At 63.3% G+C, this 457,773-nt stretch carries 421 protein-coding genes, 11 tRNA genes, 1 other RNA gene, 13 pseudogenes and 1 riboswitch (2 of these 447 only partly in view); of the genes and pseudogenes, 173 read left to right on the top strand and 273 right to left on the bottom strand.

From position 1 onward, the window contains the following. From ACKFR8_RS11520 to ACKFR8_RS11505, 4 genes are all read right to left on the bottom strand, one after another. On the bottom strand, positions 1–10 hold the 5' portion of the coding sequence (locus tag ACKFR8_RS11520) for a type III restriction-modification system endonuclease (RefSeq protein ID WP_408930139.1). 3,068 nt of this gene lie to the left of the window's left edge; only the first 10 of its 3,078 coding nucleotides appear in the window; the start codon lies at positions 8–10; the stop codon falls past the left edge of the window. A gap of 1 nt (position 11) precedes the next feature. Beyond that, a complete protein-coding gene (locus tag ACKFR8_RS11515) occupies positions 12–1,880 on the bottom strand; it encodes a site-specific DNA-methyltransferase (RefSeq protein WP_408931016.1) in 1,869 nt (622 codons plus the stop codon). A 78-nt stretch (positions 1,881–1,958) separates the two neighbouring features. Then, positions 1,959–2,633 (bottom strand): DUF4391 domain-containing protein, encoded by a 675-nt coding sequence (locus ACKFR8_RS11510; protein WP_408930138.1) that lies wholly within the window; start codon positions 2,631–2,633, stop codon positions 1,959–1,961. A 2-nt stretch (positions 2,634–2,635) separates the two neighbouring features. Next, positions 2,636–5,911 carry an SNF2-related protein gene (locus tag ACKFR8_RS11505; protein WP_408930137.1) on the bottom strand — a complete coding sequence of 1,092 codons (3,276 nt, stop codon included), beginning with the start codon at positions 5,909–5,911 and terminating at the stop codon, positions 2,636–2,638. Between the two features lie 639 nt (positions 5,912–6,550). Here ACKFR8_RS11505 and ACKFR8_RS11500 point away from each other — a divergent pair. From ACKFR8_RS11500 to ACKFR8_RS11490, 3 genes are all read left to right on the top strand, one after another. Continuing rightward, entirely contained in the window at positions 6,551–7,909 is a 1,359-nt protein-coding gene (locus tag ACKFR8_RS11500; protein WP_408930136.1) for a PepSY-associated TM helix domain-containing protein, read from the top strand. Positions 7,910–7,938: 29 nt separating this feature from the next. Further along, positions 7,939–9,972, top strand: coding sequence for a M3 family metallopeptidase (locus tag ACKFR8_RS11495; protein WP_408930135.1), 2,034 nt, complete (start codon positions 7,939–7,941; stop codon positions 9,970–9,972). A gap of 83 nt (positions 9,973–10,055) precedes the next feature. Further along, the gene (locus ACKFR8_RS11490; RefSeq protein ID WP_408930134.1) at positions 10,056–11,084 is read left to right on the top strand and encodes an HNH endonuclease signature motif containing protein; all 1,029 of its coding nucleotides are present in this window, start codon (positions 10,056–10,058) and stop codon (positions 11,082–11,084) included. 59 nt (positions 11,085–11,143) lie between these two features. Here the strand turns inward: ACKFR8_RS11490 and ppc are convergent. From ppc to pdxS, 3 genes and pseudogenes are all read right to left on the bottom strand, one after another. Beyond that, a pseudogene (gene ppc, locus ACKFR8_RS11485) lies at positions 11,144–13,808 on the bottom strand (phosphoenolpyruvate carboxylase). Positions 13,809–13,841: 33 nt separating this feature from the next. Beyond that, positions 13,842–14,459: a pyridoxal 5'-phosphate synthase glutaminase subunit PdxT gene (pdxT, locus tag ACKFR8_RS11480; protein WP_408930133.1), complete on the bottom strand. Its 618-nt coding sequence runs from the start codon at positions 14,457–14,459 to the stop codon at positions 13,842–13,844. Continuing rightward, positions 14,453–15,355: a pyridoxal 5'-phosphate synthase lyase subunit PdxS gene (gene pdxS, locus ACKFR8_RS11475; protein WP_408930132.1), complete on the bottom strand. Its 903-nt coding sequence runs from the start codon at positions 15,353–15,355 to the stop codon at positions 14,453–14,455. Before pdxS ends, pdxT begins: the two co-directional genes overlap by 7 nt. A gap of 81 nt (positions 15,356–15,436) precedes the next feature. Between pdxS and ACKFR8_RS11470 the strand changes: the two genes are divergently transcribed. Then, on the top strand, positions 15,437–16,744 hold the full coding sequence (locus ACKFR8_RS11470) for a MocR-like pyridoxine biosynthesis transcription factor PdxR (protein WP_408930131.1): 1,308 nt from the start codon (positions 15,437–15,439) through the stop codon (positions 16,742–16,744). Continuing rightward, positions 16,741–17,337, top strand: coding sequence for an MBL fold metallo-hydrolase (locus ACKFR8_RS11465; protein ID WP_408930130.1), 597 nt, complete (start codon positions 16,741–16,743; stop codon positions 17,335–17,337). Before ACKFR8_RS11470 ends, ACKFR8_RS11465 begins: the two co-directional genes overlap by 4 nt. Here ACKFR8_RS11465 and ACKFR8_RS11460 read toward each other — a convergent pair. The 4 genes from ACKFR8_RS11460 to ACKFR8_RS11445 all read right to left on the bottom strand — a co-directional run bounded on the left by ACKFR8_RS11460 (position 17,298) and on the right by ACKFR8_RS11445 (position 21,944). Then, on the bottom strand, positions 17,298–17,744 hold the full coding sequence (locus ACKFR8_RS11460; protein ID WP_408930129.1) for a hypothetical protein: 447 nt from the start codon (positions 17,742–17,744) through the stop codon (positions 17,298–17,300). The genes ACKFR8_RS11465 and ACKFR8_RS11460 overlap by 40 nt on opposite strands. A 103-nt stretch (positions 17,745–17,847) precedes the next feature. After that, the gene (locus ACKFR8_RS11455; RefSeq protein WP_408930128.1) at positions 17,848–18,687 is read right to left on the bottom strand and encodes an SPFH domain-containing protein; all 840 of its coding nucleotides are present in this window, start codon (positions 18,685–18,687) and stop codon (positions 17,848–17,850) included. 14 nt (positions 18,688–18,701) lie between these two features. Further along, the gene (locus ACKFR8_RS11450) at positions 18,702–19,355 is read right to left on the bottom strand and encodes a hypothetical protein (protein WP_296131628.1); all 654 of its coding nucleotides are present in this window, start codon (positions 19,353–19,355) and stop codon (positions 18,702–18,704) included. A gap of 3 nt (positions 19,356–19,358) precedes the next feature. After that, positions 19,359–21,944 (bottom strand): nitric-oxide reductase large subunit, encoded by a 2,586-nt coding sequence (locus ACKFR8_RS11445; RefSeq protein ID WP_408930127.1) that lies wholly within the window; start codon positions 21,942–21,944, stop codon positions 19,359–19,361. A gap of 226 nt (positions 21,945–22,170) precedes the next feature. On the opposite strand from ACKFR8_RS11445, the gene ACKFR8_RS11440 reads away from it, so the two are divergent. From ACKFR8_RS11440 to ACKFR8_RS11430, 3 genes are all read left to right on the top strand, one after another. Beyond that, a complete protein-coding gene (locus tag ACKFR8_RS11440; RefSeq protein ID WP_408930126.1) occupies positions 22,171–22,380 on the top strand; it encodes a hypothetical protein in 210 nt (69 codons plus the stop codon). A 94-nt stretch (positions 22,381–22,474) separates the two neighbouring features. Next, positions 22,475–23,794, top strand: coding sequence for an O-acetylhomoserine/O-acetylserine sulfhydrylase (locus ACKFR8_RS11435; RefSeq protein ID WP_408930125.1), 1,320 nt, complete (start codon positions 22,475–22,477; stop codon positions 23,792–23,794). Then, the gene (locus ACKFR8_RS11430) at positions 23,742–24,941 is read left to right on the top strand and encodes a homoserine O-acetyltransferase MetX (RefSeq protein ID WP_408930124.1); all 1,200 of its coding nucleotides are present in this window, start codon (positions 23,742–23,744) and stop codon (positions 24,939–24,941) included. Before ACKFR8_RS11435 ends, ACKFR8_RS11430 begins: the two co-directional genes overlap by 53 nt. Here ACKFR8_RS11430 and ACKFR8_RS11425 read toward each other — a convergent pair. Together ACKFR8_RS11425 and ACKFR8_RS11420 are read right to left on the bottom strand one after the other, a co-directional pair. Further along, positions 24,938–25,252 carry a DUF3017 domain-containing protein gene (locus ACKFR8_RS11425; protein WP_296131654.1) on the bottom strand — a complete coding sequence of 105 codons (315 nt, stop codon included), beginning with the start codon at positions 25,250–25,252 and terminating at the stop codon, positions 24,938–24,940. The genes ACKFR8_RS11430 and ACKFR8_RS11425 overlap by 4 nt on opposite strands. A gap of 68 nt (positions 25,253–25,320) precedes the next feature. Beyond that, positions 25,321–26,175, bottom strand: a complete 855-nt coding sequence (locus tag ACKFR8_RS11420; protein ID WP_408930123.1) for a bifunctional methylenetetrahydrofolate dehydrogenase/methenyltetrahydrofolate cyclohydrolase — start codon at positions 26,173–26,175, stop codon at positions 25,321–25,323. A 24-nt stretch (positions 26,176–26,199) separates the two neighbouring features. Between ACKFR8_RS11420 and ACKFR8_RS11415 the strand changes: the two genes are divergently transcribed. The 6 genes from ACKFR8_RS11415 (at position 26,200) to ACKFR8_RS11390 (ending at position 32,225) form a co-directional block, all read left to right on the top strand. Next, the gene (locus tag ACKFR8_RS11415) at positions 26,200–26,670 is read left to right on the top strand and encodes a tRNA (cytidine(34)-2'-O)-methyltransferase (protein ID WP_296131612.1); all 471 of its coding nucleotides are present in this window, start codon (positions 26,200–26,202) and stop codon (positions 26,668–26,670) included. Positions 26,671–26,766: 96 nt separating this feature from the next. After that, positions 26,767–27,729, top strand: a complete 963-nt coding sequence (locus ACKFR8_RS11410) for a trypsin-like serine protease (protein ID WP_408930122.1) — start codon at positions 26,767–26,769, stop codon at positions 27,727–27,729. Between the two features lie 84 nt (positions 27,730–27,813). Beyond that, positions 27,814–29,676, top strand: coding sequence for a pyruvate kinase (locus ACKFR8_RS11405; RefSeq protein WP_408930121.1), 1,863 nt, complete (start codon positions 27,814–27,816; stop codon positions 29,674–29,676). Between the two features lie 142 nt (positions 29,677–29,818). Beyond that, positions 29,819–30,022: a FeoA family protein gene (locus ACKFR8_RS11400; protein WP_306507053.1), complete on the top strand. Its 204-nt coding sequence runs from the start codon at positions 29,819–29,821 to the stop codon at positions 30,020–30,022. Positions 30,023–30,024: 2 nt separating this feature from the next. Beyond that, the gene (locus ACKFR8_RS11395) at positions 30,025–31,956 is read left to right on the top strand and encodes a ferrous iron transporter B (RefSeq protein WP_408930120.1); all 1,932 of its coding nucleotides are present in this window, start codon (positions 30,025–30,027) and stop codon (positions 31,954–31,956) included. After that, the gene (locus ACKFR8_RS11390) at positions 31,956–32,225 is read left to right on the top strand and encodes a hypothetical protein (protein WP_408930119.1); all 270 of its coding nucleotides are present in this window, start codon (positions 31,956–31,958) and stop codon (positions 32,223–32,225) included. The genes ACKFR8_RS11395 and ACKFR8_RS11390 overlap by 1 nt, the downstream gene beginning before the upstream one ends. Here the strand turns inward: ACKFR8_RS11390 and ACKFR8_RS11385 are convergent. Together ACKFR8_RS11385 and ACKFR8_RS11380 are read right to left on the bottom strand one after the other, a co-directional pair. Next, positions 32,197–33,618: a PH domain-containing protein gene (locus ACKFR8_RS11385; RefSeq protein WP_408930118.1), complete on the bottom strand. Its 1,422-nt coding sequence runs from the start codon at positions 33,616–33,618 to the stop codon at positions 32,197–32,199. The genes ACKFR8_RS11390 and ACKFR8_RS11385 overlap by 29 nt on opposite strands. Then, positions 33,615–34,064: a PH domain-containing protein gene (locus tag ACKFR8_RS11380; protein WP_408930117.1), complete on the bottom strand. Its 450-nt coding sequence runs from the start codon at positions 34,062–34,064 to the stop codon at positions 33,615–33,617. The genes ACKFR8_RS11385 and ACKFR8_RS11380 overlap by 4 nt, the downstream gene beginning before the upstream one ends. Before the next feature lie 58 nt (positions 34,065–34,122). On the opposite strand from ACKFR8_RS11380, the gene ACKFR8_RS11375 reads away from it, so the two are divergent. Both ACKFR8_RS11375 and ACKFR8_RS11370 read left to right on the top strand, forming a co-directional pair. Beyond that, positions 34,123–34,383, top strand: coding sequence for a helix-turn-helix transcriptional regulator (locus ACKFR8_RS11375; RefSeq protein ID WP_070708296.1), 261 nt, complete (start codon positions 34,123–34,125; stop codon positions 34,381–34,383). A 7-nt stretch (positions 34,384–34,390) separates the two neighbouring features. Beyond that, entirely contained in the window at positions 34,391–34,861 is a 471-nt protein-coding gene (locus ACKFR8_RS11370; protein ID WP_408930116.1) for a hypothetical protein, read from the top strand. A gap of 6 nt (positions 34,862–34,867) precedes the next feature. On the opposite strand, the gene ACKFR8_RS11365 is transcribed toward ACKFR8_RS11370, so the two are convergent. After that, positions 34,868–38,005: an error-prone DNA polymerase gene (locus ACKFR8_RS11365; protein ID WP_408930115.1), complete on the bottom strand. Its 3,138-nt coding sequence runs from the start codon at positions 38,003–38,005 to the stop codon at positions 34,868–34,870. A 166-nt stretch (positions 38,006–38,171) separates the two neighbouring features. Here ACKFR8_RS11365 and ACKFR8_RS11360 point away from each other — a divergent pair, with 166 nt between their 5' ends. The 3 genes from ACKFR8_RS11360 (at position 38,172) to ACKFR8_RS11350 (ending at position 40,877) form a co-directional block, all read left to right on the top strand. Then, on the top strand, positions 38,172–39,062 hold the full coding sequence (locus ACKFR8_RS11360) for a MetQ/NlpA family ABC transporter substrate-binding protein (protein ID WP_296131584.1): 891 nt from the start codon (positions 38,172–38,174) through the stop codon (positions 39,060–39,062). 94 nt (positions 39,063–39,156) lie between these two features. Beyond that, the gene (locus tag ACKFR8_RS11355; protein ID WP_408930114.1) at positions 39,157–40,200 is read left to right on the top strand and encodes a methionine ABC transporter ATP-binding protein; all 1,044 of its coding nucleotides are present in this window, start codon (positions 39,157–39,159) and stop codon (positions 40,198–40,200) included. Continuing rightward, positions 40,197–40,877, top strand: coding sequence for a methionine ABC transporter permease (locus ACKFR8_RS11350; protein ID WP_408930113.1), 681 nt, complete (start codon positions 40,197–40,199; stop codon positions 40,875–40,877). The genes ACKFR8_RS11355 and ACKFR8_RS11350 overlap by 4 nt, the downstream gene beginning before the upstream one ends. On the opposite strand, the gene ACKFR8_RS11345 is transcribed toward ACKFR8_RS11350, so the two are convergent. Continuing rightward, a complete protein-coding gene (locus ACKFR8_RS11345) occupies positions 40,874–41,743 on the bottom strand; it encodes a sucrase ferredoxin (protein ID WP_408930112.1) in 870 nt (289 codons plus the stop codon). The two genes, ACKFR8_RS11350 and ACKFR8_RS11345, sit on opposite strands and share 4 nt — an antisense overlap. A gap of 89 nt (positions 41,744–41,832) precedes the next feature. On the opposite strand from ACKFR8_RS11345, the gene ACKFR8_RS11340 reads away from it, so the two are divergent. Further along, the gene (locus ACKFR8_RS11340) at positions 41,833–42,477 is read left to right on the top strand and encodes an AMIN-like domain-containing (lipo)protein (protein ID WP_408930111.1); all 645 of its coding nucleotides are present in this window, start codon (positions 41,833–41,835) and stop codon (positions 42,475–42,477) included. Between the two features lie 9 nt (positions 42,478–42,486). On the opposite strand, the gene ACKFR8_RS11335 is transcribed toward ACKFR8_RS11340, so the two are convergent. After that, entirely contained in the window at positions 42,487–44,019 is a 1,533-nt protein-coding gene (locus ACKFR8_RS11335) for a DNA polymerase Y family protein (protein ID WP_408930110.1), read from the bottom strand. Continuing rightward, on the bottom strand, positions 44,016–44,708 hold the full coding sequence (locus tag ACKFR8_RS11330) for a hypothetical protein (protein ID WP_408930109.1): 693 nt from the start codon (positions 44,706–44,708) through the stop codon (positions 44,016–44,018). Before ACKFR8_RS11330 ends, ACKFR8_RS11335 begins: the two co-directional genes overlap by 4 nt. Before the next feature lie 59 nt (positions 44,709–44,767). Here ACKFR8_RS11330 and ACKFR8_RS11325 point away from each other — a divergent pair, with 59 nt between their 5' ends. Next, on the top strand, positions 44,768–45,169 hold the full coding sequence (locus ACKFR8_RS11325; RefSeq protein WP_408930108.1) for a hypothetical protein: 402 nt from the start codon (positions 44,768–44,770) through the stop codon (positions 45,167–45,169). 6 nt (positions 45,170–45,175) lie between these two features. Here ACKFR8_RS11325 and ACKFR8_RS11320 read toward each other — a convergent pair whose 3' ends face one another. Both ACKFR8_RS11320 and ACKFR8_RS11315 read right to left on the bottom strand, forming a co-directional pair. Then, positions 45,176–45,829, bottom strand: coding sequence for a response regulator (locus ACKFR8_RS11320; protein WP_408930107.1), 654 nt, complete (start codon positions 45,827–45,829; stop codon positions 45,176–45,178). 2 nt (positions 45,830–45,831) lie between these two features. Beyond that, the gene (locus ACKFR8_RS11315; protein ID WP_408930106.1) at positions 45,832–46,980 is read right to left on the bottom strand and encodes an ATP-binding protein; all 1,149 of its coding nucleotides are present in this window, start codon (positions 46,978–46,980) and stop codon (positions 45,832–45,834) included. Positions 46,981–47,094: 114 nt separating this feature from the next. On the opposite strand from ACKFR8_RS11315, the gene ACKFR8_RS11310 reads away from it, so the two are divergent. Both ACKFR8_RS11310 and ACKFR8_RS11305 read left to right on the top strand, forming a co-directional pair. Further along, positions 47,095–48,147 carry a PspC domain-containing protein gene (locus tag ACKFR8_RS11310; protein ID WP_408930105.1) on the top strand — a complete coding sequence of 351 codons (1,053 nt, stop codon included), beginning with the start codon at positions 47,095–47,097 and terminating at the stop codon, positions 48,145–48,147. Positions 48,148–48,205: 58 nt separating this feature from the next. Continuing rightward, positions 48,206–49,276: an HNH endonuclease signature motif containing protein gene (locus ACKFR8_RS11305; RefSeq protein ID WP_408930104.1), complete on the top strand. Its 1,071-nt coding sequence runs from the start codon at positions 48,206–48,208 to the stop codon at positions 49,274–49,276. Between the two features lie 201 nt (positions 49,277–49,477). Here ACKFR8_RS11305 and guaA read toward each other — a convergent pair whose 3' ends face one another. From guaA to guaB, 3 genes are all read right to left on the bottom strand, one after another. Then, complete coding sequence (gene guaA, locus ACKFR8_RS11300; RefSeq protein WP_296131543.1) at positions 49,478–51,040, bottom strand: glutamine-hydrolyzing GMP synthase; 1,563 nt, start codon at positions 51,038–51,040, stop codon at positions 49,478–49,480. A 137-nt stretch (positions 51,041–51,177) separates the two neighbouring features. Continuing rightward, positions 51,178–52,314 carry a GuaB3 family IMP dehydrogenase-related protein gene (locus tag ACKFR8_RS11295; protein ID WP_408930103.1) on the bottom strand — a complete coding sequence of 379 codons (1,137 nt, stop codon included), beginning with the start codon at positions 52,312–52,314 and terminating at the stop codon, positions 51,178–51,180. 12 nt (positions 52,315–52,326) lie between these two features. Beyond that, a complete protein-coding gene (guaB, locus tag ACKFR8_RS11290; protein WP_296131538.1) occupies positions 52,327–53,841 on the bottom strand; it encodes an IMP dehydrogenase in 1,515 nt (504 codons plus the stop codon). Positions 53,842–53,990: 149 nt separating this feature from the next. Between guaB and ACKFR8_RS11285 the strand changes: the two genes are divergently transcribed. Beyond that, the gene (locus ACKFR8_RS11285) at positions 53,991–54,365 is read left to right on the top strand and encodes a DUF5319 domain-containing protein (RefSeq protein WP_296131536.1); all 375 of its coding nucleotides are present in this window, start codon (positions 53,991–53,993) and stop codon (positions 54,363–54,365) included. 67 nt (positions 54,366–54,432) lie between these two features. Here ACKFR8_RS11285 and ACKFR8_RS11280 read toward each other — a convergent pair whose 3' ends face one another. Both ACKFR8_RS11280 and ACKFR8_RS11275 read right to left on the bottom strand, forming a co-directional pair. After that, positions 54,433–55,290 carry a hypothetical protein gene (locus ACKFR8_RS11280; RefSeq protein WP_408930102.1) on the bottom strand — a complete coding sequence of 286 codons (858 nt, stop codon included), beginning with the start codon at positions 55,288–55,290 and terminating at the stop codon, positions 54,433–54,435. 78 nt (positions 55,291–55,368) lie between these two features. Further along, the gene (locus ACKFR8_RS11275) at positions 55,369–55,944 is read right to left on the bottom strand and encodes a sigma-70 family RNA polymerase sigma factor (protein ID WP_408930101.1); all 576 of its coding nucleotides are present in this window, start codon (positions 55,942–55,944) and stop codon (positions 55,369–55,371) included. 327 nt (positions 55,945–56,271) lie between these two features. Between ACKFR8_RS11275 and ACKFR8_RS11270 the strand changes: the two genes are divergently transcribed. After that, positions 56,272–56,571, top strand: coding sequence for a WhiB family transcriptional regulator (locus tag ACKFR8_RS11270; RefSeq protein WP_408930100.1), 300 nt, complete (start codon positions 56,272–56,274; stop codon positions 56,569–56,571). Positions 56,572–56,711: 140 nt separating this feature from the next. On the opposite strand, the gene ACKFR8_RS11265 is transcribed toward ACKFR8_RS11270, so the two are convergent. The 16 genes and pseudogenes from ACKFR8_RS11265 to glmS all read right to left on the bottom strand — a co-directional run bounded on the left by ACKFR8_RS11265 (position 56,712) and on the right by glmS (position 69,273). After that, positions 56,712–56,873 carry a hypothetical protein gene (locus ACKFR8_RS11265; protein WP_408930099.1) on the bottom strand — a complete coding sequence of 54 codons (162 nt, stop codon included), beginning with the start codon at positions 56,871–56,873 and terminating at the stop codon, positions 56,712–56,714. A gap of 158 nt (positions 56,874–57,031) precedes the next feature. Beyond that, positions 57,032–57,169, bottom strand: a complete 138-nt coding sequence (locus tag ACKFR8_RS11260; protein ID WP_408930098.1) for a hypothetical protein — start codon at positions 57,167–57,169, stop codon at positions 57,032–57,034. A gap of 126 nt (positions 57,170–57,295) precedes the next feature. After that, positions 57,296–57,724 carry a hypothetical protein gene (locus tag ACKFR8_RS11255; protein WP_408930097.1) on the bottom strand — a complete coding sequence of 143 codons (429 nt, stop codon included), beginning with the start codon at positions 57,722–57,724 and terminating at the stop codon, positions 57,296–57,298. A 16-nt stretch (positions 57,725–57,740) separates the two neighbouring features. Next, positions 57,741–58,172 (bottom strand): hypothetical protein, encoded by a 432-nt coding sequence (locus tag ACKFR8_RS11250; protein WP_408931023.1) that lies wholly within the window; start codon positions 58,170–58,172, stop codon positions 57,741–57,743. A 35-nt stretch (positions 58,173–58,207) separates the two neighbouring features. After that, positions 58,208–58,475: pseudogene (locus ACKFR8_RS11245) on the bottom strand (excinuclease ABC subunit UvrA); the annotation flags it as partial. Positions 58,476–58,608: 133 nt separating this feature from the next. Continuing rightward, entirely contained in the window at positions 58,609–60,225 is a 1,617-nt protein-coding gene (gene groL, locus ACKFR8_RS11240; protein ID WP_408930096.1) for a chaperonin GroEL, read from the bottom strand. 12 nt (positions 60,226–60,237) lie between these two features. Then, positions 60,238–60,537: a co-chaperone GroES gene (gene groES / locus ACKFR8_RS11235; protein WP_296131649.1), complete on the bottom strand. Its 300-nt coding sequence runs from the start codon at positions 60,535–60,537 to the stop codon at positions 60,238–60,240. Positions 60,538–60,847: 310 nt separating this feature from the next. Continuing rightward, positions 60,848–61,276, bottom strand: a complete 429-nt coding sequence (locus ACKFR8_RS11230; protein ID WP_296131526.1) for a hypothetical protein — start codon at positions 61,274–61,276, stop codon at positions 60,848–60,850. Between the two features lie 75 nt (positions 61,277–61,351). Further along, the gene (gene tsaD, locus ACKFR8_RS11225) at positions 61,352–62,404 is read right to left on the bottom strand and encodes a tRNA (adenosine(37)-N6)-threonylcarbamoyltransferase complex transferase subunit TsaD (protein WP_296131524.1); all 1,053 of its coding nucleotides are present in this window, start codon (positions 62,402–62,404) and stop codon (positions 61,352–61,354) included. Continuing rightward, positions 62,398–62,877: a ribosomal protein S18-alanine N-acetyltransferase gene (gene rimI / locus ACKFR8_RS11220; RefSeq protein WP_408930095.1), complete on the bottom strand. Its 480-nt coding sequence runs from the start codon at positions 62,875–62,877 to the stop codon at positions 62,398–62,400. Before rimI ends, tsaD begins: the two co-directional genes overlap by 7 nt. Continuing rightward, positions 62,874–63,540: pseudogene (tsaB, locus tag ACKFR8_RS11215) on the bottom strand (tRNA (adenosine(37)-N6)-threonylcarbamoyltransferase complex dimerization subunit type 1 TsaB). The gene rimI and the pseudogene tsaB overlap by 4 nt, the downstream one beginning before the upstream one ends. Beyond that, positions 63,540–64,109, bottom strand: a complete 570-nt coding sequence (locus tag ACKFR8_RS11210; RefSeq protein ID WP_296131516.1) for a hypothetical protein — start codon at positions 64,107–64,109, stop codon at positions 63,540–63,542. Before ACKFR8_RS11210 ends, tsaB begins: the two are co-directional and overlap by 1 nt. A 70-nt stretch (positions 64,110–64,179) precedes the next feature. Next, entirely contained in the window at positions 64,180–65,772 is a 1,593-nt protein-coding gene (locus tag ACKFR8_RS11205; protein WP_408930094.1) for an aspartate:alanine exchanger family transporter, read from the bottom strand. A gap of 1 nt (position 65,773) precedes the next feature. Then, positions 65,774–66,238 (bottom strand): tRNA (adenosine(37)-N6)-threonylcarbamoyltransferase complex ATPase subunit type 1 TsaE, encoded by a 465-nt coding sequence (tsaE, locus tag ACKFR8_RS11200; protein WP_296131510.1) that lies wholly within the window; start codon positions 66,236–66,238, stop codon positions 65,774–65,776. Beyond that, entirely contained in the window at positions 66,228–67,334 is a 1,107-nt protein-coding gene (alr, locus tag ACKFR8_RS11195) for an alanine racemase (protein WP_408930093.1), read from the bottom strand. The genes tsaE and alr overlap by 11 nt, the downstream gene beginning before the upstream one ends. 67 nt (positions 67,335–67,401) lie before the next feature. After that, positions 67,402–69,273, bottom strand: coding sequence for a glutamine--fructose-6-phosphate transaminase (isomerizing) (glmS, locus tag ACKFR8_RS11190; protein ID WP_408930092.1), 1,872 nt, complete (start codon positions 69,271–69,273; stop codon positions 67,402–67,404). Between the two features lie 120 nt (positions 69,274–69,393). Here glmS and ACKFR8_RS11185 point away from each other — a divergent pair, with 120 nt between their 5' ends. Then, positions 69,394–70,227, top strand: coding sequence for a dienelactone hydrolase family protein (locus ACKFR8_RS11185; RefSeq protein ID WP_408930091.1), 834 nt, complete (start codon positions 69,394–69,396; stop codon positions 70,225–70,227). Between the two features lie 70 nt (positions 70,228–70,297). Here the strand turns inward: ACKFR8_RS11185 and ACKFR8_RS11180 are convergent. The 10 genes and pseudogenes from ACKFR8_RS11180 to eccCa all read right to left on the bottom strand — a co-directional run. Then, positions 70,298–70,405: pseudogene (locus tag ACKFR8_RS11180) on the bottom strand (PLDc N-terminal domain-containing protein); the annotation flags it as partial. A 451-nt stretch (positions 70,406–70,856) separates the two neighbouring features. Beyond that, complete coding sequence (locus tag ACKFR8_RS11175; RefSeq protein WP_408930090.1) at positions 70,857–72,575, bottom strand: zinc metalloprotease; 1,719 nt, start codon at positions 72,573–72,575, stop codon at positions 70,857–70,859. Then, positions 72,575–72,790, bottom strand: coding sequence for a hypothetical protein (locus ACKFR8_RS11170; protein WP_408930089.1), 216 nt, complete (start codon positions 72,788–72,790; stop codon positions 72,575–72,577). Before ACKFR8_RS11170 ends, ACKFR8_RS11175 begins: the two co-directional genes overlap by 1 nt. A 219-nt stretch (positions 72,791–73,009) precedes the next feature. Next, positions 73,010–74,353, bottom strand: coding sequence for a phosphoglucosamine mutase (gene glmM, locus ACKFR8_RS11165; protein ID WP_408930088.1), 1,344 nt, complete (start codon positions 74,351–74,353; stop codon positions 73,010–73,012). Between the two features lie 146 nt (positions 74,354–74,499). Next, positions 74,500–75,036, bottom strand: a complete 537-nt coding sequence (rpsI, locus tag ACKFR8_RS11160; RefSeq protein WP_408930087.1) for a 30S ribosomal protein S9 — start codon at positions 75,034–75,036, stop codon at positions 74,500–74,502. Beyond that, complete coding sequence (gene rplM, locus ACKFR8_RS11155; RefSeq protein WP_408930086.1) at positions 75,036–75,479, bottom strand: 50S ribosomal protein L13; 444 nt, start codon at positions 75,477–75,479, stop codon at positions 75,036–75,038. Before rplM ends, rpsI begins: the two co-directional genes overlap by 1 nt. A gap of 425 nt (positions 75,480–75,904) precedes the next feature. Then, a complete protein-coding gene (locus tag ACKFR8_RS11150; RefSeq protein ID WP_296134475.1) occupies positions 75,905–76,192 on the bottom strand; it encodes a WXG100 family type VII secretion target in 288 nt (95 codons plus the stop codon). 73 nt (positions 76,193–76,265) lie between these two features. Continuing rightward, complete coding sequence (locus ACKFR8_RS11145) at positions 76,266–76,583, bottom strand: WXG100 family type VII secretion target (RefSeq protein WP_296134474.1); 318 nt, start codon at positions 76,581–76,583, stop codon at positions 76,266–76,268. A gap of 170 nt (positions 76,584–76,753) precedes the next feature. After that, positions 76,754–77,833, bottom strand: coding sequence for a type VII secretion-associated protein (locus ACKFR8_RS11140; protein WP_408930085.1), 1,080 nt, complete (start codon positions 77,831–77,833; stop codon positions 76,754–76,756). After that, positions 77,830–81,562: pseudogene (gene eccCa, locus ACKFR8_RS11135) on the bottom strand (type VII secretion protein EccCa). Before eccCa ends, ACKFR8_RS11140 begins: the two are co-directional and overlap by 4 nt. 130 nt (positions 81,563–81,692) lie before the next feature. Between eccCa and eccD the strand changes: the two are divergent. Together eccD and ACKFR8_RS11125 are read left to right on the top strand one after the other, a co-directional pair. Continuing rightward, entirely contained in the window at positions 81,693–83,015 is a 1,323-nt protein-coding gene (gene eccD / locus ACKFR8_RS11130; RefSeq protein ID WP_408930084.1) for a type VII secretion integral membrane protein EccD, read from the top strand. Next, on the top strand, positions 83,015–84,196 hold the full coding sequence (locus ACKFR8_RS11125; protein ID WP_408930083.1) for a S8 family serine peptidase: 1,182 nt from the start codon (positions 83,015–83,017) through the stop codon (positions 84,194–84,196). The genes eccD and ACKFR8_RS11125 overlap by 1 nt, the downstream gene beginning before the upstream one ends. Here the strand turns inward: ACKFR8_RS11125 and eccB are convergent. The 12 genes from eccB to secY form a co-directional block, all read right to left on the bottom strand. Then, on the bottom strand, positions 84,162–85,421 hold the full coding sequence (gene eccB / locus ACKFR8_RS11120) for a type VII secretion protein EccB (protein ID WP_408930082.1): 1,260 nt from the start codon (positions 85,419–85,421) through the stop codon (positions 84,162–84,164). The two genes, ACKFR8_RS11125 and eccB, sit on opposite strands and share 35 nt — an antisense overlap. A gap of 55 nt (positions 85,422–85,476) precedes the next feature. Next, on the bottom strand, positions 85,477–86,337 hold the full coding sequence (truA, locus tag ACKFR8_RS11115; protein ID WP_408930081.1) for a tRNA pseudouridine(38-40) synthase TruA: 861 nt from the start codon (positions 86,335–86,337) through the stop codon (positions 85,477–85,479). 225 nt (positions 86,338–86,562) lie between these two features. Further along, positions 86,563–87,051, bottom strand: a complete 489-nt coding sequence (gene rplQ, locus ACKFR8_RS11110) for a 50S ribosomal protein L17 (protein ID WP_408930080.1) — start codon at positions 87,049–87,051, stop codon at positions 86,563–86,565. 74 nt (positions 87,052–87,125) lie between these two features. After that, a complete protein-coding gene (locus ACKFR8_RS11105) occupies positions 87,126–88,136 on the bottom strand; it encodes a DNA-directed RNA polymerase subunit alpha (protein WP_408930079.1) in 1,011 nt (336 codons plus the stop codon). Positions 88,137–88,205: 69 nt separating this feature from the next. Further along, positions 88,206–88,811 carry a 30S ribosomal protein S4 gene (gene rpsD, locus ACKFR8_RS11100; protein WP_408930078.1) on the bottom strand — a complete coding sequence of 202 codons (606 nt, stop codon included), beginning with the start codon at positions 88,809–88,811 and terminating at the stop codon, positions 88,206–88,208. A 21-nt stretch (positions 88,812–88,832) separates the two neighbouring features. Beyond that, entirely contained in the window at positions 88,833–89,237 is a 405-nt protein-coding gene (rpsK, locus tag ACKFR8_RS11095; protein WP_039673766.1) for a 30S ribosomal protein S11, read from the bottom strand. A 3-nt stretch (positions 89,238–89,240) separates the two neighbouring features. Next, on the bottom strand, positions 89,241–89,609 hold the full coding sequence (gene rpsM / locus ACKFR8_RS11090; protein WP_010189542.1) for a 30S ribosomal protein S13: 369 nt from the start codon (positions 89,607–89,609) through the stop codon (positions 89,241–89,243). A 182-nt stretch (positions 89,610–89,791) separates the two neighbouring features. Continuing rightward, the gene (gene infA / locus ACKFR8_RS11085; protein WP_003854422.1) at positions 89,792–90,010 is read right to left on the bottom strand and encodes a translation initiation factor IF-1; all 219 of its coding nucleotides are present in this window, start codon (positions 90,008–90,010) and stop codon (positions 89,792–89,794) included. A gap of 283 nt (positions 90,011–90,293) precedes the next feature. Beyond that, positions 90,294–91,085 (bottom strand): L,D-transpeptidase family protein, encoded by a 792-nt coding sequence (locus tag ACKFR8_RS11080; protein ID WP_408930077.1) that lies wholly within the window; start codon positions 91,083–91,085, stop codon positions 90,294–90,296. Positions 91,086–91,126: 41 nt separating this feature from the next. Further along, positions 91,127–91,921, bottom strand: a complete 795-nt coding sequence (map, locus tag ACKFR8_RS11075; RefSeq protein WP_408930076.1) for a type I methionyl aminopeptidase — start codon at positions 91,919–91,921, stop codon at positions 91,127–91,129. Between the two features lie 8 nt (positions 91,922–91,929). After that, entirely contained in the window at positions 91,930–92,475 is a 546-nt protein-coding gene (locus ACKFR8_RS11070; protein WP_306508336.1) for an adenylate kinase, read from the bottom strand. Continuing rightward, positions 92,475–93,800, bottom strand: coding sequence for a preprotein translocase subunit SecY (gene secY, locus ACKFR8_RS11065; RefSeq protein WP_408930075.1), 1,326 nt, complete (start codon positions 93,798–93,800; stop codon positions 92,475–92,477). Before secY ends, ACKFR8_RS11070 begins: the two co-directional genes overlap by 1 nt. Positions 93,801–94,209: 409 nt before the next feature. Here secY and ACKFR8_RS11060 point away from each other — a divergent pair, with 409 nt between their 5' ends. Together ACKFR8_RS11060 and ACKFR8_RS11055 are read left to right on the top strand one after the other, a co-directional pair. Beyond that, the gene (locus tag ACKFR8_RS11060; protein WP_296134994.1) at positions 94,210–95,517 is read left to right on the top strand and encodes a class I SAM-dependent methyltransferase; all 1,308 of its coding nucleotides are present in this window, start codon (positions 94,210–94,212) and stop codon (positions 95,515–95,517) included. A 10-nt stretch (positions 95,518–95,527) separates the two neighbouring features. Then, positions 95,528–97,018: an FAD-binding oxidoreductase gene (locus ACKFR8_RS11055; RefSeq protein WP_408930074.1), complete on the top strand. Its 1,491-nt coding sequence runs from the start codon at positions 95,528–95,530 to the stop codon at positions 97,016–97,018. 94 nt (positions 97,019–97,112) lie between these two features. Here ACKFR8_RS11055 and ACKFR8_RS11050 read toward each other — a convergent pair whose 3' ends face one another. The 7 genes from ACKFR8_RS11050 to rpsH form a co-directional block, all read right to left on the bottom strand. Further along, complete coding sequence (locus ACKFR8_RS11050; RefSeq protein WP_306508339.1) at positions 97,113–97,493, bottom strand: hypothetical protein; 381 nt, start codon at positions 97,491–97,493, stop codon at positions 97,113–97,115. A 423-nt stretch (positions 97,494–97,916) separates the two neighbouring features. Then, positions 97,917–98,363: a 50S ribosomal protein L15 gene (gene rplO, locus ACKFR8_RS11045; RefSeq protein ID WP_408930073.1), complete on the bottom strand. Its 447-nt coding sequence runs from the start codon at positions 98,361–98,363 to the stop codon at positions 97,917–97,919. Between the two features lie 3 nt (positions 98,364–98,366). Next, the gene (gene rpmD / locus ACKFR8_RS11040; protein WP_408930072.1) at positions 98,367–98,552 is read right to left on the bottom strand and encodes a 50S ribosomal protein L30; all 186 of its coding nucleotides are present in this window, start codon (positions 98,550–98,552) and stop codon (positions 98,367–98,369) included. A gap of 3 nt (positions 98,553–98,555) precedes the next feature. Then, entirely contained in the window at positions 98,556–99,185 is a 630-nt protein-coding gene (gene rpsE, locus ACKFR8_RS11035) for a 30S ribosomal protein S5 (RefSeq protein WP_408930071.1), read from the bottom strand. A gap of 40 nt (positions 99,186–99,225) precedes the next feature. Further along, positions 99,226–99,627, bottom strand: coding sequence for a 50S ribosomal protein L18 (gene rplR / locus ACKFR8_RS11030; RefSeq protein WP_408930070.1), 402 nt, complete (start codon positions 99,625–99,627; stop codon positions 99,226–99,228). Between the two features lie 3 nt (positions 99,628–99,630). Next, positions 99,631–100,167, bottom strand: coding sequence for a 50S ribosomal protein L6 (rplF, locus tag ACKFR8_RS11025; protein ID WP_408930069.1), 537 nt, complete (start codon positions 100,165–100,167; stop codon positions 99,631–99,633). A 14-nt stretch (positions 100,168–100,181) separates the two neighbouring features. Beyond that, on the bottom strand, positions 100,182–100,565 hold the full coding sequence (gene rpsH / locus ACKFR8_RS11020; RefSeq protein WP_408930068.1) for a 30S ribosomal protein S8: 384 nt from the start codon (positions 100,563–100,565) through the stop codon (positions 100,182–100,184). Positions 100,566–100,875: 310 nt separating this feature from the next. On the opposite strand from rpsH, the gene ACKFR8_RS11015 reads away from it, so the two are divergent. Both ACKFR8_RS11015 and fdhD read left to right on the top strand, forming a co-directional pair. Continuing rightward, a complete protein-coding gene (locus ACKFR8_RS11015) occupies positions 100,876–101,124 on the top strand; it encodes a DUF6457 domain-containing protein (RefSeq protein WP_296135224.1) in 249 nt (82 codons plus the stop codon). Further along, positions 101,121–101,972, top strand: coding sequence for a formate dehydrogenase accessory sulfurtransferase FdhD (fdhD, locus tag ACKFR8_RS11010; RefSeq protein WP_408930067.1), 852 nt, complete (start codon positions 101,121–101,123; stop codon positions 101,970–101,972). Before ACKFR8_RS11015 ends, fdhD begins: the two co-directional genes overlap by 4 nt. On the opposite strand, the gene ACKFR8_RS11005 is transcribed toward fdhD, so the two are convergent. The 6 genes from ACKFR8_RS11005 to ACKFR8_RS10980 all read right to left on the bottom strand — a co-directional run bounded on the left by ACKFR8_RS11005 (position 101,941) and on the right by ACKFR8_RS10980 (position 108,023). Beyond that, positions 101,941–102,726 (bottom strand): formate/nitrite transporter family protein, encoded by a 786-nt coding sequence (locus tag ACKFR8_RS11005; protein WP_408930066.1) that lies wholly within the window; start codon positions 102,724–102,726, stop codon positions 101,941–101,943. The two genes, fdhD and ACKFR8_RS11005, sit on opposite strands and share 32 nt — an antisense overlap. 154 nt (positions 102,727–102,880) lie before the next feature. Next, entirely contained in the window at positions 102,881–103,432 is a 552-nt protein-coding gene (rplE, locus tag ACKFR8_RS11000; RefSeq protein ID WP_408930065.1) for a 50S ribosomal protein L5, read from the bottom strand. A gap of 1 nt (position 103,433) precedes the next feature. Then, positions 103,434–103,748 carry a 50S ribosomal protein L24 gene (rplX, locus tag ACKFR8_RS10995; protein WP_005527724.1) on the bottom strand — a complete coding sequence of 105 codons (315 nt, stop codon included), beginning with the start codon at positions 103,746–103,748 and terminating at the stop codon, positions 103,434–103,436. Between the two features lie 4 nt (positions 103,749–103,752). Then, positions 103,753–104,121 (bottom strand): 50S ribosomal protein L14, encoded by a 369-nt coding sequence (rplN, locus tag ACKFR8_RS10990; RefSeq protein ID WP_296134921.1) that lies wholly within the window; start codon positions 104,119–104,121, stop codon positions 103,753–103,755. Between the two features lie 435 nt (positions 104,122–104,556). Beyond that, entirely contained in the window at positions 104,557–106,587 is a 2,031-nt protein-coding gene (locus tag ACKFR8_RS10985; RefSeq protein ID WP_408930064.1) for a sucrose-specific PTS transporter subunit IIBC, read from the bottom strand. Between the two features lie 110 nt (positions 106,588–106,697). Next, the gene (locus ACKFR8_RS10980; RefSeq protein WP_306508363.1) at positions 106,698–108,023 is read right to left on the bottom strand and encodes a glycoside hydrolase family 32 protein; all 1,326 of its coding nucleotides are present in this window, start codon (positions 108,021–108,023) and stop codon (positions 106,698–106,700) included. Between the two features lie 21 nt (positions 108,024–108,044). Between ACKFR8_RS10980 and ACKFR8_RS10975 the strand changes: the two genes are divergently transcribed. Both ACKFR8_RS10975 and ACKFR8_RS10970 read left to right on the top strand, forming a co-directional pair. Beyond that, positions 108,045–108,914: a carbohydrate kinase family protein gene (locus ACKFR8_RS10975; RefSeq protein ID WP_306508364.1), complete on the top strand. Its 870-nt coding sequence runs from the start codon at positions 108,045–108,047 to the stop codon at positions 108,912–108,914. Beyond that, a complete protein-coding gene (locus ACKFR8_RS10970; RefSeq protein ID WP_306508365.1) occupies positions 108,911–109,303 on the top strand; it encodes a hypothetical protein in 393 nt (130 codons plus the stop codon). Before ACKFR8_RS10975 ends, ACKFR8_RS10970 begins: the two co-directional genes overlap by 4 nt. Here ACKFR8_RS10970 and ACKFR8_RS10965 read toward each other — a convergent pair. The 12 genes from ACKFR8_RS10965 to rpsJ form a co-directional block, all read right to left on the bottom strand. After that, positions 109,300–110,505, bottom strand: a complete 1,206-nt coding sequence (locus ACKFR8_RS10965; protein ID WP_306508366.1) for a hypothetical protein — start codon at positions 110,503–110,505, stop codon at positions 109,300–109,302. The genes ACKFR8_RS10970 and ACKFR8_RS10965 overlap by 4 nt on opposite strands. Positions 110,506–110,654: 149 nt before the next feature. Then, complete coding sequence (gene rpsQ, locus ACKFR8_RS10960; RefSeq protein WP_296134905.1) at positions 110,655–110,936, bottom strand: 30S ribosomal protein S17; 282 nt, start codon at positions 110,934–110,936, stop codon at positions 110,655–110,657. Positions 110,937–110,938: 2 nt separating this feature from the next. Further along, positions 110,939–111,169: a 50S ribosomal protein L29 gene (rpmC, locus tag ACKFR8_RS10955; protein ID WP_005276944.1), complete on the bottom strand. Its 231-nt coding sequence runs from the start codon at positions 111,167–111,169 to the stop codon at positions 110,939–110,941. Beyond that, complete coding sequence (gene rplP, locus ACKFR8_RS10950) at positions 111,169–111,585, bottom strand: 50S ribosomal protein L16 (protein ID WP_408930063.1); 417 nt, start codon at positions 111,583–111,585, stop codon at positions 111,169–111,171. Before rplP ends, rpmC begins: the two co-directional genes overlap by 1 nt. A 3-nt stretch (positions 111,586–111,588) precedes the next feature. Then, positions 111,589–112,335 carry a 30S ribosomal protein S3 gene (gene rpsC, locus ACKFR8_RS10945; RefSeq protein ID WP_408930062.1) on the bottom strand — a complete coding sequence of 249 codons (747 nt, stop codon included), beginning with the start codon at positions 112,333–112,335 and terminating at the stop codon, positions 111,589–111,591. Further along, on the bottom strand, positions 112,335–112,697 hold the full coding sequence (rplV, locus tag ACKFR8_RS10940; protein WP_039673710.1) for a 50S ribosomal protein L22: 363 nt from the start codon (positions 112,695–112,697) through the stop codon (positions 112,335–112,337). Before rplV ends, rpsC begins: the two co-directional genes overlap by 1 nt. 3 nt (positions 112,698–112,700) lie before the next feature. Continuing rightward, a complete protein-coding gene (gene rpsS, locus ACKFR8_RS10935; RefSeq protein WP_010189646.1) occupies positions 112,701–112,979 on the bottom strand; it encodes a 30S ribosomal protein S19 in 279 nt (92 codons plus the stop codon). Between the two features lie 13 nt (positions 112,980–112,992). Beyond that, a complete protein-coding gene (gene rplB, locus ACKFR8_RS10930) occupies positions 112,993–113,829 on the bottom strand; it encodes a 50S ribosomal protein L2 (RefSeq protein ID WP_408930061.1) in 837 nt (278 codons plus the stop codon). A 35-nt stretch (positions 113,830–113,864) separates the two neighbouring features. Beyond that, the gene (rplW, locus tag ACKFR8_RS10925) at positions 113,865–114,167 is read right to left on the bottom strand and encodes a 50S ribosomal protein L23 (protein ID WP_408930060.1); all 303 of its coding nucleotides are present in this window, start codon (positions 114,165–114,167) and stop codon (positions 113,865–113,867) included. Beyond that, entirely contained in the window at positions 114,167–114,829 is a 663-nt protein-coding gene (gene rplD, locus ACKFR8_RS10920) for a 50S ribosomal protein L4 (RefSeq protein WP_306508346.1), read from the bottom strand. The genes rplW and rplD overlap by 1 nt, the downstream gene beginning before the upstream one ends. Then, entirely contained in the window at positions 114,826–115,482 is a 657-nt protein-coding gene (gene rplC, locus ACKFR8_RS10915) for a 50S ribosomal protein L3 (protein WP_408930059.1), read from the bottom strand. Before rplC ends, rplD begins: the two co-directional genes overlap by 4 nt. Positions 115,483–115,517: 35 nt before the next feature. Then, positions 115,518–115,823 (bottom strand): 30S ribosomal protein S10, encoded by a 306-nt coding sequence (rpsJ, locus tag ACKFR8_RS10910; RefSeq protein ID WP_003848085.1) that lies wholly within the window; start codon positions 115,821–115,823, stop codon positions 115,518–115,520. A gap of 660 nt (positions 115,824–116,483) precedes the next feature. On the opposite strand from rpsJ, the gene ACKFR8_RS10905 reads away from it, so the two are divergent. The 7 genes from ACKFR8_RS10905 to ACKFR8_RS10875 all read left to right on the top strand — a co-directional run bounded on the left by ACKFR8_RS10905 (position 116,484) and on the right by ACKFR8_RS10875 (position 120,739). Beyond that, entirely contained in the window at positions 116,484–116,975 is a 492-nt protein-coding gene (locus tag ACKFR8_RS10905; RefSeq protein ID WP_408930058.1) for an Asp23/Gls24 family envelope stress response protein, read from the top strand. Continuing rightward, positions 116,976–117,317 carry a hypothetical protein gene (locus tag ACKFR8_RS10900; RefSeq protein WP_408930057.1) on the top strand — a complete coding sequence of 114 codons (342 nt, stop codon included), beginning with the start codon at positions 116,976–116,978 and terminating at the stop codon, positions 117,315–117,317. A 9-nt stretch (positions 117,318–117,326) separates the two neighbouring features. Then, positions 117,327–117,521: a hypothetical protein gene (locus tag ACKFR8_RS10895; RefSeq protein WP_306508350.1), complete on the top strand. Its 195-nt coding sequence runs from the start codon at positions 117,327–117,329 to the stop codon at positions 117,519–117,521. After that, the gene (locus tag ACKFR8_RS10890; protein ID WP_408930056.1) at positions 117,521–118,441 is read left to right on the top strand and encodes an Asp23/Gls24 family envelope stress response protein; all 921 of its coding nucleotides are present in this window, start codon (positions 117,521–117,523) and stop codon (positions 118,439–118,441) included. The genes ACKFR8_RS10895 and ACKFR8_RS10890 overlap by 1 nt, the downstream gene beginning before the upstream one ends. Then, complete coding sequence (locus tag ACKFR8_RS10885) at positions 118,434–119,012, top strand: DUF6286 domain-containing protein (protein WP_408930055.1); 579 nt, start codon at positions 118,434–118,436, stop codon at positions 119,010–119,012. The genes ACKFR8_RS10890 and ACKFR8_RS10885 overlap by 8 nt, the downstream gene beginning before the upstream one ends. Next, complete coding sequence (locus ACKFR8_RS10880; RefSeq protein ID WP_306508353.1) at positions 119,005–119,571, top strand: alkaline shock response membrane anchor protein AmaP; 567 nt, start codon at positions 119,005–119,007, stop codon at positions 119,569–119,571. The genes ACKFR8_RS10885 and ACKFR8_RS10880 overlap by 8 nt, the downstream gene beginning before the upstream one ends. Before the next feature lie 82 nt (positions 119,572–119,653). Further along, positions 119,654–120,739: an HNH endonuclease signature motif containing protein gene (locus ACKFR8_RS10875; protein WP_408930054.1), complete on the top strand. Its 1,086-nt coding sequence runs from the start codon at positions 119,654–119,656 to the stop codon at positions 120,737–120,739. A gap of 51 nt (positions 120,740–120,790) precedes the next feature. Here the strand turns inward: ACKFR8_RS10875 and ACKFR8_RS10870 are convergent, their stop codons facing one another. From ACKFR8_RS10870 to ACKFR8_RS10775, 20 genes are all read right to left on the bottom strand, one after another. Beyond that, positions 120,791–121,525, bottom strand: coding sequence for a hypothetical protein (locus tag ACKFR8_RS10870; protein ID WP_408930053.1), 735 nt, complete (start codon positions 121,523–121,525; stop codon positions 120,791–120,793). Between the two features lie 98 nt (positions 121,526–121,623). Beyond that, positions 121,624–122,814 (bottom strand): elongation factor Tu, encoded by a 1,191-nt coding sequence (gene tuf, locus ACKFR8_RS10865; RefSeq protein WP_408930052.1) that lies wholly within the window; start codon positions 122,812–122,814, stop codon positions 121,624–121,626. A gap of 373 nt (positions 122,815–123,187) precedes the next feature. Then, entirely contained in the window at positions 123,188–125,317 is a 2,130-nt protein-coding gene (gene fusA / locus ACKFR8_RS10860) for an elongation factor G (RefSeq protein ID WP_408930051.1), read from the bottom strand. A gap of 381 nt (positions 125,318–125,698) precedes the next feature. Further along, positions 125,699–126,166: a 30S ribosomal protein S7 gene (gene rpsG, locus ACKFR8_RS10855; RefSeq protein ID WP_296134789.1), complete on the bottom strand. Its 468-nt coding sequence runs from the start codon at positions 126,164–126,166 to the stop codon at positions 125,699–125,701. A 6-nt stretch (positions 126,167–126,172) separates the two neighbouring features. Next, positions 126,173–126,544, bottom strand: a complete 372-nt coding sequence (gene rpsL, locus ACKFR8_RS10850; RefSeq protein WP_005286791.1) for a 30S ribosomal protein S12 — start codon at positions 126,542–126,544, stop codon at positions 126,173–126,175. 216 nt (positions 126,545–126,760) lie between these two features. Then, entirely contained in the window at positions 126,761–127,330 is a 570-nt protein-coding gene (locus ACKFR8_RS10845) for a hypothetical protein (RefSeq protein WP_296134786.1), read from the bottom strand. Between the two features lie 42 nt (positions 127,331–127,372). Beyond that, the gene (locus ACKFR8_RS10840; RefSeq protein ID WP_296134784.1) at positions 127,373–128,182 is read right to left on the bottom strand and encodes an energy-coupling factor transporter transmembrane component T family protein; all 810 of its coding nucleotides are present in this window, start codon (positions 128,180–128,182) and stop codon (positions 127,373–127,375) included. Further along, positions 128,175–129,581, bottom strand: a complete 1,407-nt coding sequence (locus tag ACKFR8_RS10835) for an ABC transporter ATP-binding protein (RefSeq protein ID WP_408930050.1) — start codon at positions 129,579–129,581, stop codon at positions 128,175–128,177. The genes ACKFR8_RS10840 and ACKFR8_RS10835 overlap by 8 nt, the downstream gene beginning before the upstream one ends. 103 nt (positions 129,582–129,684) lie before the next feature. Further along, a complete protein-coding gene (locus ACKFR8_RS10830) occupies positions 129,685–130,311 on the bottom strand; it encodes an ECF transporter S component (RefSeq protein WP_296134780.1) in 627 nt (208 codons plus the stop codon). Beyond that, a riboswitch (TPP riboswitch) is annotated at positions 130,300–130,461 on the bottom strand. It overlaps the preceding gene by 12 nt. A gap of 674 nt (positions 130,462–131,135) precedes the next feature. After that, a complete protein-coding gene (locus ACKFR8_RS10825; protein ID WP_408930049.1) occupies positions 131,136–135,434 on the bottom strand; it encodes a hypothetical protein in 4,299 nt (1,432 codons plus the stop codon). A gap of 730 nt (positions 135,435–136,164) precedes the next feature. Further along, on the bottom strand, positions 136,165–140,160 hold the full coding sequence (locus ACKFR8_RS10820) for a DNA-directed RNA polymerase subunit beta' (protein WP_408930048.1): 3,996 nt from the start codon (positions 140,158–140,160) through the stop codon (positions 136,165–136,167). 124 nt (positions 140,161–140,284) lie between these two features. Next, positions 140,285–143,764, bottom strand: coding sequence for a DNA-directed RNA polymerase subunit beta (locus ACKFR8_RS10815; protein WP_408930047.1), 3,480 nt, complete (start codon positions 143,762–143,764; stop codon positions 140,285–140,287). A gap of 295 nt (positions 143,765–144,059) precedes the next feature. Then, positions 144,060–145,016, bottom strand: coding sequence for a DUF3068 domain-containing protein (locus ACKFR8_RS10810; protein ID WP_408930046.1), 957 nt, complete (start codon positions 145,014–145,016; stop codon positions 144,060–144,062). Positions 145,017–145,105: 89 nt separating this feature from the next. After that, positions 145,106–145,453, bottom strand: coding sequence for a HigA family addiction module antitoxin (locus tag ACKFR8_RS10805; protein WP_366780818.1), 348 nt, complete (start codon positions 145,451–145,453; stop codon positions 145,106–145,108). A gap of 238 nt (positions 145,454–145,691) precedes the next feature. Continuing rightward, complete coding sequence (rplL, locus tag ACKFR8_RS10800) at positions 145,692–146,078, bottom strand: 50S ribosomal protein L7/L12 (protein WP_408930045.1); 387 nt, start codon at positions 146,076–146,078, stop codon at positions 145,692–145,694. A gap of 85 nt (positions 146,079–146,163) precedes the next feature. Then, positions 146,164–146,685, bottom strand: a complete 522-nt coding sequence (gene rplJ, locus ACKFR8_RS10795) for a 50S ribosomal protein L10 (RefSeq protein ID WP_408930044.1) — start codon at positions 146,683–146,685, stop codon at positions 146,164–146,166. 326 nt (positions 146,686–147,011) lie between these two features. Continuing rightward, on the bottom strand, positions 147,012–147,818 hold the full coding sequence (locus tag ACKFR8_RS10790) for an ABC transporter ATP-binding protein (RefSeq protein WP_408930043.1): 807 nt from the start codon (positions 147,816–147,818) through the stop codon (positions 147,012–147,014). 6 nt (positions 147,819–147,824) lie between these two features. Further along, on the bottom strand, positions 147,825–148,877 hold the full coding sequence (locus ACKFR8_RS10785; RefSeq protein ID WP_408930042.1) for a FecCD family ABC transporter permease: 1,053 nt from the start codon (positions 148,875–148,877) through the stop codon (positions 147,825–147,827). Next, positions 148,874–149,941 carry a FecCD family ABC transporter permease gene (locus ACKFR8_RS10780; protein WP_306508294.1) on the bottom strand — a complete coding sequence of 356 codons (1,068 nt, stop codon included), beginning with the start codon at positions 149,939–149,941 and terminating at the stop codon, positions 148,874–148,876. The genes ACKFR8_RS10785 and ACKFR8_RS10780 overlap by 4 nt, the downstream gene beginning before the upstream one ends. Beyond that, entirely contained in the window at positions 149,942–150,886 is a 945-nt protein-coding gene (locus ACKFR8_RS10775) for an ABC transporter substrate-binding protein (protein WP_408930041.1), read from the bottom strand. 125 nt (positions 150,887–151,011) lie between these two features. Between ACKFR8_RS10775 and ACKFR8_RS10770 the strand changes: the two genes are divergently transcribed. Next, on the top strand, positions 151,012–151,806 hold the full coding sequence (locus tag ACKFR8_RS10770; protein WP_306508296.1) for a siderophore-interacting protein: 795 nt from the start codon (positions 151,012–151,014) through the stop codon (positions 151,804–151,806). A 196-nt stretch (positions 151,807–152,002) separates the two neighbouring features. Next, positions 152,003–152,737 carry a cryptochrome/photolyase family protein gene (locus ACKFR8_RS10765; protein WP_373692309.1) on the top strand — a complete coding sequence of 245 codons (735 nt, stop codon included), beginning with the start codon at positions 152,003–152,005 and terminating at the stop codon, positions 152,735–152,737. Between the two features lie 478 nt (positions 152,738–153,215). Here the strand turns inward: ACKFR8_RS10765 and rplA are convergent, their stop codons facing one another. The 9 genes from rplA to ACKFR8_RS10720 all read right to left on the bottom strand — a co-directional run bounded on the left by rplA (position 153,216) and on the right by ACKFR8_RS10720 (position 158,010). Further along, complete coding sequence (gene rplA, locus ACKFR8_RS10760) at positions 153,216–153,920, bottom strand: 50S ribosomal protein L1 (protein ID WP_296134761.1); 705 nt, start codon at positions 153,918–153,920, stop codon at positions 153,216–153,218. 98 nt (positions 153,921–154,018) lie between these two features. Next, positions 154,019–154,462 (bottom strand): 50S ribosomal protein L11, encoded by a 444-nt coding sequence (rplK, locus tag ACKFR8_RS10755; RefSeq protein ID WP_296134763.1) that lies wholly within the window; start codon positions 154,460–154,462, stop codon positions 154,019–154,021. 165 nt (positions 154,463–154,627) lie between these two features. Then, positions 154,628–155,587 carry a transcription termination/antitermination protein NusG gene (gene nusG, locus ACKFR8_RS10750; RefSeq protein ID WP_408930040.1) on the bottom strand — a complete coding sequence of 320 codons (960 nt, stop codon included), beginning with the start codon at positions 155,585–155,587 and terminating at the stop codon, positions 154,628–154,630. Positions 155,588–155,714: 127 nt separating this feature from the next. Continuing rightward, a complete protein-coding gene (gene secE / locus ACKFR8_RS10745; protein ID WP_306508298.1) occupies positions 155,715–156,044 on the bottom strand; it encodes a preprotein translocase subunit SecE in 330 nt (109 codons plus the stop codon). 24 nt (positions 156,045–156,068) lie between these two features. Then, positions 156,069–156,144 (bottom strand) — tRNA-Trp (locus ACKFR8_RS10740). A 129-nt stretch (positions 156,145–156,273) separates the two neighbouring features. Next, a tRNA-Met gene (locus ACKFR8_RS10735) sits at positions 156,274–156,345 on the bottom strand. A gap of 34 nt (positions 156,346–156,379) precedes the next feature. After that, positions 156,380–156,455 (bottom strand) — tRNA-Thr (locus ACKFR8_RS10730). Positions 156,456–156,848: 393 nt separating this feature from the next. Beyond that, a tRNA-Tyr gene (locus tag ACKFR8_RS10725) sits at positions 156,849–156,930 on the bottom strand. Between the two features lie 75 nt (positions 156,931–157,005). Then, on the bottom strand, positions 157,006–158,010 hold the full coding sequence (locus ACKFR8_RS10720; RefSeq protein WP_408930039.1) for a polyprenyl synthetase family protein: 1,005 nt from the start codon (positions 158,008–158,010) through the stop codon (positions 157,006–157,008). Positions 158,011–158,102: 92 nt separating this feature from the next. Between ACKFR8_RS10720 and ACKFR8_RS10715 the strand changes: the two genes are divergently transcribed. After that, entirely contained in the window at positions 158,103–159,347 is a 1,245-nt protein-coding gene (locus ACKFR8_RS10715) for a geranylgeranyl reductase family protein (protein WP_408930038.1), read from the top strand. A 22-nt stretch (positions 159,348–159,369) separates the two neighbouring features. Here ACKFR8_RS10715 and ACKFR8_RS10710 read toward each other — a convergent pair whose 3' ends face one another. The 7 genes from ACKFR8_RS10710 to ACKFR8_RS10680 are packed head-to-tail and all read right to left on the bottom strand — an operon-like array spanning position 159,370 to position 167,399. Continuing rightward, positions 159,370–160,062: a demethylmenaquinone methyltransferase gene (locus ACKFR8_RS10710; protein WP_296133713.1), complete on the bottom strand. Its 693-nt coding sequence runs from the start codon at positions 160,060–160,062 to the stop codon at positions 159,370–159,372. A gap of 11 nt (positions 160,063–160,073) precedes the next feature. Beyond that, the gene (locus ACKFR8_RS10705) at positions 160,074–161,273 is read right to left on the bottom strand and encodes a glycosyltransferase family 4 protein (RefSeq protein WP_296133715.1); all 1,200 of its coding nucleotides are present in this window, start codon (positions 161,271–161,273) and stop codon (positions 160,074–160,076) included. Between the two features lie 8 nt (positions 161,274–161,281). Further along, positions 161,282–161,725, bottom strand: coding sequence for a DUF3592 domain-containing protein (locus ACKFR8_RS10700; protein WP_366780577.1), 444 nt, complete (start codon positions 161,723–161,725; stop codon positions 161,282–161,284). Between the two features lies 1 nt (position 161,726). Next, positions 161,727–163,376: a 2-succinyl-5-enolpyruvyl-6-hydroxy-3-cyclohexene-1-carboxylic-acid synthase gene (menD, locus tag ACKFR8_RS10695; RefSeq protein ID WP_408930037.1), complete on the bottom strand. Its 1,650-nt coding sequence runs from the start codon at positions 163,374–163,376 to the stop codon at positions 161,727–161,729. Then, positions 163,369–163,974 carry a hypothetical protein gene (locus ACKFR8_RS10690; protein WP_408930036.1) on the bottom strand — a complete coding sequence of 202 codons (606 nt, stop codon included), beginning with the start codon at positions 163,972–163,974 and terminating at the stop codon, positions 163,369–163,371. The genes menD and ACKFR8_RS10690 overlap by 8 nt, the downstream gene beginning before the upstream one ends. Before the next feature lie 20 nt (positions 163,975–163,994). Next, positions 163,995–166,331 carry an ATP-binding cassette domain-containing protein gene (locus ACKFR8_RS10685; RefSeq protein ID WP_408930035.1) on the bottom strand — a complete coding sequence of 779 codons (2,337 nt, stop codon included), beginning with the start codon at positions 166,329–166,331 and terminating at the stop codon, positions 163,995–163,997. A gap of 39 nt (positions 166,332–166,370) precedes the next feature. Next, complete coding sequence (locus ACKFR8_RS10680) at positions 166,371–167,399, bottom strand: o-succinylbenzoate synthase (RefSeq protein WP_296133750.1); 1,029 nt, start codon at positions 167,397–167,399, stop codon at positions 166,371–166,373. A gap of 86 nt (positions 167,400–167,485) precedes the next feature. On the opposite strand from ACKFR8_RS10680, the gene dcuC reads away from it, so the two are divergent. From dcuC to menE, 12 genes are all read left to right on the top strand, one after another. Further along, a complete protein-coding gene (gene dcuC / locus ACKFR8_RS10675) occupies positions 167,486–168,895 on the top strand; it encodes a C4-dicarboxylate transporter DcuC (RefSeq protein ID WP_296133722.1) in 1,410 nt (469 codons plus the stop codon). A gap of 61 nt (positions 168,896–168,956) precedes the next feature. Then, positions 168,957–169,586, top strand: a complete 630-nt coding sequence (locus ACKFR8_RS10670; protein ID WP_306507788.1) for a hypothetical protein — start codon at positions 168,957–168,959, stop codon at positions 169,584–169,586. 196 nt (positions 169,587–169,782) lie between these two features. Beyond that, positions 169,783–170,001, top strand: coding sequence for a hypothetical protein (locus tag ACKFR8_RS10665; protein WP_306507789.1), 219 nt, complete (start codon positions 169,783–169,785; stop codon positions 169,999–170,001). 149 nt (positions 170,002–170,150) lie between these two features. Further along, entirely contained in the window at positions 170,151–170,612 is a 462-nt protein-coding gene (locus tag ACKFR8_RS10660) for a DIP1984 family protein (RefSeq protein WP_010189741.1), read from the top strand. Between the two features lie 360 nt (positions 170,613–170,972). Then, positions 170,973–171,953 (top strand): 1,4-dihydroxy-2-naphthoyl-CoA synthase, encoded by a 981-nt coding sequence (locus ACKFR8_RS10655; protein WP_408930034.1) that lies wholly within the window; start codon positions 170,973–170,975, stop codon positions 171,951–171,953. Between the two features lie 15 nt (positions 171,954–171,968). After that, a complete protein-coding gene (locus ACKFR8_RS10650; protein ID WP_408930033.1) occupies positions 171,969–172,118 on the top strand; it encodes a hypothetical protein in 150 nt (49 codons plus the stop codon). A gap of 91 nt (positions 172,119–172,209) precedes the next feature. Continuing rightward, entirely contained in the window at positions 172,210–172,398 is a 189-nt protein-coding gene (locus ACKFR8_RS10645) for a hypothetical protein (RefSeq protein WP_250413306.1), read from the top strand. A 168-nt stretch (positions 172,399–172,566) separates the two neighbouring features. Further along, the gene (locus ACKFR8_RS10640; RefSeq protein ID WP_297845648.1) at positions 172,567–173,733 is read left to right on the top strand and encodes a metal ABC transporter substrate-binding protein; all 1,167 of its coding nucleotides are present in this window, start codon (positions 172,567–172,569) and stop codon (positions 173,731–173,733) included. Positions 173,734–173,739: 6 nt separating this feature from the next. After that, a complete protein-coding gene (locus ACKFR8_RS10635) occupies positions 173,740–174,426 on the top strand; it encodes a metal ABC transporter ATP-binding protein (RefSeq protein WP_023020501.1) in 687 nt (228 codons plus the stop codon). Further along, positions 174,423–175,256 carry a metal ABC transporter permease gene (locus tag ACKFR8_RS10630; protein ID WP_023020500.1) on the top strand — a complete coding sequence of 278 codons (834 nt, stop codon included), beginning with the start codon at positions 174,423–174,425 and terminating at the stop codon, positions 175,254–175,256. The genes ACKFR8_RS10635 and ACKFR8_RS10630 overlap by 4 nt, the downstream gene beginning before the upstream one ends. Further along, positions 175,256–176,083 (top strand): metal ABC transporter permease, encoded by an 828-nt coding sequence (locus ACKFR8_RS10625; protein WP_023020499.1) that lies wholly within the window; start codon positions 175,256–175,258, stop codon positions 176,081–176,083. The genes ACKFR8_RS10630 and ACKFR8_RS10625 overlap by 1 nt, the downstream gene beginning before the upstream one ends. 56 nt (positions 176,084–176,139) lie before the next feature. Next, on the top strand, positions 176,140–177,273 hold the full coding sequence (menE, locus tag ACKFR8_RS10620; protein ID WP_250413301.1) for an o-succinylbenzoate--CoA ligase: 1,134 nt from the start codon (positions 176,140–176,142) through the stop codon (positions 177,271–177,273). Here the strand turns inward: menE and ACKFR8_RS10615 are convergent, their stop codons facing one another. Beyond that, entirely contained in the window at positions 177,274–177,945 is a 672-nt protein-coding gene (locus tag ACKFR8_RS10615; RefSeq protein ID WP_034656208.1) for a metal-dependent transcriptional regulator, read from the bottom strand. A gap of 214 nt (positions 177,946–178,159) precedes the next feature. Here ACKFR8_RS10615 and ACKFR8_RS10610 point away from each other — a divergent pair, with 214 nt between their 5' ends. Then, positions 178,160–179,050 carry a 1,4-dihydroxy-2-naphthoate polyprenyltransferase gene (locus ACKFR8_RS10610; RefSeq protein ID WP_250413300.1) on the top strand — a complete coding sequence of 297 codons (891 nt, stop codon included), beginning with the start codon at positions 178,160–178,162 and terminating at the stop codon, positions 179,048–179,050. On the opposite strand, the gene ACKFR8_RS10605 is transcribed toward ACKFR8_RS10610, so the two are convergent. Next, positions 179,047–179,373, bottom strand: coding sequence for a DUF4229 domain-containing protein (locus ACKFR8_RS10605; protein ID WP_250413299.1), 327 nt, complete (start codon positions 179,371–179,373; stop codon positions 179,047–179,049). The genes ACKFR8_RS10610 and ACKFR8_RS10605 overlap by 4 nt on opposite strands. Positions 179,374–179,411: 38 nt before the next feature. On the opposite strand from ACKFR8_RS10605, the gene ACKFR8_RS10600 reads away from it, so the two are divergent. Continuing rightward, positions 179,412–179,711 (top strand): hypothetical protein, encoded by a 300-nt coding sequence (locus ACKFR8_RS10600; protein WP_408930032.1) that lies wholly within the window; start codon positions 179,412–179,414, stop codon positions 179,709–179,711. Here the strand turns inward: ACKFR8_RS10600 and ACKFR8_RS10595 are convergent. The 7 genes and pseudogenes from ACKFR8_RS10595 to hemL form a co-directional block, all read right to left on the bottom strand. Beyond that, a pseudogene (locus ACKFR8_RS10595) lies at positions 179,653–179,912 on the bottom strand (helix-turn-helix domain-containing protein). The gene ACKFR8_RS10600 and the pseudogene ACKFR8_RS10595 sit on opposite strands and share 59 nt — an antisense overlap. Continuing rightward, positions 179,913–180,932 carry a c-type cytochrome biogenesis protein CcsB gene (ccsB, locus tag ACKFR8_RS10590; RefSeq protein WP_408930031.1) on the bottom strand — a complete coding sequence of 340 codons (1,020 nt, stop codon included), beginning with the start codon at positions 180,930–180,932 and terminating at the stop codon, positions 179,913–179,915. Positions 180,933–181,051: 119 nt separating this feature from the next. Further along, positions 181,052–182,683, bottom strand: a complete 1,632-nt coding sequence (locus ACKFR8_RS10585) for a cytochrome c biogenesis protein ResB (protein ID WP_408930030.1) — start codon at positions 182,681–182,683, stop codon at positions 181,052–181,054. A 17-nt stretch (positions 182,684–182,700) separates the two neighbouring features. Next, positions 182,701–183,504: a cytochrome c biogenesis CcdA family protein gene (locus tag ACKFR8_RS10580; protein WP_408931015.1), complete on the bottom strand. Its 804-nt coding sequence runs from the start codon at positions 183,502–183,504 to the stop codon at positions 182,701–182,703. A gap of 26 nt (positions 183,505–183,530) precedes the next feature. Next, entirely contained in the window at positions 183,531–184,136 is a 606-nt protein-coding gene (locus ACKFR8_RS10575) for a TlpA disulfide reductase family protein (protein ID WP_408930029.1), read from the bottom strand. After that, positions 184,136–184,744, bottom strand: coding sequence for a histidine phosphatase family protein (locus ACKFR8_RS10570; protein WP_408930028.1), 609 nt, complete (start codon positions 184,742–184,744; stop codon positions 184,136–184,138). Before ACKFR8_RS10570 ends, ACKFR8_RS10575 begins: the two co-directional genes overlap by 1 nt. A gap of 32 nt (positions 184,745–184,776) precedes the next feature. Continuing rightward, positions 184,777–186,093: a glutamate-1-semialdehyde 2,1-aminomutase gene (gene hemL, locus ACKFR8_RS10565; RefSeq protein WP_408930027.1), complete on the bottom strand. Its 1,317-nt coding sequence runs from the start codon at positions 186,091–186,093 to the stop codon at positions 184,777–184,779. Between the two features lie 153 nt (positions 186,094–186,246). Between hemL and ACKFR8_RS10560 the strand changes: the two genes are divergently transcribed. The 5 genes from ACKFR8_RS10560 (at position 186,247) to ACKFR8_RS10540 (ending at position 191,359) form a co-directional block, all read left to right on the top strand. Next, entirely contained in the window at positions 186,247–186,807 is a 561-nt protein-coding gene (locus ACKFR8_RS10560; protein WP_408930026.1) for a hypothetical protein, read from the top strand. 123 nt (positions 186,808–186,930) lie between these two features. Then, a complete protein-coding gene (locus ACKFR8_RS10555) occupies positions 186,931–188,520 on the top strand; it encodes an efflux RND transporter periplasmic adaptor subunit (protein ID WP_408930025.1) in 1,590 nt (529 codons plus the stop codon). Next, positions 188,517–189,191, top strand: a complete 675-nt coding sequence (locus ACKFR8_RS10550) for an ABC transporter ATP-binding protein (RefSeq protein ID WP_408930024.1) — start codon at positions 188,517–188,519, stop codon at positions 189,189–189,191. The genes ACKFR8_RS10555 and ACKFR8_RS10550 overlap by 4 nt, the downstream gene beginning before the upstream one ends. Next, a complete protein-coding gene (locus ACKFR8_RS10545; protein WP_408930023.1) occupies positions 189,188–190,492 on the top strand; it encodes an ABC transporter permease in 1,305 nt (434 codons plus the stop codon). The genes ACKFR8_RS10550 and ACKFR8_RS10545 overlap by 4 nt, the downstream gene beginning before the upstream one ends. A gap of 27 nt (positions 190,493–190,519) precedes the next feature. Beyond that, positions 190,520–191,359 (top strand): NAD(P)-dependent oxidoreductase, encoded by an 840-nt coding sequence (locus ACKFR8_RS10540; protein WP_408930022.1) that lies wholly within the window; start codon positions 190,520–190,522, stop codon positions 191,357–191,359. Positions 191,360–191,368: 9 nt separating this feature from the next. Here ACKFR8_RS10540 and ACKFR8_RS10535 read toward each other — a convergent pair whose 3' ends face one another. Further along, a complete protein-coding gene (locus ACKFR8_RS10535; RefSeq protein WP_408930021.1) occupies positions 191,369–191,935 on the bottom strand; it encodes a Fic/DOC family protein in 567 nt (188 codons plus the stop codon). Positions 191,936–192,372: 437 nt separating this feature from the next. Between ACKFR8_RS10535 and ACKFR8_RS10530 the strand changes: the two genes are divergently transcribed. The 3 genes from ACKFR8_RS10530 (at position 192,373) to ACKFR8_RS10520 (ending at position 195,663) form a co-directional block, all read left to right on the top strand. After that, positions 192,373–192,951 (top strand): ABC transporter ATP-binding protein, encoded by a 579-nt coding sequence (locus ACKFR8_RS10530; protein ID WP_408930020.1) that lies wholly within the window; start codon positions 192,373–192,375, stop codon positions 192,949–192,951. After that, positions 192,951–193,967: an ABC transporter permease gene (locus ACKFR8_RS10525; RefSeq protein WP_408931014.1), complete on the top strand. Its 1,017-nt coding sequence runs from the start codon at positions 192,951–192,953 to the stop codon at positions 193,965–193,967. Before ACKFR8_RS10530 ends, ACKFR8_RS10525 begins: the two co-directional genes overlap by 1 nt. 85 nt (positions 193,968–194,052) lie before the next feature. Further along, the gene (locus tag ACKFR8_RS10520) at positions 194,053–195,663 is read left to right on the top strand and encodes an ATP-binding cassette domain-containing protein (protein WP_408930019.1); all 1,611 of its coding nucleotides are present in this window, start codon (positions 194,053–194,055) and stop codon (positions 195,661–195,663) included. Positions 195,664–195,675: 12 nt separating this feature from the next. Here ACKFR8_RS10520 and ACKFR8_RS10515 read toward each other — a convergent pair whose 3' ends face one another. The 9 genes from ACKFR8_RS10515 to ACKFR8_RS10475 all read right to left on the bottom strand — a co-directional run bounded on the left by ACKFR8_RS10515 (position 195,676) and on the right by ACKFR8_RS10475 (position 204,766). Continuing rightward, on the bottom strand, positions 195,676–197,043 hold the full coding sequence (locus ACKFR8_RS10515) for a protoporphyrinogen oxidase (RefSeq protein ID WP_408930018.1): 1,368 nt from the start codon (positions 197,041–197,043) through the stop codon (positions 195,676–195,678). After that, positions 197,040–198,083, bottom strand: coding sequence for a uroporphyrinogen decarboxylase (gene hemE, locus ACKFR8_RS10510; protein WP_408930017.1), 1,044 nt, complete (start codon positions 198,081–198,083; stop codon positions 197,040–197,042). Before hemE ends, ACKFR8_RS10515 begins: the two co-directional genes overlap by 4 nt. A gap of 38 nt (positions 198,084–198,121) precedes the next feature. Continuing rightward, positions 198,122–198,613, bottom strand: a complete 492-nt coding sequence (locus ACKFR8_RS10505) for a tellurium resistance protein TerC (RefSeq protein ID WP_296134582.1) — start codon at positions 198,611–198,613, stop codon at positions 198,122–198,124. Further along, positions 198,610–199,275: a hypothetical protein gene (locus ACKFR8_RS10500; protein ID WP_296134579.1), complete on the bottom strand. Its 666-nt coding sequence runs from the start codon at positions 199,273–199,275 to the stop codon at positions 198,610–198,612. Before ACKFR8_RS10500 ends, ACKFR8_RS10505 begins: the two co-directional genes overlap by 4 nt. A 33-nt stretch (positions 199,276–199,308) precedes the next feature. Then, positions 199,309–200,286, bottom strand: coding sequence for a porphobilinogen synthase (gene hemB, locus ACKFR8_RS10495; protein ID WP_408930016.1), 978 nt, complete (start codon positions 200,284–200,286; stop codon positions 199,309–199,311). Between the two features lie 42 nt (positions 200,287–200,328). Further along, on the bottom strand, positions 200,329–202,020 hold the full coding sequence (locus ACKFR8_RS10490) for a bifunctional uroporphyrinogen-III C-methyltransferase/uroporphyrinogen-III synthase (protein WP_408930015.1): 1,692 nt from the start codon (positions 202,018–202,020) through the stop codon (positions 200,329–200,331). Positions 202,021–202,182: 162 nt separating this feature from the next. Next, complete coding sequence (gene hemC, locus ACKFR8_RS10485) at positions 202,183–203,070, bottom strand: hydroxymethylbilane synthase (RefSeq protein ID WP_408930014.1); 888 nt, start codon at positions 203,068–203,070, stop codon at positions 202,183–202,185. After that, positions 203,071–204,435 carry a glutamyl-tRNA reductase gene (locus ACKFR8_RS10480; RefSeq protein WP_408930013.1) on the bottom strand — a complete coding sequence of 455 codons (1,365 nt, stop codon included), beginning with the start codon at positions 204,433–204,435 and terminating at the stop codon, positions 203,071–203,073. Between the two features lie 82 nt (positions 204,436–204,517). Continuing rightward, complete coding sequence (locus ACKFR8_RS10475; RefSeq protein WP_408930012.1) at positions 204,518–204,766, bottom strand: glutaredoxin family protein; 249 nt, start codon at positions 204,764–204,766, stop codon at positions 204,518–204,520. Positions 204,767–204,870: 104 nt separating this feature from the next. Here ACKFR8_RS10475 and ACKFR8_RS10470 point away from each other — a divergent pair, with 104 nt between their 5' ends. After that, positions 204,871–205,890: an HAD-IB family hydrolase gene (locus ACKFR8_RS10470; protein ID WP_408931013.1), complete on the top strand. Its 1,020-nt coding sequence runs from the start codon at positions 204,871–204,873 to the stop codon at positions 205,888–205,890. On the opposite strand, the gene ACKFR8_RS10465 is transcribed toward ACKFR8_RS10470, so the two are convergent. Further along, positions 205,887–206,453 carry an LURP-one-related/scramblase family protein gene (locus ACKFR8_RS10465; RefSeq protein ID WP_296134561.1) on the bottom strand — a complete coding sequence of 189 codons (567 nt, stop codon included), beginning with the start codon at positions 206,451–206,453 and terminating at the stop codon, positions 205,887–205,889. The genes ACKFR8_RS10470 and ACKFR8_RS10465 overlap by 4 nt on opposite strands. A gap of 168 nt (positions 206,454–206,621) precedes the next feature. Here ACKFR8_RS10465 and ACKFR8_RS10460 point away from each other — a divergent pair, with 168 nt between their 5' ends. Then, positions 206,622–207,863, top strand: coding sequence for an HNH endonuclease signature motif containing protein (locus tag ACKFR8_RS10460; protein ID WP_408930011.1), 1,242 nt, complete (start codon positions 206,622–206,624; stop codon positions 207,861–207,863). Between the two features lie 117 nt (positions 207,864–207,980). Here ACKFR8_RS10460 and ACKFR8_RS10455 read toward each other — a convergent pair whose 3' ends face one another. From ACKFR8_RS10455 to ACKFR8_RS10435, 5 genes are all read right to left on the bottom strand, one after another. Then, positions 207,981–208,082 (bottom strand): 30S ribosomal protein bS22, encoded by a 102-nt coding sequence (locus ACKFR8_RS10455; RefSeq protein ID WP_003855542.1) that lies wholly within the window; start codon positions 208,080–208,082, stop codon positions 207,981–207,983. A 233-nt stretch (positions 208,083–208,315) separates the two neighbouring features. Then, complete coding sequence (locus ACKFR8_RS10450) at positions 208,316–208,504, bottom strand: helix-turn-helix domain-containing protein (RefSeq protein ID WP_296134674.1); 189 nt, start codon at positions 208,502–208,504, stop codon at positions 208,316–208,318. A gap of 203 nt (positions 208,505–208,707) precedes the next feature. Next, complete coding sequence (gene proC, locus ACKFR8_RS10445) at positions 208,708–209,499, bottom strand: pyrroline-5-carboxylate reductase (protein ID WP_408930010.1); 792 nt, start codon at positions 209,497–209,499, stop codon at positions 208,708–208,710. A 33-nt stretch (positions 209,500–209,532) separates the two neighbouring features. Beyond that, complete coding sequence (locus ACKFR8_RS10440; protein WP_408930009.1) at positions 209,533–210,327, bottom strand: hypothetical protein; 795 nt, start codon at positions 210,325–210,327, stop codon at positions 209,533–209,535. A gap of 9 nt (positions 210,328–210,336) precedes the next feature. Next, on the bottom strand, positions 210,337–211,266 hold the full coding sequence (locus ACKFR8_RS10435) for a Ppx/GppA phosphatase family protein (protein ID WP_306507940.1): 930 nt from the start codon (positions 211,264–211,266) through the stop codon (positions 210,337–210,339). A gap of 33 nt (positions 211,267–211,299) precedes the next feature. Here ACKFR8_RS10435 and ACKFR8_RS10430 point away from each other — a divergent pair, with 33 nt between their 5' ends. After that, positions 211,300–212,160: a hypothetical protein gene (locus ACKFR8_RS10430; protein WP_408930008.1), complete on the top strand. Its 861-nt coding sequence runs from the start codon at positions 211,300–211,302 to the stop codon at positions 212,158–212,160. Positions 212,161–212,171: 11 nt separating this feature from the next. On the opposite strand, the gene ACKFR8_RS10425 is transcribed toward ACKFR8_RS10430, so the two are convergent. The 4 genes from ACKFR8_RS10425 to mshA all read right to left on the bottom strand — a co-directional run bounded on the left by ACKFR8_RS10425 (position 212,172) and on the right by mshA (position 216,312). Further along, entirely contained in the window at positions 212,172–212,870 is a 699-nt protein-coding gene (locus ACKFR8_RS10425; protein ID WP_408930007.1) for a response regulator transcription factor, read from the bottom strand. After that, positions 212,867–214,120, bottom strand: a complete 1,254-nt coding sequence (locus ACKFR8_RS10420; protein WP_408931012.1) for a sensor histidine kinase — start codon at positions 214,118–214,120, stop codon at positions 212,867–212,869. Before ACKFR8_RS10420 ends, ACKFR8_RS10425 begins: the two co-directional genes overlap by 4 nt. An 87-nt stretch (positions 214,121–214,207) precedes the next feature. Continuing rightward, positions 214,208–214,957 carry a phosphoglyceromutase gene (locus ACKFR8_RS10415; RefSeq protein ID WP_296134655.1) on the bottom strand — a complete coding sequence of 250 codons (750 nt, stop codon included), beginning with the start codon at positions 214,955–214,957 and terminating at the stop codon, positions 214,208–214,210. Between the two features lie 89 nt (positions 214,958–215,046). Further along, complete coding sequence (gene mshA / locus ACKFR8_RS10410) at positions 215,047–216,312, bottom strand: D-inositol-3-phosphate glycosyltransferase (RefSeq protein ID WP_408930006.1); 1,266 nt, start codon at positions 216,310–216,312, stop codon at positions 215,047–215,049. A gap of 76 nt (positions 216,313–216,388) precedes the next feature. Between mshA and ACKFR8_RS10405 the strand changes: the two genes are divergently transcribed. Both ACKFR8_RS10405 and ACKFR8_RS10400 read left to right on the top strand, forming a co-directional pair. Further along, the gene (locus ACKFR8_RS10405; RefSeq protein ID WP_408930005.1) at positions 216,389–218,101 is read left to right on the top strand and encodes a long-chain-fatty-acid--CoA ligase; all 1,713 of its coding nucleotides are present in this window, start codon (positions 216,389–216,391) and stop codon (positions 218,099–218,101) included. Between the two features lie 179 nt (positions 218,102–218,280). Further along, positions 218,281–220,020, top strand: a complete 1,740-nt coding sequence (locus ACKFR8_RS10400; protein WP_408930004.1) for a long-chain-fatty-acid--CoA ligase — start codon at positions 218,281–218,283, stop codon at positions 220,018–220,020. On the opposite strand, the gene ACKFR8_RS10395 is transcribed toward ACKFR8_RS10400, so the two are convergent. After that, positions 220,017–221,054 (bottom strand): hypothetical protein, encoded by a 1,038-nt coding sequence (locus ACKFR8_RS10395; protein WP_408930003.1) that lies wholly within the window; start codon positions 221,052–221,054, stop codon positions 220,017–220,019. The two genes, ACKFR8_RS10400 and ACKFR8_RS10395, sit on opposite strands and share 4 nt — an antisense overlap. A 234-nt stretch (positions 221,055–221,288) precedes the next feature. Between ACKFR8_RS10395 and ACKFR8_RS10390 the strand changes: the two genes are divergently transcribed. After that, positions 221,289–222,188, top strand: a complete 900-nt coding sequence (locus tag ACKFR8_RS10390; RefSeq protein WP_408930002.1) for a hypothetical protein — start codon at positions 221,289–221,291, stop codon at positions 222,186–222,188. An 84-nt stretch (positions 222,189–222,272) separates the two neighbouring features. Further along, positions 222,273–222,731, top strand: coding sequence for a hypothetical protein (locus ACKFR8_RS10385; RefSeq protein ID WP_408930001.1), 459 nt, complete (start codon positions 222,273–222,275; stop codon positions 222,729–222,731). On the opposite strand, the gene ACKFR8_RS10380 is transcribed toward ACKFR8_RS10385, so the two are convergent. After that, on the bottom strand, positions 222,728–223,930 hold the full coding sequence (locus ACKFR8_RS10380; RefSeq protein ID WP_408930000.1) for a YihY/virulence factor BrkB family protein: 1,203 nt from the start codon (positions 223,928–223,930) through the stop codon (positions 222,728–222,730). The two genes, ACKFR8_RS10385 and ACKFR8_RS10380, sit on opposite strands and share 4 nt — an antisense overlap. Before the next feature lie 83 nt (positions 223,931–224,013). Between ACKFR8_RS10380 and ACKFR8_RS10375 the strand changes: the two genes are divergently transcribed. Further along, positions 224,014–224,502 (top strand): S-ribosylhomocysteine lyase, encoded by a 489-nt coding sequence (locus ACKFR8_RS10375; protein ID WP_408929999.1) that lies wholly within the window; start codon positions 224,014–224,016, stop codon positions 224,500–224,502. 36 nt (positions 224,503–224,538) lie between these two features. Here the strand turns inward: ACKFR8_RS10375 and ACKFR8_RS10370 are convergent, their stop codons facing one another. Next, positions 224,539–224,736, bottom strand: a complete 198-nt coding sequence (locus ACKFR8_RS10370) for a hypothetical protein (protein WP_408929998.1) — start codon at positions 224,734–224,736, stop codon at positions 224,539–224,541. 74 nt (positions 224,737–224,810) lie between these two features. Then, a complete protein-coding gene (locus ACKFR8_RS10365) occupies positions 224,811–225,944 on the bottom strand; it encodes a UDP-N-acetylmuramate dehydrogenase (RefSeq protein ID WP_408929997.1) in 1,134 nt (377 codons plus the stop codon). 24 nt (positions 225,945–225,968) lie between these two features. On the opposite strand from ACKFR8_RS10365, the gene ACKFR8_RS10360 reads away from it, so the two are divergent. Genes ACKFR8_RS10360 through ACKFR8_RS10350 form a run of 3 tightly spaced genes read left to right on the top strand, consistent with a single transcriptional unit; the run spans position 225,969 to position 228,146 of the window. Beyond that, entirely contained in the window at positions 225,969–226,460 is a 492-nt protein-coding gene (locus ACKFR8_RS10360) for a DUF2505 domain-containing protein (protein WP_408929996.1), read from the top strand. A 40-nt stretch (positions 226,461–226,500) separates the two neighbouring features. Next, positions 226,501–227,304 (top strand): class I SAM-dependent methyltransferase, encoded by an 804-nt coding sequence (locus tag ACKFR8_RS10355; protein WP_408929995.1) that lies wholly within the window; start codon positions 226,501–226,503, stop codon positions 227,302–227,304. Between the two features lie 29 nt (positions 227,305–227,333). Next, on the top strand, positions 227,334–228,146 hold the full coding sequence (locus ACKFR8_RS10350) for an LmeA family phospholipid-binding protein (RefSeq protein WP_408929994.1): 813 nt from the start codon (positions 227,334–227,336) through the stop codon (positions 228,144–228,146). On the opposite strand, the gene ACKFR8_RS10345 is transcribed toward ACKFR8_RS10350, so the two are convergent. The 5 genes from ACKFR8_RS10345 to ACKFR8_RS10325 all read right to left on the bottom strand — a co-directional run bounded on the left by ACKFR8_RS10345 (position 228,143) and on the right by ACKFR8_RS10325 (position 231,399). Next, a complete protein-coding gene (locus ACKFR8_RS10345; protein WP_408929993.1) occupies positions 228,143–228,604 on the bottom strand; it encodes a deoxyribose-phosphate aldolase in 462 nt (153 codons plus the stop codon). The two genes, ACKFR8_RS10350 and ACKFR8_RS10345, sit on opposite strands and share 4 nt — an antisense overlap. After that, on the bottom strand, positions 228,604–228,900 hold the full coding sequence (locus ACKFR8_RS10340) for a DUF2516 family protein (protein ID WP_296134311.1): 297 nt from the start codon (positions 228,898–228,900) through the stop codon (positions 228,604–228,606). The genes ACKFR8_RS10345 and ACKFR8_RS10340 overlap by 1 nt, the downstream gene beginning before the upstream one ends. A 3-nt stretch (positions 228,901–228,903) precedes the next feature. Continuing rightward, complete coding sequence (locus ACKFR8_RS10335) at positions 228,904–229,383, bottom strand: CGLAU_01105 family protein (protein WP_296134309.1); 480 nt, start codon at positions 229,381–229,383, stop codon at positions 228,904–228,906. Between the two features lie 15 nt (positions 229,384–229,398). Further along, the gene (locus ACKFR8_RS10330) at positions 229,399–230,751 is read right to left on the bottom strand and encodes a DUF445 domain-containing protein (RefSeq protein ID WP_408929992.1); all 1,353 of its coding nucleotides are present in this window, start codon (positions 230,749–230,751) and stop codon (positions 229,399–229,401) included. Positions 230,752–231,069: 318 nt separating this feature from the next. Continuing rightward, positions 231,070–231,399 carry a DUF7768 domain-containing protein gene (locus ACKFR8_RS10325; RefSeq protein WP_408929991.1) on the bottom strand — a complete coding sequence of 110 codons (330 nt, stop codon included), beginning with the start codon at positions 231,397–231,399 and terminating at the stop codon, positions 231,070–231,072. 394 nt (positions 231,400–231,793) lie between these two features. On the opposite strand from ACKFR8_RS10325, the pseudogene ACKFR8_RS10320 reads away from it, so the two are divergent. Continuing rightward, a pseudogene (locus tag ACKFR8_RS10320) lies at positions 231,794–232,783 on the top strand (Abi family protein). Here the strand turns inward: ACKFR8_RS10320 and ACKFR8_RS10315 are convergent. Continuing rightward, positions 232,780–232,971: a hypothetical protein gene (locus tag ACKFR8_RS10315; RefSeq protein ID WP_408929990.1), complete on the bottom strand. Its 192-nt coding sequence runs from the start codon at positions 232,969–232,971 to the stop codon at positions 232,780–232,782. The pseudogene ACKFR8_RS10320 and the gene ACKFR8_RS10315 overlap by 4 nt on opposite strands. A gap of 262 nt (positions 232,972–233,233) precedes the next feature. Between ACKFR8_RS10315 and ACKFR8_RS10310 the strand changes: the two genes are divergently transcribed. Then, positions 233,234–236,548 carry a helicase-related protein gene (locus ACKFR8_RS10310; RefSeq protein WP_408929989.1) on the top strand — a complete coding sequence of 1,105 codons (3,315 nt, stop codon included), beginning with the start codon at positions 233,234–233,236 and terminating at the stop codon, positions 236,546–236,548. Then, the gene (locus tag ACKFR8_RS10305) at positions 236,541–239,369 is read left to right on the top strand and encodes a class I SAM-dependent DNA methyltransferase (protein WP_408929988.1); all 2,829 of its coding nucleotides are present in this window, start codon (positions 236,541–236,543) and stop codon (positions 239,367–239,369) included. The genes ACKFR8_RS10310 and ACKFR8_RS10305 overlap by 8 nt, the downstream gene beginning before the upstream one ends. Positions 239,370–239,612: 243 nt before the next feature. Here ACKFR8_RS10305 and ACKFR8_RS10300 read toward each other — a convergent pair whose 3' ends face one another. Genes ACKFR8_RS10300 through ACKFR8_RS10285 form a run of 4 tightly spaced genes read right to left on the bottom strand, consistent with a single transcriptional unit; the run spans position 239,613 to position 243,663 of the window. Further along, the gene (locus ACKFR8_RS10300; RefSeq protein ID WP_296132924.1) at positions 239,613–239,984 is read right to left on the bottom strand and encodes a hypothetical protein; all 372 of its coding nucleotides are present in this window, start codon (positions 239,982–239,984) and stop codon (positions 239,613–239,615) included. Between the two features lie 47 nt (positions 239,985–240,031). Next, positions 240,032–240,781, bottom strand: a complete 750-nt coding sequence (locus ACKFR8_RS10295) for a succinate dehydrogenase/fumarate reductase iron-sulfur subunit (protein WP_296132925.1) — start codon at positions 240,779–240,781, stop codon at positions 240,032–240,034. Next, complete coding sequence (locus ACKFR8_RS10290) at positions 240,781–242,892, bottom strand: fumarate reductase/succinate dehydrogenase flavoprotein subunit (protein ID WP_296132926.1); 2,112 nt, start codon at positions 242,890–242,892, stop codon at positions 240,781–240,783. Before ACKFR8_RS10290 ends, ACKFR8_RS10295 begins: the two co-directional genes overlap by 1 nt. 15 nt (positions 242,893–242,907) lie before the next feature. Beyond that, a complete protein-coding gene (locus ACKFR8_RS10285; protein ID WP_296132927.1) occupies positions 242,908–243,663 on the bottom strand; it encodes a succinate dehydrogenase cytochrome b subunit in 756 nt (251 codons plus the stop codon). 403 nt (positions 243,664–244,066) lie between these two features. On the opposite strand from ACKFR8_RS10285, the gene ramB reads away from it, so the two are divergent. After that, positions 244,067–245,473: an acetate metabolism transcriptional regulator RamB gene (gene ramB / locus ACKFR8_RS10280; protein ID WP_296132928.1), complete on the top strand. Its 1,407-nt coding sequence runs from the start codon at positions 244,067–244,069 to the stop codon at positions 245,471–245,473. 156 nt (positions 245,474–245,629) lie between these two features. On the opposite strand, the gene lpdA is transcribed toward ramB, so the two are convergent. Continuing rightward, positions 245,630–247,042, bottom strand: a complete 1,413-nt coding sequence (gene lpdA / locus ACKFR8_RS10275) for a dihydrolipoyl dehydrogenase (protein WP_296132929.1) — start codon at positions 247,040–247,042, stop codon at positions 245,630–245,632. A gap of 704 nt (positions 247,043–247,746) precedes the next feature. On the opposite strand from lpdA, the gene ACKFR8_RS10270 reads away from it, so the two are divergent. The 9 genes and pseudogenes from ACKFR8_RS10270 to ACKFR8_RS10230 all read left to right on the top strand — a co-directional run bounded on the left by ACKFR8_RS10270 (position 247,747) and on the right by ACKFR8_RS10230 (position 258,655). Next, positions 247,747–249,255, top strand: a complete 1,509-nt coding sequence (locus ACKFR8_RS10270) for an alpha/beta hydrolase (protein ID WP_296132930.1) — start codon at positions 247,747–247,749, stop codon at positions 249,253–249,255. Between the two features lie 38 nt (positions 249,256–249,293). Next, the gene (locus tag ACKFR8_RS10265; protein ID WP_296132931.1) at positions 249,294–250,376 is read left to right on the top strand and encodes an alpha/beta hydrolase; all 1,083 of its coding nucleotides are present in this window, start codon (positions 249,294–249,296) and stop codon (positions 250,374–250,376) included. A gap of 108 nt (positions 250,377–250,484) precedes the next feature. Continuing rightward, complete coding sequence (locus ACKFR8_RS10260) at positions 250,485–251,840, top strand: M1 family metallopeptidase (RefSeq protein WP_408929987.1); 1,356 nt, start codon at positions 250,485–250,487, stop codon at positions 251,838–251,840. Between the two features lie 60 nt (positions 251,841–251,900). Continuing rightward, complete coding sequence (rfbB, locus tag ACKFR8_RS10255) at positions 251,901–252,905, top strand: dTDP-glucose 4,6-dehydratase (protein ID WP_408929986.1); 1,005 nt, start codon at positions 251,901–251,903, stop codon at positions 252,903–252,905. 15 nt (positions 252,906–252,920) lie between these two features. Continuing rightward, positions 252,921–254,286: pseudogene (rfbD, locus tag ACKFR8_RS10250) on the top strand (dTDP-4-dehydrorhamnose reductase). A gap of 78 nt (positions 254,287–254,364) precedes the next feature. Beyond that, entirely contained in the window at positions 254,365–255,798 is a 1,434-nt protein-coding gene (locus ACKFR8_RS10245; RefSeq protein WP_408929985.1) for an ATP-binding protein, read from the top strand. A 128-nt stretch (positions 255,799–255,926) separates the two neighbouring features. Continuing rightward, entirely contained in the window at positions 255,927–256,802 is an 876-nt protein-coding gene (gene rfbA, locus ACKFR8_RS10240; protein WP_408929984.1) for a glucose-1-phosphate thymidylyltransferase RfbA, read from the top strand. Positions 256,803–256,870: 68 nt separating this feature from the next. Further along, complete coding sequence (locus ACKFR8_RS10235) at positions 256,871–257,743, top strand: DsbA family protein (RefSeq protein WP_408929983.1); 873 nt, start codon at positions 256,871–256,873, stop codon at positions 257,741–257,743. Positions 257,744–257,824: 81 nt separating this feature from the next. Beyond that, the gene (locus ACKFR8_RS10230) at positions 257,825–258,655 is read left to right on the top strand and encodes a cytochrome c biogenesis CcdA family protein (RefSeq protein ID WP_408929982.1); all 831 of its coding nucleotides are present in this window, start codon (positions 257,825–257,827) and stop codon (positions 258,653–258,655) included. A 21-nt stretch (positions 258,656–258,676) separates the two neighbouring features. Here ACKFR8_RS10230 and ACKFR8_RS10225 read toward each other — a convergent pair whose 3' ends face one another. Genes ACKFR8_RS10225 through ACKFR8_RS10215 form a run of 3 tightly spaced genes read right to left on the bottom strand, consistent with a single transcriptional unit; the run spans position 258,677 to position 261,354 of the window. Further along, positions 258,677–259,297 (bottom strand): MBL fold metallo-hydrolase, encoded by a 621-nt coding sequence (locus tag ACKFR8_RS10225; protein ID WP_408929981.1) that lies wholly within the window; start codon positions 259,295–259,297, stop codon positions 258,677–258,679. An 18-nt stretch (positions 259,298–259,315) separates the two neighbouring features. Further along, on the bottom strand, positions 259,316–260,467 hold the full coding sequence (locus ACKFR8_RS10220; RefSeq protein ID WP_306507827.1) for an S-(hydroxymethyl)mycothiol dehydrogenase: 1,152 nt from the start codon (positions 260,465–260,467) through the stop codon (positions 259,316–259,318). A gap of 59 nt (positions 260,468–260,526) precedes the next feature. Then, entirely contained in the window at positions 260,527–261,354 is an 828-nt protein-coding gene (locus tag ACKFR8_RS10215) for a GDSL-type esterase/lipase family protein (RefSeq protein ID WP_408929980.1), read from the bottom strand. A 127-nt stretch (positions 261,355–261,481) separates the two neighbouring features. On the opposite strand from ACKFR8_RS10215, the gene ACKFR8_RS10210 reads away from it, so the two are divergent. Further along, positions 261,482–263,152 carry an AMP-binding protein gene (locus ACKFR8_RS10210; protein ID WP_408929979.1) on the top strand — a complete coding sequence of 557 codons (1,671 nt, stop codon included), beginning with the start codon at positions 261,482–261,484 and terminating at the stop codon, positions 263,150–263,152. Here the strand turns inward: ACKFR8_RS10210 and nagE are convergent. The 3 genes from nagE to ACKFR8_RS10195 are packed head-to-tail and all read right to left on the bottom strand — an operon-like array spanning position 263,149 to position 267,301. Further along, on the bottom strand, positions 263,149–265,293 hold the full coding sequence (gene nagE, locus ACKFR8_RS10205) for an N-acetylglucosamine-specific PTS transporter subunit IIBC (protein ID WP_408929978.1): 2,145 nt from the start codon (positions 265,291–265,293) through the stop codon (positions 263,149–263,151). The genes ACKFR8_RS10210 and nagE overlap by 4 nt on opposite strands. 42 nt (positions 265,294–265,335) lie before the next feature. After that, a complete protein-coding gene (gene nagB / locus ACKFR8_RS10200; RefSeq protein WP_408929977.1) occupies positions 265,336–266,115 on the bottom strand; it encodes a glucosamine-6-phosphate deaminase in 780 nt (259 codons plus the stop codon). 19 nt (positions 266,116–266,134) lie between these two features. Further along, complete coding sequence (locus tag ACKFR8_RS10195; protein WP_408929976.1) at positions 266,135–267,301, bottom strand: N-acetylglucosamine-6-phosphate deacetylase; 1,167 nt, start codon at positions 267,299–267,301, stop codon at positions 266,135–266,137. 194 nt (positions 267,302–267,495) lie between these two features. On the opposite strand from ACKFR8_RS10195, the gene ACKFR8_RS10190 reads away from it, so the two are divergent. The 4 genes from ACKFR8_RS10190 (at position 267,496) to ACKFR8_RS10175 (ending at position 271,031) form a co-directional block, all read left to right on the top strand. After that, a complete protein-coding gene (locus tag ACKFR8_RS10190; RefSeq protein WP_408929975.1) occupies positions 267,496–268,395 on the top strand; it encodes an ABC transporter ATP-binding protein in 900 nt (299 codons plus the stop codon). 24 nt (positions 268,396–268,419) lie between these two features. Then, positions 268,420–269,214 carry an ABC transporter permease gene (locus tag ACKFR8_RS10185; protein ID WP_408929974.1) on the top strand — a complete coding sequence of 265 codons (795 nt, stop codon included), beginning with the start codon at positions 268,420–268,422 and terminating at the stop codon, positions 269,212–269,214. Between the two features lie 81 nt (positions 269,215–269,295). Further along, positions 269,296–270,417: a sensor histidine kinase gene (locus ACKFR8_RS10180; protein WP_408929973.1), complete on the top strand. Its 1,122-nt coding sequence runs from the start codon at positions 269,296–269,298 to the stop codon at positions 270,415–270,417. Next, positions 270,414–271,031 (top strand): response regulator transcription factor, encoded by a 618-nt coding sequence (locus ACKFR8_RS10175; RefSeq protein ID WP_408929972.1) that lies wholly within the window; start codon positions 270,414–270,416, stop codon positions 271,029–271,031. The genes ACKFR8_RS10180 and ACKFR8_RS10175 overlap by 4 nt, the downstream gene beginning before the upstream one ends. A gap of 19 nt (positions 271,032–271,050) precedes the next feature. Here the strand turns inward: ACKFR8_RS10175 and ACKFR8_RS10170 are convergent, their stop codons facing one another. Continuing rightward, positions 271,051–271,929 (bottom strand): hypothetical protein, encoded by an 879-nt coding sequence (locus ACKFR8_RS10170; protein ID WP_257157850.1) that lies wholly within the window; start codon positions 271,927–271,929, stop codon positions 271,051–271,053. A 195-nt stretch (positions 271,930–272,124) separates the two neighbouring features. Between ACKFR8_RS10170 and ACKFR8_RS10165 the strand changes: the two genes are divergently transcribed. Continuing rightward, positions 272,125–272,580 carry a DUF4442 domain-containing protein gene (locus ACKFR8_RS10165; RefSeq protein WP_257157849.1) on the top strand — a complete coding sequence of 152 codons (456 nt, stop codon included), beginning with the start codon at positions 272,125–272,127 and terminating at the stop codon, positions 272,578–272,580. A 327-nt stretch (positions 272,581–272,907) separates the two neighbouring features. Here the strand turns inward: ACKFR8_RS10165 and ACKFR8_RS10160 are convergent. Then, a pseudogene (locus tag ACKFR8_RS10160) lies at positions 272,908–273,786 on the bottom strand (IS3 family transposase); the annotation flags it as partial. Between the two features lie 151 nt (positions 273,787–273,937). Here ACKFR8_RS10160 and ACKFR8_RS10155 point away from each other — a divergent pair. Genes ACKFR8_RS10155 through ACKFR8_RS10145 form a run of 3 tightly spaced genes read left to right on the top strand, consistent with a single transcriptional unit; the run spans position 273,938 to position 277,096 of the window. After that, a complete protein-coding gene (locus ACKFR8_RS10155; protein ID WP_257157848.1) occupies positions 273,938–274,363 on the top strand; it encodes a lactococcin 972 family bacteriocin in 426 nt (141 codons plus the stop codon). 5 nt (positions 274,364–274,368) lie between these two features. Further along, positions 274,369–276,375 carry a hypothetical protein gene (locus ACKFR8_RS10150; protein ID WP_408929971.1) on the top strand — a complete coding sequence of 669 codons (2,007 nt, stop codon included), beginning with the start codon at positions 274,369–274,371 and terminating at the stop codon, positions 276,373–276,375. Next, positions 276,362–277,096: an ATP-binding cassette domain-containing protein gene (locus ACKFR8_RS10145; RefSeq protein ID WP_408929970.1), complete on the top strand. Its 735-nt coding sequence runs from the start codon at positions 276,362–276,364 to the stop codon at positions 277,094–277,096. Before ACKFR8_RS10150 ends, ACKFR8_RS10145 begins: the two co-directional genes overlap by 14 nt. Here ACKFR8_RS10145 and ACKFR8_RS10140 read toward each other — a convergent pair. The 3 genes from ACKFR8_RS10140 to ACKFR8_RS10130 all read right to left on the bottom strand — a co-directional run bounded on the left by ACKFR8_RS10140 (position 277,093) and on the right by ACKFR8_RS10130 (position 279,899). Further along, positions 277,093–277,596: a mismatch-specific DNA-glycosylase gene (locus ACKFR8_RS10140; RefSeq protein ID WP_257157845.1), complete on the bottom strand. Its 504-nt coding sequence runs from the start codon at positions 277,594–277,596 to the stop codon at positions 277,093–277,095. The genes ACKFR8_RS10145 and ACKFR8_RS10140 overlap by 4 nt on opposite strands. Positions 277,597–278,028: 432 nt before the next feature. Continuing rightward, positions 278,029–279,393, bottom strand: coding sequence for an MFS transporter (locus ACKFR8_RS10135; protein WP_408929969.1), 1,365 nt, complete (start codon positions 279,391–279,393; stop codon positions 278,029–278,031). Further along, the gene (locus ACKFR8_RS10130; protein WP_408929968.1) at positions 279,390–279,899 is read right to left on the bottom strand and encodes a HesA/MoeB/ThiF family protein; all 510 of its coding nucleotides are present in this window, start codon (positions 279,897–279,899) and stop codon (positions 279,390–279,392) included. The genes ACKFR8_RS10135 and ACKFR8_RS10130 overlap by 4 nt, the downstream gene beginning before the upstream one ends. A gap of 29 nt (positions 279,900–279,928) precedes the next feature. Here ACKFR8_RS10130 and ACKFR8_RS10125 point away from each other — a divergent pair, with 29 nt between their 5' ends. Next, positions 279,929–280,702 (top strand): ArsR/SmtB family transcription factor, encoded by a 774-nt coding sequence (locus ACKFR8_RS10125; protein ID WP_408929967.1) that lies wholly within the window; start codon positions 279,929–279,931, stop codon positions 280,700–280,702. Positions 280,703–281,638: 936 nt separating this feature from the next. Here ACKFR8_RS10125 and ACKFR8_RS10120 read toward each other — a convergent pair. Next, positions 281,639–281,714: transfer RNA gene (locus ACKFR8_RS10120), tRNA-Thr, on the bottom strand. A 113-nt stretch (positions 281,715–281,827) separates the two neighbouring features. After that, positions 281,828–283,075, bottom strand: a complete 1,248-nt coding sequence (locus tag ACKFR8_RS10115) for a DNA polymerase III subunit delta' (RefSeq protein WP_408929966.1) — start codon at positions 283,073–283,075, stop codon at positions 281,828–281,830. Between ACKFR8_RS10115 and ACKFR8_RS10110 the strand changes: the two genes are divergently transcribed. Beyond that, complete coding sequence (locus tag ACKFR8_RS10110) at positions 283,074–284,606, top strand: adenylate/guanylate cyclase domain-containing protein (protein ID WP_408929965.1); 1,533 nt, start codon at positions 283,074–283,076, stop codon at positions 284,604–284,606. The two genes, ACKFR8_RS10115 and ACKFR8_RS10110, sit on opposite strands and share 2 nt — an antisense overlap. 71 nt (positions 284,607–284,677) lie before the next feature. Continuing rightward, the gene (locus ACKFR8_RS10105) at positions 284,678–286,078 is read left to right on the top strand and encodes a DUF418 domain-containing protein (protein ID WP_306507685.1); all 1,401 of its coding nucleotides are present in this window, start codon (positions 284,678–284,680) and stop codon (positions 286,076–286,078) included. Positions 286,079–286,616: 538 nt separating this feature from the next. On the opposite strand, the gene topA is transcribed toward ACKFR8_RS10105, so the two are convergent. Further along, entirely contained in the window at positions 286,617–289,547 is a 2,931-nt protein-coding gene (topA, locus tag ACKFR8_RS10100; protein ID WP_306507686.1) for a type I DNA topoisomerase, read from the bottom strand. Positions 289,548–289,767: 220 nt separating this feature from the next. Between topA and ACKFR8_RS10095 the strand changes: the two genes are divergently transcribed. Then, on the top strand, positions 289,768–290,361 hold the full coding sequence (locus tag ACKFR8_RS10095; protein ID WP_373692284.1) for a DedA family protein: 594 nt from the start codon (positions 289,768–289,770) through the stop codon (positions 290,359–290,361). On the opposite strand, the gene ACKFR8_RS10090 is transcribed toward ACKFR8_RS10095, so the two are convergent. After that, positions 290,358–290,561 (bottom strand): cold-shock protein, encoded by a 204-nt coding sequence (locus tag ACKFR8_RS10090; RefSeq protein ID WP_296133381.1) that lies wholly within the window; start codon positions 290,559–290,561, stop codon positions 290,358–290,360. The two genes, ACKFR8_RS10095 and ACKFR8_RS10090, sit on opposite strands and share 4 nt — an antisense overlap. Before the next feature lie 113 nt (positions 290,562–290,674). Here ACKFR8_RS10090 and ACKFR8_RS10085 point away from each other — a divergent pair, with 113 nt between their 5' ends. Next, a complete protein-coding gene (locus tag ACKFR8_RS10085) occupies positions 290,675–293,035 on the top strand; it encodes a DEAD/DEAH box helicase (protein WP_296133383.1) in 2,361 nt (786 codons plus the stop codon). 1 nt (position 293,036) lies between these two features. Here ACKFR8_RS10085 and ACKFR8_RS10080 read toward each other — a convergent pair whose 3' ends face one another. Genes ACKFR8_RS10080 through ssd form a run of 7 tightly spaced genes read right to left on the bottom strand, consistent with a single transcriptional unit; the run spans position 293,037 to position 297,440 of the window. Then, complete coding sequence (locus ACKFR8_RS10080; protein ID WP_296133385.1) at positions 293,037–293,381, bottom strand: Rv3654c family TadE-like protein; 345 nt, start codon at positions 293,379–293,381, stop codon at positions 293,037–293,039. Next, the gene (locus tag ACKFR8_RS10075; RefSeq protein ID WP_296133386.1) at positions 293,378–293,698 is read right to left on the bottom strand and encodes a hypothetical protein; all 321 of its coding nucleotides are present in this window, start codon (positions 293,696–293,698) and stop codon (positions 293,378–293,380) included. The genes ACKFR8_RS10080 and ACKFR8_RS10075 overlap by 4 nt, the downstream gene beginning before the upstream one ends. After that, entirely contained in the window at positions 293,698–293,886 is a 189-nt protein-coding gene (locus ACKFR8_RS10070) for a DUF4244 domain-containing protein (protein WP_296133389.1), read from the bottom strand. The genes ACKFR8_RS10075 and ACKFR8_RS10070 overlap by 1 nt, the downstream gene beginning before the upstream one ends. A 41-nt stretch (positions 293,887–293,927) precedes the next feature. Continuing rightward, positions 293,928–294,521, bottom strand: a complete 594-nt coding sequence (locus ACKFR8_RS10065; protein WP_296133391.1) for a type II secretion system F family protein — start codon at positions 294,519–294,521, stop codon at positions 293,928–293,930. After that, positions 294,521–295,270, bottom strand: a complete 750-nt coding sequence (locus tag ACKFR8_RS10060) for a type II secretion system F family protein (RefSeq protein WP_296133392.1) — start codon at positions 295,268–295,270, stop codon at positions 294,521–294,523. Before ACKFR8_RS10060 ends, ACKFR8_RS10065 begins: the two co-directional genes overlap by 1 nt. Next, positions 295,267–296,403 carry a TadA family conjugal transfer-associated ATPase gene (locus ACKFR8_RS10055; RefSeq protein WP_296133394.1) on the bottom strand — a complete coding sequence of 379 codons (1,137 nt, stop codon included), beginning with the start codon at positions 296,401–296,403 and terminating at the stop codon, positions 295,267–295,269. The genes ACKFR8_RS10060 and ACKFR8_RS10055 overlap by 4 nt, the downstream gene beginning before the upstream one ends. After that, positions 296,400–297,440 carry a septum site-determining protein Ssd gene (ssd, locus tag ACKFR8_RS10050; protein ID WP_296133396.1) on the bottom strand — a complete coding sequence of 347 codons (1,041 nt, stop codon included), beginning with the start codon at positions 297,438–297,440 and terminating at the stop codon, positions 296,400–296,402. Before ssd ends, ACKFR8_RS10055 begins: the two co-directional genes overlap by 4 nt. 758 nt (positions 297,441–298,198) lie before the next feature. On the opposite strand from ssd, the gene ACKFR8_RS10045 reads away from it, so the two are divergent. Further along, on the top strand, positions 298,199–299,035 hold the full coding sequence (locus ACKFR8_RS10045; protein ID WP_296133397.1) for an HAD family hydrolase: 837 nt from the start codon (positions 298,199–298,201) through the stop codon (positions 299,033–299,035). Here ACKFR8_RS10045 and ACKFR8_RS10040 read toward each other — a convergent pair. After that, complete coding sequence (locus ACKFR8_RS10040) at positions 299,032–299,721, bottom strand: oxidoreductase (protein WP_296133399.1); 690 nt, start codon at positions 299,719–299,721, stop codon at positions 299,032–299,034. The genes ACKFR8_RS10045 and ACKFR8_RS10040 overlap by 4 nt on opposite strands. Before the next feature lie 104 nt (positions 299,722–299,825). On the opposite strand from ACKFR8_RS10040, the gene ACKFR8_RS10035 reads away from it, so the two are divergent. The 8 genes and pseudogenes from ACKFR8_RS10035 to ACKFR8_RS10000 all read left to right on the top strand — a co-directional run bounded on the left by ACKFR8_RS10035 (position 299,826) and on the right by ACKFR8_RS10000 (position 307,323). Then, on the top strand, positions 299,826–300,320 hold the full coding sequence (locus tag ACKFR8_RS10035) for a phage holin family protein (RefSeq protein WP_296133400.1): 495 nt from the start codon (positions 299,826–299,828) through the stop codon (positions 300,318–300,320). 90 nt (positions 300,321–300,410) lie between these two features. Beyond that, on the top strand, positions 300,411–301,346 hold the full coding sequence (locus ACKFR8_RS10030) for an alpha/beta fold hydrolase (protein ID WP_408929964.1): 936 nt from the start codon (positions 300,411–300,413) through the stop codon (positions 301,344–301,346). Between the two features lie 226 nt (positions 301,347–301,572). Then, on the top strand, positions 301,573–303,162 hold the full coding sequence (locus tag ACKFR8_RS10025) for a peptide ABC transporter substrate-binding protein (RefSeq protein WP_408929963.1): 1,590 nt from the start codon (positions 301,573–301,575) through the stop codon (positions 303,160–303,162). A gap of 217 nt (positions 303,163–303,379) precedes the next feature. Beyond that, entirely contained in the window at positions 303,380–304,306 is a 927-nt protein-coding gene (locus ACKFR8_RS10020) for an ABC transporter permease (RefSeq protein WP_296133406.1), read from the top strand. Continuing rightward, entirely contained in the window at positions 304,299–305,258 is a 960-nt protein-coding gene (locus tag ACKFR8_RS10015) for an ABC transporter permease (RefSeq protein ID WP_296133408.1), read from the top strand. The genes ACKFR8_RS10020 and ACKFR8_RS10015 overlap by 8 nt, the downstream gene beginning before the upstream one ends. Then, positions 305,258–306,097: pseudogene (locus ACKFR8_RS10010) on the top strand (ABC transporter ATP-binding protein); the annotation flags it as partial. The gene ACKFR8_RS10015 and the pseudogene ACKFR8_RS10010, both read left to right, overlap by 1 nt. Positions 306,098–306,211: 114 nt before the next feature. Further along, positions 306,212–307,003 (top strand): annotated as a pseudogene (locus tag ACKFR8_RS10005) (ATP-binding cassette domain-containing protein); the annotation flags it as partial. Positions 307,004–307,167: 164 nt separating this feature from the next. Beyond that, positions 307,168–307,323 carry a hypothetical protein gene (locus ACKFR8_RS10000; protein WP_296133412.1) on the top strand — a complete coding sequence of 52 codons (156 nt, stop codon included), beginning with the start codon at positions 307,168–307,170 and terminating at the stop codon, positions 307,321–307,323. A gap of 45 nt (positions 307,324–307,368) precedes the next feature. Here ACKFR8_RS10000 and ACKFR8_RS09995 read toward each other — a convergent pair whose 3' ends face one another. Genes ACKFR8_RS09995 through nth form a run of 4 tightly spaced genes read right to left on the bottom strand, consistent with a single transcriptional unit; the run spans position 307,369 to position 310,523 of the window. After that, positions 307,369–308,613: a MarP family serine protease gene (locus ACKFR8_RS09995; protein ID WP_408929962.1), complete on the bottom strand. Its 1,245-nt coding sequence runs from the start codon at positions 308,611–308,613 to the stop codon at positions 307,369–307,371. Further along, positions 308,597–309,274: an NUDIX hydrolase gene (locus ACKFR8_RS09990; RefSeq protein WP_408929961.1), complete on the bottom strand. Its 678-nt coding sequence runs from the start codon at positions 309,272–309,274 to the stop codon at positions 308,597–308,599. The genes ACKFR8_RS09995 and ACKFR8_RS09990 overlap by 17 nt, the downstream gene beginning before the upstream one ends. Then, a complete protein-coding gene (locus ACKFR8_RS09985) occupies positions 309,271–309,840 on the bottom strand; it encodes a TlpA family protein disulfide reductase (RefSeq protein WP_408929960.1) in 570 nt (189 codons plus the stop codon). The genes ACKFR8_RS09990 and ACKFR8_RS09985 overlap by 4 nt, the downstream gene beginning before the upstream one ends. Further along, entirely contained in the window at positions 309,837–310,523 is a 687-nt protein-coding gene (gene nth, locus ACKFR8_RS09980) for an endonuclease III (protein ID WP_408929959.1), read from the bottom strand. Before nth ends, ACKFR8_RS09985 begins: the two co-directional genes overlap by 4 nt. 348 nt (positions 310,524–310,871) lie before the next feature. On the opposite strand from nth, the gene glxR reads away from it, so the two are divergent. After that, positions 310,872–311,555, top strand: coding sequence for a CRP-like cAMP-activated global transcriptional regulator GlxR (gene glxR, locus ACKFR8_RS09975; RefSeq protein ID WP_296133421.1), 684 nt, complete (start codon positions 310,872–310,874; stop codon positions 311,553–311,555). A gap of 139 nt (positions 311,556–311,694) precedes the next feature. Here glxR and ACKFR8_RS09970 read toward each other — a convergent pair whose 3' ends face one another. The 4 genes from ACKFR8_RS09970 to ACKFR8_RS09955 are packed head-to-tail and all read right to left on the bottom strand — an operon-like array spanning position 311,695 to position 313,508. Beyond that, a complete protein-coding gene (locus ACKFR8_RS09970) occupies positions 311,695–312,507 on the bottom strand; it encodes an MBL fold metallo-hydrolase (RefSeq protein WP_408929958.1) in 813 nt (270 codons plus the stop codon). Positions 312,508–312,525: 18 nt separating this feature from the next. Then, a complete protein-coding gene (locus tag ACKFR8_RS09965) occupies positions 312,526–312,984 on the bottom strand; it encodes a RidA family protein (protein WP_408929957.1) in 459 nt (152 codons plus the stop codon). Continuing rightward, positions 312,984–313,145, bottom strand: a complete 162-nt coding sequence (locus ACKFR8_RS09960) for a DUF4177 domain-containing protein (protein WP_010189965.1) — start codon at positions 313,143–313,145, stop codon at positions 312,984–312,986. Before ACKFR8_RS09960 ends, ACKFR8_RS09965 begins: the two co-directional genes overlap by 1 nt. A 27-nt stretch (positions 313,146–313,172) precedes the next feature. Continuing rightward, the gene (locus ACKFR8_RS09955; RefSeq protein ID WP_296133427.1) at positions 313,173–313,508 is read right to left on the bottom strand and encodes a WhiB family transcriptional regulator; all 336 of its coding nucleotides are present in this window, start codon (positions 313,506–313,508) and stop codon (positions 313,173–313,175) included. Between the two features lie 172 nt (positions 313,509–313,680). Here ACKFR8_RS09955 and ACKFR8_RS09950 point away from each other — a divergent pair, with 172 nt between their 5' ends. After that, on the top strand, positions 313,681–316,131 hold the full coding sequence (locus ACKFR8_RS09950; protein ID WP_408929956.1) for a transglycosylase domain-containing protein: 2,451 nt from the start codon (positions 313,681–313,683) through the stop codon (positions 316,129–316,131). Between the two features lie 7 nt (positions 316,132–316,138). On the opposite strand, the gene ACKFR8_RS09945 is transcribed toward ACKFR8_RS09950, so the two are convergent. Continuing rightward, positions 316,139–316,603 (bottom strand): GatB/YqeY domain-containing protein, encoded by a 465-nt coding sequence (locus ACKFR8_RS09945; RefSeq protein ID WP_306507697.1) that lies wholly within the window; start codon positions 316,601–316,603, stop codon positions 316,139–316,141. 41 nt (positions 316,604–316,644) lie between these two features. Between ACKFR8_RS09945 and ACKFR8_RS09940 the strand changes: the two genes are divergently transcribed. From ACKFR8_RS09940 to ACKFR8_RS09915, 6 genes are all read left to right on the top strand, one after another. Then, positions 316,645–317,550 (top strand): metallophosphoesterase, encoded by a 906-nt coding sequence (locus ACKFR8_RS09940; protein ID WP_408929955.1) that lies wholly within the window; start codon positions 316,645–316,647, stop codon positions 317,548–317,550. A gap of 87 nt (positions 317,551–317,637) precedes the next feature. After that, positions 317,638–317,714: transfer RNA gene (locus ACKFR8_RS09935), tRNA-Pro, on the top strand. A gap of 302 nt (positions 317,715–318,016) precedes the next feature. Further along, positions 318,017–318,601: a Panacea domain-containing protein gene (locus tag ACKFR8_RS09930; protein ID WP_408929954.1), complete on the top strand. Its 585-nt coding sequence runs from the start codon at positions 318,017–318,019 to the stop codon at positions 318,599–318,601. Between the two features lie 9 nt (positions 318,602–318,610). Continuing rightward, positions 318,611–319,261, top strand: coding sequence for a hypothetical protein (locus tag ACKFR8_RS09925; protein ID WP_408929953.1), 651 nt, complete (start codon positions 318,611–318,613; stop codon positions 319,259–319,261). Positions 319,262–319,585: 324 nt separating this feature from the next. Continuing rightward, positions 319,586–319,909, top strand: coding sequence for an ATP-binding protein (locus ACKFR8_RS09920; RefSeq protein WP_408929952.1), 324 nt, complete (start codon positions 319,586–319,588; stop codon positions 319,907–319,909). Between the two features lie 192 nt (positions 319,910–320,101). Continuing rightward, a complete protein-coding gene (locus ACKFR8_RS09915) occupies positions 320,102–320,458 on the top strand; it encodes a hypothetical protein (RefSeq protein WP_408929951.1) in 357 nt (118 codons plus the stop codon). Positions 320,459–322,414: 1,956 nt separating this feature from the next. Here ACKFR8_RS09915 and ACKFR8_RS09910 read toward each other — a convergent pair. The 4 genes from ACKFR8_RS09910 to ACKFR8_RS09895 all read right to left on the bottom strand — a co-directional run bounded on the left by ACKFR8_RS09910 (position 322,415) and on the right by ACKFR8_RS09895 (position 337,124). Beyond that, entirely contained in the window at positions 322,415–330,532 is an 8,118-nt protein-coding gene (locus tag ACKFR8_RS09910) for a VaFE repeat-containing surface-anchored protein (RefSeq protein WP_408929950.1), read from the bottom strand. 1,629 nt (positions 330,533–332,161) lie between these two features. After that, entirely contained in the window at positions 332,162–333,664 is a 1,503-nt protein-coding gene (locus ACKFR8_RS09905; RefSeq protein WP_408929949.1) for a DUF5129 domain-containing protein, read from the bottom strand. 266 nt (positions 333,665–333,930) lie between these two features. Beyond that, entirely contained in the window at positions 333,931–335,442 is a 1,512-nt protein-coding gene (locus tag ACKFR8_RS09900; protein ID WP_408929948.1) for a hypothetical protein, read from the bottom strand. A gap of 128 nt (positions 335,443–335,570) precedes the next feature. After that, a complete protein-coding gene (locus ACKFR8_RS09895) occupies positions 335,571–337,124 on the bottom strand; it encodes a catalase (RefSeq protein ID WP_296135058.1) in 1,554 nt (517 codons plus the stop codon). 172 nt (positions 337,125–337,296) lie between these two features. On the opposite strand from ACKFR8_RS09895, the gene ACKFR8_RS09890 reads away from it, so the two are divergent. Together ACKFR8_RS09890 and ACKFR8_RS09885 are read left to right on the top strand one after the other, a co-directional pair. Then, complete coding sequence (locus ACKFR8_RS09890) at positions 337,297–337,845, top strand: RNA polymerase sigma factor (RefSeq protein WP_408929947.1); 549 nt, start codon at positions 337,297–337,299, stop codon at positions 337,843–337,845. Between the two features lie 277 nt (positions 337,846–338,122). Beyond that, positions 338,123–339,445, top strand: a complete 1,323-nt coding sequence (locus tag ACKFR8_RS09885) for a YkvI family membrane protein (RefSeq protein ID WP_306508242.1) — start codon at positions 338,123–338,125, stop codon at positions 339,443–339,445. 118 nt (positions 339,446–339,563) lie between these two features. On the opposite strand, the gene ACKFR8_RS09880 is transcribed toward ACKFR8_RS09885, so the two are convergent. Together ACKFR8_RS09880 and ACKFR8_RS09875 are read right to left on the bottom strand one after the other, a co-directional pair. Next, entirely contained in the window at positions 339,564–340,601 is a 1,038-nt protein-coding gene (locus tag ACKFR8_RS09880) for an aspartate-semialdehyde dehydrogenase (protein WP_408929946.1), read from the bottom strand. A 44-nt stretch (positions 340,602–340,645) separates the two neighbouring features. Then, positions 340,646–341,911 (bottom strand): aspartate kinase, encoded by a 1,266-nt coding sequence (locus ACKFR8_RS09875; RefSeq protein WP_296135089.1) that lies wholly within the window; start codon positions 341,909–341,911, stop codon positions 340,646–340,648. A gap of 146 nt (positions 341,912–342,057) precedes the next feature. On the opposite strand from ACKFR8_RS09875, the gene ACKFR8_RS09870 reads away from it, so the two are divergent. Further along, positions 342,058–342,921 (top strand): DMT family transporter, encoded by an 864-nt coding sequence (locus ACKFR8_RS09870; RefSeq protein ID WP_408929945.1) that lies wholly within the window; start codon positions 342,058–342,060, stop codon positions 342,919–342,921. On the opposite strand, the gene ACKFR8_RS09865 is transcribed toward ACKFR8_RS09870, so the two are convergent. Next, positions 342,918–344,066 carry a mannosyltransferase family protein gene (locus ACKFR8_RS09865; RefSeq protein ID WP_408929944.1) on the bottom strand — a complete coding sequence of 383 codons (1,149 nt, stop codon included), beginning with the start codon at positions 344,064–344,066 and terminating at the stop codon, positions 342,918–342,920. The two genes, ACKFR8_RS09870 and ACKFR8_RS09865, sit on opposite strands and share 4 nt — an antisense overlap. A 225-nt stretch (positions 344,067–344,291) precedes the next feature. On the opposite strand from ACKFR8_RS09865, the gene leuA reads away from it, so the two are divergent. From leuA to ACKFR8_RS09840, 5 genes are all read left to right on the top strand, one after another. Next, positions 344,292–346,106 carry a 2-isopropylmalate synthase gene (gene leuA / locus ACKFR8_RS09860; RefSeq protein ID WP_408929943.1) on the top strand — a complete coding sequence of 605 codons (1,815 nt, stop codon included), beginning with the start codon at positions 344,292–344,294 and terminating at the stop codon, positions 346,104–346,106. Positions 346,107–346,559: 453 nt separating this feature from the next. Beyond that, positions 346,560–349,055: a hypothetical protein gene (locus ACKFR8_RS09855; RefSeq protein ID WP_408929942.1), complete on the top strand. Its 2,496-nt coding sequence runs from the start codon at positions 346,560–346,562 to the stop codon at positions 349,053–349,055. Between the two features lie 71 nt (positions 349,056–349,126). Further along, on the top strand, positions 349,127–350,749 hold the full coding sequence (locus tag ACKFR8_RS09850; protein ID WP_408929941.1) for a DNA polymerase III subunit epsilon: 1,623 nt from the start codon (positions 349,127–349,129) through the stop codon (positions 350,747–350,749). A gap of 24 nt (positions 350,750–350,773) precedes the next feature. Continuing rightward, positions 350,774–352,060 (top strand): Mur ligase family protein, encoded by a 1,287-nt coding sequence (locus ACKFR8_RS09845; protein ID WP_408929940.1) that lies wholly within the window; start codon positions 350,774–350,776, stop codon positions 352,058–352,060. Continuing rightward, entirely contained in the window at positions 352,053–352,832 is a 780-nt protein-coding gene (locus tag ACKFR8_RS09840; RefSeq protein WP_408929939.1) for a type 1 glutamine amidotransferase, read from the top strand. The genes ACKFR8_RS09845 and ACKFR8_RS09840 overlap by 8 nt, the downstream gene beginning before the upstream one ends. Here ACKFR8_RS09840 and recR read toward each other — a convergent pair. From recR to ffs, 6 genes are all read right to left on the bottom strand, one after another. Further along, complete coding sequence (gene recR / locus ACKFR8_RS09835) at positions 352,829–353,485, bottom strand: recombination mediator RecR (RefSeq protein ID WP_039673215.1); 657 nt, start codon at positions 353,483–353,485, stop codon at positions 352,829–352,831. The two genes, ACKFR8_RS09840 and recR, sit on opposite strands and share 4 nt — an antisense overlap. A 133-nt stretch (positions 353,486–353,618) precedes the next feature. Continuing rightward, entirely contained in the window at positions 353,619–353,999 is a 381-nt protein-coding gene (locus tag ACKFR8_RS09830) for a YbaB/EbfC family nucleoid-associated protein (protein ID WP_296133006.1), read from the bottom strand. Between the two features lie 56 nt (positions 354,000–354,055). Next, positions 354,056–356,812, bottom strand: a complete 2,757-nt coding sequence (locus ACKFR8_RS09825; protein ID WP_408929938.1) for a DNA polymerase III subunit gamma and tau — start codon at positions 356,810–356,812, stop codon at positions 354,056–354,058. A gap of 73 nt (positions 356,813–356,885) precedes the next feature. Then, positions 356,886–357,362: a hypothetical protein gene (locus tag ACKFR8_RS09820; protein ID WP_408929937.1), complete on the bottom strand. Its 477-nt coding sequence runs from the start codon at positions 357,360–357,362 to the stop codon at positions 356,886–356,888. Positions 357,363–357,447: 85 nt separating this feature from the next. Continuing rightward, the gene (locus ACKFR8_RS09815) at positions 357,448–358,719 is read right to left on the bottom strand and encodes an aminotransferase class I/II-fold pyridoxal phosphate-dependent enzyme (RefSeq protein ID WP_408929936.1); all 1,272 of its coding nucleotides are present in this window, start codon (positions 358,717–358,719) and stop codon (positions 357,448–357,450) included. 83 nt (positions 358,720–358,802) lie between these two features. Then, an RNA gene (gene ffs, locus ACKFR8_RS09810) (signal recognition particle sRNA small type) lies at positions 358,803–358,901 on the bottom strand. A 178-nt stretch (positions 358,902–359,079) separates the two neighbouring features. On the opposite strand from ffs, the gene ACKFR8_RS09805 reads away from it, so the two are divergent. Then, positions 359,080–359,168 (top strand) — tRNA-Ser (locus tag ACKFR8_RS09805). Between the two features lie 441 nt (positions 359,169–359,609). After that, positions 359,610–361,613 carry an acyltransferase family protein gene (locus ACKFR8_RS09800; protein ID WP_306507844.1) on the top strand — a complete coding sequence of 668 codons (2,004 nt, stop codon included), beginning with the start codon at positions 359,610–359,612 and terminating at the stop codon, positions 361,611–361,613. Here the strand turns inward: ACKFR8_RS09800 and ACKFR8_RS09795 are convergent. The 3 genes from ACKFR8_RS09795 to gluQRS form a co-directional block, all read right to left on the bottom strand. After that, complete coding sequence (locus ACKFR8_RS09795) at positions 361,610–361,945, bottom strand: hypothetical protein (RefSeq protein ID WP_306507845.1); 336 nt, start codon at positions 361,943–361,945, stop codon at positions 361,610–361,612. The genes ACKFR8_RS09800 and ACKFR8_RS09795 overlap by 4 nt on opposite strands. Before the next feature lie 36 nt (positions 361,946–361,981). Further along, complete coding sequence (locus ACKFR8_RS09790) at positions 361,982–363,553, bottom strand: cation:proton antiporter (protein WP_306507846.1); 1,572 nt, start codon at positions 363,551–363,553, stop codon at positions 361,982–361,984. A 63-nt stretch (positions 363,554–363,616) separates the two neighbouring features. Next, a complete protein-coding gene (gene gluQRS, locus ACKFR8_RS09785) occupies positions 363,617–364,549 on the bottom strand; it encodes a tRNA glutamyl-Q(34) synthetase GluQRS (RefSeq protein ID WP_408929935.1) in 933 nt (310 codons plus the stop codon). A gap of 55 nt (positions 364,550–364,604) precedes the next feature. Between gluQRS and ACKFR8_RS09780 the strand changes: the two genes are divergently transcribed. Further along, entirely contained in the window at positions 364,605–366,014 is a 1,410-nt protein-coding gene (locus tag ACKFR8_RS09780; RefSeq protein ID WP_408929934.1) for a hypothetical protein, read from the top strand. A gap of 84 nt (positions 366,015–366,098) precedes the next feature. On the opposite strand, the gene ACKFR8_RS09775 is transcribed toward ACKFR8_RS09780, so the two are convergent. The 9 genes from ACKFR8_RS09775 to ACKFR8_RS09735 are packed head-to-tail and all read right to left on the bottom strand — an operon-like array spanning position 366,099 to position 382,985. Beyond that, complete coding sequence (locus tag ACKFR8_RS09775; RefSeq protein ID WP_306507849.1) at positions 366,099–366,644, bottom strand: hypothetical protein; 546 nt, start codon at positions 366,642–366,644, stop codon at positions 366,099–366,101. Beyond that, a complete protein-coding gene (locus tag ACKFR8_RS09770; RefSeq protein ID WP_306507850.1) occupies positions 366,641–367,651 on the bottom strand; it encodes a TRAFAC clade GTPase domain-containing protein in 1,011 nt (336 codons plus the stop codon). Before ACKFR8_RS09770 ends, ACKFR8_RS09775 begins: the two co-directional genes overlap by 4 nt. Beyond that, on the bottom strand, positions 367,652–368,611 hold the full coding sequence (locus tag ACKFR8_RS09765; protein ID WP_306507851.1) for a hypothetical protein: 960 nt from the start codon (positions 368,609–368,611) through the stop codon (positions 367,652–367,654). Between the two features lie 9 nt (positions 368,612–368,620). After that, complete coding sequence (locus ACKFR8_RS09760; protein WP_408929933.1) at positions 368,621–370,462, bottom strand: GAP1-N2 domain-containing protein; 1,842 nt, start codon at positions 370,460–370,462, stop codon at positions 368,621–368,623. 2 nt (positions 370,463–370,464) lie between these two features. Continuing rightward, positions 370,465–372,744, bottom strand: coding sequence for a hypothetical protein (locus tag ACKFR8_RS09755; RefSeq protein ID WP_408929932.1), 2,280 nt, complete (start codon positions 372,742–372,744; stop codon positions 370,465–370,467). 9 nt (positions 372,745–372,753) lie between these two features. Continuing rightward, complete coding sequence (locus tag ACKFR8_RS09750; RefSeq protein WP_408929931.1) at positions 372,754–375,600, bottom strand: hypothetical protein; 2,847 nt, start codon at positions 375,598–375,600, stop codon at positions 372,754–372,756. Continuing rightward, complete coding sequence (locus ACKFR8_RS09745) at positions 375,600–379,274, bottom strand: tubulin-like doman-containing protein (protein WP_408929930.1); 3,675 nt, start codon at positions 379,272–379,274, stop codon at positions 375,600–375,602. The genes ACKFR8_RS09750 and ACKFR8_RS09745 overlap by 1 nt, the downstream gene beginning before the upstream one ends. A gap of 58 nt (positions 379,275–379,332) precedes the next feature. Next, a complete protein-coding gene (locus ACKFR8_RS09740; protein WP_408929929.1) occupies positions 379,333–382,299 on the bottom strand; it encodes a VWA domain-containing protein in 2,967 nt (988 codons plus the stop codon). Then, positions 382,299–382,985: a hypothetical protein gene (locus ACKFR8_RS09735; RefSeq protein WP_408929928.1), complete on the bottom strand. Its 687-nt coding sequence runs from the start codon at positions 382,983–382,985 to the stop codon at positions 382,299–382,301. The genes ACKFR8_RS09740 and ACKFR8_RS09735 overlap by 1 nt, the downstream gene beginning before the upstream one ends. A gap of 581 nt (positions 382,986–383,566) precedes the next feature. Here ACKFR8_RS09735 and ACKFR8_RS09730 point away from each other — a divergent pair. The 4 genes from ACKFR8_RS09730 to ACKFR8_RS09715 all read left to right on the top strand — a co-directional run bounded on the left by ACKFR8_RS09730 (position 383,567) and on the right by ACKFR8_RS09715 (position 385,632). Then, positions 383,567–384,301 (top strand): queuosine precursor transporter, encoded by a 735-nt coding sequence (locus tag ACKFR8_RS09730; RefSeq protein ID WP_408929927.1) that lies wholly within the window; start codon positions 383,567–383,569, stop codon positions 384,299–384,301. Positions 384,302–384,420: 119 nt separating this feature from the next. After that, positions 384,421–384,630, top strand: a complete 210-nt coding sequence (relB, locus tag ACKFR8_RS09725) for a type II toxin-antitoxin system RelB family antitoxin (protein WP_296132987.1) — start codon at positions 384,421–384,423, stop codon at positions 384,628–384,630. 2 nt (positions 384,631–384,632) lie between these two features. After that, positions 384,633–384,917, top strand: a complete 285-nt coding sequence (locus ACKFR8_RS09720) for a type II toxin-antitoxin system RelE family toxin (protein ID WP_306507858.1) — start codon at positions 384,633–384,635, stop codon at positions 384,915–384,917. Continuing rightward, complete coding sequence (locus ACKFR8_RS09715; RefSeq protein ID WP_408929926.1) at positions 384,910–385,632, top strand: sortase; 723 nt, start codon at positions 384,910–384,912, stop codon at positions 385,630–385,632. Before ACKFR8_RS09720 ends, ACKFR8_RS09715 begins: the two co-directional genes overlap by 8 nt. Here ACKFR8_RS09715 and tgt read toward each other — a convergent pair. The 6 genes from tgt to ACKFR8_RS09685 all read right to left on the bottom strand — a co-directional run bounded on the left by tgt (position 385,620) and on the right by ACKFR8_RS09685 (position 391,063). Further along, a complete protein-coding gene (gene tgt / locus ACKFR8_RS09710) occupies positions 385,620–386,903 on the bottom strand; it encodes a tRNA guanosine(34) transglycosylase Tgt (RefSeq protein ID WP_408929925.1) in 1,284 nt (427 codons plus the stop codon). The genes ACKFR8_RS09715 and tgt overlap by 13 nt on opposite strands. Before the next feature lie 6 nt (positions 386,904–386,909). Then, complete coding sequence (locus ACKFR8_RS09705; protein WP_408929924.1) at positions 386,910–389,315, bottom strand: MMPL family transporter; 2,406 nt, start codon at positions 389,313–389,315, stop codon at positions 386,910–386,912. A gap of 305 nt (positions 389,316–389,620) precedes the next feature. Next, positions 389,621–389,711, bottom strand: a tRNA-Ser gene (locus tag ACKFR8_RS09700). A 91-nt stretch (positions 389,712–389,802) separates the two neighbouring features. After that, complete coding sequence (locus tag ACKFR8_RS09695; protein ID WP_296135082.1) at positions 389,803–390,000, bottom strand: CsbD family protein; 198 nt, start codon at positions 389,998–390,000, stop codon at positions 389,803–389,805. 93 nt (positions 390,001–390,093) lie between these two features. Continuing rightward, positions 390,094–390,525, bottom strand: coding sequence for a nucleoside deaminase (locus tag ACKFR8_RS09690; protein WP_296135083.1), 432 nt, complete (start codon positions 390,523–390,525; stop codon positions 390,094–390,096). A 34-nt stretch (positions 390,526–390,559) separates the two neighbouring features. Then, positions 390,560–391,063 carry a tRNA adenosine deaminase-associated protein gene (locus ACKFR8_RS09685; RefSeq protein WP_408929923.1) on the bottom strand — a complete coding sequence of 168 codons (504 nt, stop codon included), beginning with the start codon at positions 391,061–391,063 and terminating at the stop codon, positions 390,560–390,562. 39 nt (positions 391,064–391,102) lie between these two features. Here ACKFR8_RS09685 and ACKFR8_RS09680 point away from each other — a divergent pair, with 39 nt between their 5' ends. Next, entirely contained in the window at positions 391,103–392,170 is a 1,068-nt protein-coding gene (locus tag ACKFR8_RS09680) for a prephenate dehydrogenase (protein ID WP_408929922.1), read from the top strand. Between the two features lie 347 nt (positions 392,171–392,517). Here the strand turns inward: ACKFR8_RS09680 and ACKFR8_RS09675 are convergent, their stop codons facing one another. From ACKFR8_RS09675 to ACKFR8_RS09655, 5 genes are all read right to left on the bottom strand, one after another. After that, positions 392,518–392,706, bottom strand: a complete 189-nt coding sequence (locus ACKFR8_RS09675) for a hypothetical protein (protein ID WP_408929921.1) — start codon at positions 392,704–392,706, stop codon at positions 392,518–392,520. A 6-nt stretch (positions 392,707–392,712) separates the two neighbouring features. Beyond that, on the bottom strand, positions 392,713–393,822 hold the full coding sequence (locus tag ACKFR8_RS09670) for a trypsin-like serine protease (protein WP_408929920.1): 1,110 nt from the start codon (positions 393,820–393,822) through the stop codon (positions 392,713–392,715). After that, positions 393,822–394,727 (bottom strand): DUF418 domain-containing protein, encoded by a 906-nt coding sequence (locus ACKFR8_RS09665; protein ID WP_306507864.1) that lies wholly within the window; start codon positions 394,725–394,727, stop codon positions 393,822–393,824. Before ACKFR8_RS09665 ends, ACKFR8_RS09670 begins: the two co-directional genes overlap by 1 nt. 116 nt (positions 394,728–394,843) lie before the next feature. After that, on the bottom strand, positions 394,844–395,308 hold the full coding sequence (locus tag ACKFR8_RS09660; protein WP_408929919.1) for a hypothetical protein: 465 nt from the start codon (positions 395,306–395,308) through the stop codon (positions 394,844–394,846). A gap of 63 nt (positions 395,309–395,371) precedes the next feature. Beyond that, positions 395,372–396,073, bottom strand: a complete 702-nt coding sequence (locus ACKFR8_RS09655) for a type 1 glutamine amidotransferase domain-containing protein (protein WP_408929918.1) — start codon at positions 396,071–396,073, stop codon at positions 395,372–395,374. 131 nt (positions 396,074–396,204) lie between these two features. On the opposite strand from ACKFR8_RS09655, the gene ACKFR8_RS09650 reads away from it, so the two are divergent. Further along, on the top strand, positions 396,205–397,383 hold the full coding sequence (locus tag ACKFR8_RS09650; RefSeq protein ID WP_408929917.1) for a tyrosine-type recombinase/integrase: 1,179 nt from the start codon (positions 396,205–396,207) through the stop codon (positions 397,381–397,383). An 8-nt stretch (positions 397,384–397,391) separates the two neighbouring features. Here the strand turns inward: ACKFR8_RS09650 and ACKFR8_RS09645 are convergent, their stop codons facing one another. The 4 genes from ACKFR8_RS09645 to ACKFR8_RS09630 form a co-directional block, all read right to left on the bottom strand. Next, entirely contained in the window at positions 397,392–397,817 is a 426-nt protein-coding gene (locus ACKFR8_RS09645; RefSeq protein WP_144791693.1) for a hypothetical protein, read from the bottom strand. Then, positions 397,814–398,425: a DUF433 domain-containing protein gene (locus tag ACKFR8_RS09640; RefSeq protein WP_070744462.1), complete on the bottom strand. Its 612-nt coding sequence runs from the start codon at positions 398,423–398,425 to the stop codon at positions 397,814–397,816. Before ACKFR8_RS09640 ends, ACKFR8_RS09645 begins: the two co-directional genes overlap by 4 nt. Before the next feature lie 222 nt (positions 398,426–398,647). Beyond that, positions 398,648–398,723 (bottom strand) — tRNA-Arg (locus ACKFR8_RS09635). A 188-nt stretch (positions 398,724–398,911) separates the two neighbouring features. Further along, complete coding sequence (locus ACKFR8_RS09630; RefSeq protein ID WP_408929916.1) at positions 398,912–400,486, bottom strand: SLC13 family permease; 1,575 nt, start codon at positions 400,484–400,486, stop codon at positions 398,912–398,914. A 351-nt stretch (positions 400,487–400,837) separates the two neighbouring features. Here ACKFR8_RS09630 and ACKFR8_RS09625 point away from each other — a divergent pair, with 351 nt between their 5' ends. Beyond that, positions 400,838–401,746 carry a DUF559 domain-containing protein gene (locus ACKFR8_RS09625; protein WP_296134895.1) on the top strand — a complete coding sequence of 303 codons (909 nt, stop codon included), beginning with the start codon at positions 400,838–400,840 and terminating at the stop codon, positions 401,744–401,746. Between the two features lie 123 nt (positions 401,747–401,869). On the opposite strand, the gene ACKFR8_RS09620 is transcribed toward ACKFR8_RS09625, so the two are convergent. The 6 genes from ACKFR8_RS09620 to ACKFR8_RS09595 all read right to left on the bottom strand — a co-directional run bounded on the left by ACKFR8_RS09620 (position 401,870) and on the right by ACKFR8_RS09595 (position 409,339). Beyond that, positions 401,870–402,163, bottom strand: a complete 294-nt coding sequence (locus ACKFR8_RS09620) for a DUF202 domain-containing protein (RefSeq protein WP_042528845.1) — start codon at positions 402,161–402,163, stop codon at positions 401,870–401,872. Then, entirely contained in the window at positions 402,160–402,522 is a 363-nt protein-coding gene (locus ACKFR8_RS09615; RefSeq protein ID WP_239181282.1) for a YidH family protein, read from the bottom strand. The genes ACKFR8_RS09620 and ACKFR8_RS09615 overlap by 4 nt, the downstream gene beginning before the upstream one ends. Before the next feature lie 43 nt (positions 402,523–402,565). Beyond that, on the bottom strand, positions 402,566–403,258 hold the full coding sequence (locus ACKFR8_RS09610) for a potassium channel family protein (RefSeq protein ID WP_408929915.1): 693 nt from the start codon (positions 403,256–403,258) through the stop codon (positions 402,566–402,568). After that, a complete protein-coding gene (locus ACKFR8_RS09605; RefSeq protein WP_408929914.1) occupies positions 403,251–404,630 on the bottom strand; it encodes a TrkH family potassium uptake protein in 1,380 nt (459 codons plus the stop codon). Before ACKFR8_RS09605 ends, ACKFR8_RS09610 begins: the two co-directional genes overlap by 8 nt. A 96-nt stretch (positions 404,631–404,726) precedes the next feature. Beyond that, positions 404,727–406,775, bottom strand: a complete 2,049-nt coding sequence (locus ACKFR8_RS09600) for a YhgE/Pip family protein (protein ID WP_408929913.1) — start codon at positions 406,773–406,775, stop codon at positions 404,727–404,729. Continuing rightward, positions 406,775–409,339 (bottom strand): YhgE/Pip domain-containing protein, encoded by a 2,565-nt coding sequence (locus tag ACKFR8_RS09595; RefSeq protein WP_042528832.1) that lies wholly within the window; start codon positions 409,337–409,339, stop codon positions 406,775–406,777. The genes ACKFR8_RS09600 and ACKFR8_RS09595 overlap by 1 nt, the downstream gene beginning before the upstream one ends. 174 nt (positions 409,340–409,513) lie before the next feature. Between ACKFR8_RS09595 and ACKFR8_RS09590 the strand changes: the two genes are divergently transcribed. Together ACKFR8_RS09590 and ACKFR8_RS09585 are read left to right on the top strand one after the other, a co-directional pair. Then, positions 409,514–410,698: an Nramp family divalent metal transporter gene (locus ACKFR8_RS09590; protein ID WP_408929912.1), complete on the top strand. Its 1,185-nt coding sequence runs from the start codon at positions 409,514–409,516 to the stop codon at positions 410,696–410,698. A gap of 20 nt (positions 410,699–410,718) precedes the next feature. Beyond that, positions 410,719–411,111, top strand: coding sequence for an NUDIX hydrolase (locus ACKFR8_RS09585; RefSeq protein ID WP_408929911.1), 393 nt, complete (start codon positions 410,719–410,721; stop codon positions 411,109–411,111). A 151-nt stretch (positions 411,112–411,262) separates the two neighbouring features. Here the strand turns inward: ACKFR8_RS09585 and ACKFR8_RS09580 are convergent. Both ACKFR8_RS09580 and ACKFR8_RS09575 read right to left on the bottom strand, forming a co-directional pair. Next, a tRNA-Ser gene (locus tag ACKFR8_RS09580) sits at positions 411,263–411,351 on the bottom strand. A gap of 64 nt (positions 411,352–411,415) precedes the next feature. Further along, entirely contained in the window at positions 411,416–412,552 is a 1,137-nt protein-coding gene (locus ACKFR8_RS09575) for a PucR family transcriptional regulator (protein WP_408929910.1), read from the bottom strand. A 113-nt stretch (positions 412,553–412,665) separates the two neighbouring features. Between ACKFR8_RS09575 and ACKFR8_RS09570 the strand changes: the two genes are divergently transcribed. Genes ACKFR8_RS09570 through hisC form a run of 3 tightly spaced genes read left to right on the top strand, consistent with a single transcriptional unit; the run spans position 412,666 to position 416,831 of the window. Then, complete coding sequence (locus ACKFR8_RS09570) at positions 412,666–414,057, top strand: amino acid permease (RefSeq protein ID WP_408929909.1); 1,392 nt, start codon at positions 412,666–412,668, stop codon at positions 414,055–414,057. A 13-nt stretch (positions 414,058–414,070) separates the two neighbouring features. After that, on the top strand, positions 414,071–415,750 hold the full coding sequence (locus ACKFR8_RS09565; protein ID WP_408929908.1) for an alpha-keto acid decarboxylase family protein: 1,680 nt from the start codon (positions 414,071–414,073) through the stop codon (positions 415,748–415,750). 10 nt (positions 415,751–415,760) lie between these two features. Further along, positions 415,761–416,831: a histidinol-phosphate transaminase gene (gene hisC, locus ACKFR8_RS09560; protein ID WP_408929907.1), complete on the top strand. Its 1,071-nt coding sequence runs from the start codon at positions 415,761–415,763 to the stop codon at positions 416,829–416,831. Positions 416,832–416,839: 8 nt separating this feature from the next. On the opposite strand, the gene ACKFR8_RS09555 is transcribed toward hisC, so the two are convergent. Continuing rightward, positions 416,840–417,094 carry a MoaD/ThiS family protein gene (locus ACKFR8_RS09555; protein ID WP_408929906.1) on the bottom strand — a complete coding sequence of 85 codons (255 nt, stop codon included), beginning with the start codon at positions 417,092–417,094 and terminating at the stop codon, positions 416,840–416,842. A 40-nt stretch (positions 417,095–417,134) separates the two neighbouring features. Here ACKFR8_RS09555 and ACKFR8_RS09550 point away from each other — a divergent pair, with 40 nt between their 5' ends. The 8 genes from ACKFR8_RS09550 (at position 417,135) to ACKFR8_RS09515 (ending at position 421,966) form a co-directional block, all read left to right on the top strand. Then, positions 417,135–418,286, top strand: a complete 1,152-nt coding sequence (locus tag ACKFR8_RS09550) for a molybdopterin molybdotransferase MoeA (RefSeq protein WP_408929905.1) — start codon at positions 417,135–417,137, stop codon at positions 418,284–418,286. Continuing rightward, positions 418,283–418,753: a MogA/MoaB family molybdenum cofactor biosynthesis protein gene (locus tag ACKFR8_RS09545; protein ID WP_306508171.1), complete on the top strand. Its 471-nt coding sequence runs from the start codon at positions 418,283–418,285 to the stop codon at positions 418,751–418,753. The genes ACKFR8_RS09550 and ACKFR8_RS09545 overlap by 4 nt, the downstream gene beginning before the upstream one ends. After that, positions 418,743–419,162 carry a molybdenum cofactor biosynthesis protein MoaE gene (locus ACKFR8_RS09540; RefSeq protein ID WP_306508170.1) on the top strand — a complete coding sequence of 140 codons (420 nt, stop codon included), beginning with the start codon at positions 418,743–418,745 and terminating at the stop codon, positions 419,160–419,162. Before ACKFR8_RS09545 ends, ACKFR8_RS09540 begins: the two co-directional genes overlap by 11 nt. A gap of 606 nt (positions 419,163–419,768) precedes the next feature. Beyond that, entirely contained in the window at positions 419,769–420,086 is a 318-nt protein-coding gene (locus ACKFR8_RS09535; RefSeq protein ID WP_408931011.1) for a recombinase family protein, read from the top strand. 179 nt (positions 420,087–420,265) lie between these two features. Continuing rightward, a complete protein-coding gene (locus ACKFR8_RS09530; RefSeq protein ID WP_408929904.1) occupies positions 420,266–420,460 on the top strand; it encodes a toxin HicA in 195 nt (64 codons plus the stop codon). Between the two features lie 3 nt (positions 420,461–420,463). Further along, positions 420,464–420,856, top strand: a complete 393-nt coding sequence (locus ACKFR8_RS09525) for a hypothetical protein (RefSeq protein WP_408929903.1) — start codon at positions 420,464–420,466, stop codon at positions 420,854–420,856. A 317-nt stretch (positions 420,857–421,173) separates the two neighbouring features. Continuing rightward, the gene (locus ACKFR8_RS09520; protein ID WP_408929902.1) at positions 421,174–421,368 is read left to right on the top strand and encodes a transposase; all 195 of its coding nucleotides are present in this window, start codon (positions 421,174–421,176) and stop codon (positions 421,366–421,368) included. Between the two features lie 232 nt (positions 421,369–421,600). Next, positions 421,601–421,966 carry an integrase core domain-containing protein gene (locus ACKFR8_RS09515; protein WP_408929901.1) on the top strand — a complete coding sequence of 122 codons (366 nt, stop codon included), beginning with the start codon at positions 421,601–421,603 and terminating at the stop codon, positions 421,964–421,966. A gap of 709 nt (positions 421,967–422,675) precedes the next feature. Here the strand turns inward: ACKFR8_RS09515 and ACKFR8_RS09510 are convergent. From ACKFR8_RS09510 to ACKFR8_RS09500, 3 genes and pseudogenes are all read right to left on the bottom strand, one after another. Next, on the bottom strand, positions 422,676–424,331 hold the full coding sequence (locus tag ACKFR8_RS09510) for an LGFP repeat-containing protein (RefSeq protein ID WP_408929900.1): 1,656 nt from the start codon (positions 424,329–424,331) through the stop codon (positions 422,676–422,678). Positions 424,332–424,508: 177 nt separating this feature from the next. Next, complete coding sequence (locus ACKFR8_RS09505; RefSeq protein WP_408929899.1) at positions 424,509–424,892, bottom strand: recombinase family protein; 384 nt, start codon at positions 424,890–424,892, stop codon at positions 424,509–424,511. 100 nt (positions 424,893–424,992) lie between these two features. Further along, positions 424,993–425,229: pseudogene (locus tag ACKFR8_RS09500) on the bottom strand (integrase core domain-containing protein); the annotation flags it as partial. Between the two features lie 197 nt (positions 425,230–425,426). Between ACKFR8_RS09500 and ACKFR8_RS09495 the strand changes: the two are divergent. Together ACKFR8_RS09495 and ACKFR8_RS09490 are read left to right on the top strand one after the other, a co-directional pair. Further along, positions 425,427–426,509 (top strand): ThiF family adenylyltransferase, encoded by a 1,083-nt coding sequence (locus tag ACKFR8_RS09495; RefSeq protein WP_408929898.1) that lies wholly within the window; start codon positions 425,427–425,429, stop codon positions 426,507–426,509. Between the two features lie 46 nt (positions 426,510–426,555). Then, a pseudogene (locus tag ACKFR8_RS09490) lies at positions 426,556–426,756 on the top strand (type II toxin-antitoxin system RelE family toxin); the annotation flags it as partial. Here ACKFR8_RS09490 and ACKFR8_RS09485 read toward each other — a convergent pair. Further along, entirely contained in the window at positions 426,753–427,067 is a 315-nt protein-coding gene (locus tag ACKFR8_RS09485; protein WP_042528787.1) for a DUF4288 domain-containing protein, read from the bottom strand. The pseudogene ACKFR8_RS09490 and the gene ACKFR8_RS09485 overlap by 4 nt on opposite strands. A 248-nt stretch (positions 427,068–427,315) precedes the next feature. Between ACKFR8_RS09485 and ACKFR8_RS09480 the strand changes: the two genes are divergently transcribed. From ACKFR8_RS09480 to ACKFR8_RS09470, 3 genes are all read left to right on the top strand, one after another. Next, entirely contained in the window at positions 427,316–427,435 is a 120-nt protein-coding gene (locus ACKFR8_RS09480; RefSeq protein ID WP_373692287.1) for a rhodanese-like domain-containing protein, read from the top strand. 474 nt (positions 427,436–427,909) lie between these two features. Beyond that, positions 427,910–428,641, top strand: a complete 732-nt coding sequence (locus tag ACKFR8_RS09475) for a DUF1648 domain-containing protein (RefSeq protein ID WP_306507774.1) — start codon at positions 427,910–427,912, stop codon at positions 428,639–428,641. Positions 428,642–428,645: 4 nt separating this feature from the next. Continuing rightward, complete coding sequence (locus ACKFR8_RS09470) at positions 428,646–429,413, top strand: NAD-dependent deacylase (protein ID WP_306507773.1); 768 nt, start codon at positions 428,646–428,648, stop codon at positions 429,411–429,413. Here the strand turns inward: ACKFR8_RS09470 and ACKFR8_RS09465 are convergent. Together ACKFR8_RS09465 and ACKFR8_RS09460 are read right to left on the bottom strand one after the other, a co-directional pair. Beyond that, a complete protein-coding gene (locus tag ACKFR8_RS09465; RefSeq protein ID WP_306507772.1) occupies positions 429,382–429,636 on the bottom strand; it encodes a Txe/YoeB family addiction module toxin in 255 nt (84 codons plus the stop codon). The genes ACKFR8_RS09470 and ACKFR8_RS09465 overlap by 32 nt on opposite strands. Next, positions 429,637–429,888 carry a type II toxin-antitoxin system Phd/YefM family antitoxin gene (locus ACKFR8_RS09460; RefSeq protein WP_306507771.1) on the bottom strand — a complete coding sequence of 84 codons (252 nt, stop codon included), beginning with the start codon at positions 429,886–429,888 and terminating at the stop codon, positions 429,637–429,639. Between the two features lie 101 nt (positions 429,889–429,989). Here ACKFR8_RS09460 and ACKFR8_RS09455 point away from each other — a divergent pair, with 101 nt between their 5' ends. Beyond that, a complete protein-coding gene (locus ACKFR8_RS09455) occupies positions 429,990–430,265 on the top strand; it encodes a hypothetical protein (RefSeq protein ID WP_306507770.1) in 276 nt (91 codons plus the stop codon). Positions 430,266–430,287: 22 nt separating this feature from the next. Here the strand turns inward: ACKFR8_RS09455 and ACKFR8_RS09450 are convergent. Continuing rightward, a tRNA-Ser gene (locus ACKFR8_RS09450) sits at positions 430,288–430,375 on the bottom strand. 169 nt (positions 430,376–430,544) lie between these two features. On the opposite strand from ACKFR8_RS09450, the gene ACKFR8_RS09445 reads away from it, so the two are divergent. Both ACKFR8_RS09445 and ACKFR8_RS09440 read left to right on the top strand, forming a co-directional pair. Continuing rightward, positions 430,545–431,441, top strand: a complete 897-nt coding sequence (locus tag ACKFR8_RS09445; RefSeq protein WP_408929897.1) for an NAD(P)/FAD-dependent oxidoreductase — start codon at positions 430,545–430,547, stop codon at positions 431,439–431,441. 13 nt (positions 431,442–431,454) lie between these two features. After that, complete coding sequence (locus ACKFR8_RS09440) at positions 431,455–432,411, top strand: NAD(P)H-quinone oxidoreductase (protein WP_408929896.1); 957 nt, start codon at positions 431,455–431,457, stop codon at positions 432,409–432,411. Between the two features lie 10 nt (positions 432,412–432,421). Here ACKFR8_RS09440 and ACKFR8_RS09435 read toward each other — a convergent pair whose 3' ends face one another. Further along, positions 432,422–433,633, bottom strand: coding sequence for an aminotransferase class V-fold PLP-dependent enzyme (locus ACKFR8_RS09435; protein WP_408929895.1), 1,212 nt, complete (start codon positions 433,631–433,633; stop codon positions 432,422–432,424). Positions 433,634–433,828: 195 nt separating this feature from the next. On the opposite strand from ACKFR8_RS09435, the gene ACKFR8_RS09430 reads away from it, so the two are divergent. The 5 genes from ACKFR8_RS09430 (at position 433,829) to ACKFR8_RS09410 (ending at position 437,879) form a co-directional block, all read left to right on the top strand. Beyond that, the gene (locus ACKFR8_RS09430) at positions 433,829–434,680 is read left to right on the top strand and encodes a galactan export ABC transporter permease subunit Wzm/RfbD (RefSeq protein WP_408931010.1); all 852 of its coding nucleotides are present in this window, start codon (positions 433,829–433,831) and stop codon (positions 434,678–434,680) included. A 13-nt stretch (positions 434,681–434,693) separates the two neighbouring features. Next, the gene (locus tag ACKFR8_RS09425; protein ID WP_408929894.1) at positions 434,694–435,491 is read left to right on the top strand and encodes a galactan export ABC transporter ATP-binding subunit Wzt/RfbE; all 798 of its coding nucleotides are present in this window, start codon (positions 434,694–434,696) and stop codon (positions 435,489–435,491) included. A gap of 332 nt (positions 435,492–435,823) precedes the next feature. Next, on the top strand, positions 435,824–436,183 hold the full coding sequence (locus ACKFR8_RS09420) for a hypothetical protein (RefSeq protein WP_408929893.1): 360 nt from the start codon (positions 435,824–435,826) through the stop codon (positions 436,181–436,183). A 231-nt stretch (positions 436,184–436,414) separates the two neighbouring features. Then, positions 436,415–436,912 carry a hypothetical protein gene (locus ACKFR8_RS09415; RefSeq protein ID WP_408929892.1) on the top strand — a complete coding sequence of 166 codons (498 nt, stop codon included), beginning with the start codon at positions 436,415–436,417 and terminating at the stop codon, positions 436,910–436,912. Positions 436,913–436,973: 61 nt separating this feature from the next. Further along, entirely contained in the window at positions 436,974–437,879 is a 906-nt protein-coding gene (locus ACKFR8_RS09410) for a galactofuranosyltransferase GlfT1 (RefSeq protein WP_408929891.1), read from the top strand. 3 nt (positions 437,880–437,882) lie between these two features. Here ACKFR8_RS09410 and ACKFR8_RS09405 read toward each other — a convergent pair whose 3' ends face one another. The 4 genes from ACKFR8_RS09405 to ACKFR8_RS09390 are packed head-to-tail and all read right to left on the bottom strand — an operon-like array spanning position 437,883 to position 440,112. Next, positions 437,883–438,341, bottom strand: coding sequence for a GtrA family protein (locus tag ACKFR8_RS09405; protein WP_296133173.1), 459 nt, complete (start codon positions 438,339–438,341; stop codon positions 437,883–437,885). A gap of 9 nt (positions 438,342–438,350) precedes the next feature. Next, positions 438,351–438,740 (bottom strand): GtrA family protein, encoded by a 390-nt coding sequence (locus ACKFR8_RS09400; RefSeq protein ID WP_366780489.1) that lies wholly within the window; start codon positions 438,738–438,740, stop codon positions 438,351–438,353. 41 nt (positions 438,741–438,781) lie between these two features. Continuing rightward, positions 438,782–439,669, bottom strand: coding sequence for a hypothetical protein (locus ACKFR8_RS09395; RefSeq protein WP_296133169.1), 888 nt, complete (start codon positions 439,667–439,669; stop codon positions 438,782–438,784). Between the two features lie 20 nt (positions 439,670–439,689). After that, positions 439,690–440,112 carry a hypothetical protein gene (locus tag ACKFR8_RS09390; RefSeq protein ID WP_408929890.1) on the bottom strand — a complete coding sequence of 141 codons (423 nt, stop codon included), beginning with the start codon at positions 440,110–440,112 and terminating at the stop codon, positions 439,690–439,692. 36 nt (positions 440,113–440,148) lie between these two features. Between ACKFR8_RS09390 and ACKFR8_RS09385 the strand changes: the two genes are divergently transcribed. From ACKFR8_RS09385 to ACKFR8_RS09365, 5 genes are all read left to right on the top strand, one after another. Further along, positions 440,149–440,427 (top strand): hypothetical protein, encoded by a 279-nt coding sequence (locus ACKFR8_RS09385; RefSeq protein ID WP_306507759.1) that lies wholly within the window; start codon positions 440,149–440,151, stop codon positions 440,425–440,427. 137 nt (positions 440,428–440,564) lie between these two features. Further along, positions 440,565–441,980 carry an FAD-binding oxidoreductase gene (locus ACKFR8_RS09380; RefSeq protein ID WP_408929889.1) on the top strand — a complete coding sequence of 472 codons (1,416 nt, stop codon included), beginning with the start codon at positions 440,565–440,567 and terminating at the stop codon, positions 441,978–441,980. A 14-nt stretch (positions 441,981–441,994) separates the two neighbouring features. Next, a complete protein-coding gene (locus tag ACKFR8_RS09375) occupies positions 441,995–442,753 on the top strand; it encodes a decaprenylphospho-beta-D-erythro-pentofuranosid-2-ulose 2-reductase (protein WP_408929888.1) in 759 nt (252 codons plus the stop codon). A gap of 34 nt (positions 442,754–442,787) precedes the next feature. Further along, a complete protein-coding gene (locus tag ACKFR8_RS09370) occupies positions 442,788–444,734 on the top strand; it encodes a galactan 5-O-arabinofuranosyltransferase (protein ID WP_408929887.1) in 1,947 nt (648 codons plus the stop codon). Positions 444,735–444,777: 43 nt separating this feature from the next. Next, on the top strand, positions 444,778–448,233 hold the full coding sequence (locus ACKFR8_RS09365) for an arabinosyltransferase domain-containing protein (protein ID WP_408929886.1): 3,456 nt from the start codon (positions 444,778–444,780) through the stop codon (positions 448,231–448,233). A 7-nt stretch (positions 448,234–448,240) separates the two neighbouring features. On the opposite strand, the gene ACKFR8_RS09360 is transcribed toward ACKFR8_RS09365, so the two are convergent. Together ACKFR8_RS09360 and ACKFR8_RS09355 are read right to left on the bottom strand one after the other, a co-directional pair. Next, positions 448,241–449,086: an alpha/beta hydrolase gene (locus ACKFR8_RS09360; RefSeq protein ID WP_408929885.1), complete on the bottom strand. Its 846-nt coding sequence runs from the start codon at positions 449,084–449,086 to the stop codon at positions 448,241–448,243. A gap of 14 nt (positions 449,087–449,100) precedes the next feature. Further along, entirely contained in the window at positions 449,101–451,017 is a 1,917-nt protein-coding gene (locus ACKFR8_RS09355; RefSeq protein ID WP_408929884.1) for a M13 family metallopeptidase, read from the bottom strand. A 42-nt stretch (positions 451,018–451,059) separates the two neighbouring features. Between ACKFR8_RS09355 and ACKFR8_RS09350 the strand changes: the two genes are divergently transcribed. Together ACKFR8_RS09350 and ACKFR8_RS09345 are read left to right on the top strand one after the other, a co-directional pair. After that, a complete protein-coding gene (locus ACKFR8_RS09350; protein ID WP_408929883.1) occupies positions 451,060–451,554 on the top strand; it encodes a hypothetical protein in 495 nt (164 codons plus the stop codon). Continuing rightward, on the top strand, positions 451,551–452,393 hold the full coding sequence (locus tag ACKFR8_RS09345; RefSeq protein ID WP_408929882.1) for a PrsW family intramembrane metalloprotease: 843 nt from the start codon (positions 451,551–451,553) through the stop codon (positions 452,391–452,393). The genes ACKFR8_RS09350 and ACKFR8_RS09345 overlap by 4 nt, the downstream gene beginning before the upstream one ends. 8 nt (positions 452,394–452,401) lie before the next feature. Here ACKFR8_RS09345 and ACKFR8_RS09340 read toward each other — a convergent pair whose 3' ends face one another. The 9 genes from ACKFR8_RS09340 to ACKFR8_RS09300 all read right to left on the bottom strand — a co-directional run bounded on the left by ACKFR8_RS09340 (position 452,402) and on the right by ACKFR8_RS09300 (position 457,411). After that, on the bottom strand, positions 452,402–453,022 hold the full coding sequence (locus ACKFR8_RS09340) for a M48 family metalloprotease (RefSeq protein WP_408929881.1): 621 nt from the start codon (positions 453,020–453,022) through the stop codon (positions 452,402–452,404). Between the two features lie 182 nt (positions 453,023–453,204). Continuing rightward, positions 453,205–454,005, bottom strand: coding sequence for a hypothetical protein (locus ACKFR8_RS09335; protein ID WP_408929880.1), 801 nt, complete (start codon positions 454,003–454,005; stop codon positions 453,205–453,207). A gap of 28 nt (positions 454,006–454,033) precedes the next feature. Next, positions 454,034–454,342 (bottom strand): DMT family transporter, encoded by a 309-nt coding sequence (locus ACKFR8_RS09330; protein ID WP_408929879.1) that lies wholly within the window; start codon positions 454,340–454,342, stop codon positions 454,034–454,036. Continuing rightward, the gene (locus ACKFR8_RS09325; protein WP_408929878.1) at positions 454,339–454,689 is read right to left on the bottom strand and encodes a DMT family transporter; all 351 of its coding nucleotides are present in this window, start codon (positions 454,687–454,689) and stop codon (positions 454,339–454,341) included. Before ACKFR8_RS09325 ends, ACKFR8_RS09330 begins: the two co-directional genes overlap by 4 nt. Positions 454,690–454,700: 11 nt before the next feature. Then, positions 454,701–455,012 carry an MGMT family protein gene (locus ACKFR8_RS09320; RefSeq protein ID WP_408929877.1) on the bottom strand — a complete coding sequence of 104 codons (312 nt, stop codon included), beginning with the start codon at positions 455,010–455,012 and terminating at the stop codon, positions 454,701–454,703. A 5-nt stretch (positions 455,013–455,017) separates the two neighbouring features. Next, positions 455,018–455,722, bottom strand: a complete 705-nt coding sequence (locus ACKFR8_RS09315; RefSeq protein ID WP_296133138.1) for a VOC family protein — start codon at positions 455,720–455,722, stop codon at positions 455,018–455,020. After that, positions 455,722–456,006 carry an RNA-binding S4 domain-containing protein gene (locus tag ACKFR8_RS09310; protein WP_296133136.1) on the bottom strand — a complete coding sequence of 95 codons (285 nt, stop codon included), beginning with the start codon at positions 456,004–456,006 and terminating at the stop codon, positions 455,722–455,724. Before ACKFR8_RS09310 ends, ACKFR8_RS09315 begins: the two co-directional genes overlap by 1 nt. A 30-nt stretch (positions 456,007–456,036) precedes the next feature. Beyond that, positions 456,037–456,711, bottom strand: a complete 675-nt coding sequence (locus ACKFR8_RS09305) for a LysE family translocator (RefSeq protein WP_306507744.1) — start codon at positions 456,709–456,711, stop codon at positions 456,037–456,039. 154 nt (positions 456,712–456,865) lie between these two features. Next, positions 456,866–457,411, bottom strand: a complete 546-nt coding sequence (locus tag ACKFR8_RS09300; protein ID WP_296134374.1) for an NADPH-dependent FMN reductase — start codon at positions 457,409–457,411, stop codon at positions 456,866–456,868. A gap of 170 nt (positions 457,412–457,581) precedes the next feature. Between ACKFR8_RS09300 and ACKFR8_RS09295 the strand changes: the two genes are divergently transcribed. After that, on the top strand, positions 457,582–457,773 hold the beginning of the coding sequence (locus tag ACKFR8_RS09295) for a Fic family protein (protein ID WP_408929876.1). 894 nt of this gene lie beyond the right edge of the window; the window shows 192 of its 1,086 coding nt (coding positions 1–192); the start codon lies at positions 457,582–457,584; its stop codon lies beyond the right edge, outside the window.

Raw genomic sequence — 457,773 nt, 5'->3', positions numbered from 1 at the left:
GCAGCTTCAATCTAGATCACCTTCACATCAGCAGACGGAGCAAACTCCTTGAAAACCTGCTCAGCATTGATGCGCTCGGCGTCGCTAGCAAACCCCTCGTCACGGAACACAGCACGCATCGGCTCGCGTTGAGCGATGCCCCGCACGGTTTCCGCACTCACTGATGGCTCGAAGCAAGCGATAAGCGCGCCTCCTTCAACGACGAAGCACTCCTGTCCTTCTATAAACTCCACTTCAATTGCCACGTCCAGCGGCAGACCCCAATCAAGAAGCACCTGGAACAGCAGGTCCTCACCCGTGCGGTCTGCCTTTACGTTGCTCACTGAATCAAACAGGTTGGACTGGCTCACCTCGTCCGGAGTAGCAAGCACATCATTCATGTTCGACGAATCAATACGCAGACTCCGGAATCCATAATCAGACCATGGGCTTCCATTGTCCTCAGCTTCGGCCTTTAAGGATTCGTGGGCAACGATACCTGCGCGGCGAAGACGTTCTTTTGTGACTTCAGATAAGACCGGAGCGACATTCAACTGACGAGTAAGCTCCACCGCATTCTTGATAGTTTCCTTGTTCTGACCCGAACCATCCAAAGGTTGATCAATTTGGACACAAATAAATCTGCGATTCCCATTGTCCTGGGAATTTGCCCGATAAACAGCATCGGCAGTAGTACCTGATCCCGCAAAAAAGTCGAGAATAATGTCGTGCTCATCTTTGCTGAATCGCGTTACGCCCATGACAATGTCTTCAATCAAAGATACGGGCTTCGGATGATCAAAAACTCCTTTTAAATCTAAAGCCGCCAAATCTGAACTCGAATTCTTATTCAAATGTTTCAGCACACTATGAAACTTTGAACTGTCCTTCTCAAGGTCTCTAAGACGACCAACTACATGATCATTTCCTTTCGGTAGCAATACATATTCACCGCTCGCAATCTTCTCATCGATTTCATTTTTCGAGTCAGAACCTCTGACTACTTCAATCTCGCTATACAGGAGGGTTCCATACTTGCCAAACTCTTTCCTCAACCAATCAGTTTCTATCCAATAGGTTTTTCCCTCCTTCTCGACCACCTTTCCTCTTACATCTTTTGCACGCGAAAACCCCTTAAATTTTTCGATATTGCGCGCGTAAACTAACAAATAATCATGCCCTTTCACGACTCTTTTTGCCAGCCCCCCTCCTTCAGAACGCACGACCACAAGTTCCGCGAAAAAGTTGGTAGCACCGAAGACTTCGTCCATTACACGGCGCATATTTGAAAACTCATTGTCGTCAATCGATACGAAGATCACTCCATCTTCTTTCAATAGGTTCCTAGCAAGTTTCAACCTTGGGTAAATCATCGAAAGCCAATCGGAATGAAAGCGGCCATTGCTTTCCCGATTAGCACTCAAGCGGGCACCATCCGCATCTATTTGCTCAGATTTTTGAAGGTATTCGCTTAGAGTAAGGGAAAAATCATCGTCATAAATCAAATCACTGCCGGTGTTGTACGGAGGGTCAATGTAGATGAGCTTGACTTTGCCCAGGTAGGACTCCTGTAGAAGCTTGAGAGCTTCCAAATTATCGCCCTCGATGAAAAGGTTCTCAGTCGTGTCGAAGTTAACAGAGTCCTCACGAACGGGGCGCAGCGTCTTCGCGATGGGAGCATTCGCAGTCAGGGTGGCGGCACGCTTTCCAGGCCACTCCAATCGGAATCTCTCTTGCGGCCCCTCAACCAGGTGATCGCTGAGCTCCTGGCGCAGCAGATCAAAATCAATGGCACGAGTGACGTGGCCGTTAGCGTCGGCTGCCTCGGTAATAACTTGGGGGAAGAGAGCAGCAAGCTTCTCAATGTTCCCCGCGACCAAATCAGGCGAGGTCATGCGCATCTTTTCCACGGTAAGATGGCCTTTCAGTAGGAGACAAATATGCCCTCTACCTTAGTTTTTAGCGATTCGAAAAGCGCCTTAGGCACGCTCCTTGAGTGACTTCAATTCGCTTTTCTTCGCGTCGAGCTGAACACGGAGCTCAAACTTCTTCTTGAATTGGTTCTCCGATCGAATCCGTCGGTTCAGGGATGCGATGTCAGCTCTTACGACGTCAATCTTGGCTAGCCGCGCTGCTGATTGCTGCGGCGTCTCGCCGGGGCTTATAGGAACCTCACTGAGCTGGGACAGAATCTGCGTGTAAAGGGCATCAAGACTGACGGCGACGGGCAACTGCCTTCGCGGCATATCCGAGGACACCCATTCGGAGCCAAAGTAGGACCGCGGCTTGGCAGTCTCGGCCCCATAGACTTTGATTGTGGCCTGCAACTGTGTCTGAGTGCCAGGCCCTGACGAACGAACAATTTCAAAAAGCACAGGCTGTGAAACCGCGGCGTCGATGGCTGCGAGTACCTTGAAATCTAACTCATCCTCTTTGAGCGCTACGGTGAACACCTGAAATTCTGGAATGGCCTTACTCGCCGGAAGGTTCGTGGATTTGGGAGCCAGCTTGTAGCTCCACTCAATGCGCTCCACCTGCTCCACAAACAAGGTTTTGACCGAGGGCGGTACCTTTGCCTGCTGGTAGATCTTCTCTTTCGGTACTCGCAGCAACACACGCGCCGCCGCGGGCCACTCGTACAGGACGTCCAGCATTGCTACTGCCCGCCTTCCGCCACTACTGCAACAAATGCGATGAGCTCAAAGTCATCAATTCCAGAAATTTTCTGCTCCAAAGCCGTAGTGGGACCAGCGCTAAACAGGCTGTCAATGTCTTTTTCTTCGTCCAGTTCGATCATCGAACGGATAGCATCGGTAAGCAACTCGGAATATTTTTCCATGACTATTCCGTCGCGTGTGGCTGCGTTGAATGTCGACACTACAGAGGTAATCGGAGCACTGAAATCTCGGCACGCCACCCGCATGAGATCGAGAAGGTGCTTGGCCTCACTGTGATCGGCGACCACGGTGCCGGCCTCATCTACGTAAACCAAGTAATACGGATGTAGGCGATTTCCATAGATGATTTTTTCATCGGCCTTAATGTTGCGCAGCACGAAAATGACGCCCGGGACCAACCCCAGTTCTTCGTTTGCAGGAACGACGGCGTGGAGTCCCTTGAGCATGCTCGGTAAATCGTCATGACTCTTGAGGTAGCTCAGAAGATCCATGCGGAAGTCGTTGAGACCCAAATCCGTAATCGAGACTCCGGTGCGCACGTCCTCAAGCTCGATCACTTCATTTTGAAGGCGTTTGAGCTGCTCACGGCGAAACTGGGCATCCGGGTTTTCGCGCCGCAAAACGTTGTCGTCTGCGGTACCTGCAATGTCGGCGATAACCATGCGATTTTCGACGCGTTCCTTCAAATTGATGTACTCGTCAAGTGTCAAGTTCGGCCAGAAGTTCACCAACTGGATAGTCGCGTTCGTAGATCCGATACGGTCGATGCGCCCGAAACGCTGAATGATACGGACCGGATTCCAGTGGATGTCATAGTTAACCAAGTAGTCACAGTCTTGCAGGTTCTGGCCTTCACTGATGACGTCTGTACCGATAAGGACGTCGAGTTCGCGTTCATCGCCGGGCATTGCTTCATCGCGCTTCTTCGAGACCGGTGAAAACAGAGTCATAGCCTCGTTAAAGTTCAACCCCTTTTCCAAGGAACTAGCAACGCCATGGTTGCCGCCTGTAATGACCGCTGACTCCAATCCTGCGGCGAATAACTCTGGGCTGAGCTCGCGGTACAAATAATCAGCGGTATCAGCGAAGGCGGAAAACACCAAGGACTTCTTGTTGCCGGGATTGAAGGGGGCCTTAGCCTTCTCCAATAGCATCTTTTTGAGCTTTTGGAGCTTGAGATCGTGCTCAGGCGTTATCCTGCGTACCTCGTCCAGTAGCTCCTTTAGCGTCTCGCGGTCGTGCCACAGGTCAGCCTGCCAGCGCTCGATATCGAGATCCTCAAGATCAATGGAGATCTTTTCTCCGAATTGGAGCGATTCAATGCTGGCAGACTCAGAATCGCTCAAGTCTAGGTCTGTCTCATCGATTTTGTCAGTCGTGAACTCATCGAGCAAGCCGCTGAGCGTCGACCCGCTTCCAGCTAACTTGCGCAACAACTCCTCCACCGAGTCAAGCAGCTTCGTCAGAGTTTTTGTGAAGGCATAAATGGAGCTCTCCAGACGCTTAAGCAGGTTAACAGTCATCAATTTCTGAAGGCCCTGCTCACGGCCAGCTTGACCAATCTGGGAGTTACCCTCCACAGACGTAAGGTTGTAAAGGTCCTCATATTTGGACTTGCGGCTCTCAAACACATAGTTCAACGGTGTATAAACCGCCAGCTTGAGGACCTGAAGCTGTTCAAAGATCTCGTTGAAGGTAAGTGCCCCTGGAAGGTCCGTCAAATCCTCCCGGATTGAAATCGGCAGCTTTCGCTCCGGGAATGCACCGATGGCGGAGGTGTCGTAATACTTCTGAATATGACGCCGAGAACGCGCAATAGTCACAGAATCGAGTAGCTCGAAGAAGTCGAAGTCCAACATCGACAATATGCGTTGCGTCGTACGTTCCTCAACGGGCAGTTTTGACCACTCATTGAAAACTCGCTGGGCATCGCGGAACACGTCCTCTACGGAACCACTGATCTTGAGGCTTCCCGAAAGGGCCTCGGAATCACCTTCATAGGCTAGCTGCAATTGATTTCGCAGGTCGTTGAAGCGATTGTTGACCGGTGTGGCAGACAACATCAAGACTTTCGTTTTAACGCCGTCCCTAATGACTCGGTTGAGCAGCTTTTGATAGCGAGATTCTTTTTCCTCCGCGTAATCGGCGTTACGGAAATTGTGAGATTCGTCGATGACAACGAGGTCGTAGTTCCCCCATTCCAGCAACGACAAATCGATACCGCCAATAGTGGTTCCCTTATCCCGAGAAAGGTCGGTATGAGCCAGGACATCGTAGTTAAAGCGGTCTTCTTTGAACTCGTTGGTGCGGTAACGGGAGTTGTAGTTTGTCCAGTTTTCTGCCAGCTTCTTCGGGCACAGCACCAGCACTGATTTATTGCGCAGTTCGTAATACTTGATGACAGCCAAGGCTGTGAAGGTCTTGCCCAATCCCACGCTGTCCGCGAGAATGCAGCCGTTGAAAGTCTCCAGCTTGTTAATAATGCCCGTCGCAGCGTCCCGTTGGAAGTTATAAAGAGACTTCCAAATTTTAGTCTCCTGGTAGCCGGTTCTATCGTTCGGCAGGACATCCTCGCTGATGTCCTCTAGATAGTCGGCAAAGAGGTTGTACAAGGTGAAGAAGTAGATCCTGGCCGGGGAATTCTCGGCGTAGACAGTAGCGATCTGCTCCAGTATCTCGTCGGTGACGTCTTTGAGCAGCTCCGGATTATTCCAGGTCTGTTCGAAGATACTCAGTAATTCCTCCGTTGCACTGGATCCATCCTGCTTCATAACGATGTTTGACACGGCAGATCCACGTTCATAGCCCAAGTCTGTGGTGGTAAAACCTCCGATTGGAATATAGGTAAGCCGGTTGTCCACGGCTGCGAAACTCTGCATTTCGCTCTGCGTTGCTCGCGCTCGAAAGGTGACTTTTTCACGAATCCATTCCGCGCACTCCCGCGCGATGGCCTTCTGCGTAAGCTTATTACGCAGCTTGATCTCAAACTCGGTGCCGGCAATCTTGGACTGCGAACTCGGCTCTGGAATAAAGAACTGGCGGCGCTGTTTTCCCTTGCCGTGAGACGCCTGCTTCAGGAAGGAGTCCGAGGTGAAGATGAATTCCAAAGCTTCAATGCCTTGCAGCTCTTGCTGAAGTGCCTCAAAAGCATAAATAGAAAACGTAGCTGCGGCTATCCTGAGCTTCGAACCAGCTGTCAGCTCATTTTTGAGATCATCGCCCCACAGCCGAGTCGTGTTGTTCAAAAGCTCCATTTACGCCTCTTTGGGTAGAATTCGGTCGCTAACGTCTTAACTCCCCTAGGATACAGTTCAACCCACTACAGAACTCTCTCAGACAAGAGCTCCCATGCCGATTGGCTTGTCAGTTTTGACGTCCACTGACCGATTACTCCGCACTTCGCCATTGCTCAACTTGCTCCCTACACAGAGACCGAGATCAGCATCGTGCACGACCATCGGGCGCTGACGAGACGTTACCCCGCCACAACGCCGAAATCTCTTCCACCACCGATGAAAGGACTCATCCACCCCTACGTCGGCCCGCGCTCATTGCGTTATGTTCCGTTCTGGAGCGAATAAGAATCGCTTTCTTGCTTCATTAATCGCAAACAGGCCTTAAACAGCACTCCGCGACGCTATTTTTACCCGTTGAGATGCGAAGACTTTTTCTTGACTGTTTCTTGCTTCTCGCGCCTTATTTCGCGGGGTTTTCATCCTTTTCACACCGAGGACCCCAGTTAGTTAAAAAGTTTTTCAATACTTGGGAACCGAGAAACCATCGCCTCCGACTACTAGTGCAGTTGATATCAGCACCTGTCCATCGCCCCTCCTGAACGCCCCGCGAACGTTCAGCAGGGGCCCTAATCGATAGACCCCGAAAGAGCACTACCTATGAGTCGGACGGCTCTGCAATCGTTTATTCAGCGCATCCACTTCTACGGCGGCATGTTCGTCGGCCCCTTCATTCTCATCGCGGCCCTGACCGGCTGTCTTTATGCCGTGGCACCCTCCCTGGAGAAAGTTGTCTACCACGACGTATTGACGGTGCCTACCGTGGAGAAGCCACTGAGCTTGGAGGAACAAATCCAAGCCGCGCAACACGAGCACCCAGACATGCCGGTCACTCAGGTGTGGCCGGCCACGACACCGACAGATTCCACGCGCGTCATCGTCGCTGACCCAGGCATCGACGAGAGCCTGCAGCACACCGTCTTCATCGACCCCGCAACCGCCAAGGTCATCGGGGACTACCCCACCTACTCCGGCATAGGCGAGATGCCGCTGCGACGCTGGATTTCCTCCCTGCACGAAAGCTTCCACCTGGGCAAGCCCGGCGAGCTCTACTCGGAGCTGGCCGCCTCCTGGCTGTGGGTCATGGCCTGCGGTGGCCTCTACATGTGGTGGATTCGCCGCCGCCCGAAGAACAAAGCAACCGCGAACGCCGCGCAACAGCAGCCTAAGCGCTCTGCCCGCTGGAAGGCCACCCGCCTACACTCCACTATTGGCGCCTGGATCTTCATCGGTCTGCTTGGCCTGTCTGCCACCGGTATTACCTGGTCAGGTCTGGCCGGCAATAACGTCGACTCACTGGTAGAACGCATGAACTGGAAGGCCACCCCCATTAACACCGCTCTGCACGGCACCACCGCTGAAACACATGAGCACACCGGGCATGAAGGACATGCAGGACATGGGGTTGGAGGGGCGTCGTCAAGCGCGAGCGTTGCTGCCGACGCCGAGCGCGTCCTCGCCACCGGCCGCGCCGAAGGGCTGACCGGACCGCTGCGCCTGTACCCGCCGGAAGACGCCCACTCCGCCTGGCAGGTCAGCGAACGGTGGGTGGAATGGCGCACCACCTCCGACGCGGTCTCCGTAGACGGCGCCACCGGAGAGGTCATCGACCGCCAGCCCTTCTCCAGCCTGCCGCTGTTTAGCAAGCTCAGCAGCTGGGGCATCTACCTCCACATGGGAATCATGTTCGGGCTGCCACTGCAGATCGCGCTGCTCGCCCTGGGCCTCGCCACCGCCGCCCTCGTGGTGCTGGGCTATTACATGTGGTGGAAACGTCGCCCGCGCTTCCTCCCGACTGCCCACTTCAGCTGGGCCACCACAGGGTTGGGCGCGCTGTTTGCAGCCACCGTGGGCGTCTTCCTGCCGCTCTTAGGAATCACCTTGGCGGCGTTCCTGGTTCTCGATGCCATCCTCATCCACACGCCACGACAGAAGAAACTAGTGAATGCCATCACATAGAGCAGGAGGCATAGGTACGGTAGTTTCTTATGACTAACCCACTGCTGACTCCCTCCACGCTGCCCTACCAGCTCCCGCCCTTTGCGGACATCAAGGTCGAGCACTACCGCCCCGCCTTCGACGAAGCACTCGCGCTTCACGACGCCGAGATCGCCGCCATCACCGATAACCCCGCCGACCCCACGTGGGAAAACACCGTCGTGGCGCTCGAGCGTTCCGGCCAGGACCTCGACCGCGTCATGGCGGTCTTCGGCAACCTCTCCGGCACCGACGTTACCGCCGAGATGGAGGACATCGCCGCCGACATCTACCCGCGCCTGGCCGCGCACATGGACGCGATGTACCAGAACGAGGTGCTCTACGCGCGGCTCAAGGAGGCCACGCCGCCTGCCGACGACGCGGAAGGCCAGCGCCTCCACGACCACCTCCTGCGCACCTTCGCGCGCAAGGGCGCCGACCTGGACGCGGCCGGCAAGGCCCGCCTATCCGAGATCAACCAGCGCCTGTCCGCGCTCTCGGAGGAATTCGGCCGCAACCTCATGGCGTCGACCCGCGAGCGCGCGGTCTCCTTCACCGAGGAGGAACTCGAAGGCTTGCCTGCCGAACGTATTGCCTCCGCCAAGGCCGATGCCGAAGCACTAGGCCGCGAGGGCTATGTCCTCCCCCTGGAGCTGCCGACCGTGCAGTCGGAGCTCAGCCGCCTGGCGCGGGAGGAGGCGCGGGGGCGGTTGTATGAGGCGTCGGCAAGCAGAGGCTCCGAGAACAACATCCCGGGGCTGATCGAGGCCGTACAACTCCGCGCCGAGCGCGCTGAGCTCTTGGGATACGCCACGCATGCCGACTACGTCATCGCCGAAGAAACCGCCGCGACTGCCGACGCCGCCCGGGCCATGCTCTTCGACCTCGCCCCCGCCGCCGCAGCCAACGCCGCCGGCGAGCAGAAGCTCCTCGCCGAAGAGGCCGACCTCAACGGCCAAGGATTCACCGCCGCCGACTGGCCCTACTGGGAGTCCAAGGTCCGCGCACGCGACTTCTCCCTCGACGAGGCCGAGCTGCGCAAATACTTCCCCCTCGACCAGGTCCTGGAAAAGGGCGTGTTCGCTTCTGCTGAGCGCCTCTACGGCATCACCGTCACCCCACGCGATGATCTGGAGGGCTATGCGGAGGGGGTCCGCGTCTGGGAGGTGATTGACGGAGACGTCAATCACGGGGATATGGGAATCGGTCTTCTGCTCACCGACTACTTCGGGCGCCCCACCAAGCGCGGCGGCGCGTGGATGAGCGAGTTCGTGGGACAGTCGCGCCTGTTGGAACGCAAGCCGGTCATCGTCAACGTCATGGGTATCACCAAGCCCGCCGACGGTTCGCAGCCGCTGCTGAGCATGGACGAGGTTCGCACCGTCTTCCACGAGTTCGGCCACGCCCTGCACGGCCTGCTTTCCGACGTCTACTACCCCACCTTCGCCGGTACCAACGTCCCCCGCGACTGGGTGGAATTCCCCTCGCAGATCAACGAGAACTGGGCGCTCGATAGGAGCTTGGTCAAGGAGTACGCGCGGCACGTGGAGACCGGCGAGCCCATCCCGGACGAGCTTCTCGACGCCATCACCGCCGCCTCCGAGTTCGGCCAGGGTTTCGCCACTTCGGAGTACTTGGGAGCATCGATCATCGACCTGGCGTGGCATTCGCTCAGCGCCGCCGAGGCTGCAGAACTCGAGGCCACTCCGGAGGCCGTCGCCGAATTCGAGGCCGAAGCCCTGCGCGCTGCTGGCTTGGATAACCCGCTCATCGCACCGCGCTACTGCTCGACGTACTTCAATCACATCTTCGCCGGCGGGTACTCCGCGGGCTACTACTCCTACCTGTGGGCCGAGGCCCTCGACGCCGACGGCTTCGAGTGGTTCAAGGACCAGTCGGACCTGCGCGCCGCCGGCGAGAAGTTCCGCGAGGTCATCCTGTCCAAGGGCGCATCCCGCGACTTCACCGAGGCCTACCGCGAGTTCCGCGGCCGCGATAAGGACCTCGCCCCGCTGCTTAAGCGCCGCGGCCTCGCCGGGGCCTGAGTCGGGGCTAGTTATCCACAGATTTCCCGGCGGGCTGTATCGGGCCCTTGTCCGTCGGATAGGGCGCTTTTAGGCTCCGGGGTATGAGATTACAGACATTCTTCGCCGCACTCGGCCGGGCCATTGACCTGGTGGCCGAGTGCGCGGGCCTGTCTGAAGCCGACCTCGTGGCCTTTGGCGCCGCGCCTGCCGACGCCACCCAGCTCCTCTCCCTTCACCACACCTACTTCGGGCACACCCACTCCACCCGCAAGCAGCGCACCGCCGTCGACGCCGCCCGCACCCGTGGCCACGGCTTGGTCACCCTGCAGCTCATCGAAGCCTTCGTGGCCAAGGTCCGGGACCACAATAAGGCCTGGGACCTGCGCGTGGAGCTGTGCCAGACCAGCGCGGAGCTGGTGGAGAACGTCGCCCGCAAGCGCCTGCGTGAGATGCGCAAGCCCCGCACCTATGCCGAGCGCGCCAAGCTCACCCAGCACGACAACGGTCTGGCCACACTCACCGTGACGGCGGATTCGCGGGAGCTTACCGACGTCTTCAAGGGCATCGACCAGGAACGCCCCGGCGCGAGTTTCCTGGAGAACGTCGACGGTGGCGGCGTCAAGACCGAGGTGACAGCGATGGCGGTCCTGCAGGTCGACGACTATGCCGCGCTGCTCAAGGGCAACACCGACAAGGACGGCGAGGAGTTTATCGTCCGCACCACCGATGGTGCGACGATGACCGGCTCGCAGCTCGTGGAGCGCGCGATGTTGGACAAGGGCATCATCGTGGCGGTCAGCCGCGAGCACGGCCCGCTCGATGTCTTCCGCTTCCAGCGCTTTGCTACCGGCAAGCAGCGCCTGGCGCTGGCCGCGGAGAATCCCTGCTGCGCGTGGAAGGGTTGCAAGGTGCCCTTCGAAAAGTGCCAGATTCACCACATCGTGGCCTGGGCCCGCGGCGGGCCGACCAACATCCTCAACCTGGTGCCGCTGTGCCCGTACCACAACGGCGTCAACGACGATGACCCCGATGCGCCGCCTTCGCGCGGCAGGATGGACCGCATCGGTGGGCGGGTGGCATGGATTCCGCCTTACGCCGCCTCCCCGGTCTTCACCAGCCCCTTCAACTAATCGCCAACCCGAAACCCCGCAGGAGAGCTTCTCCTGACGGGGGCTTCGGTGTGCCTGCCTTAACCTGCGTTGCGCAGCGCGGTGGCCAGGCCGTTCATCGTGACCTGGATGGTCTTGGACACCAGGAACTGATCGTCGCCCTGGCGGTAGCGGCGCAGCAGCTCCAGCTGGACGGCATTGAGTGGCAGCAGGTACGGGTAGCGGCGCTTGAGTGAGCGCGCTTGGCGCTGGTTTTCGCTGACCAGATCCGCGTTGCCGGTGACCTTCAGGTAGACCTTTCGGGTGCGCTCGAATTCCTCGGAGATGAGGGTAAAGATACGCTCGGCGGTCTCCCTGTCATCGACGAGGTTGGCGTACAGACGCGCGAGCGGCATCTCCGCCTTCGCCATGACCTGGGCCATGTTGGCGAACACGGAGCGGAAGAAGGGCCAGGTGCGGTAGAGCTCGCTAAGTTCCTCCCAGCGCCCCTCCGCAGACTCTTCGCCAGATGCCGCGTTCACCCAGCTGGTCACCGCGCTGCCCACGCCGAACCAACCGGGGATGTTCGTGCGGGACTGCGACCACGACAGCACCCACGGAATCGCGCGCAAGTCCGTAATCGCGGTGGTCTGCTTGCGGGAGGTCGGACGTGAGCCCAGATTAAGCTCACCGATCTCGTGCAGGGGCGTGGACTGGGTGAAGTAGGAGATGAAGCCGGGGTCGTCGACAAGCTGGCGGTACGCCGCGCCACTTAAAGCTGCCAGCTCGCGCATGATCTCGTAGGCGCGCTCCGGGTTCGCAATGGGCTCAGTATCGAGAAGTGAAGCCTCTAGGGCACCGGAGACGAAGGCCTCCAGGTGGCGGCGCGCGGTCTCTGGGGCACCGTACTTCGCGGAGATGACCTCGCCCTGCTCGGTGATGCGCACTGCTCCCGCCACCGCGCCCTTTGGCTGGGCCAAAATCGCGTCATAGGTTGGGCCGCCGCCGCGACCAACCGCGCCACCGCGGCCATGCGCCAAACGCAGCTCCACGCCGTGACGCGCGCACAGCTCCACGAGCTCCAGTTCGGCGTCGTAGAGCGCCCAGTTCGCCTGCAGGTAGCCGCCGTCCTTGTTGGAATCGGAGTAGCCCAGCATGACCTCCTGGATATCGCCGCGCGAGCGCAGGTGCTCGCGGTAGACCGGCACCGCCCACAGTTTCTCCAGGATCCCCGCGCCAGCCTGCAAGTCCTCGATGGTCTCAAACAGCGGCACCACATCCACCTGCTTCAACCCCACTTCCTTGAGCAGCACCATCGGTTCGAGAATGTCGGAGACGGTACCGGTCATGGAGATGATGCAGTGCGAGACCGATTCCGGCCCCAGGTCCCGCACCGCCCGTGCCGCCGCCCGGAAGATGCCGAGCTCCTTGGCGGTATCCTCGCTGAATTCCGCATCCGGGAAGAGCAGTGGGCGGTTGGTCTGCAGTTCCTTCACCAGCAGCGCAACCTTGTCGTCCTCACCCAGCGCGCGGTACTCCTCGGCGATGCTGGCCTCCGCGAAAATCTCGGTGAGTACGTTCTCGAAGGACTCAGAATTCTGGCGCATGTCCAGCGAATACAGGTGGAACCCGAACGTCGTCACGGCGGAGCGCAACCGCGCCAAGCGGTCATCGGCGATGATGTCATCATTGAATTGGCGCAGCGAGCGGTCGATGACGTCCAGGTCCCGCTTGAGCTCGTCCGGCGACGCATACGCGCTTGCCGACGTCTCCCCCTTCACCACCTTGAGCGTCTCCTTCACGCGGTGCCGGATGCCGTAGATGGCGCGGCGGTAGGGCTCGTCGACGCGGGACTTTTCGGTGTTCCCGGAGGCGTCGGCCAGCGCGCCCAGCTCCTTGGAACTGGAAGAGTAGCGATCGGACAGCGAGAGCTCGCGCTCCAGCTCTGCGAGCTGTTCCTCGTAATAGCGCAGCACGGTTAGGGCGGCCTTGCGGGTGGCGTAGGTAAGTGTGTGCTCGGTGACGTAGGGGTTTCCGTCGTGGTCGCCGCCGATCCAGGAGCCGGGGCGGACTACTGGGGTATCGGGAAGTTGCTGGCCGAAGGTCTCGCGCATGGCGTGGCGCACGGCGCGGTTGAGAGCGGGAACCTGTTCTAAAAGGGAGAGTTTGTAGTAGCGCAGGCCCACGTCCACCTCGTCCTCCAAGGTGGGGCGGGCGATGCGGATGAGCGCGGTCTGCCACAGCAGCGTCATGCGCAGGTACATCTCTTTTTCAATCGCCGCCATGTCCCCGCCGCGGTGGGACTCCTTGAGCAGGTTCTTGATGCGGGTTTGGGTATCGAAGACGGTGCGGCGGCGGGTTTCGGTGGGGTGCGCGGTGAGCACGGGCGCGACGTGGGCGCCGCGGACGGTGGCGGCGGCGTCGGCGGGGAGCCACACCCTCGGCCTTGAGCTTGGCAAAGGTCTTGCGCAGGGAGACGGGCGCCTCGACGGATTCGTCGTCCAAGTCCTCCGCCAGGTTGGCGATGAGCGCAAAGTAGCTAAACGCGCGGGCCACCAGGTTGACCTTGGTGATGTCGAGGTCGCGGAAGATGGCGACGAGGTCCTCCGGCTGGGCGTCGCCATGCGTGACGTCGAAAGCCATGCGGCGGGTAGCTTCGACAAGGTCAAAGACGTCCTCGCCTTCCTGCTGGGCGATAACCCGGCCGAGCACCCGGCCGAGGAATCGGATATCTTCGCGGACGACTTCGGGGGCGGGTGTGCTCACAGCAAGCCTTTCGGGGTGTGATCTGTCAGGCGGTTAGCCTTTAATGTATCCCAGACCACTCCCCGGCGCTGATAAACTTTCTACCCACGCGGCATGCAGGCGTGAATCGCCGTTTTCTTCCGGATGGAAGCTCAAGGCGGTAACGCCTCCCTGGCGCACGCCCACCACCACATCGCCGTCCGCGCCAGCGACCGTGGCGATCACCTCCACCCCATCGCCCACGCGGGTGACGATGGGCGCGCGGATAAAACTTGCCTCCACCTCGAGCGTGCCCTCCCCCATCGCGACGGGCACGGTGCGCTCCTCGGAGAAGCGCTGGTTGCCAAAGGCGTTGCGGCGCACGGTGACGTCGACAAGCCCCAGCGTCTGCTGCCCCGGCGCAGGGTTCTCCAGCTCGCGGGCACTGTAGATGAGCCCCGCGCAGGTGGCGAAGACCGGCAGCTGCGTCTGCCGCAGCGGCTCCGCCACGCCAAAAGCCCGGGCGAGCTTGTCAATCGCACTGGACTCGCCGCCGGGCAGGATGAGCCCATCCAGGCCGTCGAGGTCCTGGGGCAGGCGCACCCGGCGCGTGGCGACGCCGAGCTCGTCGAGGATGCGCAGGTGCTCCTCGACGCCTCCCTGCAGCGCCAGGACGCCGACCGTGGCTACCATCCGCGCTCAGCCAGGCGGTGCGGCGCGGGGACGTCGTTGACGTTGATGCCCACCATGGCTTCACCCAGGCCGCGGGAGATCTTCGCCAGCTCGGCCGGCTGGTCGTAGAGGGTCGCCGCCTTCACTATGGCCTCCGCACGCTTGGCGGGCTCGCCGGACTTGAAGATGCCGGAGCCAACGAACACGCCTTCGGCGCCCATCTGGCGGACCAAGGCGGCGTCGGCAGGCGTGGCCACGCCACCGGCAACGAACAGCACGACCGGCAGCTTTCCGGTCTCCGCTACCTCCGCCACGAGGTCGTACGGCGCCTGCAGCTCCTTGGCCGCGACATAAAGCTCGTCTCGATCCAGGTGACGCAGGCGCGCGATTTCGGCCTTAATGGTGCGCAGGTGCTTGACAGCCTCGGAGACGTCGCCAGTACCGGCCTCGCCCTTGGAACGGATCATGGCCGCCCCCTCGGTAATGCGGCGCAGCGCCTCGCCCAGATTCGTCGCACCGCACACGAACGGCACGTCGAAGTCCCATTTATTGATGTGGTTGACGTAATCGGCCGGGCTGAGCACCTCGGACTCGTCGATAAAGTCCACACCCAGCTCGCCCAGGATCTGCGCCTCGACAAAGTGACCGATGCGCGCCTTAGCCATGACGGGGATGGAGACGGCGTCAACAATGCCCTCGATGAGCTCCGGATCGGACATACGCGCCACCCCACCCTGGGCGCGGATATCGGCCGGCACGCGCTCCAGCGCCATGACGGCGGAAGCACCCGCGTCCTCTGCAATCCGTGCCTGCTCCGGGGTCACAACGTCCATGATGACGCCGCCCTTGAGCATATCGGCCAGTCCACGCTTGACGCGCGTAGTGGCGCGTCCTTGTTCATTCTTCTTATCAGTCATAGCTCACATCATGGCCCCAAAAAGTGGTCCAAGACAAGAGCCATTTTCCGGGTGTTGGATTAGACCACTTAAGATGGGTCTGTGTCTTTACCCCTCGACCCATCTGATACGCGCGCGCTACCGGTGCAGATTGCCGAAGCTCTCCGCACCCAAGTGGCCGCCGGGATTCTGCTGCCGGGCGAGCAGGTTCCGTCCACGCGCACCCTGGCGCGAGATTTAGGCATTTCCCGAGGCAGCGTGGTTACTGCCTACGAGCAGCTCACCGCGGAGGGCTACCTCACCGCGGCGGTGGGGTCGGGTACGGTCATCAACCCGCACCTGCCCCACGCCCGCGCGCCGCAGCCCCACCCGGCGCCCGCGCCACAGCCGGCCCCGCCCCGCGTGGAGCTCACGCCGGGGTTGCCGGACACCGCCGGCATCCTCACCCCCGAATGGAGGGCGGCGTGGCGCAAGGCCGCGGTGGACCCCTCGGGCGACCTGCCGCGGGAGGTCGCCGCGCACCTGCGCCACATGCGCGGGCTCACGGTCGATCCGGCCTACGTGGTGGTGACCGCCGGGGCACGCGACGGACTGTCGGTGCTGCTGCACGCGCTGGGCGGCACCCTCAGGGTGGGGGTGGAATCGCCGGGCTACCCCAGCCTGCGCCGCGTGCCCCAGGCCTTGGGCCACGTGCTTGTCGACGTCCCCACGGACGCCGAAGGCGTCACCGTCCCCACCGTGGACCTCGACGTTCTCATCGTCACCCCCTCCCACCAGCACCCCTACGGCGGTTCCTTGCCGGCCGCACGGCGCGGCGAGCTCGTGGAGTGGGCACGGGCGAACAATGTGCTCATCGTCGAAGACGACTTTGACTCCGAGCTGCGGTATGTGGGCCAGCCGCTTCCGGCGCTAGCGGCGCTCGCCCCGGAGCATACGGTGCTGTTGGGTACGTTTTCCTCGGTGATTTCGCCGTCGATTGCCTGCGGCTACCTCGTCGTGCCGCCGGAACTGCGCGCGAGCGTGGATCAGGTGCGCGAGGTCTTTGGCCAGCCGGTCGGCGCCATCCCCCAGGCGGCGCTGGCGAATTACCTGGCCAGCGGCGCTTTGCGGCGCCATACGGGCAGGATGCGCCGCGCCTATAAGCGGCGCCGCGACCTCGTCCGCGAGGCGCTGGCGGATTCCCCCGCCACCCTCCTGCCCATCCACGGCGGCCTCCACGCGGTGTTGCTGTGCGATAACGCCGTGGTAGAGCGCGCCGCGGCCCTCGGGCTCACGCTCACCCCGCTCAGCGACTACTGGGGAGGCACCACCGCCGAGGAGGGCGTGGTCTTGGGCTTCGGCCACTTAAGCGACGTCGAACTGGTCGCCGCCTTAGAGCTGGTGAAAAAAGCGCTAGCGTGGGAAGCATGAAGATTTCGCTGCATGGACAATCCACCGTCGCCGTCGAGGCGCCTGAGGGCCGCATCGTCATCGACCCGGGCCCCTTCTCCGACTTAAGCTGCCTCAAGGGCGCCGGCGCGGTGCTGCTGACTCACGCGCATGCCGATCACCTCGACGTCGAGGCCGTGCGCGACACAGGCCTGCCGGTGTGGGGAACGCAGGAGGCTATCGACGCCGTCGGCTCCGGCAACGCCGTGCATGCGGGTGAGAAGTTTACGGTTCTAGGCCTTGAGATTCAGGCTCTGGGCGGCCTCCACGAGGAGATCCACCCCAACATCCCGCGCCCGGAGAACCTAGGCTACCTCTTCGGCGGGGTGCTCCACCCGGGCGACCAGTGGGTTGATGCCAAGGGAGTAGACGTACTCTTGCTGCCCATCGCTGGGCCGTGGGTGCGTGGCGCCGACGCCGCGGACTACGCCATGCGCATCGGTGCGCGGCTGACGGTGCCGATTCATGATGCTGTGCTTTCCGACGCTGGCAAGCGCGTCACCGATGGGATGCTCCACAGCGCAGGCGTCACCGGCTATCGGCGCCCCGCGCTGGGCGAGCCCATCGACGTGTGACGCACCGCGTGGACTATCGCCCCGACAAGTGCGCCGGGAAGGAAGATGGTCCCCCAGAACAGGACGACTCCCACCGCATCGAGGCCCGAGCCATCGCCGCCCGGCGCCAGGGCGTAGCCGATGCACGCTACCACCACGACCGATGCAAGAGCTGTTGCCTCCAGGAACGCAGCCGCCCAGCCGCGCGCGGTGGCGACGACGGCGGCGACGATGATGGCCGATGCAACAGTGGCAATCCAAGCGCTACTATCCGAATCTGGAAGCAAGAAGAGCAGACCCGCAACTACGAGACCTGCAATAAATCCCACCCACGGGGCGCGGGGGCCAGTGGATACGCGTTGTCCTACAGCCCACGTGAGAACTGCCAGGACGGCAAGCGGGAGGAGTCCGAAGAGTGCGGTCAGCATAGCGGCCGGTTCCTTTCTTAAAGTGAACTTTTCACCGAGACTAGCTGGCGACGCAGAAAAAAAAGGGGACCACACGAAGTGATCCCCTTTCTTAACCTGCGCGTTAGCTATCCGTGTCCGAAGGCTTCCCGGCTAGCCGGGACATGTTCTCGTTGAAGTCCTTGAACCCCTTGGAGAACGTGCCGAGGTTGTCCATGAAACCGCCCATGATGTCGATGGGCAGCGGGAAGACCACAGTAGAGTTCTGGTCCGCGCCGAGCTCCAGCACCGTCTGCAGGTAGCGCAGCTGGAGGGCGGCCGGCGCCTTGCCGAGCTCCTCGGCGGCCTCGCGAAGCTCGCGGGAGGACTGGAGCTCGCCGTGGGCGGAGATGACCTTGGCGCGGCGTTCACGCTCGGCCTCGGCCTCACGCGCGAGTGCGCGCTGCATCATCTCGGGAATCTCCACGTCCTTGATCTCCACGATGCGCGTGACCACTCCCCACCGCTCGGTTTGGCCATTGATGATCGTGGCCAAGTCGGTGTTGAGCTCCTCGCGGTGGGCAAGGAGGTCATCGAGGTTGGCGCGGCCCAGGAGGGTACGCAAGGTGGTCTGCGCAATCTGCGAGGTGGCCACCGCGTAGTTTTCGACCTCGAGGACGGCCTTGCGGGCATCGGTAACCTCGAACATCACCACGGCGTTGACGCGCACGGAGACGTTGTCCTTGGTGATGATTTCCTGCGGCGGGATGGTCAGCGTCACCACGCGCTGATCGACGCGCTCCAGCTTGTCCACGCCCGGCCACAAGAAGTGCAGCCCCGGCTCCATGATGGGCCGCAGGTGGCCAAACCGGAACGTCACTCCGCGCTCGTATTGCTTGATGACCTTCAGCGAGTACATCAAGAACACGCCAATGAGCGCGACAATGATACCGATGACGATCGGCCAAAAGACGAATGCTGACATGTGGGAGACTTCCTTTAACGGTGTGGTTCTGCGTTGGCGGTGCGGCGATCCGAGGCGTAGCGCGCCTTGCCGTACTTGGAGCCGTAGCGGTCAATCTGCGCGGCCAGCTCGGCCTCGCGATTGTCCATCTCCGGCACCACAATCTTCGGCGCGTTGGAGGGGGTATTCCACAGGTGGCGCCCCAGCGGGATGACGCCCAAGCCCGTGATGACCGCAATGGCCGCGAGGGTGATGAGCACCTCTGACAGCGAGTGATTCGTGATCAGGGACGCGAGCGGCAACAGGTAGCCCATCGCCGCCACGGCCAAGGCGATGCCGCGGTGGAAGCGCCCCGAGTCGGAGTGCGGCCACGGATCCAGCTGGCGGGTGACTTCGCGTCCATGGTGCGAGACCGTGCAGGTCTGTTTCACCGGACAGGAATTGCAGACGGTGGGATTGGCCCGGTAGCGCATCACCCGGTTGTCGGGGTCAAAGCTCGAGGGCCAGAGCCACTGGTCCTCGGGGCACTGCCACGCGTCGTGCTCTTCCAGGTAGCGGAACGTACCCGCCTGGTTCGCCATGGTGCGGTTGGCGGTCTGCTTGGCCATGGCGTCGAATCCCCACGCCACCACCAGCAGGAATAAGCCGTAGCACACCGCCAGCAAGGTGAAAAGACCTGGTGCATCCATGAGTTACTTCTCGTCCTTCCGAGAATCCGAGCCGTAGGTGCCGCCCCACTTGGTGCGCGAGTCGAAGGTCGGGTCCTGCGGGCCGGAGGCCGCCGAGTCGCCGCGGCCGGCTTCGGGGGCCTCGGTCTCGATGAACGCGCCGCGCTCATCCAGGTAGCCGTAGCGGCGGCCTGCCTTGCCGGAGGTGCGGTCATCGACGCGGCCCTTGCCTCCGGACACCAGGCCGACTCCCGACGTCGCGTTGACCGGGATTTCGCCCGCATGGTCGTCGTCGTCCGGCTCGATGATGCTAAACAGCGGATCCTTCGGGTGCTCGTCCACCGTGGGGATTTCCTTGTTGTAGAGCACGCCCTTCACCGCCGCCCAGAGGAACGGGATGATGCCGGCGAGGAACATGACGTCGCCAGGCATGCGCAGCCACTCCATGATGAAGTTGCCCGGCTCGGTGATGTAGCCCAGGGAGCGAGCCTCGACGTAGCCGGAGGCCACGGACTCGTAGAGCTGCATGATGCCCAGCGGCAGCAGGGAGATGACAACCATCCACAGGAGGCCGATGTTCTGCAGCCAGAAGGCCCAGGCCATGCCCTTCTCGGACCAGCGCGCCTTCGGGGTCAGGTAGCGCAGAGCAAAGACGGACAGGCCCACAGCCAGGAAGCCGTAGACGCCCATCATGGCGCCGTGCGCGTGGTTCGCGGTGAGGGCGGTACCAATTTCGTAGTAGGAGACGATGGGCAGGTTCACTAGGAAGCCGAAGATACCGGCGCCCAGGAAGTTCCAGAAGCCCACGGCCACGAGGAACATGACGGCCCAGCGGTGCGGGAACGGGCGCTCGCCGGAGGCACGCTGGCGCGAGCCCAGCTGCATGAAGGTCCACGCCTCCACGGTGAGCAGGGTCAGCGGGACCACCTCAGCAGCGGAGAAGAACGCACCCAGCGCCATGTGCTCCACCGGGGTGCCGGAGAAGTACAGGTGGTGCATGGTGCCCAGCACGCCACCGGTGGAGTACAGGATGATGTCGAGGAAGATGATGCCCAAGGCGATCTTCTCTCGGATGACGCCGAGCAGCACGAAGACGTAGGCCACCATGACGGTGGTAAACAGCTCGAGGAAGTCCTCGACCCACAGGTGGACCACCCAGAAGCGCCAGAACTCGGCGACGGAGATGTGGGTCTCCGAGCCCGCCAGGTTGCCCACGGCGTAGAACGCCGGGATGGCCAGACCGGCGTAGAAGAACAGCCACGGCATGTTGGACTTGTGCTCAGTCTTGAGGCGGCCGCGCAGCTGGCGGAAGATGATGCCAATCCACACGAACATGCCCACAGTGAGCAGAATCTGGAAGAAGCGCGGCAGGTCCAGGAACTCCCACTGCTGGGAGAACAGGGTGCCTTCCTTGATGTAGCCCATGGTGGACAGCCACTCGAAGGCCATGGAGCCAAACACCACGACAGCAATGGCGCCAAGCAGGAACCAGACCAGCCAGTGCTGCTTCTTCGGTTCCTTCTTGCCCACGAACGAGGCCAGGAAGATGCCCGCCGCGAGAAGGCCACCGGCGGTCCACAGCAGGGACAGCTGCAGGTGCCAGGTTCGCGAGACGTTGTACGGGAGCAGCTCCTGCAGCGGGATGCCGAAGAAGCCGGTGAGCTCGGTGCGGTAGTGCTGCGAGGCGGCGCCGAGCAGCGCTTGAATGAGGAAGAGCAGCGCGATAACGAGGACGAACCACGCCACCACCTTCTGGGACTTGGTCAGCCCTACCTCGCCCGGCTGCGAGAAATCCAGGTTCGGGGCCTCCTCCGCGTGCCAGCCAATGGACTTGGACCAGCGGCCGTAGATGGCAAAGATAAGGCCGGTTCCGCCGATGAGGGCAATCAGGGACAGGACGGACCACACCACGAGGTCAGCGGTCGGACCGTTGTCAACGCGCGGCTCGGCCGGCCAGTTGTTGGTGTAGGAGTAGTCGTGGCCGGGGCGCTCGGCTGCCGACGCCCACGCGGTCCACCCAAAGAAGCCGACCAGGTTGTTGATCTCATCCTGGTCGGTAATGAAGTCCGAGGGCAGGCCCTTGTCGTGGGACAGCGGACCGAAGTACTCGGCGTAGTACTCCTTCGCCGATTCGAAAGCGGCGATCTGGTTGTCGGTCCACTCCAGGACGCCCGACTCCTTGTCGTAGCGGTTGGCGCGGAACTCCTCCTTTACGGCCTCTTCTGGGGTGGCGGAGGGGTCGACGAAATCGGGGACCCCGTTGGCGTCGTTAAGCTCACGCGCCTTCTCCAGGGACATGCGCAGGTACTCCGCGGTGTAGTCCGGGCCCAGGTAGGCGCCGTGGCCCATGACGGAGCCGTACTGCTGGAGTCCGCGCGCCTGGTACAGGGCCTGACCGTTGAGAATCTCGTCCTTGGTCAGGACGGTCTCCCCGGTGGACTGAGACACGATTTTTTCGGGCAACGGCATCGAAGCCGTATAGGTGCGGTAGGCCAAAAAGCCCATGACTAAGAAGCCAAAGACCATGACGAGGGCCACGCCCTGCACCCACACATTGCTCACTGACAGGACCGGCTTGCGGCGATCCTGTGAGCTGAGAGAAGTGGACATGCAATTTTCCTGTCTTATATGCGATATACGAGTTTCGACGGAGACGAGAAACCTCCGTGAATATTATGAACGGAATTTGCCGTTTTTAATAGGCAAGGGAAAACCCCTCCCCCCCCCCGCCGGGACAGACGAAAGATGGATACTCGCACACCACCACCCTCGCACCACAGTTACGGGGGTGATCGCGCCACTTGTTTAGTGAGAACTTTCTCGTAGTATTTAAGACATGACTTTCGCCGAACACACCAAGCGCAATTGGCTCATCACGTTCTTCGCCGCCATTTTCTTCGCGGCCATCGTCTCCATGATTTTCCTCAACGACCCCCACCAAACCATCACCGTGGCCATGGTGTTCATCGCCTCCGCCCTCATCCTCTTCGGCGCAATCCTCGGCGTGTGGTATCTCATCAGCGGTCGCAAACGCAGCCACTCCTAGACCAACCGCTCGGTCTATTTTTATTCCGCTGATTGCCTGCGGTTTCCCCGCACCCGCTTAACGTTCTGAACCGCTTGGTCTAGCGTTTCCAGACATGAGCACCAAGTACGATAATTCCGCTGTCCCCGAGTGGTCTTTCGCCACCCGCTCCCTCCACGCCGGCCAGAACCTAGACGGCTCCACCAACGCACGTAACGTGCCGATTTACCAGACCACGTCCTACGTCTTTAACGACGCCGAGCACGCAGCCAACCGCTTCAACCTCTCGGATGCAGGCCCGATTTACACCCGACTGACCAACCCCACCCAAGATGCGCTGGAGGCGCGACTCGCCTCACTGGAGGGCGGCGTGGCCGCCGTGGCCTTCGCCTCCGGCCAGGCCGCCGAAACCGCGGCCATCCTCAACCTGGCCTCCGCCGGCGACCATATTGTGGCCTCCCCGCGCCTCTACGGCGGCACCTCCACCCTCTTTACCGTCACACTAAAGCGCCTGGGCATCGACGTCACCCTGGTGGAGAACCCGGACGACCCGGCCTCCTGGCAGGCCGCCGTGCAGCCGAACACCAAGGCCTTCTACGGCGAGACCTTCGGCAACCCGGTCGCCGACGTCCTCGACATCCCCGCGGTGGCCGAGGTCGCGCACAACAACTTGATCCCGCTCATCGTGGACAACACCATCGCCACCGGCGCGCTGGCCCGCCCGCTGGAGCTGGGCGCGGACGTCGTCGTGGTCTCCACCACGAAGTTCTACACCGGCAACGGTTCCGCCATTGGCGGCGCCATCATCGACGGCGGTTCCTTCGACTGGACCGTCGAACGCGACGGTACGCCGGTCTTCCCCTACTTCGTCACCCCGGACGAGGCTTACCACGGCCTCAAGTACGCCGACCTGGGTGCGCCGGCCTTCGCCATCAAGGCGCGCGCGGGCCTGCTGCGCGATACGGGCGCTGCCATTTCCCCGTTTAACGCCTGGCTGACGCTCAATGGCATTGAGACGCTGCAGTTGCGCGTCGAGAAGCACAATGCCAACGCCCAGGCCGTGGCTGAGTACCTGGAGGGCCACGCCAAGGTCGCGAAGGTCAACTACGCGGGCCTGGATTCCTCGCCGTATAAGGAGGTCAAGGAGAAGCTGGGCTATGCCTACACCGGCTCCGTGCTCTCCTTCGACATCGACGGTGGCCGCGAGGAGGCCTGGGCGTTTATCGACGCCTTGAAGCTGCACTCCAACCTGGCGAACATCGGCGATACCCGCTCTCTCGTTGTGCACCCGGCCTCCACCACGCACTCCCAGTCCGACGAGGAGGCGCTCAAGGCCGCGGGCATTACCCAGGCCACGGTGCGCCTGTCGGTGGGCATCGAGGATGTCCAGGATATTATTGCTGACCTCGAGCGCGGGTTCGCGGCCATTGGTTAGCGCCGTCCCGGAGCTCGCGCCCGAGGGCGAGCTGACCCAGGTTTCCATCGGCGATTTCACCACGGAAGCAGGCGCCGTGCTTGACGACGCCACCCTGGCCTACCAACGCTGGGGTGCTTTCGCCGGCGACCCGGACGGGGTCAACAACGTCCTCCTCGTCGAGCACGCGCTGACCGGCGACTCCAACGTGGCCGAGTGGTGGTCCGATTTAGTTGGCCCGGGCAAGGCGCTGGACACCACGAAGTGGTGCGTTATCGCCACCAACGCCCTCGGCGGCTGCAACGGCTCGACCGGGCCGGGCAGCCTGCACCCGGACGGCCAACCGTGGGGCGGGCGCTTCCCGGCGCTGTCCATCCGTGACCTCGTTGAGGCCGAGCACACCTGCCTGCAGCAGCTGGGGATTTCCCGCGTCCACGCGGTCATCGGCGGCTCGATGGGCGGGGCGCGCACGCTGGAGTGGAGCCTGCTCCACCCGGAGAGCGTGTCCGCGGTGTGCGTGATTGCGGTCTCCGCTAGGGCGTCGGGCTGGCAGATCGGCATCCAGTCCGCGCAGATTTCCGCCATCGAGCGCGACCCGTTCTGGCACGGCGGCAACTACTACCGCACGGATAAAACCCCACGCGACGGGCTGGCGGCCGCCCGCCGCATCGCGCACCTGACGTACCGCGGCGAGCAGGAAGTCGACGAGCGCTTCGGCGCCTCCGCACAGCAGGGCGAGAATCCGCTGGGCCCCTACCGCAAACACACTCAGCGTTTCGCGGTGAACTCCTACCTGGACTACCAGGGCGCCAAGCTCACCGAGCGTTTCGACGCCGGCTCCTACGTCGTGCTCACCGAGGCGCTCAACCGCCACGACGTCGGCCGCGGGCGCGGCGGCCTCATCAAGGCGCTGGCGGCCTCCCAGGTGCCGACGATGGTCGTGGGCGTGGACACGGACATCCTTTACCCCTATCACCAGCAGGAGCACATCTCCCGCAACGTCAATCAGCTGCTGGCCATGGCCAAGGTTGTCTCCCCCGTAGGCCACGACGCTTTCCTCACCGAGACCCGGCAGATGAACCGCATCCTGCGCAACTTCCTGCTGCTCTCGGCGCCGAATGGTCTCGACGTCGGCCCGGCGTACGTGGGCGACGAATACTACATCTAGGAGCCCAGCGCGTCGATGGAGAACGCCATGAACACCATCGCCGCACCGAGGATGCCGGTAAAGCAGGCGTCGAAGCGCCGCGAGCGCACCGCCAGCACGCCGACCCGCGAAGAATCACAGGTCAGCCGCACCACGGTGAGCCACATGAACGCGCCGCCCAGCAGCATGGTGGCGCGGCGCCAGTGCTCGGAGACCGCGAAGATTCCCGAGACCGCCACTGCCGCAACAACCATGCCGATGGCCACCCACTGCACTACCGGCGGCAGTGGCGAGGGCTTCAGGTGCGCGTCGTGCGGGTTCGCCAAGGACACCGGCGGTGCTGCCGGCGCTGCCGGCGCTTCTCGACGGCGCTCTCGCGGATTTTCTGCGGGCATAAGACCTACTGCGCGGCGAGCTTCTCGGCGCGCTCGACGATGTTGCTGACCAGGAACGCGCGCGTCAGCGGGCCCACGCCACCCGGGTTCGGGGAGACGAAGCCGGCCTTGTCCCACACGTCCTCGGCCACATCGCCGGCGAGCTTGCCGTCGACGCGGGAGACTCCGACGTCGAGAACCGCCGCACCTTCCTTGACCATATCGGCGGTGAGCATGTGTGCCTTGCCGGCCGCAGCGATGATGACGTCGGCCGCACGGGTCTCCGCTGTGAGGTCCTTGGTGCCGGTGTGGCACAGCGTCACGGTGGAGTTCTCACTGCGGCGGGTGAGCATGAGGCCAATCGGGCGGCCCACGGTCACACCGCGGCCGATGACCACGACCTTTGCGCCATCCAGCTCCACGCCGAAGCGGCGCAGCAAGTGGATGCAGCCGTTCGGGGTACACGGCAGCGGCGCGTCCTCGTTGAGCACCAGCTTGCCCAGGTTGATCGGGTGCAGGCCGTCGGCGTCCTTGGCCGGGTCGATGAGCTCGAGCACGCGGTTTTCATCCAGGTGCTTCGGCAGCGGCAGCTGAACGATGTAGCCGGTGCAGGCGTCGTCGTCGTTAAGCTCGGTGATGACGCGCTCGAGTTCCTCCTGGGAAACGTCGGCAGGCAGGTCCTTGCGAATCGAATTGATGCCGAGCTTCTCGCAGTCGCGGTGCTTCATCTTCACATAGGAGTGCGAGCCCGGGTCATCGCCCACCAGGACCGTGGCCAGGCCCGGGGTAATCCCCTTCTCCTTGAGGGCGGCCACGCGCTGGGCCAGGTCCTCAAAAATCTCGTCGCGGTACAGCTTGCCGTCTAGTTTGGTAGCGCTCATGCCCACCATCCTAGACTGATGCCTATGAGCCGCCTGCACATTGTCTTCGACAACCCCGTGATCCCCACCAATACCGGCAACGCCATCCGCACCGCCGCCGTCACGGGCGCGAGCCTGCACCTCATCGAACCACTGGGCTTCAACTTCGAGGACAAGCACCTCAAGCGCGCCGGCCTGGACTACCACGACCTAGCGGACTTGAAAATCCATAAGGACTTCGACGCCTGCATGGAGGCCCTGCCCGGGGCGCGGGTCTTCGCCTTTACGACCCACACGGATAAGTGGTTCACGGACGTCGAGTACCAGGAGGGCGATGTCCTCCTCTTCGGCACGGAGCCGACCGGCCTGCCGGAGGAACATGCCTTCCACCCGCGCGTGACCGAGCGCGTGCGCATCCCCATGATGCCGGCGCGGCGCTCGATGAACCTGTCCAACGCGGCGTCGACGGCCGTGTACGAGGCCTGGCGCCAGCTCGGTTTCCCTGGCGCGGTGTAGCCATTAACGGTCGCGAGGACCGTGGAGTCTGCCTTACACTGCCATTAGCTGTGAACAGCCTGCTTGTATCCTGTCCTCGCAACCGAAGGTCTCTCTATGTCTCTCCCCACCACCGCTTCTCTGGGCCGCACGCGACGCCTCCTCGCGGTCCTCAGCGCCGCTGTGCTGCTTTCTAGTTGTTCTGACACCGATGCCGGATCCGCATCTGACTCCCACCCCACCACAGAAAACTCGGCTGGAGCCGAAATTTCGGAGATTCTCGCAGCTCCCACAACGCCTACTGCGACGTTGAAAAATACGACCTCGACCAGCGCCACAACGAGTCGCCAGCAGAAAACCTCAGCGGAGCCTCCAGTGAGGCGGTCCGTAATCGACCCGGGCAACGATGCTTCCGGCCAGAGAGGGCGCGACGACAACCGGGGCATCTACTATCACAACTCGGTTGACTGGGAATGGTTAAGAGAGCCAGGTGGGGTCGTTCCTGGTGCCAGAATCCACAATGATTCTGATAACACCAGCTGTTCAACGGGTTTTCTCGCGTCAAAGGGCGAGCGCCTATTCATCATTACCGCAGGCCATTGCGGCGATCGCGGGGACCAGTTTTATGTCAGCGATGCACACAACAACTGGGCTTATGTGGGGGAGATGGTCGAGTCTTACCTCCAAGAGGATGCCAGGGGAAGCATCTACGGCACTGACATCGGTCTCATCGAAATTACGGGCGACGCCCGCTATAGCTCTACCCTCCCGATCGACATGCCCATGCAGGGATGGATCACGCCGCAGGAAGCACAGAGAAGAGACATGATGGTCTGCCGCCTCGGCGCAACGACCGGGTACTCCTGCGGCGAGTTTGAAAGCATCGGAAATGGTGGGCTCTTCTACTTTCGCGGTATCACTGACCGCGGTGATTCTGGCGGCGCGATCTTTGCAGTGGATGACTCCGGAGTGTGGGCACTCGGAGTCAACTCCAACGTCAGTGACAGCAACAAGACCCGCGTTGGCGCCATGGAAATCAGCAGCGCCATTGATTACTGGGGGCTCACCATCCACACATAGCTCAACGGTCGCGGCGGGTTTCTGGCGCGGTGTAGCCATCAACGGCAAAATATGGGTTAGGCATTTGATCTATTAAGGAGAACCATGTCCCGCCTGCGCCCACTTCTTGATTCCTTAACCAACCGCGTCGAAACCGCCTCCGCGGAGTACTCCGAGCAGATTGCCCGAGTCGCGCCCACTCACCGCCCGGGCGCGGTCAACCTGGTGCGCTACATGGCGCTGCGCTCCCAGGATGCGGTGGAGCTGCAGGAGGGGCTGAGCGCGCTGGGCGCGACGAGCCTGAGCCACCCGGAGCCGGCGGTGCTGGAGCGCCTGCATGCGGCGCGCAACGTCCTCGATGCGTTTGATGGTCAGGCCCCGACCTACCCCATGCAGGCCATTGCCTCGGCGTATGCGGCCGCCGATGACCTCTTGGATGCCAACACGCAGGCCCTGCTCGGCCCCACGCAGGAGGGCACGCACGCGCGCATTATGGTCACGCTTCCCACAGAGGCCGCAGAGGACTATGAGCTCGTGCTGGGTTTTGCGCGCGCCGGCATGGAACTGGCGCGTATCAACTGTGCCCACGACGGTGAGGCCGCGTGGGAGAAGATGGTCGAGCATGTCCACCGCGCTGCCGCGGAGGTCGGGCGCGAGATTCTCATTTCTTGCGATATCGCCGGCCCCAAGGTGCGCACCGGCGCCATCGAGCCGGGGCCGCGAGTGGTTCGGGTGCGCGGCGAGCGCTCCGCGGCGGGTGAATTGTTGTCCCCGCCGACGCTGGTGCTTTACGACGTCTCCCGGGCCAACGAGGCCCAGGAGGTGGCGAAGGGGGCGTCGGCAAGCGTGGCTCGCCCGGCCATCACCGTAGAGGTTGACGGCGCGTGGCTGGCCAATCTGGAACAGGGCAGCGAGGTGCGTTTTACCGAGGCTCGCGGCCGTTCGCGGTCCTTCACCGTGGAGTCTGTTGAGGAGGACGTGGCGGTGCTGCGCGGCGAGCGCAATTGCTACCTAGCGGAGGGTACGGTGCTCAGCCACGGTGCCGAGACGACACAGGTGCGCGGGGTTCCAGCACTAGAGCAGAAGATTCGCCTTCACCGCGGCGATGAACTGGTGCTAAGCACCTCGCAGGAGCCGGCGCGGATTGCGGAAGGCGAAGTGACAACGATTGGCTGCACCATCCCGGAGGTCGTCACCGCGCTTGACGTGGGCCACCGGGTGATTTTTGATGATGGTGCGATTGCCGGGCGCGTCACCGAGGTCCGTGAGAACGGCGCGGAACACGAGGCCATCATCACCATCGATCATGCAGGGCCGACCGGAACCAACCTTGCCGCCTACAAGGGCATCAACCTTCCGGAAACCGACATCCCGCTGCCCAGCCTCACGGAGGAGGACATTGCGGCGCTGCATTTCGTCGCCACGCACTGCAACATCGCAGCGGTGTCCTTCATCCGCACGCCTGCTGACGTCTCCTTCCTCCTCAGCACCATCGAGGAAATCGCGAGCGAGCAAGACTCCGCGGAGCTGGCGCAGCGCGTGCGGGAGCTGGGCGTCGTGCTCAAGATCGAGACGGTGCCGGCCTACGAACAGCTGGGCACCGTGCTACTGGAGGGCATGCGGCACGAGAAGTTCGGCATCATGATTGCCCGCGGTGACCTCGCGGTGGAGCTGGGCTTTGAGCGCATGGTGCAGGTTCCGGGGCGCATCATGAAGCTCGCGGAGGCCGCGCACATCCCCGTCATCATGGCCACGCAGGTGCTGGAGACCCTGGCCAAGACCGGCCTTCCCTCTCGTGCTGAAATTACCGACGCCGGCTACGCGCTACGCGCGGAGTGCGTCATGCTCAACAAGGGCCCGCACATCACGGAGGCCATCCAAATTCTTGACAGGATGTCGCGCAAGCTCGGCCGCTCGCGCCTGAAGAACCGCCAGATGCTGCGCCAGGTGGGCAGCTGGACGAATTGATGAGGACCACCTCACAAGCGCCCGCCTGGGACTAGACAAGTCTGCCTTTGGTTAGGGTAACCTATAAAGGTATTTATCTTGTGGAAGAAGGCCGACCGATATGTTGTCTGGTCCCCCACGGCACACTGCCGACGCTATCCCGATGGGATGCACCGTAACCCTGGGTAGCGACTGTATTTCCTGCACCTGCGACGCCGCATTGGCGGTGCGTCTCGGCGAGCTGGGCATCCGCCCCGGCGCCACCCTCACCATGGGCCCGCGCGTGGCCGGTGGCGCGCGGGTGGTCTCGGTGGGAAGCTGCCGCTACGCCATCGATAAGGCAACTCTCAAGGCCATCGAGGTCTAGCCATGGCCTCCTCCCCTAGCTGCCACGGCGATCCGGGCGGCGCGCTCGCCCCTGCCGGCGCGCCCATCATCGCGCTCGTAGGCTCCCCCAACTCCGGAAAGTCCACCCTGTTTAATGCGCTCACCGGCGCGAAGGCGCAGACCGGCAACTGGCCGGGTACCACGGTGGCGGTCAGCCGCGGCGCGTGGACATTGGGTGATCGCACCGCCGATCTCATCGACTTCCCCGGTACCTATTCGCTCGATCTGCTCAGCCCCGATGAGGCGCTCACCCGCGCCATGCTCATCGAGTGCGCCGATTGCGAGCGCCCCGATGCCGTCGTCGTGGTCGTCGACGCCACCGCCGTGGCCCGCGGCCTCAACGTCGCGCTCCAGCTGGCGGAGCAGCCCTACCGCATCATCATCGCCCTGACGAAGACGGACGTAGCACTCAACCAGGGCCAGGTCGTCGACGCTTCTGCGTTGGCCGAGGCCACGTCCATTCCGGTGGTGGTTGTGGATGGGCGCCGGCGGGAGGGCGTCGAGAAGCTGCGCGAGATTGTGCTCGAGTCCTTGGCGCACCATCCGGTGCAGCTGCGCGAGGATACCGGCCTGGAGGGGCGCTTCGCGGAGCTGGATGCGGCGGCGAAGGCCTCGGTGAGCGAGGTTGAGCATGCCACGCCGCTCTCCCACCGCCTCGATGCGGTCGCACTCCACCCGGTGATCGGGCCGCTGCTGTTTCTGGCCGTGATGTGGGCGGTCTTCCAGATCACCACGACGGTGGCCGCTCCCCTCCAGGACGGCCTGAAGGCCCTGGTATCTGGCCCCTTGAGCGACTGGGCACGGGCGGGGCTCGCGGCCATCGGCCTGGGTCACCCGCTTATTACGGGCTTGCTTGTCGACGGCCTCATTGGCGGTGTCGGCATGGTTCTCACCTTTGCCCTGCTCATGGCGCTGATGCTCTTGTGCCTAGCCGTGCTGGAGGATTCCGGCTACATGGCGCGCGCGGCGGTGGTGACCGACCGCCTCATGCGGGCCATCGGCCTGCCGGGCAAGGCCTTTATCCCGATTGTCGTGGGCTTTGGCTGCAACGTGCCGGCGATTTCGGCCACGCGCGTACTCGGTAGCCCGCGGCATCGCATCATGACTGCACTGCTCATCCCGTTCACGTCGTGCTCGGCGCGCTTGGTGGTCTTCGTCATGCTCTCGGCCACGTTCTTCCCGGAGCATGCCGGCAGCGTGGTGTTTCTTATGTACGTCATATCCATCGCGCTGCTCGTGCTCGTGGATTTGGCGCTGCGCACGACGCTGTGGCGCGCGGTGCCGGAAGAAGCGCTCGTTATTGACCTGCCGACGTACCAGCTGCCCACCGTGCGCCTGGCGCTCAGCGTGATGTGGACGCGTCAAAAGGGCTTCTTGAACACCGCCGGTGGCATCATCGTGAGCACCGTGGTCGTGGTGTGGCTGCTCATGGCCATCCCGGTCGGCGCGGCCGTCCACGACACCACCCTGGGCGAGCCGCAGGCCCCGGAGGATTCCGCCTATGGCGCGGTCTCGCACGCCATTGCCCCTGCTTTTGCCCCGGTTGGTTTCGATTCCTGGTCCCTGGCCGGCCCTCTGGTCACTGGTTTCGTGGCCAAGGAGGCGCTGATTTCGACGTGGGCGCAGACCTACGCCGTCGACGACGTCACCGATGCCTCCGCCGAGGAGCAATCCCACAGCGCGCTCAGCGACCACGTGCGTGAAGATTTCGAGCAGGCTTCCGGCGGGCATACTTTGGCTGCGGTGTGGGCCTACATGCTCTTCCTGCTGGCCTACACGCCGTGCGTGGCCACGGTTGCCGCGCAGCGCCGCGAGATTGGCTGGCGCTGGACACTCTTTGGCTTCGGCATGCAGCTAGCCACCGCGTGGGTGCTGGCCGTGGCAGCCTTCCAAATTCTGAAGGTGTTTATCTAATGCCCGCCTCCCCCATCCAGGCCGTGCAGGAAGCTATCGAATCCGGAGTGCGTTCTCGTTCGGCCATAGCTGCCGAGACCGGACTGGAGCCCGGCACGGTGGACCTCGTCCTGGAGCACCTCACCGCCAGCGGCGTGCTGGACATGGAGCCACTGGGCTCGTGCCCATCGGGCGGGTGCGGGTCCTGTTCCGCGGCCTCTGCCTGCGCGGGTCCAAGCAGCACCCGCGGTCCGGTGCTGCTTAAGCTTCGCCGTCCAGCGAGCCGTTAAGCGGGCCCTCCAACGCCGGAAGGCGGCGGGTGCGCAGTCGGGTGAGGAGCTCGGAGGCATCATGAGGCGTGAGATCCTGACCCGCCATCTTGACCGGCCCCGCCACGAGGTCGAAGCGCACGGTACGCACCCCCGCCAGGTGGCTCAGCGGCCCCACCTTGAGCGTGAGCTCCTGAATGTGCGGGGTGCCAATGACCATGACGCGGCGGTTGACGCGGCCGCGGTGGACGATGGTGACCGGCTTCGGGGCTTCCACCAGCGTGACCGACTGCTGCCTGCGGTCCACCGGGCTGATCCACCGTGCCCGGCGCGGCGAGGTGTACGTGGGCTGCGTGTGCCCCTCGGGCCGGGCGAAGTCCTCAATTTGCGCGCGGTCCAGATCCGAAACGAGCGCCAGCAGCTCCAGCGCCTGCTCGCGGGTGCCCACCGGCAAGATCCGGGTGGAGCCGGACTGCTTGCCGCTACTCTTCGCGCCATAGCCTGCGACCGATACGTGCACCTCGTACCAGCCGAAGCGCCGCCACAGGAAAGGCTGGCTTACCCGAACACCGTGGATGCGATTGATGCGGATGGTCTGGCGGCGACGATCCGCTAGGCCATAGGAGATGTTGAGGGAGTTAGAGGGGGCGTCGTGAAGCGCGGTGAACGTCCACGAAGAATCCACCAGGCTCCACACGCGCCCCACATAGCCCACGATGACCGGCAGAAGTGCCGTCCACATGCCAGGAATAAAGAGCAACCCACCGATGAAGATCGCGGTCACGAGCGTGGGAAGACGAAACAGCTCCGCAAGAAGCGTGCGCAGGATAGGAATCTCCGGAATCAAGGCATCCGCGGCGGGTTCTTCCTCTACCTCCATGCTCGGTGCAGTTGCCGAGTCCTCTCCGTGCGTGCGGCGCAGCAATTCTTCACGCAGCTCTTCCGCCTTCGCCTTGGACAGGTACTCGATCTTGATAACAGAAGAGGTGCCGCCGGCGGTCTCCACGCGGACCGTCGCCAAGCCCAGCAGCCGCGCGATGACGGATTCCACCACGTCCACCGCCTGGATGCGCTCGTAGCGCGCGGAGCGGAATGACGTGGAAATCACGCCGTGGCGCAGCGCGACTTCGTCCTCGGTGAGCTTGTAGCCCAGCTTGCGCCACCACACCCCAGACACCAGCCAGATGGCAGCACACACCAGCACGAAAGCGCCGATCCCCAGCAGGGTGCCGCGGCCCACCTCTCCCAGATGTCCGCCCTGCAGGTAATTCAGGACATCCGACACCATGGAGGCGTTAATGTTCACCGCAAGGACGGCCACCAGGGCCAGAATCAGCGACCAAAAGCGCAGCAGCGGGGTAAGTCGGTGGACGCGGGTGTAGCCGTCGGCGTCGACAAGCGCGCGGTCTTTCACAGTCCACTCATCCTCTCACGTGCCTTGACGGCGAGGCGCTCGCGCAGGGCGTCGGCATCCGCGGCGACCAGGCCGGGGATGGTGGCATCACTGCTGGGCGAGGCCGTGTGCAACTCCACCTTCTTGAGCCCCATCGCGCGCTCCACGGGGCCGGCGGTAACGTCGACGAATTGGATGCGACCATAGGGAACGACGGTGAAGGTGTGCCAGATTTTGCCGCGAGTGACCAAAAATTCGTCGGCGGTTTCCTGCCAACCTAGGTTTTTCACCTGCGCGGGGATGAGCCAGAGTTCATAGAGCGCCCACACGACGAGCGCGCCGGCGACCCAATAAAGCCAGTCCCACCAGAAATACGCCGCGGCGGCCGCCACGGCGGCGAGAATAATATCCCAGCTTAAATTCGTGATGTAGCGGGCCTTGGTGAGCTTCGGCGATACCGGATTCATGCCACCATTCTAACACGGACTCTTGACAAGCTGTTGGGTTTATACAACACTGTGATGCATGTCCCCAAAGAAGAAACCTACCCGCCCACTATTTAACCGGGTGCGCGTGCTCCGCGTTGAACGGGACATGACGCGTGCACAGCTTGCCGACGCCATCGGGGTCAACCCCCAAACCATCGGCGCACTCGAGCGCGGTGACCACTCGCCCAGCCTGGACCTCGCCTTCAATATCTGCGAGGTCTTCGACCTGCCCGTGGAAGCCGTGTTCTCCCGGACCGAATTCACCCCTATGTCCTCCGAAATCTACCGAAAGGACTAGCCCGCACATGTCCGCCCCTATTCCCGATTCCGTTAAGACCCGCAAGCGCTACATCACCCTGACCGACCTGTCCACCGTCCTTATCATTGCGTCCATCCCCCTGCAGTTCTGGAGCCTTTTCACCTCCATCATGGTGGCCTGCCTCGGCACGTTGCTGTGCGCACTGTTGACTGCACGTTTGCGTACCACCATCAACGCGGCAGACCTGCCCAGGACAGAACTTGATGAGTACGAGATGCAGCAGCACCTCGAAGCCCGCGACGACGGCCTCAAGTTCTCCCTCGCCGCACTCGTTATTCTGCTGCCAGTCACAGGCCTTATCGCTTGGGGCGCACGGACCATGCCCATCATGGACGGCGTGTTTGTATCCCAGCTCTACCTCAAGATCATCCTGCTGCTCATGGTGTGGGTCCCCTTCTCCGTGGCGCGTTCCCTGGCCGGCAAGATGAACCGCGACGAACTCATCTCGAAGGAATAAGCGCCCCTAGCGGAAGTCCCGCGAGCCGCGCGAGAGCGCCTCGCCGAAGGCCAGCGGCTCCAGCTGGTCCGCAGCAACGGTAACCGCACCGGAGGCATTCTGCACGATGCCGCGCACAATCAGCGCAGGAGCCGTCCGCGCCGTCACCTTATCCCGGGCCCACAAGCCCGGCGAGACCATCACGTTCATCAACCCAGTCTCATCCTCCAAGCCGAAGAAGACCACGCCACCTGCAGTGTGTGGACGCTGGCGGTGCGTGACCACCCCGGCGATACGCACGCGGGTGCCATCCTCCACCCCCGGCAGATCCGCCGCCGACAAGACACCGCGAGCCCGCAGCGCCTCACGCGCCTGCTCCATCGGCTGCTGGTTGTGGGTCACACCAGTGCTCGCCACGTCCGCCGCCATAAGCTCAAAAGCACTCATCCCCGGCAAAGACGGCGCCTCAATGGCCGAAAGCCCCGGCAGCATCCCCGCCTGCTCCGTCGCAGCCACACCGGCCTGCCACAACGCTTGGCGACGATCCACCCCAAAGACATCCAAAGCCCCCGCCACCGCAAGAGCCTCCACGTGATCGACGGTGAGATCAGCACGACGGGAGAGATCCGGGACGTCGGCAAACGGCGCGGCCGCCTCAATCCGATCGGCGGCCTTATCGCCCAACCCTTTGATGAGATTAAGGCCCAGGCGGATGCGAACCTCACCGTCCTCGCCCCGCACCGCACGGGCCTCACGACCCGAATCATTAACGGTGGCCGGCAGCACCTCCACGCCGTGGCGGCGCGCATCCTGAATAAGAGACTGCGGCGAGTAGAAGCCCATCGGCTGCGCGCGCAGCAGGCCCACGCAAAACTGCGCCGGATAATAGCGCTTGAACCACGCCGAAAAGTACACCAAGGAAGCAAAAGACTGCGAGTGCGACTCCGGGAAGCCGTACGCGGCAAAGGCCACTATCTTCGTCCACAACTTGTCCGCGACGTCCCCGGTAATTCCGTTGGTGCCCTTGAGGCCGTCGTAAAAGCGCTGCTTGAGTGCGGCCATCTTGGCCGGGGAGCGCTTCGACCCCATCGCGCGGCGCAGGTCATCGGCCTCCGCGCCGCTGAAACCGGCGGCGTCGACAGCAATCTGCATGAGCTGCTCCTGGAAAAGTGGAATGCCCAGCGTCTTGCCCAGGGACTTTTCCAGAACCGAGTGATCATACTCCACCGGCTCAATGCCGTCGCGGCGGCGCAGGTAAGGGTGCACCGACCCGCCCTGAATGGGCCCCGGGCGGATGAGCGCGACCTCCACCACGAGGTCGAAGAAGACCCGCGGCTTGAGCCTGGGCAGCGTGCTCAGCTGCGCGCGGGACTCCACCTGGAACACGCCCACCGCATCCGCGCGGCAGAGCATGTCGTAGACTTCCGGGTCCGCCAGGTCCAGCTCCCACAGATTGACTACCCTGCCGGTGGTCTCCTCCACCACGTCCATCATGTGGTGCAGGGCCTCGAGCATGCCCAAACCCAGCATATCGAACTTCACCAGCCCGGCCGCGGCGCAATCGTCCTTATCCCACTGCAGCACCGAGCGGTTCTCCATGCGCGCCCACTCCACGGGCACGACATCCGCAATCGGCCGGTCACACAGCACCATGCCGCCGGAGTGAATGCCCAGGTGGCGCGGTTGGCCGAGGAACTGCTCGGCCAACGATTCGACGTCGCCAGGCGCGGGCGCAATCCCCTTCGACCACGCATCGGCCGAGCCCTGCGGATAGCCCAACGCCCGGGCGGCATCCCGCAGCGCCCCTTTGCGGCGGTAGGTAATCACGTTGGCCACCTGCGCGGCGCGCTCGCGACCATGCTTGGCATAGACGTACTGAATGACCTCCTCGCGCCGTCCCGATTCAATATCAATGTCGATATCCGGCGGGCCATCGCGGTCCGGGGACAAAAAGCGCTCAAAAAGCAGACCCGCGGAAATCGGCTCCGCGTTCGTAATCCCCAACGCGAAGCACACCGCGGAGTTCGCCGCCGAGCCTCGCCCCTGGCACAGAATGTTCTCCCGCCGGCAAAAATCCACGAAGTCACACACGATGAGGAAGTAGCCGGGAAAGCCCAGCTGCTTGACGACGTCCAGCTCGTAGCGCATCTGCTCCCATGCCCGCGTTCGAATTTCCTGGGGCCGCGAGGCATAGCGCGCCTCCGCGCGCTCAAAAGTGAGGTGTTCCAGCCACGTCATCTCGGTGTGGCCGGCGGGTACCTCGAAGTCCGGGAGGTTGGGCGCGAGTGCGGCCCAGGTGAAGCTGCACTCCTCCAGCACGCGAACGGTTTCGGCGATGAGCTCAGGCCGGTCGGGGGCAAGCTGCGCCATCTGTTCTCCAGAACGCAGCCAGTGTGCTCCCATGGGGTGGGCGTCCGGTGTGGCGTCGCCAAGCGCCAGGCGCCTGCCCAACGCCTGCTTGGCTCCCGCCAGCCGCGCGCGATCCCGGGTGGCGGCGGCCGGGTGGGCGGTGGCGATGGCGCGCGACACGGGGAGCTTATCCAGCGCCGCGTGGTGGTCAGCGTCCTCCGGAGTGAGCGTGTAGGCGTACTCCAAAACCATGCTGTCTATTTTTATTCTATCGAGCAGAAGATCGAAATCCTCCGCCCATTCCCACCCCACGAGAAAGAGGCACTCGTTCTGTAACTCCGCGGCAATCTCCGCCAGTGGCGGGTAGGCCACAGCCCCCTTTTCTCCCGCCGCCATGCGGGCGCGGGAGATGAGTCGGGATAGGCGGCGGTACCCCTCCGGAGTTCGCGCCAGGACAGTCAGCGGCGCCGGCTCCAGGCTGAGCTCCGCGCCAAAGACGGCGGGTAATCCCACTTGTGCGGCGGCCTCCGCGCACTTCATCAACCCATAGAACCCATCCCTATCCACCAGCGCCAATCCGCGCAGCCCCAACTCGACGGCCCGGGCAACCAGCTCCTCTGGTTCCGAGGCCCCCTCCAGGAAGCTATAGGAGCTCACCGCATGCAGCTCCGCGAAGGCAACGGCGGAGTGCCCCGCCTTAACCTCCTCCACCTGCTGTGACAAGTGGTCCACCGACACGGGAGTAGGCCCCGGCCGGCCGGACAAAATCCGCTCCACCCGCGACCATGGCAGAGCCTGCCCCCCGTTAAACCTCATAGCCCACACCCTATATTCGAACACATTTTCCCGTCAAGGTTTTCGTTGAACAATCCAGAGGATAGACAAAGCGGTTCAATCGTTGCTAGTTTGACGAGCAGTGCATAACACCTGCGGTGATTTTTCCTCGCCGCACCCGATTTAGAAGGGACATGTGAACCCCATCATGAGCATCCGACGCGTACTTGCCGCTACTTCTGCGGCCGTCATCGCCACTACCGGCCTGGTAGCTTGCTCCTCCGACTCCTCGGACTCCAGCGGCTCCGGAGAGGAGATCACCAAGGACTCCACCATCAGCATCGGCACCACCGACGCCAACATGGAAGAGTGGTCCGTGTTCCAGGACCTGGCCAAGGAAGCCGGCTACAAGGTCGAGCTCGAGAACTTCGCTGATTACAACACCCCGAACCAGGCACTGGACCAGGGCCAGCTGACCACCAACAAGTTCCAGCACCTGCAGTTCCTGGCCAAGTACAACAAGGGCAACGGCACCGACCTAGTCCCGCTTGCCGCGACCGAGATTTACCCGCTGGCCATCTACTGGAAGGACCACAAGGACCTCTCCGGCGTCGAAGGCCAGGAAGTGGCCATCCCGAATGACTCCACCAACCAGGGCCGCGCCATCGGCCTGCTGGCGCAGGAAGGCCTGGTCACCCTCAAGGAGGACAGCCCGCTGACCCCGTCCCCGATGGACATCGATGAGGGCAAGTCCAAGGTGAAGGTCTCCCCAGTCGACGCCGCCCAGACCCCGGCGGCCTACGGCGAGGGCAAGCCGGCCGTCATCAACAACTCCTTCCTAGAGCGCGCCGGCATCGACCCGCAGTCCGCCGTGGCACAGGACGATCCGAACTCCGAAGAGGCCGAGCCCTACATCAACGTCTGGGCCGTGCGCGCCGAGGACGCGGACAACGAAACCCTCCATGAGCTGGCCAAGCTGTGGAAGGACCCGAAGGTCACCGAGGCCGTGCTGAAGTCCTCCGGCGACACCGCCGTGGCCGTCGACCGCCCGCAGGAGGAGCTGCAGGAGATTCTGGACCGCCTCGAAGAGCAGGTCTAAGCCCCTCTCCCCTTATGCCTCATTTGCCCCCGCGTCGCGCTGACATGCGCGGCCGGGGGATTTGGCCGTTACTCACACTGACAAAGGACACCCCGTGACACAACAGACTGGCGCCCGCAGCGGCACCCGGATTGAGTTCCGCAACATCACCAAGGTCTTTAGGAACAAAAAGACCACCACCACAGCGCTTAACGACGTCTCCCTGACCGTCGAGCCCGGCGAAATCGTCGGCATCATCGGCTTCTCCGGCGCCGGCAAGTCCACGCTGGTGCGTATGATCAACGGCCTGGACAAGCCCACGTCGGGGCAGCTGCTGTTGGACAACACCGATGTTGTCCCCCTCCCCGAGTCGCAGCTGCGCAGCATCCGCCGCAACATTGGCATGATCTTCCAGCAGTTCAACCTCATGTCCTCGCGCACCGCGGCGGGCAATGTTGAGTACCCGTTGAAGCTGCAGGGCGTCGGCAAGCAAGAGCGTACCCAGCGCGTGCAGGAGCTCCTCGAGTTCGTCGGCCTGGGAGACAAGGGCGATAACTACCCGGAGCAGCTTTCCGGCGGCCAGAAGCAGCGCGTTGGCATCGCCCGTGCGCTGGCCACGCAACCTTCGCTGTTGCTTGCCGACGAAGCCACCTCCGCCCTCGACCCCACCACCACCAAGGAAGTCCTGGAGCTGCTGCGCAAGGTCAACCGCGACTTTGGCATCACCATCGTGGTCATCACCCACGAGATGGACGTCGTGCGCTCCATCGCTGACAAGGTCGCCGTCATGGAAAACGGTCGCGTCATCGAGTCCGGCAGCGTCTACGAGGTCTTTTCCCAGCCCAAGACGGCCGTGGCGGAAGAGTTCGTGGCGACCTCCCTGCGCAACACCCCGGACGTGGTCGAGGCCGATGATCTGCTGGCCCACGAGGGCCGCCTGTTCACCATCAACCTGACCGAGAAGTCTGGCTTCTTCGACGCCGCCGGCCAGCTGGCCGAGCGCGGGGTGGACATCGCCGTGGTCCACGGCGGCATCACGACCCTGCAGAAGCACTCCTTTGGCAAGCTCACCGTGCGCCTCAACGGCCCGGCCGACGCTATCGAGGAGTTCTACGCCCGCATGCAACGCACCACCGACATTGAGGAGATTCAACGATGAACGTCACCTACCTCGCGGAAGCCAACTGGGACCGGCTGAGCGGCACGCTTGTCGACGCCATCAAGGACACCCTCATCATGGTCGCCACCACCATGGTGGTCGCCGGCCTCATCGGCCTGGTCCTCGGCGTCCTGCTATACACCACCCGCCCGGGCGGAATCCTGCAGAACAAGTTCATCTACTTCATCATCAACATCCTGGTGAACTTCATTCGCCCGATCCCGTTCATCATCCTGCTCGCCTTCGCGCAGCCCCTCACGGTGGCCGTGCTGGGCAGTTCCATCGGCCGCGAGCCGGCCACGTTCGTCATGGTCATCGCGGCCACCTTCGCGGTGGCCCGCATCGTGGAGCAGAACCTGGTGGCCATCGACCCGGGCGTTATCGAGGCCGCCCGCGCGATGGGTGCCTCGCCGTGGAAGATCATCACCACGGTCATCGTGCCGGAGGCCCTGGGCCCGCTGGTGCTGGGCTACACCTTCCTGTTCATCGGCATCGTCGACATGTCCGCCATGGCCGGCTACGTCGGCGGCGGCGGTCTGGGCGACTTCGCTATCGTCTACGGCTACCGCGCCTTCGAGTGGCAGGTCACCGTGGTGGCCACCCTCATCATCATCGTGCTGGTGCAGGCCGCCCAGTTCTTCGGCAACTGGCTCTCGGCCAAGATTATGCGCCGCTAGCCGCGCCGCGCGACGCGGCGCGCGGCGAAGTATCGAGAGGTCTTCGGCTCGTCTCCACAGGAGGAGACGACGCCGGAGGCCTCTTTTTCTTCCAGCTCTACGTCCCACACGCGGCCGTCGGCGTGGCGGACCACGACGGTGCCGCTCTCCCCCGCGGCTTCGTCCTCCGTGTCAACACGGAGGTCGCCGTAGTGGAGGGCCTCGTCGGCGCCGAGAAGCAGGCGCGCCACCGCCAGCTCCGCTACCTGACCCCGCGGGGTGGTCAGGCCGCTGCCGCGGTTGGCGGGATAGAAGTACTCGCCGCGCAGGGACTTGCCCACTAGCTCGCGCCCGGCCTCCACGTTGAGGCGGCCGAAGGAATAGCCCCAGGGCATCAGCAGCACCGAGGGCGCAAAACGGTGGCCCTTGGTGTGGGAGGTCTCCCACACCGTCTCCTCAAACTCGCAGGCCAGCGACGCCGCCAGCGGGCGACCCTTGACCGCGCAGCAGGCGTCGCGCTTGGCGTGGGTACACACCAGCACCAGCGGCAGGCACGTGCCGGTGGGGTGCTCCAGGTCGAGGTCCAGGATGTCCTCCGGGCCGTTGAGCACGTAGTCCTGTACCAGGCCCTCGCGCGCCCACACCACGAAGCAGCGGAAGTGGCCGGTCCCGCGCTCGTGTCCAGCGCGCCCGGGGCGGCGGATGAGTTGCAGCCCCGCCACGCCCTTGAGCTTGGCCTTCAGCTTGTCGGTGAGGCCGGGGCCGAAGGTGTCACCGTCGAGGACGTCGCGGGACCACGCCGCGGGCCATTCGAAGAGCACGTAGACGGACTCCTGCTTGGCAGTACCGGGCAGGGGCTCAATCTGGGTGTCGGAGCAAAAGGACATGCCGCTAGTTTAACTACCTTCACAACAATGTGGTTACGATGCCCATCTCCGTTCCGAGTTCGCCGCGGTGGGCCGCTACGCTCGGAGTTATGCCGACTCACACTCTCGTGCGCGCAGCCGTCCCCGTGGCCGCACTCGCTTTCTCGAGTGCGCTCGTGCTGCAGGGCTGCGCCGCCTCCTCAGACTCCGGCGCTGGGCCCACCAAGACTCTTGACGCCACCCTCTCCGGCGCCACGACGTCGACGCCGTCCGTGACCGCGCACGCGCCGACCCCCATGGCTCCGGCTGGGCTTACCCCGCTGGGCGACGCCAACCTGGCCATGAAAACCCTGCGTCCCCCCGCTCCTTCCGAGCTCGTTGTCACGAGCGTGCGTGTGGGCAAGCACGAGGGGTTCGACCGCGTGGTCTTCGACTTCACCGGTAAGGGCTCGCCCGGCTGGTTCATCGACTACACCGATTCCCCCGCGCAGCAGGGCTCGGGCAACCCGATTTCCTACCAGGGCGCCACGGCGCTCGACGTCAGCATTGACGGCACCGCCTACCCATTCCAGCTGGAAATGGAGGACCCGAATATCGGCACGGTCCCGGGCGCGGGCGGCGTGGTGACCCAGGTGCTCAGCGGCGGCACGTTCGAGGCCCGCTCGCAGTTCGTTATTGGCCTCGACGGGCGCCATCCCTACTCCGTGCAGGTGCTCAACGAGCCGACGCGCCTGGTTATCGACGTCCTGCATTAGACCCCGCACCTAGGTGTAGGTCGCTTCCACCGACCAGCGCCCGCCGGCCCACACCAGCAGCCAGGCGCGCTGTCCTTGCGCGTTCTCCCCCACCACTTGCAGGCGCGCGCAGCGCTGCGCCGCGTTCGGGTCCCACCAGGCGGCGTCCACCGGCCAGGGCCCGGCCCACCCGGTCACCCGGTAGCGGTGGCGGCCCCAGCTGAGACCTGCGGGCTCGCCGGAGAGGAGGGCCTCGGCGGTGACGATGATGTCGGCCGCGGAGGCGTCGATTAGCCGAATGCGCGCGGCCGGGTGCGCCAGGCTGGCCGGCAGCGGCGAGGGGATGCGCCCGGGCCAGCTGCCCTCCGGGGCGGGATCGCGCTGCTCGCCGTAGGGCACGAGCTCGATGCGCTCGGCCACCCCGCGGCCGGCGGCCGAGCGCGGCTGCAGCACGCGGTCCACGCCCAGCTGGGACTGCACGCGCGCGATGACGCGCTTGGCCTGCTCATCGGACTCGGCCGCGCCCCACAGCACGCTGTCCCCGGGCGGGGCGAGCTCCACCGGCTCCAGCACGAGCTTGAGCACACCCCCGCCGTCGCCCGCCCGCGCGCTGCTTAACCACCCATCGAGCTGCCAGCGCACGCGATCCGCCGTGGCGGCCTCACTCAAGGCCTCCTGGGTGCGCCAGATGCGCTCGAGGCGCTCGCCTCCTTCGAACTCGGCGCCGATGCGCAGGCGCACGCACACAAGCCCGGCGCGATCCAGCGTCGCGTGGAGGCGCGCCGCCAGCTGGCGCGCGGCGAAGGCCGCAGCGTCGACGCGCTCCAGGGGCTCCTCGAAGACCTCCTCCACGCCCAGGTCCGGGCGGGCCAGCTCCGGGGCCACCCGCCTGTCGGGGGCGGCGGACGCCACCGCGTGGCAGCGCCGCCCCGCCTCACCGAAGCGCGTGGTGACCTGGCGCAGCGGCAGGGCCGCAAGCTCGCCCAGCGTGCGCACGCCGAGGCGCTGCACCGTGTCCACCACGTCGAGCGGGCAGCCCAGCGACACCTCCGCCGCCAGCACGCCCACCGGCTGGGCGGCGAGGAACGCCCGCGACCCACCGGCCGGCACCACCGCGCCGAGGTTCTCGTGGCGCGCGGCAATGAGTGCGGTCGCAATCTCGTCTGCGACGCCGACGGTGGCGTCGAGGTGGGCCCGCGCTGCGGCGTCGACAAGCATCTCCACCGCCTTCGCCTCACTGCCGTGGAAACGCCCCGCCGCGCCCGCATCCACGATGACCAGCCCCGGGCGCAGGACCTCCACCGAGGACGCCACCGCGTCGAGGCTTGCGGCGATCTCCGCAAACACCACGCCATCCCGATCCGGGTTAGCCTCCTCCACCCGTAGCTCCGGCAGCACGGCCTGGGCCTGGCGCACGCGCATGCCGCGGCGCACCCCCGCCCGGCGCGCCGGCGCGTTGCACACAACGACGCGATGCTGGGACACGATGGCGCACGCCCCCACCGCGGTATCCTGCAGCGCCTGGATAGGCCAATCCGGGAACCACAGGGCCGCGACCCTCACACCGCCTCCAGGTGCGGCCGCTCCGGGCGCGCCCCGCAGCTCAGCAGCCCGCGCTGCGGCGGCGCCCCGGTGGTGGCCACGCGCACGTCAATATCGACCCCGCGGATGCGCCCCACACCGCGCCCCACGCCGCGCACCGCGACGACCTCCGCCCCGATGTCCATCGCCGTGCCCGGCAGCCGCGTGCCGACGGTGAGCAGCGCCGCCTGCCCGCCACGGACCTTCGCCAGCACCGGGCGTGCGCGGGTGGGGCTGAGCTTGCCGACGCCCCGGTGCACCACCAAGTCCAACCCCTCACACAGCACCCCGGTCACCGCCCAGGGCTCCGCCCCAGGATCCGGCACCACGATGACCCGGGAGAGATCTCCATCCTCGTCCACCTGTGCGAGAGAGAGATCTGGCCAGCCCACCACGCCGACGTGTCCGCCCGCCGCGCTAACATGAGAGACCAGATCAACAACAAGTGCCGCGCACTCCGCGCACGAGGTAACCCGCTTCCGGGGCAGTCCACCCCCGGGGAGCAGGGATGATAGACCCTCGGGGACGCCAAGGACATCAACATCCGGCTGTACCTCGAGGGAGGAATCGGGGGCCTCCAGGCGGTGAATCTGGGCGCGCAACGCCGCGATTCGGTCGGCCTGCGAACCGCCCCGCACCCCAGCCACTGCACGAACACCTGTTTGATTCATGTCTCCCATTATGAACCTCACCTCGGACACGCGCAATTGCACTGGTAGCGTTAGGCGCCATGAACCCCCTGCGCGCACATACCACCCCGATTCCGACCCCGCCGTGGGTGCGACTCGGCGGCTCACTTTTGGCAGGGGCGGCCGTGGCGGTGGGCACCAGCCGCATCCATTTCGGCGCGGCGCTGGGGCTGAGCTTGCTCTTCCTCGTCGCCGCTTGCGCCCTCGTTATGCTGCACCCCTACCGCGGTCAGATGCGTGCGTTTGCCCAGCGCCACAACGTCACCATGCTGCCTACCGTCTCGCAGCTTGTCCCCCTCATGCTGCTGTGGCTCGCGGTGATGCTCTCCCCGCTCATCGCGCTGCCGGCGTGGGGCAGTGCCCTCGTGTGGCTCGCGGTCTTCGCTCTGGCCTTCGTGGCCTTCCCGCACGTGGACGGCTCCCGCAAGCTCGCCTACGCCTAGCGCGCCTTAAGCCAAATCGCGCGAGGTGGCCCAGCGCGTGAGCTGATGGCGGTTGGACTGCTGGGTCTTGCGCAAAATATTAGAGGCGTGCGTCTCCACCGTCTTGACCGAGATAAACAACTGCTTGCCAATCTCGCGGTACGTGTACCCGCGCGCCAGCAGCCTTAAGACCTCCAGCTCCCGGCGCGTGAGCGCATCCACCGCTGGGTCCTGCCCCTCCTCCGGCTCCGGGGCGGGGGCACCGGAGGAAAAGGCATCCAGCACGAAACCGGCCAGGCGCGGCGAGAAATACGCGTCCCCGCTGTGGACCTGCAGGACCGCGCGCGCCAAATCCGGGCCCGAAATGTTCTTCGTCACATAGCCCCGCGCGCCCGCGCGGATCAACGCGATGACGTCCTCCGCCGCATCCGACACGCTCAGCGCCAAAAACACCGGCCGCGCAGCCTGGTGCGCGGTCGCATTCAGCACGGCGAGGCCGCCGCCGTCGGGCATGTGGACGTCGAGCAGCACCACGTCCGGACTCGTCCGCGCGATACCCTCCAGCGCCTCCGCCACGGTCCCCGCATCGCCCACGATCTCAATCTCCGGCGCCGCTGCCAGCTCCGCGCGCACGCCCGCACGGAAGACAGAGTGATCATCAACCAAAAAGACCTTCACCATGCTCATAACGCTACCGTGAGCTCCACCTCGGTGCCCTCCCCTGGGGTCGATGAAACCCGCACGCGCCCGCCTACCTTCTCTACGCGCGCGCGAATGCTGTCACGAATGCCATGCCTATCAGCGGGAACAGCCCCCACGTCGAAACCCACGCCGCGATCGCGCACGAAGATGCTCAACTCGCCCGCCAGCGCCTCCGCGTACACGTCCGCGGCCTCCGCCCCGGCGTGCTTGCCCGCGTTCACCAGGGCTTCGCGGGCGGCCTGGGTGGCGGCCAGGGAGGCGTCGGCAAGCGCGGCGTCCTCCCCCACCGTCACCAGGGATACCCGCATGTCAAAGAGGTTCTCCACCTCCGCGCACGCCGTCTCCAAGGCGCCGAAGCACGTCGTCGGGGTGGCCGAGGGGGCGTCGAACAGCCAGGTGCGCAGCTCCCGCTCCTGACTGCGCGCCAGGCGCGTGACCTCGCGCGGATCCTCCGCCCGCTTCTGGATGAGCGCCAGCGTCTGCAGCACCGAATCGTGCAGGCGGGCCGCAATCTCGGCGCGCTCCTCCGACACCGCCTTCGCTGCCTGCTCCTGCGACAGCGAACGCCACAGCTTGAGCACCAACGGCACCACCAGTGCACCAAAGCCCACCAGGGTCAGCACCGTAGCCACAATCGCCGAACCGGAGCCGTTCTCCCACGTCACCGCCGCCACCACAGCGCCGCCTAAAACCAAGACAGCACCGGCAGCCACAGCGACCAGCCCCACCGGCGTGTTCAGCCCGCGGTCATACGCCAGCCACGCCAGCACCACACCGACGGCCACGACCGCCAACGGCACCGCCGCGCTTAACGACGCCCCCGAAACCCCCAACACGCCCACCGCGCTACCCGCCAACGCCAGGATCACCAGTCCGAGGGAAAGGGGGCTGCGGCGGGCGGAGGGGGCGTCGTCAAGCGCGGGCGTGAAAATCCACAGCCCTGCATAGGCCATCGCCCCCACCCCGCCCAGCAGGGTCAGCACCGTCAAGGCGATGCGCATGGCGAGCACCGAGACCCGAAGATTCTGCGCCAGCCCCGCCGCCACGCCGGCCACCACGCGGCCAGATTGGGGGCGCGACATCACGGGATAGGGCGCCGCGTTTTCTGCGGGCACATAGGGCGAAGTCATACTAGACATAGTCCCACGCGCCACCCCTCGGGCACATCAGGGACAACCCTGAGGTCGAAAAATCAGGGCGATTACCGATACCACCGCGAGGCCCTGCGCGGCAGGATTAAAAGCATGACGAAGAACAACACTCTCAACGACATGTGGACAACCCGCCCCGTCCGCCTTCCCAAGAAGCAGGGCGGTGACGCGCAGCTCGCCGGTGTCTGCGAAGGCATCGCGGTGCGCTACCAGATCGATCCTACGATTGTGCGCGTGGCCTTTGTGGTCGCAGCACTCGCCTTCGGCGGTGGCATCGCAGCTTATCTCACCGCGTGGGTTCTCATGCCACGCTTCGGCTCGCCCTACTGCCCACTCGACGCGGCCTTGGGCAAGGATGGCGTCAAAGAGGAGCGGGAGCTCGGCTGGGTGCTGCTTGTCGGCGTCCTTCTTACCTTTAGCTCCGGCCCGTTATTCTTGGACGGACAATTCCTCACCGGCCTTCCCCCTGCCGTGCTGACCTTCGGGCTGATGGCGCTGGCGTGGTACGCCCTTCACCAACGCGAGCCACTACCACCCAGCGGGCTGCTGGCCGCCGAGCAGCCGGTGCGTGAGGAGCCGGTCAATCTCAACTCTTATACCCCGGCAGACGGCCACCCTTTCCCACCAGGGCGTCAGACCCCGCCGTCCTGGGATCCGCTCGGCGCAGTTCCCGATGCCTGGGACCTGCCGGAGCCAGAGCCGCAGGAGGAACCGACAAAGAAGCGCGGTTCGCAGTGGGCTGAGGGCGCAATTGCGCTAGGCGCCGTCGGCGTCGCTCTGACGATTGTCTTCTTTGGAGTCTCCTTCGTCTCCGAGGCCGACGACTCCAGCTTCAGTGCCCGCTTTAACGTCGGTTCTCAGCACATCGCCCCTACCAGTGCGGATGAGCTCAAGGAGCACTACGACCTGGGTATCGGCACCTCAACGGTGGATTTGAGCCACATCGAAGACCTGCGCACTAAGCACGACGTCACCATCGATATCGGAGTCGGCAGCGTCGAGATCATCCTCCCGAAGGACATTCCCGTCTCGGTGACGTGCGAGGGCGGGCTGGGAGACAGCAACTGCACGGACCGCCAGGACCCTGATGCGCTGTTGAATATCCACATCAACCAAGGTATCGGCGAGCTCACCATCACCGGCTAGCCCTGCGAATTCTGCGCTCAAGTAGCGAGGTTGCTCGGCCTGGTTTAGGCTGTGGGCTATGCAACTGGGGGGTTACATTCAGGCACTCGCGCACGGGCTCGACGTGGTCGAGCAGTGCGCCGATGTCACGCGCGCGCAGCTGGTGCAGATGGGCGCGCAGCCGGACTTCGCGGCGAAGCTGATGGGGCTCTATGAGGTGTATTTCGGGGACACCATGTTCCGCTCCCGTCAGCGCAAAGCGCGCCGCACGCGCCACGATGTGTTCACGCTCCTTGATATCGAGCGCTACTGCTCCAAGCTCAAGGCTCGTAAGGCCTGGGAGCTGCGCCAGCTGCTGGCTGCGACGCCGCGGGAGAAAGTCCCCATGGTGGCGAAGGCAAAGCTCAAAGAGTGGCGGCCGCCGCGCGACCCTGCCCCGGGTGTGCGCGTAACCCGCCGGGAGGGCCGCAACCACACGCTGAGCATCACGGACTCTTCGCTCAACATCTCCAAGCTGTTGGCCGTGCTCAAGACCACCGACGCGGACCTGCTCACCGCTGCGCACACCGTCTTCCGCGGCGGGGGTGGTGCGGGTCAGAAGCTGCAGTCCAACGTCATCGTGCGCTTGGATGAGCTGGACCGCATCGTCGACGGCGACGGCGAGGAGATTGAGCTGCAGCTGACCAACGGGGCCACGATGACGGGTGCGGAGTTCGTGCGCGAGAAGCTTGCCGACGTCGGCCTCATCACCCTCGTCCACCCTTTCCTCGGCCCCGTCAACCTGTACATGGCCAGCCGCTTCGCCAACTCCAAGCAGCGCCTAGCGCTGTCTGCGGAGCACCCCACGTGCGCGTGGCCCGGGTGCAACGCGCCTGCCGACGACTCCCAAATCCACCACCTCACCCGCTTCCAAGACGGCGGGCCGACCAACATGGCCAATTTGGTGCCGCTGTGTGCGTATCACAACGCGGTCAACGACGATAACCCGGAAAAGCCCACCGGCCGCGGGCGCATGGACCGCATCGAGGGCCGCGTGCACTACCTGCCGCCGTGGGCCGGCCCGCCGAGCCCCATCGAGAGCCCCGCGCACCCGCCGCCGGCCCGCACCGGCGCGCCACCGCCGGATGCCGGCGAACCACCGCCCGGCTAGACCGCGCAACCACGCCTGTGACCAGCCGCTCGCTGAGACAATCCTCTCGGCGTGCGGCTACTCGCGCGCGCGTGAGAAAGGTATGACCCCCTACCCGCAGCGTTCACGCCTGAATGAGCCGAAAACGCAGCGCGCGGCCGCTCCCTCGGTAATTAGGGCACGGCCGCGCAACTTCCGCGAGGGAGGCTTTCCCCTTCGCGCTTACTCCCACTCGATGGTTCCCGGCGGCTTCGACGTCACGTCGAGCACGACTCGGTTAACATCCTTGACCTCGTTGGTAATACGGGTGGAGATCTTCTCCAGCACGTCGTACGGCAGGCGGGTCCAGTCCGCGGTCATGGCGTCCTCGGAGGACACCGGGCGCAGTACGATCGGGTGGCCGTAAGTGCGGCCATCGCCCTGGACGCCGACCGAGTGAACGTCGGCAAGCAGCACCACCGGGCACTGCCAAATCTCGCCGTCCAGGCCGGCGTTGGTCAGCTCGGTACGCGCAATGAGGTCCGCCTGGCGCAGGGTCTCGAGGCGCTCCTCGGTGACCTCGCCGATGATGCGGATGCCCAGGCCCGGGCCCGGGAAGGGCTGGCGCGCCACGATTTCCTCCGGCAGGCCAAGCTGACGGCCCACCGCACGCACCTCGTCCTTGAAGAGCAGGCGCAGCGGCTCGACGAGCTCGAACTCGACGTCGTCCGGCAGGCCGCCCACGTTGTGGTGAGACTTAATGTTCGCGGTGCCGTCACCGCCGCCGGACTCCACCACGTCCGGGTACAGCGTGCCCTGCACCAGGAACGCGGCATCCTGGCCGTCCAACGCCTGGTCGACGACGCGCTCGAAGGAGCGGATGAACTCCGCACCGATGGCCTTGCGCTTGGCCTCCGGCTCGGTCACGCCGGCCAGCTTGTTGAGGAAGGCCTCGCGCTCATCAGCCGTGATGAGCTTCGCGCCAGTCGACGCCACGAAGTCCTTCTCCACCTGCTCACGCTCACCCGCGCGCAACAGGCCGTGGTCGACGAAAACACAGGTCAAACGGTCACCGATTGCACTCTGCACGAGGGCTGCGGCCACGGCGGAATCCACGCCGCCGGACAGGGCGCAAATGGCGCGGCCGTCCTCGCCGATCTGCTCGCGCACATCGTTAATGAGCTGCTCCGCAATGTTCTCCGCGGTCCAGTTCTGCTCCAGGCCTGCGACCTCGGTGAGGAAGCGGGTGAGCACTTCCTGGCCGTGCGGCGAGTGGAGGACCTCCGGGTGGTACTGCACGCCGGCCATCTTCTTGGACAGGCACTCGAAGGCAGCGACGGGCGCGCCCTCGGAGGAGGCGGTGACCTCGAAGCCTTCCGGGGCCTCGGACACCGAGTCGCCGTGGGACATCCACACCTTGTGGGTCTCCTCCAGGCCCTGGTGCAGCACGCCGCCGGACACGGTCATGTCCGTGCGGCCGTACTCGCGCGCACCAGTGGAGGCGACGGTGCCGCCCAGCACCTGGGTCATGGACTGGAAGCCGTAGCAGATGCCGAAGACCGGGATGCCGAGCTCCAACAGCTCCGGCTTCAAGGCCGGGGCACCGTCGGCATACACGGAGGACGGGCCGCCGGAGAGGATGAGCGCGGCCGGGTTCTTGGCCTTGATCTCCTCCACCGACGCGGAATTGGGGACGACCTCGGAGTAGATGCTGGCCTCACGTACACGCCGAGCGATGAGCTGCGCGTACTGAGCGCCAAAGTCCACCACGAGGACAGGACGCGGGGTTGTATTTGGGGTAGTCACGGCCACTAGTCTAACCCAGCGCCCCCGACGCAGTGAATGCCCAGTGAATAAATGCCGCGGGCACCCAGCACTCGGCCACATAACAAACCCGCCCACCAGCCTCTCTTCAGCCGGTGAGCGGGTTCGTGTGCGCGCAACTAGCGGACGGCCAGGCCGACCTTCTGGAAGGCCTTGAGGTCGGTGTAGCCGCACTTGGCCATGGCGCGCTTGAGGCCGCCGACCAGGTTGAGCTCACCCAGCGGCTCGTTGGACGGGCCGTGCAGCACGACCTCGAGCGACGGGGCGTCATCCTCGTCGGAAGCATCGGCGCCCAGGACGGCGTCACCCAGGCCCACCGGCTCGATGACACCGCGCGGGAAGCGCGGGTGGCCGGCCGTGGACGGCCAGTACCAGCCCTTGCCGCCGGCCTCGGCAGCACGCGCGAGGACCGGTCCGAGCACAACGCCGTCGGCGCCGCAGGCGATGGCCTTGGCGATATCGGCGGAGGTGAAAATGTCGCCGTCGGCAAGCACGTGCACATAGCGGCCCCCGGTCTCATCCAGGTAGTCGCGGCGCGCGGCCGCAACGTCCGCGATGGTGGTGGCCATCGGAATGTCAATGCCGAGCGTCTCCGGGTTGGTGTTCACGCCGGAGCCAACGATGATGCCGGCCGCGCCCGCACGCATAAGGTGCAGGGCCGTGGTGTAGTCCGCCACGCCGCCGGCGATGACCGGAGTGTCCAGGGAGCCGATGAACTCCTTGAGGTTGAGCGGCTCGCCGCCGGTCTGCACGTGCTCGGCGGAAATCAGAGTGCCGTGGATAAACAGCAGTTCCGCGCCGGCCTTGATGACCACCGGGGCGAGCTCGCGGGCGCGCTGCGGGGAGACGCGCACGGCCACGGTCACGCCGGAATCGCGGACTTGGGTAATGCGCTCCGCCAGCAGCTCCTCATTAAGCGGCGCGGCGTGCAGCTCCTGCAGCGTGGACAGGTCACCGAAGTTTTCGCGGACGCGCTTGAGCGCGCCCTCCAGATCCTCGTGGCGGCCCCACAGGCCCTCCGCGTTGATGACGCCGAGGCCGCCCTGCTTGCCCATCTCGATGATGAACTCCGGGGTGGCCAGCGCATCGGTGGGCTGGGAGACGAAGGGCACGTCGAAGGTGTAGGCGTCGATGTGCCACGAGGTGTCCACGTCCTTGGAGGAGCGGGTCCGGCGGGTGGGAACCAGGGAAACCTGGTTCAGGTCGTAGGTGCGGCGCGCTTCGCGGCCGACGCCGATCTCTACGTAGTCACGCATGAAAAAGTGTCCTTAGCGGTAGTTTGGTGCTTCGACGATTTGCTGAAGGTGGTGCGGGTGGGACTCCTTGAGGCCCGCCGCGGTGATCTGGACGAACTGCTTGGTTTTCAGCTCGGCCAGAGAGGCGGAACCGGTGTAGCCCATGGAGGCACGCAGGCCGCCGACGATCTGGTGGATGATGGCGTCGATATCGCCGCGGAAGGGCACGCGGCCCTCCACGCCTTCCGGCACCAGCTTGTCCTCGCTCTTGACGTCGGCCTGGAAGTAACGGTCTTTGGAGTAGGAACGCTTCTCACCGGTCAGGCCGCGGCCCTGCATCGCGCCCATGGAACCCATGCCGCGGTAGCGCTTGTACTGCTTGCCCTGCACCACCACGATGTCGCCCGGGGACTCGGTGGTGCCGGCTAGCATGGAGCCGAGCATGACGGCGTCCGCGCCGGCGGCCAGCGCCTTGGCGATGTCACCGGAGTACTGCATACCGCCGTCACCGATGACCGGCACGCCGGCCGGCCCCGCAACAGCCGCGGCCTCCATGATGGCGGTGATCTGCGGCGCGCCCACACCGGCCACCACGCGGGTGGTGCAGATGGAGCCCGGGCCAATACCCACCTTCACGGCGTCGGCGCCGGCCTCAATCATGTCGCGCGCGGCCTGGCGGGTGGCCAGGTTGCCGCCGATGACGTCGATGCGGTCACCGAAGTCCTTCTGCACGCGGGAGACCATCTCGAGCACGCGGTTGTTGTGGGCGTGGGCGGAGTCGACGACGAGGACATCCACGCCGGCGTCGACAAGCTGGCCCGCGCGCTGGTAGGACTCCTCGCCCGTACCGATGCCGGCGGCCACGAGCAGGCGCCCGGAGCCATCCTTGGAGGCGTTGGGGAACTGCTCGGTCTTCACAAAATCCTTGACGGTGATAAGTCCGACGAGCTTGTTGGCGTCATCGACGATGGGCAGCTTCTCCACCTTGTTGGTGGACAGCAGCTCCAGCGCCTCCTCCTTGCTCACGCCCTCCTTGGCCACCACTAGCGGCATCGGCGTCATAATCTCGGAAACCTTGCGGGAAAAGTCCGGCTCGAAGCGCATGTCACGGTTGGTGCAAATACCAACGAGGACGCCCTGCTTGTCGACGACCGGCAGGCCCGAAATCCGGTAGCGCGCGCACAGCGTATCGACTTCATCGATGGTCATGTCCGGGGAGGCCGTCACCGGGTCGGTGACCATGCCGGACTCGGAACGCTTCACAATCTCGACTTGCTGCGCCTGGTCCTCTGCGGACAGGTTGCGGTGGAGCACGCCGATGCCGCCCTGGCGGGCCATGCCGATGGCCATGCGGGCTTCGGTCACCGTATCCATCGCAGCCGAGGCCAGCGGCACGCCGAGGCGGATGTTGCGGGTGAACTGCGCCGAGGTATCGACCTCGGAGGGAACGACGTTGGATTCCGCCGGCAACAGCAGAACGTCATCGAACGTGAGGCCGTACAGGGCAATCTTGTCGGGGTTGTCTCCGCCGGTGTGGACGTGGCTCATGAGGGTGGGGCTCTCCTAAACAGACCAGTTGAAGTTTTCGCGGTGATCCTCACTGTAGTGCGTGGGCGGCTCGTAGTGGTAGCCGTGCGGCCGGCGGGGCCCGCGCGAGAAAATTGCCATGCGCGCGGAGAGTCAATAGGCTCGCAGGCGTGAACTTCTTCGCCAACATGCCCCGCGATCCTTTCGCGGATGACCCGAACGACCCGGCCTCCTTCCTGGAGGAGGACGACCACGTCGAGCCGCTGTCTGAGGAAGACCGCCTCAACGTCATCCATGACCTCGCTCTGGTCCAGGAGTTTGCGCGCGCGCTGACCCCGCGCGGCATCGACGGGATTTTCTTCTTCTGTGAGGACTGCGAGGAGAATCACTTCTACGAATGGGACATCCTGGCTGCCAACATGAAGGCGAGCCTGCAGGGTGAGCTAGCCCCCGTGCACGAGCCCGGCGCGGAGCCGAACCCGGCGCGCTACGTGCCGTGGGATTACGCCTTGGGCTACCTCGACGGCATGGACGCCCGCTACTAGCCGAACGTCAAAGAACCTCTCTCCCCTGGTGTAAGGGGTGAGAGGTTCTTTTTTAAGCGGCGTGCGACTACTGCTGGATCTGCACCGGCGGGAGGCCAGCGTCGTTGTTGCCGCCCTGGGACGCGTCGGTGTCCTGGCCGCCCGGGCGCTGCTCGCCGCCGGTCTGCTCGCCCGGCTCCTGATTGGTCTGTGCTGGCGGGTTCAGCGGATTGGCGGGTGCGACCGTGTTGGTGACCACGACGGTGGAGACCGCGGTTTCGGTCTGCGTCTGTGTCACGGTAACCGGCTCCTGCTGCTCCTGCGGCTTCTCCTCCGCCGGGGCGGTGGTCTCCACGGTGGTGGTTGCCGTCACGGTGGCAGGGGGCTTCTCGCGGGATGCGCGTCCGGCCTGCCCAGACTGTTCTGCGCGGTCCTGCTTGGCCTGGTCAACCATCTTGCGCGCTTCCTCCAGCAGTTGGCGGGTGCCATCCATGTCACCCTGCGCGGAGCGCTTCTCCATCTCTTCGAGCGTGCCGGCCAGCTCCACCGACACATTCTGCTCATCGGAGCCGAAAAGCGACTGGTTCACGCCATACAGCGGGGAGCCCGGGCCGGCGTTAACCAGCACGGCGCCGGAGCCCGCGATAAGCAGCGTGGCCGCAGCCGCGCCCACGAGGCCGTACATCAGCGGCTTGCCGCGGCGGCGACGGCGCGCAGCTCCGAGGGAGATAACCTCCGGCTCCTCCTCCGCGCCTTCAATGAGCGGCGCCGGTGGCATCTGGGCGTTCACTTCTCCGCGCAGCTCGAGCAGGAGGCCAGCCAGCTCATCAGCGCCGTCGGAGGGGTCAGTGCCCTGGGAGAGAGTGGTGAGGAATGCATCATCGTCAACCAAAGGCTGCAGCTGTTCCGCCACGCCCGGCTCGAGCTCCTGGTCTTTCTTCGCCATGATGTCCTCCCTTCCTTTATGTAGAGAATTCTGTAGTTATCCGTGCCAAGTTCCGAAGACTCGTCAGAGTCCGTGAGTTCACGTCGCTGGCTGTGAATCTAAAGTCTTTCGCAAGTGTGCCAACGCACGGTGCTGTGCCACGCGGACTGCGCCAGGGGTGGAGTCCACAATCTCTGCGGTTTCCTCTGCCGACAGCCCCACGAACACACGCAAGATGATAATGTCCCGGGCCTTGTCACTTAACGTATCGAGCAACGCGCGCACTCTGTTACTACCGTCTTCTACCAGCGCGGATTCCTCAGGCGTGGCGTCGGTGACGGCCTCGTCCGGGACCTCATCGGTGGGGTGGGACTGGTCGCGGCTGAGTGTGCGGTGGGCGTCGGTCACCTTGTGAGAGGCGATGCCGTATACGTAGGCCATGAAGGGGCGGCCCTTATCCTTGTAGCTGCTTATCGACGTCGCCACGGCCAGGCAAATCTCCTGCGCCACGTCGTCAGCCGTGGGCTGGCGGTTACCACCGATGCGAGCGCGGCAATAGCGCAGGACCTGCGGGTGAATGATGCGCATGATGTCCTGGAGGGCACGGCGACTACCGTCGACAGCCAGCGGGACGAGGTCCGCCAGCTCCTTATCGCTGTCGCGCGTTGTAGCCATTTCCCTGAAGGTTCCTTGCAAGTAGTGAATAGATAGCGCCACTTCGAATTCTTCCGCGGGCGCACAGGCTCACATCATGTCACATCGGCGGCGCGAATCCCGAAACGACAAGCGCACAACTGCGCGCCCACGAAAGTTCACGCAGCGTTCATGTTAACCATAACAGCTGGTCACAGCGGGCAGACAGGAGGGAAGACAGCGGGTTATACCTGGATTTCAGAAGTGCGTAACGTGTCGTTTACCCAGGGGGTACACACTTCATTCTCGTCTCACCCCGACCGGCACCGGCCGGCCGAGAGCTCTATCTTCAACGAAGGAGAATCGAACGTGTCTCAGTCATTCCTGCTCCCCGGGCCGAACGCGGATCTGTGGGACTGGCAGCTCCAGGGCGCATGCCGTGGCGAAAACTCTGACGTGTTCTACCACCCGGACGGCGAGCGCGGACGCGCCCGCGCTCAGCGCGAGAACCGTGCCAAGGCCATCTGCCACACCTGCCCGGTCATCGAGCTGTGCCGCGAGCACGCCCTGGCCTCCGGCGAGCCCTACGGCGTATGGGGCGGAATGAGCGAGTCCGAGCGTGTGGCGACTCTCCGCACGCGCCGCGAGCGCGCCACCGTCAGCGCCTAAACGCGTTCTCGGCGCCTTAAGGTCGAGCTGGGCAAACGTGATGTTTCTTTAAGTAGCATCACGGCGCTACACCACCTGGGCCAGGTAGCGCGCGGTGAGTGTGTCCGTTTCCAGGAACTCCCGCGGCGAGCCTGCCGCGATCACCTCGCCACCGGCCGAACCCGCGCCGGGGCCGAGGTCAATGCGGCGCGGTTGTGCTCGACGCAGATGAGGGTGAGGGAGGAGTCCACGAGGTCGTCGAAAAGCGCCAGCAGCGTATCGACGTCCTTTCGGTGCAACCCCACCGTCGGCTCATCCAGCACGATGATGTCCGCCTTGGCCTTGCGAACACTTAAGCATACCGCGAGCTTGAGACGCTGGCACTCGCTGCCGGAACGTTGGCGGCCTTGCAGTACTCGACGGCATCGGCAGCCAGCAGCGCCGGTACTTCCGCGAAGTTCTTGCCCGCCAGCTCGTAGCCCTAGACGTCGGCGGCGAAGCGGCGGCCCTCGCAGACTTCACAGTGCACATCCGCACTATCCATCGCACCGAACTCCACGGTGACCATTCCGGCGCCGGAGCACGCCGGGGACGCGCCATCGGAGTTGAAGGGGAACATGCCGGGGTCGCTCCCCCGTTGGCCTTGGCAAAAGCCTTGCGCAGCGCGTCCATCGCGCCGGTGTAGGTGACCGGGTTGGAGCGCCGCGAACCAGACAGCGAAGACTGGTCCACCACAAGGATGCGGTCACTGTCCGGCAGGCACTCCATGAGGGAGGACTTGTCCGAGCCCGCCACGCCTGTGACCACCGTGAACACGCCCAACGGAATGTCCACGTCGAGATCCTGGAGATTGTTGCGGGACGCACCGCGGATCTCCAGGTGGCCGGTGGGGCTGGCGCACATCCTCCTTGATCGTGGCCTTCTCAACCTCGACAGCGTCCGCGGTGACGATTTTCCCGCCGGCCACACCCGCGCCCGGCCCGAGTTTTACCACGCTATCCGCAATGGCCATTGTCTCCGGGTTGTGCTCCACCAGGAGCACCGTGCTGCCCTTATCGCGCAACTGCAGCAGCAGGTCGTTCGTCTGCGTAACGTCGGGTGGGCGCAGGCCGGCGGTCGGTTCGTCGAAAACGTAAGTTACGTCCGTGAGCGCCGAACCGACGTGGCGGACCATGCGCGTGCGCTGCACCTCACCGCCACTGAGCGTGCCCGTCGGGCGCTCCAGGGTCAGGTAGCCCAGGCCGACCGCGCAACGGGGCGGCAGCCAGCAGTGAGTTAAGGGGGCGCGTCGGCAAGCTCCATGGCGCACACGTCCGCGATGGGACCCCGTCGATGTAGGACTCGCGCGCGTGCTGCGCCAGGCGGGGTGCCGTGGCACTCGGGCAGTCGATGAAGACCACCGCGCGCTCTACAAAGGCGCGCATCTGCTTCTGCAGGGACTCCACGGGCTTGCTCAGCACGCTGGTCTTCAGCCGCGTGACCAGCCCCGTGTAGCTCACGTTGATGCCGCCGACCTTGACCTTGGTCTCGGTCTCATACAGGTCACGCTTCCGTTCCGCAGTAAAGTCTTTAACGGGCACGTCAGCCGGGTACAGCCCGGACTCGGCGTAGGCGCGCCACATCCACGAATCCGCCTTCTTGCCGGTTTAGACGATGGCGCCGTCGTGAGGGACAAGGACTCGTCGACGAGCTGGCGCATGTCGACGTCCGGCCGCGGCGGCGAGTCCATAAAGCCTTGGACGAAGCCGGGGTAGGTCTCGTTGATGAGCCGCTGCGACTCGGCGGCGATGGTGTCGAAGACCAGGGAGGTCTTGCCAGACCCGGACACGCCAGTAAAGACGGTGAGCGCGCTTGTGGATGCGCAGGTCGACGTTCTTGAGGTTGTTCTCGCGGGCTCCGGTGACCGTAATGTATTCGCGTTCCACGGTGCCTCAGTCTAACGACGGGGCGGGGTGCTGCGCCCTCCGGATACGAAAAGGCCCACCTCCCCGCGGGTTATGCGGGCGGGCGGGCCTTCCTTAGGGCAACGTGGGAAGTTACTGCTTCCCACGCGCAGGTTTAGTGCGCGTGCGCGTGGCCGGACTGTGCCGGCTCCTCCTCGGCGGGCTTTTCCACCACGGAGGCCTCGGTGGTGAGCACCATGCGGGCCACGGAGGTGGCGTTGACCACGGCGGAGTGGGTGACCTTCACCGGGTCGATGATGCCCTGCTCGAGCAGGTTGCCGTACTCCAGGGTGGCGGCGTTGAAGCCCTCACCGTTGGGCAGCTCGGAGATGTGGGAGACCACGACGGAGCCGTCGAGGCCAGCGTTCTGGGCAATCCAGTAGGCCGGGCGGGACAGCGCGCGGGCCACGGCGAGCACGCCAATCTTGGCCTCGCCCTCGAAGCCCTCGGCGAACTCGTTGAGCTCCTTGGAAATCTGCACCAGCGCAGAACCACCGCCGGCGATAACGCCCTCTTCAACGGCCGCGCGAGCGGCGTTGATGGCGTCCTCAACACGCAGCTTGCGCTCGTTGACCTCGGTCTCGGTGGCAGCGCCGACGCGGATGACGGCGACACCGCCAGAGAGCTTAGCTAGACGCTCTTCGAGCTTCTCCCAATCCCAGGTGGAGTCGGTGCGCTCGATTTCGCGGCGCAGCTGCTCGCGGCGCTCCTCAACGGCCTCAGCGGTACCGGCACCGTCCACAATCACGGTGTCCTCCTTGGACACGGTGACGCGGCGGGCAGAACCGAGAACCTCCGGGCCAACCTCCTTGAGGTTGATGCCCACCTCCGGGTCCACCACGGTGGCACCGGTGACGACAGCCAGGTCATCCATGAAGCCCTTGCGGCGCTCGCCGAAGTACGGGGACTTCACGGCGGCGACCTTGAGGACCTTGCGGATGGAGTTGACCACGAGGGCCTGCAGCGGCTCGCCCTCGATGTCCTCGGCGATGATGAGAGTCGGGCGCGAGGATTCCGCGATCTTCTCCAGCAGCGGCAGGAAATCCGGCAGGGAGGAGATCTTGTTGCGGACGAGAAGAATTGCGGCGTCGTCCAGCACGGCGTTGTAGGTCTCCTCCTCCGTAGCGAAGTACGGGGAGAGGTAGCCCTTGTCGAAGGAGATGCCCTCGGTGACGTCCACAGCGGACTCGATGGTCTGGGACTCCTCGACGGTCACCACACCGTCCTTGCCCACCTTGTCCATCGCGCCGGCGACCATCTCGCCGACCTCCGGATCGCGGGAAGACACCGTAGCAACCTGGGAGATCTCCGCGGAGGAGTTCACCGGGGTGGCGCGGTTCTTCAGCTCCTCAACGACCTTCTCGGCCGCTGCGGCGATGCCCTTGTTGAGCTCAATCGGGTTAGCGCCAGCGGCGACGTTGCGCAGGCCTTCGTAGATGAGTGCCTGTGCCAGCAAGGTCGCGGTCGTGGTACCGTCACCAGCGATATCGTTGGTCTTGACGGCCACGGACTTCACCAGCTGGGCGCCCAGGTTCTCGAAGGGCTCGTCCACGTCGATGTCGCGGGCGATGGTAACGCCGTCGTTGGTGACGGTCGGGCCACCGAAGGCCTTCGACAGCACGACGTTGCGGCCGCGCGGGCCGAGGGTGACCTTGACGGCATCGGCAAGCGTGTCCACGCCGCGCTGGATGCCCTCGCGGGCCTCCTGGTCAAATGCAATCAGCTTTGGCATAAGGTTATTCGCCTACTTCTCGATGACAGCGAGCAGATCACGAGCGGACAGCAGGAGGTACTCCTGGCCGTCGTACTTCAGCTCGGTGCCGCCGTACTTGGAGAAGATGACGGTGTCGCCCTCGTTGACACCAACCGGGACAACCTCGCCCTTGTCGTTGGTGCGGCCCGGGCCGACGGCCACGACGGTGGCCTCCTGCGGCTTCTCCTGAGCGGAGTCCGGGATAACCAGACCGGACGCGGTGGTGGTCTCAGCTTCGACGATCTGGACGAGGACCTTGTCCTCCAGCGGCTTGATGTTTGCCATGATGATTTCCTCCAAAGTGTTCTTCATGCGCGCCCTCATGAGCGCGCGCGTGCCGGTTGTGGGTGTCCAGCACAGCCGTCGTCGCGGGTGAACAACTGCGGGTCAAACAACCTGTCTAGCACTCTACCCGCGCGACTGCTAGCCCTCAACGTTCCGGGGCGCTAACACGTTCGCCCAGCGCGAACGGCATCCCTCCCGCGCGCGAGAGTTGTCACGATTCGCACCCCGACCTCGACGAAGCTGGACCTAAAACCCAAAAAGACGCTCGGGCTCTCGGAGAGCCGTCGCGTCTGTGCAGCGGGTGTGCTGAGGGGAGTTAGACCTGCTTGTGGGAGTTAAGCACGGCCGCGCGCCACAGCTGGTACTCCTCCGGGTTGTCCTCGCGGTAGTTCTTCACGGCACGGATGCCGTGCTCGACGGCCTCGACGACCTCGTCGATGTGCTTGTCCTCGCCGTCGGCGGCGACGAAAATGACCTGGCCGCAGATGGAGCGGATCGGATCCTGCAGGAAGGCGGAGTTGCCGGTATCGGCGGCGTTGCGGGCCAGGGAGGCCACCGGGTTCGGATCCGCACCCTCGGCCTTCGCGTTCGGGTTGAACAGTGCAGCGTAGGTCCGGCCGTCCTCCTGGAAGGCCACGGACACGCGGTCCTCGGTGGTGCCACCGAGGAACTGGTTGGCGTGCTCGAGCTCGAACTCAATGGTGCGGCGCGTGAGGTCCGGGTTGACGAGGAAACCAGTGGTCATGAAGACAGCTCCTTGTTAAGCAGGTGAGAAAGAGTCGCCTGCCACACTACCGGTGCGCTGGGCTTTCCGCATCCGCTAGCGCGCCGCTGCGACCAGCGGGACCTCGACCTCCAGCTGGGTATCGGTGCCGCAGGCAAGCCCGGAGGGCTGCGCGCCTTCGTGGATGAGCTGGGCGGCCACCGCGGCGATCATCACGCCGTTGTCGGTGCACAGCTTAAAACGCGGCACGCGCAGCTCAATGCCCGCGGACTCGCAGCGCTTGGCCGCCAGTGCGCGCAGCCGCGAGTTCGCCGCCACGCCGCCGCCAAGTAGGAGCACCTTAGCCCCGGTGTCCTTACAGGCGCGCACGGCCTTGGCGGTGAGCACATCCGCCACCGCCTCCTGGAAGGAGGCACACAGGTCCTCTACCAGGATGGTGGTTCCTTCACGCTCGGCCTTTTCCACGTAGCGCGCCACTGCAGTCTTAAGCCCCGAGAAGGAGAAGTTGTGGCGGTTCGGCCCGCGCAAGTCCTCGGCCTTGGATAGGCCGCGCGGCAGGTCGATGGTGGGCTCGCCCTGGCCAGCCAGCTTATCGATGACCGGCCCGCCCGGATACCCCAGGCCCAGGAGGCGGGAGACTTTGTCGTAAGCCTCGCCGGCGGCGTCGTCAAGCGTGGTGCCCAGCTCCTTCATGGGTTTGCCCACGGCCTCGACCTCCAGTAGCTGGGTGTGGCCGCCGGAGACGAGCAGGGCCACCGAGTGCGGCAGCTCCTCGCCCTCGAGGTTGGCCACCGCCACGTGCCCGCCGAGGTGGTTGACGCCGTAGAAGGGCACGCCCCACGCGGAGGCAAAGGCCTTGGCGGCCGACGCCCCGACGAGGAGTGCGCCGGCCAGGCCTGGGCCGACGGTGGCGGCGACCGCATCAGGCTTGTCGACGCCCGCCTCCTTCAGCGCCGCCTCCATCACCTGCGGCATGGCCTCGAGGTGGGCGCGGGAGGCGATTTCGGGGACCACGCCGCCAAAACGCGCGTGCTGCTCCATGGAGGAGGCGACGACGTCGGCGCGGATTTCCATGTGGCCGTCGTCGGACAGCTCAATGATGCCCACGCCGGTTTCGTCGCAGGAGGACTCGATGCCGAGGATTAACATCTCTCACTCTTTCGTGGTCGGTACATGGTGTGGGCGTCCGCGCCGGAGGGCTGATAGTAGTTGCGGCGCAGGCCGTTGATGACAAAATCATAGGCCTCATAGAGGCGGATGGCTGGATCGTTGCCCACGCGGACTTCGAGGAACACGGGCGCATCGTGGGAATCGGCGAGTTCCACGATGGCGTCCATCATGAGTCGCGCGATGCCGCGGCGCTGGGCCTCCGGCGCCACGCCAATGGTGCGGATTTCGTACTCTGGCCAGGCGGCCGGCCCCATGCGCCCCACCCCGGCATAGCCTAGTGCTTCGCTGTCCGCGTGGTCGCTGCTGGCGTCAACCGCCCAGTAGGTGGTGTGCCCGGCCGCGATCTCCTGCTCGAAGGCGCGAGCGGGCCAGGGGCTTTCGCCGGGGAAGAGCACCTTTTCCAGCTCGGCGCAGCGCGGGGCATCAGCTGCCGTGAGCGGGCGCAGCCTCATGATGCTGGCCGGCCGTCGCCGCCCACAAGCGCGGCCGAGCGCGGCGCGGACTTCGGTACCTTGGCGTCAGGCCGGCGCAGGTACAGCGGCACCAGCGGGGCTGGCTCCGCGTCTAGGTCAGCACACGCCACCAGGCCCTTCGCGCGCGGGGTGGCCCACTCGCGCGGCAGACCGGCAAGCTCCTCGGGCAGGCGCGGGGCGATGGATTCCGGGAACACCAGGCGCGCAGCCGCGCCGGCAAGCTCCTCCGGCTTGGACACCTCGGGACCGCTCACGCGGCGCGCGTTAGAGTAGGTGGCCCAGTAGACCTCCTTGCGGCGGGCGTCGATAGCCACGAGCCACTCTCCTTCCCGGCCGTGCGCGATGGCGTCGAGCGTGCACACGCCGTGGACGGGCAGGCCCAGCGCCACGCCCAGGGCGGAGGCGGTGGCCATGCCGACGCGCAGGCCGGTAAAGGGGCCGGGCCCGGTGCCCACGACGATGGCGGAAAGGTCGGCGTAGGTCAGTGAGACGTCGTCAAGCAGTGCCTCCACCGTCGGGATGAGCTGCTCATTGTGGGCGCGGGTATCGGTGAGAACGCGGTCGGTGCTCTCGCCGGTCTCCGTGTCGACGACGCCGGTCACCAGAATCGGTGGTTGCGGTATCGAGTGCGAGAACCTTCATTAGCCCAGGAGGTGCCAGTCGGTATCGACGTAGTCCGGGTTATCCTTGCCCATCTGCTCCTCGTACTGCGGGATATCGCGCACAAACTGCAGCGGCTGTCCCTGCTGGAATGGCACGAACGGCGGAATGTCCTGGCCCGCGGCCTCCGGGGACTTCAGCTGCTGAAGCAGGCGGTCGCACATGTCTGCCTTCGCGCGCGGCAGCTTCTCGGCCTTGAACTCATTGTTCACCGAGACCCGGAGGAGATAGTTCACGTCGTCCGGCACGGCACCATCAACGAAATCAATGTTCAGGCCGTCCGTCTCCACGCCGATATTCTGAAGCTGCTCTTCGGTAGCGCCTGGGCACACGCCGACAATCGGATTCCACTCCTCGCCGTAGACATCCTGCGGGATGAACGTAGCGTAGTCCAAGTGCTTCGGGTACGTGTTCAGGGACTGGGCAACAGTCGACGGCTCCTTCGACTCCGCCTCCGGAGTCCGGACCATCGGCAGCGCGATGAGGGCGACCAGAAAGACGGCGAAGGCGCCGATGACGACAGTGGTGATGAATTGGCCAAACTTGTTCATAAAGGTGTTATTCGCTCCTCCGGGGCGGTGGCGGGAATCAGCAGTACGTGAATATCCTACGCGACGGCTATCAAACGATAATCAAGGCCAACATCTGGCACATGAGGATCTTGCCGATCATCGTCGTGGGATACACCGTGGCGTAGCCGCGCTCCGCCAGCTGGGTGCCCGTCTGCGGGTTGAGGTAGGCCATGATCGCCGGGTTGGTGGTCATACCAGCGGCCACGCCCATGGCCTCGTCGAACTTCAAGCGCAGCACCAGGGTGCACACCACGCCCAGGCCGATAGCGGAGACCAGGCTGAGGATGATGCCCACGCCCATGTACTTCAGGGAGGTCGGGTCCGACATCGCATCGCGGAACTGGCCACCAGCCGAGGTACCCACGCCCGCCAGGAACAGCGTCAGGCCCAGCGTGGAGATGGTCTGCTTGGAGTGGAACGGCATCTGCCAGTGAATCGGGCCGGTACGGCCAATCGCGCCGAGGATGAGGCCTACCACGATGGGGCCGCCACCGAAGCCGAAGGACAACGTGGTGCCGCCCGGCAGCGGAATCGGGATGGCGCCGAAGAGCAAGCCCAAAAGCAGGCCCAGCGCGAAGGGGAATAGGTCCAGGTTGCCCAGCTTGGACTCCGAGTCACCGAGGAAGTCGCGCACGTCATTGAGGCGACCCGGTGCGGTCACGACGCGGACGCGGTCCGAGTAGTACAGGACGGTGTTGTCGTTCGGCACAATCTGGGTATCGCCGCGGCGGATTCGCGCGATGAGGAAGCCGTGGCTCATCGTGTCCAGCTCCTCGATGGTGCGGCCGGCCACCTGCGGGTTGGACACCGTCACGCGGCGGTAGATGAGGCCATCTTTTTCGTGCAGATTCAGATCAATCTCTTCACCCAGGAGGGCAATCGCACGGTCCAGCGCCGGGCCCGTGCCGTTGAGCAGAAGCTCCATGCCTTCTTTCACCCGCATGTCTGGGTCCGCCAGCTCGTGCTGGTTGTCAGTACGCACGCAGCGAGTGGCAATCACCTTCTCCCCGGTGAACTCTGGGAGCTCGCCCACCGTCACGCCGGGATCCTTGGTCAGGCGCACTGCCTTCCACTCCAGCGGCTCCGACAGCATCCCTTCGTCCTTGGCGTCCTTGACGTGGTTGACGCGGAAGACCTTGGCGCCGATCGCGGCGACGAGGATGGTACCGATGATGCAGCCCGGGTAGGCCAGGGAGTAGCCCACCACTGGGGTGCTGTCGCCGTTGAGTGCCTCCACCACGGCGGCCATACCCGGCGTCGAGCTCAGGGATCCGGCCAGCGTACCCACGCCGATGGCCGGATCGAGGTCAAAAATGCGGACAAAGAGTACGGTCAATCCCGCGAGGATGAAGAAGAAGATGACCACTACCGCGGACATCTTCCAGCCCCGCCGCCGGAAATCCTGGAAGAAGCTGCGCCCGAAGTTGAGACCAATAATGTAGACGAAGATGGCCAAGCCAAATTGGTACACAAACGGCGGAATCGCGATATCGGGGTTTGCAGCAGACAAGCCGAGCGCCACAAACATCGCCGCGGCAGCGCCGAGCGAAATTCCGAAAAAGTTAATCTTTCCGATTGCCAAGCCCACCGCCATGATGAGAAAGAGCGTTAGCAGCGGTTGTTCGGCAAGGAAGGTCAGCACGTTACGTCACCCATTTCCACGAGAACTCACGGACATCATCGTCGGAGTCACGATTGATGGATACGACTAGACATGCGTCAGCGAGTCGCTCCATAAAATCGCCGCCCCATTCGGCAACGACGACGGCGTCCTCAATTTCGGTGTCTAAGTCTAAACTGTCGAGCTCCCCCAAAGGATCATCGGAGTGGTCCAGCAGCCGGTAGGCATCGACGTGAATGAGCGCGGGACCGCCCACGGTAGAGGGATGCTCACGGGCGATGACGAAGGTGGGAGACGTGACCCGCCCTTTGACCTGCATGCCGCGGGCAATGCCCTGCGTGAAGGTGGTTTTACCAGCCCCCAGCGGACCGTCGAGGATGACCAAGTCCCCGGCTTCGAGGGCGGCGCCGAGCTCCTCGCCGAACGCCTGGGTGTCCTCCGCGGTCGCTGCTATCCGAGTTCCTTCGTGGGCATTATCACCGCGCATTGTTACCACCTTCACCGTAAGTGCGCTGTGTGCGCCCGGTGGGGCGACACACGATTTCGTAATTGATGGTTCCGGCCGCGTCCGCCAGCTGGGTGGCACTCATGCCGCCGTCACCGAAAATAACCGCGCGGTCCCCGGCGCGCACGCCGTGCGGGTTCTCCCCCAAATCCACGACGATCTGGTCCATGCACACGCGCCCCACCTGCGGATACAGCTTTCCACCCAGGCCCACCTGGAGTGCGCCCTGAATGTTGCGGGGCAGCCCGTCGGCATAGCCCACCGCCACGGTGGCAAGCTGCCGCTGCGACTGCGCGGTCCACGTCAAGCCGTAGCTGGTGGACTCCCCTTCCCCAATCGGCTTGACCGCCACGACGGAGCTCTCCCACGTCATGGCCGGGCGCAGTCCGTGGTCCAGGCCCGGCACGGGCTCCATGCCGTAAAGCGCTACGCCCACCCGCACCTGCTCGAAGCGCGCGGAGGGTCGGGTCAGCGCCGCGGCGGAGTTCGCCAGGTGGTTCAGCGGGCACTCCAGGCCTGCGGCGCGCGCGTGAGCTAGGGCCGCCCGGAACTCGGACTCTTGGTGGTCATTGTGCGGGTGCTCTGGGGCGTCCGCACACGCAAAGTGGGACATGAGGCCGAGGAGGGTGACCGTGGGGGCGTCGGCAAGCACGGCACAGGCCTCATCCCACGCCTGCTTATCGACGCCCGACCGGTGCATCCCCGTTTCCACCATCAAGAAGGCCTCGGCGTCTAGCCCCGTGGCCACCAGCGCGCGGGCGTGCTCCAGGGAGGGGATGCCGATCTGGATCCCGGCGGCAAGCGCCTCCGAAAGGTCCTCCTGCGGATCCCACAGCCACGCCACGATGTCTGTAGTGGGAATGACGCGGCGCAGCGCCACGGCCTCAGCCAGAGTGGCCACACCAAACGCATCAGCGCCGGCAGCCTCCATCACCGGCGCAACGCGCTGGCTGCCGTGGCCGTAGGCATCCGCCTTCACCACGCACATCAGGCGCGCAGGCGCCACGATTTCCTTGACGCGGGCCACGTTATGGGCAATGGCATCAAGGTCAATGAGGGTTTTCAACATGTCCCTCATTGTGCCACGAGCGGGCAGGAGCCTGAAGCTCGCTGCCCGCTCGTTTAGGGGTGATGTGGCGTGGGTGTTACTCCACGGTCACGGACTTAGCCAGGTTACGCGGCTGGTCCACGTCGTAGCCCTTCGCCGTGGCCACACCGCAGGCGAAAATCTGCAGCGGGACGGTGGCCAGCAGGGGCTGCATGAGCGTCGGCGCCTGCGGGATGCGGATGACGTGGTTGGCGTAAGCCTCCACGGCGTGGTCGCCCTCCTCCGCGATGACGATGGTGATGGCGCCACGGGCGCGGATCTCCTGGATGTTGGAGACCACCTTGGAGTGCAGAGAATCGCGGCCGCGCGGGGACGGCACGATGACGAAGACCGGCTGGCCTTCCTCCACCAGCGCGATCGGGCCGTGCTTGAGCTCGCCGGCGGCAAAGCCCTCGGCGTGCAGGTACGCGATCTCCTTGAGCTTCAGCGCGCCCTCGAGCGCCACCGGGAAGCCCACGTGACGGCCGAGGAAGAGCACCGAGTCGGCGTCGACCATAGCGTTGGACAGGTCGTAGACCTGCTTTTCGTTGTCAATGACTTGCTGTACCTTCTCCGGCATGTCACGCAGCTCATTGAGAACCGCGGTGACCTCGTCGGAGAACATGTTGCCGCGCAGGCGCGCCAGGTACAGGCCCAAAAGGTAGGTGGCGGTGATCTGCGCCAGGAAGGCCTTGGTGGAGGCCACGGCGATCTCCGGGCCGGCGTGGGTGTACAGCGCGGCGTCGGACTCGCGCGGAATGGAAGAGCCCTGGGTGTTGCAGATAGCAATCACCTTCGCACCCTGCTGGCGGGCGTGGCGCACCGCCATGAGGGTATCCATGGTCTCGCCCGACTGGGACAGGGCCACGACCAAGGTCTTCTCATTAACAATCGGGTCGCGGTAGCGGAACTCGTGGGCCAGCTCCACCTCGCACGGGATGCGGCACCAGTGCTCGATGGCGTAGCGAGCAACGTGGCCGGCGTACGCGGCGGTGCCGCAAGCGATGATGATGATCTTGTCAATGGACTTGAGCACCGACTCCTCGATGCGGACCTCATCCAGGATCAGATTGCCGTCCTCATCCAGGCGGCCCAGCAGGGTATCGCGCACGGCGGCCGGCTGGTCGTGGATTTCCTTCTCCATGAAGGAGTTGTAGCCGCCCTTTTCGGCAGCGGCGGCGTCCCACTTGATCTCGAAAGGCTTGCCCTGCCCCGGGTTGCCGGAGTAGTCAGTGATCTCCACGTCGTCCGCGGTGATGGTGACAACCTGATCGTTGTCCATCTCCACGGCGGACTTGGTGTAATCGATAAAGCCGGACACGTCGGACCCCAGGAAGTTCTCGCCCTCACCCAGGCCGATAACCAGCGGCGAGTCACGGCGGGCCGCGACGATACGGTCAGCCTGGTCGGCGTGGATAGCCAGCAGGGTGAACGCACCCTCCAGGCGCTGGCAGGTCAGCTGCATGGCCTTGGTCAGGTCACCGGCGGCCTCACCGTGGAAGACGTCACCCAGCAGAGTGGCCGCAACCTCAGTATCGGTCTCAGAAACGAAGTTGTGGCCCTTCGCCGTCAGCTCGTGCTTGAGCTCCGCGAAGTTTTCAATAATGCCGTTGTGCACCACGGCCAGCTTGCCGCCGTCCACCACGTGCGGGTGGGCGTTGAGATCCGTCGGACCGCCATGGGTGGCCCAGCGGGTGTGGCCAATGCCCAGGACAGAGTCCTTGAGCGGGCGGGCCTCAATCTCCGCGTCCAGCGCGGCGACCTTGCCGGCCTTCTTGCGCCAGCCAATCTCGCCGTCGGTATACATAGCAACACCAGCGGAGTCATATCCGCGGTACTCCAAACGGCGCAGGCCTTCCAGTACTACGTCCAGGGCAAAGTAATCACGGCCATCAGTGTTGTGGCCAACATATCCAACGATTCCACACATAGGCCCTGATCCTACAGGACAGGGCTTTGTACAAAAGTGCTAGGACAATTCTCGTCGTCCTGGGACAGCAATCCTCATGCTTTCCACCGCGAGCAACGTGCTTCCTCTATTCTGTATAGCGTGTCTGCGAATTTGAAGAAGCATCTCGGTACGTTGTCCAAGCGCGGCCCGCACCGCGTCCTCGTTGGCGACCTGTCCTATGCAGGTCTGGAGGGCAAGGTGTACACGCCCGTTGAAGGAAAGGGCCTGCCGGCCGTGGCCTTTGCCCACGACTGGACGAAGAGCGTCAAGGACTACCACGCCACCCTGCGTCACCTGGCCAGCTGGGGCATTGTCGTTGTTGCCCCCGATACGGAGACCGGCGCCTTTGCCAAGCACCGCAACTTGGTCGCGGACGTTGAGTCCGCCCTGCAGATTGCTACCGGCGTCAAGCTGGGTACCGGCAAGATTTCGGTCTCTGCCTCCAAGCTGGGCGTCGTGGGCCACGGCATGGGCGGCGGCGTAGCCACCCTCGCAGCCGTGGATAGCCCCAAGGTCCGTGCGGTCGCCGCACTGTACCCGGCGAACACGTCCCCGTCCGCGGTGCAGGCAGCACCGTCGGTCAAGGCGCGCGGCCTCATCATCGGCTCCGGCGAGGATGACATCTTCCGTGCCGGCAACCCCGCCAAGCTGGCGAACGCCTGGGGCGGGCCGGTGGTGTACCGCGAGATTGCCAAGGGTACCCAGTCCGGCTTCAGCGAGGACAAATTCTTCAAGCTCGCGCTCGGCTCCGGCTTCTTCCAGGGCTCCGAGGTGGAGACCGCCCGTGGCTTGGTCACCGGCTTCCTGCTCAGTGAGCTGGCCGGCGAGTCCAAGTACGACGACTTCGCGGCTGCCGACGCTACTGCTAAGGGCGTCGAAAGCTTCGCCGGAGAAGATTTGGCGAAGCGCGCTGGTCACGAGAGCACCCACTAGAACCCGCTAGGCCGTACGCGGCCTACGCGTAAAACCGCGTAGAACACGGCAGAACACGCAGGACGGAGACTTATCCGTCCTGCTGTGTGCGTTTTAGCCGCGGTAGTTCAAGCACCAGCCAGGCCACGAACCCGATAAACGGTAGGAACACCTGTACCGCTGACCATGCGATCGTCCGTGCCGCTGAGCTCCTCTATTTAAGCTCCACGCACAACACCACGCCCAGCATGATGGCAGCGGCAAGTGGAAGAATGACCCACAGCGCGTCATAAAGAGCGGGAATGTGCATTCTTTCTCCTCCACACTGTTTACCGGCGTCACGCACAAAGTATGTGGACGAGATTAGTAGCAACTATCGCTTAATGAAATCAGTAACTGCTATCCGCGCCGCAACACGGACTGCACCTGCCCACGTGGGCGAGCCCGGCTGACCCGTGGATTCGGCTGCTCTGAACGCGACGCAGGGGCTCGCCCCGGAGCCCTATCGGTATTTTGAGCTTGCGCGGCGCGCTGCGCGGACTTCTCTAAATCGTCCTGCGCCTTCGCCATTGCCTTTTCAAACTCTAGAAGCCTGGCGGCCGTGCGCTCACGGAATCCGCGTGCGAACTCATCGAAATCGTTATGCGGCATTACCACTGCCCTGCCTTTCGTGCGTGGACGGATGAGGATTCTGAGCTAGGTTCTGGCTCCTCTTGGCGCTCAGGGCCAGGCTCCGGTGCGGGAGCAGGAGCGGGATCCGGTGAAGGAACAGGCTGCGGCGCGGGAGCTGGGTCTGGGGCAGGCGCCGCAGCTGCCTGCATGTGAGCAACCTTTTCTGCTGGCGGGGTCGGTTCCGGAACGGCTTCGAGCTCCGGCGGCGGTGCCATCACTCCGTCACCATGCTCGGGTTCCGGCTGCGGTTCTGGTTCTGGCTCAGGTAGTGGTTCCGGTTCAGGCGCTGGTTCAGGCTCTGGGACAGGGTCCGGTTCAGGGAGATTGTCCAGGAACTCGAGTGCGGCCTCCGCCAACAGCCCAAGCCCCACAATGGCCACGCCCACACCGACAGCTCCAAGGATTCCGGTGCACGATACCTCCGGCTCGCAGGCGCACTCGGTGCTTATCTCGGTTGTCTCCTCCGAATTCTCGCACTCCTCGGCCTCGGTAACTTCTACTACTGCCTCTTCTTCTTGCACGACAACGCAGTCCGCGGATTCCTTTTGGATGACATCAGCGGTCGACTCTTGGACAGGAGACTCGGTGTCCGTCGTCAACTCAGTAGCAGCGTCAGCGGGCGTGGTCGTGATGGTGTCGCGCACCTGCTTGCCACACTCACACTCTCGCTCTTCGAGAGCCGCTTCACAATTGCAGGACTTGGCTGTCTGTTCAACAAGCTTTGGCTCTGGTGCAGGCTCCACGCGTTCCGGGGTGGCAACGCTTTGTGGCGTCGTCGGCGGCGGGCACTCCTTGGCAGGCACGGAAGCAGGCTCGGTAGGAGTGTCGGACTCTTCGGGCGCGCTAGGTGTGGCAGGGGCCTCCGGTGCGACTGGCTGGGTCGGCTGCGTGGGCTGGGCCGGTTGCGTGGGCTGGGCCGGTTGCGTGGGCTGGGCCGGTTGCGTGGGCTGAGCGGGTTGGGAAGGCGCAGCCGGCTGCCCGGGCTGAGTAGGCACCGGTGCTTGCGGTTGTTCGGGTTGCGGGCAGGGCTTCGGCTTTTCCTCGCAGCCACATTCAGGCTCCGGTGGTGTCTCCGGAAGCTCGCGCTCGCATACCTCGGAACAGCGCTTTTCAAACTCGCAATAGCAGTTCTCGATGGCGGTATCTCTATCCCGGCAGGTCTGCGTGATTGTGTCATTCGTCTGCTCAATGAGGTCGCCGCCGATGGCGGAAATCACCGGGATGATGAGCTTGCCCAGCGGGTGGCGTTGCAGGAGCACCGTCAAGATGTTGAGCAGAGGAATGACGGCGGAGATAAGCTCCACCAGCGCCGAGTCGGACACGTCCACGACGTCCTCAATCGCATCTGAGCACTGCTGAGCCGACTCCACCAAGTCATCGGCCTCACGGCGTTCCTCCTCATAATCATCCTGTACGCCGCGCAGGTGGTCGATGATTGCTCCCCCAGCCAGCGACACCACCGTGCCGAGGAGAAAGTCTTTGAACCCGGAGCCGCCACCGGACGGGCGGCGTGCCCCCATGGCAGAGGCAGTACTTCCTACCAGGTCTTGGGGCTTGATTCCGTCGACCGAGCCCACCATGTCCCCCAGTAGATCGATAGGAGTGCTGGGGCCGGCATAGCCGCCCTTGCTGGCGGCCTGGAATTGAGAGACTGCCTGCGAATAGTCCCCCAACAATGACTTCACCATGGTGGTCATCAGTTCACCCCCGCGCCCGGCTCGCCCAGCTGCCCGGCAAGGCCCCGGTCGACGTCCCCGAAAGCCCTTACCTGGGCGCGAGCGGCATCCGCTGTAGACGACATGTTGTCTAAACGCCACGCACCGCGCTCGTGCAGGCGGCTCAGCAGCGATTGTATTTGAGACGCATGACCGCCAAAGTCCCTGCCTGCCGACGCCGCCGGAAAGTCCGGCACGTCTCCCCGATGGGCGTGGCTCTGCGCCGCCGTCTGATCTATTACGTGACTGAGAAGCCGCGTGGCTTCGTCCTCATCAAAAAATACGTCGGGCATCGAGCCCCTCCTTCTCGTCCACAACGAACAGTTATTCCTGCCCTTATTGGACTGAGAAAGCCCCCTTCCGGTTCCCCGGAACCACAAAGTGTTCCGAGAAACCGCCCCCCTTCTTAAACCGCGTTACACCGCGGCCACGACCGCCGCGAGCTTGCCTGCTACCTTGCGCGCCTGCTCCTTTTCGGCGGCCTCCACCATGACGCGGAAGAGCTCCTCGGTGCCGGAGGGACGCAGCAGAACGCGTCCGGTATCTCCCAGTTCTGCCTCGGCGGAAGCGATGGCCTCTTTGACCTCGGAGGAGTTGAGGATGCCCGACTTATCGGACACCGGCACGTTGATGAGCACCTGCGGAAGCACCGTCATCACGGAGGCCAGCTCCTTCAGGGACTGCCCGGACTTGGCCATGCGCGCCATGATGGACAGGCCGGTCAGGGTGCCATCACCAGTAGTGCAATCGTCGGGCAAGACCACGTGGCCCGACTGCTCGCCTCCGAGGGAGAAGTCACCGCGGTTGAGCTCTTCCAGCACGTAGCGGTCACCCACCGCGGTTTCCTTGACCTCGATGCCCTGTTCCTTCATCGCGATCTTGAGACCCAGGTTAGACATCACGGTGGCCACGAGAGTGTTGAAGCGAAGGTCGTTCTCCTCCTTCATGCCCACGGCCAGCAGGGCCATGATCTGGTCGCCGTCGACAACGTTTCCCTCGGCGTCGACAGCCAGGCAGCGATCCGCATCGCCGTCGTGCGCCAGGCCCAGGTCGGCGCCGTGCTCCACGACGGCTGCCTGGGTCTTCTCAATGTGCGTCGAACCGCAGTCCTCGTTGATGTTGAAGGCGTTCGGCTTGTTGTGGATAGCGATGACCTCCGCGCCGGCCGCCTCATAGGCCTGCGGCGCCACCTTGGATGCCGCACCATTCGCGGTATCCACCACGACCTTGATGCCCTTCAGATCGGTAGAAACGACCTCCTTGAGGTGCTTGAGGTAACGCTCACGGCCGTCCGGAGCCTCCGAGATGATACGGCCGATCTTGGTGCCCGTGGGTCCACCTTCGGTGATGGTGTCCATGGTGGCTTGGATGCGGTCCTCCACGTCGTCGGGAAGCTTCTTGCCGCCCGCGGAGAAGAACTTGATTCCGTTATCCGGCATCGGGTTGTGTGAGGCCGAAATCATCACGCCCAGGTCAGCGCCGAAATCGTCCGTGAGGAATGCGATGGCCGGCGTGGGCAGAACGCCGACACGCACGACGTCGACGCCGCGCGAGGCCAGGCCGGAGGCAATGGCGGCATCCAGCATTTCACCGGACACGCGCGGGTCACGGCCAATGATGGCCAGTGGGCGGCGCTCATAGGATTCACGGTCCGCGGTAAAGACCTCGGCCGCAGCCTGGCCCAAGCGCAGGGCCAGGATTGGGGTGAGCTTCTTGTTCGCGAGACCGCGAACTCCGTCAGTTCCAAAAAGTCGAGTCATGGTGATCAATTATGCCCGCTCCAGTCTATCGTGCATAGGCGGGTGCCGATCTCCCATGAGTGATACCCCTTTCCTGAACAAAACGGCGAAAACCGCCGCCTCCAGCAAGGGAAGCAGCGGCTTTCGAAAAATGCAGTGCGCGAAGATTAACGCTTGGAGTACTGCGGGGCACGACGTGCCTTGTGCAGACCAGCCTTCTTGCGCTCCACGGCACGAGCGTCACGGGTGAGCAGGCCAGCCTTCTTGAGGGCCGGGCGGTCAGCCGGGTTGTAGACGTTCAGTGCGCGGGCGATAGCCAGACGCAGGGCGCCGGCCTGACCGGTCGGGCCACCACCGTTGACGGTGACCTTGATGTCGAACTGGCCATCCCGCTCCAGCAGGGTCAGCGGAGTGAGGATGTCCTGCTGGTGCAGCTTGTTCGGGAAGTACTCGTCAAAGGCACGGCCGTTGACGGAGATGTTGCCGGAACCGGCAACGAGGCGAACACGAGCGACGGCGCGCTTACGGCGACCGACGGTCTGGATCGGGCCCTCGTGGATGGCCGGAGCAGCGGTCTCAGCCTCTGCGTCGGTCTCCGGTGCCAGGGAATCACCGATGGTGTTGGTGAACTCCTCGGTAGCGGCAGTTGCTGCAGCGATGTCGGCAGCGTCGGCTACATTGTTGTCGATGTTCTGCTCGGTCATTACTGTGCCACCTGCTTCAACTCAAGGGTTTCCGGCTTCTGGCCGGCGTACGGGTGCTCCTCGCCCACGAAAACGTGCAGCTTCTTGATGGAGGCGTTGGAAAGCTTGTTGTGGGGCATCATGCCCTTGACAGCTTCCTCGATAACGCGAACCGGGTTGGCGTCCAGGGACTGACCAAGGGTCATGGACTTCAGGCCGCCCGGGTAACCGGAGTGGCGGTAGCGCATCTCGCGCTCGCGCTTGTTGGAGGACACGTGGATCTTGTCCGCGTTCAGGATGATGATGTGGTCGCCGCAATCAACGTTCGGTGCGAACTGGGGCTTGTGCTTACCGCGCAGCATGTCAGCCACGGTGGAAGCAAGCTTGCCCAGAACCACGTCGGTAGCGTCGATGACGTACCACTTGCGGGTGATGTCACCGCTCTTCGGGTGGAAAGTAGACAAAATGACTCCTTGAAAGTCTGTCTCGGAACTGCCGGCCAACGCTATGTAAGCCCCTACGCGGTACATACAGCGGCCGGTGGAGACCTGCAGCACGCGTGCGCCTGTAAAAGGCGCGGACACATAGGTGTCTCACCCTAGTACGCAGCAGGTTAAAACCCAAAACGCCGATATCGCCCCCCGCCAACGCTTCCTCCCCCGCCAGTTCGGGGATTGGGGGAAGCGGAGTCAGAAACGTTGACGAGAAGCGATACCGGCGCCTTCCGCAGCCTCGGTGGCCTCAGTAGTCTGAGAAGCCTCGGTAGCTTCGGTGTAGGTGAAAGAAAGAGTGTGCGTCCGTCTCTTTCCTCTCCACACCGCTGACCGCTCAACACAGTGAATACTTAAAGCCCACCGTGGCTAGGGAAGAAGCGCGTTGTGCAGAGTGCTTAGCCCCAGCTGGCAGCTGCGCGACGGTTGACGTCGCTCATGTTGTCGTTGCCCTGGGAAACCGTGGAGGAGATGGTGGCCAGCACGGTGTTGAGCTCCGCTGCGGCCTTGTCCCACTTGGCCTGTGCGGCGTTGTAGGCGGAGGCGGATTCACCCTCCCAGGTGGAGACCATGGGCTGCAAGGTGGCCTTCAGGTCGCCGAGGAGCCCGTTGATGCGGCCGGAGGTGGAGTTGATGTCGGCGGCAGCGCCGGCGATGGCGCCAAATTGATACTTAATTCCTGACATTGCGTCTTCCTTTATCTCGTAGATGTCTCGTGACGGTGGATGTGCGTGAAATAGGTGGTGCGTTCGGCGTTTCTTAGAGCGCCAGGCCTGCTCCGCCGACGTTGTCGAAGGACTGTGCGTTGTCTGCCTCGACGGTGTCGAAGTTGCGGGCGTTGTCACGGATGTTGTCACTGATGGCGGTCAGTGCCTCACGCAGCTGCTGCGCGGAGGTGTTGTAGCGCTGCATGAGGTTGTCAAAGGAAACCTGTGCGCGTCCGGACCAGCTGGCGCGGACCGAGTCCACAACACCCTGCAGGCGGGTGAGCTCACCCTGTACTTCATCGTTCGTAGAATCAACGCGGCCGGCGGTGGCCACCATGACATCGGCTTCAGTGCGGAAAGTCTGAGTCATAATCTTTCTGTCCCTTTCTGTGACTGTGGGCTGTAACTGTGGGGCCCCAACTGTGTGTCTCCCCCGAGAAGCACCCTGTTGTCCTTCTCACCTTTATTGGACTGGAGCTGACCGCAATCGGTTCCCGGCGCCGTCCATCTTTTTTGCCTACTCCGTTCTCCCCTGCGCGATTACTGTTTGACTAGGGACTCCGCCGCCATGCGGCACGCTGCCTTTTGCACCACGTTGGGCTCAAACTTGGTGTGACAGCCCACCGACATCTGGTGACCCTTGTCCTCCCACATCAGCCACGTCACGCGGGAGCCGTCCCCGGGGTCCTCGGTGTAGGTGAGCCGGCCGGCGTCTTCGGAGGGGTCCTTGAGGGCTGGGGCCGCATCAATCTGAGCCTTGATTTCGCCGAAAAGGGCGTCCACGGGCACGTTGAATAGCGGGTCGGCGGCAAGCAGGATGCGCAGATTCGGGTCCTCCCCGGTAGCGGTGACCAGGCCGTCTTCTACGCTCGTGCGGAATCCTTGCGGGAGCACCAGCGACATACCTTCAACCTCAATGGCCTGTTGTCCAGGGCGCAGGCCCGTGTCACCGGCGCCAGGCGCATCTTTTCCGTCTGAGCCGGCGGGTTCGGTAGTTGGTGGTCCTCCCGCCGCATCATCTGTGTGTGCCGTGGGCGCGGCACTGGCCGGTGCCTCAGAGGCGGCCGAGGCAGAGTCCTTGCGCCCCACCGCCCACCAGGACACCCCGGCCACGAGCACGACCATTACGGCGATGGCGATGTAGAAGGGATCGATGCCACTAGGGGTCCACGCCGGCGTGCCTGTGCGGCGACGGTGCGAGCGAGGACGCTCCACGGGTACCGCGTCCGGGCTTTCCTCCTGCCTGGTTGGGGCGGGCGGGGCACTGCGAACGGTGTGCGCTGGCGCGGGTGGCTCGAGTGGTTCAGGCTCGAGCACCGTTACTCCGGTAGCGGAAAGCTGCCGGCGCACAATCTCCACCGCCTTCAGTGTCTTCTCGGTGCCGGAGGGATCCGCCACCACCTCAACCTCCACGTCGGGCCACTCGGTGTCGCAGACCTTTTCCATCTGGTCCAGGACGGGTTCGAGCGCCCAGCCGTCGACAATGCCGGTGCCGGGCAGGTCGTAGCGGTAGACGGTTTCGGGCCCCTCGTAGATGGTGGCGGCGTCGAGAACCGTGACGGTCAACGTCGTCGTGGTGGAAGATTCGGCCGGGGTGCGCAGTGCATGGGTCGTAGTCATGAGTGGTCTCCTGTCGGGTTAGTCGTGTCGTTGTCGGGGAAATACACCTGGGCCAGGCCGTGGGCGGTGCCGCGCACCACCCACTGGCCGCGCCCAGGAGGCAGGGTCTGGGGTTTGATGCCGAAGATGGCGCCTTCGTCCCGGTCGGCGTCGAGAAGCAACAGCGCCGGCTGCAGGTCACGGACCGCGGACAGAAACTGCCCGAAGAGCGCGCGCCCAATGCCGCCGGACTTGCGCGCCAGCACCATGTGCAGCCCCACGTCGCGGGCGTGCGGCAGGATCTCCAGGAGGGGCGCCAGCGCAATCTCACTGACCAGGTCTAGGTCATCAATGACCAGGTAGATGTCGGGGCCGTCCCACCAGCTGCGGGCAGCAAGCTGCGCCGGGGTTACGTCCGGGCCGGGAAGGCGTTGCTCTAAGGTGCGGACGGTGTCGATGATGGTGTGGGTGGCCGCGCTTGCCGACGCCGCATAGGCCGCCACCATCTCCTCCGGCAGCGTCCCCAGATGCGCACGCCTCTCATCGATGACCACCAGCCGCGCTGCCTCCCGGTCGAGGGCACCGATGCCGGCCAGGATGACGCTGAGAAACTGCGACTTTCCCGCGCCTTGGGAGCCGATGCACACCAGGTGCGGCTGCGCGTCGGGGTCCCAGGTAAGAACGTCCAGGTCCGCGCCGCCAATGCCCCACGCAATCCCCGGGGCGGCGGCCCCAGCGGGCTGGGGCGGCAACTGACGCAGCCGGGCGGGCAGCATCTTCAACGCCGGCACCGGCGCGGACTCCGCGTGCACGCCACAAATATGGGCAATGTCTTGCGGGGACGTCGCTGCAAAGAGCAGATTCTCCCCGCTGAGGTTCAGTCCGCGGCCCGGCGCGGCGGGCAACTTCTGCTGCGCCTTGCGGTCGATGAGAGAATCCATGGCCTCGCCCAAGCGCAGCTCTAGGCGGGCGGCGATGAGGTCCCTGATAGAGGGGCGCAGGCTGGTCCACCGGGCGGCGGCGATGATGACGTGGATGCGGGCGGAGGCACCGTCGTTGACCAGCTGCGTAATCGGCTCCGCCAGATCCTCAAAGTCCGCGCCCGCAGTGCCGATGTGATGCCAGCCATCGACGATGAGAAAGGTGTGGCGCCCTTCCGGCCGGCGCACCAGGCCTGCTACCTCGTCCACCACGCGCCGCACTTTCTCTGGGTCTTCTCGCCCCGCGACACCCGCCACGTGCGGAAGCCGGTCGAGTACCCCGAGCTGCCCGCCGCCGAGGTCGATGACGTAGAAGCGGACCTGCTCCGGCGAGTGCATTAGCGCCAGTCCGGCGACCACACTGCGCAGCGCCATCGACTTGCCCGACTGCGGCCCGCCGCACAGGGCCAGGTGCCCGCCGCCAGTGGTGAAGTCCACGACGAGCGGATCCTGGCGCTGATGATAGGGCCGATCAATAAGCCCCACCGGCGCGCGCAGCGGCGGGTTCTGCGCCACGGCGGGCGCCTGCCCAGGCTGAACGGCCTGGCCCGCACGTGCTACCACCGCGGAGAGCTCCACCACTGGCGGCAGTGGCGGCAGCCAGAATCCGGCGCGCCGCCTGGCTGCGCTCCTGCGCCTCCTCCCGCGCAGCCGCCACGACCGCTCCCAGCAGGGTGGTCGAAGAATCCACCACCACCGCCACTTCGGGTGTTTCCTCCTCCGCGGACCAGCCGGTGAAAAGTTCCACGCGCGCGGGCGGGCGGTCTGGGCTCTCCTCTCCCTCACGCGCCACACGGCGCGTGACTGGGCCGGAGACATAGGAAGCTTGGAAGCGCGCCGGGGCATCCGCGTCGGTCTTGAGATACCCCGCGCCCGGCTGGGCGGGCAGGTGATATGCGTCGGTGACTCCCAGCACCTGGCGGGATTCCGCAGCGGAGAAGGTCTTTAGGCCAATGCGGTAGGACAGGTGCGAGTCCAGCCCGCGCAGCCGGCCTTCCTCCAGGCGCTGCGAGGCCAGCAAGAGGTGGACGTGCAGTGAGCGGCCTAACCGGCCCACCGCGACGAAGAGCTCGGCGAAGTCTGGGTGCTGCCCTAACAGCTCGGAGAACTCATCCACCACGATGACCAGTGCGGGCAGCGGGCCGTACTCCCCCACGGCGTCGGCAGAGGCGTTGAACTCGCCCACGTTGGCAAAATTGCCGGCCTTGCGCAGAAGCTCCTGGCGGCGGTTCATCTCGCCAGAGATGGCGTCGTACATGCGCTCCACCAGCGTGGATTCCTCCTCCAGGTTGGTAATCACCGCGGAGGTATGGGGCAGCTCGTCGCATCCCAAGAAGGTCGCACCACCTTTGAAGTCCACGAGGACGAGGTTGAGCTCATCTGGACTGTGCGTGGCGGCCAGTGCTACCACGAGTGTCCGCAGCAGCTCGGACTTGCCGCTTCCCGTGGCACCGATGCACAGCCCGTGCGGGCCCATGCCGCCCTGTGCCGACTCCTTGAGATCCAGCATCACCGCCTGTCCCTGCTCATCCACTCCGAGGGGAACGCGCAGGCGTTCGGAGGAAGTACGTCCGTGCCACATGCCGGAGGCCACGAGCTCATCCACGTCGCGGTAGCCCACCAGGGCAGGAAGGTCAGCATCCCGCCCGTACCGCGGGGCCGCGGCTGCATCGCTGCCTGGGGGACGGTGATACGGCGCAATCATGCGGGCCCGCAGAAGGGCCTCCGCCACGCCCACCGGATCGCAGCGGCCCAGCTCTTCCTCCCCCGCGGCGGTCACCACCGTCATGACCCCCTCAGCGCGCAGGTAGATTCCCTCCTCTTCCGCGCGGCGGCCCAGCGGGGAATGCGAGCTCACTCCCACTGCGATCAGAGTCGTGGGCTCCCCTAACCGGGTATCACCTGGATATGCCGCCGGGGCAGCGTCGTCGCCCGCATCGACGACACGGATGCGGTGTCGCGCCTGCTCCGGGTCGCGGGCATGCGGCAGCCACTTCACCCACTCCCAGCCGCTGCCCTGGTACTCAATTCCCACCGTCTCCGGACCGTGTAGCACCGCCAGATGCAGGATGACGGCACGGGCCACGCCGGCGGCGTCCTCGCCTTCGATGCCCATGACAGGAAATGCCTGCAGCTGGATGACAACCGGCATATCCGCCACGGTGCCCACCGCGCGGACCGTCTGCCGTAGGCTCACCGCGCAGACGGGGTCGAGGTCCTCGGCCGCGCCCGAATCGGGCACGGTAATGGGTGTACACAGCGCCATCGGCCCGGTACCCACGCGTACCTCCAGGGTGTCCGGATCGTCTACTCCCCGCTCCCACAGCCGGGGCGTGGGAATGAGTGCAGCAAGTTCTCCCGGCGCGGGGTTGCGGTGTTCCTCATGCGCGCGCTGCGCTGCCGCCCGGTCCAGGGCTTGCTCCCGCAGCGCCTTGAGGTGGCGCAGGTAAGTTCTGCGCGTTTCATCCGGGTCCTGCCCGCTTCCTTGAGGATTGAACATCATGGCCATGCTGGCCAGCATCATGAGCGGAAACATCAGGCTCATGGGACTAATCCGGCGCGCATCTCCGGCGCCGAGCACCATCAGTGCCACCATGCCCAGCATGGCCGCCACCATGACCAGCGGCATCATGAGGCGCACCAGCGGAACCGGCTGGGCGCGAGCGGCCTCTGGCACGGCCTCAGCATCAATACTGCCTTGCGGCAGTGGCGGCGCTGGCTCCCGATAGGCCACCGATCCGGCATCGACAACGCGTGTAGGTACGCGCATGGAAAAAGTCCTTCCCCCCGAAGTACTCCACCGCCTCCGTGTGCGGTGGACAGCGTGCCACTAGTAAGCCACAATGAGGGGCAATGGGCAAGGGGTAGCCCAGAAATTTTTCTCGGGGGAGGTATTTTCCATGACCCGCGCACTCGCGCATTCCATTCACGTCACCGTCCGCATTCATGCAGGCCACATCCACAAAGAGGCGGACGTGTCCCTGCCGTTGTCCTCCAGCATTGGGGAGGTGCTGGGAGAGTTGCTCGTGCTTGTCGATGTCTCCCCGGCCCCCATCCTCTGGCGCGCTACCACGGCGGCTGGCAAGTCAATCTCCATGACCGCCCCGCTGGAGCGCACACCGCTGGAAGAGGGCTCGGTGCTGGTGCTCAGTCCTTCCGCGCAGGCCCCGGCACCCATCGTGCGCGACGCCGCGGAGGCCCTGGCCGCCACTGGCGGCGACTCCCCTCTGCATTCGCTAACGAGTGTGTGGGGCGTTGCGGGCGTCGCCGGAACGGGTGGCCTCTCTGCCGCGGCAGTATCGCCCGTGGTGGGCGCAGGCATCGCCGCCTGCGTGGCGCTGGTCTTATCGGTGTGGACGCGCCGGGGTGCGCTGCTCGCAGCGGCGCACGTGGCGGCGGGTCTGGCCGGGTGGTTCTTGATAGGTGGCGCACCGTCGCTGGATTTGGGGCCGAAGCTGTCCGCAGCGCTCGCCGCGGCGGCGTGTGCGGTGGCGATTGTCGCCGTGGCGGCGCAGATCCTGCGGCTCGGTGGCCTGCGTGCCCGTGCCATCGCTGCCGCCTGGTGCGGTCTGGTACTCGTCGGGCTGCTGGGCCCAGCCCCAGTTCTCGCCGCGTCGGTGCTCGTGCTCGCCGGTGCGCCGGTGTTGACCACCCGGATCGCTGGCCTACGTGTGCCGCAGCTGCCCACTGCGGGCCAGGACCTGAGCGTGTCCGACAGCCTCCCCACCGATAACGACACCAAGGCACAGCGCGCCGCCCACGCCTACGAGGGCGTGGCTGTGGGATGCGTACTCGCCGGCCTACCCGCGCTGCTGCACCTGGTGTGGCTGGCCACCAGCACCGGCCAGGCCTGGGCCACCCAGGCGTTGTGCGTGGGCGTAGGCGGTTCGGTCATCATCCACGCTGCGCGGCACGCGCGCACGGTGGCGGCGTGGGCGCTGGGCCTCTATGGCGTCGCCGCCGCCCTTGCCGCGGTGGCCGTTACTGCCCGGGTGTGGCAGGCCTTCCCGTCGCCGACCCCAACCACCTGGGTGCTCACCGCGGTGGCGGGCGCCATTGTGCTGGCCGCGTTGTCTGCGCCTGTGTGGGCCGAGGTCGTGGGCCACCTGGAGCCGACGACAATCGTATGGTTCGAGCGCGCCGAGACCCTAGCCCTGGCCGCCTGCTTACCGCTGGCCGCGCACCTGGCTGGCTTGTTCGATCTCATCCGGGGGTTAGGCTAATGCGGCTGCATGTTCCGACCATTTCCCCTGTAGTCCTGGCGTCTGCGGCAGCGCTCTTCATTCCGTGTACCGCGCCACAGGCGCAGGCCCGCGAGCCCGACGTCGAGTGCGCATCGGCGACGTTTTCCGACCGTGGCCCCGCGCCCTCGGCACAGTACCTGGACTACCGCTCCCGGCTGCATTCCTTTGCCACCGGCGCGGGAATCCGCGTGGCCGTCATCGACACCGGAGTGGCCGACCACCCACAGATTCGCGTGGTCCCCGGTCAGGATTTCGTTACTCCAGCAGAACCCGATCCTTTACGCGATTGCGACCTGCACGGCACCGTCGTGGCCGGGGTCATTGCGGGCCGTGAGCTGGGCGTGGCACCCGACGCGGAGATATACTCCATCCGCCAGACCAGCGCGCACTACCGCTCCCCTTCGCCGCAGGAAGACAGTGCGGGCGAAGACTCGGACTCCAGCTCGGGAACGCTAGCAACGCTAGCGGCGGCCATCGAGGACGCCGTGGAGGCAAAGGCGAAGGTAATCAACGTCTCCGTGGTCTCCTGCGTGCCGCCGGAGGCCGCCGAGCGCGTGGACCGCTCCCGCCTAGACGCCGCGCTCGCGCGGGCGGAAGACGAAGGCGTGGTGGTCGTGGCGGCCTCGGGGAACGCGACGTCGGGTGGCTGCGAGAAGGGCGATGTCGTCTTCCCCGCCGAGGGAGACACCGTTTTAGCAGTCGGCGCGCTGGAGACGCCGCACGACCTCGCCGGCTATTCTCTCGCCGCCCCGCTCAGCGCCGAGGGGGCCGTCCCCCTCGCGCTAGCCCCCGGCGGCGGGTGGGCGACCGCGAAGGGGGACGTGCTCTTTCAAGGAACATCCTTCGCCGCACCCCTGGTCAGCGGCACCGTAGCGCTCTTAGCCCAACGCTATCCCGCGGATTCCGCAGCGCAGCTCCGGGCACGCGTCATGGACTCTGCCGAGCCGGGCCACGGAGTGGTAGATCCACTCACGGCCGTGACCTATCGCCCTGGAACCGGCGATCGTCCCGAGCGCAGCGTGGCCGTATCCCCGGCAGCGGCGGAAACCTCCCCGCGCTGGGCACGTGTGCGCTGGCTCCTCGCCGGGGCCGCAGCCCTCTCGCTTTTCGCCGCGTGCCGGGCCGCTAGTGCTGGGCCGCCAGCGCGTCCTCGCGGCTAAGCGGCGAGCCCTCCGGGAGCAGACGCAGGATTTCCCACGGCACCTGTTCGGGCTCTCCTAGGCCCAAAGCGTGGAGCGACGCTGGGTTCGCCACCGCATGACGCCGGCCGGTTGCCGCCACTACGTGAAAGCCGTGCCCGCTATCCACCCCTACCCCGGCGCGCAGCCCCGCAAAGCGGGCAGCCGCGGAATCGCCCGGCAGATCGATGGTGGCGCTCACCGGCGCGGTCATTCCGGCGCCGTTCTGGGAATTCGCGCACAGCCAGCCCTGCTCGGGTGACAAGAAGTCCAGGCGGGTGGTGGGGAGGTTGAAGGCCGGTGGGGCGTCGCCAAGCGCGGCAACCTCCTGGGCCTGCGCGGGCAGACGCTGCGCGCCCACGCCCACCAGCATCTCCGCCTGCGTCGGCGTCACCGGAGTGACCCCGTGCTCCGTGCGCACCCACAGGCTTTCCCCGGTATCCAAAATCTGCGGGGCGGCTGCCGGAAAGCTCAGCGGCTCCAGCTCCGCGAAGGCGTTGAGCAACTCAGGCGGCACGGCCCACACCGCTGTCTCCGCGGTCATCCCGAGCGCGCGGCGCACGACGCGGCCTTGCGTGCTCGACGCCTCCGGCAGCACCACCCGGCCCTGGCCGGTGAGCAACCACTGGGTGCCGTCGGATTCCGCGACCGCCCCGTGCGTTTCATCGAAGCCAGGAACTGCGCGGTGGGCCACCACGGTGACGGTCCCCACGCGGGTGCTTGACTGCCAGTTCTCCCCCTCCGTCGCTTCCTCTAAACAGGCCGCCCAGCCAGGCACCTGACCGCTGGAGGCAGCTAGGAGGTTTGGCGCATCTGCAATCCCCAGCGGCGTCCCCAGGCTCACCTGGTCAATAAAGCCCGCGCCGGCTGCGCTCGGATCCACCGGCTCGTTCGCAATGAGGCGAGCAGACGCCAGGTTGGCCACCGGATGATAGGTGCCATTGACCAGCGCTAGGAGCTGGCCCTCGGCGGAGCGCACCACCGGGGCATCACCCGGCTGGGGATCCGGCTGCATCCAGGCGATGAGCCCGGAGCCCACGCAGAGAAAGACCACCGCCGCTACTCCCCCAAGAAGCGCGCGGCGCCGCCGCTTGAGCGGATCATGAATCATCCTGATATCCCCGAAGACCAGGCCGTGCTCAAGCCGGCGTACGAGAAACTTGTGCCCGGATACCTGGGCCTTGGTGGTCGGCAACGCGCGTGCCATGAGAAATCCTCCCCCGATGAAGTGCGCCGCCCTCCTCGGCGCAGTGGATTCTAGATTAACGCACGTCGGTCTCCTCCGCAGCGCGACGGCCACGGGTCATCTCCGCCCGCGCCGCCAACTGGTCCGCCTCCGGGTAGTCCACGCCCACCAGGCTCAAGCCCTGGGCATCCGCCAGTGGGTTCTGGGAGGAGCGGCTGTCCTCCCGCAGCATCTGGGCCGCGAAGGAGACATCGCGCGAGCCCTCGCCAACCCGCAGGCAACAGCCCACCAGGGAGCGCACCATAGACCAGCAGAAGGCATCGGCGCTCACGTGAGCCTCGTAGAGCTGCGGCTCCTGCGGGGTGGACACGTCCTTCCACTCGAAGGCGAGTAGCTCGCGGATCGTCGTGGCGTGCGGCTTGGCTTTGCAGAACGCCACGAAGTCATTGAGGCCCACAAGTTCGTTGGCTGCCTGCTGCATCAGCTCAAGATCCACAGGCTTGAACCACGTGGCGGTATCGCGGGCGCGGGTAGGCAGCGCGCCGCGCGGATGGGTGGTGATGCGATAGACGTAGTGGCGGCGCAGGGCAGAGAAACGCGCATCGAAGACGTCAGGGACCTGAGTGCAGGCGTGCACGCGGACGTCGGCAGGCAGCAGCTTGGCCAGCCGCCGGACGAGTGTGAAAGGATCGCCGTCGATGCTGCGCTGGCTGAGCGCCTCGTGGGTGGTATCGAAGTGCGCGACCTGGCCGCTGGCATGCACACCGGCGTCCGTGCGCCCCGCCACGGTGAGCTCCACCGGATGGCGCAGAATCATCGTCAGCTTCTCCTCCACGGTCTGCTGCACCGTGCGGAGTTCCCCCTTCTGCTTGGCCCAACCGTGGAAGTCGGTGCCGTCATAAGCCAAGTCCAGTCGCAGGCGAACGCTTTCACTCATGGGGGTTGATGATACCGTGCGCTGGAAACTCTGCGCAGACGGCATCCGGAGGTCCGTTTTAACAAATAAGGGTCTAAAAACTGCTGATTTCAGCACACTATTTGTTAAAACGGACCATCATTCAGCTTGCCTCCCCACGCTGCGCCATAAATACTACGCACGACAAAGGCCCGCGCCCCACCAGCAATGTGGTGAGTGCGGGCCCAATGGTGGAGCCGGGAAGAATTACTTCTCCTCGGTGGTCTCCTCAGCCTCGGTAGCCTCTGCGGACTCAGCCTCAGCCTCTTCAGCCTTAGCTTCCTCGGCCTGCTTGGAAGCAGCAGCGCGGGTAGCGCGGTTAGCCTCGGAGGTCACGGTCTCCTCGAGAACGAGGGAGATCTGGGACATCGGGGCGTTGTCGCCGGTGCGGTTCTCCAGCTTGATGGTGCGGGTGTAGCCACCCTCACGGTTCTCGAACTTCGGAGCCAGCTCATCAAACAGGTGAGCAACGACGTCCTTGTGCGGGATCAGCTTGAGAACAGCGCGGCGGTCAGCAACCGTGCCGGACTTAGCCTTGGTGATGATCTTCTCGATGTACGGGCGAAGAACCTTCGCCTTGGCATCGGTGGTCTTGATAGCGCCGTGCTCGATCAGGCTAGCTGCCAAGTTGCTCAGCAGGTGAGCCTGCTGCTTGGCGGAGCCGCCGAGACGGGCACCCTTCTTAGGGGTTGGCATTATGTACTCCTCGTGTGCGGATTAATTGAGCGCGCAACGGGCGCTAAAGCGCCGTTACGATTCAGCGGAATTCTTTACTCGGAATCCTCAGCAGCCGGGTCCTTGAAGTCACCGGTTTCTGCGTCGTAGCCTTCGAGCTGGGTCGGGTCGAAGTCCTCCGGGGTGTCCTTGAGGGCCAGGCCCAGGTTAGCCAGCTTGATCTTTACCTCGTTGATCGACTTCTGACCGAAGTTGCGGATATCCAGCAGGTCCGACTCGGTGCACTCGGCGAGCTCACCGACGGTGTGGATCTCCTGGCGCTTCAGGCAGTTGTAGGAGCGGACGGAGAAGTTCAGGTCCTCGATCGGCATGCTGTAGGCAGCGATGTACTCCGTCTCCTGCGGGGACGGGCCAATCTCGATGCCCTCAGCGGCGTTGTTCAGCTCGCGGGCCAAGCCGAAGAGCTCGACCAGGGTGCCGCCGGCGGAAGCCAGGGCGTCGCGGGCAGAAATCGAGTTCTTGGTCTCGACGTCGATGATCAGCTTGTCAAAGTCGGTGCGCTGCTCAACACGAGTAGCTTCGACCTTGTAGGAGACCTTGAGCACCGGGGAGTAAATCTGGTCGACCGGAATACGGCCGATTTCCCCAGAGGTAGCGGCAGCCGGGACGTAGCCACGGCCGCGCTCGACGACGAGTTCCATGTCCAGCTTGGCGGACTCATTCAGGGACGCAATGTGCAGATCCGAGTTGTGGATCTCCACGCCAGCCGGCGGCTGGATGTCACCTGCGGTCACCTCACCCGGGCCCTCCTTGCTCAGGTACATGACCACCGGCTCGTCAGAGTCGGAGGACAGAACCAGACCCTTGATGTTCAAGATGATCTCGGAAACGTCTTCCTTCACACCATTGATGGTGGTGAACTCGTGGAGCACACCGTCAATCTTGATGGAGGTTACTGCTGCACCCGGGATGGAGGACAGCAGCGTACGACGCAGCGAGTTACCGAGGGTGTAGCCAAAGCCCGGCTCGAGCGGTTCGATGACGAACTTCGAACGAGACGAGTCGATGAATTCCTCGGTGAGCTGAGGACGCTGGGAAATAAGCATGGAATTTCTCCTTGTCGGCGCCCACTATATGACGCCGGTAGAAGGGGTAAAGGATCAGATATCGAAAGTTTACTTCGAGTAAAGCTCGACGATGAGCTGCTCCTGCAGCGGAACGTCGATCTGAGCGCGCTCGGGCAGCTGGTGCACGAGGATGCGCAGGGTGTCCGGGACGACCTGCAGCCACGCCGGAACGTTGGCGTCAATCAGGCGATCCTGGGCCTCTTCGAACCATTCCATCTTCTGGGAACGCTCGCGGACATCGATGATGTCGTACTGCGTGACCTGGAAGGACGGAACGTTGATCTTCTTGCCGTTCACGGTGAAGTGACCGTGGGAGACAAGCTGGCGAGCCTGGCGGCGGGTGTTGGCCAGACCAGCGCGGTAGATCACGTTGTCGAGACGGGACTCGAGCAGAACGACCAGGTTGTCACCGGTCTTGCCCGGGCGACGGTTCGCCTCGGCGTAGTAGCGGCGGAACTGACGCTCCAGCACACCGTAGGTGTACTTGGCCTTCTGCTTCTCCTGGAGCTGCAGCAGGTACTCAGATTCCTTGATGCGGTTGCGGCCAGCCTGTCCCGGGGGGTACGGGCGGCGCTCAAATGCCATGTCGCCGCCGACCAGGTCGACGCGCAGACGGCGGGATACGCGGGTAGCGGGGCCAGTATAACGAGCCATTGTTTTACCTCTTCCTTTCCCTTAAACCTTGCGGCGCTTGGTCGGACGGCAGCCGTTGTGCGGCTGAGGGGTGGCATCCGTGATCGAGTTAACCTCGAGGCCTGCTGCCTGCAGGGAACGGATAGCGGTCTCGCGGCCGGAGCCCGGACCCTTGACGAATACGTCAACCTTCTTCATACCGTGGTCCATTGCCTTGCGGGCAGCGTTCTCAGCAGCCATCTGCGCTGCGAACGGGGTGGACTTACGGGAACCCTTGAAGCCGACGTGGCCGGAGGATGCCCAGGAGATGACAGCACCGTGCGGGTCCGTGATGGACACGATGGTGTTGTTGAAGGTGGACTTGATGTAGGCGTGGCCTGCGGCCACGTTCTTCTTTACGACGCGACGACCACCACGGCGCGCGCCGGAACGAGTCTTCGGTGGCATGTGTTACTTCTTCTTTCCTGCGATCGTCTTCTTCGGACCCTTGCGCGTACGAGCGTTGGTCTTGGTGCGCTGACCACGAACGGGCAGGCCACGACGGTGGCGGATGCCCTGGTAGCAGCCGATTTCAATCTTGCGACGGATGTCAGCCTGAACCTGGCGGCGGAGGTCACCCTCGACCTTCCAGGTAGCTTCGATAACGTCACGCAGCGCCGACAGCTGATCGTCGTCCAGGTTGTCGGTGCGCAGGTCGGGAGAAATGCCGGTCTTTTCCAGCAGTTCCTTGGCACGGGCAGGCCCGATGCCGTAGATGTAGGTGAGAGCGACCTCCATGCGCTTGTTGCGCGGGAGGTCAACACCAGCTAGACGTGCCATGTGGCGTGTCCTTTCGGGTTGTTACGATGGTTTTCTCCTCATCCGTCCCGCGCCACACGTGCGCTTCGCCCGGACCGAGCCGGGAACTGTGGGCACGCTTGGCAGCGCGGGCTCAGGCCATCGCAGCCTGAGGTGAAAAGAACGGACCTAGATCCGTCCGTGGGTGAGGAGGCTTACTGTCTTTACTTGTAGCGGTAGACGATGCGTCCGCGGGTCAGGTCGTAAGGAGACAGCTCTACAACAACGCGGTCCTCCGGGAGGATGCGAATGTAGTGCTGACGCATCTTGCCAGAGATGTGTGCAAGAACCTTGTGTCCGTTGTCGAGCTCGACGCGGAACATTGCGTTGGGCAGGGGTTCGACGATGCGACCCTCAACCTCGATTGCGCCTTCCTTAGCCATAACCTCTACTTTTCTGATGAACGGTGGGCGTGCGCCGCACTGGGCGCCGTCCCCTTCACCTGCATGTTTGATGTCTACTACTGGATGCCGCCCGCCTGTGCATCACGCTTGTGAAGCACTACGTGCAGACACCAGCTCTCAAGCATACGCTGCGGCAACGCGTTTTCCAAATGCCGCTAGCGCACTGTACTGCGAGATTCTCTCCTGACACGCCGAAAGCCCGCCTCCTCAGTGAGGCGACGGGCAGATAGGGAATGTGCGGGCGGATGGCCCCGCGGCTGAATTAGTAGATGAAGACTTTGGAGCCCATCGGAACATCGTTCCAGTAGCGGACGGCGTCCTGGTGGGTCAGGTGCACGCAGCCGTTGGACTCGTAAGCCGGGGATCCCTCATGGAAGGCGTGACCGTTGTTGGTGAAGTACATCGAGTACGGCATCGGCGCGTTACCGAATTCTCGCGATATCTCGTCCTTAATCTTGCGGTTGATGTAGAAAGTGCCGGCCGGGGTCTCCTCACCCACCGTGCCGGAGGAGATGGCAGACGCCACGTAGGTCACGTTACCGTTGCCGTCCTGCAGCCAGGAACGGCGGCCACCGCGGTCCACACAGATGCGGGCATCAGCCGGGCACGGACCCACGTCGAAGCGCTGGGCCTGACGCTCGGCCTCAGCCTTGCGGGCAGCCTCCTCGGCGGCGGCCTTCTCGCGAGCAATCTCCTCGGCGTGAGCGCGCTCCTCCGCCTCACGGGCGGCGCGGATCTCTGCATTCTTCTGCTCGATAAGGCCCGGGAAGATGAGCTCTACCGCGCCGTCGATGACGGGCTGCAGCGCGTCAGCGGCCTGCGGGTTAGCTTTCTCGAGGGAATCGAGCATGGCGTTGCGCGAGTTCCATGCGTCCTCGCGGGACTGCGCTGCCAGGTCGTCGAACTGGGACTGGATATCGGAGGAGAGAGTATCGATGGAAGGCGTGGTCTGCGCGTTGGCAGCGGGGGCAACCGTCAGGGAGGCTGCTACCAGGCCTGCCGCGGTGACACGGCGTAGGGTACGTGCACCAAAGCTAGAACGAATTTTAGACATGGCAAGAAGTATAGACTCTCGTGCGGCAATTTCCTACCCCACTAGTAGCGGGGTGTCAGGATCCGGGGACCATTCTCCGTCGCGGCCACGGTATGCTCCCAGTGCGCGGCGAGGGAGCCGTCGGTGGTGACGACCGTCCAGTCGTCGTCAAGCACGGCGTTATCCTCCGTGCCCAGGGTGATCATGGGCTCGATGGCCAGCACGGACCCGTCCTGGATGAGCGGACCGCGCCCGGCCTTGCCCTCATTGGCCAGGTAAGGTTCTTCGTGCATCTCGTGGCCGATGCCGTGCCCGCCGTAGCCGTCCACAATAAACAGCTCGACGCCGAACTTATCCGCGGCCGCGTAGGTCGCCTGCTCGAGCGCGGCGGAGACGTCCGTGAGCCGGTTGCCGGGCACCATAGCCTGCATGCCCTCGTGGAGGACCCACTCGGTGGCATCGGACAGCGCCTGAGCCTGGGTGCTGAGCTTGCCGACACCAAACGTCCACGCACTGTCCCCCACCCAGCCGTCGAGCGTGGCGCCACAATCGATGGACACCAGGTCCCCCTCCGCGAGCACGATGTCGCTGCCCGGAATGCCGTGCACGATCACATCGTTGACGGAGGCGCAGATGGATCCGGGGAATCCGCCATAGCCCTTGAAGGTGGGGATGGCGCCGGCGTCCCGGATGGTCTGCTCCGCCACGGCGTCGAGCTCCAGGGTGCTCACGCCCACCGCGGCGGCGTCGCGCACCGCCTGCAGGGCACGGCCGACGATTTCGCCGGCGGCCTGCATAGCATCGAGTTCGCCCGGGGTGCGGGCGGGAATTGCCTTAGTGCGACGACGGAAAGCCATGGGAGAAGTTACTTACCCATCGCCTTGAGCGTGCGCTCGTTGATCTCCTCGACGGTGCCCTCAGCCTCGATCGAGATGATGGCGTCGCCGTAGTGCTCGATGAGCGGGAAGGTCTCGTCGCGGTAGACGCCGAGGCGGGTGCGGATGGTCTCCTCAGTGTCGTCGGCGCGGCCGCGGGCCAGCATGCGCTCCACCACCACGTCCTCGGAAACCTCGAAGTTGAGCACGCCGTCGAGCTTCAGGCCCTTGTCAGCGAGCAGCTTCTCCAAGATGTCAGCCTGCTCCACCGTGCGCGGGAAGCCGTCCAACAGGAAGCCCTCCTTGGCGTCCTCCTGGTTCAGGCGGTCCTCTACCATGCGGGCGGTGACGTCAGTCGGAACCAGCTTGCCGGCGTCGATGTAGGACTTTGCCTCAACGCCCAGCGGGGTGCCCTCGCCGATATTGGCGCGGAAGAGATCGCCGGTAGAGATGTGCGGGACGCCGAGCTTCTCGCTGAGGAGAGCAGCTTGGGTGCCCTTGCCGGCACCGGGAGGGCCAAGGAGTACGTAACGCATTACTTAAGCAGTCCTTCGTAGTTGGATTGTAGGAGCTGGGACTCGATCTGCTTGACCGTGGTCAGGGCGACCGAGACCATAATAAGGATGGCCGTACCACCAAACGCGGAGGTGCCAGAAGCACCCGCACGGCCCACACCGAGGTCCAGCAGGATGTTCGGCAGGACGGCGATGACCGCGAGGTAGATCGAGCCGACGAACAGCAGGCGGTTCATGACGAAGCCCAAGTATTCGGCGGTCGGCCGGCCCGGGCGGATACCCGGGATAAATCCACCATACTTCTTCATGTTGTCTGCCTGCTCGGCCGGGTCGTACTGGACCGAGACGTAGAAGTAGGAGAAGAAGATGGTCAGCACGAAGTACAGAACGATGTACTGCCAGGAGCTGGGCGCCTGGAGGTGCGCGATGACGTTGCGCTGCCACCAGTTATCGCTGACCCCCGGGGAACCGGAGTTCACGATCTGGGTGATGAGCACCGGCATGTAGATCAGGGAGGAGGCGAAGATCACCGGGATAACACCGGCCTGGTTGACCTTGAGCGGCAGATAGGTGGAGGAACCACCGTACTGGCGGCGGCCCACCATGCGCTTGGCGTACTGCACCGGGATGCGGCGCTGGCCCTGCTCGATGAACGTAATGCCCACGACCAGAACGATGAGGCCGGCGAGGACCATGGCGAAGACGAGGCCGCCGTTGTTCTGCAGGATGCTCACGCCATCGGTAGGCAGGCGCGTGGCAATACCCGCGAAGATCATCAGGGACATGCCGTTACCGATGCCCTTTTCGGTGATGAGCTCACCCATCCACATCACCAGGATGGCACCTGCGGTCATGGTGATAACAAGAACGATGAGGGTGAAGAAGTTGCGGTCCTCCGCCAGGACGCGCACGCCCTGGCCCAGCAGCTGCTCGCGGTCCGCCAGAGCCACGATGCCGGAAGACTGCAGGAGGGCGAGTGCCAGGGTGAGGTAACGCGTGTACTGCGTCATCTTGGCCTGGCCGGACTGGCCTTCCTTCTTCAGCTGCTCGAAGTGCGGGATGACCACGGTGAGCAGCTGCACGATGATGGAGGCCGTAATGTACGGCATGATGCCGATGGCGAAGATGGACAGCTGAAGCAGCGCACCACCGGAGAACAGATTGATCACCGAGTAGAGGTTGCCGGACTCCTCCGTCAGGTCACGGAGACGACCCGCAATGGTCGCGTAATCGACACCCGGGGACGGGATCTGCGCACCGACGCGGTAGAGGATGATCATGACGATCGTGAAAATGATCTTCTTACGCAGGTCGGCGTCTTTGAAAGCCTGCAAAATGGCGGACACTACACAATCCTCCTGGCCACCGCGCTGCAACTGCGGGCCGAAGCTACCGCGCACGGAGGTGGAAACACATTGGTTCCTGCTGTATAAGCACCCTTTCAGGCGCTTCAAAGGAACGGTTGAACACTTTTGACCCCATTACCCTACCAGCCTTGCCCCCGTTCGCCATATCCGGGGCGTGTCACCCGCGCTCGCGGCGTGCGTGGTGTAGGCCAGACCGACCTTTTCCAGACGTCCTTAGCGCGATTTGGTCGAGCGGCCTACCATGGCCTGTGTTGCTCGCAAGCAATGTCCCTACAAGTTTTTTGAAGGTTTTACTACCTCTTCGACCTCTCCCTCGACGCCTGAGGCGCCTCGGAGTACGGCCGTTCTATACCCGCCTGACGACGTAGCGAAAGAAGTATGTAGTTTTATGAGCACTCGTTTCACACCGATGACCGTGGCCGAGATTATTGACGCCTTCGTCCCCAGCCCGAACCCCTTCCGCTGGGAGGCCTTCGATGGGTCCGCTACCGGTCCTGTCGACGCGCAGTTCACCGTAAAGATCAACAGCCTGGAGGGCCTGGCCTACATTGCCACCCGGCCCGGCGACGTGGGCTTCGCCCGCGCCTACGTCACCGACGGCATCACCGTGGAGGGCGAGCACCCGGCACACCCCTACGGCATCTTCGACGCACTGCACGTCATGTACGACAAGTTCACCAAGCCGGACGTCAAGACCATGGCCCGCGTGGCGCGCTCGCTTGCCTCTATGGGCGCGTTCCAGATCCAGCCGGTCCCCGAAGTCGAGCGCGCCTCCTGGCTGCGCCGCAAGCTGCACGAGGGCCTGTCCAAGCACTCCAAGGAGCGCGACGCGGAAGTCATCTCTGACCACTACGACGTGGGCAACGACTTCTACGAGCTCTTCCTCGGTGACTCGATGACCTACACCTGCGCCTACTACCCCTCCCCCGACGCTACGCTGGAGGAGGCCCAGGAGAACAAGTACCGCCTCATCTTCGACAAGCTGCGCCTCAAGGAGGGCGACCGCCACCTGGATGTCGGCTGCGGCTGGGGCGGCATGGTGCGCTACGCCGCGAAGCGCGGCGTGAAGTCCCTCGGCGTGACCTTGTCCAAGGAACAGGCCGAGTGGGGCCAGGCCAAGATTAAGGAAGAGGGTCTCGAGGACCTGGCCGAAATCCGCTTCATGGACTACCGCGACGTCACCGAGGAGGGCTTCGACGCCATCTCCGCCATCGGCCTGCTCGAGCACATCGGCGTGAAGAACTACCCCGCCTTCTTCAGCTTCCTCAACGGCAAGCTCAAGCCGGGCGGCCTCATGCTCAACCACTGCATCACCTACCCGGACAACCATAAAACGCCGAAGGGCGGGTTCATCGACCGCTACATCTTCCCCGACGGCGAGCTCTCCGGCTCCGGCACCATCACCAAGTGCATGCAAGACGCCGGATTCGAGGTGGTCCACACCGAGTCCCTGCGCTTCGACTACATGCGCACGCTCCACGCGTGGTGCGAGAACCTCAAGGAGACGTGGGAGGAGGCCTGCTCCCTGGTGGGCCTGCCCACCGCGCGCCTGTGGGCCATCTACATGGCCGGCTCCGAGTGGGGCTTCGAGCACAACATCATCAACCTGTACCACTTCCTCGGCGTCAAGCTGGGCGACGCCGGCTCCCGCGCGGGCGTACCCGAGCGCCGCTGGTGGGAAGATTCGCGCTTCTAGGAGGAGGATTATGCTTTCGCGTCTCATCAACCGTGTCAGCGAGCACCGCAGCGTCGACGCCATGGAGATCCCGCCGGTGGGCTGGCGGGCGCACAGAGAGGGTGTGGATAAGCTGCTGCGCAGCTTCCGCGCCGTGCCCCAGGACAAGCGCGTGCGCCTGGCTAAGAAGACTTCCAATCTCTTCCGCGGCCGCAGCGGCGAACAGGTGGGCCTGGACGTCTCCGGCTTGGGCGGCGTCATCGAGGTCGATCCGCTAGCGCAGACCGCCGACGTGCAGGGCATGTGCACCTACGAGGACCTCGTCGATGCCACCCTGCCGCACGGCCTCATGCCGTTTGTGGTGCCGCAACTCAAGACCATCACCTTGGGCGGCGCGGTGACCGGCATGGGCGTGGAATCCACGAGCTTCCGCGACGGACTGCCGCACGAATCCGTCCTCGAGATGGACATCCTCACCGGCACCGGGGAGATTGTCACCTGTTCCCGCGAGGAGAACGTCGACCTCTTTCGGCTCTTCCCCAACTCCTACGGCTCGCTGGGCTATGCGGTGCGCCTCAAGATTGAGCTGCGCGCCGTCCAGCCCTTCGTGGAGCTGCGGGAGGTGCGCTTCAACGACGTGGAGGAGCTGAGTGCCGTGCTTGCCGACGTCTCCCAGAACCACACCTACGACGGCATCGACGTCCACGGCCTCGACGGCGTGGTCTTCTCCCCGGAGGAGGCCTACCTAGTCATGGCCCACTTCACCGACGAGGAGGGCCCGACCTCGGACTACACCCGGGACAAGATCTTCTACCGCAGCCTCCAGCACGCCCGGGGGATCCGCCACGACCGCCTCACGGTGCGCGACTACATCTGGCGCTGGGATACAGACTGGTTCTGGTGCTCCCGGGCCTTCGGCGCGCAGAACCCGAAGGTGCGGAAGGTCTGGCCGCGCGAGCTGCGGCGCAGCTCCTTCTACTGGAAGCTCGTGCGCTTGGACCGCACGTACGAGCTCGAATACAACTTCATTAAAAAGCCGAAGGGCTTGCCCCGCGGCGAGCGCGTGGTCCAGGACATCGAGGTCACCCCGAAGAACCTGCCGGAGTTCCTGCGTTGGTTCTTTGGGGCCTCCGACATCCAGCCGGTGTGGCTGTGCCCGATTCGCCTGCGCGAGGGCGTGGAAGAACTCGTCGGCACCGGCGACATTGCAGCAGACTCGCCCGACCCCTGGCCGCTCTACCCGCTGCTGCCGGGCCAGACCTGGGTCAACGTGGGCTTCTGGTCCGGCGTGGAGGGCAATCATGTCAATCCCTCCGCCCCCGGCAATGGTGCGTTCAACCGCGTCATCGAAGCCAAGGTCAACGAACTGGGCGGGCACAAGTCCCTCTATTCGGAGGCCTTCTACTCCCCGGAAAAGTTTGCTGAGCTCTACGGCGGTACCCTGCCGGAGACCATTAAGGCCGTTACCGACCCAGATAACCGCTTCCCCGGGCTCTACGAGAAGACGGTCAACGGCGCCTAGCTGCGCCTAGCTACCCCGCCTTTAGGCGCGCGAAACCCCGCCACCATGCTCTCCACGAGCTTGGGGCGGGGTTCACTTGTGGTTTGTCGTGCCTTTAGGCCACCGCGTCGACGCGGGTAAAGCCGTTATCCGCTAGCGCCTTCATGACGCGGTCCACAGCTGCCTGGTCGGTGTCCGGGTTGTAGGTCTCGAAGAACATGAGGTGGGCGGTGTCGGTGCCCTCGAAGCGCACGCTCACGAACTCGTGACCCAGTTCCTGGGTGGCCAGGGTCAGCTCGCGCTCCACAGCCTGCTGCGGGGTGAGTTGCTCGCCCGGGGTAGCCGCCGGCGCCTCGTCTGCCGGCACGGCGTTCTCCACGTGTGCCGCGGCCGGATGGAAGTCCACAACCTTGTTGTTATCCACCGGCGCGCTGATGCCGAAGATAGACATGATAAACGCGACCAGACCGGCAACGAAAGAAGTAAATGAAGGCACGACGAACTCCTGAGAATCAAATATTTGTAACCTGTGCAAGAAATATAGCACCCCCAGTAAATATTTGCCACTTTCTCTTAGATTCTTCAGGCCTTCCCAATCCCTGTACTGCGCTGGACCTTTGCCAAGGCCCCCACTCCTCCAACAGCTAGCAACGCTGCCACACACCCCACTGCAGGTGCAAAAAGCTGGTGAATTTATCAGGTATTCCGCAGGCTCTCGAGGAAAGGGACCGTTTGAGAAATACCCTTTAGAGCCGCCAATCGGCAAAACCCCAGGTCGCTGCATAACCTTTCGGCCATAAGGTTCCGCCCCTAAGGCACCTTTACCCCCGTCCCTAAAACGCCAAAGGCCCTCCCACCGGCCACCTGTGAAGGCGGCAGGCAGGAGGGTCCGAAGGCTCTCTACACAGCCTGGAGAGAATTACTTGGTGGTGGCGGTGCCGCCAGCGGCCTCGATCTTCTCAACAGCAGACTTGGAGAACTTGTCAGCGGTGACGTTCAACTTCACGTTGATGTCGCCGTTGCCCAGAACCTTGACCGGCTGGCCCTTGCGGACCAGGCCTGCAGCGACGATGTCGGCAACGGTGACGTCGCCACCGTTGGCGAATGCCTCTGCGAGGTCAGCAACGTTGACTACCTGGTACTCAACGTGGTTCGGGTTCTTGAAGCCCTTAAGCTTCGGCAGACGCATGTGAATCGGCATCTGGCCACCCTCGAAAGCAGCGGAAACCTGCTTACGAGCGCCGGTACCCTTGGTACCACGGCCGGCGGTCTTACCCTTGGATGCCTCACCGCGGCCTACGCGGGTCTTGGGCTTGTTTGCTCCTGCGGTCGGGCGCAGGTCGTGGAGCTTGATGATATCAGCCATGGTTTACTCCCCTGCCACTTCTTCGACGGTGACCAGGTGACGCACCTTGTGAACCATGCCGCGCACGATCGGGGTGTCCTGCTTGACCACAGTGTGTCCGATGCGCTTGAGGCCGAGAGCCTCAATGTTCTTGCGGTGGTTCGGCTTGGTGCCCACAAGGCCCTTAACCTGAGTAATCTTCAGAGCCATTGCTTATGCCTCCTGACCTGCGCGCTTGCGCAGCATCTGGGCCGGTGCAACCTCTTCGAGGGACTTGCCACGACGTGCGGCAACTTCCTCCGGGCGAACCAGCTGCTTGAGGCCGTCCACGGTAGCGCGGACGACGTTGAGAGCGTTGTCGGAGCCCAGGGACTTCGACAGGATGTCCTGCACGCCAGCGCACTCAAGCACCGGACGAGCAGCACCACCGGCGATGACACCAGTACCCGGAGCGGCCGGCTTCATCATGACGATGCCAGCTGCGTCGCGACCCTCAACCGGGTGGGTGATGGTGCCGGCAATCATCGGAACGCGGAAGAAGTTCTTGCGAGCTTCCTCGGCACCCTTCTGGATTGCGGCCGGGACTTCCTTGGCCTTGCCGTAGCCGACGCCGACCATGCCCTGGCCGTCGCCCACGACGACGAGAGCGGTGAAGGACATGTTGCGGCCACCCTTGACGGTCTTGGAGACGCGGTTGATGGTCACAACGCGCTCGATGTACTTATCGCGCTCGTTGTCCTGCTGGTTGCGGCGGTCGTTACGACGGCCGTTGTTGCGACCCTTGCGGTCGTTGTTGTTGTTCTCGGCGGAGCGTCCGCCGTCACGCTGTTCACGGTCCGACATTAGGCGTTCCTTCCGTTGATGTTTCCGTGTGCCTTAATCATTAGAACTGCAGACCACCTTCACGAGCGGCGTCGGCCAGCGCAGCAACGCGGCCGTGGTACTTGTAGCCTGCACGGTCGAAGACGACTTGCTCGATGCCAGCGGCCTTGGCGCGCTCAGCAACGAGCTGGCCTACCTTGGCTGCCTTGGCCTTCTTGTCGCCCTCGAGCGCACGCACGTCGGCCTCCATGGAGGAAGCAGCGACCAGGGTGTGGCCGGCCAGGTCGTCGATGACCTGGACGTGCATGTGGCGGGAGGAGCGGTGAATGACCAGACGCGGTGCCTCAGGGGTGCCGCGCAGGGTCTTACGGATACGGAAGTGGCGGCGCGCGCGTGCTTCACGACGACGCGTGGAAATGTCCTTGCCGACCGGGGTGCGCTTTGCGTTTTCAGTGTTAGCCATTGCTTACTTACCCGTCTTTCCGACCTTGCGGCGGATCTGCTCGCCTTCGTAACGAATGCCCTTGCCCTTGTAAGGATCATCCTTACGCAGGCGGCGAATGTACGCGGCGACCTGTCCAACCAGTTGCTTGTCAATACCAGATACGGAGAGCTTGGTTGCGCCATCCACAGCGAAGGTGATGCCCTCCGGAGCCTCAATGAGGATCGGGTGGGAGTAGCCCAGAGCGAACTCCAGGTCCTTGCCCTTCTGCTGAACGCGGTAACCAACGCCGAAGATTTCCATCTTCTTGGTGTAGCCCTCGGTCACGCCGACAACAGCGTTGTTGACCAGGGAGCGGGCCAGACCGTGCAGAGCGCGGTTCTTGCGGTCATCGTCCGGACGGGAGACCTTGATCTCATCGTCCTCGACAGCTGCGGTGATCGGCTCCGGGATCTCCACGTCCAGAGCACCCTTGGTGCCCTTGACGTTAACGACCTGGCCGTTGATGGTGATGTCGACGCCCTTCGGGACGGCGATAGGTGCTAGACCGATACGAGACATGTGTCAATCCTCCCTTACCAGATGTAGGCGAGAACTTCTCCGCCTACACCCTTCTCCTGAGCCTGGCGGTCAGTGAGCAGGCCCTGCGACGTGGAGATGATGGCCACGCCCAGGCCGCCCAGAACCTTCGGCAATTCGGTGGACTTTGCGTACACACGCAGACCCGGCTTAGACACGCGGCGCAGGCCCGACAGGGAACGCTCGCGGTTGTTGTACTTAAGCTCGAGGGACAGCTCGCGACCCTCGACGGAGTAGTCAGCGATGTAGCCTTCCTGCTTCATGATCTCGGCAATGCTTGCCTTGAGCTTAGAGGTCGGCATCGACACGGAGTCGTGGTGCGCATTAGATGCGTTGCGCACGCGCGACAGCATGTCGGCAATAGGATCAGTCATAGTCATATGAGTGACCTGTAACCTTTCTCGTTGCGGTTCCCAATGCTCACCAAAGCGTTTTCCGTGTGATTTCGGGCTACTCACGCTCCCCACGGTCAATACCGTGAGGCGCTCGCCACCCTTTGATTCAGACAACGGTCCGCTATCTACGGCGAGGGGCCTACAACAAAGTAGATGTGTTCAATTCTTCATGGCTTCGCACTTTTCCCAGCGTGGAGCCGCTTTATGCGGCGTCACGCGGGGGTTGAATGCAAGTCCAGCGCTTCACCTTACCCCCTGACATGCAGTTTTCCAAAACGCGTTAGCATGGAACGTCATGAGTGAAGAACAGGACCCCATCCGCACCGCGCACGAATGGCTCGAGGAGGCTGCTGAGCTTGTTGGCGTCTCCCCGGCCGACGCCACCGCCCTCATCAAAGAGCTGCTGGACCTGACTAAGGACGTGGCACATACGCAGTCTCGCCCCGCTGCCCCACTGACGGCGTACCTGGTGGGCTTGGCCGCCCAGGACGTCGACGAGGCCCGCGCACACATCGCTACCCTGAAGGAGGCCCTGAACCGATGAGCGGGCGCGTCAACGCCACGTTTGCTGTGACCAAGGTGCGCCTCGATGACACCGGGCAGGTCACACAGGTCGATACCCGCGGCGATACCGTCGCCGGCGAAGAACCACTGGAGCTCCGTGTCGGCGGCCAGACCCTGACCACCACGATGCGCACGCCCGGCCACGACGTCGAACTGGCCCACGGCTTCCTTCATTCCGAGGGGCACATCGACAAAGCCAGCGACGTGCAGGAGGCGCGCTACTGCGCGGGCGCGTCCGTGGACGGGCGCAACCCCTACAACCTCCTAGACCTGGAGCTCACCAACGCCCAGCCGTTCGCGCTGAAGGATCTGCGCCTGACCACCACGACGTCCGCCTGTGGGGCCTGTGGAACCTCCTCCATCGAGGCGCTGATGAAGCAAACCCGCTACGAGATTCCGCAGGTCCCGGTGGATCCGGGGGTCGTCGCCAAGCTGCCCAGTGCCTTAAGCGCCGAGCAGAAGCAGTTCCGCAAGACCGGCGGCATCCACGCCGCGGGCGCGTTTACCCTCGACGGCGAACCCATCGTCGTCCGCGAGGACGTGGGCCGGCACAACGCCGCCGACAAGGTCATTGGCCACCTGCTCATGGAGGACAAACTGCCTGCCAACGACCTCATACTAGTAATGAGCTCGCGCGCCAGCTTCGAGCTTGTCAACAAGGCAGCGATGGCCGGTTTCGGCATGCTCGTCGCGGTCTCCGCGGCGTCCTCGCTGGCAGTCGAGACCGCCCGGGAAACCGGCATGGCGCTGGTTGGCTTTGCCCGCGGGGACCGCTTTAACCTCTATTCGGGCGAGCTTAGTCGCGGTACGCTTCCGGGCCGGAGTTAAGCCAGGCGTACACGCCACCAATAAGGAAGCCTCCACCGATGAGGTTTCCTACCCACACGATGGACCAGTTGGTCAACACCGCAGCGAGGGTGAAACCCTCCGGCAGCGGACTGGCACAGAAGAAGGTCAGCACCATCAGGCAGAAGTTCGCAATAACGTGCTCCAGGCCCAAGCCCACGAAGCAGGCGATAATCGGCACGATAACAAAGAACTTGGACACGATGTCTTTAGCAAAGACCGCACCTACAATCGCCATGTTGACCACGAAGTTAGCCAGGATGGCCTCAACGAGCATCCCGCCGGGGCCCTTCTCCAGCTTGCCCATCGACAACGTGGCGATGAGATGGTTCGGGTCGATATTTCCCAGCTTCGCCGACACGCCCATAGCCGCTGCAAAAAGCACCACGCCCACCAGGTTGAACACCGTGGTGACGACCAAAAGCCACAGGCCCTTGCCCCAGCTGACCTTCTTGTTCACCGCACCGTAGACCATGTACATCATGTTGCCGGTAGCCAGGTCAGCGCCCAGAATGATGATGGCAAACAGGCCCAGGCCAAAGAGACAGGCGAAGACGAGCGGCCCCATACCGGGCATATGCTTGTCGACGCCCATACCCAGCACCGCCGCAAACGCCGTACCGATAGTCAGGTACACGCCGGCCAGCGTCGAGCGCACAGCAAAGCGGGAAAAGGATTCATCGAGAAGTGTGACCTTCTTGTTCACCGCGGCTGCTGCAGATTCGTTGAGAGACATGCTTTACCTCGCACGATAGAGTTATTGAGACTTTCCCATCGTACTCTGACGTAGGTCACTGTTCCTAGTAAGCACATCACGTGTGCGTGCCCCCAGGAATGACAAAATCCCCCGGACTCCTTTAGGAGTGCCGAGGGATTGCCTCAAGCGCTATTTACTTGAACGGGAAGCCGAGCTCGCGCAGGAGCTTGCGGCCCTCCTCGTCGTTGGTAGCGGAGGTCACGACGGTGATGTCCATACCGCGCGGGCGGTCCACCTTGTCGATGTCGATCTCGTAGAACATGGTCTGCTCAGTAAGACCGAAGGTGTAGTTGCCGTGGCCGTCGAACTGCTGGTCGCTGAGACCACGGAAGTCGCGAATACGCGGCAGCGCGATGGTCAGCAGGCGGTCCAGGAACTCCCACATGCGGTCGCCGCGCAGGGTAACGCGTGCGCCGATGGGCATGCCCTCACGGAGCTTGAAGTTAGCGATGGACTTCTTCGCGCGACGCACCTGCGGCTTCTGGCCGGTGATCGCGGTGAGGTCCTCGAGTGCGCCGTTGATCAGCTTGGAGTCGCGGGCAGCGTCGCCCACACCCATGTTGACAACGACCTTGGTGACGCCCGGAATCTGCATCACATTGTCGTACTTGAACTCTTCGTTGAGAGCCTTCTTGATTTCCTCGCGGTAGCGGGTCTTCAGACGCGGAGTGTAGTTCTCGCTCATGTTAGATGTCCTTCCCGTTGCTACGTGCGATGCGGACCTTCTTGCCGTTTTCATCGAAACGGTAGCCCACGCGGGTCGGGTTGCCCTCGGAGTCAACGATCGCAACGTTGGACACGTGGATCGGAGCTTCCTGGGTCACGATTCCGCCGGACTCGGCGCCACGCTCGGTAGCGGAGTTAGCAACGTGCTTCTTAACGCGGTTAACGCCCTCAACGAGGACCTTGTCGCGCTTCGGGTATGCCTCGATGACCTTGCCCTTCGCGCCCTTATCCGGACCCGAAATAACGATCACCATATCGCCCTTATGAATCTTCATAAGACTAGATCACCTCCGGTGCGAGAGAAACGATCTTCATGAAACGCTTATCACGAAGCTCGCGAGCAACCGGGCCGAAGATGCGGGTACCGCGCGGCTCGCTGTCGCCCTTCAGAATAACTGCGGCGTTTTCATCGAATGCGATGTAGGAGCCGTCCGGGCGACGGGTCTCCTTCTTGGCACGGACGATGACGGCCTTGACGACATCGCCTTCCTTTACGTTGCCACCCGGGGTGGCATCCTTGACAGTGGCGACGACAATGTCACCAATGCCAGCGAAACGTCGAACGGAGCCGCCGAGAACGCGGATGACGAGGATCTCTCGTGCACCGGAGTTGTCGGCGACGCGCAGACGCGATTCTTGCTGAATCACTATGGGTCTCCTGACCTGGATTAACGTGCGTCAAGATTTCCGTCCTTGACACACCTGGTCTACTTGCTTGCGTGGCATAGGTTGTGCGACGAACGCGCTGTTCACAGCGGTCGAAGGGTCTCGGTGCGGCGATTCGGAAACGCATCGCGCTGCACCGACCGGCCATATGCAACCCGTACATTCAACCACGCCATACCCCATTTCCCCAAATCCCGCACGCGCGCCACGCGCTCCCCCTCCTCGCTGTGTCACTACCCCGCTCCACATAGCCAGACCTGGAAGCCAAGCGGTGCAGGTGGGCGTCGTCAAGCGCCGGCGCCGTGCTTGACGACGCCCAGCGTGGTTCGCCTTTCAGGTCTGGACACATGGCAAGTAGGCCCGCCCTCCCAACGGCAAAGGCCCCGACGAATGCCGGGGCCTTATAGCGGTGAAGGATTAGGCGTTTGAGGCTGGAACTGCCGAGCCGCCCGCGGCCGGCGCCGCGCTGCCGGCCTCGGCGGCGGGGGCCGGCTTCGGGTCGACGGTGAGCAGGGCGTCGCCGAAGCTCACGTCCGCACCCGGGTGGTACGCCGGCAGCACCGTGCCCGTCTTCTTGGAGTTGGACACAACAACCGGGGTGGTCACCGGATAGTCGGCAGCCTTGATGGCCTCGATATCAAACTCGCAGAGGAGGTCACCCTCCTTGACCTCGTCGCCCTTGGAGACGTGAGAGGTGAAGTGCTCGCCCTTGAGGTTCACGGTGTCGAAGCCGATGTGCATGAGGATGTCGACATTGTTACCGTCGGCGTCCTTGCCGCGCACGGCGTAAGCGTGCTTGGAGGGGAAGGTGACGGTGACCTTGCCGTCGATCGGGGAGACCAGGCGGCCCTCGGTGGGTTCGATGGCACCGCCCGCACCGAGCTTGCCGGCAGCGAACATCGGGTCAGAGACAGAGGACAGCGCCACGGCGGTGCCTTCCAGCGGGGAGGCCACGCGGTAGGCGTTCGGATCAGCGGTAGCGGAGGGAACATCGCCGCCCACAGCGGTGGCGGCACCGGCCCCATCCGGGTCGATGGAGCCGTTCTTGGCAATCAGGTAGCGGCCGTAGGCAAAAGCAGCGCCGAAGGACAGGATGAGGGAGGCGAAGGCACAAACGAAGAACTGCGTGTAGTCCTCCGGGCGCATGGAGACGAAGCCGATAAAGCCGGCGGCGCCGAGGGCGGTAGCTTTGACGTCGAAAAGCGCAACGAGCGTCGCGGCGATGGCGGAAGCACCCATGCCGATGTAGAACGGCCAGCGCAGGCGCAGGTTCACACCGAAGATGGCCGGCTCAGTAATACCGAAGAGCGCGGAGACGCCCGAGGCACCGGATAGGCCCTTGAGCTTCTCGGACTTGGTGAGGAAGTACACGGCCAGGGCCACGCCACCCTGCGCGATGTTGGCAATGGACGCCACCGCGAAGATAAAGGAGCCGCCCTCGTTCCACAGCATCGTCTCAATCGGCGGGAAGGACTGGTGCAGGCCGGTAATGACAATCGGCGAGTAGAACAGGCCGAAGATGAAGCCACCGACCGGGCCGGCGAAGGTGTAGAGGTCGTTGAGCCCCGCACCCAGCATGTCGCCGGCGGTGCGCAGGACCGGGCCCACCGCGATGAAGGTGATAAAGCCCGTCACCAGCAGGGTGAGCAGCGGGGTGAGCATGAAGTCCACGGTGCCCTTGAGGTGCTTGTGCAGGAACTTCTCAATGGTGGCCAGGATCCAGGCGATCACCAGGATGGGCAGGATGGTGCCCTGGTAGCCCGCCTGGGCGACGTCCAGGCCGAAGATGTTCCAGTAGTTCATCTCCCCAGCGTCGATGGTGGCGGCGACCTGGTAGCCATTGACCAGATCCGGCATCACCATCGCCATGGCCATACCCGCGCCGAGGAACTCGTTGCCGCCAAAACGCTTGGTGGCGGTGAAGCCCACCAGGATGGGCAGGAAGGCAAACGGCGCGGAGGCCAGGAGGTTGATAAGCCCCGCCACGTCCGCCATGGCCGGGTACATCTCGATGACGGACTGCTCGCCGAACAGGCCGTTGGCGGTCAGCACGTTGTTGAGCGCCATGAGCAGACCGCCGCCGACCAGAATCGGGATGAGTGGCACGAAGATGTCCGCCAGGATCTTCACCGCGCGGGAGAACCAGTTGCCGGAATCAGCCGCGATGTCCTTGAGCTTGTCGGTGGATACAGCGATGTCCTTCGAGGTCATCTTGTTGAGCTCGTCAAAGACAATGTTGACGTCGCCCGGGCCGACGATGACCTGGAACATGCCGCCGGCCTCGAAGATGCCCTTGAGGTCCGGGTCATTTTCCAGCGCGGCCGTGTCGACCTTCTTGCTGTCCTTGAGCACCATGCGCAGGCGGGTGGCGCAGTGCGCGAGGGCGACGATGTTGTCTTCGCCGCCGATGGCTGTGAGGGTTCGCTGCGCGACTTGAGAGTGATCCATGCCGCCGTGCCTCCTAGAGTGAGATGAACTAAATAGCGTCACCTCTCATTAGACCCGACACACCAACATAAAGCCAACTATTCGGACCTATATGTAGGAAACTTCACGCCCTAACGGGCTTCCCAGCCCCGCCAGCGGGCATCGCGGGCGCCAAAGACTGCCGACGCCGCCGCAATCCGCCCCTCCCCCGCAAAGACCTCCACCGCGCAGCCGTCCGCGATGAGCTCCAGGTCTCCGGCCGGGCAGGGCACCACGCGCTCATCATCACCAGAGGCCAGGCGCAGCTCTCCCCCGCCGTAGGTGACGCGGTAGGCCTCGGCCCCGGAGGAATCGACAAGCGCGTACGTGCCCTCGCCCGCGGTCAGCGTGGCCACCGACCCGAAGCCCTCGCGGGCCGGCTCCGGCGGCACTGATGCCAGCGACCACGCCGGTGCCTGGCGCAGCTCCCCCGCCTCCAACCACACGCGCCGCGGCAGGGTGAGCGTGTGCACCCAGCCCTGGGCCACGGTCGGGGTGTCGTCCTGGGCGGGCAGCCCCATCCAGCCCAGCATGAGCGCCTCACCGTCACGCTCCAGCAGTTGGGGCGCATAAAACTGGTGGCCGTAGTCCAGCTCGCTAAAGCCGCGCTCGACGTGGAAGACGGTTCCTTCGAGGCGTCCCACGAGGTAGCCGCACTGGTCGGAGGAGGCGTAGTGCGTAGTGCCGTCGGCAAGCACCGGCTCCAATCCTTGCGGGCAGATGACCAGGACCTCCTTGTCCTGACCCGTCGCGCGGTCCCGCAGCGTGAGGAGGTTGGGGCACTCCCACATGTAGCCGCCCGGCACCATGTCCGGGCTTAAGCCCGGTTGCGCACCAGACGTGTCGAAGGTCAGCGCGCCCTGGAAGGACCATGAAGCAAGGTCCGCGGAGCGGTAAAGCACCACGTGCCCGGTCTCGTCCTCTCTCTGGGCGCCAAGGACCATGCGCCAGCCCTGAGCATCGCGGGTAATCTGCGGGTCGCGGTAATGCCCGGTAAAGCCCTCCGCGGGCCCATTGATGAGCGGGTTCGCGGCGTCGTGCTCGTAGAAGCCGCCTTCCGGGCCAGAGGCATCCACCGCGCGCACCCGGTTCTGCGACGGGATGCGCTCGCCGTCGCGCTTGAGGTTTCCGGTGTAGAAGAGCCACACGTCCTCCCCGTCGACCACCGCGCCGCCGGAGTAGCAGCCGTGCGCGTCGTGCCCACGGATGGGATACAGGGCGTCCGGGTAGTGCCGCCACGGCTCCGGCGCTTCCACGGAGGCTGCCGCATGCCCCCAGCCGGTCTGCTTCGGCGCGTGCGGGAAGCAGGGATCATGCTGGTAATAAGCATGCAGCGTGGTGCCGTCGAGGAAGAGGCCGTTCGGGTCGTTGAGGCGGCCTGTGGGGGCGGAGAGATGGTAACGCGGACGGTAGTTCATGTCCTCGATACTATGGGCTTTATGGACATTATGGTGTGTGGCGAAGGACTCGTTGACCTCGTTCCGCGCGGCCGCGGGCGGCTGGCGGACCTTACCCCGGCGCTGGGCGGTGGCCCCTTCAACGTCGCGGTGGCGGCGGGGCGCTTGGGCGCTGACGTGGGGTTTCAATCGCGGTTGTCCACGGACGCGTACGGTTGCGCGATGGTGGACCGCCTGCAGGAGGAGGGCGTGGATACCTCCCTGGTGCAGCGCGGCGAGGAGCCCACCACGTTGGCGGCGTGCGCTATCGCCGACGACGGCTCGGCCACCTACTCCTTCTACACTGAGGGCACGGCGGACCGGCTGGTGGAGCCGGTGCTTGACGACGTCTCCTGGGCCTGCTTCGGCACCGTCTCCCTTGCTCTGGAACCGGGAGCCTCACGCTACGCGGAGCTGCTTAAGGAGCTGGCCGCCCGCGGCACGAAGGTGGCTCTGGATCCGAACATCCGCCCCTTCTTTGCCACCGAGGATCACCGCGAATTCCTCTTGTCGTTGTTGCCGCACGTCACGCTGCTCAAGCTCAGCGAGGAAGAAGTCGACTTCCTTGGGGCCGAAGCCCTCGAGTCGGTTCCCGTGGTGGTGACCACCCGCGGTGGGGAGGGCCTCAGCGTGCGCGCCGGCTCGGTGACTGTCTCTGTCCCACCGGTGACCGTGGAGGTGGCGGACACCATCGGCGCGGGCGATACCGTCATGGCCGCTCTACTCGCGCAGCTAGCGCAGACGAACCCGGGCGCGCTGGGTGAATCCGAGTGGCGCGACGTACTCCACTTCGCGGCCACCGCAGCGGCAATCACGGTCTCGCGCACCGGCGCGCAGCCGCCTACCCGCGCCGAGGTGGAGGAGAAGCTGTGACCTATCCCCTGCGCACGGGCGCGCTCCACGGACTGCTCTTCCTCGTCGTCGCGGTGTCCTTCATTCTCCCCGTCGTCTTCGGGACGGGCGCGCTGCTGCCGGTGCCGGCTGCGATGGGTCTGTCCGTGCTGGTGGGCATTGCCGCGCTTGTCGACGCCTCCTTCCATGCCTTCGCCCCCGCCCAGCGCCCTACGCGCGGGCTGCGCGCCGTCTCCGCGCTGGGCGCACTAGCGCTCATCGCCGGCTGGCTGGTGTGGCTCAAGGTCTTCCGCACCATCGACCTCGTCAGCGGCGCGCCCTACCGCGTCGGGACTTTTTTGCTCGCGGTGGGCGCGGTGCTCAGCGTCTTTAGCATCGCCATCGCGCTGACCCACCGCCGGGTTCGCTAAAGGATGTCTGCCGGTATGTAGGGCATGCGCAGCGAGCCCATGGGCACGCTGACATCGCTTTGCCAGTATCCGCCCGCGCCATCAACCGGCAAGGTGACCTTCGTGCCCTCGTAGCCGTCCCACGCATCCCCTTTGTTGAGGCCGATGCATTCCTGGTTTGCTCTGACCAGCACCTTGCCCCGCGAGCCGCTCTTCTCGCCGCTCAACGTCACCGGCGAATCCAGAACCAGCATCCAGACCTCGGTGGACCCATAGCCTTCCGACACGATGTTGGGGTCATCGCCAGCCAGTTCTCGTGCCTTTGCCTTGCGGACGGTACCAGTCACGGTAGAGGGCACATCGGCTGGATTGCCGTCGACCCGCTGGCGGTTCTTGCGGTACGTGCACTTTTCGAGGTCGCCCGCGCTGGTAGCACCTTCATCAGGTGCGGGGTCTGCGCCGGAGGACGCGTCGCTTCCCCCGGGCGCCATTCCGGCCGGCGGGGTCGGGTTCGGGCCTTCCGCCACCTCGGCCTCAGCGCCGTTGTCCGCCGAGTCGGTCCCCGCGCCGGCGGCACTGATGGCATCCAGGGCGGACGTATCTCCGGTATCGGTCCACTCGATGGCTCTCGCGCCCGCCGGCCCGGCGGAGCTCGGGTCGAAAGAGGACTTGGGCCCCGCAACCAGCTTCGTGCCATCGATAGTGAACTCTGTGGCATCGTGGGAGCGACTGAGGGACTGGCCCTCGACCTGGATTAGCCCCACGCCCGATTCCGCCGCCATCACGCTAGCGCGGTATCCGCCGGCAGAGGCCGCGCCGTCCACCAGCACGTCCTTCACCGTGACTAGGTCTTGGCCGTCGTTCTCGGTGCTAAACACCGCCACCGGGTTGGGCTCTAGCGTGCCTCGGCGAACGAGCAGCTCCGGGATGTCGTCGCCCGTGGCCTCCACGAGCGCATATTGGAAGCCGGAGGGTGTCGACTTCGTGCCGTGGATAAGCCCTGCATCCTCGTTGGGGTAATTGAACTCAATGTCCCCAGGGTGGGCAATCACCTCCTCGTAGACGCTGCGGGCGTTAGCTATCGGGTCCGCGGCGGCGGGGGTCTGTTGCTGTGCGGCCGGGGAGGCGTCGTTAAGCGCAGGCTCAGAGCCCTCCTGGTTGGAGCACCCGGCGAGAGCGAGCGCGGCGGTGACGGTAAGGGCGAGCGGGGCGCGATAATTCATGTCGGTGAGAGCCTTTCTGTGAGCGAACCTCCAGCAGATTATCAGCCGCTGAGGGCAATCGCGGTGCGCGCGGGAAGCCCTCCCCGGGCATGCAAGAAGCCCCCACGCGTTTCCACGTGGGGGCTTTACTTGGGTGGGAGGGCTAGATTTTACTTAGCCTTCTCCACGATCTCGACGAGACGGAAGTGCTTGTCCTTGGACAGCGGGCGGGTCTCGGCGATGAGAACGCGGTCGCCGATGCCGGCGGTCTCGTTCTCGTCGTGCGCCTTAACCTTCTTGTTAGAGCGCATGATCTTGCCGTAGAGGGCGTGCTGCTTACGGTCCTCGAGCTCGACAACGATGGTCTTGTCCATCTTGTCGGAGACAACGATGCCGGTGCGGGTCTTGCGAGCGCCCTTTTCCTTCTTAGTGTTCACGTTTGCCTCACTCATGATTAAGCCTCAGCTCCCGGAGCAACGGACAGGCCCAGCTCGCGCTCGCGCAGAACGGTGTAGATGCGGGCAATGTCGCGCTTAACCGTGCCGATGCGGCGGTTGTTGGTCAGCTGGCCGGTGGCCTTCTGGAAACGAAGGTTGAAGAGCTCTTCCTTCGCGTCCTTCAGACGGGTCTCCAGCTCAGCGTTGTCGAGCTCACGGAACTCGTGGGCGGGGGTACCGGTAGCCATTAGAACTGGTCCTCCTTCTTGATGATGCGGACCTTGCACGGAAGCTTCTGGCCGGCGCGGCGCAGAGCCTCGATGGCGACCTCGTCGTTCGGGTAGGTCATCTCGAAGAGGACGCGGCCCGGCTTAACGTTGGCCACCCACTTCTCGACGGGGCCCTTACCGGAACCCATACGAACACCGAGCGGCTTCTGGGTCAGCGGACGGTCCGGGAAGATGTTGATCCACACCTTGCCACCGCGCTTGACGTGGCGGTTGATGGCAATACGTGCGGCCTCAATCTGGCGGTTGGTGATGTACGCCGGCTCGAGGGCCTGGATGGCGTAGTCACCGAAGTTGATGCGGTTACCGCCCTTAGACACACCGCGACGAGTCGGGCGGTGCTGACGACGGTACTTGACGCGCTTAGGAATCAGCATGGATTAGCCCTCCTGCTTCTGCTGTGCGCGCTGACGACGCTGGCCGCCACGACGCGGACGACCGTTACGGTCACCGCGGCCACGGCCCTGCGACGGAGCGTTCAGTTCGGACTCGCGGACGCCACCGACGACGTCACCCTTGTAGATCCACACCTTGATGCCAATGCGGCCGAAGGTGGTGTGGGCCTCTGCGGTGCCGTAGTCGATTTCGGCGCGAAGGGTGTGCAGCGGAACGCGACCCTCGTGGTAGCGCTCGGTGCGGGACATCTCAGCGCCGCCCAGACGACCAGACAGGAGGATCTTAATACCCTTAACCTGCGGCTGGCGCATAGCGGACTGGATGGCCTTGCGCATTGCGCGGCGGAAGGCCACGCGGTTGACCAGCTGCTCGGCGACGGACTGCGCGACCAGGGTCGCGTTGGCGTCTACCTGCTTGACCTCGAGGATGTTGAGGGCAACCATCTTGCCGGTGAGCTTCTCCAGCTCACGGCGGATGCGGTCAGCCTCAGCACCGCGGCGGCCGATCACGATGCCCGGGCGGGCAGTGTGAATGTCGACGCGTACGCGGTCGCGGGTGCGCTCGATGACGACGTCGGCGATGCCGGCGCGGTCGAGGCCCTTCTCCAGGTACTGGCGGATCTTGATGTCTTCAGCTACGTAGTTGGCGTAGTCCTTATCGGCGTACCAGTGGGTCTTCCAGTCGGAAGTGATACCCAAACGTAGGCCGTGAGGATGGATCTTCTGGCCCATTACTTGGCCCCTTCCTTCTGGCTCTCGACAACCACGGTGATGTGGCTGGTGCGCTTACGAATCATGAATGCGCGGCCCTGTGCGCGCGGCTGGAAACGACGCATGGTCGGACCCTCGTTGGCGTATGCCTCGGAGATGACCAGGGTGCGCGGATCCAGACCGAAGTTGTTCTCAGCGTTGGCTGCTGCAGAAGCAACAACCTTGGCAACCGGCTTAGCGGCGCCCTGCGGAGCGTACTTCAGGATTGCAAGTGCCTCGGATACGGACTTTCCGCGAACCAGGTCGATGACGCGGCGTGCCTTCATCGGGGTGACGCGGACGTAGCGAGCCGTTGCGGATGCGGAGGTGATGGTGTCACTCATCGCTTATCGACGTCCCTTCTTGTCGTCCTTGACGTGACCCTTAAAGGTCTTGGTGGGTGCGAACTCGCCGAGCTTGTGGCCCACCATGGAGTCCTCGACGAACACCGGCACATGCTTGCGGCCGTCGTGGACGGCGAAGGTGTGACCGATGAAATCGGGCAGAATGGTGGAGCGGCGAGACCAGGTCTTGATGACCTGCTTGGTGCCGGCCTCGTTCTGAGCATCAACCTTGTTGAGGAGGTGCTCATCGACGAACGGGCCCTTCTTAAGGCTGCGTGGCATTGTTTACCTCCTCTTAGCGCTTCTTGTTCGGGCGACGACGGCGCACGATCATGTTGTTCGAGTAACGGTTCGGGTTGCGGGTGCGGCCTTCCTTGTGGCCCCACGGCGACACCGGGTGGCGACCACCCGAGGTCTTACCCTCACCACCACCGTGCGGGTGGTCAACCGGGTTCATGACAACACCGCGGACGGTCGGGCGAACGCCCTTCCAGCGCATGCGGCCGGCCTTGCCCCAGCGGATGTTCATCTGGTCAGCGTTGCCAACCTCACCGACGGTAGCGCGGCAACGGATGTCGACGCGGCGGATCTCGGAGGACGGCATACGCAGGATGGCGTACTTGCCCTCCTTACCCAGCAGCTGGATGGAGGCACCAGCGGAGCGGGCCAGCTTAGCGCCAGCGCCCGGCTTGAGCTCCACAGCGTGGATGGTGGTACCGGTCGGGATGTTGCGCAGCGGCAGGTTGTTGCCCACCTTGATATCTGCGTTCGGGCCGGACTCGATGACGATGCCCTGCTTCAGGCCCTTCGGGGCGATGATGTAGCGCTTCTCGCCGTCTGCGTAGTGCAGCAGGGCGATGTTAGCGGTACGGTTCGGGTCGTACTCGATGTGAGCGACCTTGGCAGGGATGCCGTCCTTGTCGGTACGACGGAAGTCGATCAGACGGTAACGGCGCTTGTGGCCACCGCCGATGTGGCGGGTGGTGATGCGGCCGTAGTTGTTACGACCACCAGTCTTGCTCAGCGGGCGCAGCAGGGACTTCTCCGGAGTGGAACGAGTGATTTCCTCGAACTCGGACACGGAGGATGCGCGGCGACCCGGAGTTGTCGGCTTGTACTTACGAATAGCCATAATTCTTCCTTTTCCTTTCGGCTCTTCGGTGGCGCTTAAGCGCCGGCGCCGAAGACGTCGATGGAGTCGCTGCCTTCACGGAGCGTCACGTAGGCGCGCTTGGTGGACTTACGCTGACCGAAACCGGTGCGGGTGCGCTTGCGCTTGCCAGCACGGTTCACGGTGTTCACGGAAGCAACCTCTACGCCAAAGATCTGCTCGACGGCATCTTTGATCTGGGTCTTGTTGGAATCCGTGGAGACGTAGAACGTGTACACGTTCTGCTCCATGAGGCCGTAGGACTTCTCGGACACAACCGGAGCGATGATGATGTCGCGCGGGTTAGCGAGCTTAGCCATTACTTCTCCTCCTTAGCTTCCTCGGCAGCGCCGGTGGCGCGCTCGACGAAGGTGTGCAGAGCCTCAACGGAGAACACAACGTCGTCCGAGAAGAGAACGTCGTAGGTGTTCAGCTGGCCGGCGTCCAGGATCTGGACGTTCGGCAGGTTGTTGGCGCTGCGGCGGGCGTTGATGTCCTCGCGGCCGATGACCAGAAGCACGTTCTTACGGTCGGTAAGGCGCTCGATGAAGGCCTTGGCCTGCTTGGTGGACGGGGTCTGGCCCGGGACGAGCTCCTCGACGACGTGGATGCGCTCGTTACGTGCACGGTCAGACAGTGCGCCGTAGAGAGCAGCCTTGATCATCTTCTTCGGGGTGCGCTGGGAGTAGTCGCGCGGAACCGGGCCATGCACGGTGCCACCGCCGGTGTAGTGCGGTGCACGGATGGAACCCTGGCGTGCGCGACCGGTGCCCTTCTGGCGGAACGGCTTACGGCCACCGCCGCGGACCTCGCCGCGAGTCTTGGTCTTGTGGGTGCCCTGACGAGCAGCAGCGAGCTGAGCATTGACAACCTGGTGCATCAGCGGAATGGATGCCTCGGTGTCAAAGATCTCGGCCGGCAGCTCAACAGAGCCGTTGGTCTTACCGTCAGCGGTCTGGACGTCTAGCTTGAGGTTGCTCATGCGTGTGCACCGCCCTTCACTGCGGTCTTAACGGTGACGAGGCCACCGCGCGCACCCGGGATAGCACCCTTGATGAGCAGCAGGTTGGACTCGGCATCAATCTTCTGAATCTTCAGGTTCTGGGTGGTCACGCGGTCCTGGCCCATGCGGCCAGCCATGCGCTTGCCCTTGAAGACGCGGCCCGGGAACGAAGCGCCGCCGATACCGCCGACGCGGCGGTGAGCAGCCTGGTTACCGTGGGCAGCGCCCTGGCCCTGGAAGCCGTGGCGCTTCATGGCGCCGGCGTAGCCGTGGCCCTTGGTGGTGCCGGTGACGTCAACGAAGGTCACGCCCTCGAAGATGTCCACCTTGACCTCCTGGCCCACCTCGTATGCGGAGGTGTCATCCATGCGGATTTCAGCCACGTGGCGACGCGGGGTCACGCCAGCCTTCTTGAAGTGACCTGCGGCCGGCTTGTTGGCCTTGCGCGGGTCGATCTCGCCGAAGGCGATCTGGATGGCGTCGTAGCCATCGGTGTCTTTCGTGCGGATCTGGGTAACCACGCACGGCCCAGCCTCGACGACGGTCACCGGCACAACGCGGTTCTCCTCGTCGAAGACCTGGGTCATACCGAGCTTGGTGCCCAGAATTCCCTTGATCTCGTTTTCACTCATAGTTAGTTCTCCACCAAATACGTTGTGTCGATCGCTTACTGGATATTCACGTCGACGCTTGCCGGAAGGTCGATGCGCATCAGAGCGTCAACGGTCTTCGGGGTCGGGTCGAGAATGTCGATGAGGCGCTTGTGAGTGCGCATCTCGAAGTGCTCGCGAGAGTCCTTGTACTTGTGCGGAGAACGAATAACGGCGTATACGTTCTTCTCGGTTGGGAGCGGCACCGGGCCGACAACACGAGCACCCGTACGGGTAACGGTCTCTACGATCTTCTTTGCAGAAGCGTCGATAGCCTCGTGGTCGTAGGCCTTCAGCCGAATGCGGATCTTTTGTCCCGCCACGCTTATCCTCTTCCTCGCTTCCCCACTTTCACATTCCCGGCCTATCCGGGGCGTGAAGCGGTGGGAAATTGCTTCTCGATTTCTCTATAACGTTGTCCGGGCCAGGAGCCTAGGCACAACGCCAGTTGTCTGACTGTCATGACGACCACGAGATACAGCGCTAGGCAAATGCCCACCGTGCAGTGCTCATGACGGGGTACAAGACCCGTAGTCAAAGTCAATAGGAAGAAGACTGGGGCGTTCAATCACAGATCTGCAACCAAAGTCTTATTCATATACTGCCGCTGTTTATTTGCCATGCTCCTTCTCCGGTCCATCGTCTCGGGATGTCTCTGCTCTAGCGCGGACCTAGCCCGATCGGATGACCTTCGAGTGCGACTCTTTAAAGCCTCACAACAAAGGTGTCATGTTCGCTCTACCAGCAACGACGCCCTGCGAGACCAGCTCGTGGCCACGCCGCTGTGTTAAAGCAACCCTTGTATTTAAGCACGTAACCTCGCGTTTTCCAAACCGCTACCGAAACCGTGCCAGAAATCACGATTTGGACAAAGTTTTGCTGCGCGCCCTACAGGCGGGGCGCTTCGTCTATAAGCTCGGGGGAAGGGAGCGCGCCAGGCGCGCTCACACGAACAACCCTATAAGTATTGAGAAGGATTCATCATGGCTGAGAACACCACCCCGAAGGACGTCGCCGAGCAGACCACCAACGACGCTACCCCGGCCACCGCCCAGGAGCGCAACAAGAACCTGGAGACCGACTTCGGCACCACCAGCATTGACGATGTCGTCGTGTCCAAGATCGCCGGCATCGCCGCCCGTGAGGTTTCCGGCGTGGCCGCCCTTGGTGGCGGAGGCGCCCGCATGATGGGCTCCATCCGCGAGTCCTTCGGCGCATCCGAGGACGTCCGCCAGGGCGTGTCGGTGGAGGTCGCCAACGGCGTCGCCGCCATCGAGATTGCGATCATCGCCGAGTACGGCGTGGCCATCCACGAGCTGGCAGAGGCCATCCGCCGCAACATCATGAACGCCGTGGAGCGCATGACCGGCCTGTCCGTCGAACGCGTCGATGTCGTCGTGCACGACGTCAAGCTGCCGAAGGACGAGGACGAGTCCGCCGAGACCACCCCGGCGGTAACGCAGGGCCAGGCCTAAGTGAGCCAGCAGACCACCCAGAAGGCGGAGCTCACGGCAGAGATCGCCCGCGCGATTGCGGCCGCGGTGGTGGACCTGGAGGGCGTCGCCAAGCTCAGCCCCGGCCGCTTCGGCGAGGTCTCCCTCCTGTTCCCACGCGAGCGCATCCACGGCATCTCCCGCCCCTCCCCGCGCGATGACACCCACCTTGAGCTGCACGTCGTCGTCGACGTCAGCGCGGGCGTGCCGCTCGCGGCGCTGGGTGAGACCGTCCGTGACTCCGTCCGCACCACGTGGCCCAGCGCCCGGACTGTCGACGTCGTTTTTGCCGACGCCGTCGCCTCCGCCTCCCCACAGAACTAAAGGAAAACCATGAAGAATTACACCTCCCTCGGCGTCATCGCCGGCTTGGTTCTCGCCTTTTTCATCTACCTCGGCATCTGGTACCTCGTACTTGCCGTGCTGCTTGCCGCGATTGGCGGTGTGGTCGGCGCGCACTTCGACGGCCGCATTGATCTGACCGCCGTGTGGAAGGGCGTGGTCGGCCAGGATAGAGGCCAAGGATAGTGACGCCCCCGCTCAACGAGCTTGCTCCGGCGAGCTCAGGTAAGACTCAACTGTCGCTGCGCGCGATGGAGCGGGTCATCGCGGCGGCCATCGCGAGCGTGCCCGGCACCGCGGCTGTCGACGCCAAACTGGCCGGCCTCGCCGGCCGCGCCTTCCCGCGCATCATGGCGCAGATGGACCCGGACGCGCGCGTGGTGGCCGTAGACACCACCATCGCCGTGTATTGGCCCTCCCCCGTCACCGATGTGGCGGCCGCGGTCCGTACTGCGGTGAGTGATGCCGTCCGGGACTTCACCGGCTTCCGCACCACCCGCGTCAACGTCACAGTCGGCGGCGCTGTGGCGGGCGAGCGCACCTCCGCGCTCGAGGTCTCCACCCGCGCCCCGCTGCGCGCGCAGGTCCCCGCCATCGTGCCCGAGCACGCACTGCGCCCTGTTACCACCGCGCCCGGCGTGGGCGTTCGCCACGTCGCCACCCCCGCGGCCGCGGCAGTCCGTGGGGTCCGCACGCCGGCGGAAGCTCCGGTGCAGTCAGTGGCAGTGCTTGGCGACGTCTCAGTGCGCACCTCCGACTTCGGTCCTTCCACGCACCGCTACGACGAGCTGCGCCCGGTCACCACGGCCCCGGCTGAACCCCTGCGCGCCGTACGGGATCCGGAACCGGTGGCCGTGCGCTCGGTGCCGCTGCCCGGTGAGTTCTCGCTGCGGCGTGTGGAAGCCCCGCGTCCGGTGCGCCCGCGCCGCGTGGAGACCCCGCGCCCGCTACGGACGCGCCCTGTGTCCGTGCCCCGCGCCACTGCACTGCGCCCGGTAGAGATTCGCCCCTCGGCGGAGTTCACCCGCCGGGTCGACGTTCCCCGTCCGGCCCCGCTGCGCGCCATCACCATCACGCCGTTCCACGAAGGAGGCCGCCATGAGTGAGAAGAACCTGCCCGTCGGATTCGGCCAGCGCCCAAAGGCTTCACCGCCGGCCCGCACGTGGACGGTCATCCTCGGCATCGTGCTGCTCGCTGCCGCCGTGGTGGCCGGTCACGAAACCTGGGTGGTGGGCGCCAATGAGGGTGGCGCGTCCTGGCTGCAGCCCTTCATTGACGTCATGTCTCAGCCCGATATCTCGACGTGGATGCTCGTCGGCGGTGCCATCGGCATCGTGGTCGGCCTCATCTTGCTTTGGGCGGCATTCGCTCCCCGCAAGACTACGCACGTGCGCATCGAGTCCGACGAGGCATCAATGTGGCTGCGTGCGGTGGATATTGCCCGGGTGGCCTCGGCCCACGCGCGCCGCGTACCGGGAGCGACGGCGGCGCGCAGCCGCGCCAAGATTTCGTCCAAGCGCGCCCGCGTTACGGTGACCGCGACTGGCGACGCCCAGGATGAGCAGCTGAAGAAGCGCGTCACTGAGGCCGTCACCGCGGCGCTGGCAGCGGTGCGTCCCGCCCCGGAACTCACCGTGGTCATCGAAAACGATCAGGAGGACATTGCCAATGTCTAAGACACTCGCTGGCGTGGACCGCCTCATCCTTGCACTTCTCGGCATCGTGCTCATTGCGTTGGGCGTGTGGCCGATTCTCATCCACTTCAACGTGGAGTTCGCCACGTACCTGGCCAAGTGGGTCGACCACGACACGTGGGCCGGCCTGCCCCACCAAAGCTGGTGGGTCTACGCGCTGGGTGCGGCGACCATCGTGCTCGCGCTGCTCGGCCTGTGGCTGATCATTTCCAACCTGCGCCACCACCGCTTCAACACAGTGCATTCCGACGCCTCCGACGAGGAGGGCGCCATCAAGACCAGCATGACCGCCATCGCCGGCGCGGTGGCCGACACCCTGGCCCAGGTGGAGGGCGTGGAAAAGGTCTCGCGCCTCGTGGCCTACGACCGCGCCCGCCCGACGTTGCAATACCAGGTGCTAGCAGACCCGGATACGCCGCTGCTGCGCATCAAGGATGCTATCGAGGTTAACGACCAAGACTTCCGCGTCGCTTTCCCCGATGCCGACCTGGACACCACCTACAAGGTGCACTTCAGCCAGGTCCGCCGCGCAGTGGCATAAACGCCCTGTTCAAGCCCCTCTTCGGAGGGGCTTTTCCTCTTCCGGTTGCAGGGTTGGTGGACCTGCTTTAGTCTCTGTGGTCATGGGGGTATTAGAAACCTACTTCCACTACCGCAACTCGGGGATGACGCTAGTGGAGAACGCATCCAGCTCACCCGACAAGCTCCGCGCGCTCGGCGCCGACGCCTCCGATGCCGCAGAGCTTGCCCGCCTGCACCGCATCTACTTCGGGCCCACCCGCTTTACCGGCAAACAACGCAAAGCCCGCACCGCGGCCCAAAACAACGCCCACGGGCTGAGCATCCTCACCCTGATTGAGTCCTACGCCACCCGCGTCAAAAAAGAGCTCGATGCCTGGAACCTGCGCGCACGCCTGGCTGCCACACCCGCCCACAAAATCCGCGAAGTCGCCGTAAAACGCCTCAAAGAACTTAAAGAGAAACGCGAACACAAACCCGGGGTGCGGTTCACCTACCGCAAGCAAGGCCCCAACTCCGTCACCATCACCGACACGCCAACAGTCATCGCCGATATCCGCGGCACCCTCGAATCCGTCAACCCCACCAACCTCCTCGAGGCTGCTACAACCATCCTCCTGGGTGATGACACCACCGGCACTAGGCCTGCCGTGCACGCCCAAATAGTTGTCACCCTGGACGAATTCGACCGCATCATCAACGGAGACGGCGAAGAAATCGAACTCCAACTCACCAACGGTGCCCGCATGACCGGGGCAGAATTCCTCACCCACAAATTCGCCGAAATAGGCTACGCCACCATTACCCACCCAGTAGAAGGACCCATCAACTCCTACCGAGTAGAACGCCACGCAAACTGGAAACAACGCCTCACCCTGTGCGCCGAAACCCAAACCTGCTCCAGACCAGGCTGTAACAAGCCGGCCGATTACTGCCAGGTCCACCACATCATCCCCTGGCAAGCAGGTGGTTTCACCAACATCAAGAACCTGACCTTCCTGTGCGCCTATCACAACGGCATCAACGACGACGACCCGCCGAAACCCACAGGCCGCGGCTACGTATTCAGAATGAAAGACGGAATCGGATACGTACCACCCTGGGGAGTACCGATTACCGCCACACCCGAATACCAACAAGCCCTCGCCAGACTCACCACCGAGAAACCACCGAGTGCAGGCGCAGGCTAGAAGCCTGCGCAGAGCCACAACGAAACCCGCCAACCACACCAGGTTGACGGGCTACTCGGCGTGCGTGGGCACGGACCAGGGCTCCGATTCCACGAGGATGACCTCCACCACGCTGCCGAAGGTGTGCGTTGTTCCTCTCGAAAGCTCGACGCTTAGAAGCTGCCCAGGGGTGCAGTCGGCGATACGGGACCAGGAAAAGTCCGTGCGCACCAGCTCCCGGTTCTTGCGCTGGGTGGTGTGGAGGCCGTGGTCGAGGATGATGGTCTCGGCGTCAGTGCGGATAAACCACACGCGGTCGCCGACGCTGCGGCGCTTGAGGCCGGCGAGGTCGCGGCTATCGTCGCGGAGTCGGGTTATGGACTCAACAACTCCGAAGCGGTGCTCGAAGCCCTCACCATCCTTAATGACCAGTGGGCGGCCTGGGCCCACCGGACGCAAGGCTGAGGCCTCCCACGACACCGCCTGGCCCCTCTCCCCCGAGCGAGACACTGGGCGCACCACCGCACGCCAGGAGCCGGACACCATCGCCAGGGTGATGCGGTGAGTCTCAGTGATGAGGAGCCAGCGGCCCGAGGTGGGCAGGTGGTCGTCGGCAAGCGCAAGCAAAGGCGGATGCACCTGAGCCATGGCCTCCAGCCTCTGCGTGAGCTCGGAGTCGGCCACTCCCCAGCCGTAGCCCTCGGCGGCGAGCATGCCGAAGAGCGTGCCCAGGGGCAGGTCCGGCTGGCCCTCCCAGGCGGCGCGAAGAGCGGCGAGGGTGTGGTCAATGCGAGTGGGATCATCCATAGGACCAGCCTAATACCCCTAGGATCGACAAAGCCGCCCAACCCCACAGAAGGGATTGAGCGGCTCGACAGATGTTACAACATCCGGCTAATTAAGAATTAGTCCAGAATCTTGGTAACGCGGCCAGCGCCGACGGTGCGGGAGCCCTCGCGGATAGCGAAGCGCAGGCCCTCGTCCATAGCGACCGGCTGGATCAGCTCGACGGACATCTCAACGTTGTCGCCCGGCATGACCATCTCGGTGCCCTCCGGCAGCTTGATGACGCCGGTAACGTCGGTGGTGCGGAAGTAGAACTGCGGACGGTAGTTGTCCATGAACGGGGTGTGGCGGCCGCCCTCTTCCTTCTTCAGGACGTAGACGGAACCCTCGAACTTGGTGTGCGGGGTGTAAGCGCCCGGCTTGATGACAACCTGGCCGCGCTCGACGTCCTCACGCTTGGTACCACGCAGAAGCAGACCACAGTTGTCGCCAGCCTCGGTGTAGTCCATCATCTTGCGGAACATCTCGATACCGGTGACGGTGGTGTTGGTAGCCTTCTCGCGGATACCGATGATCTCAACGTCCTCGTTGACGTTCAGGGAACCACGCTCAACACGGCCGGTAACAACGGTACCGCGGCCGGTAATGGTGAAGATATCCTCGATCGGCATCAGGAACGGCTTGTCCAGCTCGCGCTCCGGATCCGGGATGGAGTCATCGCAAGCCTGCATCAGGTCAACGATGGACTGTGCCCACTTCTCGTCGCCCTCGAGAGCCTTGAGAGCGGAGATGTGAACGATCGGAGCTTCCTCGTCGTAGTCCTGCTCGGCGAGCAGCTCGCGGATCTCCATCTCGACGAGCTCAATGATTTCCTCATCGTCAACCATGTCGCACTTGTTCAGTGCAACGAGGATGTACGGAACGCCCACCTGGCGAGCGAGGAGCACGTGCTCACGGGTCTGCGGCATCGGGCCATCGGTTGCAGCAACAACCAGGATAGCGCCGTCCATCTGAGCAGCGCCGGTGATCATGTTCTTGATGTAGTCGGCGTGGCCCGGGGCGTCCACGTGTGCGTAGTGGCGCTTCGGGGTGGAGTACTCAACGTGGGAGATGTTGATGGTAATACCGCGCTCCTTCTCCTCAGGAGCCTTGTCGATCATGTCGAAGGCGAAAGCGGTGTTCTCCTCCGGGTAAGCGTCAGCCAGAACCTTGGTGATCGCTGCGGTGGTGGTGGTCTTGCCGTGGTCGACGTGTCCGATGGTGCCGATGTTCACATGCGGCTTCGTACGCTCGAACTTCTCCTTTGCCACTGTTTTGTCCTCCTGGACTCTATGGCGGCTACGAATCTCGCAGCCACGTGGTTTGTATTGCCATTGGCACTTCGGGCGCGCGGCCCATAAGCGCTAATGACGCTTTCTTTACGTGCCAGTTACACGATCCTAGATTTATGCCGCAGTTTTTTCAAACTGCCCAAATAGGAGGTAACCCCGCGCATGTAGTGCGGACGTTGACCCTCGACAAGAATCATTATTAAGGATCCTGGGAGGGTAACGGCCGGCTCAACGCACAACGCGTGCGCGCTCAGCCGACCGCTACCCCGCCCCAGCAAGCTGGCGGTCTACTGGCGAAGACTACCAGCCCCACGCTGGGGCTTAGGCAACGGGGTGGGAAACCCCGGCCAAGTTAGTCCTTGCTGCCGGTGCGCTCTTCGATGATCTCCTGAGCCACGGAGGACGGAACCTCTGCGTAGGAATCGAAGACCATGGTGAAGTTTGCGCGGCCTGCGGTGGAAGAACGCAGGTCACCGATGTAGCCGAACATCTCGGACAGCGGCACCTTAGCCTTAACCACCTTGGCGCCGGAGCGGTCCTCCATGGAGAAGACCTGGCCACGACGGGAGGAGATGTCACCGTTCACGGTACCCATGTACTCCTCCGGGGTCACGACCTCGACGGCCATAACCGGCTCGAGCAGAACCGGCTTCGCCTTGGCCACGGCCTCCTTGAGGACCTGGGAGCCGGCGAGCTTGAAGGCCATCTCAGAGGAGTCGACGTCGTGGTAAGCGCCGTCTTCCAGGGTGGCCTTGATGTTCACCAGCGGGAAGCCAGCGAGGAAGCCGTACTGCATAGCGTCCTGGATACCAGCGTCGACGGACGGGATGTACTCCTTCGGCACGCGACCACCGGTAACGGCGTTCTCGAACTTGTAGGTTGCGGACTCGCCCTCTTCCAGGGTCTCCGGGTCCGGGTTGTACGGCTCGATGGTGCAGATGACCTTTGCGAACTGGCCGGAACCACCGGTCTGCTTCTTGTGGGTGTAGTCCAGGGACTCGACCTTCTTGCGGATGGTCTCGCGGTAAGCAACCTGCGGGTTACCGATGTTTGCCTCGACCTTGAACTCGCGCTTCATGCGGTCAACCAGGACGTCGAGGTGCAGCTCGCCCATACCGCCGATGACGGTCTGGCCGGTCTCCTCGTCGAGCTCGACGGTGAACGTCGGGTCCTCGGCAGCCAGCTTCTGAATAGCGGTACCCAGCTTCTCCTGGTCGGCCTTGGTCTTCGGCTCGATGGAGACCTTGATAACCGGGTCCGGGAAGTCCATGGACTCCAGGATGATCTGGTTGTCCTTGTCACACAGGGTGTCGCCGGTGGTGGTTTCCTTCAGACCAATGACGGCGTAGATGTTGCCGGCATCTGCCTGATCCACCGGGTTCTCCTTGTTGGCGTGCATCTGGAAGAGCTTACCGATGCGCTCCTTCTTGCCCTTGGTGGAGTTCATCACCTCGGTACCCGGCACGACCTGGCCGGAGTACACACGGGTGAAGGTCAGCTGACCGAAGAACGGGTGAGCGGCAATCTTGAAGGCCAGTGCGGAGAACGGGGACTCCACGGACGGCTTACGGGTGAGGACCTCGTCCTCGTTGCCCACAGCGTGGCCGGTGATCTCGCCGATGTCCAGCGGGTTCGGCAGGTAGGAAACAACAGCGTCGAGCAGCGGCTGAACGCCCTTGTTGCGGTATGCGGTACCACACAGAACCGGGAATACCTCGGAGCTGATGGTCATCTTGCGGATGGCAGCCTGGATCTCTTCCTTGGTGAGCTCCTCGCCACCGAAGTACTTCTCCATGAGCTCTTCGTCGGACTCAGCAACGTCCTCGAGCAGCTTCTCGCGGTACTCCTCAGCCTTCTCCTTGAGGTCCTCCGGGATCTCCTCAATGGTCGGCTCAGCGCCGGTCTCGACCTTGCCGCGCCAGGTGATGGCCTTCATGTCGATCAGGTCGACAACACCGTCGAAGTCGTCCTCAGCGCCGATCGGCAGCTGCAAAACCAGCGGCTTCGCGCCGAGGCGCTCGATGATGGTGTCCACGGTGAAGTAGAAGTCCGCACCCATCTTGTCCATCTTGTTGATGAAGCAGATACGCGGAACGTCGTACTTAGCGGCCTGGCGCCACACCTGCTCGGACTGCGGCTCCACGCCCTCCTTGCCGTCGAAGACGGCGACGGCGCCATCGAGAACACGCAGGGAGCGCTCAACCTCGACGGTGAAGTCGACGTGGCCCGGGGTGTCGATGATGTTGATCTGGTTGTTGTCCCAGAAACAGGTCACGGCAGCGGAAGTAATGGTGATGCCGCGCTCCTTCTCCTGCTCCATCCAGTCAGTGGTGGAGGCACCATCGTGGGTCTCGCCGACCTTACGGTTGATACCGGTGTAGAAGAGAATACGCTCGGTCGTGGTGGTCTTACCAGCATCGATGTGAGCCATGATGCCGATGTTGCGGACCTTGTGCAGATCCTTAAGCACTTGTTGTGCCACGGTTTATACCCCAACTTAATTGTCGTCGACGCCGCGAGCCAGCACTTCACCGACTCATCTTAAAATGACGTCTTCATGGATAGGTCTTGATCTATTTTGCCACGTCTGGGCCAACGCGGCAGCGTGAGTCACCTCCGGCGCCTCACACCTGTGCAGTCGTCGCCCCGCCCTGCATGCTACTGCATGCTCACAGCGGCCGTGCTCGCAGGGTCTTTAAAGGCCCTCCGGACACAAAAATAGCCCGAACAACGGTATTCACGTATTTGTCCTGCGGCGGTGCGCTGTGCTTGGCGACGCCCCCAGGTGGGACGTCTCCAAGCAGCAACAGCGCAGGTACAGACTGATGTCGTTGTTCGGGCTAGAAGCGACGGCGTGCCGCTACTACCAGCGGTAGTGGGCGAAGGCGCGGTTGGCCTCTGCCATCTTGTGAGTATCCTCACGACGCTTCACGGATGCACCCAAGCCGTTGGATGCGTCCAGAATCTCGTTAGCGAGACGGTCGATCATGGTGTTCTCACGACGCTGGCGGGTGAAGGTCACCAGCCAACGCAGCGCCAGGGTGTTGGCGCGGGCCGGCTTGACCTCAACCGGCACCTGGTAGGTGGCGCCACCGACACGGCGGGAGCGTACCTCGAGGTCCGGGCGGATGTTGCCCAGGGCCTTCTCCAGGGTGCCAACCGGATCGGTGCCGGTCTTCTCGCGGCAAGCCTCGAGCGCGCCGTAGACGATGCGCTCAGCGGTGGACTTCTTGCCGTCCTGCAGGATCTTGTTCACGAGCATGGTGACCTGCTCGGAGTTGTAAACCGGGTCCTTAACTACAGGACGCTTCGGTGCAGCATTCTTACGCATTGTTGATTACTGTCCCTTCTTTGCGCCGTAGCGGGAACGAGCCTGCTTACGGTCCTTCACGCCCTGGGTATCCAGTGCGCCACGGATAATCTTGTAACGAACACCCGGGAGGTCCTTCACACGACCACCGCGGACGAGCACCATGGAGTGCTCCTGCAGGTTGTGACCCTCACCCGGGATGTAGGCGGAGACCTCGATACCGGAGGTCAGGCGCACACGGGCGACCTTACGGAGTGCCGAGTTCGGCTTCTTCGGAGTGGTGGTGTACACGCGGGTGCACACGCCGCGGCGCTGCGGGGAGCCCTTGAGGGCGGCCGTAGCAACCTTGGCCTTCTTGTCGTGGCGGCCCTTGCGGACCAGCTGCTGAATAGTTGGCATAAATCTAGTCTTTCTGTATGACTTCGGCTTCAACTGACCATGGAAGGTGAGCCAAACATGCAAAAATAGGGGCTCTTCTCCGGGGCCCTTCCGCATGTCCAGATCTTCCCTCAGCCGTGTGGGCCGAGAAACTGATCAGACTTTTCATCTCATACAAAGATGAAACCTCACGTAGACTACCACCGGCGCGCGGGTTCCCCCAAATCCCCGATCCCGCTAGCTCCACTCCCAGGACAGATCGGCTTGGGCAGCCTGGTGAGAAAAGTACTGCTTTTCCTGCTCTTCCCAGGTCTCGAACCATTCTTCGTAGTCCGGATCGCGTTGCAAGGCGCGCTCGCGGCGCAGCTCGCGCGGGCCGTCGATGCGCACGGTGACCACGGAGCCACGCTCACGGGCGGCGGCAATGTTGGCCTCGGTGACTGACCCGACGCCTTCGACAATCAGGTCGTCGCGCACATCCAAGCTGGCCCAGTCCTTCGGGGCGTTGGCCTCCCAGTCCCAGCGCCAGTAGCCCGGGTTGTTTTCCCGCAGGACCTGTTCGGCCACCATGGCGGAGCCCTCTTCCAGCCCGCGCCAGCCCGGGTAGAACTCGTCGAGGTGTACTACGCGCCAGCCGGTGCGGTCCGCCAGGGACGCCGATGCCCAGGTCTTGCCGGCGCCCGAGGGGCCGTCGATCAGCACGGTCACCGGCCGCATGGGGCGCTTGCGGGAGGCCGCGAGCTTGACCACGTCCTCCAGCAGCCTTTCTAGCTGGTCGTCGTAGTCGGCGTCGTGCGCGTCCTGCATGGGGGTTCATCACCACTTCTGGGTTCAATCGTGCTCTGGCCCTTAGAGCCCGAAGAATCTCCAGGCTCCGCTGAGCACCGAAACTACCACCGGAAGCGCGGCTAGCACTACGCCAAAGGCCATGACCAGCCAATCCCGCGCCGCAAGGCGCGAGGGGCGCGCCCACGTGCGTTGCCCGCCACCGGGTGGTGTGCGCCCAAAGCCGCGCGCCTCCATCGCCGTAGCGAGCTTGCCGCCGCGACGCAAAGCCAACACCAGCAGCCCGAAGGACATGGTGATGAGGTGTTTAATGCGGCCCTCATCAGTCAGGCCGCGCGCTCGCCGGGCCATGCCCAAGAACTGCCAATCTGACTTGAACAGCGTCATCATCCGCACGCCCGCCACCGCGCCGATGACGAAGCGGGAAGGCAACTTGAGGATTTGGGAGAGGGCGTCGCCCAGCTCGGTGGGGTCGATCGCGCGGGCCAGCACCACCATGGGCAGCGCCACCGCGAACACGCGCAGGGTGATGGCGATGGCGAGTTCAATGGAGTTATCGCTGACCGTGATGAGCCACAGGGTGAAGTATTCGCGCCCACCCGGGGCACCGTAGAGCAGCATCGAGATGCCTGAAATCGGGGCGATAAGGAAGAGGAACCAGGCGGCCTTGACCATGCGCAGCCAGGACACCCCGCACAACGGCCCCAGCAGCAGCGTCAGCCCCAGGGAGACCGCCGCGGAGACCCAGTCCACCGACAGCAGCAGCGGGCTGACCCACGCAAACATGAGGAAGATGCGAGTCAGCGGGTTCACCCTGGTGAGAAGACCGGCGGGCGACGCACCCTTCGCACTCACGGACGTCGGATTAGCCACGGGTCACCTCCACTCGGTGGTCGCCAAGGGCGGCGATGAAGAGCGGATCGTGCGTCACTGAGGCAATCGTCGTGCCGTCGTCCACCATGCGGCGCAACAGCCACACCAGCTCGCTGAAAGTGCGGGGGTCTTGGCCGAAGGTGGGTTCGTCGAGAAGCAGCACCTCCGGCGCACTTACCAGGGCCGTCGCCACGGACAGGCGGCGCTTCTCCCCGCCGGACAAGGTGAAGGGGTTGGCGTTGAGGAGGTGGGAGAGCCGGAGGGCGTCGACAAGCTCCGCAATGTGCGCTTCCGGAACCTCGCGGCGCATGACCTTCGGGCCCACGCGCAGCTCCTCCGCCACGGTGCGGGCGACGAACTGGTGCTCGGGGTTCTGGAAGACGAAGCCGATGCGATCAGCCAGCTGACGGGACTTCCACTGCAGCGGCGAGCCCTTGAGGCCGCGGCGCACGAAGTCCGCCACGCCAATCTCGCCCGACTCCGCCGGCAACAGCCCGGCCACCGTCATCATCCACGTGGTCTTGCCCGCACCATTTGGCCCGGTGAGCACCGTGGATGCGCCCCGCGGCAGGCTAAAGCTGCGCGGCGGCCCGAAGCGCGTGACCAGGTCCGTACTCCACAGGGCGGGTTCACGGCCCACGCCCGCGCCCCGCGCCGACGGGAGATCCGCCACCGTGCGCTCAGCCACGACCTCAGCGAGCGGCCCGTCCGCCACGATGCGCCCATCCTTGAGCTCCACCGCACGGTCGAGCACCCCGTGCCACGCCGCGTGCTGGTGCTCCACCACGACGAGTGTGGCGCCCGTGCGCTCCGCCAGGGTGGCTACTGCCTCGATGACGTCGCGAGCGCCCTCCGGGTCGAGGTTGGCCGTAGGCTCATCCAGCAGCACCACGCCCGCCCCCATGGCAATGACGCCCGCCAGGGCAAGGCGCTGCTTCTGCCCGCCGGAGAGCTGCGCGGTGGGAAAATCCAGATCGACGTACGGCCCGACCATATCCAGGGCCGCGCCGACGCGCTGCCAGATCTCCTCGCGCGGGTAGGCCAGGTTCTCGCAGCCAAAAGCCACGTCATCTCCAACCCTGGCAGCAATGACCTGGGAGTCCGGGTCCTGGAGCACCAGACCCACCGGGATGGTCCGGCCGGGCTGTTCGACCTGCCCGTGGGAGTCCTCCAGCAGGATTTCTCCTACTCGAGTACCTTCATCGTCCCCGCCCAGCACGCCGGCGATGGCGGCGAGCAGCGTGGACTTTCCGGAGCCGGAGTCGCCGCACAGCAGTACCTTCTCCCCCGGCTCGATGGTCAGATCAATTTCCGCCAGCGCCGGCGCGGTGCGCCCAGCGTGCGTCCAGCCGTACCCGCGGGCAGAAATCCGCGTAGCACCGGCAACAAAATTCTCCATAGGCTTAAGGCACAGGGGGGTTACAGTCACGCGTAGGCCCAAGGGGAATGGTCCACCCGTGACAAGAAAGTGAAAGGAAAATACAGGGAATGCGGGGCGACGGCTACACGGTGTGTTGTTCGCGGCCCACCGCAAAGCGGTCCAGCGCGCCGGTCTTCGCCAGCGCCTTGACCACGAAGAAGCCCACGGCTCCGGCCAGGATGGCGCCGGAGATGCTCAGGGTAATGAAGTAGATGATGTTGAACTGCAGCGTCTTGCCCAGGTTTCCGGAGGTAAACAGCTCCAGGACAAATGCGCCCCAGCCGGCCGCCATGCCACCCAGCATGGCTACCCCCAACCCGAAGCGGCGGTAGAGGAAGATGGCGAGGACGATCTCCACACCGATGCCCTGCGCGATGCCGGAGTACACAGTACTAATACTCCACTGCGAGCCCAGCAGGGTGGAGACAACCGCGGCAATCAACTCCACGTACAGCGCCGCACCCGGCTTGCGGATAACCAGCCCGCCAATCACACCACCGATGAGCCAGATACCCGTGGCAATGCCGCCTAGGCCCGGCGTGAGCGCGTCCATGGCCTGGAACCAGGCGTAGCCCACCGTGTTCCACACAAAGAACACGAGGCCACAGGCCACACCGAGCACGGATGCCACCACGATGTCCACGATGCGCCAGTTCAGGCTGCGCTGCGGCGTGGCACCTGCGGCACCGGTAGTAGATACAGAATTCATTTTTCCTCCCTCTCGCCGGCATTACCCGGATCAGGTTCGACGGTTCACCGCTCCCGCGGCGTCTCAGCCTCCCCTAACACCCCTCGTGCCCGCATGCGCAGCCGCGCACACAGCACAAAGCGTTCAGGAAAAGCACCCGTGACGTTAAAATTGATTGGCTGCACCGCCTCCCCAAGGAAAGCCGACAGCCAGTGAAAGAACACTTCGAAAAAGCATCCACAGCTTAGCAAGCGCCCGCGCGCCCACACCACTCAGTATTCGCGTCCGCCCAGCAACAGCCACCGCTCCCCGCAGCCTAACGAGACTACCGATACGCATGTGCTTGCCGACGTCTACCGGGACCAGCCCAACTCCCCCACTTCTAGCGACCCGGGACCAGCCCCGAACGCCAGAAAACTGCGCAGTGCCCCGTCGCGTCCTCTGACCTACGCGACGGGGCACTCTGAGACCGGTTCTAAGTGCGCCGGCCACCAAGGGAACTCTCGTGTAGTGCTTAAGGAAAGGAAAAGCTTCTCGAAAGCCCCAAGTCTGTATTGAAATATCGTTACTGTATTTCAGCAGAATTAACTCTATGCAAATTATTCTTCGAGAGGATAACAGAACGGTTACGCGTTAGGAAAGTAGCATATGCTCTTCCCCTACGCGAACCGTCCCTACTCAAACAGTGAGAGGCAGTAGTTAAAGGCCATAGTGTGCAGCCCCCGCCGCCACAGCAACGCCGTGACTGCGGAACTACTGGAAATCCCTTCGACTTTAAGGAGCGGGAAGATAACGCCCTTCCCGAACGGCGGCGCCATCACAGGTGGCGCAGCCTGTTGCTCCTCTTACTTGGAAGAACCCTCAGAGGAACCATCCGAAGAACCAGCACCCGGGGTGCAGGCATCAGCGATGAGGCCGATAGCCAGCGCACCAGCAGCAATCAGGGCGATGGAGCTAGCGTTCAGACCGAAGCGCTTGAGCTGAGTGTCGAACGCAGCAGCCTGACCAGCCAGCGGGCCCTGGAAGATGCCAGCCTGCTTCTGCAGCTGGGTGTTCAGCGCCTGAATCTGTGCATCAATCGGTGCCACGAACTCCTTCAGACCCGGAATGTTGAGCTGGGAAGCCAGACCAACCGGGATGAGGAACAGCAGCGGGATACCAGCGCCCAGGCCGGTAGCCAAGCAACGCTCACCAATCTTGGAGGACAGGCTCTCGTCACCCTCGTCGTCACCAGCGGCGGCGCCGGTGCCGGTGTTGTCCTTCGGCTCGGTGATCTCGATGTCGATGTCACCGACCTTTTTGCCGTCCTTGTCCTTGACCTCAACGGTGGCGTTCTGGGCCTTGGTGCCCTCCGGGACGGTCACAGAAATCTCGCCGGTCTCCGGGTCAACAGTGACCTCGGCACCGTCGATAGCCTTGCCGTTCTCACCGATGACCTCACCAGTCATGCCCTCGGTCGGGTTCTTGACCGTGTCATCCAGCTCGTGGGACTCACCGTCAGCAACAACCTTGTCGGTGGTGGAACCAGCGTCGATGGACGGCTTCTCGGCAGCGTCATCCGGCTTCTCCGTCAGGTCAGCAACACCGTTGTCGTTCTTGTCGGTGATGGTCTTGGAGTTCTCATCCGACTCGTCAGCATTCTTGATGCCGTCATCGTCGGAGTCCTCCTGACCGTCCTCAACACCGTTGCCGTCGGAATCCTTCTTCTCCGGATTCAGGCCAGCAGCCTTCTCATCCTCATTGTTGACGCCATCGCCATCAATGTCGGTGTCCTCGGAATCCGGGATGCCGTCGCCGTCGGTGTCCTTCTCCGTCAGGTCAGCAACACCGTTGCCGTCCTTATCGGTGATCTTGTCAGAATCAGCGTCAGACTCCTCAGCGTTGGTCTTGCCATCGCCATCGTTGTCTTCCTCGCCGTCCTTGGTGCCGTCACCATCAGAATCCGGGTTCTTCGGATCCAGGCCAGCAGCCTCTTCATCCTTATCGTTGACACCGTCATTGTCATCGTCGGTGTCCTCGGAATCCGGGATGCCGTCACCGTCAGTATCCTTCGGCGCAACTTCTTCGGTGTCAGTCTCACGGATATCCGGGGTGCCGTTCGGCCCCTCGCCATTACCATTGACACCCTTGTCGGTTACGCCCGGGTTACCCAGGCCGTCGTTGTCGGTGTCGTCAGCGCGACCATCTTCCGGAACATCGGACTCCTCAGCGTTGGACTTACCGTCCTTGTCGTAGTCCTCTTCACCGTCAGACTTGCCATCACCATCAGAGTCGGTCTTCAGCGGGTCAGTGCCGATTTCCTTCTCGTCATCGTTGTTGACACCGTCGCCGTCAGCATCAGCATCATCCTTGTTCTCGATGCCGTCGCCGTCCTTGTCACCGGTCGGACCATCCTCGTTGTCCTCATCAATCAGGTCGGCCTTCTTATCGCCGTCCTTATCGGTGATCTTGTCGGAATCAGCGTCAGACTCCTCAGCGTTGGTCTTGCCATCGCCATCGGCGTCCTCGTCGCCGTCCTTCGTGCCGTCACCATCAGAATCCGGGTTCTTCGGATCCAGGCCAGCAGCCTCTTCATCCTTATCGTTGACACCATCGTTGTCATCGTCGGTGTCCTCAGAATCCGGGATGCCGTCACCATCGGTATCCTTCGGGCCTTCCGGAGTGGTCGGGTTGGTACCCGGCTCTTCGGTCTTATCCGAGTTGTTGTCGTCCTGGCCCTTCTTGTGACCATTAACCGGAACCTCAACCACGGCCTTACCACCATCAAGATCCGGATCCTCAACAGTCACGGTAATCGGACCATCAACATCCTCACCCGGAGTAACAACAACATTGCCGTTGTCATCAATCTTGGCCGGAACGTCCTTACCGTCCTCATCCTTAGCAGACACCTTCGTGTCATCATCACGGTTAGAAACCTTGATGCCAGAATCCTGCTCATCAGCAGTCGGCTCAACCGGCTTCACACCGGAATCATCAACAGAGGTAGCCGGAGCCTTATCCGAGTTGTTGTCGTCCTGGCCCTTCTTGTGACCATTAACCGGAACCTCAACCACGGCCTTACCACCATCAAGATCCGGATCCTCAACAGTCACGGTAATCGGACCATCAACATCCTCACCCGGAGTAACAACAACATTGCCGTTGTCATCAATCTTGGCCGGAACGTCCTTACCGTCCTCATCCTTAGCAGACACCTTCGTGTCATCATCACGGTTAGAAACCTTGATGCCAGAATCCTGCTCATCAGCAGTCGGCTCAACCGGCTTCACACCGGAATCATCAACAGAGGTAGCCGGAGCCTTATCCGAGTTGTTGTCGTCCTGGCCCTTCTTGTGACCATTAACCGGAACCTCAACCACGGCCTTACCACCATCAAGATCCGGATCCTCAACAGTCACGGTAATCGGACCATCAACATCCTCACCCGGAGTAACAACAACATTGCCGTTGTCATCAATCTTGGCCGGAACGTCCTTACCGTCCTCATCCTTAGCAGACACCTTCGTGTCATCATCACGGTTAGAAACCTTGATGCCAGAATCCTGCTCATCAGCAGTCGGCTCAACCGGCTTCACGCCAGAATCATCAACAGAGGTCTTCAGAGACACGATAAACGAGTCTGCTGACGCCTCGTTTCCATTGGAAATCAGAACTGCGTGGAATACCTCGCCGTCCTTCGCGTCGGAAGGAACTTCAAACGTTGCACAGTCGCCCGGTTCGGACACGGAGGCTACATCGCAGGACTTCAAGGCGTCACCCTTGGAGTTCCTCCACTCGATAACGTTGTCGACCTCACCGAGGCGACCACTCAGCTCAAGCTTGGCCGTTGCACCGGGGGCAGCCGGCTTATCAGTCATGTCGAAGTTGGTGATGTCAAGAGAAGCTTCTCGGAGGGCAATAGCCGCGAAGTTTACGTTGTATGCGTAGTTCCTGTACACGAGCGGGTCAGAAGTCGGTGCCCAAGCCAAGTTCTTGCGCGGGTTCGTAAACACAGGCTGAGTAAACGACGAGTAGGTGGAGATAACGTCGCCGTTTGCATCAGTCACCCACATGTAGAGGTTGTCAGGATCGTAGTCCTCACCGAGGTCGATGGTGTACTTACCATCCTCGTTAACAACCGCGTAGCCCGTCTTTGCAAGATTGTTCTTATCCTGCAGCATCTCCTTGGTAGCAGATGCGCGCTGCTCAGCCGGGAGGCTCCAAATCTCATTATTTCGCTGAATTCCAGCGTCGCTCAGCACAGAGGCCCAAACGGTCGAGCCCGAAGCAACCGGATCCTTCGCATTCTTGGTTGCACCGGACAGAAGCTGATTTTCAAGGTTTCGGTCCGTCTCAAGCCAAACCTGGCCGGAGATTTTACCAGGGGAAACGATTGCCGGAGCGACGAACTCGTCTTCCGTGGTTTCGACCAAGTTGTCAGACTTCACATAGTCATTCGGCGCTTCGTAGAACCAAATACCCGTCTTTGCAGTGTTCGAAGCGGTGCCTGCACTACCCGGGAAGTCTCCGAGGCCCTCACCCGAACCCCTTCCGTAAGTGAACGGAGTGTAACCAGGCGCACTACGCAGCTGACGAAGTTCATTACCGGTTTCAGGGTTCACAAAATCTTCGCCCCAAATGCGGTAGCGCTGAGAAGCCGCAGCAACAAACTTGTGCTCCTTACCAGCACCATCCGTCCACGTAGGAAGCTCAAAGGCATAGACGCCCTCACCAGCACCCTTCAGGTCATGCGTGACAGCGGAGTAAACCGGCGAGACGGCGCCATTCGCGTCAATCCACTGAAGATATACCTTCTGATTTCCAGGAACCGGCTGGAAGCCATCCCACGTAGAAGTCAGCTGTGCGGCCTGAACCGGGTTAATAATCTGAGCTCGACCGGACACGACATTCTTACCAACCCCCAGGGAGTCAGTAAGGTTAGAGGCCCTAGTCACCTGACCGCTTGCAATAGCATCTGCGTCGATGATTTTTGCATCCCCTGCGGTTTCCGAGGCAGAAGCATCCTGAGCCTGAGCAACCGCAGCAGTCTGCGGAGCAGCAATCGGGTGCACGAACGGTGCAATCAAAGAAACAGAGAGCGCGGCAGCAGCAATCGTGGTTCCACGACGGCGTACAGTGCCGTTGAAGTTCTTCACCTTCATGAAGAAGTCCTTTCCTTAGGGAATTTAGAGAACGGTCCAGAGCAGCCACTGACAGCCCTGGATTATTCGGGATGTCCACGTATTCGACTGGACTCAAGCTGAAATCTTACTGAGATTACGCCATGTGCACAACGTGTACATTCATTTAACTTTTTGCACATAACTTAAGGTGAGCTCACTATACATTAATACTTCCGTATATCAAGTGGTCAATTACTTATATTTACCCCCAAATTCCACCCAGTGAAACGCCAGAAACATTAAAAGGTTACTAGTATCACACCCAAAGTTTACCTGAGGTTTTGCGGACTCTTTTGCCGTGTCCCACTTTGTTCCCTCTTATATTGAGCGGCGTTGGTGATGTCATCGGAATCGTAGGGGCGGGAGAAGACGTCGACAAGCACTGTGTCTCCCGCTAGCCGCGCAAGTGCACCCCACCGCGTTTTCTGACCTACGCAATGTGGCGCACGACGCTGTCCCTTAGGTAGGCAGCCACCATGACCCTCACAGAATTCTGCTCGAAAATAGCCGCGACGAGTTCCCCTAACACGTCGAGCTGGCGGAAGGTTAACACACGGTCCGACTAGCACCACTGCAAGTACCCAAGCCATCGACGGGTCTATGGCACCGGTGAATCCGAGCTCAAAAGAAGAACCCCCGCTCACCCAGGAAGGGTAAAGCGGGGGTTCAAGACTACAGCGCACGGCGTGCGTGCGCCTAGCCGGTGGCCTTAGAAGGTGTAGTCCTCCTCCAGCGGCACGGAGGCGCCGGTGAACTCACCGAAACCGTCGTCGCCGTAGATGGAATCACCGTAGGTGGGGATGGAGTACGCGGCGTTGCGTGCAGCCTCAGTCGGCTTGACGCTGATGTTGCGGTAACGGGAAATACCCGTACCGGCCGGAATCAGCTTACCGATGATGACGTTCTCCTTCAGGCCGATGAGCTGGTCCGAGCGCTTGTTAATGGCGGCGTCGGTAAGCACACGCGTGGTCTCCTGGAAGGAGGCCGCAGACAGCCAGGACTCCGTAGCCAGGGAGGCCTTGGTAATACCCATGATCTCGCTGCGGAGCTGAGCCGGCTGGCCGCCCTCCGCAACCTGTGCCGCGTTGACCTGCTTGGCCTCAGAGAGGTCAATGAGGTTACCCGGCAGCAGGTCCGTGGTACCGGCGTCGATGACGGTACCGCGGCGCAGCATCTGGCGGATGATGATCTCGATGTGCTTGTCGTGGATGGCCACACCCTGTGCGCGGTAGACAGCCTGAACCTCGTCGATGAGGTGCTTCTCCACGCCGCGGCGGCCGAGGACCTCGAGCACGTCGTGCGGATCAGCCGCGCCACGCATGAGGCGGTCACCGGTGGTGACGTGGTCACCGTCGCGCAGGGAGCGCTCAATCATGGCATCCGGGTTGGACTCCATCGGGCGACGAACCTGAGCCAGGCCCTGGCGCTTCGACAGCTTCTCGTAGACCACGTTGTCGGAACCGTCATCCGGGGTGATGGTCAGGGTCCAGAAGTTGCCCTCATCGGACAGGGACACGGTGCCGTCAACGGAGGCGATCGGAGCGCGGTTCTTCGGGTTACGGGCCTCGAAGAGCTCCTGAACACGCGGCAGACCACCGGTAATATCGCCACCGACACCGCCCTGGTGGAACGTACGCATGGTCAGCTGGGTACCCGGCTCACCAATGGACTGGGCAGCCACGATGCCGACGGCCTCGCCGATATCGACCAGCTGGCCGGAGGCCATGGACTTGCCGTAGCACTTCGCGCACACGCCGGACGGGGTCTGGCAGGTCAGCACGGAGCGGACCTTGATCTCCAGCACGCCAGCGTTGACGATCTTGCGGCTGAGCTCCTCGGTGAGGTCGGAACCGGCCTCAGCGATGACCTCGCCGTTCTCATCCTTGACGTCGCTAGCCACGACGCGGCCAGATGCGGAGGTCTCCCACAGCTCGTGCAGGTCGTAGGAGCCCGGAGCCACCTCGACGCCCAGCGGGACGCGCACGCCCTGGCGGGTGCCGCAGTCCTCTTCGCGGACGATGACGTCCTGCGCCACGTCCACCAGACGACGGGTGAGGTAGCCGGAATCGGCGGTACGCAGAGCGGTATCCGCCAGCCCCTTACGGGAACCGTGCGAGTTGTTGAAGTACTCCAGAACCGACAGGCCTTCACGGAAGGAGGTCTTAATCGGACGGGTGATGTAGTCACCCTTGGAGTTCACAACCATGCCCTTCATGCCGGCCAGGGTCCAGATCTGACGCATGTTACCGGCAGCACCGGACTTCACGATCATCGGAATCGGGTTGTCATCGGGGTACATGTCCTCGACGGCCTTACCCACCGTGTCCGTTGCGTCCTTCCACAGCTCCACCAGGCGGTCGTAACGCTCGCGCTCAGTCAGAGCGCCCTGCTCCCAGTACTTACGCTCGATGCGCTCTGCTTCCTTCTCGTAGGACTCGAGCACCTCGTGCTTGTTCGGGAGGACCAGAACGTCATCCATGGTGATGGTCACGCCGGAACGGGTGGCCCAGTAGAAGCCAGCGTCCTTCATCTTGTCCAGCACCTGGGCAACGGTGATCATCGGGTACTTCGCGGCTAGGTCATTGATGACGTCACCGAGCAGCATCTTGTTGCCGGCGCCGCCCTTACGGACCATGACGCCCTCGAGGTACGGGTAGTTCCACGGCAGCAGGTCGTTGAACATGATGCGGCCCAGGGTGGTCTCTGCCATCCAGGCCTGGCCCTTCTGCCAGCCGTCCGGGAAGTGCTCGGCCTCGATGTCTGCCGGCGGACGCAGGTGCGAGATGCGCACCTTGATCGGGGCCTGCAGGCCCAGCACGCCACGGTCACGGGCCATGATGGCCTCCGCGTAGGAGGAGTACACGCCCTGTGCCGGCTGATCCTCGGTGGCCTCGCGGTAGCGACCCGCGCCACCGATCTCGTCCTCACCCTTATCCATGGTGAGGTAGTACAGGCCGGTAACCATATCCAGACGCGGCATAGCCAGCGGCTTACCGGATGCCGGGGACAGGATGTTGTTGGAAGCCAGCATGAGCACGCGGGCCTCTGCCTGTGCCTCGGCGGACAGCGGCAGGTGGACTGCCATCTGGTCGCCGTCGAAGTCGGCGTTGAAGGCCTCACAGGCCAGCGGATGCAGCTGGATGGCCTTACCCTCCACCAGCTTCGGCTCGAAGGCCTGAATACCCAGGCGGTGCAGGGTCGGCGCACGGTTCAGCATGACCGGGTGCTCAGAAATGGCCTCTTCCAGCACGTCCCACACCTCGGGGCGCTGGCGCTCCACCATGCGCTTGGCGGACTTGATGTTCTGCGCGTAGTCGTTTTCCACCAGACGCTTCATGACGAAGGGCTTGAACAGCTCCAGAGCCATGAGCTTCGGCAAACCACACTCGTGCAGCTTGAGCTGCGGGCCGACGATAATCACGGAACGGCCGGAGTAGTCCACGCGCTTACCCAGCAGGTTCTGGCGGAAGCGGCCCTGCTTACCCTTGAGCAGGTCAGACAGGGACTTCAGCGGGCGGTTGCCCGGGCCGGTGACCGGACGGCCGCGACGGCCGTTGTCGAAGAGCGCGTCCACGGACTCCTGCAGCATGCGCTTCTCGTTATTCACGATGATCTCGGGGGCGCCGAGGTCGATCATGCGCTTGAGGCGGTTGTTGCGGTTGATCACGCGACGGTAGAGGTCGTTGAGGTCGGAGGTAGCGAAGCGGCCACCGTCCAGCTGCACCATCGGGCGCAGCTCCGGCGGGATCACCGGGATGGCGTCCAGCACCATGCCGGCCGGGTCGTTGCCCGAGCGCAGGAAGGCCGCGACGACCTTGAGGCGCTTCAGGGCACGCATCTTCTTCTGGCCCTTGCCGTTGTTGATGATCTCCTTGAGAACCTCAGCCTCGGCCTCGAGGTCGAAGTTACGGATCAGGGTCTGGATGGCCTCAGCGCCCATGCCGCCGGTGAAGTAATCCTCGTAGCGGTCAACGAGCTCCTCGTAGATGGTCTCGTCGATGATCATCTGCTTCGGAGCCAGCTTGATGAAGGTGTTCCAGATTTCGTCGAGGCGAGCAACCTCGCGCTCGCCGCGCTCGCGGATGTGCTGCATCTCCTTGTCGGCAGCGTTCTGGACCTTGCGGCGCGCGTCGGCCTTGGCACCGGCGACCTCCAGCTCGGCCAGATCCTGCTCGAGCTTGGCAGCGCGCTCAGCGATCTCGGACTCGACGTCATCCTCCACGTCCTTCTTCTCCAGCAGCATTTCAGCTTCCAGGGTGGGCTGGTCGTTGTGGCGAGCTTCCTCGTCCACGGAGGTGATGATGTTGGCCGCGAAGTAGATGATGCGCTCAAGGTCCTTCGGAGCCAGGTCCAGCAGGTAGCCCAGGCGGGAAGGAACGCCCTTGAAGTACCAGATGTGGGTGACCGGAGCGGCCAACTCGATGTGGCCCATGCGCTCACGACGCACCTTGGACTTGGTCACCTCGACGCCACAGCGCTCACAGATGATGCCCTTGTAGCGGACACGCTTGTACTTACCGCAGGAGCACTCCCAGTCGCGGGTGGGGCCGAAGATGCGCTCGCAGAAGAGGCCGTCCTTCTCCGGCTTGAGGGTTCGGTAGTTAATGGTCTCAGGCTTCTTGACCTCGCCCTTGGACCAGCGGCGAATGTCGTCGGCGGTGGCCAGACCGATACGGAGCTCGTCGAAGAGATTTACGTCAAACACGTAATGTCTCCCTTTCATCCCCCGTGGCGGGGGAAGTTGATGGCTTGTTATGAGTTAAATAATTCTTTATGCCCGCCCCGTTTACGGAGGCGGACCAAGCAACTAGGCAGCTATGAGGCAGCTCTTAGGCGATGTCAGCGTCGGAGCGCTCGTCGCGGGACAGGTTAATGCCCAGGGACGGTGCTCCATCCATGTCGTCATCGTCGGAGCCGGACAGTTCCATCGGCGTGCCGTCGGTGGAGAGAACCTCCACGTTGAGGCACAGGGACTGCAGCTCCTTGAGGAGGACCTTGAAGGACTCCGGGATGCCCGGATCCGGGATGTTATCGCCCTTGACGATTGCCTCGTAGACCTTGACACGGCCGACGACGTCATCGGACTTGATGGTCAGAAGCTCCTGCAGGGTGTAGGCAGCGCCGTATGCCTGCATTGCCCACACCTCCATCTCGCCGAAGCGCTGGCCACCGAACTGTGCCTTACCACCCAGCGGCTGCTGGGTAATCATGGAGTACGGACCAGTGGAGCGGGCGTGAATCTTCTCGTCCACCAGGTGGTGCAGCTTGAGCATGTACATGTAGCCCACGGAGACCGGGTACATGTACGGCTCGCCGGAGCGGCCATCGAAGAGGCGGGCCTTACCGTGCTCATCCACCATGACGTCACCGTCGCGGTTCGGCTTGGAGGAGGCCAGCAGGCGGGAGATTTCCTCGTTGGTGGCACCGTCGAAGACCGGGGTCGCGGTGAGGGACTCCGGCGGGACGTCGTACAGCTCTTCCGGCAGCTTCTTCAGCAGGTCGGCGTTGGCCGGATCCTCGGTGTCGATCTTCCAGCCGGCGTGTGCGAGCCAGCCCAGGTGGACCTCGAGGACCTGACCGATGTTCATACGACGCGGCACACCGTGGGTGTTGAGGATGATGTCCACCGGGGTGCCATCCTCCATGAACGGCATGTCCTCCGGCGGCAGGATCTTGCCCACAACACCCTTGTTACCGTGGCGGCCGGCCAGCTTATCGCCGTCCTGGATCTTGCGCTTCTGAGCCACGTAGACGCGGATCATCTCGTTGACGCCCGGGGCCAGGTCGTCGTCGTCCTCGCGGGAGAAGCGGGAGACGCCGATGACCTTACCGGTCTCACCGTGCGGGACCTTCATGGAGGTATCGCGCACCTCGCGGGCCTTCTCGCCGAAGATGGCGCGCAGCAGGCGCTCCTCCGGGGTCAGCTCGGTCTCACCCTTCGGGGTGACCTTACCCACCAGAATGTCGCCGGCGCGAACGTCAGCACCGATGCGGACGATGCCGCGCTCGTCGAGGTCACGCAGGACGTCGTCGGAGACGTTCGGGATCTCGCGGGTGATCTCCTCCGGGCCCAGCTTGGTATCGCGCGCATCGATCTCGTGCTCCTCGATGTGGATCGAGGTGAGGATGTCCTCCTCCACGATGCGCTGGTTGAGGATGATGGCGTCCTCGTAGTTGTGGCCTTCCCACGGCATAAAGGCAACCAGCAGGTTGCGGCCGAGGGACATTTCACCGTTGTGGGTACCGGGGCCGTCGGCAAGCACCTGGCCTGCCTCCACACGCTCACCCAGGGACACCAGCGGGGTCTGGTTGTAGTTGGTGTTCTGGTTGGTGCGCTCGAACTTGCGCAGCATGTAGGTATCGCGCTGACCCTCGTCATCCATAATGGTGATGAGGTCTGCGGTGACGTTCTCCACCACACCCGCCTTCGGGGTGATGATGAGGTCGCCGGCGTCGTACGCAGCGCGCTGCTCCATGCCGGTGCCCACGTACGGGGCCTCGGAACGCACCAGCGGCACGGCCTGACGCTGCATGTTCGCGCCCATGAGGGCACGGTTAGCATCGTCGTGCTCGAGGAACGGAATCATGGCGGTTGCCACAGACACCATCTGGCGCGGGGACACGTCGACGTAGTCCACGCCGGAAGCGTCGGTCACGCCGATGTCGCCGTCCTTGAGGCGGACCTCAATACGGTCGCCGGTCAGGGTGCCATCGGCATCCTTCTCAACCTCCGCCTGGGCAATGGCGAAGCGATCCTCTTCATCGGCGGTCAGGTACTCCACCTGGTCGGTGACCTTGCCGTCCACGACCTTGCGGTACGGGGTCTCGATGAAGCCGAAGGCGTTGACGCGGGCGTAGGACGCCAGCGAGCCGATCAGACCAATGTTCGGACCCTCGGGGGTCTCAATCGGGCACATGCGGCCGTAGTGCGAAGCGTGCACGTCTCGCACCTCAATGCCGGCGCGCTCACGGGACAGACCGCCCGGGCCCAGCGCGGACAGGCGGCGCTTGTGGGTCAGGCCGGACAGGGAGTTGTTCTGGTCCATGAACTGCGAGAGCTGGGAGGTACCGAAGAACTCGCGGATGGCAGCGGAAACCGGGCGGACGTTAATCAGGGAGGTCGGGGTGATCGACTCCGCGTCCTGGGTGGTCATGCGCTCGCGGACGACGCGCTCCATGCGGGACAGGCCGACGCGGACCTGGTTCTGGATTAGCTCGCCCACGGTACGCAGACGACGGTTACCAAAGTGGTCAATGTCGTCGGTGTGGATGGCGATGGTCTCGCCGTTCGGAGCCTTCATCTCACGCTCGCCGGCATGCAGGCGCACCAGGTATTCGAGGGTGACAGCAATGTCTTCCTCGGTCAGGGTCATGAGACCGTCGTGGTCGCCGCCCAGTCCCAGCTTGCGGTTGACCTTGTAGCGGCCCACCTTGGCCAGGTCGTAGCGCTTGGCGCGGAAGAAGGAGTTATCCAGCAGAGCCTGCGCAAGGTCACGCGTGGGCTGCTCGCCCGGGCGCTGCTTACGGTAAATCTCCAGCAGAGCCTCGTCGGTGTTGGACACGCCGTCGGACTCCAGGGTGGACATCATGAGCTCGGAGAAGCCGAAGCGCTCCTTAATCTGCTCCTCGCTCCAGCCCAGAGCCTTGAGCAGCACCGTCACCGGCTGGCGACGCTTACGGTCGATACGGACGCCGACGGTGTCGCGCTTGTCGACGTCAAACTCGAGCCACGCACCGCGGGAAGGAATGACCTTCACGGAGTGCAGCGGGCGCTCGGTGGACTTATCGATGGTCTGATCGAAGTACACACCCGGGGAACGCACGAGCTGCGAGACGATAACGCGCTCAGTGCCGTTGACGATGAAGGTGCCCTTATCGGTCATCATCGGGAAATCGCCGATGAAGACGGTCTGGGACTTAATCTCCTGGGTGTCGTTGTTAATGAATTCTGCGGTGACGTACAGTGGCGCCGAGTAGTTGATGTCCTTCTCTTTGCACTCGTCCACGGTGTTCTTCACCGGCTCGAAGCGAGGCTCCGACAGGGACAGGGACATGTTGCCCGAGTAGTCCTGGATCGGAGAAAGCTCCTCGAGGATATCCTCAAGGCCGCTCGTCACGCGTGCGTCATCGCCGCGCTCTGCCTGCTCGCGTTCGCGCCACTCGGGGGTGCCGATGAGCCACGCGTAGGAGTCGAGTTGTAGATCAAGGAGGCCCGGGACAGCGATGGGCTCGCTGATCTTAGCGAAGGAGTATCGCTTCGGGGCTCCAGGGATGTTGGCCACTGACTTGGTCTGGCGGGAGACTGCCAAGATGGGTCCTTCCAGTACCTCTCGCGGATTGCCACCTCGCCCTGGCCGACGAAGCGCAAAACCGCTGGTAAATTTAGCATTCGGTCTGCTGTGGAACGACTGGGTTCAGAATGCACAAAATCACCTTGTCAAGCCGGTTTTGCCATCACCGCTCGAAAGGCTAAATGCGCACCGAAGATCCAGATTCCAGCGCAACGAAATAGCCTATAGCATAAAGGCCAGCTTGTAAAGAGCAAACGCCTTTATGGCGTGTCGCTCCCACGCGAGCAGCGCCCGGGAGGCTAGCTGGGGGAGTCTAGTCGGAGTGGCGAGCCGTGGGTCGTCGGAAAGCACCCAGCAGCCCCACCAGAGCCAACACCGCACCGAGACCGATGCCCCCCCAGCGCAGCCACTGCCCCACCGCGCTGCGCGGGAAGCGCTCTGCCTGCTGGAGGAGTTCCGCGCGGGATTCCTCGTCGGTAGCGCCAGCAAACGCGAACTGCACCTCACGCTCGGCGCCCGCGCGGTCGCCCCAGTAGTCCCGGATATCGACCTCCATGCCCACCACGAGCCCGGTGACCTGGTCCACGTACAGGTCCCGGCTGGCGCCGTGGTAGAGGTAGCCCTGCTCAGTCGAGCCGTCCTCGTTCTCCAACGTGGTCGTGGTCCCTCCCGCGTACAGCGTGGCCACGTTCGTGGGCTCAATCTCCTGGTGGTAACGGTAGACCGTGCGCCCGTCGATGTCGAGGGACTCCTCGAAGACAGCATCCGCGGCCTTACGCAGCACCGGGTCAAAGACCGGATAGGTGGTCTGCTCGGCCTCAGCAGGGAACTTCATCCAGTAGCCCTCCACCGGCACCTCGGCCGTGGGCGAACCCAACGTGTGGGACAAGGCGGCCGGGCCGGTGGCCTCACCGCTTAAGCGATCGACCGGGTAGGTCCACACGCGCGCAAAGCTTAAGTCCTCTACGTTGCCGGTACCCCCGCGAATGGCGGACTCCCCCACCCGCAGCGTCGCGGTGTCCTTGTCCGTCGGGTCCTGGACGTCCAGGTTGAGCTGATAGGTCATCGGACCTTCGTACTGCGTGGTGCCGTCGGCAGACAGCTGCTGGGCCGAAGCGTTGTCATCCTGCAGCGTCCACGTGGTGCCCTTAATGTCCAGCGGAAGGCGCGGGCTAAAGCTCAAAAAGCTCGACGCCGCCAGGCCGGCGGCAATCAGCGCAACGCCGAGGCCGAGCAGGAGGACGGAAAAGATGCGGGACTTGGGCAGCATGGTGGCTTATCCTACCGATTCGCTTGCTCAAAACACATTTTCCCGGATGGTGCGTTTCAGATTTATGGGGCTGCTGCGAGGGGCGGCCCCTACCTCGAACGCGAGTCAGCGTCTTCTTTGTGATTCCACGGAACGATGGTGCTGACATCGGTGGTCTGGCGAGCTTTCCACAGATCGTATTCCTCTTGGAGTCCGAACCAGAACTCCGCGGAATTCCCAAAATAGGCCGACAAACGCAAAGCCATATCAGCACTGATACCGAGCGCGCCGCGCGTGATTTTGGAAATTTGGGAACGAGTAGTGCCAATGTCGTTGGCCAGTCGATACTGGGTAATACCGCACGGGTTAAGGAATTCTAGAAGAAGAATTTCCCCAGGATGGGGAACGGGAACAACATCAACATGAGTTTGCGCGTCAGTGGTAGTCGATAAAGTCAACGTCAACAGCTCCTTCGGGTGTCCACTGGAACATGATGCGCCACTGCGAATTGAGCCCGCCGTTCCAAACTCCTACTCCGAAATTGCGCGACCCTAATAGTGTCCTTTCCTGACACTAGTGTCAATACATAACACTTCGGCCCTCAAAACGGGAACAACCCCGCACCGCGCAGAGCGGTCGGGGTTGTTGGTGCGCAGCGAATGTGCTGCGCGGAAAAGCTGAAGTAACTCAGGTGAATTACTTGAGCTCGACGGAAGCGCCAGCCTCCTCGAGCTTAGCCTTAGCGGCCTCAGCGTCGTCCTTGGAAGCGCCCTCGAGGATGGCCTTCGGAGCACCCTCAACCATTTCCTTAGCTTCCTTCAGGCCCAGGCCGGAGACGAGCTCGCGGACAGCCTTAATAACGCCGATCTTCTTAGCGCCAGCGTCGGTCAGAACGACGTCGAACTCGGTCTTCTCTTCCTCAGCGGCACCGCCGGCAGCCGGGGCACCAGCAGCAACAGCAGCAACCGGAGCGGCGGCCTCCACGTCGAAGACCTCCTCGAACTCCTTGACGAACTCGGAGAGCTCGATGAGGGTCATTTCCTTGAAAGCTTCAATGAGCTCGTCCTTGGTGAGCTTAGCCATGATTGGCATCCTTTCTCAGTTTTCCTGGCCGCCTTAGGCAGCCAGATGAATTTGTGTGTGTAATTGTGCGCCTTTAATCGGCGTCTTAAGCTTCCGCAGCCTTCTTGTCCTGCAGGGCCGCAGCGGTGCGGACCATCTTGGTTGCAGGAGCGTTGAATACGGCGGCAGCCTTTGCCATAGAACCCTTCATGGCGCCAGCCAGCTTTGCGAGGGTGGTCTCGCGGTTGTCCAGCTTGGCGATGGCCTCAACCTGGTCGGCAGACAGAGCGTTGCCGTCCATGTAGCCACCCTTGATAACGAGTGCCTTGTTGTCATCAGCGAACTTGGTGATGACCTTCGCAGCATCCACTGCCTCGCCCTTGATGAACGCGATAGCGGTCGGGCCAGTCAGGTGCTCGTCAAGACCCTCGATGCCAGCTTCGTTGGCAGCGATCTTGAAAAGGGTGTTCTTGGCGACGGAGTACTCAACGTCAAAGCCGAGGTTGTTACGCAGCTCCTGGAGCTGACCCACGGTCAGGCCACGGTACTCGGTGAGCACGATGGAGTTAGCACCATCGAGCTTCTCCTTCAGTGCCGCGAGGTCTGCGGTGTTCTTCGGGTTTGCCATCTTCTACTTCGCCTCCTTTCGAAACATCTCTTGTGTTTTCCGCCGGGACCTTTCCCACCTCGGTTGTCGTTAACGACAACCGAAATAACAAAAGCCCCGTGCAAGAGCACAGGGCGCGCGCGGAAATCCGCGGTAATTCGCAAAGTGTCTCCTGCGTGGGCCGCCCTCTAGAATGAGGGACCTTCGATCCTTTAAAAGGATGACCGACGGTCTTCGGTGAACTTTGACTCGGCCTCATCGGGCCGTTCAAACTTCGCTAGGTACTTTACAACCCGACCTGCTGAAACTCCAAATCGCTCCCCTGAGGGCTTTTTACTTGGGTTTCTTTATGGGGATGCTGACGTGCCGAGCACCCCACGCGGAACGATGACGGGGGCGTCGCTTCGCGGGTCATCCCAGATTTCAACGTCGATGCCATAGGCAGCTGCCAGCACATCTTTCGTCAATGCCTGGCGGGGAGTGCCCCGCGCGATGACCTCGCCATTGTTCATGACCACCATGGTGTCGGAGTACTGCCCAGCCAACATCAGGTCGTGCAGCACGACGACAACGGTCTTCCCCACATCGGCTTGTCTGCGCACAAGTTCCAGAACGCTAATGGCGTGGGCTGGATCGAGGAAAGTTGTGGGTTCGTCGAGAAGCAGCACAGGCGTATCCTGCGCCAAAGCAAGCGCGAGCCACACCCGCTGGCGTTGGCCACCCGAGAGTGCGGCGATGTCACGGTCGATGAAGTCCGTAATGCCAGTCTCCACGCAGGCCTGCGCAATGATGTCGCGGTCTTTCGTAGACAGTCCCCGGCCACGGCCCAGGTGCGGGTATCGGCCACGAGCGACGAGCTCGCCTACCCGTAGCCCGTCCGGCGCCGTCGGCTGCTGCGGAAGCAGTGCCACGTGGGCAGCTGCTTCCTTCGGGCTCATGGCGTGCACGTCCAATTCGCCGATGTGCACGCTCCCCTGGCGCGGGCGAAGAATTTTAGACAAGGTCTTCAGCAACGTGGACTTGCCGCAACCATTCGGCCCAATGAGCGTAGTGATTTCGCCCGGGCGGGCCACCAAGTCAACGCCCGACAGAATGTCTTCCCCATCCTTATAGCCAGCATGAATACCAGTGGCCGTAATTCCTCTGTCTTTCATAAGCTTTTATCCTCTCCGCCGGGCGGCATTCCACACCGCAATGACCAGGGCGCACCCTCCGATAATGGAAGTAACGGCGCCCACTGGAGCGTCCATTGGCAACGCTCCAGCAATGACAGCACACGCGCTCAGCAAGGCGGCGCCAGCAGCACACGACACCACCGGCACAGGCGAGGGCGTCCGGGCCGCAATGCGACCAAGATGAGGGGCCAGTAGCGCGATGAAACCAATGGGACCGGCCACGGATACAGTCACCGCGCAGATGCCCGTAGCTGCCACCAGCAGGAGCGTGCGTGTTCGCGTGATGTTGACCCCGAGGGAAAGGGCCGAGAGATCATCATGCGCAAGAAGCGGCAGCTCCCGAGCACACCACAGGCCGAGGATGACGAAAGGTGTTAACCCCACGAGCAGTGGAACAATGACCTCCATCCGCACGAAGCCCGTGGTTCCCGCCAGCCACAGCTGCGATTGCGCCGCGCGGAGGAGCTCAGCTGCGCGCAAGAGATACGCCACCAGCGCTTGGAATAGAAGTGAGAGCGCGATGCCGACGATGACGATGCGATTGCTCGTGCCAATTCCCCCAAGCACCACCAGCAGAATGGCCGCTAGCACGGCACCCAGTAGCGCGAGTCCCGCCCGCCACCAGAACATCGAGAGCCCTTCGACAAGCACAGGCCGGGAGAATACCGTCCCGAGAACCACCATGACAGACGCGCCACCAGTCACGCCCAGGATGTCCGGCGAAGCCAGCGGATTGCGCGACATCGACTGCGTCCACGAACCAGCCAAACCGAGCGCGGCACCCACGATGAGGGTCGCTAGTGCTACGGGCATGCGCAGGTCCCAGACAACGCGGATTTCGCTACGGCTTCCCCCGCCGTTGAGGATCTCCAGGACCCGCCCCGGGCTCAAGGCCACAGGCCCCTGTCCCAGCAGGAGGACATAGGAGCTTGCCGCGACTAGGACAAAGAAACAGGTAGCTCCCCATATCCATGTCCGACGCTGCCGCTCGTGGGAACGCAGATGCTTGACGACGTCCCCTTTCTGCAACCCACTCATAGCGTGCGCTCCCCGCGGTGTACGGCCCAGATGAGGAATGGCGCGCCCACAAAGGCCAAGACGATGGACATTTCCAACTCTGATGGGCCTGCGATGAGGCGTCCGAGAATATCCGCAGCGAGTACGGAGCAACCACCAAGTAATGCGGCCGGAGCGATCATCGCGGTAACTTCTGGCCCCGTGAACCGGCGCAGCAGATGCGGGATGGCAAATCCGACAAAGGCAATGGGCCCCGTCGCCGCAGTAGCGCATCCCGCTAAGATAACGATGCTCAAGGCCGCACCGCGCCGCGTCAGCATGGGTGAGCCACCTAGTGCGACCGAGGATTCCTCCCCCATTGCCAAAAGGTCGAGCGGGCGTGCCACTCGTGCGGCGACAGTAAGTCCGATGAGCAATCCGGCACCTGCGATGGCGACATCTTCTGGGCCGCGTCCAAACGTGGAGCCGATGGTCCACCGGCGCATGCTATCGAGGACATTCGTGGAGTACAGGCCGAGCAACATGGCGCTAGAGCTCAAGGCAGCAGCAACACCTGCGCCGACTAGGACCAGCGTCAAAGGATCCTGAAACCTGCGGGACACACCCAGTACCACTGCTGTGGCCATACCGGCGCCTATGAGGGCGAGCGCTGTCCGCATCCCAGTTGAGGTGGCGATTCCTAGTGTTGTCCCGAGGGCGACAAGGAACGAGGCTCCCGCAGTGATACCGATAAAGCCCGGATCAGCCAGGGGATTTCTAGTCCAGGACTGGGCGATTACACCCGATACCGCGATGGCCGCTCCCGCGAAGTAGGCCAAGAACGTACGGGGGATGCGCAGATCCCACACGATGTTCTCAATATCTGCTTCGCCCCTGTGAAGGAGGGCAGAGAACAGATCAGGCAACGGGATAGTCCTGGACCCCACTACTAGCGAGCACAGGAAAAGGAGAAGGGTCGCTACAACGAGTGCCGTGGTAAGCAGTGCGCGGCTTCTCCCCCGCGAGTCCAGTGTGGCTGCCTTGTCGCCGTGGTGTGTGCCCGCAGCACCGTGGATAGCGTCAGCCTTCCTCGGTAGCGCGAGCACTTAAAGTTTCTCTTCGAACTTGTCGACGGCCCACGGAATCGTCAGCGGGTTCGGCATGCTCATCGCATTGCCGGTGTCCGTGCCCAGGTAGCGAACACGGCCATCCTTGACCACGTCGAGGCCTTGGAACGTGGAGTCCTTCTTCAGTTCATCGGTCGCGCCGTTGTAATCCAAGACGAACAGGTAGTCCACGTTGTTGAGCTGGGAGTAGTTTTCCGGTGCATAGTCCACGAAGAAGCTGGAGCCATCACCCTGCAGTTCCTGCGGAATGTCAAAGCCGAGAGATTCGATGAACTGGCCGCGGCCGTCCTCTGCTGTGTAGAGACCCAGCTTCCCGTCATAAGGCATGACGATGGCTGCTCGCTTGCCCTGCAGCTCCGGGTGGGAGTCCTTGAACTGCGCGAAGGCGTCCTCCGCTTGGTCAATGAGCTTCTCCCCCTCCTCTTCCTTGTCCACGGCAGAGGCGATGGTCTTAACTTGCTCCTCCCAGGGCACCTGCCAGTCCTCGAAACCTTCGGGCTTCACGGTCAGCGGGGCGATATCCTCGAGGGATTTCTTTGCTTTTTGGTCCACTGCCTGGTTCACGGCGATGATCTGTGTGGGGTCCGAGGCAGTGACCTGCTCAAGAACCTCGGCCGTGAAGCCGGAAGCGGTGTTATAGATCACCTCGGGCTGGGCGTCTCCCAAAAGCTCCTTCGCCCAGGGGCCAACTCCGGAGGGATCACCATCCCCTTTCGCACCCCACGGCGCCACAGCAACGGGAGTGAGTCCGAGTGCCAGCACGGTATCGGCATCTCCCAGCCCAAGGCTTGCAACCCTGGGCTCGTCTGCGCCGGCCACGCCCGCGCTGTCATCGCCGCTTCCGCGTGAGCAGCCCGTCAGAGCAATCGCTGCCGCCGAGACAATCGCAAGCACGGCTTTCGCGCGCCGGTTGATGGCAACCATGGGATAAACCTTTCCTTCGCTGGGAACGAGCACGTGAGCATACGCAACCCCTAATTTATTTGAGGCTAGCCTAACTTAGGCTTTATGATGGTTTCAAATCTCCCTCCTACCTAGGATCACTCCCCTTGACATATCACCGCCTACTACCCGTCACCCTCACCGGGAACACTCGCCTCAAGCCACGGCTACACCGACTAACTTTTCACTCACCAGCGTTTGGTTCCTACCCCTTAGCCGGGCCTGACGAATACTTTGGGCTCCTCATGCCCCAAGATGGGCAGGATTTTTCGCCATTTCCGGTTGAAAATTCCAATGTTCGCGCCGCCGTCACGGGATTGCCCGCCAAGATTCGCCCAGCACTGCGGTGGTACACAATTCGCAAGCTCAACCAGGAAGCGTGCACCATCGATGTCGACGTAGTGACCCATGGCGACAATGGCCCCGGCTCACACTGGATCCTCAACGCCCAACCCGGGGATAGCGCTGGAATATATACCGGGCAAGCACGGTGGCAGGAACCTAGGAAGTCACAACTGTTGCTCGCGGACGCCTCCGCTCTTCCGGCGCTGTGGCACATCCTGGAACATTACGAAGCTTTTTCACCGGACTCCTTGGACGGCGTCGACGTCGTTGCTCTGGTCGCAAGCGACGACGAAATTGAGGATGAATTTGAGGAAACGTGGAGCGGCAAGGTTCGCTCGCTCACTATGGTTTCCGCTCCGCACGAGGACCACATTGCGCGTGCCAAACAGCTCCTTGACTCTCGTTTCACCCCGGATACCGCACCCGATTCGGTATGGGTATCCGGCGAAGGGGACCTCGCCAAAGCAGTACGCGCCATAGCTGTGCACGACTGGGGTGTGCCGCGCGAGGACGTCATCTGGTCCGTGTATTGGATGAACGGGAAGCCGCGGCCCTAATCCCTCTGCACGCGCCGCGCGCCAGCACCTTCACGACCATTCTCTTGGCGAACCGGTACCCATCCCCACGCTCAGCGGCCCGGGCGCACACGCCTTTGCCGAACTGACCGAGCCATTCCCTACCGCTGCCCCGCTCCCCTAGCAACAACGCCTTGCAGACCACTGGGAACCCGGTGAACTCGCCGCGCGGAAAACGGTGGCAGACCTTGAGCTTGACCATTACGACCGCGACCGGGACTTCTTTGCCCGCCCTGCCACCTCCCGGCTGTCCCCACGCTTACGCTTTGGTGAAATCTCTGTCCGCGAAGTCTGGCACGCCGCCAGCGAGCTGCCTGGCGATGCCTCTAGTTTCCACTCCGAGCTACTGTGGCGCGATTTTGCCTGGCACCGCCTCTACCACGTCCCCACACTGGCCACCGAACCCGTGCGCGAGCAGTCCCGCGCCTTCGACTGGTATCGCGACACCGAGGGCGTGCGCACCGACGGCACCGATCCCCGCCCACACGCCTACGCCCCGCTCGAGGCATGGCGCCGGGGACAGACGGGCATCGCGCTTGTCGACGCCGCCATGGCCGAACTCTGGCACACCGGCTACATGCACAATCGTGCCCGCATGGTCGTCGGCTCCTTCTTGACAAAGAACTTGGGTATCGACTGGCGCCACGGAGAAGAGTGGTTCTTGGACACCCTCGTGGACGCCGACCCAGCCTCAAACCCCTTCAACTGGCAATGGGTGGCCGGCTGCGGCGATGACGCGGCACCCTACTTCCGCATCTTTAACCCCGAGCTCCAGTCCAAGAAGTTCGACCCGGACGGCGCTTACGTGAAGCGCTGGGCCCCGCCGCTTTCGCCGCCACCCATCGTGGATCTCAAGGAATCCCGCCGCGCGGCCCTCGACGCCTACGCGGAGATGAAGGACGCCACCTCCTAGCCGTAGCGCTCGGGATGTGCGACGGGCAATGGGACCGAAGTAATGGCACCTTATGCACACCCTCGCATCCATTCACCTGGTCTTTTCGTGATGTGGCGCCACAAATGGCATCTTTAGGTTGGTCCCATAAGCCCGAGACCACGTTGCCCCCCCACGCTGACCCCCACAGTGCAGCACACAGCACAACGCGGGCCCCGGACGAATCCGGAACCCGCGGTGCAAAGGGTCTTGTTTATCAGGCGGTTTCTCACGCCGCCCGCCCTGCAAGACTCAGGGTGTTCTCTCTATCTCTCATGCGCCTCTCTCAAACGCACAACATTATTATGCGGCACATTCCTTGTAATGCCATACCACGAACCTGCCAATTGCCTGTTAGTGAGAAAACAGCACATACACTGGATAAACACCGACCAGAAAACGGGAAAAGACCCCCGCTCGCACGCGAGCGGAGGCCTTGACGCCGTTAACACTGAGAGGATTACTCGGTGTAGTTCTTCTCCACGGAAGCGTCGACCGGGATGCCCGGGCCGGAGGTGGTGGAGATGGTGATCTTCTTGGCGTAGATGCCCTTGGAGGAAGCCGGCTTCAGACGAATGATCTCGTCGTACAGCGCGCCGTAGTTCTCAGCCAGCTTCTCAGCATCGAAGGAAGCCTTGCCGATGATGGCGTGCAGGTTGGAGGCCTTGTCCACGCGGAAGGAAATCTTACCGCCCTTGACGTCAGCAACAGCCTTGGTCACGTCAGCGGTGACGGTGCCGGTCTTCGGGTTCGGCATCAGACCACGCGGGCCGAGGACGCGGGCCACGCGGCCGACCTTGGCCATCTGGTCCGGGGTAGCGATAGCAACGTCGAAGTCGATGTTGCCCTCGTTGATGGCGGAGATCAGCTCGTCGGTGCCCACGATGTCGGCGCCGGCAGCCTTGGCGGCCTCAGCCTTGTCACCCTCGGCGAAGACGGCCACGCGGACGTCCTTACCGGTGCCGTTCGGCAGGGAAACGGTGCCGCGGACCAACTGGTCAGCCTTGCGCGGGTCAACGCCGAGGCGGAAGACAACGTCCACGGTGGCGTCGAAGTTCTTGGAGGAGGTCTCCTTGGCCAGCTTGGCAGCGTCGATCGGACGGTACAGGCGGGACTTGTCTACCAGCTCGGCAGCAGCCTTGTAAGCCTTGGACTTGGTGCTCATATGATGCAATTCCTTTTCTTGGATTGATGTGGTCAATGCGGGCCGTAGCTGGCCCTACCACGCGCGATACGTGATGTACCGCGCTGATGTGAAGTTATTTACTTAGCCGGGATGCCGTCAACGGTGATGCCCATGGAGCGAGCGGTACCAGCGATGATGCGGGCGCCGTTGTCGATGTCACGAGCGTTGAGGTCCTCGAACTTGGTCTGTGCAATCTCCTTGCACTGATCCCAGGTCACGGAGCCGACCTTGTCGGTGTGCGGAACGCCGGAGCCCTTCTTGATGCCAGCGGCCTTCAGCAGCAGCTTCGCAGCCGGCGGGGTCTTCAGCTTGAAGTCGAAGGAGCGGTCCTCGTACACGGTGATTTCCACCGGGACGACATTGCCGCGCTGGGACTCGGTCGCAGCGTTGTAGGCCTTGCAGAACTCCATGATGTTGACGCCGTGGGCACCGAGTGCCGGGCCAACCGGCGGGGCCGGGTTAGCGGAGCCTGCCTCGATCTGGAGCTTGATGAAGCCAGTAACCTTCTTCTTGGGAGCCATCGAATTACCTCTTTCCTGTGGTACCGAGGTGCCGCCACGATGAATAACTGCACCCCGTCCGGATGCTCACGCGTTGTGGGCCACCGGAGGATGAACGTTTTCTCATGCGCAAAAGCGCACGGCGTTCAAGTTTAGAACACCGTGCGCCCAGCTCAAAATCGCTTTTTAGGAGATGCGCTCGATCTCCGTCGGGGACAGCTCCACCGGGGTCTCGCGGCCGAAGATGGACACCAGGCCCTGCATCTTGCCGGTCTCCGGATCGATCTCGGAGATGGTGGCGGAGACGGAGGCCAGCGGGCCGGACAGGATGGTGACGGCCTCGCCGACCTCGAAGTCGTGAGCGTAGGCCTTGGCGGCCTCCTTCTCCGGCATGGCCACGACCTGCTCGCCGTCGGAATCAGCAGCCGAGCTCTCCGGGGTCACGGTGGCGTCGTTCGGCATGAGGAACTTTGCCACGTCGCGGATCTTCACCGGGGTGGCGTTGCCCTCGTTGCCCACGAAGGAGGTCACGCCCGGGGTATCGCGGACGACGGACCAGGCGGCGTCGTTAAGCTCCATGCGCACCAGGACGTAGCCCGGCAGCAGCTTGCGCTTGACTACCTTCTTCTTGCCGTCCTTCTTTTCCAGGATCTGCTCCACCGGCACGACGACCTCGAAGATGGAGTCCTCCACCTCGAGGGTCTGGGCACGCATGTCCAGGTTGGTCTTCACCTTGTTCTCGTAGCCGGAGTAGCACTGGATGATGTACCACTGGCCCGGCTGCTTCTTCAGCTCACGGGTGAATGCGCGCAGGCGGGTCTTGTACTCGGCCTCGGCGGCAGCTGCGGCGCCTGCTTCTGCGCCTTCCGACGCCTCCTCGACCGCACCTTCCGCATCGTCCGCGCTTCCGCCGAGCGCTGCCTCCGCAGCCTTGGTGGCCGCCTCCTTCTCGGCAGCTTCCTTCTCCTCCGGGCTAAGCTCCTCCTGAGCTTCCTGGCCCTCCTGGGCCTCCTGCGGGGCGTCCTGAGGCTCGCCGGCGGTCTGGGCGTCGGAGGATTCGGCGGCTTCCGCAGCCTCGGCGGCCTGATCCTGGACGTTGTCGATCATGGCCTGCTCGAGGGAGGTGCCGGTGGTTTCGTCGCTCATTGTCTTCTCCATCTAGGTTTTTCTAGTCCACACCAGGGTACTCGGCCGAGCTCCCCGCGTGGTCAGGGCAAAAAGTATCCCGCCGTTCCCCTAGGGGATTCGGCGGGATGAAAGTATGTACGTCAGTTTACTTCGGCGCGAGGACCGCTTCAACTCCGAGGCCGGTGAGCGTGTCGACGCCCCACACCAGCGCGGTAAGAACCACGAGGAAGGCGAAGGTCACCAGCACGTACTGGAGCATCTCCTTGCCGGTAGGCCATACAACCTTTTTAATCTCGGAAGCGACCTCACCCGGGAAGGCGGCGATGGAACCGCCAGCAGATTCTTCCTTCTTGTCCTCTACGCGGACGACGCGCTTGTCGTTGTAGGACTCGGTAGAGGTGGTAGCCGCACCAGAAAGCTGGCGCTTGCCTGTCGGGCGTGCGGCGCCGGTGCCGGGCTGCTTCTCATCGCTCACGGCGAATCCTCCTTGGAAGTGATGTGGCAGGGGCGACAGGACTCGAACCTGCAACCTACGGTTTTGGAGACCGTTGCGCTACCAATTGCGCCACGCCCCTTTGCGTGTCCTTTTTGGGACAACGCACAACCCTACCAGAACGGTGATTCCGCATGGAAACCACCCGCCTTGCTGGGCTGGGAGTCGGTAATAAAAAAGCGCCCGGGTTACGGGCGCTTTCCTTTCCCGGTAGCGATGGCGAGAATTGAACTCGCGACACAGCGATTATGAGTCGCTTGCTCTACCACTGAGCTACACCGCCATATTCATTTTCCCAAACTGGGTGGAAACATGAATGGAGCCCCCTGACAGAATCGAACTGTCGACCTTTTCCTTACCATGGAAACGCTCTGCCGACTGAGCTAAGGGGGCACAGCCTCTTTGAGTAACGGAGTATCTCCGCTGTGCTCTCGTTGAAGCCTTGAAAAGATTAACCCGAAACGCTTAAACAACACAAATCGCCAGCACAACACACGTTTTCGACCCCTATAGAACGCGTGTAACGCACTACCCTTCCACCAGCCCCTCACCGAAGGCCCAGAAGGTGGCAGCGGCCCGGCATACGCCGCAAATCCACACGACATGTCCCTTAAGCCTCGCTGTCGTTCACGGCAACTAAGGGCGAAAAATTTCGAATTTCTGGCCGCTATTTGCCGTGAACGTCGGGGCATGCTTGGTAGCCCACCCCTAACCCCCTCGGAGGCCAAAGCTCGCAGACGCGAAAAATCCCGCAGACACTGCGTGGTGTCTGCGGGATTCATTCTGTGCCAGGTAGAAGATTCGAACTTCTGAAGGCAATGCCGGCGGATTTACAGTCCGCTCCCTTTGGCCGCTCGGGCAACCTGGCATGCACTATCAAGTGCGGTTATGTACTTTACTACGAAGCCCCGCCCGCCATGCAAATCGGCAGGCAGGAGGCCATTTAGCCCACGCGCTGGATGGTGTAGTCCGCCAGTTGGCGCAGCGCTTCGCTCGCGGTGCACTCCGGGAGAATGGAGAGCTGGTCTTCGACGACGCGGAGGTACGCGTTCACGTCGGCAAGCGCCTTGTCCCTGCCCCCAGACTTCCAGAGCAGGTCGATGGCACGCTGGACCGAAGCATCGTCAGTTAAGGGGCCCGTGAGCAGCTCGCGGAGCTCGTCACCGACCTCTCCCTCTTCCTCCAGGGCGTAGAGCACGGGGAGGGTAAACACGCCCTCCCGCAGGTCGGTGCCCGGGGTCTTTCCGGAGTCCTTGGGATCAGAGAAGATGTCAATGATGTCATCCACAATCTGGAAGATCATGCCCACCGCGGAGCCGATCTGGCGCAGCGCCTCGCACTGCTCCGGACCTGCCCCCGAGTGGTAAGCACCCAGGTAGCCGGCGGAAGCAATGAGCACCGCGGTCTTCTCCCGGATGACGGCCGTGTAGTGCTCCACGGCGTTGGCCTCCCCCGCGCCGATGGTCTCTCGCATCTGGCCGGTAACGAGCTCCTCAAAGGTCTCCGCAAAGTGTCCCACCGTGTGGGTATCCAGCTCACCCATCAGACGGGAGGCGTGCGCCAACAGGGCGTCACCGGCCAGGATGGCTACGGAGTTGGACCAACGGAAGTTCGCGGACTCCACGCCGCGGCGCCGCTCGGCCTCATCCATGACATCGTCGTGGTACAGCGTGGCCACGTGGACCATTTCCACGACAGTGGCGGCTTTCACGACCTCCGGCGCCTGGGGGCGCTTGCCAAACTCGGAGGCCAGCAGCGCCATCATCGGCCGGAAACGCTTGCCACCGGCGTGTGAGAGGTGGCTTACCTTGTCCTTGAGGAAGTCCGGCCCGCGGTCGATCTCCGTGCGCAGCTTCTCCTCAACGGCAGCCATTCCGGCGTTAATACGCTCGGTGAGCTGCGCATCACCCAAGTCCACATGCGTGGCGTGAGTCTGGCCGTGTGACATTAAACGCGTTCCTTTAACTCAAAAATCGTATTATTTACATACCGTAACCCATAGCACGGACCTGAACACACTCAAGGCAGCTATCCCGTGCAATGATAGTGGCCATGCCGGAGCAGTTCGATTCCATCCTTGCAGACGTCGCCATCGTTGGCGCTGGTCCCGCCGGTGCCGCCGCAGCCATCCACGCCGCGCGGGCCGGTCACGATACGCTGCTGATCGATTCCGCCCCCTTCCCCCGCGATAAGACCTGCGGCGACGGCCTCACCCCGCGCGCCATGCACCAGCTGGACCTGCTGGGCGTCGACGTCAACGCCACCTACCGCAACCGCGGGCTGAAGCTCCACGGCTTCGGCGGCACCGTCACCGCGCCCTGGCCGGCCACCTACCCCAGCCAGGTGGGCACGGCCCTGCCGCGCTACCAGTTCGACGCATTACTGGTTGACGCCGCCCGGGACGCCGGCGCCCGGCTCATCACCGGGATGGCCACCGCACCGGAGCTCGACGGAAACCGGCTGACCTCCTTCGTCGTAGACAAGCAGCGCGTCACCGCCCGCTGGGTCATCGTGGCCGACGGCGTACGCTCCACCTTTGGCAAGCAACTGGGCCGCACCTGGCACCGCGAAGAGGTCTACGGCATCGCCGCCCGCGCCTACGCCAAGTCCCCGCACGCTAGCGAGACCTGGATGCATTCCCACGTGGAGCTCAAGGACCCGGACGGGGTGGTGCAGCCGGGCTATGGCTGGATCTTCCCCCTCGGGGAGCAGGGCGGCGTCAACATCGGCCTCGGCGCCTTGTCCACGCAGTCTCGTCCCGCCCACCTCAACACCAAGAAGGCGTTGCGCTTCTACGCCGAGCAGCAGCGCGCGGAGTGGGGGCTGGGCCAGCTTTCCGACGTCTCCTCGGCCCTCCTCCCCATGGGCGGTGCCGTCTCCGGCGTGGCGGGCGCGAACTGGATGCTCATCGGTGACGCCGCGGCGTGCGTCAACCCGCTCAACGGTGAGGGCATTGACTACGGCCTCGAGACCGCTGCCCTGGCGGTGGAGATGCTCGGCTCCAAGGACTTCACGCTGGCCTGGCCGGACCGTCTGCGCGCTGAGTACGGCGAGGCCTTCCTTCTCGCCCGCACCGCAGCGCGGCTTCTGACCTACCCCCAGTTCCTGCCGCTGGCCGGCCCGCTTGCCATGCGCGGCCCAGTGGGGCGCTTGCTCATGCCGGCCGCCGCCCGGCTCATGGGCAACCTCATCACCGAAGAAGACAAGGACCTCGTGGCCCGCGCCTGGCGCCTGGCCGGCGGTACGGTCACGCGCCTGCGCCGCGATACCCCGCTCTGGGCCTAGAGCACTCCCCTAATTCGCCGCCTTAGTCTGCAGGCTTGATCGCGGAGTGCAGCGCCACGATGCCGCAGGTGAGGTTGCGCCACCCTGCCTGCGACCAGCCGTTGCGGTTGATGGCCGCGGCCAGCTCGTGCTGCTCCGGCCAGGCGCGGATGGACTCCGCCAGGTAGATGTAGGCCTCCGGGTTGGAGGAGACCACCTTCGCAATCGGCGGCAGCAGGCGGGTGAGGTACTCCTTGTACACCGTGCCGAATACCGGGATGACCGGCTTAGAAAACTCCGCCACCGCGAGCCGCCCGCCGGGCTTGGTCACGCGCGCCATCTCCCGCAACCCCAGCTCAAAGTCGTGGATGTTGCGCAAGCCGTAGGAGATGGTGACGGCATCGAAGGTGTTATCCGCAAACGGCAGGCGCATGCCATCGCCGGCCACCTTGGGCACGTCACGGTCCTCACCCGCGGCGAGCATGCCGCGCGAAAAGTCGCACGCCACGCACCATGCGCCGGACTTGGCCAGCTCCACCGTGGACACCGCGGTTCCGGCGGCGAGGTCTAGAACCTTCTCCCCCGGCTGGAGGTTGAGCCGCTCACGGGTCAGGCGGCGCCAGCGTGCGTCCTGCCCAAAGGACAGCACCGTGTTGGTGATGTCGTAGTTCTTGCCCACCGCGTCAAACATGCGCGCGACATCGAAGGGCTTTTTATCCAGATCTGCCTTAGACACAAGCGCCTAGTCTAGGCCACGCGCGCGCCCAGGGCGCGAGCGGCCCAGCGCGGCAGCTCCGGGCGCTGGCCAAAGATCGTCAGCGGCACCTCGCGAACGCCCTCCAGCACCTCCTCGTAGTAACCCATGAGCTGCTCACACAGGGCCGGCCAGGTCTTGGAAGCGATGGACTGGCGGGCGTTGTCCCGCAGCTCCTGGTGCACCTCCGGGTTGAGCAGCGCATCGACGGCGTTGGGGAGGTCCTCCACAAACGTTGCGACGTCAAGCAGCAGGCCGTTGTAGCCCTCCTCAATGAGATCCACCGGACCGCCCGCGCGGGGGCCGATGGTGGGCACGCCGGAGGCCTGCGCCTCCTGGATGGCCTGGCAGAAGGTCTCAAACTCTCCCGCGTGGACGAAGATGTCCAGCGAGGCGTAGGCCGCCGCCAGTTCTTCGCCGCCCAACGAGCCGGTGAAGAACGCGTTGGGCAGCTGCGCCTCCAGCAGGGGGCGCTCCGGGCCATCGCCCACGATGACCAGCTGGATATCCTCGCGGTCATTGAGCGCGGTGAGGCGGTGCACGCCCTTCTCTGCGGCCAGGCGCCCTACAAAGCCCACGATGTGCTTGCGGCCGGTGGGATCCCACTGGCGGCGCAGCGCAGCAGAGCGCTTCGACGGGTGGAAACGCTGCGAGTCGACGCCGCGACCCCAGTGGCGCACGTTCTTAATGTGATGCTTCTCCAAGTCAGCGATGGTCAGCGACGACGGCGCCAACGTCATCTGGCACGCGTTGTGGATGGTGCGCAGCCACTCCCAGACCCCGTAGGCCAGCGCGGAGGCGTGGTACTTGGTGGCGAATCCCGCCACGTCCGTCTGGTAGAGCGCCACCGCCGGGATGCGTAGCTGGCGCGCGGAGAAAGCACCGGCCGCGCCCAGCACGAAGGGGCTGGCCAGGTGGATGATGTCCGGCTTGAACTCCCGCAGCGCCTCATCCACGGCCGAAGTTGGCACGCCCACCGGCAGCGAATCCACCAGCGGGACGCGCACGGTGGGAACGCGGATGATGCTAAACCCCAGGTAATCAGGAATCTCTTCCTGGCCGTCACGGGCACCGGGGGCGACCACGATGGCCTCGTGACCGTGCTCGTGCAGGTACTCCAGGACACGCAGCACCGAGTTGGTCACACCGTTGACGTTGGGGAGGAAGGATTCCGCGACGATGGCTACACGCATAGCGCCTATCATTCCTTGTCTTCGTGGGCTGTTGGTAACACCTTCGCAAAATTTCGGTTAATTTTCCCGCTCCCCCACCAGGCAGCGCCCGCGATGACCGTGGCGACGACCGCGGAGGACAGCGCCGGAATGATGGACAAGGTCCACTCGCGGCCCTCCACCTTCACCAGGTCCGGGTTGGTGGTGGCGTAGAGGACCCAGACCTGCTGGCCCTCGCCCAGTCCCGTGGGATAGAGCAGGCCGGTAGTCGGCGTGTGATAGATGCCCTCGGAGTCCTGGAAATCCACGAAGGTGCGCAGGCGCCCGACGTCCGTGACGGTGGCTAGCGCGCGGGCCTGGTGAGCATTGATGGTCCGATCGTTGAGGTACGGGCCGATGACCATGCCGGCCATGCCCACCAGCGCCGCCGCGTAGAGCACCAGGATGAGCTGGCGCACGCGCCGCTGCGACACCTTAGTGGCCCACCTTGGCGTTGAGGGCTTCCTGCAGCGCGCGCCGCGACGCACGGGTGGTGCGTGCCTCCACCACGGTGATGCCGGTGGAGAATTCCTTGAGTTCTGCCAGGATGTCCAGCAGTTCCTGCGGCGAGTTGGCCTCGCGATGCTCGGCCCCGCAGGCCTCCGCGAGCTGGGCCACGTTCACGCCGTGCGGCGTGCCGAATGCCCGCTCAAACGCGGGGCGGAAAGCCTCCCCGCCCTGCTCCAGCGTTTCAAAAATGCCGCCGCCATTGTCATTGGCCACGACGATGGTGAGGTTCTCCGGCCGCGGATTGTCCTCCGGCAGGATGAGGGAGGTGGCATCGTGCAGGAAGGTGACATCCCCCAGCAGCGCCACAGTGCGCGGGGCGCGGGGCGCTGCGGCCTCGCGGGACTGGGTAGCCAGGGCAACGCCGATGGCCTGGGCAATGGTGCCGTCGATGCCGGCGGCCCCGCGCGGGGAGTAGGTCTCCACTCCGTCGAAGGGCAGGCCGATGAGCGATGCATCCCGCACCGGGTTAGACGCGCCCAAGACCAGCACGTCGCCCACGGCGAGGGTATCCCCTACCGCGGCGGCCACGTGCAGGCCGGTAAAGCCCAGGTCGGACCCGTCCTCGCCGGCGAGCACCTCGCGCACGCCGTCGGCCGCCATCTGCGCTGCGCCATCGCAGATCTTCATCCATTCTGCGGTGGGTGCACCGCTGGTCTTGACCGTGGTGCCCAGCTGCGCGGACTCGCCGCGCGGGTTGGTGAAGTCCGCGGTGCGGGACAGGCAGATGAGGTCAATGTCAGGATCACTGAGCAGCGCCAGCACCCCGCGGTGCAGGGTGGGATGGCCGACGACGATGACCTGCTCCACCTTGGTGTTGACCACGTAGTCGTTCGCGGAGACCTGCGCGCGGCGGAAGATGTGCGCTGCCGCCGGATGCACCGGGTGATACGGCGCCGGCGCGGTGGGTTCCGCGATGGTCGGCACGTCCTCGAGCCCCTCGACCTCCCAGGCCTCATCGCCGGCTACCACCAGCGTGTTCCGGGTCAGGTCCACGGCCGCCTCGCCGTGGTTGGACCAGCGCGGCGTGCGGGCGCGGTGCTGGGTGTGATCGGCGGGCTCGCCGGGCAGCGTATCGCCCACCAGGGGCACGTCGAGCGCCACGTTGATGTGCACCTGCCGGTCAGCCAGGAAGCGCTCGGCCACGAAGGGGATGTCAGAAATCTGGGTGACCTGGGTGGTCTCGGCATAGACACCGAAGAGCCCGGGTTGCTCGATGGTCTGCGAGGCTCCCGTGCCCACCAGGCGGGCGGGACGGTCCGCGCTGATAACGGCAAGCTGAGTGTGCGAGTAGTGCGCCTCCACCATCGCCGGCAGGGCGTTGGCCACCGCGGTTCCGGAGGTCATCACTACGCCGACGTGGCGGTGCTGCACGCGCGCCATGCCGAGCGCGGCGAAGGCGGCGGAACGCTCGTCCAGGCGGGTGTGGACGCGTATGTCGTTGCGCGCCAGCAATGCCAAGGCCAGCGGCGCGTTGCGCGAGCCTGGGCACAGCACGATGTCCGTCATGTGCCGGGAAAGCTGCGCCGCCAGCGACTGGGCCAGCTGCATCGCATCGGTGGTCTCGGAGCTAGGCATTATCGCCGCCTTCCGGGTCGAGGCCACTGAGGAGATCGTTGAGGAGGCTATCGAGCTCCTCGCCACCCTGATCCAGCTGGTCCTGGAGCTCCGGCGGGATATCCGTGGGTAGCTCGCTGGGGAGCTCAGTCGGAATCTCGTCCTGCGGGGCATCCTCGGTGGTGGTCACCGTGGTGGGAACCTCCGTGGTCACGGTCTGGGTCTGGGTCACCGGCTCGGGGGCGGGCTTGTTGGCGTCCGCCGCTGCGCCCCGCCACAGGAAGAAGAGCACGGCAGCGACGACGACGGCGATGGCCGCAATCGCTGCGAAGACATACGCCAGGGCGCCGCCGCCCTTCTTCTCTTCTTCTACCTGGTAGCTCGACGGCACCGGGTCATACTGCGGCTGCTGTCCGTAGCCGGCGGCCTGCCCGTAGCCGGCACCGCCCTGGCCCGCCGGTGTGCTCTGCGCTCCGGGCTCCGGGAAGTACTGCTGGGGCCGCTGTTGGCGCTGTTCGGGCGCTCCGAACTGGCGGGTCTCGTTGTCACCGGTGACGCGACCAAACTGGCGCGTCTCGTTATCGCCGTTGCGGCCGTAATTGCCATTGTTGTAGGTCATGAGCCTTACCTTATCGTGCCTTAGCGTGCATGAGCGCCCGCGAGTACCCGGCCCGTCGGGGTCTCACCCTGGGCCACGTCTCCCGGCGCGCCGTCTGCCACCACCTGGCCACCTTCGGCGCCGGAGCCTGGCCCCATCTCGATAACGCGGTCCGCGCCGGCGATCAGGTGCACGTCATGGTCCACGGTGATGACGGTGTGGGAGGCATCCACGAGCGAGTGCAGCTCCTTAATGAGCAGATCGATATCCGCCGGGTGGAGGCCCGTGGTCGGCTCATCCAGCAGGTAGACGGTGTGGCCGCGGCGCGAGTTGCGGGAGCGCTGCAGCTCCGTGGCCAGCTTGATGCGCTGTGCCTCGCCGCCGGAAAGCTCCGGGGCGCCTTGGCCTAGGCGTAGGTAGCCCAGCCCCACGGCGTCGAGAGTCTGCACCGCGTGGAGAATCGCCGGTTCGTCGGCGAAGACCTCGAGGGCCTCTTCCACGGTGAGGTCCAGGACATCCGCGATGGTGCGGCCCTGCCAGCGGATGGACAGGGTCTCATCGTTGTAGCGCTGGCCGTGGCAATCCGGGCACTGCGTGTAGGAACCGGGAAGGAAGACAAGCTCGACCTCGATCTGGCCGGCGCCACCACACGTAGGACACTGCCCCTGCTTCACGTTGTAGGAAAAACGCGAGACGGTCCACTTCTTTTTCTTGGCCTCCGGTGTGGCGGCGAAGAGCTTGCGTACGTTATCGAAGAGGTTGGTGTAGGTCGCCACCGTGGAGCGCGGGGTGCGGCCGATGGGCTTTTGGGTAATGGAGACCACGCGCTTGACCTCCTTGGGGCTGTCCTCCCCCGTGAGCAGATTGTTCACCGCGCCCAGCAAGGTGGACTTGCCGGAGCCGGACACACCGGTCAGGACCGTGAACTGGCCTAGCCCCAGGTCCACGTCAAGGCCGTCGATGTTGTGGGACTGCACGCCGCGCAGTGCGAGGCTGCCGTGGGCTGGGCGGGGCTCGGCGTTGGGTTCCGGGTGCGGGCGGGAAAGGGCGCGGGCCGTCGGGGTGTCATCGTTATAGTCCCCGACCGGGCCGGAATAGACCACCTGGCCGCCGCGCTCACCAGCGAGCGGGCCCACATCCACCAGCCAGTCCGCCTCTTTGACCAGGTTCATGTCGTGCTCCACTAGCAGTACCGAGTTGCCCTCCTCAATGAAGCGGCGGCAAATATCGAGCACTGCTCCGCGCTCCGCCGGGTGGAGGCCCGCGGAGGGCTCATCGAGCACGTAGGTCACGCCGAAGAGGCCGGAGCGCAGCTGCGCGGCCAGGCGCAGTCGCTGCACCTCGCCGGCGGACAGCGTCTCGGTGGGACGGTCCAGGCTCAGGTGGCCCAGACCCAGCTCCAGGGCCGATTCCAGCGCAGGGCGAATGGCCTTGAGCAGCAGGTCCTCGGCATCGTTCGGCTGCGGGCTGCGGGAGTTAAGGCGCTCCAGGGCGGAGTCCAGCGGGAGGTTATTGAATTCGTCGATAGGCAGCCCGGCGTAGGTCACCTTGAGCGCGCGCGGGTTGAGGCGACGACCGTCACACGTGGTGCACTCATGAGATTCCATGAAGCTGAGCGCACGGGCGCGCAACGTGTCCGACTTCGTCTCCGCGTAGGTCTTGCGCAGGTAGGACGCCACGGAACGCCACGTGCCCTCGTAGTTGCGCTGGATCTGGTCCGCGCCGCGGTGCGGCTTCACGGTGACCACCGGGCGTTCCTCGGTAAAGAGGATCCAGTCACGGTCCTTCTGCGGCAGGTCCTGCCACGGGGAGTCCAGGTCGTAGCCCAGCTCCTCCAGAATGTCGTGGAAGTTCTTTCCCGCCCAGGCGCCCGGCCAGGCGGCGATGGCGCCATCCTCAATGCTCAAGGTGGGGTCCGGGACCATGGAGGCTTCCGTCGGCTCGTGCACAACACCGGTGCCCTGGCACTCCGGGCACATGCCCTCCGGAGTATTGGGTGAGAAGGAATCGGAATAGAGCCCCTCGGGGTTATCGCCGCAGCGGGAGTAGAGCAGGCGCACCGAGTTGGAGATGGCGGAAATCGTACCCACCGTGGAGCGCGCGCCGCCTGCCGATGCCGACTGCTGTAGCGCAACCGTCGGCGGCAGCCCGTCGATGCCCCCGACCTGTGGGTCCACCGCGGAAGCGATGAGGCGGCGGGCGAAGGGGGCGACGGATTCGAGGTAGCGACGCTGACCTTCGCCGTGGATGGTGCCGAACGCCAGCGAGGACTTGCCGGAGCCGGACACGCCCGTCACGGCCACGAGCTCGCCGCGGGGGATGTCCACATCGACATTGCGGAGGTTGTGCAGGTGGGCGTCTCTCACAGAAATGGTCATGTCAACCAGCGTACGCGGCTGCCCGGACACGGGCCGCTATCAGGAGTTTTGGAGGTATGGCCAGCACTGCCGCACGCGCTCAAACCACCAGTCGCGACGATCTGCCGGGGCTGCCAGCGCGCTCAGGCGCTCCGGTTCGGGGGCAAGGGGGTGGGCGCGCAGGAAGCCGTCGACAAGCTCGCGTGGCGCGGTGACGTCTTCTTTAAACAGTGACCCCGTGGCCAGGCCAGCCGCGGCTGGAGTGACGTCAATATCCTCGTCATCATAAATTTGCGGCAACGCGGCCACGGCAGCCAAGCCCATTGAGATACCCACCGACGTATCCAGCGCGGAGGCCACCGTGATGTCCATGTGGCGCTCCCGCAGGTGCGTGGCCACCTCCAGCACGCGCCGCACGCCGCCCAGCGGCGCGGGTTTGACCACCGCGACATCTGCTGCCTGCAGCTGCGCCACCCGGTAGGGGTCACTGGCCTTCCGGATGGACTCATCGGCCGCCACACGGACGAAAAGCCCGGCGCGCATGAGCTGGCGGCGCACTTCCGCTAGCTCCTCCACGCTCTTACAGGGCTGCTCCATGTAGTCCAACGGCATGAGCTCCTTCGCCGCGTTCACGGCCTCCTCCACGCTCCAGCCGCCGTTGGCATCCACGCGCAGGACCGGCACGCGGCCTTGGGCCTCGATATGGGCGCGCACGGCGCGAACGCGTGCAACGTCGTCCGCCAGTGTCTGCCCCTTCTCCGCCACCTTGATCTTGAAGGTGCGGCAGCCCGGGTAGCGCGCCATGACCTCCGGCACCTGCTTCGCAGGCACGGCCGGGATGGTGCCGTTGACCTCGACCCATTCGCGCACGGGCTCCGGGAAGCCCTCGAAGGCGGCCTCGATGCCGGCCGCCAACCAGCGCGCGGATTCCGCCGGACCGTACTCCAGAAAGGGGGCGAACTCGCCCCAGCCCGCAGGGCCTTCAATAAGCAGCGCTTCTCGCGTCGTAATGCCACGGAACCGCACGGCGAGGGGGAGGGAGACCACGTGGGCGCGGTCAAGAAGATCATCAATCTGCATGCTTTTCATCATAACCGTGGGCTCTAATGCGACAGAACTATTGCATGATGCTAGGTTAAAAAGGTAATTGGTTATAACCAGAAGAAGGACCAAATATGCTCTATCTTCTCATCGCGCTGCTCGCCATCGCCGCCGTTGTCTATCTCATCTACAAGAAGGTCAACGCCGCGGCCTCCATCTTCGCCGTCGGCGTAGTCCTGCTCATGCTCGCCGCGCTCACCGGCCGCGCGGAGTTCCGCACCACAGAAATTGAAGCAACCGGCAATGCTTTCTACGACCAACTCCTGGTGGTCGACGCCCTGTTCAAGTCCCGCTTCTCCGGCATCGGCATGGCCATCATGGTGCTCTTCGGCTTCGTGTCCTACATGCGCCACATCGGCGCGGACGCCAAGACCGTGGTGATTCTTTCCGCCCCGCTCAAGCGCTTTAGAGGTTCCTACTGGCTCGTGCCGGTGGGCTTCATTTTGGGCACTTTGCTCTCGCTCGTTATCCCTTCTGCTGCAGCGCTCTCCCTCCTGCTGGTCGCCACGCTCCTCCCAGCACTCATCGCCGCCGGCCTCACCCCACTGACCGTCGGCGCCATCGTGGTGACGTCTTCCACCATCGTCCCTACTCCGCTGGAAGCCGGCCTCATTCAAGGCGCGGATCTGACGAACATGACGCCGACTGAGTTCGTCTACGGCGCCGTCGCCCACGCCACCGTTCCTACCCTGCTCATCACCGCCTTCGTCCACATGTGGTGGCAGCGTCGCTGCGACAAGGCGGATGAGCGCAAGGCCCTCAATTCCGGCGACGTTACCGCGGAGTCCTTAAGCGATAAGGCCACCGAGGAAGCCATCGCGCGCGCCGCCTCCCTGCCGGGCTTCTACGCCATCCTGCCGCTCATGCCGCTGCTGCTCATCATTGTCTCCGCCATCCTCAAGCAGCTGGGCGTCATCCCCTTTGAGGGCGGCATCTTGCCGGTGACCGTGGTGTCCCTGTTCATCGCGATGATCATCGAGTCCATCCGCAACCGCACCGTCACCGGCGCGGTGGACTCCATGGCCACCTTCTTCAAGGGCATGGGCGAGGGCGCCGCCGGCGTGGTGGCTCTGCTCGTCGCCGCCGCCGTCTTGGTGGAGGGCATTACCCAGATGGGCGTTATCGACATGCTCATCAGCGCCACCGAGGGCTCCTCCGGCGCGGCCGTCATCATTGTCCTCATCTTCGTAGCCGCCACCGCCGCCATGGCTGCCCTCACCGGCTCCGGTACCGCCCCCTACTTCGCCTTCTCGGAGGTCGTACCCAACCTGGCCGCTGAGACCTCCATCCACGCCCCGCAGATGCTCACCGCTATTTGGGGTACCTCCAACCTCATGCGCCAGGTCTCCCCCGTCAACGCCGCGGTCCTCATCGTCTCCGGCGCCATCAAGGTCAACCCCATCCAGCTGGTCAAGCGCACGGCCGTGCCGATGATTGCGGCCACCGTGCTCAACACGCTGTTCGCGTTCATGTTTATTGGGTAACGCTCCCCGTTTGTACAGTCAGCGCCCCTGATTTCTGCCCCGGGGCGCTAGGCTGCACCCCATGCGATTCACCTCTACTCTTTCCGTTCTCGTTGCCGCCGGTCTTGCCTTGAGCGCCTGCGGCGATGCCTCCGATACCACCGCCGCACCGGCGAATGAGCCTTCCATTAACGCCCAGGTGCCCTCCGCCGCCACCACGACTACGGAAGCGGCAGCTACAGAGACCTCCGAAAGCTCCGACGACCGCGGCCCCGCGCCGACGCTTGACGACGCCCCATCAGACGCCCACTCCACGCAAGAAGGCGCCGACGGCAACACGAACCCCAATCCGGGCGGCCACTCCATCAACGTAGGCCAAATCGGCGGCGAGTGCGGCTACACGAACCAGGGCGACAGGATTCACGCAGGCAAGAACACCTCCTGTGAATTCGCCGCCGCTATGTTTGACGAGGCCATCAAGCACACCTTCACCTGGTCGCAGGGCAGCCCCACCGTGAATGGCTCCTACAACACCCGCATTTCTGCCGTGAGCCCGGCAACCAAACAAACCTACGACCTGCGTTGCGCCATGGGCTCCGATACCCGGACCTTCTATTGCGGTATCGACGGCGACAATTCCGTGTACGCAAGCTTTGAGGACGCCAACAACTGGACGTGGACCGACCGGCTGTCTACCGAAGGTCAGCCGTAGCGGACCGCGCATCGCGGTAGCTTACGGAGGCTAGTTGGACAAGCGTAGGGAGCAACCACGCGAGACCCACATAGCAATCGCATAGGCACCCCAGCTCCCCGGGCGCTTTGGGGGGTCTCCTCTATTTTTTGGGTGCTCAAACGGTTGTTCAACCTAACTTCGTGAGATTAAATTCCTTAGAAGAAGGGAGGCCACGATGACATCGGCAATTCGCTTAACCAACAATGAGGAACTCAAACTTCGTAAAAAAGAACTGACCAACCAGCTCACTAACGCCTATTCAGCCATTGAAGGCGAACCCATCACTCGCCGCGATTTGCGTGATTTAGCCTCCATGGGCTGCCTCTCATTGGAAGAACGCCGCCTGTACGACGAGCTCCGCCGCATCGAGATGCTGCTCGACTTAGATGAGTAGCGCTGAGGTACATATCGATCAAATAAGACCCCAGATCATCGAAGTTTCGGGGCACTATTTGTTAAAACCGTCACGACCGCACGGCGAAGCCTCCTGTCTGCCGTACAATTGCCCAGACAATCAATCCCATTAAGGGTTAAGGAGGAACCATGCTACTGGCTGAAGCCTTGGCCGAGCGTGCCCAGGCGCAGGAGCGCCTCAACTCGCTGAGTGACCGCCTCGCGGCGACGGTCCGCATTCAGGAAGGCGATGAACCGGATGAAAATCCGACCGATCTCCTCCGCGAACTCGAGGGCGTGACCAAGCGCATCGATGAGCTCGTCATCGCCATCAACGCCACGAACACGGCCACCGCGTTCGACGATGAGATCACGCTCATGGAAGCGCTGGCGCTGCGTGATGGTCTGCTACGCAAGCGCCGCATCTACCAGGGACTGGCAGAGCGTGCGGGTGCGCGCCACGACCGTTACTCCCGCTCAGAGATCAAGTTCGTGGCCACGGTGCCCGTGCCGAAGTTGCGCGAGCGCGCCGACGATCTGGCCCGCCAGTACCGCGAGCTGGATACCCGCATCCAGCAGCTGAACTGGAATACGGAACTGATAACTAAATAAGGTCTGCCGCTAGTTGTGCCGCATTCTTGCGGCACGTCATGTCGTTCGACATGTAGTCATGTCGCGCGCCACGCGCGCGACGGTAGCCCACACCCTTCGCAGCGAGCGCAACCCTTACTGGGCAGGGAAAAGTCCAGTGCTTCTCAGGCGCCTTCGTAGCGCAAGAAGGCAGGGAGGTTCGATTCCGTCCCACTGTATGGTGTACCGCGCTGGTACGGAGTACACGTGCACATTGACGGGGCATACCCCGCAGTATTGCGTATTGTTTTACAACCGCCGCGCTGGGCGGAGAGTGTGGGTGAGGGTTGGGAATGGGGACTATACTTCCGGCGCACTGCTTTCCAATTAAGCTGGTGTGCCATGAGCGAGCAGAAGAACTACAGCACCGATAACCCTTTCAAGCCGGAGCTCTGGCAGCCCGTCAAGGGCTTTGAGGATCTCACGGATATCACCTATCACCGACTTAACAGTGACGGTCCAAAGCCACAGCGTAAGGATGGCACCGTCCGCATCGCCTTCGACCGCCCTGAGGTGCGCAATGCGTTTCGCCCGCACACGGTAGATGAGCTTTACCGCGCGCTGGACCACGCGCGCCGCACCCCGGATGTAGGAACAGTACTTCTCACCGGCAACGGGCCTTCCCAGAAGGACGGCGGCTGGGCGTTTTGCTCCGGCGGTGACCAGCGCATCCGCGGCCGCTCCGGGTATCGCTATGCCACGGAGCATGCGCATGATGACGCGACTGCCGACGAATCCACTGTCGACACCGCCCGCGAGAAGGTTGAGGGCGGCCGCCTGCATATCTTGGAGGTCCAGCGCCTCATCCGCACCATGCCCAAGGTGGTCATCGCCGTGGTCAACGGTTGGGCCGCCGGCGGCGGGCACTCCCTGCACGTGGTGTGCGATATGACCATCGCCTCCCGCCAGGAAGCACGCTTCAAGCAGACCGACGCCGACGTCGGTTCCTTCGACGCCGGCTATGGCTCGGCCTACTTGGCCAAGATGGTGGGCCAAAAGTACGCCCGCGAGATCTTCTTCTTGGGCCGCACCTATGACGCGCAGCGCATGTACGAGATCGGTGCGGTCAATGAGGTTGTCGATCACGCCGATCTGGAGGACGCCGCAATCCAGATGGGCCGCGAAATCAACGGCAAGTCCCCAACAGCCCAGCGCATGCTGAAGTTCGCTTTCAACCTGACCGATGACGGCCTCATGGGCCAGCAAGTCTTCGCCGGCGAGGCGACCCGCCTGGCGTACATGACCGACGAGGCCGTCGAGGGCAAAGAAGCATTCCTCGAAAAGCGCGACCCGCAGTGGGAGCAGTTCCCGTATTACTACTAGCCAGGAGTTAGCACGATGTGGATTTTCGCCATCGGCTTGGCCACACTTGCACTGGCGGGCGTCATCGTCTCGCGAGTGTGGATGCTCAAGCGTATCAAGGATGCGCAGGACAGCGGGGAGCGTCCCTTCGCTCAGGAGGACACCCCGCGCAATCCATACATGTAGCGGAGTAAATGGCGTGGGACGCCCTCGGACCGGAGTGAGACATCTCAAGCAATTGTGGACATGCCCATAGTTAATACTTAAAGTGTCGAACATGAAACTCTGCAACTCATTCGTCATGCTCGCAGCACGCGTCGCCCTGGGCGTAATTCTCATCGCCCAGGGCTGGCAAAGGTTCTCCGAATGGACCGTCGCCGTCGCGGGCCTGATGCTCGCCGCCGGCCCCGGCATGCACTCCCTGGACCAGCTTCTCTTCAGCAAGAAGACAAAAGTAGCCAACTAAGGCCACCGCTTCCCAACCTCTCACTTCATCCATTGAAGTGAGAGGATTTTTTAAGTTTAGCAGCTCAAGAAGGAGATAGGACTACCTAAGTTCACGGTATTGAACAATTCAGTTCAAGGGTGCTAGTGTTTGTTGAGTTCGCTTCTCACAATGCAAAGGAAGTTCATTATGAGCTCAAATCACAGCACCCCACGCCGGCCCCTACAGCGCATTCTCGCAGGCACCTGTGCCCTAGCACTCGGCGCCAGCCTCGCCGCTTGCAGCGCCTCGAAAGAATCCACCGACGCTGCAAAGCCGAAGGACGGCGACACCGTCAAGGCCGTGGCCACGACTACCCAGATCTGCGACTACCTCACCCAGGTAGCCGCCGGCGGCGTCAAGCTCCACAAGGTCGACTCCCAGGGTGCGGAGACCAACTCCGGCGAGGGTCCAGTGACCCTCGACCTCACCTGTTTGCTCGCCCCCAACGCCAGCGCCCACGAGCACGAGATGACCCCACAGCAGATGCAGGCGCTCTCCCAGGCCGACTACATGTTCGTTAACGGAGTCGACCTCGAGCACTTCCTCGACCAAGCCGTGGACTCCTCCGGCTTCCACGGCGTCATGGCCGTGACCTCGGGCGTCAAGAGCGAAGGTATGGGCGATGGCAACGGCAAGTACACCATCGACGAGGGCATCGAACACGTGAGCCCGCGCCCGTGGCCTTTCCCGGGGGAGGACGGCGAGGCCCCAGAATTCAAGTACGACCCGCACGTGTGGACCTCCCCGAAGCAGGCCAAGATTCAGGTCGACAACATCGTCAACACGTTGTCCCAGGCCTCCCCGCAGGCCAAGGACGCCTTCACCGCCGCCGGCAAGAAGTACACCGACCAGCTGGAGGACCTCGACAAGTGGGCCAGCGATTCCATGTCCGCAGTTCCTGAGCAAGACCGCGTGCTCTTCTCTTCCCACGACGCCTTCGGCTACTTCTCTAACGAGTATGGCGTGAAATTCATCGGCTCCGCACTGTCTGACTTCAACCACCAGCAGGACGCCACCTCGAGCCACATCGATGAGCAGGTAAAGAAGGTCCGCGAGTCCGGCGCCAAGGCCATCTTTGCGGAGAATTCCAACAACTCGAAGTCCATCGAGGCCATCGCCCGCGCCGCAGGCGTCAAGGCGGTTACATCCGACGACGCTTTGTACGGCGACTCGCTAGGTGTGCCAGGCAGTGAGGGCGAGACCTACATCGGATCCATCGTCCACAACATCAACACCCTGGTCAGCGCCTGGGACTCCAAGCAGCAACCGTTGCCAGAATCGCTGCAGGAATTCGACTTCGCCAAGCGCAAGTAGCTCTTTATGTCTTCCCCATTAGTCACTCTGCACAATGCCACCTGCGGCTATGGCGCCCGGGATATCCTCACCGACGTTGACCTTGAGATCCGCGCGGGCGAGGCCGTGGCGCTCCTAGGTTCCAACGGCGCGGGCAAATCTACCCTGCTCAAGGCAATCACTGGCCTGGCTGCCTTGCGCGGCATGGCCACCATCGACGCCTCGCTCGGATACGTCCCGCAGTACCAAGACTCCGACCTGAGCTTTCCCGTCACGGCTTACAAGGTCGTGGAAATGGGCCTTTTGCCCTCAGTGAGCTGGTGGCACAGGTGCACGAGCATGCGTAGCTACCGCGACTGCGTACTCAATGCCCTGCGACAAGTGGGGATGGAGCACCTCGCCGAGACGCGGTTTGGCCAGCTCTCGGGTGGGCAACGCCAGCGCGTGCTCATCGCGCGCGCGTTGGTTTCGGCCCCGGAGCTGGTGCTTCTCGACGAACCCTTCAACGGGCTTGATCAAGAAAGTCGCCGAATCCTGATTCAGATCATTGCGGATCTCAAGGAAGCAGGAATCGCCCTGCTCGTCTCCACTCACGACCCCATCTTGGCGCAGCACACCTGCGACTGGGCGGCGTTTGTGATCGACGGCAAGGTCCGCACCATGGGAACCGAGGAAGCAGTGGAAACCTATATGGAGCAAGGCGCGCGACTGTGATAGAGCAGATTCTCTTCGCCCCGTACCTGCGCAATGCTTTCCTCTTCCTGCTGTGCCTATCGATTGCGGGAGCTGCCATTAGCGTCCTCGTTAATCTCCGCCGCATGGAATTTACGGTGGAAGCCCTCGTGCACTCGGTTTTTCCGGGCATCGTGGTAGGGCTCATCGTGGGCGGCATCCCGGGCATCGTGCCGGGTGCGGCCGCGGTGGCCACGGTGACGGTGCTGGTGCTGGCTTCTCTGGGTTCTGGGCAGGGCCAGTCAGCGCAGAAGCTGGATATGGAAGCCGGAACGGCCGTGGTGCTGACCTTTATGTACGGCATCGGCGTGGTCATCAGTTTGGCCTATGGCGACAAGTCCGGGCAGCTGGAGGCCCTCATGTTTGGCCGGCTTCTCGACGTCACGCAGTCCAGGCTGGCAACCTCCGTCACGCTCTGCGTGATTGCGGCACTACTCATCCTGACAACCTGGCGCATGCAGATTCTCGTCGCTTTCGATACCACAGCGGCCCGCGCCATGGGCATCAACGTGGCGGCTTATGAGCTCATTGCGAATATCGCGGTTGGCCTAATCGTGGTGGCGGCTAGCTCGGCAGTGGGTGTGTTGCTGGTTATCGGTTTTATTGTCATTCCAGGCCTCTCGGCGCGCTTGATCGCAGGATCCCCGCGCAGCATGTGCTTCTGGGCTGCGGGTTTGTCCACGCTGGCAGTGGTGGTGGGATTTGCCATCATGCTGTCCCAAACCACGCACCAGATTTCGCCGCAGGCAATCGTCAGCTTGATGCTGGTTGCCACCGTGCCGCTAGCGGGCTTGAAGGGGGTATTTAGCTAATGGGACTGTCTCATCTTGATCCAGAGATCCTGCGGATGCCCCTCCTTGAGGCCATCGCTGTGGGATGTTTATCTGGCTTAGTTGGAACCTTGATGGTCATGGGCAAGCGCGTCTTTTTCGCTGAGAGCCTGTCGCACGGAATCTTCCCCGGCGCGGTGCTCGGTGTAGTAGTGGCCAACCTTCTGAGCTTGGATCTCTCCACGGGTTTGATGGTGGGGGCGGCACTGTTCTGCCTGCCTTTGGCCTGGCTTATGCGGTGGTTGAGTACCGTCGAGGGCATTTCTTCGACCGCTGCCGCCGGCGTGACGCTCACCTTGGGATTTTCCCTGGGCATCTTGTTGCTGCGCTGGTTCCAACCGCTACCTATCCACGTGGATAGCTTTCTCGTGGGCTCGCTGACCACTGTCAATGCGCAGGATGTCTGGTTTGTCGGCGCCCTGGTGGTGGTCAGCCTTGGCGTGCTGGTGGCATTTCGCCGGACGTTAGTCTCCTTCTACTTCGACCAGACGTCCTTCCGCGCACAAGGCGGAAAGCCCGGCCGCTATGACTTGCTTACCCTCACGCTTATCAGCGTGACCATGGTGGTGGTGATTCCCGCAGTGGGCACTATCTTGTCCCTGGCGCTGCTGGTAGCCCCGGCGGCGGCGTTGCAGCCGTGGATCAAGCGCCCGACCCAGCTCATGCTCGGTGCCGGTATCGCGGGCATTGCGCTGGCATGCGGCGGGCTCTGGCTGGCGGCCGCACTCAGTTTGTCGGCGGGCGGCTGCATCGCGGTGCTGGCGGGTGTGTTCTATTTGCTCAGCATGGGGCTGCGCGCCTTGCTCTAAACGCCCGGCGCGCCGCCTCCCGGGACGAGCGATATGCCCGGGTAACCTGATTATTCGTGACTCATATCCTCGCCCCACTCCCAGTCGATCCCCACAATCCCGCAGGTATTTTGGATGAGCTCGAGAGAGCCATCGCTGGGCAGACCACGCTCTTACCCCTTCCCGCAGCGGACCGCACGCGGACGGAATTGCTGCGCAACCACATGCGCGCGGGCGAATCGATTGCTGAGGACATTGCTTTGGTGGTGGCTACCTCGGGTTCCACGGGCACACCGAAGGGTGCGCAGCTAAGCCCGCTTAACCTGGTGGCGAGTGCGGATGCCACCCATTCTTTCCTGGGTGGACCCGGCCAATGGCTACTGGCCATGCCCGCCCATCACATCGCGGGCATCCAGGTGCTCGTGCGTTCGTTGGTGGCGGGTGTGGAGCCACTGTGCCTCGACCTGTCTCAAGGCTTTAACATCGCCGAGTTCGCCCGCGCAGCAGAAGAACTCGCTCACACCGAAGACCGCATGTACACCGCGCTCACGCCGATGCAGCTGCACAAGGCACTCGATTCACTGGACGGCATCCAAGCACTGCGCCGCTTCAACTCCATCCTGGTGGGTGGAGCAGCGCCGCATCCCCAGCTATTAGAATCTGCGCGCAAGCTCGACATCACCGTGGTAACCACCTATGGCTCCTCGGAGACTGCGGGCGGTTGCGTCTACAACGGCACTCCCCTGCCCGGCACCGAGGTGCGCATCGGCGAGGATAACCGCATTTTCCTGGGCGGGCCGACCATTGCGCAGGGCTACCGCAATGTGGAATCGCGCGACTTCGTCGATGGCTGGTTCGCCACTTCCGACGCCGGGGAGCTCGACGCCCACGGTCAACTCACCGTCACTGGACGTCTGGACAGCATCATCAACTCGGGCGGGTTGAAGTTGCACCCAGAACAACTGGAACAGCTCTTGTTGCAGGTACCGGGCGTCGACAGTGTATGCGTGGTGGGCATCCCTGATCCACGTCTTGGCCAGATGATCGCCGCAGCTTACACCGGCTGGGCCTCGCGCACCGACATCCTCGAAGCGCTCGATGACCTGCCTCGGTGGCAGATTCCGCGCGAGATTATCCGCATTGCTGAGATGCCGCTGACCGGCCCCGGCAAGGTGGACCGTCGTGGTGTCGCAGGGCTCTTTAAGAACTGATTAGACTTCGTTAGCGCGCACCGTCACGTCGGCGGCCGCGACTTCCGCAAGAGAGAACTCCTCGTCCCCTGCGTGCAGGTTGAGCAGGCCCGCAACGCGGGAATCGACTACGACCTCGACGCCCAGGCCGACGCCATGGCTGTCGAGGTAGCGCAACAGCTCGGTGTCTCCGTCGCATACCCGCTCGATGGTGACAGGGGTGTGAAGGGGAACGTCGTCAAGCGTGAGCGTGCCAAGGTCCTCGATGCTGCCCTGCGCGTCGGGGATGGGATCGCCGTGGGGATCGCGCTGAGGATGGCCCAGGTGCTGATCGAGTCGATCGATGAAGCGATCGGAGCATGCATGCTCGAGGAGATCGGCATCCTCGTGAACCTCGTCCCAGGTGTACCCCAGCTCTTTGACCAAGAAGGTCTCGAGGAGACGATGGCGGCGGACCATGCCCATGGACAGTGCCTGGCCCTCTGGGGTCAGCGAAACGCCAGCGTAGCGCTCATGTTCCACCAGCCCTTGGGCAACGAGACGCTTTACGGCTTCCGACGCCGTGGGCACCTTTTGGTTCAATCGCCCCGCCAGCTCCTTGAGCGCGATGGGCGCGCCGCCGGAGTGCTCGGAGAGGTCCCACAGGACTTTGAGGTAGTCCTGGGTACGTTCAGGGAGATCGCTTAAATGCATGATATTCATCGTAGTAAAGGCCTTGCCCCGCGAGCGATTCACATGATAACTTTAAGAAAGTTCAACGCATTGAACTTTTGTCACGGGTGTGGCCCACAGCCGTCCTTTCTTGGGTACGTACGACGCGCTTCCGCCATACCCGTGGCTTTTATATATCCGCCGTGTGCGTCCCTTGTGCACAGCATGCCCGCGGTGGCGTGGCACAATAACTGACATGTCACTTTCTGCCTATCCCGCAACTGCCAAAGACTGGCTCCAAGGCGCACGCCCGCACACGTGGGCTAATGCCTTCGCCCCAGTCATCGCTGGTACTGGTGCCGCAGCGGCTGCCGACGGCGCGCACTTCGGCCGCGCGCTTCTCGCCCTCGTGGTGGCGTGGGCGCTCATCATCGGTGTCAATTACGCCAACGATTACTCGGATGGCATCCGCGGCACCGACGACGACCGCACCGGTCCGCAGCGCCTCACCGGCGGCGGCCTGGCCCGCCCGCAGCAGGTGAAACTCGCGGCCTTCGCCGCCTTCGCCGTGGCCGGACTCGCCGGCATCGCGCTGTCTTTTGCGGCGCACGCCTGTTGGCTCATCCTCGTCGGCGCGCTATGCATCGCCGGCGCGTGGTTTTATACCGGTGGCAAGAACCCGTATGGCTATCGCGGGCTCGGCGAGGTCGCCGTCTTTATCTTCTTCGGGCTCGTCGCTGTGCTCGGCACCGAATTCACCCAGGCCGGCCGCCTGTCGTGGTCGGGCCTCGCGCTGGCCGTGGGCATCGGCGCGATGAGCTCCGGGGTGAACTTAGTCAATAATATCCGCGATATTCCCTCCGACGCCGAGACCGGCAAGATTACCCTCGCCGTGCGGCTTGGCAACCAGAAGGCGCGACTGCTCTTTACGGTGCTGCTCCTGCTGCCATTCCTGCTGACCATCGGCATCGCCTTCGGCAGCTGGCTCGCGCTCGCCGGCCTGGTCTACTTCCCCCTTGCGCTGCGCGCCATCCGCACCGTCAACCGCGGCGCCCAGGGCCCAGAGCTTATCCCCGTGCTCGGCCTGACCGGCCGCGCGATGCTCCTGTGGGCCGTTATCGAGGCCGCCGCGCTCATCCTCGTCTAGTCCTGCGCGGCGCGGCCTTCCAGCTCCGCCTGGACCCAGCGCTTGTGGGCCTTACGCTGGGCGGAGTACTCGGCCAGCGTCTGGGTGGCCTCGATGCGCCACTTTTTAAAGATCAGCATCGATAGCGGCAGCGCCACAAAGAGCGCCAGCAGCGCCGCGATGAGCACCGGGATGGGAAAGCCGATGGTGATGGCCAACAGCTCAATCACCACGGTCAATGCGATAAATAGCATCACGCGGGCGAGCCCGTACTTCCACAGCGCCGCGCGCGAACGGCGGCGCAGTTCTGGGTCCGGCTTGGGTGGCTCAGGGTTATGCGTCATGGGGGTTGATTGTACGCGGTGCAGGTAGAATCGCACGCATGGGCCGAATCATCCTCCTCCTACTCTTTGTCCTCGCCGCCTACCTCGTCTGGAAGGCCTTCGGGCCCTCGACATGGAAAAAGCGCGAGGTGGAACAACCCCGCGCTATCAAAGGCCCCGATGATGACGAGGAATTCCTGTGGAACCTAGAAAAGGAACGCTTCAAACAGCGCCGCGCCCAGGAGGCAGAAGAAGAAAACGCCGCCAGCGCCGCAAACGCGACGCCGACGGCGAGAAGGACTAGGCTTCCTTCGGCACGAACCGCATCTCTAGGCCTAAGGCCTCGGCCACGGCCGTGATCTTTTCCCACCGCACGCCCGCACCACCGTGTTCGATGGTGTGGAGGGTGGAGCGGGAGACCCCGGCGGCGTCGGCAAGCTGCTGCTGCAAATGCCCAACTCGCGGCGCCGCTCGGCAAATTGGGCGCCTAGGCCCAAAATCACCGCATTATCGCCGGCCGGCTTTCCCTGCTTATGGCGCGGGCTCGTATGCTCCGCCATCTAGTTCAGCCCCGCATAGGAATGCAGGCCGGAGACGACCATATTGATAAAGATCAGGTTGAAGACCATCAGCGCCATCGCCATGACGTTGATCCACGGCGCCGCCTTGCGGAAGGACGGCGTCGCACGCGCGTGCAGGTAAGCGGCATACAGGATCCAGGTGGCAAAGGACACTGTCTCCTTCGGGTCCCAGCCCCAGAAGCGGCCCCACGCGGACTCCGCCCAGATGGCGCCGAGCACGATGCCCAGGCCCAGGGTCGGCAGCGTGACCACGCCGAGGCGGTAGGCCAGCTGATCCAGCTTCTTGGCGGAAGGCAGCGGGCGCGCCAGCGCTCCGAAGAAGCCGGTCTCCACGCCCTTCGGCTGGTGCACGCGCAGGATGCTCAGCAGCGAGGCGATGCCGGAGACGATGCCGATGGAGGCACCCAGCGACACCACGGTGACGTGGATGGGCAGCCAGTGGGACTGCAGCGCCGGCACCACGGGGGCGGACTCCGCGTACAGCTTGGTGGATCCGTAGAACATCAGCGCCAGGATCGGGGTAAGCAGCCACGGCCACAGGGTGCGCCACTCCTTGCGCTGCATGGCAAGGGTCGCCACCACCATCACGCCCGCGGTCACCATGAGCACGTACTCGTACAGGTTGCCAAACGGGAAGCGGCCGGTGGCCAGACCGCGCAGCACGATGGCCGCGAGGTGCAGGGCGATGCCCAGCCACATGAGCATCTGCATCATGCCGCCGAGCTTGTCGACGTTCTGCTCTTTCTTCGCCACATCGGCGTCCTCGGCGGCGGTGGTAGCCGGGGGGACGTCGCCCAGCACGGCGTCGCCACCACGCGCGCCCACGGCGGCGTACTCACGCTGCTGCGCCACTGCGTCGGAGCGGGAACGCAGGGCCTCGATGAGGCCTTGCATGCGGCCGTAGTAAATCAGGGACAGCACCAGCGCGAGCGCGTAGATGACGAACGCGGTCTGGACGGCGATGTCCGAGAAGTTGGACAGATTCTGATCAATCTGCATAAGTTTCTACTTTCACAATCTGGCAGGAATGGAGAGGATTTGCGGTGGCCCTTAGGGTACTCCCCATGTGTAGCCTCTCCAACTTTTGACTGATAAATCCGGCGCCGACGCCGGCGCCGTTAATCCTCGGCGTACAGGGTGTCTTCCTCCACCTCGTCCGGGTCCGGCAGCTCCAAGAGCTGGCGGTGGAGCGCGTAGAACTCCTCGGACCAGCCGGCGCGGTCGGTGCGGGCCAGGCCGCCCATCTCGATATCGGTGCCGCCGCCGGCAGCCGGGCGGATGCGCACCCACACGCGGCGGCGCTTAATCACCAGCGAGCCCACGAGGGAGACCAGCATGGCGAGGGCAGAGACCAGCACCCACTTCTGGAAGGGATCGTAGGAAACCTGGTAGTTGGCGAACTCGGAGGCGCCGTCGAAGGTGACCTTCGTGCCGTCGTCTAGCGTCACCGACTCTCCCTGGTTGAGGTTCACGCGGTCGATCTTCTGCAGCTGACCGGAGTGGACCAGGGAGGTATCCAGGCTAAACAGAGACTGCGGGGTGCCGGTGTCCAGGCCGGCGTCGCCGCGGTAGATGTCGATGGCCACGGCCGGATCCAGCATCGCCGGGTAGGAAGACTGCAGCAGCTTGCCGTTCTCGCCGGACCACTCGGCCGTCGGCGCGAAAAGGCCCTGGATGGCCAGCTGGTTCTGGCGGCGCTCAAACAGGTCAGGGTACATGCCCGCCGGCGGGTCGAAGCGCATGAGACCCGAGGACAGGAAGAAGGTGGTGTCGTTGGGCTGGAACTGGATGGTCTGCGTGCGCTTTTCACCGTTCGGCCACTCCACCGTCATCGTCGGCGCATAGCCGTGGCCCTGCAGGTAGACGCGGTTATTCTCCAGGCGCAGCGGGTGGTTGACCTGGAGCTTGTAGTCCTTCCACTCGGAGTCATCCTTATAGATGTCATCACCCTCGGCGTAGGAAACGTTGGAGCTAAACATCTCCGCCTGGCCGTTGGGCAGGTACTCCGCGGCGAAGTCATGGGCCTTGACGCAGAAGGGGTGCAGGCCGGTGCCGTCAAAGAGCGGGCCGGCGCGGAAGGAGTTATAATTCGAGGTCGAAGTATTGCAGAACTCCGTGGACTGCGCCTGCTCCTGGGACTGACCCTGGGAGTTCTTCTCCGTGACCACGATGACCTGCCCCTCGTAGGTGACCAGGCGGCCAGCCGCCATGGTAAGCAGGATGGCCACGAGTGCCACGTGGAAAATGAGGTTGCACAGCTCGCGGGTGTAGCCGCGCTCGGCGGAGAAGGACTGCGCACCGGCGCGATCCTCGGCGGGCGAGACCTCCGAGACTCGCCACTTCTTGAGCATGCTCTGTGTCGCGGCCGCGATGTCCTCCGGGGACTTCTCCGAATGCCCAGTGGCGTTGAGCGGCATCTTGGACAAGTACTTCGGCGCGCGGGTGGGCGGGGTCTTCCACGCCTTGTAGTGATCCCAGGAGCGCGGGATGATGCAGCCCACCAGGGAAACCATGAGGAGGACGTAGATGGCCTGGAACCAGATGGAGGAGAAAACGTCGAAAAGCTGCAGCTTATCGTAGATTTCTGCCACCTTGCCATTGGTCTCAATGAAGTCGTTAACGTTGGACTCGTTGAGCGAGCGCTGCGGCAGCAGGGAGCCGGGAATGGCCGCGATGGCCAGCAAGAACAGCAGCGCTAGGGCCGTGCGCATGCTGGTCAGCCAGTGCCAGGCCTTGCGGATGTACCTCACGAAAATGTCACTCCTTACTAAATCAGCGTCGCGCCGTGAGAGAAGGTCCACTGCCGGACGATGGTGATGAACTCGCCCCAGGCGCCGGTGAGCAGGGCAAGGCCTACGAGGATCATGGCGATTCCGCCCGCCATCTGAATGGCGCGGGAGTGCGCGCGCATCCACGACACGGTGCGCATAGCCTTGGCAGAACCCAGCGCCACGAGCAGGAAGGGCAGGCCCAGTCCCAGGCAGTAGCCGACGATGAGCAGCGTGCCGCGCACCGCGGTCATGCCCGCAGTGCCGGCGGAGACGGACAAGATGGCGGCTAGCGTCGGCCCCAGGCAGGGCGTCCAGCCCAGGGCGAACACACCGCCGAGCAGCGGGGCGCCCAACCAGGTGGTCCAGCGCTTCGGCGCCATGCGCGTGTCCTTCTGCAGCACAGGAATAACACCCATGAACACCACGCCCATGAGGATGGTGATGACACCGCCCGCGCGCATGAGGGTGTCCGCGTTGAGCCGCAGCGCCGAGATGGCGCCGAAGACCGAGACTGTGGCCAGCACGAAGATGACGGTAAAGCCCAGCACGAAAAGGGCTGCGGCACCGACGACAGCCCACTGCCGGCGCTTGCCCACGCCGACCCCGAGCTCCTCGTCGTAGGTGACCTCGCCGCCGACCACGGAGGCCAGGTAGGAGATGTAGCCGGGCACCAGCGGCACCACGCAGGGTGAGGCGAAAGATACCAGCCCGGCGGCGGCCGCGGCGAGGATTCCTAGCAGCAGCGGGCCCGCCGCGGCGGCGTCGGCAAAGCTCTGTCCCACACTGGCGCCCGTGACCATGGCCCCTGACAGGGACGCAGCCAGGCTCACTGCTCCTTCTCCAGCTCGTCCACGACGTCCAGGACGTCCTGCTCCGTGATCTCCGTGAGGAAGACCGCGGCCGGGCGGTGCTGCTTGTCCAGCACGATGGTGGTGGGCACCACGGAGGTGGGCACGCCGCCGAGCGCTGCGGCCGTCTTAAACGGCGGGTCGTAGATGGACGGGTACTCCAGGCCGTTATCGGTGAGGAAGTCCCGGGAAATCTCCGGGTTGAAGTCCTGGACGTTAATGCCCAGCACGGTGCCGATCTTGCGTTTCTGCAGTTCCGCGTGGATGGCCTGCAGGTCGTCCGATTCCGAACGGCACGGCGCACACCACTGTCCCCAGGAATTGAGGACGACGATCTGGTCCTTATAGTCCGAGAGGTGGATCGTTGCCGACTCGTCCCGCAGATCCTCGCCGGAGAAATCCTTGAGCGGTTTGCGGTCGGCCTCGTCGTAGCGGATGGTGGTCTGCCCGCCGGGAGAGATGAACTGGAACGTATCTCCGGAGGACACCGCGTTCTGGGCGTTCTCCTCGCTCTGGGAGCAGCCGGCCACCGCGAGGGCCGGCACGAGGACAAGCGCCGCAGCGCTGTTTGTCAGGCGGCCCATTAGATGTCCTGCGCCGGGGAGGAATAGAAGATGTCCACGATGTCGCGGTCGCGGTAGACCAGCGAGGTCACCGAGGCCAGATCACATTCGCGGTCCCACGGCGCGTGCGCCAAGCGCTTGCCCAGCACGGTGCGCTGCACCATGACGATGGGCAGCTGGTGGGAGACCACGATGGCCTCGTGGCCCTCGGCCTTGGTGCGGGCGCGCTCGGCGGCATCCATCATGCGCGCGGCAATCTCGGTGAAGGGCTCGCCCCAGGAGGGCTGCAGCGGGTTGACCATAAGAGGCCAGCGCTGCGGGTTCCACAGCTGCGAGTTCCAGCCCTTGGTGCGCAGGCCCTCGAAGCGGTTACCGGACTCGATAACGCCCTTATCGACGTCCACTTCCAGCCCCGTCACCCGCGAAATCGGCAGCGCCGTCTCCTGGGCGCGCTGCAGCGGCGAGGCCGCCAGGTAGGTGACGTCGTGGCCTGCAAAGGCCTGCGCGGTGCGCACGGCCATAGAGTGTCCGCGGGAGGACAGGTGGTAGCCCGGGATGCGTCCGTAGAGGATCTTGTCCGGGTTAAAGACCTCGCCGTGGCGGACGAAGTGGACGATGGTGGTGGACATAAGCCTGGTGGTATCCCCTCAAAATGGTTGGTTTACTGCGGGCGCTGCGCGCTGGCGGCGGCCTGAGCGGCAGGCTTGAGCGCGGCCTCGATTACCTCAAAATCATTGTCCGTAAGTGCATCGGACACAAACCACGTCTCGAAAGCTGACGGCGGCACGTAGACCCCGCCCTCCAGCAGCGCGTGGAAGAAGGGGGCGAAACGCCAGGTTTCGGCCGCCTGCATGTCCGCAAAGTTGTGACCTTGGCCCTCCGCGAAGCGGATGGAGAACATCGACTCAGCGCGCTGGATGTGGTGCACCACGCCGGCGGCATCAAGTGCCGCCGTGATCAGGCCGGTCAGGCGGTCGGCGTTGGCCTGCAGGCGCGGGTAAAGCTCTTCGTTCGCCAGTTCCAGGGACGCCAGGCCGGAGGCCATGGCCACCGGGTTTCCGGAGAGCGTGCCCGCCTGGTAGACGGGGCCGGCAGGGGCGAGGGAGGCCATGACGTCGGCGCGGCCGCCGAACGCCGCGGCGGGCAGTCCGCCGGAGACAACCTTGCCGAAGGTCACCAGGTCACCGGCCACGCCGTCGACGCCGAACCAACCCTGGTGGGAGGTGCGGAAGCCCGTCATGACCTCATCGAGGATGAGCAAGGCGCCGTCAGCATGCGCGATCTCCTTAAGCGCCGCGTTGAAGCCCTCCTGCGGGGCCACGGTGCCCATGTTGCCGGCGGCGGCCTCGGCGATGATGCAGGCAATCTCGCCCGGGTGCGCGGCGAAGGCCTCGCGCACCGCATCGAGGTCGTTGTAGGGCACCACGATGGTGTCCGCGGCGGAGGCACCGGTCACGCCCGGGGAGTCCGGCAGCGCGAAGGTGGCCACGCCGGAGCCAGCCGAGGCCAACAGCGCGTCCACGTGGCCGTGGTAGCAGCCCTCAAACTTGAGCACCTTGGCGCGGCCGGTGTAGCCACGGGCCAGGCGCACCGCGGACATCGTGGCCTCGGTGCCGGAGTTGACCAGGCGCACCTGCTCGGCGGCGGTGCGCTCCACGATGCGCTCCGCCAGGAGGGTCTCGGCCTCGGTCGGGGCGCCGAAGGAGAGGCCGTCGGCAGCCGCCTTCTGAACCGCCTCCACGATGGCCGGGTGGGCATTGCCGTGAATCATGGGGCCGTAGGAGCTGACCAGGTCAACGTACTCGTTGCCGTCCACATCCCACAGGCGCGAGCCCTCGCCGCGGGCGATCACGCGGGCTTGGCCGCCCACGGAGCCGAAGGCGCGGACCGGGGAGTTCACTCCGCCCGGGGTGACCTTGGTGGCGCGCTCGAACCACTGGGCGGACTGGGTCGTATTCTGCTGGCTAGAGTTAGGCATAGCCACAGTGTATCGGTTTTAGCCCTATACAAAAGTTTGACTCCCCTTCACGCTCTTACCCAGCGCCTCCACCCTGGCCTTGCTATGCTCGCAGCACATGCACCGACGCGGGGGCGTCGGCAGCTACGCAATTACTTTTCAAGGGGGATTCTCATGCGGCATTCTGTCGTGTTCCTATCTATTGCCACCACCGGTGTCACCGCCAGCCTCGTCCTCACCGGCTGCAGCACTGACGAAGACACCAGCCCACAGCCCAGCGCGCCCGCCACCACCACGCTGTCCACCGTGTCTGCCCTCAACGACTGGCAGCCGGAGTCCCTGCCGCAGCCCGTCACGCGTTTGGGCACCACGGCACCCAGCGCGCCGGACTCACCGGAGCCAGAACCAGAAAGGAAACCAGAGACAGAAGCAGAGCAGCAACCAGAGCAGCCCCCGCAGAACACCGCGCCCGCGCCGCAGGTGCAGACCGTGACCGTGCAGGCACCTGCGCCCAAGCCAGCGCCCCAGAACCCACCGAAGGCCCCGAAGCAACCGCAGCCACAGAATCCCCGGCCGGGCTTGCCCGCCCTACCCGCGCCTCCCACCATCCACATCCCCCAAGAGGTCCAGGATGGGATCGACCAGAATCCCCACCCTTCCCCCGCTCCCGCGGGCGGAGGACATCTACATCGACGTGCCCTTCTAGCCCTTCTAAACCCCGAGCCACCTCTTTAGGGGTAGACCCTGATCTACCTCCGATATTCCCCCTGACTCGACTGACAGCCCGCTCCCCCGGGAGTTAAACTGAACCGGATTTTCATTCACGCTGATTGACGTTGAGAACGAGTTAAGGGAACTATGAACAAGAAAGCTGTGGGCATCACCGCCGGCTCCATCGCCGCGCTCCTCCTCGCCGGTGGCGGAGGATTCTACGCACTGACCAGTGTAGGCTCCTCCGCCACCCAGCTCGCCGCCACCGACGTAGCGAAGGCCGCCAAAGAAGATCTCATCAGCTCCGTGCCCGCCACCGGCAACGTCGCCGCTGACCGCGAGCTGTCCCTGACCACCACGCTCACCGGGCCCATCCAGTCCCTCGACGCCAAGGTGGGAGATCGCGTCGAGGCCCAGCAGTTGCTCGGGCACATCGACACCACCGAAACGGAGCGCGAGCTCGACGCCCAGCGCACCTCCCAGGAGGCTGGCAAGCTTGAGTCCGTCCACCAGATCGAGGACGCCCAGCTGCAGCTGCGCCAGCTCCAGGACTCCCTGGACCAAGGCCTCAACCCCGACATCAACAGCGCCCAATCCGCGGTAAACTCCGCGCGCGGCGAGTACGACGAGGCCCAGCGCCAGCTGGATCAGGCCGTGGCCACCAAGGGGGACCGCCCCGAGGTCGCCGAGTCCCAGGCCGCCGTCGAGCAGGCCCGGGACGCCGTGCGCAAAGCGGAGACCGCCTCCTTCCAGTCCGCGCTGGCCTCCGTGGGCACCGCCACCGAAGACCCCTCCGGCATCCAGACCGCCAGCGCCTTCTTGGACTACGTGGACGCTGATTCCTCCGTGCAGGATGCCCACCGCCAACTGAAAGAAACGGAGGACTCCTACGACCGCGTCCTGCGCAGCATTGACCGCGAGCTTGGCGATCAGCAACGCGCCACGGCCGCCTCCTACCAGGCCGTCGCCGAGGCAGAGCGCGCCCTCCAGGCCAGCAACCTGGCGGTGGAGCAGCAGATCAACGCCCAGTCGCAGGCGGTGAACCATGCGATGGAAAGTGCGGCGTCGGCAAGCGCGAACGGCGCCAAGGAAAACGGCGCACTGGAGTATCAGCTCTCCCAGGCGGACCTGCGCTCCCCGCTCGGCGGCGTGATCACCGCCGTCAACGGCCAAGCCGGCATGCCCGCCGAGGGCCCCATCCTCACCGTGGCGGATGACTCGACGCTGCTGGTGAAGTCCACGGTAAAGGAAGGAGACATCGCACAGGTCACGGTGGGCGACGAGGTCACGTTCACCTCCCCGTCCAGCCCCGGCAAGGAATACAAGGGCAAGGTCACCTTCATCTCCCCCACCGCCCAGCAGGACGCGCCCGCCGAGCCCGGCGCGAACAAAGGGGGCTCCGGCAGCTCCGCCAAGCCCGAGTTCCCCGTACACATCCGCGTCGAGGGCAACCGCGACGGCCTGCGCCTAGGCTCCACCACCAAGGCAAAGATCATCACGGAGAAGGACACCGACGCCATCACCATCCCCCTGTCCGCGCTGTACGACGACAATGGCCAGACCTCCGTCCTCGTCGTCGAGGACGGCGAGATCCGCGCGCGCAAGGTCACCGTGGCCACCGAATCCACCCTGTCCGCGGCCATCGCCTCGGGCGTGAAGGAGGGCGAGACAGTCATCGCCCAGGCGGACATGTTCAAGGACCGCATCGGTGAGGCCGTCGAGGTTGCGGACGCATGAGCCATCTCATCGACATGCGGGGAATTGTCAAGCGCTTCAACGAGGGCCTCGACAGCGAGCTGACCGTCCTCCCCGGCCTCGATTTCACCGTGGACGAGGGCGAGTTCGTGGCCGTCGTGGGCCAGTCCGGCTCCGGCAAGTCCACGCTCATGAACATCATCGGCCTCCTCGACCGCCCCACCGCCGGCGCGTACCACCTGGCGGGGGTGGATGCGCTCGCGCTTGGCGACGACAAACTGGCCAGCTTCCGCGGCCAAAAAATCGGCTTCATCTTCCAAAACTTCAACCTGATCGGCCGCATCTCCGCGCTGAAGAACGTTGAGATGCCCATGGTCTACGCGGGCGTTTCCGCCCATGAGCGCACGCAGCGCGCCCAGCAGCTGTTGGAGATGGTCGGCATGACCGACCGCATGAATCACCTGCCCAACGAGCTCTCCGGCGGCCAGAAGCAGCGCGTCGCCGTCGCCCGCGCCCTAGCCAACGAACCGGACATCCTGCTGGCGGACGAGCCCACCGGCGCACTGGATTCCCAGACCGGGCGCATGGTCATGGATCTCTTCCACGAGCTGCATCGCACCCACGGCAAGACCATCTTGTTCATCACCCACAACCCGGAGTTGGCCGAGGAGTGCTCCCGCACGGTCACGATGGCGGACGGAGTGCTTTCATGAATTTCGCCGAATCCACCAAGATGGCGCTGTCCAGCCTGCGCACCAACAAGATGCGCTCGGCGCTGACTCTCTTAGGTGTCATCATCGGCATCGCTGCCGTCATCGCCATCGTCACGCTGGGCAGCTCGCTGCAGGCCTCCGTACAAAAGGACCTGGATAAGGTCGGAGCCAACAACTTCTCCGTCCAAGTCAAGGAGCGCCCGGAGGAGGGCGAGGAAGACAAGGCCGAAGATCCATTCATGGGCGGCGGCACCATCGAGGACTCCGATTCCCTGCTCACCCCCGATATGCTCGACGCCGTCAAGGCCGCCATGGGCTCCCAGATCGAGGGCATCATCATCGGCGAGTACAACTCCTACCCCGGCGAGATGACCGCGGAGAACGACTCCGCCACGGCCCAGGAAAAGTCCACCAACTTGCTGCTGCGCCCCACGAATCCGGACTACGTCTCCGCCTCGCAGTACTCCATCCAGGCGGGTCGCTCCCTCAACGCCGACGACATCGACTCCGCCCGCCCCTCCACCATGCTCAGCGTGGAGACCGCCACGGAGCTCTTCGGCAGCCCCGACGCCGCGGTGGGCCAGTATGTCGACTTCCAGCTCGACGACGGCACCTCGCTCAACCTGGGAGTCATCGGCGTCTACGAGGAACCGGAGACCGGCCCGCTGGTGGGCGGCGGATCCGCGCAGACCGCCCTCGTGCCCTACCCCCTTGAGGCCGAGCTCACCACCTCCACCGGCGCCGGCGAGGGCTTTAGCCAGGTCTCCGTTCGCGGCGGGGCTGATACCGACAAGGCCGCGGTGGCCAGCAACCTCCAGCGCGCCTTCGACAGCTACTACGCCACCAACCCGGACTACAAGGTGGAAGTGTCTGACTTCAGCGAGGATCTGGCCTCCCTCAACCAGATCTTCACCACGATGAGCCTGGTGCTCGCGGCGATCGGCGGCATTTCCCTGCTCGTCGGCGGCATCGGAGTGATGAACATTATGCTCATCACCGTCACGGAGCGCACCCGCGAGATCGGCATCCGCAAGGCCCTAGGCGCGCGCCGCCGCGATATCCGCATGCAGTTCATCACCGAAGCCGTCGTGGTCTGCCTCATTGGTGGCCTCATCGGTATTGCTATCGGCACCGCCGCCGGCATGGCGGGCGCAGCAGCCATCGGCGCGCTCGTCTTCCCACCACTGTGGGCAGTCATCATGTCGATGCTCTTCTCACTGTCCATCGGCCTCTTCTTCGGCTACTACCCTGCCGGCAAGGCCGCGAAGCTGGACCCGATTGAGGCGCTGCGCTACGAGTAGGACCCCACTAATGGCACACTGGGCAACATGAAGATTGCATTCCTGGGAACTGGCCGAATGGGTACCGAGCTCGCCCGACACCTCCTCGATCACCATGAGCTCACCGTCTGGAACCGCACCGCTGAGCGCGCGCAGCCGCTGATTGACGCCGGAGCTACCCGCGCCGAGTCCCCCACTGCCGCCGTGGAGGGTGCAGAGGTCATCATTACCTCGCTCTTTGGCCCGGACGATATCCGCGAGATGATCATTGACACCAACCTCGTACCCGCGGGCGTGACCTGGATCGATACCACCACCGTCTCCCCTGACGCGGCCCGCGAGTTCGCCGCCGCGGTGGATTCCTATGTTCACGCACCCGTCGTCGGCTCACTTGGCCCGGCGCGCGAGGGCACGCTCGGCGTGTACGTGGGCACGCCTGACGACGACCGCCGCGAGCTCGCTATGACCATTGCGGAGCCCTGGGCCGATGAGAACAAGCTCATCGGCGTGGAGTCCGCTCCCACCGCAGCACTTGGCAAGCTCCTGGCCAACCTGGCCCTGGCCGTCACCGCGGAGGGCCTGCTCGAAGCACTGCAGCTTGGTGAGTCTGAGGGCCTCGACTCCGAGGTCATCCTCGAGATGCTCGACATCACCGGCCTGGCCTTCATGAAGAACATGAAGGGCCCGTTCATCACCGGTGAGCGCAACACCACTCCGGGCGACTTCACCGTCGACGCCCTGTGCAAGGACGCCAAGCTCATGGAGATGACCTCCAACAAGCCGCTGCCCGCGGTCACCGCCGCCATCCAGCGCTTTGAGGAGCAGCAGGCCATGGGCCACGGCGACCAGGACTTCTCCTCCATCTTCGTCTTCCGCAACAAGGGCTAGGCCCCGCCGCTACGCACCGCGCTTTCCGACGAGTCCGCGCAGCACTTCCTCCAGCTGCGCGTTATCCCCAGTGTCTTGGCTGTGAAAGCGCGCGTCAATAAACTCCGCTCGCACGCGGCTATCACTCGCTAACCGCTCCACGTCAAGTTCGTATCCCGCCGCCTTGACCAGCTCGTCAAAGAACACCGTTTGCGTGCGAGTATTTCCTTCTCTAAAGCTGTGCACCACATTGAGCTCGCCCCACAGTTCCGCCAGCTTGGCCACAAACTCATCAATCCCCAGGCCACGCAGAAAGTTATCCTTCGCCAACCCCCCGAACAGCTTCTCCGCTGCCTTCGTCATTTCCGGACCCGCCGGGTAATAGGCATGCCCTGCCTTAATCATGAACTGCCCCATTGGCGCAGTGCGCTCTTCCCCTGCCCACTCGTACACATCCTGAAAGAGATGTCGATGTATGGCTTTGAAGTGCGCATAGTCGAAATCACCTTTCACAGGTTCCGAGTCCAACTCGGTTATCCGAAGAAATACAAGCCTTTCTTCCAAGATCCGTAGTTCTTCTGCATCATCTAACCCCAAGCGATTCTTCAGAACCTTAGTCCCAGGAATGAAATAGCTCTCCCAGCCCCCGCTCATGTTTCTTTCCCGCGCTCTACTTCAACGAAGCACGCCGTACACGAGCGACTGCTTCGTCGGCAGATAATGTCCCTGCGGCCACCTCGCGGCCTAATTGCCGAACGTACTCATCCGTCACGTCGTGGCCTGCCAGACGCAGCGCTGCATCACTCAGCGCCAAAGGATCACGGGCACTACTACTTTCAACTTGAATCGGCTTGGACATTGCTACCCTCCCGAGTTTCTAACTACACTTCGCCCCATTTTAGCAGCACAAGACCTCAATCCCTAGGGTTCTTCCCAGCTCGAGGAGAACGTTCAGGGCGAGCATTTTGCTAAACTTCATCAATAAGTTTCAACTATTATCTAGCCGCCCAATACAAGGAGATCACCGCCCAACAATGCTTTCCATCGACGCCGACTATGGGCACACTGCACCCCTAGGACACCTTGAGAAGGACTTCGCTCCAGGCCGCATCTATGGCCTTGCCGGCCCTAATGGTGCAGGCAAGTCCACGCTGCTCGCCACGCTGGGCGGAGAGCTTGCACCCCTCGATGGTTCAGTGCAGTGCGATGACCATCCCGTCGGCACGAAGGAGCAGCCGGGTGCTGTGATTACGGTGGCCGAGCCGGTTTTCCTCCCCGACCTCACCGTGGGCGAGCACCTGGACTTGATAGGAAAGGCGGCAGGGGTGGACGTCGCCAAGCTCTGCGAACTCTGGGCACTCGATCCTCTCCTTCCGCACCCAGCCTCGCGCCTGTCCTCGGGCCAGCGCCAGCGCGTGTTCTTGGCGGCGCAGCTATACCAGCCGGCACGTGCAGTGCTTATCGACGAACCCGAGCGCCACCTCGACGCCGCCTGGACCGAGTTCCTCGCCAGCGAATTGCGCTACCTAGCCGACGAGGAGAATCGCTGCATCGTTGTGGCCACGCATTCCGACACCATCACCCAGGCCTGCGACGAGGTGGTGCAGCTGTGATGCGCGTGCTATCGCGGCTAGGTGATGGCATTTGGTACCTCATCCTCGCCGGCGTCGTCTTCGGCTTCGGTTATACAGTCTGGCAAGAAGTCGGCGCAGTCCTGCCTGCCATCCCGGCGCGCATCACGCTGACTAGCGTCGCCCCGATTGCCGGCATCGTGGGACTGCTCGCGCTTATGGTGCTCACCGAGGTTCTCTATCCTCTGCGCGCGCTATCCCGGGAGCGTTGGGTGTACGTTGATCGCCCGCGCGGCCGGCTGCGCGGTACCGACTGGATGACGTGGGCGCAGCTAATGGGGTTCGGGATCTTGGGCCTCGGCATCTGCGTGTCCACCGGGCTATCCCCGTGGTTCGCGCTGGCAGTCCCGGCCCTGCGTTTCGTCGTGGGGTGGCGCTCGTTCACGCTGGCTTCGCTTCTCAGCGCTGGGCGCACGCGCCTGGTCGGTGGATTTGGCCTTGGCCTTCTCGATTCGGAGGTCACCTCTGATGCCATTGCGAGCCAATCCGCCTGGATTCCTCGTCGCGCCCATGCGCCCTCCACGTTGACGGGTCTCTTCTTCCGTCGTCTGGGACGACGGTGGTACATCGGCGTCGGTGCCCTCGCGGCCCTCGGCTTGTCGTTGGGGTTCGCCCCACAGCTCGGGGCGCTGGCTATCGTCGGATTCATGTCTGCGTGGAGCATCGTCGGTGCGGCGGTTGGGCGCGCCGCCTCCTTCAGCCGCATCAGCGACGATGCATGGCCCGACTGGGGCCTTCCCCTTATCGCTTCAGTGGGCACGGCACTCCTTGGTGCCGGTGTCCTCCTCTTGGTGTGGAAGCTCTCCGCCATCGCAGTGGTGCTCATCATCGCCGGTCTTAGCTGGGCGTCGTTCAAGCGTTCCCGCCCGGCACAGGTAGACAGCATGTCCATGCTGGACAGCGGCGGCTTCGGCGTCTCCTTCTCCCCCGAGGTGCTGCACTACATTGCCCGCGGCGCCCTCGGTCTTGGTGTGGCGGCCCTTGCACTGGGGTATTAGCCGGTGCTAGCCTTTCGGGTATGAAGATTTTTTCCTAATTCGACGTCACACTTTTTACGCGACTTACTCGAAGGTGGATTTCTTCATGCCTGTTTCTTTTTCTCATCTCACCGTCACCTGGCCCGACGGCACCCCTTGTTTCACGGACGTCACCGGTACGTTTTCCTCCCACTTCACGGGCTTGGTCGGAGCGAATGGCTCCGGAAAATCAACGCTAGCCAAGGTCCTTGCAGGCCTTATTGCCCCGAGTTCGGGAACGGTATCCGCAGGTTCAGTCCTCTATGTCGACCAGGATTTAGGCCTCCATACGTCTAGCACCATCGCCGATGTCTTTGGCGCGACCGAAGTCCTCAACGCCATTGCCCGCATTGAGGCTGGCGAATACTCGGAAGAGCTCGCCACCACTGTTGGTGAGCAGTGGGATTTAGCAGAGCGCATCGAAGCGGCTCTCGACGCCGCGAGTATCCCCTTCCCGCTGGAACGCACTATAGGGACTTTGTCTGGTGGTGAGGCGGTGACCGTGGCGCTGACCGCTGCCTTCTTCGACAGGCCGGACTTCCTCATCCTCGACGAGCCCACCAACAACCTGGACTCCGCATCGCGGACGCGCCTGCTCGAGCTCATTCGCACCGCGCCGATGCCGGTTCTCGTCGTCTCTCACGACCGCGAGCTCCTCGAGCACGCCGACAGCATCGCGGAGCTCTACCACGGAACGCTCCGCGAGTTTGACGGGAACTACTCGGCCTACCGCGCAGCGATCGACGCCGAGCAGGATGCCGCGCAGGCCAAGGTCAGGGAGACCAAGGCCGAGCACCGCAAACAGATTCGCGAGCGCGCCGCCATGCAGACCCGCATCGCCCGCGATGCCCGCCGTGGCAAGAACTTCGCCGCCTCCAAACGCAAACCCGGCATGGCCATGGGCTTGGACAAGAACCGTTCCGAGCGCTCCGCTGCTGGGCGTTCCCAACAGGCCAACGACGCAGTCGCTGCCGCTCAGTCCGCACACGACAAGGCGCAGCGCGCGCTTCGCGACGACACCCATGTCCACATCGACCTGCCCGGCACCGAGCTTCCCGCGGGCACCCGCGTCCTCGTCAGCGATCTGCTGAGTATCACCGGACCCGAGCGCGTTCGCCTCGCCGGGCCCAACGGCAGCGGCAAGACCACCTTCCTCAACCGCGTCGCCCGCGGCGACGTCGAGTACGCACTGCCCTGCGGATACATCCGCCAGCGCATCGTCTTGCCTGCGGAGAAATCGGTGCTCGACATCGTCCGAGAGGCCAACCCCAACGCCGACCCGCAGTTCCTGCGCGACCAGCTGGCGCAGATGCTCTTTATCAATGACAAGATCCACCAGCCCGTAGGCCAGCTTTCCGGTGGCGAGCGCTTCCGCGTCGAAGTCGCCCGCGTCCTGCTCAGCGATCCGGCCCCGCGCTTCCTGCTTCTCGACGAACCAACCAACAACCTCGACATCCCCACCACCGACTGGTTAGTCCAGGTGCTCACAAGCTACCGCGGCGCCTTCATCCTGGTCAGCCACGACGAGCACGTGTGCGAGCGGGTGAACCTCACAACGACCGTTGTTTTGGATGACCATAACTCTCTCCGCGAAACGGAATACTTACTGCGTTCCCCTCGCAATGCCCAGCGCCTGCTTGACTCGATTGACAAGCTGGAGGCAAAAGATGCCTTCTAGCAGATCCCACTACTAGCTGACGAGCCCCTGCGCCGCAGCGCGGGCGTCCGCGATAATGGCGGGCACGCCAACCCCGCCCGCCCAGGCGCCGGTGGCGGCGATTCCGGGGACCTCACCAAGCGCGTCCTGCGCAGCGGCCACCGTGGCCAGGTGCTTCTCGTCATAGCGCGGGATTCCGCCGAACCAGCGCTGCGTGTAAATCTCCTCCACGCCGGCGGCACGACCATCGAAGCCGGTAATCTTCTGCAGGTCATCGAGGGCGTAGTCCACGAGGTCATCTTCTTCCGCGCGGACGAGGGAATCGTCGCCAAAGCGCCCGAAGGACGCACGCACGAGGAAGCCTTCGCGCTCGCCCAGGTGCGGCCACTTGTTGGAGGACAGCGTGAAGGCCTTGGCGTGCAGGTCGGGTTCGTCGGCGGCGATGAGGATTCCGGTGGCGTCGGGAAGCGCGTTGCCCTCCGGGTCCGTGGCGGAGGCAAAGTTGAAGCCCACGACCACAGAAGAGGCCAGCTGAATAGTGGCGAGCTGCGCGGCGGCCTCGGGGGCGACGGCCTTGATGAGGCGCGCGGTGGTCGGCGCCGGGGTGGCGAAGAGGACGCGGTCGAAGGGACCCAGGTCCCCCGGGGCGCCCTTGACCTCGAAGGCCTCGCCCTTGCGGGTCACGCCGGAGACGAACGTATCGAGGTGGATCTGCGCGCCGGACTGCTCCGCCAGCGCCTCGTAGAGCTCGGCGTAGCCGCCCTTGAAAGCACCGAAGACCGAGCCCTCGGCGGGGCTGCGGCCGGACTCGATCTGCTTAATCGCGGCAGACAGCGTGACCGGGCCGTCCTGCGCCAGCGTGTCCAAGGCAGCCGCCAGGTGCGGCACGGTGGCGCGCAGCCCCAGGTCGTCGGCGGCGCAGGAGTACACGCCACCGAGCAGGGCGGAGACCACGTGGTCAACGACATCGTCGCCGTACTGCGCACGCACAAGCTTGCCGACGGACACATCCCCACCAATCTCCCACTCGAAAGGCTGCTCGTTGGCGATGCGCTCGTTGGTGGCCGCGGAGAAAAAGTCCTGCGGCGCGGACGGGATGCCCATCACCCCGCCCTGGGGCAGGAAGTGCAGCTCGCCACCGGTATATACGCGGGGGCGCAGCGCGGTGTTAGGCTCCACGAAGGAGCCGCTCAGACCAAGCTCGGTGAAGAAGTCCACGGCATCCTGGCGGCGCCGGATGAAGGCCTCTGCGCCCATGTCCGTCGGCCCGCCGTTAAACGGCACGGTGTGCAGCTTGCCGCCGATGCGGCCGGCCGCCTCAAAAACGTACACCTCGTGGGAGCGCAGCTCCCATGCTGCGGTCAATCCCGCTAGTCCAGCACCGATGATCGCGATCTTCATTTAGCCTCCTCGTGGATGATGGCGACGGCGCGGGTGACTGCGTCGGCGTCGGTAGTCGGCAGAACCCCGTGGCCGAGGTTCCAGATGTGCCCTTTTATGTCGCCGTGCTCTGTCGCACGAGCGACCTCGGACTTGATGGTACGCACCGCCTGGCGCACCGCGTCCTCACCGGCGAAGAGCAGGGCCGGGTCCAGGTTGCCCTGCAAGACATCCGCGTTGACGCGGGCAGCAGCTGCGTCCATGGTCACGCGGTAGTCCACGCCCATGACCTCGGAACCGGCCTCCGACATCGCGCCGAGCAGTTCCCCAGTGCCCACGCCGAAGTGGATGCGCGGCACGCGGCCCGCGGCAACCTCGAGGATGCGCGTGGAATACGGCAGCACGAACTCGCGGTAGTCGCGCTCATTGAGGTAGCCCGCCCAAGAATCGAAGAGCTGCATGGCGTCAATGCCGGCGTCGAGCTGCAGCTCCAAGAACGCGATGATGGTGGGCGTGAGCCGCTCCATGAGCGCGTGCCAGGTCTGCGGCTCGGAGTGCATAAGCGCCTTGGTGCGCTCGTGGTTCTTGGACGGGCCACCCTCGATGAGGTAACTGGCCAGGGTAAACGGCGCACCGACGAAACCGATGAGCGCCTGGGTATCGGTGAGTTCTTGCAGGATGATCTCGATGCCCTGGCGAACCTCAGGCACGTCGACGTCGAGAACCGGCAGGTCCGCCACGTCCTCCTTAGTTCGCACCGGGGCATCCATGACGGGACCGCGGCCGGGGACGATTTCCACGCCCACGCCCGCCGCCTTGAGCGGGACGACGATATCGCTGAACAAGATGGCCGCGTCCACGTCGTGGCGGCGCACCGGCTGCAAGGTGATCTCCGCCAAGAGCTCCGGCATGAAGCAGGAGTCCAACATGCTGATCCCCTCGCGGACCTTACGGTATTCCGGCAGGGAACGGCCCGCCTGGCGCATGAACCAGACGGGCGGGCGGGACGGGGTACGGCCGGAAGCGGCCTCAACGAGCGGCGCGGCAGACAGTCGTGACATACCGTCCATTATGAATCAAAAGTTGGATTCCGCGCCAATCACGCGCGCTCGAGGCGGCGGGCCTTGATGAAGGCGTTGGAGTTCGGGTGGAACAGGAAGTAAATACCCACCATGAGCACCATGGGGATGAACAACAGCAACAGCTCGCCCACGCCGATGATGAGTGCGGCGACGTTGACAAACATCGCGTAGGCGGAGACCAGCACGATGGCGCGGCGCGCCCACGTCGAGCCGCCCGCCAGCTGTGCCGCGCAGGCGGCGATGACGACCGCGCCCACGATGTTGGACACCGCCGCAAAGCGCACGTTGAAGGCGATGAAGTCCCGCGCCTCCGGAGCGATTCCCGTGACAACCTTGGTGGAGGCACCGATGCCCACGATGCCGGCGGTGAGCATGATGACGGCCGCGACGACGAAGACCCAGTAGGCAATGCGCAGCTGCGCAGGCCAGGTGGATGTGTCCTGCTCGCCGTCCATCTGCGTGCGGCGCGGGCGGCGGTTGTAGTCGATGGGGCCTGGGCGATCGGTCACGAGCGGTCGTCCTTCTTGTCGGTGCGGTCTTTATCGCGCTTCTCTTGGTTCTCTTGGCGGCGCTGGTCCTCCAGCTCCTTTCGCATCTGGCGCATCTGCTCCATCTCCCCGGTGTATTCCAGGACCTCCTCCTTGGAGCAGAAGATGAGCCCCATCACCGCGGTCACGCCGGCGAGGATCTGCACGCCCGCATCGAGGACGAACAGCCAGTCCGGCACATGGGCGCCGGCCGGGCTGGTGAAGAACACCAGCAGCACGCGGAAGCCGAAGTACAGGGAGAAGGCGAACCACAGGCGCCGGCCGGTGCCCGCCGCAGAGGAGTTGGTGTTGAGCAGCCACAGCATGATGCCCAGCAGCACCACGATGGCGAGGGAGATAAAGGAGCTAAACGCCACCGACCCGTACGCCACGAGCTGCACGAAGGAGTCCGAGAGCTCCTGGCCGGTGCTCTGGGCCGCCTGCTCCGCGGTCTCCTCCGCCTGGGCAAAGAGTTCGCTGCGGTTAAACATCGTCAGCACGACGCTGAGGATGAGGTGCACCGCCTCCAGGATCAGGGCGCAGAGCCACACCTTGATCATCAGCGCTACGGCTTCAGTGCGCTTGCCTTTCTTCGGCTCCTTCTCGGCCTTGGCGGGCAGCGCGGAGTTCGGTGTCTGGGTCACGGCTCTCCTTCACTTCGGCCCCGGTAGGGGCCCTTACTTCAGCAGGCGGGCGGCGTCGGTGGCGAAGTACGTCAGGATCTGATCGGCGCCCGCGCGCTTGAACGCGGTCAAGGACTCCAGCATAACGGCCTCGCCGTCAATCCACCCGTTCTGGGAAGCAGCCTTGATCATCGCGTACTCGCCGGAGACCTGGTACACGGCCACCGGGACGGAGGAGCGCTCCGCCACACCCGCCAGAACGTCCAGGTAGGGCAGGCCCGGCTTCACCATGACGATGTCCGCGCCCTCCTCAATGTCGAGGTCCACCTCCAGCATGGACTCGCGGTAGTTGCGCGGATCCTGCTGGTAGGTGCGGCGGTCGCCCTCCAGGGAGGAGCCGACGGCGTCGCGGAACGGGCCGAAGGAGGGCGAGGCGTACTTGGCGGAGTAGGCCATGATGGCTACGTCCTCGTGGCCGGCCTCATCGAGGGACTCACGGATGGCGGCAATCTGGCCGTCCATCATGCCGGAGGGGCTGACCATGTGCGCGCCGGCGCGGGCCTGGGAGCGGGCCATGTCCTGGTAGAGCTTCACCGTTTCGTCGTTAAGCACGCGGCCCTTATCATCCAGCATGCCGCAGTGGCCGTGCGAGGTGAACTCGTCCAGGCAGGTATCCGCCATGACGATGAGGTCATCGCCGAACTCCTTGCGCAGCTCCTCAATGCCACGGTTGAGGATGCCCTGCGGATCCCAGGCGACGGAGCCGGTCTCATCCTTGTCCTCCTCCAGCGGCACGCCGAAGAGGTCAACGCACTTCACGCCCGCCTCGAGGGCCTCGTGGGCCGCGCGCTTCAGCGAGTCCATCGTGTGCTGGTGGACGCCCGGCATGGACGGAATCTCGCGGGGTTCGTCCAGGCCGTCCACCACGAACATCGGCAGGATGAAGTCACTGGGGCGCAGCGTGGTTTCGGCGACAAGCTCCCGGAAGGCCGGGGTCTGGCGCAGGCGGCGGGGGCGACGAACAATGCTCATGAGTGTTAACTCTCCTTCGAGCTCGAAATAGTCAGCTAAATCCTATGCTTTGTCGACCTTAGTAGCTGCCGTCTTTTTACGGGAACGGCGCTTCTTGCGCGGGGCCGGCAGGTTGCCGGAGGCGCGGAGGGCGGCGACGTGGTCCGCCAAGGCGTCGACAAGCGCGGGCACATCCGCAACCTCCGGGACCACGTCGACGCGCAGGCCCAGCTCCTCAGCCGCAGCCTTGGTCGACGGCCCAATGCACGCAATGACGGTGCGGGCGTGCGGCTTGCCGGCGATGCCCACGAGGTTGCGGACAGTCGACGGCGACGTGAACGTCACCGCGTCGAAGCCACCGGTCTTGATCATGTCGCGAATTTCCGCCGCCGGCGGGGCCGCCCGTACGGTGCGGTACGCCACGACGTCGTCGACTTCCCAGCCCAGATCCAACAGGCCAGTAACCAGGGTTTCGCCCGCAATGTCCGCGCGGGGCAGCAGGACGCGGCTCACGGCGTCGATGTCCTCCACGTAGTTCGGGAAGACGTCCACCAAGCCCTCGGCGTTCTGCTTCGTCGGCTTCGGCATAACCTCTGGGACCATGCCCTTAGCGCGAATAGCATCGGCAGTCTTCTGCCCCACCGCGGCCAGGTGCACGCCGGCGAAGTCGCGGGCGTCGAGCCCCAGCTCCGCAATCTTCTTCCACACCGCACTCACCGCGTTGACGGAGGTGAAGACGATCCACTTGTAGCGGCCTTCGACAATGCCCTTGATGGCGCGGTCCATCTGCGCCGGGTTGCGCGGCGGCTCCACGGAAATGGTGGGCACCGACTGCGGGATGGCACCGTGCCCGGCCAGGCGGGCACTCATGGCGGCGGCCTGCTCCTTCGTGCGCGGGACCAGCACGCGCCAGCCGTACAGCGGGCGGTTCTCCCACCACGAGTACTTGGAGCGGTCATCGAAGCTGCGGCCCAGCGTCACCACCAGCTCACCGGGCAGCTCCGCGTCGAGCTTGCCCAGGGTGCCCAGGGTGGTCTCGTGCGTGCGCTGCAGGCGGGTGGTGCCGTGGACGGTCACGTACGCCTCGGTCTCCGCGGGCATGCCACGGTCCACCAGCTCCCGGGAGATAACCGGCAGATCCTCCGCCGTGGCCTGCAGGACCAGCGGCTGCGTGGCGGATGCCAGCCCGTCCCAGTCCGCGCCCTCCGTAATATCGGCCTCGGTGTACGTCGCGCCCAGCGCGATGCCGGCAAAGGACGGCACCGTCGACGGCAGCGACATGCCCGGCACCACCTGAAATTCCATGCCGGCGTTCGCCACAGCAGAAATCTCTGCCTTGATGGACTCGCGGTTAAGCGGGTTGCCCGTGACCAAGCGGATAACGTCACGACCCTCGGCGCGGCGCAGCGCCTCGCGCAGCTGGGCAACCACGTCTTCCTGCGGTTCCTCAAATACCGCTGCTGTCGGCGGGGCAGGACGCGGCGGCTTCCGACGAGCACCAGCCTCCTTGGCGGCGGCGCAGATACGCTCGTATTCTTCCTCGGCGGCGTCGCGAAGCTCCTGCGGCACCGGCACCTGCCGCGCCACGACATCGCGCACCCCCTGGGACACGCCTGCGTCCGCGATAGCGATGGCGGATGCCTCCAGAACCTCGCGGGCGCGCACGGTCAACAAGTCAGGGTTGCCTGGGCCGGCACCGACGAAGACGACTCTGCCCAGATCAGGCGACTGCGTATCCGGCACGGCATTGCTCATAAGGTTCTTTTCTAGTCTGTGGTCTCGAAGCGCCCCATCCTTCAACGGTGGGCGCACGGACAGGGAAAAGCCCCCTCAGAAAGGGATTAAGGGGGGCTGAATCATTGTGGTCAATGATTATGTGCTAGGTACACACTAAAGGATAAGGCGCGAAACCAAAAATCAGTTATCCAGCAGGTCGGCCGCCCCCTGCGCGAAAAGCTCCTCCGAGACGGCACGCCCCAGCTCCTGCGCCTGGACCGCCATTCCGGCCGCCTGCGCGGTGAGCTGACGCGAACCATCCACCGCGAAGACGCCGCCGCGGACCACCAGCTGCTCACCTTCCCAGTGGGAGGTCGCCGCCACGGGCGCGGTGCAGCCAGCCTCCAGGCGGGAGAGCACGGTGCGCTCCGCCTGGGCTGCGGCGGTGGCGGTGTTATCTGCCAACTGGGCAATCGCCTCCGCTGCCGGGGTTGCCTTGACTGCCTCAATGGCCAGAGCACCCTGCGCCGGTGCGGGCATGAAGACCCCCGGATCGAAGACCTCGGTGGCACGGTCGGCATAGTTGGCACGGACCAGGCCGGCGTAGGCCAGCAGAACCGCGTCGAGCTCGCCGCCGGTGACCTTGCCCATGCGGGTATCGATGTTGCCGCGCAGGGGGCGAATGTCCAGGTCCGGGCGCAGGGCCTTGAGCTGGCTAATTCGACGCGGGGCGGAGGTACCCACGCGCGCGCCCTCCGGCAGCTCCTGAAGCGTCAGCCCGTCCCGGGCAACGAGCGCCTCCCGCGCGTCCTGGCGCTGCGGAACCACCAGGTCAAAGCGCGGATCGGCGGCCGTGGGAAGGTCCTTGAACGAATGCACGGCAATGTCGCACTCACCGCCTGCCACGGCCTCGCGCAAAGCCTGGGTGAACACGCCCACGCCGATGCGCTCAACGGGCGCCATGTTGACGTCGCCGTGCGTGGTCACGATGTGCAGCTCCGCCTCATAGCCGGCGGACTTCAGCCACTCTTGCACGTGGCCCGACTGCGTCGTTGCCAGCAGGGATCCACGGGTGCCAATCTTCAGCATTTACGACTCCTTCTTTTGTGCGGCCTGCATCTGGGCGGCGTCGGGAAGCTCGGCGACATCCACCGCCACCCCGCTGCCCTCCAGCTGCAGCCCAAAGAGCTCCTGCAGCGCGGTCTCGTGGCTCACGCTGCCCGAGCTGGCGGCGAGCTGCTTGGCGCGGACCGTGGGCTCGTGGAGCAGCTTATCCGCCACCCGCTTCAGCGCGCGGTTGACGTCCCCCATCTGGCGCTCATCCAGCTCCGGGTGCTTCTGCTCCAGGCGGGCGACCTCGCACTGCACGAGGTCCGCCGCGCGCTGGCGCAGGGCCGAGACCGCCGGCACCACGTCGCGCACGCGCTGGGCGGAGGCGTAGGCCTCCAGCTCCTCCGTCACGATGCGGCGCGCCTGCGCGTGGGGGCTGCTGCCGGCGGCAAGGTCTGTCGCGGCGGCGTCGAGGGACTTGCTCAGGCGCTCGATATTGACCAGCTCCACGCCCTCCAGCTCCGCGGTCGCATCGTCGATATCCCGGGGCAGGGACAGATCCACCAGCATGAGCGCGCGGCCCGCCACGTGGTAGCGCTCGACGTCGGCGGCCGTGATGGTGAAGTCCTGCGCGCCGGTGGCAGAGATGGCCATGTCCACGGAGTGCAGCGCCTGGGCGCGGTCGCTAAATTCCACGACGTCCGCGTGCACGCCGGCCTCATGGGCGTGCTCCGCCAGGCGCTGCGCGCGGGCGGTGGTGCGGTTCGCAATGACCAAGTCGGCGCCGAGACGCCCGGCATGGGTCGCCGCCAGGGACGCCATCGCGCCTGCGCCCAGGATGAGCACCCGCTTGCCGTCCAGCTTTTCGGTCCCCATGCGCTGCAGCGCCTGGTCGAAGGCGAAGGAGACCATGGAGGCGCCGGCCTCATCAATGTCGGTCTCGGAATGCACGCGCTTTCCGGTGCGCAGCGCGGACTGCGCCAGGGCGTGGATGCGCGGGCCCACCGTGCCCTGCTCGGAGGCGGACTGGTAGGCGCTGCGCACCTGGCCGATAATCTGCTGCTCCCCCACCACCATGGAGTCCAATCCCGAGGTCACCGTCATGAGGTGCTCCGCGGCGGCGTCGGCGTAGCGCACGTACAGGTAGGTGCGCAGCTCATCCTCCGCCACCCCGGAGATCTCCGCGAGCACGCGGACGACGTCGTGGACGCCGGCGTGGAAGGAGTTGGTGACGGTGTAGACCTCCATGCGGTTACACGTGGAGATAATCATGGCCTCCGACAGCGACCCCGCCTGGACCATGGCGCCGCAGGCGGAGTGCTGGACGGACTCATCCATGCTCAGCTTCTCCAACAGCGCCACCGGCGCCGACTGATGCGACATGCCCACGACGAGCACACTCATGCACTACCCTCCAGTTCTCGATCATCCCTTTGGATGACCCAAATCAACCAAAAGGCTAGCAGCTTGGCGACGCTTTCCGAAACTACGCCGACAGCGCCTCCGCCAGCTCCGCGTTGTCCACTTCCCAGCAGGAGAACTCCTCGCCGTCAATCACCACAACCGGCACGCGGTCGCCGTATTCCATGGCCAGCTCCCGGTCCTCATCCACCGTGCGCACGCTAAGCGCGCAGCCCGCCTGCGCCACCACGGGCTCGATCTGCTGGCGCACCCGCTCGCAGGATCCGCAGGTCGTGCGCACCATGAGCTCAACGGTGTGAGGCTGGGAAGACATGGGTCTCCTTATTCAGAAGAAATATAGGCAACGGTTTACTATGGACACGTTAGTCTTCCGTCCCGTTGAAAGCTGAATGCGTGTCCCTCCCCATCCCTCCCGGTATGCCCAACTCCCCGCGTGAGTTCCTGGCCAACTGGACCGCGAGCAGGGGCAACCTCCGAAATTTCCTCGAACAGCAAGCCTTCGCTCCCCTCGGTGAGGATCATCAGCGGGCGGCCGGTGAGGCGTCGGCAGCCGCGGCGGTGGAACAGCTCTTCGGTATCTCCTTAGATTCCTTCTCCTCCGGCCTCGAGTCCGTGAAGGGCTCCTTCGAATCCGCCGGCGCGCGCAGCATCACCGCGCCCGACCCGGACATCCCCCAGGACCCCGGCACGGCCGCGTTTTTCGACGTCGACAACACCCTGGTCCAAGGCTCCTCCTTGGTGTCCTTCGCCTTCGGCTTGGCGCGCCGACGTTATTTCAGTCTCTCGGAGATTCTTCCCATTGCCTGGAAGCAGCTGAAGTTCCGGGTCTCCGGCTCAGAAAACGCCGGGGATGTGGCCTCCGGGCGCGTCCAAGCCCTCGAGTTTGTTAAGGGCCGCTCGGTAGCGGAGATGGTCGCCCTGTGCGAGGAGATCGTGGACCAGTCCATGGCGCACAAGGCTTACCCGGGCACCAAGCAGCTGGCACAGATGCACCTCGACGCCGGCCAGCAGGTCTGGCTCGTCACCGCCACCCCGGTGCAGCTGGCGCAGATCCTGGCGCAGCGCTTCGGGTTCACGGGAGCTCTCGGCACGGTGGCCGAGGTCAAAGACGGCCGTTTCACCGGCCGCCTCGTGGGCGATATCCTGCACGGCTCCGGCAAGATGCATGCGGTGGCGGCGCTAGCCACCCTGGAAAACCTCGACTTGGAGCGCTGCACGGCGTATTCCGATAGCGCAAACGACGTCCCCATGTTGTCCATGGTGGGCACCCCGGTGGCCATCAACCCGGATGCCAAGCTGCGGGACATCGCGGAGGAGAACGGCTGGCTCATCCGGGACTACCGCTCCGTACGCAAGGCCGTGCGCACGTACGGCCTCCCGGCGCTAGCCACCGCCCTCTTCTCCTACGGCGGCTGGCGCATGGCCCACCGCCGCTAGCCGTCGCTCTGTTGCGCCTTGGTGCGCAGCATATCCATGCACATCACCGCGCCAATCAGCCCGGCGTGCTGCTGCGGGTCGAGCCCCTCCGCAATGGACAGGTGATAGGTGTTCTTGCCGGTCAGGTAGCGGCCCACACCACTGAACTGGTTGCGCACCTGCGCCAGCGGCTGCCCCTGGCTGGTAATGGTGATGTTCCAGTCCCAGAAATCGCCTTCAATGTCGATATCGGCAAAGCCCTCCATCTCCATGGTCAGCCGAGTCTTCAACAGGGCAAAGTGCTTGGTCACCACCGCCATGGGCTTCTCGACGCCCGGCAGGTGCACCTCATAGGTATCCCGCACCAGGTTCGGCGGATCCGAAATCACCATGAGTGGCTGCTGCGGGTTTCCCTGATCATCGGTGAACGCGACCTCCAGACTGCGGGAGGCCTTAAAGAACATGTCCTTCAGGCTGGCGGATTGCACGATGGTTCCCACGGGCACGCCTTGTTCGTCGGCGATGAGGAACTGGTCCTGCATGAAGGACTTGGTCTGGGAAATGACGAGATTGTTCGTGGTCAATAGCTTAGGCACCATAGTGCGCCATAATACGGAAATTTCCGCTCGCGTGGTACCCCTTAACCCCACCCTTAAATAGCACTTTGTGCACTTCAGGGTACATGTCCGGAGCGGATTATATAGTCACGGTAGAACGTGTGTTCCATCAAAAACTACCCAGGGAGATACCGCATGACTACCGCCACCGAGACCACCTACTTTTCCCACATGAACCCCAACTGCGCCATCGCCACCGAGCGCACTGCCGCCCGCCGCGCGGACTATCGCTCGTGGATATCCGCTTTGCCGCCGTTAGATGAAGATTTTGATGTTGCGTGTCAGCGGCTCGTCGCCAAGCTGGGCCTCGGGCCGAAAGTCATCATGGAGAGCTGCGCCGCCCTCCACCGCCTCACGCAGCTGCCAGGGCTCAAGAACCTGCAGGAGACCCTATACCTGCTCGACATGCGCGCGCTGCTGGCCATCGACCGCGCGCTGACCAAGCTGGGCACGCTGGCCGCGGACAAGCTCGCGTTTATTGACTCCGCTTTGGTGGACTTCCTCACGCCCACCCGGCCGAACCAGAACTTCCCCACGCCTGCCCAGATTGGCCGGAAGGTGCGCGATATCTGCCGGGTTATCGATAAAACCGTGGCCTTTCGTGACACCCGCCCGAAGGACACCTACACCATGACGGAAACCGGCGAGCGCGCCAGCCTGGAGCTCACCACTGACAGCGCCACCGGCATCATTCTGCACCAATTCATCAAGGACACCGCCAAGGAGCACAACATCTCCACCCCGGAGGCGCTCAAGAAGCTCATCTCCGGGGCTATCACCCCCTCCGCCACCGTCATCCTGCACACCTATCAGGCCACCGACATCCCGAATGCGCCCACCTTTGTCCAAGGCCACGAGTGGACCGCCGCCGACCTGCCCGCGACCCGCACGCGCGACCTTTCTGCTGAGCCCCTGGAGTCAGACAGCTACGTGGCCTCAGAGCTCATCCGCAAGTTCGTCGAAGGCCGCGACGGCACCTGCCGGGCACTGGGGTGCACTCGCCCCGCCTGGCAGTGCCAGATGGATCACCGCATCAACTACGCGGAGGGCGGGCCGACGCACCCGCGCAACCTTGCCAGCCTGTGCCAGCACCATCACAACATGAAGACCGATGGCCGGGCGCACTACATCATGGACCCCATCACCGGGGATGTTGTCTGGCTCTTCGAGGACGGAACCTGGGCCATGACCGAGCCCTCCGGCCCCCTAGCCCCGAAGACTAAGCGCTGGGCGCAGACCGTGGCACAGAAGATCACTGCCGACCAGAAACGCGCGCATGACAAGGCACAGCAGCTCAAGAAGAAACTCGACGAGGAAGCCCGCACCCCCGAGCCCAGCACTCCGCAGGACAACTCCACGGAGGACATCCCGTTCTAGCCCGCGCCGTCGTTTAAAACGACGAGAAAGGAAGAGGACAGCCCCGTCGTTTAAAACGACGAACTCCCCGCCACAATCCTCATAAAGGACCGAACGGGGAGAGCGAGTGCCGGAGCTTTACTTGCCCAGCTTACGACGCTGAACGCGGGTGCGGCGCAGCATCTTGCGGTGCTTCTTCTTGGACATGCGCTTGCGGCGCTTCTTGATAACAGAACCCATGACAGGTTTCCTCACTTTCGGTATTAGTACGTACTCAAACCGGCCGGCAACGCCTGGAATGAAACCGCACGGTGCACTCGATGCGGCCCCGCACAGCGGGGAGACGCAGGCGTACCTGTGCCGACACGAATGCCCATCATCTTACCCAGCTGGCCCTACAGCACCAAAACAGCGCCCACCGCCGTGGACTGTAGGAATCCACAGGGGTGGGCGCTGCTTAAAAATGGTGAACGTTAAGCGCCGTAGACCGATGCCTCAAGGTATTCCTTGACGGCGGACTCGTGCACGCGGAAGGAACGCCCCACGCGTACTGCCGGCATGTCACCTGCATGAACCAACCTGTACACCGTCATCTTGGAGACTCGCATGATCTCCGCAACTTCAGCGATGGTCAGGAAAGTTCCCTTATCTTCGTTAGCCATATTTTAGTTAACCCTTCAGCACGTGACGCGCTGTAGGCTTCCCCTCCCACAGGACTATCACGCACGCGCTCCTGCCAGCTTAGCGTGAAACCTGTGACTAATGCGACCCAAGTGCCAATTTTTTCCCCTGCCGCAACCCCCTTCCCCGGAAACCCGCCGGGCAACTGGTGTCACAGGATTTTCACGCGTTGGGGGTAACCGCCCTAGGCCAACTCCTGTGCGCGCTGAGCGCATGCCTCGGCGGCGCGGAAGAAGGCGCCGCGCAGGCCCGACTCCTCCAGCTCGCGGAGGGCCGCCGCGGTGGTACCGCCCGGGGAGGTCACGCCGGCACGCAAGGCGACGGGGTCCTTGCCCGACTCCGCCATCATCGTGCCTGCGCCCTGGGCGGTGCGGGTGGCCAGTTTTTCGGCGACGTCGCGGGTGAGGCCGAGCTGGACGCCGGCGTCGATCAGCGCCTCCGTCACCAGGAAGTAGTACGCGGGCGCGGAGCCGGCCAGGGCGGTGGCGGCGTCGATGTGCTTCTCCTCAATGACGGCGACCTCACCGACGGCCTCGAGCAGCTTGACGACGCCCCCGAGCTGCTCCTCACTCACGTGCTCACCACCCGCACACGTGCACATGCCCTTGCCCACCAACATCGGCGTATTCGGCATGACGCGGACGACAGGGACGCCGTCGCCCGCGGCCTTCTCCAAGGTGTCGAGGGTCAGGCCCGCGGCCATGGACACCACGACGGCGTCCTGGGGGATGTCGAGGCCTTCCAGCAGCTCGACGATGGCGTAGGGCTTGACGCAGGCGAAGATGTACTCGGCGCCGTCGATAGCCGCGGCGTTATCGCTGGTGACACTCACCCCGTAGGTGCCATGCAGCTGCTCGCCGCGCTCCGACCGGCGGTTGGTCACCACGATGTCAGCGGGCTCGTAGCCCGCGTTCACCAGCCCGGAGACCAGGGCCTCGCCGATTTGTCCTCCACCAAGTACTGCAATTTTAGTCATGCTTCCCAGGGTGCCAGAAACCCTGGGGCACGGCTACATTACAACCAGCAGCGGACCGAAGGTCAGCACCAGGCCGGCGATGGCGGCCAGGAACATGGACAGGCCATCGCGGTTGGTGCGCAATGCGTGGACGATGCCGACGATGACGCCGGTGACCACCACGGCCAGGATGAGGACGACCACGCGGGAGAAGTTCTCCCAGAGAACCTCGAAGCCCTTGAAGACCACAGCGCCCAGCACGACGCCGACGAGCGCGAGAAGCACGACCGCGAAGGGGTTGAGCTTCTCTTCCTCCTCGTAGTCCTCTTCGTCGTCGTACTCTTCGAGCTCAGCGTCCTGAGTCGGCTCCGCAGGCTCGGCCGGTACTGCGGGTGCGGCAGGCTCCTCGGCCTTGACCTTGGTGTCCTTGGCCTCAGCCTTTTCCGGCTCGTCCTTGACGCGCTGGATGACGTGGGTGTCTTCGGTGGAGGGCTGGTGGCGCTTCTCCTCGGCGTCGGCCTTAGTGTCAGCCTTGCTATCTGCCTTGGGCTTCTCGACGCGTACCGCAGCGCCCTGGGCCGCGGCAGGCTGCTTAGCTTCTGCCTGCTTGTCTTCTTCCTTCTTGGGTGCCGGAATGACGGGGGCGGTCTCGTCGATGGAAACGCTGGAGTGCTTCGCCTCGGCCGGGGTGGCCTTGACCTTTTCCAGGTTGCCGGTCAGCTCCGCCACGGAGACGCCGCCCTCCTCTAGGCTGCGGCGACGGCGGCGCGAGCTCGTAGCCCCCTCGGGGCGGTTCTTCGCGTTGCGGGCCATCAGCTCCGCAACTGTCAACTGTTTCTCGTCAGCCACGTTTCTTTCCTATTCCAGTCCCTTATCGGTACGGCGCAGAATAACACCCTCACGCAGAGCCCACGGGCAGATCTCCAGCTTCTCAATTCCCAGGGCACGCATGCTCGCCTCGGCCACAAGAGCGCCCGCGACGATTTGGTGCGATCGGGTAGAACTTACACCCTCAAGGTCCGCTCTGTCAGCTGCAGTCATGCGGGAGATGAAGGAAATCAGCTGCCGGAGACCCGGTGCGGTGAGCGTGCGCTTGACGTAGGGGCCCGCCGAGGACGGCGCCGCACCGGTGAGTCGTGCCAGCGTACGGAAGGTTTTTGAGGTTCCCACGCTCAGGCCGGCGGGGCCGAGGGCGCGCATCTGATCGGCGACACCTACCAATTCCGCATCAATGTAGTCACGGAGAAGGTTTACCTTGGACTTCTCCGGCGGATCGGTATTGAACCAATTGTGGGTCAGGCGTCCCGCGCCGAGGTCGAGGGAGAAGGCGAGCTCCGGGTGCTCGTCGGTACCGGTGGACAGCTCCAGGGAACCGCCGCCGATGTCGAGGTTGGTGATGCGGCCGGCGGACCAGCCGTACCAACGGCGCACCGCCAGGAAGGTCAGGCGCGCCTCTTCCTCGCCGGAGAGGATTTCCAGGCGGACGCCGGTCTGCTTCTCCACCTCGTCGAGGATCTCGGCCGAGTTCGGGGCGGAGCGCACCGCGGAGGTGGCAAAGGCCATGAACTCGTCACAGCCGAGCTTCTCGCCCAGCTCGTTGGCCTCGCCCACGGCATTGATGAGCTTTTTGAGACCCTTCTCGTGGATGTTGCCCTTCTTGTCCAGCTGTTCCACCAGACGCAGCGGAGTCTTCCAATCGCTCATCGGAGTGGGCCGGCCACCGGTCGCGGCATCAACCGCAACGAGGTGGACGGTATTGCTTCCGACGTCTAATACACCTAATCGCACGCTTCCAGAGTAGTAGGTCTACCGTGGGTAGGTGTGAATCGCCCGAAATCAAACGAGGTTTACCTGGGTTTTCCAGCCTCCTCCCCCGCCGCTGCCTCCATCCGTGCCGGCCGCGAAAAGGCCCCCGACTTCCCGCGCGAGTGGTTCGAGTTCACCGATCCGCACGACCCGCTGCACGTGTTCTCCGTCGATCTCACCTGGCTTGAATCGCACTATGCGTGCCAGTTCGGAACCGAGCGCTGCCACGGCATTGATAAGAACCAGCCGGACGTCGGCTGTTGCGTCCACGGCGCTTACATGGCGGATGAGACGGACCGGGAGCAGCTTCGCGACGCCGTGACGCGCATGCCCGCACGCTACTGGCAGCACCGCCCGGAGGGCGTGGACGAGTACCTGGAGAGCGACTCCGACGAGCTGGAGCCCTGGCTGGAATGGGACGAGGGCGAAGACGGCGAGGAGCCGGAGCTCAAGACGCCCATTGTGGGCGGTGCGTGCATCTTTGCCAACCGCGCCGGCTGGGCCACGGGCGCGGGCTGCGCCCTCCACCAGTGGGCGATCGACGCCGGTGAGGAGCTCACCGTGGTCAAGCCGGAGGTGTGCTGGCAGCTGCCGATTCGCCGCCACGAGGACTACGAGGAGCGCACCGACGGCGAGGAGATTCTGCGCACCACCATCGGCGAATATGACCGCCGCGGCTGGGGCAACGGCGGCGAGGACTTCGACTGGTACTGCTCGGCCGATCCGTCCTGCCACATCGCGGAAGAACCGCTGTGGAAGTCGCAGAAAACGGAGCTCATCGCCCTGCTGGGTGAGGAGTGCTACGACATCCTCGCCCGCCACCTTGCGGCCCGCGAGCGCTCCGGGGTGGAGTTCCCGCAGCACCCGGCGGACTAAACGCCTGCGGACTACGCGTCGAACTTGTAGCCCAGGCCGCGGACGGTGACCAGGTTCTGCGGGTGCGAGGGCTCGGATTCGATCTTGGAGCGCAGGCGCTTGACGTGGACGTCGAGCGTCTTGGTATCGCCCACGTAGTCCGCACCCCAGATGCGGTCAATGAGCTGGCCGCGGGTAAGCACGCGTCCGGCATTGCGCAGGAGGTACTCGAGGAGGTCGAACTCCTTCAGCGGCATGGAGACCGGTTCGCCGTCGACAAGCACGGTGTGGCGCTCCACGTCCATGCGCACGCGGCCGCCCTCCAGAATCTGCTCGTCCGGCTCCTCCTCGCTACCCTCGGAGCTGACCTCGCTGCCGCGGCGCAGCACGGCGCGGATGCGGGCGATGAGCTCACGGGAGGAATACGGCTTGGTCACGTAATCGTCGGCGCCGAGCTCCAGGCCCACCACCTTGTCAATCTCCGAGTCGCGGGCGGTAACCATGATGACCGGGACCGAGGAGGTAGCGCGCAGCTGCTTGCACACGTCGGTGCCGGACATGCCCGGCAGCATCAGGTCCAACAGGACGATGTCCACGGAGTTTGCCTCGAACTGCTCGAGCGCACTCGGCCCATCGGGCGCGAGGAGGACGTCGAAGCCCTCCTTGCGGAGGAGGAATGCGAGGGGATCGGCCAGCGACTCTTCATCTTCGACGATGAGGATGGTGGTCATTGAGCTTTATCCTTTCGACGTGCGGCAACGCGCGCGACGGCGCGCTGCAAGCCAGGAGCGGCGGAGCTGACGGCCCCGTCTTCTTTATTATCCTGATTCTCTACAGTATCCGCTGGCTTTTCTTCTGTGTAGATAGGGAGCTCGATTGTGAACGTCGAACCCGTCCCAGGCCGGGACCACAGCTTGATGTTGCCGCCGTGGTTTGCCACCACGTGCTTGACAATGGCCAGCCCCAACCCGGTTCCGCCGGTCTGGCGCGAGCGCGCCTTGTCCACGCGGAAGAAGCGCTCGAACACGCGCTTCTGGTCCTCCGGGGCGATGCCAATGCCGCGATCGGTCACGCGCACGAGGACGACGTTGCCACCCACCACCTTCTGCGTCACGGACACCGGCATCTCATCCGGCGAATAGTGGATGGCATTGGAGATGAGGTTCGACACTGCGGTGATGAGCAGGGACTCATCCGCCATCACCTGCACGCCAACGGACTCGCCGCGGGTGAGCCGATTGTGGTGGTTGTCTGCGGCCACCTGGTTGCGGGCAATGGCCGCATCAACAATGTCATCCAGGCTGACCGGCTCCATCTCCGGCAGCGCCTCCGCGCCCTGCAGCTTGGACAGCGAGATGAGCTCGCTGACCATCTCCGCCATGCGGGCGGCCTCCTTTTGGATCTTGCCGCCGAAGTACTCCACGTGGTCCTGGTCACCGGTGTCCTGGAGCAGGGCCTCCGCCAGCAGGGCGATACCCCCGACCGGGGTCTTAAGCTCGTGGGAGACGTTGGCCACGAAGTCACGGCGCGCGGACTCCATGCGCACGGACTCGGACTCGTCGGTGCCGTAGACGATGACGAAGCGGTCGTCGTTCAGCGTCAGCGGCTTGACCACCGCGCGGACCTGGGTCACGCGGTTTCCCGTGCGCCGCTTCGGGATGGCCAGGTCCAGCGTGCGGGTCTCCTTGTCCTCGAAGACCTCCTGCGCCACGGACCACACGTCCGGGTTCACGGCGCGGTCGTGCACCATCGACATCTCGTGGGCGGTGGGGTTGGAGAAGATGATCTCCTTGCCCTTGGACAGCACCGTGATGCCGGAGGGCGAGCCGCCCACGGCGAGGTGCAGCACCTGGCTCACGCTGGTGACCTGGTTGGAGTCGGAATCGCGGGCGCGCCGACGGTCGAGCCGCTCTCGGACACGCGTAATCACCGGTATGGCCAGCCCGCAGGCCACCACACCGGCGAGGAAAGCAAGGAGCATCAGTTCCACGACGAGTCACACCCTAAAATAATCCCCAAGGAGTATAGACTCCCTGGGGATTAAGCGCAGCGAAAAGTAAGGGCAGATTTACTTCTTAGCGCCCTGTGCGGCCACGGCGGCAGCACCAGCAGCGGCTGCCTCCGGGTCGAGGTAGGTACCGCCCGGGTTGACGACGGATCCGTCTTCCTTGATCTCGTAGACCAGCGGGATACCGGTCGGGATATTCAGGCCCGCGATGTCATCATCGGAGATGTTATCCAGGTGCTTGACCAGCGCGCGCAGGGAGTTTCCGTGTGCGGCGATGAGGACGGTCTCGCCCTTCTTGGCGCGCGGGAGGATCTCCTCCTCGAAGTAGGGCACGAAGCGCTCGACGACGTCCTTGAGGCACTCGGTGCGCGGAACCTGATCCAGGTTGGCGTAGCGCGGGTCCCCGGACTGGGAGAACTCTGCGCCGTCCTCGAGCTCCGGCGGCGGGGTGCCGTAGGAGCGGCGCCATGCCATGAACTGCTCCTCGCCGTACTTGTCCTTGGTCTCGGACTTGTTCAGGCCCTGCAGAGCGCCGTAGTGACGCTCGTTGAGGCGCCAGTCACGCACGACCGGGATCCAGTGGCGGTCAGCCGCGTTGAGGGCGATGTTGGCGGTGCGGATGGCACGGCGCAGCAGGGAGGTGTACACAACCTCCGGCAGGATGCCCTGCTCCTTGAGCAGCTCGCCACCACGCTTAGCCTCACTCTCACCCTTGGCGGTGAGGTTGACGTCTACCCAACCGGTGAACTGGTTGGATTCGTTCCATTCGGACTGTCCGTGTCGAAGAAGAATCAGCTTTCCGTTAGTCATAAACACCAGCATGCCACGTTTTTCGACGGCCCGCCTGTGAACCCGAGCACACCACCCCTAAGTGTGGGTTTGTGCCCGCTTGTGTGGGGTTAGTAGCCGCTTGCCCGGCGCGAGTGGCAGTCCGGGATCTCGATGCTCATGGCGTCGGCGTAGATGTTTTCCAGCTGTGCTGCGGCCGCCGCCCAGCTGAACTGCTGGGCGTGATCGACGGCGGCTTCGCCCATGGCGATGCGCCGGGGATCGTCGTCAAGCAACTGCTCCAGCGCGTCCGCCCAGTCCTCCGCCGCGTGGGAGTGCACGAGCAGGCCCGTGTCCCCGTCCGCCACGGCGATGGGCAGGCCACCCACTGCGGCCGCCACGACCGGTGTGCCCGAGGCCTGCGCCTCCATCGCCACCAGGCCGAAGGACTCGTTGTAGCTGGGTACCGCCACGATGTCCGCGGCCTGGTAGATGGCCACGAGCTCCTGCGGCGGGCGCGGGTTCAAGAAACGCACGGTGCGCTCCACACCCAGCTCGCAGGCGAGGGCGTGGTAGGTGTCCGGGGAGGAGTTCGCCCCCGACGGACCGCCGCAGATAACCACGCGCAGGTTGCGGTCCGGGTCGCGCTCCATGAGCTCCGCGGTCGCGCGGATGAGCACTTCCGGGCCCTTGAACTTCTGCAGGCGGCCGACGAACGCCACCACCTTCGTGTGCAGCGGAATGCCCAGCTGGCGGCGGGCACGCTCCGTCATACGGTCCGTGCCCGGCGTGTAGAGCTCCGTGTCGGCACCCGGGGAGACCACCACGATGTTTTCCTCGGAGGCGTCGTAGTGCTCCACCAGGTCCCGCGTCTCCTGGGCGGTGTTGACCACCAGGATGTCGGCGTTATCCACCAGCTGCTGCTCGCAGATGCGGCGCGCCTCCGTCTCCGCGGTGTCATCGAGCGTGCGGTGCGAGTTCTTCACCGCCGCCAGCGTGTGCGCGGTGTGCACCAGCGGCACGTCCCACAGGTCCCGCAGCAGCCACCCCACCTGGCCGGAGAGCCAGTAGTGGGAATGGATGACGTCATAGTCCACGTCAAAACAGCGCGCGAAGTTGCAGATGCCACCGGTAAAAGCCGCGAGCTGCGTGGGCAGCTCCTCCTTGCTCAGGCCCTCGTAGGGGCCGGCGATGATGTTGATGACACGCAGGTGCTCCTCGACGTCCACCACTTCCCCCTGGCTCGGACGCGTGGCGCGGGTGAAAATATCCACGTCCACGCCGAGGCGGGCGAGCTGGCGGGCGGTGTTGAGAACGTAGACGTTCATCCCGCCCGCATCGCCCGATCCGGGCTGTTCCAGGGGCGAGGTGTGCATGGAAATCATCGCGATGCGCATAGTTGCCCAGTGTAACCGCATTCGCCCCGCGTTATACTGGCCCGTGCCCAAAGTTACGCGACCGAAAGGTGAACCGATGTCGGCATTTGAGTCCAAGGCGTGGCTCCAGCATTACCCGGAGTGGACTCCGCACAGCCTGGAGTACGGAGACACCACGCTTCTCGACGTCTACGACAACAACCTCGCCCTGAGCCCCGACAAGCCCGCGACGTACTTCTTCGGCCGCACGCAAAGCTACGCGGAGCTGGACAAGCAGGTCCGCCGCGCCGCCGCCGGCCTGCGCGCCTTCGGCGTTCGCCCGGGCGACCGCGTGGCCATCGTGGCCCCGAACTGCCCGCAGTTCATCGCCTCCTTCTGGGCCGTTCTCAAGCTCGGCGCCATCGCCGTGCTGCACAACCCGCTCTACACCGCGCACGAGCTGGAGGGCCTGTTCCAGAACCACGGGGCGCGCATCGCCATCTCCTGGGACAAGACGGCCTCCACCCTGGAGAAGCTGCGCGCGACCACCAGCTTGGAGACGGTCGTGTCCATCAACATGGTCAACGCCATGCCCACCGCCCAGCGCCTGGCGCTGCGCCTGCCCATCCCGCCGCTGAAGTCCAAGCGCGATCAGCTCACCGCCCCGGCGCCGAACACGGTGCCGTGGGAATCCCTGGTAGGCAACGCCATCGGCGGCGACGGTTCCGACGTGGTCTCCCCGGAGGAGGTCACCAAGGACAGCACCGCGATCATCATGTACACCTCCGGCACCACCGGCAAGCCGAAGGGCGCGGAGCTGACCCACGGCAACCTCTTTGCCAACATCCTCATGGGCAAGCACTGGGTGCCGCAGTTGGGCGATTCCCCGGAGCGCATGCTGGCCGCCCTGCCCTTCTTCCACGCCTACGGCCTGACCATGAACGCCACCCTGGCCCCGCTCATCGCCAGCGAGCTAGTACTCCTGCCCAGCCCGCAGATGCCGCTCATCATGGACCTGATGAAGAAGCACACCCCGACGTGGGTGCCGGGCGTGCCGACGCTCTACGAGCGCATCGTGGCCAAGGCGGAGGAGAACGACGTATCCCTCGACGGCGTGCGCGCCGCCTTCTCCGGTGCGTCCACCCTACCGGTGGAGACCGTGGAGAAGTGGGAGAAGTACACCGGCGGCATGCTGGTGGAGGGCTACGGCCTCACGGAATGCTCCCCCATCATCGTGGGCAACCCCATGACCTCCGCCCGCCGCCCGGGCTATGTGGGCATCCCCTTCCCGGACACCGAGATTCGCATCGCCAACCCGGAGAACCTGGATGAGACCATGCCGGACGGCGAGGAGGGCGAGGTCCTGGCCCGCGGCCCGCAGGTGTTCAAGGGCTACTTCGGCGACGAGGAGGCCACCCAGAAGGCCTTCCACGGCGACTGGTTCCGCACCGGTGACATGGGCGTGATGGAGGACGATGGCTTCATCCGCTTGGTCAGCCGCATCAAGGAAATCATCATCACCGGTGGCTTTAACGTGTACCCGGGCGAGGTGGAAGAAGTGCTCACCTCCCACCCGGACGTGGACCAGGCCGCCGTGGTGGGCCGCCCGCGCTCGGACGGCTCGGAGGACGTCGTGGCCTGTGTCATTCTTGCCGACGGTGCCGCAATGGACCCGGAGGGCCTCAAGGACTACTGCCGCGAGCGCCTCACCCGCTACAAGGTTCCGCGCACCTTCTACCACTTCGAGGAGCTGGCCACCGACCAGCTGGGCAAGGTTCGCCGTCGCGAGGTACAAAAAGACCTGCTCAAGCGCCTGCAGGCAGAGAAGTAAGCAGAAGAAGCAGCTGCCGCTTCTCCCGCGAGCCCGGTCCGAACGATGACGTTCTGGCCGGGCTTTCGCGCGTTTTCTCCCGCACTCCGTAACTTTGCAAAGTTTTGCGAGATACAAGTCACAATTTGGTTATACTGTTCCACACAGAACTACTTTGCACCCCTAAGGAGTCCGCCGAGATGACCGACGTCCCCGCTCACGCACCGTCCGCCTACGAGACGAAGGCTTGGCTGCAGTACTACCCTGAATGGACCAAACCGCACCTGGACTACGGCGAGAAGACTCTGCTGGACTCCTACCAGGAAACCATCGACGACAAGGGCGACCGGCCCGCCACCTGGTTCTTCGGCGCCCAGATGACCTACCGCGAGCTGGATACCCACGTGCGCGCCGCTGCCGCAGGCCTCAAGGCCTTCGGCATCCGCCCGGGCGACCGCGTAGCGGTGGCCCTGCCCAACTGCCCGCAACACGTGGCGGTGTTCTACGCCATCCTCAAGCTGGGGGCGACCGTGGTAGAGCACAACCCGCTGTATACCGCCGCGGAGCTGGAGCCGCTGTTCAAGGACCACGCCGCCCGCGTGGCCGTGGTGTGGGACAAGGCCACACCGACCTTTGAGAAGCTGCGCAGCTCCACCCCGCTGGAAACCATCGTGACGGTCAACATGATCGACGCCATGCCGCGCCGCACCCAGCTGCTCCTGCGGCTGCCGGTACCATTCATCAAGGACAAGCGCGAGGAGCTCTCCGTCGACGCTCCCAACACCGTGCCGTGGAGCGCGCTGACCGGCCGCGCCATCGGCGGCTACGGCCACGACCTCCCCGACCCGGAGGTGGATCTCAACGACACCGCACTTATCCTCTACACCTCCGGCACCACCGGAACGCCCAAGGGCGCGCAGCTGACCCACTCCAACCTGTACTGCAACATGAAGATGGCGGAGTCCTGGGTGCCGGAGCTAGGGGACAAGCCCGAGCGCATGCTGGCCGCACTTCCCCTCTTCCACGTCTACGGCCTCACGCTCATCGCGGCCCTCGGCGTACACATCGGCGGCGAGCTCGTCCTTACTCCCGCGCCGAAGATTCCGCTCCTACTGGACATCATGAAGAAGCGCCGCCCCACCTGGATGCCGGGCGTGCCCACCATCTACGCCAAGGTCATGGAGGCGGCCAAGGAGAAGGGCATTGATCTCAAGGGCATCAACAACAGCCTCTCCGGCGCGGCCGCGCTGCCGCAGGAGATCGTCGAGGAGTGGGAGGCGCTCACCGGCGGCCTGCTGGTGGAGGGCTACGGCCTCACGGAGACCTCCCCCATCGTCACCGCGAACCCACTCAACAAGAACCGCCGCCCGGGCTACATCGGCATCCCCTTCCCGGATACGGAGGTGCGCATCGGCAACCCGGACAACCTGGATGAGACGCAGCCGGACGGCACGGCGGGCGAGCTGCTCGTGCGCGGCCCGCAGGTGTTCAAGGGCTATTTCAACATGCCGGAGGCCACCAAGAATGCCTTCCACAACGGCTGGTACCGCACGGGTGACATGGCAATTATGGAGTCGGACGGCTTCATCAAGATCGTCTCCCGCATCAAGGAGATGATCATCACCGGCGGCTTCAACATCTACCCGGCCGAGGTGGAAGACGTCATCCGCGAGCACCCAGACGTCAACTCTGTGGCCGTGGTGGGCCTACCCCGCGAGGACGGCTCGGAGGACGTGGTGGCGTGCATCGTGCTTAACGACGGCGCCGTGCTCGACCCCGAGGGACTCAAGGACTACTGCCGCGAGCGGCTCACCCGCTACAAGGTGCCCCGCCGCTTCTACCACTTCGAGCACCTCGCCTCGGACCAGCTGGGCAAGGTCCGCCGCCGCGAGGTGCAGAAGGAGCTGATGGCGCTCATCGAGGAGCACGGGAAGGCCTAGGCCGCGCGGTCGACGTAGCGCGTGAAGCGGCCCGGGTTGAAGGTGTCATAGAACTCCTCGCCGGCCCACAACAGCTGGCTCACCAGGGAACTGAGCTGGTGATCCAGCTGCGCGTCCGTGTAGCCCCACCCAGTGGGGATGCGCGCGGTGGTCACGAGGACGAGGTCTTCTTCGCCGTCGAGGGCGAGGATGTCGTCGTCGGCAAGCTCGGCGTCCACGTGCACCGCCTCAATGCGGGCGGAGACGGCGTACTGATCGGCGTTCTTAAGCTCCGCCCAGCGCACCAGCGAGTCGAGGTCGCACACGCAGCGGCCGGAGGGGGTGACCAGGCTCAGCTCGATATCGCCGGAGTCATCGGTCGCTGCCTGCACGGTGATCGTGTGGTCATCGATGATGATGCTCACGGTGCCGTCCCCATGATTGAGCACGTACACTGGGGTGTCCACCATGGCCAGGCGCGTGGCGCGCTGGTGCACCCGCCACATCCCGACCACGGATACCTCGTAGGCCTCGCTGAAATAGTGCGTAGGCACGGGCTTGAGCGCCGCCCCGCGCAGGGGCTGCGAGGGGTGCTCAGGGAAGAGGTCATCGAAGAGCTCGAACGCTTCCGACAGGGACTTTGCGTAGGCGGAGACAATGCTCTTCAGCTGCGCGTTCGTGGCTGTCGACGGCAAGTACGGCGCCGCGAAGACGCGCAGGTGCGAGTGCTCCTGGGAGCTGCCGCAGGTCTCCGCCACGACGTTGCCGGAGATTCCCCCGCCGTTAAGATCGTTGATGTCCATGCGCAACGGCTTCCGGTCCGGATCAAAGCACACCGTGCCATCCCAGTAGCCCAGGACGCAGAGACCGCCCAGCTCCTCGTTGATGTCGATGCTCATGTAGCCGCCCGGGATCCGGATGGTGGGCAGGCCCAGGTAGTTCTTATCCAGCGTGCCGGCTAGTTTCTCCATCACCTTCATCACGCGCCGCTTGCTCAGGCGGGCGGGAATCTTGGCAGGTTTGTTCGTTGACGTGTCAGGTGCAGTGTGAGACATGGTCCCCCCTAGGTATTTTTTAGTGTCATCCACTGAGCAAGCTGGTGATGAGGTCCCCGAAAAGCATCACTCTCCCCCGAGCTGCTGCAGTGCAGCCAAGGATACAAAAGGTTGCCGCACTCCGCGCGGCGAGGAAAACCAAGGCACCCCCGCCCAGCAAGCAGAAGTCCCATTCCGCCATTATTATCGCTTCTACCTGCCCCGTCCCTGCACCCACCGCGAAGGCTCGCCGCCATGACTCTGCCTCCGAATCCGCCGCATACACAGTCCGAACCGCTGAATGCACAGAAGCCCCGGGACGTCCTGGGGCTTGCCACCATTCTGGTCTCCGTCCTCGGCGGCGTCCTTGGCTGCGTATTCGGCGCGGGGCTTATCAACTGGTGCGTGCTCGCCCTCGGCTTCCTGGGCGGCCTCATTGCCCTGGCCATGAGCAAGAGGTCGGGCGCGCTCGGCACCGCCGCAATGTTCCTCGCCCTGGTGGGAACGGTGCTGACCACCATCGCCACCCTGACGTTTCACACCGCCGACCCCGAGGATCCCGAACCGGAAGCGGCACCGACAACGACACCGACAACGCCCACCCCCGACCTGAAGGACGCTCCCCCGCCGCAGGACAACCACATCATGGACGGCCGCGAGACGGTGGAACTAGACGTCGGCGGCGGCACCTACGACGCCATCGCAGAAGGCGAGCCCGGTTCCCACACAGCACCGATAGAGCCCGGCGTCGTCGCGCACAGTGGCGACTGGTCCCTCCTGGTGACCGACATCAATATGGATGCCAACGAGGACGTCGCGGCGGCCAGCCCCAAGAACGACAAGCCGCAGGAAGGCCGGAAGTACATCACCTTCACCTACACCCAGCGCTACGAAGGCACCGAGGAGGCCGCGAAGGCCTCCGCCGCGATTGTCTACCAGGACCCCGATGGCGAACTCCGCGACGATCACCACCTGCACTCTTTCGACGGCTACTTCAGCACCTATTACCCGTTCCGGCCAGGTGAGACGAGGAGCGGCGCCGTCGTCGTCACCGTGCCGGAGGACAACCCGTACGACGGACGCATCGAGGCGTACCTCCCCAATACCATGACGCCGGTCTACTTCTCCTTGGGTGACAAGCCGTACACGGCCTAGAAGACACAGCCCGGGCGGGAGGTCTCCCGAGCGCCTGCCCGCCCCTTCTTCCCTCGTCTTATTCTCGCATTACACTAGGAAACCATGACGCAGCAGCCTTTCCCGCACTCCTCCTCGCACCAGTCCCCCGGAAGCTCCTACTCCGCGCCATACGGTCAGCAGCACCAGGCCTACTCGCCCTACGGCCAGGCGCAGCCGCCGAAGAAGGAAACCAACGTCCTCGGCATTGTCGCCTTCATCCTCTCCATCGTAGGATTCGTTCTCTCCTGCATCCCGTTCATCTTCGTGCTCGGCTGGGTGGTGCTCTTCGTCGCCTTCGTCTTAAGCATCGTGGCGCTGTGCCTGGAGAACAAGTCCAAGCTGTGGGGCGTGATTGCCTTGATCTCCACCATCGTCGGCGGCATTCTCAGCGCCATCGTCATGATGGCGCTCACCTTTGGCATCTTCGCCACCTACGAGGACCCCTACGCCACCGATGACTCCAGCTGGTACCCGGGCGAGGCCACCGATACCTACCCCACCGAGGCGTTCGAGAACACCTAGGCCGAAGCCTCGGCAGAGCCGCTGTCCTGCACCGGCTCCTTGTGTTCCTTGTGCTTTTTGTGCTCCGCGTTCTCATAGATTTCGATCGCCCTGTGCTCTAGGCGCTTTTGGGCGCGGGCCTGCGCGGTGGAGGAGGAATCTGAGCGCGGCGGGGCTTGGATGAAGCGCTGCGAGTGCATGCCCAGCTGCAGCTCCTTGGCGCGCAATACCTCGGCGTCGATCTTGATGCCGATGATGAGGACGGTATTCATCAGCCAGATGGCCACGAACACCGCCAAGACGGTACTGATGGCGCCGTAGGCGCTGGCCCCAGCCAGGTACTTGAGGTACAGGCCCACCAGGCCCCAGGACACCACGGTGCCCACCAGAGCCACCACGGAACCGTAGGTGATCCACCGGAAGCGGCTCGGCCGCACGTTAGGGCTGAAGTGGTACAGCACCGCAATGAGCGTGAGCACCACGACGACCGTGACGGGGAAGCGCAGCCAATTCCACACCGGGAGGAAGATCTTGACCAGGTAGGTCGCGGTATCCTCCATGCCCACCTGGCGCGCGAGGGGATAGATAGCCTCGCTGACGATGGTGTCCCGCAGCAGGTTGGCAAAGAGCACGACGACCGCGCCGACGACGATGATGGCGGTCAGGCCCCACATGAGCGCCCAGGTGCGGATGATCCCGCGGCCCTCCACGCGGCCGTAGACCGTGTTGGCGGTACGGGAGAACGCCCGCACATACGCCGAGGCGGAAAACAGGGAGATGGCAAGGGAAATGATTAACGCCAGCGTGCCTTGGGAGCTCGAGCCAACGATGGCGCCCACCAGGGAGTTGGCCTCCTCCGACAGGGAACTGGGGATGTATTGCTCGATGAACTCCGAGGTCAGCTCCTCCACCTCTGCCTGGCGGGAGGAGAAGATGAGCGTGGCAATGGAGTAGGCGGCCAGCACCGTGGGCGCAAAGGCCATGAGCGTGAAATAGGTCATTCCCGCGGCGCGGTCCATGAAGGCGTCGTGAAAGAAGTCATTCCACGTGCGGCGCAGGACCAGGCTCCAGCTCTGCCGGCGCAGGCGGTTTCCCTTGGCAAAGGGATCGCGCCCATCGACGTGGCCTTGGACTTCGAGGATGGTCGAACTCTTCCACGGCACGATGGTGTCTGGTTCCTCGGCCGGGACTGCGTTGCCGCGGATCTCCTCGTCGCTCATATCTGTCCAGCGTATGCGGTACAGCCCGCGTTCAGGGGCAAGACACTCGGAGCCCACGCGGGCAGTAGTTACACTGGGCAAGTATGACTGAGAACAACACTGGCAACAGCACCGAGAACAAGATCAACGTCAAGTCCTTCGAGCTCGACCACCGCAAGGTAGCTGCTCCTTATATTCGCGTCGCCGACCGTACCGACCTGGGCGGCGGGGTTGAGATCATCAAGTATGACCTTCGCTTCTGCCAGCCTAATCAGGAGCACCTGGATACCAAGGCCCTGCACTCGGTAGAGCACATGATGGCCAACTTCATGCGCAACTACACCGACAAGCTCATCGGCTTTGCCCCGATGGGCTGCCGCACCGGCTTCTACGCCATCACCAACGGCATGGAGCAGGACGAGCTGCTCCGCGCCGTCGAGGGCGCTCTAGACGATATCCTCAACGCCACCGAGGTTCCCGCCGCCAACGAAGTGCAGTGCGGCTGGGGTGAGCACCACTCCCTCGAGGGCGCACAGGAGGCCGCACGCAACTTCCTGGCGGCCAAGGATGAGTGGCTCAACGTCATGGCCTAAGCGGCCGTGGCATCGGGGGCTGGGCTTCGATCTGCCTTAGGACCCAAGTCGCCGGATCTGAATGCGCGCGAAGAACAGCCCGGCGACGCCGAGCCCCAAGGAGCTCGCCATCAAGGTGCAGCGCGCTGCGCTGAACTCCGCGAACAGGCCTGGGACTAACAGGATCGCCACCGCGCAAAGAAGGGCCGAAATAAAGAGAAGGAGGGCAAAGAGTACGTCTTTGGGGATATACATGCGAGGTCCTTTCTGGCCGCCTAGTGTGTGCGGCGGCAAGCTAGCAATTCAACGCTATTTTAAATATTTCGCACTTATATTTCTACCCCAAGCCAGATGGGCTCCGGCTCCAGCGTGACGCCAAAGGCCTTGTCCACCCCGGCGCGGATCTCGCGGGCCAGCGCCACGATATCGTCCGTGGTAGCTTCGCCGCGGTTGGTCAGCGCCAGGGTGTGCTTGGTGGACAGGGTCGCCCGCGCACCGGTGTCCGCACCTGGGTAGCCCTTGACAAAGCCGGCGCGCTCAATGAGCCAGGCGGCGGAGAGCTTTTCCATCTTCCCCTGCGCGGTGTCCTCTCCCGACGTGGTGGTCCCACCCACCACGTGGCGGGGCATGCGGTCTGCATCCTCGTCGCCGCGGGCGGCGCGGACGGTGTCCTGAATGGAATCGGCCACCTGGGAGTCCACGATGGGGTTGGTGAAGAAAGAGCCGGCTGACCAGGTGTCATGGTCCTCCGGGTCGAGCACCATGCCCTTGCCGCGGCGCAGCTGCAGCACCTGGGCGCGGACCTCGGCCACGCCGCGGCGCTCCCCGGGGGTTTGGGTGAGCTGGCCAAAGCGCAGGGGCTTCGACAAGCCGTCGGTGGTGAGCTGCAGCTCGATGGCCAGCACCACGCCGCGGCCGGTGAACTTCAGGTTGGAATAGCGATAGGCCAGCTCCAAGTCCTCGGCGGGCACCCAGGAGGCGGTGCGGGTGGCACGGTCGTAGAGGTAGACCTGCGTGAGGACGTCGGACGTCTCGGCGCCATACGCTCCCACGTTCTGCACCGGCACAGCACCCGCATTGCCCGGGATCCCGGAGAGGCACTCGATACCGCCCAGGCCGCACTCCACGGACAGGGCCACCACGTCATCCCACACGGCACCTGCCTCCGCGCGGACGATGCCGCTGGCCACGGAGGCGTCGATGTCCTCGAAATCCAGGCGCACGACCACCACGTCACGCGGACCCTCCGCTACGACGAGGTTGGAGCCGCCGCCCACTACCAGGTAGTCCTGGGAGGCGTCGTCCAGCGCGGACAGCGCCTCGATGGCCGCCTGCGCGTTGGCACAGTGCACCGTCACCAGCGGGGATCCACCGATGCGCAGGGTGGTGAGATCAGCAAACGTGGTCTCGGAATCGAGCTCCACACCGTCAATGTCAGCGAGAGTCATAAATTTATCTAACACGTGTACCAAGGTAGTCTGTAACTCATGTCAACCCGTAGCGAAAACACCGTAACCATCAACCAGCCCATCGCCAAGGTGCACGAGGCCCTTACTACCGAGGGGTACTGGGAGCACATCGCTGCCAAGCTCTCCCCGGAGCCGGGCACCGTGCACGAGTTCACCGGCAACACCGCCGTGCTGTATGAGGTGCTGCCGACCTCCCTGCTGCCGGAGGCAGTGCGCGCCATGGTGTCCCAGTCCCTCAAGGAGAAGCGCACCGTGACCATCGGCGAGGTTGTCGATGATCAGATGTCCGTCTCCTTTACCGCCGACGTCAAGGGAACCCCGGTCGACTTCAAGGGCGATATCACCTACAAGGCTCAGGGCGAGACCACCGTACTTGACTACGTCACCGAGGTGTCCGTCAACATCCCGATGATGGGCGCTGCCATCGAGCCGAAGGTGGCTGAGGCTCTGCAGGAGCTCTACACCAACGAGGCCAAGCTCACCGAAGAGTGGATCTCCGCCAACCTCTAAGACACGCTCTACAGCAACGTTCTACAACGACTCTGTTGTCATGGCCGATCACGCACACAACCTGAAAGCTCAGGACAGTGCGGGTCGGCCTTTTGGCGTCATTACCCGGGGAACGACCAACCCCAACCGGCTGCGGCGCTGCGACCGGTGGATGGTGTCCCATCCGGAGATCTCCTCCCTGCTGCGCTCCACCAAGCAACCGCTGGCGCTCGACGTGGGCTACGGTGCCTCCCACACCACGACAGTGGAGTGGGCCGGCTGGCTGCGCAGCGTCAACCCGGCCACGCGGGTGACAGGCCTGGAGATCTCCCCCGAGCGCGTGCTGCCACCGCGCGACGGCGTGACGTTTGAGCTGGGTGGCTTCGAGCTGGCCGGCTACCGCCCGCAGCTAGTCCGCGCGTTTAACGTGCTGCGCCAGTACGACGTGGACCAGGTGGACAAGGCGTGGTCCACGGTGACCTCGCGGCTGGCCCCCGGCGGGTTCTTCGTGGAGGGCACGTGCGACGAGCTGGGCCGCAGAGCCGCCTGGGTGCTGCTGGGCGCCGACGGCCCCCGCTCCCTGAGCCTGGCGTGGGATCCCTTCGACGTGGAGCGCCCCAGCGACCTGGCGGAGCGCCTCCCCAAAATCCTCATCCACCGCAACGTGCCGGGCGAGCCCATCCACGAGCTTTTGCAGGCGGCTGACGACGCCTGGGATCGCGCCGCCGGCTGGGCTCCCTACGGCCCGCGGGTGCGCTGGCGCATGGCCCGCGCCCAGCTGCGCCAGACCGTCCCGGTTCACCCGGTACGCCGCCGCCTGCGGGATAACGTGCTCACAGTGGATTGGGACGCTGTGGTTGGCTAACTCCAAGCACATGCGCCACACTGGTAGGCATGGCTTCTTCTAAAACTCGTGCCGCGACCGCCTGGAAAATCTTCATCGGCGTGCTCGTGGCGTTCCTACTCCTCATCCTCATCGCCGAGCTTGGCCTGCGCTGGTTCATCGGCTCCCAGATGAAGAGCCAGTTCACGGACTCCGCGAAGGAACAGGGCATCGAGTCCCCCGAGGACCCGGACGTCAGCTTCGGCGCCAGCCCCATGATCTTCGGCATGCTCAACGGCAAGGTGCCGGAGATGAACATGAAGACTCCCTCCACGCTGCAGATCGACGGCACGCAGATCAACGGCCAGCCGGCAGCAGACGTACACGTGGAGGACATGACTCTGTCCCAGGAGCCAGTGGCGGGCACGCTGCGGGCTTCCACCACGGTGCCGGATCAGTTCCTGCTGGCCACCTTCCAGAAGGCAATTGCAGAGCAGTCCGGTAACGATACCCTGGGCAACCTAGTGGTCACCGCCATTACCGCCAACGACGCGGAGGATGACCTCACCGTGCAGTTCGCCGGTGGCCTGGCAGAACTCGCCCTCAAGCCGGAGGTCCACGACGGACAGCTGGCTATCAACGCGGAGAAGGCCTCCCTCTTCGGCTTCGACCTTCCGGAGCAGGCCACGTCCGCGATTTCGGATGCCCTGCAGGACGGCATGTCTGAGCAGCTGGCCGGCCAGGCGCTCACCTTCGACTCCATCGACGTGGGCGCCGGCGAACTCACCGTCACTCTCTCCGGCCATGACGTGCCAATGAGCGAGCTAGACCAGGCCTCCGCCGGCACCACCACCGGAAACGCCGGCACGACCGAGCAGCGCTAAAGGCGCACGACCGGCAGTTGGCTCACCTCCGCAGCAGTATCTGCTGTGGAGGTTTCTTCGTCTCCGTCGTTTAAAACGACGAGACACTGATAGCCCGCCTGCTCCGCGGCGTGAGCTAGGTCCTCCACGGAGCTCACGGAACGCACGGGAAGAATCAGCCCCAATTTAACGGGCAGCGGGCAGGCTTCCCGCAGGGTGACGAGTTCAGAGAGCAACGCGGTGGAATCAGCAAGTAGTGCATCCACCGCCACCCACACCTCGGCCGCACCCGATTGCACGGCCAGGCGCGCCTCCGCAGCTTTAACCAGGGAGTGGTGGCGGCCGGTGGGATAGCCGGCCACGGCTACGGTGTGCTCGGCCTGCGCGGCGGCAAGGACGTGGTGGGGTGAGACCACCACGCGCTGCCCCGGCGCGCGATTCTGGACCTCCTCGAGGGAGGCAGACAGCAAGTTAAGCATCAGTAGAAATAATCGCCTCGGATGATGGACTTTAGTTGCGGGCGCACGTCGAACCAGTAGATGCCGGTGATGATCGCGCCCACCCAGGACACGAACGGCAGCGGCAGGTTCATCAGCACCGCCGAACCACCCAGCAGGGCCACCCATACCCACTTGTTCTGGCGGTCACCGGCGCGGAAGGCGTCCTCCCGGGTGAGCGCCGCCAGGACCGCGCCGATCAGCGCGAAAAGTGAGACCGCGGCGAAGATCCACATCGGGATCTTGTTGAGGATGTTGAGGAAAAGGTAGATGTCCATCAGTTAGTTTTCGTCGACGACTTCGCCGTCGATGATGTTGTTGTCCTTAGGCTGCTGCTTCTGTGCGTACGGGTTCAGCGGATCGGCGGAGCCAGTGGCGCCGGGCTGACCGGAGGACTGCTGGCCCTCCGCGCGACGCTCCTTGGCGTTGTTCACCGCGTCCTGCACGCCCTCGCGCGCTTCATCGAAGGCGCTGGTGAGATCCGTGCGGGCCTTCTGGAAGGACTCGGAGTTGCGGGTCTCCCGGGCAGCGGAAGACACCGAATCACCAAGGTTCTTCGCGGTAGTGGTCACGCGATCCAGGAAGGACTCCTCTTTCGCGGTGCCAGTACCCATGCCAGCCTTGTCAGCGGCGCGCGCAATCCGGTCAGCCTGCGCATCCTGAGCCTGCTGCTGGCGTTCCTCCTTGAAGCGGCCACCGAAGTCTTTGGCCACATCGAACGCGGAGGAGCCGGCGTTCTTAAAAGAATCAAATACGGACATGGTCATAACTCCTTGTTAGATGCCAAAAAGCAGATGGTTAACAGTGTAGATAACCAGGCCAGCCAGCGCACCCACCACGGTGCCGTTGAGGCGGATGAACTGCAGGTCACGGCCCACCATGAGCTCGATGTTCTGGGAGGCTTCCTCCGCGTCCCAGCGCTTGATGGTCTCCGGGATGATCGCGATGATCTCCGGGGCAAACTTCTCCACCGCGTAGCGCGCAGCCTTGTCCACGAGCGCGTTGGCCTGGGCCAGGAACTCTGAGTCCTCCAGCAGGCGGTGCGCCAGCTCCTTCACCTTCGCCGTGATTTTCTGCCGCAGGAAGGAGTCCGGGTCGTTGAGCTGCTCAATGAGCGTGGTGGACACCGTGCGCCACATGGCCGCGGGCGCCTGCTGCGCCTGGTCGGAGGCCAGCATCTCCTGCTTAATGCCCTCGATACGCCCGCGCATGTCCTCATCCCACTGCAGGTCAGAGGCCAGCTTGGACAGGTTGCGGCGGATAGCCAGACGGGCCTCGTGGTTGCCGTCGTGGCGGACGTCGTTGGCGAACTCCACCAGCTCGGTATAGACCTTCTCCCCCACCATCTCGCGGGCAAAGCGCGGCGCCCAGCCGGGCATGCGCTCATCAATGGCGGTGACCACCGTGGATTCCATGCCGAGGATCTTGCCGTGCGCCCACTCGATGAGGTCATCTTCCAGCGGCCGCGCCTTGCCGTCCGCAATGTAGCCCTCCAGCAGCCGGCCCAGCGGCGGGCCCCACTCGGGTTCTGCCAGGCGGTCCATGACCTGGGTCTTGATGAACTGCTCCGCCTCGGTGGCATCCAGGTCCGCGACCACACTGGCGGCGCGCTCACCAATCCACGCGGAGACTTCCTCCGCCTTGCCGGGCTCCACGCCCTGGCGCGCCAGCCACAGCGGTATCTCTGCCTCCCGCACCTTGGCGCTGAGTGCGTCCGCGGTAAGGAAGTTCTCTTCCACGAAGTCCTTGAGCGCATCCCCCACGCGGTCCTTGTTGTTGGGGATGAGCGCGGTGTGCGGGATGGGCAGGCCCATGGGCCGGCGGAACAGGGCGGTCACGGCGAACCAGTCCGCCAGTCCACCGACCATGCCTGCCTCCGCTGCGGCCCGCACGTAGCCGACCCAGACGGGAGCTCCGCTTGCCGACGCTTGCCACCACGAGCACCCCAGAAAGATCACTGCCGCAACCACCAGGAAGGACAGCGCAATCGCCTTCCAGCGGCGCAGGTCCGCGCGGCGCTCTTCCTGGTTGCCGGCCTGCGGCACCGGGGCAGTGCTTGCCGACGCCGATGCGGCAGGCGAGACCGCAGAGTCAGCCATCTCGAATCCTGCGTCCGCGCGGTGCGTCATGAGTTCTCCTTGGGCGTAGAGGGTGGAGCTTCGCCCACTAACTCTAGTGCGCCTGCCGGACACGCTCGACGTGCCATCGCCACCGGCCCTGCTTTGTGAGATTTACGGCGTCCGGCGCCGCAAGCTTAGCGACGCAATCCCGAGCAGCACTACGCAGAATGCCAAGAGCACGACAGCATCAATAGCGATATTGCCCTCCGGGAATGCATGTAGCTCAGCCGCTCCGCCGAAGGATTGCATCGCGTCCACGGCGTAGTCATCGGCTTGTCGACGGTATTGCTCGGCGCCCTAACATCACATCGGCGCCCTAACATCGCGCTACATACTCCACAGTCGCCCCCACGCCGAGTTGTCCCCGCACGAATTCAGGATGTGCGTTGAGCGGCTGCTCAGGGGTGCGCTTACATAGGCCACCCGTGCTTCATGAGAGTACCTCTGGCCCAAGGCACCAACCAGAATGAGGTGAACCTCCTGGAGGTCGGCGTCGAAGAAGCGGATCGGGATGTACATCTGGTGAGCCCAGTCGATCTCGTCGCGCATCCCCGCGCTGGCCCAGCCGCTGTATGCCCATAGTTGTTCGCATTTCGACAGCAGGATGCGGTTGAAAAACATGGCCAGCTCGCGGGCGTCCGAGTCGGTCTCGTCCATGAGCCGCGGGTAAGCACGACGTTCGCCTCCACATCGCCGGAATACGGGGAACAGATGTAAACCAACGGTCGGTACCCGTACTCGGCGCGCTGACTCGCTTTCAGCGCCCGGTAGCAGGTCGGGTCGGGGTACCCTTCGACGTTCTTCTTCGGTATTCCGATATCAAGAAGCGCAGTGGTGGTCATCTGGCGTCCTCGGGATGCGCCAGGCTCTCATTTGTCAGGCGCGGCAGGCACCGAAACCGGACACGGTGGGAGGAAGGCTCTCGGCCATACGCGCCGAGCACCGACAAATCCGGACGGGTCAGAGAGCACACTGGTGTGTGAACGTACCGATAGCTCCGTGCCCCGTGCTCTTGCTTCGGCGTCATCAACCGGATAGCCTTGTAGTCAACATGACCGGTTCCGCTGCCCGCCTCGGTGGGAGTCCAGGGCCGGTCTTCGTTTTCGTATCAAACAGGGGTGCGCGTGGAGCAGGTGAAGCAGTTCAAGACCTACGGTGAACAGGTCGAATTGCTTCGTCAGCGTGGGATGCGAGTGAATGATCGCCAACATGCTGAGACGCTGCTGGCGCGATTGAACTACTACCGCTTGTCCGGATACTGGTACCCGATGCGCCGTTTCTCCCAAGGCGACGGTACTGCCCGAGATGAATTCGTTGAGGGAGCATCGTTTGACCTGGTGGTAGCTCTCTATGGGTTTGACGAACAATTGCGCCACAGCGTGTTCATCTAGCTTGATCGCGTGGAGTTGGCTATTCGAACCAAGCTTGGTCACGAACTGGGTCGCCTTGACCCGCTGATCTATTTGGATCCCCAACGTTTGAGCGCCCGGGCACGGCAGCGAAACAAAGACGGGCGTCGCGTGTATGAGGTGTGGCTGAGAAAGTACCAGTCGGCATTGAAAGCGTCGAAGGAGGACTTCGTCGCCCACCACAATCAAAATATGGCGGGGCTCTCCCCATCTGGGCGGCCGTCGAAATCATGGATTGGGGAATGCTGTCATACCTGTACGGTATGTCGCCCAATATCGTGCGCAAACGGATTGCCCAACCCTGCGATCTAACTGGTCCTCAGCTTGAATCATGGCTGAAATCCTTAAATATTCTACGTAATTACGCAGCTCATCATGCAAGGATGTTCAACCGCGTTTACGACATCAAACCGAAACTGAACAATGACGTCAGGCTGGCTGCGGTAGCTGAAGGAATGAATCGCGTGTTCGGGCAGCTCTCCCTTATCCAATACTTGCACCGCCAACTGGACTTGTCTCCAGCCGACCGGCTGCCGAAGCTGTTCCACACCTACCCACACAATCCCATCGTGCCGTTTTCTCGCACAGGAGCACCTGACAACTGGCGCGAGTTGCCTCTCTGGCGCGTCTAATCCTTGCGGTAGTAGTCGCATTCGTACCCGTCGGCGTCGAGTAGCAGTCCTGCTGCCCAGTCGGGTGAAGTCGTCATAAGCTGGCAGGCATCGGCGATGGTGAAGCCGGAGCCCTCGGGTTCGTCGATGATGATTTCGTCGTGGATGTGCATGACAATCTTGTGCCCAGCCTGAGCGACGAGTGTCATGGCGTGGACGAGGAGGTCACGAGCGACTGCTTGGACGATGTTCTCGACGAGTTTCCCGCCGTAGGTCTCCAGCCACCCATTACGCCGAGTTGTCCCCGCGCGAATTCCGAGTGTGCATTGAGCGGCTCCTCAGGGGTGCACTCGCATAGGCGCCTACTTCCCCGATACCTGCACAACCACATGCTGATCATGTTGCGGGGTGGAGACGATCGATTAGAAAAATTTAGCTTTACAGCCAACTACCTGTCCGTAAACTGGTTTCGTGCCTTCTATCTACGATAACCAGTCTCCTGAAAAGAAACTCAGTTCCGGGCTCCAGAAGTTTTTCCCGTCATATCAACGAATTGATGTTGCGACGGGATATTTTGCTCTTCGCGGTTGGCAGTCCCTCGATTCATTGGTCCGCGAGAGCTTCGAGTCGGGAGATGTAGATCGACCGGTCGCGCGAATTCTCGTCGGCATGGTCTTACCCGCACAGCACGAGGAAATCATTGATCAACTCCGATCAGAGATTTCCCCAAACGAGGACGAAACCCAATCGCTTCGCGAACGCGCACCACAGGTTCGAGAAGCACTCAAGGCGCATTTGCGAGCGCAGCTTGCGACCGGAATCCCCACCGCTAAAGACCGCGAAACACTCCAGTCTCTCCGTGAACTCGTTGACCTTGGCGCGGTAGAGCTACGCGTATACACACGGCGTGCCCTGCATGGCAAGACCTACCTGCTTCACCACCATGATCCGAATATCCCAAGTGCTGGCTTTGTAGGTTCGTCCAACCTCACAGGGGCTGGCTTAAATCAAAACCTCGAGCTCAATCTCTACACAACAGAAGGTACGTCCACAGAAGAGCTCAAGGATTGGTTTGAGGAGCTCTGGTCAGACCGATTCACGCTTTCCATAGATGCAGAAATTCTGGAAGTGATCGACGACTCTTGGGCCTCCCCACAACTGCGGTCTCCCTTTGATGTGTACCTCAAGGTATGCCACACAATGAGTCGAGACGTGCGTGCTGGTCTTGCCCAGTACAACGTCTCCGAATTGATCGCTGGCAAGTTGCTCGAGCATCAAACCACCGCTGTGAAGACGTTAGCGCGCCGCATCATGCAACGACGCGGCACCATGCTCGGTGACGTGGTCGGTCTGGGTAAGACTCTCACGGCTATCGCAGTAGCGCTGATGCTCCGGGATAACCACGGATTCCAACCGCTAGTCATCTGCCCAAAGAACTTGCAATCAATGTGGGAGGAGCATCTCAAGGCCTACGATTTGCCGGGTCGTGTGGTGCCGTACTCGATGGTTCATACCGTGCTCCCTACACTGCCACGCCTCCGGTTTGTCATTGTCGATGAGAGCCACACGCTGCGCAACGAAGGAACCCGCACTTATAACGCGGTTCAGAAGTACCTCCACGAGAACGAAAGCCACGTGCTGCTCCTTACGGCGACTCCGTACAACCTCAAATATGGAGATGTAGCCAATCAGTTGGCTTTGTTCCTCGACGAGGACGAGGATCTCGGCCTAACCCCTGAGTTTGCCTTGCAGCGGAATCCCAATCTCTACGAAAACCTTGAGGTGGCCCATTCCACCCTCGCTGCGTTCAGGAAGTCTGAAGAGCCCGAGGACTGGCGGCGTCTCATGGGTGAGCATCTCGTTCGCCGCACACGCAGCTTCGTTCTGAACAATTATGCAAAGGACGACAGCGAAGGGCGGAAGTATCTCGAGTTCAAGAACTCGGACGGTTCGGTTGCCAGCCGGTTTACTTTCCCACTGCGTAAAGCAGTGCCTGTCAATCATGCCTTCGATGCGAACGACTCGGCGGCAAAGATGGCAGACGACAGAACCCTTGACGGACTCGCAAGTCTCAAGCTGCCGCGATACAGCCTCACCGACCATCTCATCCCCGATGCGCAATATCTTGCTAGCCCTGAAGATAAGAAGTTCATTGAAGATTTCGAGGCTTCTCGCGGCCAAGTCGTCGGCTTCGTCCGTACGAATTTCTACAAGCGCTTGAGCTCGAGCGGGCACAGCTTCATTTTGTCGCTGTTTCGTCATCTGCGGCGAAACGAACTATTTGACTACGCCTTGAAGAACGAACTTCCGCTCCCAGCCGGCACCATCGACCCGGTTACCTTGTCGGAGGACGATATTGACTTCGATGAGCTGCTCGCGGACGTGTCACCACGAGGGTTAACTTTCCCGACTATCCCCGATGACTATGCGAGGTTGGCTGCCGAATCTCCCCGCGGCATTCGGTGGGTAAGTTCGTCACTATTCAAAGACAGCCTGCAACAGGATCTTGCCGCAGATTCCCGAACGATCCGGGACCTATTGAAGTGGTACGGAGAGTGGAAGGTTCCGGATGACTCAAAGTTGCGAGCACTTGTTGACCTGGCAAATGAGAAGCATCCCAACGAGAAGATTCTCGTATTCACCGAATACAAAGACACAGCGAATTACATTGCTAAAGGCTTGAGAGAACTCGGAGTGGAGAAGGTCGGAGTTGCTACCGGTGAGTCTGAGGACGCGACGAACCTCGCTCGTCGATTCTCCCCAAAGACGAATCGCTTAAGTGACGACCAGGCGCCTGTCGCTCCTGCAGATGAAATCCGAGTTCTCATCGCAACTGATGTTCTTTCTGAAGGCCAAAACCTGCAGCAAGCACACATCATTGTTAACTTCGACCTGCCGTGGGCGATCATCAAGCTGATTCAACGAGCCGGGCGCGTTGACCGAATTGGACAAGAATCTGACACGGTGCTCCTGTACACGATGGTGCACGGCGAGCTGGAAGAACAGCTGAACCTACGCCGCCGCATTCAAGAAAGGTTGGCGGCTAACGCCGCTACGTTTGGCTCCGATGAGAAGTTCTTCGGAACGGCGACCGAGACCCAAGCAATCTCCGACCTCTATGACGGACGGATCGAAGACATCTCCACTGCCGAAGATGTTGATGCCAGTTCCTACGCTTATGAGATCTGGGAGGCAGCGACCAAGGACGATCCGAAGTTGCGTCGTCGCATCGAGCGTATGCCGGACTTGGTAGATACAACGCGTCCGGCACAACCGGGAGACCGAGAGGGAATCCTGTGTTGCGCTACCACCGATTCCGGCATTGATTCTTTCGCTTGGCAGAACGCACAAGGGGAAAGCAGTCTCCTCACGGGACAGGAAGCCCTAGCAATTCTGAAATGTACGCCGGAGACTGCAGCTCTACCGCTCCGTGAAGGACATGATGAAGCGGTTAGGGAGCTTATTACCGGTGTCATTGCTAAGAACTTGGACACCTCTGGACGGCTTCGTGGCGAGCGCCGAATCCTGTGGAACAGGCTCGGCCAGACTCTCGAGGCCCATAGTGATCCCAGCTATGCTGAGGCACTCGATGCGCTGTACAAATCCCCGCTGACCACTGTCGCAATTAATAGCCTTCGCACCGCCCGTCGACGCCAAGGCACAACCAACCTTGACTTGCTTGAGCTCATCGCAAATCTCAACGAGCAAGGTATCCTCACTACCACTACTAACAAGTCGGCCGATGCAATTCGCATCGTAGCCAGCATGGGAGTCTCCAATGTCTAACTATCTCTCGTACGTCGATTCTGGTAGCTTCGCCGAGCTCTTTGAGGAGCTTGGTTGGGGATACGTCCCCCGCAGCATAGCCCCCATCTCTGTTGAGGTTGAGGAGGGGCGCTCCTTCACCGCAAAACCAGTTGCAGATCAGGCTGGACTGCGCGTCTGGGTCGTCGAATCGGACGAACTCCCAACTCTTCCGGAGCAACGCACTATCGATGCCGAAGTCCAGAAGGCTTCTCAACTCCGTCTCTTGATCTTCACCGACGGCACCCGCCAATCGTGGCGCTGGCCGCGCCGCGGTGCTACTGCAGCAACAAATACAAAGCTCCTTCACCATCGCTACACGGTTGGCGATGAAGACCTCGGAGAAGACTTGGCACGTCGCCTCGACATGATTGAGCTGCCTATTGGTGAAACCATTGGCATTCTTGAGATTCAAGAGCGAATGGCCAAGGCCTTTAATGACGAAGCCGTCAAGCGCTCCAAGCAGGCTTCTCGCCACATGCAAATTATGAACCAACAGCTTTTGGACGCGGGGTGCGATACCAGTACTGCGTCTTCGTTGTTGGTCCGCCTCCTGTTCCTGTTCTTCGGCGATGACACCAACATGTGGCCGGATAACACGTTCCAAAAGTGGATTCTGCGTAATACCACTGCCGAGAATCTTTCAGACAAGCTTACCGAGCTCTTTGAAGTCGTCTGCGATCCTGAGCTCGACGGCGCGATAAGGAAAAAGGGTAAGTACGCGGGAACGGAGTATGCCAATTTTAGGCGTATCGACGGAATGTATAAAGAGCGTATCAAGCTTCCTCCACTTTCCGAGGAGTTCCGCCAGCAAGTACTGAAGGCTGCAGAATTTGATTGGGGCCGGGTCAACCCCGACATTTTCGGTGCGATGTTCCAGCAGCTGGTTGATCTCGACGAACTCCGCTTGAAGGGCGAGCACTATACCAGCGAGGAAAACATCCTCCGGGTGATCGAGCCGCTGTTCCTAGACGAACTGCGTGAACGCTTCGAAAATGCCTACAACGACCGCGACGCGCTTCTTGCGTTACAGGACGAGATCGCCGAACTACAGTTCCTTGACCCAGCGTGCGGCTGCGGAAACTTCCTTATCCAGGCGTACAAGCACCTGCGTGGCCTTGAATATGAGATCATCACCCGCGCCGAAGAGCTCGAACTTGCTGAACTCAACGCAGCCCTTGACATCCACACCAATGTCAAACCGGTTAAAGGAATCCTCGCGATACGTGAGCGCCTGAAAGAACTTGGAAACCGTAACTCCCTACAGTTTGCCGACGATTCCTTACGCAAGTCCAAGATGAGTATGCGCCAATTCCATGGCATCGAAATCAATGAGTGGCCTGCAAAGGTCGCATCAACAGCGATGCTTTTGGTGGACCATCTTTGCAATCAGTCCTTTGGACAGTCAGCGGTACGACTTCCCATCGAAGAGACCCCAGAAATTAAGACTGCCAATGCTCTCCGCATTGATTGGGCAGACGTCATCGATCCCGACGATTGCGACTACATTATTGGTAATCCACCTTTTGTCGGGTCTTCACGTCTCGATGAAGACCAGAAGGAAGACCGGACAAAAGTCTTCGGTAAGAATGGCGGCAAGCTTGACTTCGTGGCTTGCTGGCACCGCACCGCAGCCGAGTTTTTGAATGGTCACGGCGGCGACATCGCATTCGTTTCTACCAATTCCATCTGTCAAGGCCAGCAAGTAACTCCACTCTGGCAACCCATTTTCGAAATGGGCTATCACATCAACTTCGCGCACCGCTCCTTTGCTTGGAACAGTGAATCTGAGCATGTTCCCAATGTCTATTGCGTTATTACTTCGTTCTCGCAAGAAGAGTGGAAGACTAAACGGGCATGGGATTACACTTCGCGCGGTGCCGTGGAAACCATTCCTACCCAGTTAAACGGCTATCTCGCAGATGCCCCTATGGTGTTCATCACCCAAAGGTATACACCGCTTTCTCGCGTTCCGATAATGCAAGCGGGAGGGAAGCCTACTGGGAAAGACCTCCTCTTGGGACCAGAGGAACGCGACAAAATGATTTCTCGCGATCCGGCTATCTCCTCGATTATTAGAGCATTTTCCATGGGCGATGAATTTATTAATGGCGTCGAACGCTATTGCCTTTGGATGCCTGAAGGAATCCCAGTCGAACTACAACATAACCCGGATATCCAAGAGAGAGTTGCACTGGTAAAAGAGGCCAGGGCATCTTCTTCCAAGAAAGCGACTCGGGACATTGCTGTTACGCCTTGGGAGTTCGACGAGGTGAAATACGACGGAAATGGTATATATATTGGCTTGCCGAAAGTATCAACAGAACGCCGCAAATACATTCCAGTGGCATTTGTCGAAAACGGAATGATACCTGGTGACAAACTTTTTTTCATCGAGTCAAGTTCACTGGTGACTTTCGGCATGCTCATGTCACAGGCCCATAATGCCTGGATGAGAGCTATAGTAGGCCGTCTTGAGCTAAGATACAGCTACGCAAATACCATCGTCTACAACAACCTCGTCTTCCCGGTTCTTTCTCCAGCACAGCGAGAAGGAATCGAACAAGCCGCCCAAGAGGTCCTGAATTCCCGTAGTCTCTACCCGGGAGCTTCGCTTGCGGATTTTTACGATCCCGACAACGAAGCCAAGTACCCAGAACTCACTGCAGCACACAAAGCTCTGGATAAGGCCGTCGAACGCGCTTACGGGTGGGAACTCGATGACCTTACGTGGGACGAGAAGGAGACATTCATCGTTTCCTCGCTCTTCGAGCTGTACAGCGAGAAGACTAAGAGCGCGTAGCGGCGTCGTGCTTCAATCGTGAGCGGCAGTCCCCGCCACTAGGCGCTGTCCTCCCCACCGGTGCTGGCACTGCACGCGGTGGGACCGGGGAGACGTCGCCAAGCACAGGCGCCCCTTCTCCCCCACCGCACCCTTTCAAAACACCAACAGCCCCCGCCTCCTCACATGGTCTCCCATGTGTTTGGAGGCGGGGGTTGTTGTGGTTCAGTACAGAAACTTAGGCGTTCAACGTCCTAGTGTTGCCTAGTTGAGGCGGCCGGTTTCCTTGCGGTACTGGCGGTAGTAGCGGCGGCCAAAGTGGATGCCGCCGACGGCCAGGACGGCCACGACGCCGAGCAGGACAGCACCGATGATGATCGGCAGCTGGTAGTCAGCGCCAGCGGTGCCCATCGGGAACTGCCAAGTGCCCAGACCCCAGATCAGGGTGCCGGCGGCCGGCAGGAGCGACAGAACCAGGCCCATGCCCACCCAGGTGGAGGTGCGCAGCAGGGAGGAGTGCGGTGCACCGAAGGACACCGGGTCATAGCCCTCGATGTAGGAATCCTGAATCTTACCGGTGAACTCCGGGTAGGTCTCGCTGTGGTGATCAGCAACTGCCGGGTTGAGGTCGCTCATGCCTGAAACTTTCTCTCGTTCCTGTTAATCCTGTGAATGACTATAGCTTAGTCGTCCTTGCCGCGGAAAGCAGCACGTGCACGTTCGCGGGTAACCGCAGACACAGCGGTCAGCGGCACGCCCGCCGGGCACACGTCGGCGCACTCGCCGTAGAGCGAGCAGTGGCCGAAGTTCTGCTCCAGATCGTCCACCATGTTGCGAGCACGGCGGCCACGCTCTTCCTTGCCCAGCGGCATGAGGGAGAGGTGAACCAGCTTGGCGCCGGTGAACAGGTGGGCCGCACCGTTCGGGCAGGCAGCCACGCAGGCACCGCAGCCGATGCAGGCGGCGTGATCCAGGGCGTACTCGGAGGTCTCGTGGTTGACGTGCAGGGTGTCAGCGTCCGGCGCGGTGCCGGCGTCCATGGAGACATAGCCACCCTGCTCCATGACGTGGTCCAGCTTGGCGCGGTCCACAATCATGTCCTTGATCACCGGGTAGGCGGCGGAGCGGAAGGGCTCCAGCTTGATCTTGTCGCCGTCCTTGAACTGGAACAGGCGCTGCTGGCAGGCCGGGGTGTTCTGGCCCGGGCCGTGCGGGCGACCGTTGACTAGGAGGCCACAGGTGCCGCAGATACCCTCACGGCAGTCGGAGGCAAAGGCGAAAGGCTCGTTGCCGGCCTCCACCATGCCCTCGTTGACGTGGTCCAGTAGCTCCAGGATGGACATCTGCTCGGCGGCGTCCGCGACCTCCACGGTCTCGAACTTGCCTTCTTGCGTCGGTCCGGCTTGACGCCAGATCTCAAGTGTCAGTTTCATTACTTGTAGTTCCTTGTCATCAGCGGGATCGAATCAAAGTACAGCGGCTCAGCGTGGCGAATGAACTCGCCCTCGGCGTTGCCCGGCTCCCACGCGGAGACGAAGCACCAGTTCTCGTCGTCACGCTCGGCCTCGCCGTCCTCGGTGAGGTGGTCGTCGCGGAAGTGGGCGCCACAGGACTCGTCGCGGTCCAGGGCGTCGATGCACATGAGCTCGCCCAGGTCGATGTAGTCGGCCACGCGGAGGCCGTACTCCAGCACCTGGTTCATATCGTTAGCGTCGCCCGTAATGCGGACGTTGGCCCAGAAGTCCTTGCGCAGGGCACGGATCTTATCGATGGCCACCTTGAGGTCCTCCACGTTGCGGGACACGCCGCAACCCCAGTAGAGGATCTCACCCAGCTGGCGGTGGTAGTGCGCCGGGCCGTGCGGGTCCTGGCCCTGGACGGACATGAGGCGGTCGATGCGCTGCTGCGCGCGTGCCACGGATTCCTGCGCGGCGGCGGAATCCTCTGGCAGCTTCTCCTCGCCCAGGTGGCCCGCCAGGTAGTTCGGGATGGTGAACGGGAGGGTGAACCAGCCGTCGACGGACGCGGACAGCAGGGAGTTAGCGCCCAGGCGGTTCGCACCGTGGTAGGTCCAGGAGCACTCGCCGGCGGCGAAGAGGCCGTCGATGGCGGTCATCTCGTTGAAGTCCGTCCACAGGCCACCCATGGTGAAGTGGCAGGTCGGGGCGATGCGCATCGGGGTCTCGTACGCGGACTCACCAATGGCCTCTTCGTACATCTCGATGAGGTTGGAGTAGCGCTCGCGGATCTTGTCCTTGCCCAGACGCTGGATAGCGTCGCGGAAGTCCAGGTACACGGAGTTGTGCAGCGGGCCCACGCCCAGGCCGGCGTTGATCTGCTGGGAGATGGCGCGGGATGCCACGTCACGCGGGACCAGGTTACCGAAGGCCGGGTAGCGGCGCTCCAGGAAGTAGTCGCGCTCCTCCTCCGGGATGTCGTTGGCGTGGCGGTCGTCGCCCTCCTTCTTCGGGGACCAGATGCGGCCATCGTTACGCAGGGACTCCGACATCAGGATGGTCTTGGACTGCCACTCGGAGTTGACCGGCAGGCCCGTCGGGTGGAACTGAATGAACGCCGGGGAGGCCAGGTATGCACCGTGCTCGTAGGCGCGCATCATGGCGCCTGCGTTGGAGTTCTTGGCCAGCGTGGACATGTGGTACACGTTGCCGTAACCACCGGTACCCAGGATGACCGCGTGGCCGGTGAAGGCCTTGAGCTCACCCGTGATGAGGTTGCGGGTCACGATGCCGCCGGCGCGCTTCTTGCCACCGTCGTCGTAGGTGATGATGTCCTGCAGATCGTGGTGAGCGAAGAGCTCCACGTTGCCCAGACCAATCTGGCGGTAGAGCGCCGAGGTGGTGGACAGCTGCAGCTGCTGACCCGTTTGGCCACGGGTGTAGTAGGTGCGAGAGACCTGCACGCCACCGAAGGAGCGGGTGGCCAGGGTGCCGCCGTACTCGCGGGCGAACGGGGCGCCGATGGCGTTCATGTGGTCGATGACGCGGATGGACTCGTATGCCAGGCGCCAGCAGTCGGACTCGCGGCAGCGGTAGTCGCCGCCCTTCACGGTGTCCTTGGTGTGGCGGTAGGCGGAGTCATTATCCACCTTCTTGTGGCGCGAGGAGTTCACACCACCCTGCGCCGCAATGGAGTGCGCGCGGCGCGGGGAATCGTGGTAGGTGAAAACCTTGACCTTGTAGCCCAGCTCACCCAGCGCCGCGGCGGCGGAGCCGGCGGACAGGCCGGTGCCGACCACCAGGATTTCGAACTTGCGGCGGTTGAGCGGGGAGACCAGCTCCATGTGGTCCTTCTGGTAGGACCACATATCCTTCATCGGGACGCCGTGCGGCTCGTGGGACTCCAGGATGCGGCCCGGCTTCACACCCGGGACGATGGACTGCGGGTGCTGGAAGTTCGGGTGCTCGCGCTTGAGGTCAGACTGTGCAGTGTTCTGAGCGTTCTGAGAGCTCTGAGCGTTCTGCGCGCTCTCTGCCTGCGCGGTGTTTCCTGCGTTTCCTGCAGAGTAAGGGTTCGCGTTAGTCATGGGTTCAAATCTCCTTTAGCTAACCCAGCCCAGGGCGACGGACAACGGCATGACAATGTTGGCCAGGCACACGACGGCCGGGATGATGTACGCCAGGATGACAAAGACCTCGCGCCACTTTGCACCGGTGATACCCAGGTCAGACGCGGCGAGGCGGATGCCGTGGGTGAGGTGCAGGAAGAGGCAGAGCATGGCGATGACGTAAACGATGGTCACCGGCCAGCGGGAGAAGGTAGCCAGCATGTTGGCCTTCACCGCGCCGTGCTGGAAGGCCTCAGCGGCAATCGGCTGCACGCCGACGGTGAGGTCCAGCAGGTGGAAGATGATGAAGAGCAGCAGCACGATGCCGGTCACCAGCATGCTCCGGGTGGCGAAGGAGTCCATGCCGCCCATGAGGTTGGTGCGGCTGAACTTGCCACGGGAAGCCTTGGAGCGCGCCGTGAGGGCAAAGGCGCCGTAGATGTGGGCGATCACGCAGGCCAGCAGGACGATGCGGATGATCCACAGGGTGTGGCCGTGCGGAATGAGCGGGGCGCCCAGATCACGCAGGAACTCGCCGTATGCGTCGAGCGCTTCCTCGCCGTCGTGTGCCGGCAGGTACAGCTTTAGGTTGCCGGCCATGTGGCCCACGACGAAGAGGGCGAAGAACAGGCCAGTGATAGCCATCGTCAGTTTCAAAGCCCAGGACGGGATTCCCGGCTTAGGACGAATCGTTTCATTAGTAATGCGGCCGTGAGCGAGGGCTTCACGGTCAGGATTTTTTACAGACATGACACCTCCATAGTCCCGTTTACCTTACGCAGGCTTTCGCGCTGGTTACTACTCAATTTCGGGGTTTCGGAGCCGCCCTACCCACGCGCTGAGCACCCGTAGAAAGTAGATAAGGTAAGCATGACCTTATATTGCGACGACGTTATGCCGCTTTACCTTGATCGCTTTCCTTTACGCAATATGGCCGTTGCGTAAATATTTCACGGTTGAGACTTTCCTCACAGGGTGTAGCGCGAGTGACGGCTTCACCCCTTTAGACGTCAAACTTTCGCTTGGTATCCACCTAGTATCCGTAGCAAACTACCCCGACGCCACCCCCGGCTTTGCAGCACAGTTAAACTGCTTGACACTTTCTTTGCAAAAACACTGTTATGACCAAATGTCCGGAGGTAACCTAGCTCACATGAGCAAGACTTACGTAGGGTCCCGTCTGCGCCAGCTGCGTCGCGAAAGAGATCTCAGCCAGGCCTCCCTTGCCGCCACCCTGGGACTATCCGCCAGCTACGTTAACCAGATTGAGCACGACGTGCGCCCGCTCACCGTGCCCGTCCTCCTCCGCATCACGGAGGTCTTTGGGGTGGACGCCACGTTTTTCTCCCGCGATGATGACTCGCGCCTGCTCGCAGAGATCCAGGATGTGGTCCAGGATCAGGAGATTTCTCCCTCCCCCGTGGAGCTGCAGGAGTTGTCCGAATTGGTGTACAACCACCCCACTGTTGCACGAACCCTGGTGGACATCCACCGCCGCTATCGCAACATCCGGGACAAGCTCTCCCTGGCCACCGATACCCGCCGCTCCGACGGCAGCCAGGCGCTGTCCATGCCGCACGACGAGGTGCGGGACTTCTTCTACGCCCGCCGGAACTACCTGGATGAGCTGGACCACCACGCCGAGGCGCTGGCCGGGGAGCTTGGCGTGGAAAAGTTCCGCATTCGGGAGACCGAGCAAGCCCTGGCGGACCGCCTCAGCTCCGCCCACGGCGTGGAGATCATCACCACGGACCGAATGGACGGCACACTCCACCGCTTTGACAAGGACTCCGGCACGTTCCGGCTGGCCAGCCGGCTCTCCGTGGGGCAGCGCGCCTTCCGGATGGCAGCGGAGCTGGGATTCTTGGAGGCGGGCGCGCTTATCGACGGCTTGGTGGACGAGGAACCGTTCACCTCCGAGGCTTCCATCAACCTAGCCCGGCGCGGCATTGCTAACTATCTCGCTGCAGCCACCGTCCTGCCCTATTCCCTCATGCATTCCGAGGCCGAGCAGTCCGGCTACGACGTGGAGTATCTATGCAACGTCTTCGGCGTGGGCTATGAAACGGTGGCCTCGCGCCTGTCCACCCTGCAGCGCACCAACCAGCGCGGCATCCCCTTTACCTTCGTGCGCGTGGACCGGGCGGGCAACATGTCGAAGCGGCAGTCCGCCACCGGCGTGCACTTCTCCAACTCTGGGGGCACGTGCCCGCTGTGGAACGTCTACGAGTCCTTCTCCCGCCCCAACACTATTTCCCGCCAGCTGGCGCAAATGCCGGATGGGCGCAACTACCTGTGGGTCTCCCGCACGGTGAGCTATCCGCAGGGCCGCTTTGGGGACACCAACAAGCTCTTCGCCATTGGCCTGGGCTGCGAAGCTCGCCATGCGGATCGCACGGTGTACGGCAAGGGGCTCAACCTGGAGGACCTTTCCGCCGCCACGCCCATTGGTGCCGGCTGCCGCACGTGCCCGCGCCAGAACTGCGCGCAGCGCGCCTTCCCGGCTATCAACGAGGAGCTGACTATCGACGCTCACCGTTCCGCCGTCGCCCCGTACTAAGACGACCAACTCCGACACTTCCGGGCGTGGGCGGGCCGCGCGAGGCTCCCCCGGCACGCAGAAGCCCCCTCCTTCCCTTCCAGCACCGTGACGGTGCCTGCGGGGTGGAGGGGGCTGATTGCTGTGGCGCTGTGGCCTACAGCCGTGAACGAACCTTTAGAGGTTGATCATGTGGCCGCCGATGCCCTCGGCAGCTTCCTTCATGGCCTCCGACAGGGTCGGGTGCGTGTGCACGTTGCGGCCAATTTCCTCGGCGGTCAGGTCGAAGCGCTGGGCCAGGGTCAGCTCCGGCAGCAGCTCGGAGACGTTGGAGCCCACCATGTGGCCGCCGATGAGCTCACCGAACTCGCCGTCCGCGATGAGCTTGACAAAGCCGGCGGTCTCGTTGAGGCCGGCCGCCTTGCCGTTCGCGGAGAACGGGAAGGTAGCAACCTTGATGTCGCGGTCTGCGAACTTCTCGCGGGCCTGCTCCTCGGTGTAGCCGAAGGACGCAACCTGCGGGTTGCAGAAGGTGGCGCGCGGCATGTTCATGTAGTCACCGAGCAGCTGGGTCTCAGCGCCGGCGATAACCTCGGCGGCGACAACGCCCTGGGCCTCGGCCACGTGGGCGAGCTGCAGCTTCGCGGTCACATCGCCAATGGCGTAGATGCCATCAACGTTGGTGCGCATGTAATCGTCGATAGCAATGGCGCCGCGCTCCGTGAGCTCCACGCCAGTGTTCTCCAGGCCGAAGCCCTCGGTGCGCGGGGCAAAGCCGATGGAGACCATGCAGCGATCCACGGTCAGGGAGTCGGTCTTGGAGCCATCCTTGGACTCGACCTCCACGGTGACGTTATCGCCGTTGTCCTTAATGGCGGTGGTCTTGTAGCCGGTAAGAAGCTTCACGCCGAGCTTCTTGTACTGCTTGGCAATCTCCTTGGACACGTCCTTGTCCTCGTTCGGCAGGACACGGTCCATGAACTCCACGATGGTCACGTCCACGCCGTAGTTGGCCAGGACGTAGGCGAACTCCATGCCGATGGCGCCGGCACCCACGATGACCATGGATTCCGGGGCATCTTCCTTGAGGATCTGCTCCTCGAAGGAGACGATGTTGCCGCCGATTTCCACGCCCGGGAGGGAGCGCACGACGGAGCCGGTGGCGATGATGCAGTTATCAAAGGTAACGGTCTTACCCTGATCGTCGCCCTCGGTGATCTCAATGGTCTTGGCGTCCTTGAAGGAACCCAGACCGTTGATCTCCGTGATCTTGTTCTTCTTCATCAGGTAGTGCACGCCCTTGACGATGCCCTCCGAGACCTTGCGGGAGCGCTTGTGCGCCACGCCGAAGTCAAAGGAGACATCGCCGGAGATGCCGAAAGCCTTGGCCTCGTGGTTAAAGGTGTGTGCAACCTCAGCGTTCTTGAGGAGCGCCTTGGAGGGGATGCAGCCCACGTTGAGACAGACACCGCCCCAGTACTGCTTCTCAATTACGGCAACCTTCTTGCCCAGCTGGGCAGCGCGGATGGCGGACACGTAGCCGCCAGGGCCCGCACCGAGTACTACAACGTCAAAATGTTCATTAGTCACGTCCTACAGAATACGGAACTTTGTGCCTGATGTCTCACCACCCCCGATGTTGTGGGGGACAAGGCGCACACGTCGACCGCAATGCTCCGCAGAGTGCAGGCGCTCTAACCCCGCTCCCCTACCCCGCGATCAGCAACGGCCCCCGTCCCTCACCGTGGCAAAGGCCGGTGGGTGAGGCGGGGGCCGCGCGCATCAAGCGCCAGCAGGCTGGCGGAGAACCCTCTAGGAGAACTCCCTACAGGTGGTCTCCCAGAAGGTGGGCTTTAGTACAGGCCCATTTCCAGAGCGGACTTGGAGGAGGAGGAAGAGCCGGCGTGCAGGAGCTTGCCCAGCACCTGGTTGATGGACACGAGGATGGAATCAAAAAAGTTCATGGTTCTTCTTTCTGAAGTTGCTGGTGCTCAACGGTGGCGCTGCTTAGCGGTAGCGCCACGGCTATCTTCACAATGTCTAACGGGCCGTGGCGGCGCAGCGTTACATCGGGGCGCGGTAGCCCACGAAGATCGCTTGAAGATTATGACACGGTTTTCACTTCAATACCACCATTCACCCCTGTAACTTGCTATGTTTAGAGTCGCCCTTACTCTCTAGAATCTGCGGAACCGGCCTTCTACCAGCACACCACCGCTTTTGAAGGCCCGTGTCCGCCGCAGCTTTTAGACTGGCCCTACTTCTTTAGCTCATCACTACGAAAGCGAGAATCCATGAAGTTTGCGCGTTCTCTCACCACCGTCGCGGCGGCCACCACGCTCGCGTTCGGTGCCGTGATCGCTGCCCCTACCGCCGGCGCCTCCGACATTAAGCCGGAACAGATCCAAGGCGATGCCACCCCGTCTGACGTCTCCGCGCTCGATATTTACGCCGAGCTCGAGCAGTACCTGCCCAAGGACGAGGCCGGCCAGCCTTCACCGTCGCGCGCCGAGTACGAAGCTGCCATCGGCACCAACAAGACCTTTGACAAGGTGAAGATCGCCGATCTGCCTGACGCCAAGAACTGGATGGGCTACGTCCTGAAGTACCCGGACTACCGCGCGCGCATCAAGCCCCTGAAGGCCACCTCCCCGGCCATGGACGGCCGCGAGGTCCCGCTGGCGGTTATCACCCCGGACGGCACCTTCGATGAATCCCGCCCGACGCTCTACCTGCTCAATGGTGCTGGCGGCGCCCAGCAGGGCATGGACTGGCTTTCCGCGACGGCGGGTAAGGACCTCGACCCGAAGAAGGACGGCACCCAGGACATCGATGACTACTACGCCGATCGCGGAGTCAACGTCGTCATCCCGCAGGCCGGCGCCTTCTCCTACTACACCGACTGGGTCACTTCCCCGGACCGCGGCTACCTCAAGGGCCCGCAGAAGTGGGAGACCTTCCTGACCAAGGAGCTGCCTGGCCCGCTGGAGGATCACATCAAGGGCAACGGCAAGCGCGGCATCGCCGGCATGTCCATGTCCGCCACCTCCTCCCTGGTCCTGGCGCAGCACAACCCGAATTTTTACGACGCCATCGGCTCCTTCTCCGGCTGCGCGGCTACCTCTACCCCGCTGCCGAACTTCTACTCCCAGCTCACCGTAAACCGTGGCGGCGGCGACACCACTCAGATGTGGGGCCCGATGGGCGGCGATTACAACCGCTACAACGACGGCCTGATCAACGCCACCAAGAACAACATGGGCAATTCCGAGATCTACATCTCCACCAACTCCGGTTTGGCGGACATGAATGATCTCGGCTCCTCCAAGCGCCAGGCACTGGGCAGCGCCGCTGCCTTCAAGTCCTCCTCCACCCTGGTGGTTGAGGGCGGCGTCATCGAGGCAGCCATGAGCGCCTGCACCCACGACCTCAAGGCCAAGCTGGAGAAGGAAGGCGTTGACGCTACCTACAACCTGCGCCCGACGGGCACCCACTCCTGGCCGGCATGGTTGGATGACGTGAACTCCTCGTGGCCGACCTTCGCCCGTGGCCTTGGCCTGCCGGTGGATCCGAACGCTACCCCGGAGGTCACCACCTACTCTGAGTCCGCAGAGAAGGAAGACGCTACCGACACTGACGCTGCTGATGCTGCTGACGCGGCAGAAGCCGCAGACACCGCCGAGGTTGCTAACGAAAAGGCTGCGGACGCCGATATCAAGGACACGGACAAGGCCGCTGCGGAGGCGGATCCCGCTGCCCCCGCAGACTCCCTGCCGGTAGACCCTGCGGCGACCGAGCAGTAAGCTCAATTGGCCGTATTTTTCGTTGAAGAAGGAACCTAATGAAGCGTCTTAGCTCTCTCCTCGCCGCCGGCGCGCTGTCCGCCGCGGCCCTGGTTACGCCCGTCACCGCGGGCGCAGCCACCGTCACCCCGGAACAGGTTGCCGGGGACGCGGAACTGTCCACCATCTCGGATCTGGCTCCCACCCCGGAGGTGGCCAACCAGGGTTGGTACGGCAAGTACAAGGATGACCCGCGCGTGCTCAAGCTGCAGGCCACCTCACCGGCCATGAACGGCCGCACGATCCCGCTGGCAGTCATCCCGGCGAAGAACGCTAACCGCCCCACCATTTACCTTCTCAACGGCGCCGGTTCCTCCGAGCAGAACACCGACTGGCTATTCAACTCCGACGTCGTGGATTTCTACGCGGACAAGGACGTCAACGTGGTGATCCCGCAGGCCGGTGCGTTCTCCTACTACACCGACTGGCAGGCAGAGCCGCACGGCAAGTACCTCAACGGCCCGCAGAAGTGGGAGACCTTCCTGACCAAGGAGCTGCCGGGACCGCTGGAGTCCCGCCTCCAGGCCAATGACAAGCGTGCGATTGCCGGCATGTCCATGTCCGCCACCTCCTCGCTGCTGCTGGCCCAGCACAACCAGGGCTTCTACGACGCCGCCGGCTCCTTCGCCGGCTGCGCCGCCACCGCCTACCCGCTGGAGTACCAGTTCCTGCGCGTGACCGTGAACCGCGGCGGCGCACAGCCGGAGCAGATGTGGGGCGAGATGGGCTCGGCTACCAACCGCTACAACGACGCCCTGATGAATTCGGAGAAGCTGCGCGGCACCAAGCTGTACATCTCCTCCGCCTCGGGCCTGGCCGGAGAGAAGGACACCCCGTCCTACTACATCAACCAGGGCTACGATCCGGCGCTGGCCTACGTCGGCTCCGCGCAGCTGCAGGTGGAAGGCGGCGTCATCGAAAGCGCCGTCAACCACTGCACGCACATGCTCAAGGCCAAGCTGGACAAGCAGGGTATCCCGGCGGACTACAACTTCCGTAACGTCGGCACCCACTCCTGGCCGGGCTGGGAGGAAGACATGCAGAAGTCCTGGGCCACCTTCGAGTCGGCCTTCAACTCCTAGGCTTCCCGGCAACGTCACGGCAGCTTCACGGCACAGAACGCGGTGCTGCTCGGCGCAAAAACCCCTGGCTTCGGGCCGGGGCACTCAGGGCGGTAGGATAGCGGCATTATGAAGCTGCTTTCCACCGCCCTTTCGCATGTCGCCGCCGCCCGCGGGCAGGCAACGCCCCTCCGGGACAGCTATACCGGGGTGGACTTCAACCTCGGCTTCGAGGTCACACACTACGACCTAGATCTGACCTACCGCGTGGAGCCCAACATGCTGCAGGGCGAGGCAGTACTCCACCTTCGCGCGCTGGAGGAGCTGGACAAGCTCACGCTGGACCTCGGCGGGGCGATGGTGGCGCGCCGCATCACCGCGAAGCACGCACCACGGGTGGCCAAGTTCCGCCTTTCGGGCGGGAAGCTGCGCCTCAACTTCGCCGAGCCCATCGCGGAGAACACCGAGTTCGAGCTGCACATCCGCTACGGTGGCTCGCCGCGTCCGCTGCGCACGCCGTGGGGCGAAATCGGTTGGGAGGAAACCGAGTCCGGCTCGCTGGTGGCGAGCCAGCCCAACGGTGCGCCCAGCTGGTTCCCGTGCGACGACACCCCGAGCGCCAAGGCCACCTACGATATCCGCATCACCGCCGATGATCCCTTCGTGGTCATCTCCAACGGCGCGCTGGTCTCCCGCCGCCGGGCGGGCGGATCCATGACGCGCTGGCACTACCGCGTGGACCACCCCATGGCCACCTACCTGGCCACGGTGCAGGTGGGCGAGTTTCTGGAGATCCCCCTGGGCCGCAACGTCCGAGCCTGGGCGCCGGCGAGCCTCAAGCCGCGGGTGCTCGATGAGTTTGCCCAGCAGCAGGAGATGCTGGACTTCTACTCCATGCTCTTCGGGCCCTACCCCTTCCCCGACTACCAGGTGGTCATCACCGAGGACGCGCTGGAAATCCCGCTGGAGGCCCAGGGCCTGTCCATCTTCGGGTCCAACCACGTCAAGGGAGACCACGTCTTCGAGCGGCTCATTGCCCACGAGCTCTCCCACCAGTGGTTCGGCAACTCCGTGGGCTTGAGCGAGTGGAAGGACATCTGGCTCAACGAGGGCTTTGCCTGCTACTGCGAGTGGCTGTGGATGGAGCACGCGCACGGCCGCCCGGCGCACAACTCGGCGCGCTCGCACTACCAGGTGCTCGCCCGCAAGCGCCAGGATCTGCTGCTTAGTGACCCGGGCACGCGCGACATGTTCGATGACCGCGTGTACAAGCGCGGCGCGCTCACCGTGCACGCGCTGCGCCGCCTGCTGGGGGACACCGCGTTCTTCCCGGCCGTCCGGGATTACCTCACCGCAGCGCAGCACTCGGTGGTCACCCCGGGCGACCTCATCAGCCGGCTGCGTGCGGCGGGGGCCCCCGGAGACGTCGACAAGCTCCTGGCCCAGTGGCTGGATCAGCCGCAGCTGCCGCCGTTCCCGGCCTAGCACTCTCCTTCTCCCCGGCCCACAGTCACTGCCCTGCCCGGCGCGCTAGACTGGTGCACCATGCGTTCACTGCTTGTCACCGGCGGCGCCGGCTTTATTGGTGCAAACTTCGTGCGGCTCGTGGCCCAGCAGCGGCCCGAGGTAGACATCACGGTCCTGGACAAGCTCACCTACGCAGGCAACCGCGCCAACCTCGCCGGCGTGGACGCCACGCTAGTGGTGGGGGACGTGGCGGATGGGGGAATCGTCGACAAGCTCGTGGCCCAGGCCGATACCGTGGTCCACTTCGCCGCCGAGTCCCACAATGACAACTCCCTGCGGGACCCTTCGCCGTTCATCCACACCAACGTGGTGGGAACGTTCACGCTGCTGGAGGCCTGCCGCCGCCACGACGTGCGCTTCCACCACGTCTCCACCGATGAGGTCTTCGGGGACCTAGAGATCGGCGCGGATACTTACTTCACCGAAGAGACCCCGTATAACCCCTCCTCGCCGTATTCCGCCACGAAGGCCGGCTCAGACCACCTGGTGCGCGCGTGGGTGCGCAGCTTTGGGCTGCGGGCAACGGTGTCGAACTGCTCCAATAATTACGGCCCCTACCAGCACATTGAGAAGTTCATCCCGCGGCAGATTACTAACCTACTCCTGGGGCAGCCGGCCAAGCTGTACGGCACCGGCGAGCAGGTGCGCGACTGGATTCACGTTGATGATCACAACGAGGCGGTACTGGCCATCCTGGACCGCGGACGCAGTGGGGAGACCTACAACATCGGCGCCGACCAGGAAGACCTGAACAACCGCCAGGTCATCGAGATGATCTGTGAGCTCATGGGGGCGACGGATAATGGCCGGGCGCGTTTCGAGCACGTGGCGGACCGCCCGGGCCACGACCAGCGCTACGCCATGGACGCCAGCAAGCTGCGCCGCGAGCTGGGTTGGACCCCGCGCTACACGGACCTGCGCGCAGGGCTCAAGGACACCATCGAGTGGTACCGCGCCCACGAAGAGTGGTGGCGGGCAGGCAAGGACGACGTCGAAGCGCACTACGCCGCGCAGGGCCAGTAAAAGGGAGGATAGGTAATGAAGGTGCAGTCAACGGCCATCGAGGGCCTGCTCATTGTGGAGCTGGACGTCCACGGCGATAACCGCGGCTGGTTCAAGGAGAACTGGCAGCGTGAAAAGATGGTGGCCGCGGGCCTGCCGGATTTTCAGCCGGTGCAAAACAACGTCTCCTTCAACGCGGAGAAGGGGGTCACGCGCGGGCTGCACGCAGAGCCCTGGGACAAGCTGGTCTCCGTGGCCACCGGGCGGGTCTTCGGCGCGTGGTGCGATCTGCGTGAGGGCTCAGAGACCTTTGGTCAGCTGGTTACCCAGGAGATTAGTCCGGACACCGCCGTGTTCGTCCCGCGCGGGGTGGCCAACGGCTTCCAGGCGCTGGAGCCGTGCGCATACTCCTACCTGGTCAACGACCACTGGTCCCCGGACGCGGAGTACACCTGCGTCAACCTGAACATGGTGGACTGGCCGCTGGAGCCGACGGAGATCTCCGATAAGGACAAGGAGCACGCCGCGCTTGGCGACGTCTCCCCGATGTCCCCGCGCCGCATCCTCGTCACCGGCTCAGGCGGGCAGCTCGGCCGCGCGCTCAAGAAGTTCCTCCCCACCGCCGGGCTGGGTGAGGTGGAGTTCTGCGGGCATGAAGACTTCGATATCACTGACCCCCCTGCCCGCCCGTGGAAGCAGTACTCCGCCATTATCAACTGCGCGGCCTACAACGACGTCAACGGCGCGGAATCAGACCGCCAGGCTGCATGGGCGGTCAACGCCTCGGCCCCGGCGAAGCTCGCGCGCATCGCGGCGGAGAACAACCTGACCCTGGTGCACATCTCCAGCGACTACATCTTTGACGGTTCTAACGAGGTCCACACCGAAGAGGAGCTGCCCTCCCCGCTGTCGGCCTACGGCGCGTCGAAGGCCGCGGGCGATACCGCAGCGCAGACCGCCCCGCGCCACTTTGTCATCCGCACCTCCTGGGTCTTTGGCGATGGCGCAAACTTCATGGCCACGATGCGCTCGCTCGCGAACAAGGGAGTAAAGCCCTCCGTCATCCACGATCAGCGCGGCCGCCCGACCTTTGCCGAGGACTTGGCCAAGGGCATCATCCACCTGCTTGAAAACCGGCGCGGAGTACGGCGTGTACAACCTCTCCAACTCCGGGGATGTGGTGGGGCGCGATGAAATCGCCATGGCTGTCTTCACCGGCGTGGGCCAGGACCCCGCCGATGTCACCCCGGTAAGCACCGAGCAGTACCGCGAGATTGCCGGGCCCGAGGCACCGCGCCCGCAGGAGTCCACCTTCGACCTGTCAAAGATTGAGTCCACGGGCTTTACACCCATGAATTGGCGGGCCGCTTTGGCGCTCTACCTGGGACTTTACCCAGCATAACACTCACCATAACACTTAACTTCCCACATGTTATGTTATGTGTTATGTTGAGTGCTATGTAGAGAGAAAGGCCTGCTCATGACCCCTGCGGAGCTTGATGAGCTGATTGCACAACTACGCGTTATCGGCAGCAATAAGCAATCCGTGGAGGTGAAGTCCGCGGTGGGCAGCGATGTTATGCCCACATTGAGTGCCTTCGCCAATGGAACGGGTGGCACGCTCATTGTCGGCCTCTCAGAAGCGGACGGGTTTAGCCCCGTCAAGAAGTTTTCTGCGTCCCAAGCACAGGACCAGCTAGAAACCCGCTGCCAGGGCCTGGAACCGCCCGTGCGTCCGGAGATAGACATCCTCGAATTCGAGGGGCAGCCCGTGCTCATCGCGGAAGTAGCGGAACTGCCTGCCCGTGATAAACCCTGTTACGTCAGCGCCAGGGGTCTTTATAAAGGCAGCTACATCCGCACGGGTGATGGCGATACGCGGCTGTCCCAATACGAAGTCAACCGGCTCGTGGAAGAGCACACGCAACCGACGTGGGACGAAGACATCATCACAGACGCGACCTTGGAAGACATCGAGGGCGCCACCCTTGACGAATTCCTCGCGGTGCAGCGAGATCGCCGCCCGAAGACGTTCGCGAATGGGCAGGATATTGCCCTTAAACGCCTACGGGTGCTCAAGGAGGGGCACCCCACGCTCGCATCACTCCTCGTCATGGGGGATTACCCGCAGGAGTTCTTTCCCCGCCTCACGGTGACCTTTGCGCTGTTTCCCGGAACGTCAAAGGGCGACGTCACCACGGGCATTCGCTTGCTCGACAGCGCTACCCTCCACGGCACGATTCCGGAGCTGGTGAGTGAGGGAATCGACATCGTAAAAAAGAACATGCGCACGGCAGGCTTTATCGGCGACAAGTCCCGCACCTCCCTTCCGGACTACCCCCTGGTCGCGGTCCGTGAGGCACTGGTAAACGCGCTTATGCATCGCGATTACTCTCCGACAGCCCGCGGTAGCCAAGTGCAGATCAACATGTTTGTTGACCGCCTGGAAATCACCAACCCAGGCGGCCTCTACGGAGGAGTTACCCTCCGTAACCTAGGGGAAGCCGGGGTGAGCTCCTCCCGCAACCAGCGCCTAGCCACGTTCCTGGAGGACATTCCCCTGCCCGACGGCGGCGTGGCGGCGGAGAACCGTGGCACCGGCATCGCCACGATCCATCAAGCCTTGGCGGATGCTTTAATGCCGAAGCCGGAGATCATCAACCGGCTGGACAGCTTCACCATCGTCTTCCACCGTCGCCGAGTTGCCACCCAGGAACGCTATGGCACTGCGCGAGATCACGTAGAGCACCTTCTCCACGCCAGCCCCTCCCTCTCCACGACGGAGCTGGTGGAGGCCACCAAGCTCAGCCGAACCGCGGTCCAGAAGGCCCTGAATGAGCTCATCCGGGAGAACATCGCCGAAAAGACCGAGCCGGGACGCAGCCCCAAGCAACGCTATAGGCTGCGAAAATAGACCATAACACTCAACATAACACTTAACTTCCCACGTGTTATGTTAAGTGGGAAGCTCGGTGTTATGTTCGCCCCACCCGAGCCGTCACACCCCAACGCGGGGCCTGAACTCCGTTAAGCTGGAATGCCATGAAGGGCATCATCCTGGCCGGCGGATCCGGCACGCGCCTCTACCCCATCACCAAGGGCATCTCGAAGCAGCTCATGCCCATCTACGACAAGCCGATGGTGTACTACCCGCTGTCCACGCTGATTCAGGCGGGCATCCGGGAGATCCTCCTCATCACCACCCCGGAGGACCAGGACGCGTTTAGGCGCCTGTTGGGGGATGGCTCCCAGCTGGGCATCATGCTCCACTACGCAGTCCAGCCCCGCCCGGAAGGCCTAGCCCAGGCGTTTATCATTGCTGAGGACTTCATTGGCAAGGACGACGTGGCCCTGGTCTTGGGAGACAACATCTTCGAGGGCCACGGTTTCTCCACCGCACTGGCGGAGTGCCGCGCCCCCGAGGGTGGCATCATCTTTGCCTACGAGGTCTCCGACCCGCAGCGCTACGGCGTCGTCGATTTCGACGAGACCGGCCAGGCCCTGTCCATCGAGGAAAAACCCAGTGAGCCGAAGTCCAACCATGCGGTGGTGGGCCTGTATTTCTACGACAATTCCGTGGTGGAGATTGCGAAGTCCATTACGCCGAGTGCGCGCGGCGAGCTCGAAATCACCGCGATCAACGCCGAGTACCTGCGCCGCGGGAAGCTGCACGTCAAGCGCATGCAGCGAGGCGACGTCTGGCTGGACACCGGAACGGTGGACTCCATGAGTGAGGCCTCCGCGTACGTCGAGGTCATGCAGAAGCGCACCGGCACCGTGATCGGCTCGCCCGAGGTCGCCGCCTTCACGGAGGGCTTCATTGATACCGCCGCGCTCACCGCGCTGGCGCAGCCGCTGCTCAAGTCCGGCTACGGGCGCTATCTGCTCGCCGCCGCCGACGAGGTCCGGCCAAACTAGCTTTATATTCACCCTTTATATTCACCCCCTTCGCTGGCGCGGAGCTTCTCACGGGTTAAGGTAGCGGCATGCCGAATTCACGCGAGTCCAATCCCTCTCAGAAGTCAGCCCTGTCCACCGTCAGTCCCATCGTCTGGGGCATGCTGGTGGTCATCCTCATCCTGGTGGTCGTCGTCGGCTTCCTGCTGGGTGAGCGCAACTCGGACACGGACGACGCGGCGCAGGGCCCCGAGCAGACGCAGTCCGCCACCGCGCCGGCGGACTCCGAGAAGGACTATGCCGCCGACGCCGACAAGGCCACGCCCGGCACGAAGTTCTCCGACGGTACGGGCGACCCGATGACGTTTGGCCCCGGCGGCGACACCAAGACCGGGGATATCACGACGGTCCACCGCAAGAAGGAGGATGATCCCTTCGCGGTCGGCGCGGTGGACGCCCCGGTCGTGATTTCGGAGTTCTCCGACTTCGAGTGCCCGTTCTGCTCCAAGTACACCAACGACACCGAGCCGATGGTGCTCAAGAAGTACGTGGACAAGGGCCTGGTGCGCATCGAGTGGAACGACCTCCCGGTCAACGGCCCGGCCGCCGTCGAGGGCGCCAAGGCCGGCCGCGCCGCCGCAGCACAAGGCAAGTTCGCGGAGTTCAAGCACGAGCTTTATGCCGCCAGCAAGGACATCAACGGCCACCCGGAGTTCGGCATTGAGGACTACATGACGTTTGCCAAAAAGGCCGGAGTGCCGGACCTGAAGAAGTTCCGCCAGCAGGCCACGGATGATACCTACACCGAGGTCATCCAGGAGGCCACGCGCTACGGCTCCCAGATCGGAGTCTCCGGCACCCCGGGCTTCGTGGTGGGGGATCAGTTCGTCGCCGGTGCGCAGCCGCCGGAGGTCTTCGAGGAGGTCATCAAGGAGCAGCTGGGCAAGGCAGCCAATGCCTAAGCCGCCGGTGATTGTCTGGGTGTTCATGGCCCTGCTCGTGCTCACGGCCTTGCTGGGCGGCTATGCCGTGGGGGTGAGCGTATGAGCATCGGGCTCCTCGGCGCGGTCGTCGCCGGCGTGCTGACTTTGGTCAGCCCGTGTTCGGCGCTGTTGGTTCCGGCGTTCTTTGCCTACGCGTTTAGCTCCACCCGTGAGCTGCTGGGCAAGACCGTGGTGTTCTTTCTGGGGCTGTGCACCACGCTGGTGCCCATCGGCATGGGTCTGGCAGCGTTCTTGGCGCAGTACCGCGGCCAGGTCATCACGGTGGCGGGCTGGATCATCATTGCGCTCGGAATCTTCACCGCGCTGGGCGGCGGTTTCCGCATCCCCGGCATGGCAGCACTATCCGGCAAGGCGCGCGGGCGCGTGTTCCTGCTGGGAACGGTGTATGGCTTTGCCGGGTTCTGCGCGGGCCCGCTGCTGGGCGCCGTACTCACCACGGCTGCGGCCTCCGGCTCGGCGCTCTACGGCGCGCTCATCATGGTGGCCTACGCCTTTGGCATGGCCGTGCCCCTCTTCGTGCTGGCGGCGGTGTGGGAGCGTCTAGACGTCGGCTCGTGGCGCTGGCTGCGCGGGCGCGAGGTCACGCTCGGCCCGGTGCGCACGAATACGCTGTCCATTGTGTCCGGCGTCTTCTTCGTCATCATCGGCGTGCTGTTCATTGTCAGCTACGGCAGCGCCTCCCTGCCCACCGTGCTCGATACGGACGCCCAGTTCGCCCTCCAGGAAAAAGCTCGACACCTCGCCGGCGGCGTGGCGGACGCCTGGGTATGGTTCGGGCTCTCACTGGCCGCCACGGTGGCCGTGGGCATAAAAGCAGCCCGCACGCCCGTGGAGGGGCATGCGGGCAATGAGGCCAAGAGGGGCCTTTAGCCTGGCTCCGAAGAGCGCTGTCTAGTAGCCGCGGGCGACGTACTCGTCGACACGCGCGGCCTCCGCGCCCACCGTGGTCTCGTCGCCGTGGCCCGGCAGGACGCGGGTCTCCGGCGGGAGGTTGAACACGCGGTGGCGCAGGGACTCGATGATGACGTCGAAGTCGGAGTACTTGCGGCCCGTCGCGCCCGGACCATCCTTGAACAGGGTGTCACCGGAGAGGAGGGTGTCATCCGCGGCGTCGTACAGCACCACGCAGCCCGGGGAATGACCCGGGGTGTGGAAGACCACGAGGTCCTCGCCGCCGATGCGGAAGGTCTGGTTGTCCTCCAGCGCGGTGTAGGAAGCTTCCTGGTGGGTCTCGCGCCACAGCGGCTCGTCGTCCGGGTGCAGGTAGACGGACACACCATAGTGCTCTGCCACCTCCGGGGCCAGCTCGCAGTGGTCGTTATGAGCGTGGGTGAGGATGACGCCCGACACGGCGCGCTCCCCCACCTCGGCGTAGATGCGCTCGGCGTCGTGCGCCGGGTCCACGATGTAGAGGTCCTCGCCGCCGGAGACGAGGTAGACGTTGTTGTCCACGTCCCACTCGCCGCCGTCCAGGCGGAACTTGCCGGAAGTTTCGAACTGCTCGATCTTCATGTCGGGCTCCTTTCTCTGTTACAGCTCCACCACGGAGCGCAGAACCTTGCCGGACTTCATGGTCTCGAAGGCTTGCTCCACGTCATCCAGACCGACGCGCTCGCTGACGAAGTCCTTGAGCGGGAAGCGGCCCTGCAGGGAGAGGTCCACGTACATCGGGAAGTCGCGCTCCGGCAGGCAGTCGCCGTACCAGGAGGACTTGAGGGAGCCGCCACGGCCGAAGAAGTCGATGGCCGGGATGTCGAAGCGGTTGGTCAGGTTCGGCACGCCGACCATGACCATGCGGCCGGCCAGGTCGCGGGAGTAGAAGGCTTGGCGGGTGGTGGTGGGGATCGCCACGGCGTCGATAGCCACGTCGGTGCCAAAGCCATCGGTGAGTTCGCGCACGGCCTCGATGACTTCCTCCTCGGACTTATCGCCCGCCGGGATGGTGTGGGTAGCGCCGAACTTCTTGGCCTGCTCCAGCTTCTCCGGGTCGAGGTCGACCGCGATGACCTTGGAGGCGCCAGCCAGGACCGCGCCGGCGATGGACGCCATGCCCACGCCGCCGCAGCCGAAGACAACCACGGACTCGCCGCGCTTGACGTCGCCGGTGTTCACGGCGGCGCCCAGGCCGGCCATGATGCCGCAGCCCAACAGGCCGGCGGCGGCCGGGTCGGCGTCCGGGTTCACCTTGGTGCACTGGCCCTCGTGGACCAGGGTCTTCTCGGCGAAGGCGCCGATGCCCAGCGCCGGGGTGAGCTCGGCGCCGGCGTCGGCGTCGCCCTCTGCCAGCGTCATGGTGGCAGACGCGTTGTGGGTGTTGAAGCAGTACTTGGGCTCGCCCTTCTTGCAGGCACGGCACTCGCCGCACACCGCGCGCCAGTTGAGGACCACAAAGTCCCCCTCCTCCACGTGGGTGACAGCGGAGCCGACGCGCTCGACCACGCCGGCGGCCTCGTGGCCCAGCAGGAACGGGAAGGCGTCTTCGATGTCGCCGTCGCGGTAAGCCAGGTCGGTGTGGCACACACCGCAGGCCTGGATCTTCACCACCACGTCGTGCTCGCCCGGAGCAGGGATGACGATGTCTACAGTCTCCACCGGGGCGCCCTTGGAGCGGGCGATGACGCCGCGGACGGTCTCGGACTCTACCTGGTTGTTGTTTTCATTAACGTTTTCATTAGCACTCATGCGCCCGAGAGTACACGAAGTGAAAGAAAATTGTGTACGCGTTCAACAACCCGCATCTTCTAGGAGCGCGCGAGCTGCTCCGCCACAAACTCCTGACCACGGTCATTGATGTGCAACGGCAGGTTTCCCGGGCCCGCAGAGAAGTCCACCAGACCGGCCCACAGGCGCTTATCGGCCCCAGCGCACATGCCGCGATCCCACGTCGCCGGCTTCATGTCCACAAACTCCGTACCCGTCGCGTTCGCCAGGTCCACCTGCATCCACTGCGCCACGTTCTCGTAGCGCTGCACCGTCGGCAGGGCCGTGGCGTCCGCCGGCTGCGGACCAAAGTGCAGGAGGCAGTAGCGGTCGCCGGAGCCGATCGTCGGGTAGCCCACGATCTGGATGCGCGCGTTCGGCGCGGCGGCGCGAATCTTCGCAATGTGCGGCGCGGTGGCGGCGACCCAGCGGGCGCGCAGGTCACCGTCGGAAAGCGTGCTGTTGTTGTACGTATCGTTAAAGCCCGTGGCAAACAGCACACGCTGCGTGTCCGGGGTCAGCGCGCCGCGCTCGATGGCCACGCGGACCTGCTCCGAAATCTGCGGGCCCTGCGCCATGGACACCGCGCCAGCGCAGGAGAAATCCGCCACCGGCATGCCCAGCTTGGCGCCGGTGCGCTTGGCAAAGTTATAGCCGGACGGGCAGTCCACGCTGGGATTGACATACGAGGAGCCGAAGCGGCTGGACGCGCGGAAGGACAGGTAGGAATCCAGCTGCGGATCCGCCAAGACGGAGTCACCGAAGGCGACGAGGTTGCGTTCGCCCGCAGCAGCCTGCGGGGCCTGAGAGATTCCTACCGCCACGAGCAGGGATGCACAAAGGGCGGCAATGCGCTGAGTAGACTTCACGTGACGTTTTCCTTTCGGGACAGAGTATTTTCTTGTGAGAAAACATAATAGAGTACGCTGACGTCACAGCTTATGTAACAATAGCAACACGCGTAACAGTTTGCTGCTCACCTACTCCAAAACCGCTATGAAATTCTCCGATATTGCCTTCCACGCCGGCGCCCTCGCGCACTTTGTGCCGTCGATCTTCCGCGCCGGACTCATCAGCGCCGACGGCGGACCCCGCGCGCTGGCTGCCGGCCTGCCGGTGCTCGCCCGCTACCGTTTCACCACCGCCCGCGAGGTGGAGCAGGCCTACCTGACGTGCCCGGAACGCCTGGCGCTTATCGACGACGACGGGGCCCTCACCTACCGTCAGCTGCGCGAAGACTCCCAGACCTTCGCGCGCTGGCTGCTCTCCTTAGGGCTGGAGGACATTCGCCTAGGGGTGATGGCCCGCAACGGCCGCGGCATCATTACCCCGCTGGCCGCCAAGGGCTACGCGGGCGCGCACATCTTCCTCCTCAACGTCGGCTCCTCCCCCGAGCAGCTGGCCGGGTGCATTGCGGAGAACCAGATCAACGTGCTCGTCATCGACGATGAATTTATTGATCGCCTCGCTCCCTCCGGCCAGCTCCCGGAGGGCCTCACCGTGGTCATCGGCCACGAGTCGAGCACTGACCGCACTACCCTCCCGGAGTTCGCCGCCCAGATCCGCACGCTGGGCCAGATCGTGCGGGCCCCGCAGGACGTGGCCCAGCAGCAGCTGCCCGCCTGGCCCCGCCACGGCAACATCGTGCTTATGTCCTCCGGCACCACCGGCATCCCCAAGGGCATCCTGCGCCCGGAGCCCACGCTGCCGGTGGTGCTGGCCTCCATCGTGGATACCGTGCCGTGGCGCGCGAACCAGCGCGTGCAGATGACCGCCTCGATGTTCCACACGTGGGGCTGGGCCTGCATCAACATCGCCCTGGGCCTGCGCAACACCATCGTCACCCGGCGCGTCTTTGACCCGCAGGCAGCGCTCGATGACATCCAGCGCTACCAGTTGGACGGCCTGTTGTCCTCGCCGGTGTTCTTCCGCCAGATGGTCGCGGCCGATCCGGACTCGCGCTATGACACCTCGAGCCTGAAGTTCATCGCCTCCGCCGGTCACGCCCTGACCCCGGAGATTGTCAAGGAGACCAACGAGCGCTTCGGCCCCATCCTGTGCAACGTGTACGGCTCCACGGAGCTGGCGCTGGCCTCCACGGCCGGCATGGCGGAGGTGGCCAAGGACCCCACCATCGGCGGCAAGATCGCCACGGGCACCAAGCTGCGCATTCTGGATGAGGACGGCCACGAGGTCCCACGCGGTGAAGTAGGCGAGATTTACCTGACCAACTCCACCGCGCTCATTGGCTACACCAACCCACAGATCCCGCTGCACAAGGTGGACGGGCTCATCTCCATCGGGGATTTGGGCTACATCGACGAACGCGGCTTCCTCCACGTGGTGGGCCGCGCGGACGACATGATCATCGTCGGCGGTGAGAACGTCCACCCGCAGTCCGTCACCGAGGTGCTGGAGGCCATGCCGGGCATCGCGGAGGTGCACGCCGGCGGCGTGGACGATGCCACCACCTTCCAGCGCATCGCCGTGTGGGCCGTGACCACCCGCGACGCTCTGGGCAACGCCGTGACTGCCGACGCCATCCGGGCCTGGGTCCGCGACAACCTCGCCGATCACTCCGTGCCGCGCGACGTGCACTTCCTGGACAAGTTGCCGCGCAACGCCACGGGCAAGGTAGTGCCGCGCCTGCTGCGCGGCGACAGCTAGCTGCGCTCGACGGTGACCGCGACCTGGCCCAGCTCGGCGCGGCCCTCGCGCACTACCTCCACTGCGCGCACCTGCTTCGCGGTGGGGCACACGACCGGGGTGATGAGGTTGACACCGCGCTCGCGCAGCTTCCGCGCCTCGACCGCGATGATCGGCGTGCCGGCAGTGACGGTATCGCCCTTCTTGGCCAGGGCGGTGAAACCTTCGCCCTTGAGCTCCACGGTGTCGATGCCGATGTGAATGAGCAAGTCCAGCCCATCTGCAGTCTTCATGCCGAAGGCGTGGCGCGTCTTGAAGATCATGGTGATGGTGCCGTCTACCGGGGCGCAGACGTCGAAGGCATCGACGGCATCAGGCATCACGGCGAAGCCTTCGCCCACCATGCCCTGCGCAAAGGACGCATCCGGGACCTGGGAGAGCTCGACGACGTCTCCGGCGAACGGGACACGCACGTCAACGTCCGTCTCACCGCTGACGCTCTGAGTGGACGCGGCACCGGCGCTGGCCGGCACGCTGGCTGCGACCCCCGCGGCTCCAGCCGCGCTCGCTGCACCAGTCGTGGCCAGGGCCGGGGAGCCGTGGCGCAGCTGGTGGCTGACCTCGTCATACATGAATTGCACGGCCGGGCCCACGATGACCTGGACACTCTTCTCCGAGGGGTGGATAACACCGGAGACGGCGGCGCGTTTGATCAGGGCGTCGCGAACAAGCGCGCGCTCTTTCACCCCCACGCGCAGGCGCGTGGTGCAGTAGTCCAGTGAGTCAATGTTGTCCTTGCCGCCGAGACCCTCGATGATACGCGCGGCATCACGAGCAGTCTTGTCATCGCCGGCGGCGGAATCCTCCATGGGGTCTGCTACCGCATCGTCCTCACCGCGCCCCGGTGTCTTGAGGTTCAGCCAGCCGATGAGGAAGTAGAAGATGACGAAGTAGAGCAAGAAGAAGCCCACACCCATGACCAGCAGCATGTACCACTTATTAGCCAGCGGGTTCTGGGAGGAGAGCAGCATGTCCACGAAACCGGCAGAGAAGCCGAAGCCGGCAGTCCACTCCATGGCGGAAGCGATGAAGACGGACAGGCCCATAAGCAACGCGTGCACCACGTAGAGCAGCGGGGCGACGAACATGAAGGAGAACTCCAGTGGCTCGGTCACGCCAGTGAAGAAGGAGGCCAAAGCACCTGCGGCCATGAGCGAGCCGACGACCTTGCGCTTCTTCTTGTCCGCACGCAGGTACATGGCCAGTGCCGCGCCCGGCAGGCCGAACATCATGACTGGGAAGAAGCCCGCCTGGTAGCGGCCGACGACGCCCTCGACTGTGCACTGACCGTTGGCCCACATACCCGGGCAATCAGCGGCGGAGGTGGCGGCCGCGGCTGCCTCGATGGTCTTCTGGCCGGCCTGGAAGTTGCCGATGTCATTGATACCGATGACATCGAACCAGAAGACGGAGTTCAGAGCATGGTGCAGGCCGGTCGGGATGAGCAGACGGTTGGCCACGCCGTAGATGCCGGCGCCCGCCGCGCCCAATCCCTGGATGGAGGTGCCGAAGTTAAAGAGCGCGTTGTAGATGAACGGCCACACGAAGTAGAGGATGCCGGAAATCACCATAGCGATGACGGCGGTAAGAATCGGCACGAGGCGCCGTCCTGAGAAGAAGGCCAAAAAGTCCGGCAGCTTGGTGCCGTGGAAGCGGTTATATACCCAGGCCGCCATGACGCCGGCGAGGATGCCGAAGAGGACGTTGCCGCCGCCCACGGCATTCCAGCCCTCCGAGGCCCATTCCAGGGCCTCATCGCCGGTCAGCGCGGTGGGGTCTTCGATGCCGCGGTAGCCGGCCACGGCCTCCGGGCCGAGCAATTTCATAAACGTGGCGAAGGCCAGGAAACCAGAGAGTGCCGCGGCACCGTTGGAATCCTTGGCCAGGCCGAAGGCAATGGCGATGGCGAAGATCCAGCCCAGGTTGGACAGCACCGCGTCGCCGGAGCTGATCAGTAGCTGGGCGGCGAGGTTATCCGGGCCAGCCGCGCTGGAGATCCAGTATCCAACACCACTGAGGATCGCCGCGACGGGCAGCACCGCCACAGCGCCCATGAGGGCTTTTCCGAGCCGCTGCAGCGGCCCCATGACATCGACTTTCATGCGAGGAGTCCTTTCACACTAGTAAGGAATGAGATGGAGTTTTTAGAAGAAGAGTGGGCGGTGCGGACGGTGCTTGTCCGCGAAAACGTAGTACTCGCGGTCCTCCAACTGGGAGGCGGCGGCTTCATCAATGATCACCGTGGCGCGCTGGTGCCACTGCAGGATCGACGCTGGGCAATGCGCGGAGAGCGGGCCCTCCACCATGGCGTGGACCGCGCTAGCCTTGTTGCTGCCGGTGGCCAACAAGAGTAGGTGGCGGGCCTCGCTGATGGTGCCCAATCCTTGGGTTAGCACGTGGCGCGGGACTTCATCTTCATTGTCGAAGAAGCGGGCATTGTCCTGCACGGTTTGCGGGTGCAGGGTCTTGATGCGGGTGCGTGATTGCATGGAGCTCGACGGCTCGTTGAAGCCGACGTGCCCGTTGGCCCCGATGCCCAGCAGCTGGATGTCTACGCCGCCGGCATCACGGATGGCCTTGTCATAGGTGGCCGCGGCGGTGGCGGGGTCATCGCAGTCACCAGCGGGACTTTTTACCAGGTCATCGTCGAAATCCACGTGGCCGGTAAATTCGCGGCGGATGGTGGAATAGTAGGACTGCTCGTGTGAGCGGTCCAGCCCGATGTATTCATCAAGCAGGAATGCGCGGCTGCGGGCAAAGCTCACCTCGCCGCGCTCATGGCGCGTAATGAGCTCCTTGTACATTGCTACCGGGGTCGACCCCGTGGCCAGGCCCAGTGTGGCGCCGGCGTTGGCGTAGTGAGCGAAGATGTCAGCGGCCTCCACGGCCACTTCGGCCGGCGTGGGGCGGATGAAGATTTCCATGAGATGCCTTCCTGTGTGTCTAAGAAAGTGGGATGTCCGCGCCGTCGACGATGACACGCACCGGCTCCAGCTGTGCGTTGAGGCCCACGAGGTGGGCGCGCGCACCCGGCGCGATGCGTCCCAGGTTCTCCTGCCCCAGCACCCCGGCCGCGGTGGTGGAGGTAAAACGCACGGCCTCACCCAGGCTATGGCGGGCGGCAAAACGCTGAAACTGCTGAGCCAGGGTGGAGGTGCCGCCGGCGATGGCACCGCTAGCCACGCGGGCCACTCCCCCGCTCACGGTGACGGGAAGGGAGCCCAGCTCATAGTCACCGTCCGCCATGCCAGCCGCCGCCATGGCATCCGTCACCGCGAAGGCGCGGTGGCTATGGGCCATGTCGACGGTGCCGTCGACGAGGTGCACGCCATCGGCGATGAGCTCGACGGACGCGTCGCCAGCCTTCGCCGCGGTGAGCAGGGCGGCCACCGTGCCCGGCGCGCGGTGGTGGATGGCGGGCATGGCATTGAAGAGGTGCGTTCCGGTCACGGTGACGCCTAGCTCCTTGGCCTGGGCAATGACGCCCAACGTGGTGTCATAATCGGCCTCGGTGTGGCCCAGGCTGGCGACGATGTTGTGCTCTGCGCAGACTTCGAGCAGCTTGTCGACGTTCTCCGTCTCCGGCGCAAAGGTAATCGAACGCAGGTGGCCGCGGGCCGCGGCTATGACCGCGCGGAAGAAGTCCGGGTCGCCCGGCACGATGCGCGAAGGGTCCTGTGCACCGCACTTGGCCGCCGCGATGAAGGGGCCCTCCATATGGATGCCGGCAATCTCGCCTTCTTCGGCCAGCTGCGCGAGCAGCTCCGCTCGGGCGCACAGCTCTGCCTGCGTCCCGGAGACCAAGCTGGCCAGCAGCGTCGTCGTGCCGTGCGCGCGGTGGAAGCGGGCGGCGGCCAGGCACTGCTCATAGTTACCGTTGGGAAATCCCCCGCCGTTGCCGCCGTGGTTGTGCAGGTCTACGAAACCGGGCACCCACAGCAGCACCTCCGGGTCGCCGGCGCGCCAGGCGCGCTCGGCCGCTGAGACGTCGCCAAGCACTAAGCCCTCAATATTGTCCCCAAACGTGATGCTCCCAGCGCGCAGCTCGAAGTTTTCGTCAACGAAGAGGCCTTCCACGTGGCCGCGCATCTTAGTTGCCTTAGTCTGCATGACTCATTCGATTCTGTATACAGGGCTGGCATGACTCAGCCCGGTTGATAATTCATTTGAAACTTATCAGGATGCGGCTCGCTTGTGAACTGTGATGCCTTCTGAGCCGTGTGTGAAGGGCGATGACTTTTGTCATGTCCATCGCTGACATATGCCTCTACCAGCAGGCGTTGCCCAACGGAAAAATTAAGGTCATGAACACAGCAGAATCAGCTATCGACATACATGACCTCTACCGGCGCTACGGTGACTTCACCGCGGTGAACGGGATAAGCCTGTGCGTTGCACGCGGAGAAGCCTTCGGGCTTTTGGGCACGAATGGCGCGGGCAAGACCTCCACGCTGGAAGTTATGGAGGGTCTTGCCGCACCATCGGCCGGTACCGTGCGTGTGCTGGGACACAACCCCGTGACCGAGCGCGCCACGGTGCGCCCCCACACCGGCATCATGCTGCAGTCGGGCGGGCTGCCACAGGCGCTCACCGTACAGGAAACGCTCACGATGTGGGCGGGGACGTGCTCAGCGCCTGCACCGAGTAACGCTGTGCTTGGCGACGTCCACCTAGACCACCGCCGCGACGTCACCGTCGGGGCCTTATCCGGTGGCGAAAAGAGGCGGCTGGATCTTGCCTGCGCACTGGTGGGTAACCCGCAGATCCTCTTCCTTGACGAGCCCACGACTGGCCTGGATCCGGAGTCGCGACGCCACGTATGGGACCTGCTGCGCCGCCTCAAAGCTGCGGGCGTGACCATCGTTCTGACCACGCACTACTTGGAAGAGGCGGAAGAACTCTGCGATCGCATCGCGATTATGCACCAGGGCCGTATCAACGTGGAAGGCACCATGTCAGAGCTGGCATCGACTGCCACCTCCGAAATTGCGTTCTCACCGTCTCCCCCATCGGCACCGGTGCCCCAGCTTCCCGGCACCACCATTCACCGCGCCGATGACGCGGTCACTATCACCACCTCACATCTTCAGAAGGACACACACGCGCTGCTGACGTGGGCGCACGACCACGGAATAACGCTGAATAACTTCACCGCGCGGCCTGCCCGCCTCGAGCAGGTATTCCACTCCATTGCCACTAGCTAGCTCACACCGAAAAGGAAGAACTCAATGACATCCTCAACATCCTCACAGACTGCACACCCCACAGCGCACTCGGAGACTGCGGCTCCGAAAGCATCCTCGCTACGGCGCTTGCGCGCCTTAAGTCGCGCCGAAATGCGGCAGTTCACCCGGAACCCACTACTCGTCATCACGGCATTGCTCTTCCCAGCGGCCCTGCCTCTCTTTGTGTGGCTCGTCGGCGATCAATCCATAGGCTCCACGGATTCAGCATCGGAGATTTTCGTTCTTTTGGCGCTGGGCTTTGGCATCTTCTATCCGGCGCTGTCGATGACGGTGACCCGACGCGACGAGGAGGTGCTCAAACGACTGCGCACCGGTGAAGCTCGCGATTGGGAGATCCTCACCGCCATTGCCCTTCCGCTGGCCGCGACCATGCTGCTGCTGTCCATTCTCATGGTGGCAGGGCTGTCCACCTTGTCCATGTTCCTACCGCTCGACCCACCCGTTCCGCACGTGTGGCCTGTCAACGCGCTGCTCATGGCGCTGGCGATGGTGCTCGGAATAGTGTGCTCCCATGCGGTAGCGATACTGACCAGCAGCTTTACGGCCAACGCCGAGAATGCTCCGATCACCTCGATGCCGGTGCTGATGCTGCTTATGCTTTCGCAGTCCTCGCCTTTTGCCCTAGCGGTCGACATTGTGCGCGCTGGCTGGATTGGGGACGGTTCCTTCGCCTCCGTCTTCGCAGACTCATCCACTGACCTGATTAAGCTCGCCGCGTGGACGGTGGCTTTGGTGTGGGCAGCGCACAAATACATGCGCTGGGACACTCACCGCTAAGAGCGCTCATTAGACTGAGACACCACTATGGCACCTGCGATATCCACTCATAGCCGCACCACTGGCCTTGGCTGGCGGAGGATGGAACCCTCCTCCAAGTTCTTGGCGGTCAACAGATGGTCACTCATCGGCCTGCCCTGGCTCGCGGCGCTCGCACTCATCTCGCTGTTTCTGTCCCGGGCAGGGATCGGCGTCGGCGCGTTGTGGATAGCGGCAGCTGTCGCTGTGGTCTCCTGTGCCGCCGGTTCCGGTGCACTGCACACGAACCGACAGCTTCGCCTCACGCCGCATCCCCGCGGTTCTTGGTGGATGCGATGGGGGCTTATCGGTCATGGTGGCGCGCTGGCTGCATGTGCCCTCGCACTCAGCATCGGACCGCGGTCCTGGCAAACAGTCACACTGCTGGCTGCCGGAATACTCTATTGCACCCTGCTCACCGCCTACTTGCCTTTCCTCCCTCACGGCTTCTTGCTCACGGTGGTCTCCCTCGTTGTCACCGCCGGGGCAGCCTCAGCTCTTCTCTCCTTCGGCACCGCTGGGTACGTGCTCACGTACGGGGTGCTGTTTTCCGGAGCAGTATTCCTCACCACGTGGTTTTCGCGCGCCATGATTGAAACCGAGCGTTCGCGTCGCCTGGAATCACAGTTATCTGCCGCCGAGGAACGGCTTCGGCTCTCCCAGGACCTGCACGACACCATGGGCCAGCATCTCGCTGCGCTGACTATCAAGACGCAGCTCGCCCAAGCGCTCGCCGCGCGCGACAATCCCCGCGTTCATCAGGAACTCGCTGAGCTGTATCAGCTCACCCAGACCGCTGCCTCCGATATGCGTCACGTGGTCAACACCTACCGCACACCGAACCTCGGTGCCGAGCTGACCAACGCACAGACCGTGCTCACTGCCGCAGGCGCGGACGTCACCGTCCAGGGCTCCGGCGAGGACATCCCGTCTGAGCTGCGTGACACCGCCGCGTGGTTCCTCCGCGAGGCAGCCACAAACGTTCTGCGGCACTCCCAGGCCACACGGGTCACCATCACTGTGGGCCCCACGGGGGTTACTGTGTCCAACAACCAACCACAATCCTCCGCTCGGCCGGGCACGGGCCTGGAGGGCCTGCGACGCCGCGCAGCCGCACACGGCGCTTACCTCGTTGTGGAACAGAACTCGGAGACCTTCACGGTCTCACTTAAGGTGGATGCATGATCACGGTTGCTTTGCTGGATGACGAAACTCTCGTTGCCAATTCTCTCGCCACACTGATTGGGCTCGAAGAGGACATTGATGTCGTCCACGTCGCCTACTCCGCTGCGGGCTTTCTGAGATGGTGGAAGAATGCCGCTGCGCTTCCCGACGTCGTCGTGACCGACCTCCAGCTCAGCCACACACGCGACAACGATGATGAACTCGACGGTATTGCTGTGGCAGAGCACATCGCCGCCCGCGTCGTTGTCGTCACCAGCCACGCACGCCCCGCTGTGGTCAAACGCGCCCTCGCAGCCGGGGTCCTGGGAATTCTGCCAAAGACCGCCTCTGCAGAAGACTTCGCCGCCGCCATCCGCGCAGCGCACGCCGGAAAGCGCCACGTAGACCACGACCTGGCGGCCGCAACCATCGCTGCCGGGGACTCACCACTCACCGAGCGCGAAGCAGAGGTCCTAGCCTTGGCCGGGCGTGGCCGCTCCATCGAGGCCATCGCGGAAGCTGCGCATCTTGCCCCCGGTACAACCCGCAATTACATATCCTCCGCCATGACAAAGACTGGAGCGGAAAATCGCTTCGAGGCCTATACCATCGCCACCGAGCGCGGCTGGCTGTAACTGCGTGGCGTATTAAGTGCTACCAGCCGCTGTAGCCCACGCGGTCCCAGCGCGCGTTGCTCTCTAACTCACCAGCGTCCGCCGTCCCCGCGCCGCGGAACACGTCTCGGGCGTCAGGATCATCAGCGAGGATGAAGCGGAACCACGCGGTAGCATAACCGTCCCCGAACTCTAAAACGTCCTTGTGGTCCGCACCCAGGCGACGAGCAATGACTGCCGGACCACCAGCTGATTCATAGTTCTCCTGCAGGTCTTTCCACGGGCTAACAAACAAGCGGTCCGAACGGCCATCACTCGTCATCAGGAAAAGCGGCGATTCTACGTCGGCGGTGTTGTAGTCCCATCCATTGGACCGCGCCACCTTGTGGGACGCCGGGCTCGCCGCATACACAGCTGCTACCTCCACGTGGGCCGCAGCGTTGATGGCGCCCGCACCGCCCTGGGAGTGCCCGAAAATGCCGACCCGTGATCGATCCACTCGGGGATCCAGCTCTGGCAATCGCTCAATTAAGTGAACGACATTCTCCCCTGTTCCGGTATGGGGAGTCTCATCACCGACGACCACAAAGCCCCAACTAGCCAAGTGCTCCGCCACGGGCAGGTAGCTGCTCAACGGCGTATTCGTGCCATTGGCCATGACCACCGCCGGAAACGGTCCCGTACCAGTCGGCGCCGCAACGGTCACGTCGCCGTCACGCCGCACGTCGACCTCGTGTGGACCCTCGCCCGCAAACGATGCTTCCAGCGGGCCACCTGTCTCAGCGCTGTATCCGGCAGCCACGCCGTCATCACCGGTCACGCTGTCTGCGTCTACCCACTGCATGAATCCCACAAACCCGACAAACGCCACCACCATCACGGCCGCCACAGACACGGCACCAATTACCAGCTTTTTCATGCACAACATTGTGTTCTTCGCGCGAGTAAAAGGCACTAGCGCTAGCACTACTTTTTCCTGTAGACAGCGCGCGACATCTCACCGCCCGACCAGCGCCGCTGGATAAGAATCAACGAGCGCACACGCCTCATTCCGCCCCAGTAGAGTAGACGCCATTTAGCCCACCTTCCCCACCAATCAACTGGAGATTTCCTCTTGGCCCACTTTTCTGCCCGCCAGCTCAAGCGCTTCATGGGATTCTGGCCACCCTTCTTGGGCGCCGGCATAAAGATCAAGGAATTCGCTGATGATGGCACCCGCGTCGTCGTCAGCCATACGCCAAACATGCTGACCAAGAATGCCATGGGCGTTGCCTTCGGCGGCACGCTCTCCGCCATGACGGATCCGTTCTTTATGCTCGCTTCCATGCACCGCTTGGGCAAGGAGTACCGCATCTGGGATGCCGCTGGTGAGATTAAGTACCTCAAGCCCGGCCGCGGCACGGTCACCGCCGATATGCGCATTCCCGAGGAGACCTACGCGCTCATCGAAGAAAAGACGGCCCACGGCGAGAAATACCTGCATTGGTTCGACGTGGACATCCTTGATGAGGAAGGCGATGTCGTCGCCCATGTGCGCCGGCAGGTGTATTACCGGCGCAAGCAGCAATAAGCAGCGAGTGCGAAACCTGTATATGTCCGCAGACGCTGGCTAGTGACGCAAGATTACCGGGGGATTTTCCCAAAATTCTTGCGCGTGTTTACCTGGTATTTTGAAGCCATTTTGAGCACACCGGGAAGATTTGTGTTGTAGAAGGCCTCGCGCCCAACTATTCTTGCGGGCACTGCGTCAACCCGACAAGGATAAAGCTGGGTTCCCGAATGGGAGTAGGGCTTCGGCCTGAGAATTCCTTTGCTCCGAGGGTTGGCGTTTTGCTTTGAGACTTAGGCTTAAGGGACAAGGGCCTGACCCCCGGAAAGTAGATACGTCGGGGGTTAGCTATGCTGCTTGGGTCAGTGTAGCTGATGTGAGTGCTTCAAAGGTATCGGGGGCTAGAAGGTTGCACCAGGAGTGCCGTCTGCGCGTGTTGTAGCGCATGCACCACCGGAAGACTTCTTGGCGACAGCTGATTGGATTGTCAAAGACTTTCCGATCACGCAAGACTTCACGTTTTAAGGTGGCGTTAAACGATTCTGCCAGGGCATTATCGGCACTCGTTCCCACCGCTCCCATGGATTGGCGCACACCAAGTTGGGCGCAGTGGTCCCTAAATGCCTGTGAGGTGTACACACTGCCATGATCAGAATGGAAAATTGCCCCAGTAAGGTTTCCGCGGACTTTGCTGGCATGAGACAAAGCTTCGATAACCAGAGATACCCGCATGTGATCGGCTAGCGCATGACCAACGAGCTTGCGCGAGTAGACATCGATGACTGTGGCAAGGTACATGTTCTTGCCGCCCTTGCAGGGCAGGTAGGTGATGTCGCCTACATAGACGTGGTTCGGCCTGTCAGCGGTGAATTTGCGGCCTACTAGATCTGGCATGACTCGGTGACCAGGCTTGCGCCTAGTGGTGATGCATCGACGCCGTTTGGTAAAGCCTTTTAGCCCCATGGATTTCATGATGCGTGCAACCTTCTTGTGATTTATCGGGCCGAAGTCCATATCGTCGTTGAGGCTTGCAGCGATGCGTTTAGCACCATAAAGCCCGTGCTCATCATCGAAGATGGTCTTGATTCTTGTACCAATAAGAGCATCAGAGCATATCTTTAACCTGCGATTTTCGCGGGTGTTAACCCATTTGTAGAACGAGGAGCGATTGAGCTTTAATACGTTGCACATCCGCTTGACCGAGTGGGGTGAATCCAAGACATAGCGGACCAAGGACAACCACCGCCCTCCCGAGCCTAAGGCCCGTGAAAAGTACCAATAAATTTAGAAAACTGGTTCTATTCCCGTTTATATTCACTTAGGGTAGTCTCCCTTTTGAGGCAATCCCGCCTCATTTCCTCTCTCAAGGGAGACTGTTATGCCCCCCAAAAAGCGCACTCGGCAGTTTGCAGCGCTGCTGATTGCCTCTCCTCTGAGCGTTTCCGTATCTAACTCAGCCGTTGCTTCCGCAGAAGAATTCCAAGACCACGGCGCCAAGGGAGGCTTTGCTTCCGGTGTGATGGCCGAGCTACTCGGCGAGGCAGCACCAGCCTTCACAACCTACTGGGCATCTGTCGGCCGGAAAGTTCGCTACCCTGCAGGTGGCGGTACCTGGGAGTACGGATTCTGGGACGCTAAGGCGCGTTCTTATTTCACCGTGAATCGGTGCCATACTTCGACTGTGACCGTCGACGGCAGAACGCAACGAAGCATCAACACCCGCGGCGGCCAGAAGTCGATCGCCGAGCTTTGGGCAACGAATTTGCCGGGCACTAAGGACAGCTACTACTACAACTTCTGCTAGAACTCATGCGCATTCGACCCCTAGTACTTGGGCTTTTGAGCCTACTTCTTGCTGCAGTCATCGCGACTACTGGGTGGCTGCTGACAGCCCTGGTTGACTCCACCAAGCCCTTGTCCTTAGGGGTCGAATCAACCTTTAGTCTTGACTATGTCGAGCCTAAGACTTCACTCGCGGAGGAACTTGAGTCCGACTACGCACCGACGGTAATCCGTAACTCACTGGTTTCATTGGCCGAGCAGAACGGCTACTCCATCTACCGGCTGACTGGCACCGATGACGCAAGCGGGACTTCCCACGAGGTTTTCATCCCGCTGGAGCAGAATTATCCAGCACCGGAACGCATTCCCCGGCTCAACCGGCCGGATGCCTTGAGCCAAGCGGCCAGTGAGCTTGGGTCGCTGGATTACCACGGTGACTACGTCTTGGTTCCCAAAGCAACGGGTGGCAATGCGAACCACTTCTACGAATCGGCCAGGAATGACGGGCTCAGGCTAAGCGAAAAGACGCAGTTCCTTCACCTCATCCAATCGGTCGTATTCCGCCTGCCCGCGTTGGTGGCGATCCTGTTTCTATTTGTCGTTTCCCTTTTTGCCCTGGTATTTGTTCTTCGGGTTTCCGGTCTTAGATTGGCAGCGCTGCGCACAATAAATGGCGGGCACCGCAGTCAAAAAGGCAATTGGCGGCAATGGACCTTTGTCATCCTCCCGCACCTAGTTCTCATTGGCCTTGCGAGTACATTCCTCGCCCGCCAAGGGAGCTATTCTTTTGCCCTCCTGTTCCTCAGGTTCTACGCCGCCGGGATAGGCTTGGCCCTGGCTACCACCGGTTTGGCCGTAGCCGTCACCGCCCCATTGTTGCGCCGCGCAGTAGCGCTGCTGGGGCAGCGTGCCCCCGCAGAGAAGGCGGCGGGAAAAGCGCTGAAAGTAATTTCGGTCTTTACCTGCGTGACCTTTGTAGCAGCGGGTCTTAGCTCAGCGGCTGCGCTCCGCTCCTACCAGCAGGAATCCGAGGCCCAACAGACCTGGAAATCTCTCGCGGAGTTTGGAGCCTTGCATTTTTCAGCCAACTTCGACGGCCCTGCTGGCCGCGTGGAAGAAGGCGAGCTCTTGCCGCCCAGTGTGCAGCAGAACTTCCGCGACTTCGCGCTCAGCTGGGAACGGGAGCACGGGGCTGTCCTCAGCCATACTTTGCCGAAAGAAGCTACCGGTGTGCCGGACTCCTGCCCCGTGGCACTTGCCAACCGCCAATGGCACGATCTGCAGGATTATCAGTTCCGTCCCGGAGACGACAACCACTCGGTCGACTATTCCGCAGCCCAAGAGCATTTCGCAGCTTCCGTGGATCTGTGGGCTCAGGAATCCGGCGACCTGCTCCTTAAATCTGCGCAAATTGGTCCGGTCAGTGCCGATCATGCGGTCGGATTCATTAGTGGAACAATGTCGGGGGAACTGGTTCCCGGCGATTGTTTTTACGTGCTTGAAACGGACGATCTATCCGGCTTCGACGCAGACTTCCTAAGCTCCACAGCTTCGAGTAAAAATTTGCTCTTCGCGGATTTCTCGGAACTGGGTCCAGAACTTACCGCTGCCGGCCTCGAAGGCTACGTGTACCCGGTACACGCGGCCGATCGCGGTCTGGCCGAACTAGTAGCCAACACGGCGCTGTTCTGGCTGAGTATCCTGAGCGCCCTCGGAGCTTTGCTCGCCACGCTTGCGGCCTTGATAGTCCAGGCGCGCATCCAGCTCCGAGTTCACCGTCGCCTCCTGGTACTCCTCCACAGCGCTGGGCAATCACCGGACAAAACGATGTGGCGACTATTCAAAAGCCAACTGGTCAGCCTGACAGTTGTCGTCATATTGTCCGTCCTGGCTCCGCTACTGCTTCCCAACCCGTTCCTCTACACCTTCACCGCGCTAAGCTGCCTTGTCTTAATCGTCTACCTCGGTTTTGTCCGTCTCAGTATTTCTCAGCACATGTCCGCCTCCCCTAGGAGTCACAATGTCATTGGCTAGCCCCAATCAGTCCCCCACTCTGCCGCCGGAGATTTCCACCTCTCATCTCTGTCTCGCCGCGGAATCGACCTATTCTGCGGGACGCAGCACGCGGACGGTGAAGAAGTCCCTCGTGGAAAATGCAACGTTTTCCCTACCCGGGCCAGGCTTTGTCGCCATCTGTGGAGCCAGCGGTTCCGGAAAGACTTTGCTGCTCAACACCTTGGCCGGGCTCCTGCCGCCGGCGGACGGCCTCCTCCGGATAGACGGTGAGAATGCCTCCGCGTGGAAGATGAAGCGGAGGCGGAGGTTCTGGCGAGAACGCGCAGCGATAATCCACCAAGACCACGGAATCATTCCCGAACTAAGCTGCGAAGATAACCTCACCCTCGGGCTATCCAGGAAGCAATACTCCAAAGAAGAATTGCTGCATTCCCTCGGCGAAGTCGGTCTTGATGTCCCCTTCGACGGGCCGGCAGCTATTCTCAGCGGAGGCGAGCAGCAGCGGCTGGCGATCGCCCGAGCCCTGCTCCGCGGCGCGGCTTATGTGTTCGCTGACGAGCCGACCGCCTCCCTCGACCCCACTAACCGCGACCAAGTTATCGCGCTCCTGCGGCGAGCTGCGGACGGGGGCGCACTCGTTCTGGCCGCCACGCACGATGCCGCAGTTATTGCTGCCGCTGACAGCACCTTGCGCATCAATGATCGCCAGGTCACAGTCTCCGGCTCTGCGCGGGATTAAATCGCGATGCCCGCGGCCTTGGCCACCTTCCGGTACCCGGCCGCATGGTCCGCGACGCTGGCGTGGGCGTTGAGTCCGCTGGGGTTGTCGAGCACAAACAGGCGGGTGCCCTCCCACGGCGAGTCCTGCTCCCCGATGGCCGCCTTGGGCAGGCTAAAGGCCTTGCGGTAAGCGGTAATTCCCAGCACGGCCACGACCTTCGGGTGGTGTTTGCTAACGATATCGTCCAGGCGTGCCGGGGCCTGGCGCAGCTCGTCGGTGGTTAGCTCATCGGCGCGGGCGGTGGCGCGCGGAACGAGGTTGGACACGCCGATGCCACGTTCTTGCAGCTCGTCAAAGTCGGCGTCCGCGTAGCCGCCCGAGGCATCGAACTGGTGGGCAGTCAACCCAGCTCGGAAAAGGGCCGGATAGAAGCGGTTACCCGGGCGGGCGAAGTGCGCGCCGGTAGCGGCGGTCCACAGGCTCGGGTTGATGCCGACGAACAACAAAGGAACCGTCAAGAACCTTGTTTCGGCCCTCCTGCGGAAACTCGATGCGAGAGACCGCACAGCCTTGGCCCTCACGTTGTACAAAGCCCTAGGCGACTGGCCTCAGGGCTACAAGCCTTGCAGCGCGCCTCGGCTGCCTATGCATGAGAACGAAACTCCTGGAGCGTCCAGGAAAGACGCTCTCCGGAGCGTTCCTCGCCGAGACAGACCCGTAGTCATTAGTTCGCCGGTGGTTTGCCCCAGTCAGGGCGCTTGGTTAGGTGCCACGACCCGCACGAGGGCATTCGTAGATCCGCAGCGGCCCTGCCCGTCGCGACCGTTTCAGTGCTACATGCACGGCGTCATTATAGTGCTCGTATTCGCGTTTACCAGTTTCGGAGCACAGTACGCGTTCGACTGGCGGCTTCTTCGACCTCCTCCGATGTGCTTCATCACACAATGATTCTAAACTTCAGGTGTAACTGGCTCCTGTAGGTGACTGATGATGGTGGCAGCAACTACGAGCGCTGCGGCACCGAAGACTCCACCGGCGACCGCGACGGCTGTGTGGAAGCCTGTGAGGAACGCTCCACTGGCGACCATTTCGCCGAGGACTGCGACGCCGACGACGCTGCCGGTCTGGCGGGCGGCATTGATGACTCCTCCTGCAATGCCGACATGTTCCGGCGGGGCCGAGGCCACTGCGGCCGAGGTCGCGGCCGGCATCGCGAAGGCCATCCCGAATCCAGCCGTGAAGGTCAACACCGCGACCACCACGTAAGGGGTTTCTGCGGTGAGCAGCACGAGGCTGCTGAAGCCGATCGTGCCGACTACCAGGCCGGTGAGCATGGTGGGGAACGCGCCCCACCGGGCGACGGCACGGCCGCCCAGCGGTGACGCGATCACGGCGCTGCACGCCTGTGGTGCCAGCGCGAGGCCTGCCAGCCACGGCTCGTATCCCAGGTACTGCTGGAAGAAGAGGGAGAGCACGAAGAGTTGTCCGAAGAAGCTGATGTTGAGCGCGAGCCCTACCATTGCGGCCACGGAGAACCGGGCACGAGTGAACAAGGCCATCGGCAGCATCGGGTCCGGGTGTCGTCGCTCTGCGATGATGAACAGGGCGAGGAAGACGCCCCCGGCGATCAGCACGGCTACCTGCCAGGGTGACCATCCGTGTTCGCCTGCGGTGATGACTGCATAGGTTACTGCCACCAGCGTGAGCACGGAGAGCACCTGTCCGGGTAGGTCCACCCGTCTCACGCGACTGCCCGTGAGCGCGGGAATTGCCCACAAGGTGAGCAGACAGCCGATAGCGATGATGGGGAGGTTGACCCAGAACACCGCCCGCCACCCGATCGTCGACACCAGCGCTCCGCCCAGGACCGGTCCGATCGCGGCGGCAACACCTCCTGCGCCGCCCCACAGCCCGATGGCGCGTGCTCGTTCCTTCGGATCGTCGTACACAGCCGACAGCAATGCCAGAGAGCCCGGCACGATCGCTGCCGCGCCCACGCCCTGGACGGCGCGACCAGCGACGAGGAACCCGCCTGTGGGAGCGAGGGCGCACACGGCCGAGAGCACAGCAAAGACCACCAGGCCAGCGAGGTAGACCCTGCGGGCCCCGAGACGGTCGCATGCGGCCCCAGCTGTGAGAAGGAACGCGGCGAACACGAGGGTGTAAGCGTCGACGACCCACTGCAGTGAGCCCACCGTCGTGTCGAGGTCAGTGCCGATCTCGGCGAGGGCGACATTGACGATGGTCGTATCGAGCATGACGATGAAGAAACCGAGGAGGGTCGCGACCAGCGCCGTGCGCCGATGCGCGGTCATACGCGAGACTCCAGCGAAGCCTCGGCGGGCGGGTGGCCGAAGTAGGTGCGCTTGCTCAGGTCTTGATCCCAGGTCCGGTAGGACCGGTCCAGCAGTGTCGGCAGCACCAGATCGAACAGGCGCCAGGACGCGGCGAAGTGCATGTCCCGGATCTCCCTGGCCGTCTCTCCCCTGGTGAGCGCGAGGAGTTGCTGGGCGACGACTTCGGCCTTGTTGCGGCCGATCGTGTCTCGCCCGGCGCCGTACTGGCGTTGCACGTTAGTCAGGTCGAAGTGGTCGGGATCGGCCAGTTTCAGGTTGAGTGCGCCCATGCGCACCAGGCGGGCGGCTGCGGCACCGCCGATGTCCCCGGTGCCGACGATGCCGATCACGGCATCGCGCAGCCGTGCTTGGCGTTCACGCTGTTCCTCGGTGGTGTCGCCGAGCCAACCCAGGTTGCGGTCAACGCGTTCCCAGTAGAAGTCCTCATCGTAGTGCCCGCGTAGCCGTTGGCGGCCCCCGTTCATCGCGATCGCTCCCTTCGTCTCCTGATGCAATGAATCTGGTGAGTTCAGACTACGTCTGCGATTGTTCGGTCATCACCGAACAGTTCCGGGTACATACTGGAGGCATGGTTGCGCGCGTGTTTCCTGAAGCGGTCCCGGATATCTCGACAGTCGCGTCGGCTCTCGCTGACTCGTCGCGGGCGGCCATGTGTGCTGCGCTCATGGACGGGCGGGCCTGGACGGTTGGTGAACTGGGGAGGTACGCGGGCCTGGCCCGGTCGACGGCGAGCGAGCATGTTGACGTGCTCGTCACCCACGGTCTCGTCCACGACATTCGGCAGGGCCGGCACCGCTACATTCGCCTGGCCGGGGAAGACATCGCACGAGTGGTCGAGAACCTTGGCGTGGTCGCCCGCTCGCCCCTGCCCACTCCTCACAGCCTCAGCGCGTCACGGGCGAATGCGAACCTACGTGAAGGCCGCACCTGTTATCAGCACCTCGCCGGTAAGCTCGGGGTGAGCCTGGCTGAACAACTGGAAGAGCACGAGTTCATCGACTCGCACTGTCAGGTCACTAATCAAGGTCATCGCTTGTTCATACAGTGGGGTGTGCCCCCGAAGATGCTCGACACGGGCAGGTCGTGCATGGACTCCACCGAACGCCGCTTCCACCTCGCCGGCCCTCTCGGCACGGGAATCTGCAAGACTCTGCTGGATAAGGAATGGCTTTCCCGCAGGGGTCGTACCCGGGCCGTGCGTCTCACTCCCGCCGGGCGGGCAGCGCTCAACGACGCGGGGATCTCCCTCAATGGGTCAAGGGCTTAGCAACATCTGGAGTTGTCATGTAGGTTAAACTTTCTCTTTCGTTCGTCGGAGACTCTTTCAAGACTAATGGCTAACGGATAGTTTTCCGGTCCATTACACACAACCAAATGACGGGTGTTCTTCTAAAGTTCCGAACCAAAATCTTCTTCTTTGCACCTCACCCTAAGCTTTTCAGTCGGGCACTTAAATTATGTTCCTTGTCGCGATGCCAAGCTCAAAAAGAACAAAGCCGAGGCCCAGCACACGACACCGAAACGCAACCTTAGGACCCAGCCCCAGGACCTAAAGACACATACGGCCGAGGTCTCACCACTACCCCCGGCACACCATCACAGCGACTTTGATACGCAGGCCGATCACAGTACCGATTACCGTCACGCTGCTTATTCGCCGAGCCCCGTTACCCCATCACTCCCACGCTAGGACCACTACCGGCCACACAGGCGGCACAACAGCGAGATCTTTCAGTCAATTATGTAGCGCACTACACCACACGCAAAGCACACAACCCATCCGAAGACGGGCCAAACACCCGGCCACAGCTATAACCTCACCCCGCCTCTCCACACCAGTGCACCCGCTGCACACCGCACCCCAACAGCACCACTAAACAGCCTATTTCCCATGCTCACGCGCCTATAGGGCACACACGTGACTTCACTTCACATTGTGCATGGACTGCACGAGACTCATGTTCCACCCGGTGTTCCATGCAGCGTTCCGACTGGTGTTCCAAGCAGCGTTCCAACTGGTGTTCCGGCACCCGTTATAGTCCATTCGCCGTAGCACCGTTTAGCCACCGTCCGGCGCTAGATCACGATACTTCGCGCGGGCTGTTTTTAGCCCATGTGGATCGAATTTGGATCTTATTAGCGCTCCGGCATGGGTACACGTAACCCCCGGCTAACCGTTAGTGCAGGTAGCCGGGGTTTAAGGTGGAGCCGCCTGCGAGAATCGAACTCGCGACCTTCTCATTACGAGTGAGATGCTCTACCGACTGAGCTAAGGCGGCACGGTGCAGTGTGTATATGCACCGCGTAAAAGTTTAGCCTAGCCCTGGGGCAAGAAAGAAATCGGGCTACCCTCTGCAGCACTCGCGCAGTACACGAGCGGTACTCGCGCTGGTTAGCGCGCACCGCACGCGAGGCGCAGGCGGCCCACCATCCCGTCGTAAGCCACCTGCGGGGTGACGTTCTGCGGCAGCTGCTCGCGGCAGGTGCGGATGGCGGACTGGGCAGCGAGCAGGCCGTCTTCGCTGACCCGCTGGGCAAGTTCGCCGGCCAGGCCCGCGAAGTCCGGGTGGGTCATCTCCACCTCGGCGCCGACTTTGAGCATGAGGGCATCGCGATAAATGCCGGCAAGATCCACGAGGGCGATGTCGAGGCCGTCGGCGATGCGTCGCTTAGCGCGCTTCTTGTGGAGGTCCTCCATGTCCTTCAGGGCACTGCGGGCGTCACGCTGCGCCTTCGTCGCGCCCTTGCCCTTGGCGCCGACGCCGAAGGATTGCTCAATCTTGGTGCGCTCCGCCTCTTCGGACGCGGAGTGGGAGTCCTTGGCTTCCTTCTCAATGAACTTCAGCAGCGCGGTGACGGACTGGAAGGCTTGGGAACCGTGGAAGACGTCCTCGGCCAAGTTGATGGCCATGGCCCGGCGCTTCTGCGCGCCTTGGTCCTGGACCAGATGCCGCGCGCGGCCCACGTGCTGCAGGGTACTCACCGCAGCCAGGTGGGCGTCGGCTTCGTTAGCACCTTCGGCGACGAGTTGCTGAACCACGCCCTCCACGCTCGGCGCCGGGATATAAAGGTGGCGGCAGCGCGAGCGCAGGGTGGCGGAGAAATCCTCCGGATCCTCCGAGGGGGCGACCATGACGATGACGGTGCGCTCCGGCGGCTCCTCCACGGTTTTCAACAGCGCGTTGGCAGCCTCGTTACGAAGGCGGTCCGCCTTGTTGAAGATGACCACGCGCCACGGAGCCACGCTGGGCAGGCTGGCCGCGCGCCCGATGACCTCGCGCGCCTCGCCGACGGTGATGAACTGCTCCTGCGGGTCCACGTACACCAGGTCGGTATGCTCCTGGTTCTCCAGCACGCTGCGGCACGACGGGCAGCGCCCGCAGCCCGGATCACCGTTCTCGTCAGCGGAGGTGCACATGAGTGCGGCCGCGAAACACTGCGCCGCCAGGGAGCGCCCGGCGCCGGGAGGGCCGGTAAACAGCCAGGAATGGCTCATGGCGCGCGGGTCCCCCTCACCCCGCGCCGCGCGGGCGGCGCTGAGGATGGTGTGGGCGACCGAGGGGGCGCTGGCAAGCCTGTCGGCAACGCTGGAGGTATTCACTCGCTCTAGCCTACTGGGATAACTAGAGTTGTTAATCATGAACAGACTGATGCGTGGCGCCCGCTGGTTGTGGAGCACCCAATGGCCGATGTACGCCGCGCTCGTCTTGGGCGCCAACATCATCGGCGCCATCGCGATTATGACCTTCGTGGTCTTCTTCCTCCCTATGCCGGAGATTTCGGAGTTCATCTCCGATACCCCGCACCTATGGACCTACGGTTCACTTTTCGTCCTCTTCGCCGTCATTATCGGCATTGCGGTGACGCTGCGCATCTTCCGGCCGGTATTGGATTGGCAGCGCAACCCCACGGCCCACGACCCCAACATGGTGCGCAACCTCGTGCTGCGCATCCCCATTTACCAGGCTGGGGTGGCCGCTCTGGTGTGGTTGCTCGGCATCCTCTTGGCCGTAGTCCTCGCCAGCCAACAGTCGGCACGCCTGGGAATCGTGGTGGGTGTGTCCTCCACGCTGGCCGGCGCGCTGGTGGTGCTGCTGACCTACCTGCAGGCTGAGCGCCTCGTGCGCCCCGTGGCCGCGGAGGCGGTGGCGCGCCGCTTCGAGGATTCCACCCTGGAGCCGCCGATTAAGTACCGCCTGCTCTACACGTGGGTGATGACCTCCGGCATTCCGTTGGTGGGCATCGTGCTGGTCCTGCTGGGCCAGCAGGAGGGGCTGTTTAGCCCGGATACGGCCGATATCATGCCGGCCATGATCGCTCTCGCCGTCACCGCAGTGGGCACCGGGCTGATGGGCACCCTGTTCGCCATCATGAGCGTGGTGGACCCCATCCAGGAGCTGCAGGACGCCATCAACCGCGTGCGCCGCGGCGAGTCCGACGTGCAGGTGGATATCTACGACGGCTCCGAGCTCGGCGTGCTGCAGGCCGGCTTCAACGAGATGATGCGCGGCCTACGCGAGCGCCAGCGCGTGCGCGATATCTTCGGCCGCTACGTCGGCGCGGAGGTAGCGCAGCGCGCCCTAGAGGAGCGCCCAGAGCTGGGTGGCGAGGACCGCAAGGTGGCTGTGCTGTTTATCGACGTCATCGGTTCCACCACCTTCGCCGTCAACCACACTCCGGAGGAAGTCGTCGAAGAGCTCAACAAGTTCTTCGAGCACGTCGTGGAGGTGGTGCACCGCAACAAGGGCATCATCAACAAGTTCCAGGGTGATGCCGCCCTAGCCGTCTTTGGCGCGCCACTCACGGTCTATGACGCCAACTCCATGGCGCTCCAGGCTGCGCGCGAGCTGCGCCAGGAGCTGCGCGGTTTGCAGCTGCAGGCGGGCATCGGCGTGGCCGCAGGTCACGTGGTAGCCGGCCACATTGGCGGTGCGGACCGCTTCGAATACACCGTGATTGGTGACGCCGTCAATGAGGCCGCGCGCCTGACCGAACTGGCCAAGGACACCCCGGGCCAGGTGCTCACCAACTCCTCCACCCTGCGCGGCGCCAACGAGGCGGAGCAGGCGCGCTGGACGCTCATGAAGTCCATTGAACTGCGCGGACGCCGCCGCATGACGCAGCTGGCGCGCCCCATCCGCCCCACGTTGGCCGAGCGCGCGCAGGGATAGCAGCGCCGAGGCACGAGTGCAGGGCCCGCAAGGATAAATCAGCGTTTGTTGGTTCTGGTAACTTCGGGACCATGTCCACCTCACCCCACCAGCCCCAACAGCCCCTACCGCCACGCCAGACTCCGAGACCGCGCCTCCTTGTCCCCGACGTCGCCCGCGGGATGGCCCTGCTGGGCATTGCACTGGCCAATGTCACCACCGGGTGGATCCTCACCGACCGTTCCGGGCCCGATGCCCACTTCGGCGGCGTCGACACGCTCGCGGACCAGGTCTACGTCATCTTCGCCGCCATGTTCGTCCACGTGCGCGGCCTGCCCATGTTCTCCACGCTGCTGGGCTTCGGCGTAGGACTTATCGCGATGAGCCTGTGGCGCCGCGGCTTTCCACTTCCGCGCGCCCGTGCCGTGATAGTCAAGCGCTACGGATTCTTGGCCCTCTTCGGCGCACTGCACTGCCTCTTTTTGTTCATGGGGGACATCATGATGCTCTACGGCGCCATGGGCATTCTCATCGGGCTGCTGCTCTCGCTGACAGACAAAGTCCTCCTGCGCGTGGCCTACGTGCTCTTCGGGCTCCAAGTAGTGAGCGGGATTGGCATCGGCGTGGCAGCGATGCTCGTCGATACCTCCGGCCTCGACTTAGGCAGCACCTCCCCTGCGGAAAGCTACCTGGGGCTGGTGGGTGAGCAAGCCCTGGCACTTCTCGCGCAGGTAGCGTCCATCCCCTTTACCGGGCTTGCGGTCCTGCCCGCCATGCTCGTCGGGTTTGTGTGGGCGCGCCGCGGGACGCTGGCCGGCGGTCACCGTAAGGAGCTGTGGGTGTGGACGCTCATTGCCACGGCCATCATCCTCGGCATCGGCCTGCCGTGGGGCCTGAGCGCCGCCGGGTTCCTCGATCCGTCCTTGGGCGGGGCACTCAATGCGGCCAATAGCTGCATCGGCATGCTCACCGGCCCGGGCATCGTGGCGGCAGCCACGCTGGCCCTGGAGCCCCTGCAGCGCCGTGGGGCGCACCCGTGGTTCCTGTGGCCGCTTGTTGCTCTGGGCAAGCGTTCCATGACCGGCTACGTGCTCCAGTCCGTGTTCTTCCTGGCGCTGGTCTACCCCTTCACGCTTAACATCGGCCCGGACTTTAGTGCCGCGGGGCAGGCAGCACTAGCTGCAGGGGTGTGGCTGGCCACGCTTGTTATCGCCTGCGCCCTCGAGGCCGCGGGCAAGCCCGGCCCCTTTGAGTGGGTGCACCGGCGCCTGTCCTATGGAAAGACCATGCGCCCGGAATTGGGGGCTGTGCTTACCGACGTCCCCGGCGCGCCAGCCCATCCACCAGCAGCACCAGGCCTACCGTCTGGGCCGCCGACTGGCCCGCAGCCAGGAGCTTTCCCACAGCAGGCAGCTGCGCCGCACGCGTTCGGGCCACCGTCGCAGCCTCAGAGGCCAGAAGAAGATTGGCGCCGTGGCTCAGGCCCTGCGTAGCGTCGGCCGCGCGCAGCGCCGGGTCGCCGGCAAGCGCGGAGAGTGCCGCGGCGGGAACACCAGCAATAGGCGTGGCCAGGCGCTCACTGCGGGTGCGGGCGAGCGCAACACCTGCAGCCCACGCACCGGCGCGCAGGGCCCAGCCGGTGGCGTCATTGCGTGATTCGCGCAGCTGCCACGCGAAGGCCGCGTACTGGGCGCTCACACTCGCCACGCCGAGCGCCGTGGGCTGAGCGGGAGATAAGCCCGCGCCGTACTTTGCGGCCTGGCCCACAGCGGCGGCGATGAGCCCCACGCGGGTCGCCGGGGAGCAGTCGGGGCGCAGGGCCAGCAGTACGGGGGCAGTCACAGTCGCGGCGCTGCCGAGTCTGCGCCAGGTGAACAGGCCCGACCACGCGGCGCATTCCCCCGCCGCGAGCGCGCCCAAGGTGGGGTAATCGCGGCCGGTCACGGCCGGGCGCACCGCGCGCACGAGTGCCGCGGCACCCTCCTTGGTGCGCGTGAGCATGTCGCGGGCGAAGCTGGTCTGCATGTCCGGCTACTTCTTGCGCGAGCCGGCCTTGACTACGCGCTTCGTGCCGGGCGAGGGCTTCTTCGTGGCCTTCTTGCTCGACTTCTTCGTGCTCTTCTTGCTCGACTTCTTGGTGCTCTTCTTGCCGGACTTCTTCGTCGACTTCTTGGCACCGCCGTTGGCGGCTTCCTTGGCGCGACGCTCGGAGAGGAGTTCGTTCGCGCGAGCGTCGGTAAGCTGCTCCGGATCGTCACCACGGCGAAGCGAAGCGTTCGTCGTGCCGTCGGTGACGTACGGGCCAAAGCGGCCGTCCTTGACCGTCATGGGCTTGCCGGAGACGTCGTTGTCACCCAGCTGCTTGAGCGGCGGCTGCGCGGCCGCACGGCCACGGCGCTTCGGCTCCGCGTAGATGCGGCGCGCCTCATCCAGCGTGATGCTAAAGATCTGCTCCTCGTTGGCCAGGGAGCGCGAGTCCTTACCCTTCTTCAGGTACGGGCCGTAGCGGCCGTTCTGGGCAGTGATGACCTCGCCATCAACCGGGTCGGTGCCCACCTCACGCGGTAGGCTCAGCAGCTTGAGCGCCTCCTCCAGGGTGACGCTGGCGGGCTCCATCGACGCGAAGAGGGAGGCCGTGCCCGGCTTGAGCTTCTCGTCGACGTATTCGGCGATGCGCTTTTCCTTCTGCTTCGCCGCCGTCTTGGTCTCCCAGTTCTTCGCGCGCTTGCCCTCGGCAGCACGCTCGGCGTCCTCGGCCTCGCGCTCGCGCTTGACCACCTCTTCGGCTTCCGCCTCGGCCTTCTCGCGCTCGTCGTCACGCACCTGCTCGGTCACGTACGGGCCGAAGCGGCCCTCCTTGGCCACGACGGTGCGGCCGTTCTTCGGGTTCTGGCCCAGCTCACGCCCGCCCTGCGGGGTGGCGAAGAGCTTCTCTGCCAGAGCCTCATTGAGCTCGTCCGGAGTAACGGTTTCGGACAAGTTGGCGCGCTGGTACTCCACCGTGCCGTCCTCGTTGGTGCCCACGGCGCGCTCGATGTAGGGGCCGTAGCGGCCCACGCGCACGAACACGTCGCGACCTTCGGCGTCGGTGTAAAGGCGCAGGGAGTTGACCTTGCGCGCGTCGATAGCCTCCAAGTTGATATCCACCAGGGACTTCAGGCCGCCGTGGCGCGCCACGGATGCGGCCTTCTGGTTGCCCACCTCAGCGTTGCCGAAGTAGAAGCTGGTCAGCCACTCGGTGCCGTTCTCGCGGCCGGCGGCGATGGAGTCCAGCTCATCCTCCATGGAGGAGGTGAAGTCATAGTCCACCAGCTCGGTGAAGTTGTTCTCCAACAGGCCCACCACCGCGAAGGCAACCCAGGAGGGCACCAGCGCGTTGCCACGGGAGAGCACGTAGCCGCGGTCTTGGATGGTCTTGATGATGGACGCATACGTCGACGGGCGGCCGATGCCCAGGTCTTCCATCTTCTTGACCAGGCTGGCCTCGGTATAGCGCGCCGGCGGATTGGTGGAGTGGCCGTCCGCGCTCACCGCGGACGCCGTCAGCGTGTCGCCCTCCTCCAGGTGCGGCAGGCGGGAATCCTCGCCGGAGCCCTTGGCGGCCACGTCCTCGTAGGCCTTGAGGAAGCCCGGAAACGTGATGGTGCGGCCGGTGGCGGAGAAGTCCGCGTCGCGGCCGTCCGCGGTGGCCTGTACGGTCACCTTCATGGACGTACCCTTCGCGTCCGCCATCTGGCAGGCCACGGTGCGCTTCCAAATGAGCTCGTAGAGCTTGTACTCCTCGGCGTCGAGCTGCCCGGCCAGCTGGCCCGGGGTAGCGAAACTCTCGCCGGCGGGGCGGATGGCCTCGTGGGCCTCCTGGGAGTTTTTCACCTTGCGGTCATAGGTACGCGGCCCGTCGGAGACGAACTCCGCGCCGAAGATGGAGGTGGCGGCCCCACGTGCGGCGTCGAGGCCCTGCTTGGACAGGGAGGTCGAGTCGGTACGCATATAAGTAATGTGGCCGTTCTCGTAGAGGCGCTGCGCAATGCGCATGGTGCGCTCCGAGGTGTAGTGCAGGCGGCGGCCGGCCTCCTGCTGCAGCGTCGACGTCATAAACGGGGCGGCGGGTTTGCGCGAGTACGGCTTGTGCTCGACGCTGGCCACGGTCATGGTGGCGCCCTTCAGGGCGCTGGCCAGCTGCTCTGCTTCTGCCTGCTTGACGACGACTACCTCGTCACCCTTGAGCTGACCCTTATCGTTGAAGTCACGGCCCGCGGCCACGCGCTTGCCGTCCAACGCACTCAGGCGTGCGTCGAAGTCCGGGGTGGACTGCAGCGTTGCCGTGAGATCCCAGTACTCCGCGGGGATGAACGCCATGCGCTCACGCTCGCGCTCCACAATGACGCGGGTAGCCACCGACTGCACGCGGCCCGCGGACAGGCGCGGCATGACCTTCTTCCACAGCACCGGGGAGACCTCGTAGCCGTAGAGGCGGTCCAGGATGCGGCGGGTCTCCTGGGCATCGATGAGGTTCTCATCGAGCTCACGGGTGTTTTCTGCGGCCTCCAGGATGGCGGACTTGGTGATCTCGTTGAAGACCATGCGGCGCACCGGCACCTTGGGCTTGAGCACCTCCAGCAGGTGCCAGGCAATGGCCTCGCCCTCGCGGTCGGGGTCTGTGGCGAGGTAGAGCTGATCGCACTGTTTCAGCTTGGACTTAAGGTCCGCCACCTTCTTCTTTTTGTCCTGGCTGATGACGTAGAGCGGGGTGAAGTTGTCCTCCGGGTTCACGCCGAGGCGCGCCCAGGATTCCTTCTTGTACTTGGCGGGGACGTCGGCCGCGCCGCGGGGCAGGTCCCGGATGTGGCCGACGGAAGCCTCAACGATGTACTTATCGCCGAGATAAGGCTGAATCTTCTTTGCCTTGGTTGCTGACTCGACGATGACCAAGGTCTTCCCCTGGCCGGTAGCTTCTGCCACTTCGACATCATCCCTTCCGATGGCTGGCCCTTTCGCTGGGCAATTGCCCCTAGCGTACACAGATAGAGGCTTACTGTAGTTAATAGGGCGGCTGCGCGCCCACAAATAAGGGGGCTATACTGGGCGCCTTAGTGAGCTAAGTTTTTACGCTAGCCCACCCAGCAACCGCAAGTAGGGAGAATCAGTGATAGCTTCAATCACCGCGTGGTTTGAGGTCGTCATGGCCACCCAGTGGATTTACCCGCTGGTGGGCTCGCTCATCTTCCTGGACTGTTTCTTCCCCGTCCTGCCCTCCGAGGTGCCACTGAACATGGTGGGCGCCTGGTCCGGCGCACAGGGCTTCCCGCACATGCCCACGATGTTCTTCGTGGCCATGGTGGCCGCCATTCTGGGCGATAACCTCTGCTTCCTCCTGGGTACGCGGCTTATCGGCCTGATTAATCGTGCGCAGAAGGGCACGAAGGCCTACGACGCCCTGGCGTGGGTCAAGCGCAATATTCGGCGCAGCGGCGGTGCCGCGATCATCATCGCGCGCTTTATCCCCTCCGCGCGCCTCTTTATGACGATTCTGCTGGGCTCCATGCGCTACCCGTGGGCGCTGTTTTTCTTCTTCGACACCATCGGCGTCATGCTGTGGGTGGTCCAGGCGCTGCTCATCGGCTACGCCGGCGGCAAGCTCTTCTCCGGCTCGCCGGCCATCGCCATGCTGATTTCCATCATCGCCGCGGTCATCATCGGCTTCGCCCTGCAGAAGGCGCAGAACGCCGTCACGGAGTGGTGGGATACGCGCCGCGGCTACGCCGAATCGCCCTAGACGGTTTCGACGTTGAGGGCCTGCTGGCCCTTGGGGCCTTCGCCCACCTCGAAGGAGACGCGCTGGTTGTCCTCGAGGGTGCGGAAGCCGGTTCCCTGGATCTCGGTGTAGTGGACGAAGATATCGCCCGAGCCGTCTTCCTGCTCAATGAAGCCGTAGCCCTTTTCGGCGTTGAAGAATTTGACGGTACCGTATGCCATGATGTGTTGTCCTTTGCGGGAAAATGCTGCACGGCCCAAATCAAGCCGCGATGCCCCAGTGTGCCACGTTTCCCGCACCGATGGCGGCACATGCATGACTATGGGAGGCAACGGTGAGCGATAACCCGCTGGGCGATGAACTAGTTGAGCACCTCGTCGCGCGTTTTCCCGAATCCGAACTGACCTATTCCACCACTCTTCCTGCCCGCCCGGCGCGCTATGCCGAGTGGCCGGACTGGGTCCTGCCCGGCCTGCGGGAGGTACTGGCAGCCCGCGGAGTGGACAAGCTCTACGCCCACCAGGCGGCGGTGGCGAACGCCGCGTGGGAGGGGCGTGACGTGGTGGTCTCCACGGGCACGAGCTCCGGCAAGTCCCTGGGCTATCAACTGCCCATCTTGTCTAGCCTGGCGCAGGACGACACCGCCTGCGCGCTCTACATCACGCCAACGAAGGCGCTGGGATCGGATCAGCTGCGCGCCGTGCTAGAGCTGGCACGGGAGATCCCGCAGCTCAAGAACGTGCAGCCTGCGCCTTACGACGGCGATACCCCCACCGAGGCCCGCGCCGGCATCCGCGATCATGCGCGCTTCGTCTTCTCCAACCCGGACATGATTCACTCCTCCCTGTTGGGCGCGCACCAGCGCTGGGCCCGGGTGCTGCGGCACCTGCGTTTCATCGTCATCGATGAGGCGCACGCCTACCGCGGGGTGTTCGGGGCCAACGTGGCGCTGGTCGTGCGCCGGCTGCTGCGCCTGTGTGCGCACTACGGCTCGCGCCCGGTGGTCGTGGCGGCCTCGGCCACCATGCGCGATCCGGCCGCACACGCACTGCGGCTGACGGGCCGGGACATGCTCGCAGTCACCGAGGACGGCGCGCCGACGGGCGCGCGCACCGTGGCCTTGTGGGAGCCCGGATTCATGGAAGGCATCGAGGGCCAGAACGGCGCCCCAGTGCGCCGCGCGGCAACAACAGAAGCCGCGTGGATGATGGCCGCTCTCGTGGCCGACGGCGCACGCACCTTGACGTTCGTGCGCTCGCGGCGGGCCGCGGAGACCACCGCACTGCGCGCGTCGGAGGAGCTATCCGGCAAGCTCGGCCGCCCCGACTTCGCGCGGCGCATCGCGGCCTACCGCGCCGGCTACCTGGCAGAGGACCGGCGGGCACTCGAGCAGGCGCTGGATGATGGCTCACTACTGGGTGTGGCCACCACTTCCGCGTTGGAGTTGGGCATCGACGTCGGTGGCTTGGACGCGGTGGTGACCGCGGGATTCCCGGGCACCGTCGCCAGCTTCTGGCAGCAGGCCGGCCGCGCCGGGCGGCGCGGGCAGGGCTCACTGGTCGTGCTCGTAGCGCGCGATGAGCCGATGGATACCTACCTGGTCCACCACCCGGACGCGCTGCTGGGCAGGCCGGTGGAGGCCAGCGTGTTTAACCCGGCCAACCCCTACATCCTGGGCGGGCACGTCTACTGCGCGGCGGTGGAAAAGCCGCTCACGGAGGCGGACGTCGCCGCCTTCCGCGCCGAATCCGTCGTGGCGGACTTGGCCGAGCAGGGCTTCCTGCGCCGCCGCCCGCAGGGCTGGTTCGCCGCTCCGCTGCCCGCCGGCTCGGCCGCGCTCACCCCGGAGACCGCCCACGCGGCGGTATCGCTGCGCGGCGGATCCGGCGAGGAGGTCATGATCGTTGACGCCTCCGATGGAAGGCTGCTGGGCACCATCGACGCCGCCCGCGCGGTAAGCCAGGTGCATCCCGGCGCGGTGTACCTGCACCGCGGGGAGAGCTATGTCATCGAGGACCTGCAGCTAAGTCAGGACGCGGAGCCGGGCGTGGCCCTGGCCGTGCCGAAGACCCCGGACTACACCACCCAACCCAAGTCCACGACGGATATCCGGATCCTTAGCGAGGCCGACGAGCTGGTCAACTACGCGCCGGGACTGTGGGTGGCGAGCCTTAAGGTGGAGGTCACCGACAAGGTCACCGGCTATCAGGTCAAGCTTCCGGATGGCTCCGTGGGCGAGGACATACCGCTTGATCTGCCGGAGCAGCGCCTGGTGACCCGCGCGGTGGCCTACACCATCGATCCGCTGGCACTGGCAGCGATGGGGGTCACCGCGGGGCAAACACCCGGCACCTTGCATGCGGCAGAGCACGCCGCGATTGGCCTGCTGCCGCTCATTGCCACGTGCGACCGCTGGGACATCGGTGGGGTCTCCACCGCCCAGCACGCAGACACGGGCCTGCCCACGGTCTTCGTCTACGACGGCCACCCGGGCGGGGCCGGCTTCGCCGAGGAGGGCTTCCGCCGCTTCCCGGAGTGGATCGAGGCCACCTTCGAGGCCGTGCGTTCCTGTCCGTGCGAGTCCGGCTGCCCCTCGTGTGTGCAGTCGCCAAAGTGCGGCAACGGCAATAACCCGCTGGACAAGGCAGGTGCTGTGGCTCTGCTCGGTGCGCTGGTCACTATGACGTCCTCGTGACCTACGCTGGGCCGGCGCGGGCGACGGCGCTGCGGCCGCGGACCGTGGCGGTGGCCTCGACATCGCGGCCATCCACCGTGCAGCCAGTAAGCCGCGCGCCGTTGCGGCGCGCAACGTCCTCGGCCTTCGAGCAGGCGTCCCTGCCCTGGGCCAACTCCCACGCTCCGGCCACCGCGGCGAGGTCCGCCGCCACCTGCGCCGAGTGGCGCGCGGCCACGGCCGAGCCGGCCGCCGCGACCGCCAAGAGCAGCGAGGCCACTGCGGCGATGATCCCGGCGGCGACGACGGTGGCATAGCCGTCCTCGCCTGCCAGGAACTGCGGCCAGCCGCGCCGACGACGCCTCACGGCCCCTCCCCCGCCGCTGCGGCGCCGATCTCCGCGGGGAAGACCGCCTGGGCGCGCATGGTGCCCAGGGGCGCCGGGACGGCGGCCTCGGCGGTGATGAGTCCGGCCCCTTCGCTCACTGTGATGTCGATGCCCTCGCGCTGGTAGTCCACCCCAATGGCGGTGGCGCGGGCAGCCGCGCCCGCGGCATCGATGGCCGCCAGGTGGGCGGAGAGCGTGGCAATTCCGCCCACGATTCCCGCGGCCACGATGACCAGCGAGGCCAGCGAGAGGGCGGCCTCGATGGTGACCGATCCGGCGTCGTCCAGCGCGCGCATTAGCCCGGGGTGTTGGACAGGGCGTCGGAGATGATGGACGTCATAGCGCTCGTAACTTCGCCGCCGTTGACCACGGCGTAGAGCACCGCCGCCAGGGCCGCTGCGGCCAACGACCCCATGGCGTACTCAATTGTTGACATTCCGTCCTCGTTGGCAAGTTGTGCCTGGATAGTGCGGATTTTCTGCATGATTGTTCCTATCTTTCTTTCGGTGAGGTGTGGGTAGTGGTTTAGAGAAGTTGCTGGCCCAGGCTGATGATGACGGGCACCAGGCCCAGGACCAGGAAGGCGGGTAAGAAGCAGACCGCTAGCGGTGCGGCGATGAACACGCCGGCACGCTCGGCCTTGGCGGTAGCCTGCGCCGATGCTTCGGCGCGCAGCTGCGCCACCAGTCGGTGGCACCCAGTTGCCATGGCCGCGCCCGATTCGCCGCTGAGCCGCGCCAGCCGCGCCAGCTCCTCCAGGTGAGGTTGGGCTGACAGGGCCGACCAGGCGGTCTCGAGCGGAACCCCGACTCCCAGCAGCGCTGCGGCATCGGCCCAGGCGGGCGAGGCTTCGGCCACAGCTGCCACTGCGGTGCGCGGGGAAAGACCTGATTCCACGCACGCGGCGAAGAGCTCCAGGTCGCTCGCGGCATCGAGCGGATCGTAGTCCCGGCTATATGGCCCGTCGCGCGGGGTTTTCGGACGCGGTGGACGCGGACGCAGGGCCCGTGGCTTCTGGTTTCTCCCGGCCTCCTCGGGGCGCACCCGCCCGCCCGGCGGGACTCCGCCGACGACCAGTGCACCAGCGAGAAAAGCAGAGGCAACGACGAGTGCAGGCATTAGCGGGCCGCCTTTCGCAGGATGAGGCGAGACCAGGTAAATCCGGCGCAGACGAGGACCACGCCGACATCGAGAAGCACGCCACCCAGACCACCGCCGAGGAGGAAGCCCAGGGAGTCCGCGCCCATTGCCCCGCCCATGAGGATTCCGGCCACCGGCAGGCACGCCAGGACCAGCGCGGTGGCCTGCGGGCCCTGCAGCGCGGCGGCGGTCTCCCGCCCGTGGCGCCGGGCGGTGTCCAGCTGGCTTTGCGCCTGTTCCACCAGGCCGGCCAGGGCCACGCCGTGGCGCCCGGACACCGTCAGCAGCGCGGCGAAGCGGGCGAGCTCGGGCGCAGTAAGTGCCACGGCGGGCTGCGCGCCCTGCGCCGCCAAGCCCGCCGCAGTCTCAAGCGCGCCGCGCAGCTGTTCCGGGGAGGTCTCCGGCAGGGCCTCCACCCCGCGGCGCAGGGCCGCGGCCGTGGTAGAGCCCGCGCGCAGCTCCCCGGCCACGGTGCCGAAGTAGGACGCCAGGGCCTCAGCCCCGCGGCGCTCCCGGCGCGCGGCCGCGAGGTCGGTGGCGAACCACAGGGCGCAGGCCAGGATGCAGCCTGCTGCCACCACCACGGTGGGCCGGCCGAAGAAGACGCAGCACCCGACCGCGAGGAACACGGCCGCCGGCGCCCAAGAGCGGGGCGTGGGCGGGCGCAGGCGCGCGAGAGTACCCGGCGGGGTGCACAGGCACGCGGCGGCGAGGTAGACCCACATCATTGCCCCACCCCCAGGCGCGCGCACAGGGCATCGAAACCGGCACGCGGCCCGTCCTTTACCGTCCACACCAACCGGGGTGTCACCGGGTTGCCCTCCAGCACCCCAACGTGCGCTAGACGCCGGCCGGCCGGGGTGCGCTCCATGCCCAGCACCACGTGCACTGCCGCCGCGAGCTGTGAGTGCAGCGCCACGCGGTCCAATCCGCCGAGGGCTGCCAGGGCCTCCATGCGGGCGGGCACCTCGTCCACGGAATTGGCGTGCACCGTACCGGCCCCGCCGTCGTGCCCGGTATTGAGCGCCGCCAGCAGTTCCACGACCTCCGCGCCGCGAATCTCTCCTACCACGATGCGGTCAGGCCGCATGCGCAGCGCCTGGCGCAGCAGCAGCGACATGGAAATCTCGCCGCGCCCCTCCGCGTTCGCCCGGCGCGACACCAGCGTCACCACGTGCGGGTGCTCCGGGGCCAGCTCCGGGGTGTCCTCGATGATGAGCAGCCGCTCGGTCTCTGGCACGCAGCCGAGCAGCGCCGCCAGCAGGGTGGTCTTGCCCGAGCCGGTACCGCCGGTAACCAGGAAGGACGCGCGCTTGGCGACGACCGCCCGCAGCACCCCCTCCAGCGACGGATCAATGCTGCCGTTAGCCACGAGATCCGCCAGGCTAGTCTGCGCCTGGCGCAGCACACGCAAGCTGATGCAAGTGCCGCTGGCAGACGGTGGCGCAAGCAGCGCATGCAAGCGAATCCGGGTGCCGTCGGGGCGGGTAAGCCGGCCGTCCGCGAAGGGCTGCGCGTCATCGAGCCGCACCCCCGCCAAAGCCGCCAACCGGGTGGCCAGCTGGCGCACCTCAGCATCGTCGGCAAAGCCCACCTCCTTGGGCACCAGCCCGCGGCCGCAGTCCACGAAGCACGCGTCGGGCCCGTTGACCACGACATCGGTCAGGCCCGGCAGCGAGAGCACTGGCTCCAATCGCCCCAGCCCGAGCGAGTCGTGGCGCAGGCGCTGCAGCAGGTCGAACACGTCCACATCACTAATCACCCCGGCCTCTTCCCGGATGCGCCGCGCGAGCGCCGGGGCATCATGGGCTAGCTGTGGCTCCGTGGCTACGACGGTGCGCATGGTGTCCAGCAGGCTCATGCCGCCCTCCTCGCAGCCGGGGCATCGACGGATTCCCACACCCGGCGCGCCACCGACGCAAGCCCACGCGGCAGGCGCCGGGGCAGACCTCCGGTCTCGATCAACTTGGTCAGCCCACGTACCGTCGGCAGCTCAGCCACGGGATCCGCGTGCACCAGCGCCGCAACCTCGCTGCTATCCAGCCCGGACCACTGGCGGTGGCGCACCACCACTGAGCACTCCAGGGAGCGCGCCCGCAGCTGCGCGACGAGCTCCGCGCACGCCGCGGCCGGGCGTACCTCGGCCGCGGTCACCACGACGACGTGGTCCACCGCGTCCGGAATATCACTCGGTAGGCAATCCACTACCACCGTGTCCGGGTGCAGGCACGCCGCCTGCAGGATTGCCGCGCGCCGGGTCGGGCTCATCGTGGTAGCGCCCGCCGTAGCGGTTCGCGCGGCCGAAAGCACCGCTATCCCCTCCGAAGTCGTGGGCAAGGCGCGAACTAGTTCTACCGGGTCCACTGCGCCCGTACCGGTCGCCAGATCCGGCCACCGCGCGCCGGGGGCGGCTTCGATGCCGGCGAGGAGGTCGAGCCCGCCGGAGTACGGTGACGCATCGACCAGCAGCGCCGCGTGCGCCTCCCGGGCCAGTGCCACGGCCAGTGTGGACACCCCCACCCCGCCTGCCGAACCAGTCACCGCCACGGTGGTGCCGGTGGTGGTCTGCGCCGCCGGGTGAGTATCGGCCGCCAGCGCCGCCAACAGTTCCTTGGACTGTGCAGGCAGGATGAAGGCTTCAGTGGCGTGGCAGCGCAACGCCGCCTCGTAGTCAATCGGGCCAGGGTCGGGCGCCACAAAATAGACGCGCGGATGCCCGGCGACGAGCCCGGCGGTGAGCGCATCCGCCAGGACAGCATCGACTTTGTGCAGGTAGCGAGGAAAGTCCCGGGGGTCTTCCACGCTGAGGATCTCAGCTGTGCTGGCCGCCGCGGTGGAGGCGGCTTCCGCTCTTAAGCCCGAGTCCCCCACGGCGAGGAGAAGGTGAAATTCGTTCATGCCTGAAGGATGCGGGAGTCAGCCACCCCAGCGCTAGGGGCACTTCGCTGCCTGTGGATAACTCATGCCCGATCGGAATCTTCTTGCCGATTTAGTTGGCTCTTCAACAAAATATCTATAGCACACGGCCTACTGTGTCACCCCACGGGGGCTTATAGCTTGTCATCGGCTTGGTACAGACGGTACATAAAGAGAGATAGGAATCGCTTTGCTCATTTTCGCCTTCGATCCAACGAATGCGGAGGATATCGGGGGCGGAACCACCCATTGCGTATGCCGCATTACGGGCCTGGCGCGCTCCCCGGATGCAGTCTGAGCTTCCTACTTTGCAGCAAACTGGGAATCAAAGTGTCAAACTGTGAATGAAAGTGCGACTTTCAGCCAATCATTTCACACTTTCGCTGCCTGCATATTCACAGTTTGAAATTCAAAGTGAGATTTATACTGTGAAACGATTAGCAGTTTCAAGCTTTGATCTATGAGTTTGAGGCTGGCCAACAAAGCAAATGCGAGTAAGGGGCAGAAATAGGTGATGACCCGCGCCTCGGGGGGGGTGTGCGCGGGTCATCTGTAACCCGGCATCGGGGGGTGCGCCGGGGCAGGCCGCACTGTATATCGGGGCCTTGCAGTAGTCATTATGACACGGGTTGACACGGATGACAACAGGTAGAGCAAAATTCTTCCTCGCAGTACCCGAGATTCCCAACAAACGCTACGATGAACAGGGTAAATAGCACCGACCCGGCAGGCTTTTCTCCATGACCGAACACCCCGTCACGCCCCCAAGCACACCGCGCGTGGCCGCTTTCTTCGACTTGGATAAGACCATCATCGCCACCTCCTCGGCGTACGCCTTCGGCCGCGAGTTCATGAATAGCGGCCTCATCACCCACACTGAGGCCCTGCAGCTCTCCCTAGCCAAGGCCAGCTACATGCTGGCCGGGCACAGCAGCGAGCACATGGATGCCGCGCGCGACCAACTCGCCGCCATGGTGGCCGGCTGGTCTGTGCAGGAGGTGCACGATATCGCGGTGGAGACCATGCACACCGTGGTCGCCCCGGCGGTGTACGCGGAGGCGCGGGAGCTTATCGCCGCACACCGCGAAGCGAGCCATGCGGTGGTGATCATTTCGGCGTCGGCCAGCGTGCTCGTGCACCCCATCGCCGAGGCGCTGGGCATTGAGCACGTCGTGGCCACGGAGCTGGCCGAAGAGGACGGCCGGTTTACCGGGGAAATCCTCCACTACTGCAAAGGCCCGGCCAAGGCGGAAGCCCTAGCGGAGATGGCCCGCAAGCTGGGCGTGGACCCAGACGCGTCCTACGCCTACTCCGATTCCGCCACGGACATCCCGATGCTGGAACAGGTGGGCCACCCCGTGGCGGTCAACCCAGACCGCCGCCTGAAGAAGTACGCGGCTGAGCAGGGCTGGGAGGTGCGCACGTTCAAGGATCCCGTGCCGCTTTTTAGCGCGCCCAGCGCCCGAGAGGTTGGCATTGGCTCGGCGGTCGTGGCCGGGCTGGCAGCACTCGTCCTCGCCGGGGTGTGGGTGGCACAGGCACGGGCCAAGGACGCTAGGGACACTAAGGACGTTTAGGCCGCGCGAGCGATGCCGTCGGCCTCCGTGGCGCCGGCCGTCCACGCCTTCAGCAGCAGCGTGAGCAGCTCGGCGGGTTCCGCGTCGTAGGCGGCGAGCGCGGCGCGATAGTCGGCGCGGTGGCGGTTGAGGTAGGTTTCTGGCACCGCAAAACCGCGTGGATCGAAGCCGGTGTGAATGGCCGCCGCCCGTGCCGCCACGCACGCCGCCGCGCCAGAGCGCTCAGCGAATAACTCGCGCGCCGCGATCTCCGCGTGGAGGACCACCGGCAGCAACCGGTCGAAGTTCACCCCAGCCCCGCCGGTGATAAGACGCGCCAGCGCCTGGGCCACTTCGGGCGCGCGGGCGGGCTGGCCGGGGCCGCCCAGTGAGACGTCGATGCGCGCCAGCACCTGCAGTGGGGACCGCGCAAAAGTGCGCACCGTGGCCGCCTGAACCTCGGGTGCGAGCAGGGAATATGCACTGACCGTGGGCGGTACCTCCGCGCCCGCCAGCGGGGTGCCGTCGAGGGCTGCGCACGCCCGCGCCCCGCGCAGCAGGGACTCGGAGGAAATCACGTCGAACTTGCGCAATCCCGCGGGCCGACGGTGCACGCGGGCGATGGCACTGACTGCCGCCGCGGCGTTGTCCTCCACCCCGGATAGGGCCATCAGCGGGGTCAACGGGTCAGAACTAGGCATACCCATTACAATAACGCCGTACCCAAAATGCGGGCCGCACCACATGAACTCTGAAAAGTTCATTACTATGGCCAATATAGATTGCGACAAAACAGTAGGAGTTTTTAACCGTGAGCAACGACGGACTATTCACTGACGGGTCCAACAAGTTCGCCCCGAAGGTAGACAGCATCCCCCTGAGCGATGCTGACACCTCCCGCCGCGGCGAAGCGTCCATCGGCCAGCTGGTCTCCAACGCTACTGAGCAGATGTCCCAGTTGGTGCGCTCCGAGGTCGAGCTGGCTAAGACCGAGCTCGCTGCCTCCGCCAAGAAGGGCGGCATCGGCGCGGGCATGTTCGGCGTGGCCGGCACCGTGGCGCTGTACAGCTCCTTCTTCTTTTTCTTCTTCCTGGCGGAGCTGCTGGCTAAGTGGCTCGACCGCTGGGCTGCGTTCCTGATTGTCTTCCTGCTCATGGTGGTCATCGCCGCCGTGGTGGCCTTCATCGGCTTCAAGCAGGTCAAGCAGGTCAAGGCGCCGGAGAAGACCATTGAGTCCACGAAGGAGCTCAAGAAGCTGGTGCCGGGCAAGGCTGAGAAGTCCATCGAGCGCGGCCTGTACACCTAATCCAGCAGGGTTCTTTCTCTCCCACTTCCCCGCCCCGAGCACGGCGCTCAGGGCGGATTCGTCTATGTAGCCCCGCTAGAAAGGCCCACTATGAACCAGCCGCTTTCCCCCTCCGTGGTTGAGCTCGATGGACCCTTCGAGCACGAGTTTCTGCACACGCGTGGCATCCGCCTCCACGCCGCCACCGCGGGCAACCCGGACCACCCCTTGGTGGTGCTGCTGCACGGCTCCTTCGGCGGCTGGTTCGACTACAAGGATGTTCTGGCAGAGCTTGCCGGCGCCGGCTTCCACGTCGGCGCGCTCGACATGCGCGGCTTCGGCATGTCCGACAAGCCGCCCTTGGAAGCAGGCCAGGACATCCGCGTGACGGTGGGTGACATCAGCGGCGCGATCCAGGCCCTGGGCCACGACGACGCCTTTGTGGTCGGCGCCGATACCGGCGGCGCGGTGGCGTGGGCACTCGCAGCCGAGCGCCCGGAGCGCGTGCGGGGCTTGGTGTCAGTATCCGCAGCACACCCGGCGGATCTGCGCCGCGCGGTGGCCGCACGCCCCTGGGACTTCGGCTGGATCCTGCTGCGCGCGGCGCTGTGCCGCCTAACCTGGCTGGGCTGGCTGGGCACCACCAACCCCCTGCTCAAGGAAGACGCCTACCGCCGCGAGATGGATCTGGACACCCTGGGCTCCTTTGGGAAGGACGAGAAGGAGCAGGCGCTGAGCCTGCGCATCAGGGCGTCCCAGATCGGCAACGTGCGCCGCGGCACGCTGTGGAACCACCGGCTGCGCACCGCCGTGGTACCGATGAGCTGGCTGGAACTCAAGGTCTTTAGCCCCGTGCTGTTCATCCACGCGGATCAGCTGCTGTGGCGGCCAGTCGCCCGCCGAGCGGCCCGCCGCTGCGAGAAGGATTTCACGGCCACCACCGTCCCGAACGCGAAGAACCTCCCCTACCTCGAGAACCCCGCCGGGTTCGCGCAGATCCTCGCCCAGTGGATGCGCTCGCACGTGCAGACAAGCCGTGAGAACTAAGTAACATACATCCGATTTGAGTGCCCTACCCCACACGGGGGGTAGGGTCTTTTTAAATTCAGCAACAAAACCGCAGGTTATCTGCAAATTTCTAACGGTCTATAGCTTTCATTTCCGGGCATATTTTTCATTTTCTTGTATGTAAGTCGCGGCACACGGTAGCTTCAGATCAAACCGAAACCACAGGTTTTCTACATCTTTCGCACCACGGAGGTCCCCGACCCACATGTCGATCAAGAAGACGCTCGCCGTCCTGTCCACCGCATCCTTGCCGCTGACTCTCGCGGCCTGCGGTGGTGACAACTCGAATTCCGCAACCGGCTCCGGCGACGGGGTCATCATCGTCAACGGCTCCGAGCCGCAGAACCCGCTCATCCCGGCCAACACCAACGAGGTCGGCGGCGGACGCATTGTCGAGTCCCTCTACTCCGGCCTCGTGTACTACGACGGCGACGGCGAGGCACACAACGAGCTGGCTGAGTCCATCGAGCCGAACGACGACAACACGGAGTTCACCGTCAAGCTCAAGGAGTCCACCTTCTCCGACGGTTCCCCGGTCACCTCCAAGAACTTCGTCGACGCGTGGAACTACGCCGTGGCCAACGACCAGCTGGCCGCCTCTTTCTTCTCCAACATCAAGGGCTTCAAGGAGGGCGTGAAGGAGCTCGAGGGCCTCAAGGTCGTGGACGACCACACCTTCACCATCGCCCTGAACAGCCCGGAGCAGGACTTCCCGGGCCAGCTGGGCTACTCCGCCTTCTACCCGCTCCACGAGTCCGCATACGAGGACATGGACGCCTACGGCCAGAACCCCATCACCAATGGCCCGTACAAGCTATCCGAGTGGAACCACAACCAGGACGCCACCGTCGTCCCCAACGACCAGTACAAGGGTGAGCGCGCCCCGCAGAACGACGGCCTCAAGTTCGTCTTCTACGCCTCCCAGGACGCCGCCTACGCCAATCTGCTCTCCGGCAACCTCGACGTGCTCGACGCCGTGCCGGACTCCGCCTTCGACGTCTACGAGGCCGACTTGGGCGAGCGCGCCGTCAACCAGCCCACCGCCGTCTTCCAGTCCTTCACCTTGGGCGAGAACCTGGAGCACTACTCCGGCGAGGAGGGCGCTCTGCGCCGCCAGGCCATCTCCCTGGCCATCGACCGCGACGAGATCACCGAGACCATCTTCAAGGGCACCCGCACCCCCGCCAAGGACTTCACCTCCCCGGTTCTGCCGGGATACTCCGAGGACATCGAGGGCAACGACGTGCTCGAGTACGACCCGGAGAAGGCCAAGAAATTGTGGGCCGAGGCGGACAAGATCAACAAGTGGGATAGCCCGTCCCTGGAGATCGCCTACAACTCCGACGGTGGCCACAAGAGCTGGGTGGATGCTACCGCCAACTCCATCAAGAACACCCTCGGCATCGAGGCCGTCGGCGCACCGTACCCGGACTTCAAGTCCCTGCGCGATGAGGTGACCAACCGCACCATCAAGTCTGCCTTCCGTACCGGCTGGCAGGCAGACTTCCCGAGCCAGGGTAACTTCCTTGCCCCGCTCTACAAGACTGGCGGCTCTTCCAACGATGGCGACTACTCCAACCCGGAGTTCGACAAGCTGCTCGATGAAGCGCTGACCGCCCACTCCGACGAGGAAGCCACCAAGAAGTACAACAAGGCCCAGGCCGTCCTGTTTAAGGATCTGCCGTCCATCCCGCTGTGGTACTCCAACTCCACCGGCGGCTACTCCGAGAACGTCGACAACGTCGTCTTCTCCTGGAAGTCCCAGCCGGTGTACTACAACATCACCCGGAAGTAGGCCCTCACCAGGCCAAACCCCCGCGCACGCCACGACGGGGGGTCTCCCCGCGTTTTGAGTCTGCGCGCAAGCGCACCTACCCCCACATACGTGATCTGAAACGCCCTATAGATTTTTTTCGGGCGTTATCACACACTAAAATCTTTATGAGCTAGATGACGTGCCCCGCGGGGAGGCGTCGTCAAGCACTGCACCCTCACGAGTAAAGGACCACACTATGCTGCGCTATATCGGGCGCCGAGTGCTGCAGATGATCCCGGTGTTCTTCGGAGCCACCCTGCTCATCTATGCCCTCGTCTTCTTGATGCCCGGCGACCCGGTTGAGGCCCTCGGCGGCGACCGCGGCCTCACCGAGGCTGCCCGCGCCCGCATCGAGGCGGAATACAACCTGGACAAGCCGTTCATCATCCAATACCTGCTCTACATCAAGGGCATCTTCATGCTGGACTTCGGCACGACCTTCTCCGGCGTGCCCGTCACCCAGGTCATGGCCAACGCCTTCCCCGTCACCGTGAAGCTCACGCTCATGGCCATCATCTTCGAGGCCGTCTTCGGCATCTTCTTCGGCGTCATCGCCGGCATGCGCCGCGGCGGCTTCTTCGACTCCACCGTGCTGGTCATCTCCCTGCTCGTCATCGCGGTGCCGTCCTTCGTCATCGGCTTTGTCTTCCAGTACATCGTGGGCATCAAGTGGGGCATCCTGCCCGTCACCGTCGGCGCGCACGCCTCGGTGAAGTCGCTACTCATGCCCGCCATGGTGCTCGGTGCGCTCTCGCTGGCGTACGTCATCCGCCTGACCCGCCAGTCCGTGTCGGAGAACCTGCGCGCTGACTACGTGCGCACCGCCCGCGCCAAGGGCCTGTCCGGCAGCGCGGTCACCTTGCGCCACGTGCTGCGCAACTCGCTCATCCCGGTGGCCACTTTCATTGGCGCGGACATCGGTGCACTGATGACCGGCGCTATCGTCACCGAGGGCATCTTCGGCATCAACGGTGTCGGCGGCACGATGTACCAGGCCATCCTGCGCGGTGAGCCGACCACCATCGTCTCCTTCACCACCGTGCTGGTGATCATCTACATCATCGCCAACCTGCTGGTTGACCTCCTGTACGCCGTTCTTGATCCGAGGATCCGCTATGCCTAACTTCGAGAAAACTACCCACCTTCCGGGCCAAGAGCACTTCGTCTCCCAGACCGACGAGACCGGCCTCGGCGCCGTCGACGCCGTCAAGGACGAATCCGCGCCCTCCTCCCAGTGGGGCGAGGCCTGGCGCTACCTGCGCCGCCGCCCGCTGTTCTGGATCGCCGCCGTGATGATCCTCGTGGCCATCCTCATGGCCGTCGTCCCCGGCCTGTTCACCAACACGGATCCGCGCCTGTGCGAGCTGTCCAAGTCCCTCGCCCCCGCGGAGCCCGGCCACCCGTTCGGCTTTAACCGCCAGGGCTGTGACATCTACTCCCGCGTCATCTACGGCGCGCGGGCGTCGGTAGCCGTGGGCGTGCTCACCACCCTCCTCGTGGTGGTCCTGGGCTCCCTCATCGGCGCCGTTGCCGGCTTCTTCGGCGGCTGGATCGACTCGGTGCTCTCCCGCATCACGGACATCTTCTTCGCTATCCCGCTGGTGCTGGCCGCCATCGTGGTCATGCAGATGTTCAAGGAGCACCGCACCATCATCACGGTCGTCCTGGTCCTCGGCCTATTCGGCTGGGTGTCCATCGCCCGCATCACGCGCGGCGCGGTGGTCTCCATCAAGAACGAGGAGTTCGTCCAGTCGGCGCGCTCCATCGGTGCCTCCAACGGGCATATCCTGTTCAGCCACATCCTGCCGAACGCCGCCGCCCCCATCATCTCCTACGCCACCGTGGCGCTGGGCACCTACATCGTGGCGGAGGCCACCTTGTCCTTCCTGGGCATCGGCCTGCCGCCGACGTTCGTGTCCTGGGGCGGAGACATCTCCGACGCGCAGGCCTCCCTCCGCGTCGCCCCGGCAGTCCTGTTCTACCCGGCGGGTGCCTTGGGCCTGACCGTGTTGAGCTTCATCATGATGGGTGACGTCGTCCGCGACGCGCTCGATCCGAAGGCGAGGAAGCGCTAATGACTAACCCACTTCTTGAAATGAAGGACGTCCGCATCTCCTTTACCTCCTCCACCGGCGTGGTGGAGGCCGTGCGTGGCGTCAACATGTCCATCTACCCGGGCCAGTCCGTGGCCATCGTGGGCGAGTCCGGCTCTGGTAAGTCCACCACGGCGATGTCCATCCTGGGCCTGCTGCCCGGCACCGGTAAGGTCACCGGCGGCGAGATCCTCTTCGAGGGCGAGGACATCACCCACTTCACCAACAAGCAGTACGAAGCGCTGCGCGGCAACAAGATTGGCCTGGTCCCGCAGGACCCGATGTCCAACCTCAACCCGGTGTGGCGCATCGGCACGCAGGTGGAAGAGTCCCTCAAGGCCAATAACGTGGTGGAGGGCTCCGAGCGCCACCAGCGTGTGGTGGAGCTGCTGGAGGAGGCCGGGCTTCCCGACGCCGAACGGCGCGCCAAGCAGTACCCCCACGAGTTCTCCGGCGGTATGCGCCAGCGCGCGCTCATCGCCGTCGGCCTGGCAGCGCGCCCGAAGCTGCTCATCGCCGACGAGCCGACCTCCGCCCTCGACGTGACGGTGCAGAAGACCATCCTGGATCACCTGGAGCACCTCACCGAGGAGCTGGGCAACGCGGTACTCTTCATCACCCACGACCTGGGCCTGGCGGCCGAGCGCGCCGAGCATCTCATCGTGATGCACCGCGGCCGCATCGTGGAATCGGGCCCGTCCCGGGAGATTCTGCGCGACCCGCAGCACCCGTACACGCGCCGGCTTGTCGACGCCGCACCGTCCCTCGCCTCCTCCCGCATCCGCGCCGCCAAGGAGGCCGGCGTGGAGGCCAAGGAGCTCAAGACCGGTGAGGCCAACGCCGCCGAAGCCGCCGTCGAACCCGGCTCCGCTGTACCTCTATCCGCCCAGTCGCCCACGCAAGGTGCCGCAGCGTCTGGCGCTGCGGGGCCGGTAATTTCGGTGCGCAACCTGACCAAGGAGTTCAACATCCGCGGTCAGCGCGGAGAAAAGAAGCACCTCAAGGCCGTGGACAACGTCTCCTTTGACATCCGCAAGGGCACCACGATGGCGCTCGTGGGCGAGTCCGGCTCGGGCAAGTCCACGGTGGCGAACATGGTGTTGGGCCTTCTGGAGCCAACCTCCGGCACCATCGAATTCGAAGGCCGCGATACCTCGACGCTGTCCAAGAAGGAGCTATTCGGCCTGCGCCGCAAGATGCAGGTGGTCTTCCAAAACCCGTACGGCTCGCTGGACCCGATGTACTCGATCTACAAGTGCATCGAGGAGCCGCTCGCACTGCACAAGGTGGGCTCGCGCAAGGAGCGCGAGGCTCGCGTAGCCGAGCTGCTCGACATGGTTTCCATGCCGCGTTCCGCCATGCGCCGCTACCCCAACGAGCTCTCCGGTGGCCAGCGCCAGCGCATAGCCATCGCCCGCGCACTAGCGCTGAGCCCAGAGGTCATCGTCCTGGATGAGGCCGTCTCCGCCTTGGACGTGCTGGTGCAGAACCAGATCATTCAGCTGCTGGCGGAGCTGCAATCCGAGCTTGGCCTCTCCTACCTCTTCATCACACATGACCTCGCGGTGGTCCGCCAGACTGCGGACGACATCGTGGTGATGAAGAAGGGCCAGGCCGTGGAGCAGGGCACTGCCGACGAGATCTTCGACAACGCCCAGCAGGACTACACCCGCAACCTCATCAACTCGGTTCCGGGTATGCACCTGGAAATTGGTACGGGCCACTAGCCTGCGCCGAGCGACACCCCACCAACCCGCCAGCCTCCTAGGAGTTGGCGGGTTTCGGCGTTAATAGGGGTCGTTAGGGGTTGATGGAGGCGCAAGAGACACAGTAAGGTGTAATGCACATCACTTTCTGCACGGAATAGAGATCGTTCACACAAGGAGTACTCATGAAAATTGTCCTCTTGGCCGTCCTGCTCCTCTCCCTCCCCGCAGGAATGATGCACCACCGCATCAACAAACGAACACACAGCCATGATCCCGAAGCCCGCCAGGCTGCCCTGGACTTTCAACGGGACATCAGCAGGGGCCAGATGGGCTTCTAAGAAGCGTGCCCGCCCTCCCCGCACCGAGGGCTTAAGCCAGAGAACCTATGCAACACAGGAGCCGGTAGGGGTGGCGTTGACGAGTTGCGTCACGTCACCCACGTGGCCGCGCACCTCGTCGGCAGTGAGGGCGTAGCCTGTGTCGGAGTCCTCCACGGACGCGCCAAAGACCACGCCGAGAACCTGGCCGTCCGTGTTGATCATCGGGCCGCCCGAATTGCCCTGGCGGATGGAGCCGCGCACCGTGTAGGCATCGCGCTCCACACGGCCGGTGGAATAGATGTCCGGGCCGGCAATCGTCAGCCGGTCCCGGATGCGCGCCATGCCCGCGTTAAACGGCCCGGACTGCGGGAAGCCCAGAACCACGGCGTCGTCGCCCGTGACCGCCGGCTGCTCTGCCCACGGCAGGGGCTCAATCCCCAGCTCCGGGCTGTGCAGCACCGCGATGTCCACGTCCGGGTTGTAGTACACCACGTCGGCATCTTTCAGCCCCAGCACCGTATCGAGCCGCACCTTGTCCGTGCCGGCCACCACGTGCGCGTTCGTGATGACGTAGTCCTGCGCCGTGACGAAGCCGGAGCCCATGAGGCGGCGCGAGCACGCCTCGGCATCCCCCAGCACGTGGATGACAGACGGGCGCAGGCGCTCCACCATCTCCGGATCGTCCACGTCCTGCGCGGGGGCATCCACCTGCACGGTTGAACCGGAGCCCTCCCACGGCGAGACCAACGGCGGCAGGCCGGACTCGTTGAGCATCGCCGCCACGCCATTGGGCAGGGCGGACAGCTGCGACGGCGCCGCCGAGTTCAGGCCGCTCAGAATCCGCGAGCTGCGCAGGGCCTCACCGGGCTGGCCGCCCAGGTTGGACGCCAGCGGCAGCGACACCAGCCAGATGACCACGATGGCCGCCACCGCCTGGAACACCGCGCCGATGGAGGAATCCACGCGCTGGCCGGAGCGCGTGCGCATGCGGTCCCGCAACGCGGCGCCAATCGACGCCCCCACGAGCTGCCCCAGCCCCACCAGCAAAATCAGCACGCCGATGGCCAGCAGGAAGCGCAGCGCCGCCTGCTCCGTGAGTTGCATGACCAGCGGCGCTACCGCCGTGCCTAGCACCAGGCCCGCGATAACGCCCACCGCCGCCAGCACGGCCGTGAAGGCACCCTGCCGCCAGCCCACGCGCACGGCGAGCAGGACGGCAATGACAATGAGGATGTCAACGGCAAAGGTCAAGGCGGGGTTACTTTCAAGGCAAGGGAGAAGTGGGCAGAAACTAGACCATCTTCTCATTATTCAGGGAGCGGGTGAGGGATTCACGCAGATCGTGCACCGTATTCTTATCCCACTCTACGGCCCAGCCGGCGTGGTCCAGCAATCCTGACAGCACGCCCGCCGTAAATCCCCACACCAGGTAGCCGCGCGCCCGGAACGCCGGCCCCTGCCACGGGCCGAATCCCACCGTCAGGCGGTTGGCCGGGGCCACCAGTTCCCGCAGCGGAACGGTGAACACGTCATCCGTTTCCGCGGGGCTGGCCGGCCACACGGCGCCGGGCTGATGCCAGTACGCCAGCACCGGGCTGACCAGGTTGCCGGTGGCGCGGATATCCAGCGCGCCCCACTGCTCCAGCGGGGTGACCGTGGCGCGGTCGAGCCCGGTTTCTTCCTCAGCCTCACGCAGGGCGGTGCCGACCAGAGAGGCGTCCGTGTCGTCGCGCCGGCCGCCGGGGAAGGCGATCTGCCCGGAGTGCGAGCGCAGCGAGGGCGAGCGGTGCGTGAGCAGGACCTCGCCGTTGTCAAAGCTCGAGCCCTGAAACAGCACGAGGACCGCGGACTCGCGGCGGCGCCGGGCGGCCGGCACGCGGGTTACCAGGTGCTTTTGCACCGCGGTGGTGTCCACGCCGAGCGCCGGCCGCAGCCACGCCGGCGTGCGGTGCGGCTCGAGACGGCTCACCCCACGGCCTCCTCAACGGCCTTGTCCAGCTCCTCGGCGGAGGTGAAGGGCTTGACAAACTTCTCCACCACGTCGCCGTCGCGCACCACCAGCGTGATGGGGATAACCCCAGGCAGGCCCAGCGTGCCGGCGAAGGTGCCATCAGAGTCCTGGTAGCTGGGGAGGTCCACTCCCAAATCACCGAGCAGCGCGGCGCCGTTCGCCGCATTGGAGTCCGCATGCACGCCCACGACGTTCCACGTGTTGTGGGAGCGCGCCAGGTCCTGGAAGAAGGGCAGCTCCGTGCGGCACGGCTCGCACCACCAGGCCCACACGGTGACGATCTGGATGTCCTTGGCCGCCGCGCTGCTCGACGCCCCCAGGCACGGCAAATCCACGCCCGCAATCGGCCCCTCGGGGCACTTGGGGCGCTCGGCCACCTCCTGCTCCTGCGACTGCGGCACGGCCACCTCCGGGGTGTCGTCCTCCAAGAGGTCAACGACGCCCACCACCGCGAAGGCGGCGATAATGCCGGCGACGAGGACGCTAACCTTGACCGAGGTGGGCCATCGGGAGTACTGGCTCATTGTTCCACCTTAACCCGCGACGGACACCACGGGGCCAGAACGCAGACCCCGCACTGCGGCTTCCGCGCGGTGCACACGCGGCGGCCGTGGAGGATCAGCCGGTGGGAAAAGACCGTCTGCTCCTCCAGGGGCACCAGCGCAGCGACGTCCTTCTCAATCGCCCGCGGCGTCTTCGCCGCTGAGAGCCCCAAGCGGTGGCTGAGCCGAGTGACGTGCGTGTCCACGGTGATGCCGGGCAGGCCGAAGGCGTTGCCGCGCACGACCAACGCGGTCTTGCGGCCCACGCCGGGCAGCGACGTCAGCTCCGCAATCCCGCGCGGAACCTGGCCATCGAAGTCCGCAACGAGCTTCTCCCCAATGCCAATGAGGTGGCCGGACTTGGCACGCTGGAAGCCGAGCGGGCGCAGGATCTCCTCGAGCTCGGCACGGTCGGCCCCAGCGTACGCGGGCGCCGACGGGTAGGCGGCAAAGAGCGTGGGCGTGACCTGGTTGACGCGAGCATCGGTGCACTGCGCGGACAGGACGGTGGCGACGAGGAGCTCAAGCGGCGTAGTGAAGTTGAGCTCGCAATCCGCGTCCGGGTATTCGGCGGCCAGGGCGGCCCGGACGGCCGCCACGGCACCATCGGCACGATCAGCACGGTCGGCACGGTCGGGGTTCAAAGAGTCGCGGTCACGCTGCATAGCTGCGATCCTAGCGCCAGCAGGTAGGGTGAGAAACATGATTTCGCTTGTCCTGTTGGTACCGCTATGCCTCGCCCTGTTTGCCATGCTCATGGAAAAGTTGGAGGCCACCGCCTTCGAGAATTAGCGGGCGCACATTAGGTGCCTGTGATTATTTTTCACGCCGCTGGAAATAGTGACAAATTACACTGTATGATGTTGGGCAGTGCTTCGTGGCGCCCCGGGATGCGGGAGCGTCATCATCAGTCGAAACCAGCTTGCGCCGTACCTCAGTGGTGTCACACAGTGTCAACAGAGTCACTTCAGGTCACTTCGGGTCACGTCGGGCGCGGGCTTTAAGGAGTAACAGTGGAAGGCGTACAGGACATTCTCTCGCGCGCTGGCATTTTCCAGGGCGTCGATCCGGTCGCAGTGCAGAATCTCATCGAGCAAATGGAGACTGTACGGTTCCCGCGCGGCACCACCATCTTTGATGAGGGCGAGCCGGGTGACCGCCTCTACATCATCACCTCGGGCAAGATTAAGCTGGCCCGCCACGCCCCCGATGGCCGCGAGAACCTGCTCACCGTGATGGGCCCGTCCGATATGTTCGGTGAGCTCTCCATCTTCGATCCGGGCCCGCGTACCTCCTCCGCCGTGTGCGTCACCGAGGTCACCGCGGCCACCATGAACTCGGAGATGCTTAAGCAGTGGGTTGCGGACCATCCGTCCATTGCCCAGCAGCTGCTGCGCGTGCTGGCCCGCCGCCTGCGCCGCACCAACGCCAACCTGGCGGACCTCATCTTTACCGACGTGCCGGGCCGCGTGGCCAAGACTCTGCTGCAGCTGGCCAACCGCTTCGGTGTGCAGGAGGGCGGCGCGCTGCGCGTCAACCACGACCTCACCCAGGAAGAGATTGCCCAGCTCGTCGGCGCATCCCGCGAGACGGTCAACAAGGCCCTGGCCACCTTCGCCCACCGCGGCTGGATCCGCCTGGAGGGCAAGTCCGTGCTCATCGTCGATACCGAGCACCTGGCCCGCCGCGCCCGCTAGCACCGTGGGGGGCGAAGCCGCCCCACGGTGTGCAATACTCGGGCTAAAACTACAAGAAAGTCCTCCGAGATTCTCGGAGGACTTTTTGTTGTCTAGCCCTGTTGCCGCTCCGGGGTTACCCGGGGGCAGGGTGGTGCACCTACTGCTGTGCCGCGAGGTACTTCAGCGCGGTGCGCGTGGACTGTTCGGCGGCGTGGCGCAGGACCGGGTCGACGTCGTCATACATCTCATCCACCAGCGTCTTCAGATCGACATCCTCACCCAGGCGCGAGTGGATCTCCTTGATCTGATCCAGGCGGTGGTGGCGGCGGTCAATGTACTTGCGGGCGAACGCCGAGGTGTCCTCCGCGTCTGGGCCGTGGCCCGGGAGAAGCGGCACGTCCTTGCCGCGCTCCTCCAGCATGTCCAGGGTCTTGAGGTAATCAGCCAAATCGCCGTCGGTCTCCGAAAGCAACACGGTGTGGCGGCCGGCGATGGTATCACCGGTAATGATGCCCTCCAGCGTCGAGTTCTTCGCCTCCGCGGACCACACAAAGAAACAGGTGGAGTCGGCGGTGTGGCCCGGGGTGTGGACCACCTCGAGCTGCGGGGTGACACCGTCGACGGTAACCACTTCACCGTCGCTAAGCGCATCGGCCCCGTTGCAGTAGTTCGGGTCGAAAGCGCGGATGGGCGCACCGGTGAGCTGACGCAGGCGCTGGGCGCCGGATGCGTGATCATCGTGGCGGTGCGTCACCAGGATGAGCGCGACCTCGCCCGCCTTGGCGGTCACCACGTTAAGGTGGCCCTCATCCTCCGGGCCCGGATCCACCACGATGGCGCGGGAGTCCTCCGACGCGCGGATGATCCAGGTGTTGGTGCCCTCCAGGGCGGTGTAACTGGGGTTATCACACAGCACGACACCGACGGATTGGCTTACGGGACGCAATTGGCTATATGCAGGATGCTCCATGGTTCTAACCCTATACGATTACTCAGCGATCTCTACGATAACTTCGATCTCCACGGGGGAGTTCTTGGGCAGCACAGCCACCCCCACCGCGGAGCGGGCGTGAACGCCAGCCTCCCCGAACACCTCACCCAGGAAGTCGGAGGCGCCGTTGATGACCGCTGCATGCTCGGTGAAGGAAGGATCAGAGGCCACGAAGCCCACCACCTTCACCACGCGGGTGACCTGGTCCAAGCCCACGAGGGAGTCAATGGCCGCCAGAGCGTTCAGGGACGCGGTGCGGGCCAGCTCCTGGGCCTGCTCCAGGCTGACCTCGGCGCCCACCTTGCCGGTGGCGGGCAGCTCACCGCCGACAACCGGCAGCTGGCCGGAGGTCCACACCTGCGAGCCCACGCGGGTGGCGGGAACGTAGGAGGCCAGCGGCGCGGCCACGGAGGGCAGCTCGTAGCCCAGCTCCTGGAGGCGCTCCCGGGCACCCATTAGGACTCCTCCAGCGGACGCTTGAAGTACGCGACGACGTTCTCCGGGTTCATGCCCGGGGTGATGGTGACGAGCTCCCAGCCGTCTTCACCCCAGGAATCCAGGATTTGCTTGGTCGCGTGAGTTAGTACCGGCGCAGTGGCGTATTCCCATTTAGTCATGCGTCCCATGCTACTAAAGACTGGGCACTAAATCCCGACGAGTTCGCCACCTTCTGCGAGGTAGTGCGCCCAGTTGGTGATGTGCGGGTTCTTGCGCAGCAAGGCACGGCGCTGACGCTCGGTCAGTCCACCCCACACGCCGAACTCCACGCGGTTATCCAGCGCATCGGCGCGGCACTCATTGAGGACCGGGCAGTGGCGGCAGATGACGGCGGCCTTGCGCTGCTCGGCGCCGCGCACGAAGAGCGCGTCGGGGTCGCCGTTGCGACACTTTGCTTGGGTGACCCACTCACCACGCTCGGTGGTCGTCGAGGCATTCTTTACCAGCGAGGACCGTCCTGCACCCTTCACGCTGACTGTCATAGCTAGGTAACTCCTTCCAAGCTCCCGCCCGATAGAGAACATGAATAACTCTCCACAAGACGGAATATGATGTACCACTGGTAAGTCTATTCACAGAAGTGCAACCCTGTCTAACACGTCACACTTTAGGGGGGTCTCCCGGATCGCGGTGTCACCACGTAGTGTGTGGAGGGTGACTGTCTTCAAATCCCTGGGAAAGCTCGTCCTCTCCACCGTGCTGGTCGGCGTCCTTATCGCTCTGGGCATAGCCCCCATTGCGGGTATCGGCGGTGTAGCCGTGGCCCGCACCAATGAGACGATGCAATCCGACCTCCAGGACCTCACCAACGGCGACGCGCCCGGCGTGAGCACCATCCTGGACGCCAAGGGCAACACGCTGGCCTACATCTACGAGCAGCGCCGCCACCCCGTGGCCCCGGACAAGATCTCGGACGCCATGAAGCAGGCCATGGTGGCCATTGAGGACCGCCGCTTCTACGAGCACGAAGGCGTGGACCTGCAGGGCAACTTCCGCGCCCTGTGGACCAACCTGGCCGCCGGTGGCGTCTCCCAGGGCGCATCCACCATCGATCAGCAGTACGTGAAGAACTACCTCCTCCTCGTCAACGCGAAGACCGACGAGGAGCGCCAGGCCGCCACCGAGCAGTCCGTGGCCCGCAAGCTGCGAGAGATGCGCATGGCCACGGACATCGACTCCCAGCTGAGCAAAGAAGAGATCCTCACCAACTACCTCAACCTGGTGTCCTTTGGTAACCACTCCTTCGGCGTGGAGGCCGCCGCGCGCACCTACTTCGGCACCGACGCCGCCCACCTCACCGTCCCGCAGGCCGCGATGCTGGCGGGCATCGTGCAATCCTCGGAGTACCTCAACCCCTACACCAACGAAGAAGGCGTGCTGGAGCGCCGCAACGTGGTGCTCCAGTCCATGGTCACCAACGGCACCCTCTCCCAGGAGGACGCGGACGCCTATGCCCAGGAGCCGCTCGGTGTGCTGGACTCCCCCGCCACCTTGCCCAACGGCTGTATTGGTGCCGGCGACCGCGGCTTCTTCTGCGACTACGTGCTCAGCTACCTCGCGGACAAGGGCATTGACCAGGAGCAGCTGGCCCGCGGCGGCTACACGGTCAAGACCACGCTGGACCCGGACGTGCAGGATCAGGCGCTCAACGCGGTGCGCGCCAACACCGCCCCGGACGCGGCGGGCGTGGCCGAGGTCATGAACGTGGTCCAGCCAGGCACCGATTCCCGCAAGGTGCTGGCCATGGTCTCTTCCCGCACCTACGGCCTGGATCTGGAGAGCAACGAAACGCTCCTGCCCCAGCCCAACTCCCTGGTGGGCAATGGCGCGGGCTCCGTGTTCAAGCTCTTCACCGCCGCGGCCGCGCTCGAGTCCGGCTACGGCATCAAGGACCGCCTGACCGTGCCGCAGCGCTACGAGGCCGAGGACCTGGGCTTCGGCGGCGCGCAGAACTGCCCGCCGAACAAGTACTGCGTGGAAAACGCCGGCAACTATGCCGCCACCATGACGCTGCAGGACGCGCTGGCCTACTCCCCCAACACACCCTTTATCCAGCTGGAGGAGCAGCTGGGCGTGAGCCGCGTGGTGGACATGGCCGTCAAGCTCGGCCTGCGCTCCTACAAGGAGCCCGGCAGCTACGACGGGGATAGTTCCATTGCTGACCACGTCAAGGACGCCAACCTGGGCTCCTTCACGCTGGGCCCCACCGCCGTCAACGCGCTGGAGCTGTCCAACGTGGGCGCCACGGTGGCCTCCCAGGGCATGTGGTGTGAGCCCGACCCCATCGCGGATGTCAAGGACGCCCACGGCAACGAGGTCTACCTCAAGCGCCCGCCGTGCGAGCGCGCCGTGAACAAGGAGGTGGCCAAGGCCCTGGAGAACAACATGACGGCCGATACGCAGAAGGGCACCGCCTCCGAGTCGGCACGGGCCGCGGGCTTTAACGGCCAGGCGGCGGCCAAGACGGGTACCACGGAGTCCAACCAGTCCTCGGCCTTCCTGGGGTTCAACTCCCGCGTGGCGGCCGCGCCCTACATATACAACGACGGCACCTCCACCACCCCGCTGTGCACCGCGCCGGTGCGCCAGTGCCCCAGCGGCAACCTGTTTGGCGGCAAGGAGCCGGCGGCGACGTTCTTCACCATGGCGGCCAATCTCCCCTACGCCGCGCAGGGCACGGTTCCGGATTACGATCGCGCCTACGATTCGGGCACGGTGTCGCCGCTTATCGACGGCTTGAAGGGCAAGTCCGAGAAGCAGGCCCGCGAGGCCCTGGAGAAGGCCGGATTCACCGTCAAGACCACGCAGGTACCCGCGCCCGGCGTGGGCTACGGCAAGGTGGTGCGCGTGATTACCGGCAGCGCCGGCGCCAAGAAGGGCGCGGAGGTCACGCTGCAGCTTTCCGACGGCTCCGCGGCCGCCGCCCCCACCGGCGATAGCTCTGCGTCAGGCAACTACGGCTACCAGCCGCCTGCCGGCGGCGGCGACGGAAACACCGACGCCGGAAACACCGACGCCCCGGCACAACAGGGTGAACAACCGCTGATTGACCAGGGCGACGTGGATCAGTTTGCCAACGACGTGCGCGACTTCTTCGGGCTCTAGTTGAGCTCTAGTTAAGCGCCGCCTTCACGGCGGTGGACAGGCGCTTGCCGTCGGCGCGACCGGCGGCCTTGGCGTTGGCCACCTTCATGACGTTGCCCATCTGCTTGATGGTGACCGGCTCGCCGGAGTCCTTTTCCACCTCGGCGATTGATTCGGCGACGAGGGCGTTCAGGGCGTCGTCCTCAAGCTGCTCCGGCTGGTAGGCCTCGAAGAAGGGAACGTCAACGAGCTCCGCCTCCGCCAGCTCCGGGCGGCCGTTTTCCGAGTACACCTCAGCGGACTCGCGGCGCTTCTTGATCTCGCGAGCAATGACCTTGAGCACGTCCTCATCAGTCAGCTCGTGGCGTGCACCGGAGGTCTCCTCCGCCTGGATGGCGGACAGAAGGGAGCGAATGGCGGAGGTACGGGCCTTATCCTTGGCCTTCATGGAGGTCTTCAGGTCTGCGCGGATAGTTTCTTTCAACTCACTCATGCCCTTCAATCTACGCTAGCGGGCCAGGTAGGGTGGGAAGGGTGAAGATTTCCCCGATTATTGGCGGACTCGCCGCCGCTGGCCTGGGCTGCGCCGCGTGGGCGCATTCCGAGCTCACCAAGTTTGAGCTCAAGGAGTACACGCTGCCGCTGCTCGCCCCCGGCACGCTGCGCGGGTCGCGTGAATTCCGCATCCTGCACGTCTCCGATCTGCACATGATCCCCGGCCAACAGGCCAAGATTGACTGGGTCTCCAGCCTTGACCGCCTGGACCCAGACCTGGTGGTCAACACGGGCGACAACCTCTCGGACAAGGCCGGCGTGCCCGACGTCCTCCGTGCCCTGGGCCCGCTGCTGGACCGGCCCGGCCTGTTCTGCTTCGGCACCAATGATTACTGGGCGCCGCGCATCCCGAACCCGTTCAACTACCTGGTGGGCAAGAAGAACACGCCGTCCTACGTGGACCTGCCGTGGAAGGGCATGCGCGCGGCCTTTATTGAGCACGGCTGGCAGGACGCCAACCAGGCGCGCGTGGAGTTTAAGGTGGGCGAGGTCCGCCTGGCCGCCGCCGGTGTGGACGATCCGCACCACGACCTCGATGACTACTCCGAAATCGCCGGCGCCCCCAACGAGGACGCCGATCTGGCCCTAGCACTCCTGCACTCCCCGGAGCCCCGCGTGCTGGAGAAGTTCGCCGCCGATGGCTACCAGCTCTCCCTCTCCGGCCACACCCACGGCGGCCAGTTGTGCCTGCCGTTCAAGGTCGGCGGCTCGCGCTCCATCGTGACCAACTGCGGCATCGACCGCGTGCGCGCGTGGGGCCTGCATAAGTTCGGACCGATGTTCATGCACGTCTCCAACGGCCTGGGCACCTCCAAGTTCGTCCCCTTCCGCGTCTTCTGCCGCCCGTCCGCCACACTGCTGCGCATCACGGAGAAGCCCGCCTAGACCGCACGGCCACCGCGCTCACGCTGCCGTTTTGTTGTTTCTGCCCGGCGTGCGTTACAGTATTCCGGTACCGCTTAGAGCGGACACCGGGATATGGCGCAGCTTGGTAGCGCGCTTCGTTCGGGACGAAGAGGTCGCAGGTTCAAATCCTGTTATCCCGACCACTAGCCCGCAGGAAACTGCGGGTTTTTTCGTTTTCACTGTCGCTATTGCGGCCGGGGGTTAGGTTTAAACGACAAAACGTGTTGTTTTTCGATGTGTCGCTGGTACCCAAGCCCAACTCACAACACAGGCTTAAGAGTCACTTCGTGTGGATTTAGGGTTATCGGGCTCGGCCTTTTTCTTATGCCTAAGCTAAGAATGCATTCGTTATAGATGCTGGCGACTCGCATTTACGCGCAAGGATGTGAAACAATGGGGACGTAAGACTTGGAAACGTGTTGATGCGATGGTAGGTGATGGACGCGTGAAGAACGTAAATACCTCTACTGACGTGGCCAACCTCATCCTCAAGAGCACCGGCACGGCGTCAATGGACAAAAAGAAACTCCACAAACTGCTGTACTACGTGCAGGGGTGGACACTTGCCGCTTTAGGTCGCCCCGCCTTTTCTAATGACCTTCAGGCATGGGTTGATGGACCTGTATCAACTGGCATGCGCCGCAAAACTCAACTCAAAACTTGTTTCGAGGTTGCTAACAGACCATTGGAAAATCCTCAGGTTACCGAGGACCGTGATCTGCTGGCGTTACTGCAGCTCATCGCGCCTTACTACGCGCAAAAAGAGACAAAGGCTCTGGTAGATTCCACCCATTCTGAAGCTCCATGGCTTAATGCTCGAGGAGGGATCCCCGCTGACGCCCATTCCCACGCCGCAATCTCCGATGAATCTCTTTACAGCTACTTTTCTGAGCACGTAAGAATTCTGTCCCTAACCCCTGCAGACATTGCTATGTTTGGCCCCGAGAGCTTTGTTACCGACTACTCCGGCGAGGAGTTCCCAAGCGCCGACTCTCTGCTCAGCCAATCTGCAAATTTGGCTATCCTCTAGTACACCATCGTGACGGATTCCACACACCATGTAGTCGTACTGGACTGCAACATTATTTTGACCCTAGCATCGCATTTTGATGGAAGCTTCACACCCTCAGAAGTCAAAGCGCTGGTTGCGCGTTCCGCAGTCCGCGCCACCTCCCAGCCTATTTTGAATGCGGCGCGAGCATTCATGCTCGCGACTAGAGGTGAAACTTTTACAGGCCAACCGATTTCTTTCGTCACGTCTCGACACATCCTTAACACGGTCATCCACAAGGCCACCCAACCATCACAAGGGCCGACTCAAGAGCAACAGGGACTCGGTCTCCACCGGCGGGTGGCGGAAGATCTGTCGGATTTTTTCGAGAACCTTTCAATGGACTCTTTCGGAAGTGTTATCGAACCACACCAACAGGTCGCAGAGAATACGCCGCCCTTGGATCATGAAGATGGAATGGTGTACGGCCTATGTAGGTTCCTGTCCGGTATGGACAGCCGGTTTCATGTGTGGTGTGTAACGTCTGATCGTGATTTCATAGCCCACGCCAAAACTTTTGAGCGCGCGAACTTTATCCGTGTTGTTGCGCCGGGTGAGTTTGTCAATCATCATCAAAGACTTCTCGTGGCCGCAATGAGATCTGGAGGTTCAGCTCCCGATGTACGCTCTCAAAGGTAGTCCCAATCTGTAAAAGACCCCTAGGCAGTGCAGCATGCGCGTACATCCTAGGCCACGGCAATAGCACGGTGAGTAATCCCCCTGCGATTTGCCATCCAACGTTTTGCCGGTTTGCTATGGGCTGGGCCACCCCAACTCACAGCACACGTTGACAGACGAGTTCCACGCCGCGGGCTATCAACGCCACCGAAGATGTAAACAAGGTTGCTGTAGCCCATCTAGAGGGCTTGAGCGCAGGGACACTGCACAGCGCCATCGACAAACTACTAGGCCGCTGGCGCACCGATAGAATCTCTGCGAATGGGACGTTTGTGAGAGCACCAAATGTTAGGCCCTCCCATGAAGTTTCTTCAAGACCTACACCTAGCAGACGTACTCGTTCTTGATGACTTCTTAACAACCCCGATTGATGCTGCCACAGCACACCAGCTGCTCAATATTCTTGCTGAGCGGGAACACCGAGGATCAACAATTGTGACCTCCCAATTCACGCCCGATGAGTGGTGTCAGATGCGAGTTTTTGGTACCGGTGTTCTGGGGACTCGGTACTGCCGTGTTCCGAGTAGTTGGTACCGGGCCGAGGGGTGCGTCGGCCCGGACGGGCTACAATTTCAGGGTGGAATCACAGCTAGTCGCCTACATCGATGAGTCCTCCGCCCTTAGACCCCCAGACCGGCAGGAGTACATGGTGTGTGCAGCCATCATCGACACTCAAGACTTGGAAAAATACGCGAGGAGCTGCGTCCACTACGACTTCCTGGCCAGGTCAAACTTCACTGGACCGACGAACGTAATAGCCGACGCCGAAAAATCGTGGACACCCTTTCTGAGATCGACTCCATGCAAGCGATCATCACCCACCAGAGTGAAGTGAGCAAGAAGACGGAGAGGCACCGCAGGAAATGCTTGGAGCAGATGTACTTCGAGCTCTCCGAGATGCACGTCCACAACGTCACTTTGGAAAGCCGGCAAGAAGCACAAAACAGGCGAGACGTCGCCCATATAGTTGCCCTGCAGGGCCAGGGACAAAGTGCTGGCATCCGACTTCGACACGTACGCGGTGGCGATGATCCCCTGCTCTGGATTCCAGATGCCGTTCTGGGAGCACTGAACTCCGTCCACCTAGGGGAAGAGCAGTACTGGGAGAAGCTGCACGAGAAAGTGGTCCTCAACCGTCCCACCCCGGATTCCCTCTAGAGGCAGGCGAAGACCCCGGGTCCAGTCGTCCGGCTGGGGTCCCAGGGTCTTCTTCCGATCCTGTCGTAACAGGTGGCAATAACACTAGGGTAGCACCATTTGGCACCATTTGGCACCGATAGGCCCCGTCCGTTTCCTTAGCTGAATCGGCGGTCTCATCCTGGTTTCCTGACCAAATCCACATCGACCAAGCCGAACTCAGCGGGCTAAATATCACTCTGCTCAATACCCCTAGACGTTGACACCGACATGCCCCGCCGAGATACAGCAGGTCATAGGACAAAGACCTCTTACTCCGGTCATCACTGAATCGATCATCAAACCACCCCAGCGGGAGCTGACGGATAATCTCTGAAGTCAACCCTCATCAGAGATGACTTTCTTTGCCCGGGATACTTCCCGTCGTGAACACCCCAATGCGTGTGTGATCTGCGCCTAGCTAGCACCATCAAGGCACATCGCAATGATCTGCTTGAAGTTGGCCACAAGGACCAGCTCCTTCCAAGTAGAAGTTGACGCAACACCAGCGGATTGTGGTGTCGCCAACATCAACTATGAAAGAAAAACCCAATGCAGTACCGAGTAAGCGGAACACTGGTACCAACTACGCGGACTCGCGGTACCAACTACCCCAAATCGACAAGTGGTACAAATCCGTCCCGGACGCTGTCATCGCCGAGTCAATCCTGAATCGACTCGTCGTAAACGCTGAAATCCTCACACTGGAAGGACCCAACATGCGCCTAGAAGCCAACACAGAATAGTCGCTCATAGTCAACGCCCGGGTGTTACTCAATACTCACCCGGGCGTTACTGCTTGCTCACCACGGCGTTACTAAATCCGTGGTCCTAACACCCGGAAACCCCATGCAGTACCGGGTATGCGGAACACCGGTACCAACTACGCGGAATCGCAGTACCAACTATCCCGAATCGGCAGGCATCAAGGATGAGCTTGGGCCGCTTTTGAATCGAGATGGACTGCAACCGGGCTTGGTTCAATTTAGTGCCGAAGAGTCGGGCCGGTCGTAAGGGCTTCCGCGACATGCGTCCAAATTCATTAGCGGACTCTACCTGGAACGTGCCGCACCCGAATTTTGCCGATACAGCAACCGTCACCCCATGAATTGGAGCAGCTACCGGATGCTCACTGAAGCGCAACCGGATACTCACGACACTGCTACCAAATAGCCGGTCGCAACGCCCCATGCCGGACTCACAGCACACGTTGACAGACGAGTTCGACGCAGGGAGCCACCAACACCACCGAAGATGTAAGCAAGGTTGCTGTAGCCTATCTGGCGGGTGCTTGGACGCAGGGACGCTACACAGCGCCACAGACAAGCTTTTAAGCCTCAGCTGGCGGCTCCAAAAGGACTCTCGTGAGCGCACCAAAGGCTTCTAAGCGCGCGTGCTGAAATACCGCCGCCCCTAAGAATCACTCTCCCAGATCAGTGCCTACACTGATGCCGCCGTATCGCGCCGCGCTGTGCGGAGTGCTGGAACCTATCCCGCGTTTCGCCGCGCTGGACGACGCCGACGCCTTCCCCTCCAGCTTCCTCCTAACAGGGGTTTTGATTGATCGCCCAGCAAGCCGCACAAGACCCCACAGTGTCACTGACAGCTATGCAAGCCCGCTAGACGTTCCTGCGTTCTAGGCTCGGACTGGTGACACCGCACACTCCGACGCGCGCTCCCCTGCCTACTCACCACCTGCTGCGACGCTCTGCGTAACGAAACGTGATCTCCTCTTAGCTGACGTTATAGCTGCGAGCAACGAACCTGGTGTGAGGGATTGAATATGGGTCAAGCCCGAGCCGGGCTGAGGCGGCGCTCTCTACGGAACAGGCCCTAAGGTACAAGCGTGGGTTGAGGGAATATACGAAGAAGCCCTCCAGCGTGAATTCACACACTGGAGGGCTTCCTGCAGCACCAAGTTCCCGCTAGGGATTGAGGTTACTTAATGTAGCTCTGCATGCCCGGGTCGAGCTTGGTCGCGCCGGACGGTACGGACTTGATTTCAACACGCTCGGCGTTGGACGGCAGCGGCTGGCCAGCGTCCTCCGGCGCAGTAGCGTCCAGGGCCGAATCACCACGGTCACCATGACCGGTGTCCTCAACATTCTCGTCCTTGACGTTGGTGTCACGGTCCTTGTCCTCGGTCACGTCGTTGTGGCTATTGCCACCATCGCGGCCGCCGTTGTGGCCACCATCATGACCATCAGTGATGATCTTGACAATACCCAGGCCCGGGATAAGCAGCAGCCACCACGGCCAGTCAGACTTGCTGGAACCGCCGTTACCCGGATTCTTGGGCTTCGGAACCGTCTGGTTCTTGTCGTTGATGTCCTTGTGGTCAGCGATGTGGTTCGGCTTCTCCGAATCAGTATCCGGAGTCTCCTCACCCTTGTCGTTGACCTCCACAGAGGTCAACTCCTCGAAAGCAACCGCAGCCTCAACCGGCTCAGTCACAGACTCATCAACCGTAATCTCAACAACAACCTCGCCCTTAGCAGCATCCGGCGTAAAGGTCTTGTGACCCTCACCCAGGACAGAAGTGCCATCAACCTTAGAAATCAACTCAGCCTTCAAGGTGTACTCCTTACCCGGAACCAAGCCCTCGTAAGTCACCTTGTCGTTGACCTGCGCACCAGCAACAACCTCAGTTGCGCCATTAGCAAAATCAGCATTCGTCGAAATCTTCGGCTTACCCGGCTCATTAACCTTCGTCGTCGACTGCTCCGTCGAAGTGGTCGGCGTCGGCTCAGTCGTCGTCGGCTGCTCCGTCGAAGTGGTCGGCTCAGTCGGCTCAGTCGGCTCAGTCGGGTTGGTCGGCTTAGTCGGCTCCGTCGGGTTGGTCGGCTTAGTCGGCTCAGTCGGGTTGGTCGGCTTAGTCGGCTCCGTCGGGTTGGTCGGCTTAGTCGGCTCCGTCGGGTTGGTCGGCTTAGTCGGCTCCGTCGGGTTGGTCGGCTTAGTCGGCTCAGTCGGGTTGGTCGGCTTAGTCGGCTCCGTCGGGTTGGTCGGCTTAGTCGGCTCAGTCGGGTTGGTCGGCTTAGTCGGCTCCGTCGGGTTGGTCGGCTTAGTCGGCTCAGTCGGGTTGGTCGGCTTAGTCGGCTCCGTCGGGTTGGTCGGCTTAGTCGGCTCAGTCGGGTTGGTCGGCTTAGTCGGCTCAGTCGGCTCAGTCGGGTTGGTCGGCTTAGTCGGCTCAGTCGGGTTGGTCGTAGTTGTGCGCTCCTCCTCAGGCTCGTCCTTCGACGTCACAGTCTGAGCATCATCATTAATATCCGTGTGCTCAGCAATCTTATTCTCGTCGCCAGACTCGGAATCCTTACCAGACGCATCAACCTCAGTAGAGGTCAAGTACTCATAGGCAACAGCCTTATCGACAGAACCAGCCTCAACATCATCATTGACAACGATGTCAACACCGCGACCGCCATTGACATCCTTCAAGTCACCCTCAGAAGACTTCGGAGTGAACTTCACCGGCTCCGCGGACTTACCAATAACAGACCCATCAGCCTTGTTACGCAGCTCAGCATTCAGGATGTATTCCTTACCCGGAACAAGACCCTTGAAGTGAACATGGTCAGTAATAACCTTGCCACCCTCAATAGCCTCATGCTCATCAAGCTTCTCAACCGTCGTCTTAACCTCAGGCGTCAGCTTCTCATGAGACTCAACAGTCTGAGCATCATCATTAATATCCGTGTGCTCAGCAATCTTATTCTCGTCGCCAGACTCGGAATCCTTACCAGACGCATCAACCTCAGTAGAGGTCAAGTACTCATAGGCAACAGCCTTATCGACAGAACCAGCCTCAACATCATCATTGACAACGATGTCAACACCGCGACCGCCATTGACATCCTTCAAGTCACCCTCAGAAGACTTCGGAGTGAACTTCACCGGCTCCGCGGACTTACCAATAACAGACCCATCAGCCTTGTTACGCAGCTCAGCATTCAGGATGTATTCCTTACCCGGAACAAGACCCTTGAAGTGAACATGGTCAGTAATAACCTTGCCACCCTCAATAGCCTCATGCTCATCAAGCTTCTCAACCGTCGTCTTAACCTCAGGCGTCAGCTTCTCATGAGACTCAACAGTCTGAGCATCATCATTAATATCCGTGTGCTCAGCAATCTTATTCTCGTCGCCAGACTCGGAATCCTTACCAGACGCATCAACCTCAGTAGAGGTCAAGTACTCATAGGCAACAGCCTTATCGACAGAACCAGCCTCAACATCATCATTGACAACGATGTCAACACCGCGACCGCCATTGACATCCTTCAAGTCACCCTCAGAAGACTTCGGAGTGAACTTCACCGGCTCCGCGGACTTACCAATAACAGACCCATCAGCCTTGTTACGCAGCTCAGCATTCAGGATGTATTCCTTACCCGGAACAAGACCCTTGAAGTGAACATGGTCAGTAATAACCTTGCCACCCTCAATAGCCTCATGCTCATCAAGCTTCTCAACCGTCGTCTTAACCTCAGGCGTCAGCTTCTCATGAGACTCAACAGTCTGAGCATCATCATTAATATCCGTGTGCTCAGCAATCTTATTCTCGTCGCCAGACTCGGAATCCTTACCAGACGCATCAACCTCAGTAGAGGTCAAGTACTCATAGGCAACAGCCTTATCGACAGAACCAGCCTCAACATCATCATTGACAACGATGTCAACACCGCGACCGCCATTGACATCCTTCAAGTCACCCTCAGAAGACTTCGGAGTGAACTTCACCGGCTCCGCGGACTTACCAATAACAGACCCATCAGCCTTGTTACGCAGCTCAGCATTCAGGATGTATTCCTTACCCGGAACAAGACCCTTGAAGTGAACATGGTCAGTAATAACCTTGCCACCCTCAATAGCCTCATGCTCATCAAGCTTCTCAACCGTCGTCTTAACCTCAGGCGTCAGCTTCTCATGAGACTCAACAGTCTGAGCATCATCATTAATATCCGTGTGCTCAGCAATCTTATTCTCGTCGCCAGACTCGGAATCCTTACCAGACGCATCAACCTCAGTAGAGGTCAAGTACTCATAGGCAACAGCCTTATCGACAGAACCAGCCTCAACATCATCATTGACAACGATGTCAACACCGCGACCGCCATTGACATCCTTCAAGTCACCCTCAGAAGACTTCGGAGTGAACTTCACCGGCTCCGCGGACTTACCAATAACAGACCCATCAGCCTTGTTACGCAGCTCAGCATTCAGGATGTATTCCTTACCCGGAACAAGACCCTTGAAGTGAACATGGTCAGTAATAACCTTGCCACCCTCAATAGCCTCATGCTCATCAAGCTTCTCAACCGTCGTCTTAACCTCAGGCGTCAGCTTCTCATGAGACTCAACAGTCTGAGCATCATCATTAATATCCGTGTGCTCAGCAATCTTATTCTCGTCGCCAGACTCGGAATCCTTACCAGACGCATCAACCTCAGTAGAGGTCAAGTACTCATAGGCAACAGCCTTATCGACAGAACCAGCCTCAACATCATCATTGACAACGATGTCAACACCGCGACCGCCATTGACATCCTTCAAGTCACCCTCAGAAGACTTCGGAGTGAACTTCACCGGCTCCGCGGACTTACCAATAACAGACCCATCAGCCTTGTTACGCAGCTCAGCATTCAGGATGTATTCCTTACCCGGAACAAGACCCTTGAAGTGAACATGGTCAGTAATAACCTTGCCACCCTCAATAGCCTCATGCTCATCAAGCTTCTCAACCGTCGTCTTAACCTCAGGCGTCAGCTTCTCATGAGACTCAACAGTCTGAGCATCATCATTAATATCCGTGTGCTCAGCAATCTTATTCTCGTCGCCAGACTCGGAATCCTTACCAGACGCATCAACCTCAGTAGAGGTCAAGTACTCATAGGCAACAGCCTTATCGACAGAACCAGCCTCAACATCATCATTGACAACGATGTCAACACCGCGACCGCCATTGACATCCTTCAAGTCACCCTCAGAAGACTTCGGAGTGAACTTCACCGGCTCCGCGGACTTACCAATAACAGACCCATCAGCCTTGTTACGCAGCTCAGCATTCAGGATGTATTCCTTACCCGGAACAAGACCCTTGAAGTGAACATGGTCAGTAATAACCTTGCCACCCTCAATAGCCTCATGCTCATCAAGCTTCTCAACCGTCGTCTTAACCTCAGGCGTCAGCTTCTCATGAGACTCAACAGTCTGAGCATCATCATTAATATCCGTGTGCTCAGCAATCTTATTCTCGTCGCCAGACTCGGAATCCTTACCAGACGCATCAACCTCAGTAGAGGTCAAGTACTCATAGGCAACAGCCTTATCGACAGAACCAGCCTCAACATCATCATTGACAACGATGTCAACACCGCGACCGCCATTGACATCCTTCAAGTCACCCTCAGAAGACTTCGGAGTGAACTTCACCGGCTCCGCGGACTTACCAATAACAGACCCATCAGCCTTGTTACGCAGCTCAGCATTCAGGATGTATTCCTTACCCGGAACAAGACCCTTGAAGTGAACATGGTCAGTAATAACCTTGCCACCCTCAATAGCCTCATGCTCATCAAGCTTCTCAACCGTCGTCTTAACCTCAGGCGTCAGCTTCTCATGAGACTCAACAGTCTGAGCATCATCATTAATATCCGTGTGCTCAGCAATCTTATTCTCGTCGCCAGACTCGGAATCCTTACCAGACGCATCAACCTCAGTAGAGGTCAAGTACTCATAGGCAACAGCCTTATCGACAGAACCAGCCTCAACATCATCATTGACAACGATGTCAACACCGCGACCGCCATTGACATCCTTCAAGTCACCCTCAGAAGACTTCGGAGTGAACTTCACCGGCTCCGCGGACTTACCAATAACAGACCCATCAGCCTTGTTACGCAGCTCAGCATTCAGGATGTATTCCTTACCCGGAACAAGACCCTTGAAGTGAACATGGTCAGTAATAACCTTGCCACCCTCAATAGCCTCATGCTCATCAAGCTTCTCAACCGTCGTCTTAACCTCAGGCGTCAGCTTCTCATGAGACTCAACAGTCTGAGCATCATCATTAATATCCGTGTGCTCAGCAATCTTATTCTCGTCGCCAGACTCGGAATCCTTACCAGACGCATCAACCTCAGTAGAGGTCAAGTACTCATAGGCAACAGCCTTATCGACAGAACCAGCCTCAACATCATCATTGACAACGATGTCAACACCGCGACCGCCATTGACATCCTTCAAGTCACCCTCAGAAGACTTCGGAGTGAACTTCACCGGCTCCGCGGACTTACCAATAACAGACCCATCAGCCTTGTTACGCAGCTCAGCATTCAGGATGTATTCCTTACCCGGAACAAGACCCTTGAAGTGAACATGGTCAGTAATAACCTTGCCACCCTCAATAGCCTCATGCTCATCAAGCTTCTCAACCGTCGTCTTAACCTCAGGCGTCAGCTTCTCATGAGACTCAACAGTCTGAGCATCATCATTAATATCCGTGTGCTCAGCAATCTTATTCTCGTCGCCAGACTCGGAATCCTTACCAGACGCATCAACCTCAGTAGAGGTCAAGTACTCATAGGCAACAGCCTTATCGACAGAACCAGCCTCAACATCATCATTGACAACGATGTCAACACCGCGACCGCCATTGACATCCTTCAAGTCACCCTCAGAAGACTTCGGAGTGAACTTCACCGGCTCCGCGGACTTACCAATAACAGACCCATCAGCCTTGTTACGCAGCTCAGCATTCAGGATGTATTCCTTACCCGGAACAAGACCCTTGAAGTGAACATGGTCAGTAATAACCTTGCCACCCTCAATAGCCTCATGCTCATCAAGCTTCTCAACCGTCGTCTTAACCTCAGGCGTCAGCTTCTCATGAGACTCAACAGTCTGAGCATCATCATTAATATCCGTGTGCTCAGCAATCTTATTCTCGTCGCCAGACTCGGAATCCTTACCAGACGCATCAACCTCAGTAGAGGTCAAGTACTCATAGGCAACAGCCTTATCGACAGAACCAGCCTCAACATCATCATTGACAACGATGTCAACACCGCGACCGCCATTGACATCCTTCAAGTCACCCTCAGAAGACTTCGGAGTGAACTTCACCGGCTCCGCGGACTTACCAATAACAGACCCATCAGCCTTGTTACGCAGCTCAGCATTCAGGATGTATTCCTTACCCGGAACAAGACCCTTGAAGTGAACATGGTCAGTAATAACCTTGCCACCCTCAATAGCCTCATGCTCATCAAGCTTCTCAACCGTCGTCTTAACCTCAGGCGTCAGCTTCTCATGAGACTCAACAGTCTGAGCATCATCATTAATATCCGTGTGCTCAGCAATCTTATTCTCGTCGCCAGACTCGGAATCCTTACCAGACGCATCAACCTCAGTAGAGGTCAAGTACTCATAGGCAACAGCCTTATCGACAGAACCAGCCTCAACATCATCATTGACAACGATGTCAACACCGCGACCGCCATTGACATCCTTCAAGTCACCCTCAGAAGACTTCGGAGTGAACTTCACCGGCTCCGCGGACTTACCAATAACAGACCCATCAGCCTTGTTACGCAGCTCAGCATTCAGGATGTATTCCTTACCCGGAACAAGACCCTTGAAGTGAACATGGTCAGTAATAACCTTGCCACCCTCAATAGCCTCATGCTCATCAAGCTTCTCAACCGTCGTCTTAACCTCAGGCGTCAGCTTCTCATGAGACTCAACAGTCTGAGCATCATCATTAATATCCGTGTGCTCAGCAATCTTATTCTCGTCGCCAGACTCGGAATCCTTACCAGACGCATCAACCTCAGTAGAGGTCAAGTACTCATAGGCAACAGCCTTATCGACAGAACCAGCCTCAACATCATCATTGACAACGATGTCAACACCGCGACCGCCATTGACATCCTTCAAGTCACCCTCAGAAGACTTCGGAGTGAACTTCACCGGCTCCGCGGACTTACCAATAACAGACCCATCAGCCTTGTTACGCAGCTCAGCATTCAGGATGTATTCCTTACCCGGAACAAGACCCTTGAAGTGAACATGGTCAGTAATAACCTTGCCACCCTCAATAGCCTCATGCTCATCAAGCTTCTCAACCGTCGTCTTAACCTCAGGCGTCAGCTTCTCATGAGACTCAACAGTCTGAGCATCATCATTAATATCCGTGTGCTCAGCAATCTTATTCTCGTCGCCAGACTCGGAATCCTTACCAGACGCATCAACCTCAGTAGAGGTCAAGTACTCATAGGCAACAGCCTTATCGACAGAACCAGCCTCAACATCATCATTGACAACGATGTCAACACCGCGACCGCCATTGACATCCTTCAAGTCACCCTCAGAAGACTTCGGAGTGAACTTCACCGGCTCCGCGGACTTACCAATAACAGACCCATCAGCCTTGTTACGCAGCTCAGCATTCAGGATGTATTCCTTACCCGGAACAAGACCCTTGAAGTGAACATGGTCAGTAATAACCTTGCCACCCTCAATAGCCTCATGCTCATCAAGCTTCTCAACCGTCGTCTTAACCTCAGGCGTCAGCTTCTCATGAGACTCAACAGTCTGAGCATCATCATTAATATCCGTGTGCTCAGCAATCTTATTCTCGTCGCCAGACTCGGAATCCTTACCAGACGCATCAACCTCAGTAGAGGTCAAGTACTCATAGGCAACAGCCTTATCGACAGAACCAGCCTCAACATCATCATTGACAACGATGTCAACACCGCGACCGCCATTGACATCCTTCAAGTCACCCTCAGAAGACTTCGGAGTGAACTTCACCGGCTCCGCGGACTTACCAATAACAGACCCATCAGCCTTGTTACGCAGCTCAGCATTCAGGATGTATTCCTTACCCGGAACAAGACCCTTGAAGTGAACATGGTCAGTAACAACCTTGCCACCCTCAATAGCCACATGCTCATCCAACTGATCAACCGTCGTACTAATCTCAGGCGTCTTAGTGGACGGGTTAGAGCCGCTTCCACCGTTCTCATTAGGCAGACCCGGCTGATCTACCGGCATGACAGTTTGCGAAGTCCTCTTATCGTACTCGCCGTCAGGCTTAGGCCGGACAATGGTAATAAACCAATCCGCAGGCTGCGCCGGGATCGTTGCTCCTGGAATTTTTTTAAGCTCGGTTTTATAGCCGTACAACCCCGGTTTGACGAATTCAAAGCCTGTAAGTTTTTGAAACTCTTCGTAAGTTCCTTTATATCCCGGAAAGTTCTCTAACCCCTTTTTATTGGTGTATTTCGGATCTTCCCCTGTAATTGTTGTGGCTGCCCTATGCCTTGAGGTTTCATCTCTGGCGACAAAGGGAATCAAGTAGGTACGGTAAGTACTCGCAGCTTCGTAGTCCTTGTCGAGAACGGCTTTTTCTATCTTTCGGGCAAGAATTATCGCGGCATCACGATATTGCCTATTAACATTAAGTTTTTCAGCCTTCGCTTGGTCATACAAAAATGTTGTCTCATAAGGGACTCCATAACCAGGCTCAATACACCAAGCCCAGCCCACATTGTTGCCAGCATTGGCATTTGCGCCTGCTCCTGGCAAGGGGGTTCCCGCCCAAACAAGACCGTCCCACGTCTTATCATGTCCCTTCGAGGTGCTCTTTTCAGCCTCGCTACCCAGCGTCGTGTTGGGCTTGAAGTCGGTAGGCTTCGCATCCGCAGCGCCGGCTTCCCCCCACGGTACGGTCAGCAACGCTGCGATCACCGCAATGGTCGCAAGAATTGCGGTTAGGAGCGTCCACCCCCTTCGGGGCATACTTCTTGAAATGCTCATCATTCCTCTTCACTTTTGATAGATATAGCCTAGCTCAGCGGTGATCTCGCTGTTCAAAGCCAGATTTAGAAGCTGAGCACACCGCAGCCAATCACGCCTTCAGCGTCGGAGTATTGATCATGCTTATAGTGCATATTGCACTCTACCACCACGTCATTAGCTTCGCTTAATCTATTTGACAGCGGCTCTGCAGGAACTGGCTGAAATTACATCTGATTCAACGACAGCTTTCAGGTGCACGCCATGTCGCTATCACCGCGGTGTGAACTCTCTAAGAGTAGGAGCCACTATGAAGCCCCCGCCCAGGTGCGCATTTATGCCCTTGAGGGCCTCCACATCTAATAAATTTGGTTAGAGATGCAGGCTTCCTGATGAAGCTCTGTATATCTGGATATCGCCTGATAGCGCCGTACAACACGGGGTTAATCTCAACGTGTTGGGCTCTAGAACGGCCTCGAATGACTCTGTATTGTCGGCCTCACCATGCTCCTAGTGCATGACGTCAACGCCATGGACGTCGCTAAGCGTAGCGTTGTGATGCCTCGAACCATCTCGACCCGAAATCCTTTGTACCGGAGGTTACATCGTTGCCATGAGTGGTGTGAGGCCATCAGGCGGTCCCACCGTGATTTCTGTCGCAGCCATCGCCTTGACCGACATGAAACCTTGCTTGTAGCAAGAACCACCATCGTTTCCATTCTCGGCAAAATCTGCGTCAGCGGAAACGGCTTGGTCGCCATGAATAGCCCTTTTGGACAGCACCCATGTTGCGATGTCGCGCTTGAGCTTTGGTTTTCCGTCACTTGAGTTGGGGGTCGGCTTCCGAATTCTGTGCCAACCTTGCCAGCATGGCCCTCTGCGCCCCTAGAAACTGGACGACCCACCCGACCCAGAAAAGCCGGAGCTAAAGCTGCTGTTGACGCCGCCGCTGGAGGAGGAGCTGCTGTTGGCGGCGGTGGCGTCGCTGTCCCAGGAGTGCACGGCGGAGAAGGGCACGAAGCCGTTGTAGCCCACGCCCACGTAGAAGCCGGAGTCGTAGAGGTGCGGGCGCTCCGGCAACTGCTTGGCCTCGTTCTTCTTCTGTAGCTGCTGCTGCAGGTACTGGGACAGGCCCGAGGTGCGGTCGAGCAAAGCCATGTAGCGCTCCATGAAGTCCGGGCGGGTGGGCTGCTGGGACAGCTCCATGGCGGTGGACTCAAGGCGCTTGGCCTCCTGTGCCAGGTTCGAGTCTAAGTCGGTGGCCACGTAGCTTGCCTGGGAGAGGTCCTTGCCCAGGTCGTACAGGGCGTAGCGGCGAGCGTCGGCGTCGGCATGTTCGACGCGGTGGATTTTGTCGATGTTCTCCTCAGCAGTTTCGACGCGCTCACAGGCCTGGCGGGCCTGCTGGATCTCATCGGCGCGCTCGCGGTAGAGGCTATCCGGGGAGTCCGCCGTCATCATCATGAAGGAACCCACGGTGCGGTCCAAGCCCAAAAATTCGTCGCGCAGCGTGTCCCAATCATCGCGCAGACGCTGGTCCACCAGGCCGGAGTGCAAGGAGTGCGCTTGGACGTCGATAGCCTGCAGCCGCTGCGCGGTGTCCGTGTAGGTCTGAGACACGTAGTCCCAGTTCTCACGGGCCTTCATCACCTGCTTCTGGCGGGAGCGGCGCAGGCCGGTCAACGTGCCTACCCCCACCGCACCCAGGGCGCCAGCACCCATGCCGGCGCCCACGGCGCCGCCAATCCGGTTGCCCGCGCTGCTGTCGTACTGCGCTTCGGCGGCGCGGTCGACGTCGATAGCCGTAGAAGCCCCATTGAGCAGTCCGGCAGGAATGTTGTTATCCCGCACGCCCGGCTTGATCGCTTCCACGGCGTCCTCCAAGTGACTGTCGCCCTTGCGAAGGCCCAGCAGGTCCGACACGTCCTCGCCCGCGAACACGAAGGACTGGCGCGGATCCAGCCCCACGCCCACGAAGACCTGGCCGTCCGCGAACTTGTCGTCACCAATGAGCTCCGGGTGATTGTCCCGCAGGTACTCCTCCACCGAGTCATTGACGTTGTCGTGGTTGGTGGCAAAGACCAGGTAGTGCAGCCCGGTTACGGCGGCGGGGGCGTTGATACGAGAAACATCGCGCAGCATGCGCTCCTCGTCCTCCGGGGAGAGCACATCATCCGGGTCCATGATGTCCGTTTTTACCGTGGATTGGGAGCTCTCAATAGCAAAGTCGGCCTTGTCTGGGGCGTCGATGGCGGCGAGGACTCCGCCGGCTCCCAATGCACCAACCAGCAGCCCGGCCCCGAGAGTAGCGCCCACCACGCGGTCTAATGACGTGACTTTCGGCCCTTTGCTCGCCGCGTACGGTGCAATCTCCCGGGGTTGGTTCATGTGTCCTCCGCTCCTCTATCAGTCCTGATTTAAGGCTTGATTTTACCCCCAAAACGGGAAACGACGCGGTGCCCCTACAGCAGCCGCGTCGCCCCTATTCCCTATCACTCACAACGGATTGGAGAAACCGTTTGCCTACCCCCTAAGTAGGCTTTGTGAGCACTGCTAACTTTAGCACTCTTTCGGCGTGACGGAAGACCCAGACTCGCAATTTCGTAGTATCTTTCCACCCCGCCTTGCCTGCACTGTTGGCACACGTTCGTGAGCTAGGCTTTTTCCTTCTCGTCCTTCTCTTCCGCGCGCGCGGAGGGGGTCCCCGAGGGGGTTACAGAGCGCGCCGCAGAACGGTTCGCGGCGGGGGTCGTAGACAGGGCGATCGCCACCACTGCAGTTACCCCCAACACGACCAGTGCCGCCCACTGCTGTGGGGAGTTGCCCCCATTTCCCGCCACCGTGATGGCGGAGGTGGCCCAGTGCATGGGGAAGAGGTGCACCAGCGCGCTCATGGCGGTGTTAAGGTCCGTGCCCGTGGCCGCAGCCTTCCAGGCCCATCCCACGACGCCTACCTGCGCCATCCCCAGGACCACGCCCAGGATCCAGCCCGGGGTGCCCAGCGCGCGCACCAGGGCATAGAGCACGCCTGCCGACGCCGCCGCGGCCGCCGCCGCAGCCACCCCAGCCCACGCCACGGCCGCCACCGTCACGCCGGTGGCCAGAAGCGCGGTCAACAGGCTCACGGCGGCGCCGATAAGCACTGACGCACCGACGAGCACCACGAGCCGGCGCTCCACGCGGGCCAGCAGCGCGCCGAGGATGCCGCCACCCATGACCGCGAGGGCTGCCAGAAGCATGGCCACAATCGGGCTCAGCAGCTGTGCGGTCGCATTCTGGGTGTCGTTGGGGTTGGGCACGGTCGGCAACGCGCGCTGCGCGCCCTGCACCTTGGTGCGGTTCTGCTGGGCCATGCCGTCGACCTTCTCGGCGCCGGCCACAAGCTCGTCCACGCCCTTGAGGGCCTCATCCACCTTGGTGTTGAGCTCGCCGATGCCCGCGTTGAGCTGCTTGGCACCCTCGGCGGCCTCGTAGACGCCGTCGTGGTAGGCGTAGCCGCTGACCGCCAGCTGATTAGACAAATCCCGTGAGCCATCCTTGAGGCGGATGAGCTGGTCCTGGATGGACTGGTCGAACTTAAAGTTCTCCACCTGCGCGCGCAGGTCCCCCAGCTGCGAGCGAATCTCCTTGGCCTCCTTGGAGTTGTTACCCTCCAGGTCCTTCGTTGTGCCGTCGATGGCCTGCAGAATTTGGCCGCGCACCACGCCCAGGGCCACGACCTGATCGACGGCGCCGCCCACGCCGTCGGCAAGCTCGGTGGCACCGTTTCCCAGCTGGGCCGTGCCGGACTGGAGTTCCACCAGGCCGTTGGAGAGCTCCTGGGAACCGCTCGCCAGCTGATCCACGCCGCCGCCGAGCTCGCCCGCGCCGTCCTTGAGCTGGCCGGTGCCGTCCGCGAGCTGCTGGGCGCCGTTGGCCAGGAATCCGGCCTGGGCGTTGGCCTCGGAGAGCGCCCGGGCGACGTCATGCAGCTCAGCCGGGTCAATGGTGCCGTCGCTGGGTGCGCCGGTCTCCTCCTGGGACCAGGTTTGGGCCGGCTGCCAGTGGGCGGTGGTGGCCACCACGGCGCCAATGACGAGGGGGACGAGCAGGATGCAGGCCCACACGAGTGCGCGGGTGGTGAAGCGGCGTTCGGTGGCCACGGGACGGGCAAGGCGTGAGGTCATGTCATAGAAACTATCGCCCACGCTGGGCACAAGCCGTCAGGCGCGCGGAAAGGCCCCGCCGGTACCGAACTGTTGGGGTACCAGCGGGGCCTTGGCAGCGTCCGCTCTAGAGCGTCCGCGCTAGCGCGCTACTTCTTCTCAGCGAAGAGCTCACGCACGCGCTTGCCCAGCTTCTCAGACACAGCGTCCCAGTAAGCGTAGACGCGCTCCTCGGTCTCCGGGGAGACACCAGCCATGGCGTTGGTGATGTTGTCCGCCATACGCTCCTTGGCGGCGTCATCGTAGACGTTCTCGTACAGGTCGGTAGCCTGAACGGTGTCGTTGTCCTCGGCGTGGCGCACGTACGGTGCGCGAACCAGGTCGATGCCGGCCGGGTCCGGGTTGACGTAGAGGTCCGTCGCGGTGGTGGTCTCCTGCTCCTTGAAGCGCAGGTTCTCATCACCATCCTGGTAGCCGCCGCCCTTGGCGTGGCGGTTCGGGGAGTAGACCGGGTCCTCCGGAGCGTTGAACAGGAACTGCATCGGGCCCTCGTGCTCGTAGGTGTTGACCTGGTTGAGCGGCTGGTTCACCGGCAGCTGCTTGTAGTTCGGTCCGATGCGGTAGCGCTGCTGGTCAGCGTAGGCAAAGGCACGAGCCTGCAGCATCTTGTCCGGGGACAGGCCAACACCGGGGACGATGTTGCCTGGGTCCAGAGCAACCTGCTCAATCTGCGCGAAGAAGTTGCGCGGGTTGCGGTTGAGAACGAAGTAGCCCACATCGTGCAGCGGGTAGTCCTTCTTGGACCAGACCTTGGTGAGGTCGAACGGGTTGAAGCGGTAGCCCTCAGCCTCAGCCACCGGCATGATCTGAACCTTGACGTCCCATACCGGGTAGTTGCCCTCTTCGATGGCGTTGTAGAGGTCCTCGCGGTGGTAGTCAGCGTTCTGGCCGGCCATCTCGCCTGCCTCAGCGTCGGTGAAGTTCTCCACACCCTGACGGGACTTGAAGTGGTACTTCACCCAGAATGCCTCGCCCTGCTCGTTAACCCACTGGAAGGTGTGGGAGCCGTAGCCGTTCTGGTGGCGGGTGGTCTTCGGGGTACCGCGGTCACCCATGAGGTAGGTCACCTGGTGAGTGGTCTCCGGGTTACGGGTCCAGAAATCCCACTGCATGTCAGCATCACGCAGGCCGTTGGTACCCAGGCGCTTCTGGGAGTGGATGAAGTCCGGGAACTTGATGCCATCACGGATAAAGAACACCGGGGTGTTGTTGCCCACGATGTCGTAGTTGCCATCTTCGGTGTAGAAGCGCAGCGCGAAACCGTGAACGTCACGCCAGGTATCCGGGGAGCCCTGCTCACCGGCAACGGTGGAGAAGCGGCCCATCATCGGGGTGACGGTACCTTTCTGGAAGAGCTTGGCCTTGGTGTAGGCAGAGACATCTTCAGTAATGTGCAGCTCACCGAAGGCACCGTGGCCCTTGGCGTGCGGGGTACGCTCTGGCACGCGCTCACGGTTGAAGTGAGCCAGCTTCTCAATGAGGTGCAGATCATTGAGAACGACCGGACCGTTCTCACCGTTGGTGACGCTGGTGTTTTCAGTAACGACCGGCTGGCCGGACGGGCGGGTGGTGTTCGGGCCACCCGGGGCGCGCTGGCCCTTGTCCAGTACCTTGTCTGCTGCGGACTCGTTGGGGTTAGTCATGGACTTCCTCCTAATTGTGTTGATAATTTGGGGATTATTATCAATCGTGGACGTTTCATAGCCTACCTACACAATATGACCCCCGCAACAGATTTTTAGAACTAGGGCGGCCCCCACAGCCTGACCCCAGTAATACCTCGTTTGCCAGCGGGCTGCTGGTAAGTTGTGGGAGGTGAATCCCCACTCCGAGCGCGATGACGCGCGCGTCACCGACCTCGCCCTACGGGCAGGCCGCGGCGACCGCGCAGCGCTCACGGAGTTCATCAAATCCACGCACGATGACGTCTGGCGCCTCCTCGCCCATCTGGGCGGCGCCGACGTGGCCGACGATCTCACGCAGGAAACCTACCTTCGCGTCATCGGCGCACTCCCCCGCTTCGCCGCCCGCTCCTCCGCCCGCACGTGGCTGCTCTCCCTGGCGCGCCGCGTGTGGGTGGACAACATCCGCCACGACATGGCTCGGCCCCGCAAGTCCGCCACGGAATATGAGGACGCGGCCGCACTCGCCCCGGCCCCGGAAAACGCCGGCACGTGGAGCGAATGGATCGACGCCCGCGTGCTTATCGACGCCCTCCCGGCCGACCGCCGCGAGGCCCTCATCCTTACCCAGGTGCTGGGCTATACCTATGAGGAGGCCGCCAAGATTGCCGGCGTGCGTGTGGGCACCATCCGCTCGCGCGTGGCACGTGCCCGCAAGGATCTCATCGAGCAGCGCGGGTGAACTAAAACCCCAATCGTTACCGAGCCGTTACAAAACGGGCGTTCTATACAAAGCACCTGCACATACATGTGGACCGGCGGCGCTCCGAGACGTAGGACACAGAGAGACACTCGTCGCTTCAGCTGGAAAATACCTGTCGACCACGCCTAATCTCAATCGAGGCACACGTGATAAATCGATAGTCGACCCGGACCGCGCCGCCCCGACAGCGCGCACCACACATTACTTCTGTGACGACCCTCCGGCGCGTGTGAGATTGCGAGAACCTCTCTAAGTTATGTTGAAACGCGCAGTGGCCATTTCCATGGCCTTTATTGGCGTCGTCGTCGGCGCCGGCTTCGCCTCCGGACAGGAGGCAATGCAGTACTTCGTGGCCTTCGGCAACTGGGGCCTGTGGGGCGTGGTGCTGGCCGCGGCCCTCATGATTGTCACCGGCATTGCCATCCTGCAGCTGGGCTCCTACTTCCAGGCAGACGAGCACACTGCCGTCTACGACAAGATCAGTGGCCCCATCATCTCCCGCGTGCTGGACTACGGCACGCTGGCCACCCTCTTCGCCATCGGCTTCGTCATGTTCGCCGGCGGTGGCTCCACCATCAGCCAGCAGTTTGAGGGCGTGCCGATCTGGGTGGGCGGCGCCGTCATGCTCGTGCTGGTGCTGCTCGTCGGCCTGCTCGACGTGGACAAGGTGACCTCCGTCATCGGCGCGATCACGCCGTTCATCATCATCTTCGTCGTCTTCGCCACCGGCTACACCATCCTCACCACGGACGTGGACTGGTCTGCGGCCAACAGCTTCGCCGTAGACAACGTCGAGACCCCCATGCACAGCTGGTGGCTGGCTGCGCTGAACTACACCGGCCTTAACGTCATGTGCGCGGTGTCCATGTCCATCGTTATCGGCGGCAACATCCTGGATAACCGCGCCGTGGGCCGCGGCGGCCTCTTGGGTGGCATCGTCTACCTCGTCCTGCTGGCTCTGCTCGTGGTCTCGCTGTACATGGTGGCCCCTGAGGTCAACGGCCAGGACCTTCCGGTGCTCACGCTCATCAACAACGTGAACCCCATTCTTGGCTACTTCATGACGTTCATCATCTACGGCATGGTGTTCAACACGGCCATCGGCATGTTCTACGCCATGGGCAAGCGCCTGACCCGCAAGAAGCCGAAGCTCTTCTACCCCGTCTACGCCGGCGCCTGCGTCGTGGGCTTCATCCTCTCCTTCGTGGGCTTCAAGCAGCTGGTCTCCAGCGTGTACCCGATTCTGGGCTACCTGGGCCTGCTCATGATTGCCGTCATGGTGATTTCCTGGATTGCGCAGCGAGACAAGATCACCTCCGAGTCCGACCGCCGCGTGCGCGCCCGCACCCTGGTTAAGCGCCGCCTGGACCCGCGTGAGCGCTTCACCAAGAAGAACCAGCGCGAGCTGCGCAAGCTGGCTGCGGCTTCCAACATGGAGACCGACGAGTTTGTCAATGCCGTGGCCGAGGAGATCCACGAGGAGCTCGAGGCCGACGAGGAGATCGAGTACGACCGCGAGGATCCGGATCCGTCCGTGACCTACGTCCAGCACACCAAGCCAGAGGTCCCGAAGAACTAGGAGCCCGACAGGGCTGAGAGCGCTCCCCTCTCACAACACGCGAAAGTCCGCCGCCAGAATTCTTTCTGGGGCGGACTTTTTCGATGCGGAAAACTGTGCGGCGCTTCAGCGCCGCGCGCTAGACCAGCAGCTCCGCGATCTGGATGGCGTTGAGGGCAGCCCCCTTGCGCAGGTTGTCGCCGGAGACTACGAAGACCAGGCCCTTGTTATCCGCAATCGTCTGGTCCTGGCGGATGCGGCCGACCAAGGACAAATCGATACCGGCGGCGGCCAGCGGCGTGGGGACGTCCACGACCTTGACGCCCGCGGCGGAGGAGAGAACTTCGCGGGCCTGCTCCGGGGTGATCGGGCGCTCGAACTCGGCGTGGACCACCATGGTGTGGCCGGTGAAGACCGGGATGCGCACGCAGGTGCCGGAGACCTTGAGCTCCGGAATACCCAGAATCTTGCGGGACTCGTTGCGCAGCTTCTGCTCTTCGTCGGTCTCCTCGGAGCCGTCGTCCACGAGGTTGCCGGCCAGCGGCACCGCGTTGTAGGCAATCGGGGCGACGTAGGGGCCGAGCTCGTCCTGCTCCACCTCGAGCACGGAGCCGTCGTGCGTCAGCTCCACATTCTGATCCCCGATGGAGGCCACCTGTTTGGCCAGGGTCTCCACGCCGGCCAGGCCAGAGCCGGAGACCGCCTGGTAGGAAGCCACGCGCATCGTGGTCAGCCCGGCGGCGTCGTGCAGCGCCTTGGTCACCGGCATGATCGCCATCGTGGTGCAGTTCGGGTTCGCGATGATCCCCTTGACCACCTTGTCCTTATCCTGCGGGTTCACCTCAGACACGATGAGGGGAACCTCCGGGTCCTTGCGCCACGCGGAGGAGTTATCCACCACGGTGGCGCCGGCCTCCGCGAACAGCGGGGCGTACTGCTTGGAGGTGGAGCCACCCGCGGAGAACAGCGCAATATCGATGCCGGCCAGGCTCTCCGCGGTCTGCTTCGCCAGGTCCTCAACCTCCACCTTTTCGTCGCGGAAGGTCAGCTCCTGGCCTGCGGAGCGCGCGGAAGCGAAGAAGCGAACCGAGTCAGCCGGGAAGTTGCGCTCCTCAAGAATGGACCGCATGACGCGGCCGACCTGCCCGGTAGCGCCTACAACAGCAACAGTGGTCATGACGTGTACTCCTTAATCCTTAGTGCAATCCTTGGTGGGGTTCTCTAGCGTCCGGTACCAGCGTAGACGGTGGCCTCTTCCTCGCCACCCAGCTGGAACTTATCGTGCACGGCCACCGCGGCCTTCTCCAGGTCCGCCTCCCGCGTTAGCACGGAGATGCGAATTTCAGAAGAGGAGATGAGCTCCATGTTGACGCCTGCGTCACGCAGTGCCTCGGTGAAGTCTGCGGTGACGCCCGGGTGGGACTTCATGCCGGCACCGACGAGGGAGACCTTGCCCACCTGGTCGTCGTAAAGCACGTTGGCCCAGTGGCCCTCCTGCTTGAGCTTGGCCAACAGCTCCATGGCGCGCGGGCCGTCGGCGCGCGGGCAGGTAAAGGTGATGTCCGTGGTGCCGGACTCCAGGGAGGAGACGTTCTGGAGAACCATGTCGATGTTGATTTCCGCGTCCGCGATGGTGCGGAAGACCTTGGCGGCCTCCCCCGGGCGGTCCGGGATGCCGAGGACGGTGACCTTGGCCTCGGAACGGTCGGTTGCGATACCAGTCAGTACTGCTTCTTCCACGGGGATATCCTCCATTGAACCGGCAACGAGCGTGCCGGGGTCGGTTGAATAAGATGAGCGAACTCGAAGGGGAACGTTGAACGCGCGGGCGTACTCCACGCTGCGCAGGACGAGAATCTTGGAGCCCACAGCGGCCATTTCCAGCATCTCCTCAAAGGAGAGCTTCTCCAGCTTCTGGGCGTCGGGGACGATGCGGGGGTCGGCAGTGTAGACGCCGTCGACGTCGGAGTAAATCTCACACACATCGGCCTTGAGCGCCGCCGCCAACGCCACCGCGGTGGTATCGGAGCCGCCGCGGCCCAAGGTGGTGACGTCGCGGGATTCCTTGTTCACGCCCTGGAAGCCCGCGACGATACAGATCTTTCCTTCGTCGAGAGCCTCGGTGAGGCGGCCCGGGGTGACGTCGACAATGCGGGCGTTTCCGTGGCGCTCAGTGGTGAGAACGCCGGCCTGGGAGCCGGTGAAGGACTGCGCGTGGGCGCCCAGGGATTCCACGGCCATGGCCACCAGCGCGTTGGAGATGCGCTCGCCGGCGGTGAGCAGCATGTCCATCTCGCGCTGCGGCGGGACCGGGTTGACCTGGGCAGCAAGATCCAGCAGTTCGTCGGTAGTGTCTCCCATGGCGGAGCACACGACAACCACGTCGTGCCCCTGCTTCTTGGTGGCCACGATGCGCTCCGCAACAGCACGGATGCGCTCTGCGCTCTCGAGGGAAGATCCCCCGTATTTCTGTACGACTAGGGCCACTGACGGTCCCACCTTTCGTTTTCGCGAGGGCCAATACCTGTCCGCCGCCCAATACCTATAGAGCGGCAGTCAACTTCTTTAGCCTACCGCCCTTCCGGCCCTACCGAAACACAAGTTGCCTATTAATTCCGGGTAGGGTGGACACGATGTTTTCAAGTCTGCTTGCCGTCACATTCGCGCTGGCCTCGGCACTAGTCGTGGCCTGGGGCACAGTCATACGCCACCGCATTGTTCTTGACGCGAGCTCCAGCACCGTCATGCGCACCGCGTTGCGGACCCCACTGTGGTGGGTAGGCACCGGGGCAGCCGTACTGGCCTACGCCCTGCAGCTCGTCGCGCTCAGTTTTGGCACCCTGCTCGTGGTACAGCCCATCCTAGTGCTCTCGCTGATGTTCACGCTGCCGCTGGCTGCCTGGTATTCGCGCCGCCCCATGCCGGCGCGGGAGGTCATCTGGTGCATCGCGCTCACCATCGCTGTCGGCATCCTAGTGGTCTACGGCCGCCCCACTGCCGGCCTCACCACGCCCTCCTGGTCCCAGTGGTGGCCCGCCTTCACGCTCGGCGCGCTCGCGCTCATCGGCCTGTTCGTTATGGCTCGCAAGCGCCCGTCGGAAGCCGCCCTCGCTTTAGGCTCCGCCTGCGGCATTCTCTACGGCTATGTCGCGCTGGTGGCCAAGGCCGTGGTCGATGTGTTCTCGCACGAAGGCCCCGTTTCCACCCTGGGCAGCTGGGAGCTTTACGCGCTCATCGCGCTCGCCGCAGGCGGCACGGTGATCCAGCAATATTCCTTTCACGCCGGCGCGCTGGCCCACTCGCTGCCGGCCATGACCATCATGGAGCCCATCGTGGCCTTTGGCCTGGGCTACTGGGTATTAGGGGAGAAATTCCAGGTCAGCAGCGCCGCCGGCTGGTGCGTCATGGCCGGCTCCCTACTGGTGATGATCGTGGGCACCATCGTGCTCTCCCGCGTGCCGGTTAATCCGGGTTCCATTACACGCTCCTCCAGCTAGATAGCCCACTCGAAGACGACCAGCATGTAGGCGGAGAACCACGCCGACCACAGCACCCACGCAGCAATACCGGCCCACCCTGCCCGCGGCGTGCGGCCAGCCACGGCCCGCACGGCCCACGGGATAAAAAGCACCGCGGCAGGCAGCAGCAGGCGCGGGCGGGAGTGCTGGATGCCGCTGGAGAGCAACACGTTGGCCATGAGCACCGCGCTGAACCACCACGCCACCGGCTGAACCTTTCCCCACGTCACCGCGAGCAGCACCGGCACGGCCAGGATGGCCAGTGCCGTGAGAAGGTAGCCCACATTCGTCGCCTCAGTGAGCGCCTTCCACACAAAACGCACCGTGTCCGCTCCCCCGTCAAAGGCGGAGTCCCAGTACTTTTCTTGGATGCCGAAGTAGCCACCGGCATCCGCCAGGTAGTGCTGCGTCCACAGCAGGTAAGCGGGGAGCGGCATGGCAGCCAGGCACAGGCCTAGCCAGGCGCGCCAGTTACGGCGCCCGTAGAGCAGCACCCACAGCCCGAAGACCACGAGGAAGTCCACCGCGGTCAGGCGGGTCAGCGCGAGCCCGAACCCGAACAGCCCAGCGCGCCACCACACGCGGTCATCCAGTGCCACGAGCCCCCATACCGCCAGAGCACCAAAAAGCGCCTCGCTGTACGGCATGGAGAAAACGATGGACATCGGCGCGCTCGTTACCACGATGGCGGAGGCGATCTGCCCGCCCTGCCTCGCGCCGAGGCGCCGCGCCAGCACCATCACCCCCGCTGCCAGCACCGCCACCAGCAGGGTATTAATAAGGAGCGCGGCGAGGGCGATGTTGATGCCGGTCCAGCTGACGATCTTGAGGAGTAGGGGAAAGCCCGGGAAGAAGGCCATCGTCTTCTCGTACACCGGACCGTCAAAGGCAATGTCGGCGTCGAGGTACCCGGCGCGGGCAATCGCCACATAATATTCAGCATCCCAGGCCAAAAGCTGGTCCCACAGCTCCTGGCCGTTGGCCGCAGCCAGAACCTCCAGCACCGCGATGCGTATGGCCGCGCCCAGCACGGCGATAACGAGGGAAACTAGCGCGATGCGCGGGGCGCGGGGCGCCGAGCTGCCGGCCCTTACTGCGGGTCTCACTGTATGCACGCAGGACATCTTAGCCACACCCTGCCCGCGTCTCATTGTGTGAAATTGGTTGCCACATAGTGAGAGGGCTTGTATTGTGGCTCACATGATTACGCGGCATTCCCTCCTCCTTAGTAGCCGCGGCGGGATTTAGGTTCGTGACCTCACGGCCAGCGGCCCGTCGCGGAGCGCGGTGTTGCCCTCACCGCAGCTGGCCGTACACGGCACCTACACACTCCAAGGAAGAGTTCACCTATGTCCCCCACTGATTCTTTTATCTCCGCTCCCCGTGACATCACCACCCCCTCTGGCCCCCGCCGCGAGGGACAACCCGCGTGGAACAAGCAGCGCGGTTCCTCCATGCCGGTGGACCGCTACTTAAGCTTTGCCACAGAGGTTGAGCCCGTCGAGTTGCCGGACCGCACGTGGCCGAACAAGACCATTACCGCCGCGCCGCAGTGGTGCGCGGTGGACCTGCGCGATGGCAATCAGGCGCTCATTGACCCCATGTCCCCACAGCGCAAGCACCGCATGTTCGACCTGCTGGTGAAGATGGGTTACAAGGAGATCGAGGTAGGTTTCCCGTCCGCCTCCCAGACGGACTTCGACTTCGTGCGCGAGATCATCGAGGGCGACAAGATTCCGGATGACGTCACCATCCAGGTACTGGTGCAGGCCCGCGAACACCTCATTCGCCGCACTTTTGAAGCGTGCGAGGGTGCAAAGAACGTCATCGTGCACTTCTACAACTCCACTTCGAAGCTGCAGCGCCGCGTAGTATTCCGCAAGGACCGCCCAGCCATCAAGAAGCTGGCTACCGACGCCGCTGAGCTCATCAAGTCCATTGCCCAGGACTACCCGGAAACCAACTGGCGGTGGGAGTACTCGCCGGAGTCCTTCACCGGTACCGAGCTGGGCTTCGCCGCCGAGGTCTGCGACGCGGTGGTGGACATCATGGAGGCCACCCCGGAGAACCCGATGATCATCAACCTGCCGTCCACGGTGGAGATGATCACCCCGAACGTCTACGCCGACCAGATCGAGTGGATGCACCGCAACCTGGCCAAGCGTGATTCCATCATCCTGTCCCTGCACCCGCACAACGACCGCGGTGAGGGTATCGCCGCCGCCGAGCTGGGCTACCTGGCCGGCGCGGACCGCATCGAAGGCTGCCTGTTTGGCAACGGCGAGCGCACCGGCAACGTGGATTTGGTCACCCTGGGCCTGAACATGCTGACCCAGGGTGTGGATCCGCAGATCGATTTCTCCGATCTGCCCAAGATCCGGGAGACGGTGGAGTACTGCAACCAGCTGCGCGTGCCGGAGCGCCACCCCTACGGCGGCGAGCTGGTGTTCACTGCTTTCTCTGGTTCCCACCAGGACGCCATCAACAAGGGCCTGGATGCGCTGGCCCAGGAGGTCCGCCCCGGCGCCATCAACACGGACGTGTCCTGGGAGGAGCTGCAGGGCACCACCTGGGAGGTGCCGTACCTGCCCATCGACCCGAAGGACGTGGGCCGCGATTACCAGGCGGTTATCCGCGTGAACTCGCAGTCCGGCAAGGGCGGCGTGGCCTACATCATGAAGACCGACCACGGCATCAACATGCCGCGTGCCATGCAGGCGGAGTTTTCCTCGGCCGTGCAGGCGGTGACCGACGCCGAAGGTGGCGAGGTCAACTCCAAGAACATGTGGGATATCTTCGCCACCGAGTTCTTGGACCGCACCGCGCCGCTGGAGCTGATCTCCTTCCAGGTGGACAATTCCACCACCGACGAGGAGAACGCTAAGGTCACCGCCACGGTGGTGTACAACGGCGAGCGTCACGTCGTCTCCGGCAGCGGCAACGGCCCCATCGCCGCCTATGCCAACGCCCTGGAGGGCGTGGGCATCGATTTCGAGGTCATCGACTACTCGCAGCAGTCCCGTACCGCGGGCGATGACGCCGAGGCGGCCTGCTACATCGCCGCCGACGTCAACGGCACACAGGTCTGGGGCGCGGGCATCGCCGGTTCCACCACGCGCGCCTCCATCAACGCCATTACCTCCGCCGTCAACCGCGCGGCCTAACCGCTACTCCTAACCGCAACGCCCAATCACAATCACAAGGAAGACCAAAAGTCTCTATTAGTACGCACAAGTCCGCCCGCGCCCACCCGGCCCGCCACGCACCACCCCACCCAGGGCAGGCCCCCGGGAAGGCGCGGGCGGTCTGTGTAGCGGGGCGCTACCTCGGCACTTCCCCTAACTCTAAAGTCACACCGCGTTTGCGTGTGTCTTTCACGCTTGTCTTCATAAGAATAGATATAATCTTTCGCCCCGAATGCAACCTTTTTGTCAGGGCGTGAGGTGTGACATTGCGCTGGGCAGCACGGCTTGTAGACAGGGGGCGGCACGCGGTAGGGTGAGAGCTGATTACAGATTTTTGCAAAATTTTTGCCACCATCCACGGTGGTTACTCAGGATGCAGAACACCACGCCCTCCCGTACCAGGCGCACCGTACCCCGTCGAAGGCGAGCACTATGACGAACACCAACTTCGTGGTCCCACACCACGGCTTTGGTGATCCCTGCCGCCTTTCTGTGCACAACATCAACCCGGAAGTCTTCCTCTCCATGTTCGAGGAGGCAGACACGTCCCACCTCATCCCCGTGACGTTGTGCGGGCACTCCAGCTCGGGGTTCCGCGTCCGCCACGAGGACACCGTTGTCGGCACCATTTCCGTGGACCAGTCCCACCCCTACTCGGAGCTGGACTGGATCATCGCTGCCGGGCTTCGCCCGCAGGTCATGGCCTCCATCAGCATGTGCCAGAGCTGCGCTGATGACGAGGACGACACCGTCCCCTCCTTCGACGTTCTGCTTCCCCAGCCAGGCTTGTGCGTTCCCAGCAACAACCCTCCGGAGCAGCGCTGGGGGCTTCTCGACGGTGACGCGGCGCTACACACCACCGACTTCACCATTCCGGCCAAGGAACTGCCGGACCACGCCGATCACGTCCTAGTCACCCTGAAAAATAGGCGGCACCTGTTCCTCCGCTCCGTCCAGGTTTTCGTGGACAACGCCCTCGTGGCCACCATCCCTCACAGCAAGGCGGGTTGGTTGGCAGACACCGTCGCCGGGTACAACCACGAGGGCCTCATTGCTGTCGCCCGTGCCTACTACGCCGTGGAGGACGGCAGTCCGTCCTTGACCATCTACGCCAGCGAATCTAACGCTCCCAGCGCCCTGGCTTTGGGCAGCGCGGGTGTACTCACCGCCGCCACCGTGGGCGTGACCGAGCTGGCCACCGCACGTGCAAAGGCAGCGGCCGCCACTCCGGCGCCCGACGTGCCCGAGCCAGCCACGTCCACCGCAACCAGCAGTGCTACGACCAGCACGGCGAGCGAATCGACGGCTGGCGTTGCCGCGACGGCAAGCCCGTCCAGCGCTTTAGGCTCGGCTGCTGCCGCCGGCGCGCAGCTAGCGGCCACCAGCACCGGGCTGAAGCTGGCCTGCGCAGCCAGCGTCGCGGTCATCATCGGCGGTACGGCAAACTTCGCCACGTCGTTGGTGTCCCTCAAGTCTTCCGACGAGCACGTCACCGGCTCCGCGCTGGAGGCCTACAACAACCCAATCCTTAACCCCCAGGACGTCGACGTTGTCGACGCGGCCGCGACCAGCAGCGCCATGCAGGATATGGGTGACGGCCGCATGTGGGGCGGCGATACCGAAATCCGCCCCCTGGACAAGGAGACCCGCGCACACTCCGCCGGCCTGGATGGGACAGCAGAACCTGCTGAGCCATCGGAGCCGTCGGAGCCTTCCGAGTTCTCTGGCTCTTCGGTGACGCGCAGCGACTCCACCGCCACCGCCCGCGCCACGGGTTCCAGCCCCGCACCAGCAGAGGCGCAGCCGTCTGCCGCCGCCACCCCGCGCGCAACGAAGGCCGCGACGAAGGCACCGGCCCCGCACGCGAAGCCTGCCCCAGAGGCAACGAGTCCTGCCACCGAGCCGGCTCGCCCGAACACGCCGCGCCCCAACGGCAACCACTCCGGTGGACACGGCGCGCACGTCGGCATCCCGACGTTCCTCGAGATTCCTGGGGTCCCCGAGGTATCGGACTCTGCTGGAAACTCGGAGCCCAACGAGCCCGCGGAGCCCACCAAGCCGACCAAGCCGACTTCAGCGGCTACCCCGTCCACGCGGGAGACGGTTCCCACCACCACCAAGGTGTTGCTCACGGCCACGCGCGAGATCCCCGACGATGAAGGCTCGGAGGTACCCATGGTGCCGCTGGAGCCGACCGAAGAGGAGTCCGGCGAAGAGGAGACCAGCACCGACACCACGTCGGCGGCGCCAACGACTTCGACCACTGCAGCACCGTCGACCACCGCGGCACCGTCGACCACTGCGGCGACCGCTACGACGCCGTCGTCTTCAACGACGAAGCCCAGCACGACTGCGGCATCAACCACGGCAAAGGCCACGGCTACTGCAACGTCCACAACTCCGACTAGCTCCTCGTCGTCTACAACGACGAAGCCCAACACGACCACGGCATCAACCACGGCAAAGGCAACGACAGAGCCAACCGCAGAGCCAACGACGAAGGCGGAACCGACGCCGACCCCGACGCCGACGGTGACGGAGGAGGAGACGGCGACCGAGGAGACGTCGCCAGTCACGGCAACGTCCGAGGCCACCCCTGCATCCCCGTCGTCTGAGAAGACGGCGCAGGACACGCCGACCGAGACCGTGGAACCGTCTGCGACCTCTGGGCCCACCGAGCTTGCAGAACCCACCGAGATCGCGCCGCTACCGCTCGAACCGGCAGAGCCCGTAGAGCCCGTCGAACCCGTGGAGCCGAGCGAGATCGCGCCGCTACCGCTCGAACCGGCAGAGCCCGTAGAGCCCGTCGAACCCGTGGAGCCGAGCGAGCCCTCTGAGCCTGCAGAGCCAGTAGAACCCACCAACCCGACCGATCCCACCGCGCCCACCAACCCGGACGGCGTGATGATCATCATCGAGGTGGACTAGCCCCTACCCCGGTAGCGGATTACGTGTGCCCTTTCCCGGTTCCGCGGGGTTCGGGTACTAAACTGTGAACAATGACTACACGACCCGGATCTGCCGACTCCACAGCGCACAACAATGCTGCGGAGCAGACAGGTGCGGTGCCCTCCCCCAGCCCCAAGCCGGGCCCGCGGCCCAAGCCCGCTGAGAAGGGCAAGAAGGACGCCGCCCACACCAAGGGCGGGGATGGCCGCAAGGACAACGCGCGGGACGAGGCGCTTGCCGCATTCCCCTTGGTGGCGCTGAGCATTCAAACCACGGGCATCCACCCCTCCACCGGGCGGTTGCTCACCGTGGACGCCCTCACCTTTAACGATGCCGGTGAGACCGGCCAAGAATTCCACGCCGTGCTCAACCCCGATGGCGATCCCGGCCCGCGGCACCTCCACGGGCTGAGCGTCGAGGAGATTAAGGCCGGGCAGTCCTTCTCCGCGCTGCTCAAGCCGCTGGACAGGCTTATCGACGGCCGCACGCTCATCGTCCACGACACCACCTACACCTGGGGTTTTATCGTGGCCGAGGCGCGACGCGCGATGACCGCTGCCGCCCGCCAGAACCGCGCACGCAACCGCAACCGCTCCAAGGGACGCCGGCGCCGCTTCAAGGTCGGGCACGTGCCCACCCCGGTCACCATCGTGGATACCCTAGCCACCGCCCGCCGCCAGGGCGTGTGGGGCACCGATGTGCGCTTGGCCGCCGTCGCAGCCGCGACTGGACTCGATGCACCGTCGCCGAAGGCCAGCACGGAGCGCGCCCTGCGCCCCGAAAAGGAAACCTCCCGGGAAACCACCCGCCTGCTGGTGGAGCTCTACCGCGCCCAGCGCGGCGGCACGCTTAGCACCGCCGAGCCCGATGACCTGCGCGGTGACCGCTTCGGCCTGCAGCGCTCCCACGTGCGCGTGGACGCGGCCGAAGCACCCCGCCAGCACCACAACCCGGGCGCGTACGTGCCGGGCAAGGAACTGATCCGCGGCATGGAGATCGTCGTCGCCCCGGAGATTACCGAGGACCCCGACACCATCATCGCCGCCCTCGCCCGCGAGGAGCTCAACTACTCCGAGAAACTCACGCGCGAGACCTCCCTGGTGGTGTGCAATATCACCACTGACCTGGTGGGAAAGCCCATGCACGCCCACCGCAAGGACATCCCGCTCATGTCGGACACCGCGTTCCTCGCGGCCTTGGAACGCATCGAGGACGCCACCGAGCCGGAGGACTCTCAGGACTCCTCCAGTAATGGAGGCTCCGCGCAGCGCTCCGGCGGTTCCCGCACCGGGCAGGGCGGCCAGGGCAGTCACGGCGGCGGCCAGAGCAACCGCAGCCGCTCCTCCAATAGCCGCCGTCGCCGCTCGCGCCGCAAGTCTGGGAACAAATCCGGCACCAAGGCTGGCAACCGACAGAACGCCTCCGCCGACGCACAGGCAGAGAACGGGTCCACCGCTGCGCAGAACGACGGCGGTTCCGCGAAGAACAACGGCGCACAGGGAGCCGGAAACACCGGCGGTGGCGGCAACCGAAATGGCGGGCGCGGCGGCAACGGCCGGCGGCGTCGGCGCCGCGGGGGCCGGGGACGTCGCGGACAGGGCCAGCAGAATCAACAGAAGCAATCGAGCCAGCAAAATTCGGGACACAACCGCTCCCGCACCACCGATCAATAGGTCCCCACGACTACCCTGGGGAGCATGAATTTCAACCTCCGAAACGCGCTGAGCTCAGCGCGTACGACGGTCGCGACGTCCGCCGCGACGCTGGCCACCACCGCCTCGCGCGCCACCGGCCGCGGTGCCGGCGGAATGATCGGTGGCCTCATCGCCGGCGCCATTGACCCCACGATCATGGAAAGCCTGGCCAAGAACCGGCCCTCCGTGCTGGTGACCGGCACCAACGGCAAGTCCACCACCACCCGCATGCTCGCCGCCGCCGTGCGCGCGGAGCACACCGTGGCCACCAACGACGGCGGCGACAACATGGACGCCGGTATTATCTCCGCACTCCTGGCGGGCAAGGACGCCTCCCACCTGGTCCTGGAGGTCGACGAGCTCCACGTGCCGCATGTGGCCGACAAGCTCAACCCCGCCGCGCTGGTGCTGCTCAACCTCTCCCGCGACCAGCTGGACCGCGTGGGCGAGATCAACAAGATCGAGCGCGCCCTGCGCGGCGCCGTGGAGGCACACCCGGACATGCTGGTCATCGCCAACTGCGACGACGTGCTCATGACCTCCGTGGCCTACGACGCCAAGAACGTCATCTGGGTCTCCGCCGGCGCTGGCTGGATGGGCGAGTCCGTGACGTGCCCGCGTACCGGCGGCCACATCGTGCGCGACGGCGAGGACTGGGGTGCGGTCAAGCCGCTTGCCGATGGCCGCGAGTTCCGCCGCCCCACCCCCACCTGGGCCGTGACGGAGGAAGGAATTGTGAGCCCGGAAGGCGTCGATAAGCTGCGCCTATCCCTCCCGGGACGCGCCAACCGCGGCAATGCCGCCCAGGCTGTCGCCGCTGCGGTGGAGGCCTTCGGCGTGGACCGCCACAAGGCCATTGCCGCCGCCGAGGGCGTGGACGATGTGGCCGGGCGCTACTCCACCATCACCCTGGGCAACCGCACGATCCGCTTGCTGCTGGCCAAGAACCCGGCCGGCTGGCAGGAGGCGCTGTCCATGGTGGACCGCGACGCCGACGGGCTGGTCATCGCCGTCAACGGCCACGTGGCCGACGGCACCGACATGTCCTGGCTGTGGGACGTGCGCTTCGAGGACTTCGAGGGCATCGCGGTAAAGGCCGCCGGCGAGCGCGGCACGGACCTGGCAGTCCGCCTGGTGTACGCAGATATCTCACACGAGCTCATCGCGGACCCGCTTACCGCCATTGAGTCCTGTCCGGAGGGCCGCATCGAGGTGCTGGCCAACTACACCGCCTTCCGCGATCTGAAGAAGGCGCTCAACGCCGCAGTAAAGGAGCACTCCAATGACTAGCCTGCAGATTGGCCTCATCCTGCCGGACGTGCTGGGCACCTACGGCGACGACGGCAACGCCCTGGTCCTGCGCCAGCGCGCCCGCATGCGCGGAATCAAGGCGGAGATTGTCCCCATCAAGCTGGGCGAAGCAGTCCCCGATTCCCTCGACGTCTACACCGTCGGCGGCGGCGAGGACACCGCACAGATCCTCGCCGCGGAGCACCTCATTGCCGATGGCGGACTGACCCGCGCGGCCGCCGCTGGCACCCCGGTCCTGGCCATCTGCGCCGGCCTCCAGGTGCTCGGCGAATCCTTCCGTGCGTCCGGCCGCGTGGTGGATGGCGTGGGGCTTATCGACGCCACCACGGCTTCCATGGCCGAGCGCGCCATCGGCGAAGTGGCGTCCGCGCCCACCCAGGCCGGTATCACTGCCGAGCTCACCGAGCCGCTCACCGGCTTTGAGAACCACATGGGCGCAACCATCCTGGGCCCGGCCGCCAAGCCGCTGGGCACGCTCACCCGCGGCACCGGCAACGCCGATACGGCCGCCACCTACGACCTGTCCGACGCCACCGCCCAGCGCGCCGCCGAGGGCGCGGTCCAGGGCAGCGTCATCGCCACCTACATGCACGGCCCCGTCCTGGCCCGCAACCCGCAGCTGGCAGACCTCCTGCTGGCGAAGGCCACCGGCGTGGCGCTGAGCGAGCTCGAGCCGCTCGATATCCCCGCCGTCGAGCGCCTGCGCACCGAGCGCTTCGCGGCCTCCGAGCCGCCGCGCTCGCAGCGCTAGACCGTCAGGCGGCCGCTCAGCGCGCGGGAGAGCGTCAGCTCGTCCACGAACTCGAGGTCGCCGCCCAGCGGCATGCCGGAGGCCAGCCGCGTGATCTTCAGCCCCGGGAAGTCACGCAACAGCCGCACGAGGTAGGCCGCGGTGGCCTCGCCCTCGGTGTTGGGGTCGGTAGCGAGGATGACCTCGGTGATCTCCGGGGTGTCGTCGTACAGCGGCTCCTCCGGAGTCGAATCCGCCAGCTCGCGGTCCGGCAGGACACCGCCGAGGCGCTGCAGCAACTGCGAGATGTTTAGGTCCTTCGGCCCCACGTTGGCCAGCGGGTCCAGCGCCCCGCCAAGCACGTGGTAGCGGCCCTCATACTCGCCGGTGCGCTCAATGACCTGGATGTCCTTCGGCTCTTCCACCACGCAGATGGTGGAGGCGTCACGCTGCGAGTTGATGCAGATGCGGCAGACCTCCTCCCGGGAGATGTTGCAGCAAATGCGGCAGAAGGTCACGCCATCGCGCACCGCGCCCAGCGCCTTCTGCAGGCGGTCAATGTCCTCGGGGTCCTGGTGCAGCACGTGGAAGGCAATGCGCTGTGCCGACTTGGGCCCAATGCCCGGCAGGCGCGAGAACTCATCGATGAGATCCTGCAATGGTCCTTCAAACACGCGATGCTCCCCTTACTGTGAAAAGTCCGTCGCCGCGCGGCGAACGGTGAGTGATGTGGCCTAGACAAACACAAAGGCCGCGCCGCCCTCCCACCGGGGAGGGCAACAACGGCCTTACAGTCTAACGCGCGGCTTACTGGTTTCCGCCGAAGACATCCTTGATGGACGGGCCATCGTAGTCCTGCTGGGACTGGCCCATGCCCTGGGACAGCGGACCGATCTTCTCCTGGGCCAGGCGGCCGGCGGCATCGTGCGCCTCGTTGAAGGCACCGACGATGAGGTCCTGGAGGGTCTCGATATCGTCCGGGTTCACCACGGACTTGTCGATGCTGATGTCCTTGAGCTCAGCGCCACCGGTCATGGTCACCTTAACCAGGCCGTTACCTGCGGTGCCCTCAACGGTGGTGGCCAGAATTTCCTTCTGGGCCTTCTCCAGCTCAGCCTGCACGCGGGCAGCCTGGGCCAGGATCTCGTTCATGTCGTTTGCCTGCTGCATCGGATCGTTCTCGGTCATGCTAAAAGTCCTTTCGTACGAGTTTTTCGCTACCCGCCAAGTGTACAGATGACGCGCTAGAGTCGCCGCGCCCCTAGCTCTTTGGCGAGCAGCTCCATAGCGACCTCCGTGGCGTTGCGATGGTCCATCTCGCCAACGCTTTGGGCGGCCTCCATCATCTCGCGCTCCTCATCGTCCCGGGAGTACGCCTGCTGGGGTGCGGGGGCCTGCTGCGGCGCCGTCTGCTGCAACGCTTGTGGCCCCTGGCCTGCGTGGTTGTGCGGGGAACCAGCTCCCGCCGGCGGGCCGTACTCCTCCGGCGGTGCTTCGAATTCGCCCTCGTCCGGGCCGGGCTCGGGTGGGAGCGGAACCCCGTTTCCGAACTTGGGAACCTTGGCGAATTCTTCGTCGCGCTGCGCCGCTACCTGGCTTGCCTGAGCAATGCGTGATCGCCACTGGCTGCCACGGGCCTCCCTCTTTGGGGGCACTGCCGGCCCCCGTTGGGGCGGATCCTGGCGCTGCGGTTCCTGGCGCTGCGGTTCCTCGCGCCGCTGCGCGGGCGCATTCTCCGGCGCCTGCGGCGGCACCTGCCCTGGCGCCGAAGACTGCTGCGCCGGTTCGGAAGCCTGCTCCGTCGTTTTAAACGACGACGCCTGCCCGCCGATTTGGCGGGGCGCTCCCCACGGATCGTCGCTGGCGGGCGCGCTCTGCCCGCTCTGTTCCTCGGCCTGAGTCGCGGACTCGGTGCCCTGCTCCGGCGCGTCGGTGCGCTCAGGGGCCTTTTCAGGCGCAGATTCAGTGTCCGGCTCGCGGTCTACGCCGGTGGGTGACTCAGTGCGTGCTGGACTCGCCGGACTCTCTGCCTCCTGTTCTGGCTCGGAGGCCTCACGCTGCGGCTGATTAGGGTTCCACTGGGTGCGCTGGACCGGCTCCTCCACGGTGAAGCCGTGTGCTTTTGGGTCTGTGCCAATGACGCATTCGACCGTCAGATCGCGGTTGAGCTCGTCCTTCAGCACACCCGCGATAGCAGAGTTGTTGGGCTCCGCATTGATGCGCTCCGCCAGCGCGCCGGTGGTGTGCCCCAACACCAGCGTGTTATCGCGAACGCCAAGGACGCGAGCTTCCGCGAGCATAATCTCCGCCACCTTGTTCCGGCGGCCGATGGTCACGCGCAGATCGGACCACTTCTGGCGAATCTCCGCGGCTAGGTCGGCAGAAGGTTGGTCCTGCTGCGGTTGCTCCGGCTGGCGTTCCTGGGGCTGGGCGTGAGTTTCCTCAGCCTGCGGCTGGTCCGGACGCGGTGCCTCCGACTGAGCCTGGTCACGCTGTACCGCAGCGGGCTCGGCCTGCGGCGGCTCCTGCTCGCGCGCCGGCTCCGGCTGCTGTTGCTCAGGCCGCTGCTGCGGCTCCGGCTGCTGCGGCTCCGGCTGTGGCGCCTCCGATTGCTGCGGCTCCGGTTGTTGTGCTTCCGGCTGCTGCGGCGCGTTCTGCTGCTGCGCTGCGTTCTGCTTCGCGGCCTGGCGGCTGCGGCGCTGCGCAATGATGGCGGCTGCCGCGGCGGCGGGATCCTGGGCGCCGGAGACCGCGGACTGCGGGCGCTGGGCCGACGCGGAACCTGGGGCCTGCCCCTGCGCTCCTTGAGAGCCGGGCTGGCCGGCAGCAGAGGATCCACCAGCCGGTGGTGCGCCAGCGCCCTGCTGAGCGGCAGCGGGCAACTGGCCAGCGGCCGCGGCGGCGGGCGCGGAACCGACGATGAGGTGCGCGCAGAGAATTTCCAGGAGCAGGCGCGGCGAGGTAGCACCGCGCAGGGAAGACACGCGCGCATTAACGGTTTCTGCCAGGTACGCCAGCTGCGGGCCGCTGAAGCGCTGGGCCTGGGCAGTGAGGATTTCCCCGCGGTCAGTCGGCGCGGAAACCAGCCCCTCCTCCAGGGCAGACGGCACCGCCTGGATAATCATGAGATCGCGCAGGCGGTCCAACAGGTCAATGGCAAAGCGGCGGGGCTCGTGGCCGGCCTCAATGACATCATCGACTAACCGAAACAGACCAGCCTTGTCCTGATTCGCCAGGGCCTCCACGGTGTTGTCCAATAGGCCCAGGTCGGTCACGCCCAGCAGCGGACGGGCAACGTCGTACGTCAGGCCATCCGGCCCGGCACCGGCCAGCAGCTGGTCCAGGATGGACAAGGTGTCACGCGGCGAGCCGCCGCCGGCCTGAATGACCATGGGGTAGACCGTGTCATCCACGTGGACGTTTTCCGAGGCCACGGTTCGCTCCAGCAGGCCCTTCATGGCCGGCGGGGTCAGCAGGCGGAAGGGATAGTGGTGGGTACGCGAACGAATGGTGCCGATGATCTTTTCCGGCTCCGTCGTGGCGAAGATGAAGATGACGTGCTCCGGCGGCTCCTCCACCACCTTCAGCAGCGCGTTGGCGCCGGAGGCGGAGATCATGTGCGCCTCATCGATGATGAAGATGCGGTAGCGCGACTCCGCCGGGGCGTAGTAGGCGCGATCCCGCAGCTCACGCATGTCCTCCACGCCGTTGTGGGAGGCCGCGTCGAGCTCCGTGACGTCCAGATTGCCCGGTCCGCCGGGGGCCAGGGACACGCACGAATCGCACACGCCACACGGTGTGGACGTGGGCCCCTGCTCGCAGTTGAGCGAGCGAGCCATGATGCGCGCAGAAGAGGTCTTTCCGCAGCCGCGCGGGCCGGAAAAGAGGTACGCATGGTTAATGCGCCCCGCGTCGAGGGCGGCGGACAGCGGGGTGGTGACCTGCTCTTGGCCTACCACTTCCGCGAACGTTGCTGGACGATATTTCCGGTAAAGAGCCACGGTTAGTCAGTCTAGCGTCTCGCCCCGACACACGGATCAGGCGATAATCTCCAGCCGCCTTACCCGGAAAGCTTTACTCGGTGCGCCGCCAATCCAGCAGATCGATGCCCTGCTCCCCCACGGCCTGCTGCAGGGCGGGAACGCCTTCGTCGACGGCGTAGGCATATTCGGCGTCGGTCAGCATGAGCAACTGGCACACCAACGTCAGGCGCCCCTCCTCCGCCAGCTGCGGGGTCTGTCCGCCCCACAGGTACGGCGCGATGAGCACGCCGTGCCGGACGCTCAGCTGCGCAAAGCGCTCGTCCTCGGCGGCGAAAAGATTAGGCAGCAGCAGGCCCGGCTGCGCCGGCAGAACACCCGCCGCCTTGGTAATAAGCGCCGCCGCGGACGTCACCGCCGCGGCGACCTCCGCCTGCCCGGTGCGGGCGACAGAGAGAAGCTCGCAGCGGACATCGACACCCTGGTCCGCGTGGGCCAAGCCGGTGTCGGTATCGGCGAAGTCACAGGTGACGGCGAGGGATTGATCGTCGTCAAGCGCGGCCAACCCCACGCGGTGCCCCTCGACGTTTTTGAACTCGAGGTCGACCGGAATGACCTGGTCCAGCCAGTAGGCCGTCTCGTCAGCGTTGATGGCCTTATGCCCCCAACTTCTCCAGGGCGGCGAGCAGCACGCAGGTAGCCACGCCGTCCATCGCGGCCTCCACCTCTTCCTGCGGCGGCAGGGACGGAGCCAGGCGGATGTTGCGGTCGTTGTCATCCTTGCCGTGCGGGTAGGCCGAACCAGCCTTGGTCAGCAGGATGCCGGCGTCACGCGCCAGCTCCCACACGCGGGTAGCGGTGCCATCCACCACGTCGAGCGAGATGAAGTAACCGCCCTCCGGCTCGGTCCACTGGGCCACGTCGTACTGGCTCAGGCGCTTGTCCAGGATGCGCAGGACTGCCTTGAACTTCGGCGCCAAGAGCGCGGAGTGGCGGCGCATGACCGCGCGCACGCCCTCCGCGGAACCGAAGAACTCGTAGTGCGCCAGCTGGTTGATCTTGTTCGGGCCAATGCCGCGCTTGCCGGAGTACTGCAGGTACCACTCCAGGTTCGCGGCGGAAGTGCCGAAGAAGCTGACGCCGGCACCGGCGAAGGTGATCTTCGACGTCGAGGACATAGCCCAGAAGCGGTTGGGGTTGCCCTCCTGCTTCGCAATCTCCAGGATGGGGAGAATCTCCGGGAAGTCCTCAGTGAGGGTGTGCACGGCGTAGGCGTTGTCCCACACAATGCGGAAGTCAGGTGCGGCGGCCTCCATCGAGGCCAGGCGGCGGGCCTTCTCCTCCGAAATGACAGCACCCGTGGGGTTGGCAAACATCGGTACCACCCACATACCCTTGACCTGCGGGTCCTTGACCAGCTCCGCCACGGCGTCCACGTCCGGGCCGTCCTCCAGCATGGGCACCTGGATAAGCTCAAAGCCGAAGGTCTCCGTGATGGCGAAGTGGCGGTCGTAGCCCGGGGTCGGGCAAATCCACTTCACGGTCTCTTCCTGGGCCCAGGGGCGCTCCGAGTCGTTGGTACCAAAGGTGTAGGCCCACGAGATGAGGTCGAACATGATGTTCAGGGAAGACGAATCCGCCGCGATGAGCAGCTCCGGGTCCATGTTGGTGAGCTTGCCCCACAGTTCGCGCAGCTCCTTGATGCCCTTCGAGTTACCGTAGTTGCGCAGGTCATTGCCGGCAGCATCGGTGTAGTTGCCCAGGCCCGGCAGCGTCAGCAGATCATTGGACAGATCCAGCTGTACCTTCGAGGGCTTGCCGCGGGTCAGGTCGAGGTTGAGACCCTTGGCCTTGAGATCCTCGTACTCCTTGCGCACCTGGGTGGCAAGGTCATCCAGCTCGGACTTTTCCAGCTTGAGAAGCGACATCCGTCTACCTTCCGGAGTGTGTTGCGAATATGTGGCCCCTATCCTAACCCCCAGCGCCCCCATTTCGTGCGAAAGCCCGAATATAAAAAAGGGGACCCCGCGCACCCGCCAGAGCCTCCTGACCCTTGCTGCATTCCTGCCCTGGGGGAGTTCAGAGGATGGACGCCACGCGGAATCCTGCCGCCTAGCCTAGCGTGCCTTGCTTGCCGACGCCAAACCGCTCGCCCCTTCCGCCACCCACCAGACCCCTACCCCACGGTTGCTCCGACGCGCCCGGCGCACAGCGCCCCATATTTTCCCATTTTCTGCCCTGACCTGGCGATTTTGCATCATTAGGGGCCTCATGTAATGTTTTTCAGCGGAGGATTCGACTAGCGGCCTATGTCACACGCCTGGAACGCGTGCGGGAGTCACATCCCTCAGGGGTTCAAATCCCCTATCCTCCGCCACTGTCCCGGCTCTTCGGAGCCGGGACTTTTTTCGTTTTCTCTTAACCCGGGTAGGTCATGCACGTGGCCTCCGAGGGCTACCAAGCACGCCCCGACAAGCCCCGACGTTCACGGTATATAGCGGCCAGAAATTCGAAACTTTTCGCCCTTACTTGCCGTGAACGACAGTGTAGAGTGTGGTGCGAAGTCCCTCGGGTTGGGGTTCACAGACACTGACTCTGTGTTCCTCCGAGGATTTTTACGTTTTGAGGTAGCGGCAAGGGCCATTCTGGAGCCTTGATGGCACAGCATGTCGGCGCGGCGTGGGGCGTGCTCCCCAGCGGTGGGGAAAGAACCTCGCCCAAGGCCGGGATTAATAGAGACAAGGTTTAGAGTAGTTAAGTCCCTCAGGCGCAGACACGCCCATCTCAATCTCTACCCTTCCCGAGGAGTTCCCCGGACATGCCAAGACCGGTTGATTCGCACACCTCCTACGTCCCGGCTATCGACGGCCTTCGTACCGTCGCCGTGCTCGGCGTTCTGATCTACCACCTCAACCCGTCGTGGTTGCCCGGTGGATATCTAGGAGTCGGCATGTTCTTTACGCTGTCGGGTTACCTCATCACCGCGAACTTGATGCGCAGCTACCGCCGCGGCAAGGGTTTGGGCCTGCCCACGTTCTGGCTGCGCCGCTTCCGGCGCCTCGTCCCCGCCGTTGTGCTCATGCTAGTGGCGGTGCTGCTGCTTACCGTGTTCTTCGACCTGCCCAAGTTGGGCGAGAACGCCAGCCACTCCCTCAGCGCCTTGTTCTACGTCAACAATTGGCACGTCATCCTAGAGGGCCAGTCCTATTTTGACCGCTTTGCCGGTCACGCGCCGCTGGATCACATGTGGTCGCTGTCCGTGGAGGAACAGTTCTACCTGTTCTGGCCGTTGATTCTGTTCGTCCTGCTCAAGCTCACCCGCGGCAAGCGCGCCCCGCTGGTCATCAGCACGCTCGTGCTGGCGGCGGTGTCCTTCGGCTGGATGGCCTTCCTGTTCAACACCGGTGCTGACGCCACCCGCGTCTACGAGGGCACCGACACCCGCGCCGGCGGCATCCTCCTGGGCGCGGCGTTGGCCATCGCGCTGACTAACGCGCACGGCTACCGCATCCCGCCGCGCGCGCTCACCATCCCCGCCGCGCTGCTCGGCGTGCTGGGTATCGGTGCTCTGTTTTGGCTGCTGCCAGACTACTCCCCGAACCTGTACAACTGGGGCCTTCTGGCCCTGTCCGCGGCCAGCGTCGCGGTCATCACCGCCGCCTTGGACAAGCGCACGCTGACCTCTAAGTTCTTCGGCCTCACGCCGCTGCGCTGGATTGGTGAACGCTCCTACGGCATCTACCTGTGGCACCTGCCCGCAATCGTCTTCATCCCGCAGTGGGAGAACCTGCCGTGGGCGCATCCCGTGCTGGTCACCGTGGTGGCCATTGCGCTGGCGCACATTTCCTGGACGTTGGTGGAGGATCCGATCCGCCGCCACGGCGTCGTCACGCCGCTGAAGCAGTGGTGGGCTCAGCGCCACACGCTGCCGCGCATGGGCCTGGCCGTCCCGGCCACCCTGCTCGCCGCGGTCGTGACCATGGGCATTCCGGCAGCCTGGAATACCTCGCTGGACCAGGCCGAGCAGCCCGGCGCGCAGCAGATGGGAGTCAAGATTGGCGGCGACGGCCCAGCCCCGGCACCGGGTAAGTCCGCCCAGGCCAGCGAATCTGACCAAACCGAGGGCGCGGCACCTTCCTCCTCGGCCGAGACCGCTGACAGCAAGGATGCTGCCGCCCAGGCGGGAAAGACACGCTGCACCACCGTCATCCACGTGGGTGATTCCACGTCGATTGGCATGTTCGATGATGGCTACCTCTCGGATCCCCAGCGCAACGCGCAGGTGACCTACAAGAACGTCGGCGCACAGAACGTCGTGGCGGATGTGACGGGCGCACGCTCCACCGTGGAGTCCCTCGAGGGCGATCCCGCCATCCGGGATTCCGTGCAGCAGCTGCTGGACCAGGGCTACGGCGAGGATGCGTGCTGGATCATCGGCGCGGGCGTGAACGACGCCGCCAACCGCGCCGTGGGCGGATCCGGCGAGGAGGATTGGCGCGTGGACCAGATCATGGAGCTGCTGGGTGATGCCCCCGTCCTGTGGCCCACCGCCGCCACCAACCGCGATTCCGGCGCGTACGACAACGCCAACATGGCGCCGTTTAATGAGGCACTGCTTGCCGCCCGTGACCGCTACCCCAACCTCGTGGTCTACGACTGGGCCTCCGACGTCCACCAGGAATGGTTCCTGCCCGGCGATGACGTGCACTACCAGACCGAAGGTAACGAGAAGCGCGCGGAGTACTTCTCCAAGGCGCTGACCCTCGCCTTCCCGGCGGACGGCTCCACGCCGAAGGAGCAGCTGGTCAAGGTAGAGAACTAACCAAAGGTGGGCGGCTCCACGCCGTCCTCTTTGAGCCACTCCACGTGCGGCGGGGTGTTCATGCCCCACTCCGTGCGGGCGAGCAGGAAGGCGTGGGCCACCTCCTCCTCGCTGTAGCCGCCATCGCGCAGGTACTGCCGGAAGCCGTTGGACCCGGGCTCCTTAATCCACAGCCAGACGTAGTCCTCCAGCGTGTGGTCCCCCAGGATGTCCTCCATGCCCGCCGGGAGGAACTCGCGGCCTTCGCGCACGCGGGACTCTAAGTCCTCCTCGAAGAAGTCGTAGAGGTAATCCAGCCCCTCGGCCCGCTGGGCGTAGTCGAAAGCGTCCATCGCGCTCCTCCTTTTCTAGCCGGTCTCTTGCCGGTGCTATCCGTGCTTCTTGGCGCCCAGGGCCATGCGGTCGACGTCCGCCAAGACCTCGTCCACAATCGTCGGGTTGAAGTCCCTATCGCGGCGCAGACGCAGCAGCTCCTGCTGCGCGCCCGCCAGGGCGGTGCGGCGGGCCGCCAGCGCCATCTCGCGGGCCGCAATGGCCTTCTGCATACGGGTGGAGGCGTCATCGCCGTCCTCATCCTCACCCAGACGGTCCTCAAACCACTGCGAGATGTTAGCGGCGGTATCTGGATCCAGCTCCTCGTACTTCGCGCGAATGGCCGCGATGCCGGCCTTACGGGCCCGAGTGGTGATAACTGTGCGCATCCTATCGGTGGCCGCCTGCGAGGGGGCCGTGAGATCCAGCTGGCGCATCAGCCACGGCAGCAGCAGGCCCGGAATCACCATGGTGATGAGCAGCACTACCAAGGCGATGACGGTCAGCTCATGGTAGAAGCTCAGGCCGCTGGGCACGGACAGAACCAGCGCCAGGGTGACCAGCCCGCGCATGCCGGACCACGTCATGAGCAGCACTTCCTGCAGGCGCAGCGGTGCCAGACGCGGCTTCCCGCGCTTGCGATTGATGAGGTAGAACGCGTACATCCACACCAGCCGCACCAGGAAGGCGACCACGGAGAGGATGACACCCACGATGACCGCGTGCCATAGGTCCGCGCCCACCGCGTCGATGGCGCTCGACACCGTCAGGCCAATCAGGCCAAAGGCCACGCCCGTAAACAGCAGCTCCACCGTCTCCCAGAAGGACTGGCCGGACAGGCGGTCTTCCGCCTGAATCGGCGCGCGCGAGTGCAGCTCCACCGCGGCAATGACCACGGCGATAACGCCGGACGCGCCCAACTCCTCCGCCGCGATGTACACGGCGAAAGGGATCACCCAGGTCAGGGCGTTGCGGGCCACGACCTCATGCACCGCGCCGACGAACCACGAGGACACGCGGCCCACCACGAGTCCCAGCACGGTGGCCACGATGGCGGAGTAGAAGAAGCTCACGACAGCCTCGCCCGCGTGCATCTCCCCAGAACTGGTCACTGCCGTCAATGCCAGGTGGAACGCCACGATGGAGGCGGCGTCATTAAACAGACCCTCGGTCTGGAGGGCGGAAATGATACGGCGCGGGATGCCTGCCGGCTCCGCTACTGCCTCTACGGCCACCGGGTCCGGCGGCGCGATGGCGGCGCCAATGAGGATGGCGGCCGCCAGGCTCAGGCCGGGCATGAAAGCACGCGCGGTAAAGCCCACTGCCAGCGTTGTCGCCACCACCAGCAGCACGGACAGCGCCACGATGGTCACCCACTGTTCCCGGATAACACCCCACGAGGTCTTGCGCGCCAGCGCCCAGAGCAGCGGCGGAAGGAAGATGGGGAGGATGAGGTCCGCCGGCACCTCGAACTCAAACTCACCGCTGGAGAACGTGGCGTAGACGAAGACAGCCACGGCGGTCAGGATGGTGAGCAGTGCCGGCCACGGAAGGCCTATTCTGTCCCCCGCCGCCACCACGATCACCGTGGCGAGCATGAGGCCGATAAGGACAAGCAGTACTTCCATTGTGCGATTCACTCCCCGTGGTAGGTTCCTCCCACAGGATACCGGCACCACGAAAGATTTGATCTACACAGTCCCGTCCCATACGTAAGGCTCACGGGGCAGTTCCTCCGGCCGGAACTGCGAGAGAAGCTCCGCGGCCGAGCTAGCCTCGTACCCCAGCGATTGGGCCAGCAGCTTGACGACGTCCCCCGGGCCCCGCCCCGGCTCTTCCAGCAGCTGGCGCAGGGTCACCGCCCCATCCCGCTTCGAGAGCCGTTTTCCCTCCGGGTTGAGCACCAGCGGCACGTGCACAAACTCGGGTTCGTCGTAGCCCAGCAAGTGCGCCAGGTAGGCCTGGCGCGGCGCGGAGGACAGCAGGTCATCGCCCCGTACAACCTGGTCGACTCCCTGGTAGGCGTCATCGACCACCACCGCCAGGTTGTAGGCCCAGTCCATGCCTTGCGTGGGGTCGGCGGGCCGCTGCCCGCCGCGACGCAGGATGAAGTCATCGACCTCGCCGGTGTACTCGCCCACCAGCGCATCATGAATGGTGTACTCGGTGGCCTCGGCCCGCAGGCGGATGGCGGGGACGCGGTTCTGGGCGGCGAGTTCGGCGCGTTTGGCGGCCCGGGCATCGCGAGAAAGCGCGCGGCACGTCCCCGGATACTGCCCCGGGATGGCATGCGGCGCGCGGGAGGCCTCCTGGATGTCCTTGCGGGAGCAGTAGCACTCGAACGTGGGCAACTGCGCCAGCGCCTCCTCGTACGCGGCATAGCGATCCTGCTGGTAGATGACCTCCCCATCCCAGTCCAGGCCCAGCGCCGCAAGGTCCTCCAACTGCCGGACCGCCGACTCCCGGGAGGAGCGCTGCGTATCAATGTCCTCCACCCGCACGACGAAACGCCGCCCGCTCGAGCGCGCGTACAACCACGCCAGAAGCGCAGTGCGGAGGTTACCCAGGTGCAGATCACCGGACGGGCTCGGGGCGTAGCGCCCCGCGGGGTTGAGAGAATCCATGGGGACCATTCTACGAAAGGCGCGAGTGTCTGATTCCTCTACTAGAATCGCCGTTATGGCTTCTGACGTGACTTTTCCTCTCCTTGATCCCGCCGATGCTCAGCGCATGTTGGATTATGCGCGTTCACAAGAGTCAGGGCTCACGCTTCCCACTTCCGAGTCCGCACACATTGATAGCCAGATTGAGCGCGTGATCAACGGTGATGTCTTTATCGGCAGCATCGAGGACGCCACCCCCGCCGCGCACTACCTAGAGGCCCGCGAGATCCTGCGTGAGACTGCCGGGACCATCGACAACGTAGATGATTCCTTGACCATCGCCTCGCTGGGCGCCATTACCGGCCAACCACAGCTGGTGGGATACGGCTACTCGCGCATCGCTCTCGCATGGCTGCACAACGGGGACCGGAAACACGCAGAGAAGTTCGCCGCCAAGGCCGCTGACGCCGGCGATAGCAGGGTGCAACAGGCACTTGCCGCTGCCAAGGAAAAAGAGGAACAGGAAGCCCGCGAGCGCGCACAGGCAGAAAAGGCAGCGCAGGCGGCACGAGCAGCGCAGGCAGAGAAGGAGGCTCGCGCGGCCAAGGAAGCTAAAGCTGCGCAGGCCGCCCACGCTCCCGGGGCAGCGCACACCTCTTCCCAGAACTCCACCTCCGCGGAATCGCTGTCCCAGCTGCGCTCCCGGCTGGAAAGCGCAACCACGGCTTCGAACCCCAAGGTGCATGCCAAAGATTTTGTAGCCATCAACAACGCTGCGACCACCGGAAACTTCAAGGGCGAAGGTGCCTCCCGGGAAGACATCCTCTCCGTCATCCTCAACTCTGCGGTGGGCGCACTGTGGGCCTCCAAGTCGGACGCAGACCGCACGAAGGTGGCCAAGCAGTCCTTTAACATCCTCTCGCAGGCCCGGCGCGAGGACGCCTACAAGAGCCTCCCCGCATGGATGCTGGCGCGCTTCTACTTCGACGCCGGGGCAAACTCTCAGAATGATCACAAACAGCGCGAGGCGTGCTTTAGGGCTGCTGCCAAGGAGTATGCGCGCAGCGGCGATCTCGACGGCGAGCTGGAATCCCTCCTGCGGACGATCCTGCTCGAGGTACGCCACCGCGATCCGGACGAAGCATACGACATTCTGGCCTCACGCTACGTGGATTCGATGAAGCTAGGCAGCCTCCCCACTTCTGCGAGGTGGACGGTGCTCTACTCAGAGTCTTTGCGGATCCAGACTGGAAATCTGTTCGAGTCCACCCAAGTCTTGCTCAACTTCCTAGAGAAGCATCCGATCGAGGAAGCTGCCCACCCGGACGAGCAGAGTGCGCTGGCAGAGGTTGCCGAGCTCCTCGGTGACCGTTATACCTCCGCCGATGCGCATCAGCGTGCTCGGAACATGTATAAACTGGCGTACAACCTCTTCGCTTCCGCAGGCAACACCCAGGCCTTGGAGAAACTGAGCAAGAAAGCCTAAGAAGGCACAGCAAGAAGGGGCGGCCGCTAAAGCGGTCGCCCCTTCTTGCTGTGCCTGGCAGGCTGGTTATCTACTACGTAGCCACTACGCCGCGCCGCCAAACCACCGCCGGTTCGCAGGCAGCCAGAGCAGTACAATGACTGCGGCGGAAGCAATGGATACTGGCATCACCGAATCCACCGGAATGAGCAGCACCAACACCGCACTGATGGCGGTCAGGGCGATCCGTGCTACCTGCTGGGCGTGCAGGACGTAGGTGGTGAGCACGCACACGAGGAGCACCAACAAACCAATGAGCACACCAAACTCGGTGGAGAGACGGTCCATGCGGCTCACGGCCGTCGGGCTGTTTTCATGCGCCACCAGCTGGCAGATGGTGTAGACCCCGTAGGCGCAGATGAAAAGCTCAATAACTGCCACGATCTTCAGTGGCCACGGCGCCCACAGCGCCTTCATGTCCGCCGCGCGGCGCGTCTCTCGCTGGGACTCCGCCACCTCTCCGTAACGGTAATCCTGGGTGGCGTAGGCGCTACCCGCTGGTGCCGCCGACTGATGTGGATGACCCTGCGGGCGATTCGGCGGCGGGCCGCCGAACTGGGAGCCCGGCCCCTGGGGGCTTCCGAACGTCATGAGACCTCCTGAGCAAATACTCCGTGGCGGCTCAACAACCAGCGGATGGGATCCAGCACGCGGTACGGGGCGATGCCACTGCGCGCCAGCTTACGGCCCGTCGGTGCCTCACCCAGCGCGGAGACTACAAAGAAGCTGCCGTCAGCTGGTGCGGCCGCGCCGAGCTTGTTGATGAGGTCATGCGCACCAAGGAAGCTCAGGAGGGAGTGGGCCTCCTGATGAACCATGTGGCGGTCAGAGTCGTTGAAATTCCACCCGGTATCGCGGCGGAAGGCCGCGCCCTTGTTGCCCATGATCTTCTTCCAGCGGGCATCATCAACCTGCTCGAGCTTCTGGACGGTATCGAACTTCGAAATCGTCACTGCCAGCGGCGGTGGGGTGTCCGTATCCAATAAATCCAACAGGTTGTCAAGGACGCTGAGGGAGTCCGCGCCAAGCTCACCGATGTTGGGGATCAGGCCGTGAATATAGTCCTGAATCTGCTTCACGCGCAGCGGATCGAAGAGGAAAATAACAAGGTCAGCGTAGGTGAAGAAGGCTAGGTTCTCACGGTCTGCTTCACTCTCCGGCGGATTCTCCAGGTCCTCTCCCGCAACATCGCGGAAGACCAGGTAATTCATGCGTTCGACGCCTTGCGGGTCCGGCCACTTGCCCAGCTCGAAGATGAGAGGGTCGCGCTGGTAGGCGTCGGTAGCCACGGCACTCGGGGTGGGGTCCATGGCACGCATCTCCTCAAAGAGCGGCTTCTCGTAGACCTCCTCGTAGCGCTCCCGCGTCGACCTATCCGCCGGCTGAACGGAACGATTGTGCTTATGCGCAAGCTGCTTGAGCTGCTTAATCATGACCGCGGTGTACAGGGACTTTCCAGAGTTACGCGCGCCTGCCATGGCCACGCAGTGCGTCACCGAATCAGTCCACCCGTCCGGCAGCTCGCGCTGCGTGTACGGGCTCACCGTCGCTCCGTCCTCGAGCGGCTTAAAAGTCCAGGGGCATTTAGCCATTGTCATTTACTTTGCCTCCTTCAGCATCGCGGTGACGCGGTCCGTCAGCTCTGCCAGCTCCGCGTTGGATCCAGAATCGAGCTGATTGGCCACCTGTTCATCGATAACTGCGAAGGCCACCTGGGAGGGGATGCCATTCGCCTGGGCCAGTTCCAGCTCCTGCCGGCCAATGGTGCTCACGATGAGGACCACCGTAGGCACGCCGGTGTTGAGCATGGACGCCACCGGAGAATCCGTGACGTAGATAGCCAGAGACGTCGTCGCCTTTAGCGTCTGCCCGCGCCAGGGGCGCTGGCCCACGCGCTCGGCGCCGTTCTCAACGACAGTGCCGATGAAGCGGGTGAGTTCTTCTACCTTGTGCGTTTGGATGCTGTCCTGACCATCGGTGGCACGGAATTGCTTGAAGGCATCCGACAGCGCATCAATGTACTTGGCGGCCGCCTCAATCGTCCGCGGCGTGGCATTGACCTGCATCGAGGCGGAGCCGTCAATGATAGCGGTAACCGCATCGAGCCCGGACACGTCGAGCTCCGCACGGCGCATCTTGGAGCGAACCTCACGCGCCGAGTCGGTGATGCCGGCACCCTCGGTACTGCCGAAGGCCTTAAAGAACAATCCCTCAGGGCCCGCGGTGACCTCGGCGAGACGCTCGGGGGAATCCTCCGCGGCGTCGATCAGCACGCGCGGGAAGGAAATATCATCGATGCCGTTGCTGACGCGGAGGCGAACCTCGCTGCGCTTGGCGTAGGTACCGCCATTCTTAGGCTGTACCTGAATGGTGGCGCTAGCCGGCAGATCGTGCACCATAAGCGCGAGATCGTGCACACGCGCTGCCTGCACGTCATCGCCCAAGATGACCAGCTCCATGGCGGCGCCGCCGACGCCGACCTCAAAAGCTTCAACGGTGAGGTTGCCTTGCGAACCGATGCGGAGGGACTCGCCGTCCCGCAGTGTGTATTTAGCCATAACGCTTCCTTACCTTCCGTGGAATCCGTTGCCTCTGCCGCGACCAAAGTGACCGAAGCCGGAGTGCTGTCGCCCCGGCTCAGTGAACTGGTTCGGCGCCGTAGGCGGTGCTTGTCCCGCAGTCGGCTGCGGTGGGATGTTTTGTTGCTGCTGGTGTTGAGTGAACTCATCAAGCTTGTAGCCGACGGCGTCGAGCACTCGGGCCACCCGCTCACCAGCGTGGCGATTGCGCGGATCGTTCCGGATCGTCATCGCAAACCCAGTAGCAGTCAGGTTAATGATTTGCTCGATGTCCGCGGGCTGCCACTGATCCAGGGCATCAGCCGCGAGCAGCGAATACTCGGGCGGGAAGTAATAGACCCAGGAGGCCACGACAGCCGACATCAGCCGCTTATCCAGCCCGCCCTCCAAGGAGGACTTGTCCAGGTATGCCAGCTGAATCGAGCGTCCGCGGTGGGTATCGAGGTACTCGGCCCACCAGTGCGGGTCGAAGTCTGTGAGCATCTGCCATTCATCGTTGCTGAGGCCCGGGACTACTGCATTGCACGCCGCAGACGGTACCTGCTGCTCAGAGGGTTCTGCGTACTGGTCGGCACCCTTATCTGCCCCCTCCGGGGTGCTGGCCGGGAAGGATGCGAAAGGCGAATCCTGAGCAGCATCCGTATGTTCCGGAGCGGGAGATTCCTCCGCTGCCGACTGCACCGGAGAAGGATCCGCGAAGGGATTATCGTGCGCGGCACTCACCGGCATACCGATAGTGCCTTCATTGCCCTTCTCAGTGGACCCCGTAGGGAGCTCCGTGGACGACGCTGGTGCGGCAGCAAAAGGAGAATTGCCGGACACAGGCGCCCCGAAGGGCGACGCGTCCTCCGCCCACACATTGTGAGCGGCCGCGGAATTCTCAGCGCTGTTGTGGCTTTCGTGGCTGTCATGCTCGGGCTCGGCACCGTGTTCAACCTGGGCATCCTGCGCTGCGGTCTCCGGCGCTTCCTCAGCAGAGGAACGCTGGAACCCGCTGACGTCTGGAATGGCCTCATCCACAGCAAAGACCACTGGATTTCCGGAAATTGCTGTGTCCGCCAAGCGCCCTTTCTCGCTGGGCGGCACCACAATCATCGTGGAGGTGCTCAGCGGGAATTCGTTAATGGCGGCGGCCCGCTCGAACGTGGAGAAGCCGAAGCCGTCGTCCCCTGCCTCACGAGCCGTGGCCGCAATCCACAGCGCCGCCTGGTTATCAGGGGCCACCAGAATGACGAAACCGTTGGAGGAATCCAACACCGTGGCCATTGCACTCACCAGCTCGCGGTTGAATGCTGGGTCCGGGTTGGGAGTTACGGAACGGAACGCCGGCGGCAGGCGATCCGGTTGGCGGAACTCGCCGTCCAAGAATTCATCCAGCAACACGTCCGAGGTCAGCGGGCCGCGAGCTTTAATCTCCGCCGGAATCTGCACCTTGTCCACTTCGTAGATGGAGAAGGGCGTCGGGATATCTGGGGAGTACAGCACCGCCGACGGCGCCGGCGGCGTGCCGGTGCGGGTGATTGCCGTGTAGGTAAACACGTTGCCGCCACGGCCAGTCGCATCCAGACCAGCTGGTACGGACACCATGGTCACCCACTTGTCGGCCTCAGGCGTAAGTGCAAAGACCGCCGTGCGGCGTACCAACTCAGCGCGCTGCTGGTCCGAAGGGAAATCCGGAATGGTCTTGCCGTTGTTGAGCGTCGTGGGGACATAGGAGATCAGCTCAGAGAGCTCCTCCCGGGTGATGTCACCCGCTTTGCTGCCCACTCCCCAGCCACCGGCGCGGCCATTCGAGCGGGAGAAAGAAGCGTAACTAAAAGCACCGCCCATGACTACTGGCCTCCTTGGTAATACTGCTCGTTGTACTGCTCGGCGTAGTCCTCGCTGTACTGCTGGTTCTGGCTATAGTCCTGCGGTGCAAAGTGCAGCTTATTGGCAACGTCTTTCTCAACCACGACGGCCTTGTCCAAGGCGCTGAGGTTGGAGGAAGAGTCGCTTTCACCGCCAGCGAAATTGCTGTAGAGATCCTCGTTTCCGAATCCAGTGAAGGAAGAGTCGTAGCCGCTATCGGCGCTTTCCACCGCGAACAGGCGGATGTACCCACCGCGATTGATGTGCTCCCGCAGATCCACCGTGAATTTCGCATGCGCCATGGGCTCGCCCGCCAGCTCGTAAAAGGTGAACGTGGTCTGCTGGACACCGTCCTTGATACCGGTGAGCACCTGGCCGTCGTCGGGGTAGAGCGGCAGGCGGTCGGGACGGTAGACCATCTGGCAGGTGAATTCACGCTTGTCGCCATTGCCCAAGCTCCACACGAACACGTCTGCCATGCCCTGCATGAAGTCGTAAATAATGTCGTAGGTCACCGGGCGCAGGCCTTCGTACGTGATCTCCAGCTTGTCACCCACGGTTCGCTTGCCTGCGAACACAGCGTAGGGCTGGAGCGTGACGGTTTCTCCGTGCGGCTTCAGGCGCAGGCGAATGCCGCCTTGAAGGTCGTAGTCTTCCTCACGAACCTGATCGACGCCCTCGCTGGTGGTGTACTCCACCGCGGTAGCGCCCTGTGGCCAGTCAAAGGTGATGAGCTGGCTATCCACGCGCTCGATGAGACGGTACTGGTCCTCCTCAATGGACTGGACGCGCTGCAAAACCTTGGATTCGCCCACCCACGCATCGGCGTCATTAAAGTTCACCGGCGTGACGTAGATTTCGTACCAGTCGGAAGGCCACGGCACGTTGGCCGTTTGGAAGGAACCTGGCTCCGTCGTGCCGCGGCTTTCCGCGATGGCGCTGGCGAGTGCGCTTTCAACGTAGGTCTTGGGCACGGCGGCGGTGCGCAGCTCAGCCTGCGGCGGATTCGGAGTGAGGTAGATTTTGACCTCGCCTGTCTTGGGCGAGTACCAATCCATCTCGATCTTGTCTTCTCCGCCATCACGGCGGCCCTCACAGCGCGTCAGCTCCATCTTTTCCAGCTCACTGGCCATCTTGACCGTGCGCTGCACGGCCACGACGTCGGGGCTTTGCTCAGTTGCGTCACGGAACTGCGCCTGCCCCAGCAGGGAGATAACCATGGTCTGGCCGGCTTCCTGCACCGGGATCGTGGCCTTGAGTCCGCTGGAGTCCACGGTTTGCTCAAACCGCGGGGAAAGGACGTCCTTTTCGGTGTCCCTGCACGCATAGACAAGAGCGCTCTCGTGCCCATGCAACAAGTCCCAGGACACCTGGATGGCTCCCTTAATGGTGGAAACCTGAACGTTCGTCGGTGGGAACACCACCGCAGTCTCTCCCATAAAGTACGGCTGGGAGTTAATGACTTCTTCTAGGCCCTTGCCCTTATACGCCCAGACGGCGTAGTGGCGTAGGCCTTGCTCACCCGGGTTGTGGTCACGGTAGGCAGTGCCCTGGGTAAAGACCAAGTCTTCGCCGTCCTCCGGCGTCGGATTCATCACCGAATCTGCTCCCACCACGCGGTAAATAACCAGTTCGTTGGGAGCGTGTTCCAGCTCCGGCCACCACAGTCGGACCGGGTGGCGCTGATCGTTGTCTTCCGGCTGTGGTTCCGGCTCGGCGCCGTAACCAAGGTCCTCGGCAGAGTCCTCCGCCTCCGTCTTGGCCGGAACCTCGACCTCGTACTTAATTCCCGGCGGCACCCATCCCGGCTGCTCACGGAATTCGTACTTGGCTTCAATCTCGAAGTCCGGAATATTAATGTAGTCGGCTTCGTTGACCTGGGTCTTCTGCGCCTTGGCCAGCCGAATCCTCTCCCATTCTGCAGCAAGGTCAAGAGCTGGAGCCGCTGGTTCCGAAGTTGCTTCCTCAGGGCCCGCAGAGCTATCAGAATGTTGCGACGCAGTGGGCTGATCCTTCAAGGAATGGCGCGACTCCGACTGCTGTGCAGCCTTGGCGGCTTGTTCATTCAGTGCCTCTGCGCGCTGATCTGGGACATCGACGCTCTGGCCATTGAACGCGGCAGCGATTTGGTCAGCGAATTGCCTGAAGGGTGCAGACACCGAAGCACGCACATCATCAGCGCTGACCTGCTGGAGATCATGCAGGGGCTTGAGCTGGCTCATCGGAATATCCTTGATGGTGAATTTCGAGCTGTGTGTCATCAACGTTCCTTAGAAAGTCTCGTCCAAGTCCGACAAATCGGGCGCGCCGCCGCGGCGGGGAGGTGCCTGGTGCCGGCCCTGCGAAGATTCCTGGTCAGTGTCGTTGAGTGGGCTGCTGAAGGACATATGGTCGATGTCATCCAGGTCATCGAGCGACAGTGCCGCGGCATCATGCACGTCGTAGCCACTCGTCGAATTGTCCGCAATGAGGTACTTGAAGTCGGTGATCTTGCCGTACTGGACCACCGTCACCGAGCGGGACAGCTGGCTGGTCAGCGCGGTTTCGCTATCGACTTCCACAATTCGGGTGCGGTCGCCATCAATCTCTGTGTAGCCCTCAGCACCGCCGGCGCGGGTAAGCGCATTGGAGCTGAACGCCTGCAAAGCACCCTTGTCCTGATTCATGCCCGCCAGGAACTCACTGGTGCTTTGGCTGCGCTTTTGGCCTTCTTCGCGGAAGACCACTCTGCCCAGGTACTGCTGGAGGCTGCGGGTCATGCGCGGATCCGTGATGACCTTCTGCCACTCCTGCTGCTTGAGGTCGCGGTCCTCCATGAAGCGGCTGTCCAGGTTGCGGGACAGGTGGTCCAGCGGCGTGCCGGTCTTCCATCCGCCCATGCCCCACATATCGTGCAGCGCCACGGCCGTGTGGCCGGTGCGGTTGCGCTCAAACGCTTCGTTCATATCATCCAGCAAAGACTTCAGTGACTTGTGCGCCCACTCCGACTGGTAGATGTAGGTGCGGATTTCATCGGTCATTCGCTTTGCGTTGTCACGGTTGAGCTCCGCTTGGGCAATACGCGCGTTCTCCGGCAGGCCCGACTGCGGAGTGTGCAGGTGGTCGCTGAAGGTCTCCTTGCGGCCAAACGGGGCAAAGATCGCGCGGCCCAGCAATGCAGACCAGCTCAGGAACTGGTCGTACGCGTTGGAGATCCAGACGATTTCTGCAGATGCAACAGCCACGTTTTGAGCTGCGATTTCCTGATTACGCTTCAGCAGCTTACGCCTCTGTTCGTAATCCAAGAATCCACGTTGGGCCTTGGTAAAGACTGCCCACGAACAGACCAGGAAGATCAGCACCGCGATGATGATGCCCACCACGTACCACGGCCAGTCGAACCACTGGAAGTATTCACCCAGCGGCAGGTCCGGGTTGTAGCAACCAGCCACCATGTAGGTCATGAGGGCTAGGACTATGAATAGGCCCAGCCACATGCCGCGGAGCTTGCGGCCCAGCACTTTGTTCTCCTTGTTGAAATCGCGCGCCTGGAAATTCTTCGCAACCTCTTCCAGCTCGCGGACCTTGGCGTGAGCGGCGCGTACCTTATCCTCCGCGGTGCGGCGCGTGTCAACGATTCCCTGTCCGACTTTCCAGGCAAACGTCGTGCTGTTCTTGGCACGCCAGACGTTGAATTCATGCTTTTTGCGGTTAACCGCTTCGTTGCGCGTCTGCTGGCTGGTGTATTCGATGGCCTCAGCGTAGCGCTCCGCGTCCATGGGATCGAAGGGCTTCACGGTTGCCTGGGACTCGTGCTTGTACCCCAGAGTGCTCGTCATCAGCGGGTGGAAGCCCTTAAATGAGGCAGTAAGGTCCTGCACGGACTGGCCGCCGTACTGAACGATGTACATGTTGTTCTGGTTATCGCGACGACCGCGAGTATCGATCTTTTCGCTCCAGGAACCGTCCACCAAGCCCAAGGCGTAGTCGCGGTAGGCCTCCCACGTATGCGCCAGCTGCGGTTCCTGCCCCAGGTCAAAGCCTTGTTCGCGAGCCATGCTCAGGGTTTGCTCGCTTGCTTCACGCAGCTGGTCTACGCTCGTCGCGCCAACAGACTTGCCCGAGTGGCCGTTTACCACCAGCTCCACGCTGGAGTTCTCGCCGTACAGCATCTTCTGAAGGAAGGTCGCGGCACTCTTGTTTACGGCACCGCGCTGGCCGTCCACCCACTCCTGCGGCTTGCCCACGACGTTGGCCCAGTACAAGCCGAGGTTGTTCTTCAGCGCTGCCCAACCGCTGACCTTTTGACCCTGCAGCTTCTCGTACTCCTTCGGCTCACTGACCAGCGGAGAAATCTGCTGGCTAATGAATTCCTGGGACAGCTGGTCTGTCAGAGCCTCCGGGTTGGGGTGACCAACAGCACGGGTGCTGTTGGTCACCTGTGGACGGGGCAGGGGTTGGGTCGGGTCGAAGACGATCTTGCGGATGTTGTCTTCGATCTCGCTGGCGTCGATGGTGCGGTGGAAGGCGCGCACCAGGCGGAAGCGCTGGCGGTCACCCGTCTCAATCAGGCGGTGCGTGTCCGGGTCGAACACGGCCGGCTCCGGCATGCCGCGCCACAGACCAAAGATACTGGCGACGGCAGGAGCAGCGAACTGTGCGAGATCGAAACCATCCTGGGTGCGGTGGATCGGACGGATACGAGTCGAAGACGGGGTGCCGCCCTCTTCTGGGGAGAGCACGAGATTGTTCCAACCATACAGCGGCGGCACAGTCACCGGCTTTACCGGCAGGGCCGACAGCAGCAGGCGTACACGCAGGTTAGAAGCCTGGATCAGGCGCTGGTCGACCGCAGCAACCCACGCCGTGAGCTGATCAACGTCCTGCGGCTGCTCTGGGTCCATCGGGTCAATAGTGACGAGCAGGGCATCACCGGTGATTTCACGCAGGGCCTCATCAAGAGAGGTCAGCCGCGCGGTGCCAGCTTCCGTGAAGGAGCGAACAACCGCGCCGGTAGTGGGGTGCGCGTAATCGATCCACAGGAAGTCCTGCAGCAGGCCGACAGCGCGCAGGTCGCTAAGGCGCGAGCGGATGTCATCCGCCGTGGGGCCGTGTCCGAAGATAATTACGTTCGTCATTAGAAGGTGTCATCCAGATCGTTGAGGAGGGAGTTCGGACCAGAGGACTGCGAGAGCCCGCTGTCGGAGTCGCGCATCTGCGGGGTCGACTGAACCGCCGGATTTTCTGCGGCGGTCTTGGCCTGGTCAAGATAATTGCGGATAACCGGAACCATCTCAATAACGTCCTGCGCCAAATCGCGGTAGTACGGGGTCCCCGAGGCAATCTCGCGGGAGCGAATCTCCGCGAAGGGCTTCTCCTGGCGGCCCTGCCCCGGCAGGGAGTTACGGTAGCCGGGAACGAAGTGGTCGGCATTACGAACAGACTTGTCGAGCTCCGCCACGAAGGATGCGTAGCGATCATCGATGGAGGAGCCCACGATGCCGCGGTCAGGCGTGTCGCCAGAGCTCAGGAACTCTGCCAAGCGGTGAACCAGCGGGTGGGTGGAGGCGCCGGAGTGAGCGAAGTCTTTTCCGTCGTCGAAGAGCCCGCGCAGCAGCTGGTAGGGGTACAGGGAAGAGGCGAACCCGTAGGGTCCAGACTCCTGCACCTTGGCGTAGGCGATGAAGATGGACTCGAGCACCGAGGTCATCCAATCGGCCTTCTTAATCATGCGGCGCGGTGAGATGAGCATCGGGTTCGGGAACTCCACCCAGCCGTTCGTGCCACCCTGGGTGTCATCGAAGATGTGCGCCGCAGCGTTGTCAGCATCCGGGTCGGAGATGAACACGCGGCCGGTAATGCGGCCGATGATCCATCCGGCGACCATTGCCTGGCGCTCGGTCTTCGTGAGCGGGAGAGCCGCGGCGAGCGGACGGGTACGGCGCTCCGACCACCACGAGCCGTCGAAGTTGTCCTGCTTCTCAATGTCCCGGGCAATGTAGCTGAACATGGAGGAGAATGTGATCGGCGAGTAGTTCGGGTAGGAACCAAAAATCTCGATGTGTCGAATGTGGTCCGACTGATTGAGGGACTTACCCAATGCGGTTCGCGACGGCTCATCAATTTCCGGAGTGTTCAGGACGGCTTCAAGCTTCGCCGCGATACCCGTTTCCTCAGAGCCAAGCTCAGCGAACGGAACGTCGGAGAAGGAGTAGGTGTACTGGACCTTCTTGCCGTGGATGCGCTGAACCATGTCGTCGTCCACTGCAGCAAGCGGGCGAGCGTTGCTCAGCGCGAGCCGGAAGGCCTCGACGAAACGTCGCTTGCGTTCGTCGTGCTCAACCTCGTTGATGTCCGGCGTCAGCGTGAGGTAGCTGCGCAGGTCCACAGAGTTGAACTTCTGGAACTCGTAGTCGCGTCGGTTAATCCACTGGCGGGAACGCTCCAGCAGGTCGCTCGGGCGAATCTTGGCGTGGTAGTGCGCGCGTTGGGATTCGCGGGATTCACCGGTCTGCGGGTGGCGCGACAGGAACTTCGAGACCCAGCCGGCACGGTTAGAGTACTCGTCATTAGTGCGCTTCTGTGGTGCCAGCGTGTCATTCGGAGCCTTCGTTGCGTCGAGAGATTCCCACTGGCCGCGAATGACAGAACGCACCGCATAGGGATAAGCCTGCTCATAGTTGTAGACATCTGACGTCGACTTTTGTCCCTGGATAGTACGCAACATCTGGTCCTGGTAGTCCTCAATAAAGGAGTTGACGTCCGTGAGCATGATTTCGTTCTCGGCACCCTTGAAACGGGATTCAACGATCTCATCAATCTCCGTCGGCCATGCATTGACCTCGTCACTGCGAACATCGGCCAGCTTCTTAGTTTCTGGACGCTTAGATTCTGCTTTCTCCAGTACAGCGTGAGCATCCCCCAGCTCGCGCTTGAGGTAGAACAGGTTCTCATCCGCATAGTCTCGGAGAACATCCTTGAGCTGATTCGCAATGGACATCAAGACGTAGTAGTAGAACTGCTGCTGGTACAGGTTCATCAGCGCGTTCACCGTCGGGGTCGGATCCGTCATCTTTCCCTTACCAGTCAACGGGTTCAGATGCGTCTCAGAGCCCTCTGGGAGAGCCAACACGTAGGTGTTGCGGTAGCGCTCAGAGTTTTCCGCCAGTTGCGGCATCAGACCGTCGGAGTTGGTGAGCACATCCGTAATCTTGGAAAGCACCTCGCGGACGTAAGGTACACCCACCTCAGCCAGTTCGGCCTCAACCATGGCCAGTACGCTGTCGCTGAAGAGGTTGGCATAACGGTAAGCAAAGTCGTAGGCGGCGCCATCCAGAATGGAGGCGATCGCCTGTGCATTCTGGGGGTCTGCCATGTTGCCCTCGAACTCTGCACGCCATTCGTTGACGTTGCGGCCCTGACCAACCGGGATGTAGTTCTGCAGCTGCCGCGTGGCGCTATTCGCGGCCTGCTGAGCCAGGCCGCCGAAGATTCTGTGCAGCCAGTTCCACACGCTGTTGTCATCAATTGGTCCGCCGGCAGCCCAGGACGGCTCCAGCGTGATGCCCTCGAAAGCCTTGGGCAGGCGCTCCTCCAGCTTCTTGTTGATCTGCATCTCGCCGGCATTGGGGTTTTGCGGGTCGAGGTGGCCGTTGAATAGACGCTCGAAGGCGCTGCGTGCAAGACGCTGGGAGGAGTACTCCGCGAAACGGTCACGACCCATCGAAATCTGGGCATAGCCCATAGAGCCCCACGGCAAGCGGTCCCACGGGGTGCCACCAGCCTGCTTATCCTTATCCCAACCGAAGTAGCGGCGACCGCCGTCAGCGGCCGGCGTGTTGGCAATCGCGTAGGAGACGAGGCTGTCGCTGGCCGTCGTCGACGCCATTAGGCCCGCAAGTGCGCGGCCCAAACCGCGGTAGATGGACATCGCCGAACCGTCGCCAAAGCGAGCACCCGTAGTACCCATCTTCGAGCCAATCGGGAAAATACGGCCAAAGGTCGGGCCCTCCTTCGGGTTACCCATATCGAAGGCCTCGAAGATGGCACGGTCATGCTCGTAGGAGTTGCCCATCTGCGCGGCGACTACCTCACCAAACATGGCTAGGGAGTTCGGCCATGCACCAGCCATATCGTCGGACTTGATGTCCGAGAAGATTTCCGGGGTGTACATGTACACGAGGGTGCTCTGCGGGTTCACATTGGGAATGGTGCTCAGAACGCGGCAGACATCGAGGAACATGGATGCACCGGCACCACCGGCCATAGAGGAAACCACCAGCACGACTGGTTCATCATTACCAGTGTCTGTGTCGTTCTTCGTCTGCTTATAGTTCAGGTCGTTGAGTTCCAGGATTGCTTCCTGAGTAAACATCTCATCAACGGCTGCCTTTAGGCCCTGACGGATCTCCTTCAGGTGCGGCAGGGTCAGCATGCGGCCGACGGCGCGGTACTGGCCGGCACCATCCGCGAGCTTGACGTTATTGGAGGCCGGATTTCGGGTTGCCCACGTGGCAATTTCTCCAAGCTTGCCAGCCCGCCCCAGAGTCTCGGATACACCAGCATCAAAATCGTTGTAGTTCTGTCGGGCACCAATACCAATGTAGTGACCACCGTTCTGGGTCACGTTCGGCAGCTTCTGCGGTCCAGCTTCCTCTGAAAGCGGGACGTCAATATTGACGAACTGCCACGCCTTGGGCAGTTCCGTCCGGTCCGGGTCAATGCTGCGTAGCTCTGCCTTGAGCTGGTCCATCATGAACGCCAGCGTCTTGGCGCCGGAGCCACCGCAACCGACGACGAGAAACTTCTTCATCTCTAACTACCTTTCGAAGGGGGTTCGCTTGTGTGCTGATGTGTGTCTTTATGCGGGATTACTTCTGCGGGCCAAACCCGGGTGAAGGAGGCTGGCCACCGCCATTACCAGGGCCGCCAGAGCTACCCGGCTGACCGAAGCCCTGCTGCCCAAAGCCGAACGGGCCGGACTGGCCAGGCTTGCCGACCCCAGACGGTCCGGATTGACCCGGCTTGCCGGGCTGACCGAATCCAGACGGGCCAGACTGTCCTGACTGACCGGGCTGACCGAAGCCGCCGCCGAACCCAGACTGACCAGGCTTGGACTGGCCAGGCTGCGACTGACCGAAACCACCGGGCTGAGGCTGGCCAAAGCCACCAGGCTGCGAGGAACGTTGCGGGCCACGCGGCGGCTGCTGTCCGGGCTGACCCGGGCGAGCCTGCGGACCGGACTGGCCCGGCTGGCCCGGCTGACCGGACTGGCCCGGCTGCGCTGCGGGGCCGGACTGCTTGGGCTGCTTCGGCTGCTTCTCTGCGGGGAACTCAACCTGGTCAAACAGCGGCAGGGCCTGACGGCTGATGTCGGAAGACAGCTCGTCGTACTTGGCGGACTGCGCCAGCGTGTCCACGGTAAGGACAATCTCGCCGGAATCCGGGTCGTTCTCGTTGCGCACGAGGAACCAAGTGTTCTGAATAGCCAGCGGAAGAACCGCACGGGAGCCGGACTTCTTACCCGTTCCAGCGATAGAGCCATCGCGCTGGACCTCAACATGGGCGGCGGTGAACGGGCTCAGGCCCATCTTGACCTTGGCCTCGTAGGAAGTCAGCTGCGCGGAGCGCGCGGTGGTGTTGACCGGCACGGCGCCCTGGAACTCATCCTTGTTGATCTCAAACGGGCGGCCCTTGTCGGTGCGGATGAGGGTGGAGCCCTCACGCTTGACCGGAATCTTCTTGGCAAACATGCGCGGCTTCTGCGGAATGCGTCCAGCGAACCACTTCATGATGTAGAGGATGGCCAGCGGAATGAGCAGGGCCAACAGAACAGCCAGGACGAAGGCCAGGCCGAAGGCAGACTTGCTGATCGGAGCGCTCATGGAGCCCTGCAGGGTCAGCGGCAGCTCAATCTGCTGGTTGTCCTCAGCAGACTGCAACGTGATGGCAGGCTCCACGCGCAGCGGGCCATCCGCCATCTCCTCGGCACTCAGGGTGACCGGGATGGTCTTCTTCTCATCCTTGGCCAGCTCGAGGGCGGAGTCCTCGGAGTTGTTCGCGGAGGACACCTTGAGGGACTGGATGCCGGACGGGAGCATTCCGTCAGCAGCGTCCACCGTCTGATCCGCAATCCAGACCTTGCCGGGGCCGGTCACGGGAACGTCGACAGTAATTTCCTTGTCCGTCATCGTGATGGTCTGGGCAGAGCCGGCAGTCGGCATGTTCACCGGGGTCACCGTCAGCGGGGTTTCCGCGTTGATGGGATCCAGCTTGGAGCCAGGGCGGTCGCCTGCCCCCTTGGTGGTGATGTTCACACTGGTCACCAGCTTGCCGGCGCCGGCCTCCTCCACCTTATCCAGCGGAATGTCCACCGGGTTGCCATCGGTAATCGGGGCGTTATCCACCAGGGTCACGGGTGAGCCGTCCTCCGGGACGAACTCGACGTGGAGCGTACCTTCGCCATCAAGCGAGCGGGCCTCCCCTTTGCCGTCGACAAGCTGGCCCTTGAGAATCTGGTCGGAGTTGATGCCGCCCTCGACCTTCGAGCCGTCCTCGCGCTTGAGGTCCAGGGTAAGGCCCGGGACCATGACCACGGACGCAAGGTACTCGCCCTCGGTGCCCTCAGCCACCTTGTAGCCGAAGTTCCAGGCGCCAGCCCAGTCATCGCCGTCCTTTTCCATGGCGATGTCAACCATGCCCGGGAGCTTGTCGTTTTCCGTCACGGTTACCTTTGCGCCAGCCACCTTCGTGGTCTCCGGGGTGAGCTCAACGACTTCACCGTTCGGGCCAGTCAGGGTCGGCACCAGGTCTCCCTCGCCCACCGAGTTCTTCGGAACGGCGGACAGGCGCACCGGGGACACCGAGTCATCCAAGACGAAATCGAAGTTGTCCTTGAGGTTTCCTTCCTTGGTCACGCCACCAGAGGTCGGAATGAGGTTACGGAAGGCGGCGAAGAGCGCGGCGGGTTCCTCACCCGCGTCGAAGAATGCGCCGTTGGCTGCGCCCTGGCCACAATCGTCGCCCTCAGCCATGCGGGTGAGCTGGCTGATCTGGTCCTGGGCCTCCGCGGCTGGGACGAGTCCGACGTTGAACAGGCGGATGTTGGAGTTACGGAACGCCGTCACCGAGGAGTTCGGCTCACAGAGCTTATCCTGGGCGCCCTTGAGGTCGTTGGCCTCGGCGTCCGTGTAGTACTTGCCGTCGGTGAAGAACACGATGGAACGGCAGTTGCTGCCCTCGCGGGCGGCGAACTCCTTGAGCGCGCCGTTGTAAGCGGCACCGTAGTTGGTCTCCAGATCGCTGACGCGGTCATCCTGGCGGAACTTGTCCAGCTCCGCGTCCAGGGCATCGCCCTTGCCGGAGACGTTAGTCCAGTCGCCGTACTCGGCGGGGTCACTGTAATACTCGGAGCCGAAACCGGCGAGCTTGACGTTGATGTCCGCGCCATTGTCCTGGCCCAAGTTGGCCAGCTGCTTCACAATGTCCGACGTCGCATCGACGCGGAAGAAGTCAGCGTCCGTGGGCTTCGAGCCCTCGTAGCCCACGAGAGACGCGGACTGATCCAGCACGAGGAGCAGGTCCGCGGACTTCTCGCTAGCAATACAGGAGCCGAAATCGGACAGGTTCTTCTGCGAGACCTCAGACAGAGTGGACTCGGAGCCAATGCCTTCCTGCTGCTCCGGGGCCGGCGGCTGGTTCTCTTCCGGTTTATCCTCCGGGGCATCCGGTGCGGGCGGCGCGGGCGGGGCGTCTTGCGCCACGGCGCCCAGGCTTCCGCCGAATCCGGCCAGCAGCAAGGTGCCGGCGACAGCGAGTGCGCGAGTGTACTTCTTCATTAGGCGCCGACCGCCTTTCCTACGTAGAACGCAATCTCCACGGCCGCCACGATGACGAGGACGAAACTGCCGCCCATGATGACGCGGTACAGCAAGGTCTGCGTGGTGTTTTCGATATAGAAGGTCTCTGCCTGGCGCTGCGTGTTCTTCAGTGTGTACAGACCCAAGAAGATAAAGGACACGATGCCCGCCAAGAGCCAGCCGCCGATGGCCAGACCGAAGTACAGGCCCTGCGTCGGAGCGGAGGCCAGCGGCGCCACGATGAGCAGAATCAGAGCGATGACAGCGGAGACTCCCGCCGCGATGAGCAGCGGCCACGGGCCTTCCGTCGGGGTGGTCGGGGCAATTGCCTTGCGCTGTGAATCCTGCGCCGGTGCCTTCTGGCCAAAGCCACCGGGGCTGCTCGGGGAGCCGAATCCAGAACCAGACTTGGACCCAGCGCTCGCGGGCGCGGCCGGGGCACTTCCAAACCCCTGACCGGAGCCTCCACCGGAGTTTCCCGCCGGGCGCGGTGCGGGGCTGCCGGGCGCGCCGAAGCCCGAACCAGAGCCGAATCCCGAACCCGGACCAAATCCAGAGCCAGAGTTAGAACCGGAACCCGGGTTGGAGCCAGGCTTAGGAGCGGAGGCGGGACGGCTGGGCGAGCCAAAGCCAGAATCCGCTCGGGGAACCAAAACCGGAGCCACTCGGGGAACCGAAGCGGGAGCCCTGCGCGGGCTTCCCCGCAGAGGACTGACCCGCGGAAGGCTGGCCCTGTGGGGGCTTACCCTGCGGCGGGCGGCCGCCGAACTGCGGCGAGGAGCCAGGAGAACCAAATGTCATTGCGACGACTTTCTCTATAACGCGTGTTCCCTCTCGCCACGTCCCCCACCTTCCTGCGCCGAGGGCAGAAAGGCGGCGTCGCAGCCAGAGAGAGGAGAGTACTAGAAGTGAAGGTAGTCGCACCCCCGGACACGGCACCTGGTCACCGCCGCGCACAGCCACACGTATTCGAACACCGCCGAAAAGTGTCTGGCTTTTCTACGCCACAAAGAACAGGAAACGCGCAGGGAACGCGAAAACTCTGCAAGCAAAAGAATGCCATACAGCGGTTACTTTTTCTGCCCAGTAGAGCAATATCTTCGCCCCACCGGCCTCTCGTGACACGCAGAAAGCGGCGTTTTACAGCGGAATGTGTACCTTAAATCGGCTCAAGGAGTACTCCCCACCGTGAATACTGGGCCTACCCCATTTAGAGTTCCCCCAGTTTCGTGCAAAGATACTGAGCATGACAAATCAATCGGCAACCGCAACCACCGCTCACGGTGGCGAGAGCATCCGATTCATCCCGGTACATTCCACTTTGTACCCGTGGCTGGTCACGGTGTTCGTCGTCACGTTCCTCATCTCGAACATCAACGCCACGAAGGGCGTCCAGCTCGGCCCTCTCATTACTGACGGCGCCTTCTTCCTCTTCCCCCTCGCCTACATCGTGGGCGATGTCCTCTCCGAGTGCTACGGCTTCAAGTCCACCCGCCGCGCCGTCTACATCGGCTTCGCCATGGCGATTTTGGCGGCGCTGTCCTTCTATATCGCCATCTGGCTGCCCGCCGCGGACTTCTACGAGGGCCAGGAGGCCTTCGAGGCCACGTTGGGCCTGGTTCCGCAGATCCTCGCCGCCTCCCTGGCCGGCTACGTCGTAGGCCAGCTGCTCAACTCCTTCACGCTGGTGAAGATGAAGGCCCGCTCGGGCGAGAAGGGCCTCATCGCCCGCCTGGTCGCCTCCACCGTCGTCGGTGAGTTCGGCGATACCCTGCTGTTTTGCGCCATCGCAGCACCCGTCATCGGCATCGATTCCTTCGGCGGCTTCGTCAACTACGTCGTCGTGGGCTTCCTCTGGAAGACCGCCTGCGAGGTCATCATGCTTCCGCTGACCACCGTGGTTATCTCCTGGGTCAAGCGCCGTGAGGATTACGTGCCTATCGACGAGGCCGAAACCTCTGCGTCAGCGCCATCTAAATAGCAGCGACCTGTCCCGAATTTTCACCCCCTTGGCACACACTGTGCTACGGGGGTCTATTTCTCTCTTCCCTTTGCTCTCCCCATTGAATACAATGTATTCACGATGGTTAAGGAGGAAATATGGCGACTTTGACAATTCGCATGGATGATAACGACGCTGAACTCGTCAGGAATCTAGCTGCCTTTGAAGGCCGTACAATATCTGATTTTGCCCGAGCAGCGCTTTTAGAACGGGCCGAAGACTACTACGATCTTCAGGAACTGCGCGCAGCAATGGCAGAAGATTCTGGCGAACGGTTTAGCCTTGATGAGGTCCTCGAGGATCTCTAAAGATGCAGGAGAGAATCACTTCATATCACGTCGAATTCACGTCGAAAGCCCGCAAACAGCTAAAGAAGTTTGACCGATTCGATGCGCGAATCATCGTGACCTGGATCCAAAAGAACCTCGAAGGCTGCGAAGACCCTCGAGCTCTCGGAAAAGGATTGACTTCAAACCGTTCAGGTGAATGGCGCTATCGGGTCGGTTCTTACCGCATTCTGGCGTACATCCACGACCAGAAAGTAACGATTGAGGTATTCGCTATTGGCCACCGGAAGGACGTCTACGATGCCTAAGCGTCTGCGAACTTCCCTCATCCCCGCCCTGAGCCTGGCCACGGCGCTCAGCCTTGTGGCGTGCTCAGGTACGGAAGAAAACTCGTCGTCAGCGACGACGAGCAGCACGGCACCGGAGACACCGCGGAGCAGTGAGACGTCGTCAAGCGCAGCGCCCACTCCTCCCCCACTCAATGAGGGGCCGGCGCCCGCCCTGACCGGCACGTTTGAGATGGATGGTCCGGCCACCATCACGGGCGCCACGTACGATTCCATGCCTTTTGTCACCCCGCTGAACCCCGCCGGCCCACAGGCCACGATGGTGCGCTGGGTGGACGGCTGGGGTGAGTCACCCGCCACGGCGGAACAGGGCACCACCTACGTGTTGGGCCACGCCTGGGGCCAGCAGAAACTCGTGTTCAACCCGTTCTCCGAGGTTGTCACCGCCAACGTAGACTTGGGCGCTCCCACCACGGTGGAGGGCCTCGACGGGGTGCAGGTGCAGCGCTTTACGACGTCCACCCTCAACGGCTCCCACGTCCGCATGACCTCGGGCGATGGGGCGGGCCGCGAGTGGATCGTGGACAACGCCTTCCTCGTGGGCAAGGACCAGCTAGGCAGCGACGCCGACCTGATGAACACCGAGGTGCCCGGGCGCATCGTGCTCATTGCCTGCGCCGTCGACGGTTACACAGACCTGGACTACAACGTCATCGTCACCGGTCACTTGGCGTAATAGCGCCCCAGGAACTCGTCGCGGTAAGCCTCGTAGTAGCCGCCGTCGATAGCAGCGCGGATGTTGTCCACCAGCCGGATCATGAACTCCACGTTGTGGATGGTGCACAGCGTGCCCGCCAGGAATTCCTTGGCCTTGAGCAGGTGGTGGATGTAGGCGCGGGAGTAATTCTGCGAGACGTAGCCGCCGAACTCCTCGTCCACGCCCGCGAAGTCCCGCTTGAAGCGGGCATTGGTGAGGTTAAGCCGCCCATCGAGGGTGTAGACGCCGCCGCGGCGCGCCAGGCGGGTGGGTGCGACGCAGTCGAAGGTATCGGCCCCAGCCTCGACGGCGGTAAAGATGTCATCTGGCTCGGAGATCCCCAGCAGGTGCCGGGGCTTGCCGACGGGCAACTCGTCGCACACCCAGCCCACAATCGTGCCCAGGTTCTCCTTCTCCAGAGCACCGCCGATGCCGAAGCCGCCGAAACCGCGCCGGCCATTCGCCTCAGCGCGATCGGAGAGCTCCACCAGCCCGCGGGCGGCCTGGCGGCGCAGGTCCTCGTACTGTGCGCCCTGCACCACGCCCCACAGGGACTGGCGCGGCTTCTGCGGGCCGCGGGCGAGAGTCAGGCGGTCGTGTTCGTCCAGGCAGCGCTGCGCCCAGCGGCGCGTGCGCTCCACGGATTCCTCCTGGTAGGTACGGGTATCCACCAGGGTGGTGAGCTCATCGAAGGCAAACATGATGTCCGCGCCCAGGCCGTGCTGGATCTGCATGGAGACTTCCGGGGTGAAGCGGTGCGTGGAGCCATCAATGAAGGACTTGAAGTCCACGCCGTCCTCATCCACCTGGGCCATGCGCTCCTTCTTGGCCGCGCGAATATCGGACTCGGTGAGCTCCGCGATGTCCATGGCCAGGACCTTCTTGAAACCCACGCCGAGCGACATGACCTGGAATCCGCCCGAGTCGGTATAGGTGGGCCCGTGCCAGTTCTCAAAGGCGGCCACGCCGCCGGCCTCGTCCACGATGTCGTGTCCCGGCTGCAGGTAGAGGTGGTAGGCGTTGGACAGGATTGCCTGCGCGCCGGTCAGACGGATCTGCTCCGGGGTGAGCGTCTTCACCGTGGCCTTGGTGGCCACCGGAATGAACGCCGGGGTCTGGATATCTCCATGCGGGGTATGGATAACACCGGTGCGGCCGTGCTTTCCCGGCTGCGCTGGACCGCTCAAGTCCAGCTCCTTCGTTACATCGAAGGACAGGTCGGTCTCCAGCTGCGGCGTAGGGTGAGTCATAAGGCCTTAGTCTACTGGCTGCGCCGCCCCGTGCTTGCGCTCCCATTCTTCCTCGAGTGCAGTACCCTCGATGTCCAGCTGCGGGATGAGCTTGTCCAGCCACTTCGGCATCCACCAGGTGGTGTGCCCCATGAGGAACATGGTGGCGGGGACTAAGGACATGCGGACCAAGAAGGCGTCGAAAAGCACGCCCGCTGCCAGCGCGAAGCCGAAGATCTGGATGAAGGGCAGCGGCTGGTTGATGAAGGCCACGAACACCGCAATCATGATGATCGCCGCGGCAGTGACCACGCGGGCACCGGCGGTAAACCCGGCGATGGTGGCCTCATCGTTGGCGTTGTACTTGCGGTACTGCCCGCCCGTTCCCTGCGGGTAGCGCGAGATGTGCTCGCGCATGCGCGTGACCAGGAAGACCTGATAATCCATGGCCAGGCCGAAGGTCACGCCGATGAGGAAGATGGGCATAAAGGAAATCAGCGGGCCCGGCGCGGGCACCAGGCCGGTGAGGCCGTCCTGCCACACCAGGATGGTCAGGCCGAAGGCACCGCCGACGGAGAGCAGGAAGCCCAGGCCCGCCACCAGCGGCACCAAGATGGAGCGGAACACCGCCAGCAGCAGGACGATGGCCAGGCCCACCACGATGGCGAGGTAGGGTCCCATGGCCCCCTCAAGGCGCTCGGTGATATCGAGCTGCACGGCGGTCAGGCCCGTCATGCCGATCTCGGCGCCGGTCGTGTCTTCCAGTTCTGCGCTGGCGGTGCGCAATGCGGAGGCGGTGCCGATGGTCTTCTCATCCGTCGGCGCGGTGGTCGGCGTAATCATGATCTGCGCCGCGGTGGAATCCGAGTTCACGCCCACTAGCTGCGCGTGCTTGACGCCGCCGACCTGGTTGAGGCGCTGCGCGGAGTAGATGAAGGAGGCCAGCGCGGCCTTGTGCTGCGGGTCATCATCGCCCTGCTGGCTGGTCACGTACGGCTGCAGCGCGGCCGAGTCCGGGTTGGCGGTGGAGCCGTCCACGATGACGAGGAACGGGCCGTTGATGCCGGGGCCGAAGCCCTCAGAGAGCAGGTCGGCGGCCTTGCGCTGGGTGGTGTCCGGGTTGGACGTGGTATCCGCCGGCAGGGCTAGCTCCATGTGCAGCACCGGGGCGGTCAAAGCGCCGAGGCCCAGCACCACCAAGGCCATGACGACGCCGGGCATCTTCTGGACCGTGCGCGCCCAGCGGTTGCCCATGGTCGGGCGATTGCGGCGCGGGCGGCGCTTGGTGGGGTTGCCCGCCACGCCGGGGATGCGCCCGGCAAAGGCCTTATCACCGAGCAGGCCCAACAGGGCCGGCACCAAGGTGAGTGCCACGAGGACGGCCATGAGCACCGTGCCAGCGGCGGCCAGGCCCATGGCGGTCAGGAAGCCGATGCGCGCCACCAGCAGCGCGAAGAGCGCGATGAACACGGTCGCGCCGGCAAAGACCACCGAGGAGCCCGCCGTGCCCACGGCCATTCCGGCGGCATCCGGCCCATCCATGCGGGAGCGCTCCTGCCGGTAGCGCGACATGATGAACAGCGCGTAGTCGATGCCCACGGCCAGGCCAATCATGACGGCCAGCACCGGGGTGAGGTTGTTGAGTTCGATCCAGTGCGTGGCGATCATGACGCCCATGGCGCCCAAACCCACGCCCACGACCGCGGAGATAAGCGGCATGCCGGCGGAGACCAGCGAGCCGAACGTCACAATCAGAACAATGAACGCCACTGCCAGGCCGATGATCTCCGAGATGGAGTTGACCTCGATGTCATCGCCGAAACCGGCACCGCCCGCCTCGACCTCGAGGCCGGCGTCGCGGCCGATATCCATGGCCTCATGGACCACCTCTTTGTCCTCCGAGGCTACCGAGTACGGACTCTCCGCGTTGAAATCAAAGGTGGTGTAGGCGATGGTTTCATCAGCATTGACCATGGCGAGGTTGTCAGCGTCCGCCCGCGCGGTGTCTTCCGGCAGGCCCATCGACGTGAACTGCTCGATAACCTGCTGCTGCAGCGCCGGCGAGACCTCCAACGGGTTGCCCCAGCGTTGCTGGCTGCCCTCCGGGATGTCTAGCTCGTCCGCGATGCGTGTCACCACGTCCTCGACCGCTTCTTTATTCTGCGGATCGCTGAGCTTCTCCCCCTCCGGGGCCTTGAAGACCAGGTTGACCGACGGCGCGTTCGCCGGGTTGCCGTTTTCCGGGAAGAGCTCCACCGCGCGGCGGGTGGCGTCAATTGCTGGCGTGCCGCTGATGGAGTACTCGGTGGTCATAGACTTCATCAGCGCCAGCGTTGCACCGCCGGCCGCCACCACGATGAGGATCCAGGCGATGATGACCTTCCATCGATTGATGTAAGACCAGCGGCCTAGGCGATAGAGCAGCTTTGCCACAAAGTTTCCCCTCTAAGATGCGCGCCTGTGCTGCGCGGTGCTTCTGGTAGTGGACACGAATGTGCACCAGTCTAACCAGCTGGGCTGTGAAGCCCTAACGGTGTCACGCTCGCCAGTAGGACACCACCACGTAGCTGGTGGCCCTTCTTTCTATTTTTCCATTGCGGGTGCGTCAAAGCGGATGGACAATGGTCAAAGGAGCAGAGAAGACAAATAAACTTCTCGCCCTTCAGACTGAAGAACCCCGAACACCTTATTCATAAACAAAACCGGCACTCCAGAGCTAAAAACTGGAGTGCCGGGTTTGGCGGTGGCGGCGGGATTTGAACCCGCGGTTGGGGGTTACCCAACAATCGCTTTCGAGGCGATCACCTTCGGCCGCTCGGACACGCCACCGCGTTCCAGATTACGGGAGTCGTCCCGAGCGACAAAATCGCTGCCCACGCCAGGCGGCGGGGACAGCGATTCAGCTCTTTAAGGCTAGGAATTAGTCCTTGAGGTTACCGATGACCTCGTTGGCCTTATCCTTGATGCCCTCGACGGCGTCGGAAGCCTTCTGCTTGGCCTCAGAGGTGACCTGGTCGGCCTTGCCCTCGTTCTCCAGGTTCTCGTTGTCAGTCACGTCGCCGGCAGCTTCCTTGGCCTTGCCGACGAACTCGTCCTTCTTGTTCTCGAAGTCACCCATAGTTTTCTCCTTTATCTATCAGCGTTTCTGATGTGGCCCCCAGCCTACACCCGATTCGGAGGTTATTGGAGGGCTCGTAGCCCGCATTCGCTCTCAGCGAATTCCACCGAAGAAATCGGTGAGCATGGTCGCGCACTCTCCCTCCAGCACTCCGCCGCGTACCTCGGGAACGTGGAGGGCGCCGGGGGCGCGGAGGACGTCGACAAGCGAGCCGCATGCCCCCGTCTTAGGTTCAAAGGCACCAAAGACCACCGAGGACACCCGGGAAGCCTGAATCGCGCCCGCACACATGGCGCACGGCTCCAAGGTGACAACCAGCTCGCAGCCCTCCAATCGCCAGCCATCGCCGTGCACGTGCACCGCCTGGCGGATGGCGTCCACCTCCGCATGCGCGGTGGGGTCATTGAGCTGCTCGCGGCGGTTAACGCCGGTGGCGAGTTCTCTACCGGAGGCGTCGTATAGCACGGCACCTACCGGGATATCCCCCGCCGGCGTGGTGCGCGCAACCTTCAGGGCGCGGCGCATGCGGGCCTCCGCGCGTACCAGCCCCTCTGCGGGTTTAAGAGCCATCCGAGTCGAAGCCGTCGATGAAATCCTCCAGCTCATCGCCAAAGCCCAGCTCGCCGGCGATGCGCAGGAGCATGTCGGACGGCCAGTCCTCATCGTTGTCAATGATGTAGCCCAGCTGGTCCTCATCCAGGCCCAAGTCAGTGAAGATATCGAAGTCGCCATCGCCGTACGGGTCGGCGTCCTCCCACTCGTCCTCGTCCAGATCCGGAATCTCAATGTCGCGCAGGTCCAGGAAGTCCGCGGCGAAATCGTCTTCGGCGGCATAGGTGGCGTCGGAAAGCAGCACCCGCACATCCCCCGGCACCGGGCGGACCACGACAAAATAGTCATCCTCCACGCACAACAGCGCAAATGCCGCGCCCTGGGAGCGCAGGTTGCGCACCGCCTTGATCGAGGTCTGGACATTGTCAAAGTCATCCTCGAAGGGGCGAATCACCCAGCCGGCCTCGCTGCGGGCAACGGTGATGGAAAAAGAGAGATCGTCGTGGCTCATACCTCGTCAGATTAGTCGGGTTGTGCCACAATTGTCACCGTGAGTTCTCAAGATGTTCAACGCCCCGTCTGCATTATCGGCCTCGGCCTCATTGGTGGCTCCCTGCTGCGCGATCTTGCCGCGACCAAGCACCCAGTATTCGGCTACAACCACTCCACATCCGGTGCCCGCACCGCCATTAAGCAGGGCTACGACGTCACGAACGATCTACCCGCCATCCTGCGCCGCGCGGAAGCGGACAACGCGCTCATCGTCATCGCCGTGCCCATGAGCGCGGTGGCGGAGGTCCTCGACGCCATCCAGGAGCACGCCCCGACCTGCCCGCTGACCGACGTCGTCTCGGTCAAGACCGAGGTGCGTCAGCTCATCACCGAGCGCGGCATGGACGCCCGCTACGTGGGCGGTCACCCCATGGCAGGTACCGCCGAGTCCGGTTGGGAGAACTCGAAGACCGGTCTGTTTGACCGCGCCGCCTGGGTTATTACGTACGACTTCGCGGCCGAGTGCGAGGCCCGCGGGGAGCGCGTGCCCGCCGAGTGGGAGGCCACGTTTGCCGATGTTGTACGCATGACCCAGATGGTCCACGCGGAGGCCGTCCCAGTGCGCGTGGTCAATCACGATGCCGCGGTGGCCCGCATTTCTCACCTGCCGCACGTGCTGGCGGAGACCCTCGCGGTGGTGGGCGATAACGGCGGAATCCTGGCCCAGTCCCTAGCAGCCGGCTCTTTCAAAGACGGTACGCGCGTGGCGGGTACGCGCCCCGATTTGGTGCGCCAGATGTGCGAGACCAACGCGTCCGCCCTGGTCGAGACCCTCGATGAGGCCTTGGAGCTGCTGCAGGATGCGCGCGATTCGCTGGCCTCGGATACGCCGTCCATCGCTGCGCTTGCCGACGCCGGCTTCCGCGCCCGCACACGCATCGAAGCCCGCTCGGGGGCTCGTAAGGAATCAGTCTCCCCGATCAAGATTTCCTCCCGCCCAGTCTTGCGCTTGCACCCGGGTGCCCCGAACTGGGTGGCGCAGCTGCGCCAGACCGAGTCCCTGGGCGGCCGAATCGAGAATCTTCTAGGCGGCGGAAGGGCTTCCAGCCCTGACCATCTGCCCTAGCAGGCGGTTCCTCAACTGGTTCCCCTCACCTGGTTCCAGTCAAAAGGTTTCTTTGCCCCCAAACGAACCTTCTACCTGGCTGCAGAGGGTTTCCTTGCCCCCAGACGAACCTTTTGACTAGAGACTTCTGAGTGGAGCCTTTTGCGTGCTGCCGGCCATGGGGTAGTTGGCAAAAGGCATCTTGCAGAAGGCATCCGTCACAAGGCGTTTTCTCGCTTGAAAACGCCTTTTAGGTCGTGCACATGGCGTTTTTGGCCCCAAAGATGCCATCTAGCGACCGACCGTGAAGGAGCGTGCGCGGCGGCATCGGGCGGCGTAGTGCGGTGGCATGAGGCGGTGCGGGACGCTTAGTCGCGGAATGTGTCGTCGCGGCGCTTGCGGGCTTGGGCCTCATCACGTGTGATGCCGAGCAGCGGATACCCCGCGAGGCCCGCTGCTAGGCCCACTGGCAACATCCAGAACATGCCGGAGGCCAGCCACAGCACAAGGCCAAAGACGGAACCGGCAATGAGACACGGAACGAGTTTCTCCTTCATGGAGCATCAGCCTAGCTGGCGGCTGCGCACTCGGGAAGCAACGGCCACCGCGATAAGTCCGAGCACCGCCGCGATTACAGCCGGAAGGGCGTAGGGCGCGCTGACCTGCATCGTCTTCGGCGGTTCTGGGGAGTTATCGGCGTTGAGGACGCCGTCGGTAGCGCGGCCGCTGGTGACGTCCTCGATCCAGTCGCGAACTTCGACCACGGAAGTAATCGCCGCGGTCGAGGAAGGCAGATCTGGGTCCGCATTAGACGTTCCAGCCGTGGCTACACCCACGAGGCGGCCGTCGACGAAGAATGGGCCGCCGGAGTCGCCACCCTGCATGCCCTCGCCGTTGAGGGACTTCACGTCCATGATGGCCGCGGCAATCATCGGCCCCACTCCCCCAAGTTCACCGGCTGGAATGCTTTCCGCCCCGTCGGGTCCAACGGCGATCTCTGGCATGTCGCCGCCCTCCATCACCTGGGGCGCGTCGGACGAACCAGGGTCGGGAGCGACCATTCCACCGGGGGCAGGCACTGCCATACCGCCAGGCGCCATAGCCTCGGTATCCCCCGGCGCAGTCGCCGCTTCGCCCGGAGCCACCGGCGTCATCTTCTGGTCGGATTCGTCCGGGCTCGCCGGTGGGGTTCCACCGGATAGCAATTCGCCTACTTCCATCTCGGCCATCGGCAGCTGGCCTTTACGGGCCATGCGCGAGCTGCTGCTCCAGCCATAGAAATGGCCCTTTTCACCGGCGGCGGGAACAGCATCTGCCAGCGTGGCGGGCTTGATCCCGGTCACGGGCTGGGTGAGGTGGATAAGGCCGGCGTCGATGGTGGGTGACACCGCCCAGGAGTCAGCATCAAAGACGCGGTCACCGAAGCGCGCCTGCGTGCCTTCGTTGTCGACGGACTCGAGGCAGTGCCTAGCCGTAAGCACCCATTGTTCGGCCACGAGGGTGCCGGTGCAATCGCCGAAGTTTCCTATCGTGCCCATCCGCAGCGCGGCCACGGCCGCGCTCTCCTCAGTGTCCGGAGCGGGCTGGGCAAATTCCAGGGCCATGGCCGGCGCAGCGCCGATTCCCAGGACCACAGAGCTGGCCAAAACAGCAGTTATCTTTCGTGCCGTCATTACGCGGCCACCTCCTTAATTGCCCAAGCCATGACCCTCTCGGCCGGGCCCTTTCCACAGAAATTCCGCCATAGTGCGCTCAGCACCAAGAACGCGAGCACAAAGCCCACTGCTGTAAAGGTGTTGTGCAGCGAGACGTTCGCTTGCCAATAGCGAGCCGTGAGAATGTGCAGGATATAGATGGTCAATGACATCGAACCCAAAGCGGCGAAGGGAAAGGTCAGGCGCGGCAGAGCTCTGCCCAGGATGAGACAGAGATGCAGCACCAGAGCAGTAGCCGCCACAGAGAGAAGAATTTCACCGAGCACGCCCGTGTGACCGGTAAAGCGCAGCCAACCAGGAATGGAAGGGTTGAAGCGTTGCCACAGGCCAATGCCGGTGACGACGACCGCCACCGCGGTCACAATGGTGTGGGTGCGGCGGGGGCGGGTGAGGTAGACGTCGTAAAGCAGCATCCCCGCCACTAGGTACGCCAGGAACGCCACGAGGGGGTAGACCTGCGGAAGGGTGTAGGGCGCGTAGAGCGCCGTGGCCGCAGCGGTGGCCAGCGCGAAGAGCACCACCTTCCAGGCCGTGGCCAGCGGCGGCACCCAGGCGGTGAGCGCCATGGCCGCGCCCATCACCACGAGCACGACCTGAATCTCACCGCCGACGGGCAGCAGCGCCACGCCGAGGAGCATGACCAGGCAGCCGCGGGCGACGAGCCGGAAAAAGACCCGCAGTGAGTAGTCGCGGGCCAGGATCATCATGGTGACCCCGGCGATGATGGCGAATCCTGCCGCGGGCAGCCCAGAGAGCACCACTTTTGTGCTCCACAGCAGGTTGGCCATGTGCAGGACAATCATGCCGATAATGGCCAGGGAACGGGCAATATCAAGGCCCACTATTCGGGCGCGCGCTGACACCTATTCATCTCCTTGCAGTCGAAAACGTCGAAAGACCGACCAGGGGCTCTGGCCGGTCTTCTTATTTGTGTTCGTTTTCAGGTCTGCGTTTCACGCAGCACTGCGTGATGCGCGTCTCAGCGGGTAAGGGCGATGGCTTGATCCCCACGCACAAGGTAAATGCGCTCAGGGGTTGCGGATGCAGCGGGGTCCACCATTACCTTGGCCGGTTCGGACAGGAACACGGTGAAGGGAAGGTCAATCTTTCCTCTGGGACAGGCCATTTCCGTCACACCACCAAGCTCCACCCCGCCATCAACCAAGGAGAAGCCGCCGCCGTTACAGGGCAACGACACCGCCTGGTTCTGGAAATCGAGGGAGAAATCCTCTGGGCTCGCCTCAGACTCCCACCTGAAAGCAGTGATGTGCTCCATCTGCTCGTCGTTTGCTTCGACCAGTTCCGCGGGTGCGTCCGTGATGATGCCATGCTTGGCGACGTTCACCGCCCACGCCTCCGAACTCCCCGCCAGCTCCGAGGAGCCCGCGCTAGAAAACAGCGAGGAGATAAATAGCAGAATGGCGGAGAGAATCGCTTTGATCATGGTGACCAGCATATCCGCCCGTAATCGGTTTGTCCCGCGACTCAATCCGCCATTTTTCGGTGCTTACTTGTCCAGGTCGGCGAGGATGCGCTTCGCCAGCTCCTCCGAGGACTGCGGGTTCTGGCCCGTGTAAAGGTTGCCGTCCACCACCACGTGGGAGCTCCAGTCCTCTGCGGCTTTGTCGTACTTAACGCCGGCGTTGACCAGCTCGCTCTCTAGGAGCCACTTCGCATTCTCCGCAAGACCGGCGGACTCTTCCTCGGTGTTGGAGAAAGCCGTGATGTTCTTGCCAGCGAAAGCGTTGGTACCGTCCTCGTTCTTCGCTGCCAAGAGCGCCGCTGGTGCATGGCACAGCAGTGCCAAGGGCTTTCCGGCAGCGAGGCGCTGCTTCAGAAGCTGACCCGATACAGCATCGACAGCCAAGTCCTCCATCGGACCATGGCCACCCGGGTAAAAGACGAGGTCAAAATCTTCCTCGTTGACGTCAGCGAGGGACTTCGGGTTATCGAGCACGTCCTTGATGGACTCCAGGTAAGCCCGAATCTCCTCAAGTTCCTTAGGGTCACCTGCACCCTCGCCGAGGCTTCCCTCATCCACCGTGGGCGCCACCGCGTTGGGGGTTGCTACGGTGATGTCCCAGCCGGCCTCACTAAACAGACGGTATGGAACCGCAAGTTCCTCAGCCCAGTAACCAGTCGGGCGAACAGTCCCGTCTTTGAGGGTCCAACCATCTGCTGCACTGACGACGAACAATGCGTTAGTCATTTCTCGAGTCTCCTATTATCGGGGGTTTGGTTAGGTGCCCCACTATGTCAGAAAACTCGAACGCGTGCAGTCAGCCCCGCGATCTCTGGTACAAGCACATAACCGAAGTTGATAGCACCACCGGGAAGAAGATGAAAAAGGTCCCGACGAAGCGGTGCGGCGTCGGCAAGCACTGGATAGTCCAGTACCTCGACCTCGAAGGAAACCGCACCTCCGAAACCTTCGATACCTACGAGGCCGCTGAGGTCTTCGACGCCAAAGTGCGCGTCAACAAGTCCGATGGCACTCTCATATCGGCAGACAAGAAAGACGTCACCCTGGCCGAGCTCTGGGAGCCGTGGCTCGATTCGAAAGCGAACATTTCAGAGAAGTCCCGCAAGGACTATATCTCCTACTGGAATACCCACATCCGCCCCGCATGGGGAAACAAGAAGGTCTCCCAGATTCAAGAGAACCAAGTCGTGGCGTGGATAGCTGGTCTCACCTCAACGAAGGGCGTTAAAGAGGGCCAGGAGCCGAAGCCCCTTGGAGGCTCTGCCAAGCGCAAGATTGCCGGCATGTTTAAATCCATGCTCACGCGCGCGGTGAAGATGAAGATCATCCACGCCAATCCACTCGACGGCTCCCCCTCCCCCGCCATCCCCAAGGCGGAGCGCCGCTACCTCAAAATCGAGGAAGTTAACGCCCTCCTCTTCGCCGCCAAGCACCCAGCGGTGAAAATGATGCTCGAAGTCCTCCTCAAGACCGGACTGCGCCCCGGAGAGGCCAAGGGCCTCAAGGTCAAAGACCTCGACGTTACGCGGCGTCGGCTGATGATCCGCCGCGACGTCGACGACCTCGGCCGAGTAGATGAGACCAAGACCCGCCAGCACCGCGACGTACCCGTATCCCGACTCATGCTGCTCACACTCGCCGAAGAAGCCGAGGGACGAGACCCCGAAGCATGGCTACTCCCCGACGAATACGGCCACGCGTGGACCACCGCGCGCTGGCGAGTGATTTGGGAGAACCTGCTTGTTGATGCCGGCGTCGATACAACGCTTAAGACCTACGAGCTCCGGCACACCGCCGTGTCCATGGCCATCGCGGCCGGCGCCGACGTCTACGTCGTTCAGCGCATGTGTGGCCACGCTTCTGCGTCGACCACGCTCAAGCACTACGGCCACCTTTGGGACGAGGGCCTGGACGAAGCAGCCGAAGCCATCGAGCGGCACCTTGAAACAGAACGCAAACGCGTTGAATCAGCCCAAGCCCGGCGCTCCCAGCGGGAAAAGGACGCGGGTGTGCGGCATTTGCGGGTTGTTCGGTAGGCCTGGGGCTAGATGGGGAAGGTGTCGGCGATTGGTGCGCCGCTGTCTTTGATGCCGGGCTTGAGTTCGATAGCGATTGGCATTTGCGCCTGCTCAATCTGCGCTTTGACGTGGTGGATTACGGAGAACAGGTTGGCTGCTTGGACGAATGGGCGCGCCTTGCCCTTGACGTAGCTCTGGGGAACGCCCACCCAGTGGATGTTGCTCTTCCGGTATTGGTCGCGCTCAAGGGTTCGGTCGGGAGACCTCATTTGCTTGATGTCGCTAGTAATCATGACGTCGACGTCGAGCTGTTCGAGTCGCTTGATGAGCGAGACGTCATCGAGGCCGAAACGGATGTCCGGCCCGGAACGGAGGAACTCGTCCTTCTTGAGCCAGGCCCTGAGCGTGTCGTCCATTTTGTGGTTGAGGCATTCGTCGAGAAAGAATCTCACACTGCCTCCTGGACCTGATTGTGGAACGAAAGCGCATCGCGGGCAGCCTCATCGGTAATGTTCGGGTAGAAGTCGCTAATCTCTCCTGGTTCCAACTCGCCGAGCATATAAAGCTCCGCGACGTCGCTGTAGGGTACGCGGGAGTCCTTGATGGTTGGGTAGCCACCCATTCGACGGGGGTCGACCGAGAGATTAGGCATCGGGTTCCTAAAGTCTGGCACCTGCTTGTTGTACCTGTTCATGAACGGTGCGTAAATGTCCTCGAGCGAGTAGAACTCGAACTGCCCCTTGTAGCGTTCGCTCAGGTCCATGAAGCCATCCTCTGTCCAGACCTTCACCGTCTTGCCGTCGGTGGCGAAACGGTACTCAGACGGGTGATCAACCATATCGAACTCGGAGAGTGACTCGAATGCCTTTCGGATCTGCTGTAGCGATGTGTGAGCCCGCAGACGGGCGATGGTGCGAAGCGCTACCAGGTCACGGAACGAGTACTCAATGGGCCTCTCCGCACTGACCTCGGGAATGAGAAGCTCACTCCTACGCCAACCTGCCAATTGCGCAGCCGTTGCGCCCGTGAGCGTAACCGTGAGTGGGATGCTGTACCCCAAGTTGATCACCTCCTTTTATGAGCAGTGTAGCGCGCGGGGCTGACATTGTTGGGTTGATTCTGTCGCGCGAAATGTGTTTGCAATCTGTTTGCAGGGTGTTTGCACCGCGTTTGCACCCACTTCGGTTTACCTGGGATTACTCGGGCCTACTTTTAGTCGACTAAAACGCGAAGAAACCCCCAGGCTATCCGGTGTTTATACCGTTTAACCTGGGGGTTTAGGTGGTGCGCCCGGAGGGATTCGAACCCCCAACCTTCTGATCCGTAGTCAGATGCTCTATCCGTTGAGCTACGGGCGCAGTCCGTTGGCTCGCAGTGCGTAACGCTGTAGCGTGTGCGCTCTGCTGTGCAACGAGGAATAACTATACCCACGCTCTGGAAAACTGACAAATCACCACGTCACAGCAGGTTTTTCACCCTTAGTGGCGGGATCTAAATTCAACCGCCGTTTACCTTGCACGGCACTGCCTTAGCTAAGCCATGAAGGCTAAACGGACAGGCCGAAGATGGGCACCGCCAGCAGGTAGACGGTGAGGGTGATGAGGAAGATGCCGAGGATGTTGAGGCCGAAGCCGCCCTTGATCATCTCCCCAATCTTGACGTAGCCGGAGCCGTACGCGATGGCGTTCGGCGGGGTAGCGACCGGGAGCATGAACGCGCACGTTGCCGCCAACGCGACGGGGATGGTGAGCAGGAGGACGTTGATGTCGCCGTCGGCAGTCAGGCCCACACCAACGGCGACGCCGCCCATGATCGGGATGAAGGTCGCAGCCGTTGCGGTGTTGGAGGTGATCTCCGTGAGGAAGAGGACCAGAGCCGCCACGGCAGCCACGATGAGTACCACCGGCAGGACGCTGAGCCCCTTGGCCATCTCACCGATCCACAGGGACAGGCCGGAGGAGTTGAATACCGAGGACAGGGACAGGCCACCGCCGAAGAGCAGAAGGACATCCCACGGCATTTCATTGGCGGTCTCCCAGTCCAACAGGCGGATGCGGCGCTGGTTATCGGCCGGGAGAATGAACAGCAGGATGCCGGCAGCAATGCCCACGATGGCGTCGTCGTAGTTCTCAAACTCCTTGAGCACCAGCGGCAGGGTCACCCAGGCCGCGGCGGCGAGGACGAAGATAATGCCCGTCATGATCTGGGGGCGGGTCCAGGGGCCGAGGGCCTTGATTTCATCGTCGATAAGCTCGCGCCCGCCCGGGATTTCCTTCATCTCCGGCTTGAAGATAGTAATCAGCAGGAACCAGGCAATGAGCAGGAACGTCGCCGCCAGCGGCACGCCGACTGCCATCCAGCGGCCAAAGCCCAAGGTCACGCCCCAGGTATCCGCCATGTAGGCGTTGAGGAAGGCATTGGGCGGGGTGCCGATGAGCGTGCCGAGCGAGCCAATCGACGCCGAGTAGGCAATTCCCAGCATGAGCGCAGTAGCGAACTTCTTCTGCTTATCCCAACCGCCCACAGTCTCCGCGGTAAGCGCCAGTACCGAGGTACCAATCGGCAGCATGACCACGGCCGTAGCGGTGTTGGACACCCACATGGACAAGAAGCCGGTAGCCAGCATGAAGCCCAGGATCAGGCGCTTGGGCGAGGTGCCAATCACCTTCACCACGTAGAGCGCCAAGCGGCGGTGCAGGTTCCAGCGCTGCAGCGCCAGGGCGATCAGGAAGCCGCCCATAAAGAGGAAGATGGTGGCGGACGCATACGGCGCGCCGACTTCCTTGATGGTGCCCACACCCGCCAGCGGGAAGATGACCAGCGGCAACAGCGCGGTGGCGGCCAGCGGGATGGCCTCCGTCATCCACCACACGCCCATGAGGATGGTCACCGCGGCCACCGCGCGCAGTGCGCTCTCGGAGTATTCCGCCCCCTCCTTCGCACCCGGGGACTGCGCCACCGTATCGACGGCGTTGCTGGGGAAAATGAACCACACGATGGCCGCCAGCACCAGGCCGGCGAAGAGCCCGATCGCCATGCGGCGCCAGTCTTTGCGGTCAACGCCGTGGTCGTCCTCGCCCTCCGTGTGCGCGGTAGAGACGTGAGTGTGCGGGGTAGTCATCTGCCCCTCCTTTTCTTGGTTAGCCAGCCCCACGTTAGTGCTGAAAGTTATGCGGGTTACCGAATAAGCTTGCAGCCTCAGACTATCGAACCCCACACAGCAAACAACCAGTTCCGCACTATTACCCCCGCTAAGCGGCTATATTCACCCCTAACCGGGCGGATTTATGTACTGCAGCTACTTCCCCATTCCAGATCCCCAGACCTGGAACCCGAAAGACGCAGGTGGGCGTCGCCTAGCGCTTGCCGACGCCCCACCACCCACCAGCAAGTTTCGGGTTCCAGGTCTGGGGGTTTGGACGTGAGAGGCGTTCGCCGCGCGCCAGGCCGCAGTATCCGCTAGAAATGAACCATGCACAACAGGGGGATTTTTGACTATATCGACGCGCATGCAATCGATCTCCGCGCACTCAACAACGATGACCCGCGATGGAGCAAGATACACGCAGGTAAGTTCCACACACTCACGTGGTGCTACGCCATCCCGCTCCACCGGTGGCTGGAGCTCAAGCCCTGGGAGCGCGACACCGCCGAGGTCTACGCCCACGCGCGTGCAGCCCCGCGCGCCATCCTCCTGGGCAAAGCCGCAGCCCGCATCCACGGCATCCCAGTGCTCCGCACACCTGGGGAGTACTTCGCCACGGTGCCCTCGAACTCCGTGCCCCAGAAGTCCAAGCGCCAGTACTTCCGCTACAAACAAACCAACCTCCATGGCCAGGTCACCGAGGTTCATGGAGTGCGGTTAACCACGCCGGCGCGCACGGCGATCGACATTGCGCGCTTCGATGGCTTCTCCGAGGGGCTCGTCGCCGCAGATCACGTGCGCTCGCAGCGCGTGTCTCAAGACTCCCTGAACTGGGCGCTGGGGAAGATGGGCCGGGTCAAGGGGGTCGGCCACGCGCGCCGCGCGGTGGAGCACAGCGTCAATGATGCTGAGTCGCCGTGGGAGTCCTACGCCCGTGCCCTGATTCTGGAAGCCGCGCTGCCTGGCATCCGCAGTCTGTGTACCCAATACTTTGTGGACAACTACCGCGCTGACCTGGCTATTAACGGCTGGTTGCTCATTGAAATCGACGGCAACGTCAAGTACAAGCACGAGCTGGAGGAGGTGATTCGCGCCGAACACCGACGGCAGAAGGCTCTGCTGAATCGCGGCTTCGTCGTGCTGCGTTTCTCCCCGCAGGAGCTTCGCGATACCCCAGACGCTTTCATCGACATCATCGCGCGACACCTCGCCGCCGGACCGCGCCGGCTGCGCTAAACCCCAAACCCCCAGACCTGGAACCCGAAACTCCCTGGTGGGTGGTGGGGCGTCTGCAAGCGCTGGGCGACGCCGACCTGCGTCTTTCGGGTTCCAGGTCTGGGGATCTGCGAACGGGAGGGGCTACCAGACCGCTATGAACGCCACCGCGCCCAGCACCATCGTCCCCGCGGTCACCGCGGCGAGCGCCCAGGCGCCAGGCAGCGGCGCGGCCTGGGAGAGGGCGCTATCGGCGTGCCGGAGCTTCGCCGTGGCCAGCCACAGCACCGCGGCGGTGACAACGCCCACGATGACCGTGGCCCACAGCGCCGCCGAGCGCGCCACGAGCAGGCCGGCTACCAGGGCGGCAAGGCCCGTGCGCTGCCACGCTAGGCGGGTGCGTTCCGGCTGCAGGCCGGGGTCATAGAGCTCACTCACGCCAGCAGCTCGCCCACCAGAATCATGACGCCGATGATAATCACCACGCCCACGACCAGCGCCATCGCGGGGCTGGCCGGCAGGGGCCGGGAGTGCCGCATCGCGCGCTCCGCAGCGCCCCAGTGCAGCCAGGCCACGCCCGGGAGCACAATGGCCACCACGAGCATGATGGCGGAGATGACGCGGGTCAGGGTCGTATTCAGCGGGAGATCGAAGGTCTCCAGGGCCACACCACCGGCAATGAACGCGAGGGAGGTGCGGATCCACGCCAGGAACGTGCGCTCGTTGGCCATGCTGAAGCGCGGATCGGGCTCCTCACCGGAGCCGTACACCGAACGGGGGAAGCGGTCCTTCGTCATACGCGCCACTGTAGCGCCACACGCAGCCGAGTACTTCTCAGGGTTAGGACTGCGAGAAGGCTTCCAGGTCCGTGGGGCTGCCCGCGACGACGATGAGGTCGTGGTGGGTGAGCGCGGTGGCGTCGGCAAGCGGGCGCCACTCCCCCAGCCCCTCCCGGCGCGAGATGAGCTGCACGTGGTGCTCCTCCCACACCTGATTCAGGTTGAGGGGGCGGCTGCTTATCGACGCCGGCGGGGCCATCACCGTCACGCCATAGTCAGCGGCGATCTCCGCGAAGTCCTCGAACCGCCCGCCCAGCAGGTGCGCCACGCGGCGGCCGGTCTCCCGCTCCGGGCGGATGACGTGATGGACTCCCAGCTGCCGGAGGATGCGCGCGTGCGCGTCCGAATCCGCCTTGGCCCAGATGTCCTTAATACCTAGCTCCACCAGGTTGGAGGCGGTAAGGATGGAGTCCTCTAGGTCGGAGCCGATGGCCACGACGACGCGTTCCACCTCGTCGACGCCCAGCTGGCGCAGGGCCTCCGCATCGGTGGTATCGGCGCTGACCGCTTCGGTGAGGTAGGCCGCGTGCTCGCGCACGAGCTTCTCGTCCGCGTCGATGCCCAGGACTTCCACGCCGTGCTCCATGAGCTCGCGGGCCAGGGAGGAGCCGAAGCGGCCGAGGCCGACGACGACCACCGGCGGGATGTTGATGGAGCTCTTCTCGCGCCGCAGGGCGCCAAATAGGTTAGCCAATGAACGGCCTTTCTTCGGGGTAGCGGAAGCGCAGGCTCACCGTGCGCGCGGCCAAAGCCGCCACGAAGGTGGTAGGGCCGACGCGGCCGACGTACATGATGAGGCACAGCATAATCTGCGAGGGCGCCGACAAGCTGGCGGTAATACCGGTGGACAGGCCCACCGTGGCGAAGGCGGACATGACCTCGAAGGTGACCTGGTCCGCGGTGAATTCCGGATCCCACACGCGCAGCGTGGCCACGCCCAGGGCGACGAGGATGATTCCCGACGCTGTCAGCGCCAGGGCCTGGCGGAACGTGGACAGCGGCACGCACCGGTGGCCAATCGCTGTATCCTCCCGGCCCAGGAACTCCGAGGCCATCGCCGCCACCAGGACGCAGGCGGTGGTGACCTTGATGCCACCGGCGGTACCGGCGGAGCCGCCACCGACGAACATGAGCATGTCTGTGACCATGAGCGTGATGGGATGCGCCTGCCCATAGTCAATGGCGTTAAAACCCGCCGTGCGGGGCGAGGCGCTCATGAAGAACGCGTTGAGCAGGCGCTGTCCCACCGACATGCCACTCAACACCCCGGCGCGCTCCGACAGGAAGAAGAATGCCATGCCGCCGAGGAGCAGGACTGCGGTGGCCGCAAACGTCATCCGGGCCGTGACGGACATGTGGTAGACGCGCGGCTGGCCGCCGCGCCAGCGCGCGATGCGGCCGCGCGCCCGGCGGGCCAGCTCCGCCAGCATGGGGTAGCCCAGGCCGCCAGTGATGAGCGCGGCGGCCAGCGGCAGAAGGATCCAGGCGTCCCCGACGAAGGGCACGAGGTTATCGGAGTAGGTGCTAAACCCCGCGTTGTTGAAGGCGGAGATGGCATGGAAGACCCCCTCCCACACCGCGCGGCCGGCGGGAACGCCGTGGGCGGTGGCGAGGCGGATGGCGATGATGGCGGCCACCACCGCCTCGCAGATCAGCGTCACGGCGAAGGTAAACAGCAACGTATTCCGGATACCGCCGGAGACAATGGGGCGCCCCTCGGCCGCGGTGGTGCGGCGCGCCTTGAAGCTGATGCGGCCAGTCAGCAGCATGCCGGACAGGGATGCCATGCTCATGATGCCCAAACCACCCAGCTGGATGAGAACGATGATGACCGTCTGCCCGAAGGGCGTCCAGTAGGAGCCGGTGTCCTCGACGATGAGGCCGGTGAGTGAGACTGCCGACGTCGCCGTGAACAGCGCCGGCAGGAACGGCGTCCACTGCGGCACGTGAGCGGAAATCGGAAGCATGAGCAAGCCGGTGCCTAGGAGGATGAGCAGGAGGAATCCTGCCGCTGTGAGCTGTGCCGGGCCTTGCAGGCGGGGCCGCGAGGAATAACCGCGTTTCACAGGAGGAATCCTAGACCTGCGCGGGCGCGCGGTACAAGGGGTGCGCGCCCCACCCAATACCCCCGTAACCTGTGAGAATGCTGCGCAGATGGTGTGCTACATCAGCTTGGTCTTCTCCAGCGTTTCCACCCAGCCGTTGGTGAACTTCTCCAGCGGCTTGTGCAGCAGCACGCCCAGCGCCAGCATGGGCAGGACGAACAGGAGCAGGCAGAACAGCGACAGCCAGAAGTCACCGTGGTACGTGCCGGCGATGGCCGCGCGGAAGGCCCGGATGGTGTAGGTGGCCGGCAGCCACGGGCTGATGTTCTGGAACCACTGCGGCAGCACCTGCAGCGGGTACGCGCCGCCTGCCGACGACACCTGGATCACCAACATGAGCACCGCCAAGGCCTTGCCGGCGTTCGCAAACGAGACCACAAACGTATAGGCAATGAGCATGAACACCACCGAGCTGAGCCAGCCGGCCAGCAGCATGAGGAACGGGTGGGCAGGCTCGATCCGCACGAAGAAGATCAGGCCCAGGATGAGCATGGTGGACTGCACCAGTCCCACCGCGGCGAAGATGCCGAAGCGGCCAAAGTAACGCTGGATCGGTCCGTACTTGTCCTTGTTGACCACGTCGGTGCGCACGCTCACCGCGGTGAGCAGCGCGCCCACCCACAGGGCCAGCGCGGTGTACATCGGCGTCATGCCCGCACCGAAGCTGGTGACGGGGAACACGGCCTCGCGGTCGATATCCACCGGGGCCGCGATGGCGCTGGCCAGGGCGTCCGGGTCGGAGCCGATGAGATCCGCCAGCTTTTTCAGGTCACCGGATTCCACTGCGGAATCGATGTCCTTCTTCAGGTCACCGAACTCGTTGGCCTTGTCCTGCAGGCTCGCCGCCAGGTTCTGCACGGCGGTCTGGGCATCGGTCAAGGAAGAGGAGTCAATGGTTACCGGCGCATTGATGGTGTCCAGGTCCTGGCCCACCCGGCCCAGGGAATCCTGCAGCGCAGAAATGGATTCCCGCAGGCCGGAGGTGGAGATGCCGTCGATGGACTCCTTTGCCGCGTCGATGCCGGAGAGATCCGGCTTCGTGGGCTCCGGGGCGTTGGCCGCGGCCTCGAGGCGGGAGTGCAGGGCGCGCTCGTTGGCGATGGCGTCCTCGATGCGGCTGAGCGCCTTCTCCTTGTCCGCCGCGGGGATCGGCAGGGCCTCCACGTGGCCGTGCAGGTTCTGGTACTGGGCGATCGTGCCGTCCACCTGGTCCGCCAACGTGTTGAGGGTGGCAACGCGGTCGGCGCGGGAGGCCGAGGCGTCGTCGAAAAGCGCGTCAATGCGTTGACGCACCACGTCGTAGCTGGCCTTCGTCGCGTCTAGGGACTGCTGCAGCGCATCCGTGGACACGTTGAGGGACGTGGACTGGACCTCCGGGAGCTCCAGGTTGGCGGCGCCAACGATGTTCTCCGCGCTCTCCATGAGCGGGACCGTGGTCTCCACCAGGCCCGCCAGGGAGCGGGCGGTTCGCGCGCCCATGTCCAGCTGGGACTGCACGCCGTCCGCGCGGGCCTGGATGCGGTCCAGGACCGCCTTGGTATCGCCCTGGCTCATGAAATCAGACAGGCCGGCCACGAGGTCGAAGGACACATGGCCCACGGTGCGGGTAAAGGTTTCCGCCACCTGGGCGGACACGCCTTCTGCGCCCTGGTCGGTGATCTTCGGTGCCAGCGCGTTCTTCTTCTCGTTGGTGTACAGCGACAGCCCCGCCGGCTCCGAGCCGTCAGTGTAGAAGGTCATCATGTCATCGCTGAAGTTTTCCGGCAGCACGATGGCGGCGTAGTACTCGCCGGACTTGGTGCCCTCGACAGCCTCGTCGGAGGTGGTGACCACCCAGTCCAGCTGGTCGTTGGCGCGCAACTGGTTGAGCACCTGGTCGCCCACGTTGATGGGCATGGGCAACAGGTCGCTCTCGTAGCCGGTGTCCTCGCTGGCCACCGCCACCTTGAGCTGGCTGGTGTTGTCGAAAGGATTCCAGCTGGCCAGCACGTTGAACCACGTGAACAGCATGGGGATGACCACCAGGCCAACGAGCATGACGATGCTCATCACGCTGCGGCGTGCCGTGCGGATGTCCTCGAGGAAAAGATCCAGTGTTCCGCGCATTACTTCTCTCCCTCCGTCTCGGCCGGTGCTACCGCGGCCAGATCGTTGTCCTCGTTGCGGGCTGGGTGCTTGATGTCATCCTCATCCAGCGTGAGCAGCTCCGCGGACTGCTTCAGGCTGATGCGCAGGTACTCGAGCGTGACGGCCGCGCCCACAATGAGCAGGCACCACGCGGTCCAGATGCCCAGGAGCAGCGGCTTCTGGGAAGGCAGGAGGCCGGAAACCAAGATGAGGATGATAACCCCCACCACGCCGGCGACGGCGACGAGCTTGAGCCAGTAGCTCCAATCGTGGTCGCGGTGGTCCAGGTCCTGCTTGAGGCCGCTGCGGCTGTCCAGCGCCTGGATGACGTCGGCGATGCGGTAGCCGTTGCCCATGACCTGCACGTTCTCGTAGTCGAAGAGCTCGGTGTCCTTGAGCTCCTTGTTGAACAGCGCGTTGAAGTGGGACAGGGCCTTGCGCAGCAGGAGGCCGCACACGAAGAACAGAAGGAACATGAAGGCCAGCACGCCCATGTACTTGAAGTAGTGGGCGCCGTAGAAGCCGCCGATGGTCTCACGCATGGCGTCGATGCCGTAGGTGAACGGCAGCAGCGGGTAGATGGCGTGGAAGAAGCCCGGCAGCAGCTCGATCGGGTACAGGCCGGATGCGCCCGGGATCTGGATGATGGCCAGCACCACGCACAGGCCGCGGCCGAGGTGGCCCAGGGAGGTCGATAGGGCGTAGATGATACTGAGGTACGCCAGCCCGATGAGCACGCCGGTGACGATGAACGCGGCCGCGTTGACGGTCTGGACACCGATGAGGATGTCGCCCGCCGTCACCACGACGGCCTGAATGACCACCATGGCGGCCATGAGCAGGAAGCGACCCAGGTAGGCCTGGTCCACGGTGACGCGGCGGAAGCCCTCCTTGTCCACCTCAACCTTGAAGATGACCATGAGCACGAAGGCGCCAATCCACAGCGAGAGGTTGGTAAACAGCGCCGCCATAGCGGAGCCGTAGGAGTCCACCGGGTAGACCGTGACCGACTCGACCTCGATGGGCTCGGCGAAGAACTGGCCGATTTCATCCGCATCGAGCCCGGTGACGTTCTGCAGCACCTTGTTGTTCATCGTGGCCTTGAGCGAGCGGACATCACCCTGGATGCTCCTCAGGCTGTCCTGCAGCGCGACCAGGTTGGTGTCGAAGTCCCCCAGCGTGTCCTTGGTGGCGAGCAGCTGTTGGGACACGCCGTCGAGGAGGCCGTCGGCCTCCCGCATGGTTCCCTTCTGTGCTTCCAGGGTGGCGCTGAGCGCGCTCGCGGTGGAGCTCAGGTTGCTCATCGCGCGGTTGATCTCCGGCACGGAGGAGGTCACGGTATCGCGCAGGGTCTGGGACGTGGCCTTGGTATCGGCCGCGGCCTGGTTAATTGCGTCGGAGCTGGACTTCACGGAATCCGCGGCGGCCTGGGTGTCCTTGCTCAGCGCGCCCAGGTTACCCAAGAGGCGACGGTTGGATTCGTTGCCCTCCTCGAGGCGCTGGACGGCGTCGTCAAGCTCCTTCGTGGCCTGCGGGGAGAGCGTGGCGGAGTTGAGCAGCGCCTTGAGCTCGGCGATGGACTGCGCGCTGGCGTCCACGGCACCGTTGGCCTGTTGGGTGGCGTAGTCGAAGCGCTGTCCCGCCTGGTCCAGGCCGGCGGTGAGATCCGCGATGGATTCCTGCGCCTGCGCGGTGCCGTCGGCAACAGCGGTGGCGCCGTTGACGAACGCCGAGGTGGACTGGTCAGTGAAGTCACCGATGCCGCCCTGGGCCTGGTTGACCAGGGAGCTGACCTCGTTGAGCGCGGCTTGGGCGTCGGTCAGCGCGGCCTCCACGTCCGCGACGGTACCCTTGGCCCCGCCCATGGACTGCGAGGCGGTGTCGAGCTTGGCCTGGATGTCCCCCAGCTTGCGGCGGCTATCGTCGATTTTCTGCGCGGTTTCACCGAAGGAGGTGCTGGTGTTGTTCATGGCGCGGGTGATCTTGGTTTCGAACTCCGTGCCGGAGTCCTTCACCTTCTCCGCGGCAACCGTGGCCACCTGCTCCTTGAACGCGGCGGTGATCTGCTTATCCAGACCCTTGGCGCCGGTGTCCGTGATCTTCACGGCGATGGCGTTGTTCTTCTCGTTGACGCGGTAGACCAGCTGCGGTTTGGTGAACGTGCCGTCGAGCATGCTCACGAGGTTCTCGCTGAAGTCCTCCGGGATAGTGACCGCGGCGTAGACGTCCCCCTCATGCAGGGCTTTGTCTGCCTCGTCGGCACCTAAGAACTGCCAGCCCAGCTGGTGGTTATCCTGCAGCTTGTCGACGACTTGTTTACCCACGTCGACGTGACCGGTGAGGTCGTTATTGGCGCCCTTGTCCTCGTTGACGACGGCAACCTTGATGTTCTCGGTATTCCCGTACGGATCACGGAAGGCCGCGATGTTGACCCAGGAGTACATCGCGGGGGTAATGACGAGTCCGATGAGGATGATCCACGCCCTGGGGACGCGGCCAAGCCTGGCTACATCTCTTAAAAATATTTTCCAACTTTGGCGCACTGAAGGGAGTGTACCCTTTACACCCCAATGTCTCTAACCTGCCGAAATACATAAAGTAATTTAAATGATTAACAATTAAACTTTAATATAGTTTGCCGAATCAAACCCCTGGCTTGACTTGATACGGTTGGAACCTAGACTTCAAGTAGTTGAACTTTTGATACGAAGGTGCTCATGCGCAAGACCTTAATCAGCCTCACCGGCCCCGCCTTCGTTGCCGCGGTGGCCTACGTCGACCCCGGCAACGTGGCCGCCAACATCAGCGCCGGCTCCCGCTACGGCTACCTCCTGGTGTGGGTACTCGTCGTGGCCAACCTCATGGCCATGTTCATCCAGTACCACTCCGCCAAGCTGGGGCTGGTCACCCACCGCTCCCTGCCGGAAATCATGGGCGAGCGCCTCCCCCGCCGCGCGCGCCTGGGCATGTGGGCCCAGGCCGAGATCATCGCCGCAGCCACCGACCTCGCCGAAGTCATCGGCGGCGCCATCGCTCTGCAACTCCTCTTCGATCTCCCGCTGCTCGTAGGCGCGCTCATCATCGGCGCGGTGTCCATCGTTCTCCTCATCTTCCAGAAGAAGAACCAGTGGTTCGAGGGGCTCGTCATCGGCCTGCTCCTGGTTATCTGCATCGGCTTCCTTGCCGGGCTTGCCATCGCCCCGCCCGACCCTGCCGACGTGGCCGCGGGCCTCATCCCCCGCCTGGAGGGCAAGGACAGCATCCTGCTGGCCGCCTCCATGCTGGGTGCCACCGTCATGCCGCACGCCATCTACCTGCACTCCTCCCTGACCAAGCAGCGCTTCCCCGACTTGGAAATCCCTCACGTGCTGGCCGGCACCCGCGCGGACATCGCCGTGGCGCTGTCCATCGCCGGGCTTGTCAACGTGGGCCTGCTGGTCCTGGCGGGCTCGGCCCTCTACGGCGTAGACGGCACCGAAACCATTTCCGGGGCGCACGCGGCGATTGCCAGCCACCTCGGCCCGCTGGCCGGCGTTCTCTTCGCCATTGGCCTGCTGGCCAGCGGCCTCGCCTCGACGTCGGTGGGCGCCTACGCCGGCTCCGAAATCATGGACGGCCTGCTCCACATCAAGGTCCCCCTTCTAGTCCGCCGCCTGGTCACGCTCATCCCGGCACTGGCCATCATCGCCTGCGGGGTCGACCCCACCATGGCGCTGGTGGTCAGCCAGGCGCTTCTTTCCCTGGGCATCCCCTTCGCCATCATCCCGCTCTTCCGCTACGCCGGCTCCCGGGACGTCATGGGTGAGTTCGCCGCGAAGCCCTGGTCTATGGCCGTGGGCTGGACGCTTGCCGCGCTGGTCATCGCGCTCAACCTCGCCCTCGTGGTCCTGCCGCTGCTCTAGGCCGCCTACAATCGGCAGCCATGATTGAAGTCGCAGCCGTCGTCATCCGCAACGCCGCGGGCCAGGTCCTCACCGTGCGCAAGAAGTCCTCCACCAAGTACCAGCTGCCCGGCGGCAAGCCCGAGGAGGGCGAGGCGCTTGTCGACGCCGCCCTGCGCGAAGTCGCCGAAGAAGTAGGCCTTACTCTCGACGCCGAGAACCTCAACGAACTCGGCACCTTCGACGCCCCCGCCGCCAACGAGCCGGGCGAGGTCGTCGTGGGCACCATCTTCACCTACGCCCGCGCCGTCACCACCGACGCACCCCACGCCGCCGCCGAAATCGGCGACACCGCCTGGGTCGACCCCACAGCACCCGACCGCGAGCTTGCGCATCTGTTGCGTGACCACGTCTTCCCCGCGCTGGCTGGGTAGGTACGTTTCTTACAAATAAGACCCCTGATCCCGCGGATTTTCGGGGCTTATTTGATCGATATACACTTGCTTGCCTCGGAAAAGCCGTTGCCAACAACAAAACGCAGAACCCGAGCCACCGGTGAAACGATGACTCGGGTTCTGTAGTGTGCGGAGACGAGAGGATTTGAACCTCCGGACCTACGCAAGTAAGTCAACTCCTTAGCAGGGAGCCCCATTCGGCCGCTCTGGCACGTCTCCAGCGATTCGCAATGAATCGTTCATCACTCTACCTGAGCGCTTCCCCCGGGAACAAAATGGGGGTCTAGCTTCCGCGCCCCTCAAGCGCCGCATGCAGCTTGAGGGCAACGTAGAGAGCCGCGCTGCGCCAGCCATCGTCGAGCACACCGGGACCGAGAATCTCGCGGACGCGGTCGAGGCGGTAGTGCAGCGTGGCGCGGTGAATGTAGAGTGCCGCGGCGGTCGCAGAGACGTTGCGGGAATGCTCAAAGTAGGTCAGCAGGGTGTGCCAGTAGGAGTTGCGGGGGTCGTCGAGAAGCACGGCGGCGTCCGGGCTTATCTCCACCACCGTGGCCGGGGTCAGCTCCCACCCGCGCAGCAGCCGCCACGCGCCGGCATCTTCCCAGCTCATAGATTCCACCCCGCGGAGCGTGGCCACGTCCGCCATGAGCCGCGCCTGCCGGGCCGTCGGCGCGGAACCGCACGCAAGAACCTGCGCGCCGGCGACGCGGCAGGCGCTGCGCAGCTCCTCCATGACGGCGGCGGTATCTTCGGCGCCCCGGGAGCATTCGATGAGCACGAGGGAGTCGTGGGAGTCCGCCACCAAGAAGGGCCGGCGCGCCAGTGGGCGGGCCAGCTCCACTGCCACCGCACGTTTGTCGCCGTCCATCAGCACGCGGTGCACGGTGAGCGCGCCATCCGAAGGCAGAAGATCGCGCTCGCGGGCCGTCGCCAAGGCGGCCGCGTCACCGGAGAGCACCTCGCGGGTCATCTCAGCGAGCTGTTGGGCGCGGGCGGCAAGGGGCGCATCGCGTTCGTCGATAAGCCTGGCCAGGGTCGTAAGGAGGGAGCCGAGGCGGACCACGGGGGCATCCCCCAGCGGGGGCTCGTCGATGCTCCACAGGTATCCCACGAGTTTTCCCTGGTGCCGCAGTGGGACGACCACGCGCGGCAGCATGTCGTAGCGAGGGTTCGCCGGCAGACGCACCGGCAGGACCGCGTCCTGGATGCCGTAGCTGAGCATCCACGGGATGGGTTCCGGCGGCGGAGTGCGGTGGAGAATCGACGAGGCGCGGTGCTGGTCAATGGCGCCAATCTGGGCACTCGCCGCAATCACCGCGATGGCGGGGGTGGTTACCTCCACGGAGCGCCGCAGGATCCGCGCACAGTCGTCCGCGATATTCTGGATGCTCATCAGCTGCGGAGGCGACTCTTTCGACATGTGTCAAAGATACTTCCGCGAATTGTCTAGTGACAAACAAAAGTGTGGCGCGCAATAATTCCCTACACAAGAATGACTCACGTCACATCGGCTATTTGATGAAGGATCTCATCATGACCACCACCAGCACCCCCGTCAGCGCGGAGGGCACAAGACCCAGTGCCGCGCTTGACGACGGCCTGCAGCGCGGCATGAAGTCACGCCACCTGCAGATGATCGCCTTCGGCTCGTGCATCGGCACGGGCCTCTTCTTGGGCTCCGGCGCCTCCATCCAGGAGGCCGGTCCCGGCGTTATCGCCGCCTACGCCATCGGCGGCTTCATCATCTTCCTCATCATGCGCATGCTCGGTGAGATGGCCGTGGCGCACCCCGTTGCCGGCTCCTTCAGCGCCTACGCCCGCGAGTACATCGGGCCTATCGCCGGTTTTGTCACCGGCTGGAACTGGTGGTTTACCACCATCGTCGTTGGCATGGTGGAACTCACCGCTGCCGGCACCATCATGGACTTCTGGTTCCCCGGAATCCCGCACTGGCTCACCGCCCTCGTCGCGCTCGTCATCGTCACCGCCATCAACTTGGTGCACGTCGGCGCCTTCGCCGAGGCGGAATTCTGGCTTTCCCTCATCAAGGTTGTCGCGCTCATCCTCATGATCGTTGTCGGCGCGGCCATCGTCTTCGGCCTCACCCCGGAGCCCGCCTTGGGCTTGAGCAACATCACCGAGCACGGCGGCTTCTTCCCCAACGGCTCTGCAGGCATGCTCTTCTCCCTCGTCGCGGTGATTTTCTCCTTCGGCGGCATCATCTCCATCGGCACCGCCGCGGGCGAGGCCCAGGAACCCGCCAAGAGCCTGCCCAAGGCCATCAATAACGTCATCTGGCGCATCCTCATCTTCTACGTCGGCGGCATCGGCATCATCGTGCTGCTCGCCCCGTGGAACGAGCTCGATACCTCCACCTCGCCCTTCGTGCGCGCGCTGAGCACCCTAGGAATCACCGCCGCGGCCACGGGACTCAACCTCATCGTGCTGGTGGCCGCCGTCTCCGTGTTCAACACCATGACCTTCTCCGGCGCACGCATGCTGCGGGATCTCTCCCGTGGCGGCCAGGCCCCGCCTTTCTTCGATTCCGTCAGCGCCAAGGGCGTGCCCGTCCGCGCCCTTCTCTTCAACGCCCTGCTCATGGGCTCTGCCGTGCTGCTCAACTTCCTCTTTGAGGGCAAGATCCTCATCGTCCTCATGGCCATCATCGTGGGCGCGGAGCTCATCTCCTGGTCCGCCATCGCCGTAGCGCACCTCAAGTTCCGCAAGCGCTGCCCGGATGCCGCCTTCCGCGCGCCTCTCTACCCCGTGGCGAACTACCTGTGCCTAGCGTTCTTCGCGCTCGTGGTTGTCCTCATGTTTATGCTTCCGGACTACCGCACCGGCGCCATCGTCCTACCCTTGTGGATTGTGACCCTGGCTCTCATCTGGCTGGGCAAGAAGCGCCACGACGCCCGAAACAAATAGAAAGGACTCCTCCATGCAGACCACCATCGGTGATTTCATCCTGGACCGCCTCAAGGCCATCGGTATTACGGAGATCATCGGCGTGCCCGGTGACTTCAACTTGAGCTTCCTCGAGCAGATCGAGGCCGCCGAGGGCATCCGCTTCGTCGGCGCCTGCAACGAGCTCAACGCCGCCTATGCCGCGGATGGCTATGCCCGCCAGAAGGGCGTGGGCTGCCTGCTCACCACGTATGGCGTGGGCGAGCTCTCCGCCCTCAACGGCATCGCCGGTGCCCGCGCCGAGCACGTCCCGCTGGTGTCGCTGGCGGGCGCACCACCGCAGTACGCCACGGAGTTCCGGTGGAACCTGCACCACTCGCTTGCCGACGGCGACTTTGGCAACATGCTCGACTCCATCGCCCCCTTCACGGAGGTGGCCACCCGCGTATCGCCCATGAACGTGGTGGAGGAATTCGACCGCGCCCTGCACGCCTGCCTGCGCGAGAAGCGCCCGGTGCACATCCAGATTCCCTCCGACATTACCCACCTCACCGTCGAGGTGCCGGATGAGCCCTTCTCCACCGAGCTGGCCCCCTCCGATCCGGAGCGCCTTGCCGCCGCCGCCGACTACGTGCTGGAGCACCTGTCCAAGGCCCAGGACCCCATCATCCTCATCGACCAGGACACCAACCGCCACGGCTTCACGGAGAAGTTCCGCGCCATCATCGACAAGGCCCAGCTGCCCTACTCCCAGCTCTCCTCCGGCAAGGCCATCCTGTCGGAGCGCCACCCGCTGTTCATCGGCACCTACAACGGCGCCGCGTCCGCCCCGGGCGTGCAGGAGCGCATTGAGAACTCCGACTTCCTGGTCACCACGAACCCGCGCTTCATCGAGGTCAACTCCGGTTCTTTCACCCATAACCTGGCGAACGCCCACGTCTACAACTTCGGTGACCAGCACCTCAACGCCGACGGTGAGTACTTCGTGGGCATTCAGACGCTGGAGCTTCTCGACGTCTTCCTGGACCGCATCCCGGAGGCGACTCCCGAGACGTCGGCAAGCACCGCGTTCGAACCCGAGCCCTTTGAGCCGAACCCTGACGCCGCGCTCACCCAGGAGCGCATCTGGCCGCAGATGCTGGGTTTCATTCAGGAGGATGACGTGGTCATCGCCGAAGCCGGCACCTCCAACATCGGCCTGGGCCAGCAGCGCATGCCGGAGGGCGTGCAGTACATCAACTCCACGATCTGGGGTTCCATCGGTTTTACCCTGCCGTGCGTGCTCGGCTCGCAGCTGGCGAACCCGGCGCGCCGCCACGTCCTCTTCATCGGTGATGGCTCCTTCCAGCTCACCGCGCAGGAGCTGTCCACCATCCTGCGCCAAGACTTGAAACCCATCATTGTGCTGGTCAACAACGATGGCTACACCATCGAGCGCTTCATCCTCGGCATGGAGCGCGAGTACAACGAGATTCAGCAGTGGGACTACACCGCGCTGCCCAAGGCCTTCCTGCAGGACACCACGATGGAGTCCTACACCGCCGCCACCGAGGGCGAACTAGCGAAGGCCCTGGAGGACATCGCTGCTCACCCGGAGCGCGGCGCCTTCCTGGAGGTGCGCCTTGATGCTTTCGACGCGCCGAAGGGCCTGCAGGCCTTTGGCCCTCAGACCGCCGACTTTGATTTCGGGCCGCGTGGCCCGCGCAACGCCTAAGGTGAACACCATGATTCGTTCAGATCTTTCGTCCCTGCCCGTCTACGTGCCCGGAAAGAATTCCGAGACCGCCCTGAAGCTGTCCTCCAACGAGGCCACCCAGGAGCCGCTGCCCGGCGCGTTGAAGGCCATGGAGGCCGCCGTGGCACACGTCAACCGCTACCCAGACATGGGCGCGGTAGAAATCCGCAAGGCCTTGGCGGAGAACCTCGGTGTTACCCCGGAGCAGGTCACCACCGGCGCGGGGTCTTCGGCCATCTGCCAGGAGCTGGTGGAAATCACCTCCGTGCCGGGTGATGAGGTCATCTTCCCGTGGCGCTCCTTCGAGGCTTATCCCATCTTCGCGCAGGTCGTGGGCGCCAACCCGGTCAAGGTGCCGCTCACCGCGGACCACCGCGTGGACCTAGACGCCATGGCGGCAGCAATCACGGAGAAGACCCGGTTGATTTTCGTGTGCAACCCGAACAACCCGACTGGCTCCATCATCACCAAGGAGGAGTTTGACGCCTTCCTGGCCAAGGTTCCGGAGAACATCATCGTGGCACTCGATGAGGCCTACATTGAGTACAACCGAAATGATGCCATTCCGCTGGCCACGGACTACGTCCACACGCACGACAACGTCATTGGCCTGCGCACCTTCTCCAAGGCTTACGGCTTGGCCGGCATCCGCCTGGGCTACGCCTTCGGCAATGAGGAAATCATCGCCGCACTCAGCAAGGTGGCCATCCCCTTCTCGGTGAACTCGGTGGCACAGGTCGGCGCCCTGGCCTCGCTGGCCTCCCAGAAGGAGCTGCGGGAGCGCACCGATGAGACCGTGGAGCAGCGCGATCGCCTGGTCAAGCACTTCGCGGACTTCGGTGTGCCGGAGTCGCAAGCCAACCACATCTGGTTTGCTGCAGACTCCATTGCGAAGCTGGGCTCCCCGCAGGAGGTGGCCGAAAAGCTCGCGCAGCACGACGTCCTGGTCCGCGCCTTCCCCGAGGGCGTGCGAGTCACCGTCACCACGGCAGAGGAGACTGAAACCCTGCTCAAGGCATGGGACGCCGCCTTCGGAGCAGCAGAGACCCCAAAGGCCTAAGCCAGGATCTAGCCGCCGGCGAAGGGCGGGAGGACGTCGACGCGGGAGGCGCCGGAAAGCACGGCGTCCTCTGAAGCGCTCGCACCATCCACCAAGAAGGTGCAGCGCTCCAGCACCTCCGCAAAGCTCATGCCGGCCTCGGTGCTGCCGGTATGGCGGTCACGCAGCACGTTCAGCAACTCGCCCAACGTCGCCGCCTCCACGGTGTCCTGCGCGCGCCCCGCGGCGGCGCGGGCTGCGGCAAAATAGTGAACATCAACCATGGCTGCTACTATGCCAGCCTCTGTGACAGGAAGGAACTTGATGCGGACTTATGAGGAGCACCTCGCCGCCGTTCGCGCGGCTCTTCCGCAGCCCCAGGCGGTCTCCACTCCGCTGACCAGCGCTTTCGGCCGCCACGCTGCGGCCACCTACCGCGCGGAGGCGGACCTGCCGCCCTTTGATAACTCGCAGATGGACGGCTACGCGCTGCCCACGTGTGACGGCGGAACCTTCACCGTGGGCCGCACCATTGCGGCGGGAGACGTTCCTGGTGAGCTCACGGACGGCACCGCCCTGCCCATTATGACCGGCGCCAAAGTTCCCGCGGGCACCGCCACCATCGTCCCCGTCGAGCACTGCGAGCCCCCACACTTCCCGAAAGAAGGCGCTACCGTCACCGTGCCGGCAGCCCGTGAGCAGTTCATCCGCCGGGCGGGCTCCGACGTCCAGGCCGGCACAACCCTCATCAACGAGCACGCGCTTCTCGACGCCCCCTCCATCGCCACCCTCGCGTCCCAGGGCCTCACCGAGGTCCTCACCTTCGCTCCCGCCCGCATCCTCATCTGCACCGGCGGCGCTGAAATCGGCGGCGGCGGCGAGGCAACCATCCCTGATTCCAATGCGCCCATGCTTGCCGCCCTGGCCACGCAGTACGGCATCGACGTAGCCGGCTTCGTGCGCACGAACGACAATCCCGCTGCCCTGCGCGCGGACCTCGCCGAAGCAGTCATCACCCACCGCCCCGATGTCATCGTTACTTCCGGCGGCATCTCCCACGGAAAATTCGAGGTCATCCGCCAAATCTTCGAGGAAGACGGTTGGTTCCGCCACGTGGCGCAGCAGCCCGGCGGCCCGCAGGGCCTCTCCCGCCTTGGCGAGGTCCCCGTAGTCTGCTTCCCCGGCAACCCCATTTCCACCCTGGTGAGCTTCCGCCTCTACTTGGCTCCTCTGCTTGGCCACGCGCCGGCTCCTTTTCACGCACATCTTGCTGAGTCCGCGGATGGACTTAACAACCGCGAACAATTCCGCCGCGGAACTATCAGCATGTCCGACGGCACAGCCCAGGTTTCCTTCCTCGGCGGCACCAGCTCCCACCTGATGTCCCAGGCCATCGGCGCAACAGCCCTTATTCGTATCCCCGCCGGCTCGCAACTTTCAGCCGGCGACCTCGTGGAGGTGTTCCCGCTGTCATGACCCGCACTGCACTCGTTATCGTTGCCTCGACCCGCGCCGCCGCCGGCGAGTACGAGGACCGTTCCGGCCCTATCTTGGTGAACTTCCTGCGTGAGCAAGGCTTCGCTACCCCGGATCCCACCGTCGTCGCTGACGCCGACATCGACTCCGCCTTGGCCACCGCCTTCGCCGATGCCCCCTCCGTCATCCTCACCTCCGGCGGCACGGGCATCACACCGGATGACCGCACCGTCGAAGCGCTCACCCCGCACCTCGAGCGCGAGCTCCCCGGCCTGGCCCACGCCTTCTACGCGCGCTCCGCCGCCATCCCCACCGCGGCGCTCTCGCGTACCGTTGCTGGCGTCTCCAACACCACTTTCGCCATGGCCCTGCCCGGCTCCACGGGCGCGGCCAAGGACGGCTGCGCGGTACTCGAACCAGTTCTTCACCACATCATCAACCAGTTGGAAGGCATTCATGAGCACTGATTTCGGCCTACTCGGCGCCCACATCAGCGCTGAGCCCATCACTGCCCCCGACATCGCCACCGCGGAAACGGGTGCTGTCGTTGTATTCGACGGCATCGTGCGCAACCACGACTCCGGCCGCGGGGTCAAACTCCTGACCTACACCGCGCACCCCAGCGCCCAAGAAGAGATCGAGCGAGTGGCCGCTGACGTCGCCGCCGCCTTTCCCGCCGTGCGCCTGTGGTGCGCGCACCGGACTGGAACACTAGAAATTGGCGAGTCCGCCTTCATCGTCGCCGCTTCCTCCGCACACCGCAAGGACGCCTTCGAGGCAGCCTCAACTTGCGCGGACCGTGTCAAGGCGGAAGTCCCCATCTGGAAGGAACAACTCCACACCGATGACACCACCACGTGGGTAGGCTTGGAATGAACAGTCGTATGCACTGTCGGAATTCGGTATGGGCGGGAAATTGAGATAGATGTTTTGGTAAATTGGCGACCACATCGAAAGCTGGGTTCCCCGATTATTCCCTTTAGGTGTAGGAACTCAACTTTAAAATGCGCTGCTATGCGCGGCGGTACGTTTGATGAGAGCTCATGGTCGGGCCGTAGGGGAGCCAAGAAACAGCATTATCAACGCGAGCAATGAGATCTCTATTATTACCGCAGATACCGTGGTCTCCTATCCATGAGCCGACTCCAGCTCCTAGTGCGCCGCCAGCAGCGCCTATCCCAGAAGCAAGAATGATCCTTTATACCGTAGAGATAAACCTCTGACATGTAGATAAGCCTCTGGACACTAAAGCACTCAGAGATACTATGCAGTTGGCATGAAAATGCCCCCCAATACCGCGTACTGGGGGAGTCTCATCATCTACAGTTTCGTAGGCAAATCCAAGATGCTCTTATTGAAATCGAATCCTTGCACTTAAAGGAAGAAATCCAGTCCCCGCACACTTGACATGCAGGCCATAAGCTATAACTCCTCCAGCTTCTCCTTGAGGCTCTGCAAATGTTCCGGTAGCAACCCCACCGCCTGGTCGATGAATCCACCGAACGCGGAGTATCCGTCAAGTTCCTCAAGGAGGGACAGACCTATTCATTAGATTCCAGTCCGGTGGCCAGGCTCATGCTCGGCCTATTCGGGTCTGTGGCGGAGTTTGAACGCGCGATTATTCGCGAGCGCCAAGCCGAAGGCATCGCGAAAGCCAAAGCCCGCGGCGTCTACAAGGGACGCGCCAAAGTCCTCAACGAGGAACAAATAATGCAGGCGGGCGAGTGGGTAAGCGAGGGGATTTCGAAAGTAGAGGTTGCCCGCAGCCTCGGCATTGGGCGCACCACGCTGTATAAGTAACTCAACCGGTAAGGCCTGACGCACCCTGCTATGCCTATTGCTATAGGTATTGCTATACCACTAACTATTTGCGTTGCTACTGTTTTATCTCCACCGGCAGTAGCCGGAGTTAGTCAGTCCGATCGGCAGTAAGTATAGAGGACTATACTTGAAATCGTTTAGTTTGCTATACTATCGTTGTGACCAAGCGGAAAGACATTCTTAAAAACATCGCCGACTTTGCAAAAAGAACAGGTCAAACGCTCAAGATAAAAGAGGGCGGTAACCATACTCGAATCTGGGTTGGCGAGAAGTACACCACCGTGGGGCGCCACAAGGAGATTGACAATCTCATGGCTCGTAAAATCTACAAGCAAATCGGAATGGAACAGTAGGACATGAATACGTTTACTGCCTGTGTTGAGCGCGGCGAGAACTGGTGGGTTGCCCAACTTGTTGAAGACCCTGGCGTTATCGTTCAGGCGCGTCGTCTTGACCAGATTCAAGAAGAAATCCGTGACGCTCTCGCCCTTTTCCCGGAGCTTACCGATTCGCCCGAAACAGCTATAGTTCATCTTGACCTTGTTGGTGAAGTAGAGCAACAAGCTCAAGCTATCCGCGAACAACTTGCCGCCATCCGCGAGCGTGAAGCTCACGAGCTTGCCAATATGTCGCAACATGCTCGGCGGCTAGCGGATAGTGGGTACAACTACCGCGATATTGCCTACCTTCTCGGTATCACCTACGGCAGGGTGGGGCAAATACTCAAAGAGGAAACCAGCACTGCCTAAGTATGTGCGGGCAGCCCAACGAACGATAGTGAGGCGGGAGCCCTTTCGATTGTAAGGACGGTATCCAACTTTAATTTGACCGATCACCCTTGGTATAGATCTACAGGGACATAGTTACAAGCGACCAGGTAAAATAGGTAAACGTGCAGGTTAACCCCTGTGGATAACTTGGGGTTGGTCAAGTCCTCGGAATTGGTGTATCTGTGCTTTCTGAATCGAGGACAGTGTCAGGGGCGGTGCTAGGGTGCGGTCCGGGGTTGATTGAGGTGTCAGGATTCTTGTTGATGGAGAAACTCTCAACATGAAGAATGGTCATTATGCCTAGCGCTTATTCCGATCAGTTCAGGCAGCAGTGCGTAGACGCCGTACTGGTGCTGGGCAAGTCCCGCGCCGAAGTCGTTGCAGAGTACGAGGTATCCGCCTCTGCTCTGGGCCGCTGGGGCACCACGGCCCAGGGCACCGAAGGCACCGGATCCGGCTCACACATGCGCAAAGCAGATCCCGACTCATAAGACCCGAATGAGCTGGCCAAACGAGTCCGCGAATTGGAGATTGAAAACGAGTTTTTAAAAAAGCGGCCGCCTTCTTCGCCAGAGAGCACTAGAAGACGACATCTTTAAAGTCATCGAGCATTTCGACAAAGAGGCGCGGCTAAACCACGCTACACGGTAACGATGATGACCAGGGTTCTGGAAGTCTCCCGAGCCGGCTACTACGCCTGGAAGCATCGCCGTAGCCGCCCCTATGCCGGCAGCAGTCCCCGCGGGCTTTGTTGCTGGTAATGCGATTTTCCACGTGGACCGCGGCAGTCAGTACACCACGGCGAGATTCGCTGAGTACGCGGCTTCTATTGATCTTCGACTCTCCGTCGGTGAGGTCGGCGTGTGCTGGGATAACGCGGTGGCGGAGTCATTCTTTTCGACGTTGAAGCTGCATCTGATGTACAAAATCAAGCAGTTTCCCACCAAGCTTGAAGCTCGTATGCGAGTCGGTGAATGGATTGAGACGTACTACAACCGGCAGCGGATCCACACCGCGACCGGACAGGTACCTGCCCAGTCCATGAACCGCTTCCTCAACCCAGAAACACCAGCCGCCCAAGCGGCATAAACACTAAATTAACGAGTCTCCCCGTCCACAAAACTTGACACAGCCTAATAATCGGTGTCGTCCTGTCAAGGATAGGTAGAAGTCGATTCGAAAGGTACCCATGATGGTCGCCCTATTTGTCCTCGGGGCCCATCACAGGAACTCACTCGTATACCACGCTAACGGAAGCAACCGTTGAATTTGGCCTTGGTGGACAAAATCGATGCTTTATAACTTTTGTTCAACCGAAGCAAGGACTATTTATATGTGGCTCCCTTTTAGACACTTCCACTGAAGCTCCTTATGTCTACGTGGCCTACGAGGTTTTCTCCAGGAAGGCAAAGGGGTTCCTTTCCGAAATTCTCTCTTCGTTCATTGACGGACAAAACGAATTGGGAGAACTGGGGGACTATCTGTACTGATGGAAAAAATTTTCTTAATGCGTACGTGATGTTCCAACCAGTGTCGTACCACTGGAACCTATTGAATTGGTCTTTCCAGCGAGGACGTTGGTGAAAGCTATCGGGACTATCGAGAAAATTTTGCTGAAATTCGCTTGTCCATTCAAGTATCTCTTCTCCTAAAACGGGTTTAATTCCTATGTCCTCAGGAAGACAGAACGCTCTTTTGTTCTCTTCAGCAGTGATCAATCCTTTGGAAGGCCACAAAGAACTCGGATGCCCTTGTTCTGGACGAAGGAAAATTTTCTGAGGAGACATAATCCCTACCTCTACTGCCAGGAAAGCGGAAGATTTTTGACGCACCCTGCCCACTCTGCAGAATATTCATCTTTTCCTGCCCATCCTGTAACAAAAGCATTGGTTTCATTGCGGGCAATCATGACACTAGAGACGCCACTATAAGTATTTCCTCTTTGTCTACCCCAGTTTCCAGAGTGTGCTCGATCAAAATCTTCCGCTTGGAAGGTATATGAGGCGCATCCCAAGAAGTCGTACCATTCTTTCCTGGTTGGAGGATAATTTTTAAAATGTCCCGCTTTGCCTGTAGCTTCTGGATTGGGGACCATATGCGTGCGGAATCGTCCGCAGTCTAGGAGTACTACCCCTTTTCCAGGAACTCGCCACGCGGCTAGATTCGTGCTTGATGAGAGCTCGTAGCTAATGCATGGAAGAACTCGGGACGCATAGTTTTCGGCTGCCACCTCGTCTTTTTCTGAATCTGATTTCTGGAGAACAGGAGAATCAATAGGCGGTCCGGAAATTGGCCAGTAGAGATCTTTGGATATTTTAGTCACTCCTGTCAATTTTCCTCCTACGAATGCTTGCTCTTTCCAGAAGCTATCTTGCGCAACCGGATCTCCTGTGGGGTATCCCAAAGGTCCCTTTTCGAACCCCTTCTCGGCGTATTGAACTAAAAATGTTCCGCTCACTGGGTGCGCTCCGTGTTGTGGTGTCCAGTAGATCATTCCGTGTTCGAAGACGTTGTAGCGTCCGATTCCGTCTGGGGTGGTTAGTTCATCGCTGATGGGGTAGCCGAGTTCACTATTTTGGGCGCCCATGGATTGCCATTTGTCGTAGATGGCACCTTGGATGCTGGCCTGCGAAGGGGGGAGGAAATTGTGGGTATAGACGTGACCGCCTTGGAAATCTTGCTTGTACCAGGCGTTCCCCTGGGGAATATCGCTGGTAGTGGGATAGCCGAGGAATCCTTTCTCCCAGCCATGGCGCTCCCAGACAAGGGATACGGGAAGGCTTACCGTGTGGGCTCCTGTCTTGGGGTGCCAGTAGATATAGCCGTTAACGAATTCGGAGCGTTTTCCCACTCCATCTGGATTGGTCAGTTCGTTAGATTTGGGCAAGTTGAGAAAACTCTTGGGGCCACCGATGCTGTCGTATTTTTCTTTGATTAATCCGCATACTTCAAACTCAAGTGGCCAATAGACTCCACATCCGGGGCGAGCATTCAAAGTAGGGGTGTCAGGATCTGCGAGCTGTGCTTCACGGATCTCTGCTTTATCCGCCTCGGATTTATCCACGTCAGCGGGGATTTCTTCCCGGTCAGAGCGCATTTGTCCGGGGATAATCTCTTTGTTCGGATTAGGGGTTGGATGCCATTCGTTTAGCCCTTGTGGGTTAAGTTCTTCGGTCGTGGCTTGGTTCACCTCATAACCCTCTGCGCCCGGAGGGGTTGCAATTCCCCATTGAGCAAACGGCCTATCAACTGTTTGTTGTGTGGTTTCACCACCATCAACAGTGGAATCAAAATCATTTGCAGAATTAAGCGACTCGGATTCTTCCATCGCTGTTTGAGCATCATCGCTGGCTGGCAATCCAGAAAATGATTGAGCTATTGCAGTACCGGGGCCAACGCTAATTAATAGGCTTGCTGAGGCAAAAGCCAGCAATTTTCGCGAGAGAGCTTTCATCGAACGTCCTTAAGAGAGTTTGGGAAAGGGAGAAAACTTCTATAGCGATACGCTACACACTGTTCAGAGTTTTTACAGAATATGTAGAGATAAAACAGTAGCAACGCAAATAGTTAGTGGTATAGCAATACCTATAGCAATAGGCATAGCAGGGTGCGTCAGGCCTTACCGGTTGAGTTACTTATACAGCGTGGTGCGCCCAATGCCGAGGCTGCGGGCAACCTCTACTTTCGAAATCCCCTCGCTTACCCACTCGCCCGCCTGCATTATTTGTTCCTCGTTGAGGACTTTGGCGCGTCCCTTGTAGACGCCGCGGGCTTTGGCTTTCGCGATGCCTTCGGCTTGGCGCTCGCGAATAATCGCGCGTTCAAACTCCGCCACAGACCCGAATAGGCCGAGCATGAGCCTGGCCACCGGACTGGAATCTAATGAATAGGTCTGTCCCTCCTTGAGGAACTTGACGGATACTCCGCGTTCGGTGGATTCATCGACCAGGCGGTGGAGGTCGATAAGCGAGCGGGCAAGCCTGTCCATGCTCACCACAATGAGTTGATCCCCCACGCGCAGTTAGTTCAATGCTCCGTCTAACCCTGACCGGTGGGTAGACGAATGAGCCGCCGGATGGATAGAGCCCGTCGGATGGGCCACCGTGCTCCCCGCGCTAGCTGTACTGACCGGGGACGTTGATCAATCGTGAGAAGGGTGGTTGGTTCCCGCAGTCCGTGTGAGTCCGATGCTGGTTGTAGTAGTGCAACCAACCATCCAGCTCGCCTCGGTGTTCGGCCTCAGACGTATAGCAGCGGGCGTAAGCCCAACCATCACCCAGAGTGCGGTGGAACCGCTCGATCTTGCAGTTGGTCTGCGGCCGATACGGCCGAGTGCGCTTGTGCCGGATGCCCAGCTCGGCACAAGGCTTACCGCGGGCTACAGATACACCACACTAAAAGGACACAACCCGGTTCCTACAAGAATGTACTCATTCATACTCGTAGATAGGATGATGTTGTGGAGGTAGAAATCGCAACGATCGAGTGGGCCTCATAAGGAATAAATGGGAACCAAGACAAAGCTTAGGAAAACTCGGAGCACTTCAGAATGAGTTCACGCTACACACGCCAAGAAACCCTGTGGGGAGCTGAAATCCAGCAGCGGCTTCGCTCTTCCACCGTCGCTGTCATCGGTGCCGGCGGCTTGGGCTCGCCTGCCCTGCTCTACCTAGCAGGCGCCGGCGTGGGGCGCATCCTGCTTTTCGATGACGACACCGTTTCCCTCTCCAACCTGCACCGCCAGGTCATCCACACCACAGCAACCGTGGGCCAGCCCAAAACCGAATCCGCCGCCGCGGCCTTGAACGCCCTCAACCCGGAGTGCACCGTCGAGCAATTCTCGCGCCTCACGCCTGATACCGCCCTGGCGCAACTGCGCGGCGCTGACCTCATCATCGACGGCACCGATAACTTCTACTCCCGCCACCTGGCCTCCTGGGCCGCCCATGAGCTGGGCATTCCGCACGTGTGGGCCTCCCTTCTGGGCTACGACGCGCAGCTCACCGTCTTCCACTCCGGCCACGGCCCTGTCTACGAGGACCTCTTCCCTACCAATCCACAGGTACCCTCCTGCTCACAGGCCGGCGTGCTGGGACCGGTCGTCGGCGTGGCCGGCTCCGCCCTAGCGGTGGAGGCTCTCAAGCTCCTCACAGGCATCGGCTCCCCGCTCATCGGCACGCTGGGCTACTACGATTCCCTCGCCGGTACCTGGGAGTACATCCCCGTGCGCGCGAACGGCGCCAACCCGGCGCGCCCCGATAACCCAACCGACGTCCGCGAGATCCCTGAGGACGCCACGCTTATCGACGTCCGCACCGCCCCCGAGCGCGCCACCTCGCTTATCCCCGGCTCGCAGCATCTTCCGCTCGATGACATCCTCGCCGGCCACAATCCGCCCATCGACCCCGCCGACCTCGCCGTCCTCTACTGCGCCAGCGGCCTGCGCTCCGCCCGGGCCGTCGAGGCCCTGCGCGCCCGCGGCTTCAGCAACGTCTACTCGCTGCGCGGCGGCATCGACGCCTGGCAAGAACACATTTCCGAGCTCGAGGCCGAGGCCGCGGCCGCCCACCGAGGCGATCTGGAGACCATTTCTCTTGAAGAACTAGAGGCTGAATGTGGCGTGGAAGATTAGCTTCACGCCGCGCGGTGCGAAAGCCTTCTGAAAGTTAGACAAACCAACGCAGAAGAGAGTCAGCAGGTTTCTTCGCGAAGTGGCAGAACTCGAAGACCCGCGCTCGCGCGGCAAGGGTCTCGTGGGGGATAAATCCGGTCTGTGGCGCTGGCGAGTCGGGGACTACCGCGTTATCGCGGCAATATACGAAAACACAGTCACAGTCACCGTTGTTGACTTAGGTCACCGACGCGAAGTCTACGATTAATCAGCCAACGGGTCGGTTCCGCCGAGCTTCATCTCGAAACGCTCGTAGTCCTCTAGGTTCGCAAAGTGCCGCGAGTAGAGATCACAATCGCGATCTACATAACCATAGAGGGCTGGCGCGACGTCCACGATGTGCCGTACCTTCACGTCCTCACCATCAGCCTGCTCGTTCGCCATCGCTTCAACGCGTTCTCGAGCCTTCTCGTCCGACTCCGCATACACAATATAAAAGTCCTCGCGGAAGAAGCTTTGGGCAGATGAACTGGACTTTTTAGCAAGCTCCATCACGACAATTCCAACATAAGGTTCCATTGCCGGCTACTGTCCTTTCCGGTTCTTCGTCAGCTTGAACTCGACTCTACCTGCTCACCCAGACCATGTAACGCGGAAAACTCAGCCGGTCGCCTTGAAAGCTCACCGCCATGCGGACCCGCCAGTATCACGTCGCCACCGCTGTGTATGCGCTCACGCCGGGGTAAAATTGCTGCGCTGGGACTCGGTCCCAGGTCCCATCCCGACCGCTTCGATCCGAAGTCTTTCCTCAACGCAACGGCCCTGATGTGCGCCATAGCACTACCGCTGCAGGTGTCACCGTCTTCTACTCCGCGCAAGCAGTCGACGCCCTGCGCGCCCGCGGCTTCAGCAACGTCTACTCGCTGCGCGGCGGCATCACCGCCTGACAAAAACACATTTCCGAGCTCGAGGCCGAGGCCTCTACCGCGCGCCGCGACATTCTCTAACCCTCAGCCGGCGGCTCCGCCTTCTCGACATCACCCCGGCCACATGGTCCCTTTAGTTTGGTCCCCGTACTCTGGCCCCTACTCACCGCAAAGGGACCTTTTACAGCCAGTTTTCTGCGCCCAAATGGTCCTTTTGCTCAGTGAAAGGACTAAAGTAGAGAGACCAATTTGAAGGGACCATTTGCAGCTCCCTTCAGCGACTATTCAGACACCGAGCATCCGGACGCCCTCCCGATTTCACAAAAGGTTCCCTTCACAAGGTTCTAGTCAGATGGTTTGTTTGCACCCAAACGAACCATCTACCTAGGTGCAGATGGTTTACTTGCCCCCAAGCGAACCTTATGACTGGAACCATGTGCGGGAGCGACTAATGCTACGCCCCCAACCAGCCACCCCCTTTGTAAGCTCACTGCCATGAGGATCCGCCACTATTACGTCGCCACCGCTATCGTGTGTGCTCTCACGCTGGTGTACATGCTGCTGCGCTGGGACTCGGTCCCCGATCCCATCCCGGTCCACTTCGATGTCTCGGGCCACCCGGACCGCTTCGAGCCAAAGTCTTTCTTCAACGCCACCGCTTTGGTGTGGATCGGCGTTGTATTCGCCATCGCGCTGCCGTTGTGCGTGCCGCCGATCTCGCTGGGACGAAAGACAGCGCAGGTTCCGGCGGAGTCAACGCTTCCTTTCTCCGAGGCCACCGCGCAGCGCGCGGAGCTTCTCACCGAAAAGACCGCCTCCTTCATCGCACAGACAGTCCTCACCATGACGATCTGCGTGTGCCTCACCGCGGTCTGCACCGTCATTCCGGACATCCCCTTCTCAGGCTTTCTCCTTGTGGTCGCGTGGATAGCCTTCACCGTGTTCGTCATGATTCAAGGCGTCCGATTGACGCTAACCTCCCGGAAGGACGTGAAAGCCATACCTGCCGACCACGCGGAAAAGATTCGCAATGAAGCGCTTCGCTTTACCGGTGGCATGGGCGTCTACAACGAGCCCGCAGACCCCATGTGCATGACAGTCTTTTCCACGAATCCTTCGAAGCTGCAGATCAACACCGCCCACGAACCGGGACGGCGCTACCTGTGGCGCATGGGCATCGCTCTCGCCGCATCCATAGCGTTCTGCATGCTCATCGCCGTACTCTAGATGCATGGAGCACCTGTTTGAGCGCGCACACTCGATTCTTTCTGATGCCACCCACGTCGAGGTTTTCACCGGTGCGGGCATGAGCGCGGACAGCGGCATCGCCACGTACCGCGATGCGCAGACAGGGATCTGGGAGAACGTGGATCCGGTAGCGATGGCGTCGATAAGCGCATGGCGCAGCGATCCTGAGCCGATGTTCGCCTGGTACCTGTGGCGCGCACAGCTGGCGCAGCGGGCCGAGCCCAACGCCGGTCACCGCGCGATTGCTGCCGCACGCGGCATGACGGTGACCACCCAAAACATCGATAACCTGCACGAGCGCGCCGGAAAACAGGACGTAGTCCACCTGCACGGCTCCTTGTTCGCCTTCCGCTGCACCGACTGCGATACACCCTATGACGAGGACATCGCGCTGCCGAATGAACCGGTCCAAGCGATTACTCCACCCGAGTGCCCCGTGTGCGGTGGGCTCGTGCGCCCGGGCGTGGTGTGGTTCGGTGAGGCCCTGCCCAACGACGAATGGGCCGAAGCTGAGCGCCGCATGTCCACCGCGGACGCGCTGCTCATCGTGGGAACCTCCGGCGTGGTCTACCCCGCTGCCGGCCTGCCACAGATTGCCCACGCGCGAGGCATCCCCATCGTGGAAGTCACCCCGCAGCCCACGGACCTCTCACCACTCGCTAACGTGGTGGTCACCGCCACCGCAGCGGAGGCGCTGCCTCGCATTCTTGCCGGGCGAATCAGTAATGATAGCGCGCCTGCAGGATCCTAAGCTCGTTGTCTTCTACTAGATAGACAATCCTGTGCTCGTCTGTGATTCGCCGTGACCACGCATTGGGGATCCCGTATTTTAGTGGTTCAGGTTTGCCGATTCCCTCGAAAGGGTCCCGCATCATGTCCTTTAAGAGCTGGTTGACCCGCTTGAGGACTTTCCGATCTTTGCGCTGCCAGTACAGGTAGTCTTCCCCCGCGTGCGGGGTCCATGACAAAAGCACTTAAGCATCCAGATTGATGTCGTGTTCTTCTGCTTTTCCGCTACGTGCTTGCTCGTACGACTCCAATAGCCGGCGAGCATTAGCTGGGGATCGGAAAAGGTAGGCAGTCTCTACCCATGCCGAATAGTCGTCCGCTGACATCAACACAGCGTTCCCATTGCGGGAAACGATCTCTACGGCATCCCTATCCTGATTCACCTTCTCGATCAGAGGGAAAAGAGTACGCCGAGCTTCTGAAGCACTAATAGACATGTCCAACCTCCACGGTGTGGTACAACAATACTGTACCGGAATGCTGTGAAATGCTATCTTTATCTCTACAGCTGTTCCGCCCCTCCAGAGGAGATAAGCCCATGCTCTACCTTGTTCCTGGAGCCTTAGCGGGAATCGTCTTTTATGTCATTCTCGCAGCAGTGAGCTGGGCTATCGGGAAGGTCTGGCCGCAATGTCGCCTCGGGGCGCATGGCCGTTTGGCCATCCATTGCCTCGTCGCGATTGCTTTCTCTATTTTTCTCGTTGTTGCTGGCGGCGGAGGAAATTCAGCCACGCATCTGCAAATTAGCGGATTCCTGCTGGCTGGATGCATACTGAGCTTCATTACAGCCGCGCAAGAGAAAAGGCAGAACTAAGGGCAATCACAGCAAAAACTATTGGCGGAGGCGGCGGGATTTGAACCCGCGGTGAGTTTCCCCACGCTGGTTTTCAAGACCAGTGCATTCGGCCGCTCTGCCACGCCTCCTCGTCACGCGTCAGCATGCACTGCGCGCAACACGTTCAGAGTACTAGACCTTCCTGGGGAAGAAGAATTCACCCCAACCGTGCACTGCTATCCAGTGAGAAGCATCCAAAAGCGCATGAAGCTTAAGAAAAGCCATTGGAAAAGCTCCCCGCATGGTTTACTCGGGGACATGCAGACAGTAGATACCCTCATCATCGGCGGTGGTGCGGCCGGCCTTCAGGCAGCCCTAGTCATGGTCCGCGCGCGCCGCAGCGTCCTCGTTGTTGATTCCTCTACCCCTCGCAATCGCTTTGCCCGCGAAATCCACGGTGTGATCGCCCTCGAAGGCACGCCACCACGTGAGTTCCAAGAGCGCGGCAAGGAGCAGCTGCGCAGCTACGGTGTAGATATCGTGAACGCCACCGTGGAGTCCGTCACCGATAATGACCGCACACTTACCGCCACGTTGAGCACCGGTGAGACCATCGCGGCCCGTGCCATCATCGTCGCCAGCGGCGTGGACGATGTACATCCTGACATCCCGGGCCTAGAGGAAAACTGGGGAGATACAGTCCTCCACTGTCCTTACTGCCACGGATACGAAGTCGCGGACAAGAAGCTCGGCGTGCTCTGCATCGGCGAATTCTCCCTGCAGCATGCGGCGATCCTGCGCCAGTGGTCTAGGGACATCACCTTCTTCACCAACGGCTGGGAGCTCACCGAAGAGCAGCGCGCGGACCTGGCTCGGCGGGGCATTGCGCTTGTCGACGCCCCCGTCACCGCCTTCCAGGACGGAAAAGTCCTGCTGGGAAGCAGCGAGCACGCCGTAGACGCGCTGTTCTACATGCCTGTTCCCCACCCGCACGATGAGTTCCTCGCTGACCTCGACCTTGAGCGCCACAGTCCGCCGTCGGGCATGGGCGGCAGCCTGATCAAAACGGGCCTCGCCGGTGCCACCAGTCACCCGCGCGTTTGGGCGGTAGGCAACGTGGTTAACCCGCCGGCACAGGTGGCGGTTGCGATGGGCGAGGCCAACGCCGCCGCCATCGCGGTCAATGCTTTCCTCGTCGAGGATGATTGGATTTAAGTACGGTAGTGGCATGAAAGCCATCATTCAGACCAATCCGGAAGACCCGAGCTCGCTGCAGCTGGGGGACGTGGAGAAGCCGCAGCTTAACGACGGCGAAGTGCTCGTTAAAGTCAACGCCGCCGGCGTGAACCGCGCGGACCTGCTCCAGGCCCGCGGGCACTACCCGCCACCGCCGGGTGCGTCCGAGATTATCGGTCTCGAGGTCGCCGGCGAGGTCGTCGACGCAGGAGATACCGACGTCGAGGTCGGCGCGAAGGTCGGCGCACTGTTGGCTGGCGGCGGCTATGCTGAGTACGTGGCCGTGCCCAAGGGCCAGCTTCTGCCCATCCCCACCGGCTATTCCTTTGCTGAGGCCGCCTCCGTCATCGAAGTGGCCTGCACCGTGTGGTCCAACATCGCCATGGAGGCTGGGCTGAGCCACGGGCAGACCATCCTCATCCACGGGGGTGCTGGCGGCATCGGCACCTTCGCCATCCAAGTGGCCAAGCAACTGGGTGCCACCGTTGCTGTGACGGCCGGCTCTGACGAGAAGCTTGAGACCTGCAAAGAGCTCGGCGCGGACATCCTCATCAATTACAACGAACAGGACTTCGCCGAGGAACTGAAAAACCAGTGCGATGTCATCCTCGACATCATGGGCGCGAAGTACCTCAAGAAGAATCTCATCGCACTGGCCAAGGGCGGCCACATGGTCACCATTGGCATGCAAGGCGGCACGAAGGCCGAGCTCAACATGGCCATCCTCCTTAACAAGCGCCTGACCCTGCAGGGCACCACGCTGCGCTCCCGCTCGTTGGAGGGCAAGGCCGCCATCGTTGCGGAAACCATCAAAAATGTCTGGCCGTGGCTGGAGGACGGCAGCGTCAAGCACCGCCTCCACGGCACGTACCCGCTTGCCGATGCCGCCAAGGCTCACACGGCCCTCGACTCCGGCGAGGTCACGGGCAAGCTCGTCCTCGAGGTCTAGAACTTAAGCCTTAAGCCAGGGAGGCCACGACGCGAGTCAAGTGCTCGATGTCGTGGTAGGTGCTGAACGGGCTCAGGGAGACCGTTACGGCGCCACCGACCTCGTCCACGCCCATCTCGGTGAGCAGCGGCGTGTGCGGCGCGGTAGTGGTGACTAGGCCGTTGTCGAAGAGGCGGCGGTGAATCACGTCCGCGGGTACGTCACGCACGGCGAAGGTCAGGCGCGGGAGACGGTCATCGGAGGCATCGGCAGCCGCCTCGCCCGTTACGCCCAAGATGTGGACTGCCGGCAGGGTGCCCAGCAGGCTATAGAGATCACCGCAGAGCTCCTCCATGTAGGACGACAGCGCGTCGAGCGAGCGCCCCAGGCGCACGCGGCGGGAACCGCGCTCCCCGCCAGCCAGGGCAGCGAGGTGATCCGCCAGCGGCCCCACGCCACCTGCTAGGCCCGGCGAGACCGGGCCCACCACGAGGTCATCGAGGCGGCGGAACATCGCGGTATCGCGGAAGACCAGCGCCGCCAGCTGCGGCCCGCCCAGTTTGCCTAGATCCACGCCAAGGATATCCGCGCCCACAGAGTCGAATTCGATGCGGCGGTAAGGGGTGATCGAGGAGACGTCGACAAGCGCCCAGGCTCGGGAACGCTCATGGACCGCATCAATAATGTCCGCCGTCGGCGTGACCGTGCCCAGCAGCTCGTGCGCGGCGGGGAAGGCGACGAAACGGGTGGAACCATCGACCAACTCGGCGTACTGGAACGCCGGCAACTCGCCCGTGCCCAAATCCGGCTGCGCCCAGCGAATGTCCGCGTTGAGGTGTGCGAACGCGCCGGAGAGCTCCGGGGGATCGAAGCGGGAGAGCACCACCGAGGACTGGCGGCGCAACAGCGGGCGCAGCGCGGCGGCCAGCGACTGATACAGCACCGGCAGGGACGGGCCGAGGATAACGCGATCCGCTGTCGCACCCGTGAGATCAGCAACCGCGCGGCGCGCGGAAGAATACATGTCATCCGCCAACAGCTCGCCCGGCGCGCGGCGGGCAGAGTGCGCACCCGCGGTCTCCTCCTGCGGCTTCACCGTGGCGGAGGTACGGAAGGAGCGAGCCACGCCGGAGGCCACGCGCTCCGCAATCTGCGGTGCGGAATGGGCGTTGAGGTAGGTCCAGCCATCGGACAGGCCAGTGTAGAGACCGCGCACGCTGGCGACGTCATACTGCTGCGTCATGCTGCACCCCTTTCTCAAATCGTGTGAACGCCTCCCTACTCTATACTCTCCACGTAAATCTTTCCTAACCCAAGATTTCCCCAGCTCGTCGATGTTTTCGCAGGTGGTGGGCGTGTGTCTAGGTGTTTGCCGGACCCAGGCGCTAGGGTGATTGTCGTGCAAGACAAGAAAAACCTGCGTGACGACGTCGCCCGCATGACCACCGCACCTGCACCCGGCGAGGAGCCGGCCTCGCGGTCTATGACCATGTCGGCGGCCTTCGCCGACCTGATGCAAGGCGCTCGCCAGCGCGAGCTGTGGTTCAAGCTGGGTATCCAGGACATCAAGCAGCGCTACCGCCGCTCGGTGCTGGGCCCTTTCTGGATCACCATCGCCACCGGCGTCATGGCTGCGGCCTTGGGCCTGTTGTACTCCATGCTCTTCCAGATCCCGGTGGCAACGTTCCTGCCCCACGTCACCGTGGGCCTTATTATGTGGAACTTCATCTCGGGTGCCATCAAGGAAGGCTCGACGGTCTTCATTGATAACGAGGGCCTGATTAAGCAGCTACCGGCGCCGCTCTCGGTGCACGTCTACCGCCTGGTGTGGCGGCAGACCCTGTTCTTGGGCCACAACCTCATCATTTGGCTGCTGCTCATTCTTATCTTCCCGCGCCACTTGGGCTGGGAGTTCTTCCTATGTATCCCGGCACTGGCCCTCCTGCTGGTCAACGGCGTGTGGGTGGCCATGTTCTTCGGCATCATCGCCACTCGTTTCCGTGACGTTGCCCCGCTGCTGGAGGCACTGACCCAGCTGCTGTTCTACGTCACTCCAATTGTGTGGATGACCTCGACGCTTAAGGACCAGGGCGAGGCCGTGGCCAGCCGCGCCCGCATTGCGGAGCTCAACCCGCTGTATCACTACATGGAGATTGTCCGCGGCCCGCTCATCGGCGTGCACGTGCCGGCCTACCACTGGCTCATCGTCATCGGCTGCACCGTCGCCGGCCTCCTCATCGCTGGCCTTGCCATGAAGCAGTGGCGCTTCCGCGTCTCCTACTGGGTCTAAGAAAGGTTTGTCCATGGTTTCCATTGATACGTACAACGCCTGCGTGGACTTTCCCATCTTTGATGCCAAGTCCCGCTCGCTGAAGAAGGCCGTGCTCTCCTCCGCCGGCGGCGCCATTGGCCAGAACGCGGATAAGACCGTGGTGGTTGAGGCCCTCAAGGACATCAACCTGCACCTGCGGGAGGGCGACCGCGTGGGCCTGGTGGGCCACAACGGCGCCGGCAAGTCCACGCTGCTACGCCTCTTGTCCGGTATCTACGAGCCCACCCGCGGCTCCTCCGACGTCCGCGGCCGCGTGGCCCCCGTCTTCGACTTAGGCGTGGGCATGGACCCAGAGGTCTCCGGCTACGACAACATCATCATCCGCGGCCTCTTCCTGGGCCAGACCATCAAGCAGATGAAGGCCAAGATGGATGAGATTGCGGAGTTCTCCGAGCTGGGTGACTACCTGGCCATGCCACTGCGCACCTACTCCACCGGTATGCGCGTGCGCCTAGCCCTGGGCGTGGTGACCTCCATTGAGCCGGAGATCCTGCTTCTCGACGAAGGCATTGGCGCCGTCGACGCCGCCTTCATGGCCAAGGCCCGCGTGCGACTGCAGGAGCTAGTGAAGCGCTCCGGCATCCTCGTCTTTGCCTCCCACTCCAACGACTTCCTGGCGCAGCTGTGCGATACCGCCCTGTGGATCGACCACGGCCAGATTCGCTCCGTGGGGGAAGTCTCCGAGGTCGTGGGCCAGTACGAGGGCCCCGAGGTGGGCGAATACGTTAAGGACCTGCGCAAGCGCTTCGAGAATGAGGAGAACCTCTAGGCCCGTCGCTTACTTTCCGTGAAAAGGTGCGAAAATCCGCTGGTTTTCACGGAAACTTCGCATTCCACAGTCCCCTACTGGCTAGGTTTCTCCTGGGATAGGCAGCAACCGAAGATCGAGGCCCGTAAGGTATCGCCCTATTCTTCTCCTTATCTCTGGCTGCGAATCCGAATTACCTTTAAGATTCATCGGCCAATGAGACCATACCCCCAGCGCACAGCACCACATTATGGGGTAAAAGTCCCATTCCACTTCCACTTTCCACTGAAGTTTCCTAATCTAATTTGGAACCTGAAACACAGGCCTAATCCCTTCTTCTAAGGAGCTCTCTCATGAAGCGTTTCGCCGCTGGCGTTGTTGCCGCTGCTACTGCCCTGTCCCTGTCCACTGGTGTTGCCTCTGCTGCACAGCCGGGCGAGCATATTGTTGACGGCTTTGTCAAGGAGGTCGTCTCCGGACCGCACTGGGAATCCGCTAAGGGAAGCGCGAAGCTTTCCAGCGGGAACGAAAGCTCTTCCAATGCTTGGGCTGACATCTACGGTTCCTCCTACAAGAACGACAAGAAGCAGGAGTACAAGGTCGGTACCACGGCTGACATCCTCTGGGGCGTTGGCATCGCCGCTGCCGTCCTCGGCGCTGCATACACCGCAGTTCAGAACGGCTACATCCAGGGCGTTTCCCTCCCGTTCTAGTCTGAGCGCCTAAAGCTTGTAGCTTTAGCTCCTTAGCTCCAGTCCGTGTAGGGCTGGAGCTTTTTGCTTTCCTGGGTTGTGTTCTCGTCGCTGCGTCTTCTGCTTGCCCCACTGGTACGCGGCCAAGATTGTGATTCTGCTTCCGGAGCATGCGGAGTGGGGTAGATTCACTTTCAATCCATTGCACGAGCCACCGGTTCGTCTCTTCTCATCTCTCAAGGGGAATCCTTCATGAAGCGCTTCACCGCTGCTGCCGTGGCAGCCGCCACCGCACTGTCCCTGTCCGTTGCACCTGCTACTGCCGCTGAGAGGGGCTCCTCGGAGGTCTCCGAGGCTGAGGTATTCGCCTACATCCTCAAGCAGGGTGGCAAGGAGCTTATCGGCGGCGACGGCTTCGCATCCTCCGTCGATTACGGCATTGAGAAGGGCATTGAAAGCGCCAGCAGCAAGGATGAGAAGAGCGGGTCAAGCAACGACTCCGGCAAGGAAGGCCAGGAGAAGGAGAAGAGCTCCGTCAAGGATTTCCAGAAGGACCTTGAGACCGCTGGCTCCGTCAAGGACTTCGCCATGTCTTCCCTGAAGAATGACACTGCCAAGGAATACCCGGTGGGTACCACCGCTGAGATCCTCGCTGGTACCTCCATCGCTGCAGTTGTGCTCGGCCTCATTGCCGCTGTGGTCAACGGCGTGAACTCCGGCTTTATCAAGATTCCGGGCGTCAACGCCTAACTCTGCAACAGGTTCATGTCACGTCCCTAGGCCGCCCGCACGGGGTGGCACAATAGAGCGCATGACTGCCACCCTGTCCCAGGCCGGAACCACGGCCGCCGTAATCGTCACCCACCAGCGCGTGGAGCTTCTGCGCGCCTCCTTGGAGCAGGTGGTGAACCAAACCCACCCGGTGCAGTGGGTCATCGTGGTGGACAACGGTGCTGAAGAAGCCGTGGAGGATCTCCTGCAGGAGCTCGCCGGAGAGCGAGCTGTCTATGTCCCCTCAGAGACCAACCTGGGCGGCGCCGGTGGATTCGCGCTCGGCTTCCTGACTGCCCTGGCGCTGGGTGCGGACGCTGTGTGGTGCGCGGATGATGACGGCCGCCCGGCGGACCACCAGGTGTTGGAGGAGCTCTACAGCGTGGCGGAAAGCAATGGCCTGCACGAGGTCTCCCCCGCCGTGTGCAACATTGATGAGCCCGGTCGCCTGGCCTTCCCGCTGCGCCAGGGCCTGGTGTGGCGTAGGCGCATGGATGAGCTGGAGGGCGACTTCCTACCGGGAATCGCTAGCCTGTTTAACGGCGCGCTTATCTCTGCTGAGGCCATGGAGATCATCGGCGTGCCGGACTATCGCCTGTTCATCCGCGGGGATGAGGTGGAATACCACCGCCGCCTGGTCAACTCAGGGCTCAATTTCGGCACTGCGCTGACCACGAGCTACTTGCACCCGGACGGCTCCGACGAGTTCAAGCCGATCCTGGGCGGCAAGATGCACACGCAATACCCAGAAGGCGAGTTCAAGCGCTTCTTTACCTACCGCAACCGCGGCTACCTGCTGTGGCAGCGCGGCATGCGCAAGCTCCTGCCGCAGGAATTCGCGCGCTTCGGCTGGTTCTTCCTGGTCCAGCAGCACGACGTGCAGGGCTTCCTAGAGTGGCTGCGCCTGCACAACCGCGGGCGCAAGGAAGACTTCCGCCGCCCCTAGAAGCTAGTTCACCTCAAAAGATTTGCGGGTGCTGCGGAAGATGACCCAGCGCTGCACAAAGAAATTGATAACGGCCGCCGTGCCCTGCGCAATAATGAAAGCGACCGCCAGGGCCCACGACGAAGGCCAGTCAAGGTCGTGATCAAAGAAGGGGAACGCCCAGCGGTACAGCACGATGTTGATCACGTACGTCATGGCATAGGTAGCGATGACGGCGGCTAAGCGGCGCTTCGAGGCATTCGCGTTAAAGGTCCACCTGCGGTTGAGCAGGTAAGCCAGGAGGGTACCCGCAACGAAACCTATGGTCCGAGAGGTTACGTCGCCGAAGAGATCCAGGCCGATCTGGAACAGCCACGTGACGCTAGCATCCACTACCGCGGAGATGGCACCCGTGATCGCGAACTTGGCTCCCTGCGCATGCAGGGAGTTCGACTGGGACAAGCGTTCGGCGCGGCTGGGCATGTTGGGAGTCTACTTTCCCTTGAAAATGAAGGCGCGCTGAATGGCGAAGTTTGTCACCGTGGCCACACCCTGCGCGATGACAAAGGCGATGGTGTCCTTGACAGCGCCCTCAAAGCCCATGTGGATGAGCGGGGCGTTGAGCACCCAGTACAGGAAGTTCTGGACGGCAAAGGTAGACAGGTACAGCATGCCCACGGCCCCGGCGGTGCGCCCGGACATCTGCGCGCCGAAGGTCCAGCGCGCGTTGGCGACGTATGCGGCGATGGTGCCGAAGACCCAGCCGATAGCCTTGGCCAGGGAGCGGTGCAGGCCTAGGTAGGTGAGCAATAGGGTCAGGCCATAGTCAATGGCCGCGGTGAATACGCCTACTGACACGAAACGCACGAGCTGTGTCCGCAAGGTGGACGAGGCAGGGGAAGATTCAGTCACGCCGAAATACTCTACCTGCGCACAAGGGCGCGGTAAATGTCCAAGCGGTCCACCGGCGCGGCGGCGTCAGCCCCGTAGGCCCCTATGGACGCCAGCACGCTGAGGGACGCCCCGCACAGCTCACGAATGTCCGCGCCGGTCCTATCTGACCCGGCATCATCCACCCAGCCCAGCGCGGCCATGGCGGCTTCCGCCACGGAGTCCGTGAGCTCTTCGCCGCCCATGCAGGACAGGGCCAGCGCCATGGACCAAAAGGCGTCCTGCCCCTCGGTGGTGACCTCCCGCGGGAGGGTGCGCAGGGCGCCGAGAATATCGGCGCCCACGGCGACCTCGCGGTGCAGGTCAAGGGCCTGCAGCAGGGGGACGAAGTCATACAGCTTCGTGCGCTCAATCAACGCGCGCACGGGCGGAACGACGAGGTCAAGGACCTCATCGATGGTCTCTTGGCCGGTGAGCTCCGCGTTGACGGCGGTGAGATCGAACGGAGTCTGAAAAGACCCAGAGCCGCCCACACACAGGGCCTCTGGCGTGCCGCTATCGCGCGGATAGGTCTCTACGACGATGACCTCGAAGTCCCACAGCCCCCAGGCGTAATCAATCTGCGCGCCTTCGCGGCGAAGGAACTCCCGCACTGGGTGGGCGGGATCGATGCGCTGACCGCGGGCATCATGATGCTCAAAAAAGTGCCACGGTGAGGACTCCTCCGGCAGCCCGAAGCACACTTCGAGAACATGGTGGAGCTGGCTAAACGTCAACGCGTCGCTGAATCCGATCTGGCGGTGCACCTCCGCCTCGGCGCGGACGTTGGATACCTGGCACAGCAGCGTGCGGGCAGGGGGCTGGGAAGCACGGTCACGTGCGGCGCGTACCTGCGCCAGATCTGTGACCTTTGAGCTCATGGGCCCCACCATACGCATTTTTAGCTGCGGGCGGCGTTCTCGCGCGCCTCCAGCTCACTCAGCACGAAGGTAAGGGCCGCGCTGATGGAGCCCCATACGGTCCACGGCTTGGACACGCCGCGGCGGCGGATGAAGCCCACGACGCCCTGCTCGGTCTTGATGGTCAGCCAGCCGCCCAGCACCAGGATTCCGGCGGCCACCGGGATGGCCCATGCCGGGGTATCGGGCAGCTCCGGCTCGGGACGGTCCTCGTGGCTCTGGGCGTTGGTCACGGCCACGAGTGCACCGAAGCCCAAGGAGGAGAAGATGTAGGTGAAGACCAGCGCGGTCTTGTTCTTAATCCAGTCCGGAAACGCGGTCATGATTCCCACTGCCGCAGCTTGAGTGATGCGGCCAGCCAGGGTGTCATCCAACGCGTAATTATCAGTCTTGGGAGAAGTCATACCGCCCCACTCTAGGCGGGCGGTAGGCTACCGTGCATGTACTCCTCCAAGAAAGAGCACCTCACCCCGGCGCAGCGCGCGGCGCACGATGACCGCGCTGAGGACGATAAGCGCCACGGCCACTTCCTGGCCACCGAGCACACCGCGCTGCCTCTCGACGGCTTCATGACCAGGCTCATTGCGGAGGAGCTTCCCATCCTCGATTCCGCATCCCGGACCCGGGTGTATGAGATTCTGCGCGCCTATGAGGGGCCCGAGATCACCTCGCAGGAGCAGCTGCCGGAGGAGATCCGGGACATCATGGATCTCTACTAATCCCGCACAACCAGTCACGTACACCTGCCCGGTTATTTCTACATTGTTCTGAAACTCACGTTTTACCTCGCGCCACTGGTGCCCCAGGCTAGGTAGGCTTAGACATCGACACATCACGTCGAGTCAAAGAGTAAGAGATGGAACTACATACCACTGAAAAGTCCCTCTACGGTTGGGGCCGCACCGCACGGACCACTGCCCACGTACTGTCCACCCCGGACGTTGACGTCATCAAATCAGCCGTTGCCCAGGTTGCGGAAGACAACTCCGACAAGCCCGCTCACCTGCGCCGCGGCGTCATCGCCCGCGGCATGGGCCGTTCCTACGGCGACCCGGCCCAGAACGCCGGCGGCCTAGTCATCGACATGCAAGCCCTGAACAAGATCCACTCCATCGACCCGGAGTCCGCCATTGTTGACGTCGACGGCGGCGTCACCCTGGACCAGCTGATGAAGGCCGCACTGCCGTACGGCCTGTGGGTACCAGTCCTGCCGGGCACCCGCCAGGTCACCATCGGCGGTGCCATCGGCCCGGACATCCACGGCAAGAACCACCACTCCGCAGGTTCCTTTGGCAACCACGTTGTCTCCATGGAGCTGCTCGTGGCCGATGGCCGCGTCCTTCACCTGGAGCCGGAAGGCACGGATGAAGATCCAGAAGGAGAGCTCTTCTGGGCCACCGTCGGCGGCATGGGCCTGACCGGCATCATCCTGCGCGCGCAGATCAAGATGACCAAGACGGAGACCGCCTACTTCATCGCGGATACGGACCGCACGAGCAACCTGGAGGAGACCGTTGCGTTCCACTCCGACGGTTCGGAGCACAACTACACCTACTCCTCCGCGTGGTTCGACGTCATCTCCCCGGAGCCGAAGCTGGGCCGCTCCACCATTTCCCGCGGCTCCCTGGCCACCTTGGAGCAGCTGGAAGAGCTCGCCCCGAAGCTGGCGAAGGATCCGCTGAAGTTCAACGCCCCGCAGCTGATGACCGTGCCGGACATCTTCCCGAACTTCACCATGAACAAGCTGTCCCTCATGGCCATCGGTGAGGCGTACTACCTCATGGGCTCCCCGGCCCGTAACCAGGTCAAGAACCTCACGCAGTTCTACCAGCCGCTGGATCTCATCGGCGAGTGGAACCGCGGCTACGGCTCCAACGGCTTCCTGCAGTACCAGTTCGTGGTGCCGACCGACGCCGTCGAGCCTTTCAAGGACATCATCCGTGACATGCAAAAGTCCGGTCACTACTCCGCGCTGAACGTGTTCAAGCTGTTCGGCCCGGGCAACAAGGCCCCGCTGTCCTACCCGATGCCGGGCTGGAACGTCTGCGTGGACTTCCCCATCAAGCCGGGTCTGGGCGCCTTCCTCGACGATCTGGACAAGCGCGTCATGGAGTTTGGCGGCCGCCTCTACCTGGCCAAGGAGTCCCGCACCTCCGCGGAGAACTTCCACAAGATGTACCCCGGCATGGAAGGCTGGCTCAAGACTCGCAACGAGATTGACCCGACCGGCGTCTTTGCCTCCGATATGTCCCGTCGACTCGAGCTGCACTAGAAAGGACCACCACCATGCTCAATGCAGTAGGCCAAGCACAACACATCTTCCTTCTCGGCGGCACCTCCGAGATCGGCCTGGGCATCGTCGAGGAGTTCCTCGAGCGCGGCCCCGCCAAGGTCACCCTGGCAGCCCGCCCGGAGTCCCCGCGCATTGCGGAGGCCCGCGCCACGCTCGAATCCCGCGGCGCTGACGTCGAGGTCCTCGACTTTGACGCCACCAACTTCGACGGCCACCCGGACGTGGTCAACCGTGCTTTCGAGCGCGGCGACGTCGACGTGGCCATCGTCGCCTTCGGCACCCTCGGTGACCAGGAGGCCCTGTGGCAGGACCAGGCCCAGGCCGTAGCCTCCGCTGAGACGAACTACACTGCCCCGGTGTCCCTCGGCGTGCTGCTGGGACAGAAGTTCAAGGAGCAGGGCCACGGCACCATCGTGGCGCTGTCCTCCGTCGCCGGCATGCGCGTGCGCCGCTCGAACTTTGTCTACGGCGCCTCCAAGGCCGGCGTGGACGGCTTCTTCATCAACCTCGGTGAGGCCCTGCGTGACTCCGGCGCCAAGGTGCTCGTGGTCCGTCCGGGCCAGGTGCGCACCAAGATGTCGGCCGAAGCCGGCGAGGCTCCGCTGACCGTCAATGTCTCCGACGTGGCCAAGGCCACCGTCAAGGCGGTTCTGGACGGCAAGCAGTCCATCTTCGTCCACCCGCTCTTCGAGTACGTCTCCTTGGGCTTCAAGTTCATTCCGCAGGCAATTTTCCGCAAGCTTCCTTTCTAAGCTTCGCTGTTTAAATTCCTGCAATCTCCTCAGCATGTGGGAGACTGTCACCATGACTGAGTCCCTCGCTATGGAATACGACGCAGACCTCGTGTCGCGTCGCGCTAGCCTCGCGGGCATCGCCGCCGCCGCTCTAGGCGGCGGCCTCGTCACGCTCCTTGGCTTCTTCGCCTTCAAGACGGTGTCCCTGCCGGCATTTAGCACCTCCATGGTGACCCGCGCCCTGAGCACGGCCGGAACCGTGCTCACCGTCGCCATCGTCGGCGCCTTGTGCGTGTGGTGGTTAAATGATGAGCACAAGGGCTCCCGCCCGCGCTGGCGCGCGTGGCTGACCACCGCCCTGTGCTACGTCTCCCCCGCGCTCCTTACCCTAACCACCATCGGCCTCCCGCTCTCCGCCTCGCGGCTGTGGCTGGACGGCGTGCAGGTGGATCAGGTCTTCCGCACCCAGTTCCTCACCCGCGCAACCGACATGAGCTCCTACGCGGACATGAATTACGAGGGGCTGCCCACCTTCTACCCGCTGGGCTGGTTCTGGATGGGCGGGCGCCTAGCAAACCTGCTGGGCATGCCCGGCTGGGAGGTCTTCCAGCCGTGGTCCCTGATTTCCTTGGCCGTGGCTGGCTGCATCCTGGTTCCGGTGTGGCAGCGCCTGTCCGGCTCGCTGCCGGTGGCCACCGCCATCGCCCTGGTCACCACCGCCGTGACGCTCACCATCGGCGCCGAGGAGCCGTACTCCGCGGTTATTGCCATGGGTGTGCCGGCTGTGGCGGTGTTGTGCTCCCGGGCGTTTAGTGGCTCCTGGCTATCCACCGCAGGAATCGCCATCTACCTGGGAATCTCCGCCTGCTTCTACACGCTGTTTACCGGCGCGGTAGCCCTGACCATTGTCAGCCTCATCGCGCTGGCCACGTGCGTGGCGGAGCGCACCTGGCTGCCCGCCGTGCACCTGACCGTCATCGCCGTGGGCTCCCTGGCCATCGCGGCCGTCGCCTGGGCGCCCTACATCCTTGGGGTGCTGCGCGCCACCACCCCGCTGGAGTCCACGGCCCAGCACTACCTCCCGGAGGAGGGCACGCAGATCCCTGCGCCCTTCCTCTCCCTCTCCGTCATCGGCCTCATTAGCATCATCGGCTTGGTGTACCTGGTCATCCGCATCGATGACCCGGATATCCGCGCCATGAGCACCGCGCTGGTCGGCGCCTACCTGTGGACGGTGGCGTCGATGGTGACGACCCTGGCCGGCACCACGCTGCTGGGCTTCCGCCTCGAGGTGATCGTGGTGGTCCTCTTCGCCACCGCCGGCGTGCTGGCACTCGCGGAGATTCGTCTCATGGGTCTGCCCATGCTGTATCCGGCACGCTTTAGTGAGACCACCAGCAAGCGCGTCACCGTGGTTTTCGCCCTCATCCTGGGCATCGGCGGTATCTACTACGCCCAGCAGATCCCGGAGGCCAACGAGACCGCCCTGGACCACGCCTACACCGACACCGACGGTTACGGCGAGCGCGCGGACCGCTACACCAGCGATTCCGCTGAGAACTACCTGAAGATCCGCGAGTTCATCGATGCGCAGGGGCATGCGGCGGACGAGACGGTGGTCCTCACCGATGAGAAGCTGTTCATGGCCTACAACCCGTACTTCGGCTTCAACGCCTTCACCAGCAACTACGCCAACCCGCTGGGAGAGTTCAGCACGCGCAACCTGCAGATCGAGTCCTGGGCCGAGCACTCCTGGGATCAGACCCCGGAGGAGTTCGCCAAGGCCCTGGACTCTGCCACGTGGCGCGGACCGGACGTCTTCATCTTCCGCGGTGATCTGGAGCACCCCAAGGACGGCTACAAGACGCACCTGGCCGAAGACATCTACCCCAACCAGCCCAACGTGCGCTACCGTGCGGTTTTCTTCAACCCGGACGTCTTTGACAAGGGCTGGGAGACCGCCCAGATCGGTCCCTTCGTGGTGGCGGCGCGGGCCTGATTTCATTCTTACTACGGCGTGGCCGTGACGTACACTGATCGCCGTGTCAGATAGGAAAACCACCGCCACGCCGCTCAAAGCCCAGCAGTCCGCGAGCCAGAGAGGCCAGGATGCGCCGCGTTCGCTTCGCCTCACGGCTATCGTCGCCGGGCTCATTGGCTTCTTGTGCTTCGTGGCCACGCCATTGCTGCCGGTCAACCAAACCCAGTCCTCCTTCGACTGGCCTCAACAGGACTCCTTGCAGTCCGTCAACGCCCCGCTCATCGCGGTGGCGCCGGAGGATATTGAGGCGGAGATCCCGCTGGCGGCCGTCGATAAGCTGCGCGAGGGTCAGGACCTGCTCTACGGCACCCTCCCGCCGGAGTCGAAGAAGGCCACCAACCGCGGCATGTTCGTCCGTGCCGACGAGCAGGGGTTGTCCGTCACCAGCCTGGACGAGGTGATCTTCTCCCTCACGCCGGATGAGGTGAAGAAGCTGCCGGACGACGCCGTCCTGACCATCGACGCTACGGGCGACGGCACCACGGTCACCGCCGGAAAGTACTCCGAGACCACGGACGAGGATATGCGCCCGCAGGTCACCGGCGTCTACACGGAGATCGACAACACCCCGGAGAACGTGCAGGCGCTGGGCAGCGACCTGAAAATCCACGTCGACATCAACTCGCGGTTTACCTCTTCCCCCACGGTGCTCAAGCTCGTGGCCATGTGGCTGGGCCTGGCCATGGTGGTGCTGAGCCTGTTGTGCCTGTGGCGCATCGACCGCCTCGACGGCAAGCGCTACGGCTTTATGCCCGCCACGTGGAAGCAGATCCGCCCGCTCGACGGTGTCGTCGCCGTCGTACTGGGCTGGTGGTACATCTTTGGCTCCAACACGTCGGATGACGGCTTCATCCTCACCATGGGCCGCGTCTCTGACCACGCGACGTACATGGCTAACTACTACCGCTGGTACGGCGTTCCGGAGGCCCCCTTCGGCGCGCCCTATTACGACTTGGTGGCATGGCTGGCGCAGTTCTCCAGCGCCTCCATTGTCGTGCGCCTGCCGTCGTTGATCTCGGCACTCATCATCTGGTTTATCCTTTCGCGCGAGATGCTCCCCCGCTTTGGCGCGCGGGTCAACGACCGCCGCCTGGCGCACTGGACGGCCGCGTTTATGTTCCTGGCCTTCTGGCTGCCGTACAACAACGGCATCCGCCCGGAGCCCATCGTGGCACTCGGCGTCATGGTGACCTGGGCGTCCTTCGAGCGCTCCATCGCCACCCGTCGCCTGCTGCCGGCGGCGGTGGGCACCATTGTGGCCGCCGTTACCCTGGCCGCGGGCCCGACGGGCCTTACCGCCGTGGGCATCTTCCTGGTCAGCCTGCCCACCCTGTTCCGCATCATGGGTGAGCGCGCCAAGCAGGTGGGCTGGCTGGCGCTCGTCGCGCCGTTCTTGGCCTGCGGCACCGCGGTCATGGTCGCCGCGTTCGGCGATCAGACGCTGGCCACGGTCCTGGAGTCCACCCGCGTGCGCTCGGCGGTAGGCCCGTCGCTGCCGTGGTACTCGGAGTTCGTGCGCTACGCCACGCTCTTCGAGCCCTCCGTGGACGGCTCGCTCACGCGCCGCTTCGCCATGTTCACCATGCTCTTCTGCCTGGCGCTCATCATCTACGCCTTCATCAAGAACCACCGCGTCGTGGGCGCGGAGGTCGGCCCCACCCAGCGCCTGCTGGCCATCATGGCGCTCTCGGCGTTCTTCCTCATGTTCACGCCGACGAAGTGGACCCACCACTTCGGCATCTACGCCGGCCTGGCCGGTGTCATCGCGGCCCTGGGCTCGGTGGTGCTCTCCCAGATCGCCATGCGCTCGCCGCGTGCGCGCACCTTCTCCATCGCCTCCGTCATCTTCCTTTTGGCCATCTCCCTGGCCGGCTGGAACGCCTGGTGGTATGTGTCCTCCTTCGGCATCCCGTGGTGGGACCGCACGGTGCAGCTCAAGGCCATCGAGGCCAACACGGTGGTCCTGGCCCTCGGCCTCATCGTCGTGGCCATCGGCATCTACCAGTCCCTCATCCACAGCTTCCGCAAGAAGAAGGCCGAGGAGGCCGGCACCCTCGCGCAGTTTGAGGAGGAGTCCGCTGCCAAGGTCTCGCGCTGGGCGGGTGTGATGTCCGCGCCGCTGGCCGTGGCCTGCATTGCCATCGTGGGATTCTCCTGCGCATCCTTTGCCAAGGGCTACGTGGCCCAGGCGGATTCCTACTCCGTGGGCAAGGGCAACCTGGCCTCCCTGCGCGGCGAGTCCTGCTCGCTGGCGGATGCCACGATGGTGGAGACCAACACGAACGATTCCTTCCTGCGCCCCGTTAAGGGCGAGTTCAAGGACTCCCTGGTGGATTCCTCGGAGGATCACTATGGCTTCGGCCCCAACATGATCAAGGAGGACATCGAGCCGGAGAACCTCAACTCGGCGTCGGTAGGCGCGATTGCGAACAGCTCCAGCGGTGACTCCTCGTCCTCGAACGAACAGAAGGACGCCACCGCTACCGACGCCACCACCGATTCTGGTTCGGATGCTGACTCCGGCTCCGGCTCTGCCTCCGAGGGCACCGCGCAGGACAGCTCCAAGGACAGCGAGGTGACGGATTCCTCCGCCGGCGGCGTGCGCGGCACCCTGGGCATCAACGGCTCCGAGATGCACCTGCCCTTCAACCTGGATTACACCAAGGTCCCGGTCATGGGCTCCTACTCCGATGCGCAGCGCTCCACCGCCACCATCACCACGCAGTGGTACAACTTGCCGGAGGCGGGCGACAACACCCCTGTCCTCTCAGTGTCTGCCGCGGGCAAGATCCACCACCACGACGTCAACGGCGTGGAGCAGGAGGGCACGGAGCTCACTCTGGAGTACGGCACGCTCAAGGACGGCAAGGTCACCGACAAGGGTGAGGCCGAGCTTTCCGACGTCGGCGCGACGCCGAAGTGGCGCAACCTGCGCATCGCGCTCGATGAGCTGCCGGAGGAGGCCAACGTCGTGCGCCTGGTGGCCGTGGATGATTCCACCGATGAGAATGATTGGTTGGCATTTACTCCGCCGCGCGTACCGGAGCTGGCTTCTATCAACTCCCAGTTCGATTCCGAGACCCCGGCGCTGCTGGACTGGTCGGTGGCGCTGCAGTTCCCCTGCCAGCGCACCTTCGACCACTACGCCGGCGTGACCGAAATCCCGCAGTACCGCATCCTGCCGGACGCGGCGGCACAGAACTCGCTGACGGACTTCCAGTCCTTCTCCGGCGGTGGCGCCATGGCCACCGCGGAGGCGGTCAACTACTCCTACGAGATCCCCAGCTACCTCAACAACGATTGGGCGCGCGACTGGGGCTCCATTGAGAAGTACGAGCTGCGCACCGACTCGGAGGGCAACGCCCCGGCCGAGGCGCAGATCGACCACGAGGTGATCCAGCGCTCCGGCCTGTGGAAGGACTCGGAGATGAAGATCAAGCGCGAGGGCGAGCAGTAAGGCGCTCTTAGACAGCGTTCTTCAAGAACTCGGCCGCGTCACGAATGCGCTGGCGCGCCACGGCCGGGGTGGAGATGCGGTGCATGGCGACGTACTCGCCGTTCTCCGCCCCGGGGATCTCCACCTTCTCCGCAATCTCGTCCTGCCGGGCGGTCTGGACCAGGGTGCGGGAATAGGACGCACCCAGCTTGTGCGCGTCCAGGGTAAAGTCCCCGCGAATCTTCTCCGGCAGCTTCGCCAGCGCGCCGAAGTCGGGGAAGGTGAGCAGGAGGGCGTCGGCAGGCACGAGCGCCGCCAGCGCCCCGCCGGAGGAATAGCCCCATACCGTGACGTGCTCCGCGCCGTGGGCGCGGGCATAGTCCACGGCCGCCTGGACGGACTGCACCATCTCCGCCACGGTGTGCTCGGGCGCGAGCGGGTAGTCCACGTCAATGATGGTGGTGCCGGACAGCTGCGCGGCCGCGGCCACCTCGGGGCGCCACTGCATCTGCAGCGCCTTGCCGTCGCCGCGCCACCAGCCGCCCGAGTGCAGGGAGACCGCCCAGCGGCGGTTATCCGCCTCCGACGGTCTAAAGATTGCCCCCACCTCGGACTCGGTCTCCGTCACGCCGTCGGTAAAGGCCGTGCCCGGCAGCGAATGGTCCACCGCGGAGCCCAGCACCAGCATGGAGGCCTGCACGATGCGGTCCGGTAGCAGCGCGCAGTAGCGGTCTGCCTCCGGGGAGCCGCCGCCGGCCCAGGGCGGGCGGAAGTCCGGCAGCGGGTAGTGCACCTCCAGGTAGGAGGAGAGCTGGTCCAGTTGTTGTTCCGGCGTTAGCTGGCGGTCAGTGCCGCCAATGTTCCACTCACTCATGGAACCCCAGGGTACTACCAGATGGTGACGCGCTCCTCCGGCGCAAAGCCGCCCTCGACGTCGAAGGCCTCGTAGAACTCGTCGATATTGTCCGCGATGATGTTGCAGCGGAACTCCGCCGGGGAGTGCGGATCGATGGCCAGGTACTGGGTGGCCATCTCCGGGCGGATGGCGGTGCGCCACACGCGCGCCCACGCCAGGAAGAAGCGCTGCAGGCCGGTGTATTCGTGCTGCGCCAGCTCCGGCTCGGCTCCCTCGGCCTCAAAGGGCGCTACCTGGCCGTTAATGTCCAGGCCCTTATCGGCGCAGTACTTCTTGTAGGCCACCACGGCAATACCCAAGCCGCCCAGGTCACCAATGTTTTCGCCCAAGGTGAAGCTGCCGTTCACGCCGGCGGAGTCGGTGCCTTCCAGCACCTTCGGCACCTTGCCCTGGTACTGGTCCACCAGCTTGGCGGTGAGCTTCTCAAAGGCCGCGCGGTCCTCCTCGGTCCACCAGGAGTTGAGGTTGCCCTGGCCGTCGTACTGCGAGCCCTGATCGTCGAAGCCGTGGCCGATCTCGTGGCCGATGACAGCGCCGATGGCGCCGAAGTTCTCCGCCGCATCCGCCTCCGGGTTGTAGAACGGCGGGCGCAGGATGGCGGCCGGGAAGGTGATGTCATTGACCACCGGGTTGTAGAAGGCGTTGACGGTCTGCGGGGTGGAGAACCACTCGTCGCGGTCCGCCGGCTTGCCAATCTTGGCCAGCTCAAAGTCGTGGTTCCAGGCGCTGCCCGCGCGCACGTTGGCCACCAGGTCCGCGCCCTGGGGGGAGAACTCCAGGTCGGAGTAGTCGCGCCAGGTGTCCGGGTAGCCAATCTTGGCCTTGAACTGGGAGAGCTTCTCTAGCGCGTGCTCGCGCGTGGCCGGGGTCATCCACTCCAGCTGGGAGATGCGCTCGCGGTAGGCGGCGGTGAGGTAGCCCACCAGCTCATCCATCTCGGACTTCGAGGACGGCGGGAAGTGCTTGTCCACGAAGACCTTGCCAATCTCCTGGCCCACCATGGTCTCCGCCAGGCCCACGGCGCGCTTCCAGCGATCGCGCTGCTCGGTCGCGCCAGAGAGCGTGGTGCCGTAGAACTCGAAGTTCTTCCGGCCGATCTCCTCGGTGAGGTACGGCGCGCGGGAGAGCAGGATGTGCCAGGTGGCCCACAGCTGCCAGTCCGCCATGCGCTCGCTGGTGAACAGGCCCTCCAGGTGCTCAAAGTAGCTCGGCATCATGGACACCACGCGGTGCTCCGGCAGGCCACCGCCGGCCAGCATGGCGCGGGTGATGCTGGGCAGCTTAGCGACGTCTACCGGGTTGTACGTCTTCACCGCATCGCGCGCGGAGACCACGTCCCAGTGGCCGGCCGCGATCTCCTTTTCCAGGGCCACGATGCGGGTGGCCGCGGCCTCCGCGCCGAGGCCGAAGAGGCGGGCCGGGTCGAAGAAGCCGAGCATGGCGGCGACGTGCTTCTCGTAGGCGGCTAGCGTGTCCGCATGCGCCTCCTCGCGGTAGTAGGCCTCATCCGGAAGGCCCAGGCCAGACTGGATAATGTAGGCCACGGCCTCCTCAGAGCCCGAGTCCTTCTCCACCCAGAAGGTAGCCGGCGCGCCGACGCCGGTGCGCTCGAGCACGCCCAGATTGTGGGCCAGTTCCTCGGGCGTGGCGGCGGTGAGCTTATCCAAGTCGGCGTCGAGTGGCGCCGTGCCGGCGGCGTTCACGCCTTCGGTATCCATGTGGGCGGCGTAGAGGGTGCCGGGGCGGCCGGAATCCTCCTTGACGATGTCATGGACGAGCTCCTCGGCTTCGTCGCGCAGCGCGTGGAACGTGCCGTCCACGCCGCGGTCATCGGGGATTACGTGGGAGGCAACCCACGGGCCGTTAACAAATTGGTACAGATCCTTCATGCTCGCCACTGTATGTCAGAAGCACACGTTAGTGTGGTGGTCATGACTTCTTATCGTTTCCCGCCGGCGAAGATGACGGGACCGTTCTTTGCTGTGCTTGGGGCAACGCTCCTCGTGCTGGGCATGCCCGCCGTCCTCAGCGTGGTGCTGCCGATGCAGGAACCGGACACCGAGGCCGTGGTGCTCGATGACCCAGAGTGGCGCCAGCCCGTTGAGGGCCTTTCCTGCTCCCGGAACTACGAGTCCATGGCCAACCAGGCCTGGGACTGCGGGGACACGCTGGCGGAAGCCTACGTGACGGACGGGGTGGACGATGACGAATTGGCCCTGCGCCGCGTCGTGCGGGCCACGGCGTATAGCTCGCTGCCCACCGAGCCCATCGAGCACGACGGCAACCTGCTCGTGCTGCGGGTGGAAGAGAGCCAGGGGCCGGTCACGGCCTTCAGCGTGGCTAAGGACAATCTCAACTATCAGATCGTCTTGTCGGGTGGCGACACCGAGGCGGTCGCACAACACTTCATGGAGGCCTTCGAGTGAGCAAGCTTTTCCGCATCGCCCTGTGGGTCATCATCGGCCTGTCCCTGCCGGTGGCCCTGGTCAACCTGGCCGCGACTTTCATCCTCGCCCCGCTGCCCGGGTTGGTGAGTTTCCTTTTGGGCCTGGTCCTGCTGGCCCTCGGTATCTATCTCTGGCGGTTTAGCCCCATGTGGGCGCGGCCGGCTAAGGGCTGGGTGGCGGCCAGCGTCCTGTGGGGTGCTGCCGCGGCGGTCACCCTGGCGCTTGCCTCGTCGATGCCGCTGAGCAGCCTCACTGTGGGCTTGGGCTGGGAGCAATCCATGATGTCCTGGTCCGGCGCCTACCCGGAGGAGTTCTCTAAGGCGCTGGGCGTGGTCTTCGTGCTGCTCAGCTTCCGGCAGCTCAACCGCCCCTGGCACGGCCTCATCGTGGGCGCACTGGTGGGCTGGGGCTTCGAGGTCTTCGAAAACAGCCTCTACGCCTCCATGGGCGCCATCATGCACCCCACCTCGGACTGGATTGGCATGCTGCAGATGTGGGGCCTGCGCCTCGTGGCGGGCCCTGGCCTGCACATGTCCTTTACGGCCATCGCCGGCTTTGGCATCGGCTGGGCCATCTACGCGGCGCACCGCCCGTGGTGGTGGCGCCTAGGCGTCGGCGTGGGTGCGCTGTTCTGCTCCTTCTGCCTGCACTTTGCGTGGAACTACATGTGGGACGAGACGTGGCAGCTTGTTACCCAATACGTTCTCGTCGCGGCCATCATGTACCCGCTGGTGATCACGCTTATCATCCGCGGCAACCGCCTGGCCAAGCAGGATGACAGCTACTCGCACTCCCCCGGCGCCCCCAGCCTGGTCTAGGGGCGGTCTTAGTCGAACTGCCCCTGGACAATAGCCACCGCGTCCAGCGGGGTGACGTGGTAGGAAATGGGATTCTGGTTCGCGCCGGCCATGAGCGCGTGGGCGCAGGAGTGGCCAGCACCCATCATGTGGCCGAGCTCGTGGGCGATAGTGCCCTGCAGCGCCTCCGGGTACTGGGCATTCGGGGTCTTGATGAAGAGCATCTTGTGGTCCGGGTAGGCAGCACCCTGGACGTAGCCGTTCGGCTCCGGCTTGTAGAGGATGGCGACGGTATCCTCGTCGGCCTCGGAGGGCTGCACTTCCTTCAGTGAGGCCTTGCCGTCCAGCGCCTCGTTCCACTCGGCCACGGCGGCGTCGAGCTGCTCGCGGTACGGGAAGTTGTCCGCCACTTTGTAGTCGAGCACGCCATCCTGGAAGTAGGCGGGCACCGAGTCGCCGTCGTGGAGGATGGAGGGATCCGGAACGGGCTTGCCGTCGTTCGCCAGGGCGGTGATGCTGGTGCACGTGCCCGGGGAGATCAGGGAGCGTACGGGGTCGCTCGCGGCAGTGGCGGCAGGTGCAGCAACGGCACCGCACAGCACGGTGGCGGCGGTGATGGTGGCAGCGGAGTTCTTCACGGTAAAACGCATGGAAAAGCTGGGGTGCCTTTCTGGGTAGGTGCGGAAAACTCTCCCCCTGGCACGGGCCTAGAACAGCACGGGCCTAGAACGGGCCTAGCACCCCGGGGAGTGAGGTACCCGGGCGAGCATATATTAGGCTCTTATGATTAGCAAAGGCTGGATTAAGCTTCTCCTTCGCCCCAGCGCGCCGGTTAGCACGCCTGGGAGGAGCTTGGCACCATTCGCTTGAGTTCCGCGCAGGCTTGATCGCGCAGCTCCTGGACGTTCGGCGGGAAGCCGGGGGCCTGCGGCAGCGGCGGCACACCCGGGGCGGGCGGTGCAGCTACCTCGACCGCGCCCAGGACGTCCGCGGTGAGGTCCGCCGGGGAGCCATACGTGTTCGCCGCAGCGGTGTAGCCGGGCCCGAAGGACGCGCTGGCGTGCACCTGGCGGTCGTCCGACCACCCGAATTTCGTGCCCCCAACACCCGGGATCCTCGCCGTGCCGAAGTCTTGGCGGTAGCCATCCGCAGCCACCGGCGCAGCTGTGGCCATGCCCTTCATGATGGGGGCAGCAACCGGGTCGGTTGAAATGGCACCGAGGAACCGAGAGAGATCCTCCGTGGAGGTGGTGGTGTTTCCCCAATAGCCGTTGTGGTGGGTCTCCCCCAGCTGATACTCCCCGATGATCCCCGGGATTGCCTGCGGGTACCTGCGCTCCAGGTCGCCTGCGGTAGCGTCTTCGGAGAAGCGCACCATGTTCTCCACGCGGGCCTTGTCCTCCGGCGCGCCGTATTTGAGCACCCACATGCCCAGATACAGCTTCACCAAGGAGAGCGCAGGGCGGGATTCGTGGCTATTGCCGGTGGACACCACGTGGCCGTCGGCATAGCGCACGGTCATTTGCGTGCGCGGCGGGACCTTCCCGGGGTCGAAGGTCAGGGCCTGGGCGGCCGGGGCCATACCGAGCGTGGCGGTAAGGGTAAGCGCTAGGGCGCCTGCTTTTGTCAACACATTTTGAGCGTACTCTATGTCCAGCGTCTTAGCCCATGTCCACGAGGAGTACTCCCCCGATAATGAGCGCCACGCCGACTCCTTTGACCCACGTGAAGGGCTCGCGGAACAGCGCGAAGGAGGCCAGCGCGGTGAGCGCGACACCACAGGCAGTCCAGATGCCGTAGGCCACGCCCAGCGGCATGCCCGCGCGCAGCGCAAGCGACAAGAAAGCATAGGAGGACACATAGGCCACCACGACCCACGCAATCCACCACTTCTGGCCGTGCACGGCGAGCATGCGCAGGCCCAGCGTGCCGGCTACTTCGATGAGGATGGCCAGTGCTAACCAGATCACGAATCCACCTTTTGAAGCTCCGCGTGTGGCTCGCGAGCCCCCATCTCCACGCAGCCCACGCCCGCGATGATGCAGGCCATGCCCACGAGCATGAGCGGCGTGAGCTCCTCCCCGAAGAAGAGCGCAGACAAACCCGCGGTGAGTACCACGCCGGTCGCACCCCATATTCCGTAGGCCGCACCCACATGCATGCCACTGCGCAATACCTGATGCAGCGAGGTAAAAGCCGCCACGTATCCGAAAACTACTACGACGTAGGCAGCCGGGTGCGCCAGTGCGGCCTTGAGGCACAGGGTGGCGATGACCTCACTGAGGATAGCGATGGCCAGAAAAGTCCAGGCGCGCATCGGGTGTCCTTTCACGTGCGGGACGGGCGAGTAGCCGCCGTCAGATCTGCCGCATCCAGCCCACACTCGGAGAGCACGACACGGTCCTCGCGGTAGGGAATGCCTTCGGCGTCCCAGTGCGCCTGGGCCGCGGCGGTGTGGGCGTGGCCGGTGCTGTTGACAACCCGCCACCAGGCTAAATCCGAACTCTTGGACATCACCCAGCCCACGTAGCGCGCGCCGACGCCGACGACGTGTGCAATCTCGCCGTACGTGGAGACATTACCGGGCGGAATACTGCGCACTACCGCCCGCACAGCCTCTGCGCGTTCCGTCGTGGCCATGCTCTTTAGAGTTCGATGGGTTCATCGGGAGCGTCCTCGACCTCGCACAGGGTCAGCGTGGCGCCCGTCGAGTCGGCGATGAGGCACAGGCGGCCAAACGGTGACTCGTAGGGTTCGCGGATGACCTCACCGCCGGCCGCCACCGTGGCCTTCGCGGCCTGGTCCACGTCCCGCACACCCAGGTAGGTCTGCCAGAAGCTGGGCAGTCCGGAGGCGTTCCAGAAGCCGGCGAACGCCGCGCCCTCTTCCTCCGCCAGCGCGTACTCCTCATCGCCGCGAATCTCCCAATCAAAGAGCTCGCCGTAAAAGTCCAGCGTGGAGCGGAAGTTCTCCGAGACGGCCAGCTCGTGCCACACCGGGGTGCCCGGCTCGCCGCCAGCCACGAAGCGGTCTAGCTCCGGCTGCACCAGCCCAAACATGGCACCGGCGTTATCCAGCACCAGGGCCAGGGGCGCGCCCAACGCCAAAATCGTGCCGCCCAGCTTCTCCACGCGGGCGCAATCCGCCTCCAGGTCGCGGGAGAGGAAGTAGGTGGCCCAGGTGTCCTGGCCGGGGACGATTTCAGCGATGGGCAGACCCTGCAGGCGGGCGATGCCGTCCTCGAACTCCCAGCCCAGTACGGCCGAGTAAAACTTCTCCGAGGCCGCGGGGTCCGAGCTCGCCAGCGTGATCCAGTAGGGCATGCCTACTTCGGCTTCGAATGCGGGCACTAGAGGTTCCTCCACTTCTCCGGATCGAAGTCATCGTCTGCGGTGGCTTCGTCAAAGTAGTCGTCGTCATCGTCGGCGTCGGCGACACGGGCGCACGTGGAGGCGACACACACGACGTCCCCCACGGCCAGCGCCGCGCCGCGGTGCTCGACGACATCACCGTTGACCGTGACCTGGCCTTGCTCGATGAGCTCCTTCGCCTCGCCGCCAGTGGCGACCAAGGAGGCCAGCTTGAGGAACTGGCCGAGCTTGATGGATTCTCCCCTAATTGAGACGTCTAGCATGCCGACTAGCATACCGAGCCGCCACAGCCTTTAGAGCGCCAGGACCCCGCGGAAGCCCTCGATGAGAATGACCACGCCGAGCAGCAGGAAGATCCCGCCGCTGACGATGTCCACCATGGAGGAATGCCGGGCCATCCACTTCGATACCGCGCGGGTGCTCAGCGCCACGCCCACGAAGATCAGGAGGCTTTCCAGGATGAGCACCGAGCCGACCAAAGCGTTGGCGCCGAGGCCCATGCCGGGGTCAATGAAGTTGGCAAAGATGGCGCCGAAGAAGATGACCACCTTGGGGTTGGACAGGTCGCACACCAGGCCCATGCGGTACGCGGTGCCGGCCTTGATGATGCCGTCCGGGCTAAAGCCGCGAGGCTGCGGCGCGCGGTGCTCGGTGCCCACGACGGTGGCGGGTGCGCGGCGCTCGGCCACGCCCGAGCTTATCGACGTATACGCCATCCACAGCAAATAGGCACCACCTAAGACCTGCAGCGCGACGAGGATCTGTGGCGTGGCCGAAATCAGCGCGGATAAGCCCGCCAGAGAAGCCACCGTCCACACCACCAGGCCGGTGGTGCTGCCGATGGCGGCCCACACCGCCGCGCGGGTCGAGCGCGCGCCCAGCCGAATAATCTGCACCACGTCGGGCCCCGGCGAGGCCATCGCCGCGAACCACACTCCCATCAAGGCCGCAAGGGCACTGACTGCCACCTAACACCCCCATACTCGCATGCGTTTTCACTAACGCAGGCCACTATAAGGGCCGTTTCACCTGCAGCGAAACAGGTAAGCACAGTAGCTCCACCTAGCCCGCGAGCCAGACCCCCCATGAGCGCCAGCAGTGCGGAAGCAGACATGTGGCGCCTTAGGCTAGGACCCGTTCCAGCTCCGCGCAGATGTCGTTCGCCATCCCCGCCTTGAACTCGGCCGGGCTAAACACCCCGTCCTGCATGTCGGTGGCAAGTGAAATGTCGAGCTGGCTGCGCAGCTGCGTCATGGAGAAGTTCGCCATGACGAGCCGCCAAGCCTCCACCGCGCGGATGCCGCCGCTGAAGCTGTAGCCCACATAGGCGATGGGCTTAGCCACCCACTCTGCGCCCAAGGAGTCCACGGCGTTCTTGAACGCGCCCGGCACGGAGCGGTTGTACTCCGGGGTGACGAAGATATATGCGTCACAGGCATCAATCGCATCGGACCAGGCCTGGACCTTCTCATCGTCATAGTTTTTGTTGGCCGCCATCGGAATGACCGACGTGGTGAGAACAGGGACATCGAAGGCCTTGAGATCGATGAGCTCATACTCCACGTCGCCGACGTTACGGCCTTGGGCCAGGTCAGCGACCCACTGGGCAATAGCCTGTCCAGCGCGGTCGTCGCGGGTAGAGCCGAGGATGATGCCGATTTTTGCCATGTCGATGAGCCTTTCTGCCCTTGAGGGAGTGTCCTCAATCTCGTGGGCACGTCAACGTTTATTAGTGACGAGGGTACGCGGATATGTCGACGCAATCGACACGTCGCCGGGATATGTTTAAAATTTCGGAAAAAATCGACATATCCGCCAAACATGTCTATTCTTTTGCCATGGCAACTTACAGTCCAGAAATTCCCTACAACGAGCTTCCGCCCCTCCCGCCTGCAGACGTCGTGGAAACTGTCCCTGTGCTCAAGGCCATCATCGACGCCAAAGAAAAGCTCGCTGAACTACGTACCGCGTGCCAGCTCATCCCGAATCCGGAGATCATCACCTCCACGATCCCGCTGCGTGAGGCGCGC

The sequence above is a fragment of the Corynebacterium axilliensis genome (genome assembly GCF_046097495.1).
GTDB lineage: Bacteria > Actinomycetota > Actinomycetes > Mycobacteriales > Mycobacteriaceae > Corynebacterium.
Note: the sequence above shows the minus strand (reverse complement) of the source record. Positions and strands in the feature narration are given on the sequence as shown.

Coding starts and splice junctions, on each gene's coding strand:
- rfbA (WP_408929984.1), top strand. CDS start 255,927: ATGAAGGGCATCATCCTGGCCGGCGGATCCGGCACGCGCCTCTACCCC.
- ACKFR8_RS09435 (WP_408929895.1), bottom strand. CDS start 433,633: ATGACGCAGCAGTATGACGTCGCCAGCGTGCGCGGTCTCTACACTGGC.
- ACKFR8_RS09895 (WP_296135058.1), bottom strand. CDS start 337,124: ATGACTAACCCCAACGAGTCCGCAGCAGACAAGGTACTGGACAAGGGC.
- rpsE (WP_408930071.1), bottom strand. CDS start 99,185: ATGTCGGACCGTGAACAGCGTGACGGCGGACGCTCCGCCGAGAACAAC.
- ACKFR8_RS10525 (WP_408931014.1), top strand. CDS start 192,951: ATGCGCGTGCTATCGCGGCTAGGTGATGGCATTTGGTACCTCATCCTC.
- ACKFR8_RS11260 (WP_408930098.1), bottom strand. CDS start 57,169: ATGTTCCCCTTCAACTCCGATGGCGCGTCCCCGGCGTGCTCCGGCGCC.
- ACKFR8_RS09395 (WP_296133169.1), bottom strand. CDS start 439,669: ATGAGCTCAAAGGTCACAGATCTGGCGCAGGTACGCGCCGCACGTGAC.
- hemB (WP_408930016.1), bottom strand. CDS start 200,286: ATGAGCATTGTTCGTCGCCCCCGCCGCCTGCGCCAGACCCCGGCCTTC.
- ACKFR8_RS11275 (WP_408930101.1), bottom strand. CDS start 55,944: ATGGCTACAACGCGCGACAGCGATAAGGAGCTGGCGGACCTCGTCCCG.
- ACKFR8_RS10845 (WP_296134786.1), bottom strand. CDS start 127,330: ATGCAGGACGCGCACGACGCCGACTACGACGACCAGCTAGAAAGGCTG.
- rpsD (WP_408930078.1), bottom strand. CDS start 88,811: ATGGCTCGTTATACTGGCCCCGCTACCCGCGTATCCCGCCGTCTGCGC.
- hemL (WP_408930027.1), bottom strand. CDS start 186,093: ATGCCTAACTCTAGCCAGCAGAATACGACCCAGTCCGCCCAGTGGTTC.
- ACKFR8_RS11375 (WP_070708296.1), top strand. CDS start 34,123: ATGTCCCCAAAGAAGAAACCTACCCGCCCACTATTTAACCGGGTGCGC.
- ACKFR8_RS09460 (WP_306507771.1), bottom strand. CDS start 429,888: ATGTCTATTAGTGCTTCAGAAGCTCGGCGTACTCTTTTCCCTCTGATC.
- ACKFR8_RS09615 (WP_239181282.1), bottom strand. CDS start 402,522: ATGACGAAGGACCGCTTCCCCCGTTCGGTGTACGGCTCCGGTGAGGAG.
- rpsG (WP_296134789.1), bottom strand. CDS start 126,166: ATGCGTAAGAATGCTGCACCGAAGCGTCCTGTAGTTAAGGACCCGGTT.
- ACKFR8_RS10550 (WP_408930024.1), top strand. CDS start 188,517: ATGAGCCATCTCATCGACATGCGGGGAATTGTCAAGCGCTTCAACGAG.
- ACKFR8_RS10355 (WP_408929995.1), top strand. CDS start 226,501: ATGGCCGATCACGCACACAACCTGAAAGCTCAGGACAGTGCGGGTCGG.
- ACKFR8_RS10335 (WP_296134309.1), bottom strand. CDS start 229,383: ATGTCCGTATTTGATTCTTTTAAGAACGCCGGCTCCTCCGCGTTCGAT.
- ACKFR8_RS10980 (WP_306508363.1), bottom strand. CDS start 108,023: ATGAACTACCGTCCGCGTTACCATCTCTCCGCCCCCACAGGCCGCCTC.
- ACKFR8_RS09760 (WP_408929933.1), bottom strand. CDS start 370,462: ATGGGCGGTGCTTTTAGTTACGCTTCTTTCTCCCGCTCGAATGGCCGC.
- ACKFR8_RS09550 (WP_408929905.1), top strand. CDS start 417,135: ATGCGGACTTATGAGGAGCACCTCGCCGCCGTTCGCGCGGCTCTTCCG.
- ACKFR8_RS10975 (WP_306508364.1), top strand. CDS start 108,045: ATGGACATTATGGTGTGTGGCGAAGGACTCGTTGACCTCGTTCCGCGC.
- rpmC (WP_005276944.1), bottom strand. CDS start 111,169: ATGGCTACCGGTACCCCCGCCCACGAGTTCCGTGAGCTCGACAACGCT.
- rplC (WP_408930059.1), bottom strand. CDS start 115,482: ATGAGTGAAAACGAGATCAAGGGAATTCTGGGCACCAAGCTCGGTATG.
- ACKFR8_RS10095 (WP_373692284.1), top strand. CDS start 289,768: ATGGCCACCCAGTGGATTTACCCGCTGGTGGGCTCGCTCATCTTCCTG.
- menD (WP_408930037.1), bottom strand. CDS start 163,376: ATGCCTAGCTCCGAGACCACCGATGCGATGCAGCTGGCCCAGTCGCTG.
- ACKFR8_RS10360 (WP_408929996.1), top strand. CDS start 225,969: ATGTCAACCCGTAGCGAAAACACCGTAACCATCAACCAGCCCATCGCC.
- ACKFR8_RS09520 (WP_408929902.1), top strand. CDS start 421,174: ATGCCTAGCGCTTATTCCGATCAGTTCAGGCAGCAGTGCGTAGACGCC.
- ACKFR8_RS11315 (WP_408930106.1), bottom strand. CDS start 46,980: ATGACTTCGCCCTATGTGCCCGCAGAAAACGCGGCGCCCTATCCCGTG.
- hemC (WP_408930014.1), bottom strand. CDS start 203,070: ATGCTGAAGATTGGCACCCGTGGATCCCTGCTGGCAACGACGCAGTCG.
- ACKFR8_RS11365 (WP_408930115.1), bottom strand. CDS start 38,005: ATGAGGTTTAACGGGGGGCAGGCTCTGCCATGGTCGCGGGTGGAGCGG.
- ACKFR8_RS09545 (WP_306508171.1), top strand. CDS start 418,283: ATGACCCGCACTGCACTCGTTATCGTTGCCTCGACCCGCGCCGCCGCC.
- ACKFR8_RS09965 (WP_408929957.1), bottom strand. CDS start 312,984: ATGGGTGCCCGGGAGCGCCTCCAGGAGCTGGGCTACGAGCTGCCCTCC.
- ACKFR8_RS10180 (WP_408929973.1), top strand. CDS start 269,296: ATGGAACCCTCCTCCAAGTTCTTGGCGGTCAACAGATGGTCACTCATC.
- ACKFR8_RS11400 (WP_306507053.1), top strand. CDS start 29,819: ATGGGATGCACCGTAACCCTGGGTAGCGACTGTATTTCCTGCACCTGC.
- ACKFR8_RS11145 (WP_296134474.1), bottom strand. CDS start 76,583: ATGACTCAGACTTTCCGCACTGAAGCCGATGTCATGGTGGCCACCGCC.
- ACKFR8_RS11455 (WP_408930128.1), bottom strand. CDS start 18,687: ATGTCAGCATTCGTCTTTTGGCCGATCGTCATCGGTATCATTGTCGCG.
- rplW (WP_408930060.1), bottom strand. CDS start 114,167: ATGGCTAAGCTCGCTAACCCGCGCGACATCATCATCGCTCCGGTTGTG.
- ACKFR8_RS10790 (WP_408930043.1), bottom strand. CDS start 147,818: ATGAAAGACAGAGGAATTACGGCCACTGGTATTCATGCTGGCTATAAG.
- ACKFR8_RS09410 (WP_408929891.1), top strand. CDS start 436,974: ATGACTGCCACCCTGTCCCAGGCCGGAACCACGGCCGCCGTAATCGTC.
- ACKFR8_RS09385 (WP_306507759.1), top strand. CDS start 440,149: ATGTACTCCTCCAAGAAAGAGCACCTCACCCCGGCGCAGCGCGCGGCG.
- ACKFR8_RS09850 (WP_408929941.1), top strand. CDS start 349,127: ATGACTACACGACCCGGATCTGCCGACTCCACAGCGCACAACAATGCT.
- rfbB (WP_408929986.1), top strand. CDS start 251,901: ATGCGTTCACTGCTTGTCACCGGCGGCGCCGGCTTTATTGGTGCAAAC.
- infA (WP_003854422.1), bottom strand. CDS start 90,010: ATGGCTAAGGAAGGCGCAATCGAGGTTGAGGGTCGCATCGTCGAACCC.
- ACKFR8_RS09525 (WP_408929903.1), top strand. CDS start 420,464: ATGAATACGTTTACTGCCTGTGTTGAGCGCGGCGAGAACTGGTGGGTT.
- ACKFR8_RS10295 (WP_296132925.1), bottom strand. CDS start 240,781: ATGAAACTGACACTTGAGATCTGGCGTCAAGCCGGACCGACGCAAGAA.
- ACKFR8_RS10230 (WP_408929982.1), top strand. CDS start 257,825: ATGAGCATCGGGCTCCTCGGCGCGGTCGTCGCCGGCGTGCTGACTTTG.
- ACKFR8_RS11140 (WP_408930085.1), bottom strand. CDS start 77,833: ATGACTACGACCCATGCACTGCGCACCCCGGCCGAATCTTCCACCACG.
- ACKFR8_RS10305 (WP_408929988.1), top strand. CDS start 236,541: ATGTCTAACTATCTCTCGTACGTCGATTCTGGTAGCTTCGCCGAGCTC.
- ACKFR8_RS11410 (WP_408930122.1), top strand. CDS start 26,767: ATGTCTCTCCCCACCACCGCTTCTCTGGGCCGCACGCGACGCCTCCTC.
- ACKFR8_RS10905 (WP_408930058.1), top strand. CDS start 116,484: ATGGCTGAGAACACCACCCCGAAGGACGTCGCCGAGCAGACCACCAAC.
- ACKFR8_RS11210 (WP_296131516.1), bottom strand. CDS start 64,109: ATGAACAAGTTTGGCCAATTCATCACCACTGTCGTCATCGGCGCCTTC.
- ACKFR8_RS10640 (WP_297845648.1), top strand. CDS start 172,567: ATGAGCTCAAATCACAGCACCCCACGCCGGCCCCTACAGCGCATTCTC.
- ACKFR8_RS11340 (WP_408930111.1), top strand. CDS start 41,833: ATGCCGACTCACACTCTCGTGCGCGCAGCCGTCCCCGTGGCCGCACTC.
- rpsI (WP_408930087.1), bottom strand. CDS start 75,036: ATGACCGAGCAGAACATCGACAACAATGTAGCCGACGCTGCCGACATC.
- ACKFR8_RS10835 (WP_408930050.1), bottom strand. CDS start 129,581: ATGGAGAATTTTGTTGCCGGTGCTACGCGGATTTCTGCCCGCGGGTAC.
- ccsB (WP_408930031.1), bottom strand. CDS start 180,932: ATGCAGATTGATCAGAATCTGTCCAACTTCTCGGACATCGCCGTCCAG.
- ACKFR8_RS10670 (WP_306507788.1), top strand. CDS start 168,957: ATGCGATTCACCTCTACTCTTTCCGTTCTCGTTGCCGCCGGTCTTGCC.
- guaB (WP_296131538.1), bottom strand. CDS start 53,841: ATGAGCCACGTCCACACCGGCGGAGACAACCCCGACAAGATTGCCCTG.
- ACKFR8_RS11395 (WP_408930120.1), top strand. CDS start 30,025: ATGGCCTCCTCCCCTAGCTGCCACGGCGATCCGGGCGGCGCGCTCGCC.
- ACKFR8_RS10520 (WP_408930019.1), top strand. CDS start 194,053: ATGCCTGTTTCTTTTTCTCATCTCACCGTCACCTGGCCCGACGGCACC.
- proC (WP_408930010.1), bottom strand. CDS start 209,499: ATGACTAAAATTGCAGTACTTGGTGGAGGACAAATCGGCGAGGCCCTG.
- ACKFR8_RS10610 (WP_250413300.1), top strand. CDS start 178,160: ATGTCACTTTCTGCCTATCCCGCAACTGCCAAAGACTGGCTCCAAGGC.
- ACKFR8_RS11080 (WP_408930077.1), bottom strand. CDS start 91,085: ATGTCTAAAATTCGTTCTAGCTTTGGTGCACGTACCCTACGCCGTGTC.
- ACKFR8_RS10340 (WP_296134311.1), bottom strand. CDS start 228,900: ATGGACATCTACCTTTTCCTCAACATCCTCAACAAGATCCCGATGTGG.
- ACKFR8_RS11295 (WP_408930103.1), bottom strand. CDS start 52,314: ATGCGTGACTACGTAGAGATCGGCGTCGGCCGCGAAGCGCGCCGCACC.
- ACKFR8_RS10450 (WP_296134674.1), bottom strand. CDS start 208,504: ATGGCTAACGAAGATAAGGGAACTTTCCTGACCATCGCTGAAGTTGCG.
- ACKFR8_RS10020 (WP_296133406.1), top strand. CDS start 303,380: ATGCTGCGCTATATCGGGCGCCGAGTGCTGCAGATGATCCCGGTGTTC.
- ACKFR8_RS11175 (WP_408930090.1), bottom strand. CDS start 72,575: ATGACCACCATGGTGAAGTCATTGTTGGGGGACTATTCGCAGGCAGTC.
- ACKFR8_RS10415 (WP_296134655.1), bottom strand. CDS start 214,957: ATGACTAACGGAAAGCTGATTCTTCTTCGACACGGACAGTCCGAATGG.
- ACKFR8_RS11350 (WP_408930113.1), top strand. CDS start 40,197: ATGAACGTCACCTACCTCGCGGAAGCCAACTGGGACCGGCTGAGCGGC.
- ACKFR8_RS11005 (WP_408930066.1), bottom strand. CDS start 102,726: ATGTCTCTCAACGAATCTGCAGCAGCCGCGGTGAACAAGAAGGTCACA.
- ACKFR8_RS09470 (WP_306507773.1), top strand. CDS start 428,646: ATGGAGCACCTGTTTGAGCGCGCACACTCGATTCTTTCTGATGCCACC.
- ACKFR8_RS10220 (WP_306507827.1), bottom strand. CDS start 260,467: ATGAGTGCTAATGAAAACGTTAATGAAAACAACAACCAGGTAGAGTCC.
- tgt (WP_408929925.1), bottom strand. CDS start 386,903: ATGACTCACCCTACGCCGCAGCTGGAGACCGACCTGTCCTTCGATGTA.
- ACKFR8_RS11370 (WP_408930116.1), top strand. CDS start 34,391: ATGTCCGCCCCTATTCCCGATTCCGTTAAGACCCGCAAGCGCTACATC.
- ssd (WP_296133396.1), bottom strand. CDS start 297,440: ATGAACGAATTTCACCTTCTCCTCGCCGTGGGGGACTCGGGCTTAAGA.
- tsaD (WP_296131524.1), bottom strand. CDS start 62,404: ATGTTAATCCTCGGCATCGAGTCCTCCTGCGACGAAACCGGCGTGGGC.
- nagB (WP_408929977.1), bottom strand. CDS start 266,115: ATGGAAATCTTCATCCGCCCCACGCCGGCCGAAGTGGCCGTGGAGGCC.
- rpsL (WP_005286791.1), bottom strand. CDS start 126,544: ATGCCAACTATTCAGCAGCTGGTCCGCAAGGGCCGCCACGACAAGAAG.
- ACKFR8_RS11060 (WP_296134994.1), top strand. CDS start 94,210: ATGAGCACTCGTTTCACACCGATGACCGTGGCCGAGATTATTGACGCC.
- ACKFR8_RS10060 (WP_296133392.1), bottom strand. CDS start 295,270: ATGATGTGGGTCTACCTCGCCGCCGCGTGCCTGTGCACCCCGCCGGGT.
- ACKFR8_RS11310 (WP_408930105.1), top strand. CDS start 47,095: ATGACGAAGAACAACACTCTCAACGACATGTGGACAACCCGCCCCGTC.
- ACKFR8_RS09780 (WP_408929934.1), top strand. CDS start 364,605: ATGGCTTCTGACGTGACTTTTCCTCTCCTTGATCCCGCCGATGCTCAG.
- ACKFR8_RS10895 (WP_306508350.1), top strand. CDS start 117,327: ATGAAGAATTACACCTCCCTCGGCGTCATCGCCGGCTTGGTTCTCGCC.
- ACKFR8_RS10965 (WP_306508366.1), bottom strand. CDS start 110,505: ATGAATTATCGCGCCCCGCTCGCCCTTACCGTCACCGCCGCGCTCGCT.
- glmS (WP_408930092.1), bottom strand. CDS start 69,273: ATGTGTGGAATCGTTGGATATGTTGGCCACAACACTGATGGCCGTGAT.
- ACKFR8_RS10040 (WP_296133399.1), bottom strand. CDS start 299,721: ATGGGTATGCCTAGTTCTGACCCGTTGACCCCGCTGATGGCCCTATCC.
- ACKFR8_RS10575 (WP_408930029.1), bottom strand. CDS start 184,136: ATGGGCCGCCTGACAAACAGCGCTGCGGCGCTTGTCCTCGTGCCGGCC.
- ACKFR8_RS10045 (WP_296133397.1), top strand. CDS start 298,199: ATGACCGAACACCCCGTCACGCCCCCAAGCACACCGCGCGTGGCCGCT.
- ACKFR8_RS09425 (WP_408929894.1), top strand. CDS start 434,694: ATGGTTTCCATTGATACGTACAACGCCTGCGTGGACTTTCCCATCTTT.
- ACKFR8_RS09600 (WP_408929913.1), bottom strand. CDS start 406,775: ATGCGCGGAACACTGGATCTTTTCCTCGAGGACATCCGCACGGCACGC.
- ACKFR8_RS10685 (WP_408930035.1), bottom strand. CDS start 166,331: ATGACCATTTCTGTGAGAGACGCCCACCTGCACAACCTCCGCAATGTC.
- ACKFR8_RS10145 (WP_408929970.1), top strand. CDS start 276,362: ATGTCATTGGCTAGCCCCAATCAGTCCCCCACTCTGCCGCCGGAGATT.
- ACKFR8_RS10570 (WP_408930028.1), bottom strand. CDS start 184,744: ATGTCCACCACCATCGTCCACTTCGTCCGCCACGGCGAGGTCTTTAAC.
- ACKFR8_RS09565 (WP_408929908.1), top strand. CDS start 414,071: ATGCAGACCACCATCGGTGATTTCATCCTGGACCGCCTCAAGGCCATC.
- ACKFR8_RS09720 (WP_306507858.1), top strand. CDS start 384,633: ATGCAGGAGAGAATCACTTCATATCACGTCGAATTCACGTCGAAAGCC.
- ACKFR8_RS09855 (WP_408929942.1), top strand. CDS start 346,560: ATGACGAACACCAACTTCGTGGTCCCACACCACGGCTTTGGTGATCCC.
- rplJ (WP_408930044.1), bottom strand. CDS start 146,685: ATGGCAAACCCGAAGAACACCGCAGACCTCGCGGCACTGAAGGAGAAG.
- ACKFR8_RS11505 (WP_408930137.1), bottom strand. CDS start 5,911: ATGGAGCTTTTGAACAACACGACTCGGCTGTGGGGCGATGATCTCAAA.
- ACKFR8_RS10110 (WP_408929965.1), top strand. CDS start 283,074: ATGAACAGACTGATGCGTGGCGCCCGCTGGTTGTGGAGCACCCAATGG.
- ACKFR8_RS09575 (WP_408929910.1), bottom strand. CDS start 412,552: ATGTCGAAAGAGTCGCCTCCGCAGCTGATGAGCATCCAGAATATCGCG.
- ACKFR8_RS09815 (WP_408929936.1), bottom strand. CDS start 358,719: ATGTCGCTTCTCAAGCTGGAAAAGTCCGAGCTGGATGACCTTGCCACC.
- ACKFR8_RS09775 (WP_306507849.1), bottom strand. CDS start 366,644: ATGACGTTCGGAAGCCCCCAGGGGCCGGGCTCCCAGTTCGGCGGCCCG.
- gluQRS (WP_408929935.1), bottom strand. CDS start 364,549: ATGGATTCTCTCAACCCCGCGGGGCGCTACGCCCCGAGCCCGTCCGGT.
- ACKFR8_RS10115 (WP_408929966.1), bottom strand. CDS start 283,075: ATGATTAACAACTCTAGTTATCCCAGTAGGCTAGAGCGAGTGAATACC.
- ACKFR8_RS09985 (WP_408929960.1), bottom strand. CDS start 309,840: ATGAGCCAGTACTCCCGATGGCCCACCTCGGTCAAGGTTAGCGTCCTC.
- rpmD (WP_408930072.1), bottom strand. CDS start 98,552: ATGGCTCTGAAGATTACTCAGGTTAAGGGCCTTGTGGGCACCAAGCCG.
- ACKFR8_RS10225 (WP_408929981.1), bottom strand. CDS start 259,297: ATGAAGATCGAGCAGTTCGAAACTTCCGGCAAGTTCCGCCTGGACGGC.
- rplR (WP_408930070.1), bottom strand. CDS start 99,627: ATGGCTAACACTGAAAACGCAAAGCGCACCCCGGTCGGCAAGGACATT.
- ACKFR8_RS09515 (WP_408929901.1), top strand. CDS start 421,601: ATGCCGGCAGCAGTCCCCGCGGGCTTTGTTGCTGGTAATGCGATTTTC.
- ACKFR8_RS09440 (WP_408929896.1), top strand. CDS start 431,455: ATGAAAGCCATCATTCAGACCAATCCGGAAGACCCGAGCTCGCTGCAG.
- ACKFR8_RS10635 (WP_023020501.1), top strand. CDS start 173,740: ATGTCTTCCCCATTAGTCACTCTGCACAATGCCACCTGCGGCTATGGC.
- ACKFR8_RS10260 (WP_408929987.1), top strand. CDS start 250,485: ATGAAGCTGCTTTCCACCGCCCTTTCGCATGTCGCCGCCGCCCGCGGG.
- ACKFR8_RS11070 (WP_306508336.1), bottom strand. CDS start 92,475: ATGCGTTACGTACTCCTTGGCCCTCCCGGTGCCGGCAAGGGCACCCAA.
- ACKFR8_RS09670 (WP_408929920.1), bottom strand. CDS start 393,822: ATGACGGCACGAAAGATAACTGCTGTTTTGGCCAGCTCTGTGGTCCTG.
- ACKFR8_RS10385 (WP_408930001.1), top strand. CDS start 222,273: ATGACGCAGCAGCCTTTCCCGCACTCCTCCTCGCACCAGTCCCCCGGA.
- tsaE (WP_296131510.1), bottom strand. CDS start 66,238: ATGCGCGGTGATAATGCCCACGAAGGAACTCGGATAGCAGCGACCGCG.
- ACKFR8_RS09675 (WP_408929921.1), bottom strand. CDS start 392,706: ATGAAGGAGAAACTCGTTCCGTGTCTCATTGCCGGTTCCGTCTTTGGC.
- ACKFR8_RS10810 (WP_408930046.1), bottom strand. CDS start 145,016: ATGCTGCCCAAGTCCCGCATCTTTTCCGTCCTCCTGCTCGGCCTCGGC.
- ACKFR8_RS10125 (WP_408929967.1), top strand. CDS start 279,929: ATGAATCTGGTGAGTTCAGACTACGTCTGCGATTGTTCGGTCATCACC.
- ACKFR8_RS11015 (WP_296135224.1), top strand. CDS start 100,876: ATGAGTGAAGAACAGGACCCCATCCGCACCGCGCACGAATGGCTCGAG.
- rpsS (WP_010189646.1), bottom strand. CDS start 112,979: ATGCCACGCAGCCTTAAGAAGGGCCCGTTCGTCGATGAGCACCTCCTC.
- ACKFR8_RS09555 (WP_408929906.1), bottom strand. CDS start 417,094: ATGGTTGATGTTCACTATTTTGCCGCAGCCCGCGCCGCCGCGGGGCGC.
- ACKFR8_RS09570 (WP_408929909.1), top strand. CDS start 412,666: ATGACCACCACCAGCACCCCCGTCAGCGCGGAGGGCACAAGACCCAGT.
- ACKFR8_RS11125 (WP_408930083.1), top strand. CDS start 83,015: ATGCGGCTGCATGTTCCGACCATTTCCCCTGTAGTCCTGGCGTCTGCG.
- ACKFR8_RS10175 (WP_408929972.1), top strand. CDS start 270,414: ATGATCACGGTTGCTTTGCTGGATGACGAAACTCTCGTTGCCAATTCT.
- ACKFR8_RS09845 (WP_408929940.1), top strand. CDS start 350,774: ATGAATTTCAACCTCCGAAACGCGCTGAGCTCAGCGCGTACGACGGTC.
- ACKFR8_RS10405 (WP_408930005.1), top strand. CDS start 216,389: ATGTCGGCATTTGAGTCCAAGGCGTGGCTCCAGCATTACCCGGAGTGG.
- ACKFR8_RS09475 (WP_306507774.1), top strand. CDS start 427,910: ATGAGGATCCGCCACTATTACGTCGCCACCGCTATCGTGTGTGCTCTC.
- rplB (WP_408930061.1), bottom strand. CDS start 113,829: ATGGCTATTCGTAAGTACAAGCCGACAACTCCGGGTCGCCGCGCATCC.
- ACKFR8_RS09510 (WP_408929900.1), bottom strand. CDS start 424,331: ATGAAAGCTCTCTCGCGAAAATTGCTGGCTTTTGCCTCAGCAAGCCTA.
- ACKFR8_RS11490 (WP_408930134.1), top strand. CDS start 10,056: ATGAGATTACAGACATTCTTCGCCGCACTCGGCCGGGCCATTGACCTG.
- rplQ (WP_408930080.1), bottom strand. CDS start 87,051: ATGCCAACCCCTAAGAAGGGTGCCCGTCTCGGCGGCTCCGCCAAGCAG.
- rpsK (WP_039673766.1), bottom strand. CDS start 89,237: ATGCCACCGAAGACTCGTTCCGGCGCGCGCCGTGGTGGTCGTCGCGTC.
- ACKFR8_RS10625 (WP_023020499.1), top strand. CDS start 175,256: ATGGGACTGTCTCATCTTGATCCAGAGATCCTGCGGATGCCCCTCCTT.
- ACKFR8_RS11230 (WP_296131526.1), bottom strand. CDS start 61,276: ATGACCACTGGTTTCCTCGTCAACCCGGACCTCACGCGCCGCACCATT.
- ACKFR8_RS10715 (WP_408930038.1), top strand. CDS start 158,103: ATGATAGTGGCCATGCCGGAGCAGTTCGATTCCATCCTTGCAGACGTC.
- ACKFR8_RS10985 (WP_408930064.1), bottom strand. CDS start 106,587: ATGGATCACTCTCAAGTCGCGCAGCGAACCCTCACAGCCATCGGCGGC.
- ACKFR8_RS09415 (WP_408929892.1), top strand. CDS start 436,415: ATGAAGCGCTTCACCGCTGCTGCCGTGGCAGCCGCCACCGCACTGTCC.
- ACKFR8_RS09485 (WP_042528787.1), bottom strand. CDS start 427,067: ATGGAACCTTATGTTGGAATTGTCGTGATGGAGCTTGCTAAAAAGTCC.
- nagE (WP_408929978.1), bottom strand. CDS start 265,293: ATGAAAGTCGATGTCATGGGGCCGCTGCAGCGGCTCGGAAAAGCCCTC.
- ACKFR8_RS09540 (WP_306508170.1), top strand. CDS start 418,743: ATGAGCACTGATTTCGGCCTACTCGGCGCCCACATCAGCGCTGAGCCC.
- ACKFR8_RS10775 (WP_408930041.1), bottom strand. CDS start 150,886: ATGGTTGCCATCAACCGGCGCGCGAAAGCCGTGCTTGCGATTGTCTCG.
- ACKFR8_RS09590 (WP_408929912.1), top strand. CDS start 409,514: ATGCGCAAGACCTTAATCAGCCTCACCGGCCCCGCCTTCGTTGCCGCG.
- ACKFR8_RS09445 (WP_408929897.1), top strand. CDS start 430,545: ATGCAGACAGTAGATACCCTCATCATCGGCGGTGGTGCGGCCGGCCTT.
- ACKFR8_RS11465 (WP_408930130.1), top strand. CDS start 16,741: ATGAAGATTTCGCTGCATGGACAATCCACCGTCGCCGTCGAGGCGCCT.
- ACKFR8_RS11305 (WP_408930104.1), top strand. CDS start 48,206: ATGCAACTGGGGGGTTACATTCAGGCACTCGCGCACGGGCTCGACGTG.
- ACKFR8_RS09630 (WP_408929916.1), bottom strand. CDS start 400,486: ATGACTACCCCGCACACTCACGTCTCTACCGCGCACACGGAGGGCGAG.
- ACKFR8_RS10370 (WP_408929998.1), bottom strand. CDS start 224,736: ATGTATATCCCCAAAGACGTACTCTTTGCCCTCCTTCTCTTTATTTCG.
- ACKFR8_RS09800 (WP_306507844.1), top strand. CDS start 359,610: ATGCCAAGACCGGTTGATTCGCACACCTCCTACGTCCCGGCTATCGAC.
- ACKFR8_RS10000 (WP_296133412.1), top strand. CDS start 307,168: ATGAAAATTGTCCTCTTGGCCGTCCTGCTCCTCTCCCTCCCCGCAGGA.
- ACKFR8_RS10870 (WP_408930053.1), bottom strand. CDS start 121,525: ATGGATGATCCCACTCGCATTGACCACACCCTCGCCGCTCTTCGCGCC.
- ACKFR8_RS11500 (WP_408930136.1), top strand. CDS start 6,551: ATGAGTCGGACGGCTCTGCAATCGTTTATTCAGCGCATCCACTTCTAC.
- ACKFR8_RS11515 (WP_408931016.1), bottom strand. CDS start 1,880: ATGCGCATGACCTCGCCTGATTTGGTCGCGGGGAACATTGAGAAGCTT.
- ACKFR8_RS09995 (WP_408929962.1), bottom strand. CDS start 308,613: ATGAGAAGATGGTCTAGTTTCTGCCCACTTCTCCCTTGCCTTGAAAGT.
- ACKFR8_RS10545 (WP_408930023.1), top strand. CDS start 189,188: ATGAATTTCGCCGAATCCACCAAGATGGCGCTGTCCAGCCTGCGCACC.
- truA (WP_408930081.1), bottom strand. CDS start 86,337: ATGAGTGAAAGCGTTCGCCTGCGACTGGACTTGGCTTATGACGGCACC.
- ACKFR8_RS10210 (WP_408929979.1), top strand. CDS start 261,482: ATGAAATTCTCCGATATTGCCTTCCACGCCGGCGCCCTCGCGCACTTT.
- ACKFR8_RS09375 (WP_408929888.1), top strand. CDS start 441,995: ATGCTCAATGCAGTAGGCCAAGCACAACACATCTTCCTTCTCGGCGGC.
- ACKFR8_RS09355 (WP_408929884.1), bottom strand. CDS start 451,017: ATGAAGGATCTGTACCAATTTGTTAACGGCCCGTGGGTTGCCTCCCAC.
- ACKFR8_RS10600 (WP_408930032.1), top strand. CDS start 179,412: ATGGGCCGAATCATCCTCCTCCTACTCTTTGTCCTCGCCGCCTACCTC.
- ACKFR8_RS09870 (WP_408929945.1), top strand. CDS start 342,058: ATGTTTTCAAGTCTGCTTGCCGTCACATTCGCGCTGGCCTCGGCACTA.
- ACKFR8_RS10330 (WP_408929992.1), bottom strand. CDS start 230,751: ATGACGCACCGCGCGGACGCAGGATTCGAGATGGCTGACTCTGCGGTC.
- ACKFR8_RS11255 (WP_408930097.1), bottom strand. CDS start 57,724: ATGGTCCGCCACGTCGGTTCGGCGCTCACGGACGTAACTTACGTTTTC.
- ACKFR8_RS10375 (WP_408929999.1), top strand. CDS start 224,014: ATGACTGAGAACAACACTGGCAACAGCACCGAGAACAAGATCAACGTC.
- ACKFR8_RS11495 (WP_408930135.1), top strand. CDS start 7,939: ATGACTAACCCACTGCTGACTCCCTCCACGCTGCCCTACCAGCTCCCG.
- ACKFR8_RS11415 (WP_296131612.1), top strand. CDS start 26,200: ATGAGCCGCCTGCACATTGTCTTCGACAACCCCGTGATCCCCACCAAT.
- ACKFR8_RS10475 (WP_408930012.1), bottom strand. CDS start 204,766: ATGTCTTCCCAGCCTCACACCGTTGAGCTCATGGTGCGCACGACCTGC.
- ACKFR8_RS10660 (WP_010189741.1), top strand. CDS start 170,151: ATGCTACTGGCTGAAGCCTTGGCCGAGCGTGCCCAGGCGCAGGAGCGC.
- nth (WP_408929959.1), bottom strand. CDS start 310,523: ATGCAGCGTGACCGCGACTCTTTGAACCCCGACCGTGCCGACCGTGCT.
- ACKFR8_RS09730 (WP_408929927.1), top strand. CDS start 383,567: ATGACAAATCAATCGGCAACCGCAACCACCGCTCACGGTGGCGAGAGC.
- ACKFR8_RS10615 (WP_034656208.1), bottom strand. CDS start 177,945: ATGCATTTAAGCGATCTCCCTGAACGTACCCAGGACTACCTCAAAGTC.
- ACKFR8_RS10705 (WP_296133715.1), bottom strand. CDS start 161,273: ATGCGTGTAGCCATCGTCGCGGAATCCTTCCTCCCCAACGTCAACGGT.
- ACKFR8_RS09430 (WP_408931010.1), top strand. CDS start 433,829: ATGACCACCGCACCTGCACCCGGCGAGGAGCCGGCCTCGCGGTCTATG.
- ACKFR8_RS09370 (WP_408929887.1), top strand. CDS start 442,788: ATGTGGGAGACTGTCACCATGACTGAGTCCCTCGCTATGGAATACGAC.
- ACKFR8_RS10885 (WP_408930055.1), top strand. CDS start 118,434: ATGAGTGAGAAGAACCTGCCCGTCGGATTCGGCCAGCGCCCAAAGGCT.
- ACKFR8_RS09830 (WP_296133006.1), bottom strand. CDS start 353,999: ATGACCGAGAACGATCCGATGCAGCAGGCAAACGACATGAACGAGATC.
- ACKFR8_RS10135 (WP_408929969.1), bottom strand. CDS start 279,393: ATGACCGCGCATCGGCGCACGGCGCTGGTCGCGACCCTCCTCGGTTTC.
- nusG (WP_408930040.1), bottom strand. CDS start 155,587: ATGAGCGACGAAACCACCGGCACCTCCCTCGAGCAGGCCATGATCGAC.
- hemE (WP_408930017.1), bottom strand. CDS start 198,083: ATGTCACGACTGTCTGCCGCGCCGCTCGTTGAGGCCGCTTCCGGCCGT.
- ACKFR8_RS10830 (WP_296134780.1), bottom strand. CDS start 130,311: ATGAATTCTGTATCTACTACCGGTGCCGCAGGTGCCACGCCGCAGCGC.
- ACKFR8_RS09325 (WP_408929878.1), bottom strand. CDS start 454,689: ATGCGCGCCTGGACTTTTCTGGCCATCGCTATCCTCAGTGAGGTCATC.
- ACKFR8_RS09650 (WP_408929917.1), top strand. CDS start 396,205: ATGAAAAAGGTCCCGACGAAGCGGTGCGGCGTCGGCAAGCACTGGATA.
- ACKFR8_RS10530 (WP_408930020.1), top strand. CDS start 192,373: ATGCTTTCCATCGACGCCGACTATGGGCACACTGCACCCCTAGGACAC.
- ACKFR8_RS10345 (WP_408929993.1), bottom strand. CDS start 228,604: ATGCTTAACTTGCTGTCTGCCTCCCTCGAGGAGGTCCAGAATCGCGCG.
- relB (WP_296132987.1), top strand. CDS start 384,421: ATGGCGACTTTGACAATTCGCATGGATGATAACGACGCTGAACTCGTC.
- glmM (WP_408930088.1), bottom strand. CDS start 74,353: ATGACTCGACTTTTTGGAACTGACGGAGTTCGCGGTCTCGCGAACAAG.
- ACKFR8_RS09310 (WP_296133136.1), bottom strand. CDS start 456,006: ATGCTAGACGTCTCAATTAGGGGAGAATCCATCAAGCTCGGCCAGTTC.
- ACKFR8_RS10480 (WP_408930013.1), bottom strand. CDS start 204,435: ATGAGTGTGCTCGTCGTGGGCATGTCGCATCAGTCGGCGCCGGTGGCG.
- ACKFR8_RS11250 (WP_408931023.1), bottom strand. CDS start 58,172: ATGTGGCGCGCCTACGCCGAGTCCGGGCTGTACCCGGCTGACGTGCCC.
- ACKFR8_RS09915 (WP_408929951.1), top strand. CDS start 320,102: ATGCAAGCGATCATCACCCACCAGAGTGAAGTGAGCAAGAAGACGGAG.
- ACKFR8_RS09420 (WP_408929893.1), top strand. CDS start 435,824: ATGAAGCGTTTCGCCGCTGGCGTTGTTGCCGCTGCTACTGCCCTGTCC.
- ACKFR8_RS09690 (WP_296135083.1), bottom strand. CDS start 390,525: ATGCGCCGCGCCCTGAAGGTTGCGCGCACCACGCCGGCGGGGGATATC.
- rpsM (WP_010189542.1), bottom strand. CDS start 89,609: ATGGCACGTCTAGCTGGTGTTGACCTCCCGCGCAACAAGCGCATGGAG.
- ACKFR8_RS10425 (WP_408930007.1), bottom strand. CDS start 212,870: ATGACCACCATCCTCATCGTCGAAGATGAAGAGTCGCTGGCCGATCCC.
- ACKFR8_RS10395 (WP_408930003.1), bottom strand. CDS start 221,054: ATGTCTCACACTGCACCTGACACGTCAACGAACAAACCTGCCAAGATT.
- ACKFR8_RS09945 (WP_306507697.1), bottom strand. CDS start 316,603: ATGAGTGAGTTGAAAGAAACTATCCGCGCAGACCTGAAGACCTCCATG.
- ACKFR8_RS10540 (WP_408930022.1), top strand. CDS start 190,520: ATGAAGATTGCATTCCTGGGAACTGGCCGAATGGGTACCGAGCTCGCC.
- pdxT (WP_408930133.1), bottom strand. CDS start 14,459: ATGGTAGCCACGGTCGGCGTCCTGGCGCTGCAGGGAGGCGTCGAGGAG.
- ACKFR8_RS11430 (WP_408930124.1), top strand. CDS start 23,742: ATGTCCAGGATATTATTGCTGACCTCGAGCGCGGGTTCGCGGCCATTG.
- ACKFR8_RS09380 (WP_408929889.1), top strand. CDS start 440,565: ATGGAACTACATACCACTGAAAAGTCCCTCTACGGTTGGGGCCGCACC.
- rplX (WP_005527724.1), bottom strand. CDS start 103,748: ATGAAGATTCATAAGGGCGATATGGTGATCGTTATTTCGGGTCCGGAT.
- ACKFR8_RS10560 (WP_408930026.1), top strand. CDS start 186,247: ATGCGGCATTCTGTCGTGTTCCTATCTATTGCCACCACCGGTGTCACC.
- ACKFR8_RS09655 (WP_408929918.1), bottom strand. CDS start 396,073: ATGACTAACGCATTGTTCGTCGTCAGTGCAGCAGATGGTTGGACCCTC.
- pdxS (WP_408930132.1), bottom strand. CDS start 15,355: ATGACTGATAAGAAGAATGAACAAGGACGCGCCACTACGCGCGTCAAG.
- ACKFR8_RS11150 (WP_296134475.1), bottom strand. CDS start 76,192: ATGTCAGGAATTAAGTATCAATTTGGCGCCATCGCCGGCGCTGCCGCC.
- ACKFR8_RS09865 (WP_408929944.1), bottom strand. CDS start 344,066: ATGTCCTGCGTGCATACAGTGAGACCCGCAGTAAGGGCCGGCAGCTCG.
- ACKFR8_RS09955 (WP_296133427.1), bottom strand. CDS start 313,508: ATGACAGTCAGCGTGAAGGGTGCAGGACGGTCCTCGCTGGTAAAGAAT.
- ACKFR8_RS10170 (WP_257157850.1), bottom strand. CDS start 271,929: ATGAAAAAGCTGGTAATTGGTGCCGTGTCTGTGGCGGCCGTGATGGTG.
- rplP (WP_408930063.1), bottom strand. CDS start 111,585: ATGCTGATTCCTAAGCGCGTCAAGTACCGTCGTCAGCACCGCCCGACT.
- ACKFR8_RS10515 (WP_408930018.1), bottom strand. CDS start 197,043: ATGAAGATCGCGATCATCGGTGCTGGACTAGCGGGATTGACCGCAGCA.
- rplA (WP_296134761.1), bottom strand. CDS start 153,920: ATGAGCACCAAGTCCAAGGCTTACAAGGCTGCTGCCGAGCTGGTAGAC.
- ACKFR8_RS10380 (WP_408930000.1), bottom strand. CDS start 223,930: ATGAGCGACGAGGAGATCCGCGGCAACGCAGTCCCGGCCGAGGAACCA.
- ACKFR8_RS10720 (WP_408930039.1), bottom strand. CDS start 158,010: ATGTCACACGGCCAGACTCACGCCACGCATGTGGACTTGGGTGATGCG.
- ACKFR8_RS09740 (WP_408929929.1), bottom strand. CDS start 382,299: ATGAAGAAGTACACTCGCGCACTCGCTGTCGCCGGCACCTTGCTGCTG.
- ACKFR8_RS10350 (WP_408929994.1), top strand. CDS start 227,334: ATGGCTTCTTCTAAAACTCGTGCCGCGACCGCCTGGAAAATCTTCATC.
- ACKFR8_RS10650 (WP_408930033.1), top strand. CDS start 171,969: ATGTGGATTTTCGCCATCGGCTTGGCCACACTTGCACTGGCGGGCGTC.
- ACKFR8_RS09455 (WP_306507770.1), top strand. CDS start 429,990: ATGCTCTACCTTGTTCCTGGAGCCTTAGCGGGAATCGTCTTTTATGTC.
- ACKFR8_RS10315 (WP_408929990.1), bottom strand. CDS start 232,971: ATGACACTCGTCGCTCAGGCTGGGCACAAGATTGTCATGCACATCCAC.
- rpsQ (WP_296134905.1), bottom strand. CDS start 110,936: ATGAGTGAGGCAAACGTGAACACTAAGAAGGAAAAGGGCGCTCGCAAG.
- ACKFR8_RS09755 (WP_408929932.1), bottom strand. CDS start 372,744: ATGACACACAGCTCGAAATTCACCATCAAGGATATTCCGATGAGCCAG.
- ACKFR8_RS10680 (WP_296133750.1), bottom strand. CDS start 167,399: ATGAAAAGCATGCAGATTGATGATCTTCTTGACCGCGCCCACGTGGTC.
- ACKFR8_RS10580 (WP_408931015.1), bottom strand. CDS start 183,504: ATGGTCACGGGCGCCAGTGTGGGACAGAGCTTTGCCGACGCCGCCGCG.
- ACKFR8_RS10195 (WP_408929976.1), bottom strand. CDS start 267,301: ATGCAGACTAAGGCAACTAAGATGCGCGGCCACGTGGAAGGCCTCTTC.
- ACKFR8_RS11320 (WP_408930107.1), bottom strand. CDS start 45,829: ATGGTGAAGGTCTTTTTGGTTGATGATCACTCTGTCTTCCGTGCGGGC.
- ACKFR8_RS10785 (WP_408930042.1), bottom strand. CDS start 148,877: ATGAGTGGGTTGCAGAAAGGGGACGTCGTCAAGCATCTGCGTTCCCAC.
- ACKFR8_RS10075 (WP_296133386.1), bottom strand. CDS start 293,698: ATGCGCGCGCTGGACGACGCCGGATCGGTCACCATCGAGGCCGCCCTC.
- ACKFR8_RS09685 (WP_408929923.1), bottom strand. CDS start 391,063: ATGAGCCACGACGATCTCTCTTTTTCCATCACCGTTGCCCGCAGCGAG.
- ACKFR8_RS11445 (WP_408930127.1), bottom strand. CDS start 21,944: ATGTCCACTTCTCTCAGCTCACAGGATCGCCGCAAGCCGGTCCTGTCA.
- ACKFR8_RS10490 (WP_408930015.1), bottom strand. CDS start 202,020: ATGAGCAATGCCGTGCCGGATACGCAGTCGCCTGATCTGGGCAGAGTC.
- ACKFR8_RS11450 (WP_296131628.1), bottom strand. CDS start 19,355: ATGGATGCACCAGGTCTTTTCACCTTGCTGGCGGTGTGCTACGGCTTA.
- rplF (WP_408930069.1), bottom strand. CDS start 100,167: ATGTCTCGTATCGGTCTAGCACCTATCGCCGTCCCGAAGGGCGTCGAC.
- rplO (WP_408930073.1), bottom strand. CDS start 98,363: ATGGCTGATATCATCAAGCTCCACGACCTGCGCCCGACCGCAGGAGCA.
- ACKFR8_RS10455 (WP_003855542.1), bottom strand. CDS start 208,082: ATGGGTTCTGTTATCAAGAAGCGCCGCAAGCGCATGTCCAAGAAGAAG.
- rplE (WP_408930065.1), bottom strand. CDS start 103,432: ATGAGCGAGAACTACACTCCGCGTCTGAAGACCCGCTACCGCGAGGAA.
- ACKFR8_RS09625 (WP_296134895.1), top strand. CDS start 400,838: ATGCACAACAGGGGGATTTTTGACTATATCGACGCGCATGCAATCGAT.
- ACKFR8_RS10285 (WP_296132927.1), bottom strand. CDS start 243,663: ATGTCTGTAAAAAATCCTGACCGTGAAGCCCTCGCTCACGGCCGCATT.
- ACKFR8_RS11325 (WP_408930108.1), top strand. CDS start 44,768: ATGAACCCCCTGCGCGCACATACCACCCCGATTCCGACCCCGCCGTGG.
- ACKFR8_RS09840 (WP_408929939.1), top strand. CDS start 352,053: ATGACTAGCCTGCAGATTGGCCTCATCCTGCCGGACGTGCTGGGCACC.
- groL (WP_408930096.1), bottom strand. CDS start 60,225: ATGCCAAAGCTGATTGCATTTGACCAGGAGGCCCGCGAGGGCATCCAG.
- ACKFR8_RS11440 (WP_408930126.1), top strand. CDS start 22,171: ATGACTTTCGCCGAACACACCAAGCGCAATTGGCTCATCACGTTCTTC.
- ACKFR8_RS09900 (WP_408929948.1), bottom strand. CDS start 335,442: ATGACCTCACGCCTTGCCCGTCCCGTGGCCACCGAACGCCGCTTCACC.
- ACKFR8_RS09920 (WP_408929952.1), top strand. CDS start 319,586: ATGTTAGGCCCTCCCATGAAGTTTCTTCAAGACCTACACCTAGCAGAC.
- rplL (WP_408930045.1), bottom strand. CDS start 146,078: ATGGCTAAGCTCACCAAGGACGAGCTCATTGAAGCTTTCAAGGAAATG.
- ACKFR8_RS10875 (WP_408930054.1), top strand. CDS start 119,654: ATGGGGGTATTAGAAACCTACTTCCACTACCGCAACTCGGGGATGACG.
- fdhD (WP_408930067.1), top strand. CDS start 101,121: ATGAGCGGGCGCGTCAACGCCACGTTTGCTGTGACCAAGGTGCGCCTC.
- ACKFR8_RS09750 (WP_408929931.1), bottom strand. CDS start 375,600: ATGACGAACGTAATTATCTTCGGACACGGCCCCACGGCGGATGACATC.
- rplD (WP_306508346.1), bottom strand. CDS start 114,829: ATGAGCAACCTCAAGCTAGACGTCCAGACCGCTGACGGTAAGACCAAC.
- hisC (WP_408929907.1), top strand. CDS start 415,761: ATGATTCGTTCAGATCTTTCGTCCCTGCCCGTCTACGTGCCCGGAAAG.
- ACKFR8_RS09885 (WP_306508242.1), top strand. CDS start 338,123: ATGTTGAAACGCGCAGTGGCCATTTCCATGGCCTTTATTGGCGTCGTC.
- ACKFR8_RS10400 (WP_408930004.1), top strand. CDS start 218,281: ATGACCGACGTCCCCGCTCACGCACCGTCCGCCTACGAGACGAAGGCT.
- rpsH (WP_408930068.1), bottom strand. CDS start 100,565: ATGACTATGACTGATCCTATTGCCGACATGCTGTCGCGCGTGCGCAAC.
- rplV (WP_039673710.1), bottom strand. CDS start 112,697: ATGAGTGACACCATCACCTCCGCATCCGCAACGGCTCGCTACGTCCGC.
- ACKFR8_RS10270 (WP_296132930.1), top strand. CDS start 247,747: ATGAAGTTTGCGCGTTCTCTCACCACCGTCGCGGCGGCCACCACGCTC.
- ACKFR8_RS11390 (WP_408930119.1), top strand. CDS start 31,956: ATGCCCGCCTCCCCCATCCAGGCCGTGCAGGAAGCTATCGAATCCGGA.
- ACKFR8_RS09795 (WP_306507845.1), bottom strand. CDS start 361,945: ATGGACGCTTTCGACTACGCCCAGCGGGCCGAGGGGCTGGATTACCTC.
- eccB (WP_408930082.1), bottom strand. CDS start 85,421: ATGGCACGCGCGTTGCCGACCACCAAGGCCCAGGTATCCGGGCACAAG.
- ACKFR8_RS10130 (WP_408929968.1), bottom strand. CDS start 279,899: ATGAACGGGGGCCGCCAACGGCTACGCGGGCACTACGATGAGGACTTC.
- ACKFR8_RS09585 (WP_408929911.1), top strand. CDS start 410,719: ATGATTGAAGTCGCAGCCGTCGTCATCCGCAACGCCGCGGGCCAGGTC.
- eccD (WP_408930084.1), top strand. CDS start 81,693: ATGACCCGCGCACTCGCGCATTCCATTCACGTCACCGTCCGCATTCAT.
- ACKFR8_RS10880 (WP_306508353.1), top strand. CDS start 119,005: ATGTCTAAGACACTCGCTGGCGTGGACCGCCTCATCCTTGCACTTCTC.
- ACKFR8_RS11330 (WP_408930109.1), bottom strand. CDS start 44,708: ATGAATCAAACAGGTGTTCGTGCAGTGGCTGGGGTGCGGGGCGGTTCG.
- ACKFR8_RS11510 (WP_408930138.1), bottom strand. CDS start 2,633: ATGCTGGACGTCCTGTACGAGTGGCCCGCGGCGGCGCGTGTGTTGCTG.
- ACKFR8_RS11405 (WP_408930121.1), top strand. CDS start 27,814: ATGTCCCGCCTGCGCCCACTTCTTGATTCCTTAACCAACCGCGTCGAA.
- ACKFR8_RS10150 (WP_408929971.1), top strand. CDS start 274,369: ATGCGCATTCGACCCCTAGTACTTGGGCTTTTGAGCCTACTTCTTGCT.
- ACKFR8_RS10015 (WP_296133408.1), top strand. CDS start 304,299: ATGCCTAACTTCGAGAAAACTACCCACCTTCCGGGCCAAGAGCACTTC.
- ACKFR8_RS11420 (WP_408930123.1), bottom strand. CDS start 26,175: ATGAGCGCTACCAAACTAGACGGCAAGCTGTACCGCGACGAGATTTTT.
- ACKFR8_RS10655 (WP_408930034.1), top strand. CDS start 170,973: ATGAGCGAGCAGAAGAACTACAGCACCGATAACCCTTTCAAGCCGGAG.
- ACKFR8_RS09360 (WP_408929885.1), bottom strand. CDS start 449,086: ATGAGTGAGTGGAACATTGGCGGCACTGACCGCCAGCTAACGCCGGAA.
- ACKFR8_RS10065 (WP_296133391.1), bottom strand. CDS start 294,521: ATGCCTGCACTCGTCGTTGCCTCTGCTTTTCTCGCTGGTGCACTGGTC.
- ACKFR8_RS11435 (WP_408930125.1), top strand. CDS start 22,475: ATGAGCACCAAGTACGATAATTCCGCTGTCCCCGAGTGGTCTTTCGCC.
- ACKFR8_RS09905 (WP_408929949.1), bottom strand. CDS start 333,664: ATGAACCAACCCCGGGAGATTGCACCGTACGCGGCGAGCAAAGGGCCG.
- ACKFR8_RS09300 (WP_296134374.1), bottom strand. CDS start 457,411: ATGGCAAAAATCGGCATCATCCTCGGCTCTACCCGCGACGACCGCGCT.
- ACKFR8_RS10470 (WP_408931013.1), top strand. CDS start 204,871: ATGCCCAACTCCCCGCGTGAGTTCCTGGCCAACTGGACCGCGAGCAGG.
- ACKFR8_RS10090 (WP_296133381.1), bottom strand. CDS start 290,561: ATGGCATACGGTACCGTCAAATTCTTCAACGCCGAAAAGGGCTACGGC.
- rpsC (WP_408930062.1), bottom strand. CDS start 112,335: ATGGGCCAGAAGATCCATCCTCACGGCCTACGTTTGGGTATCACTTCC.
- ACKFR8_RS10645 (WP_250413306.1), top strand. CDS start 172,210: ATGAAACTCTGCAACTCATTCGTCATGCTCGCAGCACGCGTCGCCCTG.
- ACKFR8_RS09770 (WP_306507850.1), bottom strand. CDS start 367,651: ATGACAATGGCTAAATGCCCCTGGACTTTTAAGCCGCTCGAGGACGGA.
- ACKFR8_RS10265 (WP_296132931.1), top strand. CDS start 249,294: ATGAAGCGTCTTAGCTCTCTCCTCGCCGCCGGCGCGCTGTCCGCCGCG.
- ACKFR8_RS11360 (WP_296131584.1), top strand. CDS start 38,172: ATGAGCATCCGACGCGTACTTGCCGCTACTTCTGCGGCCGTCATCGCC.
- ACKFR8_RS10690 (WP_408930036.1), bottom strand. CDS start 163,974: ATGACCTACAACAATGGCAATTACGGCCGCAACGGCGATAACGAGACG.
- ACKFR8_RS10300 (WP_296132924.1), bottom strand. CDS start 239,984: ATGAGCGACCTCAACCCGGCAGTTGCTGATCACCACAGCGAGACCTAC.
- ACKFR8_RS10030 (WP_408929964.1), top strand. CDS start 300,411: ATGAACCAGCCGCTTTCCCCCTCCGTGGTTGAGCTCGATGGACCCTTC.
- ACKFR8_RS09495 (WP_408929898.1), top strand. CDS start 425,427: ATGAGTTCACGCTACACACGCCAAGAAACCCTGTGGGGAGCTGAAATC.
- ACKFR8_RS09340 (WP_408929881.1), bottom strand. CDS start 453,022: ATGCGTTTTACCGTGAAGAACTCCGCTGCCACCATCACCGCCGCCACC.
- ACKFR8_RS10420 (WP_408931012.1), bottom strand. CDS start 214,120: ATGCTCCTTGCTTTCCTCGCCGGTGTGGTGGCCTGCGGGCTGGCCATA.
- ACKFR8_RS09765 (WP_306507851.1), bottom strand. CDS start 368,611: ATGGCTAAATACACACTGCGGGACGGCGAGTCCCTCCGCATCGGTTCG.
- ACKFR8_RS10825 (WP_408930049.1), bottom strand. CDS start 135,434: ATGAAGGTGAAGAACTTCAACGGCACTGTACGCCGTCGTGGAACCACG.
- ACKFR8_RS09320 (WP_408929877.1), bottom strand. CDS start 455,012: ATGGCCACGACGGAACGCGCAGAGGCTGTGCGGGCGGTAGTGCGCAGT.
- ACKFR8_RS11055 (WP_408930074.1), top strand. CDS start 95,528: ATGCTTTCGCGTCTCATCAACCGTGTCAGCGAGCACCGCAGCGTCGAC.
- dcuC (WP_296133722.1), top strand. CDS start 167,486: ATGCTCTATCTTCTCATCGCGCTGCTCGCCATCGCCGCCGTTGTCTAT.
- ACKFR8_RS10555 (WP_408930025.1), top strand. CDS start 186,931: ATGAACAAGAAAGCTGTGGGCATCACCGCCGGCTCCATCGCCGCGCTC.
- ACKFR8_RS11345 (WP_408930112.1), bottom strand. CDS start 41,743: ATGTCCTTTTGCTCCGACACCCAGATTGAGCCCCTGCCCGGTACTGCC.
- ACKFR8_RS10055 (WP_296133394.1), bottom strand. CDS start 296,403: ATGAGCCTGCTGGACACCATGCGCACCGTCGTAGCCACGGAGCCACAG.
- map (WP_408930076.1), bottom strand. CDS start 91,921: ATGGCTTTCCGTCGTCGCACTAAGGCAATTCCCGCCCGCACCCCGGGC.
- rplK (WP_296134763.1), bottom strand. CDS start 154,462: ATGGCTCCCAAGAAGAAGGTTACTGGCTTCATCAAGCTCCAGATCGAG.
- ACKFR8_RS10605 (WP_250413299.1), bottom strand. CDS start 179,373: ATGACGCATAACCCTGAGCCACCCAAGCCGGACCCAGAACTGCGCCGC.
- alr (WP_408930093.1), bottom strand. CDS start 67,334: ATGAGGGACATGTTGAAAACCCTCATTGACCTTGATGCCATTGCCCAT.
- ACKFR8_RS10460 (WP_408930011.1), top strand. CDS start 206,622: ATGACTACCGCCACCGAGACCACCTACTTTTCCCACATGAACCCCAAC.
- ACKFR8_RS11105 (WP_408930079.1), bottom strand. CDS start 88,136: ATGCTTATTTCCCAGCGTCCTCAGCTCACCGAGGAATTCATCGACTCG.
- ACKFR8_RS09660 (WP_408929919.1), bottom strand. CDS start 395,308: ATGATCAAAGCGATTCTCTCCGCCATTCTGCTATTTATCTCCTCGCTG.
- ACKFR8_RS10665 (WP_306507789.1), top strand. CDS start 169,783: ATGACATCGGCAATTCGCTTAACCAACAATGAGGAACTCAAACTTCGT.
- ACKFR8_RS10190 (WP_408929975.1), top strand. CDS start 267,496: ATGAACACAGCAGAATCAGCTATCGACATACATGACCTCTACCGGCGC.
- ACKFR8_RS09695 (WP_296135082.1), bottom strand. CDS start 390,000: ATGGGTGACTTCGAGAACAAGAAGGACGAGTTCGTCGGCAAGGCCAAG.
- ACKFR8_RS10325 (WP_408929991.1), bottom strand. CDS start 231,399: ATGGACGAGACCGACTCGGACGCCCGCGAGCTGGCCATGTTTTTCAAC.
- ACKFR8_RS10070 (WP_296133389.1), bottom strand. CDS start 293,886: ATGCAGAAAATCCGCACTATCCAGGCACAACTTGCCAACGAGGACGGA.
- ACKFR8_RS10390 (WP_408930002.1), top strand. CDS start 221,289: ATGACTCTGCCTCCGAATCCGCCGCATACACAGTCCGAACCGCTGAAT.
- ACKFR8_RS11460 (WP_408930129.1), bottom strand. CDS start 17,744: ATGCTGACCGCACTCTTCGGACTCCTCCCGCTTGCCGTCCTGGCAGTT.
- ACKFR8_RS10025 (WP_408929963.1), top strand. CDS start 301,573: ATGTCGATCAAGAAGACGCTCGCCGTCCTGTCCACCGCATCCTTGCCG.
- ACKFR8_RS10105 (WP_306507685.1), top strand. CDS start 284,678: ATGTCCACCTCACCCCACCAGCCCCAACAGCCCCTACCGCCACGCCAG.
- ACKFR8_RS10245 (WP_408929985.1), top strand. CDS start 254,365: ATGACCCCTGCGGAGCTTGATGAGCTGATTGCACAACTACGCGTTATC.
- ACKFR8_RS10235 (WP_408929983.1), top strand. CDS start 256,871: ATGCCGAATTCACGCGAGTCCAATCCCTCTCAGAAGTCAGCCCTGTCC.
- ACKFR8_RS11280 (WP_408930102.1), bottom strand. CDS start 55,290: ATGGCGAAGAAAGACCAGGAGCTCGAGCCGGGCGTGGCGGAACAGCTG.
- ramB (WP_296132928.1), top strand. CDS start 244,067: ATGAGCAAGACTTACGTAGGGTCCCGTCTGCGCCAGCTGCGTCGCGAA.
- ACKFR8_RS10290 (WP_296132926.1), bottom strand. CDS start 242,892: ATGACTAACGCGAACCCTTACTCTGCAGGAAACGCAGGAAACACCGCG.
- rimI (WP_408930095.1), bottom strand. CDS start 62,877: ATGAGGCTGCGCCCGCTCACGGCAGCTGATGCCCCGCGCTGCGCCGAG.
- ACKFR8_RS10155 (WP_257157848.1), top strand. CDS start 273,938: ATGCCCCCCAAAAAGCGCACTCGGCAGTTTGCAGCGCTGCTGATTGCC.
- ACKFR8_RS09715 (WP_408929926.1), top strand. CDS start 384,910: ATGCCTAAGCGTCTGCGAACTTCCCTCATCCCCGCCCTGAGCCTGGCC.
- ACKFR8_RS09970 (WP_408929958.1), bottom strand. CDS start 312,507: ATGGAGCATCCTGCATATAGCCAATTGCGTCCCGTAAGCCAATCCGTC.
- ACKFR8_RS09790 (WP_306507846.1), bottom strand. CDS start 363,553: ATGGAAGTACTGCTTGTCCTTATCGGCCTCATGCTCGCCACGGTGATC.
- ACKFR8_RS09880 (WP_408929946.1), bottom strand. CDS start 340,601: ATGACCACTGTTGCTGTTGTAGGCGCTACCGGGCAGGTCGGCCGCGTC.
- mshA (WP_408930006.1), bottom strand. CDS start 216,312: ATGCGCATCGCGATGATTTCCATGCACACCTCGCCCCTGGAACAGCCC.
- leuA (WP_408929943.1), top strand. CDS start 344,292: ATGTCCCCCACTGATTCTTTTATCTCCGCTCCCCGTGACATCACCACC.
- ACKFR8_RS10185 (WP_408929974.1), top strand. CDS start 268,420: ATGACATCCTCAACATCCTCACAGACTGCACACCCCACAGCGCACTCG.
- ACKFR8_RS09350 (WP_408929883.1), top strand. CDS start 451,060: ATGACTTCTTATCGTTTCCCGCCGGCGAAGATGACGGGACCGTTCTTT.
- ACKFR8_RS09405 (WP_296133173.1), bottom strand. CDS start 438,341: ATGCCCAGCCGCGCCGAACGCTTGTCCCAGTCGAACTCCCTGCATGCG.
- ACKFR8_RS11380 (WP_408930117.1), bottom strand. CDS start 34,064: ATGAATCCGGTATCGCCGAAGCTCACCAAGGCCCGCTACATCACGAAT.
- ACKFR8_RS09960 (WP_010189965.1), bottom strand. CDS start 313,145: ATGACTAAATGGGAATACGCCACTGCGCCGGTACTAACTCACGCGACC.
- ACKFR8_RS09390 (WP_408929890.1), bottom strand. CDS start 440,112: ATGACTTCTCCCAAGACTGATAATTACGCGTTGGATGACACCCTGGCT.
- ACKFR8_RS09745 (WP_408929930.1), bottom strand. CDS start 379,274: ATGAAGAAGTTTCTCGTCGTCGGTTGCGGTGGCTCCGGCGCCAAGACG.
- ACKFR8_RS09910 (WP_408929950.1), bottom strand. CDS start 330,532: ATGCCGGTAGATCAGCCGGGTCTGCCTAATGAGAACGGTGGAAGCGGC.